Origin of the sequence: Qipengyuania intermedia (assembly GCF_019711615.1) — a bacterium.
In the GTDB taxonomy this organism is placed as follows: domain Bacteria; phylum Pseudomonadota; class Alphaproteobacteria; order Sphingomonadales; family Sphingomonadaceae; genus Qipengyuania; species Qipengyuania intermedia.
Genome location: NZ_JAIGNS010000002.1, coordinates 412,844 through 865,985, shown reverse-complemented (window position 1 = coordinate 865,985; position 453,142 = coordinate 412,844). Strand labels below are relative to the sequence as shown.

Genomic DNA, 453,142 nt, shown 5'->3' with positions numbered 1-453,142 from the left:
CCCTGCAGATCTCCCGGCCCGTCGACCAGCCGGATGGCGCAGTCGAGATTGGCCTCGGTGAAATCGGCGTTCTCGTCGGCGACGAAGGTGAATTTGATGTCGGGGTTCGCCTCGGCAAACTTCGCCAGCCGCGGCGCGAGCCACTGGGCGTAGAATTCGCGCGGACAGGCGACCGTGTAATTGTCGCTCGCCTGTCCCGCCTGCATCGCGGAGACGCTTTCCTCAAACTTGAGGAAGCCTTCGCGCAGCGCGTCGAGCCCGGCCGAGCCTTCCTGCGTAAGCTCCAGCCCCTTGCTGGTACGGCGGAACAGGACGGTGCCGAGATGGTCTTCGAGCGCGCGGATTTGCTGGCCTACGGCCGCAGGCGTCACCGCAAGCTCGTCCGCAGCGCGGGTAAAGCTCAGGTGACGGGCAGCAGCGTCATAGACGCGCAAGGCGTTGAGAGGCAGGTGCGTGCGCTTCATGGTTTCACGCGTTTAGCAATGTTGCGCCGCAAAACAAGATTGCGGCAATCCTATGTCCCGAAGTGCGTCAGAGCGCGCCTTCGAGCCACTGCTTAAGCTGGCCCTTGGGGGCCGCGCCGCGCATCTGAGCTGCCGGCTGGCCGTCCTTGAACAGGACCAGGTAAGGGATGGACTGTACGCCCATCTGCCCAGGCACGCCGGTGTTTTCCATGATGTCCATCTTGGCGATGGTGACCTGGTCGGCCATTTCTTCGGAAAGTTCTTCCAGCGCCGGAGCGATCATCTTGCACGGCCCACACCATTCGGCCCAGAAGTCCACGAGGACGGGCTTGTCGCTGTCGAGGACGTCTTTCTGGAAGCCTTCGTCGGTTACGTTGATGGTGGCCATGGGATATCTCCTGAATTCGTGTCTGCCGCCGATGTGGGGCAGCGGGATCAATTACTCAACGGGCGGCAGGGCAAAGCTTTCCTGCCGATCCGGAAACGCGGTCTTGTAGGGCGCGAGAGCCGCCGCGGGCAAGGCGATCAATTGCGGCGTCTGGGTATAGAGCACGGCGGCCTCAACGGCCCTGCCCGGATAGATCGCTTCGAGCGCCGCAACATAGGCGGCCATCTGGCGCATCGTCGTCTCCGGTATCGCATCGAGCGAAGCGGGCGGTCTGCGCGCGGTCTTGAAATCGACAACGGTAACCTTCTCTGCCGTCACCAGCAGCCTGTCGGCCGTGCCCATGACGACCTGCCCCTGCACCGTTGCGGCCAGCGGTATTTCCGCAAGCGCCGCGGGGCCGAATATCGAGGCGAATTCCGGCGTTTCCAGAACAGCGTGCGCGCGTTCGTACATTTCGCGCCGCTCCGCCTCGGCGAGATCGGACGCCTGCCGGGCCAGCCAATCGAGCGCCCTCGCCTCCCTATCGTCCTGATCAACCTCCGGAAGACGCTCCAGCAGCGCATGGATGAGCACACCGCGCCGCGCGGCACCGGCGGCAATTTCCGGAGGAAGCGGGGGATCGCTGCCTTCGACTTCGCCCAAGCCCGACGGGGAAAGCGGACGCGGAGGACGCGGCTCCGGACCTACCGGCGCACTCGCCCATTGCGGCAATTCGATTTCGTCCACAGCGCGCGACGCAGCGTCAGGCAGGTTCACGTCGCTCAAGATTCCCCACTCGTAACGCGCGCCCCACAGATCGTCGGCAAGGGCTTCGTCCGGGAAAAGCGGCTTGAGGCGTGCGTACCAGCTGTCCTCATGCGGACCGTTCCGGGCATCGCGCGGTCCGAGCGATCCGCCGATGAACAGCGCTTCTTCCGCACGGGTCATCGCGACGTAGAGAAGCCGCCAGTGCTCCTCCAGGGCGGCGGACGACGCGACATCCTCGGCCTCGCGCAAGGGGCCGACCTTCTCGTCCTTCCTGAGACCCGGCACAGGGACGGCGAATTTTCGCTCGCTGCCAAGCGGCGCGTCTTCCAGCTCGAGATCGCCGGAACCGTCCGGACCGATTGCGGCGTCTGCCAGAATGACGATAGGAGCCTGCAAGCCCTTGGAACCGTGCACGGTCATCACGCGCACCTGGTCGCCGCCCTCGCCTGCCTCGCGCTTGATCTCGCCCTCGCCCGCGTCGAACCAGCGGATGAACCCCTGTAGGCTGGCGACGTGGCTGGTGGCATAGGCGTTGGCCGCGTTGAGCAGCTCGTCGATAGGGTCGTTTGCCTCGCGCCCGAGGCGGGAAACGAGCTTGCGCCGACCATCCATCGGTCCGACAAGAATCCAGTGCAGCAATTGCTGCGGCGTGTCGAAATCGGCGCGGCGCAGGATTTCGCGCAATGCGTCGAGTGTCTGGACGACCATCGGGTCCTCGCTGCGGCGCAAATGCTCCCACAGGCGCACGCCCTTGTCGCGGTAGCCGTGTTTCAGGAGATCGTCCTGCGACCAGCCGACCAGCGGCGAGACGAGCAGGCTCGCAAGGGTGAGATCGTCCAGCGGCTGCGAGGCAAAACGGACCGCCGCCATCAGGTCCTTCACGGCCAGCGGATTGCCCAGCCGCAAACGGTCGACGCCCGCCACCGGCACCCCGTGACGATAGAGGCGCGCCACGATCAGCGAAGCGAGATCGCGCCTCTTGCGGACCAGCACCATCACGTCGCCGGGTCCTGCACGGCGCGGCGTGCCGTCTTTCACCAGCGGGAAGCCGTCTTCCATCCACCGCTTCACCTGCCGCGCGATACGATCGGCCAGTTTGCGATCGTGCTTGCCGAGCCAGCTTTCGTCTTCGTCGCCCTCAGCCATCCCGCTGTCGGCGTGGACAGTGTTCCAGAGTGTCACGAGGCCGGGACGATCCTGCCCGTCGTGTTGTTCTGCCTCCCGGTCGAGGCCGAGTTCGGCAGAGCCGATCGCCTTGATTGCCTCGTCCACGAAATCGAGGACGTTGTCGGCGGTGCGGAAGCTCTGGCCGAGGCCGTATTGGCGCAAGTAACGCGGATCGGGGGCGCCGCGCGAGTCCTGCGCGGCATCGGCGGTGCGCCGCATTTTCTCCGCATAGCGATCGCGCGCTTCGGCGAAATTGCGCGGGCTGGTGCCCTGGAAGCCGAAGATCGCCTGCTTGAAGTCGCCCACGGTGAAGATCGTGCGGATCCGGTCCGAGCGCGCACCTTCACCGGAGAAGAAATCGTCCGTCAGCGCCTCGATGATCTGCCACTGGGCGCGGTTGGTATCCTGCGCTTCATCGACGAGGATGTGATCGAAACTGCGGTCGAGCTTGTAGCGGATCCAGTCCGCAACCGCGGCATCGGATAGCAGGTGTGCGGCGCGCTGGATCAAGTCGTCGAAATCGACCAGCCCTTCGCGCGCCTTGGCCTGTTCCCACCGTAGCGCAAAGGCGCGTCCGGCCTCCAGTTGAGGCGCGAGGAAATCGGCAAGGTCCAGCAAGGCGCGGCGTTCGGCTACCTGCTGGATACCCTCCTGCACGCGCCCGATGTATTCGCCGTAGGACGGATCGATCTTCTCGAGATTGGACAGCCGGCTCGGCTCGCCCTTCTTGGTGAGCAGCGTGCCGTAGAAGCCGTCGAGCTTTTCTAAGCGCTGATCGGGCCCGGCCGCCAGCCAACCCGCCGCGAAATCGGCGTTCTCGAGCCCAGTCTTCGTGCCCCATTCGGCATTGATGCGACTGCACGACTGCAGGCTTGCAACCGGGAAACTCGCGTCGCTGCACGCCTCGGCCACCCATTCGGGTCCGGCATCGGAAGGAACATCCAGTACGCGCCTTACCGCACCGGATAGGTCTCCCTGCCATTGCGGCTGGTACCAGAGGTCGAGGAAACCGGCGCATTTCATCAGCCAGCCGCGCACGGCGTCCGCGCCCTTGCGAAGGCTCATTTCGCCGATTGCGGCAAGGAAACGGGGATCGCCCTCTTCGAGCAGTTCGCCTAGCACTTCGCGGCTAAGGAGATCGCGCTCACGGTCCTCCATCGGCTGGCTGCCGGGGAGAATTTCCGCCTCTGCCGGAAAAGCCGCCAGGAGATATTGCGCGAAGGCGTGGATCGTATCGATCCTGAGGCCGCCGCCCGGGCAATCGAGCACCCGGGCGAAGAGCGAGCGAGCCCGTGCGCGCGTGTCCGGATCGCTCTTCGCTCCCAGGTTGACGAGCTCTTCGGCCAGCTGCGTGTCGCTCATGCGCACCCAGCGGGCCAGCACCTCGTTGACGCGCACGGCCATTTCCGCAGCGCCTGCCTTGGTGAAAGTGAGGCACAGGATCTGCGAGGGATCGGCGCCCGGCTCCAGCAGCAGGCGCAGCACGCGCGCGGACAGGACTTGCGTCTTGCCGGTGCCCGCGCTGGCCGACAGCCAGACGCTTTCCTGCGGGTCCACCGCATCCATCTGGTGGCCCTTGAGGGGATATACCTTGCCGCTCATGCCGCGCCGCCTTCCGCATCTTCTTCGGCGTCCATGTGGGGCAGCCATTCTTCGAGCCGCATCAGTTGGTCGTAGGTGTCGTAAGCGGGGTAATCCGGGTTGAGGCGTGCGGTGAAGGGCGCATCGCCCTTGATCCAGCGATTGATCGCATCGGTGAGGTAGCCTTCCGACTTCGGCAGGAAATCCTCCGGCTCGATCCCGCTGCGCTTGTTACCGACCCTGAGCGGCGTTTCGACATAACCGAAGCCGAAATCGTTGCTGTCCGACTTGGCCTTGCCGAGCGACCAGTATTCGAAGGCGCTCGCCTCGCCCGTGACGCCCTCGAAGCCGCCCCGTCCGGCCATCAATCCAAGCAAACCGAGCTGCAGCGCGAAGCCCTGTTCGACCATCCTGGACGAAGGCGGCGATCCGGTCTTGTAATCGACGATCGCCAGACTGCCGTCGGAAAGCCGGTCGAGGCGGTCGATCTTGCCGTGTACGCGCACGCCCTCGACGTGCATGTCGCCCCAGGCTTCCACCGCCACCACTTCGCGATCCGTGTAGCCCGCGATTTCGCTTTCCACCCACTCCAGCGCTTTCTGCAGGCGCGGTTGCCACAGGCCGCGCATCAGCGGGTGAACATTGTGGTCATCGAAGACTGCCTCCATCACCTCGGCGATGGGCGGTTTGGGATCGGCCTGGTGCCAGCGCTCCAGGATTTCGTGGGCGACCGTGCCCTGCCAAGCGGCAGACGGCTCGGCATCGAGGGCGTCGAGGTCCTTCAGGCCGAGAATCTGCTGGGCGTAGAACTGGTAGGGGTCGCCGCGCAGCCGGTCGAGCGCGGTGGCCGAGATCGCGACCTTGCGCTGATCTGCATCGGGCAAGGGTTTCGGCCGCGGATAGACCCCGGCATCGGGGGCCCGCGACATGGCGCGCGCCCATTCGATGGCCTGCACCTCCTCGTGGCGTGGCAACTGGTCGCCAAGCAGCGCCTGCACGCGCAGGAGGAAGCGGCTGGGAATGGCCGGACCGCCTTCGTCCCGTGCCGCGCGGCTGAGGACCACTTCGGGCGCGCCGAGGGCGCCCGCGAGGTCATGCGCAGACAGGCCGATGCGGAAATCGCCGCCCGGCACTCCGAGCGTTCGCAGGACCGGAGGGGCGAGCAGCGCATCCACGCTTCCGCGCGCAGGCCACACGCCCTCATTGAGGCCTGCACAGATGACGAAGTCGGCGCGGTTCATGCGCGCTTCGAGCAGGCCGAGCACCTGTACGCGGGCATGGCCGCCATAGGGCGGACGAACCGCAACCTGTTCCATCGCATCGGACAGCAGCGCGGCCACATCGCGCGGCGCCACGGTGAAGCCTGCCTCGCGAGCATGGAGGCGAAATTCCTCGACGAAAGCGGACAGGCTGCGCCCGTCCTCGCGCGACCACAGGCGTTCACCGCACAACCTTTCGGCGCTTTCCGCCAGCGTGTCGATCAGCTCCGCAAGCGAAGAAGGAGCGTCGTGGTCCCGCTCAACCAAGAGAGAGAGAGCCGCCTCTGCCTGGGACCAAAATTCACCGACATTCTTGTGCGTTTCCGCAAGTTTGGCAGCGACTTCGGCCACCGGTTCGAGGCCCGCCTCCAGCCTTGGACCGCGCAATTCGCGCTCGATCCGACGCAATTGGCGCAGCCAGACACCGCGCTCCATCCCGCCCTTAGCAAGCGGATGCCCGAGCAGCGCCATCAGCGATACCGACATGGCGTTTTCCGCCATCACCTCGGCCGCGAGCAGGAACGCGCGTCCCGCCGCTGTTTGCGAGAGCGGACGTCCGGCGGAATCGTCGGCGACGATATTCCAGCGTGCGAGATGATGCACCACTCGCCGCGCCAATGCCCGGTCGGGCGTCACGACAGCGACACGCTTTTCCGGTGCCTCCACCGCCTCGCGCACAAGCAAGGCGATGGCTTGCGCCTCCTCTTCCGGATTGGCCGCCTGCATCACCCGCACACCGGATAGGCGGCGCTTCTCGGAAGGTAGCGCGGCCCAGACCTTGCTCCCCTCGGGGGGCAGGAAAAGCGCACCGATCGCATGGCTGCGCTCCGGCGAGGCTGCGGTCATGCCCTTGCGGTGCCAGGGCTGCACTTCCTCGCGCCGCACGCCCATGCGGTTGAGCAGCAACTTGAGATGGTACTGCGGGTGAGTGACCGCATCGTCTTTCGCGAACACGTTATCGCCGGGCGATGGACGATTGCCCGCCCTGCCCAGTTCCTCCCACACGTCCGCATCCATGGTCAGGTCGAAGTCGGGCAGGATCACCGCACCCTGCGGCAGTTCGCTCACCACCCGCAGCAGCCTTGCAAGCGCAGGGGCTGCGCTGGTCACGCCTGCAGCGACGATCGGCGTTGCGGGCGGATTGGCCTTCCACCCGGCTGTCGCATGATCGAACAAGCGATTGCGCCTCGCTGCCGCATCGAGCGAATTGTTCGCGTCGAGCCACGCCAGCCAGCGGGTTTGGACGCGCGCGAAAAGGCGCAGCGATTTCTGCCAGTGCTCCGACAGGCTCGGATGGATTTCGAGGACCTTCTCGTCGAGCAGTTGCTCCGGCCCCACGTCCTCGACCAGCAGGCGGTCCATGGTGGCGCCGGTCTCACGCGCTAGGCGCAGCAAGGTCGCCCCCTTGGGCGCATCGTCACCCATTTCCTCTGCAATCAGGGCGGCAAGCGCAAACATGCGGCGCTGAGGGTCGACGGCAGGCTTTATGCCGGAAGAGCCCAGCGGATCGAGCAGCGGCCCGAGGGCTTCATCGAGATCGAGATCGCCGACGACCACCATGCGCGGCATGAGGAGGCCGGGGCGCCCGAGTTCGCCCGCATGGCGGATGAAGGCCTCCGACACGGTGCGCCGCGCACGGCTGCTGGGCAAAAGCAGCGTCAGCTTGGCAAGGCCAAGCTCGTCATCGGAATAGCGGGGGACCAGCCCTGCAACCAGGGCATCGGCAAAGCCGCGGTGCGCGGCAATCGAGTGAACTTTCGGCTCCGGTGTGACCCTGCCTTCGTCAGACACCCTTCAGCGCCTCTTCCGTGGGCCTGATGTGCTGCGGTGTGCCGACCTCGTACCATTGGCCCGTGAAGGCGACACCGTAGAGCCGGTCCTCGGCAATCGCACGGTCCCACAGGATGTTGGTCGAGAACTTACCCTCGGGCGCATCGCGCAGCAGGCGGTGCGATACCAGCTGGATGCCGGTGTAGATGAACGGGGCGATCCGGTCGGGCCGCTTGCGCGCCAGGCGGCCCGCGCCGTCCATGTAGAAATCGCCCGTACCGTCGAAATTGTGAGCCCGTGCATGGGTCACGACGAGCAGAAGCGCGTCCATCTTGTCCGGATTCCACGCCTGCGACAGATCGAGGAAGGCGTTGCGCGGTCCGTCCAGCCAGATACTGTCGGCGTTGCAGGCGAAAAAGGGATCGGGCAGCAGTCCGGCCGCGTTCGCCTTGACCATGCCGCCGCCTGTTTCGAGCAGTTCGGCACGTTCGTCGGAGAAGGTCACGGCGGGCGCCTTGCGTCCTCCGATATGCGCTTCGATAGATTCGGCGAGGTAGTGGACGTTCACGACCGCCTTCGCGATCCCGGCATCTTCCACGCGGTCCAGCGCCCGGTCGATCAGCGGCTTGCCTGCAACGCGGACCATGGGTTTCGGCGTGGTCGCGGTCAGCGGGCGCATCCGCTTGCCAAGGCCCGCAGCCATCAGCATCGCGGTGTCGGAAACGAGACCGCTCATGCGATCTTTCCGCCATGATTTATGCGGATGTCGTCGGGAATATTGGCGACAAACCATTCGGCTACCGGTTCAAGCGCCTCGTGCTGCAAATCCCGCTCCATCGCTTCCCAGACGCGCGGGATCATCGTGAGATAGCGCGGCTTCGCATCGCGCTTGAACAGGCGCGTGAAGATGCCGACGATCTTGGCATTGCGTTGAGCGCCCAGGCGAGCGTAATCGGCCTCGAAATGCTCGTCCGGCGCTGCGGCCTGGCGATAACGGTCGAGCATGGCTGCTTCCAGCTCGGTCGAAACATCACGTCGTGCGTCCTGCAGCAGGCTGACGAGATCGTAGGCCTTGTGGCCGACGAGCGCGTCCTGGAAATCGATCAGCCCCTGCTCGCCGCCCGCCTTGCCGGGTTCTAGCAGCATGATGTTCTCGGCGTGATAATCGCGCAGCACGCTTACGCCAGGCTGCTGGCGGGAAAGCATCGGGGACAAAGCTTTCTCCCAAGCTTCATGCCATCTGCTCTCGTCCACCCTCAGGCCCGCGGCGGGGCAGAACCATTCGACGAACAGGCCCGCCTCGCGCTGGTAGACGGTCATGTCATAGGGCCCGAACGGACCCGGCGGCAGCTTGTGCAGGTCCACCAGCGCATCGATGGCCCGGCCATAAACCGCGTGCTCGTCATCCGGATTGGCGTCGATCCATTCCTTCATACGCTGGTCGCCGAAATCCTCTGTCAGGATCCAGCCCTTGTCCGCCCGCTCCGCGAGGATCGCCGGCGCACGCATGCCGTGGTCGGCCAGCCATTTTGCGACGTGGAGAAACGGCTTGGGGTCTTCTTCAGGCGGCGGCGCGTGCATCAGCATGGCGCTGCGGCCGCCCATGCGGAGGCGAAAGTAGCGGCGGAAGCTGGCGTCGCCCACCAGCGGGGCGATTTCGGCGCCCTGCCATGCGGTATCGCCAAGGAAGTCGTGAATGCCTTCGGGCAGCGTGTCGCTCATGGCTGTCGGCTTTGCCAAGCTTCGCCTGCATTAACAACGGCCCTGCGGCCCTCGCCCCCATTTTCTCCCACCGTTTCCAGCGTAATTTCCAGGCAGGCCGCCTCATGCGAAAACCCGCCTGCATGATCGGGCCATTCAGCGAGCAGCGCGGCGCCTTCACGGTAATCGTCGAGGCCGATCTCTTCGGCTTCCGACGGATCTTCAAGGCGATAGAAATCGGCGTGGACGAGCGGCACGCGCAGATAATCGTAGGTCTCGACGATCGTGAAGGTGGGCGACGGCACCTCGCCTTCGTGACCCAGCGCAGCAATAATTGCCCGGGCGAGCGTTGTCTTGCCCGCGCCCAGCTCCCCCGACAGCGCCACGACATCGCCCGCTCGCAATTGTGCGGCAATTCTCGCGCCGAAAGCATCCATCGCAGCAAGATCGGGCAGGTAGACGATCACGGCAGCGTGATGACCGCGCTGGTCCCGGCATTGCGCCGGCTCTGGATATCGAGCGTGCCGCCATGCGCCTCGACCAATTGGCGCGCGAGCGGGATGCCGAGACCGTGGCGACGCTCGATGCCCTTACCGTCGGCGGACATGCGGATGCCTTCCAGCGCGCGCGCCAGTTCGTGCTGGCTCATACCGCGCCCGGTATCGGTAATCGCAATACGGTTGAGACCGCGCTGCTTGGCGACATCGATAACGATCTTGCCGCCCTGCGGCGTGTTGTTGATCGCGTTGTCGAGCAATTGGCCGAGCGCGCGCTGCAACTGCTGCTGGTCGGCTTCGACCACCTTGTTTGCATTCCCCTTGAGATCGAGCGTCAGGCCGCCGTCGAGGATCGCCTGTTCGCGCTTGCGCACGATGCGGGTCAGCAGCGGCAACAGCTCGACGCGCTGTTTGCGCAGCGGCATGAGCCCGGCCTCGGACTGCGACAGGTCGAGCACGTTTTCCACCTGCTCGGTCAGCTTGCCGACGGACTGGGTGATCGCCGCCACATATTCTGCAGCTTGCGGCGACAAGTCGCCTGCCAGCCCGCTTTCCAGCATTTCGGCGAAACCGCCGATCGTGGTCAGCGGGGTACGGAATTCGTAGCTCATATTGGCGAGGAAGCGGGTCATCACCGCATCGGCCTCTTCCAGCGCGCGATTGCGTTCGCGCAGCGCCTCTTCGGCCTGTTGGGAGGCGGTCACGTCCAACACGGTGAGGAGGCCATTGCCATCGGGCAGCGGCACGCCCGCGTAATCGAGCGTGCGGCCGTCCGCGAGCTCGATCCGGCCTTCGCGGCTCTTGCGGTCGAGCGTTGCGGCGCGGATGGTCTGGCCGATCTGCGAGATCGCCTTGGGATCGGCGAGCTGGCCCGCGATCGCTTCCAGAAGCTCCTCGGCCTGCGGATGGTTGTCGAGCACTTCGCCATCGAGACCCCATGCCTTGGGGAATCCGCGGTTCCACAATTCGAGATGGCCATCCGGCGCGAACACGGCGAGTGCCTCGAACAGGCTGTCGAATGTAGCCGTACGTGTGCGCAGGAGCGTGTCGCGCGTAGCGGAAAGGGCCAGCTGCTCGGTCCGGTCTTCTGCGATCATCACCAGACCACCGTCGGGCAGCGGTTGCGCGATGACGCGAAGGTGGGTGCCGTCAGGCAAGGGCCAGGCCATTTCTTCCGGATCGTCGCGCTGGAACCATTCGACCAGTTCGCCGCGCCATGCGGGAAAGTCGCGAACCTCGGGAATCCGGCCGTTTTCGCGAGCGACCATCAGCATCTGTTCGAAGCTGGTTCGCTCGTTGACGACGCCGGGCGGAAGCGAAAAGGTCCGGTGGAACGGCTGGTTCGCGAAAGTCATGCGCCGACGCGCGTCGAACTGCGCCACCCCGATCGACAGCTGGTCGAGCATCGAGCGCTGCGCTTCGCGGAAGGCGCGGAATTCGCGGGCCTGCTCTTCCATTTCCTCGATATCGACCGCGTATCCGGCGATACCCTCGCCCACCAGCGGCAGGTCGGTGACGCGGATCGTGCGGCGCGCATCCTTGATCGTGGCGGAGACGATGCGCTCGATCGGCTGGCGGCGGTCGGCGGCCTGTTGCGCCACTTCTGCCGCGGTGCGCCCGCCGACGCGTTCGACGAGTTCCACCTGCTCGGTGACGACCTGGTCGGCACTCTCGCCGCCCACCGCCTCGACATAGGCGCGGTTGACGAGGCGCAGGTGCATGTCTGCGCCACGGAACCACATCGGCATGGGCGCAGCTTCGATCAGGCCGACGAGCGCGCCGAAATCGTCGCGGGCGCGTGCGGCCTCTTCTTCCAACCGGGCAAGTTCGTCTTCGGTCTCGGTGAAATCGAACACCCAGATCAGCGCCGCGCCGCTGGGCGACACGGCAGGATCGGCCAAGGCCCCGCGCATCGCCAGCATCTTGCCCGAGCCCGGAGGCCGCAGGGAAAGCTTGAACGGCTTGGCCGTGCGCTGCGTGCGGCGCACTAGCGTCGACAATTCCTCGATCTGTTCGTCGGCGAGGCCGGTGCCGTCATCGCGCGCGAGTTCGCTGAGATATTCGGGCACCCGTTCAAGGCCCAGCCAGCGTGCCAGGCGATCGGGCGCTTCGATCCGGCCATCCGTACGGACCGTCAGGGGAATGGCCGGCCCTTCCTCTACCATGCGTGCAAGCCGCAGCGCGGCCTTGCGGTGGGCCTCTGCGGCCTGCGCCCGCGTCGTTGCGCGCAGCATCAGCCACACGGCCGCACCGGTCCAAACGGCCAGCAACAGTCCGATCAGGGCCAGGAGGGTCGGCGAAACTTCCATCATTCGCCAGCTATGCGTGCAGCGGCGGGGATGCAATGCCCCGCCGCCTCACATGTTTGAATAACCCGCCGAAAAGCGGGAATTGCCGCTTAGTAGCGGTAATGTTCGGGCTTGAACGGTCCTTCGACCGGCACGCCGATATAGTCCGCCTGGTCCTTGCTCAGCTTGGTGAGCTTCACGCCCAGCTTGTCGAGGTGGAGCGCGGCGACCTTTTCGTCCAGCTTCTTGGGCAGGACATAGACGTCGTTTTCGTAACCGTCAGTGTTCTCCCACAATTCGATCTGCGCCAGCACCTGGTTGGTGAAGGAACAGCTCATCACGAAGCTGGGGTGGCCGGTCGCGCAGGCGAGGTTCACGAGACGGCCCTTGGCCAGCACGATGATTTCCTTGCCGTCCGGGAATTTCACGAGGTCTGTGCCCGGCTTCAATTCGGTCCACTCGTAATTATCGAGCGCGGAAATCTGGATCTCGCTGTCGAAGTGACCGATGTTGGCGACAATGCTCATCGGCTTCATCGCCTTCATGTGCTCGGCCGTGATGACGTCTTCGTTGCCGGTGGTGGTCACGAAGATATCGGCGCGCTTCACCGCGTCTTCCATGGTCACGACCTCAAAGCCTTCCATCGCGGCCTGCAGGGCGCAGATCGGATCGATTTCGGTCACGAGGACGCGCGCGCCGCCATTGCGGAGCGACTGCGCCGAACCCTTGCCGACATCGCCATAGCCGGCAACGCAGGCGACCTTGCCCGACAGCATCACGTCGGTCGCGCGGCGGATCGCATCGACCAGCGATTCACGGCAGCCATAAAGGTTGTCGAACTTCGACTTGGTCACGCTGTCGTTCACGTTGATCGCTGGGAACGGCAGCTTGTCCTGCTTGGCAAGGTGGTAGAGGCGGTGGACGCCCGTAGTCGTTTCTTCTGAGACGCCCTTGATCGCCTTCACGCTCTTGGTGAGATAGCCCGGCTTCTTGGCGACGAACGCCTTGAGCGCACGCTGCATTTCGATTTCTTCGGCATTTTGCGGTTCGGGCATTTCCTCGCCCGCCTCGATGCGTGCACCCCACAGGGCGAACATCGTTGCATCGCCGCCATCGTCGAGAATGAGATTGGCCGTGCAGTCGGGATCGTCTTCCGACGACCAGTCGAAAATCTTGCCGACATAATCCCAATATTCGGCGAGGCTTTCGCCCTTCACTGCGAAAACCGGGATGTCGTTGGCGGCCATGGCGGCAGCGGCGTGGTCCTGAGTCGAGTAGATGTTGCAGGTTGCCCAGCGCACTTCGGCACCCAGCGCAGTCAGCGTTTCGATCAGGACCGCGGTCTGGATCGTCATGTGCAGCGAGCCGGTGATGCGCGCGCCCTTGAGCGGCTGCGATGCGCCGTATTCCTCGCGCGTTGCCATCAGGCCCGGCATTTCGGTTTCGGCAATGCGGATTTCTTCGCGTCCGTAATTGGCGAGCGAGATGTCCTTGATGACGTAGTCTGTAAACTGGGCCACTGGCGGTCCTTTTCGTGATCTATCGGGTTCATGTACCGCGCATGGGAACAGGGGCGGCACAAGGATGCGCCGCCCCTAACCCTTCATTTATGGGAGAGCAACAGCGCCCCTCCGTCGCCCTCCCCTTGCGTATCCCGAAAGGCCTTAGCGTCGTGCGTAGCGACCGCCGCTGAGCGGACGCGGGCCGAGCAGTTCGTCGGCTGCCTGCGCCAGCACTGTAGGATCCCTCGACTGCGACAGGTCGGAGGTGATTTCCTTCAGCTCCGCACAGCCCAGCCACGGGTGTCCCTGCCCGTACTGGTTGGCCATGCCGACACTGATCTGGTCGAGCTTGCGCTTGGCGCCCTTGCTTCCGTGCCGCTTCACCATGCCCTGCTCCATCCGGCGTGCTGCGCCATTGAGCGTCGACAGGTGGTTGGCAGAGAACTTGCGATAGTGATGCTGGAAATCGTTGCTTCCCATCCGGCACCGCAGCGAGGTCACCATCAGCATGATATCCAGCTTGCGGATCTGCTCGTCCGCCGTCCCGGCGCTGGCAGATGTCGGCACGCAAAGCATCGCTGCCGCCGAAGCCGCCAGCGCAAAATTCCTCAAATTTTTCATAGTCCCTGGTCTCCCTTCGCGGACGACCCGTTGCCCGCGATGGAAACCATGAGTGCAAAAATTTACCGGGATTTAAACCCGCGCAGTAAACCGAGGTTAACCATTCGACTCCCTTGCAAGCACGGTTCGTCTCTCTACATCGTGAGTGTGGACGGGAAGACACAGGAGTTTTAACAAATGACAATCGCTGTAGGCGACAGCCTCCCCGATGTAACGCTGGTGAAGGCAACGCCCGATGGGCCCGAGCAGGTCCAGTCGAGCGAGTATTTCAAGGGCAAGACCGTGGCACTGTTTTCGGTGCCGGGTGCTTTCACCCCCACCTGCTCTGCACGCCACCTGCCGGGCTATGTCGAGAAAGCCGAAGACCTGAAAGCCAAGGGCGTCGACGAGATCGCCTGCACGGCAGTCAACGACGCTTTCGTGCTCGGCGCCTGGAAGGGCGCGAACGACGCCGATGAAGTGACCATGCTGGCAGACGGCAATGCCGATTTCGCCGAAGCGGTCGGCCTCACCATGGACGGTTCGGGCTTCGGCATGGGCAAGCGCGGCCAGCGCTATTCCATGCTGGTCGAAGACGGCGTGGTGAAGCAGCTCAATGTCGAGGCACCGGGCGATTTCTCGGTATCCAGCGCAGAGCACATGCTCGGCCAGATGTAACCCGCATCACCTGTCCCGGTTGCGGACAAACGCGCGCCCCGTCTTGCCTCCCGGCACGGCGGGGCGCAGTCGTTTGGGCATGGCACAGCGGAAAGACCCGAGCGACGAGAACTTCGGCATCCTCCTGGGGTGGGAATCTTCCCCGGCAGGAGACCGTATCGCCCTGAAAATGCAAAGCACCCGCAAGATCGTGGAGCGCGAAGAGGACGTGCGCGAATACCGCTATTTCCTGAGCAAGGAACAGGCGGTCCAGCTGGGCAACTACCTTTACACCCTCGCCGGAGAAACGGCGCCGGTCCGCAAGAAGCGAGGGTTTCTGGAGAAACTGTTCGGCGGATAGGCCGGTGTCCGGAATGAGGTCCAGAGCTAAAGAGGTAGAATGCGTCATCCTCAGGAAAATTGGACAGCTTGCGGATAAGGGTTTTACATTCGTTCGAGCCTTGGGAGGATCAGCGAATGCGGCGGATTGCAATTGTAGGGGCAGGTCTCGGTGGTTTGTGTGCCGCAATCAAGGCACGGGAGGCAGGCCATGAGGCCACCATTTTCGAAAGCGCCGATGACGTTGGCGGCACGTGGCGTGCAAACCGCTACCCCGGCGTAGCCTGTGATGTTCCCGCGATCCTCTACCAATTCAGCTTCGCCCCCAATCACGAGTGGAGTCATTTCTACGCTCGGGGCAACGAAATCCACAAATACACCAAATCCCTGGTCGACCAGTTCGGCCTGCACGACGCGCTGCGTCTGGGGGAAGGAGTGCAACGCGCCGAATGGGATAATCACGCGAGTTGCTGGGTGGTCGAAAGCCAGAAGGGTTCGGTCGAGCGGTTCGACGCACTTGTCCCGGCGCTGGGGCAGCTTAGCCGGCCTAGCCGCCCCGACATCGAGGGACTCGACAGCTTCGCAGGTGAGTCATGGCATTCAGCGGAGTGGCCCCAAGGCGTTTCGCTATCCGGCAAGCGCGTCGGCGTCATCGGCTCGGCCGCAAGTGCCGTACAAATAATTCCAGAGATTGCGGAGGAGGTGAAAGAGCTGGTCGTGTTCCAGCGCACCCCCAACTGGTGCATTCCGCGCGCAGATGTCGCTGTCCCCGACGAGGTCAAGGCCTTGTTCGCAACCAATGCGGACGTGGCAATGAAGCTTGGCGAGAGCCAGCGGCAACAGCTCTTCGATCAGGCCGACACGTTCTTCTGGCAGGTTTTCGAATGGACGCCGGAAGGAAGGGCTGCATACACGCGGATCGCGCAGGATCACCTGGAAAGCCAGATTGCCGATCCGGAACTGCGAAGCAAGCTGGTCCCCGACTATCCGATCGGTTGCAAGCGGGTGCTGATTACCGATGACTTCTATCCGGCTCTGACCCGGGAAAACGTCACTCTGGAAACCAACCCGATAGAGAAGATCGTGCCAAGAGGCGTGATGACTGGATCGGCAACCCATGAACTCGACGTTCTGGTTTTCGCGACCGGATTCGAAACGACCGATTGGAACTGGTCGATGGAAGTGGTTGGCAAGGGCGGCCTGTCTCTCGCTGATGCCTGGAGCGAAGGCCCGGAGGCCTATCTGGGGGTCCTGGTGTCGGGCTTTCCCAACATGTTTGTTCTCTACGGGCCGAACACCAATCTGGGACATAATTCGATCACTAACATGCTCGAATCCCAGGTCCGGTATATGCTCAAGGTGCTTGGCGAACTTGATGCGGAAGGCTTGAGCGCGGCGGAGGTCACCGCTCAGGCGCAAAACGCCTATAATGACCGATTGCAAGAGGAACTAGCAAAGACTGTCTGGGCCGACCCGAACTGCAGCAGTTGGTACAAGACTGACCTTGGCCGCATAAGCCAGAATTGGGGCGGGAATTGCGCCGGCTACGCGGATGCGACGGCCAATGTGGACCGTAAACAAGTGGCCCTTTTTTGAGCCGGACGCTCACTTCTGATTTCGGAGTTGCGGAATAACCCGAATGACCGCAATTCGGGCTTTGGCGGTCGGACGCTATCTCGCGCGTTGCCCGCCTCAGCCATACCCCATGAGGCTCAGCACTTCCTTGCGGCTGCGCTGGTCTTCGAGGAAAGTGCCCATCATGCGGCTGGTGATCATGCCAACGCCCGGTGTGCGCACGCCGCGGGCAGTCATGCAGCTGTGCGAGGCTTCGATGACCACGGCCACGCCTTGGGGCTGGAGATGCTCCCATATGCAATCGGCGACTTCAGCGGTCAGGCGCTCCTGCACCTGCAGGCGGCGCGCGAAGCCGTGCAGGACGCGGGCGAGTTTCGAGATGCCCACTACACGGTCATTCGGCAGGTAGGCGATGGCCGCCTTGCCAATGATCGGGGCCATGTGGTGTTCGCAATGCGACTGGAACGGGATGTCCTTGAGCAGGACGATCTCGTTATATCCGCCGACTTCCTCGAAGACGCGGCTGAGGTGATAGGAAGGGTCTTCGGTGTAGCCGAGACAATATTCCTTCCACGCGCGCGCGACGCGTGCAGGCGTATCGACCAGCCCTTCGCGGGTGGGATCGTCACCGGTCCACTCGATCAGGGTGCGGATCGCGTCCTGCACGTGTTCTGGGACCGGCGGCTTGCCGCGCGGATCGTCTTCGTCTGGACCTACAAGGCTGCTCACTTGCCCCATTTCCCTTTGATCTTGGTGCGAACCCGTTCGAGGCGGGTTCCCTTGCGGAAAAGCCCGCCTTTTGCAAACGGCTCGAACATATCTTCCGGGTCTTCGGGATCGAGAATGCCGCTTTGGGCCACCGCTTCCTCCGCACCGTTGAGATCCGGTGGGTGATAGCGGCGCAGGTTGCGGCCGCCCTCGGTGACGGTGTGATCGATCATTGCCGCCATCGAGCCGTAGCGTGCCAGCATTTCGGGCACGTCTTCCTCTTCCACGCCGCAGTGTTCGGCGAGTAGCGAATGGCGGATTGCGCGGATGGGATCGGCGGCGTGCTCGTTGCCGGGCCGGGTCGAATCCACGAACACGTCGCATTCGCTGTCGAGGCCCATGGAGCGATTGTTGAGATTGGCCGACCCGATACGGAAGATCTTGTCGTCGACGATCATCATCTTGGCATGGACGTAGATCGGGGTTTCCCCCGACCACGGGCACCAGATCGTGAAGCGGTGCTTGTGATCGACCTCCTCGATACAACGCACGATCTCGGCGCGCGCATGGTCCATGGCCTGCTGTTCCAGCCAGCCGTCGGCCTTTTCGGGATGGACGATGACGATTTCAGGGGGGTCGTCCTCCTGCACCCGTTCGATGATCGCCTCCGACACTGCGCGTGAGGCAAAGTACTGGCTTTCGGCGTAGATGAATTTTTCGGCGCGCTTGATGTGGTCGACGAAGAGATGCTCGATCTCTTTCACCTCGGACCAGTCGCGGTGTTCGGCGCGTGTGCGGGCGATGCCGACCTCCACGTTTTCGAAGGTCGCTTCCAGTCCTTCGGGCCAGAGGCTTTCCTCGCGCGCCTGGATCGGCAGTAGCGGAGTACCGCCCGCCCTGATCCAGCGATCGCGGCCCAGGTCGCTCAGTGCCTCGGCGATCTCGCCTTCCATTATCATCGAGGCGTCGTGCCATGGCTCATAGGGTTCGCCGCGCGGAGTACGGCGCATCGGCTCGTCTTCTTTGTGCTCGCGCGTGTCGAGCCGCTTCACGGTCATGTCGATACCGCCGCACACGGCGAGCGAATTGTCGAGGATACCGATTTTCTGGTGATGGCTGCACCCGGTCGGATGGGCGCTGTCGAATTTGAAATCGATCCGGCGATGGCGCGCCCAGCGGACAAGGTCCCACCACATGGAGCCGCGCAGGACGAATTTGAAAACGCCGAAGCTCCACTTGAGGATGCGGATCTCGAGCGATTTCTCGCGATTGATGAGCCAGGAGAAGAAACTGCCCAGTCGCGCGGGGTACTTGTCCCTGAAGGGCCGCTGCCACCATCGGCGTCCCTCGCCAAGGTGGATGCGGGTATCGAAATCCCAGCCGATGAGGAAAATGCGATGTTTCGCATTCATCATCGCTTCCTGCATCGCCGCAAAATAGTCCGCCGCGTCGATAATCACCCGCGCACGGTCCACCTTGGCATAACGCCAGACACCCGGCTCGACGCCTTCGTCAAGCCGGGTCACTTTTTTCGGATCTGCGGGTTGCCCCTCCTCCCCCTTGGCCATCTTACTCCTTGGCGTCCTCTTTCTTCTCGGGCGTCACTTCGGCTTCGGCCTTCTCTTCCTTCTTACGGCGGTCGAAGACCTCGCGCATATGCTGTTCGTCTTCCTTGTCCAGATAATTGGCGAAGTCGGGGAAGTGGTCTTCCTCTTCCTCGTCGATGTGATGGCGGTAATCGTGGGCGAAGGTCTTGAACTTGGTCAGCCAGCCGCCTTCTGACATGTCGGTGGCGGCAAGATCGTTGAGCATTTCGTCGATTTCGTGATGCTCGGCAACCGAGTGGCGGGTCTCATCCGTGGTCGGCGGTTTCCTCAGCATGGTGGAATAGAGCGCCTGCTCTTCGGCGGCGGCGTGGCTCTTCAGTTCCTTGGTCAGCTCCGTGAACAGTTCTTCGCGTTCCTGGCTATCGCCGCTCGTCTCCAGCAGCTTGTCGATCAGCTCGCGGTGGCGATCGTGGTCTTCTTTCAGGCGATCGAAAATTTCGGTGGCATCGGCCATGCGTGTTTCTCCTTTGCCTGTTTGAACAGGTGAAGGCGCAGCGGGTTCCGTCCTTGCGCTACGATGGGTGCAGACTCATATTACAGGCATGCTCCACGATCGCCCCGGACCGACGCAAGAACAGATGCAGCAAATGGCGGAGGCCGTGCGGGCATCCCTGCCCGATCACTTCCGCGTGCAAATGGAAGAAATCGTCTTGCGGGTGGAGGACTTCGCCACAGAGGAACAACTCGCCGCCGTCGAGATCGAGAGCAAATGGCACCTCACCGGGCTTTATGAAGGCGAATCGCTGCCCGACCGCTCGATCTGGGCCAGCGGACGCATGCCGGCGCGAATCTGGCTGTTCCGCAAACCGTTGATTGCGGAATGGCGCGAAACGGGCGTGCGGATGGACGATCTGGTCCGCCACGTCGTCATCCACGAGGCAGGTCATCACTTCGGCTTCAGCGACGACGACATGCACGCCCTGGAAGACCGCGCGGACTAGGTTCGGCCCTAGAACCAAAAAAGCCCACGACCTCGGGGGGTCATGGGCTTGTTTGGCGCGCCAGGAAGGATTGGCCGACGCCGCTTCGCGGCTCTGGCCGTCTACGCCGCTACGCGGCTTCGACTCCGAACGGTCCGGACATTCATACCGACCCACCAAAAAAGCCCACGACCCCTGGGGGTCATGGGCTTGTTTGGCGCGCCAGGAAGGATTCGAACCTCCGACCGCCTGATTCGTAGTCAGGTACTCTATCCAGCTGAGCTACTGGCGCGTTGGAGGGCGGCACATAGGCAGGCGACGCGGCCTTGGCAACACCTAATCGGGCATTTTGGCGAGCAAATGTGCGCTAAGCTCGATATCCAGCGGCGGCCTGGCGAGTTTCTCGATGTCCCGGCTCCTCACCCACTCCACCGCACCGCCTTCGAGCGCGGCGGCTTTTCCCGTCCAGCGGGTACAAGTGTAAAGAAGTATGACAATCGGGTTCGGGGCCGAGTCCTCGCTTTCCTGCGCGAAACAACAGGGCGAGAGATCGCTGGCGCGGATATCTATCCCTAACTCCTCCTTCACCTCGCGAACCAAGGCGGAGGCAGGCGTTTCGCCCGGTTCGACCTTGCCTCCGGGAAACTCCCACAGGCCGCCATGATGCTTGTGATCGGGGCGCCTGTGCATCAGCCAGCTCCCCTGCCCGTCGTTGAGCGCAAGGGCCACCACGCAGCGCCATGTCGGAATTTTTTCCAAGTTCGATCCTTCCCGAAACCTTTTCTTAACGCCTGACCGAGTAGTTCGACGATGTCAGCTACGAATTGACTTTGGGGGCAACGAAAGTGGTCGAATTTCTCAAACGACTGGGACGCGACACCGAAGGTGCCACCGCTGTTGAATACGGGCTGATTCTCGCTCTGATCTTCCTCTCCATGCTCGGTGCAGTCAGCTCCTTCGGACAGACCACCATCGACATGTGGAACGGGGTGGCCACGACGATTTCGGCGGCCACGGGGGTCTGAACGGGAGTGAAGAAGTCGGCCGGTTGATTAGCAATTTGTCAACTTGTCGGCGTCAGAACGAGAATTGCTCAAGCTTCAACAGGGGCGAGAGCCGGGTAACGAAGACTGAACCAGGAGACTACACATGAAGTTCATCAAAACGCTGCGTCGCAACGAAGAAGGTGCAACCGCTATCGAGTACGGCCTGATCGCTGCTCTTATCGCTGTTGCTGCTATCACTGCCATGCAGAGCCTCGGTGGCGAGCTCAGCACGACCTTCAACACCGTCGACGGTGAAATGGCTACGGCAAACGCCAAGGCTCCGAACGGCGTCTAATAGACCCTTCGGTAACGAAAAAAGAAGGCGGCGAGGGAAACCTCGCCGCCTTTTTTGTTGCCTGCGGTAAAAGTGATGAGGGGCTTAGCGGCCCCGCACCACGATCTTTACCTTCTGGCCGGCCTGCAGGCGATCGGTCGACGAGAGGCCGTTGAGCACGCGGAAACGCGCTTCCTGTCCGCTGTCATAGGCCATGCGCGCCGCCATCGTCGCGACCGTATCGCGCGATCCGACCGTCACGACATCCACATGACGCGGGATGACATTGGCCGCCTGCTGGGCGGTTATCCGGCGCATCGAGGAAAATAGCGAATTGAACGTGCCGGACTGGCCTGCCGGGGTCAGCGCCAGGAAGTGGTAGGCACGATCGTTCGAGAATTCGTAGGCGAACACCGTGACATCCAGGTTCTGGTTGCCGGAATTGACGCGCGCAGTGCCGTAGGCGGCAGGCAATCCGTTGACCGTCGTGGTCTGGATGCTTGCAGGGCGAATCTGCTGCTGGTCGCTCAGAGCGCCGAACACGCTGGTGACATAGCTCTGCAGATTGCCATTATACGGTCCGAGCGAGAACTGGGCCTTGCCGCTCTGTCCGCTAATGGTGACGGCCCGCGTGCCATTGACCATGTAGAAGCCCTGCGGCGCGGTGAATGCGAGGCGCAGGTCCGGGTGGATGAACTGGCGGCCTTCGACCACACCCTGTTCCGGATCGTCACCATAAAGGATGCCGTCGATGCGGGTGAGGAAGGTGTCGCGATTCGTCACGCGGCCGGTTCCACCCACTTCCTGCGCATAGTTCAGAGCGGTCTGGACACGGCTGGCAGGATCGGGGTGGGTCGATGCCCATTCCGGGAGGCGGGCGTTGTCGCGTCCCATCAACTGCGCATCGAGCGAATTCTGCGCCGCGAGGCTGGACAGAACGGTCGCCATTGCACGCGTGTCGTATCCTGCCTGGTTGAGATACTGGATACCGAGGCGGTCGGCCTCCAGCTCCTGGCTGCGCGAGAACTTGAGGGTCAGAAGCTGCGAGCCCTGCAGCGAAAGCTGGCCGAGCTGCTGCCCAAGGCCGGTGCCGCCGAGCAGCGCCTGGCTGGCGATCGCGCCGAGCACGCCGAGGATCGAGTTACGCTGCGCGGCCTGCTGGCGGCGCTGCGAGTGGCGGGCCGCAACGTGGCCGACTTCGTGACCGAGAACGCCGGCCAATTCGGCTTCGTTGTTCATCAGCGATACGAGCTGGCGCGTCGTGTAGACGTAGCCACCGGGGATCGCGAAAGCGTTGTTTACCGGGCTGTTGAGCAGCGAAACGGTGAAGCTGCCGCGCGCGTTGGCGAGGCCCGACTGGACGGCGATGTTCTGGCCGACCATTTCCACATACTGTGCCTGCGGACCGGTCATCGCCCCGCCGAATTCTGCCAGAAGCTGCGGATGGGCTTCGGCCCCCTGTTGTGCTTCGTTCTGCGAAATCGGCGCGGATGCGTCGGGAATGCTGGCACAACCCGTAAGGGCCAGCGCCATGGTGGCGGTGGATGCGGCGAGTGTCTTCATGACGGACATTGGGTTCCCCTTCGTCTGGCCAAGCGGGTCCCACCGCCGCCGGCCGGTTGTTTACGCTAGGGAGAACAGGGGGATGCGGCTGTTTGTTCCCGCACCATGAAATTCAGGTCGATCAGCCTGCGATCTGCAGGAAACGCTCTTCGCGCATCCGCTTGAGTTCGTCCGCAGAGTGGATCGACAGCTTGTCGAGTTCCTCGCCGATCGCTTCCGCAAGGCTATGTGCCGCGGCGCGCGGATCGCGGTGTGCACCGCCCACCGGCTCGCCCACGATGCGGTCGATGACGCCCAACTCTTTCAGGTTCTGCGCGGTGACCTTCATGGCTTCGGCTGCATCGGGTGCCTTTTCGGCCGTACGCCAGAGGATCGAGGCGCAGCCTTCCGGCGAAATCACCGAATAGACCGCATGTTCGAGCATGAGCACGCGTTCCGCGCTGGCCAGCGCCACTGCGCCGCCCGAACCGCCCTCGCCCACAATGCTGGCGACCATGGGCACCGGCAACGCGAGACAGGCTTCGGTGGAACGCGCGATCGCTTCCGCCTGGCCGCGTTCTTCCGCCTCGACGCCCGGAAACGCGCCGGAAGTGTCGACAAGGGTGACGACCGGAAGATTGAACCGGCCGGCAAGTTCCATCAGGCGGATCGCTTTGCGATAGCCTTCGGGCTTGCCCATGCCGAAATTGTGACGGATGCGGCTGGCGGTATCATTGCCCTTTTCATGGCCGATCAGCACGATCTTGCGGCCATTCAGCTTTGCAAAGCCGCCCATGATCGCTTCGTCTTCGCCATAGGCGCGGTCGCCGCCCAGCGGCACGAATTCCTCGAACGCATATTCGACGTAGTCGCGGAAATGCGGACGCGAGGGATGCCGCGCAACCTGCGTTTTCTGCCACGGCGTGAGCGAGGCATAGGTGGATGCGAGCAGGTCCGCGCTCTTGAGTTCAAGGCGCTGCAGCTCGTTCGTGATATCGACCTCGTCGCCCTCGGCAGCGCTGCGCAGTTCCGCAATGCGCGTTTCGAGTTCGGCAACGGGCTTTTCGAATTCAAGATAGGAAACCATCGCCACCCCGCTAGTCGCTCGCGCGCGGGCGGGCAAGTGGATGCCGCTCGTTGACGAGCTTTACCAACCGCGCCGCATCGACATGGGTATAGATTTGCGTCGTCGCGATATCCGCATGGCCGAGCAGGGTCTGCAGCGCGCGCAGGTCCGCCCCGCCCTCCAGCAGGTGGGTCGCAAAGGCGTGGCGCAGGACATGGGGGCTGAGCTTTTCCGGTGGCAGATTGGCGCGCACGGCCAGGTCCTTCAGCATCTGGAACAGGCGCACGCGCGAAATATGTCCGGTGCGCGAGGGAAACAGGAACGTCGATCCGCCCGGGCGCAATGCGAGCCAGCGCGACAACGCTTTCCTGGCACGCCGGCTGATCGGCACGAGTCGCGCCTGACCGCCCTTACCCGTCACCGTCAAAAAAGGTTCGTCTCGCGGCACGGCAGACAGGGGCAGCGAAACGAGTTCGGTCGCACGCAGGCCCGAGCCGTAAAGCAGCTCGAGCATGACGAGCATCCGCACCGCCTCGGGCCGTTCGCTTGCCGCTTCGTCCTCCGCCCGGCCGAAAAGCGCTTCCACCTGCTGGTGCGTCAGGATCTTCGGTAAAGGGCGCCGCGTGGCGGGCCGTGGCAGTGCCTGCGTCGGATCGTCCTCGCGCCGGCCCTCGTCCATCAGAAAGCCGTAGAACTGGCGCAGTGCGGAAATCTTGCGTGCCATGGTGGACGCGGCGAGCGTGGACCAGCCCTGCCCCAGTTTCGACAGCTGCGCCTTGCTGGCGGAGGCAAGGTCGCCGCCCACGATTTCCTCGGCCTGGGCCAAATCGCGCCCGTAAGCGAGAATCGTATTCTGCGCCGCGCCGCGCTCTGCGGCGAGCATGGCAAGAAAGTCGTCGATTGCGCTCATGGCCCGGTCAGGCCCGTGCGACCGCCTCCGCGGCGATCATCCGGGCTTCGGCTTCCATGCCCACGGCATTGAGGGCGGAAACGATGTGGTAGAGATGGCGCGCGGTCATCTGGTCCCAGCTCGTGCCCTGCATGCCCAGTCCGGCGAGGTAAGCAACCAGCGCGCCGTTTTCCACTTCGGCGGCCTTGTCGATCATCCGCGTCCAGCGGGTGGGCGCGGTGAAGTTCATCTCGAGCCGGTCGGAATATTCGGAAATCTCGTCCTGCCCGACCCGACCAAGGCCCGCGAGCCCTGCCAGCAGCATGCGCGACTTGCGACTGCGGGCGGATTCGTCCGCGTCGAAGAAACTGTCGAGCTGGCCGTCGGTTACCGTCCCGCCCTGCGGATTGGCCAGCGCCAGCAGCGCCCAGCCGAGGCTCCCCTCCTCGACGGCATCGGCCCAGCGCATGGCATCGCGGTCGAGCCCTGCAGTCAGCATCGAGGCGATAAGCGGCCCCGCGTCGTCTTCGAAATCCGCGCTCGGCGTGACGCGCGCGGCGGCATAGGCGGTGAGAACGTAGCGACCGTACTCATCGTCGCTACCGCCCCAGACGTCACGGATTGCGGCGATACGCTCTGCAGGAGACGGATCGACATAGGCGGAGCGCAGCCGCGAGGCGACCGGCAGCGCGGGATCTTCGCCCGCCTGTTCCCGCTCTGCATAGAGCAGCGAATAGAGATCGACGATCGCACGCGCCGAAAGCACGCCCGAAGCCGCCGCCACATCGGCACCGCGTATTCGCTGGCCCGCGGAAAGTGCAGGCGTAAGAGCGCTGGAAATGAGCATGGAGCGGTCGAGATCGTCGGTCAGGTCTTCCGGGATCGGTTCCCCCAGAGCATTCGCCATGGCAAAGCGCCAGGGGGTCAGATCGCCCGACCCTTCCCATTCGATGGTCACCGCGCGGCGTCCGTCACCCGCAGCACCGGCGTAGCGCTGGGCCAGCAAGACATCGAGCCGCGCATCTTCCTCGGTCCGCGAGAGCAGGCGGCGCAGATCGTTCTGTGCCCGCTGCGCCTCGCCCGCAAAGGCAGCGCAGATACCTTCCAGCATCGCCCAGCGCGGCGTGTCGTCATCGCCCTTGCCCAGCCGCACGGCCGGGCAAGCGCCCGCGATGTCGCTGGTCCCGACATAGGCGTCGATCGCGGCGCGGGTCAGGGCAGGCGAATAATTCGCCGTGTCGATATCCTGCACCAGCGCCCGCGCAGCGGCGTATTCGCCCATGCTGTTGAGCGCGCGAGCACGAAGCGTGGCGAATTCCACCGGCCCCATTCCCTGCGGCGCGTCGAGACGGCTGGCGAGCGCGCGGCGCATGAGGATATGCCCCCAGCGCGACACCATCGGTCCTTGGACACCGCCCAGCGCAGCGCGGACGATCGAAGCCGGCTGGCGCGCGAGCGAGCCGGTCGGCAAGCCGCCCTCGTCAGGCGCGATGATGCCGATTTCGGCGGTCGCACGGCGCGCAGCAGGGGGAATGTCGTAACGCGGCCTCAATCCCAGCGCTTCGTCGAGTTCCGCCGCGGTCATCGATTCCAGTTCTTCGACCGAGGGAATATCGCCGAGGCTGACACCCGAAGTGTCGACCGGCGCAGGTGCGCTCGGCAAGGGCTGCACCACCTCGCCCGAGGCAGAGGGCGTTTCGGTGGGCGCAGGCGTTGCAGGGGCCGGAGCAGGCGCAGGTGCAGGCGTGTTGGCAGCGCCGGGCAAGATGCTTTCGGGTGCGCGCTGCGCGACGACCACGCTGGAGGAGATTACGAGGGCCGCACCGGCCAGCCAGTAACCGCGCTTCATATCGCCGCTCCCCGAAGTTCGACAGGTTCGGAGATCGGGCGCAGAGGCTCTTCCCCGCCGTCGATCCAGGCCACGACCAGCACCGCCAGAACGGCGAGCGCAGCGATCAGGATCATACGCGAGCGTTTCACGGCCAAAATTTTCGTATCCTCGATCAATATTCATGTGGGTTGCCCGCGCCCTAGCCCATCTATAGGCCGAGCGGCAATGAGCAACGCACATAGACCCCACGATATGTCCGATCCCGTGCGACAGGCGCGCCGGATAGCGCGGCCTCTCGTGCTGGTCGGTCTGATGGGCGTGGGCAAGACGAGTATCGGCCGCCGCCTTGCCTCGGCGCTGGATCGCGATTTCATCGACGCCGACGAGGAAATAGAGCGCGCCGCCGACCGCACGGTAGCCGAAATCTTCGAAGCCCATGGCGAAGCCTATTTCCGCGACGGCGAGCGCCGCGTGATCGCGCGCTTGATGGAGGAAGGACACGGCGTAATCGCAACCGGCGGCGGCGCTTTCGTCGATCCCGAAACCCGCGCCCTCGTGCTCGATCAGGGGCTGGCGATCTGGCTCGATTGCGACATCGAAACCCTGGTCGAACGCACGTCACGCAAGAATACGCGCCCCTTGCTGAAGACCGGCGACCCGCACGCCATCCTGCGCGACCTGAAGGAGCAGCGCAGCCCCGCCTATGCGCAAGCGCAAATTCACGTCGTGACGGGAGATGGCCCGCACGAGGTGGCGGTAGAGCGCATCATCGAGGAGCTTGCGGCATGGCAATAATCGACGTCGAACTCGCCGGACGCAGCTATGAGGTGCGCGTGGCACGCGATCTTCTGGCATCCGTTGCCGATCAAGCCGGGCCGTTCCTGCGCAAACAGGGCGTTCCCATCGTTGCCGATGCCAATGCGCGCCGACACTGGGGCGCTGCAGTCGAAGACTCGCTTCGCGCTTCCGGCAAGGAACCGCGCTGGTACGACGTCGCGCCCGGCGAAAGTTCGAAAAGCTGGGAAAGCCTTGCACGCCTGACCGACTGGCTGCTGGCCGAAGGGGTGGAGCGCGGCGACCACGTTCTGGCGCTTGGCGGCGGCGTCGTGGGCGACCTCACCGGCTTTGCCTGCGCGATCCTGAAACGCGGCTGCGGTTTCGTGCAGTTGCCGACGACGTTGCTGGCGCAAGTGGACAGTTCGGTTGGCGGCAAGACCGCAATCAACACATCGGCGGGCAAGAACCTCGTTGGCGCCTTCCACCAGCCCTCGCTCGTACTGGCCGACCTGTCGGCGCTCGACACCCTGCCCGACCGCGAGATGCGCGCGGGATATGCAGAAGTGCTGAAATACGGCGTGCTGGGCGATGCGGATTTCTTCGCCTGGCTCGAGGAAAAGGGCGCGAAAGTGGTGGCACGCGAGAACGAGGCGCTCGAACACGCCGTGGCGACCAGCGTTTCAGCAAAGGCGCGCATCGTCGCCGAGGACGAGCGCGAGACATCCGGTGCGCGTGCCCTCCTCAACCTCGGCCATACTTTCGGCCATGCGCTCGAAGCGGAAACAGGCTTTTCCGACCGCCTGCTGCATGGCGAAGGCGTTGCTCTCGGCATGGTGCTTGCCGCCCGCTATTCCGCACGGCGCGGCGAGATCGGGATAGAGGATGCACAGCGCGTGACCCGCGCTGTCGATGCTGCCGGCCTGCCGTCCGAAATTTCCGCGCTGGGCCTCTCCCGCGACGGACGCGTACTTGCCGACCATATGCTGCACGACAAGAAGATGGATGCGGGCACCCTGCCCTTCATCCTGCTGCGCGGCATCGGTGCGGCATATCTGGCGAAAGACGTGGCGCTGGACGACGTTGCGCTATTCCTCGACGAGCAGCTCCAGGCGCACTAGCGTGGCGCGCATGACGCGCTTTATCGACCTCTCCATCCCGATCACCAACGAGGTCGTGTCCGACCCTGACGTGATGCGCCCCAAGATCCAGTACATGACACACGAAAGCACGTGGGAGCAGATCGCCATGTTCTTTCCGGGTCTGGAAAAGGATGACCTGCCGGACGGCGAAGGCTGGGCAGTCGAGATGCTGGAACTCTCCACCCACAACGGCACGCACATGGATGCGCCGTGGCATTATCATTCGACGACGGACGATGGTGCGAGCCCTGCCCCCAGCATCGACGAGGCCCCGCTGGACCGGTTCTATCGCCCCGGCGTGAAGCTCGATTTCAGTCATCTGCCCCATGGCCATGTCGTCAGCGCGGCGGAGGTGGAAGAAGCTCTGGCGAAGATAGGCTACGACCTGCAACCGCTCGATATCGTCCTTGTCCAGTCAGGCGCGGTCTACGGGACGGAGAACTTCACCGACCAAGGAGTGGGCCTCGGCGCGGAAGCGACCCTATGGCTGACCGAGCGCGGTGTGGAAGTCGTCGGCACAGATGCGTGGAGCTGGGATGCCCCCTTCAGCCATACCGCGAAGCGCTGGGCGGAGACCCGCGATCCTTCGATCATCTGGGAAGGCCACAAGGCAGGCCGCATTCGCCCCTATTACCAGATCGAAAAGCTGACCAACCTTCAGAGCCTGCCCGACCATGGCTTCATGTTCAGCTGTTTTCCGGTGAAGATCGAACGCGCCAGTGCGGGCTGGATCAGGGCCGTGGCGATGGTGGAAGAATAGCATGCGCATTGCGATTGCCGACATTGCGGATCCCGGCGTGCGTGACCTTGCCGCCTACCACCAGCGGGAAATGCATCGCGCCTCTCCTCCGGGTACCGACTTCGCTCTCGATGTGTCGGGACTGGAGAAGGCCGGGATAACCATAATTGGGGCCTGGGAGGAGCAGAGCCTGATCGCAATTGGCGCGTTGAAGCGATTGCCGGACGGCCAGGCTGAATTGAAGTCCATGCGAACCCATCCCGACCATCTGGGAAAGGGTGCCGCGAGCGCTATCCTTGAGGCTCTCATCGCCATGGCTGCGCAGGAAGGCTTTGACCGGTTAAGCCTGGAGACGGGTACGGCAGAGGCATTTCAACCGGCTATCAAGCTGTACACGAAGCGCGGCTTCGAGCCGGGCGATGCCTTTTCGGAATACGTCAACGGGCCGCACAATCAGTGCTATCACCTGGACCTTACCGAAGCTTGAGTCAGCTCGCGCGCGGCTCCAGCCGTGTGACCTTTGCGCCTGCCCCCACAGGCTGATAATCCGCCATCATCGCATCGTGTTCGCCGAACAGCCGCTCGATCTCGGTCCTGCGTTGCAAGAGCATCTGCGCGATGCCCGGTGCGAGGCTGTCGCCATCGCCGATCTTGCCGAGAATACCCGCGAGATCGGCGATCGTCGCGTCCTCGGGGGTCTTGTGATAATTCCCCCTGGTATCGAAAAATCCAGTGCCCCTATGTGCCATGCGTACTACTCCTGAGTGTGTTGCATCAGAAGCGATCCGAAGGCCGACATTATCTCCAAGAGGTCGATTCGGTAAAAGACCCTTAACCACGATTTCACGCCGACCCCTGCATTTCGCAAGGATCGGCGCGTAACGGGTAATTATCGAAGCGCGGCGCTTTGGTAAAAAGCGCGCGCGGCTTTCCTATTCGAGTTCGAGGATGACCTCGTCCACCGCCAGGCTGTCGCCTTCGCCGGCGTTGATCTTGCCCACGACAGCCTGTTTTTCGGCGCGCAGGATGTTCTCCATCTTCATCGCCTCGACCGTGGCCAGAGGCTGGCCGGGCTGGACTTCCTCGCCCTCTGCAACGTGCAGCTTCACCAGCAGGCCCGGCATCGGGCAGATGAGCATCTTGGAAAGGTCCGGCGGCTCCTTCTCGATCATGTGAGCGGCAAGGTTCGCGATGCGCGTCTGGAGGATACGCAGGTGATGCGTCGCGCCGCGCGTCGTGATGGCATAGCCGGTCCGCGACGGAGCAAGCTGGAAAGTGTAGGTTTCGAGCGGCTCGGCGTCTTCGTCCGCGTCGTTGTCGAACAGCGCCACGTCGATCATGCGCTGGCCCGGCGTGTACTGCATTTCGATCGTGACCTGTTCGCCGTCGACCGTCAGCGCATTCTCTTCGAGGCGCACTTCGTGGGTGGAGGAGCCTTCTTCGCGCGTCCCGATGCGGATGGTCCAGTCGCCGGGCGCGTATTCATCGCCGTTCAACTGCTGGTCGATCCGCCGTGCCCGGTCGGCGTCGGCGGTGGCGATCACGCCGCCCACCGCAGCCAGCACGCGCTTTAGTTCGTCGGAGGCAGGAGCGCCCTCGAAACCCTCGGGGTATTCCTCGGCGATGAAGCCGGTCGTCAGTTCGCCCGAACGGAAACGCGGGTGCTGCATGATGGCGCTGAGGAAATCGATATTGTGTCCCAGCCCTTCGATCCGGAACGCGTCCAGCGCCTGCACCTGAAGGTCCGCCGCCTCGTCGCGGGTCTCACCCCAGGTGACGAGCTTGGCGATCATCGGGTCGTAGAACATCGACACCTCGCCGCCTTCGAAGACGCCATCGTCCACGCGGACGCCATCGACGCCCCGTCGCCCGTTCTCGGCGCCATCGTCCGCCCAGGGCTCGACCGGAGGCTGGTAGTGCACGAGACGACCGGTGGACGGGAGGAAGCCGCGATAGGGGTCTTCTGCATAGACGCGGTTTTCGATCGCCCAGCCGTCGATCTTTACATCGTCCTGCGTGATTTCGAGCTTCTCGCCGGCGGCGACCCGTATCATTTGCTCTACGAGGTCTACACCGGTGATCGCTTCCGTTACAGGATGCTCCACCTGCAGGCGGGTGTTCATTTCGAGGAAGTAGAAGCTCTCCCCCGTCTTGTCGGCGCCGGAAACGATCAGTTCGACCGTACCTGCGCTGTGGTAGTCCACCGCCCGCGCCAGTGCGACGCACTGTTCGCCCATGGCCTTGCGCATCTTGGGCGTAACGAAAGGCGACGGCGCCTCTTCGACGACCTTCTGGTGACGCCGCTGGATCGAGCATTCGCGCTCGTTGAGATAGATGATGTTGCCGTGCTTATCGCCCAGGATCTGGATTTCGATATGGCGCGGGTTCTCGATGAATTTCTCGATGAAAACGCGGTCGTCGCCGAAGGAATTGAGACCCTCGCGCTTGGTCGCCTCGAAGCCTTCGCGCACATCCTTTTCGGACCAGGCGAGGCGCATGCCCTTGCCCCCGCCACCGGCGCTGGCCTTCATCATCACCGGATAACCGATGTCATTGCTGATCTCGACCGCGTGCTCGGTATCCCGGATCTCACCCACAAAGCCGGGGACGACATTCACCCCCGCTTCGCGTGCGAGCTTCTTGGATTCGATCTTGTCGCCCATCGCCGCGATAGCGCCGGTCGGCGGGCCAATGAAGGTGATGTTTTCCTTCGCCAGCGCCTCCACGAAGCTGGCGCGTTCGGACAGGAAGCCATAGCCCGGATGCACCGCCTCTGCGCCCGTCTGCTTGCAGGCGGCGATGATCTTGTCCGCGATCAGGTAGCTTTCGGCAGCAGGCGCCGGGCCGATATGAACGGCCTCGTCCGCCATGCGCACGAAAGGCGCGCGCGCGTCGGCATCGGAATAGACCGCGACGGTGGCGATACCCATCCGCTTGGCAGTCTTGATGACGCGGCAGGCAATTTCACCGCGATTGGCGATCAGTATCTTGGAAAACAAACGGGCCTCCGATGCAGGCGAACTAGCGTGAGCAGTCCATGCCGCAGCGGAGGCCCCGTATCAAGGCAAGTACCTCAATCGCGGTCGATATGACCGATGTGGCGGTCCTGGCGCAGGATAAGGGAATCGAATTCTTCCCACAGCGCCTTGGCCTTGTCCTCGCCGCCGACCTGGCGCACGAATTCCGCCTCCCACTTCTTGCCTTCCGGATTTTCGGCCCAGCCCATCTGGGCGATCCCGCCACGCATCGGCAAGGCGACGATGCTGTCGTAATCGCCGGTTTGCATGTGGAAATCGATCACGTCGTTATAGCCCAGTGCCGCATCGACCTTTTCGAACATTTCGATGATTTCGTGGGCACGTTCCCCCTTGCCTTGCTTCCACTTGATCATGTTGACCCGATACCAGTCGACCTTGGAAAGTTCGGGCGTGTGATCGTCCGCAAAGGCAGGTCCTGCCGGAATGGCGAGGCCAATGGCGGCGGCGGTCAAGATAAGCTTCTTCATGCAGTCTTCCCCCTAGTCAGGATTACGACCCTAAGAAGCGATCCGTTCGGTTAGATGCTGTTGTCCCCCAGCGCGGCGAATTAGCCACCTTTATAGAGCGAGAGTCAAGCAGTCAGCCTAACCCACTCATCCGACGTCAAATTTTCGGTTAGTCCTGCACGAAATCGATCAGCGCATGGGCGTAATGCTGCGCCCCGCGGCGCTCGCCCTCACCCTCCAGCAGGCCGTGCATTGCGGATGCGAGACGCGACTGGTTGTCCGTCGACAGGTCACCCAGCGGCGAAACGTAGATGCCGATGGTGAAGAGGATCGCGCCCGTTTCCGGAAGGCGTCGCAAGGTCTGGCGCTCCGAGCGCACGAACAGCGTTTCGCCGGCATTTTCCGGCGTGACATGCGCAAACGCCTGTTCCGGCGACTCGGCCTTCCAGCGCTTGTCGCCAGTGGCTGCGATGAACCAGTTGCAGCGTCCGTAAATCGCGCCCGCTTTGAGCTTGGCCATGAAGTGATCGACGCCGCTGGCGAGCTGTTCCTCATAGCCCTGTATCGGTGCGTGCAGCGATCGCAGGGGCAGGCCCATCTTGTCGGCAGGCGTCCAGTCGGAAGGCCACGCGACCGCCGCGCCGACGAGGCGATATTGTTCGTCGCCATCGCGCAGGGTGAGAAGGCACATGTCCTCGTGATGCGCCCGCGCCGCTTGGGGCAAACCACCCGAGAGTCCGAGCATCGCAGCGAGCTCCGCCCCTGGCGCCTCGCCTTCGCGCGACAGCTGGATGCCTTGCGGATAGGCTGCAAACCCCGCCTCGCGCGCCGCAAGGTCGGGATCTGGCTGGAGCCAGTCCCTCTCGTCGAGCTTGGCGAGCCCCATCTTGAGCACCCCGCCACCGCGAGCGCGGGGGAGCAGGTCATCGACGGAGAAGCCGAGTGTCATCGGTCGTTGTGCCGCTTAAAAAGCCAAGAGATGAGCAGGCCGCCTGAGAAGAACACTGTCGGGACGCCGTAGAACATGACCGCGCGCCCAGTTTCGCTGATGCAGTTGGTCGTCTCAGGGCAATCGCCCAGCGACGCCGCTAGCATGAAGTATGCGGAAACAAGTCCACCAACAACCGCATAGAGAACGCAACCTGCCCGTTGCCAAAAAGATAAGCCGGGACGGTCCCCATAGCTCACTCGGCAGGCTCCATGGCTTTGCAAGCGCGCATCGGCTCCTCCTGCGCAAGCGCGGTGAGGCCCAGCTTTACGAAGAGCGCCGCATCGCTGTCATCGCCCGCATTGGGCGCGGTAAGCAGCTTGTCTCCGGTGAAGATCGAGTTCGCACCCGCCATGAAGCACAGGGCTTGCGTCGCTTCGCTCATGCTTTCGCGACCTGCGGAGAGGCGCACCATGCTCATCGGCATGGTAATGCGCGCAACCGCCACGGTGCGCACGAATTCGATGTCGTCGATCTTGGCGAGCGGCGTGTCGGCCAACATGTCGCCCAGCACCGTGCCCTTGACCGGCACCAGCGCGTTGACCGGCACGCTTTCGGGATGGCGTTCGAGCGTGGCGAGCGTGTGGACGAAGCCCACCCGGTCATCGCGCGTTTCGCCCATGCCCACGATCCCGCCGCTGCACACGTTGATGCCCGCATCGCGGACATTCTGCAGCGTATCGAGCCGGTCCTGATAGTTGCGCGTCGAGATCACGCGCTCGTAATATTCCGGCCCGGTGTCGACATTGTGGTTGTAGTAATCGAGGCCCGCTTCCTTGAGCATATCCGCCTGTTTCGGCGTCAGCATGCCCAGCGTCATGCAGGTCTCCAGCCCCATGGCGCGCACGCCCTTCACGATCTCGACGATCGCGGGCATGTCGCGGTCCTTGGGATTGCGCCACGCCGCGCCCATGCAGAAGCGCTGGCTGCCCGCATCCTTCGCCTGCGCCGCGCGCTGGAGGACCGACTGCACCTCCATCAGCTTGGTCGCCTCGACCCCGCTGTAGGCCTTCACAGATTGCGAACAATAGCCGCAATCTTCCGGACACCCGCCAGTCTTGATCGACAGCAGCGTGCAGAGCTGGATCTGGTCGGGTGGATGGAATTCGCGGTGAATGGCGGCCGCGCGGAAAAGCAGCTCGGTAAAGGGCAGGTCGAAGAGGTCCGCGATTTCCTCGCGGGTCCAGTCGGTACGGATGTGAGTCAATTTTTCTTCCATTTCTTGAGCCGCAAAAGCAGCGCGACGTAGATGAGCACGAAACCGATGACTGCCAGCCAAAAAGTAAATGGACCGGCCATGTTGCAACTCGCGTCAGGCCCCATTCCGCAAGGGAGCAAGATGGCGAATAGCGCGATCATGGCCAGTAGCCAGTAAACAAGCGATCCTAGTATCGCGACGAGCAATCGGGCGCCCGAGCTCACTCCGCCGCCTCGTCCAGTTCCTCGCCAGCAGGCGGCATGTTGTGCCCCAGCAGGCGCAGCACGTCCGCCGCGCATTCGACCACATTGCTGCCCGGGCCGTAGATGCCCTGCACCCCGGCATCGCGCAGGAATTCGCTTCGCTTTTGAATCACTTGCTGCAAGCACCCTCGACTGCCGGCTGAATTATGAGTGTCACGTGGTTCTCGCTCGCGCGTTTGTGATGCCTGACAAGTGCACAGACGTTGCCTAACGAGAGTGAGATACCCTTCTCAGACGCAACAAGCTGGGAGTCGGCGAATTTCTCGCTCAGTTCCGTGATGAGCGCGGCACGTAATAATTCGGGGCTAGCTGCGTTCTGTGTAAAACCAGAGAAATCGCATTGGGGCGTTATGTCTGGGAACTTCGGAGATCCGGATAGAAAGCCCATCCAACCGTATTCGGATTCCCAATCGCGCCGCACATCCGACACGCTTTCATCCGAAATCTCGATGTAGGATACTTCCGAACTATCTACGGCAACGGTAACGTCCGCCATCGAGGGGTAGCCAGCAACGCAAATCGCGACGAACTCGTGCGCGATCTGTGCCTCTGTCTGTGTCTTTACCGATCGTGCCTCACCATCGAGGGTTGGTGTCTGCGCGAGAGCAGAAGTCGTAATGGCCAAAAAGCCTAACGCCCAATATCGCATCACTCCGCCGCCTCATCCAGATCCTCACCCGCAGGCGGCATGTTGTGGCCGAGCAGGCGCAGCACATCCGCCGCGCATTCGACCACATTGCTGCCCGGGCCGTAAATGCCTTGCACCCCGGCATCGCGCAGGAAGTCGTAATCCTTCTGCGGGATCACGCCGCCGGCGATCACCTTGATGTCGCTGCGACCCGCGTCCTTCAGCAGGCCGATCAGTTCGGGGATGAGGGTCTTGTGGCCCGCCGCAAGGCTGCTCGCTCCGATGGCGTCGACATCGTTCTCCAGTGCCATGTCGCGGGTTTCCGCAGGCGTCTGGAACAGCGGGCCGGAGACGACCTCGAAGCCCATGTCGGCAAAGGCGGATGCGATGACATTCGCGCCGCGGTCGTGGCCGTCCTGGCCCATCTTGGCGACCATCAGCTTCGGCGCACGGCCCAAGCGGCGCTCGACCGCCTTCACGCCCGCGACCACCTGCTGGTAGCGATCGTCGTCCGAATAGGCTTCGGAATACACCCCGCGCACGGGCGTGGGCATGGTGTCGTAGCGGCCATAGGCGTCTTCCATCGCCTGGCTGATCTCGCCCAGCGTCGCATCGTGGCGCGCCGCCTCGACCGCCAGCGCAAGCAGGTTGCCCTCGCGCTGCGCTGCCCCGCGAGCCAGCGCGTCGAGCGCGGCCTTGCAGGCGAATTCGTCGCGGGCCGCGCGGACCTTCCCGAGCCGCGCTATCTGGCTCTGACGCACGGCGTGGTTGTCGATGTCGAGCGTGTCGATCTCGTCTTCCTTGTCGCGGCGGTACTTGTTGACGCCAACGATCACGGTTTCGCCCCGGTCGACGCTGGCCTGCTTGGCGGCGGCGGCTTCCTCGATCTGCGTTTTCGGCTTACCGCTGGCGACATATTCGGTCATGCCGCCTGCCGCCTCGACCTCGTCGAGCATCTTTTTTGCCTCGTCCACCAGCGCGGCGGTGAGGCTTTCGATGTAATAGCTGCCGCCCAGTGGATCGGCGACATTGGTGATGCCGGTCTCTTCCTGGATCACCAGCTGCGTGTTGCGCGCGATGCGGGCGGAGAAGTCGGTCGGCAGCGCAATCGCCTCGTCCAGCGCATTGGTGTGGAGCGACTGCGTGCCGCCCAGCACCGCTGCCATCGCCTCGATCGTGGTGCGGATGACGTTGTTATAAGGGTCCTGCTCCTGCAGGCTCACACCGCTGGTCTGGCAATGGGTACGCAGCATCTTCGACTTGGGGTTCTGCGCCCCCAGCTCTTCCATCACATCATGCCACAGCGCACGCGCGGCGCGCATCTTGGCAATCTCCATGAAGAAGTTCATGCCGATGCCCCAGAAGAAAGACAGGCGCGGCGCGAAGGCGTCGATATCGAGCCCCGCTTCCATCGCGCGCTTGGCGTATTCCTTGCCGTCGGCGATGGTGAAGGCGAGTTCCTGCACGGCCGTCGCCCCGGCCTCGTGCATGTGATAGCCCGAGATGGAAATGCTGTTGAATTTCGGCATGTTGGCCGAGGTATATGCGATGATGTCGGAGACGATCCGCATGCTCGGTTCGGGCGGGTAGATATAGGTGTTGCGGACCATGAACTCCTTGAGGATGTCGTTCTGGATGGTCCCCGAAAGCTTCTCCTGGCTCACCCCCTGACGCTCTGCCGCGACGATGTAGAAGGCGAGCACGGGAATCACCGCGCCGTTCATCGTCATCGACACGCTCATGGTGTCGAGCGGGATCTGGTCGAACAGGATTTCCATGTCGCGCACGGTGTCGATCGCGACACCCGCCTTGCCGACATCGCCGACCACGCGCGGGTGGTCGCTGTCATAACCGCGGTGGGTGGCGAGGTCGAAAGCGACCGAGAGGCCCTTCTGCCCCGCCGCGAGGTTGCGGCGATAGAAGGCATTCGATTCCTCGGCGGTGGAGAAGCCCGCATACTGGCGGATGGTCCACGGACGGCCGGTGTACATCGAGGCATAGGGCCCGCGCGTAAACGGCGCGATGCCGGGCACACCGGGGTCCAGCCCCTCGGTATCCTCGCTGGTGTAGAGCGGCTTTACCTCAATGCCTTCGGGCGTGTGCCAGGTCAGGTCGCGGCCCTTCACTTCCTTGTCGGCGCGGGCCTTCCAGTCGTCGTATGTCGGCTTGTCAGTCATCGTGAGTTCCGTGTCCGCGCGGTCAGTTCGACCAGTGCGCGTTTTCCTTGGGGGTTTCCATGATTTCGGTCAGCTGGCCCATCATGTCCTTGGGGTGGAGGAAGAAGATCGGCGTGCCGTGTGCGCCGATGCGCGTCGGCCCGAGAATGCGCTTGCCCATATCCTCGAACCACTTGCGGGCATCCTCGATGTCCTCGACTTCGTAGCAGAGATGATGCTGCGCGCCGGAAGGGTTCTTTTCGAGGAACTTGGCGATGGGGCTGTCTTCGCCCAGCGGCTCGATCAGTTCGATCTGAGTGCCGTTGGTGCCGTTTTCACCCGGAGTGTCGACGAAGCAGACCTTCACGCCCTGCGCTTCCAGGTCGAAGGGCTTGTGAAAGCGCGTCGCGCCCATGACGTCGCGGTAGTAGCGGATCGATTCCTCGATAGACGGCGTCGCGACACCGATGTGATTGAGACGTCCGAGCTTCATGCGTCATCCTCCAGAACAGAAACGGCGCGCCCCTGCAAACAGGAGCGCGCCGCTTCTTTGGAACGTCGGCAGGCAGCAATCAACCGCCGCTTTCGACATCTCCCAGTCCTTCGACATATTCTGCACCGGCAAGGATTTCCGCCGAACTGCCTTCGAAGCTGTCGCCGATGGGCTGCGTGCGCCCGCCGAGGCAGGTGCCGAGGAAGCCTTCCATCGCGGCGAAGAAGCTCAACCGGTTTTCCGGTTTCTGGAAGCCGTGCCCCTCGTCGGGATAGTTGATGTAGGTCACGGGCAGGTTCTTGGCCTGCATGGCCTCTACCAGGTTGTCGGCTTCCTGCTTGGTGACGCGCGGGTCGTTGCCGCCCTGCCCCACGAGCAGGGGCACGCGAATGTCGTCGATCCGGCTGATGGCCGAGCGCGCGAGCAAATCCTTGCGCTGTTCGGGATCGGCGGGGTCGCCGACATAGCGATACCAAGTTCCGGCAAGGAACGGCTTCCAGTATTCGGGGAAGCTCTCGATCAGGGTGACGAGGCTCGACGGGCCGACGATATCGACACCGCAGGCGAAGCGGTCGGGCGTGAAGGCGACGCCGGTCAGCGTGGCATAGCCGCCGTAGCTGCCGCCGCCGATCGCGACCTTGTCTTCCTGCGCAATGCCTTCGGCAATCGCCCAGTCGACCGCGTCGATCAGGTCGGTGTGCATCTTGCCGGCAAATTCGCCGACTGCGGCATTGGTGAAGTCCTTACCGAAGCCGGTCGAGCCGCGGTAATTGACGCTCAGCACCGCGTAGCCGCGATTAGCCATCCACTGGTGGACGGTGTTGTAGCCGTAGCTGTCGCGGGCCCACGGGCCACCGTGGACCCACAGCAGCATCGGGACCGCTTCGTCCGGGCGACCGTCGCCATCGGGATCGCTGCCCGGCGGCAGGGTCAGGTAGGATACCAGCGTCTTGCCGTCCGAAGACTTGAGCTCCAGCGGATGCATCGGCTGAAGCGGTGCATCGGCGAGGCCGGGACGCGTTACGAACCACGGGGTGAGCGTCGCGGCCGACCGGTCGTATACGAAATACTGGCCTGGAGCCTCTGCAGAGCCTGCCCAGACGATCCACTTGTCATCGGCTTCGGTCCGAGAAAGGATCTGGTATTCGCCGTCGAGGTTGGCAGACAGGAACTGCAATTCGTTGGCCGCCTCGTCGTTCAGCGCTTTCCATTCTTCCTGCAGGTAATTGGTCGAATAGGCGATCGGCTCGTAAGTCTCGTTATCGACGAGAACGCCGCTGAGATCGGCCTTGTCCGGTTCGATCAGAAGCGAACGCTCGCCCGTCGTCAGGTCGATGGCGAAGCCTGCCGCAAGGTTCCGTTCGCGGCTGTCGATCATGTAAACCGTGTTGTTGTCGCGCGAGAATCCGACGATGTTGGTGTTGAGCATGTCCTCGCTGGGAATGTCGGCGAAGACTTCGCCCGGCGTCATATCCTCGTTGAGATAGACCGCCTTCATCCCGCCATCGGGCTGCGGAGCCAGCGCCATGCGCGGCTTGTAGGTATTGTCGGTGACCCAGGCAGCATAGCCGGGGTTTTCCGCGACCAGCGTGCGCTCTCCCGTCTCGATATTGTATTCGTAAAGATCGGTGAGCTGCGGGTTACGCTCGTTCGTGCCGACCAGGATCACGCCGGGCCGGTCGCGGCTGGCACCCATCAGCTGCGCGCGGATGCCGTCGGGCAGCGGGGTCAAGTCGCGCGTCTCGCCGGTTTCGGGATCGGCGGCGTAGACGTGGAAGTTCTCGTCGCCGTCATTGTCCTTCACGAACAATACGTACTGGCTGTCGACGGTCCACTGGTGGTTGGAGATACCGCGATGGCGGTCGTCGGTCACGACCTTGCCGTTCGACGGATCGCTGGCAGGCGCGACCCAGACGTTCATCACGCCTTCGTCGGGCGCGATCCAGCTGACCCATTGGCCGTCCGGGCTGATGCGGCCCTGGCTCGCGACGGGATTGCCGAACAATTCGTCGCGGTCGATCAGTTCGTAATCGGAAAGGGCGTGATGTTCGGCATGGCCGACGCCCGTCATCAACGCCGAACCTGCGAGCGCAGCGGCGGCTAGGGAAATTTTCTTCATGAAGTCAGTCTCCTCTCGATGACCGGGAGACTAACCGGGGGAAGCTGTGTTGTCTAGGTAACACGGCATTGAGGGGCGCACACCTCGATAGACGGCAGAGATCAGTCGATCAGGAGCGTGGCGACGGCGATGTGGTTGAGAGATGCGAGTTTCATGTCTTGGCACTCGCCTCCCGCACCATAAGGAAGAAAACGTAGAGAGCGGGCGAATACAGCATTGTCGCAATCAGCAGTTCGGAAAACGAAAAGCCATTTTCGAACACCCGAACATATTCTCCGAGTAGATTTGTCGGGCCCCAGGCGGCGAAGAAACCTGCGGTTACTAGACTTAGGCAAGCCAGACTGACGAAGATTCCAAGCCGCAATTTGTCGCTCCTAAATCCTCACAGCGGGATATTATCGTGCTTCTTCCACGGGTTCTCGAGCTGCTTCGTCCGCAGCTTCCTTAGCCCCAGCGCGATCCGCCGCCGCGTCGAGTGCGGGTAGATCACCTCGTCAATATAGCCGCGCTGTGCCGCCACGAAGGGGTTGGCGAAGCGGTCTTCGTATTCCTTCGTTTTCTCAGCGATCTTGTCCGGATCGTCGCGGTCCTGGCGGAAGATGATCTCCACCGCGCCCTTCGCGCCCATCACGGCGATTTCGGCGGTGGGCCAGGCGTAGTTCAAGTCGCCGCGCAGGTGCTTGGACGCCATCACGTCGTAGGCACCGCCATAGGCCTTGCGGGTGATAACGGTGATCTTGGGCACGGTCGCCTCGGCATAGGCGAAGAGCAGCTTTGCTCCGTGCTTGATGATGCCATTGTGCTCCTGCGCCGTGCCGGGAAGGAAGCCGGGCACGTCGACGAAAGTCAGGATCGGGATTTCGAAGGCATCGCAGAAGCGCACGAAACGCGCGGCCTTCTTGGACGAAGCGATATCGAGCACGCCGGCGAGCACCATCGGCTGGTTCGCCACCACGCCCACCGTGCGCCCTTCCACCCGGCCGAAGCCGCAGATGATATTGGCGGCGTGGTTCGGCTGGATCTCGAAGAAATCGCCTTCGTCCAGCGTCTTCCTGATGACTTCGTGCATGTCGTAGGGCTGGTTGGCGTTGTCGGGGATCAGCGTGTCGAGGCTCGGCTCTTCGCGGTCCCATGCGTCCGAGGTCGGGCGCTCGGGCACTTCCTCGCGGTTCGAGAGCGGGAGGTAGTCGAAGAAATTGCGCGTCGCGAGCAGCGTCTCGATGTCGTTTTCGAAGCTGTTGTCGGCAACAGAGGTCTTGGTGGTGTGCGTCTTCGCCCCGCCCAGTTCCTCCTGCGTGACGACCTCGTTGGTCACCGTCTTCACCACGTCGGGGCCGGTGACGAACATGTAACTGCTGTCCTCCACCATGAAGATGAAGTCGGTCATCGCGGGGCTGTAAACCGCACCGCCTGCACAGGGCCCCATGATCAGGCTGATCTGCGGCACTACACCGCTCGCCAGCACGTTGCGCTGGAACACCTCGGCATAGCCGCCGAGCGAGGCGACGCCTTCCTGGATGCGCGCACCACCGCTGTCGTTGAGGCCGATCACCGGCGCGCCGACCTTCATCGCGGTATCCATCACCTTGCAGATCTTCTCTGCGTGCCGCTTGGAAAGAGAGCCGCCGAAGACCGTGAAATCCTGCGAAAAGACATAGACGAGGCGGCCGTTGATCGTGCCCGATCCGGTGACCACGCCGTCACCCGGGATGCGCTGCTGGTCCATGCCGAAATCGACGCAATCGTGTTCGACATAGCGGTCCAGTTCCTCGAAGCTGCCTTCGTCCAGCAGCACGTCGAGCCGCTCGCGCGCGGTCAGCTTGCCCTTGGCGTGCTGCGCGTCGATGCGCTTCTGCCCGCCGCCCAGCTCTGCAGCGGCGCGGCGGCGTTCCATTTCGGCGATATTGGCGGACATGCTCTCTCCGTAAAATCTCTCGCAAAGCGCCTAGAGCGCGCAGTGGCGCAGCGTCAATGTCAGGCTTGGCCCCGCTGGGCGCTTATCAGGAATTCGACATTGCCTTCCGGACCCGTGATGGGGCTTTCGACAATACCCTGAACCGCGAAGCCGAGCCCTTCGACCCAGCTGCGTACTTCCTCGCAAACGCGGGCATGGAGCGCCGGATCGCTGACCACGCCTTTCTTGCCGACTTCCTCGCGTCCGACCTCGAACTGCGGCTTGATGAGGGCGACGAGGCGGCAATCGTGCTCAGCGAGTTCGAGCGGGCGTTCGAGCACCTTGGCGAGTCCGATGAAGCTCGCATCGCAGACCACCCAGGTAACGGCCCGGTCGATCATCTCGCCTGTGAGAATGCGGGCGCTTGTCTGTTCGAGAACCGTCACGCGCTCGTCCTGCCGCAATTTCCACGCAAGCTGGTTGGTGCCGCTGTCGACAGCGAAGACGTGGCTGGCCCCGCCCTGCAGCAGCACATCGGTGAAACCGCCCGTCGAGCTACCGATGTCCATTGCATTGACGCCGCTCGGATCGAGACCGAAATGTTCGATCGCGTGCGCCAGCTTGATCCCGCCGCGGCTTACCCAGGGATGGTCGCGCCCGCGCACCTCGAGCGGGGCATCCTCGCGCAATTGCTGGCCGGGCTTGGCAAGCTTCTGTTCGCCCGAAAACACCAGTCCCGCCATGACCAGCGCCTGCGCGCGCGTCCGGCTTTCCACCAGACCGCGATCGACAAGCATTTGGTCGAGACGTTTCTTCGCCACAGCAAACTCCGTTTGAAACCAAGGGCGTTAGCGCGCATTGGATCGGTATGAAACTGATCTACGGACAATTTGCCGCCGCCTGTGCGCTGACCTTCGGCCTTGCAGCCTGCATCCCGCCCTCGCCGGAGCCGACGCCCGCGCCCAGCCCTGCGCCAGTCAGCACGCCGTCGCCGACACCGCCCCCGGCACCGGTGGCGCAGGCTCCCGTTACGGAAAACTGGATCGATGCCCCGCAAACCTCCGGCAACTGGTCTTACGGGACGGTCAATGGCGGAACGATCGCGCGCTTTTCCGGCCGCAACGGAGGACCGCTCTTCGCCATCGGCTGCATGCGTGGCAGCGCCCGTGTGGCTTTGACTCGCTATCAGGCAGGCAGCAGCGCCACTCCGGCCATGACCATTCGCACCGAAACAGCCACTCGCACGCTTGCGGCACGGCAAGGCGACAGCGCCTCCTCGCTCGTAGCCGACGTGCAGGCACGCGACCCACTGCTCGATGCGATGGCCCTCACACGCGGACGATTCGCTGTGGAAACAAGCAATTCGTCGCCGCTTTACCTTCCGGCATGGTCCGAAGTGACGCGAGTCATCGAGGATTGCCGCTGACCTGATTCGATGCTCGGCCCGCCTCCTTGGAAGAGCCCCCGATCCGGACACGAAAAAGGCCCGGGATTGGTCCCGAGCCACAAACGCCAATTCTGACGTGGGATAACTTTTTTACAAGCCTTGTTTTCACCTCTTATCCGCAACAAATTGTAAGCAAGATCAGCGGCGCACGCGGTCTTGGCCACCGGTGAAACGGCGGTCTAGCTCACAAGCTTGAAAGGAGGTGATCCGATGTCTCATGGTTCAGTAGCGAGGTCGGTGAAGATCCCTACGGAGCATATTCGGTAACATTCCTGCCGAGTAAGGCTACGTGAGCGGCGCTTCCGACCGCTGACCATGCGAAGGGCGATCCTCCTACGGGCGAGGGTCGCCCTTCTCATTTGCGACCAGTTCTTTGAATAGCATAGTTCAAGTAACGCCGGGCTTTTACTTCCCACTCGAAGACGCTAGAGTCGATCCATGCGTCGATACCTGCGATATTCTCCGGCCATTTCTGTCCTCATAATCCCGCTTTTCTTCATTTTTACCGCAACGCCTTGGCCATGGAATTTGGTTCCCGGTATAAGTCTTGTGGTCATGGCCACTACTGCTGCGTGGCTCTCGTATCTGCCGCGGAAATGCGGTCACGGGTTGGTGAGCCAAACTCGCCTGCCGATCCTCTTCTGGCCCTATGCGCTGCGCACTTGTCCGCATTGCGAGGCAAAGGAGTGGTAGCGCCTCTTGCGCTGACTGCCGCGAAATCCTAACCGCGCGTCATGGATTTCGCGCACATTCCCCACCCCGCCCCCGTCCCCGGCGAGACCCGCCAGCAGGCTCTCCTGGACCCCGGTTTCGGCAAGCTGTTTACCGATCACATGGTCGTCATCGACTATGATGCGGACAAGGGCGGATGGCACCAGGCGACGCTCGGCCCACGCCAGCCGATCAGCCTCGATCCGGCGGCGGCCGTGCTGCATTACGCGCAGGAAATCTTCGAGGGGATGAAAGCCTACAAGCAGGGCGACGACAGCCTTGCCCTGTTCCGCCCCGAACAGAACGCGCGGCGCTTCAATGCCAGCGCGCGGCGCATGGCGATGCCGGAATTGCCCGAAGAGCTATTCCTCGAATCGATCCGCCAGCTCGTGGCCAAGGATCGTGACTGGGTACCCACCATTCCCGACGGCGCGCTCTACCTGCGGCCCTTCATGTTTGCCTCGGAAGCGTTCCTCGGCGTGCGTCCCGCGCGCCAGTACAAGTACATCCTCATCGCCTCGCCCGTCGGCGGCTATTTCAAGGGCGGCGCCAAGGCCGTGAAAATCTGGGTCAGCCGCAATTACACCCGTGCAGCCCCCGGCGGCACGGGCGCTGCGAAGACCGGCGGCAATTACGCTGCCAGCCTCGTGCCGCAGGCCGAAGGTATCGAACATGGCTGCGACCAGGTCGTGTTTCTCGATACCGTCGAGAAGAAATGGGTCGAGGAACTGGGCGGCATGAACCTGTTCTTCGTGTTCGACGACGGCAGCGTGATCACTCCGCCCCTGACGGGCACGATCCTGCCCGGGATTACCCGCGACAGCCTCATCGCGCTGCTGCGAGAAGAGGGTCTCAACGTTCGCGAAGAGCCTTACAGCATCGACCAGTGGCGCGTGGACGCGACTACCGGCAAGCTGCTGGAAACGATGGCGTGCGGCACGGCAGCCGTGGTCACTCCGGTCGGCACGGTGCTCGGCCCCGATGGCGAATTCCAGATCGGCAGCGGCGGAACCGGGCAGATCACCAACAAGATCCGCGAAAAGCTGGTCGGCATCCAGAAGGGCTCGGTCAGCGACACCCATGGGTGGGTGACCAAGCTTTAAGGTTGCGCCGTCACCGACGGCTCAAACTCTTCGCACGCAGCAAGCCGGCCGCGGATCGCATCGATCAGCCAACTGGTCGCCGGTCCGGGCCGCATGTCTCGCCGCCAGATCGCATTGAGCGTGTAGTCGGCACCCGGCTTTTCCGGCAGGTCCAGTTCGCACAGGCGCCCCTCGGCCAGATCGCCGCTCACCATGTGGCGCGGCATGTTACCCCAGCCGATGCCTTCCTTGAGCAGCGCATGTTTGGCGCCGAGGTCTGCCAGGCGCCAGCTTTCGGGTGACAGGACTGAAAACTCGCGGCCTTCGGTGAGCGGCGAACGGTCGGTGAGCACGAGCTGGAGATGCTTGCGGCTCTCTCCCGGCGCGATGCCCGCGCGCGCCAGCGCGTGATCGGGCGCGGCAACGGGGACGAGTTCGACCGCGCCGATGGCCTGCCGCTCGAGTTCGGGATGGTCGGCCAGCACCGGCCCGCCAATGCCGAGGTCCGCGCCGCCCTCCAGAAGGCACGCCGCCACTGCGCCGAGCGCCTCCACCTGCAGGCGCAGCGCAACGGTCGGGAACATGTCGCGGAAGTCGCGCAAGACGCTGGCAGTGACCTCACCCGGCAACATGACGTCGACCACCAGCGAAACCTCGCTTTCGAGGCCCGCATGCAGGCTCTGCGTCTTGGCGAGAAGTTGGTCGATGCCGTCGGCAATCGCCTTGGCCTCGGTCAGCAGCCCCCGCCCTTCTTCTGTCAGCACCGGTTTGCGCGAGCCTTCGCGCTCGAACAGCGCCACGCCCAGCTGCGCTTCCATCTGGGCAATACCGTAGCTCACCGCAGAGACTGCGCGCCCCATCTTGCGTGCCGCCGCGCCGAAACTGCCTTCCTCTGCCACCGCGAGGAAGATGCGCAATTGGTCGAGGCTCGGCTCGCCCAGTTTCATTGTTCTGATTTCCTGAACATCTTGGCGCGTTTTATCGCAGTTATCGGAACGCACCGCAACGTCTATCTATTGGTCCAACGAAGCAACTTCCCATCGGGAGACCAAGCAATGATCGAACATCGTCCCTTCAGCACGCTCGGCAAGGCCAACCATGGCTGGCTCGATGCGAACCACCACTTCTCTTTTGCCGGCTATCACGACCCCAGCCGAGTCAACTGGGGCGCGCTGCGCGTCTGGAACGACGACCGCATCGCACCGAAGAGCGGCTTTCCGACCCACCCGCACAACGACATGGAAATCATCACCTATGTCCGCACCGGCGCCATCACCCACCGCGACAGCATGGGCAATGAAGGGCGCACCGAGGCAGGCGACGTACAGGTCATGAGCGCAGGCCGCGGCGTGGCTCATTCCGAGTTCAACCTCGAGGACGAGGAAACCACGCTCTTCCAGATCTGGATCATCCCGTCACAGCGCGGGGGCGAACCCGGCTGGGGCGCACGCCAGTTCCCCAAGGGCGACCGCGCCGGTCAGTTCGTGCCGCTGGCAAGCGGTGCGGCGAACGACGACGATGCGCTGCCGATCCGCACCGATGCCCGGGTCCTTGGCGCAACGATCAAGGCAGGCGAAAGCGTGACCTATACGCCGCGCACTGCCGACCGGCACCTCTACCTCGTGCCGGCGACCGGAAGCATCCGCATCGGCGAAATCGAGGCGAAAGCCCGTGACGGCATCGCCATTACCAAGGAAGACAGTATCACCATTACCGCTCTCGAGGACAGCGAACTCGTCCTCGTCGATGCGGCCTGATCAGGAGACACACCTATGAACACCATCCTTCACATCACCGCCAGCATTCGTGACGGCGAAAGCGTTTCGCGCAGCCTCGGCACCAAGCTGGTCGAGAAGCTGTCGGCCAAGCAGGACACGAAGGTTCTCACTCGTGACCTCGCCAAGAACGATATCCCCTTCATCGACGCGGAGCGTTTTGCCGCGAACCTTTCCCCTTATGCCGAGCGTTCGTCCGAACAGCATGAACTGGCAAAGGTGGCCGACGAGTTGATCGAGGAGCTGAAAGGCGCCGACACCATCGTGTTCAGCGTCCCCGTCTACAATTTCTCCGTGCCTGCCACGGTCAAGGCATGGGCCGATTTGGTCGCCCGCGCCGGGACGACGTTCCAGTACACTGCCAATGGGCCTGAGGGCTTGCTGACCGGCAAGAAGGCATACATCGCGATTGCGTCGGGTGGCACGCCGATCGGCAGCGAAGTGGACTTCATGAGCCCGTGGCTCAAGTTTTTCCTCGGCTTCCTCGGCATCACCGACGTCGAAATGGTCGCCGCCGACGGCATCATGGGTGAAGGCGGCGAAGAGAAGATCGCCGAAGCCCATGAAGAGGTCGAACGCCTCGCCGCCTGATCACGCAGGCTTGTGAGCCGCCATTATCTCGCGCCGCTTCTGGATTTCGTAATATTCGGGGCGGCGCGGGAATTTCGCTGTCAGCAATAGCAGCAGCGCAACCGACAGTCCGGCGCCCACGATGATGAATATCGAGGGCAAGCCGCCGAGCGCGTCTGTCTTGCCAAGCATGAACGCCCCGAACGAAATCCCGAAGTTCGATACCGCCATGTAGATCGTGAACTGCGTCGCGGCGACGGTCGGGTCGCACAGCCGCATCGAGATCGGCAGGAGGGCGACCGTGATCAGCATGTCGAGCGGGATCCAGAAATAGACGAACGCCATGAACACGGCCGAGTTGCTCCAGTGTTCGACCGCACCGAACATGACCGCGCACATCGCGATGCCGGATGCCACCCACATGATCCCGATCCGCTTCGCGCCATATCTGTCTCCGAGCCAGCCCCCGAGCGTCATGCACAGCACCCCGGCCAGCAGGCCCGCTGTCGCGGTGAGGCTGGATATTTCGGCAGTGTCCCAACCGACATAATTAGCCCCGATGAGCGGTGTCGCACCTGCGAAGCCGCCATAGAGGACCCCGCGCCCGAACAGGCAGGGCAGCCACAACAGGCTCGACGATTTCCTCATCGAATTGAATGTCGATTTAAGCAGCGGCCACCAGGCGTCGAGCTGGATTTCGAGGTTCCTCTCGTGGGCATTGCCGCTGCTCCAGGGCATCGACCTTTCGCCCCGTCGCTCCCTGAAAGAGGCGATGTAAACGCAAAGGACCAAAATCAGGGCGGCGACAATCAGGAATGCCGCTGGCGCTCCGAAGTCCCCTATCACGAAACCGCAAATCGCCGTTGCTGCGGCGATGCCGATCGCCTGTCCGCCGAACATCATGCCGGACCCTCGTGCGCGCTCGCCCTCGGTCATGATGTCGACCGCAAGACCATCGACCGCCACGTCCTGGAATGTGGTCGCGAGGTTCAGCGCGAAGCCTATGCCGCCGAGAATAGCAACGTCTTTCACAGACGGGTCGATAAGGGCCGCAATCAGCAGGCAGGCGATCATTACGAGTTGCGCGCCGAGTATCCAGGCCCTGCGACGTCCCATGGGCAGGAAGGTATAGCGGTCCATGATGAACCCGTTGACGAGCTTGAGCGACCACGGCAGCGCGGTCAAAGCGGCTACGGAACCAACGTCCGCTGCTGAAGCTCCGTTTACGGCCATCCACGCGGGCACCGCGAACCAGAACAAGCCGATCGGCATGCCCTGCCCCACGTAGAGGATGAACAGGGTGAACAGCCGCAAGCGCTGGCTGTTTTCGAGAATGAGTGAATTTCCGGACGCGGCAGATGCCATCGCTTAGCCCCCATAAGCATGAGTGACGGCTGGCTGTCTGCCTTTGGCCGATCGCGTCCCTACGATCCGATTGGCCTAGTGCTGCCCTATCGCGGACGATCTAGCAAGATCAGTCCGGCAAGTTCCTCCTCAGGTCCTCGAGCCACAAGTCCGCAACGGCATCGCTGGGCGCACGCCAGTCGCCCCGCGGCGAGAGCGCGCCGCCCGCGCTGACCTTGGGACCATTGGGCATGGCGCTGCGCTTGAACTGGCTGAAGCCGAAGAACCGCTTCACGAAGTTTTCCAGCCACTTGGCGATGGTGGGCAGGTCGTACGCGTTCCTGGCATCCTCGGGAAAATCGATCGGCCACTGCCCTGCCTCGGCGTCCTTCCATGCGTGCCAGGCAAGGAACGCGACATGGCTCGGACTTTGTCCCCAGCGAATGACGTGATGCAGGAAAAAATCGTTCAACTCGTAAGGGCCGATGATCGATTGGGTGCTCTGGATCGTGCCATCCTCGCCCGCGGGAACCAGTTCCGGGCTGATTTCAGTGTCGAGGATATCGAGCAGAACCCCGTCGACATGATCGTCGAACTGGTGCGTCGTCGTGGTCCAGCGAATGAGATACTGGATCAGCGTCTTCGGCACGCCCGAATTGACGCCGTAATGGCTCATCTGGTCGCCCACGCCATAGGTGCACCAACCCAGGGCAAGCTCCGACAAGTCGCCGGTCCCGATCACCCAGCCGCCGTGCTGCCCCGCCAAGCGGAAAAGATAGTCCGTGCGCAGACCGGCCTGAACGTTTTCGAAGGTGGTGTCGTAGACCGGATGCCCGTCCGCAAATGCATGCCCGATATTCTCCAGCATCATCAAGGCCGTCGGCTTGATGTCGATTTCTTCCGCCGTGATGCCGAATGCCTTCATCAGCTTCCAGGCATTGGATTTGGTGCCGTCTGATGTCGCGAAGCCGGGCATGGTGTAACCGCGGATATCGGTGCGGGGACGGCCCAGGCGGTCCATCGCCTTTGCGGCGACCAGCAAGGCATGGGTACTGTCGAGCCCGCCCGAAATACCGATGACGAGGCACTTGGGGCGCGTCGCTTCGATTCGGCGCATCAGGGCGTCGACCTGGATGTTGAAAGCTTCGTAGCAATCCTCGTCCAGCTTTTCCCGGCGGTTCGGGACGAAGGGGAAACGGCGGATCGGCCGGGCCAGTCCATTATCCTTTTGAGCCGCGCCGTGCTCGAACCCGATCTTGCGATACCAGTCTTCAGGGCGACCCGCCGCATCGGCTGCGTCGCCCCAGGTCTGCATCCGCATGCGCTCCGCAAGGATGCGGCGCGTGTCGACGTCTGTGACACACAATTCCGGCTCGTGATCGAAACGCACACTCTCGATCAGCAGGTCGCCGAGCTCGTAGATCATGCCTTGCCCGTCCCAAGAAAGGTCGGTGGTGCTTTCGCCATAGCCGCTGGCGGAATAGGCATAGGCGCAGACATAGCGCGAAGAGCTGGCGCGCGTGAGCATATGCCGCTCGTCCGACTTGCCGATCGTGATGTTCGATGCGGACAGGTTGAGCAGGATCGTCGCCCCTGCCAGGGCGGCAAGCGTGCCGGGCGGATTGGGCGACCAGAAATCCTCGCAGATTTCGATCCCGAAGGTGAAACCGGCAAAGTCTTCCGCTTCGAAGACGATGTCCGTTCCGAAGGGCACCGTTTCGCCCAACACATCGATTTCCAAACCGACACAGTCGCGGCCATGGCTGAACCAGCGCTTCTCGTAGAATTCACGGTAATTCGGCAGGTAGCTTTTGGGCACCACGCCAAGGATACGCCCCTTGGCGATGGTGATGGCGCAATTGTAGATCCGCCCGTTCCGCCGCAGCGGGGCGCCGATCACCAGCACCGGTGTGAGCGTGCGCGATCGCTTCAGAATTTCCGCAAGATGCCTCTCTACCGCTTCCAAGAGGGCAGTCTGCAAATGTAGGTCGTCGAGCGCATATGAGGAAAGGCTCAGCTCGGGATAAAGCAGGAGATCGACGCCCTGATCGTGCGCCTTCTCTGCCTGCTCGATTATGCCCTGGGCATTGTAGGCGATATCGGCAGTGCGCACCTTCGGCGTGGCGGTTGCAACGCGCACGAACCCGTGGGTGTGCAAATCGAAAAAGGGATGCGTGTCACCGCTGGCCATGGGTCGCGTTTCTTTCTGCTGGTTTTCGGCAGGCTCTATCCAGTCCGCAGGCTCGCAAATGCCGAGTTCGCAGAGCGTGCGTTGGGCCTGTGCGCGGGCGATGCGGCCCTTGCTTTCCCAGCCGAACACGGTCTGCGTCTTAAAGCCGTAACGGGATGCAAACTCTTCTGCGGACAGGGGTGGTTCTTGCGCCTGCCGCCACGCCTTGAGTTTCTGCCCTGCCCTATGCATTTCTTGCGATTATCCCGAAAAGATAATTCGCGCAAGGATCAAGCCGCGGCAAGCAATTCCGCAACGTCGGGGGCATCCTGCAAAAGCTCCAGAAGCCCGCGCTCGTCCCTCGTCAGCCACTGCGTGGCGCGAGGCAGCTTGAGCGAAGCCCGCCACTTCTCCTGGCGATCGACGAGATCGATCACGGCCGGATGGATATAGCTCTTGCGCGTCACAGCGGGAGTGTTGCCAAGTTTCTGCGCGACACAATCGAGCAGTTCCTTGATCGGCAGCCTGCCTTCGCCCTGGCGCAGACATTCGAAGGCCAGCACGCTTGCATGCCAGGTGCGAAAATTCTTCGCCGTAAAGCGCTCACCCATCGTCTCTTCGAGATAGGCGTTCACGTCGCTCGAACCGACGGGGTGCACCTCGCCATCATCGTCGACATATTTGAAGACGTTTTGGCCGGGCAGGTCCTGCATCTTGCGCACCAGCCGGGCGAGACTTCCGTCGGTCAGCGTCACTTCACGCTGCTTGCCGGACTTGCCGCGATAGCGAAGGCGCAGCGTCTTGCCGGTCACCTCTGCATGCCGCCGCCGCAGCGTCGTCGCGCCGAAGCTCTTGTTGCGTTCGGCATAGCCTTCATTCCCGACGCGAACCGCGCCAAGATCGAGCAGGCGCACGACACTCGCCACCGCCCGCTCGCGCGTCAGCTTGCGGCCGCGCAAATCTTGTTCGACGCGCTTGCGGACCAGCGGCAACAGGGCGCCGAAGGCGATGCAGCCGTCGAACTTCTCGCTTTCGCGCGCTGCGCGGAAATCGGGGTGATAGCGGTATTGCTTACGCCCTTTGGCATCAATGCCTGTCGCGAGGATGTGGCCGTTCGGCGCCGGACAGAACCACGCATCCTCATAAGCGGGCGGAAGGGCGATAGCGTTGAGCCGCTCCTTCTCCTTGCGGTCGCGAATAAGCTCGCCCTTGGGATCGTAATACGCCCAGCCCTTGCCCGCGCCCTTGCGGGTTATGCCTGGCAGGCTGTCGTCTACATAGATGAGCTTCGTCATGGCGAAGGGAAGAACCGTGGCAGGCCTGTAGCGGTTCCCCACCTTGCGACGAACGGAAGGGTGGATTAGCCCGACCAAGAAGGAGATCATAATGGCCGATGCGACCTATACACCGCCCGCAGTCTGGACTCACGACGCCGAGAACGGCGGCCGCTTCGCCAGCATCAATGCACCGACATCCGGCGCGCGCGAGCAGAAGGATCTTCCGGTCGGCGAGCATGATTTCCAGCTCTACTCGCTGGCAACGCCGAACGGCGTGAAGGCAACGGTCATGCTGGAAGAGCTGCTGGAAGCCGGCCACTCCGGCGCCGAATACGACGCCTACACGATCAATATCGGCGACGGCGTCCAATTCACCAGCGGCTTTGTCGACGTGAACCCCAACAGCAAGATCCCCGCGCTTCTCGATCGCAGCGGAGACGAGCCGGTGCGCGTTTTCGAAAGCGGTGCGATCCTGATGCATCTCGCTGAAAAGTTCGGCGCATTACTCCCGACCGACCACACGCGCGCAGAAGTGCTCAGCTGGCTGTTCTGGCAGATCGGAAGCGCGCCTTTCATCGGCGGCGGCTTCGGGCATTTCTACGCCTATGCGCCCGAGAAGTTCGAGTACCCCATCAACCGCTACGCCATGGAAACGAAGCGCCTGTTCGATGTCGCCGACAAGAGGCTCGCGGACAGCGAATATCTGGGCGGCAAGGACTACACGATTGCGGACATCGCGGCCTGGCCATGGATGGCGCCCTTCGTCGAAGGCACCATTTACAACGAGGCCAAGACCTTCCTCTCGATCCACGAATACGAGAACGTGGCGCGGTGGGCCAAGCAGATCGCGGCACGCCCCGCAGTCAAGCGCGGCCGCATCGTGAACAAGGCGTGGGGCGATGAAGACACGCAGTTGCTTGAGCGCCACTCGGCAGCCGATTTTGAAGGCAAGAAGCTCTAATCCCCCCTTCACATTGACGGCGGGCGCGCTATAGGAGCGCCCGCCTGCTGGGGTGTAGCCAAGTGGTAAGGCACCGGTTTTTGGTACCGGCATTCGCAGGTTCGATCCCTGCCACCCCAGCCATTCTCCAATCTTCTCCCGTTCCCGCCTTTGGTACGCACTCGCGCGCAAACTAGGTTGCAATTGCGCACCCGTTTGCCCAAACGGGATGCACACAAGGGACAGGAGAGAATGGACAGATGAGCGATTTCGAAACGATCAAGGCCGAACGCGATGGACCCGTTCTCACGATTACGCTCAATCGTCCCGAGCGCCTGAATGCCTGCCCGCCGCAGATGGCGGACGAAATCTTCACCGCCATTCGTGACATCGGCGATGCGCGCGCGGTTCTCTTGCGCGGAGAAGGCAGGGCCTTCTGCTCGGGCGCCGATCTTGCCGCCAATGCGGAAATGTCGGTCAGCGGCGGTGATCGCGCCTTCGCTTCCTTGAGCCAGCACTACAATCCGATGGTCCAGGCCCTCGCCGCGCTTCCCGTGCCGGTCGTATCCATGGTCCAGGGTCCAGCCGCCGGTGTCGGCTGCTCTATCGCCCTTGCAGCCGATTTCGTTATCGCCGGAAAGAGCGGTTATTTCCTCCAGGCATTCGTCAATATCGGCCTGGTGCCCGATGGTGGCTCGAGCTGGATGCTGCCGCGCCTGATCGGCACGGCGCAGGCCACCCGCATGATGATGCTGGGCGAAAAGATCCATGGCGAAGAAGCCGAACGGATCGGCCTGATCTACAAATGTGTGGAAGACGAAAGCCTGGAGAGCGAAGCCACGGCGCTTGTCCAGCGGCTTGCGAACGGTCCGACCGTAGCCCTCGGCCAGATGAAGCGCACCTTGCGCGATGGCCTCCAGGCCGACTTCCCCGCCACACTTGCCGCAGAGGCCAATGCGCAACGCATTGCCGGCAGCACCCAGGACGCCGTCGAAGGGGCGATGGCCTTCCTCCAGAAGCGCAAGGCCGAATTCAAAGGCAGCTGATCGCCGGCTTCTTTGTTGCGAAAAGACAACAAGACGGCAGGAAAATGGGCAAAAGCCGCCCCGGTTGATTGTTTTCCAACCCATCATCCGCAGAAGTGCGGGAACTAACGCCTGCGTTGCCTACCCGGGCAATGCAATCTTTGGGAATCGCTAACGCCGGAAAAATCCGGTCTGCTTAGGGGGTTTTGAACATATGAATACTCGCATTTACGGTGCGACGCCGAAGGCTACGCGCCTGCTGGCAGGCTCCGGCCTGGCGGCACTCGCCGTGACCCTGGCTTCGCCAGCCGTGGCCCAGGACGCTGACGCACAGGAAGACGAAGAAGTCGTAATCCTGGAAGAAGGTCAGGAAGTCCCCGAGGGTACGACCATTCTCGTTACGGGTTCGCGTATCCGTCGCAGCGAGGCGACCAGCTCTTCGCCCCTCCAGATCATCGATCCCGACATCGCCCGCCGCACCGGCGCTACCGACGTCGCCGAGATCGTCCAGAACTCGCCGATCGCAAGCGGTTCTTCGCAGATCACCGCAGCCATCTCGGCCAATGCTGTCTCGAACGGCGGCCAGGGCGCTGAAACGATTTCGCTGCGTGGCCTGGGCGCCGAACGTACCCTCGTTCTGCTTAACTCGCGTCGTGCCGGCCCCGCCGGTACGCGTGGCGGCGTTTCGTCGTTTGACCTGAACGTCCTCCCGTCCTCGATCATCCAGTCGGTCGAAATCCTGAAGGACGGCGCATCGTCGATCTACGGTTCGGACGCTGTGGCCGGCGTGGTCAACCTCCTGACCAAGCGCTCGACCGACGGTCTCGAACTCGACGGTTCGGTGACCCTGCCCTTCGAAAGCGGCGGCGAAATCTACCAGGTCTCCGCTGCTTGGGGTAAGGAATTCGACCGCGGCCACATCATGTTCGCCGGTGAATACTATCGCCAGGAAGAACTCGAGCGCCAGGACCGCGACTATCTCGGTTGCGACTACGACTACCTGTTCCGCACCGAAGACGGTGACGAGCGCGTCGACCTGATCGATCCGCGTACGGGCGACCTCGCCTGCCGCGGTGGCACGACCTGGGGTCACGTCTGGGCATATTACGCCAGCAACGTCCCGCAGACCAATTCTGCAGCGACACTCATGCAGTTCAGCTACGGCAACGACAATCTCGGTCAGTACCTCGATCGTCCGGGCCCGATTACCGGCGCGTTCGACATTTCGTCGCCCGATGGCTGGTACCCTGTCTCGAAGTGGGATCCGCTTTCCCAGGGTCTGACGAACAGCTACCACCCGTTCGAGCAGAAGTCGTCCGTCATCCCCGAGACCGAGCGTTACACCGCTTACGTCGAAGGTTCGTTCGACATCACCGACACGCTCCGCCTCTATGGTGAAGGCCTGTTCAACCAGCGTCGTACATATGTCGACAGCTACAGCCAGTTCTACAACTTCGGCTACACGCAGCAGTACGACGAAGGCGATCCGGACGATCCGTTCCCGGGCTGGAACGGCAACTTCCAGTTCCTGTCGCCGACCGGCATCCTGGATAATTACGACAACGAGATCACCGTCGATTACTATCGCGCTGTTCTCGGTCTGACGGGTGACTTCAGCGACCGTATCGGTTTCGACATCCACGGTCAGTACAGCCGTTCGGACGGTGACTACGCCCTCGACCAGATCCTGCAGGACGTTATCGACCAGCAGACCAGCCGTGCCTTCGGTGCAGGTTGTGCGGGTCTCGTCACGCCGATCAGCAACCGCCAGTGCCTCCAGGTCAACTGGGTCGATCCGCGCGTCATGGCCGGTGACCTTACCGCTGAAGAAGAAGCCTACTTCACGGAAACGGAAGTCGGTAACACCCTGTACGAGCAGGTCTTCGTCGAAGCCTCGGTTTCGGGTCAGGCATTCGAACTGCCGGCAGGCTGGCTCGGCTTCGCAGCCGGTGCCGTCTATCGCCGCGACGACATCAACGACCTTCCGGGTCACATCACCTATGCTCCGAACCCCGATTTCGATCCGACCCTGTCGCCGGACGATGACGGCTACGAGCGTCCGTTCGTCGACAATGGTTTCGCAAACCCGTTCTCCTCGGGCAACACCTTCGGTTATCGCGAGACGACCGAAGCGTTCGCCGAAATCGAAGTTCCGCTCATGCGCGACCGCCCGCTGGTACAGGACCTCGTCCTGTCGGCATCGGCTCGTGTCACTAACGTGAACTCGGTCCGTGGATCGGATGGCTTCTCGGACTCCGACAATGGCAACGTCACTTACAAGCTGATGGGTAACTGGCAGGTCAACGACTGGCTGCGCTTCCGCGCAACCTACGGTACGTCCTACCGTGCTCCGGCTCTGTTCGAACTGTTCCTGGCCGACCAGGTCAGCGGCGCTCGCCAGACGGTCGACCCGTGCGTCAACTGGGGCCAGAACCTCGCACTCGGTGCGATTACCCAGCGTATCGCTGACAACTGCGCCTCCGAAGGTCTGGCCGACAACCGTACTGGTGCCGGCATCCAGGCCAGCGTATTCACCTCGGGTGGTGTTGGCGTCCTGGAATCGGAATCGTCGCGTGCCATCACGGCCAGCACGATCCTGACGCCGTACATCGGCGCTGACACCGATCTCGCCCTCACCATCGATTACTTCGATATCAAGGTGAAGGACGAAATCGCCCAGCTCACGCCGACGGCGATCCTGCGCAACTGCTACGACTCCGAAGACTTCCCGAACAGCCCGTTCTGCGATCTCTTCGAGCGTGGTCAGGACGGTGACCCGACCAATATCCGCAACATCTTCCGCAAGTTCATCAACGTCGATGAACAGCTGAACCGCGGTATCGATTTCACCGTCCGTGCAAGCCACGACTTCGGCGATGCAGGTCGTATCCAGCTGCTCGCTCAGGCGACGTACCAGCTGGAAGACGTTGTTTCGCGTCTGGGTGAGTTCGAAGACTTCAACGGTGAAGTCGGCGATCCCAAGTTCACGGCCGACATCAACCTCGGCTATGACTATAAGGGCTGGGGTTTGCTTTACGGTCTCGACATCGTCGGTGCATCGTCGAGCGAAGAAGACTACATCGAAGACTTCGGCAATCTCTGCCGTAGTCCCGAAACCAGCGAATTCGCTGAATTCGTGTACCTCGGCACTTACTGTGTGCGTCCGCGTACCGAAGCTGTCTTCTACCACAACCTCTCGCTGACGAAGGAATTCGCGGATCGTTTCGAAATCACCGCCGGTGTTTCGAACATCTTCGACACCCGTCCGCCTGAAGTGTCCGGTCTCACCACCATCGGTGGCGCCTCGCCGTTTGTCTCGCAGTACGACTGGCTCGGCCGTCGTGTGTTCGTGCGTGCAGGCATCAACTTCTAAGCATCTCGCTTAGTGAAAGATCGGGGGCGGTGCCGGAAGGCATCGCCCCTTTTCTTTTGCGCGGCACAGACCCTTCCCAGCCTTGCACTTTGCGCCTGCACCCTTAATCCGGCTGGCATGCAAACCATCCACGTAAAGCCGGACAATCTGGACGAACGGAACGCCGAATTCGCGCAAGTCCCGCTCGATCAGCCGCTGTTCCTCAACAGCCTGCCCAAGTCCGGTAGCCATCTCCTGCGCAACATCATCCGCATGTTCGTGCCGGTAGAGCACCACTACACCGCCGACTTCATCCAGTTCGCCAATCTCAAGCGCCACGTCGCGGCATTCGACGGGCCGCCCGCCAAACTGAGTTGGGGCCACCTGTTCTTCGCGGACATCTCCGCGGCGACGACCGGGGGTGCACGCCGGATCCTGCTGGTGCGCGATCCCTACGACTGGGTGCTCGCAATGGCCCGCTTCATGCTGTCGGACGAATTTTCCGGCGATCTCGATATTCTCAAGCGGGCGCCGCTGACCGCCGAAGAGCTCATGAATGTCGTCATCTTCGGCCTGCCGCGCCAAAGCCCCGGCCTGCATGAAACATTCCTGTTCAACGCCGTCGCCTGGCTCGGCACCGGCGAGTATCTCGTCCGGTTCGAGGAACTGCGCGACGCAGTGAAAAACCTCGAAAGCGAGGAGAGCGAGGTCTATTTCGCCCAGCTTCTCGAGGCTTGCGGCATCACCATGCCGCGCGATTGGCGCGAACGTGTGCGCATCGGCGCCGATCCGGCCCAGAGCGGTACCGCGCGCCAGAACCTGACCATGCGCGGCGTCACCATCCCCGACAGCCTGCCCCAGGCGCAGCGCGATATCGTAGACCTCGTGTCTCCGCGCCTCCGCTCGATACTGGGATATGCGAAATGAGCGGCGGTCGCCCTGTGGACACCGTCGGCGGTTCGCTCGACGAAGCGCTCGCCCGCGGCGCGGCATTGCTCGAAACGGACCCCTCGCTGGCCCTGAAGCAGGCGCAGGTCATCCTGCGCAAGGATGGACGTGAACCGCGCGCTTTGCGCCTTGCAGCAGCAGCCCATCGCGCCAGGGGGGAAGCGGATTTCGCCGCCAAGGCAGAGCTTCTCGCGATCGATGAGGCCCGTCGCTATCCCCTGCTTACCCAGGCGGCGAAAGCGCTCAACGATGGCAATTTCCCCGCCGCGAGCGAACTTGCCGCAAAGCATCTCAGGGACTGCCCGGGGGATCTTGCCGCAATAGTGCTTTCAGCCGAAAGCGCGCTGGGCATCGGCTTGCACGACAAGGCGATCCCCATGCTGAAGATGGTGCTCGAACGCGCACCGGGTTTCCCGCATGCCGGCGCGCTCTTGGTCAATGGACTGATGCTGTCGGACCAGCTGGCCGAAGCGCGCAAGGTGCTGGAGCCGCTTGTCGCTGCCGCCCCTGACGACATCGGGCTGCTCACGCTCAAGAACCGGCTCCTGGCCGCCGCCGGCGATTTTCAGGGCTGCGTCGAAACCACGCAAAAGCTGATCGACCTCAAGCCGAAATCGCCCGATTTTCACGCCGACCATGCCGATGCCCTGCGCTTCGTGGGTCGCAGCGAGGATGCGAAAGCCGCTTATCGCAAGGCGCTCGGCCTCGATCCCGATCACGCACGCTCCTGGTGGAGCCTCGCCGATCTCGATGCTTCGAGCGTGGCGGACGACGATATCGCCTATCTGGCCAAACGGCTTGAGACAGCAGGCTTCAAGGGCGAGCGGGAAATCAATCTCCATTTCGCACTCGCCATGGCGCTCCACGCGCGCGAGCGTTTCGACGAGGCATTCGCACATTTCGATGCCGGAAACGGCAAGCGTCGGCAGGCGGACCCGTTCGATGCGACCGAGTTCGAGCAGCTGATGACGAGACATCTCGACCAGGCAGGCTCGATCAGACCGGCAGCTGCGGCAACAGGTGACGACCCCCTCCCCCTTTTCATAGTGGGTATGCCGCGTGCTGGCTCGACCCTGCTCGAGCGGATGCTCGGCCAGTCGCCCGACGTCGAACCGCTCGGCGAACTGCAGGTCGTATCGCACATGGTCCAGCGCCTGATGCTGACCCAGGGTCGCGAGGCGCTTCCGCAAACGATCGCCGGTCTCAATGACAAGGCGCTTGCCTCCATGGGCACGTGGTATCGCAATCGTGCGCGCGAAATGATGCGCAGCAGAGCCCGCATCGTCATCGACAAGATGCACATGAACTGGCGGCACCTGCCCTTGATCCTGCGCATGCTGCCGCACGCGAAGATCATCGATATCCGGCGCGATCCGATGGATTGCTGCTGGTCGAACTATCGTACCCTCTTCGCGCGCGGCCATGCAGCATCCAGCGATCTGGAGGACATCGCGAGCTTCTATCGCACCTATTCCCACTTTACCGATGCCATGCGCGATCGCTTTCCGGACCGGATCAAGCTGGTCGAGTACGAGCAGCTGGTGGATCGTCCGCGCGAGGTGCTGCGCGAGGTTTGCGATTTCCTCGGCGTGACCTTTGACGAGAGCATGCTCGCCTTCCACCAGTCTTCGGACGCGGTGGCGACGGCCAGCTCCGAACAGGTCCGCCAGCCTCTTAATCGCAAGGGTATCGGGGCATGGAAGGACTACCAGAAGCACCTCGCTCCGCTATCCGATGCCCTGGGTAAACAGGCGACAAGCTGACATTCAGGGAAGCGCCATGACCGACCCCATACGCAAGATACTGATCGTGGGCGGAGGCTCGGCTGGCTGGATGGCGGCCGCCTATCTGTCACGCGCGCTTTCCGACACCGTCGCCATCGAACTCGTCGAAAGCGAAGCAGTCGGTATGGTGGGTGTCGGCGAGGCCACTATTCCGCCGATCCGCGAGTTCAATCGTCTGGCGGGGATAGACGAGGTCGAGTTCGTGAAGGCGACGGATGCGACCTTCAAGGTCGGCATCGAATTCGAAAATTGGGGCGCCCAGGGCGATCGTTACCTGCACGCGTTCGGACATGTCGGCCAGGAACTCGATGCGATGGTCCGGCTCCACCATTGGTGGTTGCTCGGCAAACAAGCGGGCGGATCCCACTATCCGCAATGGCAGGAGCTCTTCCTTGGCCGGGCAGCCGCCGATCTTGACCGTTTTGCCATCGACCAGCGCCCGGGTAGCGAGCTCTCCCGGCTCCTCCCCCACGCCTATCATTTCGATTCGCTCAGCTACGGACAATATCTGCGCAAGGTCGCGGAAAGCCGCGGCGTAAAGCGCAGCGAAGGGAACATCGTCGCCGTCCATCGTGCTTCCGATACGGGGAATGTCACGGGCGTCGCCCTCGATAGCGGGGACAGTCTCGACGCCGATTTCTTCATCGACTGCTCCGGTTTCCGCAGCCTCGTACTGGGCGAAGCCATGGAAGTGCCGTTCGATGACTGGAGTCATTGGCTGCCCGCCGACCGCGCGGTTGTCGTGCAGACCGAAAACGTGAGCGAGGCGATCTCGCCCATGACGCAAGCAATCGCGCATACGGTTGGCTGGCAATGGCGCATCCCGCTGAGAAGCAGGACCGGCAATGGCCATGTGTATTCGAGCGCATTTTCAAGCGAGGAGGAGGCGACCGAGCGCCTTCTGGCGACCGTATCAGGCAATCTGCGCGGCGACCCACGCCTGATCAAATTCCGGACCGGCAGGCGGCAGGAAGCCTGGGCAGGCAATGTCCTCGGCATCGGTCTTGCCGCCGGCTTCCTCGAACCGCTGGAGTCGACGAGTATCCATCTGGTCCAGGCCAGCCTCGAACGCCTGGTGGAGCTTTTTCCGACCAAGGCGATCGACCCTATCCTTCGCGACCGTTTCAACTCGCAGACGCAGCAGGAATGGGAGCAGGTCCGCGACTTCGTAATTGCGCACTATGCAGTCACGCAGCGCGACGACAGCGAGTTCTGGCGTCATTGCCGCACGATGGAATTGCCGGACACCCTTTCGACGATCCTCGAATTGTGGCGCTCGCACGGCAGTATCGCCATCGACGGCGGACATCTCTTCCAGCTTGGATCGTGGACGTCGCTGCTGCTAGGGCAGAATCTTGAGCCGGAGCGGCCCCATCCGGCAACGGCGCGCGCACAGCCGCGACCCATCGCAGACCGGATCACCCATATCGCCGGCTCGCTGCGCAAGAGCGCCGAGGGACTGCCCGATCACGGACAATTCCTGGCCCGCATGGCCGGGACAACGTCATAGGCCCCGGCCACGGCAGGCTAGTCACAGCATTACGACGGCAGGAAAATCGCCTTCGCGTTGACGAATTCCTTCATGCCGAAGCCGCCATGTTCGCGGCCATAGCCCGAATCCTTGACGCCTCCGAAGGGCATGTTGGGGTCTGCAGCGCCGAAGGAATTGATGCGGACCATACCCGTGTCGAAATGATCGCGGGCCAGGCGGATGGCCTTGTCCTCGTCCTTGGTGAAGATTCCACCGCCAAGGCCATAGCGGCTGTCATTGGCGATCCGCATAGCGTCCTCGTCGTCTTTCGCGCGGATGATCGACGCGACAGGGCCGAATAGCTCGTCGTCATAGGCCGGAGTACCCGGCTGGCAGTCGGCGAGGACCGTTGCCGGGTAATAGCACCCCTGCGCGTCCTTGTCCGGATCGCCGCCGCACAGCAGGGTCGCACCGCCATCCAGGCTCTTGGAGACCTGCTCCACCAGCGTGTCGAACTGCTCCTCGCTTGAAACCGGGCCCAGCTGGGTATCCTCGTCGAAGGGATCGCCCATCTTTACCGATTTCATGCTTTCGACGAAGGCCGATACGAAGTCGTCGTAAACGGCGTCGGTCACGACGAACCTCTTGGCCGACACACAGGTCTCGCCGTTGTTATACAGCCTGCCCTGGACGCAGGTTTTCACCGCCAGGTCAATGTCGGCATCCTCGAGCACGAGATAGGCGTCGTTCGAACCGAGTTCGAGCACCGTCTTCTTGAGGTTCTTGGCGGCCAGTTCGCCGATGTGGCTACCCGCGCCATCGCTGCCCGTCATGGTCACCGCGCGGACAAGATCGTGTTCGATAATCTTGTCCGAGAGGTCGTGGTCGACAAGGATTACGTCGAACAGGCCCTTGGGCAGTCCGGCTTCGAGACACAGATCGCGCAGCAACAGGCCGCTGCCGGTGCAGATCGATGCGTGTTTCAGGACGACGGCGTTTCCGGCCATGATGTTCGCCGCCAGCACGCGCATGGGCTGGTAGACTGGGAAATTCCACGGCTGCACGCTGTAGATCACGCCGATTGGGGAGTAGGTGACGATGCCGCGCTTCTTGCCGCCGCTGTGCTGGCGTTCCTCATCGGCCAGCGCCTCCGGTCCGTTGTCGGCGGTGTATTCGCAAATGCGCGCGCAGATCTCGATCTCGGTTTTGCCGTCCTTGTAAAGCTTGCCCATCTCGCGGGTCATGAGTTCGGAAAACTTGTCCGCGTTGTCTCTAAGGACTTCGGCGATCTTGCGCAGGTATGGCGCGCGTTCCTCGTGGGATTTCTTGCGCCAGTCCAGAAACGCCTCGTGCGCAGCCTCGACGATCCCGAAGGCCTCGGTCTCGCTCATCAGGTCGTAGGTCTGCAGGCTTTCCCCGGTCGCGGGGTTCTTGGTCTGGATCGTGCTCATGGGAGGTACTTTCTGGTGTTTACGCGAGCGCACTTTTCCGCCGCTCGCAGGGTTGGTCTTCACAAGGCCAACGGCGGCGGGACTGCCGTGTTCCAAAGTAAGCCACGCCTGACGGTCGGCAGACGGGGCACACGAAACGATCGGACACTGGCTGCGTTAACCTTTCGAACCACGAACCTCTTCACTCCAGATTGCGAGAACACAGGACATCATGAAAATTCTTATTGCAGGCTCCACCGGCAACACCGGACTCCGTCTTACCCGGCAGCTGGTGGAGGCAGGCCACGAACCGATCGCAATGCATCGCGCCTCTTCCGACACTTCCGAACTTCCGGATGGTGTGGCGACGCGCGAAGCCGATCTTACGCAACTCGATGACGACATTTGCGAAGGCGTCGATGCGGTGGTCTTCGCAGCCGGATCGGGCGGCGACACCAGCGCGGAAATGACCGACAGGGTCGATCGCGATGGCGCAATCGACCTTATCGACCGTGCCAAGGCGGCCGATGTACAGCGCTTCGTCATGCTGAGTTCGGTTGGCGCGGACGATCCCGACCCGCAGTCCGATCTCCATCATTACCTGAAGGCAAAGCATGATGCGGACGAGCATCTCAAAGCTTCCGGCCTCAAATATTCGATTGTCCGTCCCGTCGCACTGACCGACGATGACGGCAGCCGGAATGTGAAACTGGGCGATGATGTCGATCCCAAGGGCAAGGCAGCGCGCGGCGATGTCGCGGCCGTTCTTGTCCGCGCCCTCACCGACGACGCCTTGCTGAACAAGGCCTACCGGATGGAAAGTGTTGCCTGACGCATTCCAGCGAACGGGACGTTGCAATCCGGGACTGCAAAAAAATCGCGCGAGAGTGGATTAAGCGCCATTCGTGATCCGTTTCCTTTGCAAGCGACCGGTTCAGTCCGGCGCTCTGCAAAGGAGACTTACCATGATCAAACTCGCCACCATTCCTTGCCTGGCCCTCGGTCTTGCTACCGCGGCGACTGCAGCCATGCCGATGTTGCATGAAGAGCAGCTCGCGAGGGCGGAAGAAGCTCTCATCATCACCTCGCCCATCGCCGGCATCGAGAACCGGTTCTGGTTCGATTACCGGATCGACGTGATCGAGGCCCAGAAGGAGCTGACCAGCGACCTGCGCCGCGCAAGCGATATCGAAGACAAGCGCGATGCCTGGGAAGAATATGCCCATGAACTGAAGCACGAGCGCGTGCAGTACATCGAAGAAATGGCCGAGCGCGGCGATCGTGCAGGCCGCGTCTATTTCGTGGATTGATCGGCTGTCCCCCCGGCCGCGTCCGTCCCAACGCGCGGCCACTCCCGAGGAAGGACCGGACGACCCGCCGGTCCTTCCTTTTTCGTGCCTTGCGTAACGCTATGCGACGAGGCGCCGATCAAGGGTGATCGGCTCAGCGCCAGCCCTGTTCTTGCGCCTCTTTCTCTGCTGCCGCATCGAGTGCAGGGCCCGATGCCATTTCCTGCGCCAGCGCCAGGATCTGTGCATCGCCAGCCCCGGCCATGCGATACTCGGTCGCCGCGCCCTCGCCTCCCGCGCCTATCGCCTCCAGCCTCCAGCCATCCTCGGTGTTACAGGCGATTCCACCGCCCGTCTGGGCGCTGAATGCACGGCAATAGCGGCCCTCGTCGTTTCGGAACGACAAGAGCACACGGACATCGTCCGTCTGCGACTGGTCGGCGACGAGCCTGTCGTCGAGAACGGCCGCCAGCTGTGCATCGGCGTATGCAGAACTCTCCACCCCTTGGCCGGGCAGGAACACTGCCAAGGCCAAGGAGGCGGCAAGAGCCGGTCCGGCAACCCAGCCCCAATGCGGCAGGCGCTTGCGGCTTTCGCGTGTCTGGCGAGCAGCGGCGAAATCGACGACTTCCGCATCTTCCGGTTTGGCGAGCATGGAAGCGAGCCGGTCGGGAACGGGCTGGTCGAGGACGGGAGCATAATGTGCGCCCAGCATCGTCTTCATTGCCTTGTGACGCTCGACCTGTTCCGCAAGCGCGGGATCGGCAGCCACGGCCGCGGCAATTTCTGCCTCGCGATCGCCCGACAGTTCCCCGTCGGCGAAAGCGGCGATATCTTCAGGCCTTATCGTCACGATGCTTCTCCCAGGATCGCCATCAGCGCGTCGCGCCCGCGAACGAGGCGGGAATTCAGAGTGCCGACAGGGCATCCGACGATTTCCGCCGCTTCCTTGTAGGCGTAGCCTTCGACCATCACGAGGAGCACTGCCTCGCGCTGATCCTCCGGCAGTTTCTGCATGGCCCTGTCTACATTGCCGAGTTCGACTGCGGCTTCCTGCGCGCCATCGCCCCCGACGCCGAGACCGGCATCTTCCGCCACGAATGTCTGCATGCTGCGGGTCACCTTGCGACCCTCGTCGATCCAGATATTGCGCATGATCCGATACATCCAGCTGTCGAGCCGTGTGCCTTCTTCCCAGCGGGACCGGTTGGCGAGCGCACGCTCTAACGTCATCTGGCAGAGATCGTCACCGTCGGACGCATTGCCGCACAGCCCGATCGCGAAACGGCGCAAGCGGGGCAGCAGGGCAAGCAAGTCTTTCTCGAACGATGGGTTCAGTGTCTTTGCCTTCCATGGATTAAACGGATGACCGGGTGCGTTTCATCCATGCTTAATGCATTTTAGCCGATGAACGAGAGACCGATGCGCATTTTTACCCTGTTGAGCGTCGCCCTGGGCCTGATCGCTGCACCTCTTGCTGCGCAAGTGGCATTGCCGCGCGTGCAATTGCCGCAGGTAGGGCCGGTCCTCGGCGAGGCTCTCGACGATCTGGACGAAACCCGTGCGGCATTGCGACGCACGGCCGACCGCCTTGCGCGCGAGCGTCTGCGCGCAATCGACCGGCTGGTCCGACGCAATCCCGATGCTATCGAACTGGATGCCGAAGGCGCCCCGGCACGGCGCGGAGAATTGCTGGTCATGGATGTCTCGACAGAGGCTCTGGGCCCCGCGTTTGGGGCCGGTTTCACCCTTCTTTCGCGAGAAGAGATCGAGGGCCTCGATATGTCGGTCGCACGACTTGGTGTGCCTGCAGGGCTCGACCTGGGGGAAGCACAGCTTTTGCTCGCACAGCTCTTGCCCATGGCCAAGGTCAGCGCCGACAATCTTCACTTCCAGTCGGGGAATGCAAACGGTGCCGCACTGGCGATTTCCGCGCAAAGCTCTGCCTCTACGGCGGCGCCGGTCGGGATGATCGACGGAGCACCGGGCTCATCGGTCAAGGTCACGGAAGCCCGGGGCTTTGCCAAGGGGGCCCCCTTCCCGAGCAATCACGGAAGTGCGGTCGCCTCGCTGCTCGCAAGCGCGGGCGCGAGCAATATAAAGGTCGCCGACGTCTATGGCACCGACAAGGCGGGCGGAAACGCGCTCGCCATTGCGAAAGGCCTCGGATGGCTGGTTTCTTCCGGCAGCAAGGTTGTGACGATCAGCCTGGTCGGGCCGAACAACGCCGTGCTGGAACGGGCGATCGGCGCTGCCCGGCGCAAGGGCGTGGTCGTGGTGGCGGCGGTGGGCAATGACGGACCTGCAGCACCCCCTGCCTATCCCGCATCCTACGACGGGGTCGTCGCCGTGACGGCGGTCGATGGCAAGCGCCGGGCGCTGATCGAAGCCGGACGAGCTCTCCATCTCGATTACTCTGCGCCGGGTGCCGATATCCATGGCCGCAACGCCAAGGGCAAGCGCATCGCCCTGCGCGGCACCTCCTTCGCCACACCGCTGGTGGCTGCCCGGATTGCGCGGGCTATGGGACATGGACGCAGCTGGCGCAGCGCGCTGGACGAGGAAGCGATCGACCTTGGCCGCAAGGGGCCCGACGACACCTATGGCAGAGGTCTTGTCTGCGGCACGTGCAAGGGCCGCTAATTTTTTTCGATGCCGATGGATTAAACGAAAAGAGCCGCCCGTTTTCCTTTCAAGCGGATGCACCGACACCCTTCGCGTTCGCAAGTGGAAAGGAAATCACGATGAAAATTCTCATGCTTACCGCCTCGGCGCTTACGATCATGGCTACCCCCGCGCACGCCCAGTTGCTCGGTGGCGGCGGTCTCTCGGGCGTGACCGGATCGATCAACAGCACGGTGAATTCGACGCTGCGCGCACCGGCGCAAAGCGTTCGCTCGACCACACGCGGCGCGCTGCGCGGAGATGCTTCCACGCGCGGCAACCAGAATGTCGACCGCGAGAATGGCAACATCGCCATCGATCGTAGCCTCGACACCAGCCTCGATGCGACCACCAGCCAGTTGATCGGCACGCCTGTAGGCGAAGTTACCGGCAATGCCTCGGGTTCTGCCGGTGCATCGGGTTCGGGCAATGCCAATGCCCAGCTGATCGGCACCAACCAGGTGACGGGCGCAGTGACCGGCGCTGCCGGAAAAGCGCGGGAAACGACATCGATGGTGCGCAACATCGCGACGCCTGCCGTCGGATCGGCACGCGAGCGTATCGCCGGCGCGGCCGGACAGGCCGGAAGCCTTGGCGGAATGGCAGCCGGGTCCGCAACGGGCAACGGCATGATCGACAATGGCGTTCTCGCCCTCGCAGGGAGCGGCGCCGCGCAGGGCGAAGGCGCGTTCTCCGTGGCGCCCGGCATGCCGGTCCAGCTTCCCTCGGGGCAGGAACTCGGCCGTGTGCGCGACATCGTCGCCACCCGCAGCGGAGAAATCCGCCAGGTGGTCGTCCAAAGCAAGGATGGCCTCTCCACCATTCCCGCCAGCAACCTGACGGCCAGCGGAACTGCGCTTATCGCCGGAGAAGCAAGCGGATCGGCGTCCAACGAGGCACCCGCCGAGGACCCTAACGCTGCCGCCGAATAATCCTCCTCGCACATGAAGGAAGGCCGGGTTCCACGAAAGGGAGCCCGGCCTTTTCCTCTTCCTAGCGCGTGGTCGTCCTGAAAAGCTGAACTGCCTGCTAATGCAGCCAGCGGTCGGAAACCTGCTCCTGCTAGAGAAGCAGGTAAATTGCGAGGCAAGAAGCGCTTCCGACCACCAGATTCATCGGGATCCCGATCTTCAGGAAGTCGGTGAACCGGTAATTGGCCGCGCCATAGACCAGCGTATTGGTCTGATAACCGATCGGCGTTGCGAAGCTGGCACTTGAGCCGAACATCACAGCCACGATCAACTGCCGGACATCCACTCCCAGGCTCTCGCCCAGCGAAATTGCGATGGGGGTGAGGATAACCGCGACCGCATTGTTGGTGACCACCTCGGTCAACACGCTGGCAATAAGGTATATGCAGGCCAGCAGGACGAGCGGCGACACCGCCTGGAGATAGGGTTCGATGCTCCCGACGATCAGATCGACGGTGCCTGCATTATCAAGCCCCTTCCCTACGGCCAGCATGGCGAAGATCAGCACGAGAGTGTTCCCGTCGATGGATGACCACGCTTCCTCGGGTTCGATACACCGCGTGACCAGCACGACAGCCACGCCCGCTATAGCTAACGCTTCGATCGGCAGCTTAAACAGGGCCGCGCCCACGACGACCGCAGCGAGGGTTGCGATTGCCAGAGGCGCCTTGCCCCGCCGGAATGATTTCGCCGAAGCCTCCGACACTTCTTGCAGACCGAGGCCCGTGCGGATGGCCTGCGCCGCATCTTCGCCTGCCGCAATCAGCAATACATCGCCGGCACGCACGCGAGCGTTGGAAAGATCAGGGCCGGCAATGTGACCGGGTCGCGCCAGGCCGAGCACGCGAACCTTGAAGCGGGAGAGCAAGGGGATCTCCACGAGCCTTCGTCCGATGATGGGATCGGAAGCGGAAACTACCGCCTCGACAAGCCGCAGGTCCTTCGGGCGATCAGCACCGGCTGTAACGATACCACCGCCCACTCCCACGAGGCCTGTCCGGAAGTCCCGGGCCTCGGCGAGGGAAGCAAGTTCTGCGGGTGTCGCTGCGACCACCAGTTGATCGCCCGAGCCAAGGATGAGGTCCCCTAAGCCGCTGCGCGTGACGGTGGCGCCGCGCTTCAATGCCAGAACGCGAATACCGGGACGCCGGGCGACAAAGGTATCGCCGAGACGCTGACCGACCAGGATGCTTCTGGCGTTCAGCACGAGATGGGAAAGGTAGCGGTCGCTCTCCCGTTCATCGTCGAGGGCGCCGGAGGCCCGGTCTGGAAGCAGCCTATGCCCTGCGACCAACAGGAAGAGTACCCCCGTCGTTGCGGCGACCAGGCCCACTCCGGTAATCTCGAAAATCCCGAATGCGGCCTGACCCTGTTCCTGCGCTACCCCGTCGACCAGCAGATTGGTGGACGTTCCGATCAAGGTGAGCGTCCCGCCGAGGATGGTAATGTAGGACAGCGGGATAAGCACGCGCGTCGGCGAAATCTTGAGGACCCGTGCAAGACGCTTGAGGATCGGTATCATAACGATCACGACAGGCGTGTTGTTCATAAACGCTGAGGCAAAGATCGTCCCTGCACCGATTTCGGCAACCGCAAACCCCCGCTTCTTTGCGGTTCTGCGAATGATCCATCCGGCAATTTCTTCCAGGGCTCCGGTGCGGAGCAATGCGCCGCTCAGCACGAACATCGCCCCGATGGTGACCGGAGCTGAATTCTTGAATACATCCAGTGTTTGGCCGGAATCGAGAAATCCCAGCCCTAGCATGATCACTGCTGCGCCCATGGCAATCACCACAGGGGGCCGCCGCTCGAGCGCGAATGCAGCAAAAATCGCAACCAAAAGGACAAGCCCAATCACCGGTCCGTTCGAGGTGATGACGTCGTGAATGGCGCTCATGCGGGACTAGTAAATCGCTTTGATGGAGAGCGTTATCGTTTTTCGCAGGCCAATGGTATTTTAAGAGGGAATAAGCGTTCGGTCGAAGGCGCCTGCTATCGAGCCTTTTACATGAGGCGCCAATAGCGGACCGCCGGCTTCCTACCCCGTTCCCGACATCGGTCGAGTTTCGTTTACGGTTCGGGGTGGCAGCCTTGTCTTTGCGCGGCGCAAGATGCAGCCCGCCCGGCATGACCTGTTCGATCAAGCCCCTCGCAGTTTTCCTGCTCCCCGTGCTTGCGGCGTGTACGTCGACCTCCACCCCTTTCGATATGGCTCAGCCTTGGCGCTCTGCCGGACCGATCCAGCCCATCGAAACCGCTCAGGGTGAAACCAATCCGGCGATCCGCGGTGTTTGGCAAAGCCGCGGTTATGGCCGAGTGTTGCGGATCGACGAGGCGGGGGTGACCCAGTTTGAAATCGGTGCGAGCTGCTATAGCCCGGCATCTTCCGGCGAAGCGTTGAGCGCGATGGACTCCGTTTCGTACCGTTACTTTCGCCCGCTGCCGGGCGGCGACAGCGCGATCTTCCAACTGCTGCGCGGCGATACCAATGTGGTGTTCGACAAGCTTGAGGCGCTTCCCGAAGGTTGCACCGAAAATCCGATCTCCACGCCGCCGGCGGTTGCAGATGCCTTTCTCGATGCCTTCGACCGGCATTATGCCTTTTTCGACCGTCGCCTACCCGATCATGCGACCCGCGCCGCGCGCGTCCGCGCGGCGATCGAGCCCGACATGAGCGAGACGGAATTATGGGATGCTCTTGCGAGCTACATGCAGTCCCTGTCGGACAGTCACACCAAGCTGATCGGCAATGTCGGGGGAGAACGTCGCCGGGTGCAAGACGGACAGGGCACGACCCTGCCACGAATGCGGGCGGCCGAGGGCGGAGAGACTGCATGGCTCGTCGGACTGATCGACACCACCATGGAAAAGCTCGGTGATACAGCGCAGCACACCGGCAACGACCGGATCGTCTGGGGCCTGATCGACGGGCGCGTCGGCTATATCCAGGTCTTCCAGATGGGCGGCTTCACGAACCGGGAGGACTTCGGCACCGAAGCCTGGGCCGCAGCCGAAATGAACGAGTTCGACCGCATCATGGACGAGGTCATGACCGCCTTCGCCGAGCGCGACGTCGAAAGCGTGATCCTCGACCTTTCGAACAATCGAGGCGGCTGGGACAAGATCGCCAAGGCAATCCCTGCCCGTTTCACGGACGAGCCCTATGTCGGTTTCACGACCGTTACCCGCGGGTCGGGCCTTTCCCCGTTCCCGCACATGATCGACCCTGCATCCGGCCCGCGCTTTTCCGGCCCGGTGTACCTGCTGACCAGCGATGTGACGGTGAGCGGGGGAGAACTCGCCACCCTTGCGCTGCGCCAGAACCCCCGGGTGATCCATGCCGGCGGCGTGACACGCGGGTCTTTTTCTACTCCGCTCGCGAAACGTCTTCCCAACGGGTGGCTGCTCGAACTTTCCAACGAGGTTTTCGCAGCACCGGACGGCAGCGTCTACGAGGAAAGCGGGATAGCACCCCAGATGCCGCTCGAAGTCTATCCCGCAGACGCACCGGTGGAAGGTCACTGGCACGCAGTCGAGAAGCTGGTCGCCTTGATCGACACCCAATGAGCGGAGATCCCTGGCCCTCCTTCAGGCTGCGGGGATTTCCCCCAGCAGGAATCGCCTTCTGGTCTTCACCTCAGTGAGCGACTTCGGGCGTATCACTCCTTTTCCTTCCCCACGAAAGTACCCTCACCCCAAATCGGGCCCATGCCGGCCCATGCGGAAACAAACGGATGCGAATCACACGCAACCCGTTGAGACGACTTTGGTTATTGGAATGATGCGGAAGCAAGCGAACCCATGCAGGTTCGACTATGGTAGCGGAGGAGGGACTCGAACCCCCGACACGCGGATTATGATTCCAACGGAAACGACGTGTAGACGCGTCTACGTTGATGAAGAATGAAGTCTAGGAACCGATCCGTCGTTTCCCTTCCTCTAGAAACTCGGTGAGCAAATCGCCGAGTTTCTGCGAGAGATCGCCGGAGTTCTCCTCTCGCAGCTTCTCAGCTTGCTCTATGAACTTGAGCATCGGCTCGCGAAGGAGTTCCGAGTTGTCGAAAAGGCGCCCCATCGCACCAAGGTTGACGTCTGCGTATCCGAGAAACTTCTCGTTCCGCTCGCGTGTTTCGCCAAGCATCTCTTCTGAGATACGCTCGGCCGGCGAAACGAATTCGCCACCTTCCCAGTCCACGTAAAGAGACGCATTCTTCGCATCGTTGGATTCCCTATGAAAGTGCTCCTGCGCCTTTTTGAAAATTGCGACGGCTTCTTCGTGATTGCCCGCGTCGATTGCGCCTGCCTCTTCTGCCGAAACCTCAAGCATATAAGCGTTTGTTTTGTTCTTGGATGAGTGGCGCGACAGGGCAGCAAAGACCTTCTTTTGATCAACCTGATGTCCTAACACTAAGCCCGTCATCCATGCGCCGAGGCTATCGACCTTGGAACATTCTTCGAGCGAGATTTGATGGAGACAGAGGGCTCTCGCTGTCGCCCCAGCATCTCCCAAGATACGAGCCTCGCGATAGAGCTGCTCTGCGTTATCGAACGCCTTCCTTGCCCCCGCCAAAAGCTGAGATCTAAAGGGATCGTCCGTCTCCGCATCAGGTTCACCAGAATTTTCTTCATCGCTCACCGCGTCACTCCTTCAACAGATGCCTTTGCATAAGGCTTTACATTCATTACCGAATTCCGCCACCCAGCGGCGTGGATTCGGAATGGGAATTTGGGACTAGAAAGCAGTGAAATCTCGCGGCGACATTATGACAGAGGACGCAGAACGCGTTGCGTCGGACCTTGAAAGACTAAGCTTTGGATCCTTTTCACGCTCCGATGTGGCAGCGCTGCTTGAGCCATTCGCGTCTCGGATAGAGTATTTCCTTAAGGCCGCGGTCTTTCCAAGCGCAAGCCGCCGGAGCTCTATGGCTGAGCTCATCAGAAAGCTCGCCGCAGTCGGCGCTCAGGCAGCCACGATTGCGAACCTAGATGCGCTTCGCGGCCTCTATAATACCTCGAAACATGACCCCGACAAGGAACTCCGCTTGGGCGAAGCCCTTGAAGTCGTGCGCAGAACAGTATCGGCTTTGCAGGATATTAGTGGGCTAGGGATCGCCGCAGTCGATGCGCCATTCCAGCCAGACCTAGAGTGCATGGTATACGTTGGGTTTTGGGATCACTACGTGGGCGGTGAAACCGAAGTCGGCCTCTTCCTTCCGAGCGACCATTGGATGGGAACAAATCCGATCAGCACGTTCCATATACCTTTGCTTAAATGGGACGAATTGAAGACCCAGCTTGTGGCAAACCCACGATTTAGACGAGGCAAAGATGCGCTTGGCGAGCAATTATGGGCATCCTTTTCAAAGGAAGGAGACTTCTTAGACGCTGGAGTATGGCAAGGCGATATTCGCGAGCTGTTGACGCTGCTCTCGCTTCATAATGACCGAAACCTTGAGGAATCCGTGATTCCATTCTTGGCTAGGCAGAACAACTTCCGGTCGGTCGGAATCGGGCTCATTGCTGCCTGCATCGACGTCGTGAGAAGTTCTCCCGACCTTGAAGGTGCCGCATTCAGATCCGCTGTCGAAGAAAGGGCAGACAGCGAATATGCCGTGAAGCCTGGCACCACCATTGGGAATGGCATGCTCGATCAGCTAACGCTCATTATCGAGAGGGTCCCGACCAGTCAGCGCGCATCCCTGGCGGGGCCAATCTTTCGAGTGCGTGAGGCCACCGATGATAAACCGTATCCAGTGACACTTGAAGGATCCAATATTGCATTGGGCGTGGGTTAGATATTCGCCCTCGCCTGCTTCAGTCTTATATACCCATCGGCAAGCTTCCTGAGCTCTGGATAGCCAAAGCCCGGCTCCCGCCCGATCAGGAAAGTGGGCGCGAATTGGTCGATGATTGTCTGCGAAGGCGCAAGCGCCGCCTTAATTTTGGCACGAGCCTCGCGGAGCTGCTCGGAACTGGGCGAGACGATGCCGTCTTGTTGTAGAATTTCCGTTACCATCCGCTCCTGCCGTCGTTTTGCCGCTCGTCCGACACAATTATTGGCTATGTAGGTAGCAAGAGCACGGGCGAAGACTTCTTTGCAATGGAACAGTTTCAGATCGGGACGTAGGACCTTTGAATAGGCGCTGGTAATATTGCCACTTGAGAAAACCTCGCGATAGAACGGCAGAGTGGACTGCTCGAGTTGCCCGACTAAAATCTCCTGCTCTGGCGCGATTGTGAGATAGTAGGGTGATGGTTTGGATAGGCGAAGCTCGAATGACATATGCAAGCCGAAACAGACGCCAAACACGCAGCAAAGGTTGTTCGCAGTCGCAACATTCACAGCACGCAAACCATCGGCCAACCTAGGCCAGTCGAGATATTCCCCGCTCGGTTCAAGCAACAGTCCGTCAGAGCGCGAGCCATGGCAGTCGAAGTGCAGGATCGGACGCAGACCTTCGTCAGCACGGCGGGCAATAATGCCGAGCAATGCGAGCAGATCCTCAGGGCATTCCACGACATGTTCCTCGAACGTAAATCCATCGGCTGCGGCAAGCGTTTGCAAGTCCTCGACCATACGGCGGGAAGGATTAAGCTCATGTGCCCCGAGTGAACGGATCCAGAGCAGGCTGTTAATTGCTAGATTGTCCGACAGCATGATCCCGTCCATCTTGTTGAGTTAACGCGCTAGGGATCGATTGTCATGCTACCAACAGCCCACGCTCCATCTCACCCATGAGGTGCACGTCCTTCGCGGGATCATGAAACAGGTGGCCATAGACGTCATAGGTCATGGTGATCGACGAGTGCCCCAGCATCGTCTGAATCTTCTTCGGCGGCCATCCCTGCTCGATGAAAAGCGATGCAGCAGCATGGCGCATCGCATGAGGTGAGAATCTCGGAGTGCCCTTCCCATCGACGATGCCGCACTTGAGCATCAGCGGCTTGAAGACCCGATTGAAGATGTTCGAGTGCGTTTCGACGTTCCCGGCTCCATTCGGGAACACCAGGTCGAGAGCGCCGGCGGGGCAAGCCGGACGCCATGCTTCGAGCACCTTTTTGAGCTCTGGACCGAATGGGATCTCTCGGCGGCTGGTTTTGCTCTTGCACGAGCCCATCTCGCAGTAGCGGTCGGCTCGCTCTCGGACGGTGATGATATTCCGATCGAAGTCGATTGCTCCCCATTTGAGGCCACGAAGCTCTGACATCCGCATACCGGTAAGCAGGGCCGTCATGATAAGCGGCCTGTGGCGATCCGGCGCACTTGTTAGCAGGGCTTTGATTTCGGTCTTGGTGGGGAAGACGCGATCAGGTGAGTGACGATCGGCTCGCCGTAGCTTCACTTCCCGAGCGACATTGTGCTGCACGAGACCTCGTTCTTGTGCAGCGCTAATGATCGAGCGTAGCGTGGTGAGGCACTTCTTCGCCATAGCACGAGTGCTATCCTGCAGCATAGCATCTAGGAATTCGCGAACGTCTGGCGCACTCAGCTCGTTGAGCAGCAGATGCCCTATCTTCGGCTCAATGTGGTTCTTTACATGCCCACGGTATGAATGGAGCGTGGCTCTCTCGAGCTGCTCCAGCTCGCAACGCCGCATCCAGATCTTCGCAGCGTCGCTAATCGTCACGTCTTTGTGGGGGGTGTTCAAAATTATCTCCTATAACAATGAGTTAGTGACATCATTATATGAGATACGGAGTGATTTGTCGGGCAGGACTTTCGCCTATTCGCTGGGTTTTTTCGCCTTCAATCGCTGCCCTCGCGCCTGGACATCCTTCGTGCTGCGAAGCACCGACGCCATGTTGTCGATCAAGAATTTCTCACGCTGTAGAACGTCTGCGCGCTGCCAATGGTGGCTGAGCCTGTCGGCGATACTCGAGGGCTTCTCAGCTAGATACCCAGCGAGCTGCCGTGCGCGATACATGTTGAACTCACCAGTTTCATATCGATCCAGGATTTCGTCGTGACCGTCCTTCTTGAGCCGCGCCGCCCAATACGTATTGTCGCGCTTTTTTGTGCTAGCCATTCACGCAATGTGGATACGTCTACATAGACGCGTCAACGTTTTGTCGAAGCCGAAGTAGGGTTGGCTTCGCGCTCATTGCCCATCACCAACGCTCATTGCCCACCCGACACCCTTCTCAGTCGCTGACATGGTGCTCAAACCGACAAAAACAAAGGTGTCACCATGAACGTCTACCAAGTCAGCGATATTGAGTTCGAACCAATCATAATGCTCACTGATCATCACGAGCGAGCCATTTCCAAGTTTCAATGGGCTCTTGCCGGAGGGCTTGGTTTCCTCCCTCCAGTGAACTTCACGCTATCGTGGATCGATCCCACGACCCTGCCGTCATATGCGAGCCTCGAGCAGCTGATCGCGGAAGACCTCGAAGGCTTCGTTAACTGCCCCCTCGGGACGTGGGGACGCTTCGACTTCAAGTAGTGTCCTACCCAGTCGATGCGCTGCCTGAGCTTGACGAAAGACTTCTCGCGCTCCGAAACCTTGCAACGCATCGACAGTCCCTCCTGGGGGCCGAAACCCGTAGAAATGGACAAGTCCTAGGGGATTTGCACTTCCTCCACCCGGAACGTGCCAATCGCCGGGGTCTATTGACGCGTTGCCCTTGCAACAGGCTACGCCACACTCCGAAGCGTTCTCTTTCTCAGAAATGAGAAGCCATCTCCCAGCTGCGAAGCAGCTGCGGAGTGGCTCGTGTCGGCGCCAGCTTGCTGGCGACGGCACAACTAATCTTTCTCATCTATAGGGTGTGTAGGGGGGAGTCATGCCTCCCACCTCTCATAGATTCAGTAGGAATCTATTACACGTCTGCGATGTAACACCTCATTTCGCCCGAAACCCATGGATTCCTGCGGCGTTGGACTGACAGCTCAAAAAGTGGTCTTATCATCCGATGTAACAGCTCACGGCCGGGTTGCCCTGCAATCTTATGTAACACCTATTGAGACAGCTGGATGGTTGAATTTTGGCCATATCGGAGAGCCGCCATTGTATCCGGCGCTGGATTCTAGTTTCTTAATCAGCAACAGATCTCGCTTCACCATCTGCCTGAGGCTGGTGTGCCCATACTCATTGATGCGCCCCTCCTTGACCGCGATCGTTGCGATGCGGCTGGGATTACGATCCTGCCCCGTGTAGCGTGCGAATTCGCGCGACCACCAAACACGACATACCCGTGCAATAGAACGCGACGGATACCTCAATAGGTATTTGGGCGGCTGATCTCTTATAATCGCCTCATGCAGCGCGATCGCGCGCAGCTTTGTCCCTTCATCGAGACCAGACCGCAAGCGATCTAGATCCTCCCCCGACTTCCATGCTTGCCTGAGACGGTGCCGCTCTTTGCCAGCAGCGATATTAGCGGCTTTTCGCTCTTTTTCGATCCAGTATTTGCGGACGTAAGCGGCATTCGCATCGGCGAATTCGGCAATCTCGAGAGGATATGTCAACGCCGACCAACCGCGGTGGTTGAGCTTCTCACAGGCCACGTCGAACCCGCCTTTGCGTAACCCACCAGCCTTGCTCCATGCCTTGAAAGCTTCGGCAAAATCGCTGTCGCGTCGTGCAACCGCTTTGATGCGCTCGAGAACGACTGACTTGCAGGCTTTGGCAGCGAGGCATCGGTCACACCGTGAGTTATGCTCCTTGCGCCCAGTTCTATTGACATACACAGGCTTGAGGTGAGCGTGTCTGAGCCACGCCGTCGGAATTCCGAAGCACGGTTTCTCAGCGAATTGAGGAATCGAGAGGATATTCCCCAGCCCGTCAGTCTTTACCTGCTCTGGGCTAAGCTCAGGCTTCTCAGGCAAGCCAAAGCCATTGCCAACAGGATCCTCCCGCTTCCAACGGAAGCTTTTCTCTTGATAGTTCAATAGATCCAAGCGCTGCACGCGCCGATCCCTTTTTGAAAGGGACATATGGGCTCTCCCTTAGCATCACCGAATCCTGGGCGACGCATAAAAAAAATTCATTGGGTGGTTTCAGGTTTTCAGAGCTCATGACGCTGCCGCGCTTTGCGGCAGCGCCAATTTCCTCTCCAGTCTTCAGGCCTTCACAGTTTGGTGGCGATGCCGACCAAGGGTTAAGTCTCTGGAATTCCGAATTCGCGAGCGATGGATCGAATGTGTTTGATATTCTGAAAGAAATGATGCGCGGCCATGATCGCTTGTCGGGTTTCGTCATTCAGATCGGTGAAAACGCCAACACGGGCGTCGATCACATTCGCTACAGCTTCAGCTGAGAGCTCGATCACACGATCACCGTCGTCTAGGATGTCACAACATGCCATGTGGCCAAGCCACTGTTCAAAGCTCTCAGTGCAATTTCCGCTGAGGCCAAAGGCAGCGTCTATTCCATCCAGAATTTGAAAATAGGTTGGGTCGCTCTTCAGGTTGCTACTCATAAGGAATCTCCGTTGTTTCGATTTCACACCGCGCGGGTCGCTCAGTGAGTAGCGAAACTATTTACGCACATTCCTGACGCGGTCGCGTGGCCAATTTTGTTTCCGCTTTGTCCTGAGAGCCCCTTCCTCGCGGCAATAAATTTAGTCACTTTTTCGTGGACTTATCGGGGCAATCGCCAATCTGCTTTCCGCAGAGTGTTTACATTTATGGCAACCCTTGCTGCAGGCTTCGCACCTATGGCCGCCCTCAAAGGAAAATATGTCGCCTACCTACGCACTTCTGAGCTGCCCCACTCTAGGCTTAAGCGATCGGCACAGAGCGAGGCGATTGACCAATTATTGGAGCTCGCTCCGGCAAGAGTGATCAAGGAGTTCAAGGAGGTGGAGCCTTTGATTTCCGGCAAGCGACCAGCCTTGGAGGATGCGATCGCATTCTGCAAAAGAGAGAATGCGAGATTGATCTTCGGAAAAATGAACCAAATGCGCGGCCTCTTGAAATGGCTTGGCCGGCTGCACGAGGAAGGCGTCGGAGTTGCAGCAGCAGATGTCCCTGACTTTAGCCGGGACTACTATTGGCGCCTCTACAACCGAGACAGGTCTTGGCGCTATGCCATGAGCGACAAGGTGACTGAAGCACTAGCCAAAGCCAAAAGCGATGGTGCAATGCTCGGTGGATCTCGTGGAAATCCTGAGGTCCTCAAGAAGGGGCCGGCCCGAAGCGCCTCAGCTCGACAGGCAAGAGCGAGATGGCGCGACCGCACAACGTTCACGACTATCGAGTTGGTTCGCACGCGAGGCGTGACCAGTCTTACCGGCATTGCAGAGCGGCTCAATCAGATGGGCCTCGCTGCACCTCGCGGCGGCGCGTGGAGTCCGACCCAGGTGCGCCGGATCATCCGGAAATTCGAAGAGCAATAATTCGGGACTAGCGGCGCTCGGTTCCATGTTGCCGAAAGTTTGCCTTAAACTGGTGTTCTAGTTCAAGGCAATGTCACTCCGCAGGTCAACCGAAGGCGCAATAATAGCCGTTAGATCAGACCTAGTTCGGCTCAGCAGTTAACGCATCCCGCAGCTCGACATAACGTCGCGCCACCTGCATCCAGAGATTTTGGCCTCCTGGATCATCGACGCTTTCAAAATGTAGCACCCTCCCGGCGATGAACTGTTCCGCGTCTTCACCGTGCTCCCGGTCGACCCAAAGCGCCATGGCCCAGATCTCTTGCTCGCGTGTGATGGTCATTGCCATCTCCCGTGCTGCCATATCTGCATACCGACACTTTTTCGTTTTCCTACTTGGAACATATGTGGAACAAACCGTCATCGAGTCGGAGGGTTTGATGATTGTTCTAAGTCCGCCAATGCTCGCTGCAATAGCATGCATCATAACTGCATGCGCTGCGCTCGTCTGGTCAATCCGTCGCAAGCCATGAGCTCGAAGCGTTTAGACAACATCGCTGACTACAACAGGCATGGATACTCACTTCGGGTGGACTGCCTTCAATGTCGGCGAGTAGCGATCCTCAACCCTTTGGAGATCGCAATGCACTGCCAGCGGCGTGGATGGTCAAAGCAGGTCGCAGCAGTCGAAAAAAGACTGAGGTGTTCTCAGTGCGGAAGCACTCGAGTGAGGTTGGGCCCTGGTTCCGGTAGTTAGTTGGGTCAGCATTGGGCCCGCTCACGTCTCGGCGCGTTCAGGCCAAACCAAGTAAAGTCTTCATTTTCAGTCGTTACCCTCTAGACTATTAGCTTCGTCAGGAGGAGTCATTGATTGAGCTACTTATTTTTGCCGCGGCCATAGTGCCTGCTGGTGAGACCTTCACTTGCACGCCGACCGCGGTGTGGGATGGTGATGGACCTATCTGGTGCGAGGAGGGACCTCGTGTGCGTCTCTCAGGGATCGCTGCGCGGGAATTAGACGGCTCATGCAGCCCAGGACACCCCTGCCCCGATAAAGACGCCCAAGAAGCGCGAGACGCGCTTGTGCGGCTGGTCGGGAAACCCACCGGAGTGGGGCGACACGGGCATATAGAGGTTCGCGGTCCTGCGATGACGTGCGTCTCAGACGGCTCTGCTGGTGGAAGTCGAACAGCTGCATGGTGCGTCTCCCCGGTCGGCGGTGACATTAACTGCGCGATGGTGTCAGGCGGTTGGGCGGCGAGATGGGATCGGTATTGGGGAAGTCATCGATGCTGATCAACATTAGCTAAATTTTAGTGATCATAATCAACTGGTTATCTAGACAACGTTACTAAACCTCTCTTATAGCGAAAATTCTGCATTCATGCAGTATAGGGGGAATAATGAACAAGTATCTCATCGCAGTCGCGAGCGTATCAATCGCGTGCACCGCAACACCTGCTTTTGCTGACGAGCCTTTCGCGGTCACGCCAAATGGACGGGCCGAAATGATGTTCGACGTTCCGGCGATCGAGACTGCAGACCTCCTTGCCGGCTCGTGCATGAATAATAATTGGGCAATAAAAGAGCAGTCTCCGCAGCATGTTCTATGCGAGGCTCCCGCGACGTTTGGACAGTCGCTGTTAGCCAACCTCGCAATGGGCAACAATTATTCGACGCCCCCTCGCCTTTATTACCGCTTCTCGATCGTGCAACTCTCGAATGAAACACGAGTGCAAGCGAATGGCTGGATGGGCCTGCAAACAGCGTTTGGGCAGAACCGGGAAATGGAAACCAACGTCAAAGGATTCCACAACAACGCAATGGACCTCATGCGTTCAGCTGGTGGGCGGTTTCCAGAAGGGACTATCTTCCCGAACCATGTCTATATTGGCGTGGACATGGAACACACTGAGAGTCCAAAAAAAGGCATGGTTATCACTGGACTTGAGCCTGATAGCCCATTCGCGAGGGCTGGCCTGCGCGAGGGAGACGTTCTTTATCGCGTCGCAGGTGAACGCTGGAAAGGCTACGATGATATTTATGATGGCCTTCACAAGGCCACAAAGGAGCCAACTTACGAGGTTGAATTTTATCGTGGAAGTGAAAGGCACGATGCCACCGTAACTGGAATGTATCGTGCTGAGGTGGGACCTCTGCAAGTTGTGAATCCACCGTTTGGTTCGAGCGAACCTACGCAAACAGTTGTTGTGCAAAATGAGATGTCAGCGGCCGACGAGCTTTCGAAATTCGCAGACCTCCTTTCGCAAGGCATCATCACTCAGGAAGAGTTTGATGCACAAAAAGCGAAACTCCTGGGACTGAACTGAGATGGGTGAGCGTGTGAGCAAAGGGAACTGGCCACTGGTTGTCGGTGCCTGGGCCTTTCTCGCTCTTCTTAGCGGGCCTTTTGCCACTCCGCTGCTAGCGCACCCTGGTGGGTTGGCAGCTGACGGATGCCACAATGACCGCAAAAATGGAGGCCGCCATTGTCATCGGGGGCCGAGCGCCGGTGAAACCACTAAGTCTCGGCGTGATGGAACTGTCTATTACGCGAACTGCACCGCAGCTCGTGCGGCTGGTGCTGCACCGGTGCGCCGGGGTCAGCCTGGGTATGGACCACATTTAGATCGCGACAATGACGGGGTTGGATGCGAATGATCTTTAAGTTCATGCAGCTGAAGGTGACAAAGGCGGCGCGATTAGCGTCGATTATTGCCCTTACTTCAGCGTCCATTTTTTCGCAGGCTGCTTCTGCCCAGACCTTTCCGGACCTCGAGTTGATTGTCGAGGGCCTGCATGATGATGCTACCAAATGCGGTGTTTCTGAAATGGCCATCGAAGCAGCGATGAAAAGTGCTGCCCGCTACAATAGAATCAACCTGAAGAAAAATTCGGACTACATTCTTTATGTGAACGTGCATGCAATGGATGATGTGGGGATTTGCATAGTATCGGTAGACGTCGAAATATATGGATACGATTTCGCGAAGTTTGGGAATGAAAACAAGTTTGCTCGCACAGTGTTCTGCCAAGACGGTGGAACAGGCAGGATCAAAAAAAGCGGGGGCTCAACATACCTTTTGGATTATTTGAAACAGTCCTTCGATCGCTGCTTATCGAAAATAGAATAGTGCCGAACCGTAGTCTTCGTATCTTTCAGCAACAATACCCCGTTAGGACAATCGGGGCTGCCACGACTCTGAGCGCTTCATACCAGTTGGACGCAAGCTTTCGTGAAGCGAAGCATCGCGATTAGCGGGCCATCTCGCTCAACCTTGCGCAGCCTCTGACGGCTGCCTAGCGGATGATAGCTTTTACAAATTATTGACTTGGAGAGATACATATGCGTTCCGTCCTAATCGCGGTCCAGATCTGCTCAGCGCTTCTGATCGCGAAGCCCGCCAACGCAACTCCCTACGCGGGCGCTGTGGAAGAGTTGCTCGAAGGCGAGGAACTAGAGCGCTCAATCGCAACGGTCATGGTTAGTTCGATGGCAGAAGGCATATTTTGGGCAAACACGTTGAATGACGTGAGGGGTTTACCTCAGCATTACTGCCCACCCAAACAGTTAGCGATCATAGACGAACAATACGTGCAGATTTTCAAAACCTTCATGGAGGCGAACGAGGAAGAGCGCGAGAACCCGCTTGGTTCAGTATTGCTTCTAGCGCTTAGAGACGCTTTCCCCTGCACGGACTAAATCGCGCCAATAATCTCAGGCGGGTGTGGAGTGAATACGGCACTCCGCCCCACCCAAGTCACTCATGGACAAAAGACTTGAAGGAGGGATAGGGACTTTGGGAAACCGGAACGCCTTATTTTTGCAAAGAACGTTTATCTCGTCACTCTTTCTGAGGTAGTCTTCCTTTCTGTTGGCACAACCGGCCGTTGCCGAGCCGGACGCGGACACTCTTCTGGAAAAGCTCGACCAAAGAGACTCACACGCTAAGACCTTCCTTGTTCTTCGCTTTATTCAGTCCTCGCGTTACTCGAGCAGTAATGACGAATAGGAAATTTCCGAGCGCTTCCGCGAAGTCCAAACACGCTTGAGCTTCCTCATAAGATATGTGTGGGTCGCTGTCGTCAGCATGGCGCGGGCGATTGGCTTCGAGCCTAACGTGATGCGCCCATTCGGCCATATCTGCTGTGAGTAGGTGAGCATCCCTCGCCGCGTTTATTCGTTCGTAGATCGATCCCTTTTCGTATCCCTTTGCTTTCAACATGGCGTCCACCGCCGATGCCGACATAACAGCGCAAGCATCCGGAGAAGCTTTCGTTTCATGAGCTTGGCGTAAATAGGTTTGGGCTCGCTCAGGAAGTTCGGCCGAAACATCTGGAAGAGGCGGGAACATCGCCTTGATATAATTCAGCGAATTGAATCCAGATTCTCCCGCGACGGTGATCATTGATCCGCAACTAATGCACATGTTGATTGCCCAGGCGCGACTTTCTTGGCCATCAGAGCGGGGTGTCATCCCCTCAGACGCCCATACCTCAATAACGACTGGGTGCGAAATTCCGCAGTGCGGGCACCTGCGAATTCCTATGGTCTTTGGCACTCCGTCGTTCACTCTACCCCTGTCGCGATAGGCCACTCGCATTTCCCCGTCAGCTATGTGTTATCTAACCCCGCCTAACTCTTACAACCTCGGTAAATTGGCGCGCCCGGCAGGATTCGAACCTGCTGTCTCAATAATCGAAGTCTAATCCGTCTGAGGCGTTATAGTTAGCTCGAAGTCCACACCATCCACGGTCATGAATAATGTGAGTGTTCGGCCCTCACCAAACACACAATCTATGTCTGTCGAAGGGTCGCAAACGCTCTCAAGTGCAGCTGTAAACTTAGGCTCAAACTCTTCGGGATCGAACGGGCTATCCATTGCAGCCTCGCATGTTACATCCATGTTGCACAGAGCGGCCGAGAGTGTGACGGTTTCGACGGAATTACAAGAGATCAGATTTGCAGCATGCGAGGCACGCCACTCCGCGCCAGTTAGTAACACAATCTCTTCAAAACATGTCGAAGACCTTGGTAGCGGAGGAGGGACTCGAACCCCCGACACGCTGCTTGCCTTATCTAATCCTGATGAGCTTCCGTGTAATGTCGCTCAAGCCAGTCAGACCCATAGTCATTGGACGGGTCGCGGATAATTGAGTGCACGTGGTTAAAAGCTCCACCAGGTGAGGGCTCGCGGACGTAGTCGATAAGCACTGAAGGTCCTTGAACCCGAAACATATAGCGCCCCCTGGGCGCGTGTGTCGCACCCCACCATGCAAATCGTAAAGTCTCTGGCCCGTCCGCACTGATTGCAGCGCGCTGGCGCTTGGCTGCCTCCTCCGACGCATCCTCGAGATACTCGTCAATCAGACTATCCAGCAGGCTTCGTTGCACCTCGTTTAGGTCGGAAGCTTTGATGCCGAAGAACGTTTCGTGGCTTGCCTGATTGCCCGGTCCGGCAAAGACGTCGCTATCGACTTCGACCGAAACAACAGTTCGCTCGAGCTGGCCTTCGTCGAGCGAACTCAGCAAGGCCAGTGCCTTGTCAGCTTCATGCTGCAATATCTGCCAGCCAGCGTATCGGCCTTCTTGCACAATCTGGGGATTCGCCCCCAAAAACATCGGAGTAAACGCGATCCGATCACCGGAAACGGTGAAATTGGCAGCGAAGTGGTGCCCGGTCACCAACCAACCCCAATTTTCGTCTTCCGGCGCTCCAAAGACCGTGACGTAAAATTTCTCGGCGTCATAATTGTCACCGAAGGCGATTCCCTGAGCCTTGCGCGGATCACTATCCGGCAATTCTGCCAGCATCGCATCGAACATTTCGCGCAGCACATCCTCGTGCCACATGATCGTCGCCGACTTGAGATAGCCTTGGCTCGAAAGAGCTGACACCATCATTGTATGCAGCGCGCGGCGTTGTTCGGAAGACATGTTTGCCACGACCAAGCCTGATCTTGGCGCCATACTGACTGGGAGGTTTGACCAGCTAGTGCGGGTCACGTTGTCTTCCAGTGCACTGGTGACAGCTTCTCGTTGTTCTTCCGTTAGCGTGTCGAGGAAGGCCGATGTGGCTTGCTTCATGTTTGCTACCCGCATCGCTTCCAATTGAGCGACTACAGGCTGGTGGGCTTGCGCCTGCATCGCAGGAAGCGCCCAAGCGGTAACAACAGCTGCATGAAATAAGGATCGCGCGAAAGCACTCATAACCAATCTCCCCCGGACCCGCCGGAAGACTATGGCAGTCGAGCGCCAAGCACAAATCTTGATTGGTTCTGGTAGCGGAGGAGGGACTCGAACCCCCGACACGCGGATTATGATTCCGCTGCTCTAACCACCTGAGCTACTCCGCCCCGAAAGGCCGTGCGGCGGGCAAATGCCCGCTCGGCAGGCGGCGCATTTAGGGCGCGCGCGCCTATCGGTCAACACTCATTTCCCGCGAAATGCAAAGCGGCGCAGAAACTCCCATGGGCCGCCGCGGTAAGCGTAAAGCGCAAGGCCGCGAAAGGCGAAATCGCGGGGCTGGATGACGCCCTCCAATTGCGCCTGCAAGGCCTTGGCTTCCCGCGAAGTGACCTTGTTCTGGATCGTCACGTGCAGGCGCGGCCGGTGCTGATCCTGGTTGGTCAGCATGCCGTGAAAATGATCGGCGATCCGGTCGCGCAGGTCGAGCATGGCGGGGCTGACAAGCTTGATGGCGGTGCCTCCGCCGAGCGACATGAGACCCTCTACCCTCCCCTCGACCGGCGCCGTTTCACCGACGAGGCGCGCAAGGTAGCGACGGACCTCGTCCTCGCACTGCGCCGGCAGGGCATGGAACAGCGTAACATGCGCTTCGAGGTAATTGCGCTCGGGCGGAAAATGCTCGGTCCGCAGGTCGGTGAAGCGAGCGTGAAGGTCCTCTGGCAGCTCCGCCGTCAGGATCAGGGGCGCATCGCCCCCGCTCACATCTCACCGCGTTCGCGGCGCAGGGCGAACCACTTCTCGACGTTGGCATTATGCTCGGCCAGCGTCTCTGCGAAGGCGTGGCCGCCCGTCCCGTCGGCGACCATATAGCGCGCTTCGGTAGGCTCGGGATCGAGCACGGCGGCAATGGATTCGCGGCCCGGATTGGTAATCGGCCCCTTGGGCAACCCGACCATCGAATAGGTGTTGTAATCGTTCACTGCGGAGATTTCCGACTGCCGGATGCGGCGGCCGAGCGGCTTGCCCTTGGTGATCGGGTAAATGATCGTCGGGTCCGCCTGGAGCAGCATGCCGTCCTTCAGACGGTTCGAGTAGAGCCCGGCGACCATGCGCCGCTCTTCCGGCACTCCGGTTTCCTTCTCGACGATCGAGGCAAGGATGAGCGCATCCTTCACATTGTCGACCGCTATGCCGTCCTTGCGGCGCGGCCAGGCCTCGGCGAGGTAATTCTGCATCGCGGCCTGCATGCGTGCCAGGACGGCGGCCCGTTCCTCTCCGCGTTCGAAATCGTAGGTGTCGGGCAGGACGCTGCCTTCCTGCGGCACCGGGATTTCGCCGGTCAGGTGCTCCTGCGCCATCAGGCGTTCCCACACCAGGATGGAGGGCATGCCTTCGGGTATGGTGACGAAGCGGCGAATGACGTCGCCCGACTGGAACATTTCCAGGATCTGCGACTGGCTGGCGTTTGCGGGCAGGAGGAATTCGCCCGCCTGGATCGGATCGCCGCCGCCGAATATCTTTGCGCGCAGCAGGAAAGCGTCGGCGGACGCAACCACGTCTTCCTCTTCCATGCGGTTGGCCACCGAGGTCAGTGTCGATCCCGAGGGCACGATGAAGGACGTGTCTTCCTCGATCTGGGCGGAGCCGAACCAGCCGCTGGCGAACCATACGGCTGCAGCAGCAATAACCAGCGCGGCAACCGCGCCGAGCATCAGCGCGGAGCGTTTTGCCACCTTAGTCGACCTTCTTGACGATCAGCGAAGCGTTGGTGCCGCCAAAGCCGAAACTGTTGTTGAGCGCGGCTTTCACTTCGCGTTTCTTGGCCGTGTGCGGGACGAGATCGACGCCTTCGGTGCCTTCGTCCGGATCGTCCAGATTGAGCGTCGGCGGCACGATCTGGTCGCGGATTGCGAGAATGCAGAAGATCGCTTCGACCGCACCCGCGCCGCCGAGAAGGTGGCCGATGGCCGATTTCGTGCTGCTCATGGACGCGCCGCACAGATCGTCGCCCAAGACGCGCTTTACCGCGGCGAGTTCGATCGTGTCCGCCATGGTCGAGGTGCCGTGCGCATTGACATAGTCGATGTCGCAAGCCTCGAGGCCGGACTTCTTGAGCGCCATGCGCATCGCCAGTTCCGCGCCCTTGCCTTCGGGATGCGGGGCGGTAACGTGATAGGCATCGCCCGACAGGCCATAACCCACCACTTCGGCATAGATCTTCGCTCCGCGTGCCTTGGCGTGTTCGTATTCCTCGAGGACTACGACGCCCGCGCCTTCGCCCATGACGAAGCCGTCACGGTTCTTATCGTAGGGCCGGCTCGCCTTCTCGGGCGTGTCGTTCATGCTCATGTTGAGTGCGCGCGCCTGCGCAAAGCCTGCCACGCCGAGCGGGTTCACGGTGCTTTCCGCGCCGCCCGCCAGCATGATGTCGGCATCGTCGAGCGCAATCATGCGCGCGGCATCGCCGATCGAGTGCGCGCCGGTCGAACAGGCTGTCACCACGGCGTGGTTGGGGCCCATCAGGCCGTATTTGATCGAGACCTGGCCGCTGATAAGATTGATCAGACGGCCATGGACGAAGTGCGGCGATACGCGGCCCGGACCGCGTTCGTGCAGGACGATGGATTCGCTCTCGATGCCCGGAAGGCCGCCGATGCCCGAACCGATCGACACGCCGGTGCGCATCTTGGTCGCTTCGTCCATGTCTTCGAGGCCCGCGTCTTCGATCGCCTGTCCGGCCGCGTCGATGCCGTAGATGATGAAGGGATCGACCTGGCGCTGGACCTTGTGGTCGACGCGCTTGTCGGGATCGAAGCCGTATTCGTGGTCCTTGCCTTTAACCTCGCAGGCGATCTGCGCCTTCTGGTTCGACGCATCGAAGCGGGTGATCTTGCCCGCCCCGCTCTTGCCAGCGATGAGATTGGACCAGGTAGTCTCTACGTCGCCGCCCAGGGGGGTGACGAGGCCAAGTCCGGTAACGACCACACGACGCATGTAATTCTCCGCGTAAAAAACAACAGGCCCGGCCCGCTATCGGGTCGGGCCTGTCCGGTCCCGCTTCACGCGGGAAATTGAGCTTCGGAGGGAATTAGCCCTTGTGCTCTTCGATATACTTGGTCGCATCGCCGACGGTGGTGATCTTCTCAGCCGCATCGTCGGGGATTTCGACGCCGAACTCTTCTTCGAACGCCATGACCAGTTCAACGATGTCGAGGCTGTCTGCGCCGAGATCGTCGATGAAGCTGGCTTCCTGCGTCACCTTGTCGGCTTCGACGCCGAGGTGCTCGACAACAATTTTCTGCACGCGGTCGGCAGTATCGCTCATTTTATTCCCTCTCGAATTCATGCGGGTTAGCAAATTGGCTTTCGCCCTAATCAACGGCGCGGCGCAGCGCAAGGGCAACTCGTCCGGTTGGTCGAGCCAAAAGTGCATCTGGACCGTTTGCTGGTCATCTATCACTTTGAAAAGGTAACGAAAACATGTCCAGCACCGTATTCAAGAGCCTCACCGATACGACCTTCGATTCGGTCGAAGGTTACCGCCAGGCTGGCGAGAAAGCCGATAGCCCGCAGTTGAAGCAGGCCCTGCAACAGCGCTGCCAGAGCCGGGAGCAAACCCTGCAGCAGATGAACGCCGAACTGCAGCGCCAAGGCGACGAGCTTGTCACCAAGGGCACTATGACCGGCGAAGCGCACCAGATGTGGCAGAGCATTACCAGCGCGTTCGAGAACAACGACGAAGCCGCCGCAGAGCGCGTCGAGGAAGGCGAAGACTACATCAAGGGCAAGTTCGAGCAGGCTTTGGAAAGCGACCAGCTCGAAGCGCAGGAACGCGCCATCGTCCAGCAGGCCTACGCCGAAATCTGCGAAGGCGAACGCTTCGGCGATATGATCGCGAAGCAGTACGACTAAGTTTGCCTGCTATCGAAATAAGGGGCGCGGAGATCGGTCTCCGCGCCCTTTTTTTATCAGTCTCCGGCGCGGTCCACGCGGGTCGCCTCGGCGCCCTGCGGCTTGGGCGCATCCACGGTGCGAATGTGCACATCGCGCAGCTGGCGCGGGGAGACGAGATTGGGCGCGCCCATCATCAGGTCCTGCGCCTTCTGGTTGAGCGGGAATGCGATCACTTCGCGGATGTTCGGCTCGTCTGCGAGCAGCATCACGATGCGGTCGATACCCGGAGCCGAGCCGCCATGCGGCGGTGCGCCGAGCTTGAAGGCTTCGATCATGCCCGAGAAGTTCTCGTCGACATCGGCCCGCGTGTAACCGGCAATTTCGAATGCCTTGTACATGATTTCCGGCTTGTGGTTCCGGATCGCGCCCGAGGACAATTCGTAGCCGTTGCAGACGATGTCGTACTGCCACGCCAGGATATCGAGCGGGTCGTTGGTTTCCAGCGCTTCCATCTCGCCCTGCGGCATGGAGAAGGGGTTGTGGCTGAAATCGACCTTCTTGAGCTCTTCGTCATACTCGAACATCGGGAAGTCGACGATCCAGCAGAACTTGAAGCAATTTTCCTCGATCAGTTCGAGCACTTCGCCGACGCGCGTGCGGGCTGCACCGGCGAGCTTGGCCGCGTCCTTTTCCTTGCCCGCGGCAAAGAACAGGCCGTCGTTCTCGCCAAGGCCGAGTTCGGCATAGAGCTTTTCCATGCCTTCCGTGCCGTGGTTCTTGGCAATCGGGCCGCCGAACTCGCCGCCCTTGCGGGTGACATAGCCGAGGCCGGCAAAGCCTTCCTTACGAGCCCAGTCGTTCATTTCGTCGAAGAACTTGCGGCTTTTTTCGTGGGTGTTGGGAGCCGGGACCACGCGGACGCGACCGCCGGTGCCGACGATCTTTTCGAACAGGCCGAAACCGGACTTCTCGAAGTGGTGGGTGACGTCCGAAATGACCAGCGGGTTGCGCAGGTCGGGCTTGTCGGTGCCGTATTTCAACATCGCTTCGGCATAGGGGATGCGCGGGAATTCACCGGCGGGCGTCACGGTCTTGCCGCCAGAGAATTCCTCGAACACGCCAGCGAGGACCGGTTCGATCGCCTGGAAGACGTCTTCCTGCGTCACGAAGCTCATTTCGAAGTCGAGCTGGTAGAATTCGGGGCTGCGGTCGGCGCGCAGGTCTTCGTCGCGGAAGCAGGGCGCGATCTGGAAGTAGCGGTCGAAACCGGCGACCATCAGCAGCTGCTTGAACATCTGCGGCGCCTGCGGGAGCGCGTAGAAGCGGCCCGGGTGAAGGCGGCTGGGCACGAGATAATCGCGCGCGCCTTCGGGGCTTGATGCGCCGAGGATCGGCGTCTGGAACTCGCTGAAGCCCTGTTCGGTCATGCGGCGACGCAGGCTGGTTATGACCTGATTGCGCAGCATGATGTTCTTGTGAACGCGCTCGCGGCGCAGGTCGACGAAACGGTACTTGAGGCGCGTTTCTTCCGGATAGTCTTCCGCCTGGTTGACGATCAGCGGCAGGTCTTCCGCACGACTCTGGATTTCGATTTCGCGGGCGAAAACCTCGATCTCGCCGGTGGGCAGGTTCTTGTTGACCGCCACTTCGTCGCGCGCCTTCACGGTGCCGTCGATAGTGACGACCGATTCCAGCTTGAGCTTTTCGAGCACCGGAAGCGCCTTGCTGTCGCTGTCGGCGACGATCTGCGTGATGCCGTAATGGTCGCGCAGGTCGACGAACAGGACGCCGCCATGGTCGCGCTTGTTGTGCACCCAGCCGGACAGGCGAACGGTGTCGCCGACATTCTCTTTTGTCAGCTGAGCGCAGTTGTGGGTACGATAGGCGTGCATCTGGAAGTCTTTCCAATTTGGGATGTATGGCGCTAAGGGCGCGAGCGTGCGCGCTCCTTTAACAGGAATCGCGCGCGCTAACAGGGCACCGGCGGGTTTTTGTCAAGGTTTTGGCAGATGCGTGCGGCGGTGCGGGGGCGGTACTCCGCTCGCAACAAGAAAAGACACGATGAAAATACACGACCTGATCACGACCACCGATGCCCTCGCCGACTTGTGCGAGCGCCTGGCGAAGAGCGAATTCGTCACCGTCGACACCGAGTTCATGCGCGAGAACACCTACTGGCCGGAACTGTGCCTGGTGCAGATCGCAAACGAGGAAGAAGCGGCGGCCATCGATCCGCTGGCGGAAGGCATCGACCTTGCCCCGCTGTGGGATTTGATGTGCGACAATGAAGACGTGCTCAAGGTCTTCCACGCCGGCGGGCAGGATGTGGAAATCGTCTACAATTTCACCGGCAAGACGCCGCACCCCATTTTCGACACGCAGATCGCGATGATGGCGATCAGCCAGTCCGAACAGATCGGCTATGCCAATCTGGTCGAAAGCTGGCTCGGCTTCACGGTCGACAAGGGCGCGCGCTTTACCGACTGGAGCCGCCGCCCCCTGACCGACCGGCAGATCGAATACGCGATCGGCGATGTGACCCATCTGTCCAAGATCTTCCCCAAGATCCTCGACAAGCTGGTGAAGACCGGGCGCGGCGCTTGGCTCGATGCCGAAATGGACAAGCTGGCCGATCCCGCGAATTACGCCAACGATGCCGATCTCGCCTGGAAGCGCATCCGTTCGCCCGGACGCAATCCATCGGTGCTCGGCCGCCTCAAGGCGCTGGCAGCATGGCGGGAAGGCGAAGCGCAGCACAAGAATATCCCGCGCGGCCGGATCATGCGCGACGAAACGCTGGCCGACATTGCCAGCCATCCGCCCAAGAAGCAGGCCGACCTGACCAAGGTGCGCGGCCTGTCCAACGCCTGGCGCGACAACGACATCGGCAAACGGCTGATGAAGGTGCTCGACAAGGCGGAGCCGATGCCGAAGAGCGAGATGCCCGACAAGCCGAAGCGCGGCGCGCCGCTCGGCAAGGAAGGCGCGCTGGTCGCCGACCTCCTCAAGCTGCTGCTCAAGATCCGCGCGCGCGAAATCGACATTGCCGCCCGCCTGCTTACCCGGGCGGACGAAATGGAAGCGCTGGCCGCAGGCGTTCGCAAGCTGCCGATCCTCGAGGGCTGGCGCTACGAGGTCTTCGGCAAGGATGCGCTCGAACTGGTCGAAGGCAGGCTCGCTTTCGCGGTCAAGGACGGCAAGCTGCTGATGACGCATATCGACGACATGGGAAGCGAACTGAGCGAAGCGCAGGCGGCAGAGTGAGTACCTACCTCCCAACCCTCAAGCAGCTGCAATATCTCGTGGCCCTGCACGAGCATGGCCATTTCGGCCGCGCGGCAGAGGCCAGCTTCGTGTCGCAATCGACCTTGTCGGCAGGCATTCGCGAACTGGAATCGCTGCTCGGCGTGACCCTGGTTGAGCGGAGCCGCCGCGTGGTGCGCTTTACGGCGCTGGGCAACCAGGTGGTCGAGAAAGCGCATCGCATCCTGCGCGAAGCGGAAGAACTGGCCGATCTCGTCCAGGCCGCTGGCAAGCCGCTGGCGGGGCAATTGCGCATGAGCGTGATCCCGACAATCGCGCCCTTCATGCTGCCGCGTTTCCTGCCCCGGCTGCGCAACGAAAGGCCGGAACTCGAACTGTTCCTGCGCGAGGAAACCAGCCAGGATGCCGTGGAATCCCTCCAGCACGGGCGGGTCGATTGCGTCCTTCTCGCCCTGCCCTTCGCGACCGGAGAGGTGGAACAGGCCCATATCGCGGACGATCCGCTCTATGTCGCCTTCCCGAAGGACGACCCGCGCGATCCGCCGGAAACCATTTCCGCCGACATGATCGACGAGGGACGGCTGCTCCTGCTGGAAGACGGCCATTGCCTGAAGGAACACGCGCTGGCGGCCTGCAACCGGCCCGAATTGCGTGGCAGTGCGACCATGATCGGCACCAGCCTGCACACGCTGGTACAGATGGTCGACAACGGCCTTGGCTTGACCATGTTGCCGCAGATGGCGGTCGATGCGGGTATCCTGAACGGCACCGAAGTCGTCGCGCGCCCGCTAAAGAGCAAGGCGGCAAGCCGCGAGATCGCGCTCATCTGGCGCAAGAACTCCCCGCGCCGGGACGATTTCGAATTGTTGGCGGAAGAATTGCGCGCCGGTTAGGCGGCGAGCGGTTCGTCGTCCTGCTTGACCTTGGACTTAAGGTAGCGGTCGGCCTTCTTCACGACGAACATCGGGACGATCACGCTGAGTGCGATCCCTGCGAGCGAGCAGAAGGCGATCCAGATTGCCATCGCCGTACCGCCGGACAGGTACAGTCCGTAAAGCACGGGCGCCGCGAGCACGAGGCCGCGGATCTCGTTGAAGATGATCGCAACAGCGCCGACCTTGAGCAGCGCCGCGAGGAGCATGTGTAGCGTGGCAGTCATGCGAACCGTTGTAATTCTTGTTGGTAAATAAACCGTTGAGCACCGGGCACGTATCCCCGCCCCGTCGCGAATGCGGTGCGACTGGTCATGTCTTGCATGCGCCCCTAAAGGTGGCTGTGCGGCGCCGATACGGGATCACGCGAGCCGCATCAGGGGGTTCGAGATCGTCATGCGATTGACCGGGGCACTTTACCGGTGAGCAAGGGAGAGACCGCACAGGTCGGCGTCTATCGCGGCGCTGCCGTGGCCGTCGCGATGACATGGGTCTTGCGCGCCATCGGCCTGGTGTCGGTGTTCATCCTCGCGCGCCTGCTGACCCCGGCGGATTTCGGCGTGGTCGGCCTCGCGATGACGGCTGTCGCGTTGGTGGAGACCTTCTCCTACCTCGGCATGAAGCAGGCGCTGCTGCGGATGGAGAAGCTGGAGCGGGACTATTACGACACGGCCTGGACCATCCAGATCGTGATGTTCGTCCTGCTCGGCGCAGTCCTGTTCGCCATCGCCGGCCCGGCTGCGGCATTCTTTGCAGAGCCGCGGGTAGAGCCGGTCATCTACGCGCTGTCGCTGCGCTTCCTCATGCTCGGGGCGATGAATATCGGGATCGTCGAGTTCGAGCGCGATTTCGCCTTCGGCCGCGACCTGAAGATGAAAGGGACGGCACGGATCGTATCGTTCTTCGCGACCGTCGGGTTGGCCCTGTGGCTTCGGTCCTACTGGGCGCTGGTTGCAGGCATGATCGTGCAGTCGCTCATCCTGATGGTCCTGTCCTACACCATGCAGCCCTATCGCCCGCGCCTGTCGCTGGCGCGCCGGGCGGAGTTGCTCGGCGTTTCCCTGTGGATTTTCGCCGGGGCTGCCGCGCAAGTTTTCTACAGCCAGGTGGAGCGCCTCACCGTGGGCCGCGTGGCCGACACCGGCACGGTCGGCGCGTTTTCCGTGAGCAAGGACGTGGCGAATATCCTGACGCAGGAAATTGCGATGGCCCTCAACCGCGTCACCTACGTAACGACGGCGCGCAGCGGGGCATTCACCGAACAGGGTCGCCGTATTGCCCGCTCGCTGGGTGGCTATGCCATGATGGCCGCGCCCATGGGGCTGGGCCTCGCGGCGGTGTCGGAACAGTTCATTCGTGTATTCCTCGGCGAGCAATGGGGTGCCGCCGCCGTGCTGGTCGCGCCGATTGCCGTCGGCACAGCCCTTATCGCCGTGTTCCGCCTGATCGCCTCCTCGCTCCAGGCAGGCGGCCACGAACGGGTGTCCGGGCTGCTGTGCCTTGGCGCACTGGCCGCCATGATGATCACGGTCGTCACGGTCGCCGCAGACGGCGGATCGCCGTTGGCCATTGCCCAGACCGGCCTTGCCGTCAGCGCAGCGCAATTGCTGGTCGGCCTTGCCATAATCTCGCACCTGTCGCGGGGCAGCGTCTTCGGCGCGATCGTGGCCGTGGCCCGGCCCTTCCTTGCCGCTGCAGCCATGTACGCGCTGGTAATCAGCCTGCCGGTCCTGTCGCCTTCGGTGCTGGTCGAGCTAATCTGGCGCGCCGGTGTCGGAGCGGCGAGCTATGCCGCGATGCTCTGGCTGTTGTGGCTTGTCTCGGGCCGCCCCGATTCAAGCGAGGCAGAGTTCCTTCGCGTCGCAGGCCGCAACCTGCGTCGGCGTTAGTCCATGTGCTTGAGGCCGACCCGCAGGTAGTCCCAGCCGGTTATCAGCGTCAGGATCGCGGCCGCCCACAGGGTCACCAGGCCGACCGTATGCGGGACATTCGCCGCGATATCGCCGATTTCCATCGTCCAGCGCGGCAGCCCCTGCCCTAGGATCAGCGAACCCAGCGACATCAGCTGGAAGGTCGTCTTCCACTTGGCGAGCTTGCTCACCGGAACCGACACCTGCAGACCGCCGAGAAATTCGCGCAGGCCCGACACCGCGATCTCGCGCACGAGAATGATCAGGCCGGCAATGACGTGCATGTCCCCGACGTAGGGCCCGGTCAGCACGCCTTGCGCCGCCAGCACGAGGATCACCGATGCCACCATGATCTTGTCCGCGATCGGATCGAGGAAAATCCCGAGTTTGGAGACCGCGCCGCTGGAACGGGCGAGCATGCCGTCGAAATAATCGGTGATGCCCATCGCGCAGTAGAGCACGAAGGCCGCAAGATAGCCGGTTTCCCAGCCCGGCCACCACAGGAGGAAGGCCAGGAGCGGGATCGCGACGATGCGCGAAAGCGTGAGGATGTTGGGCAGGCTCAACATGACGAATCGCTCTAACGACAAACTGTCCGGCGCAAAAGCGGCACATTTGCCTTGTCCGCGCCTGCGTTAGTCCGCACAAGGACCCGGAGCCGAGGTTGTGCCCGGGGGGTCATGCTTACATCTACACATTTGCTGCGCAGCAGGCGTTTCCTGCCGCTGTTCGTGACGCAGCTGTTCAACGCGTTCAACGACAACCTCTACAAGACCGCGATGGTGCTCTTCGTGGTCTACCAGATCTACAATTCCGAAGAGGCGGAAGGCCAGTTCAGCGCCATCGCGTCGGGATTGTTCATCCTGCCCTTCTTCATCCTGTCCGCGCTGGCGGGGCAGCTTGCCGACATGCGCGACAAGGCGGCGATCATCCGCAAGGTCAAGTTCTGCGAGATAATCCTGATGCTTATCGGGGCGAGCGGGTTGTACCTCGCCTGGAAAGGCTATGACCTGCCGGTCAGCCTGTTCGGTATCGATACCACCCTGCCGATCGTGCTGATGCTGTTTGCCCTGTTCCTGACCGGCGTGCAGTCGACTTTCCTAGGGCCGATCAAATACGCGATCCTGCCCCAGCACCTCAAGAAGGACGAGGTGCTCGCTGGCACCGGCCTGGTCGAAGCAGGAACCTATATCGCCATCCTGGCCGGCACGATCCTGGCCGGCTGGATCCCCGTCGAAGTCGCGGCGGTGGGCATCATCCTCACCTCCGTCGTCGCCTATTTCATCAGCCGCCAGGTGCCCGACGCCCCGCCGCAAGGCGCGCCGGAAAAGCTCGACTGGCATATCCTGCGCGCATCGGTGCAGCTCGTACGCGAAACCATGCATGCGCGCGAAGTCTATTACGCCATCATCGCGATCAGCTTCTTCTGGACCATCGGGGCAGTGCTGTTCATCCAGTTCCCCCCGCTCGCCAAAAACGTCATCATGGCCAGCAAGGAAGTGGCGAGCCTGTTCCTCGTCATCTTCTCGGTCGGGATTGCCATCGGATCGGTCGCAATCAACGCCCTGCTCAAAGGCGAGGTCTCGGCCCGCTATGCCTCGCAATCGGTCATCGTGATGGGCCTCTTCGTGATCGCTTTCTACAGCGTCGCGAAATTGTGGGAGGCCGACCAGCCCACCGAACTGCTCGATGTGGCTGGCTTCCTCGCCTGGCCGATGGCGACCGTGCTGCTGCTGTGCCTGCTCGGCATCGCCATTGCAGGCGGGATGTTCGTCGTGCCACTCTATGCCTTCCTGACCACGCGGGTGGCGCCGGAAAAGGCATCGCGCACGATTGCGGCCAACAATATCGTCAATTCGGGTGCGATGGTCTGCGGCTCGCTCATGGCTATGGGGATGAGCGCGGCGGGAGTGCCCATAGTGGAGCAGGTGCTCATCAGCGCATTGATGTGCCTGATTTCCGCATGGCTGGGACGCAAACTCCTGAAGGCGGAGCGTATCGCTGCCGCCGATAGGCGCGCTTGACGATCAGGCGATAAAGGCGAGGACCGCTGCGAAGGTCGCGAAATAAACCGTCGCCGCACCGCGTACGTCGGAAGCGGTAAGCCTCCAGTCGATCGGCTGGTCCTGCGGCACATCGGCGAACATCGCGCGGCGCTGGGGCAGACTTGCCCGCATCCAGTGGCGGGCGGCTTCGGTGTTAAGGACTAATGCGCGTCTCATGATGCAGCTCTTAACGCATTTTTAACCCTTGGGGTCCCGTACAATCAACGCTGTAGCAATACGGGACATTCATCCTGATTGGTGAGGATAAGTGGCAAGACTTGCCACCGCGATTGCGCGAAGCAGTGCGCGCGGCTAACCGCCTGATCCATGACCAAGCGCCCCACGCCCGCCGCCGCGAAACTCCTCGTCGATTGCCTGATCGAACAGGGCTGCGACCGAATCTTCACCGTGCCGGGAGAAAGCTTCCTGCAGGTGCTCGACGCGCTCGGCCAGCAGGAGGCGATCGACCTTATCACCTGCCGCCAGGAAGGCGGGGTTGCGATGATGGCGTGCGCGGACGGCGCCATGACCGGAAGGCCGGGGATCGCCTTCGTCACCCGCGGCCCAGGCGCGACAAACGCCAGCATCGGCATCCACGTCGCCCAGCAGGATTCGCAGCCGATGATCATGTTCGTGGGCGATGTCGATTCCGGCATGCGCGACCGTGAAGGCTTCCAGGAAGTCGACTTCGCAGCCTTCTTCGGACCCATCGCGAAATGGGCGGCGCGCATCGATAGCGCGGACCGCATCCCGGAATATGTCGCCCGCGCCTATGCCACCGCCATTTCCGGCCGCCCCGGCCCGGTCGTGCTGGCCCTTCCCGAAGACATGCTGAGCCATGACACTGCGGCGAAGCCCCGCAAGCGGGTGGAGCGGCCTGCCCAAGCCCCCTGCCCCGATGCGATGCAGGCGATGATGGCGCTTATCGCCGATGCCGCTTCGCCGGTCGCGATCGTCGGCGGCGCGGGCTGGAACGCAAAGGCGCGCGAGCACTTCCAGCTCTTCGCCGAACGCCTCGGCATTCCGGTCGCCACCGCTTTCCGTCGCCAGGACGCGATCAGCCCGTCGAGCCGCGTCTACGCCGGATCGCTCGGCTATGGCCCCAATCCCAAGCTGGTCGAGCGCGTGAAAAATGCCGACCTGGTGCTCGCAGTCGGCGCACGGCTCGGGGAAGCGACTACCGACGGCTATACCGTCCCGCCGCTGGAGGATGCCGATCGCACGCTGATTCATGTCCATCCCGATCCGGAGGAATTGCACCGCGTCTATTCCACCGATCTCGCCATTTGTGCCGAGATGGACGAATTCGCGGAAAGCGCAGCGCTGTGGGACGACGGCGATACGATCGATTTCGATGCGGGCGCAGAGGCGAATGCCGAATGGGAAGCCTGGGCCACGGCCTCGCCGAACGACTACCCGCTGGACATGGGTGCCTGCGTCCAGTTCATGCGCGACACGCTCCCGGCCGATACGATCATCTGCAACGGCGCGGGCAATTTCGCGGGGTGGTGGCACCGCTACTGGCGTTATGAAGGCTATCCGACACAGCTTGCACCGACTTGCGGAGCCATGGGTTACGGTGTGCCCGCCTCGGTCGCCGCATCGCTACGTTTCCCCGAACGCACGGTCGTTGCCGTAGCGGGCGACGGCGACTTCATGATGAACGGGCAGGAAATGGCCACGCTGGTCCAACACGGCGGCAGCCTCATCGTCATCGTGGTCGATAATGGCGCGTACGGCACGATCCGCATGCACCAGGAGCGCGAATTCCCGGGTGAAGAGCGCATCAGCGGTACTCGCCTCGCAAATCCCGATTTTGCTGCGTTGGCCCAGGCTTATGGCGGCTGGTCTGCGCGCGCCGAAACCACAGAGCAGTTCAAGGATGCGCTGGTTGCAGCGGAAGGCCGCACAGGCCTGCGGCTCATTCACTGCGTCATCGATGTCGAACAACTGGCTGCGAGCGGCGCAACCGTCAGCGGATTGCGCGCCCGCTAAGGCTCGATCGATAGTGGACGACAAAAGGGCCGCCTCCCTGCTTGGGGAGACGGCCCATCGTCACTGAACGTCAGTGTCGTATCGGATGTCAGACGTCGTTGCCGAGCTTGCCTTCGATCTCGCCCTTGAGCTGCTGGGCTTCGCCCTTGCGTTCCTGCTGGCGACCTTCGGCGCGGGTTTCGGGATCGCCCGACTGCTGCTTCACGTTGCCGATGGCTTCGTTGGTGTTGCCTTTGATCTTCTCTGTCAGTTCGCCCATGAGGCCTCTCCTGTAGTTTGTCGCGCTTGAAAAGAAGCGCACTTACAGGAAGATAACGGGCTATCGGATCGAAGCGTTCCGGCCCTTTGCGGCCAAAGGACCTTGTCCTGCGACGAAGCTAAATTCCGGCCATCGAGCAGATCACGGACCACTCGTCGGGTTTTATCTCTGCAACCGACAGGCGCGACAGGCGCACCAGTTCGCAATCCTCGAGCTTGGGTTCGGCCTTGATCTGCTTCAGCGTCACCGGGCTCGGCAGCTTGGTCTTCGGCACGATCTTCACGGCGGCCCACTTGCCTTCCGGATCGGTCGGATCGGTAATTCCGGCCACGCTCACTTCGCAAATGCCGACGATCTCCAGCCCTTCGCGCGAGTGGTAGAAGAACGCCTGATCGCCCACTTGCATGGCCGCAAGGTTGTTCTTGGCGCGGTAATTGCGAACGCCGTCCCAGGTCCCTTCCTTTTCTGCGACGAGATCGTCCCAGCTATATTTGAACGGTTCCGATTTCATCAGCCAGTAACGGGCCATTCGCAAAGTTCTCCTTCTAGCGGGTTCGGCAGTCTGCGGGCGGCCTAGCGCCCCCGACGCCACTTGGCCAGAAAGCGCGCCGCGACAGTGGGTTCCGGTTAACGGGTTTTTAGACATCCTCCCTTAGGCACGCATGGAACACGAGCGTGTCCGGGGGACCTTTTGGGTAAGAACATCTCAGGAAAGCGGCCGGATCGGGCGGATAGCGGGTCGCAGGACCTCGCCGGCTCGACTCGCCATGACCTGGTAACGCAGGGTATCGCCTTTGCCGCGATGATCCTGTTCGTCGGCACGGCCGGCGTGGCACTGCCCAACATCGTCAAGACCTGGAGCGGCGCCGTCGGTGGCACCGACGCCGTCCTGACCAATGCGCTGATCCTCAATATCGCTCTCATCCTCCTTGGCTGGAGGCGCTACAAGGCGCTGAACGTCGAACTGGTCGAACGCCGCCGCTCCGAGGAGGAAGCGCGCCGCCTCGCCGAGATCGACGACCTGACCGGCTGCCTCAACCGCCGCAGTTTCGCCGCCCGCCTCGCGGTTCTTCTGGAACAGGAGTGCAGCGCCGATCGCGCGCTCGCCGCGATTGCGGTCGATCTCGACAACTTCAAGCAGGTGAACGACCTCAATGGCCACGCGGCAGGCGATGCCGTGCTGCGCGCGACTGCCGAGCGGCTGGAGCGCGTGCTTCCCACCGGCGGCGTGCTGGCGCGCATCGGCGGCGACGAATTCCTGTGCGTCGTGCCCTATCATGCCTCTGCCCCCGACCGGATCGAACATTTGGCGACCCGCATGGTCGAACGAGTGGCAACTTCCGTCCAGCATGACGGCGCCGCGCTCGACGTGACAGTGTCGCTCGGCATCGCCAGTTCCGTCCACCTTGAGGCGCTCGAGGAAGGGCGCAGCGGGGCCCAGGCACTGATGCACAAGGCCGACATCGCGATGTACCACGCCAAGAAGCAGGGCAAGAACCGCTTCTACTGGTTCGAGCCGCCGATGGAAAACGAGCTGCGGTTCCGCAACAAGCTGGAATCGGGCATCCGTGCCGGGATCGCGAACGGCGAATTCGTGCCCTATTACGAACAGCAGGTCGACCTGGAGACCGACAGCCTGGTCGGTTTCGAAATGCTCGCCCGCTGGGAATCGCCCGAACTGGGCGTGGTGGGACCGGACATCTTCATCCCGATCGCGGAAGAAATCGGCGTGATCGGCGAATTGTCGGAACGGTTGATCGCGCAGGCTTTCGAAGACGCGAAGCAGTGGGACGACAAGCTCACCTTGTCGGTGAACATCTCGCCCGTGCAGATGCGCGACCCGTGGTTTGCGCAAAAGGTGCTGAAATTGCTGGTGAAGCACCGCTTCCCGCCGCACCGCCTCGATATCGAGATCACCGAAACCTGTCTGCACGAGAATATCGGCATGGTGCGCTCGATGATCACCTCGCTGCGCAACCAGGGCGTCCACGTCAGCCTCGACGATTTCGGGACCGGCTATTCCAGCCTCTCGCAGCTGCGCAGCCTGCCCTTCGACCGCCTCAAGATCGACCGCAGCTTCATCAGCGAACTGCGTGCCGATGAAAACAACACCGCCCTCGTCGACGCGATCGTCGCGATGAGCGATGGCCTGAAGCTGCCGATCACGGCCGAGGGGATCGAGAACGAGGCGATCCACGAGGTGCTCAAGACCATGGGCCGCATGAAGGGACAGGGATACCATTACGGCCGCCCCGAACCTGCGGCCAAGGTGCTGGAACGCCTCTCGGCACAGCAACTCCTCGCCTCGGAAGGCGAGGAAGTCCTCGACCTCGAGGCCGAACGCAGGAAGCGGGACGACAAGGCCGGGACGGGCAAGCGCGCGGGCTGATACTTTACGCTGGCCCCGTGAAGGCATAGATGCGCGCCAAGATGCGCATTCCCTTCATCAAGATGCATGGATTAGGCAATGATTTCGTCGTGCTCGATGCGCGCGAAAATGCCCTGCCCGATCTGGAAGAGCGCATCGTTCGCGGTATCGCCGACCGGTACACGGGTATCGGCTGCGACCAGCTGATCCTGTTGCAGCCCAGCGAAAGGGCTGATTTCCGCATGCGGATCTACAATCACGACGGCGGCGAAGTCGGGGCCTGCGGCAATGCGACGCGCGCCGTGGCCATGCTGCACGGCAGCGATGCCACGATCGAGACGGCTGGCGGCATGCTGGCCGCCTCGCCGCGCCATGGCGGCGCCAGCGTCGACATGGGCGCGCCGCGCTTCGACTGGGATGCGATCCCGCTCGCCTATCCGATGGACACGCTCTCCATGCCCGTCGCCTGGGAAATGCTGGAAAATCCCGGAGCGGTGAATGTCGGCAATCCGCACGTGATCTTCTTCGTGGACGATTGCGATACGGTCCCGCTCGACCGCCTGGGACCGGAAATCGAGAACGACCCGCTGTTTCCCGAACGAGTCAACGTGAACGTCGCGACCATCGAAGACCGCGGAAGGATCAGGCTGCGCGTGTGGGAACGCGGCGCGGGACTGACCAAGGCGTGCGGTACGGGTGCCTGCGCCACTGCGGTCCATGCCATGCGCCGACGGCTTGTCGACAGCGAAGTGACCGTGGCCCTGCCCGGCGGCGACCTGCAGATCGCCTGGAGCGAGGGCGAAACGATCCGCATGACCGGCCCCGCCAGCGAAAGCTTCCGCGGCTCTTTCGAGTGGGACGACTTCGCATGAACGCGCCTGCCAAAATGCCGCAGATCGTGTCGCTCGGCTGCCGCCTCAACATCTCCGAAAGCGAGCGGATGCGCACCATGCTGGCGGGCGAGGAGAACCTCGTCGTCGTCAACAGCTGCGCGGTCACCAGCGAGGCGGTGCGCCAGACGCGCCAGGCAATCCGCCGCGCGCGCCGCGCCAACCCCGATGCACGCCTGCTCGTCACCGGATGCGCCGCTGAGATCGAGCGCGCCGAGCTGGCGGCGATGCCCGAGGTCGATGGCCTCATCGCCAATGACGCAAAGCTCGACCCGCGCGCATGGAACGTCCCGGCGCAAGCTTTTCCGGTCCCCAAGCGCCGCACGCGCGCCTTCGTGGCCGTGCAGAACGGCTGCGACCACGCCTGTACCTTTTGCGTGATCCCGCAGGGGCGCGGTGCCAGCCGCTCGATGTCCGTGGACGCGGTGATCCGCGAAGTGGCCCTTCACGTGGACCAGGGCGCCGCCGAGGTGGTGCTGACCGGCGTCGACGTCACGTCATGGGGCCACGACCTTCCGGGCAAGCCGCAATTGGGCGCGATGGTGCGCGCCGTGCTAGACGCTTTCCCCACCCTGCCGCGCCTCAGGATGTCGTCGCTCGACGGGATCGAGATCGACGAGGCCCTGTTCGAGCTGTTCGCCGGTGAGCCGCGCCTGATGCCGCATCTGCACCTGTCCATGCAGCATGGGCATGACCTCATCCTCAAGCGCATGAAGCGCCGCCACAGCCGCGCCGATGCGGTCGACCTGGTGTGGCGCCTCAAGGACCGCCGCCCGGACCTTGCCGTGGGCGCCGACCTCATCGCCGGTTTCCCGACCGAGACCGTGGAGCATCACGAGGCCAACCTTTCGATCATTCGCGATCTTGGCATCGTGCACGGCCACATCTTCCCATATTCACCCCGCCCCGGCACCCCCGCCGCGCGCATGCCGCAAGTGGACCGCGCGACGATCAAGCAGCGCGCTGCCGAATTGCGCGAGGCGGTGGCGAAGACCCGTGCAGACTGGCTGGCAACGCTCGTCGATAAGCCGCTCAATGTCCTCGCGGAACGCGACGGCACTGGCTATGCGGAAAACTTCGCGCGGGTGGACCTGCCCGCCGGTACCGAGCCGGGGCGGATCGTCACGATCACCCCCACCAAATTCGAGGACGACCTCCTGGCATGAGCAAACCCAGCTGGACCGAGCGCCTGTTCGGCGGCTTCAAGAAAACGTCGGAACGCCTGTCCGAAAACCTGACCGAAGTCGTCAGCAAGGCGAAGCTGGACGATGCGACGCTCGACGATGTCGAGGATGCGCTCATCATGTCCGACCTCGGCCCGAGCGCGGCCGCGCGCATCCGGGAGAAGCTGCGGGACAAGCGCTTCGGCCTGGAAATCAGCGCGCAGGAACTGAAGGAAGCGGTTGCCGAGGAAATCGCGGCTATCCTGCGCCCCGTCGCAAAGCCGCTCGAAATCACGGCCTTTCCGCGTCCGCAGGTCCTGCTCGTGATCGGCGTGAACGGCAGCGGCAAGACGACGACCATCGCCAAGCTCGCCCACCTTTTCGTCGAGGACGATTACAACGTCATGCTCGCCGCCGGAGACACCTTTCGCGCGGCCGCCATCGGCCAGCTCCAGACCTGGGCAGACCGCGTGGGCGTGCCCATCGTGCGCGGGCCTGAAGGCGGCGATCCCGCCTCGATCGTGTTCGACGCCGTCAAGAAGGGCACCGAGATCGGCACCGACGTGCTGATCGTCGACACCGCAGGCCGCCTACAGAACAAGCGCGAGCTGATGGACGAGCTGGCCAAGATCCGCAAAGTCCTCGGCCGTCTCAATCCCGAAGCGCCGCATGACGTGGTGCTGGTGCTCGATGCCACCAACGGCCAGAACGCCCTGTCCCAGATCGACGTGTTCAAGGAAGTGGCAGGCGTCACCGGCCTCGTCATGACGAAGCTCGACGGAACCGCGCGCGGCGGCGTGCTGGTGCAGGCGGCGGAACAATACGGACTTCCGATCCACGCCATCGGCGTCGGCGAGAAAATCGACGATTTGCGCCCCTTCGACCCTGACCTCGTGGCGCGCGTCATTGCGGGGATTGCTTGATGAGCGAAACGAAGCCCAAACAGAAGACCGGCTGGCTCCATACGCTGGTCGATTACGGCCCCCTGCTGGTCTTCCTCGGCGTCTACAAGTTTTACGAACCGCCAGAGACTTCGACATTCGGCGAGATTGCGGCGGTCATTTACGGCACGATCGCCTTTATGGTCGCCGCCGTGGTCGCCCTCGCCTTCAGCAAGTGGAAGTTCGGCAAGGTCAGCCCGATGCTGATCCTGTCGACCACGCTGATCGTCGGCTTCGGCACGTTGACCATCTGGCTGCAGGACGAACGCTTCATCCAGTTCAAGCCGACGGCAATCTACCTGCTTTTCGGCGTCGTCCTCGTCATCGGCTGGCTGCGCAACCGGGCGTGGCTCCAGGTCCTGCTCGGAGCCGCCTTTGAGGGCGTCACCCACGAAGGATGGCTCAAGCTGTCGCGGAACTGGGGTTTCTTCTTCTTCGCACTCGCCGGCCTCAACGAGGTGCTGGTGCGCACGATGAGCTTCGAGGGCTGGCTCTGGGCGAAGCTGTGGGTGTTCCTGCCGCTGACCTTCCTGTTCACCTTCACGCAGATACCGATGCTGCTGCGCCACGGCCTCTCGTTCGAGGATACCGACGAGGTCATGCAGGACGAACCGCCGACCGGGTGATCGGGGAAACGCTTTCCTACTGCGGGTGCCTTGCGGCAGGGATGCCCAATGGCATTGCGACCGGTCCCGAAGTAGCGACGCAGCGAACTGTCACCCGCTCGGGCGCGAGAATTTCGCTTTCAATTCAGTGTAGTAAAGCCAAATGCGGAAGTTGACAGGGTGTCGCCTTTGTCACCCCGATCCCTTACGCCATCATCAAATCTCGACCTGGCTACCAAGTTCGACCACGCGGTTCGTCGGCAGCCTGAAGAAGTCCATCGCGGTTGCGGCGTTCCTCAACATCCAGGCGAAGATCTTTTCTCGCCAGATCGGCATACCGGGCTTGTCGCTGGCGAGCAGCGTCTGGCGCGACAGGAAGAAGCTGGTGTGCATCATGTCGAACTCGCCGCCACAGCGGCCCATTTCCTTCAGGCCCTGGGGCACGTCGGTTTCCTGCATGAAGCCATAGTGCAGCACCGCGCGGTAGAAGCCGTCGCCGAGATCGACCATCTCGCAACGTTCGCTGGCGTCGACATAAGGCGTGTCGGCAATCAGGACCGTCAGGATCACGACGCGTTCGTGCAGCACCTTGTTGTGCTTGATATTGTGCAGCAGCGCGGAGGGAACGCCTGCGGTCTGGCTGGCCATGAAGATCGCCGTGCCAGGCACGCGGGTGGCGCTGTTCTTGGCACTCTTGGCGAAGATTTCGATGGGCAGCGCCGTCTCGCTCATGCGTTCGCGCATCAGCTTGCGTCCGCGCGACCAGGTGGTGAGCAGCGTGAAGGCAACGAGACCGACGACCAGCGGGAACCAGCCGCCATCCGGAATCTTCACCAGATTGGCCGCGAAATAGGCGCCGTCGACGATCAGGAAGAAGGTCACCACGGGCAGAGCGTACCACCACTTCCACTTCCACACGCCAACGAACAGCACGCCCATCAGCAGCGTGTCGATGGTCACCGCACCCGTCACTGCGATACCGTAAGCGCTGGCGAGGCTGGACGAGTTCTGGAAGGTCAGGACGAGGATGATGACCGCCACCATCAGCGCCCAGTTGATGACCGGAATGTAGATCTGGCCTGCCTCGGTCTCGCTGGTGTGGCGGATCGACATGCGCGGCATGAAGCCCAGCTGCATGGCCTGATGGGTAATCGAGAACGCTCCGGAAATAACTGCCTGGCTGGCGATGAATGTCGCCATCGTTGCCAGGATGACGAGCGGCAGGCGGTATTCCTCGCTCGCCAGCAGGAAGAAGGGGTTTGCCGCGGCAATGGCCGCCTGCTCCGGCGGGAGCCCCGCAATCATCGCGCCCTGTCCGAAATAGTTCAGCAGGAGGCACGGCATCACGAAGCCGAACCAGCTCAGGCGCATCGGTCCGCGTCCGAAATGGCCCATGTCCGAATAGAGCGCTTCGGAACCGGTCACCGCAAGCACGACCGCGCCCAGCGCGAGGAATGCCACCACACCGTCGGTGACGAAGAACATGAAGGCGTAATAGGGGTTCAAGGCCCACAGGATGTCGGGGTTCTGCCAGATCTGATTGAGACCCAGCCCGGCAATGGTCACGAAATAGACGATCATGACCGGCGCGAAGAGCGCACCCACCTTCGCAGTCCCCCGGCTTTGCAACAGGAACAGGCAGACCAGAAGGACAAGGGCGATCGGTATGACCAGCGGGTCCAGGCGGTGATCGACCACCGTCAGGCCCTCGACTGCGGAAAGGACGGAAATCGCCGGGGTAATCATGGAGTCGCCGTAGAAAAGCGACGTCGCGAATACGCCCAGCAGGACTACCAGCCAGCCCCATCGCGATTTGCCGATATGGCGGCTGAGCAGCGCTACGAGGGCGAGGCTGCCGCCCTGCCCCTTGTTATCCGCACGCATCAGGATCGTGACGTACTGGATCGCGACGACGATCAGCATGGACCAGAAGATCAGGCTGACGACGCCCAGGACGTGCATCCGGTCGATGGCGATATTGGCGGCACCGGTGAAGGTTTCGCGGAATGCGTACAGCGGGCTCGTGCCGATATCGCCGAAGACGATACCGATAGCGCCGACCGCCAGCGCGGTCTTCGAGGCACCGTGACCGTGGCCGTGCGCCTGACCGGGACCTTCGCGGCGCGCACCGTCGAGCGCAGCCGTATCGACTGGAGCTGTGTTATCGGTGCTCAAAGGTGGGTTTCCGGCCGCATAATGTCATTCGCCTATCCGCGAAGTGTCTGTGTCCTTCGCAAGGTCGCGGCGCTTAGCACCGCCTCGCGACGCTCGCAATGGGCCAGACAGAGGTGTTACCGATCGGGATCGCTTGGCCCTGCCGCCATTTCAAGCAGCGCATCGAGGCGGGCAAGGCGCATAGCGAGGTCCTCGCGCCACTCGGCATCTTCGGGCGCCGCCTCGAGCGCCTCCACCCAAAGTTCGCGTGTCCGGGCAGGTTCGCCGCCGCGAAGCCAGGAAAGGCCGAGGAAATAGCGCGCTCCGCCATTCTCCGGTCGAAGCTTGGCAGCGCGTTCGAAGGCATTGATCGCCGCGGGCGTCAGATTGCCTTCCGCATGTTCGACCAGCGCAATGCCGGTCGCCAGCCAAGCCTCTGTATCAGAAGGATTTTCACTGATTGCATTGGCATAGAGTCCGGTTGCCTGCGCATAGTCCCCGCGGCGGGCGAAACCGTCGCCCGTGACGATCCAGCGGCTGGGCAATTGACCCTCGCCGAAGAATTCGCGGCGGGCGGAGACCAGGAGTTCGCCGCTCTGTGCCTCGGAACCGGCAGCCGCCTTGGGCGCGCTCCCCTGACCGGGCGAGCCCTGCATCGCATAGCCCGCGAGGCCGAAGATCAGCGTCGCCCCCAGCAAGGTCCACAAGCTGCGCGGCAGGCGCAGGAAAGCCACGGCGGCCACGAACGCAACAAGAGCGAGGAGGATGATCGGCAACCAGGTCACGCCCTGCCCTTACCGAATCGGCGCCACAGAACCGCAGCAATGGCCAGGAGGAAGACTATCGGCAGTACGAACAGTGGCCATGTCCGCGCACTCACGACCGGGGCATAGCTGACGTAATCGCCATAGCGCTGCATGAGCCAGGCGCGGACTTCTTCCGGCTGCTCGCCTGCCGCGATGCGGATGCGGACCTGGTGGCGCATGTCCCCGGCCATCGGCGCATCGCTGTCCGCAATAGATTGCGACTGGCACTTGAGGCAGCGCAACGTCTCCATCAGTTCCTGCGCCGCAGCTTCCTGCGCCGGATCGTCCAATTGCCGATAGGCGTAGGGGGCAGGCGGCGCGCTGCCCTGCGCCAGCACGGGGGCGGCGACAAGCGCCATCAGGAAGGCCGCAAGCAGTCTCACGCGCCGGCTTCCCTCAGCTTCTCGAGCAGGACGGGCACGTCGTCCGCGCGGATATCGCCGATATGCTGGTAGGTAATTACGCCGTTGCCATCGATGACGAAGGTTTCAGGCACGCCGGAGGAGCCGATGCCCAGCTGCACTTCCGAAAGGTCGTCGCGCCCGATACGGCTGTAGGGATTGCCATGCCGCGCAAGGAACTGCGCCACGTCTTCGGGATCGTCGCGGATCGCGATGCCGACGATCTCGGCGCCTTGTTCCTTCAAGGCTTCGAGCTGCGGGGCCTCGGCGATGCAGGGCAGGCACCAGCTCGCCCAGATATTGAGTAGTCGCGGCTTGCCGTGCCTGAGGTCTGCCGTGGTGACGCCCGGGTTTTCGGAATGCGCAGGCGGCAACTCGAAATAGGGCAGCTCCTGCCCGATCATGCCGCTCGCCACGACATCGTCCTTCGGCTGCGTCAGCTGATAGGCCGCGACGCCAAGGAAAAGCGCGAAAAGCATCAGAGGCAGCCAGACACGCCAGTTCATCGCAATTCCTCCATGTCGGCGCGGCGCACCTCGATCTTTCTCCGGATCGAGCGGCGCTTCAGGTCGCGGCGGACGCGGCCGATAATCGCCAGCACCCCGCCCAGCGCCATCAGCATTCCGCCGTACCAGATCAGCGTCACGAACGGCTTCCACCACAGGCGCAATTGCCACCTGCCATCGTCGGCCTCACTACCCATGACGGCGTAAAGCTGGCCATTCCAGCGCGTGAGGAGGACGCTTTCCGTGGTCTGTTGCGGCGGCGCCCAGAAATTGCGGGACTGGGGCGCAATCTCGCTGGGCTCACCGCCCTTGTAACTCGCAAGCATGCGGCCTTCGATTGCGGTCCAGTTGGGTCCGGCAACCGGCTCGATACCGTCCAGCTTCACTTCCCACGGTCCGACCTGGGTCGACTGCCCGACCTCAAGGGCTGCAAGCTTCTCGTTCGAGAACGCGCTTTCGCTGGCCATTCCGAAGAGGGCGACGGCTATGCCGAAATGCGCCACAACCATGCCCCAGACCGAGACCGGAAGGCGTCGGAGATTGCGTCCCCTCAGCGGAAGGAAGCTTGCCACGCCCAGTGCGATTGCCAGCGCCAGTCCCAAAAGCGGAAGGATCGCCACGCGCTCGAACAAGGCAAAGAAGATCAGCCCCGCGACGATGATCGCGGCAATAAGCGCCAGTTCCTTGGAAATGCGCCCGAAACTATCGCGCCGCCACCGTAGCAACGGGCCGACGGCCATCACCGCCAGCATCGGCAGGGCAAAAATCGCCGACACCGGATTGAAGTACGGCGGGCCGACCGAAACACGCACGTCGAAAGCCTCGGTCAGCAAGGGATAGAGCGTACCCAGCAGAACCACGGCGAGAATGGCGCTCAGCATGACATTGTTGAACACCAGCGCGCCCTCGCGGCTGGCCACGCTGAAGCGTTCACCCTCGCTGATCGAGTTGGCTCGCAGCGCGAAGAGGAGGAGCGCTCCGCCGATATAGATGGCGAGCAATGCCAGAATAAAACTGCCACGTTTGGGATCGACGGCGAAGGCATGCACACTTGTCAGGACGCCCGATCGCACAAGGAAAGTCCCGAGCATGCTCATGGAGAAGGCGATCACGCCCAGCATGATGGTCCAGACCCGCAAGGCATCGCGGCTCGCAAGGACACTGACGGAATGGAGCAGCGCGGTCGCCGCCAGCCAGGGCATCAGCGATGCATTCTCGACTGGGTCCCAGAACCACCAGCCGCCCCAGCCGAGCTCGTAATAGGCCCAATAGCTACCGGCCGTGATGCCGAGCGTAAGGAGTACCCATGCGCCGAGCACCCAAGGACGCATGGCGCGAGCGAAATCGGGCGTGACGGATCGGGTCAGCATGGCGCCGACGGCGAAGCTGAACGCGACCGACAGACCGACGTATCCGAAGTAAAGGGTCGGCGGATGGAAGGCGAGACCGATATCCTGGAGCAGCGGATTGAGCCCCTGCCCTTCGGCCGCAGGGATCGGCAGCCGCTCGAACGGGTTCGAACTGAGGAGCAGGAAGGCATAAAAGCCCAGCGCCACAAAGCCTTGCGCCGCCAATGTCGCCTGCATGGTGCGTTCCGGAAGGCGTCGTTCGACTGCTGCAATCAACGCGCCGGCCAGCGCCATGACCGTGACCCAAAGGAGCATGGAGCCTTCGTGATTGCCCCAGGCGCCCGAGAGCTTGAACACCATCGGCTTCATCGAATGGGAATTTGCGGCAACCAGTTTGACCGAAAGATCGGTGATTGCGAACACCCAGAGTAAGGCCGCGAAAGCGAATGCCGCCAATGCTCCCTGGAGGATCGCCGCAGGGCGCGAGAGTATGGTTATGCCCTCGGCCTCTCCGTCTCGCACGCCGAGCGCGCCAGCCACCAGTTGCAGCACAGCCAGGGCCGCCGCCATCCACAGCGCGGCATGACCGAGTTCTGCGATCATTCGAGGCCCACCGTGGTTTCTTTGGCCATCTCGGCTGCCTGATGCTCGCTCATGCCTTCCAGTTCGCGCGGCACGTAGTTCTCGTCGTGCTTGGCGAGCAGATTGTCGGCAACGAAGGTACCGCCTGCATCGAGGCGGCCTTCCGCCACCACGCCCGAGCCCTCGACGAAGAGGTCAGGAAGAATACCGGCAAACCGCACGGGAATGCGGGAGTTTTCACGTCCGGTAACAGCGAAGGTCACAGTTATACCGTCGGCCTGCTTTTCCAGTGAACCGGGTTCGACCATCCCGCCAAGTCGCACGGCCTGACCCGGCTCGGGCGGATTTTCCGCCATTTGCTCCGGCAGGTAGAAATAGCTGGCCTGATTGCGCAGAGCATAGCTCGCCAGCAGTCCGGCGCCGATCAGAGCGATCAGGGCGAGGACGATGAGGATCAGCCTTTGGTGTTTCGCCTTCATCGCGTTTTCCTCGTAGCGGAGCGCACGTTTTCGCGACGCTTTTCCGCGCGCTTCATCGCAATCCAGCTCCAGGCGATCATGCCCAGCGTCCCGATGACCGCCACGACATAGGCCGCGAGCACGAAATCCCATTGGTCGAGAGACTCACGCATTTCAGTCCGCCTCCAGCGCGCGTCGCCGCAAGCGAGCTTCCGCCTGAATGTCGGCGAGAAGAGCGCGCATCCGCGCGAGCACCACCCCGCCGAAAATCAGCGAGAAGCCGAGTACCGCCAGAAGCAGCGGCTGCAGGAAAACCGCATCGATCGCGCTCTTGCCCATGGTTATGCTGGGCGGTTGGTGGAGCGAATTCCACCACACGACACTGCGGTTGATGATCGGGATGTTGACCGCGCCAAGCAGGCCGAAAATCGCCGGAATGCGCGCGGATACGCCCTCGCGTTCGGCAGCTTGAGCCAGCGCGATGTAAGCGAGATACAGGAAGGCCAGCACAAGCATGCTGGTCAACCGACCGTCCCACACCCACCACGTGCCCCATGTTGGCCGGCCCCAGATAGAGCCGGTCGCGAGACAGATGATGGTGAACACGAGGCCCGGTACTGCCGCCGCTCGCGCAGCGATGGCGGCCAGCGGATGGCGCCATACCAGGAACACGAGGCTGGAAATCGCAATCGCGCTCCACCCGCCCATGCCAAGCCATGCGGTGGGTACATGGATGAAGAGAATGCGGACAGTCTCTCCCATCAGGCGGTCCGGGGGAACCGAGGTGACGCCCCAGAACAGCGCGACTGCCGTCACGATGAGGCCACTCGCAAGCAACAGCGGCGTCAGCCACTGGGCGAGGGAAAGGAACCGTTTGGGATTGGCAAAGCCGTGCATGATCGAAAGCCGTCGCCCGCGCTTTTACAGGCGCAGGCCTGACCCGCAAGTGAAGATCGCGCTTATCCGCGCCCGATGAGGGCCTGCGCCAGGCGGTCGGCGACCTGATCGGGCGATTCGCCGGTCTTATCGCTTTCCTGCCAGATTTCTTTCAGCCGCCCGGGGATCAGCGCGATACGCTTGCGCACCTCGTTGATGTCGCAGGGCGCTTCGTCCTGGCGGCACAGGTATTCGAGAGTTACCGAGATGATCCCGCCGGCGTTGATGACGTAGTCTGGGGCGTACAGGATGCCGCGCTTTGCCAGCATCGGGCCGTGTTCGGGCCGCTTCAACTGGTTGTTCGCGCCGCCCGCCACGATCTTGCAATCGAGGCGACCGATACCCTCGTCATCAAGGATCGCGCCAAGCGCGTTCGGGCTGAACACGTCGCACGGAACCGACATGATTGCGTCGCTTGCCACGCATTCTGCATCGAGTTCGGTCGCCAGCGCCCGGCATCGATCTTCGCTGATATCCGAGAGCGTGAGCTTGGCGCCTTCCTTGGCCAGCAGCCTCGCGACGCCGCCACCGACACTGCCGACGCCCTGGAGGGCGACATGCACGCCGTCCATGCTGTCTTTGCCGAGCTTGTGCTTCACAGCGGCCTTGATGCCGAGGAAAATGCCGAGGGCAGTGAACGGACCGGGGTCGCCGCCGGCGGCGTCCTCGCCCTCGACCGGCAGGCCGGACACGAACTGGGTGCGCTGGGCTACCGCTGCCATGTCGGCTTCGGAGATACCCACGTCTTCTGCAGTCACATACTGGCCGCCTAGGGCCTCGACCGCGTCTGCAAAAGCAGCGAGCATTTCGGGGGTCTTGGTCTTGTCGCTATCCGCAAGGATGACAGCCTTGCCGCCGCCCATCGGAAGGCCGGCCATGGCGTTCTTGTAGCTCATTCCGCGCGACAAGCGCAGGGCATCGCGCATGGCCGCTTCCGGCTCCGCATAATGCCAGAAGCGCGTCCCACCGGCGCCCGGGCCGAGATGCGTCGAGTGCAGCGCGATAATCGCAGTCAGGCCGCTCTTCCGGTCGCGAACGAGCTGCACGAGCTCGTGATCGTCAAAGTCCGTTTCGGTCCAGAAAGCCGTCATCGCTATGCCCCTTGCAAGGAGTTCAACATGCTGCGCGAAGGGCAGAAAATGGGGCGATCGACGGGGTTCGAACCCGCGACCTCCGGTACCACAAACCGGCGCTCTAACCAACTGAGCTACGATCGCCACACGCCCCCGGAACGCAGCCGGGTAGGCGGCACATAATCGCGGGCGAGCGGGCGTCAACCCGCCTTCCGCAACGGCGCGTGCCTGTTGCACAATGTGCGACCAATGGGAAGGGAAAAAAGCGTGTGCGGGGTCTGGCACGCAACTATCTTACGACCCCTTGCAGCGGCTGCACCCGCGACTATCGTGCGAACCGATGAACGGACCGGGCGAATCTTCTGCCGAAACACTGCTGGCCCGGCCAGGCGTACAACGTGTTCCTTCGGACAGGCTGGAGCTGTTCCAGTTGAAGAATTTCGTCAGCCCTTCCCTGTGTGAAACGCTGATCGAACTGATCGAGAAGGACCGCCGTCCTTCCACGCTGGCAGATGCAGGGGACGATCGGTATTTCCGCACCAGCGAAACATGCGACCTAGAGCCAGAAGAACCCGCGGTTCGCGAGATGGAGGCGCTATTCAGCGCTCTGAACGGTATCGACCCGACCCATGGCGAACCCCTGCAGGGCCAGCGTTACGATGTCGGCCAAGAGTTCAAGCCGCATTGCGACTACTTCAATCGCGGCGGACAGGACTGGGACAAGTACTGTTCCGTCGCGGGCCAGCGCACCTGGACCTTCATGATCTATCTCAACGATGTCGAAGCCGGTGGCGCGACGCGGTTCAAGGCGATCAAGAAGAATTTCCAGCCTGAAACCGGCAAGCTGGTGTGCTGGAACAACATGCGTCCCGACGGCTCGGAAAACCCGAATACGATCCATCACGGCATGAAAGTGCGCCGCGGCGTCAAATACGTCATAACGAAATGGTATCGCGAAAAGCCGTGGGGTTGGTAGGATGATCGAAGGCGGAAAAATTTACGAAGGCGGCTGCCATTGCGGGACCGTGAGGTTTCGCTTCACCATGCCCGAAGCACCTGTGATCAGGCGCTGCAATTGTACGATCTGCGCGATGAAGGGTGTGGTCATGGTCGACGTACCGATGGCCGACTGCACCATCATGGCCGGCGAGGACGCCCTCACCCTTTACACATTCGGGAGCGGGCAAGCGCAGCATCGCTTTTGCTCGAAATGCGGCATCCACCCATTCCACCAGTTGCGATCCGAACCCGATTACTACGGTCTCAATCTTGCCTGCATTGACGGCATGACGATCTTCGACCTGCCGGAGATCGAGGTGTTCGACGGACAGAACCATCCGGCCGATAGCGGTGAATACAACTACATCGGCGTGATGCGTTTCGAACGCTACGAAGATTGATCCGTATCAATTACTGGCAAGCCGTCGCTTGCTAATTATCCCTGTGATCAAGGGAGAAATCGCGATGACCGACTATAGCGGCCTCAAACAACAGCTCGAACAGCGCCTTGCCGATCTGCTCGACCGTGCGGAGGTGATCGAGGATGATCTGCGGCACCCCCTGGATGCCGACTTTGGCGAACAGGCAATCGACCTTGCCGACGACGAGGCTCTGGAAGGGGTCGACGATGTCTTGCGCGCGGAAATCGGACAGGTGCGCAATGCACTGCTGAGGATAGAAAACGGCACCTATGGCACTTGCGCCAATTGCGGCAAGCCGATCGCCGAGGCCCGTCTGCAAGCGCGCCCCATCGCGACCCGCTGCATCGAATGTGCTGCCTGACCGAAACGAAAAAGGGCGGCCCCGCAGGACCGCCCTTCGAATTCGGTGATACCCGAAAGCTTACTTCTTGAGGCTGATGCCGCCGAAGCGCTTGTTGAAGGCTGCGACGCGGCCGCCTTCCTGAAGCTGCTGCTTGCCGCCGGTCCATGCCGGGTGGCTCGTCGGGTCGATTTCCAGCGTCAGGGTTTCGCCTTCGCTGCCCCAGGTGGAGCGCGTCTGGAATTCGGTGCCATCGGTCATCTTGACCGTGATCATGTGGTAATCGGGGTGACCTTCGGCCTTCATGATAAACGTCCTTCTAGCTTCGGAACGGTTCCGACCGGTCCAGCTGTGTTTGGAGAAGGCGCGCGGTTAGCGCCGCGCGCAAAGATTTGCAAGCCTATTCGGGCGCGTCAGCGATCATCGCGGTGAAGCTGACTTCGCAGGTGACCTTGCCGTCCACGCTCGCTTCGCCGGCAAACTTACAGACCCGCGAACGCTTCTGGACGAAGCTGGCCTTGAGATCGAGCAGCACGCCCGGCGTGACGGGAGCGCGGAATTTCGCGTTCTCGATTGCCATGAAATAGACGAGCTTGCCGGATCCGGCGAGGCCGAGGCTTTCGACCGCGAGCACTCCGGCCGCCTGGGCCAATGCCTCGATCTGGAGCACGCCCGGCATGATCGGCGCCCCGGGGAAATGCCCCTGGAAGAAATCTTCATTGAAACTGACCGCCTTGATCGCATGGATGCGTTCATCGACGACCAGCTCCTGGACGCGATCGACGAGTAGCAGGGGATAGCGGTGCGGCAGGCGCTTCAGCACCTCGACAACGTCGAAACCGGTCTCGCTCATGCCCCTGCTCCCTGTTCGGCTCTTAGCGTCCGGACGCGGCCGGCTGCTGGGTCTGCTGCTGTGCGGCTGCCTGCTGCTGGCGGGCTGCGGCGACCATCAGGATCTGCTGGACCTGCTGGTAAAGCGCGACCGACTGCTGCGCGGGCTGCCAGCCCTGCGGAGGAGTGATCTGGACCGAAGGGACGCGCGTGTTGAGAGCCGCGACGACCTTTTGGGTCACGTTCGCTGCCGGAGCCGAATACTGGACCGCATCGGGCGAAAGAACGAGCTGGAGATTGTCCTGCTGGACCACGGTCTGCAGCGCAGCGTTGTACTGGAGCAGGATCTGCTCGATCGCGTAGATGCGTGCACCGTCGATCTGGTTCGAAAGCTGTGCGGTTTCGTTTTCAAGGGTCTGCAGCTGCTGGGCCTGCGGAGCGTTCTGCGCGGCCTGCTGTTCCGCCGGATCGAGTTGACCATCGTTATTCGTGTCGAGCTGCTGCAGGAGCGTCTGCATCTGCTGCTGCTTCTGCTGGATCTGCGTGATCTGCGAAGCATAGGTGGTCGAGATCTGCTGGTAGGCGGTCGTGCGTGCGGTAGCCTGTGCCACGGCAGCCGGGACACTCACGATCCCGATGTTGCCGTTCACCTGCGCGGCTGCCGGAGTGGCTGCCATTGCAGCGGTGGCGAGGCTCGCAGCTGCGAGCGACTTGGTAATCAGTTTCATTAGAATTGCGTTCCTACATTGAAGGAAATGGTCTTGGTATCGTCACCCTCTTGCTTCTTAATCGTCTGGGATAGATCGATCCTGAACGGGCCGAAGGGCGAGTTCCAGTTGATACCGACACCCGCGGTAATGCGCGGACTGATGCTGTCGCCGAACAGGACTTCACGGTAGAAGCCGTTCGGGTCGAGAACCGGGGTGTTTGCGTTTCCATCCGCGTCCACGGCATCGAACGTGTTGCCGGAAACCGGGGCTCCGTCGGCGTCGAGCTGCGGATTGCCATCGGCATCGTAGAGCGGACCGAAGAAGATCGGTTCCCCACCGGAGCGCGACTGGAAGCTGTTGGGGAAGTCATCGAGCTGCGGACGATCGATCGCGAAGAGCGAACCCACATCCAGCCAGAGCGAGGGACGAATACCCATTTCACGTGCACCCGATCCAAGCGGGATTTCGAGCTCTGCGCGTGCGAGGTAATAGGCCCTGCCGCCCAGCGCGTCGTCGAATGCGCGGTTCTTGGTTTCACGGAACTGGTCGATGGTCTCGAGAACGCGGGCAGTCGTCGGATCGCCATCGTCATCGAGATAGCGCAGGCGTACCACGCGAGGACCGACGCCGCGAATGTCGAAGCCGCGGAACTGCGGTTCGCCAAGGAAGAAGCGGTCGGTCAGGCGCACGTCGTCGAAGCCCGGCGTGTCGTTCTCGCTGAGAGCGCGGATCCAGCCACCTTCCGCGTTGAGCGAAAAGATGAGACCGCTGCCGAGATTGAACCACTTGCCCATCTGCGAGCGCATGCGAAGATATTTCACATTGCCGCCGAGGCCAGCGAACTCACCCGTGACACTGATCGTTTCGCCGCGCGTCGGACGCACGCGGCTGTCGAGCGAATTGTAGTTCAGCGTCGCGCCAAGGATCGAAACGGTCCGTTCGCCCACCGCTTCGCAGATGAAGCGCGACTGGAGGCATTCGGCCACGCCGTCGCCGTCCGTATCCTCGAAGAAGCCGTCGCCGATGGATACATCTTCGTACTGGAAGGTATAGCTACCGATCAGCGACATGTATTCCGAAAGCGGAACGCCGGCGCGCATCGTAAAGCCGGTCTGGGCCTGCTTGTACCGGTTGAAATCGGTCGCGAAGAAATCGTTATCGTATTCGCGGTGATAAATGTCCGCGCCGAGCGAGATGTTGCGATCGAATACGTAGGGTTCCGAGAAGCTGACCTGCGCCGACTTCGAGAAACGCGAGTAGTTCACGCTGAGACCGACGGTCTGGCCGCGGCCGCGGAAGTTGCGCTGGCGGATCGAGCCCGACAGGATGAAGCTCTGGATCGAGGAGAAGCCAGCCGAAAGCTGGAGCTCACCGGTGGGCTGCTCTTCGATGTTCGCTTCGAGGACGATACGGTCGGGCGCACTGCCTTCGACCTGCGTGATCTCGAAGTTCTCCTGGAAATAGCCCAGCGACTTGATACGCGCTTCGGAACGGCGGATTGCGAGCGAATTGAACGCGTCACCTTCCGCGACACGAAATTCGCGGCGCACGACCTTGTCCTGCGTCAGCGTGTTCCCGTTCACGTCGATCCGCTCGACATAGACGCGAGGAGCTTCGCGAAGGACGAAGTTGACGTCCATGGTCAGCGTTTCGGGATTGCGCGTGAACTGCGGCGCCACCTCGGCGAAAGCATAGCCGAAGGTCCCGGCCAGTTCGGTCATCTGTTCGACCGTGTCTTCGACGCGTTCTGCATCGTACCAGTCCCCGCTCTTCATCGGCAGGCGGGCGGTCATCGCGTCGCTGTCGAAATCGCGAAGTTCGCTTTCGACGCTGACATCGCCGAACTTGTAACGCTCACCCTCTTCGACGACGAAGGTGATGATGAAGTCTTCCTTGTCCGGGGTCAGTTCGGCCACTGCCGAGACGACACGGAAATCGGCATAGCCCTGCGTCAGGTAGAAGGTACGCAGCTGCTGCTGGTCGAAAGCCAGACGGTCGGGGTCGTAACTCGTGTTGGAGCTGAAGAAGGTCCACAGGCGCGACTGCTTGGTGACCATCTCGCCGCGCAGGTCGCTGTCGGAGAAGGCCTCGTTGCCGATGATGTTGATCTGGCGGATCTTGGACTTCGGACCTTCCTCGATCTCGAAGACGATATCGACGCGGTTCTGGCTAAGCTGGACGAGCTGCGGTTCGACCGTCGCTGCGAAGCGGCCCTGGCGCTTGTAAAGCTCGATGATGCGGGCAACGTCGGCACGCACCTTGGAACGGGTGAAGATCTGGCGCGGGGCAAGGCGGATTTCGGGAATGATCTTGTCATTCTTGATCCGCTCGTTCCCTTCCAGGATGATGCGGTTGATGACCGGGTTTTCGGTCACGGTGATGACCACATTGCCGTCCGTGTTCGTCACGCTGACGTTCGAGAACAGTTCCGTCGCGTAAAGATCCTTGAGGACCTGGTCGCCTGCGGCCTGGGTATATGCATCGCCCGGCCGAAGTCGGATGTAGGACAGGATGGTCTGCGGCTCGAGGCGCTGGGCACCGGCTACGGCGATCGAACGCACGACGTCCTGCTGGACCACGGTTCCGGCAGGCTGCTCGGCCTGCGTTTCTCCGGCATCCTGCGCCAAAGCCACGGCAGGCATGCCTGCCAGCACCGAACCGGCCATCAATCCGGCGACGAGCCGCGCGCCAAATGGTTTCGTCTCGCTTGCGGCGTTCGCAAAATCAGTCATCGACAAGGGAGTTCCCGTCCTCAAAAATACAAAAGACGCCTTGCGAAGCGCCTGAAGGCCCCCTGCCCCATGCGCGCCGCGCGATCAAGCCGTGTGACGCCGCAGACGCGCCTTCACCCGACCCTTTCCCCGCCTAATTCCCGAAGAACGGGAGTTTGGCGATATCTATGAAGGTGACGAAAATCATCAGCGCGAGCACAATTGCCACACCGGCCCGGTAGGCCACCTCCGTACTACGGGGGCCCAGCGGTTTCCGGCGGATCGCTTCCGCCGCGTAAAAAGCCAGGTGCCCGCCGTCGAGAGCCGGGATTGGCAGGAGGTTGATGAATGCCAAGTTAAGCGAGATCAGCGCGGCCAGATTGAAGAATGCAAGCGCCCCGAGGCTCAACTGTTCGCCAGCAAATTTGCCGATCGTGACGGGTCCGCCAAGCTCCTTTACCGAGCGTTCGCCGACCACGATCTGCTTGATACCAGTCACCATCATGTCGACCAGTCTGCCGGTCTGGACAAAGCTCAGGCTGACAGCCTCGACCGGTCCGACGCTCGCGAACCTTCGCTCGGTCACGGCAGGCGGGATACCGATCTGGCCGATGGTCGAGACGTTTCCGAACCGGTCCTCCGCCTTGATCGTGCGCGGAACCACATCGAAGTTCTGCAACTCGCCGTCGCGAAGGACCTCGATGTCGAGCGTGCGGCCCGGATACATCACGATCGCTTCGCGCAAGTCGAAGAAGCTGGAGACCTCCTTGCCCTCGACGCGCATGATCCGATCGCCGATCTCCAGCCCCGCCTCCTGCGCGGCCGAATCCTCGGCAAAAGCCGTAATTGTCGTTTCCATTGCCGGATCGGGCGACACGGGCTTGCCGAAGATCATGAAGAAGCTCGTGAAGATCGCCAGCGTCACAAGGATATTCATGGCCGGACCGGCGAACACGATCAGCGAACGCTTGCCGAGGCTGGCATGGTGAAAGCTGCCCTCGCGCTCTTCAGGAGTGGCGCGGGAAATAGCTTCCTTGTCCGGTACGCTGGCAGGGTTCATGTCGCCCTTGAACTGCACGTAGCCGCCGAGCGGCAGCGCGCAGAGTTTCCACCTCGTGCCACGTTTGTCGGTGAAGCCTGCGATTTCCTTGCCGAAACCGACGGCGAATGCCTCCGCGTGCACGCCGAACCAGCGGCCCACGAGGTAATGGCCGAGTTCGTGCAGCGTCACCAGCGGCCCCAGCAAGAGCGGGAAGCCGATGATGTACATCCAGAAGGGTATCGAACCGTCCAATTCAGCAAGTCTCCAGCATGGCGCTCGCGCGCTGTCTCGCGTCCTCATCGACGCGCAAAACCTCTTCGAGGGTCTGCGGCGGCGATGGAAGCTCGGTTTCCGTAAGGACGCGATCCACCATTACCGCAATACGGCTGAACGGGATGTTACCTGCGAGGAAAGCCGCCACCGCCACCTCGTTCGCGGCATTGAGGATACCCGGTGCAGCGCCGCCTGCCTGGGCCGCTTCTCTCGCGAGGCGGGTTGCGGGAAAACGCTCTTCATCCGGCGCATGGAAGGTAAGTTCGCCAATTGCCACAAGGTCGAGCGGGTCCATCGGCGTATCCATGCGGGCGGGATAGGCGAGGCAGGAAGCGATCGGCACGCGCATGTCTGACGGACCGAGCTGCGCAAGCGTCGATCCATCGCGATATTCGACCATCGAATGGATCACGCTCTGCGGATGGACGACGATCCTGATCTTGTCGAGCCCGACCGGAAACAGGTGATGCGCCTCGATCAGTTCGAGGCCCTTGTTGAACATGGTTGCACTGTCGACGCTGATCTTCGCACCCATGTCCCAGTTCGGGTGCGCGATCGCTTGGGCGGGCGTCGCCGCATCCAGCTGGGCCTGGCTCCACGTACGAAGAGGCCCGCCGCTGGCTGTGAGAGTGATGGTCCGGACCTCGGCCAACTTCCCGCCCTGCAGGCACTGGAAGATCGCGTTATGCTCGCTGTCCACCGGGAGCAGTGTCGCCCCGTGTTTCTCGACCGCCGCGGTCATTACCTCGCCGGCCGAAACCAGGGCCTCCTTGTTGGCCAGCGCAACAGTGGTGCCCTGTTCGATAGCCGCCATGACAGGACCAAGGCCCGCGCAGCCGACGATTGCGGCCATCACGATATCGGCAGGTCTTGCAGAAGCTTCGCACAGGGCCGCCCGTCCGGCAGCCGCCTCGACACCAGAACCGGCCAGAGCATCTTTCAATGCCCCGAGGAGATTGTCCTGGGCAATGACCGCGACATCGGCGTCGAATTCGCGTGCCAGCCTGGCCAGCTCTTCCACATTGGAATGGGCAGTGAGTGCCACCACACGCCACTGATCACGGTTGCGACGGACAAGATCAAGCGTGGACGCACCGACCGATCCGGTCGCGCCGAGGATGGAAATCGACCGCGTCATGCAGCAGCACCCAAGACGAATCCGACGATCAGGACTACGGGGATGATGCCGTCGGTCCGGTCGAACACCCCGCCGTGGCCAGGAATGAGGCGCGAGCTGTCCTTCACCCCGGCTTTGCGCTTGAGCCAGCTTTCGAGAAAGTCACCCGCCTGGGCAGCGACGGCTAGAGCCAGGCCCATGAGGACAATCGTCCCCACTTCGTTCATGTCGAAGCCCATCGTGGTCGGTCCGCTGACCTGGCGTGCCGAGAAATAGATGAACACCGCAAGCCAGATGCTTGCACCCACGACACCCCCCAACAGCCCCGCCCAGGTTTTCGACGGGCTGATCGAGGGCGCGATCTTGGGTCCGCCGATCGAACGGCCGAAGAAATAGGCGAATGTGTCGATCGCAATGACAGAGCCGACAATTCCGACCACGAGGCCGGGTGGCATCCGCGTCAGGACAAGGCCGGCGAAACCGATATAAAGTGCGCCCGCCAGGATTGCGGCCAGCCGGTAAGGCACGTTGCTTGTCGCCTTTACGACAAGCAGGACGAACTCGACGAAGGTTGCCAGCACGACTGCGGCAATGAACCAATCGAGCCAGGGATCCCCGGCAACCAGCGCCGCAACGGCAACGGCGACCATGACGGCCGCCGAGATCAGGCGCTTGGGCAGGTCCGCATTTTTCTTGGGCGTTGCTTCACCGTCCGCCAAATCGTCTCTCCCGTCCCGCAAACTGGTCCAGCGCATCCATCAGGTGCGCAGGCGTGAAGTCGGGCCACAACACTTCGGTGAACAGCATTTCCGCATAAGCGGCCTGCCACAAGAGGAAATTGGACAGGCGCACCTCGCCGCTGGTGCGGATCAGGAGATCGAGAGGCGGCAAATCCGCAGTAAACAGGTTGGCCGCGATACTCTCCTCGTCGATCGTGCCACTTTCAGCCGCCTTGCGAGCGGCACGGGCGATCTCCGCATGCGCGCCGTAATTAAGCGCAACAGCCAAAGTTCGCGAACCATGAGCCGTCTTGGCCAGCGCATCTTCGAGCATTTCCACGATATCGGGCGCAAGCGCTTGCCAATCGCCGACAATTTTTAGCTTCACATCGTTGGCAATGAATTCGGGCAAGTCCGATTTGATGAACTTGCGCATCAAATTCATCAGATCGTCGACCTCTTCCTCGGGCCGTTTCCAGTTTTCGCTGCTGAACGCGTAGAGCGTCAGGCACTCGACCTCGGTATCCTTGAGGCTACGCACCAGTTCACGCACGGCCTCGACACCCTTGCGGTGTCCCATGACGCGGGGCAGGTGCTTGCGCTTGGCCCAGCGACCATTGCCATCCATGATAATGGCCACGTGGCGCGCAGCCTTGGTGTCCTGGGTCATGGGAAATCGGAATCCCGAGCCGTTACTGGCTCAGGATTTCCTGCTGTTTCTTGGCCACCGCTTCGTCGGCATCCGCGACATATTTGTCGGTCAGCTTCTGGACTTCGGCTTCGGAACGCTTCTGCTCGTCTTCGGAGATTTCCTTGGATTTCTCGTCATCCTTGAGCGCTTCCATGCCGTCACGGCGCACATTGCGGATCGCGATCTTGGATTTCTCGCCATATTCCCCAGCAACCTTGGCCAGGTCCTTGCGGCGCTCTTCCGTCAGATCGGGCATCGGCAGGCGTACGTTCTGGCCGTCGATCATCGGATTGAGGCCGAGGTTGGCCTTCGCGATGCCCTTTTCGACAGCAGTGACATTGGCCTTGTCCCAGACCTGCACGCTCAGCATGCGGGGTTCGGGGGCGGACACGGTCGCGACTTGGTTCAGCGGCATCATCGAGCCATAGACTTCGACCACGACCGGATCGAGCAGGCTGGTGTTCGCGCGGCCGGTGCGCAGACCCGAAAGGTCGCCCTTCAGGCTGTCGACAGCGCCCTGCATACGGCGTTCGATATCGGCTTTGTCATATTTGGCCATAATGGCTTCCTCGTCTCTGTTCGTTTCTTTTATGCGGTGTGGTCGGTCACAACGGTCTGGACGCCGTTGCCCGAAAGAACCTTGGCGACATTGCCCTTTTCGCGGATCGAGAAGACCACGATGGGAATGTCGTTGTCACGGCACAGGGCGACAGCGCTGGCGTCCATGACCTTGAGATCGTCTGCCAGCACCTTGCCGTAACTGACGGTTTCATAACGCGTCGCGTCGGGGTTTTTCTTCGGGTCGCTGTCATAGATCCCGTCGACGCTGGTGCCCTTGAGCAGCGCGTCGCAGTTCATTTCGGCAGCGCGCAGGGCGGCTCCGCTGTCGGTAGTGAAGTACGGAGCACCCACACCCGCAGCAAAGATCACGATGCGCCCCTTTTCAAGGTGACGTTCCGCGCGCCGCCGGATTACCGGCTCGCAAACCTGGTCCATCTGCACCGCGCTCTGCACGCGGGTCTGCACGCCCAGCTGTTCGAGAGCGCTCTGCATCGCCAACGCGTTCATCACGGTGGCGAGCATGCCCATGTAATCCGCCTGTGCGCGGTCCATGCCCTGCGCGGCCCCTGCCATGCCACGGAAGATATTGCCGCCGCCGATGACGAGGCAAATCTCGAGGCCGGTATCCTTGGCGGCCTTCACTTCCTTGGCCAGTTCCAGCACGAAAGCCGGATCGATGCCGAAGTGCTGATCCCCCATCAGAACCTCGCCCGACAGCTTCAGGAGGACGCGGTTCATCTTTGGAAGGGTCATGCGGGGGTTCTCTACTTGTGGGGTTTGCGGCTCCTTAGCCATGAAGCGCCGGAGTCGCAAAGGGAAAGGCAAGCCGGCGATGAACGGTACGGAACGCTCCCGCCGACCTGCCGTTACCGGATAATGATCATTCAATCACAGAAATCCGTATCGCAACGTAGCGGCTGGCAGCGAATAGCGATCATCGTCGCCGTGGTGATGCAGATCGGTTCCACGTTCCTTCCCAGCCTCGGAGTGGGTGAGCCGATCGGCAGCCGCTCCGATGCGGAACGGACGCTGATCACTCCTGCCGGATGGGCGTTTGCGATCTGGGGGCCGCTTTATTTCGGTTCGGTTGTCTTCGCGATTTACCAAGCTCTCCCGGCGCAGAAATCGAACGCCTTGCTGCACCGGATCGGATGGTTCGCTGCGGCGGCTTTCCTTGGCAACGGATTGTGGGCGCTCTACACGCAGCTGAACGCGCTGGATGCCGTCTCGGTCATCATCATATCGACAGTGCTCGTCTGCCTTCTCGCGATCTACCGGACGTTCGTGGGACTTGATCGGGAATTCACCACTGCAGAGCGCTGGATCGTAATGCTCCCGCTAAGTGCCCTCGCCGCATGGCTGACGGCCGCGACCATCGTGAACATCGCCGCTGCCCTGCAGAACTACGGCATAGGACAGACCTGGCCCGAGGCGGCCACGGCGGCAGGCGTGGTTATGATCGGCGGCGTTATCGCAGCGCTGGCTATCTGGCGCGGGCGCGGAAACCCGGTTTATGCACTCGTGTTCCTGTGGGCGCTTTTCGCCATCTATTCGGCGGGCGGCCAGACTGCATCGCCCCTCGCCTATGCCACGATAGCCGCAGGCCTGCTGGTTCTCTTTGCCACTGTCTTCAAGTTGCGGTTCTCCGAGAACAGGCGACGCTGGTTCGGTTGATCAGCCGCACAAAGAAAAACGGCCGCCGGACCAATCGTCCGGCGGCCGTTTTCTTACTTATGGTGGGCTGGGATCAGCCGCCGACAGCAGCAGCCACTTCGGCTGCGAAGTCGGTTTCTTCCTTCTCGATGCCTTCACCAAGCTGGAAGCGGACGTAGTCCACCAGCTCGACCTTGGCGCCGACGTCCTTGCCAGCCTGCTCGACGACCTGTGCAATCGGCGTCTTGTTGTCGATCACGTAGATCTGGCTAAGCAACGCGTTTTCTTTCGCGTACTTGTTGACCGCACCTTCGACCATCTTTTCCTGGACGTTTTCGGGCTTGCCGCTCTCGGCAGCCTTCTCCTTGGCGATCGCGCGTTCACGCTCGATTACTTCGGCGTCGAGGCCGTCGGCGGTCAGCGCCTGCGGGAATGCGGCGGCGATGTGCATGCCGAGCTTCTTGCCCAGCTCTTCGAGCTTGGCCTTGTCGCCTTCGCTTTCGAGAGCAACCAGAACGCCGATCTTGCCGAGGTCGGGAGCGACAGCGTTGTGCATGTAGGGCACGATGACGCCGTTGGTGACCGAAACGGTCTTCATGCGGCGGATCTGCTGGTTCTCGCCGATGGTGGCGACATTGTTCGTCAGCTTTTCGGCAACGGTGCCACCGGTCGGGTAGGCAGCGTTCTTGAGCGCTTCGACATCGTCACCGTCGGTGGTCAGCGCCACTTCGGTCGTCTTGCGCACGAAATCCTGGAACTGGTCGTTCTTCGCAACGAAGTCCGTTTCCGAGTTCACTTCGACAGCAACGCCCTTCGTGGCTTCGACGGCGATGCCGACGAGACCTTCGGCCGCGGTACGGCTCGACTTCTTCTGGGCGGTGGCGAGGCCCTTGGCGCGCAGTGCGTCGACAGCGGCTTCGATATCGCCATTTGCGGCTTCGAGCGCCTTCTTGGCGTCCATCATGCCCGCGCCGGTCTTCTCGCGCAGGGCTTTCACGTCAGCGGCAGTGAATGCAGCCATGATAGTTTCCTTCTTGGTATCTTTAATGCGGAGGCACCGGGCCTGCTATGTTCAGCGGCCCGGCGCATAGTTCGCTTGTGTGACGGGAGCATGGCGCCCCCGCCTCACGAAAACGGTCTTAAGCCGCGGCTTCTTCCGGCGGATTTTCCATAGCTCCGACATCGGCACCGGAATCCGTCACGCCTTCGCCCTTGCCGGTGCGGGCAGCTTCGGCAACCGCATCGCAATAGAGCTTGATAGCGCGCGCAGCATCGTCATTGCCCGGGATCGGGAAAGCGATGCCGTTCGGATCGACATTGGTGTCGAGCACGGCGACCACCGGGATGCCAAGCACGTTGGCTTCCTTGATGGCGAGGTCTTCCTTGTTCGCGTCGATCACGAACATCACGTCGGGAATGCCGCCCATGTCGCGGATACCGCCGAGCGAAAGCTCCAGCTTGTCCTTCTTGCGCGTAAGGTTCAGCACTTCCTTCTTGGTCAGGCCGCTGGTGTCGCCCGAAAGCGTTTCTTCCAGCGTCTTGAGTTCCTTGATGGAGCCCGAGATCGTCTTCCAGTTGGTGAGCATGCCGCCCAGCCAGCGATGGTTGACGAAGTGCTGTCCCGAAGCGAGCGCAGCTTCGCGGATCGGGTCCTGCGCCTGGCGCTTGGTGCCGACGAACAGGACCTTGCCGCCCGAACGCGCGGTCTGGTTGATGAAGTCGAGAGCGCGCGCGAAGAGCGGCACGGACTGCGACAGGTCGATGATGTGGATGCCGTTGCGCGCGCCGAAGATGTACGGCTTCATGCGCGGGTTCCAACGGTGGGTCTGGTGGCCGAAGTGTGCGCCGGCCTCGATCAGTTGCTGCATGGTGACGGTAGGAGCCGCCATGGTCATTTCCTTTCCGGTTGTACCTCTGGAAGGCTGGAACCCGTGGTGCGGTATGTCCCGCGCCGGGCACCGGTATGAGCGCCTTCCATGTGGATTTGCCCGCTCGTTCAACCGGCCCGAATTGGCCGAATCTCAAGCGAACGGCGGCCCTTTAGCGGGCTTTTCGGGCGAAAGCCAGACTCGATTCATCGCAAAAAAGGGGAATCCTGGCGCTAAAAGCGCTTGACAGCATAGAACAAAACGGGAACATTGTTCTCATCGCCGGAACTACCGGCGGGCATTAGGGGTTTTCCCGTAGAATTACCCGGTCTGTCAACAGGTTTATCGACAGCACACGGGGAGGAGATGATCGGATGTTCGCACTGTTCCTCACTGCCGTTTTCGCCGCCGCCGCCATCGCGGCCGTGGCTGTGCTCGCCGATAGCGGACTGCGCTGGTGGTCCGCTTTCGGCCAGCTTCGGCACCGCCTGAAGCTGCCGACCGAAATCGAAAAGTGCGAGAGCGGTATGCGCCCGACGATCATTCACGGCGGTTTCACCCGCCCCGGTCGTACCCGTCCGGTTACGCGTCAGACGGTGCGTTGCGCCGCCTGATCCTGGAATACCGCATCAAGGTGTAGGGCAGCAGCAGCAGATAACCGACACCGATTGCGCTCAGTGTCCACCACGGTTCGACCAGCAATGCCGCGAACAGAAGCCCCACGAAGGCCAGCACCCACAACCTGATCCCCCGTCGCGGCCTGAGCGAAGTCCAGCTGGGCGTCGCCATGCTCGATATCATCAGCACGGCTACGGCAAGAAGCCATGGTCCGACCACGATCGGCGCACGAAAGATTTCGAGATCGGTCGCCGACCAGATGAAGAACGGCAGGAATGCAAGCCCCGCTCCCATGGGCGCCGGAACCCCCGTCAGGAAGCCAAGCGATTTATGCGGCTGTTCCTGCATGTCGATCTGCGCATTGAAACGTGCGAGCCGCAAGGCGCAGCAGATCGCAAGCGCGAGCGCGGCAAACCAGCCAAGCCGCGGCTCTGCCGACAGCGACCAAAGATAAATGATAATTGCCGGCGCCGTACCGAAGCTCAGCGAGTCCGCCAGACTGTCCAGTTCGGCTCCGAAACGCGACTGGGCATTGAGCGCACGCGCGATCCGGCCGTCCATTCCGTCCAGCAGTCCGGCCACGATGATCGCAATCGCGGCTGCCGCCCACTGCTCCGATATGGCGAAGCGAATACCGGTAAGTCCCGAACACAGGGCCGCCGCCGTAATGGCGTTGGGAGCCATCGCCCGCAGCGACAGTCCGCGTGACTTGCCCATAACCGGCTTTTCATCCTCGGCCGCCTTCGGGCCCAGCCGCGCACGTTCTTCGTACTGGCGATGCGGATCGGCTTCTTCGGGATGATTCACTGCGACACTCCTTCAAGCAGGCGCTGCGAACCGATTTCGGCGAGGACGGTTTCCCCTGCCACGACCTTCTGGCCGAGCATGACCCGCGACGCCGTACCTTTGGGAAGGTAGACATCTACGCGGCTGCCGAAGCGGATAAGCCCCACTCTCTGACCAACGCCCAGCGTGTCGCCCGGTTTCACGAAGGGCACGATGCGGCGGGCAACAAGCCCCGCTATCTGGGTGAAGCCGACGCAGACGCCATCGCTTCGCTCCACCAGGATATGCTGCCGTTCGTTCTCGTCACTGGCCTTGTCGAGTTCTGCATTGAGAAACTGGCCCGGCACGTAAACAAGCCGCTGGACCATGCCCGCAATCGGCGTCCGGTTGATGTGAACGTCGAAGACCGACATGAAAATCGAGACACGCACGGTCGGCTCGTCGCTGAGGCAAGGAAGGCCGTGACCATCGTCTACAACCAGCTCACGCGGTGGATTGACCTCGGTGATCTGCACGATGCGACCGTCGGCTGGCGATACGATCGCACTCTGGTCCTGCGGGACGACCCTTTCGGGATCGCGGAAAAATGCGAAAATCCCGAGCGACAGGAAAGCCATCGGCCATGCCAGCGTTTCCCACGCGAACAGGGCGAAAAGCAGCGAAATGCCCAGCGCCGCAATGCCGAACTTGCGGCCTTCCGGATGGATCGCGGGCAAGCCCCATTGCGCTTCGCCGCGCCCCTGGCTGTCGAGTAGATCACCTGCCATGTGCGAAGGCCTAGGCGCTGATTGCGCCGCTCACAAGCCGCCTACCCTGCCTTGCGCACGAAAACGGTTCCGGCGGAGTAGCCTGCGCCGAAGCTGCAAATCAGGCCCGTGTCGCCTTCTTGCAGGTCTTCGCTGTGCAGGTGGAATGCGATGATCGAGCCGGCGCTGGAGGTGTTGCCGTAGGTGTCGAGCACAGTGGGGCTCTCGTCCTCGTTCGCCTCGTGGCCCAGCACGCGATGCGCGATCAGGCGGTTCATTCCCGTATTCGCCTGATGCAGCCACAGGCGGCGAAGGGAAGTGGGATCGATGTCGATGCGCTCTGCCTCGTCCACGATCATCTGTGCGACCATCGGCACGACTTCCTTGAAAACCTTGCGGCCTTCCTGGACGAACAATTTGTCGGGACCACCTGCGTCTTCGGGATAAGCGCGGTTGAGGAAGCCGAAATTGTTGCGAATGTTGTTCGAGAAGACCGTCTTCAGCTTGGTGCCCAGGATGTCCCAATGCTCTTCGGGGGCGATGGCGGCATCTTCGACCAGCACAGCCGTGGCAACATCGCCGAAGATGAAATGGCTGTCGCGGTCGCGCCAGTTGAGATGGCCGCTGGTGATTTCGGGGCTGACGACCAGCACGCTCTTCGCGTTGCCTGCGCGAATGTAATCGGCGGCGGTCTGGATGCCGAAGGTGGCGGACGAGCAGGCGACATTCATGTCGAAGCCGAACCCATCGATGCCCAACGCCTGCTGGATCTCGATCGCCATTGCGGGATACGGGCGTTCCATGTTGGAGGCAGCGCACAGCACCGCGTCCACGTCTTCCGGCTTGCGCCCTGCCCGCTCGAGCGCGTCGCGCGCCGCCTTCACGCCGATCTCGGCCAGGATCGACAGCTCGTCATTCGAACGCTGGGGCCAGCGCGGTGCCATTACGTTTGGATCGAGAACCGGCTCCTTCGCCATCACGTGGCGTGCCTTGATGCCGCTGGCTTTCTCGATGAATTCGACCGAGCTTTCGGTCAGTGGCTGCATTTCACCCGAAGCGATCGCGTCCGCATTCTTTTCATTGTAGCGACGCACGTATTCGTTGAAGCTGGCGACCAGCTCCTCGTTGGTGATGCTCTCTTCGGGGGTGAACAATCCGGTCGAGGAAATGACGGGTCGGCCGGTCATCTGCATATGCTGAGTCATGCCGGCGTGCCTAGGCCCGGGAGCGGATGCTCGCAAGAGAGTTGCGCGACGTTTGCCTGGGAAAGAAGCCGGTGGTGGACAGGGCTGGATTCGAACCAGCGTACGCTTGCGCGGGCAGATTTACAGTCTGCTGCCTTTAACCACTCGGCCACCTGTCCACACGGGCTCGCCTGTTCTCTTCTCAGAGATATAACGTCGGAAACCCCTTGGGGTCCCTCGCCGAGAGGCGCCCCTTTGGCGAAGCGACGCTTGCCTGTCAATGCCCTCACTGGCAGGAGCGCAGCCCAAGCCGAAATACAGGATGGAAAAGATGGCAAAGGGCGAACGTAAACGCGCATTGAGAGGCCGCGCCGGCCGCATGAAGGGTGGACGCGGCAGCGGCAGGGCCAGTGCGGGTCATGTCCGCCTGTGGGGCCGCCACGCGGTTGAGGCGGCGTTGAAGAACCCCGATCGCGTGCACCGCAAGCTGTGGGCGACGCGCGAGGGGATCGAATCCCTCGACGGAGAACTCCCGCCGGACTTCCCGGTCGAATTTGCCGATGGGCAGGATCTTGCGCGGCTTGTCGCGAAGGATGCGCCGCACCAGGGCCTCGTGCTCGAATGTGCGGCACTGGAGGACAAGTTTCTGGACGAGGTGCTGGACGGCGATCCTGCGCGGCCGATCGTCCTGCTGGACCAGGTGACCGATCCGCACAATGTCGGAGCGATCATGCGCTCGGCCAAGGCATTCGGCGCGGCGGCGATCGTGACGCAGGATCGTCATGCCCCGCCCGAAGGTGGCGTCATCGGCAAGACGGCATCGGGGGCACTTGAAACGCTGCCGTGGATCCGGGTCGTCAATCTTGCCCGTGCGCTCGATGAAATTGCCGAGGCAGGATATTGGCGCATCGGCCTCACCGGCCATGCCGAGGCCACCTTGGCAGAGGCTTTGCCTGCCGGGCCTGTCGCCATCGTCCTTGGCGCCGAGGGAGAGGGCATGCGGCAGAATATCGAAGGCCATTGCGATGCGCTCGCGAGACTGCCGATCTCGTCCGAAATCGAGAGCCTTAACGTTTCCAATGCAGCTGCCGTGGCATTGTATGCCGTAGCTACGCGCAACTGACGGACCGACAAACTCGACCGGGGGGAATTCATGACTACACCGATTCGCGCAGCCACTCTGGCGGCGGCCAGCTCGCTCGCCTTGACCGGCTGCCTGCTGTCACCTGGCACTTTCACCAGCGAAATGCAGCTCATGAAGGACGGCACGTTCGCTTACAGCTACGATGGCGAAATCCAGATGCTGGCGCTGAGCAAGCTCGCGGAAATGGGCGCCAAGTCCGAAGAGAAGTTCGAAGCGGAATGCGTCGACGAGGAGACCTGGGAAGTGCGCGAGTGCTCGCTTGCGGAAGTGAATGAGCAACGCGCCGAATGGCAGGAGGGTGCAAGCGAACGCCGTGCCAAGGCCGAGCGAGAGGCCGAGCAGGCCAAGCAGATGCTCGGCGGGTTCGACCCGTCGGATCCGGAAGCGGCCCAGAAGCTGGCCGAGCAGCTGGAGCGCCAGCGCGGCTGGGAAACGGTAGAATACAAGGGCGACGGAATTTTCGATGTCGACTTCAGCGTCACGGGGAAGATGACCCACGCTTTCGCTTTCCCGATGGTCGAGAAAATGCCGATGGCGAACATGTTCGTCACGATGATGCTGCGCGACGGCAATCAGGTCCGCGTCGATGCTCCGGGCTTTGCGTCGCAGGGCGGCGGCAACCCCATGCAGGGCATGATGGCCGGGATGATGGGACTTGCATCGATGGGCAAGGCGAAGGGGGAAGGCGAGGATGGCGAGATGCCGAATATCCTCATGCCGAACGGGACTTTCACGATTGTCACCGACGGGCGCATCCTTGCCAACAATACCGACGAAGGACCCGTCAATAACCCCCGTGGACAGACGCTGGTCTGGGAAATCGACCAGCGCACCGAACAGGCGCCGACCGCGCTCATCGCGTTCGACTGAGGATCAAACTCCAAAGCCCAAAGAAAAACGCCGCAGCCACGCATGGAGCGGGCTGCGGCGTTTTATTTTCATAACTGCCAGCCGCACATTGGCGGGGCAGCAACGAAGCAGTCTTAGTTGACCGCGTCCTTGAGACCCTTGCCGGCCTTGAACTTCGGCTGGTTGGATGCCTTGATCGTCATCGGTTCGCCGGTGCGGGGGTTGCGACCGGTCGAAGCCTTGCGCTTGGCAACCGAGAACGTGCCGAAGCCGACCAGGCGGACTTCGTCACCGTTCGAGAGCGATTTGGTGATCGCGTCGAAAACGCCTTCGACGGCGCCTGCGGCGTCGCTCTTGGAAAGGCCACTCGAATCGGCAACCGCGCTGATCAGGTCGTTCTTGTTCATTTTGATGGAAACCCCCTCAATTGGTGTTTTGAAATAAAGCCGGTGAATCACGTCACCGAAGGCGAGGGAATTGAGAGGCTTTTGGGCGCGCTGTCAAAGGCAAAATCCGCGAAAAAGCGCCAACTTCGCGCCACGAATTCGATTTCTGCGATGAACCGTTCGGCTATTGTGTCCCGCAACGGGAAAAGCGCCCGGACCGCGGCCCGGACGCCTTTTCGATTCGCTGCAGTGCAACGTGTCTTTTGTTAATGTGCCGTAGGAGCCGCCGCACCTCCGGCGCCCGGGTTGACCGGCTGGCTCGCGAGGTCATCCGCCTCAGTCCATTCGATCGGTGCCGGGATCGCCGTGAGAGCATGTTCGAGAACCTCGTCGACATGGCTGACCGCCACGATCTCCAGGCCCTCCTTCACATTGTCCGGTATTTCCGCGAGATCCTTAACGTTTTCATCCGGGATCAGCACCTTCTTGATGCCTCCGCGCAGGGCTGCAAGCAGCTTTTCCTTGAGGCCGCCAATCGCCAGCACCCGGCCACGCAAGGTCACTTCGCCGGTCATCGCTACGTCTGCACGCACCGGTACGCCCGACAGGGTCGATACGATCGACGTCACCATGCCGACACCCGCACTGGGGCCGTCTTTCGGAACGGCGCCTTCGGGAAGGTGGATGTGGATGTTCTTGCGCTGGAAGATGCTGGGCTTGATGCCATAGGCAGGTGCCCGCGCCTTCACGAAGCTGAAGGCGGCGGCGACGCTTTCGTTCATCACTTCGCCCAGCTTGCCGGTGGTCTTGATTTCACCCTTGCCCGGTGTCGTGACGCTTTCGATGGTCAGCAGTTCGCCGCCCACTTCGGTCCATGCAAGGCCGGTGACGGCACCCACCTGCGGTTCGTCTTCGCTCATACCGTGCTTGAACTTGCGCACACCGGCGAACTCGCTGAGGTTTTCCGGCGTAATGGTGACTGCGGTCGCCTTGCCCTCGAGGATCTTGCGCAAGCTCTTGCGTGCCAGCCGTGCCAGCTCCCGCTCCAGCGTACGCACGCCAGCCTCGCGGGTATAGTAGCGGATGAGATCGCGCAGCGCCTCTTCGGTCAGCTCGAACTCTTCGGGTTTTAGGCCATGGTCCTTCACCTGCTTGGGCAGGAGGTGACGCGATGCGATTTCGACCTTCTCGTCCTCGGTATATCCTTCCAGCCGGATGATCTCCATGCGATCGAGCAGCGGCTGCGGCAGGTTGAGGCTGTTCGCAGTCGTCACGAACATGATGTCCGACAGGTCGAGATCGAGTTCGAGGTAATGGTCCTGGAACTTGTTGTTCTGTTCCGGGTCCAGCACTTCGAGCAGGGCCGAGGCGGGATCGCCGCGGAAATCCTGGCCGAGCTTGTCGATCTCATCGAGGAGGAAGAGCGGATTGCTCTTGCCGGCCTTCTTGAGGTTGGTGACGATCTTCCCCGGAAGCGAGCCGATGTACGTCCGGCGGTGACCGCGGATTTCCGCCTCGTCGCGCACGCCGCCAAGTGACTGGCGCACGAATTCGCGGCCGGTCGCTTTCGCGATCGACTTGCCGAGGCTGGTCTTGCCGACGCCGGGAGGGCCGACGAGGCACAGGATCGGGCCTTTCAGCTTGTTGGTGCGCGCCTGCACGGCAAGATATTCGATGATCCGGTCCTTGACCTTCTCGAGGCCATAGTGATCCGCATCCAGGATCTCCTGCGCCTTGCCGATGTCTTTCTTGACCTTGCTCTTCTTGCCCCACGGCAAGCCGAGCAGCACGTCGAGGTAATTGCGAATGACGGTCGCCTCGGCGCTCATCGGCTGCATGGCCTTGAGCTTCTTTAGCTCGGCCTCGGCCTTCGCCTTGGCTTCCTTCGACAGCTTGGTCTTGCCGATCTTCTCGGTCAGCTCGGCAATCTCGTTGCCGCCGTCTTCGTCGTCACCGCCCAGCTCGTTCTGGATCGCCTTGAGCTGTTCGTTGAGGTAATATTCGCGCTGGGTCTTCTCCATCTGGCGCTTCACGCGCCCGCGGATGCGGCGTTCCACCTGCAGCACCGACAGCTCGCCTTCCATGAAGGACATTACCATTTCCAGCCGCTTGAGCGGATCGGGCTCGATCAGCAGCGATTGCTTGTCCGACACCTTTGCATTGATGGCGGCGGCAATCGTGTCGGCGAGTTCGCCTGCATCGTCGATTTCGCGCAGCTGTTCGGCGGCGTCTTCCCCGACCTTCTTGTTGAGTTTGGCGTATTCGCCGAACTGGTCGACGACCTGGCGCATCATGGCCGTGACTTCGCTGCCTGCAGCGGTCGGCTCCTCGATGATCGAGACATCGGCCACGACATGCTCGCCTTCGGGGCGAAGCGCCTCGAGCTTTGCGCGTTCCTGGCCTTCGACCAGCACGCGCACGGTGCCATCGGGAAGCTTCAGCAGCTGGAGGACCTGCGCCACGACACCGAGGTCGTAAAGGTCGCTGCCTTCGGGGTCATCGCAGCCGGGATCCAGCTGCGAGAGGAGGAAGATGTCCTTCGATCCTTCCATCGCCACTTCGAGCGCCGCGACCGACTTGTCGCGGCCCACGAACAGCGGAACGACCATGCCGGGGAAAACGACAATGTCGCGCAGGGGAAGAAGGGGGAAACTCTCAGTCATATTCATGCGTCCGTTTGCGGTCCGCGAGGTTGGTGGGACCGTCCTTGACCCTGAATATGGGTGCGCCCCCCACGCTTCGCAACGTGGAGGGCGCAACATGTTGGGGATTGGGCGGCGCTCGGCGCGCCAGGCTTACATTCCCGGAAGGTTGAAGCCCGGCGGCAGTCCCATACCGCCCTGGATCTTCTGCATTTCTTCAGCCGACTTGCGGTCCGCCTTGTCGCGCGCGTCGTTGAAGGCGGCGGCCACGAGGTCTTCGACCATCTGCTTTTCTTCCGGCTTCATCAGGCTGTCGTCGATCTCGACACCGATAATGCGACCGCGAGCGGAGGCGCGGACCTTCACAAGGCCGCCACCGGCGGTTCCTTCGACTTCGATCGTGTCGAGCTTGGCCTGCGCCTCGCCCATCTGCGTCTGGATCGTTTCGGCTGCCTTCTGGGCTGCAGCGATCATTTCTTCCATCGATTTCATGCGTTTCGACTCCAGGGTATTTCGCGCCGTTGCGGGGGGAGCTCGGCGCCGTCTTCGATAAGTTCGGCATCGGGAAATGCCGCGAATGTGGCTTTCACCAGCGGATGTTCGCGTAGCTTGGCCTTGGCCTCTTCACGCTCCGCTTTCTCGATTTCAACCAGCGATGGGCGAGCCTTGGCCGGATCGCCGCTTTCCAGCGCCCAGCGTTCTCCGCTGATTGCGTAAAGCGCGTCCTTCAGCACCGGCTCGATCGCATCGCTGAACTTGTCCGACCGATGATAGACCAACCTGCCCTGCTCCACCAAGATCGGGCGTACCTGCAGGCGCATGATGCTGGCGGCCTGCAAATGACCGGCGTTGTCGACCTTGTCGACGAGCGTTTCCCAGTCGAGCGAAGCAGATGGCGCTCCAGCGCCGCTGGTGTCTTGAGAAGCGGCGGCAGGCGCCGGGCCGCGTTCGGCCAGTTCTTCCAGCTTTTTCGCCAGCTTTCCCGGATCGGGCAGGTTCGAAGCGTGGAGCACGCGCAACAGAGCCATTCGGGCGGATACGAGTGGATCGGGTGCCTGCCGCACCTCGTCATGCCCCTTGAGCAACAATTGCCAGAGGCGATGGACCTGACCGACTTCGAGCCGCTTCGCCCAGTCATCCAGTTGCTCGCGCTCTTCGGCGGTCGGTGCGTCGGCCTCTCCGGCCACCTGCGCAAGCGCGATGCGGTGGGTAAGATCCATGAGCGCGCGCATCAGCGACAAGGGCTCGACACCCAGTGCATACTGGTCGTCGACGGCCTTCAGTGCAGCCTTGGAATCGCCGTCGAGAAGGTGAGCGAACAGGCGCCGCTGCGCCCCGCGATCGGCAAGGCCAAGCATGTCGCGAACGCGTTCTGCAGAAACCTTCCCGCCGGTTTCCATGTCGGCATGGGCAATCGCCTGGTCGAGGATGGACAGGCCGTCACGCACCGAGCCCTCGGCAGCGTTGGCGATGATGTGCAGCGCCTCGTCCTCGGCCTCGACCCCTTCCTTGCGGCAGATTTCCGCAAAGTGCGATTCGAGCAATTCGACCGGGATACGGCGCAAGTCGAAACGCTGCGTGCGGCTGAGGACCGTGACCGGAAGTTTGTCCACCTCGGTCGTGGCGAAGAGGAATTTCACATGCGCCGGCGGTTCTTCAAGCGTCTTGAGCAAGGCATTGAACGCATTGCGCGACAGCATGTGAACTTCGTCGATGATGTAGATCTTGTAGCGCGCAGATACGGCCGCATAGCGTACCGCTTCGATGATCTCGCGAACGTCGTCGACGCCGGTATGGCTGGCGGCGTCCATCTCGATAACATCGATATGCCGACCTTCGGCGATCGCCGTACAGGGCTCGCAGACGCCGCAGGGGCTGATCGTCGGACCACCCTCTCCATCCGGACCGACGCAATTGAGAGCCTTGGCGATCAGGCGCGCGGTCGAGGTCTTCCCCACCCCGCGCACGCCGGTCATCAGAAACGCATGCGCCAGCCGGTCGCGAGCGATGGCATTGGCCAGCGTCCTGACCATTGCATCCTGGCCGATCAGTTCGGCAAAGGTCTGCGGACGGTACTTGCGTGCGAGCACACGATAAGGCTGCGCAGCCTCGGGCGCAGCTACGGCAGGAGCCGGGGCAGCTTCGGCCACGGCAACCGGGGGCTGTTCAGCAGGAGCCGGGGCGGGTTCGGGAGCGTCCCCGAACATCGAGTTCTGGCCAGCAGCCTCGAGCTCGGCAGCGCTCGGCGTGTCCGCTTCTTCAGCCTCGGCTTCCCACGGAAGACCGTCAGTATTGTCCGGTGAATCACCCATGCAGGATTAGGTAGGCGCACACGCGCCGAATGTCATGAAGGGTGTGGGAAAATAAAGGAGCCGAGCGACCCGTCGCAATTCACCTGGGCTGCTTCCTTCCGGACCTGACCCGGTGAGCGAACGCAAACGTCCACCCGACTCCCGGCGCGCCATATGGCGGCGGATTGCCCAGAATTCAACTCCGCATTTCAGGCGGAGCGATTACCGGAAATTATCGGCGTAGGCCTGCAGCTTCAGATTGTGAGGCGGCGTCGCGTGGACGCGGGCGGGAATGCCGTATTTTTCGGCGTATGCCTTGGCCTCGTCCTTGCTCGGGAACTTGAGCTGCACCTGGACCTGCGTATCGCCGCTGCCGGTCCAGCCCATCAGGGGATCGGCCTTGCGCGCTTCGGACTGTTCGAATTCCAGCACCCACTCATCGGTGCGGGCCTTGCCGGATTGCATCGCGCTTTGCGGACGTTGGTAGATTCTCGCTGCCATAGTGAGCGCCCCATAATTCAACCTCCCGATTTATGGAAGGCGTTCTTGGTCTTCAAACTCGGCTTTTCGGTCCACGGTTCCTCGGGCCAGCGATGCTTGGGATAGCGTCCCTTCATGTCCTTGCGCACATCGTCCCAGCTACCGCGCCAGAATCCCGGCAGGTCGCGGGTCGACTGAATAGGGCGTCCGGCAGGGCTGGTGAGCTTGAGCAGCAGGGGCGTCTTGCCGATCATGGGATGTCGCTCCAGCCCGAACAATGCCTGTACGCGGACTTCCACGCTGGGCGCATCGTCGCCGGTATAGTCGATCGGATGCGTGGTCCCGGCAGGCGAGGTAAATTCCCGCGGTGCCTCGCTATCCAGCTTTTGGCGAGCGTCCCAGTCGAGGAGATTGAGGAGCGCATCGACCAGCCGGCCTTTGGGCAAATCCAGATCGCGCCTGCCGGCCAGCAAAGGCACAAGCCATAGGTCGATAGTATCGCGCAAACTTTCAGGCTCAAACGCGTCGACACCGACAAAGGCAGCCCGAGCAGCAAGCGTCTGCGGAACCAGCTTTGCCGGGTTCTCCAACGCCTTTTCCACAAGGCTGTCCACAATAGCCTGCTCGTCAGGGGCCGGGTCGGGGCCGCTCGCCAACGTGATCGCGCCGAGCCGCCGCTCGAGCCGCGCTTCGATACGATTCCCGCCCCATCGCAAGACCGACCGCCCTTCGATCCGATCACCCAGCCAGCGCTCGAGATCGCCTTCCTCGAGCGCGATTGCCGAGGTGATCCGGGCGGCTTTGGCCTGCCCCTGCGCATCGCCGATAACGAGATAGGACGATCGGGCCAGCGACGACGTCGGATCCAGGGAAAAGCCCCTGCCCCCTGCGGATATCCAGCCCTCGCCACTTGCATCGCGTCGTTTGGCGATGAATTCGGGCCGACCCGCTGCGAGCATGATGGCGGCGGGTGGCGCTTCACCCCCTACCTGCTCCACAAGGTCCTTCGCCTGGGCTGCCCAACGCTTTGCCAATTTCCGGCTCGCCTCTGCACGCTGGCCGCGATCGCCGTCCCAACGTTGCAGGCGCGCTTCCAAGTCCTCTCCGCGCCCCCCCAGCGCCCTTTCCTGCAACAGGAGGGCCAGCTTGGCCGCACGTTCCGCCACGCCGTGTTCCGCCCCGAAAATGACCATCGCAGCCGAAGCCGGGTCCATCGGTAGCCGCGCCAGCTTCTCACCGGCTGGCGTAATGCGCCCTTCACCGTCGAGCGCGCCGAGCGCCTGCAAGGTGGTGCGCGCTGCAGCCACGGAAGGGGGGGAAGGCTTGTCGAGCCACTGCAACTCGGCCGGCTCGTTCGTGCCCCATTTCGCAAGTGTCAGGACCAGCGGCGCGAGGTCTGCGGTCTCCATCTCCGGAGGATCGAATGCGGGGCGTCCGGCATGGCCGCCCTCTTCCCACAATCGATAGGCAACTCCCGGACCCTGCCTCGCCGCGCGCCCTGCCCGCTGCGCCGCAGCCGCCTGGCTCGCGCGGTGCGTCACCAGATGCGTGGTGCCAGCTGCTCGGTCGAATTCGGCGCGGCGCGATAGTCCGGCATCGACGACCACCGAAACGCCGTCGAGCGTCAGCGAGGTCTCCGCAATCGCAGTGGCGAGCACGATCCGGCGGCGCCCCTGCGGATCGCGGCGGATCGCAGCGCGCTGGTCCGCGCCTTGCACCTGTCCGTGAAACGGAAGGACCACGGCTTCGGGCAGTCGCGCCTCCACTCGCTCACGCGTGCGCTCGATCTCACCCACGCCGGGTAGGAACGCCAGGATATCGCCTTTTTCGTCACGCCATGCCTGGGCGATGGCCGACGTCATGGCGTCCTCCACCCGCATTTGCGGCGAAGACCCGAGCCATTCGATGTGCAATGGGTGGGCGCGGCCTTCGCTTTCGATGACCGGCGTGTCCACGCCCAGCAAATCCGCGAACCGCGTGCCGTCGATGGTCGCCGACATGACAAGGACCCGCAGGTCGTCGCGCAGCACAGCGCGACTTTCCAGTGCCAGAGCCAGGCCGAGGTCACTGTCGAGATGACGCTCATGCGCCTCGTCGAACAGGACTGCCGAGACGCCCTCCAGTTCGGGATCCTGTACGAGCATGTTGACGAAAATCGCTTCGGTAACGACCAGGACCCGCGTTTTCGGACCCCGCTTGCTGTCGAGGCGGGTCAGGTAGCCGATCGTCTCGCCCGGCTTTTCGTCCAGCATCTCTGCCATGCGCTCGGCACCAGCGCGAGCCGCAACACGGCGCGGCGATGTGAGTATGATTGTGCCCGTGCACCAGTCCTGGGTAATCAAAGCAGGCGCAACGGCGGTCGTCTTACCTGCACCCGGAGGAGCGATGAGGACGGCGCCCGTACGCTCGCGCAGGCAATCAAGCAAATCCGGGATTACCTCAAAGATTGGAAGTATAGACACTGAATTTTCTGAACCAGCTTTGCGTGGGGATAGAGCGGACGGAACGGATTTTCCATAGCTGCACATCGAGCGTCTCATTTGCGCAGAGAAACATCCTTGAAATTAAGAAGATATTGCGATTTTTGGGCTAATCCGACGGATGGGTCACGAAGGGTAGAGATCGCGATGGGAAAATATCTCGGTTTGGCCATGTCGAGCATCGCGCTTGCGTCATGTTCTGCAGAGGGCGGTCCGGTCTTCGGGCCAGAATTCCCTCAGCGGGGCACGTATGCTTCGCAATCGACAGAGATGGATGTCGAGTTGCCGTCGTCGGAAGCTTTTATCGACATATCGTCCGAAGACGATCTGCGACGCTTCGTGCTAAGCAAGGTTTTCTCCGACAATTGCGATGACACACCGATTGAATTGGACGGAAATTCTTTCAAGTCGGTATGGAGTTGCAGGCTTCAAGGACCGCAGTCCTACCCCGTAGACGTGTCTGTTCAATGGGCGCGCGATTTCCTGCAGATTCGCACAGATTACGAGGTAAGCGGTTATCCCTTATGGCACGAGAGAAGCTATCGCCTCATCGAGGCGCAGTAGTTCTTCTCTTCGCTGGGGAAAGCTCAATGCCCGCGTGCGACCGCGAACAGTGCCGCCTGTGCCATCGCCTGGCGGGCCTTGCCATCGGGGAAGATCGATAGCGCGTCGATTGCGCGCTGGGCGAAGTGGCGGGCCCGTGCCTTGGTGTCGGCAACGGCGTTGTACTTGCCGATCAGGCGGATCGCTTCGGCCAGGTCTTCATCGCCTGAACGGAACCCGGCGATCGCCGATTTCCAGAAAGCGCGCTCTTCCTCGTTGCCGCGTGCGTAGGCGAGAATGACCGGCAGGGTCATCTTACCTTCGCGGAAATCGTCGCCCTGGTCCTTGCCCATTTGCGCCGCGTCTGCATCGTAGTCGAGCGCGTCGTCGACCAGCTGAAAGGCAACCCCGAGGTTGCGTCCGTATTCATCGAGCGCGCGCTCTTCTTCCTCACCGCATTCCGCGACGACGGCGGCAATTCGGCTCGCCGCGGCGAACAGGGCTGCGGTCTTGGCGCGGATGATGTGGAGGTAGCGTTCCTCGCTCGTGTCGATCTTGCGCTGGGCGGTCAGCTGGTCGACCTCGCCTTCCGCGATGATCGCACTGGCACCGGACAGGATCTTCAACACCTTCAGGCTGCCGTCCTCGGTCATCAGTTCGAACGAACGGCTGAAAAGGAAATCGCCGACCAGGACGGTCGCGGGATTGCCGTAGATGATATTGGCCGCCGCCTTGCCGCGCCTCAGATCGCTGCCATCGACGACATCGTCGTGGAGCAGCGTGGCGGTGTGGATGAACTCGACCGCCGCGGCGAGCTTGTAATGGCGAGTCCCGCTATACCCGACCAGTTCCGCCCCGGCGAGCGTCAGCATGGGCCGCAGCCGCTTGCCGCCGCCCGAAATAAGGTGTCCGGCCAGCGCAGGGATCAGCGGCACCTCGCTCTGCATCCGGTCGAGAATGACCTGATTGACCTGGTTCATGCCCGAGGCGGTGAGCGCGAGCATGGGATCGATCGAGGGCTGCGGGCCCTTGCGCGGGAGGGGTACGACGTCGGCTGTCATTGCAACTTGGCCATGCGCTGCACATGCTTTCTTGGCAAGAGAGCAATTGATGATAGCTTGGCAAGCAATGACGCAAACGGCGCAACCTCAACCGGGGGACGACAAGGTCCTGGCCGGCTATCGCAAGAGCATCGACAACATCGATGCGGCTATCGTTCACATGCTCGCCGAACGCTTTCGCATCACGCAGGCGGTCGGGGAATACAAGGCGAAGGTGACGCTGCCTCCGGCCGACCCCAACCGCGAGAAAGAGCAGATCGCGCGCCTGCGCCGCCTGGCAGAGGAAAGCGAGTTAGACCCCGAGTTCAGCGAGAAATTCCTGCGTTTCATCATCGACGAAGTCATTCGCCACCACGAACGGGCGCGTGGGAGTTAACCCGCCCGAGGCAGGCTGAGCTTCACGAGAAGTCCGCCGAGGTCTTCGCTCTCGTCGAGTTCGACCAAGCCGCCGTAGATTTCCGCCACGTCCCGAACGATCGCGAGGCCGAGGCCAGTGCCCGGCTTTCCCGTGTCCAGCCGCGCGCCGCGGTCGAATATGCGGGCACGCTCGCTTTCGGGAATGCCGGTGCCGTCATCCTCGACCCAGATGGTGCACAGCTCTTCATCGCGTGCGGCATCGATCGTCACGAAGACGCTGCCGCCGCCATACTTGGCCGCGTTCTCGATGAGATTGCCGAGGATTTCGTCGAGATCCTGCCGCTCGATCGAGACGGCGGACAGCTTATTTCCGTCGAGGTCGAAGCGGGTGTTCTCATAGATGCGCGTCACGGCTCGCAAGACGCTTTCCGCGCTGGGCCAGACATCGGCGCGCGCATGGCCGCTTGCCCGCCGTCCGACCGCCCTCGCCCGCGCAAGGTGGTGTTCGACGTGGCGCTGCATGGTCTTGGTTTCGCGGCACACGAGGTCGGACAGCTTGGGATCGTGCGCGGTGGCGGCATTGGTGAGGACCGTCAGCGGGGTCTTGAGCGCATGGGCGAGATTGCCCGCGTGCATCCTCGCTTCCTCTGCCTGCTTTTCACTATGCGCGAGCAATCCGTTGATCTCTTCCACCAGCGGCTCGACCTCCAGCGGAAGCGGTTCGGTAATGCGGTTCGCCCCTTCCGAACGCATGGACTGGATCGCAGCACGCACGCGTCGCAGCGGCGACAGGCCATAGTAGCTTTGCAGGATCGCCATGATCAGGAGGCCAAGGCCAAGCACGGCGAAGCTCCAGATCAGGATCGAACGGATCCGGGCAATCTGGTAATCGAGTTCCTCGCGAGCGGATGCGACGGTGAAGGTCCACACCACATCGCTATCGGGCAGTTCAACGTTGCGCTCCACCACCCGCAGCGGTTCGCCGTCGAACTGGTAGGAATCGTAATAATGCGGATCGTTGTCGCGATGCGATCCATCGACCGTCAGTGTGCGGTCCCATAGGCTACGACTGGGAAAGGTTTCGCGCCCCTCCCCGCTGATCTGCCAGTACACGCCGCTGTATGGTTCGAGAAAACGCTGGTCGCCCAGGGAGCGATAGGTCCAGACCTCGCCATTGTTGTCGATCTCCGCAGACGAGATCAGCGCGGTCAGCACATATTCCAGCTGGTTGTCGAAATTGTTCTGCACCAGCCGCGTCAGCGTGCGGTCCAGCGCAAAGCCTCCGCCCACCAGCAAGAGGCCGATCCAGACGGCCGCGATGACCATCATGCGCTTGGCAAGGCTGCGTTGCGGCGGCTTGGCGTCCGGCAGCGTCACGGGGCCGGCGGGCGGCGCAGACGCGTCACCGGGCGGAATATCCGCCGCGCGACGCGCCTCGCCAGCCGGAGTATCCTCAGGCTCGGGGCGCGTCAGCGGGGTCGTCGAGGCTGTACCCAAGTCCACGGATAGTCGTGATTACCTCTGCACCCAGTTTCTTGCGGATGCGCGTAACGAAGACCTCGATCGTATTGGAATCGCGGTCGAAATCCTGATCGTAAATGTGCTCGATCAGTTCGGTGCGGCTGACCACCTTGCCCTTGTGGTGCATGAGGTAGCTCAGCAGCTTGTATTCCTGCGCCGTCAGCTTGACCGGCTCGCCCGCCAGCGTGACGCGGCCCGAACGGGTGTCCAGGCGGACCTGTCCGGCTGTCAGTTCGCTCGAGGTATTGCCCGAAGCGCGGCGGATGAGAGCGCGCAGGCGGGCGATAAGCTCTTCGGTCTGAAACGGCTTGGCGAGATAGTCGTCCGCGCCTGCGTCGAGGCCGGCGACCTTGTCCGACCAGCTGTCGCGCGCGGTGAGCACCAGGACGGGGAACTTGCGCCCTTCCTTACGCCACATGCCAAGCACGGTCAGACCGTCGATCTCGGGCAGCCCGAGGTCGAGGATCACAGCATCGTAATCTTCGGTGGAACCGAGGAAGTGCCCGTCTTCGCCATCGGTCGACAAGTCGACCGCATAGCCGTTCTGCTCGAGAGTGGTCTTGAGCTGCTGGCCGAGCGTAGGTTCGTCCTCGACAATCAGGATCCGCATGAATTTCCGTCCTTGTAATCTGCGTAAAGCGTGTCGTTCATGTAGATGAACGCGTCAAGATGAACGGAGTTTCTTGTTCCCTGATCAGACCACGTGTTGGACGGATCAGCGGCTTCGGCGCAGCACGCGGCCGGTGCGAGCATCGACGTCGACGAACTTCACCTTGCCGTCCTTGATGAACTTCAGGCGGTAGGCCATCGCGGTCGAATCATAGTCGAAACCGAGATATTCCGCGTCGCCCATAGAAGGCACGATGCGGTTTTCGATTTCGCGGGCGCGCATGATATTGCCTGCCCGCATTTCCTTGCGTGCTTCGCCCTGGTCGGTGCGACGCTGCGCCTCTGCCGGGGTCGCCATAAGCGGGCCGGCCACGAGACCGAAAGCGAGGAAGGATGCAAGCAGGCGTTTCATGATGCTTTAGTGACTACTCCCGAGCCATTGAACAAGTCGTGAATGTGCACGTTCACAATGGTTCAGCGGGTCATCTCGTATTTCACTGTTACGTTGACGCCGGTGCTAACGAGGCCGGGCTGGACCGGAGCCGACTGGTCGGCAGCGGCCTCGAGAGAGGCGGTGCGCACCACAGGGTACGGACCCGGCGAGCGACCGGTGATCGTCTCGTTCACTTCCAGCAGGCGAATGCCGCTAAATCCCGCAAGCTGCGCATACTCGAGCGCCTGTTCGCGGCCCCGCTGCATCGCCGTGGCCCTTGCACGAGCCTTGGCTTGCGCGTCGTCTTCGAGGCTGAAGCGCGGACCGTCGAGATTGGTCGCGCCCGCCACGACAAGCGCGTCGAGCACTTTGCCGGTCTCGTCGATATTGCGCAGCTTCACGCTGACCTGGTTCATCGCCTGGTAGCCGCGGAAAACCTGGCGCTGCTGGCGTTGGTCGTAATCGTAGCGCGCGTTCAGGTTGATGCCGGAGGTCTGGATATCCCGCTCCGCCACGCCCAGCGCCTTGATCCGGTCGATCACCTTGCGCATCTCGACCGAATTCTGTCGCAGGGCTTCGACTGCAGTGGGTGCGTTGGTCACCACGCCTGCGCCCACATTCACGATGTCGGGCTCCGCCTCGATCTGCTCGGTAATGCTGAGCTCCACGACGGGGCCGGTCGCCGCGATCTGCACTTCGGCAGCCTGTGCGGTACCGGCCATCGCAAGCGCTGCGAGAGCTGGGACGGTATGGCGGATCATAACGTAACTCCTTTTGTTGAGACGCGTTTTTCGGCTCCCCACCTTTACCAACGGCTGAACGCCGAGGTTCCCTCCTTTTCATCTTCGTCCGATGGCGGTAGCGCATGCGCAGGAGTAGGGGGACCGGAATGCGGCTTGGCAAATATCTCATCGCGATGGCAGCGGCGACGCTCGGGAGCGGGCTTGCGGCGCAGATGGAGCCGGTGCCCGACATCCAGCCGGGCGAAGCGGAAGGGCCGTTCGGAACGCTGATCGTCTCGGGCGCCACGATGATCGAAGGATCGGGTGCGCCGCCCATGGGTCCGGTCGATATCGTCATCGAGGGCAATCGCATCGCGGCCATCCATGGCGGCGGTGCTCCTGCCGACGTTAAAGCATCGGCGGACCGCGTGATCGATGCCACAGGGATGGCCGTCATGCCCGGCTTCGTGGACACGCACGGCCACAATGGCGATCCGTCCAAGGCTGCGCAGCCCTCCTATGGCTATCGCCTCTGGCTCGCACATGGCGTGACCAGCGTGCGCGGGGTGAGCTTCTATTTCGGACCCGGCCAGCCCGACCTTACCGACCGCCAGCGCAGCGAGGCGAATGCAATCGTTGCCCCGCGCCTGTTCCCTTACGCCGTGTTCGGCGACAAATGGGGCCGCCCCGCCCCGACGACAGAAACCGGAGCGCGCGAATGGGTGCGCTGGGCCGAGGCACAGGGGTTCTGGGGCATCAAGTTCTTCAACTCAGCCATGCCTGACGTGCTCGGCGCGGCGCTGGACGAGGCAGAGAAACAGGGCCTCGGCACGGTCGCCCACCTCGCGCAGCCGGGGGTGCAGAGGGTGAATGCCCGCAAGGCGGTCGAACTGGGCCTCGACGGGATCACGCATTTTTACGGCCACTTCGAAAGCCTTCTCGATGACAATGCGCTGCCCCGTTATCCGCAGGGCTACAATTATTTCGACGAGCAATCGCGTTTCGGCTGGGTCGCCCGCCTCGCCGACCAGGTGGTCGAGCCGCATAGCGAGGAATGGGACGCCTATATCGATTTCCTGATCGAAAGCGGCGTGACGCTCAGCCCCACCTTCAACATCTATTCTGCCAGCCGCGACGTCATGGCCGCGAAAAACCGCGACTGGCATGCGCGTTACAGCCTGCCCTCGCTGATGGATTTCTACGCACCCAGCGCCACCAACCATGGCAGCTATTACAAGGACTGGAGCACGGAAGACGAGGTCGCCTGGCGCAAGTTCTACCGCTACTGGTTCGACCTGACTGCCGAATTCCACCGCCGGGGCGGGCGCGTCACCGCAGGAAGCGATCCGGGTTATATCTACCAGACGTGGGGCTTCGCCTATATCGGCGAGCTCGAAATGCTGCGCGAAGCAGGTCTCAGCCCGCTGGAGGTCATCCGCGCCGCCACCACCGCAGGCGCGCAGGAAATCTACGATCCGCGCGGTGAAGAGGCGCCGATGGGCACGATCCAGGTGGGCAAGCTGGCCGATCTGGTAATCGTCCCGGGCAATCCCCTTGACAATCTCAAGCTGCTCTACGGCACCGGTCACACGAAGCTGAACCGCGAGGCCGGCACAATCGAGCAGGTCGGCGGCGTGCGCTGGACGATCAAGGACGGCGTGATCTACGACGCGCCCAAACTGCTCGAAAGCGTTGCCGCAATGGTGGAAATGCAGAAAGGTTCGCGCGCAGCCGCCCAGTAGGCGCTTGCAGCTTGGGGGCGGCGCGACTACCTCGCGCTGCGTTATGGCACAGCCCCCCATCCTCAGCCTCGAAGGCATGGCCCTCCAACAGGGCGGCAAGTGGCTGTTCGGCGGGCCGGATCACGACCCGCTCGACCTGCATATTGGCCCGCGCGACCGGCTGGCGCTGATCGGCCGCAACGGTGTCGGCAAGACCACGCTTTTCCGCATGATCGACGGCCAGCTGGAAACCGATGCAGGGACGCGCAAGATCAAGCCGGGCACGCGTATCGTCCTGCTTGAACAGGACCCCGATCTTTCTGGCCACTCCACGCTGATGGATTGGGCGCTCGATGGTGCTCACGCGCCGCAAGAGCACGAGGTAGAGGCCATCGCCGGCCAGCTCGGCATCGATATGAGCCGTGCGACCGAGGGCGCCAGCGGCGGCGAGAAGCGCCGCGCCGCCATTGCCCGCGCGCTGGCGCAGGATCCCGACCTGTTGCTGATGGACGAGCCGACGAACCATCTCGATCTGGCGGCCATCGAATTCCTCGAAGGCTGGCTCGACCGCTATCGCGGCGCTTTCTTGGTCATAAGCCACGACCGCACCTTCCTGAAACGCCTGACCCGCGCGACCGTCTGGCTCGACCGCGGCAATCTTCGTCGCAAAGAAGTCGGTTTCGGCGGTTACGAAGCCTGGGAAGAACAGGTCTACGCCGAGGAAGCGCGCGCGGCAGAAAAGCTCGACGCGAAGCTGAAGCTAGAGGCGCACTGGCTGGAGCGCGGCGTCACCGCGCGGCGCAAGCGCAACCAGGGCAGGCTGGAAAAATTATGGCAGATGCGCGCGCAGCGCGCCTCGATGATTGCGAGCGCGGGCACCGCCAAGCTGAAGCTGGCGACTGAAGAGGACTTCAAGTCCAAGTCGGTTATCGTCGCGGAAGGCATCACCAAGTCTTACGGCGAGCGCACGATCATCAAGCCGTTCAACCTGCGCATCCAGCGCGGCGACCGGATCGGCATTGTCGGCTCCAACGGTGCAGGCAAGACGACGCTGCTGAAAATGCTGACCGGCGAACTGGAACCCGACAGCGGCACGGTGGAAATCGCCAAGACCCTGACCGGCGTGATGATCGACCAGCAACGCCAGTTGCTCACCGACGACAAGACCGTCCGCCAGGTGCTGGCCGAAGGCGGCGACTGGATCGACGTGCGCGGCAACCGCAAGCACGTGCAGGGCTATCTCAAGGAATTCCTGTTCGACCCCAAGATCGTCGACATGAAAGTCGCGGTCCTGTCCGGCGGCGAACGTTCGCGGCTGCTTCTGGCGCGCGAATTCGCCAAGGCATCGAACCTCCTCGTGCTGGACGAGCCGACCAACGATCTCGACCTCGAAACGCTGGACCTCCTGCAGGAAGTGATCGCGGATTACGAAGGCACCGTGCTGATCGTCAGCCACGATCGCGACTTCCTCGATCGCACCGTCACCATCACGCTCGGCCTCGACGGTACCGGCAAGGTCGATATCGTAGCCGGTGGCTATGAGGACTGGGAAAAAAAACGCCGCGCGCCCGTTCAGGCAAAAGAGAAGCGCCAGGACAAGCCCGCCGCCAAGTCTGCCGAGCAAGTCAGGGCGAAGCCGACGAAACTGTCCTACAAGGACCAGCGCGACCTCGAATTGCTGCCTGCGCGTATAGAGGAACTTGAAGCCGCCATCGCCAAGGGCGAGACGATACTGTCCGACCCCGATCTCTACACCAAGGATCCCAAGAAATTCGCCACGATCAGCGAAGGGATCGAGAACGCCCGGACCGAGAAGGACGCGGCCGAAGAACGCTGGCTGATGCTGGCGGAAATGGCAGAGGCGCTTTGAGCGCAGAAGCGCTTGCATCGCGGATCGCCGCCTGCCGGCTGTGCGAAAAGCACTTGCCCCACGGTGTGCGTCCCGTCGCCAGCTTTTCGCCCGAGGCACGCCTCCTCATCATCGGCCAGGCGCCCGGATCGAAAGTCCATGAAAGCGGCATTCCATGGGACGATGCGAGCGGTGACCGGCTGCGCGAATGGACCGGCCTCACCAAGGAGCAGATGTACGATCCACAGCAGGTCGCGCTCGTCCCGATGGGCTTCTGCTATCCGGGCAAGGCCAGCGGAGGCGACAAACCGCCCCGGCCCGAATGCGCGCCGCTATGGCATGAAAGCGTGCTCGAAATCCTGCCCAAAGACAGACTGACATTGCTCGTCGGTGCTTATGCGCAAGCCTATTACCTTCCGCGCACGCGCCAGCTTTCGATGACTCAGCGTGTCCGGAACTTTGCAGAATACCTGCCGGAATTTCTGCCCCTACCCCACCCCGCATGGCGCTCGACACTATGGATGCGACAGAACCCCTGGTTCGAGGAGCAGGTCCTCCCGCGGCTACGCCAGAACGTCGCTCAGCGGATCCGATAGAAATCGGCCACCCGGTCCAGTGCCAGCCGGAGCACCAGCTTTCCGCTCCTTGCGGGCCAGCCAAGGCCCTTTTCGGCATGGGACAGGCTCTCGCAATTGCAGACGACGTGCCACAGGACATCCTTCAGGCCGCTGCCCGCCAGCGCCATCGCTCCGTCGAAGCGAGCGCGGGCCGCAAGCTGGCGCTCACCCGGCGTCATGCCGTCACCGCCTCCGCCGTCCACGCGGACGGGGTCCCAGCGCATCGTGATTCCCGGGGCGATTTGTGCGCGCTCGTAATCGGCCCGCAACCGCTCGCCTGCATCGAACAGGCGGTCGTCGAGATGGCCCCGCGCATGCGCCCAGGACAGCGGCGATTCCGCGGCATTCACCGTTACGGTTCGCTTTCTGCCTTTCGCCGAGCCTCCCTTGCGAGGGCCTTCTTCGGTCAGCTCGCGTTCGACCAACTGCTTTCGCACCATTCACCTCCATGCCTGTGGAGAGACCGCTTGCATATTATGGCAATTATATACTTTACTTAGCAGTCCACATCTGTCATAAGATGGGTAAGCAAGGAAACCGCCATGAATATCGACATCACCAACCCCATTTTCCATGACGCTGCCAAGGCAGAGGCGCACATCGAAGAAACGCGTTGGGGTGGCGAACCAGTTTGTCCCCATTGTGGTTCGGACAACGTCCACCGCATGAAGGGTAAGACGCAGGCCGGAATGTTCCTTTGCAATGACTGCCGCGACAAGTTCACTGTCCGCACCGGCACCGTCATGGAGCGCAGCCACGTTCCCTTGAACAAGTGGTTGCTTGCTACGCACATCATGGCCGCCTCCAAGAAGGGCATGAGCGCCGCTCAGATGGGCCGCATGATCGGCGTCAGCTACAAGACTGCGTGGTTCCTTTGCCATCGCATTCGTGAAGCCATGGACGGTGCCAATGGCGACGGTCCAATTGGTGGCGCTGGCCAGATCGTCGAAGCAGATGAAACCTATGTAGGCGGCAAGGCCAAAAACCGCGCCTGGGGTCCTGTCCCCAAGAAGCAGATCGTCGTCTCCCTAGTGGAGCGTGGCGGGGCCTCGCGTTCGTTCCATGTTGCCAACGTCCACGCCAACACCCTTCGCGGTGTGCTGGTCCAGAACGTTGACCGTGCATCCAGCCTCATGACCGATGAGCACAAGGGCTACATCAGCGTAGGCAAGGAGTTTACCTCGCATCATGCCGTAAACCACCGCGCAGCGATCTACGCGGAAGGCATGTTCCACTCTAACAGCGCTGAGAACTTCTTTTCGATTTTCAAGCGCGGTGTGGTCGGCACCTACCACCACCTTAGCGAGGCTCACCTTCACCGCTACCTTGCCGAGTTCGATTTACGCGCCAGCACTCGCGACATGAGCGATGCGGAACGCGCAGGCGAAATCATTAAGGGTGGTTTTGGGCGTCGCCTTACTTATCGGCGGACTAATCGTCTCGCCGCCTAAGAAGGTCGTAGCACCCCGCCAGATTGGTGAGCGCCGTAAGCGTTGGACTCGACTCCGATAAAATTTTGCCCCACCATCCAAGGGCATCGGAAAGCATTCGGGGCGGATACCCGAACATGCCGGAAGGTGCATGGTAATGCCAACCAACCTAAACGGGCGTTTTGGACCCGGCTGTGCCGGGCCACCACTAGCGGCGGTGCCGCAATCGCTGCCGCCGAGCTTGGCGTTGGACTCCACATTACCGCTACCATGATCGGCTCGCGACCGTGAATGGTGGGGAGATTGCTCGCAACCTTGCCTCAGTGGTTGCACCAGAAGCTTCTTCGTTTGCCTCTTAGGCTGCGAGCGCTTGCGGCCTTGGGGATCAGTAATGAAAACCAAGACCACGGTAACAATGGTCGTTCAGATCAACCTAGCAAAGTGCCTCTGGCCAATTGCTTGGGCTTTAGTCTGGCTTCTTGCGTGAACGGTTGGGGCGGGCTTCGGCCTGCCCCTTCTTATGCGGCTTGTGCGGCGTTGCCAGCATCCGCTTTAGTGCGGCCTCGCGCCGCGCTTTGGTTTCCTCTTCGGAATAGGTTTCATTGTCTTCCATGGATGAAAACTCCGCTACCTATAACGCCCTCTACGCCGCGCTTGGGCAAGTTGTCTACGAATGGGCATGGCTCGAGGATGATGTAGCAAGCCTAATCATAGCCCTGACAAACGTCCAATCTAAACATCTGATGCAGGATCAGGGGTTTGGAAAGTTCCTTCTTGCCGTGGATGCCAACGTGGATCTGAGAACGAACATCCAGATCGCAAAGGCCCTGACCCGTTATGTCGAGACCGACACTGATTTTAGAGGCCGCGCCGACAAGACCCTAAATTTCATCGGAAACGAACTGAGGAACGATCGAAACCGATACATTCACGACCTTTGGTATGTCGCTGGCGAGCGCTTCATGCGACTAAAGAAGGGCACCACCGTGAAGAGGGTCAAGGGTTCGGGGGAGGTCAAGGTCGACCTTCGCAGTATTACGGAGTTCCAAACTCTAGGCGACGTAAAGGCACTTGTGACTCGTATTCAAAAAGAAAGGCGTAACCTTGGAATTCTCCACGGCGAGCTGGGCGACCTATTTACATATCTTTACGGAGACGAAGAAGGGCCTCCACCAACTCCCTAGGTGAAGCCGGACTTCGCGGGTCGTGCCACGCCATTTCCGAATACAACTCTAGCCCCGCCTCCACCATCTCAGGCGTGACCTCTATAACCTCATTGGTTTCTTTGCTATCGGATGACCGAGCCACTTTCCAAACTCCGAATCATGGGCTGCTAACTAAAGTATACAATTGCCCATATTATCGGTTAGTGTAGGAAAGTAGAAAAACCAATTCGGTTATTGGAGAGGGCGCTTGATCAACCGTATCCGCGACATTCGCAAGGAGAAGGGCTGGACGCTGGCCGACTTGGCGGAGGCGTGCGACCCGCCGACGACGCCGCAGACGGTCGGACGGCTCGAGACCGGAATGCGTAACCTGTCGCTGAAATGGATGGAGCGGATCGCCGCCGCACTGGGCGTCGAGCCGGAAGTGCTCGTCCGCTCCGAAAAAGCCGCCCACCCTCAAGTGGTCGCCACGCTGGGCAAGGATGGAGCGGAAGCACTCGACAGGACGCGCGACGCGCTTCTCGCCACCGATCTTGGGGCCGAAGGTGCGCTGGTGGTGCTCACCATCGACTATCCGCATGGCGAATACCGTCCCGGCGACCAGCTCTGGCTGCGTCAGATCGATCCGGAAGATGCCGGGCGCGCAGTCAACCGCGACGTTCTCGTCCCGCGCAAGGCCGGGCGTTTTGCCTTTGGTCGCTTGATCGATCGGCAAGGCAGCCTCGTGGGGATCCTTCCGCCCGGTCACGGGGAGAAACAGCAGGTGGTCGACGGCCCGCCCTGGATCGGGGTGGCCGAAATGCTGGTCCGCCGGCTGTGACCTCTCCCCAACCGCGGCGGGCACTGGTCCTGTCGACATTGTGGCCCAATGCTTCGGCGCCTAGGTTCGGGACCTTCGTCGCGCGCTCGATCGAGGCGCTAGCCCGGCATACCGACTGGCAGCCCGTCGTGATCAACCCTATCGGACTGCCTCCCCTTGCTCTGGGCCGATACCGCGAGGCGAAGCAGGCTGCGGTCGACGGCGAGGAAAACGGTATCGCGATACACCGACCGACGTTTCGCCTGCTTCCGAAAATCGGCGGCAGGCTCAATCCTCGCCTCATCGCCAAGGCAGTGATGCCCCTCGCGAGGCGGCTTCATGAGGAAAAGCCGTTCGATCTGGTCGATGCGCAGTTCTTCTATCCCGATGGTCCGGCAGCGGCGCGTATCGCGGCCGAATTCGACTTGCCGCTGTCGATCAAGGCACGCGGGGCCGACATCCACTATTGGGGCGGACGCAACTATGGCGCTCACGCTCTGACATCCGCGGCCAGTCAGGCAAGAGGACTGCTCAGCGTATCCGAAGCATTGGCGGACGACATGGCGGCGCTGGGCATGGACCGCTCGAAGATCCTCATCCATCGTACCGGGCTGGACCGCGACCGCTTCCGGCCGCTCGGACACACACAATTGCGCAACCGGCTCGGTAGCGAACTGGGCATTGAAATCGGCGCACGCGACCAGCTGATCGCTACGGTGGGTGCGCTCATCGAACGCAAGGGACAGGCGCTCGTCATCAAGGCCATCGCCGACCTGCCCGACGCCCGTCTCGTGGTCGTCGGCAAGGGTGAGGACGAGGCGAGCCTGCGCGCCCTGGTCCGCTCTGAAGGTGTCGCCGACCGCGTCCACTTCCTCGGCAGCCTTGATCACGACCTGCTGCCCCTCGTCCTGTCAGCTGCCGACGTGATGGCCCTGCCGTCTGCCAGCGAGGGTCTCGCCAATGCATGGATCGAGGCGCTGGCCTGCGGCACGCCCGTCGTCATTACCGACGCTGGCGGCGCGCGCGAGGTCGTGAACACGCCCGCGGCCGGGGTCATCGTTGCCCGTCGAACCGATGCAGTGCGCGAGGGGATCAGGCTGGTTTTGCAAAACAGGCGGCCACCCCTGGAGGTAGCCGCCTGTGTCGACGCTTATAGCTGGGAAGCGAACGGAAAGGCGCTGGGCGCCCATTACGATCGCCTGATCGCAGGTTAGACTTCTCCGCGCGCAACGCGCTCCTGCTTGTCCGCGACCGTTTCTTCCGGGACGAAGCTGTCCGAATTGACGCCCATCCAGATGAGTAGCGGCGAGGCCATGTAGACCGAGCTGTACGTACCCACGAAGAGACCCAGTGTGATGCCCGCAGTCAGTCCGAACAGGCTTGCCGGACCGATCAGCAACAGCGGCAGCAGTGCCACCAGCAGGGTCAGCGAGGTCATCACCGTACGCGCCAGTGTCTCGTTCACCGACAGGTCGAGAAGTTCGGGCACGGGCATCTTGCGATATTTCTTCAAATTCTCCCGGATGCGGTCGTAGACGACGATCGTATCGTTCAGCGAATAGCCGATGATGGCCAAGATCGCCGCGATGATCTGGAGGCTGAATTCCAGCTGGAACAGCGCGAACATGCCCAGTGTCAGGCTGACGTCGTGGAACAGCGCGAACAGCGCGCCGACCCCGAATTGCCATTCGAAGCGGATCCAGATGTAGAGCGCGACCGCCAGCATGGCGGCGACCAGTGCGAGGACCGCATCCTCGCGGAATTCGCCCGACACCTTGCCGGATACGTTGTCGTTCCCGTCCAGGCGGAAATCGGGGTAATTGCCCTGCAGTTCATCGACCACCGCATTGGCCGCAGCTTGCGCAGCATCCTTGTCGGCAGCGATCTCGTCGGGCAGGCGCACGCGGATGGAGACCTGGTTGTCCTCGCCGAAGCGCTGGACGACCGGCGACCCGTAGCCGAGCGCCTCCACATCGTCGCGCAGCTGCGCCACCGGTGCCTCGCTACGTTCGGTGAAGGTTGCACGTACCTCCAGGCCACCGGCGAAGTCGACGCCGTAGTTGAGGCCCTTGGTCGCCACGAGCGCCCAGCTTGCCGCGATCAGCAGGATGCTGACCACGAAGAAGGGCACGCGCCACTTGAGGAACTTGATGTTGGTGTCGTCGGGGACGAGCTTGAGAAGTTTCATCGTCCGTTTCCTCAAAGATTGATGTCGGATGGGCGCGCCTTGCGCAGCCATCCGGCGACCCACATGCGGGTCAGCGGCAGGGCGGTAAAGACGCTGGTGAACAGGCCGACGACGAGGACCACGGCAAAGCCCTTGATCGGTCCGGAGCCGAAGCTGAACAGCAGGACGCCTGCGATAAAGTTGGTGATGTTCGCGTCATAAATGGCGCGGCTGGCTTCCTTGTAGCCGTTCTCCACCGCCGCGATCACGCGTCTCCCCCGTTTCCGCTCTTCGCGAATGCGCTCGTTGATCAGCACGTTGGCGTCGACGGCCGCACCGATCGTCAGGACGAAGCCTGCGATGCCCGGCAGGGTCAGCGTCATGTTGAGCGCCGCCATGATACCGAGCAGCATCAGCACGTTGATGACCAGTGCCACCGTCGCATAGATGCCGAAGCGGCCGTAGCTCGCGATCATCAAGCCCATGACCAGCAGCGTGCCGATCACGATGGCGATCATGCCCTGCTTGATCGAATCGGCGCCGAGGTCGGGCCCCACCGTGCGCTCTTCGACCACGCTGAGGTCCACCGGAAGCGCGCCGGAGCGCAGCTGGATCGCGAGGTTGTTCGCAGTTTCGACCGTGAAGCCGCCGGAAATCTGCGACTGGCCGTTCTGGATCGGATCGCGCATGACCGGAGCGGAGATCACCTCGTCATCAAGGATGATGGCGAACTGGCGACCCGTGTATTGCGTGGTCATCCGCGCAAAGCGGCGCCCGCCGTCGGGGTTGAATGTGATCGAGACGACCGGCTCGTTGGTCTGCGGATCGAAATTCTGCTGTGCGCCGGTAAGCGTCTCGCCGTCGATCCCGCCGATGCGCTGGACGACGACCCCGTTGGGGAAGCCTTCGCCTTCGGCATAGGGATAGACTTCGCCGCCCGCCACGAAACCACGCGCCACTTCTTCGGCACTGGCCTGGCGTTCGACGAGTTTGAATTCCAGCTTGGCGGTCTTGCCGAGCAGTTCCTTGAGCTGTTCGGGATCCTGCAAGCCGGGAACCTGCACCACGATGCGGGTGTCGCCCTGGCGCAGGATCGTCGGCTCGCGCGTGCCGAGGCCGTCGATACGGATGCCGACGGTGCGCAGCGCGCCTTCCATCGCGGCATCGACCGCATTGTCGAGGCCCGCTGCGGTCTGCGTCAGCACAAAGCGCTGCCCGTCGACGACCTGGAGGTCCCATTCGCGGACCGGGCCGGTGCCGTTCATCAGGTCTTCGAGTTCAGCCCGGGCACGATCGACATCGGCGACGTCGTCGAGCAGGAAACTGAGCTGGCCGTCCGCGGTGGACACGTCGCCGATGCGAATGCGCGGCTCTGCGCGGCGCATGGCGTTGCGAACGCTTTCTTCCATGTCTTCGAGCCGCATCGAAGCCACTTCGTCCCGCTCTGCTTCGAGCAGGATGTGGCTACCGCCGGCAAGGTCGAGACCGAGGTTTACGACCGGATCGGGAAGCTGTTCGGGCCAGTCGAGATTGGCGAGCGAGAACAGGGAAGGCAGCGACAGGAGCATGCCGATGACGGCGATGCCCCACAGGAACGCTTTCCTCCAGGTTGGAAAATCGAGCATGTCTGCTGTTTGCCTCTTGCCGGATCAGTCGTTGGCGGGCTTGGCGGTGGTGCCCGAGAGCACTTCGCCAATGGTGTTGCGCACGGCGCGGACCTTCATGCCCTTCGACAGTTCGACTTCGACGAACTGGTCTTCGACCTTGGTGATCTTGCCGACGAGGCCGCCTGCCGTCACCACTTCGTCACCGCGCTTCAAACCGGCGATCTTTTCCTGGTGCGCTTTCTGCTGGCGCATCTGCGGGCGGATCATCAGGAACCAGAAGATGGCGAAGATCGCGACCCACGGAAGAATCTGCAGCCAGACCGGCGGCTGGGCTGCGGCGGAGCCGGCGGCGGCGAGAAGGTCGATCATGAAGGAAAAGCCTGTATCCGTTGATGCTGTTGTTCGTGCGAGATGGGACCGGTTGCGGAGCAATCAAGCTTCCGGCCGAAAGCCCCCTCGCCAAGAGCGCGCGCAGTTAGCAGGAACGCGATTGCAGGGCAATGAATTGCGGCAGCTTGGCGCTTGCCATGCACAGAACTCCCCCCTATAGGGCCGCCTCCACTGGTATCGGGACGTGGCGCAGTCTGGTAGCGCACTATACTGGGGGTGTAGGGGTCGCTGGTTCGAATCCAGTCGTCCCGACCAGTGGGTTACACCGGAAAATTGGATTTTTGTGGATTCGGCCGGGATCAGCCCGGGCTGATTGCGCGGTCGCCGCTGAGTGCTGCGATCAGGCCGGTCGCATAGAAAGCGACCAGCACGCCGACGATTGCCTTGGGCGATTTCCCGGCCTCGGCGATTCCCGCACCGCAGCCAGCATCATCGACCCAGTCGAGCCAGTCTTGCCAGGAATAGAGCTCGTCATCGTCGACGTCGCGGTAGGTCTTGCCGACATAGCGCCAGTCTTCCGGCGCATTGCCGTCTTCCAGCCATTGCGCATATTCCGGCTCGATCCGATCGCAATCCCACAGTTCGGGAATGTCGAGCGCGCCTTCCGCGGTCGAGGGGATCGGCTCGACCGGTTGCGCGACGGCACCGCCGGCGACCAGCGCCAGCACACCTGCAGTTGCCGCAATATTCGAAATGACCCGTTTCATCCGATGCTCCGCATCTCTTTCGACAGCGACTGCTCTAACCCACTTGCCCTTGCGACACAATCAAACCCGCCCGGCTGAGCCGATCCGTTTCCTACATGTTCCAAATTGGTTATCCAATTGCTTTTGGAGGAACCAATTATGGCAATCATCGAATCGCTTATCGGCCCTATCGCCTCGATCATCGACAAGATCATCCCGGACAAGGAAGCGCGCGCCAAGGCAAAGCTCGAACTTTTGGCGCTGGAAGGGACACACGAACTCAAATCCATCGAAGCCCGCCTTGCCGCCATCGTCGCCGAGGCCAATTCCAGTGACCCATGGACCAGCCGCGCCCGTCCCAGCTTCCTCTATGTGATGTATGCGATGATCCTGTTCGCGCTGCCGATGGGCATACTTGCGGCCTTCCTTCCGGAGACTGCCGGGGACATCGGCGATGGCATCACGCGCTACCTGCGCGGGCTTCCGGACGAGCTCTACGCCCTCTTCGGCACCGGCTACCTCGGCTACACGGCTGCGCGCCAGTGGGGGAAGGCAAAAGGAATGGAGAAATAATTCTCCCAGGACCGTGTTCCACATGTTCCACTCTGTCGGAGGCGTGCGGGGGCAATCAAACTATGTCCCTGCGCGCCCGGCTGGGCTAGGAGACGCGGCATGAGCAGCCTCGTCTACGTCCTCAACGGCCCGAACCTGAACCTTCTCGGCACGCGCGAGCCGGAGATCTACGGCTCCGACACGCTTGCCGATATCGAGACCGCGTTGCACGAACAGGCGAAGGGTCTCGGTCTCTCAATCGACTTTCGCCAGACGAACCACGAAGGGCAGCTGGTTGACTGGCTTCACGAGGCGAATAGCGCAGGCGCAAGGGCCGTCCTGCTCAACGCAGCAGCCTATACCCACACTTCTGTCGCCCTGCTCGATGCGTGCCGAGCCATCACGGTTCCGGTCATCGAAGTGCACCTGTCCGACCCCTCGAAACGCGAGGAATTCCGCCATGTTTCCTATGTCGGGATGGCAGCTGTGGATTGCGTCCAGGGCCTCGGCGCACGCAGCTATGCCGTAGCGTTGGACAAGGCCGCCTCCTTGTAACGCAATCGTCACGCCCCCTTGTCTTGCACGCCGAGCCAGAGCATAGGCGCGTGCAACAGTTAACGAGGGACCATTCATGGCCGAACGCAAAGGTAGCGCCGGAAAATCCGGTATGAACGTCGACACTTCGCTGGTTCGCGAGCTGGCTGAAATGCTGGGCGATACGGGCCTCACCGAGATCGAGGTCGAGGATGGCGATCGCAAGATCCGCGTATCGCGTGGCGGCGCCGTGGCCATGGCCGCCCCTGCCCCGATGGCAGCAGCGCCTGCACCCGCTGCCGCTCCGGCACCGGCTCCCGGTAACGACCCGTCCCCGGCTGACGCTGACGTCGCCGGTGCGCTCAAGTCGCCCATGGTCGGCACCGTCTACCTCGCTCCCGAACCGGGCGCAGCCGACTTCGTGAAAGTCGGGGACAGCGTGAAGGAAGGCCAGACCCTCCTGATCGTCGAAGCGATGAAGGTCATGAACCCGATCGCCGCCGACAAGTCTGGCACGGTCAAGGCGATCCTCGTCGAGAACGCCCAGCCCGTCGAATTCGACCAGCCGCTCGTCGTCGTCGGCTGAGGCAGGTCATGACAATTTCGCGTATCCTTATCGCCAATCGCGGCGAAATCGCGCTCCGCATCCATCGCGCCGCGCACGAGATGGGCATAGAGACGGTCGCGGTGCATTCCACCGCCGACGCCGACGCCATGCACGTGCGCCTGGCAGACCATGCGGTCTGCATCGGCCCGCCGAGCGCGACCGACAGCTATCTCAACATCGCCAACATCATCTCGGCCGCCGAAATCGCGCAGGCCGATGCGATCCATCCCGGCTACGGCTTCCTGTCGGAAAACGCCAAGTTCGCCGAGATCGTCGAAGCGCACGACATCAAGTGGATCGGCCCCAAGCCCGAACACATCCGTACGATGGGCGACAAGGTCGAAGCCAAGCGCACCGCAGGCAAGCTCGGCCTCCCGCTGGTGCCCGGCAGCGACGGCGCTGTTTCCGAGATCGAGGAAGCGCGCAAGATCGCCGACGAGATCGGCTATCCCGTCATCATCAAGGCCGCCAGCGGCGGCGGCGGGCGCGGGATGAAGGTTTGCGAAAGCGAAGACCAGCTCGAAACGCTGATGCAGCAGGCCGGGAGCGAGGCGAAGGCCGCCTTTGGCGATGCAACCGTCTATATCGAGAAATACCTGGGCAATCCGCGCCACATCGAATTCCAGGTCTTCGGCGACGGCGAAGGCAATGCCATTCACCTTGGTGAGCGCGATTGCTCGCTCCAGCGCCGCCACCAGAAAGTGCTCGAAGAAGCGCCCTCCCCCGTCATCTCGGACGAAGACCGCATGCGCATGGGCGAGGTCTGCTCCAAGGCGATGCGCGACATGGGCTATCGCGGCGCGGGCACGATCGAGTTCCTGTGGGAAAACGGCGAGTTCTACTTCATCGAGATGAACACCCGCCTGCAGGTCGAACATCCCGTCACCGAAGCGATCACCGGCGTCGACCTCGTGCGCGAACAGATCCGGATCGCCGCCGGTCACCCGCTTTCGGTCAAGCAGGAAGAACTCGAGTTCAAGGGCCACGCGATCGAGTGCCGCATCAACGCGGAAGATCCGTTCACCTTCGCGCCCAGCCCCGGCAAGGTCACTTATTACCACCCGGCTGGCGGCATGCACGTACGCGTCGATAGCGGGCTTTATGCCGGCTATTCGATCCCGCCCTATTACGACAGCATGATCGCCAAGCTGATCGTCTACGGCCGTAACCGCGAAGGCTGCATGATGCGCCTCAAGCGCGCTCTGGAGGAAATGGTGGTTGAGGGCGTGAAGACCTCCATCCCGCTCCACCAGGCCCTGCTGGAGCAGGAGGATGTCCAGACGGGCAACTACTCGATCAAGTGGCTCGAGGACTGGCTCAAGGAGCGCGAGGTCTGAGCGAACTCAGCCTTTCGCGAGACGGTGCTGAATTGCTGGCAGGCGTCGCTCGGCCGTTCCTAAACAGATTTGAAGGCTTCTTTTCCTGTGAAGGTCGAGAGGCCGGTCGGCGCTTGAGGAATCTGGGCGACGCCGCTCCCTTGCTCTCGCGCACTGGACCAATCGGCTGCGCCGTGGAGCGACGTATTGGTCCTGCTGCCAGGCCTGTCAGGGCAATTGCCTTCGACAAGTCTTCAACGATGAATTGGTCCCTTGCCTGGCATCAGGACCGGACAATCTGCGTGAAAGAACGGATTGACACCCCAGGGTACCGCGCTTGGAACAGGAAAAACGGTGCGATCCATGTGGAGCCGCCATTCAATCTGCTCGAACGGATGATGACGATCCGTATTCACATCGACAACGTCGGCAATGACAACGCGCCGTTGAAAATCGCGCTTGGATCGCACCGGATGGGACGCGTGCCCGAGGATTCTGTCGAAGATAGAGTTTCGGAATGCGAACAATTCTGCTGTCTGGCTCAAGCTGGCGATGTATGGCTCTACTCGACACCTATCCTCCATGCTTCAGACCGGTCGCTTGAAGTCGGTAGGAGGCGAGTGCTTCAGCTTGACTATTCAGTTGACGAACTACCCGATCTGCTCCGCTTTAATATGGACTGAGCGCCGCAATCGTTACAAACGCTGATCGAAGGCTAGTTGAAACTGAACCCCGCCGCCTTCGCTTTCGCGATGATCTCTTCGCCGGTCATCTTACGATGTTCGCCTTCTATGCAGGTCCAGCTGGCTGCCTCGTCGACGAAAATCTCTTTCTCGACCTTTGCGCCACTCGCGCTGTCGAATAGGCCGGCCGAAAAGCTGCAGTTGCCGGTGGGGAGAAATTTGAACCACAGGTTCGATCCGCAGGTCCTGCAGAAGGCGCGTTCGGCCCATTCGCTCGAGCGGTAAACGACGACGCTCTCCTTGCCGTGGACCGTGAATTGCTTGCTTTCCAGCGCGCTGTAGAACGCCCCGCCCCAGCGACGGCACATGGTGCACTGGCATATCTCGATCTCGCCCGAAGCGTCCGCGACCTCGATGCGGACTGCCTTGCAGAGGCAATGACCCTCGACCACGCAGTCAGCCGAGCGGGACGCCGGGTTCGCTCTTCGAAGTACGAATGGTCAGCGAGGTCTTCACGCTGGCCACATTGGGCGCAGGCGTCAGCTTGCTGGTCAGGAATTCCTGGAAGCTCTGCAAATCCTTGCTGACGATCTTGATGATGAAATCGATCTCGCCGTTCAGCATGTGGACTTCGCGCACTTCGGGCAGGTCCAGCATCGCCGCTTCGAATTCGCGCAGCGCATCTTCGGCCTGGCTTTTCAGGCTGACCATGGCGAAAACCGTGATCGAGAAGCCCAGCTTCGACGGGTCGAGTTCGGCGTGATAGCCACGAATGACCCCGTCCTCTTCCAGCGCGCGAACGCGGCGCAGGCAAGGCGGTGCGGTCAGGCCGACGCGATGCGCCAGCTCGACGTTGGTGATTCTGCCTTCGTCCTGCAGTTCCGAAAGCAGGCGACGATCGATTTCGTCGAGATTGGCCATGCGAGTCCTCGATAATTTGATGCGCCATAAGGACGCTGCGCACTTAAGAAATGTTGAAAAGGCGCAACCATCATATTGGCTAACATTATTATCTTTGCCAGCAATCGTCCCGCTTTGCAACGTGTCGGAAACATCTCGTTCATCACGTTTGTTGGAGCGATAGAAGGGACGCGCGCGTAATGGTTACCCGCCTGCAAACCACCTAAGCTTCCGGAGCTTCGATGCATTTTGACGACCGCCTTGCTACTGTGCTGCGCAATCGCGCGGGCGGGGAGCGTGCGGCCAAAACGCAGTTCCGGCAGCTGATCGACCTGCTCGGCGAACGTCCGCAAGCAGGCGACAAGGCCCTGAAAGCAGCAGCTTACCTGCGACTGATTGCACTAGGCGAGATGATTTCAGTCGCCGACCGGGCAGCGATCGTGGGCGAAAACGGCTGGCGTTTCCGCAATCCGGAACTGGTGAAATGGTTCGGCGAGGCACACCCCCATATTGCGGCGGCGGCCCTATACCGGGCGAATCTTACGGGCAAGGAATGGGAAGAAATCATCCCGCGCCTGCCGATCCGTGCGCGCGGTTTCCTGCGCCACCGACGCGATCTTCCCGCTGCGGCGGAGCGCGTTCTCGATGCCCTCGGCGTCTCGGACCGCGCCCTTCCGCAGCCCGTACTCGAGCAATTGGGCGAAGATCTCCCGATCGCCCCGCCTCCGGTCGGGGCACCCCAAGACACTCCGGAAGAGATTCTTGAAGAGCCTGCTCCTCTGTCGCTCGGCACGCTCGAAACACCCGAAGTTCCTGCCGAGGAAAAGCCAGAACCAGAGGGGCGGCCGATCGAGCCCGGAAAGGAAGGCATTCGCGCGCTCGTCGACCGGATCGAGGCCTTCCAGAAGGTGCGCAGCGAAAGGGTACTGGACGAAGACAATCCGCGCCTTCCGCTGGGCGAGAAGGACGCAGCACCGCACGCGAGGCCGCTCGACCAGTTCGTGTTCGGCAGCGACACCGACGGACGGATAGACTGGGCCGAGAGCGGTATCGCGCCGATGGTGGTGGGGATCGATCTTGCCGGAGCTGCGGCCAATCCGGATCACGCCGGCCGCGTACTGAGGATGCGGCAACCCCTATCCGGGCTTGCCGTGCATTTGCGCGGCGCGGGGCGGATCGAGGGTGACTGGATCGTCGACGCAACCCCGCGCTTCACGCGTTCGGAAGGGCGCTTCTACGGCTACGTAGGCCGCTTCCGCCGTGCGGTCTCTCAGGTCGAGGACCGGCGCGAGGCGGAGGCCGACCGCCTGCGCCAGCTACTTCACGAGCTGCGTACACCGGTCAACGCGATGCAGGGCTATGCCGAGATCATCCAGCAGCAGGTTATCGGGCCGGTCCCGCATGAATACCGCGCCATCGCCGCGACCATCGCAGGCGATGCCGCCCATATCCTCGCCGGGTTCGAGGAACTGGACCGGCTAGCCAAGCTCGAAACCGGATCGCTGGAGCTGGAGGCGGGCGATGCCGATTTCGCAGCTATTGCGCGCAAGCAAGTCGCGCAGTTGCAGCCCGTGCTCAGCCCGCGCGTCGCACGGTTCGATACCGATCTTGGCGAAGGTCGCGCCCCCATCGCGCTATCCGCTGCGGAAGCGGAGCGGCTGGCTTGGCGGTTGCTTGCGACAATTGCGGGTACGCTTTCCGCGGGCGAGACGGTTGCGATCAAGATGGAAACAGGCGGCGAACAGGTGGAGTTCGCCCTCAGCCTGCCCTCTGGCCTGAAGTCTGCGGAAGACGTGTTTTCGGTCGAAACCCGTGCCAACGCAGGCGCGTTAAGCGCTGGGATCTTCGGCGCCGGTTTTTCCCTGCGTCTTGCACGCGCCGAAGCTCGCGCTGCGGGCGGCGAACTGGCGAGGGTGGAAGACGCGCTGGTTCTCAGCCTACCGCTCTTGACCGGGGTGGAGAGCCTGCCTAGCCCTGAAGGGCAACCGGATAACGCGACCGGGTAAAAGCGGGTAACGGCCCCCTCGACCAGATAAGCTTGGGGAAGCAGATTTGTCCGAACGCAGCCTTCTCGATCCTCCGCCCCCAACATTAAGGGCACGGTTCAAACCGGGGTTCGGTCGGCGCGCGTTGCTGACAATCGATACCGAAGAAGAGTTCGACTGGAATAAACCGCTTTCGCCGACCGGGCACAGGGTCGACCACCTGATGCGGATCGAGAAGTTCCAGGAATTCTGCGAGGGCATCGGCGTCATCCCAGTCTATCTCGTCGATTGGCCAGTGGTCTCTTCGGACCAGGCGAGGGAGATCTTTCCTCCGCTGGTTACCAGCGGGCGCGCCGAACTCGGGGTTCAGCTCCATCCATGGGTCAATCCACCACAGCGCGAAACGGTGACGGCGCACAACAGTTTTGCGGGCAATTTGCCGGCTGACCTCGAGCAGGAGAAATTCGACAATCTCGTCGATGCGATCGAGCAGAAGCTCGGCGTCTCGCCCCTCATCTATCGTGCCGGGCGGTATGGCGTCGGTGCCAATACCGCCGCGATCCTGAAGCAACGCGGCATCGCCATCGACACGTCTGTCAGGCCCCATCACGATTATTCGGGAGAAGGCGGGCCGGATTTCTCGCGCCATCCAAATTATCCCTACTGGAGCGACGAACAGCGCAGCCTGCTCGAGATTCCGCTCACGACTTGCTATTGGGGAATGCTGCGCAGGCAGGGAGCCGCGCTGCAGCCGCTCGTCCGGAAATTTCCGGGTCTCGGAGGCGCGCTTGCGCGTACAGCTATGCTTGAACGCATCCCCCTCACCCCCGAAGGCACGACCAGGGAAGAAGCGATCCGGTGTATCGATATCGCGCTCGACGATGGCCTCGAACTGCTTGTCCTGAGCCTGCACAGTCCTTCCCTCGTGCCGGGGCATACGCCCTATGTGCGCGACGAAGATGATGTCGACGCGCTATACGACTGGCTGCGTGCGGTTTATGGCTATTTCGAGCTGCGCGGGGTGAAACCGACCAGCGTCGGTGAAATCATGCACCAGGTTGAGGTTTGAGCGCTTGCGCTCGTCGGACGGCGCGTCTAGGCGGCGCATTCGTCTGACCACAGATGACATGGGGCCTGTAGCTCAGTTGGTTAGAGCTGGCCGCTCATAACGGCTAGGTCGCGGGTTCGAGTCCTGCCGGGCCCACCAGTCGTCCGTGTTGTCAGCCGGGATTGCCCGTGTCGGGGAGTAGCGCAGCCTGGTAGCGCATCTGTTTTGGGAACAGAGGGTCGCAGGTTCGAATCCTGTCTCCCCGACCAGCAATCCATACGGAGGCAGGAGGAAAGCCGCATGACCGCCGCTGGCCCTGTCACTGTCGACAAGCGCGCCATCTGGGCCATCGCCCTGCCCGCCATGGTCACCAATGTGGCAACGGCGCTGATCGGGATCGGCGACATGTGGATTGTCGGGCAGTTGGGCGATGCGCCGACGCAGGGCGCAGTCGATGTCGGCGCGCGCCTGTTTGCCGTCTTGTTTACCGTGATGAATTTCCTGAAGACTGGCACTACGGGCCTCGTCGCGCAGGAGGGCACGCGGGCGGGCAAGGACGCGCAGGTCGCGATGCTGGTTCGCGGGCTTGCCGTCGGGTTGGTCATTGCGGCCGCCTTATTGATCGCAAAACCCGTGCTGCTTCCGGCTGCACTGGGCGCGCTGGGTGCTTCGGGCGAAGTGCTGGAGGCTGCGCGCATCTATGCCGAGATAAGGTATTGGTCCGCCCCGGCAGTCATGGCCAACCTTGCGCTGATCGGCTTCATGGTCGGTCGCCGCCAGATGACCGCGGTGCTGGTCTTCGAAGTCGCCTACAATCTGGCGAATATCGCACTCGGACTATGGTTTGTTCTCGGCCTCGACTGGGGAATAGCCGGTATCGGCTGGTCCAGCCTTATCGCCGAATACGCCAAGCTTTTCGCAGTGGCTCTGTTCCTGGCGCGCGGCGAATTCCTGGCGCGTTTGCGCCGGAGTCTTGCGGAGAAAGGCACGCTCGGATGGAGCGCACTGAAGCCATTCCTGTCGGTCAACCGCGACCTGTTCCTGCGCACTCTTGTCCTGACGATCGCCCTCGCCGCGCTGACCCGTCTATCGGCGGAGCGCGGTGCAGTCGTGCTCGCCGCGAACGGCATTCTCTACCAGATGTTCATTTTCAGCGCCCTCCTACTCGACGGGTTCGAGAACGCAGCGCAAGTTCTCAACGGCGAGCGCTCTGGCGCCCGAGACCGCGCAGGTTTCAGCGCATATCTGCGAGCCATTCTCTTGCGAGGGGTGGCAGCGGCAGCCCTGGTCGCAACAGGGTTCGCAATCTTCGCGGACCCGATCCTTGCAAGCTTCGCCTCTACCCCAGCGGTGGAAACGGTAGCGCAGGAGCTCGGCTGGTGGCTGATCGTGATCCCCTTTGCAGGCGTAGTCAGCTTCGTCCTCGACGGAGTTTATGTCGGTGCCAGCTGGACGAGGGCGCTGCTGGTGACGATGGCAGGAGCTGCGGCCGCCTTCGCCCTTGCACTATGGCTAACATGGCCGATGGGCGCACACGGCCTGTGGTTATCCTTCACACTGTTCCTGGGCGTGCGGGGAGTGCTGCAGCTTGGCGCGGTGCCTTATCTGCTGGGGCGCGAGTTCGGGAATGCGCGCCCGCAATCCTAATCAGGAATTGGCGGCTTTCGGCAGCGATGGCTTGGAAGAGACCGACGCGATGAGAGATGTCTCACCCGCTTTCTCATCGTGAACGGAGCGGTTTCTGCCGCCTTGCTTGGCAGCATAGAGTGCTGCGTCGCTGCGCGCGAAAAGCTTTCCGTAGCCCTCGCCCTCGCAGCGCCCTGCGATACCGAAACTCGCTGTGAGGCGGTGGTCTTCCGGCATCCCTTCGATTGCGCTTACTCCGAAGCGATTGCGGACACGCTCGGCCATGGCAACCGCCGCCTTCCCGTCGCAATTCCACGCCAAAATGCAAAACTCTTCGCCTCCGATACGTCCGGCAATGTCGGTATCGCGAATTGTCCCGCGCACGACTTCGCCGAAACGCGCGATGGCGCGGTCGCCGGTCTGGTGGCCATAGATGTCGTTGACCGCCTTGAAATGATCGATATCCGCCACAACCAGCGAAACGGGGACCCCTTCCTGTTTCGCGCGCTCGAGATAAGCGATCGCATCCTGTTCGAAGGCACGGCGCGTACGCAGGCCGGTCAGAAGGTCGAGCTCGGCGCGCTCGCGAACGGCGGCAATCTGGTCATAAATGCAGGCTGCCACCAGAACCATTGCCGCCAGCAGTGACAGCAGCGCAAGCGACAGGTTGAGGACGGAGTAGTAGAGCGATTCACGATAGGCCGCTGCCGGAATGCTGCCTTCGATCATTAGCGTCAGCAGCGGACGGATAAGGAATTGCGCGGCCAGGAGCGCCTGCATCCCGATGACGATCTTGTCGATCGTATCGCGGCGATGCGCATTGAGCAGCGACATGACCGCGACAACGTACATGACCCCATAGCCCATGTTGACGATGATAAGGCGCGATGTCAGGTCGTCCGATAGCAGGATCGCAAGCGCCAGCGTTCCCGCCGACAGCGCATAGATTATCAGCAAAACGCCGAGGTGGGGCGGCTGGTCGACGCGGCGCGCCACGCCCCAGATTCCGGACGCAGTGCTCAGCGTGTAGAAGAACTGGGTAGTGTGGAACACGTAAGGCGAACCGGTGTCGAACAGGTGCGTGACCCCGAAACCGATCGCGAAAAAAGCATAGGCAGCGGCAAACGCGAGCACGTAATTGCCCAGCGTCCCGCGCTTCCACAGAAGGAGGAAACCGACACTGAACATTACCGCCATGGTTGGCGTGATCATTCCGATGATTTGTTCGCGCATCCCCGCCCTGTCTTGTTCAATTGCCGCGTTAACCCCGAAAGGTTAACCACCCGTTGAGACTTTGCCCAAGGTCTCGAGATTACGGGTGGTTATGTATGATACCTACTCTCCCGCATCCCGCAAAATCGCGGCTTTGCGATTGGCGAGGATACCGACCACCGCAGTCCACACTGCCACGTTCTGGCGCAATTGCGCCGGGTCGATCTTGTCCAGCGTGTCGTCGGCGGTGTGGTGCAGGTCGAAATAGCGCGTCCCGTCCTGCTGCAGGTCGAGCAAGGCTCCGCCCTGTTCGCGCACCAGGTTGAGATCGGCACCGCCCGTTGCGACGATACGCGTCGGTGCAACGCCGAAACGGGCAACTGCCGCCGCCAGTTCGCGGTAAAGATCGGGATCGCTGGCCGTGAAGTTGGTTTCGATCCGCCAGATGCGATCGGCACCGAAATCGCTCTCCAGACCGACGTAGACCGGCTCATCGGCATGCGCCTCCGCATATGCTGCACTGCCCCAGAGGCCCGTTTCCTCGGCACCGGCAAACAGCACGCGGATCGTGCGCAGCGGCTGTCCTTGCGCTGCGACATGCTTTGCGGCGGCGGCGATGATCCCGCAACCTGCGCCGTCATCGATAGCACCCGTACCAAGGTCCCAACTGTCGAGATGGCAGGCGAGCAGCACCGGCTCGAGCGATGGATCGCTACCGACAATCTCGCCGACGACATTGCCGCTCGTCGTCATGCCGAGGTCTCGCGGGGTGAGAACCAGTTTCATACGGACCGGATTCCCGCGGGCGAAAAGCCGCTCCAGATTATCGGCATCCGGATTGGAAAGCGCGCCCGCCGGGATTGGCTCGACCCCTTCTGCAAAGGTAGTCGTGCCCGTGTGCGGAACGCGGTGGCTGTCCGTACCGACAGAGCGGATTACGGTTGCCACTGCGCCCTTGCTGGCCGCCGTCGAAGGGGCCATCCAGCGGGCCGGACCGGCAAAGCCGTAACTCGATCCGTCCTGGGTCTGGCGCATGTCATGACTGACGAAGGCTATCCTGCCCTGGAGGCTGGCGGCGTCCGCCGCCACGAGGTCGGCATAGGTCGGGAAATAGATCACCTCGGCCTCGACGCCTTCGGGTCCGGTCGAACTGGTGGTAGACAGTGCGGTTATCGCCATCGGCTGGGTCGCAGGCGTGGTAACCCAGGCCATTTCCTGTCCGCGCACCCAGGTTTCCATCTCGAACGGTTCGTCAGCGACGTTCGCGAAACCATTCCGGCGAAGCCAGTCCATCGCCCACACGCGGCCACGGGCTTCGGCTTCGGTACCCGGCATGCGCGGACCGACTTCGGTGGTAATCCCTTCCACGAAATCCCAGGCGATGGTGTCGCCTGCCAGCGCATCATCGGCACGATCGGCACTGGCGGGGACGGCGAAAGCGATGGCGGCAAGCGCAAGCAACTGTTTTTTCATGGCGGGCTAGCTAGCAAAAGCTGTAGCCCTGCCAAGATGCAAACGCAGCGTGCCTGTTCGTAACCGTCAGCTTGTCGCCATTTCGTCCCAGAAATCGAGCGCGCGCGTTGCTCCCTCGCTGTCGGGGTCGAACAGCGCTTCGACGGCATCCGCAAAGCGTTCGACATCGCCCATATGAGCTCGTGCCGCAGTGGCATCGGAATAGCGCTGCCAGGCTGGCTCGGACTGCGACAGTGCGAGCATTGCGCGGGCGACCCCTTCAACCGACTGTGGTTCGACCACGAAGCCGGTGACCCCATTGCGCACCAGGACATCCCTCGCCCCGACAGCCGTGGACACGATCGCTGGGACAGCAAAGGCAGCCGCCTCGTTGACGACGAGACCCCATTGTTCCTCCGTACTGACGAGGCACAGCGCCAGCGCTCCCGCCAGGCGCCGCGATACCTGTTCGGCACGCAGAAACCCCGTGAACGCGACGCCCTCGCCTGCCTGCTTTTCCAGAGCTTCGCGCAGATCACCATCGCCCGCCATCACCAGCTTGCGCGCAGCAGGACCCGCAAGCTCTCGATAGCGGGCGTAGCCGGCCAGCAAGACCGGCAAGTTCTTCTTTTCGACAAAACGGCCGACATACAGGAAATGCCTGTCCGCCCATCGCGCTTCGCTTCCGGTGCCTTGCGCACGAATTCGGTCGACGCCCACACTGTCGTAGCCTGGCAGGATCGGCTTGTCGCCGAAGCCGAGGAAGCGCAGGTATTCGCGCTGGCGCAGGCCGCCAACGATAGCCGCACGATAGCAGGACAGCAGCCGCGCCTTGGCTTGTTCCCGCGGCAGTATGCGAGGAAAATCGTCGAACTTGCTCTCGGTCATCATGACGCAGCGCGTTCCCGCCGCCTTCAATCGCCATGACAGGGCGATGATGTCGCGTTCCGAATACGGCACGCCCACACAGACCATGTCGGCATCGGCGACCGCCTTCATCGCCGCGCGGTAGCGTGCCAGGTGCCCGACATCGTCATACGAACTGCCGGGAAAAAGCGTCACGTGCCGGGCATGCTCGAACCCCGATGCTGGCTCCCATGCATAGGTTTCGCTGGAGGTCGCATACTCGACCGCTTTGACCTCAGCTCGACCGGCAAGCCTGCGCGCCGCGGCCTCGACCCGGTCGACATGGAATGCGGCATACTGGGCGAACAGAATCGCCACCTTGGGCAATGCCGATTGTTGAGCGAGCGTGTCGGTCATGGTCAGGCAGGGCTAGGCCAGCAGCCATGCGATTGCCAGACCCGGCTTGCCCCCGGCCACAGCTATGACTATCTGGCCCACAACTTCCCGTTCCGAACAGAATCGACCCAAGGATACGCCCGATGGCCGCCCAATACGCCTTTGTCATGAAGGACATGACCAAGACCTTCCCCGGTGCTTCCAAGCCCGTGCTCAGCAACATCAACCTGCAGTTCTACCAGGGTGCCAAGATCGGCATCGTGGGCCCCAACGGCGCGGGTAAGTCGACGCTGATCAAGATCATGGCCGGCATCGACACCGATTTCACTGGCGAGGCGTGGCCGGGCGAGAACATCACCGTCGGATATCTGGAGCAGGAGCCCGAGCTCGACGAGAGCAAGACCGTGCTTGAGAACGTCAAGGACGGCGCGCGCGAAATCGCCGACAAGGTCGACCGCTTCAACGCCATCAGCGCCGAAATGGGCGACCCGCAAGACGACACCGATTTCGATGCGCTGATGGAAGAGATGGGCACGTTGCAGGAACAGATCGACGCAGTCGACGGCTGGACGCTCGACAACCAGCTGGAAGTCGCGATGGAAGCACTGCGCTGCCCCCCGGGAGATTGGCCCGTGACCGACCTGTCGGGTGGTGAAAAGCGCCGCGTGGCGCTCACGCGCCTGCTCATCCAGAAGCCCTCCATCCTGCTCCTGGACGAACCGACCAACCATCTTGATGCCGAAAGCGTGCAGTGGCTGGAAAACCACCTCAAGGAATATGCGGGTGCGGTGCTGATGATCACCCACGACCGCTACTTCCTCGACAATGTGGTGGAATGGATCCTCGAACTCGACCGCGGCAGCTACTACCCCTACGAGGGTAATTACTCGACCTACCTCGAGAAAAAGGCCAAGCGTCTCGAGCAAGAAAGCCGCGAGGAAAGTGGGCGTTCGAAGGCCCTTTCGCGCGAGCTCGAATGGATCCGGCAGACGCCCAGTGCTCGCCAGACCAAGTCCAAGGCGCGTATCCGCAAGTTCGAGGAACTGCAGGAAAGCCAGAAGGACCGGCGCCCCGGCAAGGCGCAGATCGTCATCCAGGTGCCCGAGCGGCTCGGCGGCAAGGTGATCGAGGCCAAGAACATCTCCAAGGCCTATGGTGACAAGCTGCTCTTCGAAAACCTCTCCTTCATGCTGCCTCCGGGCGGCATCGTCGGCGTGATCGGACCGAACGGCGCGGGCAAGTCCACGCTGTTTAAGATCCTGACCGGCAAGGAAGAACCCGACAGCGGCACGGTGGAAATCGGCAGCACCGTCCATCTCGGCTATGTCGACCAGAGCCGCGACCACCTCGACCCGAAGAACAATGTCTGGGAAGAGATTTCCGATGGCCTGGACTATATGAAGGTCAACGGTCACGACACCTCGACCCGCGCCTATGTCGGTGCCTTCAACTTCAAGGGCGCGGACCAGCAGAAGAACGTCGGCAAGCTCTCGGGCGGTGAACGCAACCGCGTGCACATGGCGAAGATGCTGAAGGAGGGCGGCAACGTCCTGCTGCTGGACGAACCGACCAACGACCTCGACGTGGAAACGCTGGGCGCGCTGGAAGAGGCGATCGAGAACTTCGCCGGCTGCGCCGTGGTCATCTCGCACGACCGCTTCTTCCTTGACCGTCTCGCGACGCACATCCTCGCTTTCGAAGGCGATAGTCACGTCGAATGGTTCGAAGGCAACTTCGAAGCCTACGAGGAAGACAAGCGTCGCCGCCTCGGCGATGCCGCGGATCGCCCGACCCGCCTCGCCTACAAGAAGCTGACGCGTTAAGCTTGACGCAACAGTCGATCGGTCAGATATCTTTCAGGGGGTTATCGTGAACCGATCGACTGCAAACCGGAGCGAGACTTTAGTCTGGCCTGCGGCCTACAGCCTGGCCTGGCTCGCTTGCGCATATATCGCACTGGAACTGACGCAAGGCGAGGACGGCATTGCGGCAGTCTGGCCATCGAGCGGTATCTTCGTCGCCTCCCTGCTACATCTGTCCGGCAAGGGCCGCACGGCCGTGACTGTGGGTGTCGGCATCGCCAGCCTGGTTGCGAACTACATTACCGGCGTGTCGCTGCTCGCGTGCTTCGGATACACGGTCGCGAACCTCGCCGAAGGCTGGCTGGTCTTTTACCTCATGGGCGGAGAGAAAAGCCGCGGCAAGCTGCTCGCGCGCCCCCTCAACCTTATCCGCTTTGCCGCCTCGGCCACGGTAGTCAGTGTGTTCAGCGCCGGTGTCGCAGGCATCCTGAGCGCGAACTTCGACCTAGGATTCCTGATTTCCTGGGCGACCACGGTCGGCCTGGGAATGCTGATCGTAGCTCCCTTCATCCTCTTCCTCGTGCAGAGCGACGATAGCCGCCGACGCCTGCTCAGCATGCGTACAATCTGGGCGCTTATGCTCGTGGCCGTGGCCTCGCTTGCCGCGTTCGGCCAGGCAGAAGTGCCCCTGCTGTTTCTTCCCGTCCTCGCGATTTCGATTGCGACCGCCGCCCTCGGCCTGAGCGGCGCGGCGCTGTCGCTACTGGTGGTGGCGGTGATCGGCTCGATCCTGACGGTCTACGACCTCGGTCCGGTCAGCGGCTTTTTCGAATTGCAGGGGCAGAAAGTTCTCTTCCTGCAGGTCTATTTCCTCGGCCTGCTGGTCTCGGCCCTGCCCGTCGCGCTCATGCTGACCCAGCGCCAGAACGACCTCGTCAATCTGTCGAGGAGCAATCGCTTCCTGACCGCTGCGGAAAAGGCGGCCAAGGTCGGCCACTGGCGATACGCGCCCGCCGAAGGTCCCGTTTACCTGTCACCCGAAGCGCGGCGGATGGTCGGTCTGGATACCCAGCCGCATACCGTTGCGGACATCGCGGAACTCTTCCAGGATAGCGACCGCAAGCGCGTCTCCCACATCCTTCTCCAGGCACTGGCCACCGGCGTACCTTTCGTCTTCGAGGCGCGCATTGCGGGACCTTACGGTGAGATTTTCGACACCGAATGCCGCGGTGAGGTCGAATGGTCCGAGGATCCGGACAAGATCTCCATCTTCGGCACGATGATGGATATCACGGATCGGGCGAACACCATGCGCGAGCTGGCAGACGCACGCGCTCACGCAGAACGCAAGGCGGAAGAACACCGTGCGCTTGCGGAAACCGATCACCTCACCGGCATTGCCAACAGACGCAAAATCCTGGCCGACCTCGAACGGACCGTTCTGGATGCGCGCGGCACCGGCGAAAAGATCGCGCTTGCCATCGTCGACGTCGACCATTTCAAGTCCGTCAACGACCGCTTCGGGCATGAAGCCGGCGACCGCACCCTCCAGCAGATTGCGCAAATCCTGTCCGATCGTTTTGACGAAATCGGCGAGGTCGGGCGGCTCGGAGGCGAAGAGTTCCTCGTCGTTTCCCGCGGAGCCGGTGCCAGCGAACTGGACCAGCGCTGCACCGCCCTTCACGATTTCCTGTGCACTTATGCCTGGCCGGTGGAGGGTCTAAGCGAGGTCACTCTCAGCATCGGCATTGCCGAACTGGCTGAAGGCGCAAGCGATGTCACATTGCTGAATGCCGCCGACAAGGCGCTCTATTTTGCCAAGCGAGGCGGCCGCAACCGCTCGGTCGTATTCGAGGGCAATCTGGTACGGGTCTGATTGCAATAGCCTGCCACGGCCTGGTTTCAGCGATAATGTGGCGTCGATCGGTGGCGTTATTTGACTCCACCCCTTCCGGTTTGACACAAGCGGCCGCGAGGCGCCCGAAACGCGGGCCCCGTTCCCGACGGCGATCGAGATTCGCCGCGAACACGAAATTCAAGGATATTCATGACAACTCCCAACAACGGCGACACCGTAACCATCGATTATGTGCTCAAGCGTGGCGATGGCCAGGAAATCGGTAACACGGCACAGGTCGGTCCCCAGCAGGTCACGATCGGCAGCGGCCAGATCTTCCCGCTGATCGAAGAAGCGCTGACCAGCATGGAAGTGGGCGACGAGAAGACGGTCGAAATCCCTTATGACAAGGCCTTCGGACCGCGCCGTGACGAACTGGTCATCGATATTCCGCGTGCGAACCTGCCGCCTGAACCGGCCCCGCAGCCGGGCATGCAGCTCAATGCACAATCCCCCGACGGCCAGCCGATGACCCTGTTCATCCTTGAGGTCGGCGAAGAGAGCGTGAAAGCGGACGGAAATCATCCGCTGGCAGGCGAAGACGTCACCTTCGACCTGACGCTGCGCGACATCCAGCAAGCGGCCTGATACCGGCATACGGACATCGGCTGGTCGTTCCCTGTGCCTTGCGCGGGAACGACCAGCCAGTCCGGCTGTCCTTTCTTTTCCTCTACGCCGGCTCCGTCACGAAGATTACGGGCCGACGGTCTGGCGCCGCTACGGCGTAATCCACGAGGCGGTTTCGCGCCCGATCAGCGCACGGCGGTGTCCTTCGTTGGAGAGCCAATACCAGTCCGCCTGCTCCACCTTTACCAGCAGCACAGCAAAATGCTCTCGCGCTGGAGCGAGCTGCTCGTCGCTCGGCTGGATGCCCTCTGCCCAATCGGGAAGCCCGCTCGAGGGCTGCTCGCGCTTTTCGCCCGGAGGTGCGCCAAGGTAGCAGCGCCTGGCAAAGTTGCTGCTTTCGCTCCATGCGAGATCGGCCAACGCGGACTGCGTCTCGATGCGACCTGTTCCGCGCACCCTGATCTGCACCTTCTCGTCGGGATCGTAGAACAGAACCGCCATGGGCGCGCCCTCGCCTATCACGGCGGTCTTGGGAGATCGCGCATCGGTATGAAACCGTAGCATCCATTCATCCGACTCGAAATCCCTCAGGATCATGATCCGCGCATCGGCGTCCTGCGTGACCACGACAGGAGAATGCATGGGCGATTTGCGGCTGGAGGCAGCAATGCAGAAGCGGTCGGCAATATCGGCGCGGACCTTTTCGAGATCGTCGTACATGCGTTTCCAAACGCACGTGGCTCCAGTTGGTGTCAAGCCAAAACGTTCAGGATTCTAGCCCGTAACATTAACGGCAGCATGACAGGGCGGTTCAGTTTCGCGTCAGGCCGTTGTGATACATAACGGTATATCGACATTGGAGCCGCAGGTGGTGGAGCGGCTTTTGAGCAAAAAGGAACGCTCCATGACTTTTACGAAGCTGATGAAAGGCAGCGCTCTGGGTGCCCTCGCCATCGCGATGGCGGCCGCAATGGTTCCGGCCCAGGCCGAAGCCGCAACTGCAGCCGACCTGCAACGTGCAGAGCGCGATCGGGGCGAACGCCAGGAACGCCGTGACGATCGTCGCCAGGAACGGCGACTGGAACGACGGCAGGAACGCCGCGAGGCACGAAATGACCCGCGCAGCGAGCGCCGTGAGGCACGTCAACAGGTTCGCCGTGAGGCTCCGCGTCGCGAGGTCCGTCCGCAGCAACGCGCCGAACGTCCGCAGCCGGTCGCTCGCAACGAGGAGCGCCGCGGTCGGGAATGGAACCGCTCGGATCGCCGCGCCGAAACCGCTCAAATCCGCTCGGGCCGCGAGTGGAACCGCAGCGAGCGCAACGAGACCCGTCGCGACATGAGACCGTCTATCACCCGTGAGGATGTGCGCGACGCACGCCGCGCGGATCGACGCGAAGACCGCCGCGATGCCTATCGCGAGGGTCGCCGGGACGAACGCCGCCGCGACAATGGCGAGGACCGGCAGATCCGCCGGGATGCCTATCGCGAAGGACGTCGTGACGAGCGTCGTCGTGATAATCGCGAGGATCGTCAGATCCGCCGGGACGGTTATCGCGACGGCTACCGCGATGCGCGCCGCAGCGATCATCGCGAAAGCCGCAAGCGTCACTGGGACGGTCGCCGCTGGCATCACTACAATACGTGGAACCGTTCCGACTGGCGGAACAATCATCGCTACAATTGGCACGATTACCGCAAGCGGTATCGCAGCATCTATCGCCTTGGTCGTTACTATGCGCCCTATCGCGATTACCGCTATCGCCGCCTGAGTATCGGTTTCTACATCGGAGACCTGTTCTTCGGCAGCCGCTACTGGATCAACGATCCCTGGCGCTATCGCCTGCCGGAAGTCTACGGCCCCTATCGTTGGGTCCGGTATTACGACGACGTGCTGCTGGTCGACACCTACAGCGGCGAAGTGGTCGACGTGATCTACGACTTCTTCTGGTAAGCCTTCACGCTCCTGCCCGAAGGGATGAGAGTGGCCTTTCGGGCAAGATACCCCCGCCGAGTGATCGGCGGGGGTTTTTCGTGTCAGCCGGGGACTTTGCCGAAGGGAAGCATCCGGAAAATGCCACCATTCTTGTCGAAGAACGTGTGCTTCAGTCCGCCCAGTATGTGCAAGCCGATGAGGTAGATCATCACCGAGCCGCCCGTTGCGTGGAGGTCGAAGATCGCCTTGCCCGCATCCGGATTTTCACCGACCGGCAGGGCAGGCAAGGTGAAGATACCGAAGACATCGACCCCACCACCGAAATATGAGCTTCCCAGCCAACCGCCGATCGGCAGTCCGATTAGCAAGACGTAAAATATGACATGGGTCGTGCGGGCAAGGATGCGCTCCCAGGTCGCTACCGTATCGAGGGCCGGAACCGGATGCGTCAGGCGCCAGGCGAGCCGGGCCAGGCTCAGGACAAGGATAACTATGCCAAGCGCCTTGTGATTGGCGAAGATCGCGGCTTTTTCCGCATCGCCCGCATGCTCGGCCGCTTCCGCCAGCCTCCAGTTCACAATGACCGCTATTGCGATGACCCAGTGAAAGAGCATTGCGACCAGTGAGTAACGCTTGGCATTTGTGGTGGCCATTTCCATTCGGCTTCTCCCCTCGTTCGGTGCGCGAAACTATCGGTTCGGCATTGAAGTACAAGATGCCATCTTGCGAGCCGCGTAGTGATTGCTAACAATCGGCGGGATGACGAAGACAGCTACGATACCCGACCAGGATGCTCTCAAGCGCATTGGCGCAAAGGTGCGCCAGCGCCTCGAGGCGGACCCGGAAATCTACAAGGTCCCCACGGACAAGGCAGAGATATTCGCCGTGCCGAACTTCCTCTCACCAGAGGAGTGCCGCCGCTTCATCACCATGATCGACGTCGTAGCGAGGCCGAGCGAACTGCACGAAACCGCCTATATCGAGAAATTCCGCACCTCTTATTCGGGCAATTTCGATCCGCGCGATCCCTTCGTCAAAGGCATCTCTCGCCGCATCGACGACCTTCTCGGCATGAACTCGATCACCGGCGAAGCGATCCAAGGGCAGCGTTACCTGCCGGGGCAGGAGTTCAAGCCGCACAACGACTGGTTCTACACCGACCAGGAATACTGGAAACTGGAACGCAAGCGCGGCGGGCAGAGATGCTGGACCGCCATGGCGTTCCTCAACCGGGTCGAGGAAGGCGGTCACACCCACTTCACAGAAGTCGGCGCATCGATCGAACCCAAGCCTGGCGTGCTGCTGGTGTGGAACAACGCGACCCCCGACGGCGTGCCCAACGAAGCCACGATGCATGCCGGAACGCCGGTTATCAAAGGCGCGAAATACGTCCTGACCAAGTGGTACAGGACCCGCAAGCACGTCTAATCCGTCAGTTGCGCGCCAGCGCTTCGGCAATAAGCTTGCGGCTGTTCTCGATCCCGTAGAGAGCGATGAAGCTCCCCATGCGCGGCCCCTGATCGCTGCCGAGCAGCGTCTGGTACAGCGCCTTGAACCAGTCACGCAGGTTCTCGAAGCCGTATTCCTCGCGCTTGCCGATCTCATAAACCTCCGTCTGCAAATCCTCTGCGCTGGCATCGGCTGGCGCTTCTGCAAGGTACGCATCGAGCGCACGCAACGCCTCAGCCTCGTTGGCGGCAGGTGCGCGCTTGGATAAGGTCGGCACGATGTAGTCGCGTGTATAGGCGACAGCAGTCCCGATCAGCACGTCGAGCTCAGGCGTAATCCGCTCGGCTCCGATATAGCTGGCGAGATAGTCACGCAGCGATTCCTCGCTCGCCTCTGCCCCCAGCACGCTGGCGAGGTTGAGCAGCAGGCCATAGGTCACCGGCAGGCTGTCCCCGGCGCCGGGCGCCTCCGAACCCTCGAACCCGCCATTGGCGCGCGCAAGGTGCCAGACCGGATTGCCGAGCTGCTTGTCGAGCTCCTGCTCGGCCAGCCGCTCGCGGAACTGCCAGTAATCGTCGACCGCGCGCGGGATCACGCCGACGTGCAGCTGCTTGGCGCTCTTGGGATTGGGGAAGATGTAGAAGCCGAGGCTCTCCTCGCTGCCGTATTGCAGCCATTCCTCGATCGACAGGCCATTGCCCTTGGACTTGGAGATCTTCTCGCCGTTCTGGTCGAGGAACATCTCGTAGATCAGGCCCTCCGGCTTGCGCCCGCCAAGGACCTGCACGATCTTGCCCGACTGGATGCCGCTATCGGTCAGGTCCTTGCCATACATCTCGTAATCGACGCCGAGCGCATACCAACGCATCGCCCAGTCGACCTTCCACTGCAGCTTGGACATACCGCCGAGCGCGGACTGTTCGACCACGGTGCCGTCCTCTTCGGCAAACCGGATCGTCCCTTCCTCCGCATCGACGACTTCGACCGGGACCTGCAACACGCGGCCCGTGCTGGGCGAGATTGGCAGGATCGGCGAGTATGTCTTGCGGCGTTCTTCGCGCAGCGTCGGCAGCATGATGTCGAGGATGTCCTGGTTCTTACGCAGGACCTGCCGCAGCGCATCGTCGAAGCGGCCTGAATTGTACATGTCGTTCGCCGCGATGAACTCGTACTGGAAGCCGAAGCGGTCGAGGAATTCGCGCAGCTTGGCATTGTTGTGCGCCGCAAAGCTCTCGTGGCCCTTTTCGAACGGGTCGGGCACGCGGCTGAGCGGAAGGTGCAGGTTCGCTTCGAGCAGCGCCTGGTTGGGCACATTGTCGGGCACCTTGCGCAGGCCGTCCATGTCATCGCTGAATGCGACCAGACGCGTCTTGCCGTCTTCGGGCTTTGCACCGATCATTGCCTCGAACGCGCGGCGCACCAGCGTGGTGCGCAGCACTTCCTGGAAGGTGCCGATATGCGGCAGGCCGCTTGGGCCATAGCCGGTTTCGAACAGCACGGGGCTGCCATCGGGCTTGGTGCCGTCGGGATAGCGTTTGAGCAGCCGCTGCGCCTCCTGGAACGGCCAGGCCTTGGACACACGTGCGGCGGTGATCAGATCGGTCATGCTCATGCCAATCCCTCTTGCCGCTCGCCGTTCCTGTTGCAAGTGCGAAGTGTTGGAACGCAGGGCGCCAGGTCCGACAGAATGGAGCACATGGAACACGGTCCTGGGAAAGAAATCGCTCTATGCGCCTCATGGCCAGTCGCGATGCCGAATTCGGTCAGTGGAGGGGCTTGGTCCATGAGGCGAACGATAGGTCGACGCTTCGATGTAGGACAGCGACTGCTATCAGGCTCAAAGAGAGAAAAGCAGACTTTCCGCCAACGACCCAATTGCTGCCATTCGAGATTGCGCTATGATGCTGAAATGAAAATCAGTCAGCAGCCTCGCGGCTTCATCGCTCGCGGCACGAAGGTCCGCTTAGATGGACAGGACAAAGGTGGCCCAGAATACGGCGTCGTCGTCCACTGCTGGCATGATGCCGACATTGACGCCTACGACTGCTACGTGGCTTTCTTCGGTTCCAGCTACCCGACTGCCAAACCAAGCGAGAAGCCCTATGTTCTACGCTACGCGACGATCTCGTTGAATGTAGTGGAAGAATGACGGCTAGCGGCAGCTTCCCACCCGCTTCGTGACTGATTTGCCGAGTTATCGCTGCGCCAGGAGCGGACCAGTCGCAAGCTGCCCGATTGCGGACTTTAACAAACGATCTAACTCTGCCTTCAAGAACAATATGAATTTGATACCCACCTCTGACTTTATTGGCGGAATGACCATCCAGTTTGCTGAGGGTGCTTGGCGTGGAAATCCAGGTTCCGGCGTCGCGATAAGTGACGAGGCATTCGACTACATCGAACCTTTGGTCGAATCGGCTTGCGCCAATTGGACTGCCGGACACCGCTACGGAGTTTACGAAACGTCTGTTTCTGAGCGGAAGTTGTTGCTGAGGCGATTACGTGATCAAGAGAAACGCATTCTCCCGAGTGCGGCTCACGCAGACCTCGTTCGAGGCCTTGCTGACTGGATCGAAGCCTATTGCAATGACGAAATTCCCGTGAGCATTTGGGGCTATTGAAGTCCGCTAACCACCCAACCAAAGACCTCACGATCAATTGGTCTCAACCCCGGAAACGGTCATTCCTGCCCGCTAAGGCAACTCGACCGTATCCTTGACCGTACCGTAGACGAAGCTGGTATTGATCGTCGCGATGCCGGGGGTCGTGTGGAGCGTTTCGCGCATGAAGTCTTCATAGGCGTCGACGCCGGCGACCACTATCTGGAGCAGGTAATCGGAACTCCCCGTCATCAGGTGGCAGGTGAGGATTTGCGGCGTTTCGCGCACGCGCTTCTCGAAGCCGTCCACCACCTCGCGGTCGTGGCGGGCCAGCGTTACCTGCACGAACGCCGTGACCGGGTAGCCTGCGGCCTCGCGATCGACGATGGCGACGTAGCGATCGATCACTCCCGCCTTTTCCAGATTGCGGACGCGGCGCAGGCAGGGGCTTGGCGACAGGTTCACGCGTTCTGCAAGCTCCGCATTGGTCAGGCGACCGTCGCGCTGGAGCTCGCGCAAGATGTGGCGATCTTTCGCGTCCATATTATCCCTTGTCGTGGCATGATCTGCCAATAACCGCCCCCATATTGGCATACTTTGCAGAGAAATGCCACTCGACAGGGGATATACACCTCTCAACTTCAATCCAGAGAGGCTTCCATGTCCCGCACCACGCTTTCCGGTTTTTCCAGCCGCGCCATCCATCACGGGTACGACCCCGCCGAAAACCAGGGCGCGCTGACGCCGCCGATGCATCTTGCATCGACCTTCGCTTTCGAGAGCGCGGAACAGGGCGGCGCGATTTTTGCCGGTGAAGAGCCCGGCTATTTCTATTCGCGCATCGGCAACCCGACGGTTGACCTGCTGGAACAGCGCCTCGCCGTTCTCGAAGGCGCGGAAGCCGGTGTCGCCGCCGCATCGGGCATGGGGGCGATTACCGCCGTCATGTGGAGCCTGCTGGAAGCGGGTGATGAAATCGTCACCGACAAGACACTTTACGGCTGCACCTTCGCCTTCTTCCGCCACGGCCTTGCCAAATTCGGCGTGAAAGTGACCCATGTCGACCTGACCGATCCGAGTGCGCTCGAGGCGGCGATGCATGGGGGTGTAAAGGTTGTCTACTTCGAAACTCCGGCGAACCCGAACATGCGGCTGGTCGACATTGCCGCGATCAGCGAGGTGGCGCATCGCTACGATGCGCAGGTCGTGGTCGACAACACCTACGCGACCCCTGCCCTCACCCGGCCGATCGAACTGGGTGCGGACATCGTCGTGCATTCCGCGACCAAGTATCTCGGCGGGCACGGCGACCTTGTCGGCGGGCTGGTCGCAGGCTCTGCCGAAACCATGCAGAAGGTGCGCCTCGAAGGGCTGAAGGACATGACCGGCGCGGTGATGAGTCCGTTTAGCGCCACGCTGATCATGCGTGGCCTCAAGACGCTGGCCTTGCGGATGGAACGCCACAGCAGGACCGCCATGGAAGTGGCACGCTGGCTGGAAGCGCAGCCGCAAGTCGCAGCCGTCCACTATCCGGGCCTCGAAAGCTTCGGCCAGCATGCGCTAGCCAAACGCCAGATGGCGCTGGCGGGCGGCATGATCGCTTTCGATCTTGCTGGCGGGTACGACCAGGGCATCCGGTTCATGAACCGGCTGGAGATGATCATCCGCGCCGTGTCGCTGGGCGATGCGGAAACGCTGATCCAGCATCCCGCGTCGATGACCCACTCCACCTACACGCCCGAAGAGCGCGCGGAACACGGCATCGGCGAAGGCTTGCTGCGCCTGTCGGTCGGCCTGGAGGAGGCTGAGGACATCTTCGCCGACCTCGAACAGGCACTAGCCGCGTCGGAGCTGTCGATAGCCGCATAGCGGCCGGCAAAATGGTCAGCTGGGCGCTTGCCCCGCGTTCCTTTTGTGTTCTAACGGCAGGGAGTGAGCGAGCCGCTGCCCCTCCCTGCCCTCCACGCCAGCCACGCCGGAACCTGGCTGCGCGATGCCAACGGCTCCACCCGCGGCTGCTCCAAGGGCGAGGCGGTGATGGCGGCGGCGGATACGCCGCTCCTGATGATGAACGCGCCGCTGGTCGCCAGCAGGCTGGGCTATCCCGACCTTTCCGGCCTCGACCTGCTGGAACTGTTTGCCTTCATCCACCCGGCGAAATTCTGCGTTCCCACGCCCAAGGGCCTTGCCGACGCGCTCGGCCTCGAAGAACCGGCAGACGACGCCGATGTGCCGCTGCTGTTGCAGAAAGCAGCTAGCGCACTGGTGGCCACCTGCGAGAGCGACGACTGGGCCGAGCGCGAGGGCGCATGGTCGACGCTGCAATCGCTCGCCCGCCTGCGCTGGCCTTGGGCCAATGTCCTCGCCCCCCATGTGCGCAAGCCGGAAAAGGCGGAGAAGTGGCTCTTTACCAAGCTGCCGGAGTGGGAGGAAACGCCAGATCGGCCGCAACCTGCGCAGGTCCTGATCGACGAGCCCGAGATAGAGGCACAGCTGGAACGCCTGACCGGCGAGGGGGCAGAACGGCGCGAGGGCCAGCGCCTTTTCTCGCGCGGAGCCGGTCACGTCTTCGGGCCGCGCGACAGGCAGAAACGGCCCCATGTGCTGCTGGCCCAGGCGGGCACCGGGATCGGCAAGACGCTGGGCTATCTCGCCCCGGCATCGCTGTGGGCGGAACGATCGGGCGGGACGGTGTGGGTCAGCACCTATACCAAGAACCTCCAGCGCCAGCTGCGCCGCGAGAGCGCGCGCGCATGGCCGGCAACCCGCGCCGATGGCTCGCCGCCGGTGGTCGTGCGCAAGGGGCGCGAGAATTACCTCTGCCTGCTCAACCTTGAAGACGCGCTGCAAGGCGGCTTCACCGGACGGCCCGCGATCCTGGCGCAGCTGGTGGCGCGCTGGGCGGCCTATACGCAGGACGGCGACATGATCGGCGGGGACCTGCCCGGCTGGCTCGGCACGCTCTTCCGGAAGCGCGGGATTGCGGCACTGACCGACCAGCGCGGCGAATGCGTTTATGCCGGCTGCCCCCATTACCGGAAGTGCTTCATCGAGCGGAGTGCCAGGAATGCAGCGCAGGCCGATCTCGTAATCGCCAACCACGCTCTCGTCATGGTGAACGCGGCGCGGGGGCGCGATCTCGCCAGCCGCCCGACGCGCATCGTCTTCGACGAGGGCCATCACGTTTTCGACGCTGCCGATTCCACCTTCTCCGCCGCATTGACAGGGCAGGAGGCGATCGAGCTGCGGCGCTGGATCATCGGCCCCGAACGCAATTCGCGCGGAAGGCGCCGCGGTCTTGCCGCTCGCCTTGCCGACGTGGCCAGCTATGACGATGCAGGCGGCGAAGCGGTGGAAGCTGCGGTAGAGGCAGCGCAGGCCCTCCCTTCCGAGGGCTGGCTGGGACGACTTGCGGAAGGAACGCCCTTCGGTCCGGTCGAAGCCCTGCTCGCGCAGGTTCGGGCTACCACATATGCGCGCGACGAAAGCGGGCAGGAGGCAGGCTACGGTATCGAGACCGAGACTGCACAGCTTCCCGGCGAACTGGTAGAGGCTGCGGGGACCGCCGCGCAGGCGCTCGCCGCTATTCGCACACCCTTGCTGAAACTTGCCGGAAGGCTGGAAGCCGTGCTGGAGGACGCGCCCGACTGGCTCGACGGCCAGGGCCGCGCGCGGATCGAGGGCGCGCGCCATTCGCTTGCATGGCGCATCGACCTGATTGCCGCTTGGGAAGCCTTGTTATCGCGCCTCGGCGGTCCGGCAGATCCCGATTTCGTGGACTGGCTGGCAGTCGACCGAAACGATGCACGCGAATTCGATGTCGGGCTCTACCGCCACTGGCTCGATCCGATGAAGCCCTTCGCCCATACCGTGCTGGAGCCTGCGCATGGCGTCATGCTCACCAGCGCAACCCTGACCGACCGTGACGAGAGCGGCGCGGACTGGCCACACGCCATCGCAAAGAGCGGCGCGCCGCATCTCGAACTGATGCCGAAGACCGCGCAATCGGACAGCCCATTCGATTATGCGTCGCGGGCCGAAGTCCTCATCGTCACCGACATCAAGCGTGGCGATATCCCCGCCCTCGCCGGAGCCTACGCCAGGCTGATCGAAGCGAGCGATGGCGGCGTGCTCGGCCTCTTTACCGCGATCCGGCGCATGCGCGCGGTCTACGGACGGATTGCCGACCGCCTGGCGCGCGCGGGCCTGCCGCTCTACGCGCAGCACGTCGATCCGATCGACACCGGCACACTGACCGACATTTTCCGCGACGATCCGCGCGCCAGCCTGCTTGGCACCGACGCCCTGCGCGACGGGGTCGACGTGCCTGGGGAATCGCTACGCTGCGTGGTCATGGAAGCCGTCCCCTGGCCCCGCCCGACCATCCTCCATCGTGCCCGCCGCGCGGCGGCGTCCGAACAGGAAGGCGGTGCCAAACGCTATGACGACCGTATCATCCGCGCGCGGCTGGCACAGGCATTCGGTCGCCTGATCCGCAGCCGCGACGATGCAGGACACTTCGTCGTCCTGTCCTCCGCCTTCCCCAGCAGATTGCTGTCCGCCTTCCCCGACGGCACGCCAGTTCTGCGCGTAACCCTCGACGAGGCTTTACAGCGCGTGGCGAAGGGTGTTGGAGAGGTTGGGAACCCCCCAGCGGAGAAACAAGACTCGTGAAAATCCTCGGCCTTTTGCGTCACGCCAAGTCCGATTGGGGGCAGAGCGACAAGCGCGATTTCGACCGGGGACTGAACGATCGCGGCCGCAAGGGTGCACGGCTGATCGGGGAACACATCCGCGATCACGGGGTCAAATGGGACCGGTTGGTCGCCAGCCCTGCCGAACGCGTCAAGCTCACGCTGCAAGAAGCCGCCATAGGGCCCGAACCCGAATGGGACCGTCGCCTCTACCTCGCCTCCACCGAAACGATCTGCGAAGTGGCGAGCGAGATGGGCGGCGATGCCGACACTCTGCTGCTGGCCGGGCATAATCCGGGCTTCGGCGACATGGTTTTCGAACTGGTTGCGCCCAAGAACGAGAACGACCTCTTCGACGAAGCCAAGGTCAAATTTCCCACCGCCGCTTTCGCGGTGTTCGAACTCGATATCGACGACTGGTCGGAGCTTTCCGAAGGCTGCGGCAAGCTGGTCCACTTCGCCCGCCCCCGCGATCTCGACGCGGAACTGGGCCCGGAATATTGAAGATTCGGGATCGACGACATGACCGACGATGAAATCCCCCAGAAGGAAACCCGCCGGATCGAGAGATTCATCAAGGGAATCGCGGTCCTTGGCATCCTCACTCTGATCGTGAGTATCTGGTTCGCTTTCCAGCTCGACGTCGAAACCGAAGTCACCGAGACCGCCGATGGAAGCTTTATCGTGGAAGGGCCGGAGGCCGATTTGCTTGGCGTGATGCGTTCCGATTCCAGCAATCGAAGCCTGGAAGTTAGGGGCCTTCCGAAGCCTGAAGCCTTCAGCGATTACCCGGAAGTGCGCTACGCCCTCTGCGCAGCGCGCAATGCCCCGGATACCGTGTGGGAAGAGCCGAGCGGGACCATGCGGGCCAACCTGCAGTCGGAAGGTTTCGACGAGCTTTGCGCGGTATACCCCGATCTGTGACCAAGCGCCTAGATCTTGAGGTCAGGGAAGAGCTTTGGACGCGCTGATCCCAGTGCCTTTTGCCGTTTTCCCTCCTCGGCTCACTCCTCTCGTCCAACCAAGGTAACCAACAATCGCGCCAGCAAGGAGACCGAACGCCATCGTCAGCTCCTGCGGGAGCCGGGCGTAGGCTTCGAAAAATGCTCGCAGGAATTGGATGTCTGGCGCCAGCCACATGACCGCAGCTTGCATGAGGACAAAAAACGTTGCGACTAGCCAAGGCGCACCATTTTTCCGATCTCGGAGGTAAATGGTAATCGCGAACGCAGCTACGAGCATGTCGCTGATGGCGATCGCATCGAGGACTTGGCGCGGCCCCTCGCTACCAATAAAGTTCATCCACGGAAGGAACTGGTCGATAATTCGACTAAAGGGCGACTCAAACAAAATCAGAGGCGTTGCAAGCATGTATCCCGCATGCAGCTTGATATTCCGGCGATGCCGAAGCGCGAGATAAAATAGCGTTAGATATGCGGCAATGGCGATGGCCATGCCAGTTCCAAAAGCCGGTCCCAACAGAGCGATAAACGGACTCTCCTGCGATGCGAAGCGCTCCGCCGTTACGTTGATGATCATCACGAAACCGAGAATCAGGAGAGGAAAAAGCGCGAAGCTCGCCTTGCCGGTCAGCTTATGAAGCGCAGCATGCCCCTTATGTATCGACATGCTTTGCAGGATGACGAGCAGGAGCCAACTCGTCGCGGTAAACGCGTGAACGTGAAACGCGAGCGGAACGCCATTGATTTGCGTGAAATAGCTCGCCCAAAAACCTGCGAGTGTCACTAGCAGAACGAAACCAACGAAATAGTGAGCGTGCTTGTAAGGCATCGAAACCTCCCCCAACACGACCCATCTCGATCAATATCACACAGTGCGTAACCTTCAAAACTGCCTCGCCTCGCACTGTCGCCATCTAAGCGACAATCCGCTTTTCACCGCAGCACGCGCGGCCCCGCGCCGCTTTCGCCCCATTTGTCATCGGCATTGTAAAGCGCACATTTTTTCAGGCTAAGGCAACCGCAGCCGATGCACCCATCCAGGCTATCGCGCATCTTTTCGAGCGAGGCGATCTGGTCTTCGATGCGTTTGCGGATCGAGCCGCTGATGCGTTTCCAGTCGGCGGCGTTGGGCGTGCGTCCTTGTGGCAGGCCGACGAGCGCCTCCTCGATTTCCGCCAGTGACAGCCCCAATCGCTGCGCAATCAGAATGAAGCTCAACCGCCGGATATCGCCGCGCAGGAAGCGGCGCTGGTTTCCGCTTGTGCGCAGCGCTTCGACCAGCCCACGCTCTTCGTAGAACCGAATTGCCGACACGCTGAGGCCGGTCCGGCGGGCCAGTTCACCGATGGGAAGGAGGTCGTTCGATTTCATCGATCACAGCGATAGCGAAAACGAAGCTTGACCTCAACTAAGCTTGAGGTTGCATTGAGTGTGCATCGCATTTGCGGACCATCCCGGTGCCGCATCGAACACAAGGAGTTTAGCGATGCCAAAAGGACGTCTCGAACACGCCAATATTTCCGTCACCGATCCGGATCGCAGTGCCGCCCTGCTCAAGGACCTGCTCGGCTGGCACGAACGCTGGAGCGGACCTTCCATGGGGAACGGCCGGACGATCCATGTTGGCGGCGAGGACAATTACGTCTCGCTCTATACCAGCGAGGCTGTCGTCGGCGATTATCGCAAGGGCCAGCCGCTCAACCACATCGCCTTCATGGTCGACGATCTCGATGCGGCGGAGGTCATCGTGGTGAAGCACGGTCTCGAACCTTTCAGCCACGGAAAATACGAGCCCGGCCCGCGTACCTTCTACTTCTTCGACTGGGACGGGATCGAGTTCGAGGTGGTCAGCTATGAATGAGATCGTCCCGCGCCGTCCGCTCTTCCAATTCCGGCCGAAAAAACGCCAGCAAGCCACCGGGAAACCGGTCGAAAAGCCGCACTTCCCTCCCCGCCCGCATCCTGTATGAAAAGCGGGCGGCCGGGGAGCGCCGCAACAAGGGGAATTTGACAATGAAGCCTGTCCTGCTGGCCGCCGCCGCCATCGTGTCTCTCACAGCCTCGCCCGCACTTGCGGAAACGGTAGTGGTGACGGCAGACCGGATGCTTGATGTGGAGACCGGGCGTTATCTGGCCGATCCGGTCGTGACCGTGGTCGATGGCAAGGTGGCGAGCGTGCAATCCGGCGTCACGCTTCCCGACGGTGCGAAGCATATCGATCTGGCCGGTCACACGCTGCTGCCCGGCCTCATCGACATGCACGTCCACCTCGACGGTCGCCCGGAATACGGCGGCTATTCGGGACTGCAGTTCACCGACCGGTTCTGGACCGCAGTCGGCGTCGCCAATGCCCGCACCATGCTGGAAATTGGCTTCACCACCGTGCGCAATGTCGGCGATGACGACTACAACGTGATCGGTATCGACCAGGCGATCGAGGAAGGCTGGATCATCGGTCCGCGCATCGTCGTCGCCAATCATTCGCTCGGCGCGACCGGCGGACATTGCGACGAGACGTTCCTGCCCCCCAGCTTCGATGCAAAAAGTCCCGCCGTGGGCGACAGCCCCGACGAATTGCGCAAGCGCGTGCGGGAGCAGCGCAAATACGGCGCCGAAGTCATCAAGGCCTGCGCCACGGGCGGCGTCTTCAGCCGCAACACCGCGCCCGGTATCCAGCAACTGACCTTGGAAGAGCTGACCGCAATTGCCGACGAAGCGCATTTCTGGGGCTTGAAGGCCGCCGCCCATGCCCACGGTGCACCCGGGATCAAGGCTGCGATCCGGGCCGGCTTCGATACCATCGAACACGCCAGCTATGCCGATGATGAAGCCATCCGTCTGGCCAAGGAACGCGGCACCTTCTTCTCGATGGATATCTTCAACACCGAATACACCCTCTCTCAGGGCGCCGCGAACGGTGTGCTGGAAGAGAACATCGCCAAGGAACGCGCACTAAGCCAGGCGCAGCGCGACAATTTCCGCCGCGCGCACGAAGCAGGCGTGAAGATGGTGTTCGCCAGCGATGCCGCCGTCATGCCGCACGAGCTGGTCGGCGGTCAGTTCCGCGTCATGGTCGAATACGGCATGACCCCGCTCGAAGCTATCCGGGCCGCCACGGTTACGGCTGCAGAGGCGCTGGGTCAGGAAGGCGAAGTCGGCGTGATCAAGCCCGGCGCCTGGGGCGACATGATTGCCGTCAGCGGAGATCCGCTGGCCGATGTCGGCGAACTCGCCGACGTCGATGCCGTCATCAAGGGTGGTGTGCTGGTCGAATAGCGGGCGCCGCATGGAAGCCGGATAACGAGCCTAGCGGCACGTCTTCGAACCGGACGAGCCAGCGCTTCGCCATCTTCGCCAGCGGCATCGGGTTCAGGTAGTGCCGCTTGCACCGCCCGTCCCGCTCGCTCGCGACCAGCTCGGCGCTTTCCAGCACGGCAAGGTGCTTGGCCACCGCCTGCCGGGTCATCGGCAGGTCTTCGCTCAATTCCGATAGAGTCAGTCCGCCCTGCTCGCTCAACCTGTCGAGCAGGAGGCGGCGTGTGGGATCCGACAAGGCGACGAAGGTATCCGTCATGCGGTAAAGGCTAGGCTCCTGCACGCGAGTCGCTCAAGTTCGAGCACGCACGCAGGAGCCTGTTTTCCCCAATGGGAATTTCTCAGAGGGCGCTCGCTCCGCCAAATACGCCGATGATAAGGGGGTCGTTGGTCGCACGGGGATTGCGGCGAATCTCCGCTTCCTCGAACCCCATCTCGCGCCAGATCGTGTCATCGATGCTGTTCGCGACCCTGCTGGCGACTTGCGACACGTTCACGCCGGTCAGCGCGCCGAGCGCCTGTCCGACGAGCGGATCTTCGGCAAGGCGCATCGCATCGCCCAGTTCGGGAATCATCGCATCGACCAGGCGCATGCCCATCTCTCCGCGCAGGAAGCTGGTCGCCGCGGTCGGCCCGCCGTTCACAAGTGCTACGGCGTTCGAAATGCCGATCACGCGCACGGTATCCGCCACGATCGGCGCGGCACGCTCCGCGCCTTCATAGGCAATGTCGCCAAACGCATCGAACAGGCGATCCTTGAAGAGGTTGGACGTCAGGATGCTGCCGAGGACACCGCCACGAGCACCGAGCAGGTTTTCCAGCCCGACCTGCGCAACCTGTTCGTCCCAGAAACCGCCATCGTCGAGCATCCGGGCAAAGGCCCGCTCGCTCGACAGGAACAGGAGGCGCTGGATGGCGTCGACGAAACCGAAGCCGCCAAGCGATGTGCAGGACGGCAGCGCCAGGGCCGCCCCGCCGAGCGTCAATCCGCCCAGGAACTTGCGCCTGTGAGTGGTGGCCGTGAGAATATCGTTCATTATTTCTACTCCTCGAAGGTCCCACCCTTGTCGTGTGCGACATAGGCCGTCCATATGAGCCCTCCGATGAACCGCGTGCGCTGCCTCGTCCTCAATGCCGCCCTCGGCCCGCTCGACTACAAGGTGCCCGAAGGCATGTCAGTCGGTCCGGGCCATGTGGTCGAGTGTCCGCTTGGTCCGCGCACGATCATCGGAATCGTCTGGGAGAGCGAACGGCTTCCCGGCACCGAGGTTCCGGCGGAAAAGCTGCGCCCTTTGCGATCGATCCTGCCGGTACCTCCCTTGTCTGCGCCGCTCAGGCGCTTGATCGAGTGGACGGCTGATTACTACGTCGCCTCCCTTTCCAGCGTCGCGCGCATGGCGTTGTCTTCAGGCGGCGCGCTCAAGGGACCGGCCACGATCACCGAATACCGCCTCTCTGGTGGTATGCCCGAACGCATGACCCCGCAGCGCCATGCGGCGATGGAGGCTCTTGAGGGCGAACAGGCCACTATCCGCGAGCTGGCCGGGATCGCCGGCGTATCGGATGGCGTACTTCGCGGCCTGGTAAACCAGGGCGTGCTGGAGCCGGTGGAGGTCGACTGCGACCGTCCTTTCGACCAAGCGCGTCCCGATTTCACGCAGGTCGACCTGAGCGAAAGCCAGAAGATCGCGGCAGACACGCTGAGCGAAGCCGTGCGCCAGCAGAAATTTGCGCCTTACCTGCTCGACGGCGTGACCGGATCGGGCAAGACCGAAACCTATTTCGAACCTGTCGCCGAAGCGCTGCGGATGGGCCGGCAGGTACTGGTCCTGCTGCCCGAAATCGCGCTGACCGAAAACTTTCTGCACCGCTTCGAAGAGCGGTTCGGGGTCACGCCCGTGCTGTGGCACTCCTCGCTAAAGTCGACCCAGCGCCGCCGTGCATGGCGCAATGTGGCGAGCGGCGATGCGCAGGTCGTGGTGGGCGCGCGTTCGGCCCTGTTCCTGCCGTTTCGCAACCTCGGCTTCATCGTCGTCGACGAAGCGCACGAAACCAGCTTCAAGCAGGAAGACGGCGTGCGCTACAATGCCCGCGACGTCGCCGTCATGCGAGCACATTTCGAAAGCATTCCGGTTGTCCTCGCCAGCGCGACCCCGGCCTTGGAAAGCCTCCAGATGGCGGAAAGCGGCGTTTATGCGAAGCTCGATTTGCCAAGCCGGTTCGGCGGGGCGGAACTGCCCGACATCGACACGATCGATTTGACCGAGGAAAAGCCGCCGCAAGGAATGTGGCTGGCCCAGCGGCTGATCGACGGCATCGCCGAGCGGCTGGAGCGCAAGGAACAGTCGCTTCTCTTCCTCAACCGCCGCGGCTATGCGCCGCTGACCCTGTGCCGCAACTGCGGTTTCCGCTTCCAATGCCCCAATTGCAGCGCCTGGCTGGTCGAACACCGCTTCACACGCCGCCTGGCCTGCCACCATTGTGGGCACGAGACGCCAAGCCCCGCCGCCTGCCCCGAATGCGGCGAGCCCGATTGCCTCGTCGCCTGCGGCCCGGGTGTCGAGCGCATCGCCGACGAGGTCGCGGAGCGCCTGCCCGATGCGCGCGTCTTCGTCGCCACGTCGGACACGCTCAATTCGCCGGGTCGCGCCGCGGAATTCATCGCGCAGGTCGAAACAGGAGCGATCGACGTGATCGTCGGCACCCAGCTCGTCACCAAGGGCTTTCACTTTCCGGAGCTTACGCTGGTCGGCGTGGTCGATGCCGACCTCGGCCTCGAGGGAGGCGACTTGCGCGCAGGCGAGCGGACCTATCAGCAGGTTGCACAGGTTGCCGGACGGGCCGGGCGCGGCTCCAAGCCGGGCGAAGTGCTGATCCAGACCCGCCATCCCGAAGCCAGCGTGATCGCCGCCCTTGCAGCGGGAGACCGCGACGCCTTCTACGAGGCCGAGACCGAAATGCGGCGCGAGGCTGGCGCCCCGCCCTTCGGTCGCTGGGCGTCGATCATCATTTCCTCCGAAGACGAGGCGGAGGCGCGCGAGGCGGCCAGGCGGATCGGCGATGTGCGCCCCGACGTGCCTGACCTCATGATCCTTGGCCCCGCACCTGCTCCCATGGCGCTGCTGCGGGGGCGGTATCGCTATCGCATGCTCATGAACGCACGCCGCAGCGTGCAATTGCAGGATGTGATCCGTCGCTGGCTTTCCAGCCTCGACCATCCTCCGGGCGTCCGTGTCGGGGTGGATGTCGATCCCTACAGTTTCGTGTAAGTAGCGCTGCCATGTGCAATCTCTATCGCATGACCAAGAACGCCACCGAAGTCGCGCAATTGTTCGACGTGGCGGCGGAAATCGGCAGCAATGCGGGCGGCGAGATCTATCCCGGCTATTCCGGCATCGTGATCGCAGGTGGCAAGGTCGAAACCATGACCTGGGGCTTCCCCCTCCAGCGCAAGGGCGCAAAGGGCCAGCCGCTCAAGCCCAAGCCGGTTAACAATGCGCGGACCGACAAGCTCTCCGGCCCCTTCTGGAAGAGGAGCTTTACAGAGCGGCGTTGCCTGATCCCGCTGGAAAGCTTTGCCGAAGCGCAGGGCAAGAAAGGCGCCATGACCCGCACCTGGATGACCATACCCGATGTCGAGGTCTTTACCGTGGCGGGCATCTGGCGCGGCAGCGCGGAATGGGGCGATTGTTATTCGATGGTGATGACCGACGCTTCCCCACAGATGAGCGAGATCCACAACCGGATGCCTGTCATCCTGACGGCGGATCAGCGCGAAACCTGGCTGGACGGATCGCCCGACGATGCTTTTGAGCTGTGTCGCCCGTTCGAAGGCTTGCTCGCGATCGACCGGACCGACGTACCGTGGGCGGGTCGCCCGGCGCAGTCCTCCATGCTTTAGGCACCTGTCGTGCGCTCGCGCATTGAAGGCGCATGGCAGACAATACCGACGGCCCGATCCTCGTCCCGATCCTTGGCGACCAGCTCACCCGCGACCTCGCAAGCCTTCGCGGGCGGATCAAGGACGACACTGTGATCCTGATGATGGAAGTCTGGGACGAGGCGACTTACGTCATGCATCACAAGCAGAAGATCGTCCTGATTTTCTCCGCCATGCGCCATTTTGCCGAAGAATTGCGTGATGCAGGGTGGATCGTCGATTACGTAAAGCTGGACGCGAAGGACAATGCCGGGAGTTTCACCGGCGAAGTGGCCCGCGCCGTCGAAGAGCACTCCCCGCGCGCTATCCATGTGGTTGAGCCCGGCGAATGGCGCCTCAGGCAGGATTTCGACCAATGGGCCGACAAATTCCCCTGCGAAGTCGAAATCCTTGCCGACGACCGCTTTATCTCGACCCAGGCCGAATTCGACGAGTGGGCGGAAGACCGCAAGGAAATGCGGATGGAGTATTTCTACCGCGAAATGCGCCGCAAGACGGGCCTGCTGATGGATGGCGACAAGCCGGAAGGCGGCGAATGGAATTTCGATAGCGAGAACCGCAAGCCGCCCAAGGAGGGGCTCGATGCGCCGAAACGTCCCTTGTTCGAACCCGATGCCATCACGCACGAGGTGATCGAGCTCGTCGAGGATCGCTTCGGCGATCATTTCGGATCGCTGGATAGCTTCGGCTGGCCGGTCACGCGCGAGGAGGCGGAAGAGGCGGCGGATGCTTTCTTCGCCGAACGGATCGAATGCTTCGGGCCGTACCAGGACGCGATGGTTCACGGGCAGGACGACCTGTTCCATTCGATGCTGTCGACCAGCATCAATCTCGGACTGCTCGACCCGCTGGAACTCTGCCGGAGGGCTGAAAAAGCTTACAAGGACGGTCGCGCGCCGATCAATTCGGTCGAGGGGTTCATTCGCCAGATCATCGGCTGGCGCGAATATGTGCGGCGGTTCTACTGGCACCAGATGCCGCACCTGAAGAAAGCCAATGCGCTCAATGCGCAGCGCGGCCTGCCCGAATTCTACTGGACCGGCGAAACCGACATGCGGTGCCTTGCCGACAGCATCCGCTCCACCCGCGACAACGCCCATGCCCACCACATCCAGCGGCTGATGGTGCTCGGCAATTTCGCCCTGCTCGCCGGGATAAACCCGCGCGAAGTGCAGGACTGGTATCTGGTGGTTTACGCCGATGCCTACGAATGGGTGGAACTACCCAATGTGGCGGCGATGATCCTCTACGCCGACGGCGGAAAGTTGGCGAGCAAGCCCTATGCGGCCAGCGGAAACTACATCAACAAGATGAGCGATTATTGCGGAGACTGCCGCTATTCGGTGAGCAAGAAGACGGGCGAAGGTGCGTGTCCCTTCAATCCGCTCTACTGGCATTTCATGGACCGCCATCGCGACCGGCTGGAAAAGAACGCCCGCATCGGGCGCATCTATTCGACCTGGGACCGCATGGATGAGGCGAAGAGGCAGGATTATCTCGACAGCGCAGAAGCGTTTCTCGACAGCCTGACGCCTGCCGACAGCGGGTGGGCGCGCAATTAGGCTTCGCGTGCCTGTTCGTCCATCTGTGCGATCAGCTTGGTTTCCTCCGCCTTGCGGCTCATCGAGATGACATGGTCGACGCCCTCGATGGTGATCGCCAGCTTTCCTTCCTGGGTGATCTCGATGAAGCCCTTGGACTTCAGATACCAGGTGTGGAACTCGAAATTCTCGTCCGAGCAATCCAGCGTTTTCTGGATGTAATAGCCCATGATGCCCGGGTCTTTTGCGTGCTCCCGGCGGCGCTTGTAGAGGTGGTAGAGCACCTTTTCATGCGCCTCGGCATCGTCGAGTGCGGACTTTTCGTCGATCTGTAGGTCTTCGCCGCCCGGAAACTGGTAGAGATTGTCCTTCTTCAGTTCCTTGTAGCGCTGGTCGTATTTGGCGCGCTTCTCCGGGTCTCGCAATATCTGGTAAGCGGCGATCACTTCCTGGAACTTGTCAATGTCCGCCGTATCAGTGTGATCTGGATGGTACATCTGCGCCGCGTGCCGATACGCTTTTTCCAGCATCTTGCGGTCGCAAGCCGGACTGACCTGCAACAGGGCGTAGAAATCGACGAATTCCTGACCGCTATCCATCGCCTAAACCTGCTAATACTCAGCACGATCGACACGACCGCACGGGGTTAATCCAAAAGCCGGTTATTATTGGCCCACGCGATTGCTTCGGCGGGTTGCGACGTTGGTGTATAGTCTTTCTACTACAGGCTGCATTGTCAAAGGAAACTTGCCGCGGTCACGAATTATCTCGTGTTCGCAGAAGCTTATCGGGGTTTTTCCCGCTCGAGCAGCCTCTCCTTGATTTGCGTTCCGTAAGCATATCCGCCGAGCGAGCCGTCCGCTGCAATGACCCTGTGGCACGGGATCAGCACGGCGATATTGTTGGCGCCATTGGCCCCGCCCACCGCGCGTGACGCCTTGGGATTGCCCAGTGCGGCCGCGAGTTCGCCATAGCTGCGCGTTTCCCCTGCCGGAATTTCGCGCAAGGCCTGCCAGACCCGCTGCTGGAACGCCGTGCCCTTCACGTCGAGCGGAATGGATGCGAGCGTCGCCTGCGCCGGGTTTTCGACTGCAGCGGTCACCTGCCGGAAGAGTTGGCGGAATTCCTCACCCGCCGCCACCATCTCGGCTTCGGGAAAGCGGCGCGCGAGATCACTCTCGTCTTCGTTGAACGACAGGCAGCACACGCCCTGCTCCGTCGCAGCGACGAGCATCGCGCCGAGCGAGGTCTCGATCACGCTCCAGTGAACCGTGCGCCCCCTGCCGCCGTTTTTCCAGTCGCTTGCCGTCATGCCGAGCTTGCCTTTCGTATCGTCGTAGAATCGCGAGGGAGAGGAATACCCGGCCTCGTAGATCGCGCCGGTGACGCTGTCGCCAGCACCGAGGGCCTCGCGGGCGCGATCTTCGCGCAGGGCCCTCGCATAGGCGGCAGGTGACAGGCCGGTCGCGCGCTTGAACACCTTCTGGAAATGCGTCGGCGAGTAGCCGGTTATCTGCGCCAACACGGCCAAGGTCGGCGCATCCTCGGCCCGGCGGATTTCGTCGATTGCCGCCATGACGGCAGCCTCGTCTCGCCCGACTTCATCGGGCAGGCATCGCTTGCAGGGCCGCAGACCCGCCGCCCGTGCGCTTTCGCCATCGGCGAAGAATCGCACATTCTCGCGCAAAGGGTGCCGCGCAGCGCAGGACGGTCGGCAGTAAATGCCGGTACTCATCACTCCGGTGACGAAGCGACCGTCGAACGCGCGATCACGTCGCTTAACCGCTTGCCATGCCTGTCCCTGGTCGATCATCGTCCTGCTCCATAGCGCATCTCGGCCGTCTTTGCGGAGGATTTGCACAACGCGCATCCTGTAGCTTGCGGTCAAAGCGATTGGGCGGCACAAGCGGCGGGACGATGGGACGCATTCTCGCAATCTTTGCCGCCATGTGCGCGCTCTTGCTGCCGCAACTGGTCCATGCCGAGCCGGCCGATATCGACGCAGCCTCGCGCGGGGTCGTGCGCGTGGTCATCATCGGCAATGACGGCGACGAGCTTTATCCCGTCAGCCACGGCACCGGCTTCGCCGTCACGCAGAATGCCATCGTCACCAACGCCCATGTCGTGCGCGACGCGATGCGTGACGAGGATTTGCGTATCGGCATCGTGCCCAATGGCGGCGGCGAAGCGGTTTACGGACAGTTGGTCACCGCCAGTTCGCGCAACGATCTGGCGCTGGTTCGCCTGACCGGAAACCTTCGCCTTCCCCCGCTCGCCATCGCGGGCCAGCCGGTTTCCGGGGCCGGAGAGGTGACCAGCGTCGGCTATCCGATGAATGTCGACCGCGCACAGGGGCTGGACCTCACAGATCTCTTCCGCAGCCAGCCCCCGGTAAAGAGCCGCGGCTTTATCTCCGGCGAGAGGCCGAGCCGCCAGTTCGACACGATCCTGCACACCGCACCCATTGCTCGCGGCAATTCGGGCGGTCCCCTGCTCGATCCCTGCGGGCGTGTCGTCGGCGTCAACAGCTTCGGGGCAGACAATGAAGGGGGAGACGCAGAATTCTTCTTCGCCGTGTCCAACCGCGAACTTATCCCGTTTCTCAAGGCTAACGACATTACGCCGCGCCTGGCCGACCAGCCTTGCCGCAGCCTCGCCGATCTCGACGAGGCCGAGCGCGAACGTATCGAACGCGAACAGGCCGAAGCGCGGCAAAGCCTTGCCCAGCGCGCGGAAGAAACCCGCGCCAAGCGCGAACGTGCCCTGCTTCGCGCACAGCTCTCGGTGGCCGAAGATCGCGAAGACCGCATGGCACTCGCTTTCGTCCTCATGCTGGTCGCCTTCGGCCTCGGCCTGTGGGCATGGAGCCAGCGCGAACGGATCGGCGCTGATGACGAGGATGCAGCGCTCCGCATCAAAAAGACCAATATCGCCTTCGCGATGGCAGGCTTCCTTGTCGTGGTGGCCTTTATCGCCTTCGTGACCCGCCCCGGTCTTGACGAGGTCGATCGCCGGGTCGCTGCCATGATGGCCGAAGGCGAGGACACCGATAATGGCGCGCCGCAGGCAGGGCAGGACGGCTCAGACCTCTCGCTCGTTTGCAATGTGGTTCCGGAACGCAGCCGCATCACCACGTCCGAAGCGCCCGAAATCGAATTCGAATGGACCGCAGACGGATGCGTCAACGAGCGCACCCAATATGGCTATGCCTCCGGCAACTGGTCGCGGGTCTTCGTGCCCAATGAAGAAGACGCGGTGTCGGTGAACAGTTTCGATCCTGATCGCCGGATATTCCGGTCCGAACGCTACCTTCTGCAGCGCGGCGCCATGCGCGAGGCACGAAGCGCGCGGGCGAAATATACCGCGCCCAAGTGCGGCGTGGACGGGGCGGCCACGTCTCTCGGCGATCTGCAGGGCGAAGTGCTGAGCCAGCTACCCCAGCAGCCGAACGAGCGGCTCGTCTACCAGTGTGAGATGCGGGACTAAGTCAGGCGGCGAGAGCTTCACCCGACAAGGTGATGCGATGCATCTCGCGTGCATAGCCCTGATAATCGTTCTTCGCGTAATGCCAGGTCGTGCGATTGTCCCAGATCGCCACCGTGCCCGGCTCCCATTGCACGCGGCACTGGAGATCGGGCGACATTGCGTGTGCGAACAGCTCCTTAAGCAGCGGCAGGCTTTCCTCACGGGTCTGGCCGACGAAATTGATCGTGAAACCCGGATTTACATAAAGCAGCTTCTGCCCGCTTTGCGGATGGCGGATGACAACCGGGTGGGTCGCACCGGTCTTCAGGTCCTGACCGCGCAAATCGCCGCCCTGGTCGGTCTGGGCATAGGCGCCTTCGGGCGAATAGATATGGTCCGCGGTATGAAACGCGCTCAGCCCGTCGATCTTTTTCTTGGTGTCCTCTGGCAGCGTGTCATAGGCAGCGCCCATGTGTGCCCACAGCGTGTCGCCACCCGAAGGCGGTAATTCGCGCGCGACGAGAATCGAACCCATGGCCGGGACCTGGTCGTAGGAATGATCAGTATGCCAGCCACCGCCGATATTGGTGGTCTGGTCCTTGCGCTTGCGAACGACGGCGATCTCGGGATGCTCGTCGGTCAGCGGGAAATAATTGTTGATGTCGATCCCGCCCCAGCGCCTGGCAAAGGCGATATGGTCTTCGGGACTGAATTCCTGGTCGCGGAACACGGCCACGCCGTGCCTATATATAAGGTCGCGAATGGTATCGAGCACATCGCCCTCGGCCTTGGAGAGCGAAACGCCTTTCACTTCGATGCCGCAATGCGGCGACAGTGCCTCAGTCTCCATCCCGTCTCTCCCGCTCGATCGGTTTCGATAGAGGACGAATTTACGCCTCACTGTCCAAAAGTCGAATCTTTCACAGGCGGAGTCGGGTTGCCTTCGTGGGGACCCTTTGCTAGGCGCGCGCCAACCTTGCCGGAGCGACTCATTTTCGCTCACCCCCGGCTTGGAACGACAGACTTTTTTTCCGACCCTTAGAGGACGAGAGACGCGTGGATATTTCCGCCGGTATTCAGGCTAGCCTGGCAGGGCGTTATGCCTCGGCCCTTTTCGATCTGGCCAGCGAGGCCGGGACCGTAACTGCGGTCGAATCGGACCTCGACAAGCTGGAAGCGGGGCTCGCCGAATCGGCAGAGCTCAAGACGCTGACCACCAACCCGCGCGTGAGCCGCGGCGAAGCAGAAAAGGCACTGTGGGGCGTTTCCGCCATCATGGGCCTTTCCGACCTGACGCAGAAGTTCCTCGGCACGCTTGCCGCGAACCGTCGTCTTGGCCAGCTTCCCGGCATCATTCGCGCATTTCGCGCCATCGCTGCCGCGCAGCGCGGCGAAGTGACTGCCGAAGTCACCAGCGCCCACGCGCTGACCGACACGCAGCTGGACCAGCTCAAGACGAAGCTGACCGCGCGCGAAGGTCGCACTGTAAAGATTAATTCCAAGGTTGATCCCGATCTTCTGGGCGGCCTTGTCGTTACCATCGGTTCGAAGCGCATTGACGGTTCGATCCGCACCCGCCTCAATTCCCTCGCCCAGGCGATGAAAGCCTGATCAAAGGACGATAATCATGGATATCCGCGCCGCAGAAATCTCCAAGGTCATCAAGGACCAGATCGCCAATTTCGGCACCGAAGCCGAAGTCAGCGAAGTTGGCTCCGTGCTGTCGGTGGGTGACGGCATCGCCCGCATCCACGGCCTCGACAATGTCCAGGCCGGCGAGATGATCGAATTCTCCAACGGCGTTCAGGGCATGGCGCTGAACCTCGAAGCCGACAACGTCGGTGCCGTTATCTTCGGTGCCGACACCGACATCGGCGAAGGCGATACCGTCAAGCGCACCGGCACCATCGTGGACGTTCCGGTCGGCAAGGGCCTGTTGGGCCGCGTCGTCGACGCTCTGGGCAACCCGATCGACGGCAAGGGTCCGATCGAATCGACCGAACGTCGCCGCGTCGAAGTCAAGGCGCCGGGCATCATCCCGCGTGAATCGGTTTCCGAACCCGTGCAGTCGGGACTCAAGGCCATCGACGCCCTCGTCCCGGTTGGCCGTGGCCAGCGCGAACTGATCATCGGCGACCGCCAGACCGGCAAGTCCGCCGTCGCGATCGACACCTTCATCAACCAGAAGGACGCGCACCAGGGCGACGACGAGAAGAAGAAGCTTTACTGCATATACGTCGCCGTCGGCCAGAAGCGCTCGACCGTCGCACAGATCGTCAAGAGCCTCGAAGAAAACGGCGCGATGGAATACTCGATCGTCGTCGCTGCAACCGCATCGGAGCCCGCTCCGCTGCAGTACCTCGCACCCTATACCGGCTGTGCGATGGGCGAATTCTTCCGCGACAACGGCATGCACGCCGTCATCGTTTACGACGACCTTTCCAAGCAGGCAGTGGCTTACCGCCAGATGTCGCTCCTCCTGCGTCGTCCTCCGGGCCGCGAAGCTTACCCGGGCGACGTTTTCTATCTTCACAGCCGTCTCCTCGAGCGCGCTGCAAAGATGAACGGCGCCAATGGCGGCGGCTCGCTGACCGCGCTGCCGATCATCGAAACGCAGGCTGGCGACGTGTCGGCCTACATTCCGACCAACGTGATCTCGATCACCGACGGCCAGATATTCCTCGAGACCGACCTGTTCTACCAGGGCATCCGTCCGGCAATTAACGTCGGCCTGTCGGTCAGCCGCGTCGGCGGTGCCGCGCAGACCAAAGCGATGAAGAAGGTTTCGGGCTCGATGAAGCTCGACCTCGCACAGTATCGCGAAATGGCTGCCTTCGCGCAGTTCGGCTCGGACCTCGACGCCGCTACGCAGAAGCTGCTGAACCGCGGTGCGCGCCTGACCGAGCTGCTCAAGCAGCCGCAGTTCTCGCCGATGCCGTTCGAAGAGCAGACCGTGTCGATCTTTGCCGGCACCAACGGCTACCTCGACGATGTCGCGGTCGATCGCGTCACCGACTACGAAGCCCAGATGCTGAGCTACATGCGCTCCGAACACGCCGATGTGCTCGCGGAAATCCGCACCACCGGCAAGTTCGAGGACAGCACCAAGGACAAGGTCGTCGACGCACTGAAGACCTTCGCCAAGCAGTTCGCCTGAGCCAACCGAGAGCACACGAGATAGGGAGCCGAAATGGCTAGCCTCAAGGAACTCAAGGATCGGATCGGGTCGGTCAAATCGACCCAGAAGATCACCAAGGCCAAGCAGATGGTCGCCGCGGCAAAATTGCGCCGTGCGCAGGCCGCTGCCGAAGCCGCACGTCCCTACGCCGAACGGCTGTCGGGCGTCATGGCATCGCTTGCCAGCAAGGTAAGCGGCGACAGCGCGCCCCTGCTGCTGCGCGGAACCGGATCGGACAAGCGCCACCTGCTGGTGGTCGTGAACACCGACAAGGGCCTGTGCGGTGGTCTCAACGCCAACATCGTCAAGGCCGCCAAGGCCAAGGCGCGTGCGCTGATCGCCGAAGGTAAGGACGTGACCTTCTATCTCGTCGGCAAGAAAGGCCGCGCGCCGATCAAGCGTGACTTTGCCGACAAGATCGAAAAGCACTTCGACACTTCCGACGTCCGCCAACCGGGCTTCGAAGAGGCCGATGCCATCGCCGAAGATTTGCTCGAACGCTTCGAAAAGGGCGAATTCGATGTGGCGCACCTCGTCTACCCGATCTTCCAGTCGGCACTGGCGCAGGATCCGACCGTCGACCAGCTGATCCCCGTCCCCTCGCCCGAAGGCGAAGGCACTGGCGGCGATGCAGTCGTGGAATACGAGCCGGGCGAAGAGGAAATCCTCGAAGACCTGCTCCCGCGCTACGTGAAGACGCAGCTGTTCGGCGCCCTGCTCGAACGCGAAGCATCGGAACAGGGCGCGTCGATGACCGCCATGGACAACGCGACGCGCAATGCAGGCGATCTCATCAACAAGCTGACGATCCAGTACAACCGCAGCCGCCAGGCCGCGATTACTACCGAACTCGTCGAAATCATCGCAGGCGCGGAAGCGCTCTGACAAGGACCGGATACGTGAAGAAACTCGCCCTCATCCTGCCCGTCGCACTCCTCGCCGCTTGCGGTGAAGAGCCCGCGCCCGAGCCGACCCCGACCGAGACCGCAGCACCGGAACCGGTTGCGAGCCTGCCTGCCACGGACCAGGACTATTTCCGCGCCAAGTTCGCAGAAACCTGCGAAGGTGCAGAACCGGTCAACAACGCCGTTTGCCGCCGCGCAATGGGTGCCGACCAGGCGCTGTGCGAATATGGTCTCGGCGAAGACGAATACATGCGTCACGAAGCCACGCTGGTTGCGAACGAAGACGGTTCGGACTGGATGCTGAGCGACGCCGACGCCCTTTGTGCCGAACACGGCGCCCACCACAAAGCCTCTTGAGCCAGTAGGAAACCTTATCATGGCCACTGCCCCCAAGCTTAACCAGAGCCCCAACGGCGTTATCTCGCAGGTCATCGGCGCTGTCGTCGACGTTGCCTTCGAAGGTGAACTGCCGCCGATCCTGACCGCGCTTGAAACGAAGAACGGCGACAACACGCTGGTTCTCGAAGTTGCACAGCACCTCGGTGAAAATACCGTGCGTACCATCGCAATGGACGGCACCGACGGTCTCGTCCGCGGACAGGAAGTCGTGAACACCGGCTCGCAGATCTCGGTCCCGGTCGGTCCGAAGACGCTCGGCCGCATCATGAACGTGGTCGGCGCGCCGATCGACGAGCGCGGTCCGATCGGTGCTGAAACCAGCAGCCCGATCCACGCGGAAGCCCCGCTCTTCGTCGACCAGTCGACCGAAGCGGCCATCCTCGTCACCGGCATCAAGGTCATCGACCTTCTCGCACCTTACGCAAAGGGCGGTAAGATCGGCCTGTTCGGCGGCGCAGGCGTCGGCAAGACCGTTCTGATCCAGGAACTCATCAACAACATCGCGAAGGGCCACGGTGGTGTGTCCGTCTTCGCCGGTGTGGGTGAGCGTACCCGCGAAGGTAACGACCTCTACCACGAATTCCTCGACGCCGGCGTTATCGCCAAGGACGAAGACGGCAACGCCACTTCGGAAGGCTCGAAGGTTGCCCTCGTCTTCGGCCAGATGAACGAACCTCCGGGCGCACGTGCCCGCGTCGCTCTCTCGGGCCTGACCATGGCGGAATACTTCCGCGACGTCGAAGGCCAGGACGTTCTGTTCTTCGTCGACAACATCTTCCGCTTCACGCAGGCGGGTTCGGAAGTGTCGGCACTGCTCGGCCGTATTCCTTCGGCCGTGGGCTACCAGCCGACGCTCGCCACCGACATGGGTAACCTGCAGGAACGCATTACCTCGACCACCAAGGGTTCGATCACCTCGGTCCAGGCCATCTACGTTCCCGCCGACGACCTTACCGACCCGGCACCGGCAACCTCGTTCGCCCACTTGGACGCAACGACCACGCTGTCGCGCGCCATCTCGGAACTGGGCATCTACCCGGCCGTCGACCCGCTGGACTCGACCAGCCGCGTTCTCGAGCCGCGCGTTGTCGGCCAGGAGCACTACGAAACGGCTCGCCGCGTCCAGGAAACGCTGCAGAAGTACAAGAGCCTGCAGGACATCATCGCCATTCTCGGCATGGACGAACTGTCGGAAGAAGATAAGCTGACCGTGGCCCGCGCCCGCAAGATCCAGCGCTTCCTCTCGCAGCCGTTCCACGTCGCCGAAGTCTTCACCAACATCCCGGGCGTGTTCGTCCAGCTGGAAGACACGGTGAAGTCGTTCAAGGCTGTCGTCGACGGCGAATACGACCACCTGCCGGAAAGCGCTTTCTACATGGTTGGCGGCATCGACCAGGCGGTCGAAAAGGCCAAGAAGATGGCGGAAGAAGACTAAGCCATGGCTTTGCACTTCGAACTCGTCACGCCGGCCAAGCTGGTCCGTAGCGAGGACGTCCACATGGTGGTCGTCCCCGGCGCGGAAGGCGAATTCGGCGTGCTGGAGGGCCATGCGCCTTTCATGTCCACGATCCGCGACGGCGCGGTCCAGGTCTACAAGACCGAAGGCGCCGCTCCCGAGACGATCGAAGTCCGCGGCGGTTTCGCCGAAGTGGGCGAGAATGGTCTCACGGTCCTCGCGGAGCACGTCGAGGGGTAAGCCCTTCGGGACAATCGCAAACAGAAAGGGGCGGCTCTCAGGGCCGCCCTTTTTCGTTCGACGAACAGTCACGTCACACCGGCGAACGACATTGCGCGCCTTAGTTCTACCGTCAACACTGGCCTGGAAGAACTAGAGGGACGCACAATCATGAAACGCGTATCGACACTCGCCATGGGTGCCGCCATGGCATTCAGCATGAACACTCAAGCAATAGCCCAGGACGGCGTGCCCGGACCCGACGAGGATCCATACATCTGGCTCGAAGAAGCCCGTAGCGAGGAGGCGCTCGACTGGGTGCGCGCGGAAAATAACCGCACCATGGCGCATATGGCGCAGGATCCGCGCTTCGACGAATTGACAGCGGAAGCGCTGGCCATCCTCGATGCGGAAGACCGCATTCCCTACGTCTCGATCCGCAAGGACGGCCTGTATAATTTCTGGCAGGACAAGGAAAATCCCAAGGGTGTCCTGCGCCGCACGACGCTGGAAAGCTACAAGACCGACGATCCTGAATGGGAAACCGTTCTCGACGTCGATGCCCTGGCTGCCGTGGAAGGCAAGGAATGGGTGTACAAGGGTAGCACCTGCCTGCCGCCCGACCAGCGCCAGTGCATGATTGCCCTGTCCGACGGGGGCGAGGATGCGACCATCCTGCGCGAATTCGACATGACGACCAAGCAATTCGTCGATGGTGGCTACGTCATCGAGGAGAAGAGCCAAGGCGGCGTCCAGTGGCTCGACGAGGACACCCTGCTGGTCAGCCGCGATTTCGGCGGCGGCACCATCACCGAAAGCGAATATCCCTTCACGACACGCCTCTGGAAGCGCGGCACGCCGCTGAGCGAGGCCGAGGAAATCTTCCGCGGCGAGGCGAGCGACGTCTGGGCCGGAGCCGGCCTGATCCGCGACAACAAGGGCGTGGTGCACGGTCGCACCGCTTTCCGGGCGATCAGCTTCCATGAAAGCATCAACTACGTCTGGCACGAGGGCGAGTGGGTTGAACTCGACATGCCGAAAAAGGCCAGCATCGGCGGCATCATCGACGGCCAGCTGACCTTCTCCACTGATGTCGACTGGGAAACGCAGGGACAGGTATTCCCTGCCGATGCGCTGGTCGCGGTCGATCTGGAAGAGTTCAAACGTGACCCGAACGGAGCGGAGAAAACGCTCGTTTGGGCCCCGGCAGAACGCCAGACCAAGCAGGGCGGCGGCGTGACCGCCAACAGCGCCTACATGGCGATCCTCGACAACGTCGTGGGCAAGGTGCTCAAGATCGACTTCGAGAATGGCGAATGGGTAACCACCGAAGTCAACCTGCCCGATAACGCGACGCTCGGCGTGCAGGCCACCTCGTCCGAAACAGACGAGATCATGTTCACCTCGACCGACTTCCTGTCGCCGAGCACGCTCTGGTATTCGGACGGAACCGGCGACCCGCAGGTGCTCAAGACTTCGTCCGAATATTTCGATGCTACGGGCATGGAAGTCGAACAGTTCGAAGCGACCAGCAAGGACGGAGCCAAGGTCCCGTATTTCCTCGTGAAGCCAAAGGGCATGGAGATGGACGGGAAGAATCCCGCCCTGCTCTATGGCTATGGCGGCTTCCAGATTTCCCAATTGCCGAGCTACCGTGCGTTGACCGGCAAGATGTGGCTGGAGAAAGGCGGTGCCTTCATCCTCGCCAATTTGCGCGGTGGCGGCGAGTTCGGACCCGGTTGGCACCAGATGGCTATCCGCGAGAACAAGCAGCGCACCTGGGACGATTTCATTGCCGTGGGTGAAGATGCGGTGAAGCGCGGGATCACCAATCCCGGCCAGCTGGGTATACAGGGCGGCTCGCAGGGGGGTCTGCTGGTCGGCACTGCCTTCACGCAGCGTCCCGACCTGTTTGACGCGGCGATCGTCGCGATCCCGCTTTTCGACATGCTACGCTATCACCTGATCGGCCGCGGCGCTTCGTGGATCGGCGAATATGGCGATCCGCGCATTCCCGAGCAGCGCGAGTGGATCGAGGGCTATTCGCCATACCAAAAGATCGTCGACGGGGTGGATTATCCCGCGCCCTTCCTGTGGGCTTCGACCGCCGACGACCGAACCCACCCGGCGCATGCCCGCAAGGGCGCAGCGAAGCTCAAGGGGCTTGGCCAGGATTACTGGTATTACGAGGACACGACCGGCGGCCACTCGGGCGGCGTCGACAACGAGCAGCGTGCAAAGCTGCAGGCATTGCAGATGGTCTACCTGATGCAGCGCCTGATGGACGACGACGAGGCCGGCGAATAACATCCGGTCCAGGCCAATAAGAAAGGGGCGGCCTCACGGGCGCCCCTTTTCCTTTCCGCGCCTATTCGACGGGAATGATGACCTCGTTGCGCCTCAGCGGCGGCGGGACCATGGGAGCGTCGTAGAACGCGAACTCTGCAGGACCGGCAATGGTGAGGTCGCGATCTGCGATCCACGCGCGCAATTCCTGCTCGCGTGCCGCCAGGTCATCACTCGACCCCCGCCCCGAGAAGCGGATTGCAGCAACCTTGCGCGGAGGCATTTCGACCAGTGTGACGTCTTCCGGCGGAGTGGGCAGCGTCTCCATCGTGTATTCGGCAGGCATCACGAAACGCGTGCGCCAGCTTCCGCTCGTCTCGCCTCCATCCTGCAGCACGGGCGAAGTCATAGCGATCTTCTCGCCCTGGTCCTGCATAACCGGGCTCGTCATGGCGATCTCCTTGCCCGGACGATCCTGCGCGAAGATATAGGCAGCGAGGCGCCGGAAGCCCGCGTTGAGCGCGCGCCTGCGATCGCCGGTATGCGTCACCTCCGCGACGATCATCGGTGCATATTCGCGAAGTTGAATATCGCCGTCCTCGGTCACGAGCGAATACTCCGGCTCGTCGACCGAGTTGCGATACTGCGCGTAGGCACCAGCGGCGCCAATGGACAGGACTGCTGCGCCCGCAGCGGCGTATTTCCAGAATTTCATGAAGCCATGCTCCCTTGCGTTTCTTTTCCAACGCCGGGGTATGGAAGGCTGTTCCGCCAAGCGACCTACTTTGGCCTTCGGGTCGGAGCATGGAAGTCGGGCGGCTTGTCCGAAACCCAGTCCACGAACTTCGCCAAGGCCTCATTCTCGAGCAAGGCGGCGCGATCCTCCCCGATCCGCGCAAGCTGCGCATTGGTGAAATTCGCGTGGATGGCGCGGTGGCAGATAGGGTGCACGGAAACCGTGTCGCGACCTTTCTTCGCCTTGGGCACCGTGTGATGCTGCTGGACCTTTCGCCCCAGCGGGCGTTCGCAAAGCCAGCAGCAGTCCACCAAGACCCTCAGTCCTTCTTCGCCGCGGCCTTCTTCTTTTTCATCGTGTCGTGGAAACGATCGGCCCAGCCGGGTTTCACCATCTGCTCTGCGCGGACCATGCGAAGTTCGCCCGGGGCCACGTCGCGGCTGACTGCGCTTCCAGCAGCAACGATAGCATCCGCCCCGATAGTGACCGGCGCGATCAATGCGCTGTTCGAGCCGATGAAGGCCCGTTCGCCGATCGTGGTCCGGTGCTTGAAATAGCCATCGTAATTGCAGGTAATCGTGCCAGCGCCGATATTCGCGCCTGCGCCGACGGTGGCATCGCCTAGATAGGTGAGATGGTTGGCCTTGGCTCCTTCGCCAAGCACGGCTTTCTTCATTTCGACGAAATTGCCGACCTTGCTGCCCTTCTCCATTACCGCGCCGGGACGAAGGCGGGCATAGGGACCGACTTCGCAACCTTCACCGACGCTCGCGCCCTCGAGGTGGCTGAAGGCACGGATGGTCGCCCCGCTTGCGACTTTCACCCCAGGTCCGAAGACGACATTGGGTTCGATCGTCACATCGGGGGCCAGTTCGGTGTCGTAGCTGAAAAACACGGTTTCCGGCGCACGCAGGGTCGCGCCTTCGGCCATCCAGTGTTCGCGCTGTTCGCGCTGCCATTGCGCTTCTGCCGCAGCGAGCTCGCTCCGTGAATTGATACCCGCGACTTCAGCGGGATCGTCGGTAGTAACGGCCGCACACACGCGACCGTCCGAGATTGCGATATTGACGATGTCGGGAAGGTAGTACTCGCCCTGGGCATTGTCGTTGCCGACCCTGTCGAGCAAAGCCCACAGGTCGTCCGCCTTCGCGGCCATCAGTCCCGAATTGCACAAGTGGCAGGCGCGCTCGCTCTCGTCGGCGTCCTTGAATTCGACCATCTTGGAAATGCGCCCGTCGTCATCGGTAATGACACGGCCATAGGCGAGTGGATCTTCCGGCTCGAACGCGAGCACGACGGCGGCCGGAGCGTCATCCGCATTAAGCCGATCCAGCATCGCCCCCATCGTGGCAGCGCGCACGAACGGCACGTCGCCGTACATGATCAGCACATCGCCCGAATATCCGCTCAGCTCTTCCTGCGCCTGCTGGACGGCATGGCCGGTCCCGAGCTGCGGTTCCTGCAGGCAAGTGCGCGCATCGTCGCCAAGTGCCTGTTCCAGTTGCTCGCGCCCCGCCCCGACGACCACGACCTTGTGGTCGGGCGACAGGCTGTCGACGCTCGCCATCAGGTGGTGCAGCATCGAACGCCCGGCGATGGGGTGCAGGACCTTGTGAAGTTCGCTCTTCATGCGGGTGCCCTTGCCCGCTGCAAGGATGACGGCGGCGAAGTGTCTGGTCTGGCTCATGAAGCGGCCATGCCACCAAATGCTTGCGGATTGAAGAACCATCCTGCAACGCCTGACGCCATGACGGCATTTCCCTTCCAGTCGGTCGGCTTCGACCTCGACGGCACGCTCCTCGAAACCCATCGTGACCTCGGCGCTGCGGTGAACCATGCGCTGGAGTTGGGTGGATTCGACCCTGTCCCGGCAGACCATGCAAGCGACCTCATCGGTGGCGGGGCCAAGATCATGCTGGCCCGCGCGGTCGACCAGCAGGGCGGGCTGCCCGAGGATGAGTTCCGGCGTCTCTACAAGCAGATGCTGGGCTATTACGCGGAAAACAACGCGGTGCATTCGCGTCCCTATCCCCATGCCGTCGAAACGCTCGACGCACTGGCCGAGCGCGGTGTGAAGATGGCCGTGGTGACCAACAAGTTCGAAGGCTTTGCGCGCGATATCCTGACGACCCTGGGCCTTGCCGACAGGTTCGAGACGATCATCGGCGGCGATACCATGGGCAAGGGCCGCGCCAAGCCGGAACCGGATGCCGTGATCGAAGCACGCAAACGGTGCGGCGGCGGCGCGATGGCCTTCGTTGGCGACAGCTCCTACGATGTCCGCGCTGCACGCGCAGCGGACGCTCCGGTGATCGCGGCGGCATATGGCTATTGCGACAAGCCGCCACACGAACTGGGTGCGGACGCCGTCATCGAATCGCTCGATCGCCTCATTTCCGCCCTCGAAACCCTGTAGGCGCTCGCTTCGTCTTCACCCTGCCCCTACGGCATGGCGGATCGCCGCGCATACGGTTGCAAGATGCACGCAAAAATGCCACGCCGCAGCGCACAATTGACCTTTACGTAAACGACAAAGCAGGAGCCCCCACCCATGAGCATCGATTTCAAGGACAAGGTAGCCATCGTAACCGGCGCAGGCGGCGGGCTTGGCCGCGAATATGCGCTTGAACTCGCGCGCCGCGGCGCAAAGGTCGTCGTCAACGACCTCGGCGGTGCACGCGACGGTACCGGCCATTCCGACATGGCCCTCCAGGTCGTCGAGGAAATCGAGAAGATGGGCGGCGAAGCCATGTCGAACGGCGGCAGCGTCACCGAATACGACCAGATGGAAAAGATGGTCGCCGACGCCAAGCAGAAGTGGGGCGGCGTGCATATCCTGCTCAACAATGCAGGCGTCCTGCGCGACAAGACCTTCGCCAAGATGAGCCCGGAAGATTTCGAGTTCGTCCTCAAGGTCCACCTGACCGGTTCGGCCTTCGTCACCAAGGCTTGCTGGGAACTCATGCGTGAGCAGGCTTACGGCCGCATCATGATGACCGCGTCCTCGACCGGCCTGTTCGGTAACTTCGGCCAGGCCAATTACGGCGCAGCCAAGCTGGGTCTCGCGGGCCTGACCAAGACGCTGGCTCTCGAAGGTGCGAAGTACAACATCAAGGTCAACACGCTGTCGCCAGTCGCGGGCACGCGCATGACCGAAGACCTCTTCCCCGAAGAAGCCTTCAAGCTGTTCGATCCGGTGAACGTGGTCCCGGCCGCCCTCTTCCTCGTCAGCGAAGATGCGCCGACCAATGCCATCGTCGGCGCGGGTGCCGGCGGTTTCCACTCGGCATGGACCGTCATGAACGATGCCGTCTGGCTTCCCGATGGCGAGCGTACGGTCGAAGGCTTCGCCGCCAACTGGGACAAGATCAGCGAATTCTCGAATCTCAAGGCCCCGCAGTCGGGCAGCGAGCAGTCGGGCGCGATCCTGACCGCCATGCAGAAGGTTACCGGAACCGGCCCGAGCAGCGCTCGCGGCTAAACCCCCTTCCCGAACTAGCGAAAACCCCGCTGCACCCAAGGATGCGGCGGGGTTTTTTCGTTTGCGGAGAGTGATTTAAGACCACCGTATTGACGTATTAATACACCAAGTGTATTGCCCATGGTCACTCAATGGGGAGAGACCATGTACAGTCAGGAAGACCTGAATTCCGCAGTGGCTTCGGGCGCCATCAGCCAGGAGGCCGTCGACGCTTTGCGCGCACACGTCGCTTCGACGCGTGATGCAGTGCCAGCCGATGCGGAACATTTCCGCCTCATCACCGGGTTCAACGATATCTTCGTAACCATCGGGGTGATTATCATGCTGGTTGCCATGGGCGCCATCGGCCAGGCGATTGCCGGCGCGATCTGGCCTGCCCCGCAATGGCCCGAATTCGGCAGCGATCCCGACTGGTGGGAGAACAATCGCAGCGCCATGGCCATCGCACGCGGCATGGGCCTCAGCTTCGCGGCGCTGGGCGTTGCCGTCACCGCTTGGCTGCTCGCCGAATTCTTCACCCTCAAGCGCCGAATGGCCCTTCCCAGCATCATCCTGTTGCTGGCCTTCGTCGGGGGCGTGTTCCTCGCCCAGCTTGGCGGGATCATGGCCTATATGGAAAGCGGGCCGGAGCGCAGCAAAACCATCGGTTTCCTGTGGGCCAGCCTTGCCCTGCTCATCACCGCAGGCTTTGCCTGGATGCACTGGAAACGCTTCATGGTCCCGATCACCATCGCGGCAGGCACGGCTGCGATCGCGGGCACGGCGATAGCGCTGATCGTCGCGATTATCGGTCCCGATACGGCCAACATCGAGAATGTCCTGCTGTCGCTCGTGTTCGTCGCAGGCCTGGTCGTCTTCGGCTTTGCCATGCGCTGGGACATCAGCGATCCAGGCCGTGAGACCCGTCGTAGCGATGTCGCCTTCTGGCTCCACCTGCTCGCCGCGCCGATGATAGCCCACCCGGTATTCGCCTTGATTGGCGTAACCGAAGGCGACAACATCGGGGCGCTGGCAGCCGTACTGGTTCTGGCGGTCTATATCGTCTTCGGGATCGTGGCCCTGGCCATCGACCGCCGTGCGCTGCTCGTCTCGGCTCTGGCCTATGTGCTGATCGCGCTAACCTTCCTGTTCCGCGAATTCGGAGCGGTGGAACTGAACTTTGCGCTGACCGCACTGGTGATCGGTTCGGCCCTGCTGACGCTCAGCGCTCTGTGGACGCCGATCCGCCGTGCAGTGGTCCAAGGGCTGCCTTCCGACCTCAAGACGAAGCTTCCCGCTACGGCCTGAGGTCCATACCTGCTCACAAGGGGAAAGGCCCGCACTCCGGTGCGGGCCTTTTTCGTTTGCTCAGTCGTCGATTGCCTTCAGGAGGCGGCGTTCGATCGGCGCCATCACGCCGGGCAGTTCGTGCCCGCGTTTCAGCACCTGCCCATGCTCGCCATAAAGAGTCCACATGCCCTGCTTGCCGCGCAGGGAGGGACGCTTTTCGATCCGCGCCTGCGGACGTTCCGCAGCGCGCCGGAAGGCAGCGAAAACCGCGACATCGCGCGTGAAGTCCATTGCGTAGTCCCGCCACTCCCCGGCTGCGACCATGCGTCCGTATAGATCGAGGATTCGCGTCAGTTCCTCGCGGGAAAACCCGACCTGCAACGGTTTGCGACCAGGGAAGGCGACGACCTTGTCACCGAGGAAATTCATCAATCGCCGGTCCCGCTGCGCTGATCGGGTTCACGCTCCGCCCTGAGAGCTGCGATCTCATTCTTCAGCGATTTGAGCTCGGCCTCGAGCTTTTCGATGCAGTCGCGGCTTGGCTCGCACGGATCGTCGCAAGGCGTGCCGTAGGGGATGAATTCCTTGATCCAGTCCTCTGCCGGGACGAGCGTGCTGCGGGCCTTGAGACCGACCATCGTCGCGCCCTCGGGCACATCGTCGGTTACCACGGCATTCGCGCCGATACGCGCCCGGTTGCCGACCGTGATCGGACCGATCACCTGCGCGCCCGAACCGATAATCACATTGTCCGCAATCGTGGGATGGCGTTTGCCGCCTTTGCCATTGGTCGGGTTGGTCCCGCCCAGAGTCACACATTGGTACATGGTGACATTATCGCCGATCTCCGCAGTTTCGCCGATCACGGAAAAACCGTGGTCGATGAAGAAGTTGCGGCCGATCTTGGCGCCCGGATGGATATCGATGCCCGTAACCATCCGGCTCCAGTGGTTCACGAGCCGCGCCAGGAAGAACAGCTGCGCTTCGAACAGCCAGTGCGCGATCCGGTGGTAACCCATCGCCCATACACCCGGATACAGCAGCACCTCCCACCGGCTGCGCGGTGCAGGATCGCGTGCTTTCACGCTGTCGAGGTAGGCTATCAGCCGTTCCAGCATCGGGGTAATTCTCCCACCAAGGGCAATTTAAAGCAAGCGGCCCTGTTCGGGGCCTTCGACAGCCTCGAGCGCGTCGCGCCATATCGACATGGTGGCTGGAGCCATCCGTTCAAGGCTGAGGCGGTCGATCTCGGCAACGATGCGCTCGATCGCGGCATAGGAGCGCTCCATACGAGGAACGAGGTATGCCGGAGCGCCCTCGCCCAGTGCCAGACCTCGCTGCGCTGCATGGCTGAGCATGAGTTCTGCCGCCATGTCATCGTCCGGCGGACCGATTTCCAGCTGCAGTGCCGCACCCATGCGGCTGCGCAGGTCGGGCAGAGAAATGTCCCATCCGCCTTCTCCCACAGTCATCAGCAGCGGGTAGCCGTCCTCCTGAGCCCGGTTCCAGGCGTGGAATATCTCGGTCTCGTCGCGCGCATCGGCATCGTCGATGGCCCCACCACCGGTGTGGGAGGCGAACCATTTCGCGATCAGCGACTTGCCCGATCGCGGTGGTCCGGCAAGAATGGCGGTGCGAAAGGGCCAGCTGTCCGAAGCGGCAAGCGCATCGGCAACCGGCCGGTTGCCCGAACCGATCACGATCCGCTCGGGCTCGCCCGATGCAGCTTGCATGAGCGGGAGGGCGATCTGCGATTGCGACATGGCCGAACCCGGTGCTCAACGGCTGATAAGCAGCGCGTTGTCTCCCCGGCGTACGGTGAAGCCTCGCTCGCGCAGGGCATCTGCCAGCTGCGAGATCGATCCGGCATAGCTGACGGTGAGGACGGTCGTCCCGCCTATCGCCGTGCTGCGAACGCCGATTGCGCGCACGCCGCTCCCGCCGCGGATACCGGCCATGGCTTCGTCGAACGAGGGCGCGCTCGGCGTCTCGACCTGGACGGTATAAAGCGCCACTGACCCTTCCGGCGGCGGACGTTCGATCGGGGCCGAAGTGATCGTGCCGTCGCTTTCGGCGGTCGGCGTGACAGCCCGCTCGGCCGCTGCGGCGTCCTGCGCCTTGAGCCTGCGGCCAAGCTCGACCAGCCGCGCAATCGCAGGATTCAGATCACCCATGCGCACGTTCAGCGTCGGATCGGGACGCAGCGTCCCGTCGGCCAGCGCTTCGGTGAAGATAGCATCGAACCGCCGGACCGCCTGTCCCAGCATCTGCGGAAGCTGGTCCGGGTTTTCCGCCGTCAGCGTGAAAGATCGCAGGAATTCGCTGTCGGGACCGTGCCGCGCGGTGAAGCGCCCTTCCACCGGACCGCCCGGGAAAGTGTAGTGAAGCTCGGCAATCGGGATCAGCACATCCGCCGCGCCGAAATCGTCAAGGATATCGCGCCACCATACGCGGCTGCGCCGACCGGTCTGGCCATAGGTGAGCAAAAGCGAATCGCCGCCCGCCCCGCTGGGCCGCACATAATTGATCCGGCTGGCCCCCGTCTGGTAGCTCGCCCAGGCGCGCTGCCAGGGATTGCGCTGTTCGTAGACCATGGCGGTGCCGCCGGAGATGGTGACGGGCAGCAGCAGCATAGGCGCGCTTCGCTGAGCCTGACCTTCTGACCCGAGGTAGCGCGAGGCGCGCGCCCGGTCGAACACCACGCCGAGCGTCGCGACATAGCGCTTCGGGCCCAGGCGCTCACGTTCGATCACGATCGCAGAGACCATGCTCTCGATTTGCGAATCGGGCAGGCTTGGCCCGTCGATCTTTTCCCATGCCTTTACCTGGGCTTCTCGCCAGGCCTGGTCGCGCGCTTCGAGGCCGGAGTCCGCCTTCACGTCCACCTCGATGCCGGAAACCTCGATGTCGGTGGACGAGGCGATCGGCGCGATCCCGCGCTCCCCGCCTACCTGCGCATAGGCGAGCCATCCGGCGCCGCCGGTCATGGCGAGGCCGGCTGCGATGATCGCAAAGCGCTTCGAGCGGGGAAGGGAAAAATGATGCCGCATGGGGAAAACAGCGGGCCTTTTGCCCAATCGCTTCTGGAAATCCAAGCGCGAATGCGCGAGGGGCAATATATGAGCAGCGACAACCAGTCCTACACCTACGAACAGGCGGGTGTTTCGATCGATGCGGGCAATGCCCTCGTCAAGGCGATCGGCCCCCTCGTGAAAGCGACCATGCGACCCGGTGCCGACGGGGAAATCGGCGGATTCGGAGGATTCTTCGATCCCAAGGCGGCCGGTTACAAGGACCCGCTGCTTGTCGCGGGCAATGACGGCGTCGGGACGAAGCTCAAGCTCGCGATCGACACTGATCGGCATGGCACGGTCGGGATAGATCTCGTCGCGATGTGCGTGAACGACTTGATAGTCCAGGGAGCGGAGCCGCTGTTCTTCCTCGACTACTTCGCCACCGGCAAGCTGGAGAACGGCGTTGCCGAGCGCGTTATCGCCGGGATCGCCGACGGCTGCAAACAGGCAGGCTGCGCCCTCATTGGCGGCGAAACCGCCGAAATGCCGGGCATGTATGCGAGCGGTGACTATGATCTTGCCGGTTTCTGCGTCGGCGCGGTTGAGCGCGGCGAACAGCTGACCGGAGAACGGGTGGCCCCGGGCCACATCCTGCTCGGCCTCGCGAGTTCGGGCGTCCACTCCAACGGTTTCTCGCTCGTCCGGCGGCTGGCCGAAGACAAGGGCTGGAAGCTCGACCGACCCGCCCTGTTCGACCAGGACCGGCTGCTAGTAGAGACCTTGCTCGAACCGACACGGATCTACGTCAGATCGCTCCTGCCGATCGTGCGGGACGGGTTGGTCGATGCTCTGGCCCACATCACCGGGGGCGGATTGCTGGAAAATATCCCGCGCGTACTGCCCGAGGGCGCCCATGCCGAAGTCGATGCCGACAGTTGGGAACAGCCGGGACTGATGGCCTTCTTGCAGGCGCAGGGCAATATCGAGCCGGGCGAAATGGCGCGGACCTTCAATTGCGGCGTCGGCATGGTCCTTGCGGTCGATCCGGCAAATGCGGAGATCGTGCGCACCCGTCTCGAAAATGCGGGCGAAACCGTGCTCGCCGTTGGCCGAATTGTGGAAGGCGAGAAGGGCTGCACGGTGCGCGGCTCTGCCGGAACATGGTCTGGTAAGGCAGACTGGGAGGCGATACACCTTGGCTGAGAAGGCGCAGGTCGCGATCTTCATATCCGGGCGCGGCAGCAATATGGCCGCGCTGCTCTATGCCAGCCTGATCGACGACTGCCCGTATGAGGTATGTCTCGTCGCCGCCAACGATCCCGAAGCGGAGGGGCTTTCCATCGCCGCGGCCGAAGGTGTTCCTACCTACGCCCTGTCCCACAAAGGTATGGCGCGCGCAGACCATGACGCTGCCATGGAAAAAGCCGCCCGGGATGCGGGCGCGCAATATATCGTGCTCGCCGGATACATGCGCATACTGACCGAAGGGTTTGTCGGCAGGTGGCGCGGCAGGATGCTGAATATCCACCCATCGCTGCTCCCGAAATACACCGGCCTCGATACCCACGCCCGCGCGATAGAGGCGGGGGACAGCCATGGCGGCGTATCCGTCCATCTCGTCACCGAAGAACTCGATGCAGGCCAAGTCCTGGGCCAGATGGCAGTCGCTATCCGTGACGGCGAGACTCCCGACACGCTTGCAGAGCGCGTGCGCTTTGCCGAACACCAGCTCTATCCGCAGGTCGTGACACGCTATGTCGCGCGCGAAAGCGATCCGGATTTCCTGCTACAACGCGTCAGGGAACTGGCTCTGGCTCTGCCCCAGACGCACGAGCGCGAGAGCCACGGCTCACCCGGATGGCGCGCGGGCAGCGAGAAGTCGGGCAAATATTTCGCTTATTTCAACGACCGGCATCACGGCTCCGAACATATCGCCCTGCTGGTGAAGACCGGCGGCCCGGACGAGCTCTTAAACCTCGTTGAAACGCAGCCAGACACCTATTTCAAACCGGCCTACTACGGGGCGAGCGGCTGGGTCGGGCTGATTCTGAACCGACCCGATTGCGATTGGGACCACGTCGCCGAGTGGCTCGAGCGTAGCTGGCGCGCCGTCGCACCGAAATCGGTCACGAGACTGCTCGATGCGGCAGAGAATTTCTGATGCAGCGCCTTACGCCCTATCTGTTCTTCACGCTCGCTATCGCAGGGCTCGCCTGGATAGCGATCAAGGGCGATACCGGCTTCGATGAAGAAGTCGAACCGCTGACCGCAGTCATCGTGGTGACAGGTGTGTTTCTGACTGCGCACGCGCTGCGCCATCTTGCAGCCCGGCTTTTCCGCAATACCGGAGCCGGGCACTAGTTCGCCGTAGCGCGCCGTGCGGTGGCAAAACGCGGCAGAGTCATCTCGTTATTGGCCCGCGTGACCTCAATACGACTAATCAGTGGGCCCTCGAACAGAAACCTCCACATCGTTGCCGAGCGAACATTCGACGTGGTGTCTTCCAGATGTCCGCGAACGAGCACTTCCTCTCGGTTGGGATCGATCGAATCGAAAACAAGCTTGGGGTCACCCGCGACTTTGTAGAAGTCCAAGAGCGAACTGAGGAATTCCTCAGCTCCGACGACCTCGTTTCCGAACTGGTCGGCCATGGTGAAATCGGGAGTGATCAGGCTTCTCGCGGCGTCCCAGTCGCGCCGATTGATGGCGTCGCCGATCGCTGTCACCGCACGCATGTGGCGGCGGCGCTCTCGCGTGGAAGGGAGAATCGCCGAAAACATAACGGGCGCGATCCTAACAGAGATCGCGCCCGTCACCTAATCCGTTAGAAAATCAGGCTTTTTCCCGATCTTTTATAACAAATGATATGCCGCTTAACCGACGATTTCGTCGTCGTTGAAGAAGAATGCGATCTCCTTGGCAGCGTTTTCGTCGCTGTCCGAACCGTGAACCGAGTTGGCTTCGATCGATTCCGCATAGGTCTTGCGGATGGTGCCTTCGTCGGCGTCGGCCGGGTTGGTCGCGCCCATCACGTCGCGGTTGCGCTTCACGGCGTCTTCGCCTTCGAGCACCTGCACCACGACCGGGCCGGAGATCATGAATTCGACCAGTTCGCCGAAGAAGGGACGCTCGCGGTGAACGTCGTAGAAGCCTTCGGCCTGTTCGCGGGTCATGTGGATGCGCTTGGAAGCGACGACGCGCAGGCCGGCTTCTTCAAGCATCTTGGTGACCGCGCCGGTCAGGTTGCGACGCGTGGCATCGGGCTTGATGATCGAAAAGGTGCGGGTAACCGCCATGATGTGTGTTCCTTGCGAAGTGTATTTTATGGGGGAGAATGTTCTCGCGCGCGCCCCTAGCGCCGCACGCGCCGACGGGCAAGCTTTAGCCGATTCCGGCGCTCACGGTCAGTTCCGCTTCGCTGCCGCCATCTGACGCGCGGATGGTGGCTGCAAAGGTAGTTCCGTCGTCGGCACTCTCGCCTGCCAGCACCAGGGCATTTTCGCCCGGTATGTCGGAGGTGACGGAAAATCCTGCTTCACCGGCGAGGTCTCGATAGAATTCGGCCAGGGCGTTTCGGTCGAGCTCGCTTGTGAAGACGATGGTCACAAGCCGCCCCTCGCCCTGTTCGACGCGGGTCACGCTTTCGATAGTCGCATCGGGAGGCAGGACGAAGGGTGCCGGAAGCACCGGGTCGACCGTCCGGCCTGCCGCCATGGTGGTGCGTGTGCCATCGGCATCGGTGTGCACCGCGCGCACTTCGCCCGTTTCGGGATCGACGGTGTAGCTGCCGATCGGCTCACCATCTTCTGCCGCAACCTCCGCTTCGGAAGCGTCCTGCGTCTCGGCGCAGCCGGCCAAGGCCAGGCAAGATGCCATGATGAGTGGTAATGTGCGCCCCATGCCCAACCGACGGGCGAAGCGGCGAAGGGTTCCAGCGGGTCTAGCGGCCTTCGCGCCAGCCGCCTTCGGGGGTCTGCTTGAAGATGCGGTTGTCGATATCTTCGCGCGGGGCGAGTTCGCGCCACAGATTGCGCGCGGCGTCGGTCGCTTCTTCTCCGAACAGCAGCATGACCCGCTCCAGTGCGGTCGCTTCCTCGCGCCAGGTGCCATCGGCGAGGATAAGGATCTGCGCTTCGTTCACCGGCTTGCAACTGTCCGAGATCGTGATCGGCTGGCGCGCGGCATGCGGACCGTCGGCGGGACCGTTGGCGAGGAACCCGCCTGCTGCCCACAGAGCCTGGCCGAGGCTTTCGCGGAGCCCTTCATCGGCAGCGACGACCGCAAGCCGCATCCCGGCCTGCATCGCCTTGCCAGCCAGCTTGACCACGGTCACATCGACCGGGTCGCGGCTGAGCTGGTAGAAATCAACGCGCGTCATGCGGTCCCGCTACCCTTGTTGCGCCTGCACTTCTCGGAGCAATAGCGCACGTTTTCCCAGTCGCGCTCCCATTTCTTGCGCCAGGAAAAGGGCAGCCCGCAGGTCTCGCAGACCTTGCTGGGCAAATCCCCTTTCCTGCGCATCTTGGGAATGGCGAAAGCTCCCGCTTATCCTTCGGCCGTGTCGGAGACGATGCGGTCGATCAGGCGCACGCCATAACCGGTCGCGCCCTTGCCCCAGGTGCGGCCGGGCTTGTCCGACCAGGCCTTGCCCGCGATGTCGATATGCGCCCAGGCAACATCGTCCGCGATGAAGCGCTGGAGGAATTGGGCCGCCGTGATCGAGCCTGCGCCCTTGCCGCCGATATTTTTCATGTCCGCGATCGGGCTGTCGATCAGCTTGTCGTAGGCCTTGCCGAGCGGCATGCGCCACACGGTGTCGCCAGTGGCTTCGCCAGCAGCATCGATGTCCTTTGCCAGCTGGTCGTCATTCGCGAACATGCCGGCGTGCTCGTTGCCAAGCGCAATGATGATCGCGCCGGTGAGCGTTGCGAAGTCGATGACGCGGGTCGGCTCGAACTCCTGCTGCGTCCAGTGAAGGGCATCTGCCAGGACGAGACGGCCTTCGGCGTCGGTGTTCAGGATTTCGATGGTCTGTCCGCTCATGGAAGTGACCACGTCACCGGGACGCTGGGCGTTTCCGTCGGGCATGTTCTCCACGAGGCCCATGACGCCCACGACATTGGCCGCGGCCTTGCGCTTGACGAGCGCCAGCATGCCGCCTGCGACAGCACCAGCGCCGCCCATGTCCCACTTCATGTCTTCCATGCCGGGTCCCGGCTTGATCGAGATCCCGCCGGTATCGAAGGTCACGCCCTTGCCGACGAAAGCGATCGGGCGTTCTCCTTCCTCGCCGCCATTCCAGCGAATGGCGAGGATGCGCGATTCGCGGGACGAACCCTGGCCCACGCCGAGGAGCGAACCCATGCCGAGCTTTTCCATCTCGGCTTCGTCGAGCACGATCAGTTCCGCACCAGTGCCCTCGAAACGCTTCTGGCAGCGTTCGACGAAAGTCTCGGGATAGATGATGTTGGCCGGTTCGGTGACCAGTTCCCGCGTGAATTCGACGCCCTCGGCAAGTGCGGTGAGCTCGTTCCACGCGGTGTCGGCATCGTCGGGCGCGCCGACGACGGTGACCTTCTTGAGCGTGATCTTCTGCTCGTCCTTCATCTTCGTGCGGTAGATGTCATAGCGCCAGTTGCGCAGGCGCATGCCGAGCAGGACATGACCGACTTCTTCGGCCGAAAGACGGTTTTCGGTCACGTCGAGGACGAGTTCCTCGTTGCCGGTAGACTGGTACTTGGCAGCGAGCGCAGCGCCAGCCTTTTCGAGGTTTGCGAGCCGCGCGTCGTCGGAGGCGTCGCCCGCCCCAGCCACTGCCACGCGGGCAGCGCCGTCGCCGCTTGCCACGAAGCCTTCGAAGGTCTGGCCGACACCACCCTTGAAGCGGGCTGCCTCTGCGCCTGCCTTCATGGCGGCATCGAACGATTGAGGAAGCTTGCCCTTGTCGGCGACATGCGCAATGAGGCGCGCCGCCTGCGGTTGGGTCTTGCTGAATTGGATGTGCATGGAAACTCCCGGAAAACTGTCTGACGCAGCCCGAACGCTGGATGCGGGGCCGCCGAGGATGGCGATTGCGATTAGGCGTGGGCGATGCGATAGGCAAGCCATGCTCCTGCGCCCCCACCCTTCGCGCAATGCCTTTTTGCACGCTCTCGGCGCGGGTGCAGGTGCGCTTGCCCTTGCTACCGCCGCTCCGCTGGCGGCGCAGGACGGTGCAGCGACGGGTGCAGGCTCGGTCGAGGAACCGGAAGGCGAAAGCCCCACGGACCTGCCGCCACCGCCGGAAGCGGTCATCGTTGCGCAAAGCGAACTCGATCCGCCACCGGCGGCCGAATTCAATGCAGCGGGCGAACGGCAGATCGCATTCGCTTCAGACATCCTCAGCTATGATTCCGATGCGGATATCGTTACTGCCGAGGGTAATGTCGTTCTGCGCTCGGGCGAACGCTCGGTGCGCGCGGACAGCGTCAGCTGGAGCAGGCGGACGGGCATTATCCTTGCCAGCGGCAACGTCCGTTTCGTGGACGACAACGGCAACCAGCTGTTTTCCGACCAGGTCGAACTGACCGACGAATTCGAAGCCGGGGCCTTGGAGAATTTGCTCCTCGCGCTGCGCCAGGGCGGACGCCTTGCCGCGCGGCGTGGCCTGCGCGAAACCGACGGGACCATTGCGCTGGAAGAGGCAGCCTACAGCGCCTGTGCAGTCGTCACGCCGGAAGGCTGCGACAAGGACCCCAGCTGGCGCATTACCGCCGACCGCGTGATCTACGATCCCCAGGACTCGCGCGTGCGCTTCCAGGGTGCCTATCTCGAGCTGTTCGGGGCGCGCATCCTGCCCCTGCCCGGCCTTGCGATCCGTACCGACGGCGGCGCAGTCAGCGGGTTCCTGGTGCCGGACCTGCGCTTTTCTGAAAGCAACGGGGTCGAGGTTTCGGGAAGCTATTACATACGGTTTGCCGATAACAAGGACCTGACGGTCTCGGCTTATGCGTTCACCGAAGCGCCGCCGATGGTGTCCGCACAGTGGCGCCACCTGACCGACAAGGGCGCCTACCAGATCACCGGCTACGCCACGAACAGCCGCCGTTTCACCGACGCCACGCGAACCGATACGTTCGAAAGCGAGCCGCGCGGCTACCTGTTCGCCAACGGCAAATTTCAGTTCACGCCCGAATGGAGTCTCACCAGCTCGGTCAGGCTCGCGAGCGACCGCACTTTCCTGCGCCGCTACGACATCAGCCGTGACGACCGCTTGCGGTCCATGGTCGACCTGGAGCGGATCGACCGCAATTCCTACTTTTCGCTGGCAGGCTGGGCGACCCAGACGCTGCGGCTGAACCAGGACCAGGGGCAGGTGCCGATTGCCCTGCCGGCCATGGATTACCGCCTGCGACTCGATGAGCCGGTGCTCGGCGGGAAGGTCGAATTGCAGGCAAATACCCTCGCGATCCTGCGTGACGAGGGACAGGACACGCAGCGCGCCTTTGCCCGCGCGAAATGGGACCTGCGCCGTATCCTCGGCCTTGGCCAGGTGGTGACGCTGACCGGCCTCCTTCGCGGGGACGTCTACCATTCGAGCGACAATTTCCTGACGCAGACCGTATCCTATCGCGGCGACAGCGGCTGGCAGGCGCGCGGCGTTGCTCTGGGCGCGCTGGATATCGAATGGCCTTTCGTGGGCGAACTCCTGGGCGGCACGCAGGTATTCACCCCGCGCGTCCAACTGGTCGTGACCCCGCCGATCAGGAACCTGGCGATCCCGAACGAGGATGCACGGGCGATCGACCTGGAAGATTCAAACCTGTTCGCGCTGAACCGCTTCCCCGGGTACGACCGGATCGAGGACGGTGCGCGGATCACGTACGGCTTCGACTGGGAATTGCGCCGTCCGGGCTGGGAAGTGAAGACGACGCTCGGACAATCCTACCGGCTCGATGCGGACCGCGACATTTTCCCCGACGGCACAGGCCTGTCGGAAAAGGTCAGCGACGTCGTCGGCCGGACCGAGCTGCGCTTCCGCGACTTCGTGAAGCTGACGCACCGTTTCCGCCTGGACAAGGACAACCTCGCCGTACGGCGCAACGAATTCGACGCGACCGTCGGGACCAGCGCTACTTATGTCGAGGTCGGATATTTGCGCCTCGACCGCAATATCACTTCGGTGGAAGATTTGCAGGATCGGGAGGAACTGCGCGCAGCCGCCCGCCTGTCGTTTGCGAATTACTGGTCGGTCTTCGGTTCGGGTGTCTTCAATCTTACCAATCGCGACGAGGACCTCAGCCTGTCCAGCGATGGATTTCAGCCGATCAGGACCCGCCTGGGCCTTGCCTATCAGGACGATTGCCTCGAACTCGGCCTGACGTGGCGGCGCGATTACGTATCGGCGGGCGACGCCGAACGGGGCGACACGTTCCAGCTCTATTTCAGCCTGAAAAACCTTGGCTTCAGATAGGCGTTGAACAGGCCGTGCCATGTGGTTGGCAGGGCGAGATAAACGCGCTATCCGCCCACGCAATCAGCAACGGTTAAGCCGGGCTTTGGCAAGGCCGTTACCTATCCGGGTGCGCTGTGCGCGCCGCAAATGGAATTTTACGCGTGAACGCAACCAAGCTTGCCAAACTTAGCGGTTCCGCCGCTGCTCTCGTCGCCACGCTCGCCCTTGCCATTACGCCGGCAAGCGTCGGGGCGCAGGCGTCGGTAACGGCCAACACTCTCGATCTTCCGGAAGAGCTGACCATGCTCACCAATCCGGATCCGAACGTGCGCCGGGCAACTGCCGTCGTGAACGGCCACGTCATCACCGGCACCGATCTCGACCAGCGCGTCGCCCTGCTCGTGGAAGCAAGCCAGTCGGACCTCGCTTCGGAAGAGATGCGCCGTGTGCGCGAACAGGTTCTGCGCAATCTGATCGACGAAACCTTGCAGATTCAGGCCGCCGAAGCCGAGGACATCCAGATTTCCAGTGCGGAAGTCGACCAGACCTACGCGCGCATCGCCGCACAGAACAATCGCCGTCTCGAAGACATGGAGAGCTACCTGCTCTCGATCGGATCTTCGCCGGCCTCGCTCAAGCGCCAGATCCAGGGCGAACTCGCCTGGCAGCGCCTGCTGCGCCAGAAGGTGGCGTTCTTCGTGAATGTCTCGGCTGAAGAAGTGAACGAGCTGATGGAACGGCTCGAAGCATCCAAGGGCACGGAAGAATATCGCCTTGGCGAAATCTACTTGTCCGCGACGCCCGAAAATGCGGCCGCAGTCGAAGCCAACGCGCTCAAGATCGTCGAACAGCTTCGCCAGGGCGGCAGCTTCGTGGCCTATGCACGCCAGTTCTCCGAAGCATCGACCGCCGCAGTCGGCGGCGATCTCGGCTGGATCCGCCTGCCGCAGCTCAAGAATGCGCAACTCGAAGCCGTGGCGCAGGAAATGCAGCCCGGCCAGCTTGTCGGCCCGATTGAAATCCCGGGCGGCTTCTCAATTCTCTACCTGATCGAAAAACGCCAGGTGCTTACCGCCGACCCGCGCGATGCCATCCTCAGCCTGAAGCAGATCCAGATCTCCTTCGACCAGAACGCAACGCAGGCAGCCAACGAAGCACGCCTCCAGGAATTCCTTGCAGGCGTTCAGACCATGCGCGGCTGCGGCAGCGCCAACGAAATCGCCGACCGGATCGGTGCTTCCGTGGTCGACAACGACCAGTTGCGCGCCCGGGCACTTCCGGAACAGCTCCAGCAGATCGTGCTGGGCCTCGGCATCGGCGAAGCCACCCCGCCGTTCGGCGACCTGAAGGACGGTGTGCGGGTGCTGATGCTGTGCGGTCGTGACGATCCGGAGGTCCAGTCGGGCCCGAACTTCGACCAGCTCATGCAGCAGATCGAGGACGAGCGGATCAACCGCGCGGCGCAGCGCTATCTGCGCGACCTGCGTAACGACGCCTATATCGAATATAATTGACGCCCGCCCCGCTCCCCCTCGCCGTATCATTGGGCGACCCTGCGGGGATCGGGCCGGAAATCATCGCCGCCGCCTGGGCGCGCCGCTACGTGGAAGCGCTCGCGCCGTTTTTTGTGGTGGGCGGTTCGGGAGTTCTCGCGTCGGCGGCGCAATCGCTGGGGATGTCCCTTCCGGTGGAGCGCATCAGCGATCCGTCGCACGCAGCGCAGGTTTTCGGGCGAGCGCTTCCGGTGCTCGGGCTGGAAGACGAACCGTTCACGCCGGGTGAGCCGACCGAAAATGGCGCGAGGCTTGCCCTGTATTCCCTGAAACGCGCGACTCAACTCGCGCTCGAGGGGGAGGCTGGAGCGCTCGTCACCGCCCCGATCGCGAAGTCCGAACTCGCAAAGGTCGGCTTCGATCATCCCGGCCAGACCGAGTTTCTCGCTTCCGCCTGCTCGCGAGACCAGCGCGATGCCGTGATGATGCTGGCCGGTCCGAGCCTTCGCGCCGTGCCATTGACCGTTCACTGCGCGCTTGCCGAAGTACCCGGCAGGTTGAGCGTCGAATTGATCTGCCACCGGGCGCGTATCGTCGCTCAGGCCCTGCAACGCGATTTCGGCCTTGAGCGTCCGCGCCTCGCAGTCTGCGGTCTCAACCCACATGCGGGCGAGGACGGGCGATTCGGCGACGAGGAACAGCGCGTAATTTCGCCCGCGATCAAGGCATTGCGCGAAGAAGGTTATGAGGTAAACGGTCCCCACCCAGGAGATGCTCTGTTCACCCCCCGCGCACGCACGACTTTCGATGCCGCGCTGGCCATGTATCACGACCAGGCCCTGATCCCCTTGAAGGCCCTCGATTTCGACGAGGGTGTCAATGTCACGCTCGGCTTGCCGATCGTCCGGACGAGCCCCGATCACGGCACAGCCTTCGATATTGCGGGCAAGGCCATCGCCGATCCCGGCGCGATGATTGCCGCACTGCGCATGGCGGGAGACATGGCACAGCGGCGCGCACGCCATGGCTGAGTTGCCGCCGCTGCGAGAGGTGATCGCCCGTCATGGCCTTAGCGCGAGCAAGGCGCTGGGCCAGAACTTCCTGTTCGACGAGCAATTGCTCGACCGGATCGCCGCAATCCCCGGAGATCTCGCAGGGAAGAAAGTCCTCGAAGTCGGACCGGGCCCGGGCGGCCTCACCCGCGCGCTCCTGCGTGCCGGTGCCGAGGTCACCGCAATCGAGATGGACAGCCGCTGCCTGCCTGCGCTGGCGGAAGTTGGCGAGGCGTTTCCAGGCAAGCTCAAGGTCATCCAGGGCGATGCGCTCAAACTCGACCATGCCGATATCATGGGTGGCGAACCCTTCGCCGTCCTTTCCAACCTGCCATATAATGTCGGGACTGCGCTGTTCGTGCGCTGGCTGGGCGGGGAAAGCTGGCCGCCGCTGTGGACCAGCCTCACGCTGATGCTCCAGCAGGAGGTTGCCCAGCGCATCGCGGCCACTCCCGACAATTCCGCGTATGGCCGCCTCGCCGTACTCGCCCAATGGCGTAGCGAGGCGAAGATGGCGATGAAGGTGCATCGCAGCGCATTCACGCCACCGCCCAAGGTGATGAGCGCTATCGTCCATGTTGAACCGCGCGAGATGCCCGATGGCGTCAGCGCGCGGGTGCTGGAGCGGCTGACCGAAGCCGCCTTCGGCCAACGCCGCAAGATGCTGCGTCAGAGCCTGAAAGGCGTGCCCGGTGCGGTGGAGGCGCTGGAACAGGTCGGCATCGACCCGCAGCGCCGCGCGGAAACGCTTTCCGTCGACAATTTCGTGGCGTTAGCCCGAGTGCTTTCGGCCTAGGCCGCGTCGCGCACGATCCTGCGATAGAGGTGCCAGGTCGCGTGCCCGAAGATCGGCAAGGCGACCAGCAGTCCCAGGAATGCCGGGGCCAAGGCGATTAGCAGCGACACGGCGATAATCGCCGCCCATAGGGTCAGCATGAGTTTGTTGGACCGAAATGCGGCCACGCTGGTGATGATCGCCGTCAGGAAATCTACCTCGAGATCGACAAGCATCGGCAGGCTGACGACGGTCACCGCATAGAAGGCGAGCGCCATGATCGCGCCGACCGCCGTCCCCACGGCCAGCATTGCCAGCCCCGCAGGGGTCAGGAACGCCTCGACCGTTTCAGCGCCGACGCCCGATTCTGCCATGAAGATCGCGAAGATCCCGTGGGCGATGATCATCCAGAAACTGAAGGCGACGAAGACAATGCCGCCCATCATGATAAGCTGTTCGTCGCCCTTGCCCCTTACAGCCCCGAGCACTGCGCCCCATTTGACCGCAAGGCCAGCCTCCCGCCTTCGGCTGACTTCATAAAGGCCGACAGCAGTAAATGGCGCGACGAGCGGGAAGCCAGCGACCACGGGGACGAACCACATCGTCTCGCCCCACTCGACCGCCGCGACATAGAGGAACAGCCCTGCCGCCACGTAGATTGCGGCGAAGAACAGGCCGTAGATCGGACAGGCGAGGAAATCGGCGAGGCCCGCTTTCAATGCCCTGCCAAGATCGGTCAGTGACAGATTGCTAGCCACCCTCACCGGCGCGATTTGTACTTCGCCTGCCGAGTCCATCGTCCCGCCTCCTCTTCACCGATTGGTGAAGCGGCAGTCTGCTATAGCTTCAGCCCTGCATCAAGCGTCCGCCTTTTTCCTCAGGCGCCAAGCGTGGAGGAGCGGTTCGGTATAACCGCTCGGCTGTTCTACTCCCTTGAAAATCAGGTCCTTGGCGGCGTTGAAAGCGGGGGCGTCTTGGTTCTCGAGCAGCGGCTCGTAGAAAGGATCGCCCGCGTTCTGCTCGTCGACCTTGGCTGCCATGCGTCGCAGGCTGTCCATCACCTGCTCCTCGGAAATGACACCGTGAAGCAGCCAGTTGGCGATATGCTGGCTTGAAATCCGCAACGTCGCGCGGTCTTCCATCAGGCCGACATCATTGATGTCCGGCACCTTGGAACAGCCTACGCCCGCATCGATCCAGCGCACCACATAGCCGAGCAGGCCCTGGCAGTTGTTGTCCAGCTCCTCGCGGATTTCCTCTTCGGACCAGTTCGCGCCGTCTGCCAGCGGAATGGTCAGCAGTTCTTCCAGCTTGGCCGCATCGCCGAGCCCCTTCTGGATTTCGAACACGTCCTCGCGGTGGTAATGGATTGCGTGGAGCGTTGCTGCCGTCGGGCTCGGCACCCAGGCCGTGTTCGCACCGGCACGCAAATGACCGATCTTTTCGATCATCATCTGGCCCATTAGATCTGGGGCCGCCCACATGCCCTTGCCGATCTGCGCGCGGCCGGAAAGCCCGTGCGCAAGACCGATGCCGACATTGCGCGCCTCGTAAGCCTTGAGCCAAGCGGACGATTTCATCTCGCCCTTGCGCATCATCGGTCCTGCACGCATCGAGGTGTGGATTTCGTCGCCGGTGCGATCGAGGAAGCCGGTGTTGATGAAGACGATCCGGTCCCGCACCGCGTGAATGCAGGCGGCGAGATTGGCCGAAGTACGGCGCTCCTCGTCCATCACACCCACCTTGACCGTGTGGCGCGGCAGGCCGAGCAGGTCTTCCACCCCATCGAACAGATCGTTGGTGAAGGCGCACTCTTCGGGCCCGTGCATCTTGGGCTTTACGATGTAGATGCTGCCCTTGCGCGAATTGCCGTACTTGCCGAGGCCGGCGACGTCGTGCGCGCCGATGGCCGAGGTGACGACCGCATCCATGATGCCTTCGGGAATATCCCCGCCGTCCCAACGCATGGCCGGATTGGTCATCAGGTGGCCGACATTGCGCACGAACATGAGGCTGCGGCCCGGCAGGGAAAACTCGCTGCCGTCCTGCGCGGTGTAGGTGCGATCGCCTACCAGAGCGCGCGTGACCGTCCTGCCGCCCTTTTCGAAGCTTTCCGACAGATCTCCGCGGATCACGCCGAGCCAGTTGCGATAGGCGAGCAGCTTGTCCTCTGCATCCACGGCAGCGACCGAATCTTCGCAATCGGCAATCGTGGTCAGCGCCGCTTCGAGATTGATATCGGCGATATTGGCCGGATCGCTGCGACCGATCGGGTGATCGGCATCGAACACGACCTCGATATGCAGGCCATAGTGTTTGAACAGGCAGGCCTTGTCGTTCCAGCCGTGGCACTGCGCCGGATCGGCAAGCGGGATGCCGTTATCCTTGACGTCGGACAGTTCGGACCACTTCTTGCCATCAGCCAGCGGCACGGCCTCGTCCATGAAGGCCTTGGCCTTCGCGATCACTGCCGCGCCGCGATCCTCGTCATATCCGCCAGGCCGCGCCGCAGGGGCGTCGAGCGCATCGGTCCCGTAAAACGCATCGTAGAGGCTGCCCCAGCGCGCATTGGCCGCGTTGAGCAGGAAGCGCGCGTTGAGGATCGGCACCACGAGCTGCGGCCCTGCCATCGTCGCGATCTCTGGATCGACATTCTGCGTCCCGATGGTGAAGTCGCCCGGCTCGGGCACGAGATAGCCGATCTCTTCGAGAAAGGCGCGATAGGCGCTCGCATCATGCGGCTGCCCCGCGCGCTCGGTGTGCCACGCATCGATCTTCGCCTGAAGATCCTCGCGCTTTTGCAGCAGGGCGCGGTTGCGGGGCGCAAACTTGCCGAGCAGATTGGCGAAACCTGTCCAGAATTCATCCGTATCGCGGCCGAGCGGTGCGATCACTTCGGTTTCGATAAAGGCTGCCAGAGCCGGATCGACTTCGATCCCTGCGCGCGTCACGTAATCTGTCATGGAACTCCCTTGGGGTATTCGAATGGCGATGTGTACCCGGGGAGGAGCGATCCGACCTATGCCGCCAGCGGTTGACGATTGCAAGCGGCGGGGTGGACACTTGGCGCATCCCGACTAAGGAAGTTGCCAATGAAACCGGACAGTGCCCCGCAAGCCCTTCTCGACGCAATCGATGCAGACACCATGCTGCGTGAAGTCCAGGACTGGGCGGCCATCAATACCGGCACGGCCAATATCCAAGGCCTCGATAAAATGGCCGGCGTGCTGGCCGATGCCTTCAGCGCCCTTCCCGGCGAAGTCGAGCTGGTCGAACCCGCCACCGTAACCGCCATCAGCGCGGATGGACGCGAGTACGAAAAGCCGCATGGCAAGCACATGGTCCTGCGGGTGCGCCCCGAGGCCCAGCGGCGCTTCGTCATGACCGGCCACATGGACACAGTGTTCCCTGTCGACCACCCCTTCCAGGAAACCGTGTGGCTCGACGACGAGTCCATCAATGGTCCCGGCACCGCCGATATGAAGGGCGGGCTGAATATCATCCTCCACACGCTCAAGCTGTTTGAGACGATCGAAGGTTCGCAGCGCGTCGGCTACGATGTGATGATCAATTCGGACGAGGAAACCGGCAGTCTCGCCAGCCGCAGCCTCATCGAGGAGCTGGCGCGCGGAAAATACGCGGCGCTGACCTACGAGCCGAGCGCCCTGCCCGACGGCACGTTGGCCCACGCACGCGGCGGGACCGGAAACTATTCGATCACGATCACCGGCAAGTCCGCCCATGCCGGACGCAACCCGCACGATGGCCGTAACGCCATTGTTGCCGCCAGCGACCTGGTGCTTCGCATCAAGGCGCTCGAGGCGGATGACATCACCATAAACCCGGCCAAGATAGAGGGCGGCGCAGCCAATAACGTCGTGCCGGACCTTGCCATCCTGCGCTTCAACATCCGTCCTAAGTCGACCGATGCAATGAACCGGTTCGACGGCGAACTCGACGCGATCCTGCATATGATCGAGGCCGACCACGAAGTCGGCATCCACCGCCACGGAGGCGTTACCCGCCCGCCAAAGCCGGTCGACGAAAAGGCCCAGCGCCTGTTCGATCTCGTCAAATCCTGCGGCGCCGAACTCGGCCAGGAGATCGGCTGGAAGAGCACCGGCGGCGTTTGCGACGGCAACAATATCGCCGCCACCGGCGTCCCCGTGGTCGACACCATGGGCGTGCGCGGCGGCGCAATCCACTCACCGGACGAGTTCATGATCGTCCCATCCTTGCGGGAACGCGCGGCGCTGTCCGCGCTGGTCCTGACCAAGCTTTCCACCGGAGACCATTTGTGACTTTCCGCCTCCGCGCTGCCCATATCAGCGACCTTGAACACCTGTACGAAATGGCCAAGCTGACTGGCGGTGGCTTCACCAATCTTCCCGCAGACAGGGCCGCATTGACCCGCAAGCTGGAACGCGCCGAGGCCGCGTTTTCGCGCACCGACGATGAGCTTGGCGACGACCAGTTCACCCTCGTGCTGGAAAACACCGAAACCCGCCAGGTGCGCGGCACGTGCCAGCTGTTCACCCAGGTCGGACAGCAATGGCCGTTCTACAGCTATCGCATGACCACGCTAACGCAGCACAGCCAGGAACTCGACCGCACCGTGCGCGCGGAAATGCTCAGCCTGACGACCGATCTCGAAGGTTCTAGCGAAGTCGGCGGCCTGTTCCTCCACCCCGGCGAACGCGCAGGCGGTCTTGGCCTCCTGCTGGCACGCAGCCGCTATCTCTTCGTTGCCATGCACCGTGCGCGCTTTGCCGACCGCATCCTCGCCGAATTGCGCGGCGTGATCGACGATCGCGGCGGATCGCCCTTTTGGGACGGCGTCGCAGGACGGTTCTTCGGCATGACCTTCCAGGAAGCGGACTATTTCAACGCCATCAATGGCAACCAGTTCATTGCGGACCTCATGCCCAAGCATCCGGTCTATATCGCCATGCTGGGCGACGAGGCGAAGAAGGTCATCGGCGTGCCCCACCCGAGTGGACGTGCGGCCATGCGCATGCTCGAGAACGAGGGATTTGCGGCCGAAGGCTATGTCGATATTTTCGATGGCGGCCCCACGATGACGGCCCGGACGGATACGGTGAAAAGTATCGCGAACGCAAAGGCTGCCAATATTTCTGCAACCGACCTGGAAGAGGGCGAACGCGCCCTTCTCGCCACCGGGAAATTCGACGATTTCCGCAGCTGCTATGGCCTGCGCGCATTCGGTGACGACGGTAGCATGACGATCGACGCCTCTGCCGCCGAGACACTGGGCGTGAGCAAGGGCGACGAAGTATGGAGCGTCGCGCGATGAGCCTGGTTGAGATCAATTTCGACGGCATCGTCGGGCCGAGCCACAATTACGCAGGCCTCAGCCTCGGCAATATCGCGAGTTCCAGCCATGGTGGGGATACCAGCTATCCGCGCGCCGCAGCGCTACAGGGACTCGGCAAGATGCGCTCCAATATGGAGCTTGGACTTGCACAGGGTTTTCTCCTCCCCTTGCCGCGCCCCAATCTCGGGTTGATCCGCGATCTGGCATTGGACGCCGATGCCCCGCGCCAGCTGATCGCAGCAGCTTGGTCCGCGAGTTCGATGTGGACCGCCAATGCCGCCACCGTCAGCCCCGCTCCCGATACGGCAGACGGGCGGTGTCACCTGACGCCTGCCAATCTCGTGACGATGGCCCACCGCGCGCAGGAATGGCGCGACACCAAGGCGCAGCTCGACATCGCATTCGGCGACACCCAGCATTTCGCCGTCCACGACGCCATCCTGCCGACCTTCGGCGATGAGGGTGCAGCCAACCATATGCGCTTTTGCGAAGGGCATGGTGCCGAGGGCGTGGAAGTGTTCGTCTATGGTACGCAGGGCGGAAAGTTTCCCGCCCGCCAGCACGAACAGGCCAGCCGCGCGGTCGCACGCCTGCACGGCCTCGACCCGGAAAAGTGCGTCTTCATCGAACAAAACCCGGAAGCGATTGCTGCAGGCGCGTTCCACAATGATGTGGTTTCCGTTGCCAACGAGCGCGTCTTGTTCACTCACGAACGCGCCTTTGCCGACAAGCAGGGCGCGTACGACGCGATTACAGCGTCATTCCCCGCCCTCCAGGTGGTCGAAGTGCCCGAAAGTGCCGTCAGCCTCGAAGAAGCGATCCGCACCTATCTGTTCAACGCGCAGCTTCTCACCCTGCCGACCGGCGAAATGGCTCTTGTGGTGCCGACCGAATGCCAGGAAAGCGCTGCGGTCTGGTCGTGGTGCGAACATATGCTCGCGACGAATGGCCCGATCCGCAAGGTCATCCCAGTGGATGTGAAGCAATCGATGGCCAATGGCGGCGGCCCCGCCTGCCTTCGCTTGCGCGTGGTGGCCGATCCGGCAACTGTCGATCCGCGCTTCATTCTAAATGAAGCCAAGCTGGAACGCGTGGAGGCCGTCGTTGCGGAAAATTGGCCGGAACAGATCGATCCGGCCGATATCGGCAGCGATGCCCTGGCAAAGACGGTAATCGAGGCGCGCGAGGCGCTGCTATCTGTCCTGTCCTTGGACACTCTCGCTTAAACCGGCCCAACACGGTTAACGCGCTGGACTCGGCTTCCGCGCCGCGCCTACACTCCTTGACGCATTAACCACCGGGAGCCGCAGGCTGGCGTCGAAACCCGCCTGATCACGCACCCGGAAGTTAACAAATCGAGGAAGCGCACATACCCATGTGGACCAAGATCAAGCGGCTTTTCGTGATCAAGACACGCTTCGAAGCGTTCTTGATCATCTACGCCCTTGCTCTTGGCGCCATGACGCGCGGCGCGCATTACACGGTCGAATACCCCGGCGTCGGCGGCTGGCTGCTGATGGCAGCCACCGCAGGCGCTGTGTTCCTGGGCGGTGCAAAAATCCTCGACGCGATCCGCTACGAGACCGAAGCGCGCAAGGCCGAAGAGGCTGAAACAACCAGTACCGACGCGTGAACCGAGCAGGTCGAAAACTATTCCATCGCGTTGGAATAGGGTTCGTACCCGAATCCCTAGCGGGATGGGGGTGCGTTTTTCTCGTGATCTCAATGATTTTGCTTGTAATATTTCTGGCAAACAACAGCGAGAGCGCCTTCGTGCAGGCAGGCGCAGGCGTGATTGCGATCGCGACTTTCATCGCGCTCATGGTCTTTGCTAAAAACAACAGCTGAAGAAGGTGGGGGTTTCTGTTGCTAGCTACCCCCGGAGCCCCGGAATCCGCTTCTGTTGCCCGGTGGGTCCAACCGCGCTTTAGCTTTGTAAGATCAGGCCGTTAGGCCGTCAGGTTACGCAGCGATTGCGAGTGCTTCGTTATCGTTGGCACTTGTGTGTTGTGAACAGTTTTACGGGTTACTCAGCCCGGGCGAAAACACTGTCTTTCAGCACACGTCGATCCTAGTTCGGCCCCGTCAAAAACCGCGCATTTACCGCGGGTTATGGTGGAGCCGCCGGGTACTGCCCCCGGGTCCGTTGTACCTATTGCACAGCGCAGTTTATCGCCATAGCCGGCCGAAACCGACAGGCCTCATATAGCGATCAAAGCCTTAATGTGAAGTGAGCGCGAAAAAGGGGTGCGGGAAGCACGATTGCGCTCCCCGCATCGCCAGACCTCAACCCATGGGGCCTTTCTCAGGCGCATAGTCCGGACGCGTCGCGCGCAATTCGTCGCGGATTTCCTTGAGCAGGTCGATCTCGCTCGGACCTGCCGGTGCCTCTTCCTTCTTTTCCTCGAATTCGGCCATCACCTTCTTGGCGTAGCGAACGAGGATGAAGATGATAAAGGCCAGGATCAGGAAATTGATCACCGCAGTGATGAAACTGCCATAGCCGATCATTGCGGCGCCCGCTTCCTGCAAGGCGGCGTAATCGTCCATCGGACCGTCATAACCTTCGGGCACGTCGAGCAGGAAGAAATACCGGCTGAAGTCCGCGCCGCCGAAAATGGCGCCGACGATCGGCATGATGATCTCGTCGGTCAGCGACTTCACGATGGTGGCAAACGCACCGCCGATGATCACCGCGACGGCGAGTTCCATCACATTGCCCTTGGCAATGAATTCCTTGAAATCCTTGAGCATGAACTGTGTCCCTCCACTGCGACCCGGATAAAGGATTCCTGCCAAAATTGATGCAGGTCCACAAGCGCTGCAATCCTTGAACGCAGCTACAACCGTGCTATCTATATAAAACAGTATTCGAAAAAGGGGTTTCTCGATGACACGTTTCGCCAGCTTCCGCGTCGCTTTCGTTGCCGCGGCCGCGATGGCTCTCTCGGCCTGCGGCATCAACTCGGTTCCGGCAGCGGAAGAAAACGCCAAGGCCAAGTGGGCCGATGTCGAGGCACAGTTCCAGCGTCGTGCGAACCTGATCCCGAACCTTGTCGAAGTGGCGCAGGGCGCCGCCGAGAACGAGCGCTCGATCCTGACCGAGGTCACCGATGCCCGCGCCCGCGCAACCAGCGTGAATATCGACGCGGCCGATCTGGGCGATGCCGAAAAGATGGCTGAATTCCAGGCCGCACAGAGCCAGCTTGGTCAGGGCCTCGGTCGCCTGCTCGCGAGCTTCGAAGCCTATCCGCAGATCCAGTCGAACCAGAATTTCCTCGCGCTGCAGAGCCAGCTGGAAGGCACCGAAAACCGCATCGCTGTCGCCATTCGCGACTACAACGAAGCGGTGCGCGAATATAATACGACGATCCGCACCTTCCCCGACACAATCGGCGCTAACATCATCCACGGCGCAGAACCGCTGGTTCCCTACGAGGCTGCGACGGAAGGGGCCGAAGTCGCTCCGACCATCGACATGACCTCGAACTGAGCGCGTTGATGCGCCACCTCCTTGCCGTGCTCGCCTTGGCGGGGGCGCTGCTTGCGTCCCCTGCCCTGGCGCAGGAGTTTCCCGAGCTGACCGGACGGGTCGTCGATCAGGCGGACCTGCTCAGTCCGGCGGAAGAGGCAGAGCTGACGCAGAAGCTGGCCGCGCTGGAGGACCAGTCGCAGCGCCAGCTCGTCGTGGCGACCATCAGAGACCTGCAAGGATACGACATTGCCGATTACAGCTACCAGCTGGGTCGCGAGTGGGCGCTTGGTGACGCCGACCGAGACGACGGTGCATTGCTTGTCGTCGCTCCGAACGAAAGAAGGGTACATATAGCGACCGGCTATGGCGTGGAAGGTTACCTAACCGATGCTCTTTCTGCGGTCATAATCCAGAACGACATCCTTCCGAGGTTCAAGGAAGGTGATTATCCCGCCGGTATCAATGCCGGTGCCGATGCGATCATCGGCCAGCTGGTCCTGCCTGAAGACGAAGCGCGCCGGATCGCCGCAGAGGCGAGCCAGACGCGCAAAGCCGACAGTGGCTTCCCCTACGGCGGCCTGATCTGGCTTGGCTTCATCTTCTTCTTTTTCATCCTGCCCATGCTGACCGGTCGCGGGCGCAGGCGCCGCTACAAGCGCGGTCCGTGGGGTAACACCGCACGCGACATCATCCTGTGGGAAGTCGGCTCGGCCATCGCGCGCGGCGCGTTGTCGGGCGGCGATGACTGGGGTGGCGGCTCTGGCGGCGGGTTCGGCGGAGGCTTCGGCGGCGGCGGATTTTCCGGCGGCGGCGGCAGCTTCGGCGGCGGCGGCGCATCGGGGGGTTGGTAATGGCGAGCTATCTGAACGCAGAACAGCACAAGATCGTTTCGGATGCGGTCGCTTCGGCAGAAGAGACGACCGCGGGCGAGATCGTAACCGTCCTGGCCGACCGGAGCGACGGGTATACCGACGTCTCGCTGGTCTGGGCGATCGCGCTGGCCTTTACGGCCATGAGCCTTTTCGCCCTCTTCCCCGTGCCCTTCCAGGACTTGTGGGATTCGCTCTTCGGCGGGTGGCGACACGAATGGACCACCGGCGAGATTGCCAGCCTGACCATCGCGCTGGGCCTCATCACCTTCATCGCCGCATGGGCCATCCAGCTTTGGGATGCTCTCCGCTTTGCTTTGATCCCCGGCCCGGTGAAATTTGCACGGGTCCACGCGCAAGCGGTCAAGCACTTCAAGGTCGGCGCCGAGCGTCGCACCCATGGTCGCACCGGCGTGCTGCTCTATCTCTCGATGCGCGAACACCGCGCAGAGATCGTCGCCGACGAACCGATCGCAGCGAAAGTCGATGCGGAAGTCTGGGGCGAAGCGATGGCCGACATGCTCGCGGAAATCAAAGAGGGCCGGATTGCCGAAGGCCTGGCAGCAGGCGTTCGCGATGTCGGCGCCGTCCTTTCCCAGCACTTCCCGCGCGCAGATGACGATGTGAACGAGTTGCCCGACCGCCTCATTGAAGTCTAGGGAGGCCGCATGGCCGAACCTATCGAAGTGCCGGGCCGCGATGCGGATGCCGACAAGCTTGAAGAAACCATGTGGCAGGGCCGCTTCGTCACTGCCAAGCGCCGTGGCCGCTGGGAGTACGCCAGCCGTTCGCGCGGGATCAGGGCCGCTGCCATCATCGCCATCGACGAGGAGGATCATGTCATCCTCGTCTCCCAATACCGCGTGCCGCTGGGGCGGATTTGCCTGGAAATTCCAGCCGGTCTCATCGGTGACGATGAAGGCAAATCGGGCGAAAGCGCCGAAGACGCCGCAGCGCGCGAGCTGGAGGAAGAAACCGGTTACCGCGCCGCTCGAATGGAGAACCTCGGCGAATTCTATTCCTCGCCCGGAATGGTCAGTGAAAGCTTCACGCTCATGCGCGCCCATGGGCTTGCAAAGGTCGGCGATGGCGGCGGCACGGAGAGCGAGGACATCGTCGTTCACCGCGTCCCGCGAACCAAACTCGCGGAATTCGTTGCCCGCTGGCGCGCGATGGGTCACGGTGTGGATGTAAGGATCGCGATGCTCATGGCATCGAACACAATGATATCGGGAGAGTAGGAATGGCGAAACGGTGTGCGGGCAAGCTGGCGCTGGTGACCGGCGCGGCGCAGGGCCTTGGGCGTGCCCATGCAAGAAGGCTTGCCGAAGAAGGCGCACGGGTACTGTGCACCGACATCAACGGTGAAGGCGCCGAAGCGACCGCCGCTGAAATCGTCGAAGAAATGGGTGCCGGCCACGCCTATGGTGTGCAGCATGACGTGACCAATCCCGAAGACTGGGAACGTGTGGTCGAGACGGCCGATGCAGAACTCGGCGGGCTGAACGTGCTGGTGAACAATGCGGGGATCGGCGTCGCCGGGAATATCGAGACCTGCGATTTCGACGACTGGAAACGGTGTTTCTCCGTCAATGTCGATTCGATCTTCCACGGCTGCCAGAAGGCCCTGCCGCTGATGCGCGAACACGCGCCCGGTTCGATCATCAACATTTCGTCGATCGCCGGGCTCATCGCCAGCGACACGATGCCTGCTTACAACTCATCGAAGGCTGCGGTGTGGATGCTGTCGAAGTCGATCGCGCTGCATTGCGCGAAGAAGCAGATGCAGATCCGCTGCAATTCCATCCACCCGACCTTCGTCGATACGCCGATCCTTGACGGGACGGCACGGCATTCGGGGCTGGATAAGGACGTCCTGATGGACAAGCTGGCCCGGCAGATCCCGCTCAGGTTTGTTGGCGAGCCGAACGATATCGCCAACGCGGTGGTTTATCTCGCCAGTGACGAGAGCCGTTTCATGACCGGTGCGGAGCTCAAGCTCGACGGCGGTATCTCGGCCATGTGACGGATTAGAGGACGCGGTATTGCCCCCGCGTCCTCTGTCAGTCTGCGATCAGTCCGATCGCCAGGTAGATCAGGATTAAGCTTCCGAAGCCGAGCAGCGTTCCCAGGACGAAGCCGACGCGAACCAGCGTGGTGTCGATCCCGAAGTAGCGGCCGATACCGGCGCATACACCCATCATCTTTGCATTCGTGCGATCCAGTTTGAAACTGCGGCTGGGGCGCACTGCATTGTCGTCGCGGAATTTCAGGTCGCTCATGCGATCATTCCGGTCGGGGTGGCATAGGCAATGGCGGTTGCGAAGAAGCCGGCCGAGATCATAACCGAGACGGCAGCGGCCATGACGCGGCTACCGATGTTTTCATTGTCGAACATGATGGTTTCCTTAGATTGGGTTGGCTGGTGATCAGGCGACGAGGCCGGCGGGCGTGGCGGGGATGATTGCGAAAGCCATGCTGAGTGCCGAAAGGCCGAGTGCGAAGACAGCTGCGAAAGCCTTGTTGGTGTCGAATGCGAAAGCGGACATGAGTGATACTCCCTTTGTAATTTCTGCTTCCCTCCGGACCATCCGGGGGACACCAGAATGATTGCAACAGGCGTGCCAAATTCGAAAAACGGCGGAATTCTGCGGATGCCCGCTTAATCTGGCAGACAGGTTTCGTTCATCAATCCGAAAGGTTGGGAAATTTCACCAACTATTGGATTTGGGTAATTTGCTGGCGGCGAGAGAGTGCCCGCGCTAACGCTTTCGTGCCCATGCTCGAGCGCATTTCCCTCACCCAATTCCGCAATCACGCCTCTACCGACCTTGAGGAAACGGCGCGGTTCAACCTGCTCGTGGGCGAGAACGGCGCGGGAAAGACCAATGTCCTGGAAGCGCTCTCCCTGCTTGCCCCCGGGCGCGGCCTGAGGCGTGCGGCGCTGGTCGACATGGTGGCCCACGGCTCGCCGACCGGCTTCACTATCGGTGCCGATCTCGCGCAGGACGAAGAGCGGGTTCGGCTCGGCACTTACACGGAAAGCGACAATCCCGGTCGCCGCAAGGTCAGGATCAACGGGGCCGAGGCCACGGCTTCGGCATTGGGGGAATGGCTCGCCCTGACTTGGCTGACACCTGCGTTGGACGGCCTGTTTACCGGGCCTGCTGCCGACCGCAGGCGGTTCATGGACCGCATGGCGCTGGCCCTAGACCCCGCTCATGCAAGCTATGCCTCGCGCTACGAGGCGGCGCTACGCGAACGCAATCGGCTGCTGGCAGACGACCGCCCGCCGGACAGTTCATGGCTCGACGCGATAGAGGCGCAGATGGTCAAACACGGCGGACGCCTGATCGCGGGGCGCGCTGCGCTGGTCGACACGCTGATGGCCAGCATCGCGCATATGCCTGCCGAACCCTTCGCCAGGCCCGCCCTCACCTATGCCCCCGGCGGAGCCGACAATGCAGATGCCTTGTCGCAATCCCTGTTCGAGAACCGAAAGCGCGACCGTGCGGCACAGCGCACGCTAACCGGCCCGCATCGCGACGAGCTGGAGGTGATCCACGCGGCCAAACGCGTACCTGCCGCCCAAAGCTCGACCGGAGAACAGAAGGCCATGCTGGTCGCAATCACGCTCGCCCACGCAGGATTGGCCGCGAAAGGGCGCAGCGGCATCCTGTTGCTGGACGAAGTCGCCGCCCATCTCGACCCGATCAGGCGCGCGGCCCTGTTCGATCAGTTAGCAGCTAGCGGGGCGCAAGTCTGGATGACCGGCACCGAACTCGCGCCCTTCGAGGCAATCGCGCCGCAGGCAGCTACCTGGCGGGTCGCAGGCGGCGAGGTCACACGGATTTAGTCCGCCGCAGGTATAGCGGCCTCGATCCGGTCGACGGTCGCTGCCACCAATCGGTCGATACCTTCGTTGGTGGGGTGAATACGGTCATCCTGGAACAGCGATGGGTCCTGATAGATGCTCTCGAGCCAGAACGGGACCAGCGTCGCGCCATATTCCTCTGCCAGTTCGGGATAGAGGTTGTCGAAGTCCTGCTGGTATTCCGGCCCGTAATTGGGCGGAGCGCGCATCCCCATCAGCACGACGGGAATTTCCCGGTCGCGCAATTCGCCCAGCATGCTTTCGAAATTGGCACGGGTCTGCGCAGGCGAGAGGCCGCGCAGCATATCGTTGCCCCCCAGTTCTAGGAGAACCAGGTCCGGCTTCACTTCCTGCGCATCGAGCGCGAATGCGAGACGTTTCGCACCCGCACCGCTGGTCTCGCCCGATACCGCAGCGTTGATCATCTGCGCGTTGATGCCGCGTTCGCGCAGCGCCCTTTCGAGGTCTGTCGGGTAGCTGTTCTCGAGACCCACGCCATATCCTGCGAAGAGACTGTCTCCAAAGGCGAGGATGTGGCGCTCGGGTCCCGAGACCTCGATCGTCTCCGCGCTCGGAGCGGCAGCGCTCGTTTCCTCGGTCCGCTCGAGCGTCTCTGCCTCGCTGCCACAGGCAGCAAGGGACAGGGCGGCGGCAAGCATCGACAAACTACGCAGAACCATCGGCGGACTTCCTTGAGAGTTGCTGTGCCATCTGCCATCGCAGCCACGTGACCACTTCTCAAGATGCGATTTGCGCTCGCGACCTGCGCCTCACCCTCGGCTCCACCCAGGCCCCCGTCGAAATCCTCAAGGGACTGGACCTCACCATCAAGCATGGCGAGACCGTTGCCCTGCTTGGTCCGTCCGGATCGGGCAAGAGTTCGCTCATGGCGGTGCTGTCGGGGCTGGAACGCGCGACAAGCGGCACGCTGAGCGTTGCCGGGCAGGATTTCGCCGCAATGGACGAGGACGACCTTGCCCGTGCACGCCGCGGACGGATCGGCATCGTGCTGCAGGCGTTCCACCTGCTCCCCACCATGACCGCGCTTGAAAACGTAGCGACGCCGATGGAACTGGCAGGCGAAAGCGACGCGCAAGCGCGCGCTAAGGCTGAACTGGAAGCAGTAGGGCTCGGCCACCGTCTCGATCACTACCCGCAACAGCTTTCCGGCGGCGAGCAGCAGCGCGTGGCCATCGCCCGCGCCATCGCCGCGCGCCCCGAGCTCATCTTCGCAGACGAGCCGACAGGCAATCTCGACGCGGCGACGGGCCACGAAATCGTCGAACTGCTCTTCGCCCGCCGGGCCGAAACGGGCGCGACACTGCTGGTCATCACACACGACCCCGAACTGGCCGATCACTGCGGCCGCGTCCTGACCCTGGGTGACGGACGCATTGCCAGCGATAGCGCCGCATGAGCTGGTCGACCGCCTGGCGGATCGCGCGGCGCGACCTCAATGCCCGCTTCAAGGGCCTGCGCCTGCTGCTGGTATGCATTTTCCTCGGCACGGCAGCGCTCGCCGCGATCGGCACGCTGACCGCCGCAATCGAACGCGAACTGGCTGCGAACGGACAACAATTCCTCGGCGGCGACCTGCAGGTCGAACTGTGGCAGCGCTCGCTCAACGAAGAGGAGCGCGCGGCTCTGGAAGAGCTAGGCACCGTTTCGGCGGGCACACGCCTGCAAGCCATGGCGCGCAAGGACGACAATGCGGCGCCTATCGAGCTCAAGGCCGTTGACGAACTTTACCCTCTATATGGCGAACTGGTTTTGGAAGGCGGACGCAAAGTTACCGCGCCTTCGGGCAACGATGCCTATATCGCCCCCGGTGCCGCCGACCGGCTGGGTCTTGAAACGGGCGACAGCTTCCTGATCGGTACCGAAACCCTGCAGGTTGCCGGGATCATCGAAGATGAGCCGGACAGGCTGGGCGAAGGCTTCCAGCTCGGACCGACCATCATCGTGGCCGAAGACGTTCCGCAGCGGGCCGGATTGCTGGCCCCGGGCGCCATGTACCAGAGCAAGACGCGCGTCGCCTTCGACACGCCCCGCGATCTGGAAGCGGCCGAAGAGGATCTCGAAGAGCGTTTCCCCGAAGCCGGCTTCGATATCGACACGGCCGAGCGCGCGGCACCCGGCACCGACCGGTTCGTCAGCCGGATGAGCGAATTCCTCACCCTTGTCGGTCTCGCAGCACTCGTCATCGCAGGGATCGGCATCGGCGGCGGTGTCTCCTCCTATCTCGATGCCCGGCGCCAATCCGTCGCCACCCTGAAGATCCTCGGCGCAACGAGCCGGGATATTGCGCGCATCTATGCGCTACAGATCTTCGCAGCGGCCGCCGTCGGCAGTATTGCAGGGCTTGCCGTGGGCGTTGCTGTCGTGCCGCTCCTCGCTGCGGCGCTGGAAGGGCTCTTGCCGGTCGATACCGGTTTCGTCATCGACCCAGGGGCCTTGCTGCTCGCCACTGCCTACGGGCTGCTCGTCGCGCTGGTGTTCGCCGCTCCGCCCCTTATGCGGGCACGACATTTCCCGGCCATGGCGCTGATGCGCTCGAACATCGCTCCGCTGGCGCGCGATCGATCTGCACTGGTCGTGGTCATCGCAGGCCTTGCCGCCATCGTCGGCCTGGCGCTTATAACCGCGAGCCAGCCGCTGCTTTCCGGCGGGTTCCTGCTGGGCGCGGCAGTGGTCCTCGCCCTCCTCGCTCTGCTCGGTTGGGCAATCCGCAAGATCGCCGCCGCACTGCCACGTCCGGCCAGCCCCATCGCACGCACCGCCCTCGCCAATATCCATCGCCCCGGGTCGAGCACCGGAGCGCTCGTCACGGCGCTGGGCTTCGGCCTGGCGTCTTTCGTCCTTCTGGCTGCAGTACAGAGCGCCATCGATGGCAATATCGAGAAGCGCGTGCCTGCGCAGGCGCCCGACTATTTCGTGCTCGACGTGCCGCGTGAACAGGAGGACCGCTTTCGCGAACTGATCCGGCAAACCGACACCGACGCTGAAGTCCGCACCGTTCCCGCATTGCGCGGCTCGGTTCTCGCCTTCGGGCCGGAAGGCAATATGACCCGCACGTCCGAGCTGGAAGAAATTCCGGATGGCGCATGGGCCCTGCGCGGCGAACGCGGCCTGACCTACGCCGACGATGTGCCGCCCGGCAACAGCCTGACCGAGGGGCAGTGGTGGGGGGCAGGCTACGACGGTCCGCCCTTGGTCTCTATCGATGAGGAGTTTGCCGAGGCGGCTGGGCTCGAGATCGGCGACCGGCTGACCTTCGGTGTGCTCGGTGTGGAGGTGGAAACCCAGATCGCGAGCCTAAGACAGGTTGACTGGGAAAGCATGGGCTTCAACTACGTGTTCGTGCTCAGCCCCAACGCCTTGAGAAACACGCCGCACAATCTGGCAGCAACTGTGGAGCTGGCCGAAGGCACGCCGACAGGCCCGCTGCTCCAAGCGCTGGTACGCGAATTGCCCTCCACCTCAGTCATCGAGGTCGGCGGCGTCCTGCAGCAGGCACGCACGATCCTCGAGCAGGTCGGGCTGGCGACGCTCGCGGCGGCGAGCGTGGCGGTGCTGGCGGGGCTTGCCGTCCTGCTCGGCGCGATCGCGGCAGCGCGCGCCTCGCGCACTTACGATACGGTCGTCCTGCGCGTATTGGGAGCCGACAGGCGGCAGGTGCTGGTGATGCAGCTGATCGAATACGCCCTGCTCGCAGGTGCGCTCGCTATCGTGGCGCTTGGGCTTGGCAGCCTGACCGCATGGCTCGTCGTGACCCAGCTGTTCGAATTCGACTGGTTACCAGACTGGACCGAGGTTCTGTTGGTACTTGGGCTTGGTTTGGCGACCGTCCTGGTCTTTGCCGTGGGTGGCTCGTTGCCCCTGCTGAGGGCCAAGCCTGCACAGGCCCTGAGAGCGCTGTAAAAGAAAATCCCCCGCTCCGGGGCGGGGGATCAAGGCTGGGTCAGTCAGGGGACAAACCCTCGGGTCGCAGCGCCCTTATAACCCGCCTTCAGTTTCATTTCCGCGACACCGATACCTGCGTCCCGCAATGGGACCGCCAGCACCCGATGTATAAACGGCACGAAAAAGGGGGCCCGAAAGCCCCCTTCTCCTTGTTTCGATTCTGCCTGACTTGCGATCAGAACTTGAACTTCGCGGCCACACCATAGGTGCGCGGCTGGTTCGGGTAGCCCGAGATGGCCTGGCCCTGTGCAACCGACGGGAAGATCGTCGAGATGTAACGATCGTCGAGCAGGTTGCGACCCCAGACCGTCAGTTCCAGGCCCATGTCGAATGCATAGGTCAGCGAAGCGTTGAGGCTGTTCACTTCGCGCGTGAACGGAAGTGCCGCATCGCGCGCCGGACCGAAATCGCGCTCGCCCGTCGCCGGGTCGACAACGATATAGTTGGTCAGGCCGTTAAGCACCTGGACCGGCGACTGGTAGGAGAAATCGCCGCGCAGGATGATACGATCGCCTGCATCGTTGATTTCCTTGTCCCAGGTCGCCCCGAAGACTGCCGAAAGTTCGGGAACGCCGGCAACCTGGACACCCGAAAGATCGCCGACCGGCGAGTTTTCGAAGCTGTCGTAGATCGGGTCGAGATAGGTCATCGCGACGTTCAGCGTCAGCGAATCGGCCGGGCGGACGTACCCGTCGAATTCGATACCGAAGGTTTCCTGCTTGCCTGCGTTCGACAGGATGAACGAGGTCCCGGTGAACGTATTCGCCTGGAAGTCGTCGATCGTCTGCTGGAACACCGTCAGGTTCGCGCCTGCATAGGCCCAGTTGCCCTTGATACCGATTTCGTAGACTTCCGAATTCTCGGCTTCGGCGAAACGGGTGCCCGGACGCAGGTTCGTAACTGCAAGACCCTGGGCCTGGAGCTGTGCGAAGTCGCCCGGGAGCGGACGGCTGTCACGCGACAGGTTGAAGCTGGGTGCTTTGTAGCCCGTTGCCCAGCTTGCATAGACGTTCAGCGTCGGCGAGATTTCGTACGCCAGGCGTACGTTCCAGCTCCAGTCGTCGTCATTGGTGCTGCAGGTTTCGACCGCGTTCGGGCAGTTCTGCAGCGGCGGCAGGAACTGGAACGGGGTCAGCGCCAGCAGCGGATTGACGGCCGGGTTGGTATCGTTTGCATCGGCGAATGCCTGCACGCCTGTCGAAACCTGCTGGAAAGCAGCGGGGTTGCCACCGGCGAATGCGCCGATTTCTGCCTGCGTAGCCGGACGGCCGAGGCCGAGGATCGTGCCTACCTGGGTGGCAAGACCCTGAGCGAAGATGGCGCGATTGCCCGAGGCGACCAAATCGATGTTCGAGAACACGTCCGTGCTCGTCGAGTCGGTGACGATCTGCTTCTTGTCCTTGGTGTAGTTGGCACCCAGCGTCAGGACGAGGCTGTCGACGATCTCGAAGTCGACGTTACCGAAAATCGAGTAGGCTTCGTTGTCCTGGACGATGTTGTTGAAGAAGCCCTGTCCTGCCGCGAAGAACTGTCCGGTGTAGTTCGTACCGTTCAGGGCGGAGAGCGTGGCTTCGAGCGTGTTTACGTTCTGGGTCCCTTCGGTCGCACCCTGCAGAAGAAGGTCGGCATAGGGGCGGAAGCCGTCACCGAAGACGAGCTGGTCCGACGTGTCGACGGTTTCGTCGAAATAATAGCCGCCGAGCAGGAAGTTCAGCGGTCCGTCGAAGTCCGACGAAATGCGCAGTTCCTGCGTGAAGGTGTCGATCGCCGCATCGCCGATGTTGGCGCCGGTCACCGCGTCGAGGCTTGTGAAGTCGACGTCCTGGTCGGCCATCAGCGAGGTTTCGCGATACGACGTGATAGAAGTCAGCGTCAGCGCGCCGATTTCGTAATCGAGGTGGCCCGAGATGCCGTAGTTCTCGATTTCGTTGATCGGGTCCACATCGGTGAAGACCACGTCGCCATCGGGATTGTTGCGGAAGTCGTTGACCTGTCCGCCGAGCAGCTGGATCGCACCGATTTCGGCCGAGGGGCGCACGTTGACGACGCCGCAGCAGCGCTCTTCGATCTTGTCGTAGTCGCCGATAATGCGTGCCTTGAAGGCACCGCCATTGTCGAACAGCAGCTGGCCGCGGGTGAACCAGCGGTTGCGGTCGTTGATGTCTTCACCATTGAAACCGTTCGTCAGGTAACCGTCACGGTTGTTCCAGCCTGCGCCGGCGCTGAAAGCGATCGAGTCGGTGATCGGTCCGGTGACGTAGCCCTTGACGACCTTCGCGTCGTAATTGCCATAGCTGGCTTCGACCATGCCGCCGAACTCGAATTCGGGTTCCTTGGTCACGATCGAGATCACGCCGGCGCTGGCGTTCTTGCCGAACAGGGTCGACTGCGGGCCGCGCAGGACTTCGACGCGCTGGATATCGGGAAGGTCGGAAATCTGCGAAACCGCACGGCTGCGATAAACGCCGTCGACGAACATGGCGACCGACGGTTCGAGGCCGATATTGTTACCGTCCGTACCGAAGCCACGGATGGAGTAGCTGGTGGCGAAAGCGCTCTGCAACTGGCTCACACGAAGCGAGGGAACGACGGTCGCGAGGTCCGAGATATCGCGGATCTGCGCGCGCTCGATCGTTTCGGCGCTGGTGACGCTGACTGCAACGGGGACTTCCTGCAGCGTCTGTTCGCGCTTGGTTGCGGTGACGACGATGACATTGCCCATCGCCTGGTCATCGGATTCGACTGCCATTTCCTCGTCGGAATCGGCGACATCCTGGTCCTGCGCGACGGCAGCGCTCGGCAGCGTAACGGCTGCGGCACCGGCCAGCAGGGCGGTACGAACGGCCGAATTCCGGCCGAAACGATTGAATTTCATGAATAATCCTCTCTCAAAACCATAATTTGGTCGGCTGCGTAGTCCCCACAGCGACGCAGGCTGGTGCCGAATTATTGCCCCAGTCGTTTTCATACAAGCATTTAGCAAGGTCCTTCGCGTGCGCTCGAACGGGTGTGGTGTTTGAGTCACACCCTCAAATACTTGCCGCATTGCAGCATCTAAGCTAGGGGCGCGCACGAATTGCCGCAGGCCGAATCCGGGCCCGCCGCTCCGATACCCTTACGAAAGCAAAATCATGTCCCGCGATCTACGCAACGTGGCGATCATCGCCCACGTCGACCACGGCAAGACCACGCTGGTCGACCAGCTCTTCCGCCAGTCCGGCACCTTCCGCGAAAACCAGCGCGTCGAAGAGCGTGCGATGGACTCCAACGACCTGGAAAAAGAGCGTGGCATCACGATTCTCGCCAAGTGCACCAGCGTCGAATGGAACGGGACGCGGATCAACATCGTCGACACGCCGGGCCACGCCGACTTCGGCGCCGAGGTCGAGCGTATCCTCTCCATGGTCGACGGCGTTATCCTGCTGGTCGACTCCGCAGAAGGCCCGATGCCGCAGACCAAGTTCGTGACCGGCAAGGCGCTCGGCCTCGGCCTGCGCCCGATCGTGGTCGTCAACAAGATCGACCGCGGCGATGCGCGTCCGCAAGAAGTGCTCGACGAGGTCTTCGACCTCTTCGCCTCGCTCGATGCGAATGACGACCAGCTCGACTTCCCTTCGCTCTGGGCCTCGGGCCGCGACGGCTATGCCAGCGACGACGAAACCGCGCGTGACGGCAACCTCGAACCGCTGTTCAAGCTCATCGTCGACCACGTGCCCGCTCCGGGCCTCGACACCGAAGCGCCGTTCAGCTTCCTCGCTACCCTGCTCGACCGCGACAACTTCATGGGCCGCGTTCTCACCGGCCGCGTGCAGTCGGGCAAGATCAACCTCAACGATCCGATCCATGCGCTCGACGGCGATGGCAATGTCATCGAAGTCGGCCGCGCGACGAAGCTGATGTCCTTCGACGGTCTCGACCGCGTGCCGGTCGAAAGCGCTGTTGCGGGCGACATCATCGCGCTCGCCGGCCTTGAAAAGGCGACCGTGTCGAACACCATCGCCGACCCCAGCGTAAAGACGCCGATCGAAGCGCAGCCTATCGATCCGCCGACGCTCGCCATGCAGTTCTCTGTCAACGACAGCCCGCTGGCCGGCCGAGAAGGCAGCAAGGTGACGAGCCGCATGATCCGCGACCGTCTCTACCGCGAAGCCGAAACCAACGTCGCCATCCGCATCACCGAAAGCGCCGACAAGGACAGCTTCGAAGTGGCAGGCCGCGGCGAACTGCAGCTGGGCGTGCTCATAGAAACCATGCGCCGCGAAGGCTTCGAACTCGGCATCAGCCGCCCGCGCGTGCTGTTCCGCGAAGAGAACGGCCAGCGCATGGAACCGTTCGAGACCGTCGTCATCGACGTCGACGACGAGCACTCGGGCACGGTTGTGGAAAAGATGCAGCGCCGCAAGGCAGAGCTCACCGAAATGCGTCCTTCGGGCCAGGGCAAGACCCGCATCACCTTCTCCGCCCCTTCCCGCGGCCTTATCGGCTATCACGGCGAATTCCTGTCCGACACGCGCGGCACGGGTATCATGAACCGCCTGTTCGAGAAGTACGACACCTATCGCGGACCCATCGAAGGCCGCCAGAACGGCGTCCTTATCTCGATGGTCCCGGGTGAAGCCGTTCCCTATGCGCTCAACGCGCTGGAAGACCGCGGCGAGCTGTTCATCAGCGGCGGCGCCAAGATCTACGAGGGCATGATCATCGGCGAGAACGCCAAGCCTGACGATCTCGAAGTGAACCCGATGAAGTCAAAGCAGCTGACGAACTTCCGTTCGACCGGCAAGGACGACGCCATCCGCCTCACTCCGCCGCGCGTCATGACACTGGAACAGGCCATCGCCTATATCGACGACGATGAAATGGTCGAAGTGACGCCGGAGAACATCCGTCTTCGCAAGGCCATTCTCGATCCGCACGAGCGAAAGCGCGCCAAGCGCGCCGCACAGGCCTGATCCGGAAGGAAGACAGGTAAGGCGGTGACAATGCGGTCTTGGAACCGGTCACCGCCTTCGCTAACCGTGCAGTCGATTATGGCAATGCAGGGAGAGTTAGCGCTGTGCCGAGCGACGACGAAGCAGCAATAGACCGCGTCATTGCGTCCCAACCCGGCAATGTCGGCGCGCTTATCCGCAAAGCCGATTTGCGCGCTGCTGCGGGCGACGACAAGATTGCCAACGCCTTTTACCAGGCTGCGCTGAAAGCGGCGGCGGCAAACCCCGGCACCGTTCCCGCCAGCGAGTTGGGCCGCGCACAGCAGGCGGTGCAGCAACTGGCACTTCGTTTCCAGGATTACCTGGAAAGCTCGCTGGCAAAAGCGGGGTTCGCGCCGGGGAGCCGCCCACCGCGCTTCGCCAAGGCAGTCGACATCCTGATGGGTCGCCGCCAGGCTCAATCGGAACTGCAGAACCCGCGCAGCTTCTTCTACCCCGACCTGCCCCAGCGGCGCTATTACGAGAACCACGAGTTCCCATGGGCAAGCGAACTTGAAAGCCGAACGTCTGAAATCCGGGATGAACTGCTGCCGCTGATGGGCCAGGCGGATGGCTTCAAGCCTTACCTTTACAGCGATCCCACTCGGCCGCCCAAGCATGGATTGGTAGACAATCCCGACTGGAGCAGTCTGACCTTGTGGGAAAGCGGGAAGGAAATCCCCGAAAACGCCCAGCAATGCCCCCGGACACTCGAGGCTTTGGACGGAGTCGATCTGCTCAAGCTCGACAAACGGGCTCCGCAAATCATGTTTTCCAAGCTTGCTGCGGGCGCGGCGATCGAACCGCACCTTGGCCTGCTCAACATCCGCCTTGTCTGCCACCTGCCGCTGATCGTGCCCGAAGGCTGCATGTTCCGTGTCGGAGGAGAAGACCGGCAATGGCATGAAGGCACGCTGCTGACCTTCGACGATTCCATCCTTCACGAAGCGGTGAACCGGGGCACGCAAGACCGTGTCGTGTTGATATTCGAGATCTGGCGCCCCGAACTGTCGGAAGAAGAGCGGGCAGCTGTCACGGCGCTGTTCGACGCTGTGGATTCCTACTGACGCGAAAGCCGGGCGCGCAGTGCAGGTACAAAAAAGGGTCGCTTCACATCGAAGCGACCCTTTTTCTGTTTCAGGGCAAGCGCCTTAGAAGCGGTAACCGATGGTAGCCCGTACCGAATGCTTGTCGAAATTGCCCGCATTGGTTTTCAGGTCGGTGCTGCCGCTGCGCAGAACGAACGGGTTGGTGGCCGGAGCCGTTCCCTGACCGACCAGCACGTAAGCGTCATCATCGTCGTAGCTGGAATACAGGTACTCCACGCCGAAGGTGACGCCGCCTGCCACCATGACTTCGGCGCCGCCGCCGAACTGGGCACCGAATTGCCACTTGTCGCCATTCACGACATCGAAGCTGTTCGCGCCGTTCGTGGTGATGAATTCGTGATCGATCTGGCCATAGGCAAAGCCGCCCGTCGCATAGATGAGGCCACGACCGTCGCCCGGCGATGCCCCGATCCGGCCGCGAACGGCGATCGATTTATCGAGTTCCCGTGCGAAGGTGTAGCTGGCGGGCGTCGTGCTGAAGCCGGTGGTGTAGTCGGTCGCATCCGACATCTCGCCTTCCACAAGGAAGCCCGCGACAAGCGCCGAGTTGTTCACACGCTTGTCGAATCCGAGACGTACCGAATAGGCGAGACCGTCATCGTCGTCGGAACAGCCCGCGCTGAATTCGGCACCGTTCGCGATACCGGCGCAAAAACCGGGCAGAAACGCATCCGTCCCCGCAGCCGTGACGACGGTGTCTCCGAAAATGCCGTTGTCGTCGGTTTCGAACACAAGGCGATCGTCGCGCATGCCATCCAGGAAGTCGCCCCCGAGCGTGGCACCGACATAGAACCCGTCATAGGTATCTGTGGTCACCTCTTGGGCGGCCGCAGGCACAGCAACAAAGGCCGCAGAAGCGGCCGCAACAGTAATAAACTTTTTCATAAGTCAGACCCTTAAGTAGTTCACGAAATCGAACTGCCGTCACTTGGCTATGTTCCCGAGATATTTATTGTTTTGTCCTGCCCAATGCACAGCACACCGTCGAAACCCGAGATTTGGGCGGTAAAAATCTAGGATTGGCCAAAGCCGGTTGCGTTTGTTACCTGCCGGTCCATGCAGACCGGAACACTCATCTCTCTTACGCTCTATTTCGTCCTCATGATCGGCATCGGCCTGTGGGCCTGGCGCCGTTCCACCGATACAAGTGAGGGTTATCTCCTCGCGGGACGCAACCTGCCGCCATCCGTCGCCGCGCTTTCCGCAGGGGCAAGCGACATGAGCGGCTGGCTGCTGCTCGGCCTTCCCGGCGCGCTTTACGCCGCCGGCCTTGTGGAGGCGTGGATCGGTATCGGCCTTTTCGTGGGTGCGCTCTTCAACTGGATCGTGGTCGCCCCGCGCCTGCGCAAGCAGACGGAAGAACTGGGCAATGCCCTCACAATCCCGGAATTCCTCGCCAACCGCTTCCCCGACAAGGCGGTCGCCTTGCGGGTTGTTTCCGCCCTGATCGTCGTGGTGTTCTTCGCGGTCTATACCGCTGCGGGTCTCGTCGGTGGCGGCAAGCTGTTCGAGACGAGCTTCGCCGGATTACTGCCCGACGTCGGGATGAGCGACTACATGCTCGGCATCTGGATCACGGCCCTCGTCGTGCTCGCCTACACGATGGTCGGCGGGTTCCTCGCGGTCAGCCTTACCGACTTCGTGCAGGGCCTGATCATGGTCACTGCCCTCGTTATTATGCCGCTGGTCGTCATGTTCGGCGAAGGCGGCAGCGGGGGCGGATCGCTCACCGAAGTGGATGTCCCCGGCTTCCTCAGCCTGACACAGGGTCTGACGGCGCTCGGCTTCATCAGCGCGGTGACCTGGGGCCTCGGCTATTTCGGCCAGCCGCATATCATCGTCCGGTTCATGGCCATCGACACCGTCGCCAAGGTAAAGACCGCGCGCAATATCGGCATGACCTGGATGGGGGTGGCCTTGCTCGGATCCATCGGCATCGGCATCGCCGGGCGCGCCTTTGCAGAGCGTAACGGCATTGTGGTGGACGACCCCGAAACGATCTTCATCGTCCTTGCGAACCTGTTGTTCCACCCGCTGATCACCGGCTTCCTGCTGGCAGCCCTCTTGGCGGCGATCATGTCGACGATCAGCTCGCAATTGCTGGTGGCCTCTTCCTCGCTGACGGAAGACTTCTACAAGCTGTTCTTCCGCAAGCAGGCGAGCGAGCGCGAGAGCGTCAATGTCGGCCGTATCTGCGTCGCATTGGTTGCGCTGGCCGCCATCTGGATCGCCAGCGATCCCGACAGCCAGGTGCTGGGCCTCGTGTCCAACGCTTGGGCCGGATTCGGCGCGGCCTTCGGCCCGCTGATCATCCTGTCGCTCACCTGGGACCGCATGACTGGCGCAGGCGCGGTAGCCGGACTGGTGACGGGTGCCGCTGTCGTGATGGCCTGGATCGCGCTGGGCTGGAATTCCGCCCTGCCCGGCTTCGATGGTGGCCTGTACGAGATCGTACCGGGCTTCATCGCCGCGTGGATTGCGATCTGGCTGGTCAGCAAGGCGACGGCGAAAACCGCAGCCCCCTTGCAAGCCTGACGAAGGCGCTTCACACCGCTCTCCAAAGGAACAGGAGAGTGAAATGCGAGCGATACTGGCAGGCGCCACGGCACTGGCGTTGATCGCGGTCCCTTCGACCGCACAGGAGCAGGCAGAAGAGCGACCCGTCGAGCAGCAGATCGGCGCGGGCGGCAGGCCGGTCGGCGCCAACTGGTCGCGTAGCCCCGTTATCGCGCAGAACGGCATGGCCGCGACGGCGCATCCGCTGGCAACGCAAATCGCGCTCGACATCCTCAAGGCAGGCGGCAGCGCAGTCGACGCCGCGATTGCCGCCAACGCAGCGCTCGGCCTGATGGAGCCGACCGGAAACGGCATCGGCGGCGACCTGTTCGCCATCGTCTACGATCCGGCGAGCGGGAAGCTGCACGGCATCAACGGGTCGGGTCGCTCGCCCAAGGGGCAGACGCTGGACCAGCTGCTCGAAAAGCTTGACGGCGCGGACAGCCTGCCGCCGGTCGGCCCCCTGCCCGTCACTATCCCCGGTACGGTCGATGCGTGGTTCGCCATGCATGGCAAGTTCGGCAAGCTGCCCATGAGCGACGTGCTGGCGCCGACGGTTTCCTATGCCCGTGAAGGTCACCCGATCGCGCCGGTCATCGCCATGTATCTCGACCGCTCGCTGCGCGCCTATACGGCCCGGCAAGAGGCCTATCCTTTCGAATTCGACAACGCCCGCAAGGTCTGGTTCTCCGACGGGACGGCACCCGAGGCAGGCGAGATGTTCCGCAATCCGGACCTCGCCGACACGCTGGAGGCCATCGGTCGCGACGGGCGCGACGCATTCTACGACGGCGAGCTGACCGATGTGATGGTCGCCTACCTCCAGGCGCAGGGCAGCGCCTTTACGCGCGAGGATTTCGCCGACCACGAAAGCGAGTGGGTGGACCCCGCCTGTGCGCTCTACAAGGACGGGTACGAACTGTGCGAGTTGCCGCCCAACAGCCAGGGCTTTGCCGCGCTGCAGATGGTCAACATCCTGAAGAACGTCGACCTGTCACAGTGGGAGCGCGGTAGCCCCGAAGTCCTGCATTACATCACCGAAGCCAAGCGGCTGGCCTATGCCGATGTCGCACGTTTCTATGCCGATCCCGACTTCGCGCGTTTCCCTGCGGAGTTGCTGAGCGAAGAATATGGACGCGAACGTTTCACCCTGATCGATCCGACGCGCGCAGTGCCGGAATTCGGTCCCGGCGAACCGAAACTAGAGGGTGAAGGCGACACCACTTACCTCACCGTGGTCGATGGCAATGGCATGATGGTCAGCCTGATCCAGTCGAACTATCGCGGCATGGGCGGCGGGCTGGTGGCGCCCGGTACAGGGTTCATGTTCCAGGACCGGGGCGAGCTATTCAGCCTCGATCCGGCCCATCCCAATGCCTACGAGCCAGGCAAGCGCCCCTTCCACACCATCATTCCGGCCTTCGTGAAGAAGGATGGTAAGCCTTACATGACACTCGGCCTGATGGGCGGTGGCATGCAGCCGCAGGGGCATGTGCAGGTGCTGGTTAACATCGTCGATTACGGCATGAACTTGCAGGAAGCAGGCGATGCCGCACGGCTAAACCATGATGGCGGCAGGCAGCCGACAGAAGCGCTGGAAGGTCCCTCGGCCGATCCGCTCGGCACGCTATACGTCGAACCGGGTATTCCGGTCGCGACGGTCGAAGCGCTGCGGGAGATGGGCCACAAGGTCGAGGTCGTCTCGAACGGTATCATGTTCGGCGGCTACCAGGCGATCGCGCGGGATCCGGAAACGGGCGTGCTCACCGGGGCAACCGAAATGCGCAAGGACGGACAGGCAAGCGGGTACTGACAGGAGGTCCAGATGGCCAAGATCACGGGTTTGGGCGGCGTCTTCTATGTGGTGAAGGACCCGAAAGCGACGCGCGCCTGGTATCGCGACACGCTGGGCATAGACGGCGAATACGGACCGCAGCTGAACTGGAGCGAGGAGACCGGCGACAAGCCCTACTCACTGATCAGTCATTTCAAGGACGACCAGTACCTCAAGCCGGGCCGCGGTGGCTTCATGATCAATTTGCGCGTCGACGATCTGGATACCTTCGTCGCGCAGCTCAAGGATAAGGGCGTCGAGGTGCTGGACAGCGTCGACGAGGGTTACGGCAAGTTCGCCTGGCTGCTCGATCCCGATGGCGTGAAGATCGAGCTATGGGAACAGGTTCTCGCTCCCGAGTAACCGGCGTGCTTGCCGCGTTCCAAACGCCGATGTAGCTTGCCGCTCCATGAGGATCGCAGCCTTTACAGCATCGCTTGCAGCTGTGGCGCTGGCCGGATGCGGCGCCGTTCCGGAACGCGCGGGCGAAGCGCCGTCCCGCCCTTCGGGATCGGCACAAGCCCTGCCAGAACCTACCCGCGAGGCGCGGCAATGCCTGGCGGATCTCGGCAGCACGCGCGCACAATTTGCCCCCTTGCCCGACAAGCTCCAGGCCGGCGGCTGCTCGACGCAGAACACCGTTCGCCTCAGCGCTCTCTACGGTGATGCGGGACCCTTCGACGTAACCAATCTGACTGCCGTCGCCTGTCCCGTGGCCAAGGATTTTGCCGCGTGGGCGCGCTTCGGCGTCGATCGCGCCGCACGCCAGATCCTGGGCAGTGGGCTGGAGCGGATCGAAACTATGGGCAGCTATTCCTGCCGCAATGTCGCAGGCACGAACCGGCTGTCCGCCCACTCGCGCGCGCAGGCGGTCGACGTGTCCGGGTTCGTCCTGACCGATGGCCGCAGGATCACTGTCCTTGGCGGCTGGAACGCCTCCCCCGCCGAGCGAGAGTTCCTGCGCACCGTTCATTCCAGCGCTTGCAAGCGTTTCGGCACCGTGCTGGGCCCCGATTACAACGCCGCCCATCGCGATCACCTGCACCTGGAATTCGGCCGCGGTTCGTTCTGCCGCTGACCTGCCTGTCGGTGCGACCCGCAGGCCCGAGACGCGACCCGATCAGGCCGCGGAAATCTGGGTGCTGTCGAGATGCGCTTCGATGCGCAGGCGGACAGCTTCGGCGGCGTGATGCGCGCCGAGTTTGTTCATCATGTTGGCCCGGTGGATTTCGACCGTTCGCGGGCTGATTTCCAACTCGCGCGCGATCATCTTGTTGCTGCGCCCTTCGGCCAGCCAGTCGAGCACTTCGCGTTCACGCGGCGAAAGGGACGCAATCCTGCTGCGCGCTTCGATCATCTTGCGTCTTGCAGCGCCGTAGGCTTCCGCTTCCTGGGCAATCCGCGCAATCGCTTCGCTAAGGCGACTTACTTCGAAGGGTAGCCGCAGGTAATCGAGGGCACCTGCCTTGATTGCAGCGACTACCCGCCCCGGTCGCGGGTCCTCCGAGGTCCCGACGACCGGCAACCAAATTCCCCTGGCCGCCAGACTTCGCAGTACGACCGTGACAGCGCCATGGCCCTCGTCGTCGCGGGCTAGGACCAAACCGCTCTCGGGCGAGGTCGCCAGCAATTCGCCGACATCGGCGTAGACCTCGCAATGATGCCCCATATCGAAACCGATATGCGCCTGCGCCGCGCGTGCCCTGGTCGAGCCGTCGACGATGTGGAGTATCTGTTTGTTTTCCATGCCCGTAATGCTGACAGCATAAGGGACAATGCGCATTCCGGAAGACTACGGATATGGATGCAAAATATTATTGCCTAAGGGAACACCAAACAGACTACGTACGAAAGTAATAAATCCGAATTGGATGCTTCGTTCTATCAGTCATCCCCGTGATAGAAGCTGTAATCTGGGAGCGAGTGGAACGCGTTCTTCAAGGCATCGCCCCAACTCGACGAAATCGCCTGGAAATAGGGATCCTCGTGAGTCACCCGGTGCTGGTGGCTCGCCTCGAAACTGTCGCGCCTGATGACCTGCAGATCCAGCGGCAGGCCCACGGACAAGTTCGCCTTGAGGGTCGAGTCGAAACTGACCATCAGCAGCTTCACCCCGTCTTCCAGGCTCATCGTGCGGTCGTAACCGCGGATGATGATCGGGCGGCCATACTTGGTCTCGCCGATCTGGAAGAAAGGGGTATCGAGGCTGGCCTCGATGAAATTGCCTTCCGGATAGACCATGAACAGGCGCGGCTCCATACCCGCGATCTGGCCGGCGACGATGATCGAAGCGGTGAAGCGTCCACGCCCGCGATCGCCATTGGCGCCTTGCCGGTCCGCAATTATGTCGCGCAAGAGTTTGCCGATCTCGGTCGCCACCTGGAACATCGTGGGCGACTTCAGGATCGCATTGTCACGGTCGTCGGGCTGTTTGCTGCGTTCTTCGAGCTGGCTGATCACGGCTTGTGTGGTGGCCAGATTGCCTGCCGTCATCACGGTGATGATACGTTCGCCGGGCACTTGCCAAGTGAACATCTTGCGAAAGACGGAGATATTGTCGACGCCCGAATTCGTGCGGGTGTCGCTCATCAGCACGAGGCCCCTTTCGAGCACCATTCCTACGCAATATGTCATGTCGATCCCAAAAAACGTCGTCTATTGTTGGACTTGCTGCTGTTCGACCGAGACGTCGACTTCCAGCACCTGCTCCGAATTGCCGAAACTGATTCCGGTCACGGGCGCTGCATCGCGATAGTCGCGGCCCGTGGCAACCCTGACGTAGCGCGCATCGGGGCTGATCCCGTTGGAAACATCGAAGCCGACCCAGCCCAGCCCATCGACGAAAGCTTCCGCCCAGGCATGGGTCGCTTCCTGTTCGATCCGGTCGTTCATCATCAGATAGCCCGAGACATAGCGCGCCGGAATATCCAGTGCGCGCGCCATGCCGATGAAGATATGGGCATGGTCCTGGCAGACCCCCGCCTTGGCCGCGAAGCTTTCTTCGGCGGTGGTTTGCGGGATGGTAGAGCCGATCTTGTACTCGACCTCTTCGAGTATACGGCGCGATATTTCGTGCAGCAGGTCCAGCTTCTCGTCCTCGCGACCTTGGAAGTCCTTGAGGAACTTGCGAATGCCCAGGCCGGGCCGCGTGAGCGATGTCTGCGAAAGGAAGCTCCACAGCGGCAGGTGGCCTGCATGGCGACCGATGACGCCCGCATGGTCGTGCGTGTCGACCGTCCCCTTGCAGGTGACGACCACTTCCTTAGTACCCGGTTCGACCGCAATCAGCGTTGTGGTGTTGTGATGCTGGTCTTCAAACTGGAGCTCTTCATGAGCGTTCTCATACTCCATAGACCAGTCGAGGATTTCCTGGCCTTGTGTCTGCTTGGGTACCAGCCGCAGGCGCTGCAGCGCATGCACGACGGGCTGGCCGAAACGGTAGCGTGTGGTGTGGCGGATCGATAGGCGCATCAGGCAAGGAACCTGTAATCGGTGGAAATGGCATCGGCGATTGCTGCATTGTCCTGCGTGAACTCGACGAGGAATTCATGCAGGCCCTGGTCGAATATTTCCTCGATCGTCAGATCGGTGAGGCGCGTATCCGCATCGCGCATGAGCATGTTGCTCTGCCCCTCGGTGCCATGCAGCCTCGCAAGAGCGGCCAGGTCGTCGCGCAGGGCACAATAGCAGAACGCCAGGCTGCGCGGAAAACGCTCGTCCAGGATCAGGAATTCGCAAATACCCTTGGCATCGATCTGTCCGGCATTCAGCCAGCGATAGGCGCGGTCGCCGGAAACGGAGCGCAGCACCTGGTCCCACTGGCCTGTATCGAGGCTGGAGCCGACATAGGATAGCGACGGCAGGAGCAGGTAGTACTTGATGTCGAGAATGCGCGAGATGCTATCGGCACGCTCGATAAATGTCCCTGCACGGGCGAAATGATAGCCTTCGTCCCGCAGCATCGAACCTGCCAGCGCTCCGTGCGCCAGGGTCCCTGCCCGCCGGATGGTGGCGACGGTGTCGAGAACCCGGTTCTCGGCCACCGGCTTATTCAACTGTTCGTCGATGACGAGCCAATTCTCGTTGATGGCTTCCCACAACTCCCCGCTGATAGCGTTGCGGGCAAGGCGCGCATTCTGCCGGACCAGACCGAACATGGCGAGGATGGACGATGGATTGGCCTTGTCGCGCAGCATGAAGTTCCACACCTGGCTGCCGGTATAGGTGCCATGCTTGGCTTCGTAAGCCGCGCGCTGTCCGGCGGTCGAAATTACCGAGCGCCACTCTTCTTCTGCCGTCACCAGGTCGCGGGTCAGGGCCATGCGCATGCCAGCATCCAGCAGGCGCGCGGTGTTCTCCGCCCGTTCGAGATAGCGGAACATCCAGAACAATCCGTTTGCGGTTCTGCCCAGCATCAATCTTTGAGCACCCAGGTATCTTTCGTGCCGCCACCCTGGCTCGAATTGACGACCAGCGACCCTTCTTCGAGAGCAACGCGGGTCAGGCCGCCGGGCGTGATGTCGATCTTGTCGGGCGAGACGAGCACGTAAGGGCGCAGGTCCACGTGGCGCGGGGCGAGGCCTTTCTTCGTGTAGATCGGACAGGTAGACAGCGAGAGCGTGGGCTGCGCGATATAGTTGGACGGGTTCTCGACCAGCTTGGCGCGGAACGTCTCGATTTCCTTCTTCGAGGATGCAGGGCCCACCAGCATGCCGTAGCCGCCCGAGCCGTGGACTTCCTTCACCACCAGTTCTTCAAGGTTGTCGAGCACGTATTTCAGGCTGTCCTCGTCCGCGCAACGCCATGTCTCCACATTCGGCAGGAGCGGTTTTTCGCCCGTATAGAATTCGACGATGTCGGGCATGAAGGAATAGATGGCCTTGTCGTCGCACACGCCCGTCCCAGGTGCATTGGCAATCGTGACGCCTCCTGCGCGATAAACGTCCATGATGCCCGGCACGCCAAGCACGCTGTCGGGATTGAATGTCAACGGGTCGAGGAATTCGTCATCGACCCGGCGGTAGATGACATCGACCGCCTTGTATCCGCTGGTGGTGCGCATCGCGACACGGCCATCGACCACGCGCAAATCGCTGCCTTCGACAAGCTCGGCACCCATCTGGTCGGCAAGGAAGGCGTGTTCGAAATACGCCGAGTTGTAGATGCCCGGCGTCAGCACAGCCACGACGGGTCGATCGCCGGCAGCAGCGGGTGCGCAGGCAGCAAGGCTCTTCGCAAGCCGGCGCGGATAGTCGGACACACTTTCGACCGGGACCCGCATGAACAGTTCGGGATACATGGCCATCATGGTTTCCCGGTTTTCAAGCATATAGCTGACGCCGGACGGGGTGCGCGCATTGTCTTCGAGGACGAAGAATTCGTCCGGTCCGGTACGCACCAGGTCGATGCCGACGATATGGGTGTATACGCCGCCCGGCGGGGTGAAACCGACCATGTTCGGCAGCCACGCCGCATTGTCGCGCAGCAGGCGCTGCGGCAGGCGACCCGCCCGGATAATCTCCTGGCGGTGATAAAGGTCGTGCATGAAGGCATTGAGCGCGCTGACACGTTGCTCGATCCCTCTGGTCAACTTGCGCCATTCGTTCGCGGTGATGATGCGCGGCACCATGTCGAAGGGAATCAGGCGTTCCTCCGCCTCGTCCTCGCCATAGACATTGAAGGTTATGCCGGTCTTGCGGAAATTGGTCTCCGCTTCCCGGTGCTTGCGCTTGAGGAGCCTGGTGTCTTGTTCGTCGTACCAGTCGCAGTAGGAGGAATAGGCATCGCGAACCGAGCCATCCGGCTCGCGCATTTCGTTGAAGAAGTCGGCGGTGCCGCTCATGATCCCCCGGAAGTTGCAACGGACCGCAGGACGCGGCCCTTCGCGTGACGCAATGTCCCGCTCCACGAACTAAAGGTTCAGGAGCGATCCAGTTCCGACAAAAGGGCGGAAACGGCCTCGTGGGTCAAGACGAAGCCCATGTGCGTGCAGCGCAAGGCCACCGCACGGTCCCGTTCGCCGGGCCTGCCACAGGCCGATCGCGGATGGACGATACCATCGCGCGGGGACCAGAAGGCGACCGTTTCTACCGGCGGCTTTTCACTGACTATCGTGTCGATCTCGGGTTCGTCCACTCGGTGGCCGGCAATCGCCTGGTAGGCACGCCAGCCGTTGTTGGCGCGAGGCGACCCTGAAAAAGGTGACCCCATGGTCACGACCTTGGCGATCTTGTCCGGATGCTTTTTCGCCAGTTCGCGCGCCATCACCCCGCCGAGGCTCCACCCGACCAGCACGATCGGCTCCCCGCGGCGATGGTAGAGGTCGATGAGACGATCTTCGACCCTCGCAAAGCGATCGGCCGTCGCGCCGAGATTATATCCCATGCCCCAGCGCTTCACCGTGTGCCCTGCATCCTCGAGCGTGCGCGCCATCCAGCGCATCCGGATAGGGTGCGCACCGAAGCCGGGCAACAGCATCACGCGCTTGGGATGCGTGGCAGGAGTTGCGGTGAACTTTTCGAAACGACGCTTGACCGGCTCCAGCGGCCAGAGAAATTCCTTGGCCAGCAAGAGGGCACGTGGTCCGCGCGCATCGTCCGGGCTCGGCTCTGCGGCAAGCGCCAGCCTGCGGCTCATTTCCTCGCGGGTTTCCTGAAACGACGGCGTCTGGAACATCTACACAGAATGCACGAGGCCGATGGCGGTTTCCTGAACGCCCCCGCTTCGCGTCAGGTGCAGTCGCCGGTACGGGTCATGCCGACTTTCATCGTGACGCGCTTCGTATCCTCGCTGCCGGAAACCGGCTCGACGGCCGTCATCGTCATTTCGCTGGCCGTGCCGGTCGACTGGCTGTCGATAGTGATCTTCGCATCGCCGCCGCCAGCCTTGCAGGTCATCGCAGCCTGCATGCCTTCGGCATCCGAAGTCAGGCTGTCCATCGTGCAATCGCCGTTCTGCAATTGCTCGGCGATACCGATCATCCCCTTGCTCGCCTCGTCTTCCGTGAGACAGCGCGCCGGGGCCGCGTTCGCCATGGCGTTCATGAACTCCTTGGCCTTGGCGATGTCGCCTTCGCTCATGGAAGGATCGACCAGTTCGACCAGCTCCATGTTCATCTTGTATTCGCCCGCCTCCAGCGGCTTCACCTTGGCCGCCGCCGCTTCGACCTCGTCGGCCGACACGCTGCCATCGCCGTCGGTATCGGCATCGCTGGAACTGCCGCAAGCGGCGAGCGCGATGGTGGCAATGGCGAGGGTAAGGGTATTGCGCATGGAATTCTCCGCGTGATTGGTCGCACGACGCTAGCAGCACGCCGGTCTTGCGCAAGCCGCCGTTGCACCTGCCCCATTCGTTCCCCATATGTGCGCACATGTCAGAACTCGTAATCAGGCGCGGCCTCGAAGAACCCGACACCACAGGCGAGTTCGTACCGCACAAGCCCGCACGCCCCGAAAAATCGATGGGTGGCCGCAAGTTCAAGCTGGTGAGCGACTATACGCCCGCAGGCGACCAGCCGACTGCGATCAGGGAACTGGTCGCATCGGCGCGCGAGGGCGAGAAGACCCAGACGCTTCTGGGCGTCACCGGTTCGGGCAAGACCTTCACCATGGCGAAGGTCATCGAGGAACTGCAGCGCCCTGCCCTGATCCTGGCGCCGAACAAGATCCTCGCCGCGCAGCTTTATGGCGAGTTCAAGAGCTTCTTTCCCGAAAACGCGGTCGAGTATTTCGTCAGCTATTACGACTACTACCAGCCCGAAGCCTACGTGCCGCGGTCCGACACCTACATCGAGAAGGAAAGCTCGGTAAACGAAGCGATCGACCGGATGCGCCACTCGGCGACGCGCTCGCTGCTGGAGCGTGACGACGTGATCATCGTCGCCTCGGTTTCCTGCCTCTACGGCATCGGTTCGGTCGAAACCTATTCGGCCATGATCTTCGATATCAAGAAAGACCAGACGGTCGACCAGCGCGAGCTGATCCGCAAGCTGGTGGCGCTCCAATACAAGCGCAACGATGCCGCTTTTGCGCGCGGCAATTTCCGCGTGCGCGGCGACAACCTCGAAATCTTCCCGAGCCACTATGAAGACATGGCCTGGCGGATCAGCTTCTTCGGTGACGAGATCGAGGAAATCAGCGAATTCGACCCGCTCACCGGCAAGAAGGGTGCCAGCCTCGACAAGGTGCGCGTCTATGCGAACTCGCACTACGTCACCCCCGGCCCGACGATGAAACAGGCCTCCGAGGCCATCAAGTTCGAGCTGCAGGAACGTCTTAAGGAGCTGCAAGAAGAAGGCCGCCTGCTTGAAGCGCAGCGGCTCGAGCAGCGCACCAACTTCGACCTGGAGATGATAGCCGCCACCGGCTCTTGCGCGGGGATCGAGAATTACAGCCGCTTCCTCACCGGACGCCTGCCGGGGGAACCGCCGCCCACATTGTTCGAATATCTTCCGGAAAACGCGCTGCTGTTCGTCGATGAAAGCCACCAGACGGTGCCGCAGATCGGCGCGATGGCGCGCGGGGACCACCGCCGCAAGATCACGCTGGCAGAGTACGGTTTCCGCCTCCCGTCCTGCATCGACAACCGCCCGCTGCGCTTCAACGAATGGGACGCGATGCGCCCGCAGACCTTTGCCGTCTCGGCAACGCCCGGTTCGTGGGAGATGGAACAGACGGGCGGCGTGTTTGCCGAACAGGTCATTCGCCCGACCGGCCTCATCGACCCGCCGGTCGAGATCAAGCCGGTCGAAGACCAGGTCCAGGACTGCATCGAGGAGTGCAAGAAGACCGCCAAGATGGGCTACCGCACGCTCGTCACCACGCTGACGAAGCGCATGGCGGAAGACCTTACCGAGTTCATGCACGAGGCGGGCGTACGCGTGCGCTACATGCACTCCGATGTGGAGACGCTGGAGCGTATCGAGCTGATCCGCGACCTGCGCCTGGGCGTCTATGACGTGCTGGTCGGCATCAACCTACTGCGCGAGGGTCTCGACATTCCCGAATGCGGGCTCGTGTGCATACTCGATGCCGACAAGGAAGGCTTCCTTCGCAGCGAAACCTCGCTCATCCAGACCATCGGCCGCGCCGCCCGCAACGTCGACGGGCGCGTTATCCTTTATGCCGACCGCATTACGGGAAGCATGGAACGCGCCATGGCGGAGACCGACCGCCGCCGCGAAAAGCAGCGCGCGTATAACGAAGAACACGGCATCACGCCGCAAACGATCAAGCGGCAGATCGCCGACATCGTCGCCGATACCGCCTCGCAGGATGGCGTCACGGTCGATACCGGCGATGACGAGCGCAACAATCTCGTGGGCCACAACCTTCGCGCCTATATCGAAGACCTGGAAAAGCGCATGCGGGCCGCTGCCGCCGATCTCGAATTCGAGGAAGCCGGACGCCTGCGCGACGAAATCCGCCGCCTCGAGAACGACGAACTCGGCCTTGGTGATGAGGAAAAGAAGGCCCCGCGCGTCGGGCGGAGCGATGCCGGACGCCCCGGCACGCGCAAGACGCGCTACGGCAAGACGCGCTACAAGCGGATGGGCGGCAAGCCCTGATCGAGCGCCGTGTGCGAAGCTGTGAGGTTTCGCTCACGCCGCGTTGACGCTCGCGCACCCTTTCGCATAGCTGCGCGTCATGTTTCGCACCATCGCGCTGGGCGCACTCCTGCTGGTTTCGGCGTGCAAGCCTCCTGCCTCCGATGAATACGTCACGCGTGAGCGCATTGCGACCGAACGCGATGCACCGCGCGCGCCGATCGATTCGCCCGACACCGAAGGTTCCGTGTGGGCCTACAGCGAAGATCGCGAGCGGCTTCTTTATGGCAAGCCCGGTGCGACGCCTCTCATGGCTCTCGCCTGCGAGGGCGAGATGCTGCGCTATACCCGGTTCGTCGAGGCCGATGCCCACGCCAAGGCCGTTCTGGCGATGATCGGCAACGGCCATGTGGAACGCTTCTGGATCGATGCCGAACAGGATGGCGAGGTCTGGATTTGGCGCGGGCGCACGCCTGCGGACGATCCCCGGCTCGAAGTGCTGACCGGTCCGCGAACTGTCGAAGCGACGGTGCCGGGCGCCGGGTCGATCATCTTCAATCCCAGCCGCCTCCCGGCGCAATTTATTGCCGATTGCGCGCCGTTTCCTGACGGACCAGATCCGGAAGAAGATCAGGCGTAAGCACCTGCGGCAGTTGCCGCGCGTCCCCGCCCGCCGGATACCACAGGTAGAGCGGAACCCCGGCAGCGCCCTGTTGCGACAGGAAGGCGGCGATATCGTCGTCGCGCCGCGTCCAGTCCCCGCGCATCGCGATTACGCCCGCTTCCTCGAACGCCGCGCGTGTTTCCTCGCGCTCGATCCCAACGCTCTCGTTGACCTTGCAGGTGATGCACCAGTCGGCGGTGAACCAGACGAAGACGGGCTGGCCGCTGGCGCGAGCCGCTGCGAGGTTGGCGGCCGAAAATTCCTGCGGATCGAGAATGCTCTGCGCGCTATCGGCGACGGGCGGCTCATAGCTCCGCGCCATGGCGATCGCCGACAAGACCGCCATCGCCAGGCCGACCATTGCCGGGAGCGTTCTCGATCGACCGGCAGCGTGGCCTTCCGGCGAGAGCATTCCGGCGAAATAGACGAGACCCGCCGCGACGCCGGTCGCCGAAAGCAGAAACAGTCCGCCGCCGATCCGCCATAGCAGCCAGCCGAGCGCGAGAACGGTCAGCCCCATGGGCAGTGCCATCCAGCGGCGGAAGCGTTCCATCCATGCTCCGGGCTTCGGCAGCCGCTTGCGGAATGCGGGCACGAAGCCGACGAGGAGAAACGGCAGTGCCAGTCCGATGCCGAGTGCGGTGAAGATTGCAAAACCCTCGATCGGTCGCAGCACCAGCGCAGCGCCCAGGGCGAGCGCCATGAACGGTCCCGTACAGGGCGTGGCCACGAACGCTGCGAGCAGGCCGGTTGCAAAGGATCCGCCCGAACTCGGCTTGCCGCCGGAAATGGCGAGGCCGGGGATGGCGAACAGGCCGAGGAAATTTGCCGTGATGAGCGAAGCGAGCGCGAACAGGCTCGCCACTATGGCGGGCTCCTGCAGCTGGAAGGCCCAGCCGACCTGCTGACCGGCCGATCGCAGCAACAGGATCAGCGCACCCAGACCGGCACATGCGATTACCACGCCTGCGGTGTAGGCGAGCGCATCGCGCCGGGCTGCACCCTCGTCGCCCCCGGCCTTCGCCAGGGCCAGCGCCTTGAGGCTGAGGATCGGGAAAACGCACGGCATGATGTTGAGGAGGAGGCCGCCAACCAGCGCGGCGAGTATCAACAAGCCGAAGGCGGGCGCCTCCTCGGCCCCGCGGAACGGCTTCACGCCTTCCAGCGGGACGTTGGCGGGAGTCGCCACGAAACGGACGCCTTCGCCATCACCCAGAGCAAGAATGCCCTCGATGCGTTCTGGCGGTGCGCCGCCCACACCCTTGGTCCGCTCAAGCTCCAGTTCGGCAACCAGCAGGTTGCCATCGCGGATCCACGTCTGGACCGCCGCGTAGTTCGGCACCAAGCCATTGCCCAAGCTGCTATTTTCGAGAAACAGGTGTAGCTCGCCAAGGTCCAGCGCAGCCGGTAGCGGAATACCGATACGCAGGCGCTTGCCGGAAATCTCGAAGCCGGCCTCGCTGTCGAGCATGGGCGCGATCCGCCCGCGCCACTCGTCGAAATCGCCGCCGGGCCCCGCCTCCAGAACCGCATCCTGCGGCACGCAGATACGGTCCGTGCAGGCGAGATATTCGACATAACCGGAAACCGGTGCGAGATTGGCAACCGCCGCGTCCCGGCCCGGAGTGACGGGCACGAGAACCACATACTCCCCCTCGAAAATATGGTTCATCAACCCGCCGATGAGCAGCGTCTGCGGCACGGGATAGAGCGGCTTGCCGACTTCCCACCCATCGGGAAGGTCGAGCTGTAGATCCATGCCCTGCCCCGCATCGCCGGGATTGGACCAATATCCGTGCCATTCCTCGCTCGACGGCTTGAAACGCAGCGCAAGGAGCCATTCCTCGCCGGGCGCGGGCGTACCGTCGGCATACAGGTCGACCGAGATGTTCTCGTCACCGAAGCGCGCGGTGCGATCCTGCGCGAAGGCAGCAGCGGGCAAAAGGCACGTGAGGGCAAGCAGGAAAGCGGCCAGCCGGGCCAGCGAGACGTCCATAATCCTTGCCAGTGTCACGCCGCCCGCTCTAGGGACCGTGTCCATGACAGACAAGCGCGACTTGCTCATCCTCGGCGGCGGTCTCGTCGGCTCCACACTGGCGCTGGCAGCCGCGAAACAAGGTTTTTCGAGCCACCTGGTCGACCGGGCCGATCCCGCCGACCTGACGGCAGACGGTTTTGACGGGCGTGCGTCGGCGATTTCGACCGCCAGCTGGCGCCTGTTCCGCAATATCGGCCTGGCGGACACGCTTGAACCCCATGGCTGCCCGATCGAGAGCATCGCCGTGCTCGATCAGATGAAGCCGGGGCGCATCGATTTCACGCCGGAAGAGCACGAAGGCTCGCTTGGTCGCATGTTCGCCAATCGCGTCCTGCGCACGGCCCTGTTCGAAGCGGTGAAGGACGAAAGCCTCATCACGCTGCACGCCCCCGTCGAGGTGGTCGATCGCCAGCGCGATGCTTACGGCGTCTCCGCCACGCTTGCGGACGGGCAGGTCCTGACCGCAGACCTGCTGGTCGGCGCAGAAGGCCGCAGTTCGCCGACTCGCGAGGATGCGGAGCTGAAAATGGCCAGCTGGGACTATTCCCACCGCGCGATCATCGTCGGCCTCGACCACAGCAAGCCGCATGGCGGCGTGGCATGGGAAATCTTCTATCCGGCTGGCCCCTTCGCCCTGCTCCCGCTGCTCGACGGGCCAGATGGCCAGCATCGCAGCGCGCTCGTCTGGACGGTCGACGAGAAGGATGCAGCAGGCGTGCTCAAGATGGGCGAACGCGCTTTCCTCGCCGAGGTGCAAAAGCGCATGGGCGATCTGCTCGGCGAACTTGCGCTCAACAGCGCGCGCACTTCCTATCCGCTCAGTTTCCAGCACACCGTTCGCATCGTGGGCGAGCGCATGGCGCTGGTCGGCGACAGTGCGCATGGCATGCATCCGATCGCCGGACAGGGCCTCAACCTGGGGCTGCGCGATGTCGGCGCGCTGGTAGAGGTGCTGGGAGATGCGCGCCGTCTTGGCCTCGATCTCGGCGATATGCAGGTGCTCGAACGCTACGAAAAATGGCGCGCACTCGATTCCATCATGGTCATGGGCGCGACCGACAGCCTGACGCGGCTGTTCGGCGTTCCGGGCAAGGCCGCCAGCGCCGTCCGGCGCCTCGGCATGGCCGGCGTGCAGCGGTCCGGCATGCTGAAGAAGTTCTTCATGGACGAGGCCCGCGGCGTGTCGGGCGATGTGCCCGAATTGATGAAAGCCTGAGCTACTCTTCGACCGGGCTCGGCTGTTCGATCCGGTTACCCGCACCATCGCGCAGGCGCCGCGGTTCGAGCACCGCTGCGGTTTCGATGAGATCGAGAGCGCGCTGGGCCGAGGCATAACGCTCCGCATCGCGCAGCCATCCTTCGGCATTCACCGCACCTGGCAGGTTGCGCACTTCCGCAACCGCCGAATCCGCGCGGCCGCTTTCAAGGAACAGGCGCGCACGTTCGAGCCTTTGCTGGGGCTGTGGCGACGGCGCGCTTTCGCGGCGGATCGTGAAGAGCGAGCCCAGTTCGTCGGCAAATCGCTCGAGGCTCGGCTTGCCTTCGCCCGATTGCAGGCTCGGCGCGAGACCCTCGAGCCGGAAGATCAGCTGGTCCAGCGTGACCGGGTCGCGCGAAAAGGTGAGGATGGTGTTCACCGCATTGGGCAAAGCGTCGCCGAAGCGGAGCCTCAGCTGGTCGGCGAGGTAGCCGAGCTCGGCCCCCTTATCGACAGCGCGGCGGGTTGCGAAGGCAATGAGAAGGCCCTCCGCGCGTGCCACATTGCCCGCAGCCGCCTGTGCTTGCAGGTCGAGCCGGGACAGGCGCTGTTCCGCTGCAGCGAGACGCTGGTCGATCCCGCCCTGCTGTTCGGCCACACGTTCCACCGCCTGGGCAGCAGCCGCGCTTTCGCTGGCGCTGGGTGTGGGCGACGGCTCGCCGCCTTCGACCAATGTGTTGTCCGCAATTCGTGCGGGTTCCGCGTCGCTGGCCGGTGCGGCGTCCATGCGCCAGGCGATATAGCCGGCAACGCCCGCTCCCAGGGCGAAAGCGCCGCCCACGGCAAGCAACATCGGGCGCATTCCACCACGCGCACGCCGAGTTCTCGAAAACTCGTCCATCTTACTCCAATCCACGACCCCGGACGCCTCTCATGCGGGGCGTCATATCAATTGGACATGGTCTGACACAATTGCTCGGCCAAGGCCAGTAGCTCGGCATCGCGAGGGTGGTTGGCGATGTGGACGGAGTGCCAGCCCTCCCCCGCAAGGTCGGCAATCCGGGCGCCCAGTACTGCCAGCGCGAGCCTGGAGCGGTCGATCTCCAGCCTTTCGCATTCCTCGAACAGGCGCTTGGCCGCCTCGCCCGAATGCAGCAACACCACGCCGCCGACGCGCATGGTATCGGCCATCTCGTCGGCGACATTGAGCGGCTTGGTGCGGTAGACCACGCGGGTGTCGATCGTCATGCCTTCGGGAGGCTGCAATTCGACATGGGCCTCGCCTGCAAGGCGCAGCATGTGGCGCTCGCCCGGTTTCATCTTGTCGAGCAATGCCTGCAAGCCGCCGGTGCCCGTACGCGCGACCATGTACCCTTTTTCGCGCGCACCCTCTGCCGTGGCTTCGCCAACCGCATAAACCGGCAGGGATGTGAGGCGCGTGAGGTGGGTTCCGCCGTGACGGAAGACGTTGGAGCTGCCGACCAGCAACCCGTCGTAGCTGTCGGCCTTGGGCGCGCCCCATTCGACCGGCTCGACTTCGAACAGGGGGCAGCCCTTCACGTCGAGTTCGAGTGCCCTCGCGGTCTCGAGCGTCACCGAAAGGCCCGGTTCAGGGCGGAAAACGAAGACCCGGCAAGTCATTCCATATGTCCGAAATTCGCTGCGACTTCCGGCGGTGCATCGGCCAGCAGCATGCGTGCCAGTTCGCCGGGGGCCGCCGTGTCGTCGCATGCGAAGCTGGCCTGCCCGTCGACGCGCTGGCTGCCGTCCGGGCTGAAGATGGCCGCGCGCATGGCCAGGCGGTTGTCGGCGCGGGTTGTCAGGACGGCAATCGGGCTGTGGCACGTGCCGCCAAGACCCTGGAGCAAAGCGCGTTCGGCGAGCACTTCATCGTGGCTCTCCGCGTGATTCACTTGTGCCAGGGCCTCGCGCGTGCGCTCGTCACTGGCCCTGCATTCGATACCGATTGCGGCCTGTGCCGGTGCCGGAAGCCAGTCTTCGGGTTCGAGCCTCATGCCGACATTGTCCTCTCCGAGACGGGAAAGGCCCGCCGCCGCAAGGAAGGTCGCATCCGCTTCGCCCGCTTCGAGCTTTGCCATGCGCGTCGCCACATTGCCGCGGATACCGACCACTTCGAGATCGGGCCGCACATGGAGCAGCTGGGCCGCCCGGCGTGGCGCACTGGTGCCGACCTTTGCGCCTTGCGGTATATCCGCGAGGGACGCGGCACCCAGCAGGACGTCGGCCTTGTCCGCCCGCGGCAGGATCGCGCCGATGGCGATTTCGTCGGGGCGAATTGTCTCCACGTCCTTCATCGAGTGTACCGCCGCATCGATGCGCCCTTCGGCGAGCCACAGGTCGAGTTCGCGCGTCCACAGCGCCTTGCCCCCGATCTCGGCGAGCGGGCGGTCCTGTATCTTGTCGCCGCTAGCGATCACGGGGACCAGTTCGACCGCGCCAACGTCCCAGCCGTGAGCGGCGCAAAGCCGGGCGCGTGCTTCCTCTGCTTGCGCCATGGCAAGCGGCGAACGGCGGGTTCCAAGGCGAAGGATGGGCGTGTCTGGCATATCGGCGGCTTGCCCTAGCGAGCGAGACCGCTAAGGGAAAGCGAAGTTATGACGCTCGTACTCGGCATCGAAAGTTCCTGCGACGAAACCGCAGCCGCGCTGGTCGATGGCGAACGGCGGATTATCGCCCAGCGGATCGCCTCGCAGGACGAGGAACACGCGCCCTTCGGCGGGGTGGTACCGGAGATCGCCGCGCGCGCCCATGCAGAGCGGCTGGCCCCCATGATCGAGGGCGTGCTTGCCGATGCAGGCGTTACGCTGGCGGATTGCGATGCGATCGCCGCCACGGCAGGTCCAGGCCTCATCGGCGGGGTGATGGTCGGCCTCGTCAGCGCGAAGGCTTTGGCCATGGCGAGCGACACACCGCTGATCGCGATAAACCATTTGGAAGGTCACGCGCTGAGCCCGCGCCTGGCTGATGCAGAACTGGCATTTCCCTATGCCCTGCTCCTCGTTTCCGGCGGCCATTGCCAGATCCTACGCGTCGACGGGGTCGGCGAATACCGCCGCTTTGCGACCACCATCGACGATGCCTTGGGCGAGGCCTTCGACAAGACCGCAAAAATCCTGGGCCTCGGCTTCCCGGGCGGCCCGGCGGTCGAACGGCTCGCGAAAGAAGGCGATGAAAGCGCCGTCCCCCTGCCCCGTCCCATGGTCGGCAGCGGCGAGCCGCATTTCTCCTTCGCCGGGCTCAAGAGCGCGGTCATGCGCGCCCACCAGTCCGGCAAATATGCCGCAGCCGATATCGCAGCCAGCTTCCAGAAGGCTGCCGTCGACTGCGTGATCGACCGGCTATCCATCGCATTGGAGGCGATGGGCCGCACCGACACGCTGGTCGTTGCTGGCGGCGTGGCCGCCAATGCCACGGTGCGCGCGGCGCTGGAGGAACTGGCCGAGCGCCATTCGATGCGTTTTACCGCACCGCCGCCCAAGCTGTGCACCGATAATGCCGCGATGATCGCCTGGGCCGGTGTCGAAAGGCTCGCCATGCAAGACTTCAAGCCCGACCCGCTCGACATTGCGGCGCGCCCGCGCTGGCCGCTCGATCCGCAGGCAGAGCCGGTGCGCGGTGCAGGGGTGAAGGCATGAGCAGCGTAGGGGTTCTCGGAGCCGGTGCATGGGGCACGGCGCTGGCACAGATGCTGGCGAGCGATGGCCGCGCGGTGAAGATCTGGGCGCGCGAGGAAGAACTGGTCGACGAGATCAATTCCGCGCACACCAATTCGATCTACCTGCCCAGCGCCAGCCTGAGCGCGCACATTACCGCCACCAGCGATCTTGCGGAAATGGCCACGCTTGATGCGCTGCTGGTCGTCACGCCAGCCCAGCACATGGGCTCCGTTCTGGCCGCCATGCCATCCCATCCGGCCGACCTGGTTCTGTGTTCCAAGGGTATCGAGGCTGGCAGCGGCAGGTTGATGAACCACGTTGCGAAGGAAACGGCCCCGAACAGCGCGATCGCTGTCCTTTCCGGCCCCACTTTCGCGCATGAGGTCGCCGCAGGCTTGCCGACCGCCGTGACGCTCGCGTGCGGCGGCGGAGCAGAGCAGTGGGACCGCCTGTCCCCGCTCATCGCACGGACTGCCTTCCGGCCCTATTATTCCGACGATGTCGTGGGCGCCGAGATCGGCGGGGCGGTGAAGAACGTGCTCGCGATCGCCTGCGGCGTAGTGGACGGCCTCGGCTTGGGCCAGAACGCGCGCGCGGCATTGATTGCCCGCGGCTATGCCGAAATGCTGCGCTTCGGGGAAGCGCTCGGGGCGCGGGCCGAAACGCTCGCCGGACTGTGCGGGCTTGGCGATCTCGTTCTTACTTGCTCCTCCACTTCCAGCCGCAATTTCTCGCTCGGCAATGCGCTGGGCGAAGGGGAGAGCGCCGATGCCCTGATGAGCGACAGGCGCACCGTGGCGGAAGGCGCGCACACCGCGCCAGTGCTCGTCGAACTTGCCGCGCGCCAAGGCGTCGCCATGCCGATCGTGACGGCTGTCTACGACCTCCTCAAGGGAGACGAGCCGAAGTCCGTCGTCGAAGGCATCCTCGCGCGGCCCCTCAAGGCCGAACAGGGCGATGCGGGATGACTGCCGCTGCCAATGACGAAGACCTGACCGCCATCGCCAAGGGCGGGCGGCAGAACTTCATCGGTTTCCTGCTTCGCTTGCTGGCGCGCCTGCCGTTCCTGTTCATCGCGGGCCGCCTCTACGGCCCCGAGGCGCTGGGACGCTTTGCCTCCGCCCTCGTCGTGGTCGAATTGGTCGCACTGATGTGTTCGATGGGCGAAAAGCGCGGGCTCGCACAGCGGCTGGCCGATGGCGAAGAGGGGACGCATCCTGCAAACCTCGTCTACGACGGCATGCTGCTGGCAATCGTCTTTTCTGCGCTGGCAGCTGCATTCTTCTGGCTGGTTCCCGCGCCTCTTTTCCCGAGCGGCGAATTCACGGAACTTGACCGGCTGATCGTGCTGGCCATTCCCGGCTACGCCCTGACAGAGATCGTGCTGGCGGCGCAGGCTTACAAATACGATATTGCGACCACCGTGCGCGCTAGGGCGGTGGTCGAGCCGTGGACGATCTCGATCATGGCGGGCGTGTTCTATTTTGTGCCTGCCCTGTCGGATTCCGGCCTCTCGCTCGCCTATCTGGTGTCGATCTACGCGGGCCTGTTCACCGGCCTTTACGCCTTCTTCCGCAGCTACGGACCGCCGAAACACTGGCGTCCGGAACTGGGCTATATGCGCAAGGTGACGGCCCGGGCACTGCCGCTGGCGACGGCCGATGCCATCGAGTGGGGAACGCGCCGCCTCGACATCTTCATCCTCGGCCTTTTCGCAGCGCCCGCCGCGGTCGGCGTTTACTACATCGCCCAGCAGGTCGCGAGCCTGCCGCAAAAGCTCAAGACCAGTTTCGAACCGATCCTCGGGCCGGTGATTACCAAGAACCTGAAGACCAAGAACTACGCCGCGATCGCCAAGCAGGTCTGTCAGGTCGGCTTCTGGATCATCGCGGCGCAGGCCGGGATCGCACTGGCGCTGGGCGTACCCGGCGAAGCCGTGATGGGCCTGGTGGGTCCCGAATTCGTCGGCGGCACAGGCGCGCTGGCGTTCCTGCTTGCGGCAGAGGTCGTGGCGGCAACCGCAGTCGTGTCCGAAGCCGTGCTGATCTACGTCGCTCGTGGTCGCAACCTCGCGATTTCGGTCGGGACCATCGCGTTCCAGGCGGCGCTCACCATCACACTTATCATGCTCGTCGAAAGCCTAGGCTATGGCGAGCCGTACAAGGCCGCCGCAGCTGCGCTCGCCCTGATGATCGCGCTGGGTGTGGCAAGCCTGGTGAAGGCTCTGCTGCTTACCCGCATCCTCGGCCATCCGATCAACAATTGGCGCTGGGCACTGCTCTACGCGGTCGCCCCGGCGGTCCTCGTCGGCTGGCTGGCGACACAGCTTCCCGAGTGGGCAGAACTCGCCTTTGGCGTGCCGGCGATCCTGCTTACTTACGGTTTTGTGATCTGGAAACGCGGCTTCGGTCCTGAAGATCGGGTTCTGTTTAAGCGAAATAAGGCAGAAACGCCCGAATAGGGCCGCCCCTTCCTCACTTCTTAAAACCTCAATAATATCAGTGAATTATAATTCGCGAACCGCCCTTCGCGTTGCTGATACTTCACGCCCCGATTGACCCTTGCCCTACTTTTGCCACATTCTTGCCTTGTTGATGCCGTAATTTATGTAATAACATCACACTGGGAGAGCGAATCGTGGAGAGGACAAAAATGGACAACACAACACGCATAGCTGGAGGCTCGCTTGCCTTCGTTTCGACTGCCGCCCTGATCATGGCCCTCGCCGGATGCGAAGGGGTCAAGGATGGCAGCGAAAAGCACGAACGCCTGACGACAGTCGATATCGAGGAATCCGCCGATGCCTCGGTCATGTACGAAAGCGCGGAGATGGCCATGGCCCCTCCCCCACCGGTTTCGGTAGCCGCGCCCTGGATCGGCGATCACGGCATGGTGATCCCGCCGGAAGACCGCGAACGTTACGCGGGAGAGGAAGTCTCGCCGATCAGGGTCACCGCCAGTGAGCCGGTTTCGACCTTCTCGGTCGATGTCGACACCGGTGCTTATGCCAATGCGCGCCGGTTCCTGACAATGGGCCAGCTGCCTCCGCAGGACGCCGTGCGGACCGAGGAGATGATCAACTACTTCCGCTATGACTATGCCGCGCCCGCAGATCGCAGCAAGCCGTTCTCGGTCACGCTGAGCACGGCGGCGAGCCCCTGGAACGAGGAGGCCAAGCTGGTCCGCGTGGGCCTGCGCGGATACGACCTGCCGCGTAGCGAACGCCCGGCGGCGAACCTCGTGTTCCTCGTCGATGTATCGGGTTCGATGGACAGCCCGGACAAGCTGCCGCTGGTCAAGCGCGCACTGTCCGGCCTCGCTTCGGAAATGAGCCGCGACGACAAGGTATCAATCGTCGTCTATGCCGGCTCCACCGGTGTCGTGCTGGAGCCGACCAGCAATCCTGCCAAGGTGCGCGCGGCGCTTGCCCGGCTGGGTGCGGGTGGCTCCACTGCCGGCGCGGCCGGGTTGGACCTCGCCTATTCCATGGCGGAGCAGGGCTTCATTGAGGGCGGCGTCAACCGCGTGATCCTCGCCACCGACGGCGATTTCAACGTCGGCATGTCGGACACCGATGCCCTGATCGACAAGATTGAAAAGAAGCGCAACAGCGGCATTACTCTGACCACGCTCGGCTTCGGGACGGGCAATTACAACGAAGCCATGATGGAGCAGATCGCCAACCACGGTAATGGCAATTACGCCTATATCGACAGCGCGCTCGAAGCGAAAAAGGTGCTGCGCGACGAAATGAGTTCGACCCTCTTCACAATCGCCAAGGACGTGAAGATACAGGTCGAATTCAATCCCGCCGTGGTCAGCCAGTACCGCCTGATCGGATATGAAAACCGCGCGCTCCGGGAAGAGGATTTTGCCAACGACCGGGTAGATGCAGGCGATATCGGCGCCGGTCACCAGGTGACGGCACTTTACGAGGTCATCCCGACGGGCGCGAAGGGCTGGATCGGGGAGCGCCGCTATGCAGGCAATCGCGGCAAGGCCAAGGCGGGCGATGCGAACGAGGCTGCCTTCGTCCAGCTGCGGTACAAATTGCCCGGCGGCTCTAAATCGAAACTGCTGCAATATCGCCTTCCGGCCGAACGGCTGGCCACGCAGCGCCTGCCGCAGGGCGATTTCGCCTTTGCCGCGGCCGTGGCTGCCTATGGCCAGAAATTGCGCGGCGACGAGCTTCTCGCCGAATATTCCTGGGACGACGTGGTACGCCTTGCCGGGCGCCAGCGCGATTTCTGGCGGCAGGAATTCGTCGAACTCGCCCGAACGGCCGAAGCGCAGATGTAAGTCTGCGCATAGCGCGCGCCGTGGGCCTTGCACCCCTGCGGCGCGCGGCTAGAAGGCGGGGACCATGAATGCCCGCCCCGCCCTTGCCATCTCTCTCGGTGCCGCCCTCGTCGTGGCCCTCGGCTACGTCGGCAGCCAGCCCGGCGCAGAAGCGCTGGCGCAGCGCCTCGACGAGCGGGCGAAGGCCGCGATTGCCGAGGCCGGATACGAGCCGGTCACCGCTCGCTTCGAAACCAGCGAAGGCGCACCGATCCGCCACCCCATGCTTTCGGGCGGCGAGAACCTCGATGAAGGAACGCGGGATCGCGCCGCCAAGCTGGTGGCCGCACTGCCGGGCGTCGGCGGCATCAGCTGGGAAGACGGCTGGGCCAACGCATCGGCCGGGGACCTCGATTTCGAGCCGCTGCATTGCGAGGACGATGTCGAGACCCTGCTGCGCACGCGCTCCATCCGCTTCGAGGAAGGTAGCGCCGCATTGCTCGACACCAGCAATATCCTGATCGGCGAAGTGGCCGACGCGCTGCGCCCGTGCCTTGGCTCGATCATCGCTATCATCGGCCATACCGACCGCAGCGGAAGCGAAGAAACGAACCTTGCGCTCAGCCAGGATCGCGCCCGCGCGGTGCGGGAAGCCCTCGTGCGCCGCGGCATTCCGCGCGACGGGTTGCGCGCCCGCGGGGTCGGGTCTGCCGAACCGGTCGAGGGGCTGGAGGCCGACGATCCCGCCAATCGCCGCATCGAATTTTCCGTCATCCGGATCGAGCCGGTGACCCCCACCCCTGTCGACACGCCGGGACCACGCTGATGCCGATCTGGCTGGAAACCACCGCCCTGATGCTGGCTGCCTACGGGCTCGGCCTCGCTATCGGATGGCTGGCCTGGGGCCGCGCGCCCGAGCCATCCGTCACTGAAGAAAGCCAAGAGGAAACGTCATGAGCGAATTGGTCGCCGAACAATGGCCGCTGATACTGGTCGCCCTGCTGATCGGTATCGTCGTTGCCTTCTATCTCTTCCGCTCGACCCGGCGCACCCGCGTGACCGGCGCGAAAAGCGACGTGCTGGACGAAGGCGCGGACAAGGCCCATCGCAACGCCGCGCTGATCGATAGCGCGCCTGCCGCAGCGAAGGATCCTGCCGTTCCGACAACTCCGTCCGTGGCAAAAGCTACCGGCGGAGACGATCTCACCCGGATCAAGGGCGTGGGACCCAAGCTTGCCGCCACGCTAGGTGACCTGGGCGTGACCCGTTTCGACCAGATCGCTGCATGGGACGATGCCGAAATCGAGCGCGTGGACGCCCAGCTGGGGCGCTTCCAGGGCCGCATCCGCCGCGACGACTGGGTCGGCCAGGCGGCTCTCCTGGCAGGCGGCGATACCGAGGCGTTCAAGCAGAAGTACGGCTCCACCGTCTAAGCGCGGGAACCTTTTCTCCTACGCGCGTTGACTCCACTGGGTCAGCGCGCGTGAGGAGAGCAGGATGGGACAGCAGCAACCACTGCGCATACTCGTGGCCGAGGATGAACTGATCATCGGCTACGATCTGTGCGACACCGTTTCGGAAGCAGGATATCTGGTCGAAGGTCCCTTCGACGACCTATCCTCTGCCATGCTGGCCTATCAGAAGAACAAGCCCGACATCGCCATCCTCGACGTTCAGCTGGGTGACTGCATCGTCTATCCGCTGGCCGAACAGATGATGGCGGAAGACGTGCAGGTCATCTTCCATTCCGGACAGATCACGCCGGCACAGGTCGCCGAACGCTTTCCGAAAGCCACTGCGCTGTCCAAGCCCTGCCCGCCGGCAGAGGTGATCCACTCGGTTCAGCAGGCCGCCGCACACCACTGATCCTGCCCGACGGAACGAAGGGGCCGCTCCCGCCATTGCCTTGAATAAGAACAAAGCAATTACAGGAGACCCCCAATGTCGCTTCCCTCAATGATCGCAGCCCATCCGCAAGTTCAGGACGAGACCGAAGAGCTCGTCCTCGCCGCGCGTCACGCCATGCTGTGCTCGCTTTTCTGCACCTCTTGCGCCGATGCCTGCGTGGCAGAAGAAATGGACATGGCGCAGTGCATCCGGAACTGCCTCGACTGTGCCGATGTCTGCGCCGCCACCGCGCGCCTCGCCGTCCGTCGCACTGCCCAGAACATCGATGTCCTTCGCGCCCAGATGGAAGCCTGCATCAAGGCGTGCGAGACCTGCGCCGAAGAATGTTCGCAGCATGACAATCCGCATTGCCAGCTCTGCGCCAAGATGTGCCGCGAATGTGCCGAGGACTGCCGCAAGGCGTTGCCCCACGTAAATTGAGGCTTTCCGCCCGAAAACGTGGTAATCTGGCGCGGTAATGCCGAAGCTGCGCACCTTTCTCGCGCTCGACAGCGCCGACCGCCTCGCTACGTTCGAGGCCATGGCCGCGCTACTGTATGCCAAGGCATTGGTGGCCGGCGTGGCCTCGGGGCGGTGGCACGAACGCTTCGCTTCTGTGGGCGCGCCGCGTACCAACGCTCCGCAAGGGGCCGAGCTGGAAGTCACGAGGCGCATCCGCTTTGCCATCGCGCGGGCGCTGCGCAACGTGCCCGGTTCACCCACCTGCCTGCCCCAGGCGCTTGCCGCGCGCAGCATGTTGCAGCGTCGCGGGATCGAGGCCGACCTGTTCATTGGAACGCGCCTGGACGGCGATCGGGAAAACCGGTTCCACGCCTGGCTGAAAGTGGGCGACGAGTGGGTGACGGGCCTATGCGACGAGACGGAATACGCCCTGTTCACCGGACAGGGCGGGGAAGTCGCCTGACACCCCCTTGCGCCGCACAGCGCATGGTGCCATCGGCAATCACGTAACAGAGGAGACTATATGGCCGGCATGGTGCCTTTCGCCTGGGACGATCCCTTCAATCTCGAAGACCAGCTGACCGAGGAAGAACGGATGATCCGCGATGCCGCGCACGGTTTCGCGCAAAGCGAGCTGCAACCGCGCGTCACCGACGCCTATCGCGAAGAGCTCGATGCGCCCGAACTCTTCCCGCTGATGGGACAGGCCGGTCTGCTTGGCGCCACCGTACCCGAAGAATATGGCGGCGCCGGTGCCAGCTATGTTGCCTACGGCCTGATCGCCCGCGAGATCGAACGCGTCGATAGCGGTTACCGCTCCATGGCCTCGGTCCAGTCCAGCCTCGTGATGTACCCGATCCATGCCTATGGTTCGGAAGAGCAGAAGAAGAAGTATTTGCCCGGCCTTGCCAGCGGTGAACTGATCGGCTGCTTCGGCCTGACCGAACCCGACGCGGGCTCCGATCCGGGCGGCATGAAAACCGTCGCGAAGAAGGATGGCGACGGCTACAAGATTTCCGGTTCCAAGACCTGGATTTCCAACGCTCCCTTCGCCGACGTCTTCGTCGTCTGGGCGAAGAGCGAGGCGCATGGCGGCGGCATCCGCGGCTTTGTCCTGGAAAAGGGGATGGAAGGTCTTTCCGCTCCCAAGATCGAGGGCAAGCTGTCGCTGCGCGCATCGACCACCGGCATGATCGTCATGGACGAGGTGAAGGTCGGCGCCGATGCGCTGCTGCCCGAGGTCCAAGGTCTCAAGGGTCCCTTTGGATGCCTCAACCGTGCGCGTTACGGCATTAGCTGGGGCGCGATGGGTGCTGCGGAATTCTGCCTCCACGCCGCGCGCCAGTACGGCCTCGACCGCCAGCAATTCGGCGTGCCGCTCGCCTCCAAGCAGCTCTACCAACTCAAGCTCGCCGACATGATGAGCGAGATTGCGCTCGGCCTGCAGGGATCGCTGCGTGTCGGCCGCCTGATGGACGAAGGCAAGTTCGCGCCAGACATGATCTCGATCGTGAAGCGCAACAATGTCGGCAAGGCGCTCGATATCGCCCGCAAGTCGCGCGACATGCACGGCGGCAACGGCATTTCGGAAGAATATCAGGTCATCCGCCACATGGTGAACCTTGAAACGGTCAACACCTACGAAGGCACGCATGACGTCCACGCGCTGATCCTCGGCCGCGCGATCACGGGAATCGCCGCTTTCTGATGTGCTTTCCTACTTTCCGGAACGCGGGCATCAGGCGCTCATGAACTGCTCGGAACCCGTCCTGTGCCCCGGTTTTCACGGGGTTGGCGGGTCCGGCGAATATTTCGCCTGGACCGTGTTCCACGTGTTCCACTCTGTAGGAGACGCCGCATGATGAAGCTGCACGGTTACTACCGCTCCTCGACCAGCTACCGCCTGCGCATCGCGCTGGAGCTGAAGGGGCTGGACTATGAGTACGTCCCGGTGAACCTGCTCACCTCTGAGCAGAAGGGCGAGGCCTTCACCAGCCGTAACCCTTTCGGCTCGGTGCCGCTGCTGGAAGCCGACGGCAAGGACCGGGTCCAATCGATGGCGCAGCTGGAATGGCTAGACGAAGCCTATCCCGAACAGCCTCTGCTGCCTTCCGATATTGAGGACCGCTACGTGGCGCGCGAACTCGCCTACGCCATCGCGACAGAGTTGCATGCGCCGCTGAACCTTCCGGTGCTCAAGTACCTCGCCAACGAATACGGCAAGTCGCAGGACGAAATCGGCGTATGGTATCGCCACTGGCTCGCGCGCACGCTCGACCCGCTCGAAGCGCGGCTCGCGCAATTGGACACGGGCGACTTCCTGTTCGACGCGCCCGGCTTCTTCGAAGTCTGCCTGCTGCCGCAGGTCTACAACGCGCAGCGGTTCGGCTTCGATTTCAGCGACAAGCCCCGCATCACCCGGATCGAACAGGCCTGCCTAGCCCTGCCCGCCTTCCAGCGCGCCCATCCGGACAACCAGATAGATAACCCTGAGAGGAAATGACCCCATGAAGCTCGCCACACTCAAGGACGGAACCCGCGACGGCAAGCTGGTGGTCGTGTCGAAAGACCTCACCCGCTACTGCGCCGCCGACAACATCGCGCCCACCATGCAGGCCGCGCTCGACAATTGGGACGAGATCGCGCCGAAGCTGAACGCGCTTTACACCGATGTCGAGCACCAGACCGTGCCGTGCGAACGCTTCCACGAGCGCGAGGCGCATTCGCCGCTGCCGCGTGCCTACCAGTGGGCCGACGGCTCGGCCTATATCAACCACGTCGAATTGGTGCGTAAGGCCCGCGGTGCGGAAGTGCCGGAGAGCTTCTACCACGATCCGCTGATGTACCAGGGCGGCAGCGACAAGTTCCTCGCCCCGCGCGACGACATCCCGCTCAAGGACACCAAGTGGGGTTGCGATATGGAAGGCGAAATCGCGGTCATCACCGACGACGTGCCGATGGGCGTCTCGAGCGAAGAGGCGGCGGACCACATCAAGCTGGTCATGCTGGTGAACGATGTGTCGCTGCGCGGCCTGATCCCGGGCGAACTGGCAAAGGGCTTTGGCTTCTTCCAGTCCAAGCCTGCCAGCGCCTTCTCGCCGGTCGCCGTCACTCCCGACGAGCTTGGCGATGCGTGGAAGGGCAGCGTCATCCACCTGCCGCTGGTGGTCGATTACAACGGCGAACCCTTCGGCCGCGCCAATGCTGGCGTCGATGCAACCTTCAGCCTCGCGGACCTGGTGGCCCATGCCGCCAAGACGCGTGAGCTTGGGGCGGGCACGATCATCGGTTCGGGCACGGTCTCCAACCAGGGGCCCGATGGCGATCCGGGCAAGCCCGTTTCCGAAGGCGGCCTCGGCTATAGCTGCATCGCGGAAATCCGCATGATCGAAACTATTGCCGATGGTGAGGCCAAGACGCGCTTCATGGCGCCCGGCGATACCGTCCGCGTGGAAATGAAAGACGCGGAAGGCCACTCGATCTTCGGCGCTATCGAACAGAAGGTCGTCGAGGCCTGAGCAACCCCTCCCCCCTCGCGGGCAAGCGGGTCGGCCTGCTGTCCTCGTGGGTCTCCCGCCGCAATGGCGGCGTGTTCGAAGCCGTTGTCGCGCAGGCAGATATGCTGCGCAGCCGTGGCGCCGTGCCCGTCGTACTGGGTGTCGAAGACGAGGCCGCAGCACAGGACGCTTGGCGTCTGGAAGGTGTCGAGCGGCATCTGGCCCCGCCCCGCGGGCCCGCCACGCTTGCCTATGCGCCCGGACTACGGGGTTTGCTCGGCGCAGCGAAGCTAGACCTGCTCCACCTCCACGGCATCTGGCAATACCCGGTCAAGGCAGCTGGCGACTGGGCGCGGCGAACGGGCAAACTGCTGGTGGTGAGCCCCCACGGCATGCTCGATCCGTGGATCACCTCGCGCAACGCCTGGAAAAAGCATCTCGCTCGGTTGCTGTGGGAAGACGCCGCCCTGAACCAGGCATCGCTGTTCCATGCCCTTACGCAGAGCGAAGCGGCGGATATCGAACGGCAGCAACCCGCTACCCCGCGCGTAGTGATCCCGAACGCCGCTCCGGATGCAGCTGCGGCACCCCTCTCCCCTCGGGGGCCGGTTGCACTGTATCTTGGCAGGATCCACGAAAAGAAGAACCTCGGGGCCCTGATCGCAGGATGGCTGGAGGCCCACGACCGCCTCCCTGCCGATGCCTCGCTCATCATTGCCGGCTGGGGTGACGAGGACGGTATCGCCGCGCTGGAACAGGCTTTGCCTCAGGCGAATGCGGCGGGGGTCGAGTTCGTCGGAACGGCATTCGGTTCGCAAAAGGCTGCCCTCTTCGACCTTGCGCGTTTCCTCGTCCTGCCCTCGCATAGCGAAGGCTTGCCAATGGCGATACTCGAGGGCTGGTCGGCGGGCGTCCCGTCCCTGATGAGTGCCAATTGCAACCTGCCCGAGGGTTTCACCACCGGAGCTGCGCTGGACTGCGGAACCTCGACCGAAAGCATCGCGTCCACCCTGGTTGAAGGCTTTGCGTTGGCCGGAGATGATTGGAAAGCCATGAGCCGGGCCGCACAAGACCTGGCTTGCGGGGTCTTTTCGCGCGAAGCAGTGGCTTCGCGCTGGGAGGACGCATACGCCGGGTTGCTCTAGTCGGGTTGTCCGACCGCTTCCAGCCGCACATTGTCGATCGCGACGGAGCCTGCCCCGGGCCGCAGCCAGATACCGAAGACCTGGTTGTCGCAGTCTGGTGCACGCAGCAATTGACCGCGCCCCAAAGCCCCGCCGCCCTGGCCGGGCCTGATAGGATCGCCGCAGTCGAGCGAGGCGAGAAGGGCATCGGAACTCTCACCGGAAACGCTTGCAAAGGCGCGATATTCTCCGCCCGCGAGGGCTACAGGTTGGGACAGGACGAGCCGGGTCACGCTCGTCCGATTGCTCAACTCGACCCTTTGATTGTCAACGCCGGCAGTCATGATGCGCACATCGCCGGAGCGATGGCGGCGCCAGCCGAACAGCGCATCCTTCCCCAGCCGCTCGAAGCCGGGATCGATCAGCAGCTGGTTGCTGTCCGGATTGGTGCAATGCGCCGCCTGGAGTGCCTGCGCATCCGCCCGCAGATTTCGATCGGCAAGCGCCCTTACCAGCGGCTCCACACGCGTGCATCCCAGGCCGATCCGGTCCGCCCGTGCGGTTAGAAACCGCGCTCTTTCGCGCAGGATGGCCTGGCGCTGGCCCTCGGCGCGAAGATAGGCATCGCTCCACACTGTTTCGTCCGCCAGCCGCCGGGCAAGCTCCGCTCTCCCGTCCTCGCTCGCTTCCATCATGGAAAACAGGACATCGAGCTCCCTGGCTGCAGGTTGCGCGCGCAATAGGGCGTCGAAATGCAGCGCGGCTTCCCGCACCTCGCCGCGCTCTATCGCATGCGCGGCCAGCGCAGCCCGGCTCAAGGGCTCGCGCGGGCTCAGCCGGGAGGCGGTTTGCATCGCCCGCTCCCCAAGCTCCGGCAGCCCCGCCCGATATGCTGCCGCGCCGAGAAACGCGGGGCCTCGTGCATCGAGGGGATCGGCAAGGATCGCGCGACTTGCAGCGACCTGTGCACGCCCCGCATCGCGCTCGAGCAAATATAGCGATGCGGCAACACGGTCGGCATCGACGCGGAACGGACCGGGGATCAGGCGCTCGTCATTGGGTTGGTGCGCCGTGATCCGGTCGAACCCGGAGAAAAAGGCGACCACGGCGAAGATCGCAGCGCCCACCGTCACGAGCCAGCTGGCTCGCCGCCCGCTCATGACGAAACGGGACTCTTCTTATCGGAATAGGCGTAATAATCGTAACCATAATAGGCCGAGTAGCGGTTGCCTGACCTTGAAGGATCGAACTTTGCAAGCGCGGCGCCAAGGATTGTCGGCTCCATCGACCGCAGCCTGCGCAGTGCCGCCTTGAGCGAACCGCTCCGGCCCCGCTCCGCCTCCACGACGAAGATCGTGCCATCGGCGATCGCAGCCAGCATAGGTGCATCGGCAAGACCGAGGACGGGAGGGCTATCGACTATAACCACCCCATATTGCTGTCCGAACATCTCGAGCAGTTGCGCCATACGGGGCGAGGAAAGAAGCTCGGTCGGACTTGGCGGCAAGGGCCCGGCAGGTAGCACGTCGAACTCGGCCTCGCCCAAGGAGACGCGCGTTGCCGCATCGCGCGGCTCGTCTCGCGAGATGAGGAGGTCGGTCAGGCCCCTTTCGCTGCTGATACCGGCGATCTTGTGCAGGGTCGGCCGGCGCAAATCGGCATCGATGAGCAGGGGCGAAACACCGATCCGTGCAAGCCCCGCCGCGATGGCGAAACTGGTCGTGCTCTTGCCTTCGGCCGCTTGCGCGCTCGTCACGACGATGATTTTCGGCAGACCGGTCGGGGTCGAATAGAGCAGCGCACCGCGCATCGAATTATACGCTTCGGAGATCGCCGACTTGGGCTCTGCAAGTTCTTCCAGGGGCGTTCCGTCTTCCGTGCGCGGCACCACTCCGAGCAGTGACAGGCCAAGCTTTTCCTCGACGTCTTCCGGAGTGTGGATCACATCGTCGAGCTGGTCGCGAAGGAAGATCGCGATACCTGCCAGCGCGAGTCCGAGCAGCAGTCCGATCGCAAGGTTGCGCGGAAGGCTGGGCGAGGACGGCATATCGGGAGCCTGCGCCCGATCGATGATCGTGATGTTGCTGGATGCAATACCCGCAGAGGCGTTCAATTCGCGATACCGCTGCAGCAGGCCCTCATAGATCGAGCGCGCCGTATCGGCTTCGCGTGCAAGCACATTGTAGCGCACGGACTGATCCTGCTCGGCCAGCGTGTCCCCCCGCGCCTGGTTGACCTGGCTGTCCAGACGGTTTTCGGCCGCCTGTGCTGCGAGATATTCGGCCCGAACCGATTGACGGACCTCGTTAGCGGTGCGGTTGAGCTGCCCGTTCACCGCTGCAAGGTCGCCTTCGATGCGCGCGGCGGCGGGATGGCCGGGAAGATAGCGGTCGCGTGCGGCGTCCAGTTCGCTCTCGAGCTGTGCGCGGCGGGTCATCAAGGCCTGAACCGTTGGATTGGCGAGGACGATCTGCGATGACAGCAGGGGCGAATTTCGGACCGCATCCCAGCGGGATTCAGCGGCGATACGTGCCTCGCGCGCGCGGATTGCAGCCTGGTTGTATTGCAGCAGGCTGGAAGAAGTCACTGTGCCCGCAGCCAGGTCCGCGCCGCCCGTGGCGATGGCATCCCGCGTGCGGATAAGCCCTGTCTGGCGGGCGTAATCGTTCAATGCGGCTTCCGATTCCTCGAGCGAGGCCCGCGCCTCGTCGAGCTGTTCGGCCACGAAATTGCGGGCGTAGGAAGAGCTGTCGAAACGGCGCTGGAGATTCTGCTGGATGAACTCTTCGGCAAAGGCATTCGCGATGCGCGCCGCGACTTCGGGGTCCGTGCTCGAAAATTCGACCATGGCGATGCGGGTCGTACGGCGTAGCTCGACCTCGGTATTGCCCTGCAGGAGCGCGACCGCCAGCTTGCGCTTTTCCGCCTCGCTCACAGCGCCGGTCTGGGCAGGCACTTCCATCGCGGCGAAGAAACGCTCGTCATTAGCGAGATCGAGCGCGTCGGCCACACGCTCGGCCAGCGCCCTGCTGCGCAGCACGTCGAGCTGGGTATTGAGGAAGCGGTCGATATCCCAATCCGAGGGAGGGGCGATCTGCGGGTCGAGATCGGCGCCCAGGACCTCGTCGCTCTGGTCGTTGATCTGCAGGCTGGCAGCGGCGGAGTATCGCGGCGTGTCGAGCATGGTCACGATCACGGAAAGCGCCACGGCGGCACCGACGATCGCGATCGCCATCCAGAAATAGCGCCGGATCGCACCGATAGCGTTGCGGATCGCTGCGCTTACGGCGTTCTCGCCCGCGGCAGCATAGGCCGCTGCATACCGGTCCCGCTCGCCGATCAGGGGGGGAAGTGTCTGGTCCGTCATCCGATCGGCCTGAAGATGCCGAAGACCGGGACCGCGCGCAGCACGTCCTGCCAAGCGCCGCGAACGCTGGAGTAGCCAACGACCACCACATCGCCCGGGACCAGGGCGACATCGGGCATGCGCCCGCCGCGGATAGCCCTCAGGTCGAAGCGCCCCGCAGTGCGTTCGCCGCCCACCGTGCGGAAAATCATCACTTCGTCGAGTTTCGCCGTATCCGTCGGGCTGCGCGCCAGTGCGAGCGCAGACAGCAATGTCTGCCCTTCGGCATAAGAAAACACGCCGGGCTGTTCGACTTCGCCTTCGACCGCGATGGTGCGATCGCGGGCTTCGAGCACAGCAACGGACACGCGTGGATCGCGCAGGTAATTCGTGGCGTAAGCGGCCTCGATTGCGGCACCGAGTTCGCTGGCGCTGCGGCCGACGGCCCGTACGTCGCCGATCAGGGGAAGCGTTACGACACCGGCATTGTCCACGGCAATGCGTTCGACCGACAGATCGGCTTCCCCGAAGACCGCGACCGAAAGGACATCGCCAGGTGCAAGCGTATACCGTTGCGGCAAGGCGGTTTGCGGGTCGATGACGACCGCGTCATATCCCGCCTGGCCTTCAGGGACGACCGGATCGAGCGGCGTCTGGCAAGCGGCTGCAGCCAGGGAGGCGGCCAGCATCGCAGATCGCGCCAAGAGTTGTGAGAGGGTCCGACCCGTCATCTGTCCCCGTCCGCTTCCCGTCTGTCCTCACGCGTCTGGCGTGTCGGAGTGAGCAATCCCGCTGCCACCGCGGCAAGGCAGGCGATTGCCATGTTGCGAAGGGGATAATCGACGAGCGAATGCAGCGCAATGACGGCCAGCGTTCCCATGGCAAAGATCTGTGGAGCACGGTCCCAGGGGGCGTGGGTCCACGCTGCCCTGCCGGACCGGAGGAGCAGATAGCTCCCGCCCGCGAGTACCAACGGGGCCGCAATTCCTGCCTCGAGCAGAAATTCGAGGTAATCGTTGTGAGCCCGGTTGATGAAGGCTGCCGATATGCTCTCGAAACTCTGGTGGGGAGCAAAAGCTATGGGAAAACTACCGATACCGCTGCCTATGGGGAAAAATGCCTCGATCGCGGACAGCGTATCGCGCCAAAGCGTCAAGCGGGCATCGCCCGCGACGTCGAAACGCGATGCGACGGCCGCCAGGCGAGGATTGCCGGCGAGGATAACCGGCAATGCCAGCAGCAGGATGACGAAAAACGAGGCCGCGCGACCAACGAATTTGAGTGTGCGTCCCTCGGCGATGGGCCTCAGTATCGCCGCGTTCAATGCGAGGACCGGCAGTATCAGCAAGACACCCATCCGAGAGCCGGTCAGGACGGCCGCGACCAGCAATACGGCCTGCCCCGCAACAAGCACGGGGATCCGCCGCCGCAGGACCGCAGGAGGCATGGCTTTCGATGCGAAATACGCGCTCATCGCCAGCGAACCGATCAACAGCACATCGACTGCGGCATTCCGGTTGGCTTGGAACCCGGTCAGCCAGCCGCGATGGCTCATTTCGTAAAGCTGGAACGCACCATTGCCGCTCGCCAGCTGGAGGGCACCCAACAACGCTCCGGCAAGCGCCAATCCGGCTATGACAAGGACCAGAAGGCTGCGATCGCGCGAGGGCAATTTCGCGGTCGCCCACATGATGGCGACCGCCGGGACCAGCGCCAGCAAGCCGGCGAGCGTCCTCGAGGGACTGACGCTTATAGGCTGCCAGGTGCCCGCCCCGTCGACGAGGGAAAGCGAGGCAATTTCCAGTTCGCGGCCTGGGAGGGCCTGCCATAGGCCCGGTGGCAGCGGGATCAATTGCAGGAGTGGTACGAAGAGGAGCAGCCCGCCAAACCACAGCAGCTCTCGCGGAACGGGCAGCAAGGCTTCGTCGTTTTTCGCAGGTGCCCACCAGACCCAGCCGACAAGTGCTGCGACAAAGCCCAGTTGCACGATGATTTCGGCCTTGGGGCTCGGCGAGCCTCCGCCACCGAAGATCATGGCTACCGCCAGAATAGCCGCCACCAGCAAGCCGTATCGCGATATCGGTCTGGCGTTTCTTCTGCGCAAGCGTCCGCTCCCCGTCAGGCTTGGTACCGGCCTAGCCCGAGCGGGGAGGGGAAGGAACTACATCGAACGGGCAATCACCATCTTCATGACTTCGTTCGAGCCGCCGAAAATGCGGGTGATACGACTGTCGCGGTACATGCGTGCGATCGGGTAGTCGTTGATGTAGCCGGCACCGCCATGGAATTGCAGGCACTTGTCGACCACTTCGCCTTGCAGTTCGGTGACCCAGTACTTGGCCATGCAGGCCGTATCGACGCTGAGTTCACGCTTGAGGTGCTTTGCAATGCAATCGTTGACGAAGACCCGCGCCGCGGTCGCCCGTGCCTTAAGGTCGGCCATGACGAACTGCGTATTCTGGAAATCCCAGATGGTCTGGCCGAAGGCCTTGCGCGATTTGACGAATTCCATCGTCGTCTCGAGCGCTTTCTCGATTCCCGTCATGGCGCCCATGGCGATGATCAGGCGCTCCTGCGGCAATTCGCCCATGAGCTGGTAGAAGCCCTTGCCCTCTTCACCGCCAAGCACGTTTTCGGCCGGGACGAAGACATCGTCGAAGAACAGCTCCGACGTATCCGCCGCGTCCATACCGATCTTGTCCAGCTTCTTGCCGCGCTGGAACCCTTCGGCACCTTCCGTCTCGAGCAGCATGAGCGAAATGCCCTTGGCGCGCTCGTTCGGGTCGGTCTTGGCGACAACGATGATGAAATCGGCTGTCTGACCGTTCGAGATATAGGTCTTGGCGCCGTTGATGCGGTAGCCGTTGCCGTCCTTCAGTGCCGTGGTGGTGATGCTTTGCAGGTCGGAGCCGACGCCCGGTTCCGTCATCGCAATCGCGCTCACCAGCTCGCCGGTGACGAGCTTGGGCAGGTACTTCTTCTTCTGCTCTTCGGTGCCGTGGCGCACGAGGTAAGGCAGGATGACGGTGTTGTGCAGGCTGGCAGCGAAGCCTTCGACGCCGTGCTTCGCCTGCTGGTCGATGACCACCATCTCGTGCCGGAAATCGCCGCCGTGGCCGCCATATTCCTCCGGCACAGATACGCCGAGAAGGCCCGCCTCACCCGCTTCACGCCAGAAATCGCGTTCGACCTGGCCTTCTTCGCGCCACTTGAGGATGCGTTTCTCGGGGGCATGCTGCTGGTAGAACTTTCCGACGGCGTCGGCGAAGATCGAGATCTCCTCGTCTTCCATGAATTCTGGCTGCGGTACGTCGATGACGGGCATTTGCGGTGTTCCTCTCGATTATCCTCTTGTCGGTATGGGGCGCTTATTTGCCCTTCCAGTTCGGCTTGCGCTTTTCGGCAAAGGCGGCCGCGCCCTCGCGCGCATCTTCGGACACGAACACAGGGCCGATGAGCTGGGCCTGCCTGTCATAGCGTTCGTCCATCGCCCAACCGCGCGATTCCTTCATGATCTGCTTCGACACGCGAACCGCCAGCGGTCCGTTTTCCGCGATCTTGGCAGCGAGTTCCTTCGCCCCGTCGAGGGCCGAGCCATCGGTCACGCGGTTGATGAGACCAAGCTCGTAAGCCCGTTCCGAGCCGATGAAGTCACCGGTCAGCGCCAGCTCCATGGCCACGCGTTCGGGGATCTGGTCGGGCAGCATCATCACGCCGCCTGCCGCCGCCACGAGGCCGCGCTTCGCTTCGGGGATGCCGAATTTCGCATCCTTATGTGCAACGACCAGGTCGCAGGCGATCATCAATTCGAGACCGCCGGCCAGTGCATAGCCCTCGACTGCGGCGATCAGCGGCTTCTTCGGCGGAGCCTGGACGACCCCACCGAAACCCCGACCTTCGATGCTGGGCGACTCGCCGCGCAGGAAGCCCTTGAGGTCCATACCCGAACAGAAGGTGCCGCCCGCTCCGGTTAGGATCCCGACGCGCAGGTCGTCTTCCGCATCGAGCCGATCCATCGCTGCGGCAATCCCCTCGGCCGCGGCCTTGGTCATCGCATTCTTCGCTTCGGGCCGGTTGATCGTGACGATCAGGACACCGTTGTCGACTTCGGTCAGGACTTCTTCCGACATGCTCGCTCTCTCCATTGCAAATAGAAACTGTTCTTGCGCCCTTGCTGCGGGAGGTTTACGCAAACGTCAACCGGCAAAAGCCGCAAGATTCGACAAGACGAGAGAGGAACACGCCATGTCCGAAGCCTATATCATCGATGCCGTCCGTACCCCGCGCGGGATCGGCAAGCCGGGCAAGGGCGCGCTGGCGGCGATGCATCCGCAGCACCTCGCCGCGACCTGTCTCAAGGCGATCAAGGACCGCAACGATCTCGACACCGCGACTGTCGACGATGTCATCTGGTCGGTCAGCACGCAGGACGGAATGCAGGCGGGCGACCTCGGCCGCATGGCTGCGCTCGATGCAGGCTATGACATCACCTCGTCCGGCACGACGCTTGACCGGTTCTGCGGCGGCGGCATCACCAGCGTCGCCCTCGCCGCAGCTCAAGTGATGAGCGGCATGGAAGATTGCGTGGTGGCAGGCGGCACCGAAATGATGAGCCTGACGGCCGCCATGTCGAAGGAAAAGATGGCCGCCGGAATGCGCCCGCCGATGATGGGCAGCTATAACGAGCGCCTGATGCGCAAGCACCCGCAGAGCCATCAGGGCGTGTGCGGCGATGCCATCGCAACCATGGAAGGCTTCACCCGCGAAGAGCTGGACGAGGTCGGCTATCGCAGCCAGCAGCGCGCCGCCGCAGCGATCGAAGAAGGCCGCTTCGACAAATCGGTCGTGCCGGTGCTGGACGATGACGGCAACGTGGTGCTCGACAAGGAAGAGTATCCCCGTCCGCAGACGACCAAGGAAGGCCTTGCCGAACTGGAACCGGCCTTCGCCAAGATCGCCAACGTCCCGCTCGACAAGAACGGAACCACGTTTGCCGGTCTCGTGAATGCCAAATATCCCGACCTCGAAATCAAGCACTTCCATCATGCAGGCAACAGCTCGGGCGTGGTCGACGGTGCTGCAGCCGTTCTGGTCACGAGCAAGGAATATGCGCAGAAACATGGCCTGAAGCCGCGCGCGCGCATCGTCGCGACTGCCAACATGGGCGACGATCCGACGCTGATGCTGAACGCCCCGGTGCCGGCCGCGAAGAAAGTCCTCGAAAAGGCAGGCCTGACCAAGGACGACATCGACCTTTACGAGATCAACGAGGCTTTCGCTGTCGTCGCTGCCAAGTTCGTGCGCGACCTCGACCTCGACTGGGACAAGGTCAATGTGAACGGCGGCTCGATCGCATTGGGTCACCCCATCGGCGCCACCGGATCCATCCTGATCGGCACCATGGTCGACGAGCTGGAACGCCAGGACAAGCGTTACGGCCTCGTCACCATGTGCGCGGCAGGCGGCATGGCTCCGGCAATCGTGATCGAGCGGGTCGACGATTTCGTCGATTGATCGCGTCGCTTATTTCAGCGGCAAGATCTTCGAAATCACGTAATCCGCGGCTTCCTCGGGGCTCATCGCCACGGTGTTGACGCGGATTTCGGGCTCTTCCGGTTCCTCGTACGGACTGTCGATGCCGGTGAAGTTCTTGAGCTTGCCCTCACGCGCCTTCTTGTAAAGGCCCTTCACGTCGCGTGCCTCCGCCACTTCGAGCGGGGTGTCGACGTGTATCTCGATGAACTCGCCCTCGCCCATCATGTCGCGCACCAGCTGTCGATCCGCACGGAATGGCGAGATGAATGCGGTCAGCACGATGAGGCCCGCATCGGTCATCAGCTTCGCCACTTCGCCGATGCGGCGGATATTCTCGATCCGGTCGCTTTCGGTAAAGCCGAGGTCCTTGTTGAGACCGTGGCGAACGTTGTCGCCGTCGAGCAGGAAGGTGTGGCGGTTCATCAGCGCCAGCTTCTTCTCGACCTCGTTGGCGATGGTCGATTTGCCCGAGCCGGACAGGCCGGTGAACCACAGCACGCGGGGTTGCTGGTTCTTCATCGCGGCGTGATCGTCACGCGTAATGTCGGTCGCCTGCCAGTGCACGTTCTGTGCGCGGCGCAGGCTGAAGTGCAGCATGCCCGCACCGACCGTGCGATTGGTGATCTTGTCGATCAGGATGAAGCCGCCGAGCGCGCGGTTGTCGGCATAGGCCTCGAACACGATCTGCTTGTCGGTGGTGATCTCGCTCACGCCGATCGAATTGAGTTCGAGCGTCTTGGCAGCAAGATGCTGCATCGTGTTGACGTTGATCTCGTATTTCGGCTCGGCAACGGTCACGCTGACCGTCTGCGTGCCGATCTTCATCCAGTACGCACGGCCGACGACGAGCGGATCCTCGTCCATCCAGACGATCGTGCTTTCGAACTGGTCGGCCACTTCGGGTGGGTTGTCCGCAGCGGCCAGCACATCCCCGCGCGAGCAGTCGATTTCATCTTCGAGCGTGATCGTGACCGACTGGCCCGCAATCCCTTGTGTGAGATCGCCGTCCATCGTCACGACCGATTTGACCGTGCTGGTCTTGCCCGAAGGTAGCGATCGCACCTGGTCGCCCGGCTTGACGCTGCCAGTCGATATCAGGCCGGAGAACCCGCGAAAATCGAGGTTCGGACGGTTGACCCACTGCACCGGCATACGGAATGGCTTGTCGAGGTTCGCATCGGAACGGACCTCCACCGCTTCAAGGTGCTCCATCAGCGTGGGACCATCGTACCAAGCCGTATTGTCCGACTTCGTGGTGATGTTGTCGCCCGCAAGGCCCGAAATCGGAATCGCAGTGAAGCTCTCGATGCCGATGCTCTTTGCGAACTCTTCGTAGTCGGCGATGATCGCGTCGTACTTTTCCTGATCATAGCCGATCAGGTCCATCTTGTTGACGGCGAGGACGAGGTTCTTGATGCCGAGCTGGTGGCACAGGAAGCTGTGGCGCTTGGTCTGGACCAGCACGCCCTTGCGCGCATCGATGAGAATGCAGGCGAGATCGGCGGTCGATGCACCGGTGACCATGTTGCGCGTGTACTGCTCGTGGCCCGGGCAGTCGGCGACGATGAACTTGCGGCTCTCGGTCGCGAAAAAGCGATAGGCGACGTCGATAGTGATGCCCTGCTCGCGCTCTGCTGCAAGACCATCGACCAGCAGCGCGAAATCGATATCCTGGCCCTGCGTCCCGACGCGCTTGCTATCGCTTTCCAGCGCCGCAAGCTGGTCTTCGAAGATCATCTTGGAATCGTAGAGCAGGCGCCCGATCAGGGTCGACTTGCCATCGTCCACGCTGCCGCAGGTGATGAAGCGCAGCATCGTCTTGTGCTGGTGCTTGTCGAGATAGGCCTCGATATCTTCGGCGATCAGCGCGTCGGTCTTGTAGGTATCGGAAGACATCAGAAATAGCCCTCCTGCTTCTTCTTCTCCATCGACGCGTCACCTGAATCCTTGTCGATCACCCGGCCCTGCCGTTCCGACGTGGTCGTCAGCAGCATCTCCTGGATGATTTCGGGCAGTGTCGCAGCCTCGCTTTCGACCGCACCGGTCAGCGGGAAGCAGCCCAGCGTGCGAAAGCGGATCGAGCGCTCGGTGATTTCGGGGCGCTTGCCCATGACGCGTTCCAGCCGCTCGATATCGTCGGCCATGAACAGGCCGCCTTCGTATTCGAAGGTCGGGCGCTTGGCGGAATAGTAGAGCGGCACGATCTCGATATTCTCGAGATGGATATACTGCCAGATGTCGAGCTCGGTCCAGTTGGAGAGGGGGAAGACGCGGATGCTCTCGCCCTTCTTCTTGCGGGCGTTGTAGAGATTCCAGAGCTCGGGGCGCTGGCTCTTCGGGTCCCAGCCGTGAGTGGCCGTGCGGAACGAGAATATCCGCTCCTTCGCGCGGCTCTTTTCCTCGTCGCGGCGTGCCCCGCCGAAGGCCGCATCGAAGCCGTATTTGTCGAGCGCCTGCTTCAGCCCCTGCGTCTTCCACATGTCGGTGTGGAGCGGGCCGTGGTCGAAGGGATTGATTCCCATCTCCTCGGCCTCGGGATTGCGGTGCACCAGCAGTTCCATGCCCGCGTCCTGCGCGCTGCGTTCGCGCAGTTCGTACATGTCCTTAAACTTCCATGTCGTATCGACGTGAAGCAGCGGGAACGGCGGCGGCGACGGGTAGAAAGCCTTCTTCGCAAGGTGCAGCATCACCGCGCTGTCCTTGCCGATCGAATAAAGCATGACGGGCTTGTCCGCCTCGGCCACCACTTCGCGCATGATATGGATGCTTTCGGCTTCAAGCCGCTGCAAATGGGTGAGGGACATTAAGGTCTCTTGTCGCGTATGGGTCTAACGTGCCGGGGGAGCCGTCAATCTGGGGCACGCAATACCCATCGGCAAGCAGCGAAAGGTCGCCCGCCGGAAAGCAGAATTTGCAGAGCCTGTTCGAAACTGCCGGGGCCGTAGAGGCTTACCGGGAAGGCTGGCGACCGCCCTTGTTGAGCAGGCGATACCCCCACGCAGGAAGTTCAACCGTCGTATCGGGAGCGATGACGACCTCGTCGCCCGTCGCGAAATCGCGGTAGGTTCCTACCGGCAGTCCATCGCTGAAGCCGGCCGACAAAGGGCGTGCGCTCATGTTGAACAGGCCGAGCACCTTGTTCCCGTCCTCTTCCCGAACCCAGGCAAGGAGCTGTTCGGGAGCGCTGTTTTCGACCTTGTGCATCACCGCGCCCCATTGGCCGTTCTCCAGCGCGGGGTTGGCCTTGCGGAAGTCGATCAGCCGGACAAGCAAATCGCCGTATTCGCACCCCTCGCCCTGGCTCCAGTCGATCGGGTCGCGCTCGAAAAACTCGAGCCGCTTGGCATTGCAGGCTTCCATCCCGTTATGGATCAGGGGCAACCCTTCGCCCGTGAAGGACAAGGCGGTCATCGCCTCGAGCGCGGCGCCATAATTCTCTTCCATCGTGCCTTCCCACGCATTGCTGTCGTGGTTCTCGATGTAAGTCATGCGCATGGCCGAGCGCGGCCACAGGCTCTCGTTCTCGGCGTAATAGCCATAGAAGCTGGTCGCATTGCCCTTGCCCTGCGCCACGTTCTTCGTGGTGTTATGCCAGTCCCACGCATAGGTCGCATCGAAGGCCTTGTGGTGGAAGGCTGTCTGCTGGACTTCGCCGAGCATGAAGACCGGCTTGATTGCTTCGAGACGGTTACGCGCGGTCTCCCAGAAATCGAGCGGTACGTATCCCGCCACATCGGCACGGTATCCGTCGATGTCGAACTCGCGCACCCAGTATTCCATTGCCCCGCCCACGTGCTCGCGCACACCCGGCTGCGACCAGTCGAGATCGATGATATCGGACCAGTCCCACCACGGGGTCGGGCGGAAATCGTCGTCCCAGGTCTTCTCGTACCAGTCGGGATGCTCGCTGCGGAGGGCATTGTCCCAAGCTGTGTGATTGGCGACGAGGTCGAGGATAACCTTGAAGCCCTGTTCGTGCGCGGCATCGACGAAGGCGCGGAATTCCTCCTCAGTGCCGAACTCGGGGTTGACCGCATAATAGTCCTGCACCGAGTAAGGGCTGCCGAGTGTGCCCTTGCGGTTCTCCTTGCCGATCGGATGGATCGGCATGAGCCAAAGGATGTCGACGCCAAGTTCCTTGAGGCGTGGCAGCTGTTCCTGCGCGGCCTTGAACGTGCCTTCTTCGGTGAAATGGCGCGTATTGATCTGGTACAGGATCGCATCGCGCGACCACTCCGGGTGTTCGATCGTGACGGTATCCCGCGGTTCCCACGCCGTGCTGCCGGGGTCTTCCGGCGCGTTCGACATGGCGTATGCGCCGCCTGCGGCCAGAGCCGCTGCCGCTACCGATAGAATTACCTTACGCATGGGCACTCTCCCCCGGAATGGATACTCGAAGCATGGCAAGCGCCGCTATCGTCCAGCTTGCGGCGGCAAACAGCATCGTCCAGATCGGATCGGCGGGGAAGAAAGCGTTCATCACGCTTCCCATGACCGTCGCCACCAGCAATTGCGGCACCACGATGAAAATGTTGAAGAGCCCCATATAGATGCCAAGCTTCGACTGCGGCAGGCTGCTGGCGAGGATGGCGTAAGGCATGGCAAGGATCGAGGCCCACGCAATTCCCTTCAATATCTCGCATACGATCAGCAGGTTGGGATCGCGCAGGAAGAAATAGCCGAGGAAACCGAGCGCCCCAAGGAGCAGGCAGGTCATGTGCGTTCGCGCCTTGCCGATACGCCTGGACAAAACCGGCAGGACCGCCAGCGCCGCAATCGCCGCCACTGCGTTCTGCACCGTGTAGATCAGGTTCCACCAGTTCGCGCCCTCGTTATAGGCAACGGTGGTCGGATCGGCGCTGCCGTAGAAATACTGCGAGACGATCGGCCCGGAATAGATCCACATGATGAAGAGCGATGACCAGCTGAAGAACTGGACCACGGCCAGTTTTTTCATCGTGTCCGGCATGCCGGAAAAATCGCCGACGATGCTGGACAGCATATTGGCGTGTTTGCCCTGCTTGGCCATCGAGATCCCAATCGCGCTGAGCAGCCCGTATGCGACGAGCAAGCCGCCCAGCAGCAGGATTTCCTTCTCCAGACCGAGCGGCGAGACCGCGAGAATGACGGCGACACCGGCAACCAGCCACATGGCTGCCGAGGTGTAGGTTTTGGCGGCGAGAGCGCGCACGCTCTGGCCCGCCTCGACCTCTCGTTCGGCCTCGAATGCAGCCATTTCTTCCGGGCTGTATTCCTTCGTCGAAACGACGGTCCAGCCGATCGCCGCAAACAGGGCGGCTGCGCCGGCCCAGAAGCTCCACCTCACGGTATCCGGTATCTCGCCCGCCGCTGCGACATTGCTGACGCCGAATTGCTCGAGCAACCATGGGAAGATAGCCGCGACCACCGCGCCCGCCCCGATAAAGGCGGTCTGCACGGCATAACCCGTGGCGTGCTGCGACTTGTCGAGCATATCGCCGACGAACGCGCGGAACGGCTCCATCGAGATGTTGAGGCTGGCGTCGAGAACCCACAACAAGGCCGCAGCAAACAGCAGCGGCGCGCCGAAGGCAGGTGCGAGAGGCATGAGCAGCAACGACAGCGCAGCCAGGATCGCACCGGTCATGAAATAGGGCCGCCGGCGCCCGAAACGGTTCCAGGTTTTGTCCGAAAGGTGACCGATGATCGGCTGCACGATCAGGCCGGTCAACGGTGCCGCGACCCACAGCGCGGGCAGATCGTCGAGCGATGCGCCGACGGTCTGGAATATCCGGCTCATGTTGGAGTTCTGAAGAACGAACCCGATCTGGATGCCGAAGAAACCGAAGCTGATATTGGCGAGCTGTCCCCAGCCCATCTGCGGCTTGCGCGTCGGTAATGGTGCGGCCGAAGTCGCCATCGTACAATCCTCTCCCCGGCCGGACTTATTGCCCGGTCACGATGCGATGGCTCGCACGAAGTAGGCCTTTGCGCAAACACGTATACGAATACGTAGCGCGTCAGTTTTTTGCGGTGCTGCCCCGGATCACCAGTTCTCCAGCCAGCTTGCGCGGCTTCACGTCGCGCTCGTCGATCTGGGCCAGAAGCGCCTCGACCAGTGTTTCGCCAGCGCCCTTCACATCCTGGGTTACGGTGGTCAGCGGCGGGGTGGTCAGGCTGGCCGCGGGAATATCGTCGAAACCGACCACGGCGATATCGTCGGGTACGCGTTTGCCCGCCTCGGCGATGGCCCGCATGGCGCCGATTGCAATGAGGTCGCTTGCGGCAAAGATTGCGTCGCATGCCATCTCGCTGGACAAGAGCGCCTTGGCCGCTGCGTAACCCGCCTCTTCGGTCGTGATGGCATCGAAGCGCGGCGGCGCAGGGAGGTCCGCCTCCTCCATGACCTTACACAGGCCCGTGTAGCGTCCGAGAAATTCGGGACATGTTTCATCCGCGTCGCCGAGAAAGGCGATATCGCGCTTTCCGATACCGACCAGATGTTCCCCGACCTTGCGGCCTGCATCGACATTATCCGTACCGACGGTCGCCCCGCTGGAGTCGAGGCTGACCGAACCCCAGCGCGCGAAGTGAGTGCCTTGGGCGATGAGCTTCTGGAGCTTGGGGGTATATGTCGTGTAATCGCCATAGCCGAGCAGGATCAGTCCGTCCGCACGGTGGCTGTCCTGGTATTTGACGTGCCAGTCGTCTTCCATGCGCTGGAAGGAAATCAGCAGGTCCAGCCCCCTGTCGGCGCAGGCCCGCGTGATCGACCCGAGCATGGCGAGGAAGAACGGGTTGATCATGCTTTCGTCGGGCGTGGGGTCCTCGAAGAAAAGCAGGGCGATCGTGTTGGAGCGCTGGGAGCGAAGGGAGGATGCGTTCTTGTCGACCGTGTAATTGAGGTCGCGCGCGATTTGCTGGATCTTCTGGCGGGTCTGCTCGCTCACCGAGCGATCGCCGCGCAGCGCACGGCTGACGGTCGGCTGCGATACTCCGGCAGCATAGGCAATGTCGAAACTGGTCGGGCGACCAGTCGGCTTGCGTCCCATCTCTCTCCTCCGGACCGGAATACCGGTCCACGGCAGGACCATAAGCGCGGCGAAGCGATCATGCAAAGTTGCAGACCCTTCAAAGCGAATAAAAACGCGGTATGGGGCTAGTTCACGATGGAAAGCCCCCTCGCCCTTTCGCCCCGTGCCGCGCTCTCGACCGACACATTCGGCCTCGAAGCGCAGCCAGTCGTTGCCGTGTCCGAGGCGCTGGTGGATGCCGATGCGGTGGTGGAGATCGCCGCGCGACACCGGTTCGGGACCCACGGACTATTCTATCCCGGCATCCGCGCCGCCGTCTCCGAAAAGATCGCCATGCCTCTGGTCGAGCCGCTGCGGGACCACCTGATCGAAGTCTTTCAACTGAACCGCCAGCCGCGGTTCCGCGAATGCTACCTGTCTCTCGTAACGCATAAGCCTGGACAGCTGGCACCAATCCAGCGCCTGCCGCATTTCGACGGCACCGAGCGGGAACGGCTCGCGGTTCTCCTTTACTTGGACAAGGCCCATCGCGGCGGGACTGCCTTCTACCGCCAGCGGGCTACCGGCTTCGAAAGTGTCGATGGCGAGCGGTTCGATACCTACCGCTTGGAACTCGAAGCCGCGATTGCCGAATATGGCCTTCCGGGTCCCGCCTACATATCCGGCGACACCGAGATCTTCGAGCAGATCCACCGCGTCTCCGACACATTTAATTCCATAGTCATCTATCGCGGAAACACGCTTCACTGCGCTGATTTAAAGCCGGATTTCATGCCCGATCCGGATCCGAAACTCGGCCGCCTAACGCTCAATCTGTTTCTCGACTGACCGGCCTCGAACTGTGTGACATTTGCGCGACTCAGCTCCGTGCGAACCGGTTGCGTATACGTATGCTGTCTTCCGGAGCCCGCCTCCTGACCCGTATTCAGGACGACATACGGGCGAGTTTCCGCCGCCTGTGGGGTATCGAGTCGGTCCAAAAGATAACAGGACCGGCCATCAGGGAGAGCACGATTATGGCATTTCGTTCCAAGCTCGTCGGGGGCATCAGCGCCGGCGCCGTCACCATCGCACTGGCCGCAGTCGCTACGCCTGCAATGGCGCAGGAAGCCTCGGTCGAACCGGGCGATGAAACCGCCTCGCAGGAAGAGCCGGGCGAAGACAACATCATAGTCGTCGAAGGCTACCGCCAGGCGCTTGAAACCGCGATCAACCTGAAGCGCGACGCGCCGGTTATCGCCGAAGCATTCAGCTCGGAAGACATCGGCAAGCTGCCAGACGTCTCGATCGCCGAAACGCTGGGCCGCCTGCCCGGCCTCGCCGTCCAGCGTATCGACGGCCGTGCGCAGAGCCTCTCGATCCGCGGCCTCGGTCCCGATTATTCGACCTCGCTGCTGAACGGCCGCCAGCTTGTGTCCTCGGGCGACAACCGCGCCGTCGAATACGACCAGTACCCGGCCGAACTCATCGACCAGGGCGTCATCTACAAGGTGCCTTACGCCGGTCTCATCGGCCAGGGCCTCGCCGGTACAGTCGACCTTCGCACCATCCGCCCGCTCGCCAAGGGTGAGCGCATCGTCTCGCTCTCGGGTCGCCTCGAATTCAACGAAGACGGCTCGCTCAACCCCGACGTGAAGGGCTGGGGCTATCGCGCAACCGGCACCTATGTCGACCAGTTCGCCGACGACACGCTCGGCCTCGCGGTCGGCGTTGCCTATCAGTCGAGCCCGAGCCAGGTGAAGAAGTTCAACGCCTGGGGCTATCCCAACGACGCCGGTTACACGGTGCTTGGCGGCATGAAGCCCTTCGCCAAGTCGGTCGACCTCGACCGCCTCGGCGTGTTCGGCACCCTCGAATGGGAGCCGAGCCTCGAGTGGAACACCACGATCGACATCTTCTACGCCGACTATCGCGAGCGTATCCCGCAGCGCGGCATCGAGTTCCCGCTCAACCCGGGCTGGGGTTCGGGCGCGACCATCGCCGACAACAGCGGCGGCGATTTCCCGAACAGCGTGACCTTCACCGGCGTCCAGCCCGTGGTCCGCAACGATTACGACCGCAAGGACACCGAAACCTTCGCTGCCGGCTGGAACACCAAGTACGAGAACGACGACGTCCTCCTCAATTTCGACGTCTCCTACTCGAGCTCGGACCGCCGCCTGCAGCAGATCGAAAGCTACTCGGGCCTGACCTACGCGGCCAATGCTTCCGGTCCGTCGGACACGGTGACCTACACCCGCCCGTCGAGCGGTTTTCCGTTCAACTTCAACAACACGATCGACTATTCGGACACCAGCCTCATCCAGCTGACCGACCCGCGTGGCTGGGGTGCCGACGGCATCGTGCAGGCAGGCTTCATCAACGACACCTCGACCGACGACGAACTGTGGTCGGCCCGCGCGGAAGTAGTCGGCAAGGTCGACAGCGGCTGGGTCAAAAACCTGGTTGCCGGCGTCGCCTTCGACGATCGCACCAAGTCGCGTGACATCGTGCAAAACTTCCTCAGCCTGGCCGGCGGACCCTCTGCCTACGCCGCCGACGGCGCGGTAACCCGCCTGCCGATCCCGAGCGATGCGCTGCTGACCCCGATCGCCAGCCTCGACTTCCTCGGCTTCGGTCCGCAGGTTGCTTACGATCCCTTCGTCCTGATCAACAACGGCACCTACCTCCTGACCGACGTGCAGAGCTCCAGCCTGCCGTTCCCGGGCGACTGGTCCGTCAACGAGAAGGTCTGGAACGGTTGGCTCCGTGCCGACCTCGAAGGCTCGCTCGGGTCCATCCCGGTCGAAGGCAATATCGGCGTGCAGCTGGTCTTCACCGACCAGAGTTCGGACGGCTTCCAGTCGAATGGCGGTATCGGCGCTGCTCTCGTCCCCGTGGAGGGCGGCGACGAATATGCCCACGTCCTGCCCAGCGCGACGTTCAACTTCGAAATCACGCCGGACATCAAGCTGCGTCTCGGTGCAGCCCGTACCCTGGCCCGTCCGCGCATGGACCAGCTGAACGCGTCGTATAACGCCAGCATCGCCAACCAGCCGCCGACCGACGGGTTCAACTCGATCTTCAGCGGTGGCGGCGGCAACCCGCAACTGCGTCCCTATGTCGCAGACGGCATCGACGCGTCGTTCGAATGGTATTTCGGCGGCGAAGGCTATCTGGCGCTGGCGACATACTACAAGTGGCTGGACGATTTCGTGAACCCGAACGCTCCGGTCGTGCGCGACTTCTCCTACCTCGTCCCGACGCTGACGCCGACCCAGCAGATTGCATTCGCTGCCACCGGCAACCAGACGCTGGGCCTGGTGGGTGGTCCGGACAATGGCGCAGAAGGCTACATCTTCGGCGTGGAAGGCAGCATCGCCCTCCCGCTGGGCGACATGACCGGTTTCCTGCCCGGCTTCGGCGTCCAGTCCAGCGCGTCCTACACCGACAGCAAGCTCGATGTGACCCTGTCCAATGGCGAAACGTTCAATGTCGACACGCCCGGCCTGTCGAAGTGGGTGGTCAACTCGACCGCATACTATGAAAACAGCGGTTTCGAAGCGCGTGTCAGCCACCGTTATCGGACCGGCTTCCTTGCCGAATTCATCGGCATCTCGGCCAGCCGCTCGTTCCGCCAGACCTATGCGGAATCGATCTTCGATGCTCAGATCGGCTATCGTTTCCAGGAAGGCTCGTCGCTCGACGGTCTCGCCTTTACCCTGCAGGCGCTCAACCTGACGGACGAGCCGTTCATCAACTATACCGATGGCAATCGCGAGTTCGTGATCGACTACGAGGAATACGGTCGGACCTACCTGGTCGGCGTTTCCTACAAGTTCTGATCGGCTATCGACGGCGGGGCGGTCACCATCTCCTCCCGACTGCCCCGTCCCCGATACGCCGGATGCGCTGCCATGCTATAGCCGCGCATCCGGCGTGACGGGAGCCCAGAGCCATGACCCAGGACACCATTCAACGATACGTAATTGCCGGGGGCGGAACCGCCGGCTGGATGGCAGCGGCGGCCCTTGTCCGTTTCGCTCCGCCCGGGACCTCGATCACGCTTGTCGAAAGCGATGCAATCGGCACGGTCGGCGTCGGCGAGGCAACGATCCCGCAGATCCATCTGTTCAACGGCGCACTCGGCATCGACGAGGCGGAATTCGTCCGTGAAACCAAGGGCAGCTTCAAGCTCGGCATCGAATTCGACGGCTGGCGGCGCGAGGGCGAAAGCTACATGCACGCGTTCGGCAACATCGGCCGCGGCGTCGGACTGCTCCCCTTCCAGCACTACTGGCTGCGCGCCGCAAAGCTCGGCCTGGCCAAACCGCTGATCCGCTATTCGCTCAACGAATTGGCTGCGCGCACCATGCGCATGCAGCGCGGACGCCGCACGCCCCAGTCGCCCGAAATGCCCTATGCCTACCATTTCGATGCCGGGCTCTATGCCGCCTACCTCCGGCGCTTCTCGGAAGCCCGCGGGGTCGAGCGCAAGGAAGGCATGATTGCGCAGGTCGAACAGCACGGCGATACCGGCACCATCGCCGCCCTCTCGCTCAAGGGAGGAGAGCGCATCGAGGGCGATTTCTTCATCGACTGTACCGGTTTTCGCGGCCTGCTGATCGAACAGGCCCTGGATGCAGGCTTCGACGACTGGACGCATTACCTGCCCTGCGACCGCGCCATGGCCGTCCCATGTGCCAATGGCGGCGATTTCACACCCTATACACGGTCCAGTGCGCGCAAGGCGGGCTGGCAGTGGCGCATCCCGCTGCAGCACCGCATCGGCAACGGCATGGTCTATTCCTCGGCGCACCTGTCGGACGACGAAGTTGCCGCGACCCTGCTCGCCCACCTCGATGGCGAACCGCTGGGCGATCCGCGCCCCATCCGCTTCACCACCGGCAAGCGCCGCCGCCACTGGCAGGGCAATTGCCTTGCGCTCGGCCTGGCAGCCGGTTTCATGGAGCCGCTGGAATCGACCAGCATCCACCTCATCCAGAGCGCGATCAGCAGGTTCCTGTCGGTCCTCCCCGCCGGCCGGCCCGATCCGGCCATCGTCGACTGGTTCAACGACCAGGCCGACTTCGAATGGACCCGCATCCGCGATTTTCTCGTCCTTCACTACACGGCCAACGAACGTGAGGGAGAGCCCTTCTGGGACGCAGTCCGGCACATGGAATTGCCGGACACGCTGGAGGCCAAGCTGGAAAACTGGCGGGCCTCCGGTTTCATTCACCGCGAGCACGAGGAACTGTTCACCGAAGTGGGCTGGTTCCAGGTGCTCGTCGGACAGGGCGTGGAAGCGAGGGGCTACAACCCGATCGCCGACACGCTCGCAGAAGAGGAACTGCGCCAGCTCCTCGACGGCACGGAATTCGCTCTCATCGAAGAGGTGAAGCAGATGCCCCGGCATCTCGATTTCGTGCAGCAATTCATCAACGCCTCTCCCCAGCAGGAAGTCCCCGCATGATCCGCAAGTCCCTTCCCCTCCTGGCCCTGGGCCTCGCGGCCTGTGCAACGGCGCAGACCCCGCCTGCTGCCATTTCTAGCGGGCCGGAAGTGAATTTCAGGGACCGCCTGCCGAGCGAGGAAATCGTCTATTTCGTCCTGCCCGACCGGTTCGAGAACGGCGATCCGACGAATGATCGTGGCGATTTCACAGGCGACCGGCTGCAGACGGGTTACGACCCCACGGCCAAGGGCTTTTTCCATGGCGGCGACCTTAAAGGGCTGACCGACCGGCTCGACTATCTGGAGAAGCTGGGTGTCACTGCCATCTGGTTCGCGCCGATCTTCCAGAACAAGCCGGTGCAAGGCCCTCCGGGTGACGAAAGCGCGGGATACCACGGTTACTGGGTCACCGATTTCACCCGCCCCGACGGCCATTTCGGCACGCGCGAGGAATTCAAGGCATTCGTCGATGCCGCCCATGCGCGCGGGATGAAGGTCTACATGGACATCATCACCAACCACACGGCCGACGTCATCACCTATGCCGATGGCGATGCGACCAATTTCGAATACCGCAGCAAGGGGGACTATCCCTATTCGACGCGCGGCGGCCCCGATGGTGCGCGCATCAACGAAGGCTTCATGGGCGATAGCGACAGGAGCGAAGAGAATTTCGCCAAGCTGACTGATCCGAACTACGCCTACATCCCGGTCGTGCCCGAGGCGGAAAAGGACGTGAAGGTCCCCGCCTGGCTCAACGAGCCGATCTATTACCACAACCGCGGCAACAGCTCGTTCACGGGCGAAGACAGCCGGTTCGGCGATTTCTCGGGCCTCGACGACCTGTTTACCGAACACCCGCGCGTGCGCGCCGGCATGATCGAGATTTTCGGCGACTGGGTGCGCAACACCGGCGTCGACGGCTTCCGCATCGACACCGCGCGCCATGTCGATCCCGGTTTCTGGCAGGAGTTCGTGCCCGCTCTCGAAGCCGTGGCGAAAGAGAACGGCATCCCGAACTTCCACATGTTCGGTGAGGTCTACAAGGATATCCCGGAAAACGGATACATCGCCGAATATACGCGCCGCGACAAACTGCCCGCCGTGCTCGACTTCGCTTTCCAGGCAGCGATGCGCGAACTGCTCGGGCGGGACAAGGGAACGGTCGTCCTGGCGCATATGTTCGACGGCGACGTGTTGTACGAAGGCGGCGAGGAGACCGCGGGCAAGCTGCCCACCTTCCTCGGCAACCACGACATGGGCCGCTTCTCGACGCTCATCAAATGGGACAAGCCCGATATCTCGCAGGACGAACTGCTGAAGCGCGTCATGCTGGGCCACGCGATGATGCTGAGCCTGCGCGGCAGCCCGGTGATCTATTACGGTGACGAGCAGGGCTTCGTCGGCGACGGCAACGACCAGCTTGCGCGCGAGGACATGTTCCCTTCGCGCACCGCGGTCTACAATGACAACAACCTGATCGGCACGGACGCGACCACTGCCGATAGCAATTTCGACGAGAGCCATCCGCTGTTCCGCCTGATCGCGGAATTCTCCGCCATCCGGCGCGCGCACCCCGCCCTCACCCGCGGCCGCCAGGAAGTGCGCCATTACGAGCAGGAGCCGGGCATTTTCGCCGTCAGCAGGTTCGATCCGGACGACGGGACGGAATATCTCGCCGTGTTCAATACCACCGGCGCCCAGCGCAGCGCCAATGTGATGCTCGGCTACGATGCCCGCCGCCTCGTTACGCTTGCAGGATCCTGCCCGGCAGCGGTAACCGCGCCGGGCAGCGCCGCCTTTACCCTTCCCGCCTTCGGCTGGGCCGTGTGCCGCGTTTCGGAGACCGCCGAATGAGCGACAACCTGCCTTGGTGGAAGGGCGCGGTGATCTACCAGATCTATCCGCGCAGCTTCATGGATTCCAACGGTGACGGCATCGGCGACCTGCCCGGTATCACCCGGCGGTTGCCGCACATTGCCGAACTCGGCGCGGATGCAATCTGGATTTCGCCTTTCTTCAAATCGCCGATGAAGGATTTCGGCTACGACGTTTCGGACTACTGCGATGTCGACCCGATCTTCGGTACTCTGGAAGACTTCGATGCGGTTATCGCCCGGTCCCATGAGCTCGGCCTCAAGGTACTGATCGACCAGGTCTATTCGCACACCTCGGACGACCATGAATGGTTCGCCGAAAGCCGATCGAGCCGCGATAATCCCAAGGCCGACTGGTATGTCTGGGCCGATGCCAAGCCCGACGGCTCGCCGCCGTCGAACTGGCAGTCGGTCTTCGGCGGTCCGGCGTGGACATGGGACGCGCGGCGCGGGCAATATTACCTGCACAATTTCCTTTCCAGCCAGCCGCAGCTCAACCTGCATAACCGCGAAGCGCAGCAGGCCGTTCTCGATGTGATGCGATTCTGGCTTGAGCGCGGTGTGGACGGCTTCCGTATCGACGCACTCAACTTCGCGATGCACGACCCGCAATTGCGCGACAATCCGCCCGCCCCGCCGACCGACAAGCAGCGCACCCGGCCGTTCGATTTCCAGCTCAAGACCTACAACCAGAGCCATGCGGACATCCCTGCATTCATCGAGCGCATCCGCGCGCTGACAGACGAATTCGACGGCATCTTCACCGTGGCCGAAGTCGGCGGCGACGATGCCGTACGCGAGATGAAAGCCTTCACCGAAGGCGAAGCGCACCTCAATTCTGCCTACGGATTCAATTTCCTCTACGCCGAGGCACTGACGCCGCAGCTGGTCTGTTCCGCCCTCGCCGAATGGCCGGAGGAGCCGGGCGTCGGCTGGCCGAGCTGGGCGTTCGAAAATCACGACGCGCCCCGTGCGCTCAGCCGCTGGTGCAAGCCGGAAGATCGCCAGGCCTTCGCGCGCCTCAAGGCGCTGCTGCTGATGAGCCTGCGCGGCAATGCGATCCTGTATTACGGCGAGGAACTCGGCCTCACGCAGGTCGACATCCCGTTCGACCAGTTGCACGATCCCGAGGCAATCGCGAACTGGCCGCTGACGCTGAGCCGAGACGGTGCGCGTACCCCCATGCCATGGGACGATAGCGAATGTGCCGGCTTCGGCAGTACCGCGCCATGGCTCCCGGTTGGCGACGACAACCGTCCCCGTTCGGTCGCTGCACAGCAGGGCGATGCCAACTCCTTGCTCGAATTCACCAAGCAGGCGATTGCCCTGCGCAAGGCGAATCCCGCGCTCCACCACGGACGCGTCACCGAATGCAATCACGACGGCGACCTGCTGGAACTGGTCCGCGAAGCCGGCGGCCAGCGCCTGCGCTGCCGCTTTAATTTCGGCAGCAAGCCGGTACGTTGCGAAGATTGCGAAGGCCGCACATTGCTCGCGATCAACGGCGCAGAGCCCACCGTCCTTCCCCCCTTCGCCGCCATCATTCTGGAGACCGACACATGATCCGCCACATCGCCCTGTTCCTCGGCGCCTCTCTCCTGCCGATCGCTGCGGCGCAGGCGGAAACGGTCACTTCGCCCGACGGGCGGATCGCGGTAACGCTCGACGCCGACGGCGAAGGCATTCCCTATTACAAAGTCACGCGCGACGGCGTGCCGGTCATCGCCAAGTCGAACCTCGGCTTCGCCTTCACCGACGCGGATCCGATGCGCCGCAATTTCGAGGTGGTTGCATTTCGCGAGGAAAGCCACGCCAGCACATGGGAGCAGCCCTGGGGCGAGCGCCAGTGGGTGCAGGACATTCACAACGAACTGGCCCTCACCTTCCGCCAGCGCGATGAAGACGCGCGCGAGATTACCGTGCGCATGCGCGTGTTCGACGATGGCCTGGGCTTCCGCGTCGAATTCCCGGAGACGGAGCGCCAGCCCGTCTATCGCATCGCGGATGAACTGACCGAGTTCAACATCGCCTCCGACGGCACGGCATGGTCGATTCCCGCAGGCGACTGGAATCGCTATGAATATCTCTATTCGAAGACCCCGGTGAGCGCACTTTCGACCGTGCATACGCCGGTGACGATGGTCCTCGACAACGGCTTGCACTTGTCGTTCCACGAGGCGGCACTGGTCGACTATTCGGGCATGTGGCTGCGCCGCGTCGACGACACGCGCTTCCGCGCCCAGCTGGCCCCTTCGCCGCGCGGGCCAAAGGTAATTCGCGAAGGCGCATTCACGACGCCATGGCGCACGATCCAGATCGCAGGCGGCCCCAAGGGCCTGTTCGAGAGCAATATCATCCTCAACCTCAACGAGCCCAACAAGCTCGGCGATGTCAGCTGGTTCACGCCGCACAAGTACATCGGCATCTGGTGGGAAATGCATCTCGATGACAGCAGCTGGGCGAGCGGAGAAAAGCACGGCGCGACCACCGAAAACGCCAAACGGCACATCCATTTCGCCGCCGAGCACGGCTTTCGCGGCGTCCTGATTGAGGGCTGGAACCTGGGCTGGGACGGCACCTGGTTCGGCAATGGCCGTGAATTCGACTTCACCACCGCCTATCCCGATTTCGATATCGTGGAGGTGGCGCGCTATGCCGAAGAAAAAGGCGTGCGCATCATCGGCCACCACGAAACGGGTGGCAACATCAAGGTCTACGAAGAACAGCTCGAAGACGCGATGGCCTTCTATCAGAGCCTCGGCATCGACGCCGTGAAGAGCGGCTATGTCGCCGACGCGGGCGGCATCATCGCACCCGCAGGTGAAGGCGGCATGGGCGAGACCTTCGTCTGGCACGACGGGCAGGAAATGGTCCGCCATCACCTGAAGGTCGTGAAGGAAGCGGCCGAACACAAGATCGCCATGAACCCGCATGAACCGGTCAAGGACACCGGCCTACGCCGCACCTATCCCAACTGGGTCAGCCGCGAGGGCGCTCGCGGGGCGGAATACGATGCATGGGCGGTGCCGAAGAACGATCCGGGTCACGTGCCCGAACTCATTTTCACGCGGATGTTGTCGGGTCCGATGGACTATACTCCGGGCGTATTCTCGCTCGAAGGGCGCGGGGCGACCGCTCCCGACCTCCCGAGCACCCTTGCCCGCCAGCTGGCATTCTATGTCGCGATCTATTCGCCGATCCAGATGGTCGCCGACCTGCCCGAAAACCTGGCCAAATATCCTCGCGCTCTCGATTTCGTGAAGCGCGTTCCTGCCGACTGGGCAGAGAGCCTGCTCGTCGACGGCAAGGTCGGCGAATATGCCGTCATCGCCCGCCGCGATCGCGATACGCTGAACTGGTATGTCGGCGCCGTCACCGATGCCGAAGAGCGCGTCGCCTCAGTCCCGCTGTCCTTCCTCGATCCAGGCAAGTCCTATGCAGCCACGATCTGGCGTGACGGCGCGAATGCCGATGGACTTGGCGCGGATCGCCATGCGATGGATGTCGAGACCATGACCGTAACCGCCGACCAGACGCTCGATCTTCGCCTTGCGCCCGCAGGCGGTTTCGCGATCGAGTTCGTGCCGCAGGGGTGAGCACAGGCTCAGTTCCTCGCGTCGTCGTCCTCGGCGGTGGCAGTGCAGGCTGGATCACCGCCTGCCTGCTGCACCACGAATGGGCTGGGCGCGGGGGCAGTGTCACCGTCGTGGAAAGCCCGGCGATCGGCATCATCGGCGTCGGCGAAGGCTCTACGCCGCAATTAAAGGCGTTCTTCGACCACCTCGGCATAGAAGAGGCGGAGTGGATGGCGGCCTGCGATGCCACCTACAAGCTCGGCATCCGCTTCACAGGCTGGAGCGAGCGCGAGGGTTGCGAGAGTTATTTCCACCCGTTCCCGGGTCCGGTCGACCTCCATACCGAGCCGGGTTTCGTGCGGAACTGCGGCCTGCGCCGCCGGGGCATCGACGTGCCGGCACATCCGGACGACTGGTTCCTCGCTGCGCAACTCGCCGGTTCGAGGCGTGGCCCGGTGCCGGAGGCGAACTTTCCTTTCCCGCAAAGCTATGGCTACCATTTCGATGCCCACAAGCTTGGCGCGTTCCTGCGCGACTGGGCAGTGCCGCGCGGTGTTCTCCACCGCCCGCTGAAGGTCGAAGATGTGGAGCTTGATCAGAGCGGCGATATTGCGGCCTTGCTCTGCGACAACGGGGAGCGGATCGAGGGCGACCTGTTTGTCGATTGCTCGGGCTTTGCTGCCCTGCTTTCCCGGCAGAAACTCGGTGCGCGCTTTCTTCCATTTGCGGAGAACCTTTTCAACGATTCAGCGGTGGTGATGCCGACGCCGCACACCGGGCCGATCGTCCCGCAGACCGAGAGCATCGCGATGAGCGCAGGCTGGCGCTGGTCGATCCCGCTCACCTGGCGTGTGGGCAATGGATATGTCTATTCTTCCCGCCATATCGGAGATGACGACGCCGCTGCGGAACTGGCCCGCGCCCTCGGGGTCGATGCAGACGATGCGCAGCCGCGGTTCCTGAAGATGAAGGTCGGCAGGCTCGAGAACAGCTGGGTCCGCAATTGCCTCGCCACCGGCCTATCGCAAGGCTTCATCGAACCGCTGGAGGCGACGGCCTTGCATATCGTCATAGCCACCGCCCTTGAATTCGCAGAAGCCTACGAGAACGCGGGATTTACCGACGCGAACCGCGATGCTTTCAACCAGAGGATCGCGGCGCGGTACGAGGGGATCCGCGATTATATCGTGGCGCATTACCGCCTGAACCAGCGGACCGACACCGGGTACTGGCGCGAAAACGCCGCCAACCAATCGCTATCGGATAATCTGAAAGCGATGATGACCGCCTGGTTCACGCAGCGCTCGCTCGAGGAGGCAAATGCGGGGACCTATGGCATTGCTGCGCCCTATGCCCCGATGAGCTGGCACGCGCTTTTTGCAGGTTACGGCACGTTCCCGCCCTCTGCCAAGATGCAGGCGCCTCCCCCGGGGCTCGACGTGGCCGACCGCGAGGCAACCGCCAAGATGCTGGCTGCCTGCGCGCTCAACTTCCCGCAATACAATCCGGTTTAGGCAGACTCAGCTCTGGGGATCGGGCGTATCGTCCGGCCCGGCCTGAACCTCGCCCTGTACCACTTCGCCCGACTGGAAGATCGGACCTTCGGTTGGCAGCGTAGACACCGTTGCACCGGTTTCATCGTCCTGCGTGGCGACGATCACCGGCTGGACACCGGCTGCAGGCGGCAGATCCACCGGGGCCTGCGTTTCGCTGGCCACGGTGACCGGCGTGGTCGCGGGCATGGAGTTCACCAGTGTCTCACCCGGAGCGACAGTCACATCTGGACTGAGCGGATTGGTGTAGCCTTGCACCGTCGTGTTGACCGTAGGCGGGCCGTATTGCGAATTCCACGCGGCGAGGTTCACACGGTATTGTTCGTATGCGCGGTAGAAATCGTTGAAGACGCTCTCGATACGCGGGAGCGCGGCGGCAGCGAAGCTGTCCAGCGTGCCTACTTCCGCAGTCAGCGCATCACGGCTCACAGCCAGCGCGGCATCGCAAAAATTGCCCATGGCGGGCGGCAAGGCGAAATAGTTGTAGACCTGCGTCATGTAGGAATCCTGCACGTCGCGATAGGTCGCGCCGTACTTCTGGCGGAATTCCCCCTGCAGGGCGCGGTTGGTCGCCGAAAGCTGGCGCGCGTTGCGCTTCAGGAAGGCACCGTAATTGTCGACCAGCATGGTCGCCTGCGGTTCGGGGCAATTGAGCGCCGCGACATTGAGGGCGGAGCGCAGGTTCCACACCGTCTGTGCCGGGGTCAGGTTCGCATTCACCGTCTGGCGCACGCCGTCGGCAGCCACCAGTGGAATGGTCATGCCCGTGGTTGCACCCATGGGCGGAACCGGACGGGGCGGGATCACAACCGGCGCGGGCGGCGGCGGGGGCGGCGGCGGCGGTGGGGGAGGAGGCGGTGTAGCACAGGCCGAAAGAGCGAGCAGGCCGCCGGCGATGGCGGCGAAGCGAATGGTTATGTGCGAATTGCGGCTCACGGCGCGCGTACCCTCCTCAAGGAATTTTCTGTCTTCACCATGAACGCGTCTTGATTGACGGGCGATGAAGCATATCGCCTCCTACTCCCTTGAGCGGACAAAGAAAATGCCCGGGACGTGAGTTACGCCCCGGGCACGATCAAACGACTCGCTGCTGCGGTCGGCGGTTGGGATTATTCCCGACTGCCGAGGAACTGCAGCAGGAACATGAACAGGTTGATGAAGTCGAGATAGAGGCTGAGTGCGCCCATCACGATCGCCTTTCCCGCATATTCGGTACCGCGGACATAGTGATATTCATTCTTCAGGCGCTGCGTATCGTAGGCGGTGAAGCCTGCGAAGATCAGCACGCCGAGGATGTTGATCACCAGACCCATCGCGCCCGACTGGAAGAAGAACGCGTTGAGCAGCATCGCCACGATGATGCCGATCAGGCCCATGAGCAGGAAGCTGCCCCAGCCCGAAAGGTTCTTCTTCGTGGTGTAGCCGAACAGGCTAAGGCCAGCGAACGCCGCGGCCGAAGCGAAGAAGGCGGATGCGATCGATTCACCGGTATAGGTGGCGAAAATCGTCGACATCGACATGCCGAACAGCACAGCGAAACTCCAGAAGAAGACCTGGAGCGTCCCCTTGCTGAAACGCTGTACCCCGCCGAAGCTCAACACCAGGATGAAGGCGAGCGGCGAAAGCGAGATGATCCAGCCAAGCATCGTCGGCTGAACAGCGGCACCGCGGGGCGTTTGTACGACCTGGTAGGCCGCTTCGAACAGGCCGGTGTTGACGAACAGCAGGGCGACGATGCCGGTCAGCAGCACGCCCGAAGCCATCATGTTGTAGATCGACAGCATGTGCTGGCGCAGGCCAGCGTCGAAAGTGGTCTGGCGGGATACGGCATCACCCGCACGCGGCACGGACGAGGTCGCCTGCCTCTGGTCGGTGTCGTTCCAATCGGCCATTTTCAAAAACTCCCAATTGCGGAGACAATTCACCCCGCTTCTGGGGGGAATATCGGCATTATTCCCGCCGATTTCAAGCGAAACCGGACGGGGTTTGCCTAATGGAAATCAACCATTTGCGCGGATTTGCCCGGATGCGGCAGTTCAGGCTTCGCCAGCCGCATCCACCATTGCCGCCTTCAAAGCATCTGCGGGGCTCTTGTCACCCCACAGCACGAACTGGAAGGCAGGGTAAAACCGGTCGCATTCCTCGACCGCGATTTCGACCAGCGATTGTGCCTGTCCGAGGCTGAGCAAACCCTCGTCGCCGAGCATCGTGCCATTGCGATAAAGCAGCACGCCTCCGTTCGACCAGATATCGAAATGGCCGAGCCACATCTGCTCGTTGACCATGGTGACGAGTTCCTGCGCAACCGCCCGTTTTTCATCGGAAATCCGGATTTCCGGAAGGCACAGCAATTGCAGGACCATATCCTCGGGACGCCAGATCCCGCGCAGCTGGTAGGTGGTCCAGCTGCCCTGCACTTCGCCGCTCATCTCGTCGCCGGTGGACCCGCACGGCCAGCCGCGCGCCTCGAACAGGGCAGTCAGCATATCAAGCGGAGCAGCGTCCTCTTCTGCCTCGAAACGGCTTTCGGAGGTTCTCATCGTGGCGATCCCGTGGCTCTCATGCGAGCCTTGTGCAGGTCGCGCCGCCCGCTTGGCAATCGAAGGTCCCAAGCGGGTTGGGGAGAACGCAATCGGCTTGTGCAAAGCTTGTGCACAAGCCCAACTTACGGATGGGCGGACACCCTAATCGAGCTTGGCGATTTCCTGCCCCTCGTCGCTCGAAAAGGGGAAGCTGTCGATCTCGAGCGCACGCAGGCGGTTCACCACGTCGCGCGCGGCATCGCGTGATTCGTAAGGTCCGGAAAGCAGGCGATTGGCCTCGACCCATGGGGTAACGAAAGGCCCCTTGCCGTCCAGCAAGCCCTCCGCCTTGCGGGCGATGCGCCGCCAGTCGAAGCGCAACGCAGAGGTATCGCGGCCCGTCGCGACCTGCACCCAGTGGCGTGCCGGGTGCGCAGGTGGCGGCGGTGCAGGTGGCTCCGCCACTTCGCGAGGCGCCTGGATGCGGGTGATATCGACCGCACCCTGCCGCGGCGCAGCGCTCGCCCCTGTCAGGTCGAACCCTGCGAAGGCATCGGCAACGCTTTCTTCTTCCTGGCGCTGGGGGAGCAGGGCTGCGGGCGGGGTCGTGGGCGAGACAGTTGCCACGGTGGTTGCCTGCGTTGGCGGCACCGCTTGCGGCTGGGCAGCTGGCGTTGCTGCCGGAGCCGCAGCCTGGACAGGTTCCTCCACCCTTGCCGGGCGATCCGCACTGCGGGCGGGCCTGAAGATCGAACGGTCCGAGCTGGCGCTCGCTTGCTCCGCACGTTCGCGCGGCGGGGAAGTCCGCTGGCGCGCGGGCCTCGTCGGTTGGGTCGGCTGGCCCAACGCAGGCCCGGTAGGAGCGAGCGCGGCGTCGGCGGAGCGGACCGAAGGGCTGTCATAGCGCGCGATCGCCGGATCATCGCGCCCGATCGACGCCGTACGCGGAAAGACGCCGAGAGTACCGGCCGCCGCCTGTTGTGCAGCGGTAAGCTGCGGCATGTATCTGAGGTAAGGTTCGACCCTCCCCGCCATGGCGCGCGGCATCATGTCGCGCGCGATCTGGATCGCCGCTTCGGTTTCTCCGAGGACTGCAAGGCCGAAGGCGCGCGTGCGGAAAGCGGCATTGTCGCCCTGTTGCAGGAGCGGAAGCAAGGTCGCCTCGAAGCCCGCCTTGTCGCCCGAGATTGCCTGGCTCAGCGCGAGGTTGCGACGCACAGCGGCGTCCTCTCCCTGTTGCAGCGCAAGCCTGTATAGCGCCTGCGCGCTGGCGGAATCGCCCACGAGGTCGAAGGCGAGCGCCCGGGTCTTTGCCATGCGCTGAGGCTGCACCCCTGCCCGCTCGGCCTGCGCGAACAATTGCAGGGCTTCGACCGGACGGCGCGAATAGGTGTAGGCTTGCGCAAGCCCGAGAGTGACGCGGCTATTGTTGGGCGAAATGTCCTGCGCCCTGCCGAAAAAGCCGATTGCGGCGGGAATATCACCCAGCTTGAGAGCCGCCTCGCCTGCATCGAGCAAGGCGCCGACATCGCCGGAATCGCGGGCCAGCCGCTGTAGGGCGGAATTGAGCTCGCTCGTGCCTTCGGGCGGCAGCGGCTGGACGATTTCCTGCGCAGCCAGCTGGCCCGGCACGCCGAACGCAAGGACGCTGGCAGCCAGGCGCAGGGCGCTATGTCTCACGGAACTGGTCATGATCTCCCCTTGCAACGCCTGACGGGTCGCGAGAGTTTCAGGACTTTACTGGTTGTTCTGGCGACCGAGGAAACGCGGGATGTTGAGCGAACCGCTGCTGCTGTCGTCGCCATCATCGTCTTCGTCGTCGCTATCGACGTCGCTTTCGGAAGAACCCGAACCGCGCGACAAATTGGCCATGCGCTCGAACAGCGTGCTGCCCTGCGATGCGCCACCAGCATTGCCGCCGCCGAGGACCGGCTGCTTCTTCGCGGGCTTGCTCTGCAGCGGGCTGTCGCCATCCGCAAACTGATCCGCGCCGAGCTGCAGTTCGTCCTGACCGGCACCATCGTCGATAGGATCGGACAGGTCGAGCGGGGAGCCCGATGCGCCTTCGCCCTCGTCGGTCCAGCCGTCGCCGGAGCCGAACGAGCCGTCTTCGGCCGGTTCGGGCGCTTCGCTGCCGAAGGAATCGAACCGTTCGGTCTCTTCGTTGCGCAGGCCTGCGAGCGGATCGACGATGCCGTCGACATCGTCTTCTTCCTCGTCCTCGTCACCGAAATCGTCGGCGCTTGCAGCGGACAGGCCGGTCGAGCTCACTTCATTGTCGTGGGTATCGTCGTCGAGACCGGCGGAGAGGCCTTCGCTCAATTCGAACGGCTCGTCGTCTTCCTCGACGCTTTCGCTCGGCAGGTCGAGGACCGGGCGCTGCGGTGCACGCGCGTCGGACATCGAGAAGCTCTGCGACTGCGGAGCGACACCGACGCCGGACTGTTCGATACCCGTGGCGACCACCGACACGCGGATCTTGCCTTCGAGGTCGGGGTTGAACGCGCTACCCCAGATGATGTTCGCGTCTTCGTCGACCAGTTCGCGGATGTGGTTGGCGGCTTCGTCGACTTCGAGCAGCTTCATGTCTTCGCCGCCGATGATCGAGATGATGACGCCCTTGGCGCCGGTCATGCTGACGCCGTCGAGCAGCGGGTTCGCAATGGCCAGTTCCGCAGCTTCGAGCGCGCGGTTGTCGCCTTCGCCTTCGCCGGTGCCCATCATGGCCTTGCCCATTTCGCTCATCACGGAGCGCACGTCGGCGAAGTCGAGATTGATGAGGCCGGGCATGACCATGAGGTCGGTAATCGAGCGGACGCCCTGCTGCAGCACCTCGTCGGCGAGCATGAAGGCTTCCTTGAAGGTGGTTTCCGCCTTGGCGACCAGGAAAAGGTTCTGGTTCGGGATGACGATCAGCGTGTCGACGTGCTTCTGCAGTTCTTCGATACCCGCTTCGGCGGCGCGCATGCGGCGCGAACCTTCGAACAGGAACGGCTTGGTCACGACACCGACGGTGAGGACGCCCTTGCGGCGCGCAGCCTCGGCGATGACGGGCGCCGCACCGGTTCCGGTGCCGCCGCCCATGCCGGCGGCGATGAAGAGCATGTTGCAGCCTTCAAGCGCGTCTTCGAGATCTTCGACGGTTTCTTCGGCTGCAGCCTTGCCGACTTCGGGACGTGCACCTGCGCCAAGGCCGCCGGTGATATCGGGGCCGAGCTGGATGCGCTTTTCGGAAGCGGAAGTAGACAGTGCCTGCGCATCGGTGTTCGCAACGAGGAAATCGACGCCCTCGATCTTGGCTTCGATCATGTTCGCGATTGCGTTTCCGCCTGCACCGCCAACGCCGATGACCATGATCTTGGGGCGGAGATCGTCGCTGGATGCTGGACCGATATTGATGCTCATTGAGCTTTCCTCGAAGTAAAAAGTCGCCTGAAAACGGTTATGTCACACCTACGCGCAAAAGCGAATCGCTGTGACCTTGGTAAATAGCCTTATCCACAAGGGCTGAAGCAGGGGTTACGCTACGTATCACCCCCTAAAAATACTCTCTGACTGCCTGCATGACGCGATTGACCAGCCCCAGGCCCGAATAGCGGCGAGTGGGTTGGTAGCCGGGACCGATCGAACGGATGTCGACGGGGTCTTCCGCCGCGTAAAGGCACAGGCCCGCAAGTGTCGCGAAGCCGGGTGTCGCATGCGCTTCGGGAAGGCCGCGAAGGGATGGTGGCTTGCCGATCCGGACGGGCATGCCAAGCGCGCCCTGCATGAATTCCGCGATCCCGTGCAATTCCGCCCCGCCGCCGCTCAGCACGACCTGTCCGCCGCTAGCGCCCGAAAAGCCCATGCCCTTCAGGCTCTTGCCGACTTCGCTTGTCAGCGCGCCGAGGCGGTCGGTGACGATGGAGACAAGCTCTGCACGCGGGATACGGTTGTGTTCGTCCGCGCCGCGCGCAGGCTGTCCGCTCGGCTCTTCCTCCGGCGAATTGACAGGGATCATCTCGCGGTGGTCGCTGGGCGTGGCGATGGCCGATCCCGACACGCATTTCAGGCGCTCCGCCTGGCTGCGGCGGATGCCGAGCGAGGAGGCGATTGCATCTGTAATGTCGTTGGAGCCGACGGGAATGGACCTCAGGCCAAGCAGCATGCCGCCTGCATGAACGGAGACATTCGTGACCTGCGCGCCGATTTCGACCAAAGCCACGCCGAGGTCGCGCTCTTCGGCGCTGAGGCAGGCATAGGCCGCGGCGAGCGGGCTGGCGACCACGCCTTCCACGTCCAGGTGCGCACTCTGCACCGCTTCGATGAGGTTCCGTACCGGCGCGCCTTCGGCCAGCGTCACGTGAACGTCCACGCCAAGCGATTCCGCGTGCAGCCCCGATGGGTTGGCTATGCCATGCGCCCCGTCGAGCGAATAATGCGCCGGCTGGGCGTGCAGGACCATGCGTCCGTCGGGCTGAATATGGTCGCGCGCGGCGAACAGCAGGTGTTCGATATCGTCTTCGTCGATCCGGCGCCCGCCGATGGCGATTTCGACGCTCGCGACCTTGCTCGACAGGCCTGCGCCCGCGCAGCCGATCCACACGCTGGAGACGGAGGTGTTCGCGTTCGCTTCCGCTTTCTCGACCGCATTGCGGATCGCATGCGTGGCAGCGCGCATATCGGTGACATAGCCGCGCTTGATGCCTTCGCTCTTCCGGTGGGAGGAGCCGAGCACGACCATCTCGCCGTCTTCGGCCTGGCCCATGATCATCGCGGAGACGCGGAACGAGCCGATATTGACGGCGCCAAAGACGCGATTGACGCGGGGGAGAGGAGCTGCGGAAGCCATTATTGTGCGTTCATCCCCCTTGGACACGGACCGTCGTGGCAGCGCAGATAGGCACGGTCGGGCACCCGCATGTCGATCGCCACGGCCTTGCCCCCGATCAGGCGATTGCGCCCGTCCATTTCGGCGAATTTGACCAGCGCGGCCGGGCCCTGGTCGCCTTCCGGCAGGGCCAGCAGCTGGCCGGTCTTGAAAGTCAGGTTCCAGCGGCGATTGCCGACCCATTCGGCGGCCACGATCTGCGGCTTCAGGGCCGGCGCTGCATCGAGCAGCTTGCCGAGTTCGGCGACCTGCTTCTGCGCGCCGGGACCGGAGATCAGGAGCTGGCCCTTGGCGTCCTCGGAAGAGACGGGCTCCAGCTCGTGGCCTTCAGGATCGACCAGGACGAGCCGGTCGGGTTTCACGAGCACGGCGTGCGGCGCGCGTTCGACGATGTCGATCCGCAAGGTATCGGGCAGCTGGCGGGAAACGCGCGCATCCTTCACCCAGGCGAGGTCCAGCAGGCGGTCGCGAACCTCTTCCACATCGACGAGCGGCATCGGAAGATCGGTCTCGCCCAGTACGCGCTGGTAGACCAGCTGCTCGCTCATCCGGTCTACGCCCGTGACGCGCACCGTGCGCACTTCGTAGCCTGCGCGACTGGCCGATTTCGCCAGCTCGGTCCGCGCAATTTCGGGCACGCCGGCATAGCTCGCGACTGTCCAGGCGATACCCAGCCCGGCCGCCACGATCAGGAACAGGAAGAATTTGTGCCACTGCTCTTCGGTGAAGGGCAGCGCTGTCATCGCCCGGTCGAGGAAACCCGACGTATGCCGCTTCGCCGCGCGTGCCTTCTGGCTGCGATTGCGGGCGGCGGCAGAGCGCCGCACCCCCGTCGGCTTGCGCTTGACCTTAGCCATCGCCGCCCCCCGTGCGCGCGGCGAAATCGCGCAACGCGGCGGCAATGATCGTCTCGACCAGTTCGCCATAATCCAGGCCGGCATAGCGGCCCTGTTCGGGCACGAGGCTGAGCGGGGTCATGCCGGGCTGCGTGTTGGTTTCCAGCACGAACAGGCCGTCTTCGCCCTGCGTATCGTCCCAGCGGAAGTCGGTGCGACTGGTGCCCTTGCATCCAAGCAGCCTGTGCGCCTTCAGCGCTGTCTCGAGGCACAGCTTCTCGATCTGCTCGGGGATTTCGGCGGGACAGATGTGGTCGGTCATGCCATCGGTATATTTCGCGTCGAAATCGTAGAACCCGCTCTTGGGTTTGAGTTCGGTAACCGCCAATGCGCGCGGCCCTTCCTCGAAATCGACCACGGCGGAGGTCAGCTCCAGCCCGCGAATGAACGGTTCTGCCAGCAATTCGCCAAAGTCCTGCCAGGGGCCTTTCGCGTCCCGGGCGATGGGATTACCGTAATTGCCGTCGTCCGTGACGATGGCGACGCCCACGGAGCTGCCTTCGTTAACGGGTTTCAGCACATAGGGGCGCGGCATGGGATCGCGTTCGAACAGCTCCGCGCTCTTGACGATGCGCCCGCCGGGCATGGGAATACCGTAGGGGACCAGCGCCTGCTTGGTCAGCTGCTTGTCGATGGCGACGACCGATGTGGCGAGGCCCGAGTGGGTATAGGGCACGCCCATCAGATCGAGCATGCCCTGTACCGTGCCGTCTTCGCCGGGCACGCCGTGGAGCGCATTGAACACCACGTCGGGCGCGGCTTCTGCGATCCGCGCGGCGACCTGCCGGTCCATATCGATGCGCGTGACTTTGTGACCGCGCTCTTCCAGCGCTTTGGCCACGCCTTCGCCCGACATCAGGCTGACAGGGCGTTCATTGGCCCAGCCGCCCATGAGGACGGCGACATGCAGTTTGCGGTCGAGAATGCTCATTGCCTCAGGGCCTTCCTACCCGCTGGATTTCCCATTCGAGTTCGACGCCCGAATGCTCGTAGACCCGGCGCCGGACTTCCTCGCCCAGCCCTTCGATATCGGCGCTGGTGGCATCGCCGGTGTTGATCAGGAAATTGGTGTGTTTCTCGCTCACCTGTGCGCCGCCCATGGTGAGACCGCGACACCCGGCGGCATCGACCAGTTCCCACGCTTTCCTGCCCGGCGGGTTCTTGAAGGTCGAACCGCCGGTCTTGGTGCGTAGCGGCTGCGAGTTTTCGCGCGCTTCGGCGATCCGGTCCATCTCCGCACCGATTTCTTCGGGATCGCCCGGGTGGCCCTGGAAGCGGGCGGAGACGACCACCGCGCCTTCCGGCAGGACGGAATGACGATAGGTATATTCGAGATCGGTCGCGGGCAGCGTGACAAGTTCGCCGCCCGGCAGGATGACGTCGCAATCGATCAGCACGTCGGACACCTCGCGCCCGTAAGCGCCGCCGTTCATGCGCACGAACCCGCCGACCGTGCCGGGGATGCCGCGCATGAATTCGAGGCCGGCCACGCCAGCATCGCGCGCCGCGCTGGCGACGAGGATGCCATGCGCACCGCCGCCGCAGCTGACGACCTCGCCGTCGATCGAGACATTTGCGAAGGGCTTGCCGAGCTTGATGACCACGCCCGGTACGCCGCCGTCGCGGATGATCATGTTGGAGCCGAGACCCAGCGCCATGACGGGCAGATCGCCGTCCAGGCGTTCGAGGAACAGGCGCAGGTCTTCGAGGTCTTCCGGCTCGAACAGCCAGTCCGCGCAGCCGCCCGTCTTGAACCAGACCAGTTTCGCCAGCGGGGCCTGCGCCGTCAGCTTGCCGCGCAGCCCTTGGGTCAAAACCGGCGCTGCTACGCTGCCCTCGACCTCGCAGTCGGGAGCCATGCCGCTATCCCAGTTGGGTACGTCATCGGGCTGCTGCATCACGCGCCGCGCTCCTCGGTGATGGCGTCGGCGAGGCCTGCGGCCCATTTCGTGATGTCGCCTGCGCCGAGGCACACGACGATGTCGCCCTGCTCGATCTCTCCGGCGAGTTTCTGCGCAAGGTCGCCCTGGTCCTCGACCGTCGACACGGCGCGGTGGCCGCGCGATTTGATACCTTCGACCAGAGCGTTGGCATTGACGCCTTCGATCGGGTCTTCACCTGCGGCATATACCGGCGTGACGTAGACGACGTCGGCCTCGTTGAAGGCGCTCTGGAAGTCGTCCATCAGGTCCTGCAGGCGGGTATAGCGGTGCGGCTGCATGACAGCGATCACGCGGCTCTTCGTCGCTTCACGCGCTGCGCCCAGCACTGCGCGGATTTCGACCGGGTGGTGGCCGTAATCGTCGATGATGGTGGCCTTGCCTTCGCGGCACGGCACTTCGCCGACCTTGGTGAAACGGCGCCGCACACCGCCGAAGCTGGAAAAGCCGTTGCAGATGACTTCGTCGGGGCAGCCCATCTCGATCGCCACGGCAATCGCGGCGAGCGCGTTCTGGACGTTGTGACGGCCCGGCATGGGCAGGGTCACGTTTTCGATCCGGCGGTCTTCCTCGCCGCGCTGGCGCACGATCACGTCGAAGCGGTTGCCGCCTTCGTGCGGCTGCACGTTCACGCCGCAGATGTCCGCCTGCAGGCTGAAGCCATAGGTCATCACGCGCCGGTCGCGGACCTTTCCGATGACGGCCTGCACTTCGGGATGGTCGATGCACAGGATCGCCGCGCCGTAAAACGGGACGTTGTGGATGAACTCGACGAAAGCGTCCTTCACCCCGTCGAAATCGCCGTAATGGTCGAGGTGTTCGGGATCGATATTGGTGACCACCGCGATCGTCCCGTCGAGCCGCAGGAAGCTGCCGTCGCTTTCGTCGGCCTCCACCACCATCCAGTCGCTGTCGCCAAGGCGCGCATTGGAGCCGTATTGTTCGATGATGCCGCCATTGATGACGGTGGGATCGACATTGCCCGCATCGAGCAGCGCTGCGATCATGCTGGTCGTGGTGGTCTTGCCGTGCGTGCCAGCGACGGCGACCGTCGACTTGAGGCGCATGAGTTCGGCCAGCATTTCCGCGCGGCGCACCACCGGGATGCGGTTTTCCAGCGCGTGGGCGACTTCCGGATTGGTTCGGCGCACGGCGGTGGAAGTGACGACGACAGCCGCGCCTTCCACGTTTTCCTTCTCGTGGCCGATCTTTACGGCAATGCCTTGCGAGCGCAGGCGCTCGACCGTCGGGCCTTCGTTGATGTCGGAGCCTTGCACCGTGTAGCCGAGGTTGTTCATCACTTCGGCGATGCCCGACATGCCGATGCCGCCGATGCCGACGAAGTGGATCGTTCCGATGTCGGTGGGGACACCCTTCATTCCGAGATCTCCCTGCTTGCGCCCTGCCCGGCGGGCGCGCCCTGCGTTGCGCCGCGGGCATTGTTTCCGCCGACGCGGATGACGTCCATCATGTCTGCCCCGCCGAAGCTTTCGACGAGATCGGCGAGGTCTTCGACCGCACGCGGACGCCCGCAGTTCCAAGCGGCATGCGCGGCATTGGCGAGGCCCTTGGGATCGTCTGCCAGGACGCGGATCTGCTTCGCCAGTTCCTTTGCCTCGAACCTGTCCTGCCGGATCATGCGCGCACCGCCCGCCTTCACCATTTCGCGGGTATTGGCGGCCTGGTGGTCGTCGGTCGCAATGGGGAGCGGGATCAATATACCCGGACGGCCCACGGCGGTAAGCTCCGCAATCGTCGAGGCGCCTGCGCGTCCGATGAACAGGTGCGCATCGGCAAGGCGCGTGGCCATGTCTTCGAAATAGGTCGCGAGTTCGGCCGGGATGCCGTGGCTGCGATAGCGTTCGCGCACCGTGTCGAGGTCTTCCGGGCGACATTGCTGGGTGACCTGCAACCGCTCGCGAATGGCGGGAGGAAGCATCGCCAGCCCGTCCGGCACGATTTCCGAAAGGACCCGCGCGCCCTGGCTACCGCCGGTGACCAGCACCCGCAACAAGCCGTCTTCGCCATAGGAGGGAAACGGCTCGTCGCGCAGGGACAGCACTTCTGCGCGCACCGGATTGCCGACGAGGTGGACCTTGTCGCCATGCTTGGGCTTCAGCCGCTGCACGTCGGGATAAGCGGTGGCGATAGCCTGCACGCGGCCCGACAAGAGGCGGTTCACGCGGCCCAGCACCGCATTCTGTTCGTGCAGCACCGTCGGGATCTTCGCCGAGGTGGAGGCAAGCACGGCAGGAAGGGAGGGGTAGCCGCCGAAGCCGACAACCGCGCTCGGCTCGAAACTTTCGAACAGGCGCAGCGCCATCTTGCGGCCTTCCAGCACTGCCTTGGTGCCCTTCACCCATTGGAGCGGGTTCTTGCCGAAGCGCCCGGCGGGCAGGACATGGGCGGGCATGAAATCGGGCTTTCCGGGGATTTCCGCCCCGCGCTCGTCCGTGATCAGGGCGACGTGATGGCCACGCCGGTCGAGTTCGGCGGCCAGCGCGAAGGCGGGCAGCAAGTGCCCTCCGGTGCCCCCGGCGGCCAGCACGTAATGTCGGTTCGATGTCGTCATTGGTAGATATCGCGGGACAGGGGCGATGGTTTATCGTTCATCCGGTCCGCCTGCCCGAAACCGATCAGGTCGCCAAGCCCCCGGGTGGACCTTTTCAGATAAGGATTGCGCCGCGTGATCGCGATCAGCAGCCCGATGGCAAGGCACACGGCGATGGTGGACGAGCCGCCATAGCTCACCAGCGGCAACGTCATACCCTTTGACGGGAAGAGCTGGAGGTTCACCAGCATGTTGATAAAGGCCTGCCCGCCCAGCAGCGAGACGAGGCCCGTTCCGGCCAGCAGCGCGAACAGGTCGTCCTCGTCCACCAGCCGCATCAGCACGCGCACCACGATCGCGAGATAAAGCAGCACGATCAGCGCGCAAGCAATCAGGCCGAACTCTTCCCCGATGACGGAGAAGATATAGTCCGTATGCGCTTCGGGCAGGCTCATCTTGCGAATGCCGAGGCCATATCCCGCGCCCGTCCAGCCGCCCGCCAGCAGCGTACGGCTGGCAAGATCGACCTGGTCGAAAGCCGTGCCGCCACCGAAGAAGGCATCGATACGGTGGCGCGCGTTGTCATAGAGAAAATAGGTCGCGGTAATCCCTGCGATCCCGCCGCCGATGACAGCACCCAGGCGCTTCACCGGCACACCCGACAGGATCACCATCACGAACCATACGCCGCCGAACAGGATCGTGCCGCCGAAGTTCGGTTGCAACATCATGAGCGCGGCAATCAGCACCAGCAAGGCGGTGGCAATCAACAGGACCGGAAGGTTGGGATCGCGCATCCGCCACGACAGGATCCACGCCATGGTGATGGCGAAGCCGGGCTTCAGGAATTCGGACGGCTGGAACTGCATGCCCAGGTTGATCCAGCGCCGCGCGCCGTTGATCTCCACTCCGATGAAGGGAACGAGGAACAGGAGGCCCAGCATTGCCGCAGCCAGCACCACGCCGAGGCGGCGCGCATTCTCGCGGCTGAGCATGGAGACGCCGACCAGCACGCACAGTGCCAGCGCCTGCCAGACGATATGGCGATAGAAGAAATAGAGCGGGTCGAGCGTGGTGCTCGACGTGGACAGGCGATCCGCGCTCGCGGGGCTCGCGGCAGCAACCGCGATCGTGCCGAGCGTCATGACCAGCAGGACGAGGCCGAGCAGGACGCGGTCGATCTCGCGCCACCAGATCTTGATCTCGCTCCAGCGGGACATCTTGCCAGCAGGGATATGCGCAGGCTTGCGCTTCGCGCCGGGGACGTAGGGCTGCATGGTGCTCATTCCAGGCCCTCCACCAGCGCACGGAAATGCTCGCCGCGCTTTTCGAAATCCTGATACTGGTCGAAGCTTGCGCAGGCGGGCGAGAGGAGGACGGTGTCGCCTGCCTCGGCCTTGGCGGCAGCGGAGGTCACCGCGCGGTCGAGCGTCTCGCACTTCTCCACCGGAACGCGGCCTTCCAGCAGGGCTGCAAAGTCCGGCCCGGCCTTGCCGATGGTGTAGGCGGCTTTGACGCGGGGCAGTTCAGCCTCGCATTCGCCAAGCCCCGGCTCCTTGGCGAGTCCGCCGAGGATCCAGTGGATGTTGTCGAATGCTGCGAGCGCGGGGGCAGAGGCAGCGGTGTTGGTGCCCTTGCTGTCGTTGACATAAGCGACGCCGGAAATTTCCGCGACCCGCTCCATCCGGTGCGGGAGGCCGCGGTAGGTCTGTAGTCCTCTTTCAATGTCGTCGTCGGATATTGCCAGGACATGCGCTACGGCAATCGCGGCTGCCGCATTTGCCAAGTTGTGTGGCCCATGAAGTGTCGGCCAAGCGGCTTGCCGCCACGGGTCGAGCGTGTCCATATAGGTGGTCCCGTCCACCACTGCCGCCCCAAGTCTGTCGCTGTGACGTTCGAGAATGTTGTCAAATCTGTCGGAACATCGCTCGCGTTCCGTGCTTACTGCAGCGCTTGACGGTGACTGCATCTCGAACAACCGAGCCTTAGCCGCCGCGTACTTCGTAAAATCCCCATCATACCGGTCGAGGTGATCCGGCGTGATGTTCAGCAGCACCGCCACGTCGCAATCGAGCGAATAGGTCAGGTCGATCTGGTAGCTCGACAGCTCCAGCACATAGACCCCGCCTTCCGGCAGCGGCTCCTGCTCGAGGATCGGCAGGCCGATGTTGCCGCCCATGGTGGTCGGCACTCCTGCGGTCTTGAGGATGTGGTGGACTAGCGCGGTGGTGGTCGATTTGCCATTGGTGCCCGTGATGCCGACGACTTTGTGCGGCGGCAGGTCCGCCCTCGCCTGCGCGAACAGTTCGATATCGCCGATGATCGGGATGTCCTGCTCGCGCGCAGCAGCGGCGAGGGGATGGGTATTGAGCGGGACGCCGGGCGACAGCACCAGCGCGTCGAATTCGAAGATTGTCCAGTCGGTGAAGTCGTCGATGAACAGCCGGTCGTCCATCAAGTCGCGATGCTCGTCGCGCACCGCCTTCCATGCCTCGGGATTGTCGTCCCAAGCCAGCACCTCGGCCCCGGCAGCCAGCAGTGCCTCGACCGTCGCCCGGCCGGACCGCGCGAGGCCGAGCACCGCGTATCTCTTGTCCTTCCAGGCAGGTGAAGTGATCATCTGAGCTTGAGCGTTGCCAGCCCCAGGAGTGCGAGCACGATGGCGACGATCCAGAAGCGGATCACGACCTTGCTCTCGGACCAGCCGAGCTGCTCGAAATGGTGGTGGATGGGGGCCATGCGGAAGACCCGCTTGCCCGTGCGCTTGAACCAGACGACCTGGATGATGACCGAAAGCGCCTCGAACACGAACAGGCCGCCCACGATGCCGAGCACGACTTCATGGTGCGTCGCCACGGCAATCGCGCCGAGCGCGCCGCCGAGCGCCAGGGAGCCGGTATCGCCCATGAAGACTGCGGCAGGCGGGGCGTTGAACCAGAGGAAGGCGAGACCCGCGCCCATGATCGCCGCACACATGATCGCCAGCTCGCCCGCGCCTGCGACATGCGGGATGCCGAGATATGCGGAATAGTCCACGCGGCCCACGAGATAGGCGATGATCGCGAATGTCCCCGCGGCAATGATGACCGGCATGGTGGCAAGCCCGTCCAGCCCGTCGGTAAGGTTCACCGCATTGCCTGCGCCCACGATCACGAAGGCGGCGAAGACGTAATAGAACGGCCCCAGTTCGACCCCGAAATCGTTGATGAAGGGGACGTAGACGAAGGTGTTGATCTGGCTGACGATGATCCAGCTTGCCGCGCCCGCGACGATGAATTCGAACAACAGGCGCGTACGGCCCGACACGCCCTTGTGGCTGGCCTTCGACACCTTGTCGTAATCGTCGAGGAAACCGATCAGGCCGAACCCGCCGGTGACGGCGAGACAGGCCCAGATGAAGGGGTTGGACAGGTCCATCCACAGCATCATCGAAATGAACAGGCTGACGAGGATCATCAGGCCGCCCATTGTCGGCGTGCCCCTCTTTGCAAGGTGGCTCTGCGGTCCGTCTTCGCGGATCGGCTGGCCCTTGCCCTGCCGCACGCGCAGCATGTCGATGAAGCGCGGGCCGATCAGCAAGCCGATCAGCAGTGCGGTAAGCAGCGTCGCCCCTGCCCGCGCCGTCTGGTAGCGGACCAGGTTGAACAGGCCTTCGAAATTGAAATACTCGGCGAGGAGGTAGAGCATCGGGCCGCGCGGGGCCTCCTATTCAGGGCGGGTGAAACGGTCCACGAGCCGGCCGAGCCCGACCGAATTGGAGCCTTTGACCAGCACCGCGTCGCCCGCCACGATGCCGAAATCCTCGAGCAATCCGATCGCCTCGTCGGCAGTCAAGCAATGCTCCCACTCGAGCGGCTTGCCAAGCGAGTTGAGGACGGGTTTCCCCAGTTCGCGGGCCAATGCGCCCATCTCGTCGCCCACCAGCACCGCATAGTCGATATCCGCGGCAATGATGTGTTCCGCCAGCGCGGCGTGGAACTTGGGAGCGAAGTCGCCCAGCTCCTTCATTGCGCCGAGAACGGCGATGCGGCGGGTGGATGGAGTGGTGCCGAGCTGCGCCAGCGTGGCGCGCATACTTGCGGGATTGGCATTGTAGCTTTCGTCGATCATCAGCGCCTTGCCACCGGGTGCATCGATGCCGTGGCGCTCGCCCCGGCCCTTCAGCCCGCCCATTTCCGCAAGCGCGAGACCGGCTGCGGCCATGTCGCCGCCCGCCGCGCGCACTGCCGCCATGACGGCGAGCGAGTTGGCGACCCAGTGCTCGCCCGGTTCGGCCACCGTGTAGCACAACCGGCCAGTGTCGAATTCGCAAGTGACGAGGCTTCCGCCATTGGCGCTGGGGATCGCGTCGAGGAGGCGCATGTCCGCATGGCGCGCCTTACCGAAGCTGACGACCTTCGCGCCGACACGCAGGGCAGCCAGCTTGAGCTGCTCGTAATGCTCGCTGTCGGCGGGGATCACTGCCGTGCCGCCCGGTTCGAGGCCGGAAAAGATTTCCGCCTTGGCGTTGGCGATCGCCTTCATCGAACCCAAATTCTCGATATGCGCCGGGGCGATGGTGGTGATGACGGCGACATGTGGGCGAACCTGCGCGGTCAGCCCCTCGATCTCGCCGGCATGGTTCATGCCCATCTCGAACACGCCGAAGCGGCTGCGCGCTCCCATCCGGGCCAGGCTGAGCGGGACGCCGACATGGTTGTTGTAACTGCGGGTCGAACGATGCGCCGCACCGCGGCTCGCACGTTCCAGCGCTGCAAAGATCGCTTCCTTGACGCCAGTCTTGCCGACCGATCCGGTGACACCGATGATCCGCGCCTCGGTCCGGCTGCGCGCCGCCCGGGCAAGCGCTGCGAGAGCTTCGGTGGTGTCTTCGACCAGCACGTGCGGATAGTCGACCGCGCGATCCACGACGGCTGCCGCGGCGCCGTTTTCGAAAGCCTTGTCGATGAAGCGGTGTCCGTCCATCGCTTCGCCCTTGAGGGCTACAAAAAGGTCTCCGTGCACTACATCACGGCTATCCATCTCTACACCGGAAACCTGGAATTCGCAGCTTGCCGTGCCGCCCGTGACTTCGGCTATCGTATTGGAATCCCACAGGGTAAGCGGCAGGCGATCGCGCGGGTCGCTCGTCCATTCGACATAGGCGGGGTGGCGCAGGATAGCCGCGCTCATGCATCACCTCTGGCGATGGCAGCCGCACATTCGCGGGCGACTTCCACGTCGTCGAAGGGAAGGACCTTCATGTTTTCTCCCGATCCGATGATCTGACCCGTTTCATGACCCTTGCCCGCGACAAGCACGATGTCGTCGGGTCCGGCTTCTGCGATGGCGGCATGTATTGCTTCGCGACGGCCGCCTATCTCTCTGGCTTCGGGCGCGCCTTCAAGCACGGCGCGGCGGATATCCGCAGGATCCTCGCCGCGCGGGTTGTCATCCGTGACGATAACCACATCGCTCGCCTTGGCCGCCGCTTCGCCCATGGGCTTGCGCTTGCCGTGATCGCGGTCGCCGCCGGCACCGAACACGGTGATGAGCCGTCCGCCGACGTGGGGTCGGAGGGCAGCGATGGCCGCCTCTATCGCGTCCGGAGTATGCGCGTAATCGATATAGACCGGCGCCCCGCTCGGCGCGATAGCTGCACGCTCAAGCCGTCCGCGAACCGGTTGGAGCCGGGCGACGCCGTCCCATACGCGGCCCGCATCGATGCCCGTTGCAAGAGCAAGGCCCGCCGCGGTCAGGGCGTTGGACACCTGATAGGCGCCGATCAGCGGAAGGTTGATGGTGCGCTCCGTCCCTTCGTGCGAGACCTTGAGTGTCTGGCCGAGCTGGGTGGGCTGGCGATCGAGGAGGCAAATGTCCTCACCCTTCTCGCCCACGGTCATTACATTCAGGCCGCGGCCTTTGGCATGCTCGACTACCCGCGCATTCCATTCGCTGCCGTCGAGCCAGACAACCGCGGTCGCTCCATCCGATACCACTTCGTCGAAGAGCCGCATCTTGGCCGCGAAATAGTCTTCCATGTCCTTGTGATAGTCGAGATGGTCGCGGCTGAAATTGGTGAACGCCGCCGCTTCGACCGGAACGCCCTCGTTGCGCGATTGCGACAGGCCATGGCTCGACGCTTCGTAGGCGACATGTGTGACGCCCTCGCGCGCTAGCCCGCTCATGTTCGACAGGAAGGTCACGATGTCGGGCGTGGTCAGGCCGGTCGACACGCTCTCGTCGGGGGTCGTGACTCCGAGGGTCCCGATGCTGGCCGCACGCTCGCCTGCCATGCGCCAGATCTGGCGCGTCATCTCGACGGTCGAGGTCTTACCGTTCGTCCCCGTTACCGCGACGATATGTTCCGGCACCGGCGTGAAGAACCGCGCCCCGAGCTTGGCAAAATCCTTGCGCGGTTCGTCGCTCGCGATGTGGATCGCCCCTTCGACCCTGGCCTGCGGACAAGCAACGACGGCAATGGCGCCAGCTTCAATCGCGGCGGGAATGAACTCCTCGCCATTGACCACGCTGCCCTGAAAGGCTCCGAACACAGTGCCGGGCGCGACCTTGCGGTTGTCGATGGCGAAACCTGTAACATTGGCGCTGCCGTCACCGGGGCAGGCGATGCCCGCTTTTTCGCAAAGCTTGTCGAGCCTCATTCCATGGCTCCCGGGATCAGCGGCTTGATTGCAGATATGTCGATGTCCCGCGTGTCGTCAGGACGCACGCCGATCAGGGGGCCGATGCGAGGCACCAGGCGGCCAACGATGGGCGCTGCGTTCCAGGCAGCCGTGCGCTGGTAGGAACTGGCGAGCGTACCGCGCGGCTCGTCGAGCATGGCGATAATGACGTAGCGCGGGCGGTCCATCGGGAAGGCCGCGGCGAAGGTCGATACCAGCGCGGTCCGGCGATAGCCTGCCTTGCCGCCCGGCTTTTCGGCCGAGCCGGTCTTTCCGCCGACGCGATAGCCCGGAGCGTCCGCATTGCGGCCCGTCCCGTAGATTGCCGTCGCGCGCAGCATCTGGCGCATCCGGCTGGAGGTCGAAGCCTTGAACACACGGCGGCCCTTTGGCGCTTCGCCCGCACCCAGCTTGTGCAAGGTCGCCGGGCGCCACACGCCGCCATTGACCATGGCTGCATAAGCGCTGGCAAGGTGGAGCGGGGTAACCGCGATGCCGTGCCCGTAGCTGACCGTCATGCTGCGCAGGCGCGGCCATTTCTCGCCTGGCCAGATGGGGAAACCCTTGGCCGGCAATTCGATATGCGGGCGCTCGTTCATACCCATGTCTATCATGTAGCGACGCAGGCGTTCCGGACCGAGTTCGTCCGCGATCCGGGCTGTTGTGGTGTTCGAGGAATGGATGAGCGTTTCGACCACATTGAGCGTCGGGCCCATCGCGTGGCTATCCTTGATTGAGAACCTGCCGACCTTCACGGGCGAGGCATCGTAGCGCTTGCCCAGATCGCGCACGACACCGGCGTCGATCGCGGCTGCGACAGACAACGGCTTGAAGGTCGAACCCAGCTCGTAAACCTGATTGGTCACGCGGTTGAACATCAGCGCCTGGCCATCCTTGTCGATCTTGTTCGGATCGAATTCGGGAAGCGATGCCAGCGCGAGGACTTCGCCTGTATCCACGTCGAGAACGATGCCCGCCCCGCCCTGCGCCTGCGTCAGCTTCATGCCGCGGCGCAGTTCGTCTTCGAGCGCGCCCTGCACGCGCACATCGATCGACAGGGCGACCGGCGTGCCCCGCGTGTCAGGATTGCTCAGGTGTTCGTCGAGCACCTGCTCCATGCCGACGCGGCCGCTGCCGTCGGCAGCGACATAGCCCAATACGTGGGCCGCCATCTTGCCCTGCGGGTAGTGGCGGTCTTCTTCCATGGGAATTTCGAGAGCAAGCTCGCCGATTTCCTGCACCCGGTTTGCTTCTTCGGGCAGCAGGCGGCGACGCAAGTAACCCTGCGTACCGGATGCGAGTTGGCGCGCGACCTTGGCCTGATCGAGATCAGGAAAAATCTCGCCGAGTTTCGCGGCAACTTCCTCGGGTGCACGAACCAGAGGTTCACCGTCTTCACCCAGCGCCTTGGGATTGAACCACAGGGCATAGGCCGGGAAAGCACGCGCCATCGGCACGCCGTTGCGATCGGTAATTTCCCCGCGCGGGGGTAGCAGTGCGTCGGCCAGCGTGGTCGCCCGCGCCTCGGCTCCGTTCATGCCGAGGTAGGAGATGCGCATCACTGCGATGAGGGCGAGGAAAGCGAAAGCCGCCACGATCCACAGGATGCGCCAGCGCGCAAGGTCCAGCGAGCGCTCACGCAAGGTAACCAGTTGGACCCGGCCGCTTGCAACGGCCATGCTGACTGCGCCCGGTCCGCCATTGATGGCGGAAAAAGCGTTCACCGCGCCACCTCTGCAGCGGCGAGGGAGGCGTTACCCGGTTCGGCCAGCCGCTGGGCGAGCGATGTGGCGAGGCCCCGTGCAGGCGTGGTGCTGGCGACGGCGGGAGGTTGTTCCTCCTCGCCGAGCCAGTCCCCGAAGAGGCTTTCTTCGTCTTCACCCTGGCTGACAGGGCGCAGCATCGCGACACGAATGGGCTGCGGGGCATCGTGACCGCGCGGAGTTCCCAGCACGGCCAATTGGCGCTCCTGCTCGACATACTGGTCGGCACGGGGCGCGGAGTATCCGAACTCGACCTGGTTCCAGGCTGCCAGCTGGTGCTGGCTGGCGCGGGTCTGGAATTCGGTTTCGAGCATGAGCTTGGAGCGTTCGGCAGCGATGATCTGGCGTTCGACGAGGCGCACGTCGCTCTTCACCGCGTTCACCTTGAACGTGAGCGCGAGCAAGGCGGCGAGGCAGGCGCCGAGCGCTAGGAGCCAGCCGATCTGGCGGAGGCGGGAGGAACGTACCATTACGCGGCCTCCCTCGCCGGGGTGGCGGTACGCGTCGCATGGCGCAGGACCGAGGACCGGGCGCGCGGATTGCGTTCCAGCTCGGCCTTGCCGGGCTTGATCGCTTTGCTGACTTTCGAAAAAACCGGATCGTCCGGCGTCACCATTGGGACATGACGCGAGGCGCTCGGGGTTGAGGAGGCCTCGCGAAGGTAACGCTTGACGATCCGGTCTTCGAGGCTGTGGAAGCTGACCACCGCGAGGCGGCCCCCTTCGCGCAGCAAGTGTTCGGCAGCCGACAACCCTTGGGACAGTTCGTCGAGTTCGCCGTTCACGTGAATTCTGATGGCCTGGAATGTGCGGGTGGCCGGGTCTTTCTTGTCATGCGGCTTGTGGCCCAGAGCCTTGCGCACGACGCGCGCCAGCTCTCCGGTCGTCTCCAGGGGACGCGCAGCAACGATGGCGCGGGCCACGCGGCGCGACTGGCGCTCTTCACCGTACTGGTAGATGACGTCCGCGATCGCGCTTTCGTCGGCGGAATTTAGAAAGTCGGCAGCGCTTTCGCCGTCCTGGCTCATCCGCATGTCGAGCGGTCCATCCGAGGAAAAGGCAAAGCCGCGCTCCGCCTGGTCAAGCTGCATTGAAGACACGCCGATATCCATCACCACGCCATCGACTCGCGCCACTCCGGCCGACGTCATGACGTCGAGCATTTCGGAGAAACGGTGGGGATGGAGAATAAGGCGCGGCGGGTTTTCCCCCGTCTCGCGCCATGTGCGACCCGAAGCGATTGCGTCGGGATCCCTGTCGAATGCGTGCACGGTCGCGCCGCGCTCCAGCAGCGCGCGCGTATAGCCGCCTGCGCCGAAGGTCGCGTCGATGATGACATCGCCGGGCTGCGGATCGAGAGCGTCGATCACTTCATCGAGAAGAACGGGAATGTGGGGCGCGCCGCTCATTTGGCTTTCGCCTTCGCTTCGGCGAGAAAGCTCTCGCAGGCAGCTTTCGCACCGGCCCAGTCGTCGCCCATCTTGGCGAGTTCGGCGGGGTTCCACAGGGTGAAGAAGCGTCCGCCGCCCTGAAAATAGAGCCCGTCCTCGATCCTGCCGAGGGCGCGCAGATGCTCCGGCATAACAAAGCGGCCGCTGTCGTCGAAGGGCATTTCCTGGAAGCCGAAGAGCTGGCTTGCGCGGGTGTCGCGGTCGAAGTCCCTGCCGAGGCGCACGGCCATTTCCTCTTCGCGGTCGAGCTGGGCGTTGAGCTCTTCCTTGCGGGACAGGCCGAAGCCGACGAGACAATCCCAGCTGGTGTGCTTCATCAGGCACAAAACGCGCCCGTCGCTGGATTCCTTCAAGGCCTTGCGGAAGATCGGCGGGAGCACAAAGCGGCCCTTGTCGCCAGCAGGCGAGTAGGCTTGTCCGCTATACCCTCCGAATTGCAACGCCTTGTCCCCGGCTCGTGTTCAAATCCCCCTCGGACACATCCTCCCCGTCCGCCCGAGCGCGTGCTCGACCGGCTCGCCAACCCGATTGGGAGAGCGCGCAAAGACACTGGCTGTCCGATGTGGGAAAGATTTATCGCGGGAGACGCGGGGATGGAAGGGAAAATTGCGGGATTTTACGGGATAAACAGGTAAGTCACTGTTTTTCCATATATAATTTCTCTAACAAGTACCGGCCATCCTTACCATAACACTAACGCAAGTGGCGGATTTATACGGGGAATCACTTGTCCGCCCGCGATTTCCCGCACCGCTTCCCGTGAATTCCCGCAAGGGTTGGGTTTAGTCGAGTCGACCCAACAGGCCGGAGAGCGCAGTGCGGCGCTGCGCAGTGTCGTTTTCCGTGTCGAGCATCGCGGCATCGGCGACCAGCACCACACGCCCTCTCCCGATGGCGCAGTCCGCGATGAGCGCGTCCGCGGACAAGGCGCAGCGCGCATCTTCGCCTTGGTCGCCAAGCGAAAAACGGCCCGCGAGTTGCACGGGATATTCCCCGTCCGGCCCAGCGATCACGCGTTCATCCTGGCTTTGCGTATCGTCGAACTCCAAAGTCAGTCCCCACCGCGCCAGGATGGGGGAGATCAAGACTACATCGAAAGGACGGCGGGGATCGCCAAGGGCGAATTCGGAATGCTGCGTCAGAAACGGATCGGCGAAGACCAGCGCCTTGCCGCCGCCGCGCACCCAATCGTCGAGCGCGACATTTTCCGAAGGCGCCAAGGCACGTGGCTGTGCGAGGATGAGCTCTTCGAGCCCTTCGAGCGATTCCGCCTCGAGCGTGTCCAGCGGCGCGAGGTCATATTGCTCTTCCAGCAACGAGCGTACCCAGCTCATCTCCTGCGAATTGCCTTCCAGCATCGCAGCGATGTCCTGCCCTTCGGCCCAGTAGATGGGAAGCGAGGTGAACAGCCCCAAGCGTTCTTGCGAAACCTTGACCTCGCCGCGCGTTGCCTCGTCGCCGGAAGAACAGGCGGCAAGGAAGAACACGGCAGACAGTAAGGCGAGCTTATTCAGCAGGAGAGTTCGCTTTGCTGGCGCCCGTTTCCGGCACGACGGCAGGGCTCTGGGTGCCGGACGGCGATGGCTCTGCGGGAAGGTCCGGGACCACGCCCGCTTCCACCAGGGGATCGGCCTGTGTCGGCTGTGCACTCGGTTCGGTCGTCGCAGCCGCCTGCGGGACGGACGAGGCATCCACTTCGCGGGCCCTGTCCTGCACCAGGCTTGCAAGGCCGACCAGCAGCACCATCAGCACGACGCCGGCAATGCCGATCTGCAGGCGATGGACCGCCTGCGCTCGCGAACCGCCCAGCGGAGCCTCGGGCAGGCCCCCGATTTGCGGCTTGCTGGTGGATAGATCGAAATAGCGCGGCATTTTCATGATTCTGCGCTCCTTCGCGGCTGGCGTCAATCGGAAGCCTTCAGCCAGTCGAACACCGGAAGGCCTTTCGCCTCCAGCCATTCGGCGTTGTAGAGGCTGGAAAGATAGCGGAATCCGGTGTCGCAAAGGATTGTGACGACTTTCGGACTTTCGCGCCCTTCCGCGACGAGCTGTTTGCCGAGCGCGACCGCGCCTGCGACATTGATGCCGCTGGACAGGCCGAGGCACAGCCCTTCCTCGCGCAGCAGGCGTGCGACCCAGTCGAGACCTTCCTCGTCCGAGACGCGGAATTGCGTGTCGATCGGCGCGCCTTCCAGGTTGCCGGTGATCCGGCCCTGCCCGATCCCTTCGGCAACCGAAGAGCCTTCTGCCTTCAGCTCGCCGCTCGCATAATAGCTGTAGAGCGCCGCGCCATGCGGATCGGTCAGCGCGATGACGACATTTTCGTCGAATTCCTTCAGGCCCATGCCCACGCCAGCAATTGTGCCGCCGGTGCCTGCCGCGCAGGTGAAGCCATCGACCTTGCCGCCCGTCTGTTCCCAGATTTCCTTCGCCGTACCTTCGATATGGGCCTTGCGGTTGGCGGTATTGTCGAACTGGTTCGCCCAGACCGCGCCTTCGGTTTCTTCAGCCAGGCGGCGCGAGGTGTGGACGAAATGGTTGCTGTCGGCGAATTTCGTCGGCGGGACGGTGACCAGCTCCGCGCCCAGCGCACGCAGCGTATCCATCTTTTCCTTGGACTGGTTGTCCGGCATCACGATGATCGTGCGATAGCCGAGGGCATTGGCCACCAGCGCGATGCCGATACCGGTATTACCCGCGGTGCCTTCGACTACGCAGCCACCGGGCTTCAGCTCACCGCGCGCCTCTGCATCGCGAATGATGTAGAGCGCAGCGCGGTCCTTTACCGATGCGCCCGGATTGGCGAATTCGCACTTGCCGTAAATATCGCAGCCGGCTTCCGCGCTCGGTCCCTCGAGACGGACGAGCGGCGTGTTACCGATCAGGTCGAGCGCATGCTCGCGAATGGGAATTTGTGTCATGCTGCGTGAGGTAGGCGCGGCGCCCCTACCTCGCAAACAACATCAATCTTCAGGGGCGATAGTAACCTTCAGCCCGTCCAGCTCGCCGGTGAAGGGAATCTGGCACGACAGGCGCGAAGTCTCGACGCGGTGCTCGGTCGATTCCAGCAGGTCGTCTTCGTCTTCGCTCATTTCCGGAAGCTTGTCCTTGAAGGCGGGATCGACATGGACGTGACAGGTCGCACACGAACAGCAGCCGCCGCACAATGCCAGCAATTCGTCGAAGCCGTTGTCACGAATGGCTTCCATGACGGTCAGACCGTCTTCGACTTCGATCTCGCTCGTCTCGCCTTCGCGGGTGGTGACGATCAGCTTGGGCATCGATTGCGTATCCTTGTTGCCTCGCCCGCCAAACGGGCCCTATGCGTTGCGCTGCTATTCAATAGGGAGCGGAAGCGCAAGGTGGGCCTGACCAATTCGCAATTGCGCGAGCATCTCGATGCCGTGGCCGCCACCGATGCCGCGGTGGCCGCCGCGATCGAGCGCTGCGGCTATCCCGAAGAACGCATTCGCCCGACCGGCTATCGCACCCTGCTGCGCACTATCGTGGGACAGCAGGTCAGCGTCGCTGCGGCGGCCTCGGTTTGGAACAGGCTGGAGGCGGAACTTGGCGAGGAGATGGCGGCGCGCGATTTGCTCGACCGCGACTTCGATACCCTGAGGGCGTGCGGACTTTCGCGCCAGAAACAGGGCTATGCCAGATCGCTGTGCGAACTCGTAGAGAGTGGGGAACTCGACCTTGAGAGCCTCCCGCTGGAGGACGAGGAAGCCATCGCCGAACTGGTCCGGATCAAGGGCATCGGACGCTGGTCGGCCGAGATCTACCTGCTGTTCGCAGAAGGCCGGCAGGACATCTGGCCCGCAGGAGACCTGGCCGTCCAGGAAGCCGTCGGGCGCCTGCTCGACCTGCCGGAACGCCCGAGCGAGAAACACACCCGCGAACTGGGCGAACGATGGCGGCCGTATCGCGGCGCCATGGCCATTTTCACGTGGCACACCTACAACAATGCCGCGCTCTGAGTAGCGCCGGAGGGAGAGAGACATGAGCGAACGCAAAGCGATTTTCATCACGGGTGGCGGATCCGGCATCGGCCGCGCGATCGCGCTGAAATTCGCGGATGAAGGCTGGTTCGTCGGCCTTGGCGATATCGACCAGGCAGGCATGGACGAAACGCTTTCCCTTATCGAGAACGGGTTCACCTTCGCTCACAAGTTCGACGTGCGTGATCGCGAGGCATGGGACCACGCACTCGACGGCTTTGCCACCGCCAGCGGCGGCCGGATCGACGTGCTGGCGAACAATGCTGGTATCCCGCTCGGCGGATCGCTGATGGAAAACTCGACAGCCGAGATCGAGCGTTGCCTCGACATCAATTTGAAGGGCGTCCTGTTCGGCGCGCAGGCGGCCTATCCGCATCTCAAGAAGACCGCGCCCGGATCGTGTCTGCTCAACACCGCCAGCGCTGCCGGGATCTACGGCACGCCGGGCGCAAGCGTCTATTCCGCGACCAAGTTCGGAGTGCGGGCGATCACCGAAAGCCTCGATGGCGAATGGGCGGAAGACGGTATCAATGTCCGCTCGATCATGCCGAGCTTTATCGACACGCCGTTGCTCGATCATACGCCCAATGCACAGAGCAATGAGGGCATTCGCCAGCGCGTGAAGGATGCGGGGCTCGAGATCACTCCGGTTGTCGAAGTCGCGCAGGCTGCGTGGGACGCTGTTCACGGCGACAAACTTCACACGACCGTCGGCAAGACGGCAAAGCGCATCGCTTTCGGATCGCGCTGGATGCCCGGCCGCGTGCGCAAGCAGACCCGCCAGTCGGCCCGCCCCCTCGGCCAGTAAGGATACTGCCGGTCCCCGTCCCTGCCCTCGCGGGCGCGATTTACGCCAGTAAAGCGTCGATCTTGCGCGCCATTTTCACGTCGCGCAGGCTCAACCCGCCTGCGTCATGCGTGGTCAGCGTGATCTCCACGCGGTTGTAGACGTTGAACCATTCGGGATGGTGATCGCGCGTTTCCGCAATCATCGCGACGCGGGTCATGAACGCGAAAGCCTCGGAAAAGTCGTCGAATTCGAACTTGCGCTCGATCGCATCGCCGTCACGGGCCAGCGACCATTCGGGCAATGCCCGCAGCCAGCTGTCGCGTTCTTCCTGGTTGAGCTGTTCGACGGAACCCATTTGCGAATCTCTCCTGCTTGTCGCTGGCAGCGCTTTTGCCTATCGCTCCCGCCCATGCAAGCGCGCCTAGCAGCATCCGACCTCGCCTGCCGCCGCGGCGAGCGGCTGCTGTTCCGCGCGCTGTCGTTCGAAGTCGAGTCCGGCAGCGCTGTTCACATTGCGGGCGCGAACGGGATCGGCAAGTCGAGCCTGATCCGCATCCTCGCTGGATTGCTGCGCCCCTTCGCCGGAACCGTGGAAAACGATGGCACAATGGGCCTGGTCGACGAGCGATTAGCTCTCGATCAGAACCTGCCGCTGGGCAAGGCGCTCGCATTTTACGAGAAGCTCGACGGGTGCCTCGATCCGGGTCGCGCCTTCGACCTGTTACATCTGGGACCCCTGATGGATGTGCCCGTCCGTTACCTGTCGACCGGTCAGAAAAAGCGCGCGACCCTTGCCCGCCTGCTCAATCGCAATTGTCCGATCTGGCTGCTGGACGAGCCGCTGAACGGCCTTGACGCGCAGGCCGTCGCAATCGTGGAGACGCTGGTGGCGCAGCATTGCGGTAGCGGAGGCATTGCGGTGGTGGCATCGCACCAGGAAATGGCGCTTCCCGATGTACGAACCATCGACCTCGCCGAGTACGCGGCATGAGCGCGCTCGCCACTCTCCTTCGCCGCGATCTCGGCCTGCTGCTGCCGGGCGGGCGCGGCGGAGCAGGTGTATTGCCGCTGCTGTTCTTCCTTGCGGTGGCGATGCTCTATCCGTTTGCGGTCGGCCCCGATGCGCAATTGCTGGCGCGGACGGGCGGCGGCGTCATCTGGGTAGCGGCTCTCCTTGCTGCCATCTTGCCGCTTGAAAAGCTGGTATCGGGCGATCTGGAAGCGGGCGTTTTCGACCAGCTGGCCTTGCGCGGAGTGAGCGAGGAATGGGCCATGCTGTCGCGCCTCGTCGCACACTGGCTGGCCTTTGCGCCGCTGCTGCTGGTCGCGACCCTGCCTGCAGCCGCATTGCTCGGCCTGTCGGGAGAGACCACGCGTATCGTACTGCTGGGCCTGCTGTCCGGGACGCCCGGTCTTGCGGCAGTCGGCCTTGCGGTCGCAGCCCTGACTGCCAGCCTTAAAGGAGGCGCTGCGCTGGCCGGACTGATGGTCATTCCGCTGGCAGTGCCGATCCTGATTTTCGGCGCGGGCACCCTCGCCCGCCCGGATGCGAGCGGCCTGCTGCTGACGGCAGCGATCAGTCTTGGGCTATGTGCGCTCGCCCCGCTGGCGGCAGGTGCCGCGATCAAGGCAGCGCGGGAAAGCTGACTGCTTACGAATAGGGCGGTTTGTGGAGGCCCTTGGGGCTTTCGGTAAAGATCTCCACCCCGTTTTCGGTAATCCCGATCGAGTGTTCGAACTGCGCCGACAGCGATTTGTCGCGCGTTACCGCGGTCCAGCCGTCACGCAGCAGCTTTGCGTGCGGGCGGCCGAGGTTGATCATCGGTTCGATGGTGAAGAACATGCCCGGCTTCAGTTCCGGACCCGTGCCCATGCGGCCGGTATGGATCACCTCGGGCGCATCGTGGAACAGGCGGCCGAGGCCATGGCCGCAAAATTCCTGCACCACGCCATAGCGGTGCTGGCGCGCATGCGATTCGATGACCGCACCGATGTCGCCCAGCCGTGCGCCGGGCTTTGCAGCGGCCTCGATGCCGAGCATCAGGCATTCGTACGTCACATCGACGAGCTTGCGCGCACGCAGCGGCACATCGCCGACGAGAAACATGCGGCTGGTATCGCCATGCCAGCCATCGAGCAGCGGGGTCACGTCGACGTTGACGATATCGCCGTCCTTCAGCGCCTTTTCACCTGGAATACCGTGACAGATCACGTGGTTGATCGAGGTGCAGCAGCTATGCGCATAACCGCGATAGCCCATGGTCGCAGGCACCGCGCCGCCATCGAGCGTCATGGTGCGGACAAGGTCGTCGATCTCGCCAGTCGTGACGCCGGGCTTCACGAAGCCGGTCAATTCGTCGAGGATCTCCGCAGCCAGCCGTCCGGCCTTGCGCATGCCATCGAAGCCATCCGCTCCATGCAGCTTGATGGTGCCGTCACGATAGACGGTCTGGTCGCTCTCGATTACCTGATATTCGGTCATGCGCGTCCATGTAGCGATCATGCGCGCAAATTGCGAGGTCCGTCAGTTGTGGACGCGAAAGGCCCCGGCATAGGCGGGCTTCACGGCATCGAGCACCGATGCACTTACGGGGAAGTCGAGTTCGTAGCTGCCCTCGGCATAGGGACCGGCGACATAGGGCCCGTAATACACGCCAATCCGATCGAAATACCGGCCATCCGAAGAACCAATGAAGACGCTGCTTTCATCGAGACTGGGGCAATCCTCGAATATCGCATCGCTTTGCGGATCGACCGGGCTGCCGCGCCGTTTCTCCCGTTCGGCGTTGAGAGTGGTGCACAGTTTCGCACCCAGCGCATTTTCCAGTGCCACTGCGGATTCGAAAAGCTCCACTCCCTTCATCCCGACACCATTGGCACGGTCCCAGACCAGCGAGGTGCGGCCGGACATTCCGTGCGCGCCCCCTGTGTAGAGATACATATCGCGGGTGAGGCTGAGCCAGCCGGGAATGTCCGCGGCCACCTTCCACGTGACCTCATAGCCGCGGCCAACGCAGCTAACGCAATCCTCGCCGGCGAATTCGGCCAGCGAGCGCTCCCACTCGGCTTTCTGCTCGGCCAGCGCATCGTCGCGCTCGCTGCGCAGGGTTTTCTCCAACGAGGGGATGGCGGACACTTCCGCCGGCCAGCTGTAAGCGAATTCGCGAGCCGCGTCCCCGTCGCGGGCATCGTCCTCGAAGACCACCTTGCCAGGCGCGTCGCTACCGGAAGAAACCGCCTCTGCACTCGCGCTGGCCGTCGCCGCAGGCGCATCGTCCTGGACCTCGGTGAAGGCAGGCGGTTGGGTACAAGCAGCACTCGACAGGGCGAGTGAAATCAGGAACAGGCGGTGTCGCATCTCATTTCCATGCCCGAGATCAAATTAGTACGGGGTGAATACGAATGGCCGAAACCGCAGCTCTCATCCAGCCCGACCAGGGCCAGGACGCAACGCTTATCCACCTTGTTAACAAGGACGGGTTCGAAAACTGGGCGAAGAAGCTGTCCGCAGGCCAGCGTGAAGCCTTGAAGGCGCAGAAATTCGACGGCGGCGGATACCAGACCGCAATCGTGCCCGACGGTGACGGATGGTTTGCCGTGGGCGGCGTTGCCAACCCGGACGAGCTTTCAAGCTGGTGCATGGCCAAGCTGGCCGAGGTGTTGCCGGAAGGAACCTATCGCCGCGCCGAAGGAGAGCCCGGGCCTGCCATGCACGGCTGGCAGACGGCGCAATATACGTTCGAACGCTACAAGAAGCCGGAAAACCCGACCGGGCCGCGCATCCTCCTGACGAAGCAGGCCGGACGTATCGACGGCGCGATCGCCGAAGCGAAGGCCGTGTGCCTGGTGCGCGACCTGGTCAACACGCCTGCCGAAGACATGGGACCAGCCTCGCTCGAGGCACAGGCGGAAAAGCTCGCGAAGGCCCATGGCGCCGACCTCAAGGTCGTTCGCGGCGATACGCTGGAGCAGGACTATCCCATGGTCCACGCAGTCGGCCGGGCTGCGGAACGCAAGCACGCACCGCGCCTCATCCATCTCACTTGGGGCAAGGAAAGCGATCCGGTTCTGGCCGTCGTCGGCAAGGGGGTCTGTTTCGACAGCGGTGGCCTCGACGTGAAGAGCGCAGCCGGAATGAAGCTGATGAAGAAGGACATGGGCGGCGCGGCGCACGCGCTGGCGCTCGGCGGGCTGATAATGGGCGGCAAGCTGCCTGTTCGCCTGCACCTGCTGGTGCCTGCCGTCGAAAATGCCATTGCAGGCAATGCCTTCCGTCCCGGCGACGTGCTGTCGTCCCGCAAGGGACTGACGGTGGAAATCGGCAATACCGATGCCGAAGGTCGCCTGATTTTGGGTGATGCCCTCACCCGCGCGAGCGAGGAAAACCCGGACCTAATCCTCGATTTCGCGACGCTGACAGGCGCGGCGCGTGTTGCACTCGGCCCCGACTACCCAGCGCTTATGACCCGCCGCGACGAGACGGCAGACGCGCTGATCGAAGCAGGCCGGGGGGTCGACGACGAGCCATGGAGGCTGCCGCTTCCCGATGCCTACAAGGAATGGCTGGCATCCGACATTGCCGACACGAACAATGCGCATGGCAATTCTTTTGCAGGTGCCAGCGTCGCTGGCCTCTTCCTCGACAAGTTCGTGGGCGAAGGGCTCGATTGGGCCCATTTCGATACCTTCGCGTGGCGACCCGCTGCCAAGCCCGGACGCCCCAAGGGCGGCGATGCCTATGGCCTGCGCGCTGCGTGGCACATGCTCAAAGCGCGCTATACGGGGACATGACCGGCGCATGCCTTGCGGGAATTGGCGTGCGCGGCTAAGCGCCCGAGCTTGTATCGAACAGCAAGCCAGACAGGTTTCGTGAGCGAAGACGCACAGTATTCCCTGCCGGACGGTATCGTCGGACTGAAAGGTCCGGTGGATCGGCCTGCGCCCGGCACCCTGCCGCTCAGAGGCGACTTGGCGCATATCGCGTTGGCAGGACGCTATCTGGCAGCGCATTATGTCGTTCCCGTGAAACGTGCGATCGGTGCAAGCGATGCCGTGCTGAAACTGGCCATGCGCGACGACGCGGACGATGGCTCCACGCTCGCTGCCAACAGCGATGTCGAATTGCTCGACGTGGCCGGCGACTGGGCGTGGATTACCAAGGGACCGGAAGGGCCGAGCGGCTATGTCCGCATGAACGCCCTCGCCCCCGACACCGGTGCATAAGGTCTTCATTGACGGCGCTGCCGGGACAACCGGCCTGGAGATCGCCGCGCGTCTCGAAGGCCGCAGCGAATTCGAACTGATTACCCTCGGCGATGACCGGCGCAAGGACACCGCTGCACGGCGCGAGGCACTGAACGAAGCGGACGTAGCCATCCTGTGCCTGCCGGACGATGCCGCACGCGAGGCTGTCGAACTGATCGACCCGGTCGGCGGCACCCGCGTCATCGACGCGTCGAGCGCCCATCGCACCGCCGAGGGCTGGTGTTACGGATTCCCCGAACTCGTCGGCCGCGAACGCGTCGCCGATGCGCGCCGCGTGAGCAATCCCGGCTGCTATCCGACCGGCTTTATCGCCCTCGTCGCCCCGCTCGTGAAGCAGGGCCTGCTGCCTGCCGACTGGCCCTACACGATCAATGCGACGAGCGGATATTCCGGCGGCGGCAAGGCCATGATCGCGCAGTTCGAAGAGGAAGGCGCGCCTGCCTTGCAGAGCTATGGCTATTCCATGGCGCACAAGCATCGCCCCGAAATGAAAGCCCATGCTGGTCTCACTCACGGGGTGATCTTCGCACCGTCCGTGGTCCCCGCCTATCGCGGCATGATCGTGGAAGTACCTCTGCACCTCGGCGCAATGGAGGGCGATCCCACGGCCGACAAGCTACGCGAGGCGCTGCGCGAGTTCTATGCCGACAGTGCGGTCGTCTCGGTGCGCGAGAGCGCCGGGGTCGACAAGCTCGTGCTGGAAAAAAATGCGGAGCCATCGGATGCGATGGACCTGTTCGTGTTCGGCAATGAAGGCGGTTGGCACGCGCGCCTCGTGGCGCGTCTGGACAACCTTGGCAAAGGTGCCAGCGGGGCGGCGGTGCAGAACCTGAACCTGCTGTGTGGCCTACCTGAAACGGCAGGACTTGCCCTCCCTTCTGCCTAAATTTTAGGCAGGCCCAGACTGCGCATTGGGCAATCACTCCCGGCTACCGGCTGCCCCCCCCTTCGAGAGAGCACGCAATTGCGCGATTCCGCTCAATCCCATCCCCTAACGACCGCTTGGCACGATTCTTGGAACACCGCGCGCAGAGGCGCATTCGTTAATCGTGGGCGCACTCACAAAAGCAGGCGGGAACCGGACGACGTGAAAAAGATCGAAGCGATCATCAAACCCTTCAAGCTCGACGAGGTGAAGGAGGCGCTGCACGAAATCGGCGTGTCCGGCATCACCGTGACCGAGGCGAAGGGCTTCGGCCGCCAGAAAGGCCACACCGAACTGTATCGCGGCGCTGAATACGTCGTCGACTTCCTGCCCAAGGTGAAGCTCGAGGTGATCGTTTCCAGCGATATCGCCGAACGCACCGTCGAAGCCATTGCCGCAGCTGCCCAGACCGGGCGCATCGGCGACGGCAAGATCTTCGTTTCCGCTATCGAAAGCGCATTGCGCATCCGCACCGGCGAAAGAGACGAAGACGCAATCTGAATTTCAAACCGGCCAGAAGCCGGGACCAACACGAACTACCCCTACTGGAGGCAATCTAATGGCAAATGCGAAGGACGTCCTGAAGCGTATCAAGGACGAGGAAATCGAATGGGTCGACCTGCGCTTCACGGACCCGAAGGGCAAATGGCAGCACCTCACCATGGTCGCCAAGACGCTCGACGAAGACCAGCTTGAAGACGGCCTCATGTTCGACGGTTCCTCGATCGCCGGCTGGAAGGTCATCAACGAAAGCGACATGATCCTGAAGCCCGACCTGGAACGCGTCTATGTGGACCCGTTCAGCGCCGAACCGATGCTGATCATGTTCTGCGACATCGTCGAGCCGTCGACCGGAGACTGGTATTCGCGCGACCCGCGCACCACCGCGAAGCGCGCCGAAAACTATCTAAAGTCCACCGGTATCGGTGACACCATCTATGTCGGCCCCGAAGCCGAATTCTTCATGTTCGACGATGTGCGTTTCGAAGATGGCTATGCCGGTTCGGGCTATGCGATCGACGATATCGAACTGCCGACCAACAGCGGCAAGGAATACGAGAGCGGCAACCTTGCCCACCGTCCGCGCGCCAAGGGCGGCTACTTCCCTGTCGCCCCGGTCGACAGCGCCGTCGACATCCGCGGCGAGATGGTTTCGACCATGATCGAAATGGGCCTCAACTGCGACAAGCACCACCACGAAGTGGCCGCAGCGCAGCACGAGCTGGGCCTCACCTTCGGCACGCTCGTCGAAACCGCCGACCAGATGCAGATCTACAAGTACGTCGTGCACCAGGTCGCGCATATCTACGGCAAGACAGCGACTTTCATGCCCAAGCCGATCAAGGACGATAACGGCAGCGGCATGCACACCCACATGTCGATCTGGGACGGTGGCAAGCCGACCTTTGCGGGCAATCAGTACGGCGGCCTGTCGGAAAACTGCCTCTACTACATCGGCGGCGTCATCAAGCACGCCAAGGCGCTGAACGCCTTCACCAACCCGACGACCAACAGCTACAAGCGCCTGGTCCCGGGCTTCGAAGCACCGGTCCTGCTAGCCTATTCGGCACGCAACCGTTCGGCATCCTGCCGTATTCCCTACGGCACGGGCGACAAGGCGAAGCGCGTCGAATTCCGCTTCCCCGACGCGATGGCGAACCCCTACCTTGCCTATGCAGCCCTGCTCATGGCCGGCCTCGACGGGATCACGAACAAGATCCACCCGGGCGAAGCCATGGACAAAAACCTCTACGACCTGCCGCCTGCAGAACTGGCAGAAGTGCCGACCGTCTGCGGCAGCTTGCGCGAAGCTCTCGAAGCGCTGGAAGCCGATCACGACTTCCTGCTCAAGGGCGAAGTGTTCACCAAGGACCAGATCGAAGCTTACTGCGAGCTCAAATGGGACGAAGTGCTGCGTGTCGAAACCACGCCGTGCCCGGCCGAGTTCGACATGTATTACAGCGCCTGATTTGCGCCGGTAATCCGATACATAAGCGCTTAATCTTTCAGCATTATAGCGCAGTGATCACCGAGTGGGCGTCCGGAGAAATCCGGGCGCCCTTTAATTTTGCCCGCGATATTTCGTGTGCATTGCTGAAGCGTTCCGCTCGCTATTTTCCTACTCGGCCAAAATCTGCCTAATCCCTCTGCCTCACTGATCTGCGAGGTATGAGAATTATGAACCGCAAACCGATCTTCGATTATGTCCGCCGCCTGCTCGGGCGGGGCTTTCGTCAATCCGAGGTCGAGGCCCTGGACGAGGCGATCGACCGGTCCTCGGAAAATTTGTCCCAGGACCGTGTTCCACCCGTTCCACTCTGTCGGATCGGCGAAGCAGGAATCCAATTGATCAAGAGCTTCGAAGGATGCGCGCGCTTGCGCCGCGACGGCATGATCGAAGCCTATCCAGACCCCGGAACCGGCGAAGCCCCCTGGACCATCGGTTGGGGCGCGACAGGCCCCGGCATCGGTCCCGGTACCGTCTGGACGAAGGAGGAATGCGACGCCCGGCTCGAAGCCGATCTGGAACGCTACGCGGCAGAGGTCGCAACTGCGATCGGCGACGCTCCCACGACGCAAGGCCAGTTCGATGCACTCGTCAGCTTCCATTACAACACCGGGGCTATCCGCCGCGCCACCCTCACCCGCCTGCATCGCGCCGGCCGCTTCGACGAGGCGGCGCTGGAGTTCGCGCGCTGGAAGCATGCGGGAGGCAAGGTGCTGAAGGGTCTGGTCAGAAGGCGCGCAGCGGAAGCGCGGATTTATCGGTCTTAGGCTTCGCGTTTGAAAACCTTGCCGAAAAATGAACCGGAACCGGATGGGCCGACCCTCCGTTGAAGCTCGCAAAGGAGACTAACAAATGCGTATTTTGCTGGCAGGAGCAGCTGCTTTCGCGCTCGCCGCAAGTGGAGCCTACGCCCAAGGAAACGGCAACGGTAACGGTAACGGCGGGGGCAATGGAAAGGATCGCGGAGGCGGTCCGCCCGCGGCTGCACAAAACAAGGGCGGCGGCAATGCCAAAGCCGACCGCGGACCGCAGGCCCAGCAGGCTCGCGGCAATGGAAACGGAAATGCCAAGGCCGACCGAGGCCCCGACCGTCGCCCGGTGGCGGCTGTCAATTCCAACCGCGGCAATGGCAACGGCAACGGCAATCGCAACGCCGTGCGCACCAATGATCGCGGCAATGGTCAGGGTAACGGCAATAACGGCAACGCCAATCGCGGTCGCTATAATGATCGCGGCAATGACTATCGCGATGTCCGTGTCTCATACGACGGTCGCGGCTTCTGGCTCGAACGCGAGCAACGGGACCGCGGTCTGGTAAACGGGTGCCCGCCCGGCCTTGCGAAGAAGCGCAACGGCTGCAACCCGCCCGGACAGGTCAAGGACGACTATCGCCGCAGCCTGTTCGGCAACGAATATCGCCCGAGCCTGTTCGGCCTGAGCAATTACGGTCGCGGCGACTACTACTACCGTGACGGCTATCTCGTGCGCTATGGCGACAGCGGCATATCAGGCTGGCTTCCGCTGCTCGGCGGCGCCCTGGGCATCGGAAACGTCTGGCCCAGCGGTTACACGAGCTACGACGTCCCGGACTATTACGTAGACTATTACGGCCTCGGCGGCCCCGATCGCTATCGCTATGCCGACAACGTGATCTACCGCGTCGATCCCGAAGATGCGGCCATCATGTCGGTCGCAGCGCTGATTACGGGCGATGAATTCAGCGTGGGTCAGCCGATGCCGCGCGGATACGACGTATACAACGTGCCTGCGCCGTATCGCGCCCGCTATTACGATACGCCGGAGTCCATGTACCGGTATTCCGATGGCTATGTGTACCGGGTCGATCCCGAAACGCGCGTTGTCGCGGCTGTCATCGACCTGCTGACGTAAGGAAAACCAGAAAATGACGAAGACATCAAAGCGCTTCGCGCTCGCGCTCGCCCTCGGCGGACTCGTACTCCTCCCGGCCTGCGGCGAGACTGCAGAAAATACCGGCGAGGCGGGCGTTACCCATTCCAACGACAACCAGACCATGGCCGCAACCCTGGGTGGCACCGCCGATCTTTCGACCATGAACGAGGCGTTCGTCAGTTCCGACCTCATGGGCGTGTTCGACGGCGTTGGCAGCTATACACTACTTGCCCCCAATGACGCGGCTTTCGAGGCGCTGGGCGAAGCGGGTGCGCAACTCCTCACCGAGGATCAGCGCCCCCTGCTGGTGGGCGTGCTGCGCGATCACATGCTTCCCGGATATTTGCGGCCCGAAGACATTCTGGCGGCAATCGAAAGCCAGGGCGGCGAGGTTACCGTCACCACCATGGGCGGTAGCGACGTGGTCTTCAGCAGCGAAGGCGAGACGGTTACAGTGGCCCGCGAAGACGGCACGAGCGCTACATTCGTGGGCAACGCGGAAGCGGCCACGAACGGCGTGATCATTCCGATCGACACCGTGTTGACGCCTCAGTAATCGCGGCTGACTTCGGCAACGACGCTTTCACGTCCGACTGTCGAAACACTCGCAAGCAAAGAAAGCCAGCTGGTGACACGGAATTCGAGTTCCGTGGCACTGTATCCGCGTCCATCGGTGATGATCTCGACGTAGAAGCGGCGTCCGATGTTCTTGCCTAGCGCAACGCCGGTACCGCGCCCAAGGGCCGCATCGGCGCCGACGATGCGCAGGCGGTCGAGGCCGATAGCGGAGCGTAGCTGGTTGATCGGGTCCATCCCGCCGCCGCCACGCAGGCTCGCCACTGCCGCACCCAGCTGCAGGGCATCTGTCGCCGACAGAGTTGTGATCGAGCCGCCGAACAGCAGCCGCGCTAGGATTTCTTCTTCCGGAAGGGAGGGGTCGGAGTTGAACGTAATTTCCGGCTGGGTGGCGCTTCCGGCAATCGTCACGATGACGTTCACCCCGTTGGCCTCGGTCTCGGCGCGAATGTCCAGCCGCGGATCGACCGGGACACTTTCGTCGAAGTCGATTTCGCCGCGCGTCAATTCGAAGCGCGTTCCCGCAAAGGTGTAATCTCCGCGGACCACCTCTGCCGTGCCCCCGATACGCGGATCGTCGGTGGTACCCCGCAATATGATGTCGGCACTCCATTCGCTGTCGAGGCCCATGCCGTCGACATCGATGCGGCTGTCGGCCTTTGCGTCGATGAGGTAGCGCCACGGCCTGCTCGCGGCCACGGTGCGACGACGGTCGGCCGGAAGGTTGATTTCACGCGTGCTGATCCGTGGCAGCCTTAAATCGTCGCTCGCCGTGCCCAGCCTCCAGCTTGCACGGTCGACGCGAACACGCCCAGCAATCGTACCGCCAAGACCGTTCGAAACGATCCGAAGCGGGCCGGTGATGGTCGCCGACAAGCCATTAGCGTCGAGCAACTGCGCATTGGCGGCAGCCGCTCTCAGATCGAGCGTGGGACCGCGGATTTCCACGAAGCGTCCTTCGACGCGTTCGCCCAGCCCTTCGAGGTCCACGACCCCGCTTCCCGATACCCGCCCGCCGTTTGCGGTGGATCCGGCGAAGCTGGTCAGGCGCAGGCGTGAGCCGGCGAACGAGCCGCGCATAGTCACATCGCGAATATCGGTACCGGAGAGAGAGCTGCGCACACGCAAATCGTCGCTCGAAACAGTGCCTCTGACACGCGGAGATGCCAGCGATCCGGTCGCATTGGCCGCGATGGAGACCGGGCCGGTAAGGTCGAAGGCGTCGATTGCAGCAAGCCTCCAGAGGCTTTCGGCAGCACCTTCGAAGCGCAGCTGGCCATCGAGCCGTCCTGCTCTCAATCGCTGCGTGATGTCGCCCTGTGCCGGGAGGCCGGTAATCAGCACCTGAACTCTTCCGCGCCGTATATCCTCGTTGGCAAGCGTCGCCCGCGCCTGAAAACTGTCCGCTTGCAATCTCGCGACAAGCGCCAGGTCCATGGGCTTGGACGAGAGGACCAAGCCCGAGCGGGTGAGATTGTCGACCTTCACCCGGGCGAGGCCTGTCGGCAAAGCACCCGCGGCATTGGTATACTCGACGGTGCCCGAGATCGTACCTCCGAGACCGAGATCGGAAACAGCCACATCGGCGAGCGAGAGCGGCATGCGCGACAGCTTGAGGTCGAGCGACAGATCGCCTCCACCGAAGCGGCCCGAGGCGATCGCTCCGCCGTCACCATAGGAAAGCTGCGTCGGGGAGAGGATCCAGCCGCCACCCTCCTGGGCCGTCAAGACAGCGCGCCGGGGCATGCTGATCGAGCGACCGGCAAATTCGCCCTGGGCGGCGATCGCGATCCGCTCAGGGCGGAAACGCGCATTGAGGTCGAGCGCAAAGCGCACTCCGCGCTGGCCGGTGATACGCGCATCGACGCTGCCGATGCCATTCTCCACCTCGCCCTGCGCCGCCAATCTGGCGATGAAGATATTACCGTATTGCACGCCTTGCGCATTCGCCGTGCCGCTGAAATTAGTCGTTCCGGCGCCGATCAGGCCCTCGGCATCAATGTCCGCGCGAGCGATAGTAATCGGGGTATCGCCGCCGAAACTTGCATTGCGGGCCGTGACATCGAGATCGACGAACTGCTGCTCTCCGCGCGGAGCGAGGCCGATCGTTCCGGAAAGCCCGCCCCCCGAAAGGTTGAGAACACCATCCGCGCCTCCATCTACCAGGGTCAGACTGCCTTCGACCGAAGTGTCCGACAGCGTCAGCCGCTCGACGTCGATACGGGTGGGGCCGTCAGCAGGCGCAAACAAGGCAAGCGTCCCGTCGAAAGGTCCAAGGACCGAACCACCCTGCGTGTCGATGGCAAAGCCGTTCTCCGTCGGAGCGATCGCAACCCGCACGTCTTCCAGGCCCGTGACCGGGCGCGCGAACACGAGTTCTGCTGTCGGCCCGTCGTCGGCGATGCTCGCCTGGATTGTGAAGTCGCCGTAATCCGTATGTGTACCCGAACCGGCGAGGCGGGTGGTTCCTTCCGCCACCGACCCGTCGAGCACCATGCGCAGTTTCTCGGCATCGACCCGCATGGTCGTGAAATCCAGCGCGGCCGCGCTGCCTGTCGCGATGCCGCCGCGCACGCGAATGGTTCTGCCGGCAAGATTTGCCAGCGTGTCGTTGGTCACGGGCGCAATGCGAGCGTCCAGATCGGCGCCGAGACGCCATCCCGAAGGCAGGAGATCGAAATCGATCATGGCAGTGCCGCCAGCCCTGCCCACATTGTCGAGCGCGAGACCATCGGCGCGCACAGGACCGCGAATCTGGTACCTCCCGGCCGCGAGATCGCCCCTCAGCGCAAGATTGGCGGCAAGGCCCTGGAACGCGACGCGCAAGTCGTCGCCGACCAGGCTGTCGCCTGCCAATTGGATGCGGCCCCTGAGGTCGCCGTTCACCAGGCGCGGGTCGACAAGGGCGTTCCCGGTAGAGACCCGGTCCACACTGACCGACAGGGGGAGCGTCCAAGTTGTGCCGTCGAACCTTGCCGTGCCCTGCTGTGCAAGACCGGTAAGCCGAGTGTCGCCCGAGACCAGCGCGCCGACGCGCAGGTCGTGGGCGATATCGAGGTCGGTGAAAGCGCCATCGAGCGTTGCCATGGCAGTCGTGTTTTCAAGCCTCAGGCTCTCTCCGAAAAGTTCGGGATCGCGCAGGCGAAGGGAAACGTCGTAGTCGCTCACCCGGTTCTCGGCGAGGTCGACAAGTCCATCGCCATCGAGGAAGATGCCCCGTCCCGACAGGACAGTGCGCCCCTCGAATGTGCGGTTGTCGATCTTCATGCGCGAGCGCAGGGCAACGTCATCGCCAAGTGCATCGGCGGGGAGCCCTTCGAGAAAATCGGAAGGGTCGATCTTGCCGAGCAGGCCGAAGGTGCCTTCGCGGTTCGACAGCTTGAGCGCTGCCACGCGCTCGCCCTCGCTCCGCGCGTAGAGATAGCCGTTCCAGGCCGACCAGGTGCCGTCTCCGCGTACCCGCACCTCGTACGGATTCGAAAGGCCGAGCAGGGATGCGACAGCGCCGTCCGCCGACGCCGAGATATCGGCTTCGATATCGAAATCATCCCCGTCCGGTTCCGCATGCAGAAGCACGGCGAGCCTGTCGTCCTGCCCGAGGCGCGCATCGCCGTCGACGTAAAGACGGCGATCCTCCACCTGCACTTGAGCCGTCAGGTCGACGCGTTGCGCCTCGTCTCCGGCAATACCGGGAGCCAGCGTAAGATTGTCTATCTCCAGTTCGTCGATCGAGATGTCGAAACCGGGGAGGATTGGACCTTCCTCTTCGCTGGGAAGAAACTCGGGCACACGTGACAGGGTCGCGCGCCTGGCGATAAAGCTGTCGATCTCGAGCCTGTTGTTGAGCCAACCACGCGGGTTCCAGTCCACTTCCGCCCGGGGAATGGTAAGGAATACGCCTTGCGGATCAGACAGGCGAACGTCGTGAAGAACCGCATCGCCGTAGATATTGCCGTCGATCCGGCCGATGGAGATGTTGAGACCGTTCGGAAAAGTCTGCCGGGCAATCCTGTCGGCGAGGAAACGCTCGCCAATCGGCGTGTTCAGGATGATCAGGGCACCTGCGATCAGGAATACGACTGCGGCGAGAACGCCAAGCAACCACTTGCCCGCACGCCCAAGGCGCGACCGGCGCTTCGGCGGGCTGGCTTCGGCCTGGGTGTCCACCTCCGACATCAGAAAGCCTGGCCCAGTGAGACGTAAACCGCGACCGGTGCATCGTCTGGTTCGGGATTGAGCGGTACACCGACATCGAGACGCAGCGGCCCGAAGCCGGATTCATAGCGGACGCCGACCCCCGCGCCGTATTTTATAAACCGGAAATTGGGGGTGGATTCGATGGATACCGAACCGACATCGAAGAAGGGGACCACAGACAGGGCACCGTCGAAAAATCCGGTCCCGACCCGGGCTTCCACAGAGGCCTCAACGAGGCTGCGACCGCCAACCGGTTCGCCAAGATCGTTGCGCGGGCCGACGGCTTGGTAGCCATATCCTCGCACCGATCCGCCGCCACCGGCATAAAGCCGGCGCGAGGGCGCAATGGCGAATAGGGGAGCGCCGGGAATGCTGGCGAAGCGCACACGTCCGGCGAGAACCGTATCGCTACCGACCTGCTGGTAATAGGAGGCATCCGCCTGGTTGCGAAGGTAATAGTACTGCTGCCCCGCAGTTCGCGAGGTTTCGGGCGCCAGGTATCCGGTCAGGCGAAAGCCTTCGGTCGGATTGAGTAGGGAATCCGTCGTATCGATCGTCGCGCGCCCGAAGACTGCCGCGATGAAATAGGTCTGCCTGGGGCGCGGGATGCCCGAAATGACGCGGTTGCGTTCGTCGGTGGCCAGAATTTCCGCGCCGAGTGCCCAGGCCAGCGGTTTCTGGAACAGCAGCGTCGATGAACGCTCGTAAGTCCCCGTTATAGCAACCGTACGGGCCTCGTAAGCGACATTGTCGACACTCGAAGCGTAGGCATCGAGGGTGAGAACCTTGTCCCGGCCGCCGAAATTGTTCTTGCGGAAGGTGATGCCAGCCAGCTGCTCCTGTGTGCCCGCGATCCCGCGAACACGCAGCGAGCCCTCCGGTGGAAACAGGTTCCGGTGTTCCCAGCTCGCCTGGACGCGGAAGCCTTCTTCCGAGCCATAGCCGATCGCCCCGGCGATGGTCCGCAGCTTGGCCCGGGTCATCTCGACGTCCATCGCAACGACACCCGGCTCATCGCCTTGGGGCGCCTGGACTTCGCGAGGTGTGACGGAGACTGCCGACACGAGGCCGGTCGCTGTTACTGCGCGCCTAAGGTCGAGGGACAGGCTGCGCTGGTAGGTGTCGCCAGGCTCGAAGCGCGCGATGGAGGCAATGTGCCGACCCGAGAGGAAGCTTGGATCGCTGCTTACGACGTCACCGAAGACATACTTGCCGCCCGGTTCGACCGGTAGTGTAAGATCGCCTTCCTGGCGGTCGTGATCGATCAGCAATTCCGGCTCGTCGATCTCGGCAAAGGCATAGCCGTTCTCGCCGAGCGCACGGTCGAGGTTGAACTGTTCCTGCAGGATCTTGTCGCTTTGCAGGTAGTCGCCGGGCTCAATATCGAACGTCTCACGCAGCAGCGCGTAATCGGGCGCGCTGCCCAGATTGCCGAGGTCGATCGCGCCGTAACGGAAACGTGTGCCCGGAATGATGTCGAACCGCACCGCCGGCCGTTCCAGCGATACTTCATCCCCCGGCGCGACCGTACCTATCGAACGAATGATCTCGCCGTCGTAATAGCCGTAGACCCGCAGGAGATTGCCGAGCAATTCTTCGTCTTCACGGGCGCGCGCCGCCAGCTGCGCGACGTTCGCGTCCGCGTCATCCAGTTCCTCGATCGTGGACAGCGCTTCGTACCGCGCGACGAAGTCACCACGCTCGGAAAAAGGTGGCTCGGCCTGCGGGAAGCCGAGCACCAGATTGTCGGCGAGCTTCTCGATTTCCGCATCGTCGAAAGCGATGACGGGCGCGCCGGTGTCGAGATCGGCAAACTCGATCTCTTCTTCAGGCTCCAATGATTCGAAGCCATCGATCTCAAGCTCGTTGGGCCAGGCCACTTCGATGCCGATTGGGTCCGCGATCGGTGTGCTGGGATCGGGTGCGGTCTCGGCGCCCTCGTCTTCAGGCACATCGACACCCTGCTGCGCCCAGGCTTCTGGATCTTCGAGCGCGCTGTCGGGAATGAGGTCTTCCAGGCGCTCGGGCGCCTGCGCATCCTGCGCGAGCACAGGATAGCTGATCAGAGCCAGTGCCGCGGTGCAGGTTCTCAGGATCAGGCTGAAGCCCTTAGTCTGCGAGCTTGTATTCGCGCTGGCTTCCGTCCTTGGCAGGAAGGGGTTCAGCATCGCGCTGTTCGCGCGGTCTGGTGGCGGCGGCGATAAGGCGCTTCTGTTCGGTTTCGGGCATGCGCTCCCACCCGCCGCGGGTAAGTCGTTCGAGCGGCCGGTAGCGAACCTTGTATTGCATCCGGTCGGAGCCTTCGACCCAATATCCGAGATAGACATAGGGGACGCCATGCGCGCCGGCGCGGCGGATGTGGTCCAGGATGATGAAGTTCCCAAGTCCCGCGCGATCCTCGATCTCAGGGTCGTAGAAGCTGTAGATCATCGACAGCCCGTCACCCTGAATGTCCGTGAGGCAGGCACCGACCAGACGACCTGGCTCCGACCCAACTCCCGGCTCCCTATATTCAACCACATAGCTGGATACGGGCGTATGTTCCACCATATCTGCAAAGTCGGATTCGTCCATCTCCGCCATGCCCCCTCCCGGGTGGCGATGGGCGAGATATTTGCGCAGCAATTCGTACTGTTCGTCGGTCGCCCAGGGACGGCATTCGCTCACCACGAGGTCGTCGTTCACCTTGAGCGTGCGCTTCTGGCTGGAAGACGCCTTGAACTCGTTCGCAACGACGCGAACGGACACGCAGGCCTGGCAATCGAGGCACGAAGGCCGATAGGCGACGGTCTGGCTCCGCCTGAAACCGATGCGGCCGAGCGCTTCGTTAAGCTCGTCAGCGCTTTCGCCGCGCAATTCGGTAAAGACCTTGCGTTCGCTCTTGCCCGGCAAATAGGGGCACGGCGCAGGGCTCGTCACGAAAAAGCGGGGGAAGCGGATCGGGGCCGTCACGAGTGAAAGGCATCCTTCGAATTGCGTGCGATTATTTATGTTTAACGCATTCTTTATGCAGGATCGAAGGCCCGGTTAAAAGTGTCTTAACCATGAAAAAGGAAGCTGCGGCGGAAAAGCCTTGGGATTCCGCCGCTTGCGAGCCGAATCTATTCCAGCTCCGCCATTTCGACCGAATAGCCTTTGGCCTCCAGCGTCTTGATCAGGCCGTCGATCTGGCTCTGATCGCGCGCTTCGCACTCGATTTCGGTTACGAGTCCCTTGGCCGGCAGGGTCGTGAAAATCCGCTGGTGGTAGATTTCGATGATGTTGACGTTGTGGTCGTTGAATTCGCGCATCACCTTGTAGAGCGCGCCCGGCCTATCCTGCAGCGTCACGCGCAAGCGTGCGAGGCGCCCGCTTCGCGCAAGGTCTCGGATCAGGACGTTGGCGAGCAGTCGCGTGTCGATGTTGCCGCCACACAGGACCAGGCCGACTTTCTTGCCCGCGAACTTCTCCGGGTTCGACAGCACCGCTGCCAAACCTGCTGCGCCTGCACCTTCCACAACCGTCTTTTCGATCTGGAGCAGGAGCGACACGGATCGCTCCAGCGCGGGTTCGCCGACCAGCAGCACGTCGTCCACCAGCTCGGCGATGATCTGCCGGGTAAAATCGCCGGGCTTCTTCACCGCAATCCCTTCGGCCAGCGTGTCGCCGCCGCAGGGGAGCTCGTCTCCGGTGACCGCCGAGTACATCGAGGGATAGAGCTGGGCCTGCACGCCGATCATCTCGATCTCAGGGCGCAGCGCCTTTGCGACGGTCGCCATGCCGCTCATCAATCCGCCGCCGCCGATCGGCACGACGAGGCAATCGAAATCGTCCTTTGCCGCCAGCATTTCCAGCGCGACTGTACCCTGCCCAGCAGCCACCTTGGGATCGTCGAAGGGATGGACGAAGGTGAGGCCGCGCTCCTTCTCCAGCTCGAGCGCATGGCCATAGGCCTCATCGAAAGTCTCGCCGAACAGGACTACATTCCCGCCAACGCTCTCGGTCTGCATGACCTTCACGCTCGGCGTGGTCGACGGCATCACGATGGTCACCGGCACCCCGAGCCGTCTGCCGTGGTAGGAAAGCCCTTGCGAATGGTTGCCCGCAGAGGCGGCGATGACCCCGCGATTGCGTTGCTCCTCGGTCAGGTGAAGCAAGGCGTTGAGCGCGCCGCGTTCCTTGTAGGCGGCGGTGAACTGGTGGTTTTCGAACTTCAGCCAGATATCCGCGCCGGTAATTTCCGACAGGGTGATGGAGTGCATCAGTTCGGTCCGTACGACCGCGCCATCGATGCGCTTGGCAGCTGCGCGCACATCGTCGAGTGTCAGGAGATCGGTGGCCTTATCTCCGGCGGGCATGGGATTTGCCTGGGTCATACGGCAGGCCTACGTGCCACCAAGGCAGCGCGCAATCGGCGAAAGGGTTTGCCCGTGCCAAGCTTTGCCTTATCGACGGACAACGAATTTCTCCGGATTGGGATTACCTGATGAAAACCAAGTACCTCGCCGCATTGCTCGCTACGACCATCGCGGTTCCCGCTCACGCCGACGTTCTGATCGATAACGTCTCCGGCATCACGATGGACGCCGAGGGCAAGGTGAAGCGCTTCGAAGCGCTGGTGATCGACGACGATGGCCGCATTGCCCAAGTCATCGAACGCGGTGAAGACCGCCCGCGCACGGACTACCGCGAAGACGGAGAAGGCCGCGTCATGCTGCCCGGCATGATCGACGCGCATGCCCACGTCATGGGCGTCGGCTTCGGCGCGCTGACGCTGGATTTGTCGGATACCAATTCGCTCGAAGAAGCGCTGGACAAGATCCGCACCTTTGCCGCCGAAAACGAAGCGCGGCCCTGGATTCTCGGGCGCGGCTGGAACCAGGAGAAATGGGGTCTCGGCCGCTTCCCGACCGCAGCCGAACTCGACAGCGCAGTTGCGGACCGTCCCGTCTATCTCGAACGGGTCGATGGCCATGCCGGATGGGCCAACTCGCTTGCGATGCAGGCGGCCGGCATCACTGCTTCCAGCAAATCGCCGAGCGGCGGGAAGATAGAACTGCTCGCCGACAAGAAGACGCCCTCGGGCGTTTTCATCGATCTCGCCATGGACCTCGTGAACAAGGCGGTCCCCCCACCGCGCGCGGTGGAACGCGACCTTGCTCTGGCAGAGGCGCAGAAGGTCTTCCATCGCTACGGCATCACTGCGGTTGCCGACATGGGCACCACCATCGAAGACTGGCAATCCTTCCGCCGCGCCGGCGATGCCGGATCGCTCAATCTGCGCATCATGTCCTATGCCTTCGGCCCGGAACAGATGGTGCTGATCGGCGGACCGGGGCCATCGCAGTGGCTGTACGACGACAAGCTTCGCCTGAACGGCGTGAAGCTCTATCTCGACGGCGCGCTGGGTAGCCGCGGGGCGTGGCTCAAACGTCCCTATGCCGACGACCCGGGCAACTACGGCCTTCCGCTCCAGACCCCTGCCCAGCTGCGCAACAACCTTGTCCGCGCTGCACAGGGCGGGTTCCAGCCTGCCGTCCATGCCATCGGCACGGCGGCCAACGCGGAACTCCTCAACGCGATCGACGAGATTGCGGAAAGCTTCGACGGCGACCGGCGCTGGCGGGTCGAGCATGCCCAGATCGTTGATCCGGCAGACCTGCCCAAGCTTGCCGACAATGGCATCATCGCCTCGATGCAGCCGCTACACCAGACTTCCGACCGCCTGATGGCGGAAGCGCGGCTCGGCATGGACCGGCTGGACGGCGCCTATGCCTGGAATACCATCCTCGATCTGGGCGGCACGCTCGCCTTCGGGTCGGACGCGCCGGTCGAACCGGCCGACGCTTTTGCCGGTTATGCAGTCGCCATTACCCGCATGGACGCGAATGGGGAGCCTTTCGGCGGATGGCTGCCGAGCGAACGCGTAAACCGCGAACAGGCGCTTGCAGGCTTTACCTCGAAGGCGGCTTACGCGGGCTTTGCAGAGGGGCGCTTCGGACGCCTCTTGCCGGGTGAGAGAGCCGACTTCATCCTGGTCGACAACGACCCGTTGCTGGCAACTCCGGAAGAAATCCGCGCGACTAAGGTATTCGAGACCTGGGTCAATGGACGAAAGGTTTACGAAGCCGATTGATCGGCCGAAGCTTCGGGTTTCTCCGGCTCGGCCTTGGCTGCCCGCCTGTCGAACAGGCGCATCAGGACGAGCGAACCTTCGTAAAGCAGGATTAACGGGATCGCGAGCAGCAGCTGCGATCCCGGGTCCGGCGGCGTAATGATGGCCGCCAGCGCCACGACCAGCACGATGACGTACCGCCGCGCGCCCACCAACTGTTCGCGTGTCACGATCCCTGCGCGGTGCAATAGGAGCAGAAGCACGGGAAGCAGGAAGCTCATCCCGAAGGCGAGGATGAACTGCATCACGAGGCCGAGATATTCGTTGGCCGCCGGCAGCGCGTTGATGGCAAGTCCGCCCGCTTCCCCTTCGAAGCCGAGGAACCACTCGAACGCGGTCGGCATGACCACGTAATAGGCAAGGGCCGCGCCGCTCAGAAACAGGAACGGGGTCGCCAGCAGGAATGGCAGGAATGCCTTTTTCTCGCGCGCGTAAAGGCCGGGGGCGACGAAGGCCCAAAGCTGGTTCGCGATGTAGGGGAAGGCGATGCAGAAACCTGCGAAAAGGGCGACCTTCAGCTCCACGAAGAACACTTCGTAGAGCTTGGTGAAAATCAGTTGCCCCTGCCCTTCAGGAAAAGCAGATTTGAGCGGCTGGATCAGGAAGCCGAGGATCTGGTCGGCAAAGAACAGGCAAACGCCGAATGCCACCACCAGCGCCGCGACGCATCTCACGAGGCGCGAGCGCAGCTCCACCAGGTGATCGAGCAGCGGTGCCTGGCTTTCGTCGATATCCTTCATCTCGAACGCCATCTCAGTCGGCGTCCCTTACCGGCGGGGGCGGAGGCGGATCTCCCAGTGGAAGGCCAGGCTCGGCGTCGTCTGGGCCACCGTGCTCGGGCGCTTTCTTCGGCGCCGCACGCTTGATCGCAGCTTCCGCTGCGGCATCGGCGTCGGGCACTTCTTGCGCCGAGGCGAGCGGCTGCATCTCGGCACCGGGATGGATTTCAGGGCCGCCCCCTGCCGCTTCGGAGCCGGTCGGGTATTTCGCCATGATTTCGGCGTTACGATCGGCCCACTTCTTTTCCATGTCCTCGATCTCGGCCTGGCGGACCATCTCGTCGATCCCCGACCGGAAATGCGCGGACATGCGGCGCAGCTTGCCGATCCAGCGTCCGGCCGTGCGCATCGCGCGCGGCATTTCCTTCGGGCCAATGACGATGATCGCCACCACGACGATCAACAACAGTTCGGCGGCGCCGATATCGAACATGCGCGTGTGCGCCTTCTCGTGAGGTTACTTGGTGTCGGAGGGCGTGTTGACCTGGTCCTTGGTGAGGCCTTCGTCGGCGGGCTTCGCCTCGTGCTCGATCCGCTTGGAAGGAGCCGCATCCTCTTCGTTCATGCCCTGCTTGAAGCTTTTGATGCCTTTGCCGAAATCGCCCATCATCTCCGAAATCCGGCCGCGCCCAAACAGGACGAGGATGACGATGGCGATGATGATAAGCTGCCAGGGGCCGAGCGACATGAGAATACCTTTTCAATAGTGTTGATACGGATATAGGCGCTCCGTGGGCGATACGCCAGTCAGGCAACGTCTTCCGCCTCTTCCCGATCATCCCCGCTGTCGGTCAGCGCTTCGAAGGCATCGTCGACCGGGTCGAGCAGGCCGGTCGCCTTCAATTCCGCGATTCCAGGCAGGTCGCGGCGGCTGGTAAGACCGAAATGGTCGAGGAATTCGGGGGTGGTGGAGTAGATCGTCGGCCTGCCGGGTACTTCGCGGCGGCCTGCGATCTTTACCCAGCCCGCCTCCATCAGCACATCCAGCGTACCGCCGGAAGTCTGCACGCCGCGGATCGATTCGATCTCCGCGCGGCTGACCGGTTCGTGATAGGCGATGATCGCCAGCACTTCGGTAGCCGCACGACTGAGCCTGCGGACCTGTTCTTTTTCCTTGCGCAGCAGGTGCGCGAGATCGGGAGCGGTTTCGAAGTGCCAGCGCTTGCCCCGCTCCACCAGGTGGACGCCGCGCTCGCTATACATATCGGCCAGCGACTTCAGGCCGTCGCGCACATCGGAATTGGCCGCATCGCCGAGGAACCCGGCAAGAGCCTCCACCGTCATCGGCTCTTCTGCAGCAAACAATGCCGCCTCGATCGCGCGCTCCAGATCGGTCACGTGACCCGCCTCAGGCGCAAGGGTCCGAACGTGTCTTCCTGCGCGATCTCCGCCTTGCCCAATCGCGCCAGTTCAAGCGCGGCGACGAAGCTGGACGCCAGCGCAGAACGCCGCAAACGTGGTTCTGCATGTGGCGGCAGGAAGTCGCGGATTTCCATCCATTCAAGCGTCACGCCGAGCATGTTCGACACGCGCTCGAGCGCGGAATCGAGCGTCATGACCGGTCGCTCGCGGACCATGTGGACGGCGGGTGCGGTGCGCGCTTTGACGCGGCCATAGGCCTCGATCAGGGCGAACTGGTCGCATTTCCACTTGGTCTTGCGGACGATGTCGAGACCCTCGGGCGCGCCGCGAAGGAACACGTCGCGGCCGATCCGGTCGCCGCCCATCAGGCGTGCAGCGGCATCGCGCATCGCGCCGAGGCGTTGGAGCCGCAATTGCAGGCGCAGCGCCAGTTCCTCGGGGCTCGGGTCTTCCTGCTCTTCCTTGGGAAGCAGCATCGCCGACTTCAGGTAGGCCAGCCAGGCCGCCATCACGAGATAGTCGGCGGCAAGCTCCAGCTTCAGCGCCTCTGCCGTCTCGATGTAGTCGAGATATTGCTCCACCAGCGCGAGGATCGATATTTCCCGCAGGTCGACCTTCTGGCGGCGCGCAAGGTCGAGAAGGAGGTCTAGTGGCCCCTCCCACCCGTCGAGTTCGAGATAGAGCGCGCCTTCATCGACCGGCGCTTCCGCTGCGATCCCGTCCCATTCTTCCTGTTCGGGGGCGGTTTCGGAAAACAGCAGGCCGTCGCTCATGCAGCGGCCTCCGCAATGGCAAGCAGGGCGTCGCGCTTGGCGAGGAGTTCTTCCGTATCGGCGCATTCACCAGGTTCGCCCATCATTGCGTGGACCCGGTTCAGGCGGCTGGCGGTTTCGTCAGACATGGCGCCGAGGCGCTCGGCAATGGCGACTTGGTCGTCCATTTTCGCCCAGCAGTTGAGGACGATGTCGCACCCTGCAGCGAGGGCCTTCTCGCTGCGGTCGGGAATGCTTCCCTCGAGCGCCTGCATGTCGATATCGTCGGTCAGCAGGAGACCGTCGAAGCCGATGCGGCCGCGAATGACCTCGTCGATCACGGTGGGAGACAAGGTAGCGGGCCGTTCCTCGTCCCAGGCGGTAAAGACGATATGCGCGCTCATGCCCAGCGGGTGTGCGGCCAGCGTACGGAATGGTTCGATGTCCGTTTCCAGTTCCGCGTCGCTCGCCTCCACGCGCGGAAGCGTCTTGTGGCTGTCCACGGTTGCGCGGCCGTGACCCGGCATGTGCTTCAGGCAGCCGACCACACCCGCATGGCTCATCCCGTCGAGGACGGCCCGCCCCAATGCGGCAACCTGCATGGGGTCGCTGCCCAGCGAACGATCGCCGATCACATCATCGGTCTCGGGACGGCGTACGTCGAAAGGCGCGTGATAATCGACACTTACGCCGACCAACGCCAGTTCGCGGGCCATCGCCTCGGCATTCACCCGCGCCGCCTCGATCGCGCTGGCAGGAGCGATTTCGAACAAGCGCGCAAACGCCTCTCCCGCCGGGTATTTCGGCCATTCCGGCGGCTTCATGCGCACGACCCGACCGCCTTCCTGGTCGATCGATACGATCAGTCGGTCACGCCCGTGAATGCTGCGCAAATCATCTGTAAGTGCCCGCATTTGCTCGCGATTTTCGCAGTTGCGGGCGAACAGGATATAGCCTGCCGGATCGGCGTCCTTGAAAAAGGCGCGTTCGTCGGCCGTCAGTTCGGGGCCGGAAATGCCGAAGATTGCGGGCAACATAGGCGTAAAAATGCGCTTCTTCCCGCCGAGTGGCAAGCGACTTGGAGGCAGGAAGTGTGGAAATAGCGCCGCTTGGGCGGCTTATTTCACAAAACAGGGCAATCCGTCGGTTTTCAGTGCATTGCACAGGCGATTGGCCGATGCGCGGTCACCTGCGACTGCCTGCAGCCTGTAGACCGTGCCGATATCGACCTTCGCCTCTACAATCCTGTGGCGTACGCCGTTGAGCGCTTCGGTCTGCCGCATCAGCCTGGCCCAGGCATCCTGCGCGTCGGTGCGCGTCGGAAAGGCGCCCACCTGCACCGCAACGCCGGATAGGGCCGGCTCGGCAGATGTAGAGGAAGTAGCCGTTGGCGTAGCATCATCGTCGTTTAGCGTAGTCGCGATGGAGGGGCCGCTTGCAGACGTTGCTGGATTGTCGGCCAGGCGGCCTTCGCGTGTCTGGCCTTCACCGACTGCGAAGCTGGTATCGCCGGTTCCGGCATAGGTCTTGCCGCCGGGATTTTCCGGGCGGGTCTTATAGGGTTCGTCCGGCGCGGCGATCAGGCTGCCATCGGCCGGCGGCTCGTCCGCATGGCTGCCGAGGAAGTACCACGCCCCGCCTAGGAACGAGCCGACCAAGAGGATCGCCAGCACGCCGAGCAGCACGATGCGCGAGGTGGCAAAGCCGGTGTCACCGTCGTCCTCGTCATCGGCTTCGAGCCAGGGCAACCGCTCGTCGTCTTCGAGCAGTTCGAGGTTCTCGCCCTCTTCCCAGTCTTCGTCCCGGCCGTATTCCCCGCCCGCCATGCTCACATCTCCTCGACCGCTTCGACCCCCAGTATCCCGAGGCCATTGCGGATCACCTGTCCGACCTGCGCTGCCACGAACAGGCGCGCCCCGGTCAGTTCGGCATCACCTTCCTGGATAATCCGCTTTGCCGGATCGTCGTTACCCGCATTCCAGTAGCTGTGGAAGGCGGCGGCAAGATCGCCGAGGAAGAAGGCGATACGATGCGGTTCGCGAGCGCGGGCCGCGGCCTCTACGATACGTGGGAATTGCGCGGCTTCGCGGACCAGCGCGAATTCACCTTCGCCCAGCCGGTCGAGATGGGCATCGCTCGGCTCGACACCCGCCTTGCGCAGGGTCGAGCGGATACGGGCGTGCGCATATTGGAGGTAAAAGACGGGATTGTCCTTGGAGGCTTCGACCACCTTGGCAAAGTCGAATTCCATCTGCGCTTCGGGCTTCCGGGTAAGCATGGTGAAGCGCACCACGTCCTTGCCGACTTCCTCGACCATGTCGGCGATGGTGATGAAATTGCCCGAGCGCTTGGACATCTTCACCGGTTCGCCGTCGCGCATCAGATTGACCATCTGCACCAGCTTGACGTCGAAGGGCACATCGCGGTCGGCACCCTGCGTGAGCGCGGCCACGGCGGCCTTGATCCGTTTCACCGTACCGGCGTGATCCGCACCCCAGATGTCGATCAGGGCATCGGCCTTCTCGGCCTTCTGGAAGTGGTATGCGAGATCGGCCCCGAAATAGGTCCATGAACCGTCCGACTTCTTGATCGGGCGATCCTGGTCGTCGCCGAACTGGGTCGAGCGGAACAGCGGCAATTCCACTGGCTCCCAGTCTTCGGGCGGTGCCTTGCCCTTAGGCGCTTCGAGCACACCGTCATAGACATAGCCGTGTTCGCGCAGCCACTTCTCGGCCTCTTCGGGTTTACCCGCTGCCTGCAATTCGGCTTCGGAGGCGAAGATATCGTGGTTGATGCCCAGGAGCGCCAAGTCGGCGCGGATCATGTCCATCATCGCCGCGACTGCCTTCTTCTTGAAAAGCTGCAACCACTCGGCTTCGGGAGCTGAGGCGTATGTATCGCCGAATTCGGCGGCCAGTGCCTTGCCGACCGGCTTCAGATAGTCGCCGGGGTAGAGGCCTTCCGGAATGTCGCCGATGTCTTCGCCCAGCGCCTCCCGATAACGCAGGTGCGCCGAGCGGGCGAGCGTGTCGACCTGGCCGCCGGCATCGTTGACGTAATATTCGCGCGTGACGCCGTGACCGGAAAATTCCAGCAATCCGGCCAGCGCATCGCCGACAACGGCGCCGCGGCAATGGCCCATGTGCATGGGTCCTGTCGGATTGGCCGAGACATATTCCACATTGACCGTGCGCCCGCCGCCCATGGCCGAGCGTCCGTAATCCGGACCGAGGGCTGCAATCGCTTCGAGCTCGCGCAGCCACGCGGTGTCGGCAAGGCGCATATTGATGAAGCCCGGGCCGGCAATACTCGCCTCGGTAATGTCGGGCTCGCGGCCGAGATGCTCGACAATGAGTTCCGCCAGCGCGCGCGGATTGGTCTTGGCCTGCTTGGCCAGCACCATGGCAGCATTGGTCGACAGATCGCCGTGCGAGGGATCGCGCGGCGGTTCGACCGTCACGTTTGCACGGCTAGCGCCCGCGGGAAGGTGCCCTTCCATCTCTAGCGCATTGAGAACGGCGTCGATTTTCGCCGCGAACGAGGCGTGGAGTGTCTGCATGTCAGCCATGTCGGCGCGCCTAAACGAATCAGGCGAAATGGCAAGATGCGAGGGCGTTGCCGCCCCCGGATCGCGCGCCCCTGTACGCGGCGATCAGCGGGTGGCGTTATAGCCCAACTGTTCCTGCGTCAGCTGGAAGCCGACCAGCAGTTCGAAAGTCGCGCGCTGGACTGCGGCCCGCACTTCGGGATCCGCCAGCGGGTCGAGCGCCGCATCGGGATCGCCCGCACGGCGCTTGCGCGTAATGCGCTCGCGAATGTCGGCCGGCAGCGTCGCTTCCGCGCGATTGACGAAGGCAGCCGCCTTGCCACTCGCGCTGGCGCGTTCCTGGCCGTCCGCGAAGGTCAGCGTGACCGTGCCGACACGCTTGGAAATGACGGCGCTGCCACCGCGCAGGACGGTCGAGAAATAGGGCAGCTCGACCGTGCGGGCGCCACGCACATCGGTGCGGCGGGCGACGACATCGAAGCTGGCTTCGGAATAGACCTGTTCGCCCTGTTCGTTACACGTCGAGGTGAGGTTCGTTATCGCCGCCGTCACGTCCATATCGGCAAGCGTGCGCGAATTGGCGTTGCGGAACGTCGTCACGTCGCCCGTGTAATCGGGAATGCCCACTGCCGGACATGCCGTCCTGACCGCCGTAATGCCGACCGCATTGCCGGCCACGACCAATTGCCCGTCGCTCTTGCATCCGGCGAGTGCGAGACCCATTCCAAGAGCAGTCAGGAGGCGAAAGCGGTTCATCATGTCGGCGGCATTCCTCATGTGTTCGTATTCAATGACCCTGCCGGGGCGTGCGTGCCCTAGCTTGGCGCGATGCAAAGCGCTAGAGGGACGCGCATGAACGCCCCCTTTCCATCCACCGCTTCGGGTAACGACCCGCGTCTCCCGCTCCAATTGCTGATCGCCGCACCGCGCGGTTTCTGCGCCGGAGTCGACCGTGCCATCGAAATCGTGGAGCGCGCGCTCCAGAAATACGGAGAGCCGGTCTACGTGCGTCACGAGATCGTCCATAATCGCTATGTCGTGGACAGTCTGAAGGCCAAAGGCGCGATTTTCGTCGAAGAGCTGGACGAAGTGCCGGACGACGCGCCCGTTGTGTTTTCCGCCCATGGTGTGCCGAAATCGGTCCCGGCAGAGGCCGAGCGCCGCAACTTGATGTACGTCGATGCCACCTGCCCGTTGGTCAGCAAGGTTCACCGCCAGGCGGAACGGCAGATCGAAAAAGGCCAGCACATCCTCTTCATCGGCCACGAGGGTCATCCCGAAGTGATCGGGACCATGGGCCAGGTGCCGGAGGGCCAGATTACGCTAGTGGAAACCGTCGAAGACGTGGCCAACCTGCCTTTCACGCAGGAAGACGACCTGTCTTTCCTCACCCAGACCACCCTGTCGGTCGACGACACGCGCGAGATCGTGGAGGCTCTGGAGGCCAGATATCCGCAGATCGTCGCACCGAAGGCAGAGGATATCTGTTACGCCACCAGCAACAGGCAGGCCGCGGTCAAGGATATCGCCGGCGGGTGCGACCTCGTTCTGGTCATCGGTGCGCCCAACTCGTCCAATTCGCTGCGGCTCGTCGAGGTCGCGCAGCGCATGGGGACCGATGCGCGCCTGATCCAGCGCGCTTCCGAGATCGAGCCCGAATGGCTGGAAGGCGTCGGCACGCTGGGCCTTACCGCAGGTGCATCGGCGCCGGAGAAACTGGTCCGTGAAGTGGTGGACCGGCTTTCAGACTGGCGCGTCGTGACCGAAGAAATCATCACGACCACCGAAGAGAACATGATCTTCAAGCTGCCCCGCCAGCTGATGGATTAACCGGGCCGATAGCTTGGCCGTTTACACCCATCTCGGTGCCGAAGACCTGGCGGAACTGATCGCGCATTACGATGTGGGCGAACTGGTGTCGGCCAAGGGCATCGCGGAAGGCGTCTCGAATTCGAACTGGCTGATCGAGACGACCGACGGGCGCTACATCCTCACCATGTACGAACGGCGGATCGATGCGGGCGAACTGCCTTTCTTCCTCGGCCTGCTGGATCACTTGGCGGAGCGTAACTGCCCGGTCCCGGCGACGATCCACGACCGGTCGGGTGCGGCCTTTCGCACGATCGACGGCAAGGCGGTTGCGCTGATCGAATTCCTGCCCGGCGTTTCCCCGAACCAGCCGACGGCAGCGCAGGCGCGGGCTGTCGGAAAGGCGCTGGCGGAATTGCATGTGGCTGCGCAGGACTATGCTCTCTCGCGGGAAAACGACCTTGCGCCGCAGGGCACACTCGCCATGCTTGAAGCGCTTGATCGAGATGCGCTGGCCGGGATCGACCCTGCCCTTCCCGCTACGGTCGACAGGGGCCGCGACGTCGTTGCTGCATGGCCGGACGACCTGCCCTCCTCGATCATCCATTCCGACCTGTTCCCGGACAACGTCCTGATGCTGGGCGATGCGGTATCGGGAATGATCGACTTCTATTTCGCGTGCCATGGCGCGATGGCGTACGACCTTGCCGTGACCCACGCTGCATGGTCGTTCGATGGTTCAGGGCGCCACTACGATCCGGCGATCGGGCACGCGCTGGTCGAAGGGTATTGCTCGGTCCGTCCACTCGGCGATGACGAGCGCGCGGCCATGGCGCTACTCGCCCAGGCCGCCTGCCTGCGCTTCGTCGCCAGCCGCGCGGAGGACTGGATCGAAACGCCTGCAGACGCGCTGGTTATCCGCAAGGATCCGATGGATTTCGTGCGCCGGTGGGATTTCTACGCCGAAAACGGTACCGCGCTCTTCGCCTGAGGCGCTTTGCACGCTAGGGCCGCGCCGATGAAACAGATCGAACTCTTCACCGATGGATCGTGCAAGGGCAATCCCGGCCCCGGCGGCTGGGCGGCCCTGCTGCGCATGGGGCGGCACGAGAAGGAATTGTCCGGCAGCGATCCGGAAACAACCAACAATCGCATGGAAATGACCGCCGTGATCCGCGGCCTGTCGGCGCTGATCGAGCCGTGCCAGGTCGATATCTATACCGACAGCAAATACGTGATCGACGGGATCACCAAGTGGGTACACGGCTGGAAGAAGCGCGGCTGGATCAATGCCAGCAAGAAGCCCGTCAAGAATGCGGAGCTATGGCACGACCTCATAGAGGCGGTAGCCCGGCACCAGATCGAATGGCACTGGGTGAAGGGCCATTCGGGTCACCCGGAAAACGAGCGGGTAGATGCCCTCGCCAACCAGGCTGCGGATCGCGCGCTCGTCGGCGAGGGCTGAATATCAGGAATTGTCGACGGTTTCCGCGCCGGGGCCGTTCTTCTGGATCGAAGCGATGGCGTTTTTGGCGCTTTCCTTCGAGCTGTAGCCTTCGGTCGAGAACATCACTTCCGAATTGTACTTGAACCGCACGCGGTATTCGCCGGCCTTGTCCTTATAGATTTCGAAATGATGTCCCATCGGTCTTCTCTCCCTTTGCGGATTGGATTCGGCCCCTACCCTAACAAATGATGCACTCGTGGCTAGGGGAAGCGGTCCGGAGCGTAGATCGAGGCGTCGATCGCTTCTGTCATCTCGTCCCGCGGCCTCCCCAACAGCAGCTGCGAGGCCAGCCGTGCTGCCGCAGGCGAAGTCTGGATGCCGAAGCCTCCCTGCCCTGCAAACCATGCGAAGCCTTCGATCTCCGGGTCGTAGCCATAAACCGGCGCGCGATCGGGCGCGAAGCTGCGCAGGCCCGCCCATTTGCGCTCCACCGCCTGGATCTCCCAGTCGACCACGCCCTGAAACCGGTCGATCGCCTCCGCCACCGCCAGCTCTTCCGGCGCGGCATCGCAAGCGGCACTGGGTTCTTCGTCATGAGGGCTGAGCCAGACCCGCCCGCTTTCCGGCTTGAAGTAGAACTTGCCGGAGATATCCAGCACCAGCGGCTGGTCCGGTGCAGGCGCGGGATCGGTGCGCAGCTGGATCACCGTGCGCCTGAACGGCTGGATGCCGAGCGGCCTGGCCCCTGCCAGCGTCGCCACCTCGTCGGCCCATGCACCTGCCGAATTGACGAGGACCGATGCGGCAAAGCTGCTGCCACGTTCCGTCTCGAGCGTCCAGCTGCCCTTATCGCGGGTAGCACCGGCCAGCTGCGACCGGCATTCGAGTTGCACCCCGCCAGCCTTTGCCCGCGTCAGGTAGTGCGCATGGAGCGCCGCAACGTCGATATCCGCGCAGGCCGGCTCCCAGATCGCGTCCGACCACTGCGGCCTGATCCCGGAGATCTTCCCCGCCAGGTCATCCGCGCCGATCCTTTCGATGGTCGCCCCGGTATCCCGGAAGCGCGTCATGAAGGCATCGAGAGCCATCCTGTCTTCGCCCCGCCCGATGTAGAGCGCACCGCGCGGCGAGAGAAAACCGTTGTCCCGCAGATACTCTCCCGATGCGAGCGTAAGGGGCACGATCTCCGGTCCGCCGTAACATTCCTCCCAGAAGGCCGCCGAACGCCCGGTCGAATGATAGCCCGGCCGGTCTTCCGCTTCCAGGACGAGCACGCTGGCGCCTGCCTCGGCAAGTTCTGCCGCGAGGCTCGCACCGGCGATGCCGGCTCCGACAATGGCGAAATCGAAGACGGTCACTGCTTCGCCGGTACTACCCGGTCGAGGAATTCCGCAATGCCGGCCAAGGCCTTGTCACGCACAGCGTCCACTTCGCGCAGGATTTCGTGCCGCGCCTCGTCACCGAACACCAGGACCTCGCCGCGTGGCAGGCGCTGGGCTGCCCGCACCGCGGCCTTGTGGCTGACCAGCTTATCGTTCGCGGTCGAGAAGATGAACACCGGCACCTGGACCTTCTCCATTGCGCCGGGCGCCTCGATGACGCGGGTAGAGGCATAGGCGCGTTCCACCCAGCCCCAGCTTCCCGGGCCCATCACCAGTTCGGGGCGATGTTCGCGCCACCACAATTCGTCTTCGTACCGATCGTCGTCATGGGTGAGCAGGTCGCGCCGCCTTGCAGGCACCTCGCCCGGCTTTTCGCTCCATTTCCATGCCGGGCGCGTTGGGGCACCGATTCGCGTCATCAATTTCGCAACGCCGTGCAGCATGGGTAGCGGCAAAGGGGGACCGCTCATGCCGAGCATGGGCGCGGACAGCACGACCGCATCGGGCGATATCACCCCGTCGACCAGCGCGCGCATGACGATGTGCCCGCCCATGGAATGCGCCGCCAGCACATGAGGGCCGGGCGTGGATCGCACCCAATCCGACCAGAAATGTTCGAGATCTGCCACCCAGTCTGAAAAATCCGCCACGTGACCCGTGATTGCATCATCGCCCAGCCGGCCCGATCCCGCCTGCCCGCGCCAGTCGGCGGCGGTGACGCGCCAGCCGCCGCGATGCCACCCGTCCAGCGTCTCGAGGTATTTCTCGTAGAAATCGCCGCGACCGGGGAGGAACAGGATCGATCCGCGCGCCGCCCCTGCCGCTCCCGGCCAGTCGATTCGGCGTAGCTTGTGGCCGTCCGACGCCTCCCACATGCTTTCGGTGGCGCTGGCCGGAATGGCGCGCCGGTCGATGGCGGTGTCTGTCTGCAAGTCGGCGTGGCTGATGGGTGCCTCCCGGTTCTGCGCAAAGGGCATGGTTACTATTTGGTAAGCATGTTTGGGTAGCACTGGCCCTCGATACTTACGTTCGGGGACGTCATGCACGACCAGATTTTCACCTACGTTCTGCTTGCCGGATTGGCAATCGGCCTGCTGTGGGCGGCGTTTACCGACCTGCGCAGCCGGACCATCGGCAACCAGTTGAACATCGCGATCGCCGCCGGCGCTCCGCTGTTCTGGTGGGCTACGAGCCTCGACCTGTGGCCGGGCGTTGCCTTGCAGTTCGGACTGGCTGCCGCGACCTTCGCGGTGTGCTGCCTGTTCTTCGCGCTGCGGCAGATGGGCGGCGGCGATGTTAAACTGCTTACCGCACTGGCGCTGTGGTTCCCGCCCACCAATTTCGTCGTCCTCGTCATCATCATGGCGATGGCCGGCTGGGTCCTGACGCTTGCCATGGGCATGTGGGGCGTTGCCCATTCGCGCGTGGTCGGCGGCAAGCCGGTTCGCGATACCGTACTGCTGGGCGCCTTCACCCTGGTCTCGGCCAACTTCGCGAGCGCCGTCATGGGCGGACCGAAGCTGGCCATTCCTTCCGCAATCATCGAGCCGCTGGCAGCCAACGGCGCGACCTCCGTTCTGGTCGCCCTGGTGCCGGTGGCGATTCTCGCGTTCGTCACGCTGGCATCGATCAGGATCATCCGCCGACACGACCAGCAACCACGCATTCCATACGGGCTCGCCATTGCCGTCGCAGGGCTGTGGGTCGTCGGCGGCGGGTTCGTCACACAAATTTCTGAAGCCGGGATCGGCTGACAACCCGATTTTAACCAATCGGGGTCTAGACACGGAAACCATAGCTGTCCGCACAAAGATCACGCGGGCCATATGAGGGGGCTTAAAAGCCATGGATAGGAAGAAGCTGGTTCTGCTGGTTGGTGCACTGGTCGTTGCGATCGGTACGGCACTCGTTGCCCGCAGCATGTTCGCAGGAGCATCCGCTCCGCAGGCCAACGCGGCATCGCAAGTCGAAGCTGCAGGGCCCAAGGTCCTGGTTGCGCAGCGTGCGCTGCCGACCGGTACGATCATCACTGCAGATGCCATCGGCTATCAGCTGTGGCCGGAAGAGCTGGTTCAGGATGCCTACTTCCTGGACGGCGAGGCCGACATTACCAAGCTGATCGGTACGGTTGTACGCCATCCCGTGACTGCCGGTGAACCGGTGACCCAGGGTTCGCTGGTGAGCCCGGGCGACCGCGGCTTCCTTGCAGCGGCCCTCACCCCCGGTATGCGCGCCATCACGGTGCCCGTCGATGCGAAGAGCGGCGTTGCCGGCTTCGTCTTCCCGGGCGACCGCGTCGACATGGTCCTGACCCAGACGGTCCAGGGCACGAACGGCCAGGCGCTGAAAACGTCGGAAACCATCCTTCGTAACCTTCGCGTGCTGGCGACCGACCAGTCGACCACGCAGGAAACCGTGGACGGCGTAACGCAGGTCAAGGCCTTCCGCACGGTCACCATGGAAGTGACCCCGAAGATCGCCGAAAAGGTCGCCGTCGCCCAGACGATCGGCACGCTGAGCCTGGCTCTGCGCGCTATCGCCGACAGCGAAGGCGAACTGGAACGTGCCCTCGCCTCGGGCGACGTCAGCATCCCCGACGATGCGACACCCGAAGAGGAAGAGCGCATCCTTCGCGCCGCAATGGGTCGCCCCGACGACAGCCGCGGCACCTATGTCACCGGCGGCGACGTCTCGCGCTTCCAGCGCAGCTCGATGCCGCCGCGCGGCGGAGCAGCACCGCAGTCGAACGACGACGGTCGCACTTTCTCGCACACGTCCGGTGCCACCACCACGACAGCGGCTCCGGTGAGCCGTGGTCCGATGGTTCGCGTCACCCGCGGCAAGGCCACGGAAGCGGTTCCGCTTTCCATGGGCAGTGCAGTGCACGGCATGAACGCCGCAGTCGGTAACGGTGCAGGCCGCGTCGGGGAAACCGCCCCGGTCGCGCTCAGCACCCTTCGCTAAGAATTCAAGAGCTCAGGAAGCCATTCAGGGGGCAATTCCATGAAACGTCGTCTTTCCACCAAACTGCTGCTTGCCGGACTGGCCCTCGCGCCGCTGGCTGCCGCTCCGACGACCACGGCCACGGCCCAGTCGGTCGTAAGCCCGAGCCAGGACATCGTCCTCTCGATCGGTCGCGGTGAGCTCATCAACGTGCCCGGCGCGATGACCGATGTGTTCATTGCCAACGAGAATGTTGCCGATGTCCAGGTCAAGTCGCAGCGCCAGCTGTACCTGTTCGGACGTTCGGGCGGCGAGACCACGGTCTACGCCAGCAACGCTCGCGGCGATATCATCTGGTCGGCCAATGTCCGCGTCGGCTCGAACATCGGCAGCATCGACCAGATGCTCGCTCTCGCCATGCCGGAAGCCAAGATCAATGTCGCGACCATGGGTAGCAACGTCGTCCTGCTGACCGGCACGGTTGCCGCACCCGAAGATGCCGCCGAGGCCCAGGCTCTCGTCGAAGCATTCGTCGGTGAGGAAACGAACGTCATCAGCCGCCTGCGCATGGCGACGCCGCTGCAGGTCAACCTGCAGGTCCGCATCGCCGAAGTCAGCCGCTCGGTCGTTCGCGCTCTTGGCGTGAACCTCCAGTCGCTCGACAGCACCAGCGGTTTCAAGTTCGGCATCGGCCAGGGTCGTGCAGCAAAGCTGTTCTCGCCCGGCACGACGCTCGGCATGAACGCCAACACGGTGGACGTATTCACCGATCCTTCGACCGGTGAGTCGGTCGAAGTTCCGGCAACCTCGATCCTCGGCGCCGACCTCGGCAGCACGCTCGGCTTTGCCGGCAAGCTGCTCGGCCTCGACATCGGCGGCGCGCTGGACCTTGCGGAAACGCAGGGCCTCGTGACCACGCTGTCGCAGCCGAACCTGACCGCGCTTTCGGGCGAAACCGCCGAATTCCTTGCTGGCGGCGAATTCCCGATCCCGCTCAACCAGGGCCTCGGCACCACGACCATCGAATACAAGAACTACGGTGTGAGCCTTGCCTACACTCCGACGGTCCTCTCGAACGGCCGGATTTCGATCCGCGTACGTCCGGAAGTCTCGGAACTTTCGGCACAGGGCGCGATCGAATTCGAAGGCTTCCGCGTTCCCGCGCTTATCACGCGCCGTGCGGAAACGACCGTGGAACTCGGCTCCGGCCAGAGCTTCATGATCGCCGGCCTGCTGTCGAACAACGCATCGAACCAGATCGAAAAGGCTCCGGGCCTCGGTGACATCCCGATCCTGGGCAACCTGTTCCGCTCGACCGACTATCGTCGCGGCGAAACCGAGCTGGTCATCGTGATCACCCCGTACCTGGTGAAGCCGGTCAATGCGAGCGACATCCGCCTGCCGACCGACGGCTTCCAGAAGCCGACCGAATTCGACCGCCTGCTGCGCTACCGCGAAGCCGACGGCGTGAGCGGCGGCCAGGGTCGCCCGGTCCCGACCGTCCGCGGCGCTGCCGATGCGGCACCGCAGATTTCCTACGAGGGATCGAATGCAAGTGAACAGGTCGCCATGCCTTCCGAGGCGCGTCGCGACGAGAAGACCGCCGCTGCCAAGCCCGGCTTCAGCTTCGAATAAGGGGACGAGACATGCCTAAAGCAATCAATCGCAAGCTCACCGCTTCGCTCGCAGCCTCGCTCGCCCTGACACTGGGCGCCTGTGGCGGCATGAACATGGACAACCGCACGCTCTACAGCGTCAAGCAGCCGGTCGTGGAACGCTCGAACTATACACTCGACGTTGCCACGAATGCCGATGGCCTGCCCATCTCCGAACAGCAGCGTCTTGCCGGCTGGTTCGAGAGCATGGACCTTCGCTACGGCGACCGCGTTGCCATCGAAGACAGCACCGCTTCTGCCGCCGTGCGCGAAGACGTTGCCGAACTGGCAGGCCGCTATGGCATCCTGCTCGCCGAAGGCACTCCGGTCACCGCTGGCTATGCCGAACCGGGCCAGGCCCGCATCGTTATCACGCGCTCGACTGCCTCGATGCCGCAGTGCCCGGACTGGTCGCACACGGCCGAAGCAAACGAAAAGAACGCCACCAATCCGAATTACGGTTGCGCCGTTTACGGCAATCTCGCCGGAATGGTCGCCAATCCGGAAGACCTGATCCAGGGCCAGCAAGGCACTGGTGAGACCGTCGTTACCACCTCGACCAAGGCCATCAGGGCCTATCGTGACGCAGAGCCGACCGGTGTGGACGGCCTGGCGACGATCAGCACGACCGAAGGAGGGTCCTAAACCATGAGCGCTTCCTTGAAATCCAGCATGCCGGGCAACCGCGATCCGTTCGCCGCATTCATGTGCGATGAAACGGCGCTGGATGTCCTGCGTCCGGTCGTGATCGAACTCGGCTGGCAACCCGAGAAGTGTAACAAGGGCGGTCTGCGCAACGCGATCCAGTCCCTGTCGGTATCGGCCAGCCCGAATATCCTCATGGTCGACCTGTCGGAAAGCGGCGACCCGCTGAACGACATCAACGCCCTTGCCGAGGTTTGCGAGCCCGGGACGGTGGTGATCGCGGTCGGCCAGGTGAACGATGTGCGCCTCTATCGCGACCTGCTCGCCAGCGGCATCCACGATTACCTGCTGAAGCCGCTGTCGGCAGCGGTCCTGCGCGATTCCCTCAACGCTGCACAGGCGGTCTTCATGGCCCCGCGCGGCGGTGAAGGCGAACAGGCCCAGCGTCACATCTCGACCGCCGTGGTCGGCACCCGTGGCGGTGTCGGTGCCTCGACGATCGCGACCTCGCTGGCCTGGATGTATGCGGAAAAGCACATGCCGACCGCACTGCTCGACCTCGACGTGCACTTCGGTACCGGCGCGCTCACGCTCGACCTCGAACCGGGTCGCGGCCTGACCGATGCAATCGACAACCCCAGCCGCATCGACGGCCTGTTCATCGAACGCGCCATGATCCGCGCGAACGACAATCTGGCCATCCTGTCGGCAGAAGCGCCGATCAATTCGCCGCTGATGACCGATGGCTCGGCCTTCCTGCAGCTGCAGGAAGAGTTCCGCCACGCCTTCGAGATGACGCTGGTGGACTTGCCGCGCAACATGCTGATCAACTTCCCGCACCTGCTGAACGACGTGAACGTCGTGACGCTGGTGACGGAAATGACGCTGGCTTCGGCCCGGGACACGATCCGCCTCCTGTCCTGGCTCAAGACCAATGCCGCGCACGCCACCCCGGTGATCGTGGCCAACAAGGTCCAGCCCGGCGCTGCAGAAATCAGCAAGGCCGATTTCGAAGCGTCGATCGAGCGCGCGATCGATATCTCGATCCCTTACGACCAGAAGGCCGCTACCAATGCTGCGAAGCTCGGCAAGACCTTTGTGGACGCGAATGCTTCGAGCAAGTCGACTGCTGCGATCAAGCAATTGTCGACCCGCATCATCGGTCTCGGCGACGAGGAAAGCGAGGAAGCGGCACACGTTTCCGGCGGCAAGAAATCCCTCCTCGGCAGCTTCGACATCAAGTCGCTGCTCGCCAAGAAGGACAAGGGCCAGGTCGAAGAGGCCTGAACGGGGATGACGGAGTGATCCGGCTCAATGCGGGCCGGGTCATCCGCTCCTCACGGTAAGTTTACGGTACGGGACGGAGAGACACGATGAACATTGTCCAGCTCATGCTGGTTGCCGGCGGGATCCTCGCGCTGCTCGTGCTCGGATACGTGGCATTTGCCGGTCCCGACGCAGGCAAGCAGAGCCAGCGTCGCCTGCAGCAACTGCGGTACCGTCACTCGGAAAGCACCGACGCCAAGGTCGAATCGCAGCTCAAGAAGGCGATCGCTGCCCGCAAGCCCAAGCAGTTCAGGCAGGCCGGATCGGGTTCGCGCATCGAAGCGCTCGCCATCCGCCTCGACCGGACCGGCAAGGGCTGGACGCTCAGCCAGTACGGATATGCATCGCTCGGCCTCGGCCTCGTCGCTGCACTCGCGATCTTCCTCAAGTCGGGCTCGTTCGGGCTTGCGGTCGGCATCGGCGTGTTCGTCGGCGCAGGTATCCCGCACTTCGTGGTCAGCCGCGCGATCAAGAAGCGCACCAATCAGTTCAACGTGAAATTCCCTGATGCGATCGAACTGCTCGTTCGCGGCCTTCGCTCCGGTCTTCCGGTTACCGAGACCCTCGCCGTCGTGGCGCAGGAAGTTCCCGGCCCGGTCGGCGTGGAGTTCAAGGGCATCGTCGAGCGTATCAAGATCGGCCGCACGATGGAGGATTCCCTCCAGCAGACCGCCGACCGCCTCGGCATCCCGGAATTCAACTTCTTCTGCATCACGCTCGCCATCCAGCGCGAAACCGGTGGTAACCTGGCAGAGACGCTGTCCAACCTTTCGGACGTGCTGCGCAAGCGTGCCCAGATGAAGCTCAAGATCAAGGCGATGAGCTCGGAATCGAAGGCTTCGGCCTACATCGTCGGCGCCCTGCCCTTCATCGTCTTCGGCCTGATCTGGTGGATCAACCCGTCCTACATCGGCGCGTTCTTCACCGATGATCGTCTCACCGTGGCTGGCCTTGGCGGCCTGGTCTGGATGAGCATCGGGGCCTTCATCATGGCCAAGATGGTCAGTTTCGAAATCTAAGGCACGAGGAAGCGATATCATGGAACCCGCAAGCGGCCCTACCCTCCTCGGCTTCGACGTCATCCTCGTCGGCTCGATCCTTGCCGGGATCGCGGCACTGGCCGTGTTCGTGGCGATCTATTCGGCCGTCACGATCAAGGACCCGATGGCCAAGCGCGTCAAAGCGCTCGAAGGTCGGCGCGAAGAGCTGAAGCACGGCCTTGTCACCACAAGCGCGAAGAAGCGCCAGAGCCTCGTTCGCAAGAACGACACGGCCGACAAGGTGAAGGACACCCTGGGCAGCATGAAGGTGCTGCAGCAGAGCCAGGTCGAGGACATGCAGCAGAAGCTGGCCTGGGCCGGCTATCGCAACAAGGAAATCGCGGTCGTCCTTATCGGCCTGCGCATGATCCTGCCGATCATCCTCGGCGGTATTGCCTTCACCCTGCTTTACGTGGTCGAGGTCCAGCCCGACTGGCAGTTCAAGCGTGTCGCGGCCCTCGCTGCAGCGGTTTTCGCCGGCTACAAGGGACCGGAACTTTTCCTGTCGAACAAGGCGGCCAAGCGTACCGACGCGATCCGCAAGGGCCTTCCCGACGCGCTCGACCTGCTGGTCATCTGCGCCGAAGCCGGCCTGACCGTCGACGCGGCGTTCAACCGCGTCGCCAAGGAACTTGGCCGCGCCTATCCGGAACTGGGTGACGAATTCGCCCTGACCGCGATCGAGCTGTCGTTCCTCAACGAACGCAAGACCGCGTTCCAGCATCTCGCCTATCGCGTGAACCTCGAAGCGGTTCAGGGCGTGGTGACCACGATGATCCAGACCGAACGCTACGGTACGCCCCTGGCCAGCGCACTGCGCGTCCTGTCGGCTGAATTCCGTAACGAGCGCATGATGCGCGCCGAAGAAAAGGCCGCGCGTCTTCCGGCCATCATGACCGTTCCGCTCATCATGTTCATCCTGCCCGTGCTGTTCGTGGTCATCCTCGGACCGGCAGCCTGTTCGATCGCGGACGCCTTCAGCGGCGGGGTCGGAAAGTAGGCCTTTAACAAAACCCGAAAAAACGGGTCGCTATAGGAAAGCCTGGTCGACTGTTTAGTCGGCCAGGCTTTCTGCGTCGAAGTCCCCGGCATTGTCGCGCACGCGCGAAAGCATATCGCGCAGCGCCACGCGTTCGTCTTCACTCAGGACCGAGAACATTTCCTTCTCGATCTTGAGAGCCAGCGGCATGATGCCCGCGTGGACCGCCTTTCCTTCAGCGGTCAGCGCCAGCAGGTGCGAACGGCCGTCCTTGGCATTGGGCGTGCGCTCTGCCAGCCCGCGGGTTTCAAGCGTCTTGCACGCGCGGTTGACCGGCACCTTGTCCATCAGCGTCTGCTGCGAAAGTTCGCGCTGCGTCAGCGGGCCGCTATCGCCGAGGACAGCCATGATGCGCCATTCGGTCGTCTTGAGCGCGAAGCGCTTGCGATACTGTTCCGCGATCCGGGTCGAAACCGCATTGGATGCGACCGAAAGCTGGTACGGCAGGAAATCGGCGAGACGCTGGGCGGGCTGGCGGGTGGGCATGACGGTAGCTGTAATGCCCCCGCCCGCCATGGCAAGGCCGTTGCGCGTGTGACTATCTCATCTGCAACTATTCGAAACCTGGTTCGTCCCACCACGGATAGAAGTCGGGCATGTTCTCGCCCACCGTGTCGGGATAGGCGGGCGGCCGCTTCTCGAGGAAGCTGGCAATGCCTTCTTTCGCGTCCGCGCTGCGGCTGAGGCGGTAGATCGCGCGGCTGTCGATCCGGTGGGCCATCATCGGATGGTCGGTGGTGGAGAGGCGCCACAGCATCGCGCGGGTCATGGCGACCGACACGGCCGAGGTATTGTCCGCGATCTCGCGCGCAAGCCCCATCGCGGCGTCCATCAGTTCGTCCTGGGGGTGGAGCGAGCGCACCAGCCCGCGATCGAGCGCTTCCTGTGCATCGAAGACGCGGCCTGTCATGCACCATTCGAGCGCGGTCTGCATGCCGACGAGACGTGGGAGGAACCAGCTGGAGGCAGCTTCGGGCGTGATCCCGCGCCGCGCGAACACAAAACCGAAGCGTGCATTGTCGCTCGCCAGCCGGATATCGAAGGGCAGCTGCATGGTGGCGCCCACGCCCACGGCTACGCCGTTGCAGGCACCGATGAGCGGCTTCTTGGAATTGAACAGGCGCAAGGTCAACCGTCCGCCGCCGTCACGGACACGCTCGTCCGAAAGGTCTTCGACCGGGTTTGGATCGGAGAAGACGTGGCCCCCGCCCTCCGGCGTCAGGTCCGCCCCCGCACAGAATGCCCGGTCGCCGTGCCCGGTCACGATCACCGCGCGCACGCTGTCGTCGGCGTCGGTCTTATCCAGCGCATCGATGAACTCCGCCATCATGGTGCGGGTGAAAGCGTTCATCTTCTCGGGCCGGTGCAGCGTGACGGTGGCGACGCCATCTGCGATGTCGAGCTTGATCTGCGTGTAGTCGGTCATTCGTTTTCCCTCGTGTCTCTCGAACGTGATGGAACACGGGGAGCAGCGTCGTGGCAAGTGGGAAAGCCCCTCGCCAAAGCAAACGAGGCGCGCCCAGCGGACGCGCCTCGCGAATTTGCGGGTGTTTCCTACGCCCGGATCAGAACGACTTGCGCAGCTCCACATGGAACTGCCTGCCGCGTGCGGAGTGCAGTTCGCTGAAGTAGCCATAGGTCTCGTCCGCCAGCGGTGGATCTTCACCGAACAGGTTGTTGATCGCAAAGCGCAACCGCGTTCCGTCGAGCGCGGTGTCGTTGTTGATCGTGTAGGCGATCGAGAAATTGACCGTGAAGAAGTCGTCGACCCGGTAGAAATTCCCGTTTGGATCGTCGGTTTCGATCAATTCGTCGCGGGTGACGCTCGTGTCCCACACCTCGCCGACGTACGACCCGAAAAGGCCGACATCGACCGGTCCGCTTTCCCAGTTGATGGCGCTGCTGAAACGCCATTTCGGGCGCCCTTCGATCTCGAGCAATTCGCCCAAGCCATCGACGCTAACGTCCGGCGGAAGCAGGCCGCTCTCGATAGCATCGAGCAGTTCCTGCCCTTGCGGACCGGCGGACTGGACGAAGCTTTCGAGACGAGCGGCATTGAAGCGCAGGCGGAAGTCGCCGAGGCCGAAGTTCGGCACGTCGTAGAACATCCCGAAGTCCCAGCCCTTTGATACGCGGCTGTCGAGGTTGAGGTATGGGTCGAGCACCTGGATGATCGCACCTGCCGGGGCGAGGCTCGTGCCTGTGAACAGGGCGATGTCGTCCGCCGTCGGATCTTCGCGGATCACGTTCGGGTTTGTGCTGCCATTGAGACGGCGCAGCAGGTCGAGAGCGATGGCATTGTCATCGCCGAAGGTGCCGACCAGCCCTTCCTGCTTCACGCGCCAATAGTCCGCCGTCAGCGTCAGGCCCGGGATGAAGACCGGCTCCAGAACCACGCCGAGGTTGATGCTGGTGCTGTCTTCGGGTTCGAGATCGCGAGCGCCCGAACGGAAGCTGATCGTGCCTGCACCCGGGCAGGCGCCGAGGTTTTCCAGCGTGCCTTTTTCCACGCGGGCCTGGCAGACCACGAAGTCGTCACGCGTGTTCGAACGCGTGGTTCCTTCATCGTTGACCTGCACGAGGTTCGGCGCACGGAAGCCCTGCGACCATGCACCGCGCAAGGTGACGCCCGGGAAGGTGGTCCAGGACGCGGCAACGCGCGGCACGATTGCCGTCGCATCGATATCGGCGAAATGCTCGATACGGCCAGCAAGCTGGAGGTTCAACTCCTCCACCAGCGGGATATTCATGTCGGGCGCGACCAGCGGGACAAAGACTTCGGCAAATGCCGAATAGACATCGCGCGTGCCGTCAGTATCGGGAGACGGGCTGGTGCCCGCGACATCGCTGCCGTTGAAATCGCCCGTCACGCTGTCGGTGAAGGTAATCGTGCCATCTAGACGCGGATCGCGGTCGTCGTAGAAAGTCTCGCGTCGGAACTCGATCCCGGTCGCCACGCCGACATCACCGCCCGGCAGAGTGAACAGGTCATCGCGGCTCAGCTTGAAATCCGCCAGCGCCAGGCTGGTGCCGCCCTTGCGGAAGACGTCGATGCGGAACGGGTCGATCGACGAAGCGGGATTGGGCGTGCAATCGCCCTCGCCCGGATCGTCGAGACAGCCGCCGTTGAAGGGGTTGTAGGCGTCGGGCGTCGTCAGGTTGATCTGCTGCTGCATGAGCGTGAGCGACACGCGATTGCGGGCAAGGTCGACCAGATCGGCCTCGGAATACAGGACACCGGTGTCGAAATCCCACGCGCCGAACGAACCGCGCAGGCCAGCAACGAGGCGGTAGGTGTCCTTGTCGACGCTCACGTCGCGGTTGCCCACATCGACGAAACGATAGCGTTCCATGATGAGATCGGCACCGCCCGCTGCAATGGTCGTGCCCGGCAGGCGATTGGGATTTGGCGAACCGTCGGCCAGCGTCGTCGGGCCGAAGGGGTTCCAGTAGGCATCGCGCGCAATGCCGACCGGCACCGCGCTCAGGATCGCCGAAGCCTCGATATTGCGGCGGTTTTCGGAGCGGTAGTAGCTGCCTTCGAAATAGGCTTCCACATTGCTCGACAGCTCGTAGCTGAGCAGGGCCATCGCGTTGTAGCGCTTCTTGGCGCTGATGAGATTGTTACCGAAATTGGTGTTGTAGCGGACCGCGCTGGTCGGCGTGGTGCCGTTGCGTGCGCAGATACCGTTACCGAAATCGAGGCGGCAGCCCGGGAAAGTGGACGGCTGGAGGTAGAAGTCGTCATCCCCGATCGGTGTGCGGCTGGACGGGGCCTGGATGTCGAACTGGCCGAACGGGCCGAAGGTGTTGCGGTTGTTGAACGATGCATCGCCTTCGAAGTCCGTGCCCTCGACCAGCGGGAGCCGGTTGTCCTCACCCGCGTAATCGCGTTCGGACGCAGGCATGCCATTTTCTTTGAAATAGCCGCCGTAGACGGTCAGGTTGCCGCGGCCACCGCCGAAGTCGAAGCCGTAACCGCCGCTGATCGAGTAATTGTAAAGGCTGGTGCGCTGCGATGCGCGCCAGTCCGCTTCGAGGAAGCCTCCGGTACGATTGCCACGCAGGACGGTGTTGATCACGCCGGCCACGGCGTCTGCGCCGTAGATGGCCGATGCACCGTCGCGCAGGACTTCGAGGCGACGCACGCTACCGGGAGCGATTTCGTTGGTATCGGCGCTCACCACGGGAACGAGCAGTTCGGTCTGGAAACCCGGGTGCAGCGTCATGCGCCGCCCGTTGATAAGCAGGAGCGTGTTGCCTGTGCCGAGATCGCGCAGGTTGATCGACCCGACGTCGCCGCGCGCACTGTTCTGGGTGGTGGCGTTCTGTTCGTTGAACGCGACGGTGCCTGCCTGCGGGATGGATCGGAAGAGTTCGTCGCCCGACGCGGCGCCGGTGTTCTCGATAGCTTTTTCGTCCAGCACGGTCACCGGCAGGACGTCGTTGATCTGGGCGCCGCGGATTTGTGTCCCGGTTACCACGATCTGGTTGGAATCGTCGCTTTCTTCAACCGGAGCAGGAGCGGGCTCTGATTGCGCATAAGCCGTGCCCTGCATCAGGGCAAAAACGGCAGTAGAAGTAACTAAAGAACGGATTTTAGAGAATTTCTGGGCCATAACTCCCCCCCTGCTAAAGCAACCCTTGGGAATGCTTGCCCCGGGGAATTTCTTCGGCAACGAAAATCGGCGCAGGCCCCTACCGAATTCTGGCGACTTGCAATTGGACTTGACAATTTCTTGGATTGAGCATCGCCACACTCATATTCCAAGTAACCGAAAAGTGAGTCGGTTTCGGATTGTGGCCGGACCGGAACCGTCCGTCCCCGCGAAACGCTTTGGGTTCAGACAGGTTAGTCAGACAACGGGGAAACCATGAACCAGGACGATTCCAGCCACGGCGGCAAATGGGCCACCTTCTTCGCCATGATCGCGACTTCGATCGTGACGATGTTCGTGCTGAAATATTCCAACATCTACGAGGCGGATCACGCCTTCTTCAGCCAGACCCGGATGTGGATGGCATTGATGATGGGCATGGCGATGATCGTCATCATGCTCGGTTTCATGTGGGGCATGTACAAGACCGTCATGACCAAGGTGCTGGTGATGATCGGCGCAATCGCGGGCTTCTTCCTCTTCCTGTTCCTCGCGCGCAGCCAGGCGACGGTGGAGGACGAGGCCTGGATGAAAGCGATGATCCCGCACCACTCCATCGCCGTTCTCACCAGCCGCCGCGCCGAGATAAGCGATCCGCGTGTGCGCGACCTGGCCGACGCAATCATCGAGGCACAGGTGAAGGAAATCGCGGAGATGAAGCTCCTGCTCGCCGATATCGAAGCGAACGGGGAAATGGGTGATGGCACTCCCCTGCCCCCGCGCACAGCAAAGCTGACGCCGGAGCTGCTGGACGAAGCCGAAAAAGTGGTCGAGCGCGAGATCACGCCCGAAATCCGCGAGGAAGTCGAAGTCGCGCGCTAGCTGCCGCTGGCCGGATAGCTCGACCAGACGACCCGCTTGTCCGGGCCAAAAGCTATGACCTGGTAGGCCTGCCGCCGTTCGCCCATTTCCATACCGGGCGAACCGAGCGGCATGCCGGCAACAGCAAGGCCCGTGATCCCATCCGGGCGTTCTTCGAGCAGACGCTCGATATCCGCGGCCGGAACATGACCTTCGATCACCATGCCGTCGACAATGGCGGTGTGGCAGGACACCAGATCGGCAGGCACGCCATTGGCCGACTTGATCGCGGCGATATTCTCGCTCTCGATGGTTTTGGCAGCCACCGCATCGCCATCTGCGGAGAAATGCTCATGCGCGTGCTTGAGCCACGAGAGGCAACATCCGCAATTCGGATCGCGGTACATTGCGATGTCAGTCGCCTGCACCGCACCGGCACAGCCGACAAGCGCGAGCCCCAGTGCAATGCGAAGGGGCGAACGAGATATGGTGGTAATTTTCATCGAACTTTCTCCGTATCAAATCTAGGCAAGATGGTTCGCCCCGTGGGCAAGTTCGCCGCCCCAAAAACCCTGAATGACAAAAGCTACGCACATGGCCGCGAGCAAAAGGCGCAGCGCTCCGCGCGTCGACCGTCCGGCAAGGAATACCGCCAGGATCCCGGCTATCGCAAGCGCAGTACCGGTCCAGCGATGCCACTGCATCATGGTATCACCGCCGAACCACAGGCCCGTGTGTATCCATCCGAGGACTGTCGCGACGATAGCTCCAATCGCTCCCGCCTTTATTAGCACGTTTACGGTATCGCGCATGGCAGACGCGCGCTTCCCGATCGATGTGAATTCGAGCGCTCCGGCGAGAAGGAAGAAAGCGATCGGGAAATGAACGGAAGCAGGGTGCAACGCGCGAAAGAATGCGCCGGTCGGTTCACCCAGAGTGATAGTTGGGCGGGAGGGCTTGGCGCCAGTGTCCGCGCCGACCTCGCCCAAGGCGGGGCTATTTACATCCGATAGCCCGGCGTCTTCGACTGCGTTCTGCTCCTGCGCTTCGGCAATTGCACGGCCCTCGTGTCCCTTAGGGCCATGCGCGATGGCAGACACCGACAGCATGCTGCACGCAGCAGCCAACACCAAAAGGACGGGTAGCAGACGATGGAGTGCCATCATTTGCGGTTCTGCAGCAACTCGACCAGTTCCTCGAATTTCTGGCGCTGGTCTTCGGCGTCTCCGCTCGATATCGCTTCGGCCACGCAGCAGGCGGCGTGATCCTTGAGCACCTGCGTTTCGACCTTGGCCAGCGCGGACTTGATCGCCTGGATCTGGGTGAGAATATCGATGCAGTAGCGATCGTCCTCGATCATCTGTGCAACGCCGCGCACCTGACCCGCAATCCGGTTGAGTCGATTGATTTTCGCGGTCGAACTGTCGGCCATAATTCCGATCCCGTTGAAATACCCTGCGGGGGTATATATGTGCAGGTCACCACTGGATCAACAGAGCCGGACAATCTCCTACGCTATGCAGTTCGATCGCCGCCGTTTCATCACCAGCACAGCAGGCCTCGCCGCGGCCACTTCGCTCTCGATGCCCGCCTGGGCCAAGGGAGGTTCGCTGACCCATGCGAAGCGCGGTTTCGGAGAAGTATCGGGCGAGGATATCCGCCTCGCCATCGGCAATCATCACTTCATGACCGGCGGCCGGTCCGGCCACGCGGTTGCCGTCAACGGGACCGTTCCCGGGCCATTGGTGCGCCTGCGCGAAGGGCAGAACGTCAAGCTCCACGTCACCAATCACCTGGAAGAAGACAGCTCGATCCACTGGCACGGCCTCCTCGTCCCGTTCCAGTTCGACGGAGTTCCGGGCGTCAGCTTTCCCGGTATCAAGCCGGGCGAAACCTTCACTTATGAATTCCCGATCCGGCAGAGCGGCACCTATTGGTGGCACAGTCATTCGGGCCTGCAGGAGCAGGCGGGGCACTACGGACCGATCGTCGTCGAGAGCGCCGAACCCGATCCGCGCTACGACCGCGATTACGTCGTCCTGCTGAGCGAGTTCACGCCGATTCACCCGCACGAGATCATGCGCAAGCTCAAGGTCGGCGAACACTATTTCAACCGCCAGATGCAGACCGCCACCGACGGCGACATGTCCGGGGAAATGCGCCGCATGTGGGGCGAAATGCGGATGAACCCACGCGACATTTCCGACGTGACCGGCACGACCTACACCTATCTCATCAACGGGCACGGTCCGGCCGACGATCTCCAGCTGGAATTCCAGCCGGGAGAGCGTGTGCGCCTGCGCGTCATCAACGGGTCGGCCATGACCTTCTTCAACGTCCGCATTCCCGGCGTGCCGATGACCGTAATCCAGGCCGACGGGCAGGACGTCGCCGATGTCGAGGTGGATGAATTCCAGATCGGTGTCGCGGAAACCTACGACGTGATCGTTACGCCGCCAGCCGGCAGCCATGCAGTCGTTGCAGAGGCGATGGACCGCAGCGGCATGGGCGTTGCCAGCCTCACCTCGCACAAGGGACATATCGCCACCCCGCCCGCGCTGCGGGAGCCGGTGACGCTGTCGATGATGGACATGGGCATGATGGACCATTCCGCTCATGGCGGCGGCGGTTCGATGGATCACTCCATGCGCGACAAGGACGCGGTGCCGGACGATGTGAAGGTCGGCCCCGGCGTCGACATGATCGCGCCCATGCCGATGGACCGGATGGACTTCCCCGGGCTCGGCCTCGACACGGTGAAGCACCGCGTGCTGCGCTACACCGACCTCAAGGCCAAGCGGATGAACCCGCACCGGACCGTCGACCGCGAGATGCAGATCCATCTCACCGGGAACATGGAACGCTATATGTGGAGCTTCGACGGCAAGAAATTCACTTCCGTCACCGACGACCCGATCCGTTTCGGTTTCGACGAGCGGGTGCGCGTCAAGCTCGTCAACGACACGATGATGGCCCACCCGATCCATTTGCACGGCCATTTCTTCGAGCTCGTGAACGGGGCCGATCACATGCACCAGCCGCTGAAGCACACTGTCGTGGTCCAGCCGGGCGGGACTGCCACTTTCGACCTGACCGCAAACGAGCCGGGCGACTGGGCCTTCCACTGCCACCTCCTCTACCACATGCATGCAGGCATGATGCAGGTGGTGACGGTGCGTCCCTTCCCCACACCGGGAGAAGCATGATGCGTAGCCTCGCCCTCCCCCTCGCGCTGCTTTCCGCGCCACTCGCCGCGCAGGATCATTCGGGTCATTCTCAGCCTGCACCGCAAGAGCCCGATCACTGCGCGATGGGGCACCTGCCGCCGGAAAAGTGCCCACCGAAGAGCGGAACAGAACCGGCCGCCGATATGGATCACTCGGCGATGGACCATTCCAAGATGGACCATTCGACCATGGATCATTCGGCGATGAGCCAGCCATCGGTCGACCATTCCGCCCATGGCGCGATGACCGACAAGTCCGCCCCCGGCGCCGCTCCCGAAAGTGCCGTCCCGCCCCGCGCATTGGAAGGCCCGCGTCATGCGGCCGACCTCATCTGGGGCGAGAGCGCCATGGCGCCCAGCCGCACGCAACTGGCCCACGAAAATGGTGGTATGAAGACCGGCATGATCATGCTGGAACGGCTCGAGGCCCGCGTACCAACAGATGGCGGCGACACCGGCTATGTCTGGGATGCGCAGGGCTGGTACGGCGGCGATCTCAACCGCTTCGTTTTCAAGACCGAGGGTGAAGGCGAGTTCGGGGCAGAACTGGAGGATGCAGAAATCCAGGCGCTCTACAGCCGTGCGATCGGGCCGTTTTTCGACCTTCAGGCGGGTGTTCGATACGATATCGAGCCCGACAGCCGCGCCCACGCCGTGATCGGCATTCAGGGTCTCGCGCCCTACATGTTCCATGTCGACGGCGCATTATTCCTTTCCGACCAGGGCGACCTGACGGCGCGCATCGAGGGCGAATACGACCAAAAGATTACGCAGCGCCTGATCCTGCAGCCGCGCGTGGAACTGGAACTGTCCGCACAGGACATCCCTGAGCGCGAGATCGGCGCAGGCCTTACCAAGGTCGAGCCGGGCCTGCGCCTGCGTTACGAATTCACGCCCGAATTCGCGCCCTATGTCGGCGTCGAATACGAAGCCAAGCTGGGCGAAACGGCCGACATAGTAAAGGCCGCCGGGGAGGACCCCGACGGCCTCAAACTGTTGGTCGGCCTGAGGGCCTGGTTCTGACCGCTTAGCGTGGTGCCATGCGGATCGCGCCGTCGAGTCGGACGTCTTCGCCGTTGAAATAGCCGGTCTCGATCATGCACATGGCGAGCTTGGCGTATTCTTCCGGATTGCCGAGGCGCTTGGGGAACGGGACGCTGGCAGCCAGCGCTTCCTTCACCTGCGGCGGGGCGGCATTCATCAGCGGAGTGTTGAAGATACCCGGCAGGATGGTGTTCACGCGGATGCCTTCGCGCATCAGGTCGCGCGCGATGGGAAGCGTCATGCCGACCACGCCGCCCTTCGAGGCCGAGTAGGCAGCCTGGCCCATCTGGCCGTCTTCGGCAGCAACTGATGCGGTGTTGACGATCGCGCCGCGATCGCCCTCGTCCGTCAGCGGGTCGAGGGTCATCATGCCGGCGGCCGACTTGGCGATGCAGCGGAAGGTGCCGATCAGGTTCACCTGGATCACGAAATCGAAGGCCGAGATCGGGAAGTGCTTGATCTCGCCGGTCTGCTTGTCGCGGCTGGCGGTCTTGATGGCGTTGCCGATACCGGCGCAGTTCACGAGGATGCGTTCCTGGCCGTGGGCCTCGCGCGCCTTGGCGAAGCCAGCGTCGACGTCTTCGTCGCTGGTCACATTGACCTTGCAGAACACGCCGCCGATGTCCTTGGCGACCGCTTCACCCTTTTCTTCGTTCATGTCGAAGATGGCGACCTTGGCACCCTTGGCGGCGAGCGCACGCGCGGTGGCTTCTCCGAGGCCTGATGCACCGCCGGTCACGACTGCGGGGGTATTTGCTGAAACTTCCATGAAAAATCCTCTCAATTCAGATAATTAAAGCGCCTCGACGCCGATAAGCGCGAATGCGCTTACAGCGATTCAACGATAGTGACGTTGGCGACGCCGCCGCCTTCGCACATCGTCTGCAGGCCGTATTTCTTGCCGCGCGCCTTTAGCGCATGGACCAGTGTGGCCATCAGCTTGGTCCCCGATGCACCGAGCGGGTGGCCAAGTGCAATAGCCCCGCCGTTGACGTTGAGTTTTTCCGGGTCGGCACCGGTGTGCTTGAGCCATGCCAGCGGCACGGGCGCGAAGGCTTCGTTCACTTCGAACAGGTCGATGTCGGAGATCTTCATGCCCGCCCGTTCCAGAGCGCGGTCGGTGGCGAACAGCGGCTCTTCCAGCATGATCACCGGATCGCCTGCCGTCACGGTCAGGTTGTGGATGCGCGCCAGCGGGGTAAGGCCGTATTCCTTAAGTGCCTTTTCGCTGACCACCAGCACTGCGCTGGAGCCGTCGCAGATCTGGCTGCTGGAGGCAGCGGTAATGGTGCCTTCGGGGCTGAGCAGCTTGACCGACTGGATGCTTTCGAGCGTGGCGTCGAAGCGGATGCCCTCGTCCACCGTGTGCATTTCCGTGCCTTCGGGTGTCTCGATTTCGACCGGCACGATCTCGGCCTCGAAAGCGCCCGAACGCGTGGCTTCGATTGCCTTTTCGTGGCTCGACAGGGCGAAGCGGTCGAGATCGTCCTTGGTGAAGCCGTGCTTCTTCACGATCATTTCCGCACCCATGAACTGCGACCACTGGATGCCCGGATATTTCTCTTCGAGACCCGGCGATTTGTAGTTACCGAGGCCCTCCTTCATGTGGAACATCGCGGTCGAACCCATCGGCACGCGGGTCATGCTTTCGACGCCGCTCGCGATGACCACGTCCTGCGTCCCGCTCATCACGGCCTGCGCGGCGAACTGGATCGCCTGCTGCGAAGACCCGCACTGGCGGTCGATGGTGACGGCGGGCACGCCTTCGCCGAGGTGCTTGGATGCAAGCACGGCGTTGCGCCCGACCTGCATCGCCTGTTCGCCGCCCTGGCTCACGCAGCCCATGACGACATCGTCGATCGCCTTGGCCTCGAGGCCCGAGCGTTCCATCACGGCATCGAGCGACTTTGCAGCCAGATCGACGGGGTGGACACCGGCAAGCCGGCCCCCGCGCCTCCCGCCTGCAGTGCGAACGGCTTCAACGATATAGGCGGCGGGCATAGTCATCTCCGGATTCGAGTTGCTGTTTGCTACTGGCTACGTTCCGTTGACGTAAAGGTCAATCGGGAAAGGGTGGCCCGTCAATCCCCCCTCCGGCCAGAAATTGTCGCATTTCCGCCATTTTCAGGTTGTGTCCATTTCGCCACACACCATTCGCGAACGCGCCGGTTCGAGATAAACATTTTGCAATTTGAAGACACATTTGAGCACATGCGGCATCCGCAAATCCAGGCGCCTCCCCGGCGTCTGCCGCGGTATAAATTAGAGGGGTTTCTCACCGGGTCTCTTCCGGTGAGAGCAAGAAATAAGGATTGAAGCATTATGAGAATGCAAAGCAAGCTTAAGCTGGCAACGGCGCCTCTGGCGCTCGGTGTCGCGCTTTTTGCGCAGCCTGCACTTGCCCAGAATAGCGATGACAACACCGCTACTACCGTCGAAGACGAAGTACCGGCCATCATCGTCACGGGTTCGAGGATTCAGACCGCGGTCGAGACCACCGCGCCGGTTATCACCATCGGTGACGAACTGATCGAATCGCAGGGTTTCATCAACGTCCAGGAAGCTCTCCTGCAGAACCCGGTCTTCGGTTCGCCCGCGATCTCGCGTACGAACTCGTCGTTCAGCACCTCGGCTTCGGGTATTGCGACGATCGATCTTCGCAACCTCGGTACCGCGCGTACGCTGACCCTGATCAACGGCCGCCGCGTCGTTTCGGGTGTTGACGGCACGTCCGCAGTCGACCTTAACATGATCCCGACCGCTCTTGTCGAGCGCGTCGAAGTCCTGACCTCGGGCGGCGCGTCCGCAATTTACGGTTCGGACGCTGTTGCAGGCGTCGTGAACTTCGTCCTCAAGGACGACTTCGAAGGTGCAGAACTCGAAGGCCAGGTCGGCATCAACGAAACCGGCGCTGGCGACAACTACACCGTCAACGCAACGATCGGCGGCAACTTTGCCGACGGCCGCGGTAACGCAGTCCTTTACGGCGGTTACTCGAACGAAGGCGCCGTCTTTAAGGGCGACACCAAAACCGAACAGGGCAGCGCTGCTCTCGACAGCATCTCCGACATCTTCTTCGGTGGTGCATACTCGGACCGCGTCGCACCCTTCTTCTCGAGCTTCCCGCCCCAGGGCCGTTACTCGACCGACAACTTCACCTGGACCTATGGCAACAACGGCGCAGGCGATCTTCGCAACTGCTTCAGCACCAACGGCGGCACTGCCCCGGCATCGTGCTCGGTAGCAGGTCAGTCGATCGGCCCCGACGGCTTCAACCGTAGCGCTTTCCGTTACCTGGCTGTTCCGATCGAGCGTTTCGTCGTTGCCGGTTCCGCAACCTACGACGTTTCGTCGTCGCTCGAACTGTTCGGCGAAGTCCAGTTCACCAGCACGTCGGCCAACTCCAACATCGAACCCTTCCCGTTCGATACGGCGTCTCCGGTTTTCGCATCGGGCCAGTACCCGATCGAAACGCTTGACCCGACCACCGGCGACATCATCCGCAACCCCTTCGTTCCCGATGGCATCTACGACGACGCTTCGGACACGGATGGCGACGGCCTGCGCGATATCTACTTCGCAAAGCGCCTGACCGACTTCGGTCCGCGTCGCAGCTCGGCAACCCGCCAGACGTTCCGCGTCGTCGGTGGTGCACGCGGCGATGTGACCGACACCGTGAACTATGAAATCTTCGCGAACTACGGTTCGACGCAGATCGCACAGCTCGGCGACGGTCAGATCAACATCCCGAACCTTCGCGAAGCTGCGAAGATCATTCCCGATGGCGCCGGCGGCTTCCAGTGTGCGAACCCCGATGCGGTTTCGGACGGCTGTGTGCCGGCTGACTGGTTCGGCCTGAACTCGCTGTCGCCTGAAGCTGTGGCTTACCTGGCCGCTCCTTCGTCGTTCAATGCCGACATCACCCAGCTGCAGGTTGGTGCCAACCTTGGTGCCGAACTGTTCACGATCTCGGGCATCAACCCGGTTTCGACCGTGGTCGGCGTCGAGTATCGTAAGGAAACTTCGGACAGCCGCTGGGATGCTCTTCAGCAGCTCGGCCTGAACGGCGGTAACGCACTTCCCCCGACTTCGGGTGAATTCGACGTTCGCGAAGCTTACGCCGAAGTTCTGGTACCGCTGATCGAAGACGGCTTCATCGACACGTTCCTGGTTCGCGGTGCAGTCCGCGTTTCGGACTACTCGACTGTCGGCAACACGCTCAGCTGGAACGCGGGTGCGGAAATTACTCCGATCCCGGCAATCACGTTCCGCGGTATGTACTCGCAGACCGTCCGTGCCCCGAACATCTCGGAGCTCTTCGACGGCCTCAACCAGACCTTCCCGACGGTCAACGATCCGTGTGAAGGCGTCACCGCTACCGACACCAGTGCACTTGCACAGAACTGCCGTGCAGCCGACGGTGTGAACGCGAACATCGCAGCCAATGGCGGCGTGTTCACCGTTTCGCAGCCTGACCGCCAGGGCGTTTCGGGCTTCACCGGTGGTAACCCGAACCTGTCGGAAGAAAAGGGTAAGACCTGGACTCTCGGCGTCGTTCTCGATCCGGGCGCTCTCGTTCCGGCTCTGGACGCGTTCAGCCTGAAGGTTGACTACTACAACGTGGAAATCGAAGACGCGATCGTCTCGACCCCGCGCCAGTACATCATCAACCAGTGCTACATTCAGGGTAACCCTGAGTTCTGCCAGTTCATCACCCGTCGTGCTGCGGCACAGGGCCTGAACAACGCAGGTTCGCTCCAGTTCGTGAACACCGGCCCGTCCAACTCGGGTGGTATCACCGCTGACGGCATCGACGTCGAACTGACGTTCGCGGACACCTTCCGGATGTTCGGAACCGATCTCGATATCGGCATCAACACCATCTACTCGCATGTTTTCGATCAGAAGATTCAGCCGCTCGTGACTGAAGACGACATCGACAACATCGATGGTGAAGTCGGCGCATCGAAGGACCGTTTCACGGTCAACACTTCGGTCGGCACGGATGACTTCCGCTGGACGATGACCGGTGTCTACATCGGCGAAGCGTTCCTCGACGACCAGTTCGTCGGCGTGGAAGAAGGTACGGACGACGAATATCGTCTGCACCCCGAGTTCTACCTCAACACGCAGCTCCGTTTCTTCGCTGCTGAGAACTACGAACTCTACGTGGGTGTGAACAACCTGCTCGACAACAGCCCGATCTACACCGCAAGCATCCCGGGTGCTTCGGTTACCGGCATGGACGCTGAAACCGGCGTCTACGACCCGCTGGGCCGTCGCTACTACGCAGGTGTGAAGCTGAAGTTCTAATCTCGAACTTCAGGCAACTGAATGGAAAGGGGCGCCTCGCGGCGCCCCTTTTTTTGTCCATGGACAAGGGGAACGTGCTGCCTTGTTCCAAGCCGCAACCTCACGCCTGCTTCGTCCGGTACCGGTCTGCCCCGACAGAACCGAGGATGCTGCGGTTGCACCGGAAGGGGCTCGATAGTGCCAACATGACCATGCGGCTTTGACGAGTGTGCAAGGACACCCCCTCACGCTGGCTAGACCGGATTGAAAGCATCTCCGCGTCGTACCGGGGTTGCCGGAAGCGAGGCGTCCACACTCCACGCACCCCTCAGTCCGGCCCCGAGGCTCGACCCCCGCGCGGTGACAACTAACCCACGCGAGGACGGCTTTCCTAAGCCAAGCCCACCGGATAGCGAGCTCTGACGGAAGCCGCCTCGAGCCAGCGAGCTTGAGCGAGGTTTGCGCGTCCCCTCATCTTCCCCGCTCCCTCCAGGATGCCCCCTCTCTCTCGCAGAGGCTAAGGGTGCCATTCGACTTCGCAGCTCAGGCTTTCCCCATGGGTCGGGCCCAACGCCAAAAGCGCAAAGAAAACGGCCGGTACACCGCGAGGTGCACCGGCCGCTTCCGGATCAGAGGCTGAAGATCAGATCAGAGGCCGCCCGGGCCGCAGTCGTTCTTCAGGAAGTCGAACATCTTCGTATAGAACTGCTGCTGGTGCTCGAACATCAGCGTCGTGTAGAAGTGGTCGGCACCCTTGAGGGTCAGGAACTGGGCGTCCTGGATACCGGCCTTCTCGATCGCGTCCTTGTAGTCTTCATAGTGGAAGTAGAGGACACGGGCGTCGACATCGCCGTGGACCATCAGGATCGGGACGTTGACCTTCGAAACTTCCTTGATCGGGTTGATGCCGATCATGCCGCGACGCTGCGCCCAATCGTCGATCGCCTTGGGCGAATAGGGGCTGCGACGCTGCTTGTAGCTCTTCTCCGGATCGGAGACGGCGGCGCCGGCGATCACGCACTGGTAGATATTCGGCGACCGCGAAGCTGCGACGAGCGCCGAGTAACCACCGTAAGACCAGCCCATGAAGGCTACGCGATCGGGATCCACGAGGCCCTTCTCGATAAGATAGAGGGCGCCGTCATCCTTGTCGTCCTGCATGGCGAGGCCGTGTTCGCCATAGCCTGCATCGAAGTGCTTCTGGCCCCAACCGGTCGAGATACGGTTCTGCGGACGCAGCACAGCGTATCCGGCGTTGACCAGCATCTGGTCCCATTCGTCATAGCCGACCACACCGTTGACGTGCGGGCCGCCATTGTGACGGACGATCAGCGGATATGGGCCTTCGCCCTTCGGACGCATGAAATAGGCCGGGATGGTGAGCTTGCCGTCACGCGACGGGTAGCGAATGAATTCGACATCCGCGAGCTGCTCGGGCTGGATCAGCGGGTTGCGGCTGCCCAGCTTGGTCATGGTACCGTTACGAACCAGCCAGTAGGAGCCGGGATCGCGCGGACCGCTGTTCGACACGATCATCGTGCCGCCGTCGGTCGAACGACTCGTGATCCTCACCTGGTGGGCATTGGGAATCTGGGCTTCGAGAGCGTCGTAGAGTGCCTTTTCGCCCTCATCGAACCAGATCGTGCGATATTTGTCCCACGGATAAATCGCACCGACGAGCGTTTCGTCGCCCGGCATGGAGCTGGTGCGAATGCCCATGATGTCGGCCTGGTCCGTGGCAGCGAGTTTCTCGCCGAATTGGCCGGTGTCGAAGTTGAACTCCCACAGGGCAGCCTTGTCTTCGCCGCGGTTGTCGATGACATAACCGATGCTGGGGTTGTTGGGATCGAAACCGGCGAGCCCCATGAAGCCCGAAAGCGTGCGATACAGGTTCTCGTGCTTGTCCTGATCGTAGCGCATCAGTTCCGTCCACGAGCTTTCGCCCGGCTTGCGGTAGTAGGTGATCGCTTCCTTGGTGCCTGCGTCGTAGCCGACGGTCCAACGCGGATTGCCTTCATTGTCGAACTGCGCGGTCGGATACTTCTCGCTGCCCTTCAGGACGAGGCTGCGCGTACCGCGGGCCAGGTTGACCTTGTAGTAGGAGCGCGGACGGAAGGCTTCAAACGGATCGACGCCCGAAGGATCGGGGATGGCCGTCCCGGTTTCGACGATGATGTGATCGGGGTCGTTCGGGAGGCGGTTGGCAATCCCGAAGTTACCGTCGATCTTCTGGAACTTGTTGGTTTGCAGGTCGTAGGCATAGCCCGCGTAGTCGTAGGTGCCCTGTTCCGGACCGTTGACCTTGCTGCGGTTCTGCTGCCACGCCGAGCCGAAGATGTAGCGATCGCTGACCCACGATGCGCTGATGATTTCCATCGGATCCGCATTCAGCACGCGGAACGGCTTGGACATGTCTTCGGTCTTGTAGATCTTGAGGAGGTATTCGCCCTCCTTGCTTTCCACCACGTGGACCAGGACATGCTTGCCGTCGGGCGAAACCTGCACGGCGTTGACGACGTCGCGCAGCGCCCAGACCTCGATCGGAACGGTCGGCATGCCGGTCGTGTTCTGTTGCGACGCAGCCGGGGCGGCGACGATCCCGAGAGATGCGGCTGCACCGGCAGCCAGCAGAGCGGATTTGATGATTTTCATGAAGCGACTCTCACAAGATATTCAAAAAGGGTGACCCTCAATAGCAAAGGGCGGCACCGTGTCCAAAAACACGGAACCGCCCTTTCCTAAACTAACTCAGATGAACCGAATTAGAACTCATAGGTGATCGAGGCGAAGAATTCGCGTCCATCGTAGTCGTAACCGTTACCGATTGCGGTGTTTGCGATCGCGAACACTTCGTTACCGTCCACCAGCGGCGGTGCGGTGTTGAAGATGTTGTCCACGCCCACAAGGATGGTGAACTTCTCTGCACGGTAACGCACCGAGGCGCTGTGCAGGAACTGGCCATCCGCGAAGCCGATGTCGCGGCAGAACACTCCGTCGCCGGCCACGATGCCGTCGGGGATGAATTCGCCGGTGACCGGATCGTTCGAACCCGAACCGTTACCGAGGCAGGTGTTGCCGTCGAAGCCGGTCGGCTGACCGTCCGGACCGCGACCGAATGCATCGCTGAGCGGGTCGATACCGTCAGCCTGCTGTTCCACCGGACCCGTGTAACGCACTGCGTAGGTGACGCGGAACTTGTCGACATCGGCAGTGAAGGTCGAACGGCCGGTCCATTTCGGGAAACCGAATTCGCCTTCGTCGTTGTCGATGCTCGGATCGCCATTGTCACCGATGAACAGGTTGCTGCGTTCGATCAGGTGGTTCGCACGCAGGTTGATGCCGAGATCGACCAGCGTACCGAACAGGCCGACTTCCTTGCCGAAGTTGGCATTGAGGTCGAGACCGCGGACACTTTCCTGGTTCAGGTTGATGAAGCCGGAGTTGATGTCCGAGATCAGCAGGCGCGTGTTTTCTGCATCCGTGTCGTAGGTGAGACGGTCACAGAACGGGCTGCGCGTGCCATCCTGACGGGTGAAGCAGTCGTTGACGATGAACTGCGACGACGGGCTAACGATCGAGTCCTTAACCTTGATGTCGTAGTAGTTGATGCCAAGCGACACATCGAAGCCGTCGCCGAAGGTTTCTTCGAACGCGGCACCGGCCGTGATCGAACGCGAGGTTTCGGGATCGATGTCGAGCGTACCGCCGGTGAACACTTCCGGGCTGGCCAGCTGCGTCGAGTTGGTGCCGAGCGGGCTGATGCCGACGCGGGTCGGGTCACGGCCTTCACGACGGCAGTTCTCGAGCGTGGTCTGCTCGCGCTCGTCGTTCTCGGCATTGTAGCCGCCACCCAGCGAGTCATACGCTTCGGGCGGAACAGCACAGGGATCGACGATGCTGCCGAAGCCGGTACGACCGCCGAGGAAGTTTTCACGCAGGTTCGGCGCACGGAACGACGTACCATAGCTAAACTTCAGGAGCAGCGGATCGATCGGACGCCAGCCGGCCTTGATCGCATAGGTGTAGTTCGTGCCGTAGAACTCGTCATCCGTGATACGGCCCGACAGGTTCAGGTCGAGTTCGCGGACCCATTCCTTGCCTGCCTGCAGCGGGATGTCGATTTCGGCGAACGCTTCCTTGGTCGACTTGTCACCGGTGGTGCCTGCATCCGAAGCGAACTGGATGAACAGACCGTTGGTGGTGACGAAGTCAGCCTGCGAATCGATCTTGTCGTGACGATATTCGAGACCGAACACCGCGCCGACCGGTCCGGCCGGAAGCTCGAACAGGTCGCCCGTTACGAAGGCGCTGACCAGCTTCTGTTCGTAAACCGTGTCGAACAGCTTGGGGCTGAAGACATAGTCGCGTTCCGCCTGCGTCGCGAAGTCGCCGAAGGGGAGACCGTAAACGCTCGGAGCGAAGATGTTGACCGGCACACAGCCCTGGAGAAGGTCGGGTGCTGCAAGCTCCGGATTGGCGAGGCCATCCGCGTTACAGGCACCGCCCGTGAGCGGCGGATTGGAAGCGTTGCCGTTGTAATCGTCGGCAATGCCGTCACCGTCACGATCGGCAATGCCATCTCTGTTGAAGTCAGCAGTCGGGTCGACGCCCAGCGCGAACGCAAGCTTGTCTTCACGAACGCCGAGACGGATCGATTTACCTTCCGAACGCGAGTAGACACCCGCGACTTCAAAGGTCCAGCTCGGCGCGATGAAGGGCAGGTCGCCCTTCAGGCCGATAACGCCGCGGTACTGTTCCTGCGTGACTTCGACGTTGTCGCGGTCGCCACGGATCGAGAAGAACGAACGCGCAGCAAGATCACGACCGGTAGGCAATTCGAAACGGGTGCCGGTGACGCCGAGAAACTCGTTGTCCGCAGCAGCACAGTCGACGCCGTTCGGATTGATGGTGAAGTTACACGGGTTGAAGGCGTTGTCGCGGGGTGCGTACACCGCGATGTTGCCGGCACCGTTGTTGTCCGACGTGATTTCGGCGCGGGTGTAGTTCGCTTCGAAGAACGGCGTGAGGTTCATCTCGCCGGGGAAAGTGTACTCACCGTAAGCCATGACGTTGTAGAGGTCCTGGCCGCTCTGGAAAGTCTGGCCGGGGTTGAGACCCGCTACGTTGTAGTCGGCATAGTCGACGTCGAGGATGCCGTCGTTGTTGTCGTCGCGGAAATCGCCGAACGCGTCGCTGCGGACGCTGAAGTTCGGGATGCCGGTGTTACCGCCCGGTACGCCCACGTTGCCGTTGGCGTCCTGGAAGAACAGGACTGAATCGTAGATGCCGGGCACGATGATCGCGGCGGCGCCGACGAACGACTTACACGGATCCTGGCGCACGCCGATTTCGCCGTCGGTCTGCGAACGAATGATCGCATCGTTACGCACGTTGACCGTACGAATTTCGCCGGAATCGGTGATTTCGTATTCGGTGTCGCAGCCCGCGAAGAAGTCGCGGTCACGCAGACGAATGGTGTCGCGGTGATCGTATTCGGCGCCGAAGCCGATGAAGCCGCGGTCGAAGTTGATGCCGTAGGCTGCGCTGATTGTGTAGTCTTCACCAGCACCCTGCGGGTTGATTTCGCCACGTGCGAAGAGTTCGAGGCCGTCGAAGTCCTTGCGCAGGATAACGTTACCCACACCGGCAACCGCGTCCGAACCGTAGATCGACGAAGCACCGTCGAGCAGCAGGTCGTAACGGTCGATGAGCGAACCCGGCAGCAGGTTGATCGACGGGCTCGAAGGCGCGCCTTCCACACCGGCGGGAGCCAGGCGGCGGCCGTTGAGCAGGAGGAGGGTACGGTCTGCACCGAGGCCGCGCAGGTTCAGCGTCTGCGAACCCGGGCCGTTATCGAGGACGAAGCCCTGGAAGGTGGCGTCGATCTGCTGACCCGATGCGCTTTCCGAGCGCTGCAGGATCTGCGAGGGATCGAACAGACCGGCTTCGTTTTCGACTTCCGAGGTGATGACCTGGAGCGGCGAGATCGAGCTGTAGGTGTCGCGCTTGATACGCGAACCGGTAACGACGATTGCGCCCGGAGCGCTCTGACCGGTGGCACCGGTGTCGGTTACATCGACAACGTCCTGTGCGGTCGGATCATTTGTGGTGACGCCGTCGGGGCCATCCGATTGGATGACGCATTCGCCGGCTACTTCTTCCTGACCTTCGGGGCAGTCTGCGTCCTGCGCATATGCCTGGCTACCCGCAGTAAGCGCGAGCGCCGACGCCGAGAAGGCGAGACCCCGGATTGTTTTCGTGTGAATTTTTCGCATTGATTACTCCAGTCGCGACAACTGGAACTGCGCCCCCATCCGGACGACGAAAAGGACGCACCCCTAGCGGCGTCCGGTTCGCTCGAATTGTCCGGGTGGATGACCCCCAGTCCCAACACACGGGTTTCTGCGGGATTAACGATGCAGTGTCAAAGCACTGGGACGCTTTAGAATCTCTTGTTGCGCAAATCCCACACATTTGGCGATCGGCAGCGAAAGCGTGAAATATTCATTCTCGCAATCGGTTAGCGCACAGAATTTTGTTTCGCCTATCGTCGTCGCAATCGCTGTAGGCGTTTGAACGACAAGCGAATCACCGGCGCCCGGAAACCAAAGAGGCGGGCCATTGCAACCCGCCTCTTTTTATTTGTCAGGTGACCTGCATCTCGAGCGAGCCGTCGCCCTCGTCGATCTTGACGGTCGATCCATCCGGCACCGTGCCCGAGAGGATCATGTCGGCCAGCGGGTCCTGGACATAGCGCTGGACCGCCCGCTTGAGGGGCCGCGCGCCGTAGACCGGATCGTAGCCTACCCGCCCCAGCCACTTCTTGGCGGCTTCGGTGAGGTCGAGCACGATCTTGCGATCCTTCAGCAGCTTCTGCACCCGCGCGACCTGGATATCGACGATCGGTGCCATGTGCTCCTGCGCGAGGCGATGGAACAGGATGATCTCGTCCAGCCGGTTGAGGAACTCGGGACGGAAGTGGCCGCGCACCACGTCCATCACCTGCGGCTCGACATCCTCGACCTTCTGGTCGTCGTCCATATTGGCAAGATACTGGCTGCCGAGGTTGGAGGTGAGGATGATCAGCGTATTGCTGAAATCCACCACCCTGCCTTGCCCGTCGGTCAGCCGCCCGTCGTCGAGCACCTGCAACAGCACGTTGAAGACGTCGGTGTGGGCCTTCTCGACCTCGTCGAACAGCACCACCTGGTAAGGCCTGCGTCGGACGGCCTCGGTCAGCACGCCGCCTTCCTCGTAGCCGACGTAGCCGGGAGGCGCGCCGATCAGGCGAGCGACCGCGTGCTTCTCCATGAATTCGCTCATGTCGATGCGCACCATCGCGCTGTCGTCGTCGAACAGGAAACCGGCGAGCGCCTTGGTCAGCTCGGTCTTGCCGACGCCGGTGGGGCCCAGGAAAAGGAAGCTGCCCAGCGGACGGCCCGGGTCCTGCAGGCCGGCGCGCGCACGGCGCACGGCCTTGGACACGGCATCGATCGCCTGGCTCTGCCCGATCACCCGCTTGCCGAGGATGTTTTCCATGTCGAGCAGCTTCTCGCGCTCGCCTTCCATCATCCGGTCGACCGGAATGCCGGTCCAGCGGCTAACCACGCCGGCGATGTCGTCTTCGGTGACCTCTTCCTTGAGCAGGGCATTGTCGGTGTGGCCGCTCGCCTCCTCGAGCTTCTTCTCGAGCTCGGGAATGCGGCCGTATTGCAGCTCCCCCGCCTTGGCGAGATCGCCCGCGCGCTGCGCCTGTTCCAGTTCCAGCCGCGCCTGGTCGAGCTCTTCCTTGACCCGCGCCTCGGCGTGGATCTTGTCACGCTCGTTCTGCCAGCGGGTGGTGAGTTCCGAGGACTGCTGTTCGAGTTCGGACAGCTCCTTGCGCAGCGCCTCGAGGCGATCCTTGGACGCGCTGTCGGTTTCCTTCTGTAGCGCTTGTTCCTCGATCCGCAGCTGGATGATGCGGCGATCGAGGCCTTCGATTTCCTCGGGCTTGCTCTCCACTTCCATGCGGATGCGCGAGGCGGCCTCGTCCATCAGGTCGATGGCCTTGTCGGGCAGGAAGCGGTTCTGGATGTAGCGGTTCGACAGCTGCGCCGCCGCGACAATGGCACCGTCGGTGATGCGGACGCCGTGGTGCAGCTCGTACTTGTCCTTGATGCCGCGCAGGATCGAGATCGTGTCCTCGACCGTGGGCTCGTCGATATAGACGGGCTGGAAGCGCCGCTGCAGAGCCGGGTCTTTCTCGACATACTTCTGGTATTCGTCGAGCGTGGTGGCACCGATGCAGTGAAGTTCGCCGCGCGACAGGGCGGGCTTGAGGAGGTTGCCTGCATCCATGCTGCCTTCGGACGCGCCCGCGCCGATCAGCGTGTGCATTTCGTCGATGAACAGGATGATCTGGCCTTCCGCGCCCTTCACCTCGTCGAGCACGGCCTTGAGCCGTTCCTCGAACTCGCCGCGATACTTCGCGCCGGCGATCAGCGCGCCCATGTCCAGCGCCATCAGCGTGCGGCCCTTGAGGCTGTCGGGGACGTCGCCATTTGCGATGCGCAGCGCGAGGCCCTCGGCAATCGCGGTCTTGCCGGTGCCGGGTTCGCCGATGAGGGCGGGATTGTTCTTGGTCCGGCGGGCAAGGATCTGGACCGTGCGGCGGATTTCCTCGTCGCGGCCGATTACGGGATCGAGCTTACCGTCGCGCGCCGCCTGCGTGAGGTCGCGCGCGTACTTCTTCATGGCGTCATAGCTCTCTTCCGCACCCGCGCTGTCGGCGGTGCGGCCGCCGGTGACTTCCTGGATCGCCGCTTCGAGCGACTTGGCATCGATCCCCGCCGACTTGAGCGCCTTACCGGCATCGTTGTCCGCGAGCGCGAGTGCCTGCAGCAGGCGCTGCACGGGCACGAAGCTGTCGCCGGCCTTCTCTGCCAGCTGCTCCGCCTGGTCGAGCGCGCGCACGGCGTCGTTGTCGAGGCCGGGCGTCTGCTGTGCTCCGCCGCCGGATACGGCAGGGATCTTGCCCAGAGCCGTATCGACTTCGGTAATCGCAACCCCGGGATTGCCGCCTGCGCGCTGGATCAGCTGCGCAGCCATGCCCTCATTATCTTCGAGCAGGGCTTTCAGGATATGCGCCGACGTGATGCGCTGGTGGTTCATGCGAATGGCGACCGTCTGCGCGCTCTGCAGGAAGCCCTTGGCGCGATCGGTGAATTTCTCGAGATTCATACTGGTCCCTCAAAAAGAATTGCCGCCCGGATATGGTGTTGCCAATTTGCAACACAAGACCTCCCCCGCAAAAATATGCGAGGTGTGTTAGTCGGATATAGGGGTGCCTGCGCGCTTGGCGAGAGGCAAGGCGAAATTTATTCGGCGCTCACGCCTTCGAGGCCCGGCACCATCACCGTGCGGCCGCCGCCGAAATCCTCGCGCACGACGATCAGGCCCTGCCGTTCGAGGTGGTCGAGCAGGCGGCGGATGCGTCCGGGAGAACTGGTGCCGTAGGCGCGCGCCAGTTCGTCCTCGTCGACCTGCGTTTCGCCCGCATGGGCCGCTTTGGCGATCACCAGGAAGGGTCCCAGCAAATCTTCGTCCACCGCGCTTGCGAGGCGCATGATCCGCGCCTGCAAATCCTCACCGAGATCGGCAAGGCCTGCGCCTGCGATAGCAAAGCGGCGGCGGAAGGCGTGCATGTCCGGCATCGGCCCGATCAGCCGTTCGCGGCGGCAACGGGTGAGGAAAGTCTGGTATTGCGCACTGGCCGACTGGAAGGCGATGCCCTCTTCGCCCGCAAGCTCGCCGATCAGTTCCTCGATCCGCTGCGCGACGGCAGAGGTATCGGGCTTCTCCGCCGGCGCTTCGACCTGCCGCTCCTCGGCATGGGCGATGCTGTCCTCGATTTCCTCCAGACGCGGTGCGGGCGGAGGAGCAGGAGGCGGCGGAGCCTTGGCGACATCGCTGGCAAGATCGCGCGTCAACAAGTCGGCCATATCTTCCGGCGCCGTATCGGGAAGCGCCATCAGCCCTTCGCTGCGTGCCTGGTGGCCGGTCTTTACCGGGCCGATCTTGCAGGCGACCGGCAGCCGCGTGATCGCCGGTCCCAGCGCGAGGAAATGTCCGCGCTCCAGTTCGCGGATACGTTCCGCCTGCCGGCGCTCCATGCCTAACAGGTCGGCCGCGCGGACCATGTCGATATCGAGGAAGGTGCGGCCCATCAGGAAGTTCGACGCTTCTGCCGCGACATTCTTTGCCAGCTTGGCCAGTCGCTGCGTGGCGACGATTCCCGCCAGCCCGCGCTTGCGCCCGCGGCACATCAGGTTCGTCATCGCCGACAGGGTCATGCGGCGCGTGTCTTCGGCCATCTCGCCTGCTGCGGCAGGCGCGAACATCTGCGCTTCGTCCACCACGACCAGCGCAGGATACCAATGCTCGCGCGGGGCATCGAACAGTGCGGTCAGGAACTGGGCCGCGCAGCGGATCTGCTGTTCCACCTCCAGCCCGTCCAGGTCGAGCACCACGCTAGCGCGGTGCTCGCGGATGCGGCGAGCCAGCGCTTCTATCTCGGGCGGGGAATAGGCCGCCCCGTCGATGACCACATGGCCGAATTCTTCCGCGAGGCTGGGAAAATCGCCTTCCGGATCGATCACCACCTGCTGCACCATCCCCGCGCTTTCCTCAAGCAGGCGGCGCAGAAGGTGCGACTTGCCACTTCCCGAATTGCCCTGGACGAGCAGGCGGGTCGCGAGAAGCTCCTCGATATCGAACTCGACCGGCTTGCCGGACGTTTCATGGCCGATGGTGATGTTGGCAGTCACACGCACATGGCTAGACAGCCGAATCCCCAAAGCGGAATAGGCCGCGAGAGGTTTTGCCCAGACCGATTGCACCGCTCGTCGCACGACGCTAGGTCGGTTGCGAGAGAGGACTGGATTTCATGACCAAATGGTTCGGGCGCATAGGTTTCGCCCTTTTGTTGCTCGTGCTTGTCGCATTCGTCGCGCTGGCAACCTGGGAACCGCTGTGGGCAGAGCGCGACGATGTCGTCGAGCCGCAGCGCACCTACACCGCAGAGATCATTCGCGACGAATTCGGCGTGCCGCATATCTATGGCGATACGGATGCGGACGTCGCTTACGGCGTCGCCATCGCCCATTCGGAAGACGATTTCTCGACCTTGCAGGACGTGATCGCCATGGCCCGGGGCCGCTATGGCGCGATCGCCGGCCAGGACGGCGCGGCAATCGATTATGTCTACCACCTGCTCGATGCGCGCGGCACGGCAGAGCGCCACTATCCGAACCTGCCCGAAGACACCCGCGCGCTGTTCGATGCCTATGCGGCAGGGCTGAACCAGTTCGCGGAAGACAATCCGGACGAGCTGAAGCTCGGCAATCTGTTTCCGGTCGAGGGCGAGGACGTGGCGGCAGGTTTCGCGCTGCGCCAGCCGTTCTTCTTCGGCCTCAACGGCGTGATCGAGCCGCTGGTGACCGGCGAGCCGCTGCGCCGCGAATACGGTCCCGACATTCCGGGCTTCCCGCGTTCCACTGATACCGTCGATACCGCACTGCCCTCGCAAGAGGTAGCGATGTCTCCCTTGGGCAAGGACAACGGGATGAGCGGGTCGAACGCCTTTGCCGTCACGCCGGAGAAATCGGGCGGACCCACCATCCTCGTCTCGAACAGCCACCAGCCCTGGCGCGGCGGCGTGGCGTGGTACGAACTCGTCGTGGAAAGCGGCGAGGGCTGGCACTATGCCGGGGCCAATTTCCCCGGCTCGCCCTTCCCCTTCCTCGGCCACAACCGCGATCTGGGCTGGACCAATACGGTCAACACCCCCGACATGATCGACGTCTACCAGCTGGAAATGGACGCAGATGGCAATCGCTATCGCTTCGGCGAGGAATGGCGCGAGCTCGAGCGCAAGACGGTGACCCTGCCCGTGCGGCTCGGCCCGCTCGTCCTGCCGATCCAGCGCGAGGTGCTGCGCAGCGTCCACGGGCCGGTCATCAAGAACGACAATGGCTATTTCGCCTTCCGCTATGGCGGGATCGACAATCTGGGCCAGCTCGATGCCTATTACCGCCTCAACAAGGCCGAAACGCTGGAAGAGTGGGAGGGCATCCTTGCGCGGATGGACATTCCTTCGACCAACTTCATCTACGCCGACAAGACCGGCAATATCGCCTATGTCTACAATGCCGCCCTGCCCGACCGTAGCGAGGGGCCGAACTGGCGGACCGTGCTGGACGGAAGCGATCCGGCGCTCGTCTGGAGCGGTCCGGTCGAATACGGCGAATTGCCGCGTTACCTGAACCCGGCCTCGGGCTGGCTCTACAATGCCAACAACGCGCCCTACACCGCCGCGGGGGCGGGAAGCGATCTCTCGCCCGATGACTTCGCGCCCGAACTCGGTGTCGAACTCAAGCAGACCAACCGTTCGCGCAGGGCTTGGAAACTGCTGAGTGAAGCCGACCGGCTCGACCGCGCCACGCTGGAAGAGATCAAGTACGACACCGGCTATGCGCGTGAAGGTTACGTTGCGGACCTGTGGGACGAGTTGGAAGCGCTCGACCTGTCGGACGAGCCGCGCCTTGCCGAGGCCCGCAAGCTGCTGCTCGAGTGGGATTTCACCGCCGACAACATCGGGCGCGGCGACAGCCTCGCCCTGCTGATGATCCGCGAGTTCATGTCCTGCCGGTACCAGAACAAGGCCTGCCCCAGCGCACGCGACGAGTTGGTGAAATCGGTGGACCATCTGGAAACGCATTTCGGCCGGATCGACCCGCCGATGGGCGACCTGCTTCGCCTGCGTCAGGGCGATGTAGACCTGCCTCTGGACGGCGGATCGGACACGTTGCGCGCATCGACGCTGTGGGATGTCGACGAGGACGGCAGGCTGTCGGTCCGCCACGGCGACAGCTTCATCCAGTGGGTCGAATGGCTGCCGGGCAAGCGAGTGTCCTCGCGCTCCATCCAGCCCTTCGGTTCCGCCACCACGCGGCCCGATTCACCGCATTACGCCGATCAGTCTACGCTGTTCGTCCAGCACCGGTTGAAGCCGGTCCATTTCTGGCGCGAAGATGTGCTGAAAAACGCGAAGAGCCGCAAGACCGTGACAAACGGTCGCTGAGCGTCCAGGCACTTCAAAAAAGTATACCCTTCGGAGCCCCCATGAAACGTATCATTTCCGCCAGCGTCATCGCTCTCGCCGTATCGGCCTGCTCGACCTATTCGCAGGAACCCGTCGATACCGCATCCACCGATGCCGCCGTCACCCAGCAGGCCGTCAGCTACGAGCCCGCCCCGCTCTCGCAGCTGGTGGCGGAAGTCGACATTCCTTACGACAAGTTCATCCTCGACAATGGTCTGACCGTGGTCGTCCACGAAGACCGCAAGGCGCCGCTGGTGGGCGTTTCGGTGTGGTACGACGTCGGCTCCAAGCACGAACCCAAGGGCAAGACCGGCTTTGCCCACCTGTTTGAACACCTCATGTTCAATGGCACCGAGAACGCGCCCGAAGACTGGTTCGAATATATCCAGCAGATGGGCGGCACCGATGTGAACGGGACGACAAATCCGGATCGCACGAACTATTTCCAGACCGTGCCGACTGGCGCGCTCGACCGCGTACTGATGCTGGAAAGCGACCGTATGGGTCACCTGCTCGATGCGGTGACGCAGGAGAAGCTCGATAACCAGCGCGGCGTCGTCCAGAACGAAAAGCGCCAGGGCGACAACAATCCCTTCGGCCTGCTGCGCTACGAAATCTTCGAAAACCTGTTCCCCAAGGGGCACCGCTATCACCACTCGACCATCGGCTCGATGGCCGATCTCGATGCGGCGACCATGGACGATGTGCGCAACTGGTTCATCGACCACTACGGGCCGAACAACGCTGTGCTGGTGCTGGCAGGCGATATCGACACGGCCACCGCGCGCGAGAAGGTGCAGAAGTGGTTCGGCGATATCGAGCGCGGGCCTGAAGTGGTCCACCCCGCCGTCGACGTGCCCACGCTGGCCGAAGAGAAGACCAAGGTCACGACCGACCAGATTTCGACCACGCGCCTCTATCGCATGTGGACCGTGCCCGGTTCCAATTCTGCGGAATCGGTCCCGATGAACCTCGCCTCTGCGGTGCTGGGCGGCCTGTCGAGCTCGCGGCTCGACAACGCACTGGTACGCGAAGACCCGGTCGCGGTGTCGGTAAGCACTTTCAATTACACGCTCGAAGACGCCGGCATCTTCGTGGTGCAGGCCGATGTGAAGCCGGGCGTGGACCAGGACGAAGTAGCAGCCAAGCTCGACGCGCAGATCGCCGATTTCCTCGCCACCGGCCCGACCGAAGACGAGCTTCAGCGCGCCAAGGTCTCGACCATGGCCGGGGTCATCCGCGGCCTTGAATCGGTCGGCGGCTTCGGCGGCAAGGCCCCGCAGCTTGCCTCGGGCGAACTATTCGCGAACGACCCCGGCTATGTGCAACGCCAGCTCGACCAGATGGCCGCCGCAACGCCGGAACAGGTCCATGCCCTGGCGCGCAAATGGCTCTCGCGCCCGGTCTTCAACCTCGTCTTCAACCCGGGCGAACGCACCGAAGGCGGCGAAGATCGCGGCGGCGCCGTAACCGGCCCCGATTCCATCGCGGATATCGCACAGGCGAATTACTGCGCCGAGGAAAGCTGCGACCTGTCGCAGATCGCCACGCAGGCGCAGGCCGATCGCGATACCTTGCCGGAACTCCAGCCGCTGCAAGGTCTCGACTTCCCGGATATCGAGCGCGCGACCTTGTCGAACGGCATGGAAGTCTATTTCGCGCACCGCGATGCCGTCCCGACCGTGTCGGTGCGCGTCGAATTCGATGCCGGTCGTGCCGCTGAAAATGCGGACACGCTGGGCACGCAGCGCTTGCTGCTGAGCACGATGGGCGAAGGGACCGAGCGTCTCGATGCGACCGATTATGCGATCGCGCAGGAACGTCTCGGCGCGAATATCTACAATGGCTTCGATGCCGACTACACCAACTTCTCGCTCGCGGCGCTGGCCCCGAACCTCGCGCCGTCGCTGGAACTGCTGGCCGAAACCATTCGCCAGCCGGGCCTGCGTCCCAATGTGATCGAGCGCGAACGTGCGCAGCTCCTGAACGCGCTGTCGTCGGAACTGAAGAACCCCAATTCCATCGCGGATCGCGTCGGCCGCCGGACGATTTTCGGACCGCACCCCTATGGCCTGCCCAGTTCGGGTCTCGGTACTGCGGCGCGACTTGAAGCGATAACCGAAGCCGACCTGCGCACCTTTCACGATACATGGCTCCGTCCCGACAATGCCCGCATCTTCGTAGTCGGGGATACCTCGCTGGCCGAGGTGACGCGCCTGCTGGAGGCAAGCTTCGGCGACTGGCAGGCCCCTGCCACCGCCAGGCCAGAGCGTAATTACAGCGCCGCTATCCCCGAACCGCGCCAGCGCATCATCCTGGTCAACCGCCCCAATTCGCCGCAGTCGATCATTTACGGCGGCCAGGTGCTCGGCCTGACCGGCCGTGACGATCTTATCCCGCTGATCGCGTCCAACGAGGCGCTTGGCGGGGGCTTCCTTGCGCGGATCAACATGAACCTGCGTGAGGAAAAGGGCTGGTCCTATGGCGCGGGCAGCCAGATCGCGAGCGGGCTCGACCGCGTCTTCTATGGCGTGCGCGCACCGGTCCAGTCCGACCGCACCGGAGATTCGATCAGCGAGATCCGCCGCGAGATCAACGATTTCGTGGATGCGCGCGGCGTCCAGCCCAACGAACTGGAGCGGATCGTCAATTCCAACATGCGTGAACTGCCCGGCCAGTTCGAAACTGCGGGCGATGTGCTCGGCGGGCTAGTCAACATCGTGCGCTACGACCGTCCGGACGATTATTACGAGACGCTGGCGGCACGCTACAACACCCTCACCGCACCGCAGCTCGACCTCGAAGCGCGGCGGAACATAAACGAGGGTGATATCGTCTATATCGTAGTAGGCGATGCCGAAGTGGTCGCCCCGCAGCTCGACACGCTCGGCCTCGAAGTCGAGGTGATCGAACCGCAGGAATGAGCTTGTTGACATCGGTGTAAGTAACGCCGATGTCATCACCACTAGATCCGGCCCGCAGCAGCGGGTCACGCAAAAGGAGAATATGCATGTCCGTAGCCGGTACTTATGACACCGTCGTCAAGAGCCCGATGGGTGACCAGAAGGGCACCTTCACCGTCGTTCCAGGCGATGACGGCAAGACCTTCACCGGCTCGATGGCTGGCGGCATGGGCTCGATGGACGTCAAGGACGGCACCATCGACGGCAATGCGCTGAGCTGGAAGATGGACATGACCGTCCCCATGCCGATGACGCTGAACTGCAATGCAACGGTCGATGGCGACCAGCTGACCGGCACCGTCAACGCCGGCGCATTCGGCGACATGGCGCTGACAGGCGAACGCCAGGGCTAACCCCATCGTCAGACCAGAATAAGGAAGGGCCGTCGGAGCGATCCGGCGGCCCTTTTTCATGCGCGGTGCCTGTAAGGTTCTCGACGAATGTCTGCGCGAGCCACATTCCTGCCATCATTCGCGGTAGGTTGGTCGCGAAAACAACAGTTTCGGGTCGATTCGTTTCTGATGATTTTGCTCCCAGTCCGGGGGCGAATGGGAGGTCTCGCATGACTATTGGACTGAAGCACTTCGTCGCCGGCACCGCGCTGGCTGCCATGACCGCCGTTCCGGTTCTGGCCGAGAAAGCCAGTGAACTAACCTACATCAACGGCTCCTACGGACGCGACGCCGAAGGCCAGCTGCGCGAGCGCGGCTTCGCGCATATCTCCACCCACAAGAACGATATGGGCTACGTCTACAGCTATTGGTGGGACGAGGCCGACGACGACTGCGTCAATGTCGAAGTCTACAATGGGCGGGTCGAAAGCATTACAGATGCAAGCGACCAGGATTGCGGCCATCACAAGGGCAATGCCGGCGCAGCAGTCGCCGCAGTGGCGGGCGCGGCGATCCTCGGTGCGCTGCTCAGCCACAAGTCGCATCACCATGAAGACGACAAGCACCATGACGATCGCGAAGCCGAAGCCCAGTACGAGCGCGGCTACCAGGACGGGCTGCACAACGCATCCTACCACAATTACGACCGCTCCGACGCCTATTCCAGCGGCTACAGCGCAGGCGTGAGCGAGCGCAATGCCAATCTGAGTCACCACCAGGGTCATGGCGGTTACCGTCAGACAGCGCAGATCGCGGATCTTAAAGATGCGCGGGCAGCGGGCGGGATGAGCGAGCTCGAAAGCCGTGGCTTCCGCCAGGTCGACAATTTCACCAGCGGCAATACCCGCTATTCGATCCAGTGGCGCCCGCAGTCGCGCCAATGCGTGCAGGTGACCATCGCAGACGGTCGCTTTTACGACATTCGCGACATCGGCCAGCATCCCAAGTGCCGCTGAGCGAGGGGGACGAGCGATGAAATTCAAGGCTATCGTGGCGGGCGCTTCGGCGCTCGCCCTTGTCGCATGCGGTGAAAGCACTTCCGAACCGGAAGCCGAAGCCGCCCCTGCCGAAGAGCTTGCCGTAATTCCCGAAAGCCTCGCCCCGTTCGGCGATGGCTATCCCAATGCAGGCGATCCTTGCCAAAGGCTGGGTGAAAGCGCGGCGACCTCGAACTATCTCGACGACAGCGCGATGCTGGTCGGCTGCCCGAGCGAAGCCTCCGCCGAGGCGCTGGGCGGCACCATCGTCGGCAATGTCGAAGGCGTGCGCCTGGTCAGCGTGCCGATGGGCGATGCCAATGCAGGCACGGGCGAAGCGATGGGCGAGAACGGGCCGGTGGCGGCTGCCACGCAAGCCGCTGCCCCGGCGCAGGTTCCGATCCGCGGCGCGAACAGTCTCGAGAGCCGCTGCGCCGACAAAGTCGCCAGCACGGTCGGGGCGCCCGTTCTGGGGACCAACCGCATCGAAGAAAGCGAAGCGGCGATCGGGATATACGTGAACGTGCAGGGAGCCGAAGCACCCTGGCGCTGCCTCGCCTATCGCGACGGGACCATCGGTGAGGTCATGTACACCGGGAGCGAAGGCGCGCTCTGACACGACTACAAAGGAGTATCCGGCATGAGGATTGCCATTTTGACATCCGCCCTTGCCCTCACTCTCGCGGCGTGCGGCGACGGCGCGGCGACCGACGAGATGGAGCCGGCGAATGAGGTTATCGACACGGATGCTGCCGCGCAGACCGAAGAGGCCGCAACCCCTGCTTACGGCGAGGGCGATGCCATGGTCGCAGGCACCGATTACAATGCCACGACCATTCTCGACTGCGGCTTCGACAACGCACCGCCCACCCAGAGCTGCGAGGCGGGCGTAAAGCGCAACTGGGGCGAGGATGGCACGCATCTCGTCGAGGTGAGCAAGCCGGATGGTAGCAAGCGTGCGATCTTCTTCAACGGCACAGAACCCTATGGCGCGGACAGTGCGCAGGCGGACGGTTCGGCAGGCTGGGATTTCACTACAACGCGTGATGGAGACCAGGTGACGGTCAAATTCGGACCCGAAACCTATGTCCTCGTCGACGCGCTTATCACCGGTGGCTGAAGCGGGTCAGCGCTTCCACAACCAGTAGAGGATGGCCGCGTTGATCGCAGGCGCAAGGATTGCGACCCACGGTCCCACCAGGCCCAGCCGGTCGGCGAGGATGTTCCATGGCAGGCCCAACGGCATCAGGAACACGCCGGACAGTGGGTCCTGCTCCTGCCCGAACCAGCCGACGGTGCCCACGGCAAGCAGGAAGAGCGCGATGGCGTAAAGCGCTGTGAAGACGATGAAGGCCCACTTCATGTGGCGCAGACTATACCCGATCGCGCAAAACACAAAGGGCCGCCGGATCGTCTCCGGCGGCCCCCTTGTCTTAGTGCTGTCGGACTGACGTCAGTCGACGATGTCCATTTCCTCGATCAGGCCCTGCGCCCCGTCGACCTTGTCCATGACCCACAGCATATAGCGGGTGTCGACATGGATCGTGCGCGTGGTGCGCGGGTCGAAGTCCCAGTCCGAATTGACGCTTTCGAACGTGCCGTCAAACAGCAGGCCGACCAGCTCTGCACGTGCGTTCAGCGTGGCTGAGCCGCTATTGCCGCCGGTGCTGTCGAGATCGGAGAGGAAGTTCACCGGCACCGAGCCGATGCTGTCGAGCTTATACTTACCGTAATCCTTCTCGCGGATTTCCTGCAGTTGCTTGGCCGGAGCGTTGAACGGGTCTTCGCCGGTGTCTTTCTCCAGAATGCCTTCCAGCGTCGTGAACGGCAGGTAAGCCATGCCGTCCTTCGGCGATCCGCCCATCACCGTGCCATAGGTCACGCGCAGCGTGGAGTTCGCATCGGGATAGGTCGAGAGCCCCTGCGAACGCTGCCACTGGGTGATCGCCTCCATATAAGCGGGGCGCAGCGCCTGTGCGCGTCCTGCACGCTCCTCTGCTTCGGCTTCCTGCTCGCGCTCGTATTCGTAGAGCGCGACGGCAAGCTGGATGAACGGGTCTTCGCTCGCCTCGAAATCGGCCGGGCTGGCGTCCATCAGCGCAAGGCGCGTTTCGCTGTCATCCAGCGTGGTGCCTGCATAATAGCTGTCGAGCTTGGCCGACAGGGCCGCCGCATCGACATTGCCGGTGAGGCCCAGCGCATTGTCGAACACGCCCACGCGGTTCTCGGCCGGTTCTTCGAGATAGGTGTCGAGGAACAGCAGCCACTGCGCCTTGTCGACCGAAGCCTCATACCGGCGATCCAGCGCCTGCAGGCCCTGCGCGAAGAAGGTCATGTCGCGCTCCTGATAGCCCGGCTCGCGCTGCGCATCGGGCTTCAGCCGTTCCTGCGACAAGCGATAAAGGCGCTGCGCTGCCGAAAGCAGGGCAGGACGGGTCGCGAAATTGTACCAGAAGGCCTTCTTCGCGGCGGCCGCACCTTCTTCGTTCAGCGCCTGCAAGCCGGTGATCGCCTCGCCATAATTCGCGCGCGAAGCATCTGCGGCAATCCATGCAGCCAGTGCTTCTTCGCGGGCACGGCGGCGGTCGACGAGACCGACACGGCGCGCGCCTTCGAGCTGGCCGCGCGTGTTCTTCTCGAAATTGTTCAGGCTGGCGAGCAGCGATTCGTACTTCACGCGCGCATCCGAACCTTCGGGAGCGGCCTCTTCGATGGTGTCGATCCAGTCGTTCACCAGCGTGACGTAGGTCGGATAGCTCCAGCTGAAGGTGTTCTCCACCTCGGCCAGCGTGGCATAGCGCTGGGTCGATCCGGGATAGCCGGCAGCCATCACGAAATCGCCGTCATCGAGACCTGCTGCGCTGACCTTCAGATGGTGGTCGGGGCGGTAGGGCACGTTGTCTTCGGAATAGTCCGCAGCCGAACCGTCGGGTGCGACATAGGCGCGGTAGAAGGCGAAGTCGCCGGTATGGCGAGGCCACATCCAATTATCGATATCGCCGCCATACTTGCCGATCGAATCGGCCGGCGCGTAGACGAGGCGCACGTCGCGCACTTCGAGGCGCTTGATCAGCGTGTATTCCGCGCCGCCATAGAAGCTGGCGACCTGGCAACGCGATCCGGCATCCTGTTCGCACTCGGCGGTAATGTCCTTCATACGCTGTTCAAGCGTGTCGTAACGCTCGGTCGCCGACAGGGCATCGACGCCGTCGCGCATGCGGGCCGTCACGTCGGTGATCTTGGTCGTCACATAGATCCGCGAGCCGGGCGCGGCAGGCAGCTCGTCGCCCTTCGCCTTGGCGAGGAAGCCGTTCTCGAGATAGTTGTTCTCGGCGGTGGAGTTGTACTGGACCGAACCACGGGCGCAGTGGTGGTTGGTCACGACCAGGCCTTCGGGAGACACGAAGCTGGCGGAACAGCCGCCGAGCGACACGATCGCACCCATCGGGAAGCCGGTCAGGTCGGTCAGCGTTTCCGGATCGATTTCGAGGCCGGTTTCCTTCAGGTCTTCGGCGATCTCCGGCAGCTGGCCGGGCGTGAACATGCCTTCCTTGGCGGCAAGCGGCGCGGTCGCGGTGCAAGCGAGCAGCGCCGCGAGAGTAGCGGTCTTACGCATTGATTTTCAGTCCCTCACATGGCGCGCGTGAAAACGCGCGAAACGCGCAGAGGGCTAAAAGCTGGCAAGGTGTTGTGCAAGCGAGACTTCTGTCAGGGACTTACCTGCCCGACGAACGGCGTTCAGATATGGGCGCGCACCGCCTGGTAGGCGGCAGCCGCCACCGTGTTCGCCAGATTGAGCGAGCGCACCTTGTCCGATCGCATCGGCAGTCCGACCAACTGCACCTCATGCGCGGAGACGATCTGGTCTGGCAGTCCCTTGGTCTCGCGTCCGAAGACGAGATAGGCGTCGTCAGGGTAGTCGGGTTCGTAGAAGCTGCGCTTCGCGTATTCCTCGAACAGGAACATCTGGTCTTCGCGCGGGGCGCGCTCGGCAAGGAAGGCCTCCCAGCTGGCGAATTCGACCAGCCGGATATGCGGCCAGTAATCGAGGCCGGAGCGCTTTACGCGCTTGTCCGAAATCTCGAAGCCTAGCGGGTGGATCAGCACCAGTTCCATGTCGAGCGCCACACAGGTGCGCCCCACCGCGCCGGTGTTGCCGGGTATCTCGGGATGGACAAGGACGATGGAGGTCATCGCGCCCGGAAAAGGCCCCACAGGAACAACGCCCAGCCAAGGGTCAGCGCCGCGCTCGAGGCCAGGACTATCAGGCCGACCACGGCTTCGGCTGCGGGTGTCCCGGCATATCCTTCGCCAGCCATCGGCAGGGTCTCGCTCGCACCGGTAACCGCGGCAAGGGTCAGGCCGAGCCATAGCCCCACCATGCCCACCGCCAGCGCCCATCGCGCCGTGGCTTCCATGCGTTCGCCAAGGCGCGCCGAGGACCACAGGATGCCCGCAATCATCACGGCCATACCGCTTTGCACGGCGTCGAGATGTGCGGACAGCGCCATCCGCGGATTGGCGTGAAGCTCGATCACTGCGCCCTGGACCAGCCCGGCGAGGAAAAGCGCCGCCCCGGTCACCACCAGCGAACGGCCTGCCGGGGAAAGCACGATTTGCATCAGCCCAGCTTGTCCTTGAGGATCTGGTTCACGACCGCCGGATTCGCCTTGCCCTGCATGGCCTTCATGGTCTGGCCGACGAAGAAACCGAACAGCTTGTCCTTGCCGCCGCGGTATTCCTCCACCTTGTCGCCATTGGCGGCGATGATCCCGTCGATCGCCTCCTCGATGGCGCCGGTATCGCTGACCTGCTTCAGACCCTTTTCGTCCGCGATGGCTTCCGGATCGCCGCCGGTGCGAAGGACGTGTTCGTAGATTTCCTTGGCCTGTCCGCCGGAGATTTCGCCCTTGTCCTGCATCGCCAGGATCTTCGCCTGCGCTTCTGCAGTGGCATTGGCCGGATCGGCTTCGTCGCCCAGCGACTTCATGACGCCGGGAGCGACCGAAAGCGCCCAGTTCGCCACCTGCGTCGCGACTTTGGCTTCGGGCTTGCCGATCTGGCTGGCCGTTGCCGAAAGCAGCGTTTCGAAGCGGCCGAAGGTTTCGACCTCTGCCGTCAGTTCGCGCGCGTTGTAGGGCGTAAGACCCAGCTCGTTCTCGTAACGCTGGCGCTTGGCGTCGGGCAGTTCCGGCAGGCTGGCGCGGCATTCTTCGATGAAGCTGTCTTCCAGCTCCAGCGGGAGGAGATCGGGATCGGGGAAGTAGCGATAGTCGTGCGCGTCTTCCTTGCTGCGCATGGAGCGCGTTTCATTGCGGTCGGGATCGTAGAGCCGCGTTTCCTGCACCACGCTGCCGCCGTCCTCGATCAGGTCGACCTGGCGGCGCGCTTCCTGTTCGATCACCGCCATCACGAAGCGGACCGAGTTCACGTTCTTGGTTTCGGTGCGAGTACCCAGTTCGCTGGAGCCGACCTTGCGGACCGAGACGTTGACGTCGGCGCGCATGGAGCCCTGCTCCATATTGCCATCGCAGCTACCGACATAGCGCAGGATCGAACGCAGTTTGCGCACGTACGCCCCTGCTTCCGCAGGCGAGGTCATGTCGGGCTTGGAAACGATCTCCATCAGGGCGATGCCCGTGCGATTGAGATCTACATAGGACATGGTCGGATGCTGGTCGTGCATCAGCTTGCCCGCGTCCTGTTCGACGTGGATGCGCTCGATCCCGATGATCTTGTCTTCGGGAATTCCGGCCTTCTCGTCCGCCTCGATCACGAGCTGTCCTTCGCCCACGATGGGGTGGTAGAGCTGGCTGATCTGGTAGCCTTGCGGCAGGTCGGCGTAGAAGTAGTTCTTGCGGTCGAACCGACTCCACTTGTTGATCTGCGCCTCGATCGCCATGCCGGTGCGCACGGCCTGACGGATGCATTCACGGTTGGGCACGGGCAGCATGCCGGGCATGGCCGCATCGACGAGGCTGACCTGCGTATTCGGCTCTGCACCGAAAGCGGTGGAAGCGCCGCTGAATAGCTTGGCGTTGGAAGTGACCTGCGCATGGACTTCGAGGCCGATCACGACCTCCCATTCGCCCGTTGCGCCCTGGATGCGATACTTTTCCATTAGAGAGTCTCGTTAATTTCGTTGCTGAAGGTCCGGCACTCAAGGGCATCGAAAAGGTACAGGGCAGCGATAAGAAAAGCCCCGAAGAAAAATGGCGTCAACCCGCAGCCCAATACTAGCGCGCATATCGCACAGATGGGATAGAGGACAAGCCAACCCTTGCGTCGCCGTAGGCGCTCATCATTCTCGTCCGATCGTTGCTGCCGGCTTCTTCTGAATGCGGAGTTGGCCGACCAAAGTGTCAGTGTCGCAAAATAAAGAGCAAACCAAATCGATGCGGTCTGCAAGTCGGGCAAGGAGATCGCAGCAACGGCAAGAAGTACGTATGCGATTACGCGGTAGGTCACCGTTGGCGCCAAGCTGAAGCCCGAAGCATAATCGGATTCATAGGTCTTAAAATCGTCAATTCCGTCTTTGAGGTTCCACACAAAAATCAACATGAGAAAAGCATATTCGGCCAATCCGCTGGCCACCGCAATCGCCTGAGCGATGACTACGAAAACATTGGCAGAAAGTGCGGCACCGAGAACTTGGGGAAGCCTAATGACGGCTCTGGGTGTCACCACCACTTCTCCGGCTTGGCCTCGAACCCGGCACGCTGCTGGATCGCCAAACCGGCGTTGAGCACGCCCTGCTCGTCGAAAGGCTTGCCGACGAGTTGGAGGCCGAGCGGCAGGCCGTCCTCGTTGATCGTGGCCGGAACGCTCATCGCGGGGAGCCCTGCCAGCGATGCGGGAACGGCGAAAACGTCGTTCAGATACATCGTCAGCGGATCTTCGTTGAGCGAACCCAGCGGGAAGCTGGCGGTCGGCGTGGTCGGCGCCAGGATCACGTCGCACTCGGCCCAGGCATTCTCGAAATCCTGCGCGACAAGCGTGCGGATCTTCTGCGCCTGCGTGTAATAGGCGTCGTAGAAACCGGCGCTGAGCACGTAGGTGCCGATGAGGACGCGGCGCTTCACCTCGTCACCGAAACCGGCGGCGCGGGTGGCAGCATACATGTCCTGCAGACCCGCCCCATCGGGCAGGTCGCGCAGGCCGTAACGCACGCCGTCATAGCGTGCAAGGTTGGACGAGGCTTCTGCAGGGGCGATGATGTAATAGGCCGGCAGCGCGTACTTGGTGTGCGGCAGCGAGATATCGACAATCTCCGCACCGGCATCGCGCAGCCATGCCTTGCCCTGTTCCCAGCTGTCGAGAATGGCCTGGTCGGTGCCGTCCATGCGGTATTCCTTCGGGATACCGATCTTCTTGCCCTTGAGGTCCGCATCGAGCGCCGCTTCCCAGTTCGGCACATCCATCTGGAGGGACGTCGCGTCCTTGGGATCGAAACCGGCCATGGCTTCGAGCATGATCGCGCAATCTTCGACGCTGCGCGCCATCGGGCCTGCCTGGTCGAGGCTGCTGGCAAAGGCGACGACGCCCCAGCGGCTGCAACGGCCATAGGTCGGCTTGATGCCGCAAATGCCGGTAAACGCCGCGGGCTGGCGGATCGAACCGCCCGTGTCGGTGCCGGTCGCGGCAGGCGCAATGCGCGCAGCGACGGCGGAGGAGGAACCGCCCGAGGAACCGCCCGGGCTCATCGCGGCATTGGTGCCGTCCTTCTTCCACGGCGAATTGACGTTGCCGAAGTAGCTGGTCTCGTTCGAGGAGCCCATCGCGAACTGGTCGAGGTTGAGCTTGCCGAGCATCCCTGCGCCGGCATCCCACAGGTTCTGGCTGACAGTGCTTTCGTACTGCGGCTTGAACCCTTCGAGGATGTGGCTGGCTGCCGTGGTCTGGACGCCGTGGGTTGCAAACAGGTCCTTCATGCCGATGGGCACGCCGCCCATCTTGCCGAGGTCTTCGCCCTTGGCACGCTTCGCATCGACCGCATCGGCGGCTGCGAGCGCATGATCGGGCGTGGTGACGATGAAGGCGTTGAGCTCGGCAGCGGCTGCGACAGCGGCGTTGAAGCTTTCGGCCACTTCGCGCGCGGTGAAATCGCCGCCGGCCACGCCGTCGCGGATTTCCTTCACGCCGAGTTTCGTCAGTTCGTTTGCGGTTTCTGGCATTATTCGATCACCTTGGGCACGCCGAAGAAGCCGTGTTCGGCTGCCGGAGCATTGGCCAGCACATCGTCGCGCCGTCCGCCGGACGTTTCGGGAATGGCGTCGACCACATCGTCGCGCAGGCGCAGCGTGTTCGGGATGACCGCGGTCATCGGCTCCACGCCGGAGGTGTCGACTTCGCCCAGCTGCTCCACCCAATCGAGGATGTTGTTGAGCTCGGGCACCATGCGATCCAGCTCCGCATCCTCCATCCGGATGCGGGCCAGAGAGGCGATTTTCGCCACTTCTTCTCGGGTAACTGACATGGGCGCGCGTTAGCCGTGTGGCGCGCGCGCTTCAAGCAGGCTTTGCGCCTTATTCGACCGGCGCTTGCTGAGGGGCACCCTGGGGCCCGTCGGGGCCGCCCTGCGCACCCATCTGGGCCTGCAATTGCATGAAGCGCTGCTGCGCTTCTTCGAGCGACATGATTTCCGTAACTTCGACCTCGAAGATCAGGTCGCTATTGGCCGGAATGTCCGATCCGGGAGGCGGCGTTGCGCCATAGGCCTGCTCTGCCGGGATTTCGATGCGGTACTTGCCGCCCTTCTGCGTCTGCATCAGGCCTTCGGCGAAGCCTTCGATGATGCCGCCCTGCTCGTCGAGCGGGAACGGCGTGCCAGCCGGGAATATCTCGGGCGGGAACGGGCTCGGCTGCGAACGGTCGAATTCCGTGCCGTCGGGCAGCGTGCCCACGTAATTGGCAAAGACAACATCGCCGATCTGCGGCGACGGACCGACACCTTCGGTCAGCGTTTCCACTTCCACGCCCTTGGGCACGGCGGCCCATGCCAGGCCTGCCCCCAGAAGGATGGCGACGATAACGCCAAGCCAGAGCTTGGTGAGCGAGCCCTTCTTGATGGGGCGGAGCGGTACGCGGGTGATCTCGGTCATGTAAAATTCGCCTGTGATACGCAAAGGGCGCGGATTTCTCCGCGCCCTCATGGCTTAGCTTGTCGTAGGTCGCAACCCGGGATTACTTGATCCCGTCACGCTCCATGCGCTTACGCTCCAGCTTGCGAGCGCGGCGAACTGCAGCAGCCTTTTCACGGGCGCGCTTTTCGCTGGGCTTTTCGTAGTGGCGGCGCAGCTTCATTTCGCGATAGACGCCTTCACGCTGCAGCTTCTTCTTGAGCGCGCGGAGGGCCTGGTCGACATTGTTATCGCGAACCATGATCTGCATAAAATTCAATACCTCGACTTACGGGCCAGAGCCCGCTTGTAGCGGGGTATGCCTCCTTGAATAGGGTTTCGCTTTATCAACGAAAAGCGCGCCGAATCCGTTCCGGACCGGCTCGAATGGCCGCCACATACGGATTCGAGCCATAAAAGGCAAGCGTGCAGTGCCGCCTTTCGCAAACCCGCGCGAGCGGCTAGGGGATCGCGCAATGTCCACCCTCTCCCCACTCGCCGCAACCTTGCACGTCGCCATCGGCGGCGGGATCGGCGCGGCCATGCGTTACCAGGCCGGGCGCGCGATGACGCAATGGCTCGGCGCGCCGATCATGGGCGCCTTCCCCTTCGCCACCCTCGCCGTCAATGCAATCGGCAGCCTCCTTATGGGAGTGCTCGCCGGCTGGCTGGTGCGATCGGGTGCCGACACGAGCGAGCAGACGCGCCTGCTGCTCGGCGCAGGCGTACTGGGCGGCTTCACCACTTTCAGCGCCTTCAGCCTGGAAATGGTGATGCTGATCGAGCGCGGACAATATCTCTTCGCAACACTATATGCCGTCCTTTCCTTCGCGCTCGGCATTACCGGGCTGATGGTCGGGCTTGCAGTCATGAGGATGGCAGGATGAAAACCTCCGACGAAGTACGCCAGTTCACGGTCGAGGCCGACGATGACGGCATCCGTGTCGACCGCTGGTTCAAACGGCACTTGCCGCAAGTGGGCTTCGGCACCGTCAGCAAGTGGGCGCGCACCGGCCAGGTCCGCGTCGACGGCAAGCGGGTAAAGCCCGACGACCGGCTCGAACAGGGCCAGCAGATCCGCGTGCCCCCGGGCGGCGATGCGGCGCACAAGAAGCCCAAGGCCAAGCGCGAGCTGAGCCAGGCCGAGATCGAACAGGCGCACGACATGGTCATCAAGAAGACCAAGTCCGCAATCGCGCTCAACAAGCCCGCGGGCCTTGCCACGCAGGGCGGCACCAACACCTTCAACCATGTCGACGGGCTGCTCGATGCCTTCGTCGAAGGCGAGGACGATGTGCGCCCGCGCCTCGTGCACCGGCTCGACAAGGATACCTCGGGCGTCCTGCTCGTGGCGCGGACGCCCGGTAGCGCGGCGTTCTTCTCGAAGCGGTTTTCCGGTCGAAGCGCCAAGAAGATCTACTGGGCGCTGGTGGTCGGCGTGCCGGACATCAAGCAGGGCGTGATCGAGGCACCGCTCGCCAAGCAGCCCGGATCGGGCGGCGAGAAGATGCATGTCGACCATGAAGGCGGCGCACCTGCCAAGACCAAGTATCGCGTCGTGGAAACGGCGGCCAAGACCGCCGCGTGGCTCGAACTCCAGCCTATGACCGGTCGCACCCACCAGCTGCGCGTTCATTGTGCGGCGATGGGCCATCCCATCGTCGGCGATGGCAAATACGGCGGGCGCGATGCTTTCCTGACCGGATCGATCAGCCGCAAGATGCACCTCCACGCGCGCCGCCTGATCATCGACAGCCCGGATGGCGGCAAGCTGGACGTGACCGCCGACCTGCCCGAACATTTCGCCGCCTCGCTGGAACAGCTGGGTTTCGACGAGAACGCCAGCGACGCCACGCCGATGCGTGACGATCCGCCGCCCAAATCGCGCGAAGAGAAGAAGCAGCAGGCTCGCCAGCACGCCAAGAATTACCGCAAGGCCCAGCGCGGCCCGCGCAGAGCGCGTGGCGGAACCGGCGGAAAGGGCCCGGCAAAGGGCAAGGGCAAGGGCAAGCACTGATGCATCCCAATCCGCTCTTCCGAACCGACGACAAGGAGCTAATCGAGTGCATTGTGGCGGAGGCCGGGTTCGGGATGGTGTTCCTGACCACGCCGGACGGACCGCGCGTCGCCCATGTCCCCCTGATCGCGAGCGGCGATGGCGCGCTGCGGTTTCATATTGCGCGATCGAACGCGCTGGCCGCCCATCTGGGCGGAGCGAAAGCGCTGATCGTCGTCAACGGACCGCGCGGATACGTCAGCCCGCGCTGGTATGCCGACCGCGCTTCCGTCCCCACCTGGGATTATGTCGCGATCGAACTGGAAGGGGTGGTGTCGCGCCTCGATGACGAGGGGCTCGAGGCGTTGCTGCACACTTCCATAACGCAGTTCGAGGATGGTCTCAGCGGAGAACCTTGGCAGGCGAGTGAAACGCCGGACAGCCATTGGGCGAAGCTGTTCAAGGGAAACGTCGGCTTCGAACTCGCAGTGGAAACCATGCGCCCCACGCTCAAGCTGTCGCAAAAGCAGCCCGCCCCTGTCCGCGAGCGGATCGCAGAGCAACACGCGGCGCACGGCAACCCGCATCTGGCGCGCTGGATGCGCAAGGTGCCGGCATGACCCGGCTCGCCGTATTCGATTGCGACGGCACGCTCGTCGATGGCCAGGCCGCCGTGTGCGAGACGATGGAACGCGCTTTCGCCGCCATCGGCAGCCCCCCGCCCGAACGCAACGCGATCCGCCGCACCGTCGGCCTCAGCCTGCCGCTCGCCGTGCGCGAGCTCATGATGGACGGACGCGAAGTGGACTGGTTGCAGGTGGTCGAAGCCTACAAGCGCCTGTTTCGCGAAACGCGGCTGTCGGGGGCGCTGCACGAACCTCTCTATGACGGCATGGCCGACCTGCTTGCCCGGCTCGACGAGGATGGCTGGCTGCTTGGCGTAGCCACGGGGAAGAGCGACCGGGGCCTTCATTCCTGCCTCGAAACGCATGGCATCAAGCAGCGCTTCGTGACGCTGCACGGCGCGGATCGCTATCCCTCGAAACCCCATCCCGCCATGCTCGAAGCCGCACTCGACGAAGCAGGCGTGAGTGCGGACGACGCGGTCATGATCGGCGACACGAGTTTCGATATCGAGATGGCCGGGGCCGCGGGCGTGCGGGCTATCGGCGTCGCCTGGGGCTATCACGATCCCGCAGAACTCATGGCAGCGGGCGCGCAGTCCGTTGCCTCCACCATGGAAGAACTGGAGAATATGATCCGTGGCCGATGAAGAGACTGTCGCCCGCCGTTTCTGGGTGATCCAGATGGCCCGCCTGAGCGCCTTCGTCATGGTGTTCATCGGCGCGCTGATCGTCAGCAAGATCATCGATCTGCCCGTTTTCGTCGGTTACATCATCCTCGTGATCGGCCTCGCCGAGTTCTTCGTGGTGCCCGCAGTTCTCTCCAAGCGCTGGAAATCGGGCGAGTGATGAAACGCTTCTACAAGGACGTGAGCGTCGCGGAGACCGATCTCGGCTGGACGGTCCATCTCGACGGGCGGCCGATCAAGACGCAAGCCGGCCAGCCGCAGGTCCTGCCGAGCGAGGCGATGGCCGAAATGCTCGCCGCGGAATGGCGCGCACAGGGCGAAAAGATTGACCCTGCCTCCTTCCGCTTTCGCGACATGGCGGACTATGCGCTCGACGTGGTCGCACGCGATGCCGAGGCCGTGATCGAAAAGCTGGTCGGTTATGCGGAGACGGATACGCTGTGCTACCGCGCCGATCCAGAAGAGCCGCTCTACCGCCGCCAGCAGGAGGTGTGGGAGCCGATCCTTGCAGCCATGGAAGCGCGCGAAGGCGTGACGCTGCACCGCGTGAGCGGGATCGTCCACAAGGCGCAGCCTGCATCCAGTCTCGACACATTGCGCCAGCGCCTCGCCGCGCTCGGCCCCTTCCACCTCGCCGCGCTGGAACAGCTAACCTCGCTCGCTGCATCGCTATGCGTAGGGCTCGAAGCGCTGGAAGAAGCCGCCGACGGTGACGGATTATGGGCCGCTGCCAGCCTCGAAGAAGAATGGCAGGCCGACCTCTGGGGCCGCGAGGAAGAAGCCGAAGAACGCCGCGCCAGGCGCAAGGGCGATTTCCTTGCAGCGATGCAGTTTGCGCGGGCCGCCTCCTGATCATCATGTCTGGCGCGATAGCCGCCGGCAACATATGGTCGTGACATGAGCACGACCTTGTTCAATCGATACCTCGACAGGATCATCGACCGCGGCACGCTGCACGTCACCTTCGCCGACGGGTCGGTTTCCCGTTTCGGGTCTCCGGCAGAGGGCTTCCCGGACGTTGCGATCCGGCTCGCCGACAAGAAGGTCCCACGGGACATCGTGCTCGATCCGCGGCTGGGTGCGGCAGAAGCCTTCATGGACGGGCGCCTGGTCATCGAGCAGGGCGGGATCATGGAGCTTGTCGAACTGCTGCGTTCCAACCAGCCGTGGGACAAGGGCGGCACCATCGGCTCGCCGAAGCTGGTGCGACGGATCGTCAACCGCATCGGCTTCGCGCGCGAGGCGGTGAACGACCGGATCCGGTCGCAGCGCAACGTGTCGCACCACTACGATATCGGCAACGACCTCTATAAACTGATGCTCGACCCCGAGCACATGCAGTATTCCTGCGCCTATTGGGCCGACGGGGTGGAAACGCTGGGCGAAGCGCAGGAAGCGAAGCTTGCACACATCGTCTCCAAGCTCGCGCTCGCCGACGGACAAAGCGTGCTCGACATCGGTTGCGGCTGGGGCGGCATGGCCATCTATCTTGCCAGGCATTTCGATGTGAAAGTGCACGGGATCACCCTGTCGCGCGAGCAGCTGGAACTTGCCAAAGAGCGCGCCGCACAAGCCGGTGTGGCCGATCGCATAACTTTCGAGCTGGTGGATTATCGCGAGTTGGCGAACCGGGGCAGCCGGTACGACCGGATCATTTCGGTCGGCATGTTCGAACATGTCGGCAGGCCGCAGTTCGATACGTTCTTCCAGACCTGCGCCAACCTGTTGGCGGACGACGGGGTGATGCTTCTCCACACCATCGGCCGCATCGGTGGGCCCGGCATGACGGATGCCTTCACCCGCAAGTATATTTTCCCCGGCGGCTATATCCCGGCGCTGTCCGAAACCGTCGCCGCGAGCGAGAAGTACCGCCTGATCGCCAGCGATACGGAGATGCTGCGCCTGCATTACGCAAGAACGCTGCGCGCATGGTATGCGAACTGCATGAAGCACCGGGAAGCGATTGTCGGTATGTACGACGAACGCTTCTTCCGGATGTGGACCTTCTACCTCGCGGGGGCGACGTCGAGCTTCGAGAACGGCGGCATGTGCAATTACCAGATCCAGTATTGCCGCGACCGCCGCGTCTTGCCGCTGACGCGCGATTACATGATGCAATGCGAGCAGGAACTGGCGTCACGCTAGCGGTGGTCGGGGCGGTGTAAGCGGCTCGTTAGCTTCGTTTCATTTCTGGTGCCGGAGTAGGCTGCCGAAACAGGCGCCTAATGGGTGGAAAGCGGAAGCTAGAGGCGGTTCGGGTTTTTGGGATTGGAAGCACGGCGCTGCCAGACGCCGCGAACGGTCTGAACGACATTCACGACCAGCAGCGCTGTAAAGACAGGCCAAAGCCAAGTGTCGGAGATTCCCTCCACCCAATCGAAGTGGAGGCAAGCCCAGCAAGCACCGAAGAACGCTAGCGTGCTCAACCAAAGATAAATCGAATTGCGTGCGTCTTCGCTCATTGAACTCGTCCTACCAAGCCGCAAGGATAGTGGCACGCACACCCAATGTCCGCAATCGGGTCGTCAGCGGACTTTCAGCGCCCTTACGGCCTAGCCAACCCACTCCGCGACCTGCCCCGCGACATCGTTCGCGGCGCGGTTGAGGGCGGGGCCGACGCCTTGCACGTCGGGCGTCACGCCCGGGACCACGGCTTCGAAGCGGCGGGTTTCGACTGCGCTGCCCTCGCCTGCGCGCACGGCGTCGAAGACGACCACTACGCTGGAGGTCGAGGCGTCGTAGCCGAACTGGCGCAGCGTGCCCGAGATGCGGTTGACCGCCATCGCGCCCGGATCGTCACCGTCGACGACCACGCGGCCCGACTGCGTGCGGATGGTTTCGGCGATCAGGCGGCGGAACAGGCGGGCGGGCTTTTCCACCCACACCGCATCCTTGAGATAGGCGAGCTCGGTGGCGTTCACCTGCACAGGCACGCGCGTCACGTCGAGCGCGGCCGGGGCCTCGAACTCGGTCAGCGCCAGCGCGGTGCCCGCATCGCTCGATCCGCCGGTTCCGGCAGGCGCGGTGGCCGTGGGCGTCAGGGTCAGCAGGCTTTCGGGCGGTTCTGCGCCGAAGCTGATGCAGCCGCCCAAGAGCAGGGCCGGGGCAAGGATGGCGAGGGTCTTGGTCGTGTTCATCGCGCGATCCCGTCTCATGGTTCGTATTCCGGCAGCGGCTGGCTGGAAAGCAGCGAGCCTGCGCCCTTCTCGTCGATCTTTTCGGTCACGCTGCGCAGCGCCTTGCTGGTGGCGCGCAGGTCGCGCAGCGTCGCTTCGGCGGCGGGCAGCGTGCTTTCGGTCAGCTGCTTGGTCGCCGGGCGCGCTTCTTCGAGCGTCTGTTCCAGCGCCTTGGCCGCGCCGCCAGCCGAAGCCAACGTCTTGCGCAGTTCCTGCGCCAGCTGCTCGCCCTCGGTATTGATCAGGCGGTCGGTCGATGCCGTGACCTTTTCGAATTCGTCGAGCGCTTCGGCCGCTTCGCGCAGGGTAACCTGCAATTCGGCCATGGTCCGCTCGATCTGCGGGGCGGTTTCGGCAAGGCTGCGCGTCATCTGGTTGGTATTGGCAAGGATGCCGGCGATCTCGCCCTGGTTTTCCTCGTCCAGCAGCTGCGTCAGGCGTTCGGTCAGCGTCGCCAGCCGTTCGAGCAGCAGCGGCGCGTTGGACAGCAGCGCGTTCAGGCCCCCGTCCTGCGGCGGAATGATCGGCACGCCTTCGGTGCAGGCCGTGGTTTCGCAAGTGATGGGCGGCGCACCACTGCGCGCACCATCCAGCAGGATGGTCGAGACGCCGGTAAAGCTGCCCTGGATGGTCGCGGTGGTGCCGACCAGAATCGGCACTTCTTCCTTCACGCTGATGCGCACGCGGACGAATTCGGGATCCTTGTCCCACAGCACGATCTGGTTGACCTGCCCCACGGGCACGCCCGCAAAGCTGACCTGGCTGCCATTGGCGAGGCCTGCGACCGACTGCTTGAAGAAGATGTCGTATTCCTTCTGGGCGCCTTCGCCCCAGCGCGCCAGCCAGACGATGAAGAGCGCAAGCGCGGCCAATACGGCCAGCGTTACAGCCCCCACCCAGATGTAATTTGCCCGCGTTTCCATTGGTTAGGCCTTATCCTTGCCCGGAGGCGTTTTGTCCAACGCTTTGACAGCATGGGCGGCGACCGGCCGGTCCATGTGCTGGCGCAGTTCGTCGAGCGCCTGCGCCGTCAGTGCGGCACGACCGCGCGGTCCGTTGAAATATTCCTGTATCCAGGGGTGATCGAGTTCCATCAGGTTCGGCACCGTGTCGACGGCGATGACCTTCTTGTCCGCCAGCACCGCCACCCTGTCGCAGATTTCGTGCAGCGTATCGAGATCGTGGGTGATGAGGAAAACGGTCAGTCCCAGCGTTTCCTTCAGTTCCTTGGTCAGCCGGTCGAAGGCCGATGCGCCGATCGGATCGAGGCCCGCGGTCGGTTCGTCCAGGAACAGCAGTTCCGGGTCGAGCGCCAGCGCACGCGCCAAGCCTGCGCGTTTCTTCATGCCGCCCGAAAGCTCGCTCGGGTATTTGCTGACCGCTTCTTCGGGAAGGCCGGAGAGCATCACCTTGTAGCGCGCGATTTCGTGACGCAAATCGTCGGAGATGTCGGGGTAGAACTGCTTCAGCGGGACTTCGACGTTCTCGCCCACCGTCAGGGTGGAGAACAGCGCGCCGCCCTGGAACAACACGCCCCAGCGATCGCGCACGCCAAGCACCTCGTCGGGCTCTGCCTCGGTGATCGACTGGTCGAACACCTTGACATTGCCGCCCGACGGCGGCTGCAGGCCGATGATCGAGCGCATGAGTACGGACTTGCCCGTACCCGAACCGCCCACCACGCCGAGGATTTCGCCGCGCCGGACCTTGAGGTCGAGATCCTCGTGCACGGTCTGCTCGCCGAAGCGATTGATCAGACCGTCCACGACGATGGGATAATCGCCGCGAAAGCGCTCGTGCTTGGCCTTGCCGCCCTCTGCCATCACGCCCACCCGATTTCGGTGAAGAAGACCGCGAAGAACGCGTCGAGCACGATAACGGCGAAGATTGCGGAGACCACCGAGAGCGTGGTGCGCTTGCCGACTTCTTCGGAATTACCCTTCACCTGCATCCCGTTATAACAGCCCGCCAGTGCCACGATCAGGCCGAATACCGGCGCCTTCACGAGACCGACCCACAGATCGTAGGTCGGCACGACTTCCTGGATGCGGCTGAGGAAGGTCCAGAAGGGAATGCCCAGCATGGTGTCGCCGATGACCGCGCCGCCGATGATCGCCATGCACGAGGCGTAGAAGCCGAGCAGCGGCATCATCAGGACGGCCGCCAGGATGCGCGGGATGACCAGCGCCTCCATCGGGGAGATGCCGATCGTGCGCATGGCATCGATTTCTTCGGTCAGCTTCATCGTGCCGATTTCGGCGGCAAAGGCGCTGCCCGAGCGGCCGGCGACCATGATCGCGGTCATCAGCACGCCCAGCTCCCGCAGCGTGATTCGCCCGACGAGGTTGATCGTCAGCGTTTCCGCGCCAAACTGCGCCAGTTGGACCGCGCCTTGCTGCGCGATAACGATGCCGATAAGGAAGCTCATCAGGCCGATGATCGGCAGGGCCGACACGCCCACAAGCTCCATCTGGCGGAACAAAGCGACCGTGCGGAAGCGCCGCGGATTGCGGATCAGCGAACCGGCAGAGATAAGCAGCGCGCCGAGGAAACTCACGACCCCGACAATGCCGCTGCGGGCATTGAAGATTTTCTCGCCCATCGCCTCGGGCACCCGGCTCCAGAACGGCAGGCGCGGCGCGGAAAGCTTCTCTTCCCCGCCGAGGCCCGAAATCGCGTCCAGCAACCGCTGCGCCCGCGAGCTTGCCCCGGTGATTTCCGCATCGTGTTCGGTCGCCAGCGTACAGGCCAGCCACGCGCCGACGGTATCGATTTCCGACACGTCGGAAATGTCGATCGTGGCGACGTTTGCGTCCACCGTGCGCAGTTCGTCGTCGACCGCGCCGATCGTGGACACGAGATAGGGCCCGGTGAGCACCAGCGCGGAGCCCCCGTCCCCCTCGACGATCTCGAATTGTGCAAGCCCTGTCATTCGGCCCCCCGTATGGGCGGATTTCACTCGCCAAACAAGCACGTAAGCGCGCAAGGGCTATATCCCGTTGCATCGCACAATGCGCACTGGCATTGGCACCAGCATGACCACCGAGCTTTCAAAGACCTTCGATCCCGCCGATATCGAGCAGCGCTGGTACGCGCATTGGGAGGAAAACGGCCTGTTCCGCCCCGAGCGGCCCGATGCCCAACCCTTCACCATCGTGAACCCGCCGCCGAACGTGACGGGCTCGCTCCACATCGGTCACGCGCTCGACAACACGTTGCAGGACGTTGTGATCCGTTACGAACGCTTGCGCGGCAAGGATGCGCTGTGGGTGGTCGGTATGGACCATGCCGGTATCGCCACGCAGATGGTCGTCGAACGCCAGATGGAGGCCAACCAGGACAAGCGCACCAATTACTCGCGCGAGGAGTTCGTCGACAAGGTCTGGGAATGGAAGGCGGAAAGCGGCGGTGCAATCACCAAGCAGCTGCGTCGCCTCGGCTGCTCGATGGACTGGTCCAGAGAGCAGTTCACGATGGACGAGCATTTCTCGAACGCCGTGCTCAAGACCTTCGTCGATCTCTACAACGACGGGCTGATCTACCGCGACAAGCGGCTGGTGAACTGGGACGTCAAGCTCAAGACCGCGATTTCCGACCTCGAAGTGGAAACGGTCGATGTGAAGGGCGGCTTCTGGCATTTCCGCTACCCGCTGGCAGACGGCGTCACGACGTCGGAAGGCAAGGATTACCTCGTGGTCGCCACCACGCGCCCCGAGACCATGCTCGCCGATATGGCGGTCGCGGTTCACCCCGATGACGAGCGCTACAGGTCGGTCGTGGGCAAGGACATCCTCCAGCCAATCACCGGCCGCCGCTTCAAGGTGGTGGCCGACGAGCACGCCGATCCGGAACTCGGCTCGGGCTGCGTGAAGATTACGCCGGGTCACGATTTCAACGACTTCGACGTGGGCAAGCGCGCGGGCTTCGCTCCTGCCGAAATGCTCAACATGCTCGATGCGGAAGGCAATGTCTGCCAGACGGCGGACGGCTTGGTACCGGAAGAATTCCTCGGCCTGCACCGCTTCAAGCGTGACGGCGTCGACGGCGCACGCGAGCTGGTCGTTGCGCGCATGAAGGAACTCGGCTTCCTCATCCCGCATGTCACCAAGGACAAGGAAGGCAACGAGGTCGAACACGACGCCGAACCGCGCACCATCGCGACGCCCTTCGGCGACCGCGGAGGCGTGGTGATAGAGCCGTGGCTGACCGACCAATGGTATGTCGATGCCGAAACCCTCGCCAAGGCGCCGATCGAGGCGGTGAAGGACGGCACCATCGAAATCGTCCCGAAGTCGTGGGAAAAGACCTTCTTCAACTGGATGGAGAACATCCAGCCCTGGTGCGTCAGCCGCCAGCTGTGGTGGGGTCATCGGATCCCGGCCTGGTATGATGCAGAGGGCAATCCCTACGTCGCAATGACCGAGGAAGAAGCGCAGGCGAAGGCAGGAGAAGGCGTCGCCCTGACCCGCGACGATGATGTCCTCGACACGTGGTTCTCTTCCGCGCTCTGGCCTTTCGCGACGCTCGGCTGGCCGGACAAGACCGACCTGCTGGACAAGCACTATCCGAACGATTTGCTGATTTCCGGCTTCGACATCCTGTTCTTCTGGGATGCGCGCATGATGATGCAGGGCATGCATCTGACCGGCAAGGCGCCGTGGCCGCGGCTGTACCTCCACGGGCTGGTCCGCGCCGCCGACGGGGCGAAGATGTCCAAGTCCAAGGGCAATGTCGTCGACCCGCTGGGCCTGATCGACCAGTATGGCGCGGATGCGCTGCGCTTCTTCATGTCGGCGATGGAAAGCCAGGGCCGCGACATCAAGATGGATGAGAAGCGCGTGGAGGGCTATCGCAACTTCGCGACCAAACTCTGGAACGCGACGCGGTTCTGCCAGTCCAACGGCATCGGTGCGAGCACCAGCATCGCCGCACCCGCTGCCACGCAGGCCGTCAACAAGTGGATTATCGGCGAAGTCGTCGAGACGAAGAACGCGCTCGAACAGGCGATGGCCGATTTGCGCTTCGATGCCGCCGCGAACACGATCTATCACTTCGTGTGGGACCGGTTCTGCGACTGGTATATCGAGCTTATCAAGGGCAATTTCGACGAGGAAACCAGGGCCGTCGCCGGCTGGGCGCTCGACCAGATCCTCGTCATGCTGCACCCCTTCATGCCCTTCATCACCGAAGAGCTGTGGTCGAAGCAGGGGGATCGCCGCGACTATCCGCTGATCACCGCCAAATGGCCCGATCCGCAAGCCGAAGTCGATGCGAGCGCCAAGGCCGAAATCGACTGGCTGATCGCGCTCACCAGCGCGGTGCGCACGGCGAAGAACGAACTCGGCATCGCGCCGGGGGCGAAGCTCGAAGCCTATTGCCCCGCCCCGTCGGCGCTCGGCCGCAAGGTCGTGGAAGAGAACGCCGCCGCGATCGAGCGTCTCGCGCGCCTCACGCCGGTCCGCTTCGAAGAAGCGCCCGGCGGTGCCGCCATGCAGGTCGCTGCGGGCGACGATGCCTTCATCGTGCCGCTCGAAGGCGTCATCGACATCGAGGCGGAAAAGGCGCGCCTGACCAAGGCGATGGAAGCCTCCACGAAGGAAGCCAAATCGCTCGAAGGCCGTCTGAACAACGCCAATTTCGTCGAACGCGCCAAGCCCGAGGCAGTCGAAAAGGCGCGCGCCGACTTCGCGCATCACACGGCCGAGATCGAACGGTTGAAGGCAGCACTGGCGCGGCTGGGCTAGGAAATTTTCCTACCCGGCCCGGCTGTGGCACAAGACAGGCATGAACACCGCTCGCCCTCGAATTCTCCGCGCCAAGTGTCACCCTGGCGGGGACGCTGCATTTGCCAGCGAATCCAGTGCTTTGATGGCTGTGCCGCCGGGTGACACGGTGTCGCCTTCGTCGCCTTCGGAGATCGCCCGATGGCGCTAGTCCTCGCCACGGACGATACGGGTGGGCCTGAAATATTCGCCTCCGTGCAGGGCGAAGGGCCGAGCGTGGGACGGCCCGTCGCGTTCATGCGCCTGTCGCGCTGCAACCTTGCCTGCGTGTGGTGCGACACGGCCTACACCTGGCATTTCGAAGGCGACAATCGCCCGCACCGCGACGATCGGACTTTCGAGCGAAAAGCCAACCAGGTCACTCTGGACGAGGCCGAGGTCGCCGAGCGCATACTCGCGTTGGGGCAGGACCGGCTGGTGATTACCGGCGGGGAGCCGCTGCTGCAGGCACCGGCGCTCGCCAAGCTGCTGGACCACCTGCCCGATATCAGCGTGGAGATCGAGACCAACGGAACGACCAAGGCCCCGGTCCCGCTCGACATCCGCATCGACCAGTTCAACGTCAGCCCCAAGCTGGCGCATAGCGGCAATCCGGCGGACCTCGCGCTGATCCCCGAGCGGCTCGACGCCTACGCCACCGACCCGCGCGCTTTCTTTAAATTCGTGATCGCGGAGCCTTCCGACGTGGATGAGGTCCTCGCGCTCCACGAACGCTATCGCTTCCGCCCCGGCCATGTCTTCCTGATGCCCGAGGGCACCGACAGCGAAACGCTGCGCACCCGCGAGAAATGGCTGGCCGATCTATGCCTCAAGCACGGCTTCCGCATGAGCGACCGCCTGCATATACATTTGTTTGGAGACACAAGAGGGACGTGATTTTTTCGCACCCGCCTCCGCGGGTGCGTCCTCGCTAGACGTGCAGCAAGCTGCACCCGCTGCGGGCGGCCGGTCGGCCTTGCCTCGCCTTCGGCTCGGTCAGATCGCCTGCCGCGAGACCCTCACTAACCCTGGCTGCGCCAGCGCTGGACGGTCCGCTGGACGATGTCCTCCTCGCCGCCGCTCTGGCTCCACATCTCGACGAAACTCGGGTCTTCCGAAGCCGGGCGCTTGACCTCTTCGAGATTGTCGAAGCTGACGCGGATCGGGATGGCGACACCCTCGCCGCAAATGATGCACTCGCGGTTGCGGAGCGCGGGAATGGCATCGAGAAAACCGCGCGCACCTTCGGGCATCGCGGCGCGCACGAAGTCCTGGTCGCGGTCGTTGTTGAGACGCATGGAGATGATCGTACCGCACTGCGACAGCACGCCTTCTGCAAGGTCGGACGGACGCTGCGTGATGAGGCCGAGGCTGATGCCGTACTTACGACCTTCCTTCGCGATCCGCGACAGGATGGTGCCGACAGAGTTGCCGTCGGCGTTCTTCTCGCTCGGCACGTAACGGTGCGCTTCCTCGCAAACGAGGAGGATCGGCGTAGTTTTTTCCTCGCGGCCCCAGATCGCGAAGTCGAACACGAGGCGGCTGAGCACGGCAACCACGGTCGAGGTGATGTCCGAAGGCACGCCCGAGACGTCGATGATCGAGATCGGCTTGCCGCCAGCGGGCATGCGGAAGATCTTGGAGATGAAGTCGGCCATCGTGTCGGCGACCAGCATGCCGGAGAACATGAACTGGTAGCGCGGGTCGGTCTTGAGCTCCTCGAGCTTGTTCTTGATCCGCATGTAAGGTGCGGAGTTGGTTGCCTTGTCGAGCTTGCCCATCGCGTCTTGGATCGCGTTCGACAGGTCCGACAGCAGGTACGGAATGGGCGAATCCACCGTTATCTTGCCCATCTGTTCGGCAAGGCGGCTTTTCTGGCGCGCCTTCAGCAGGCAGCGGGCGAGGATATCCGCGTCGATCTGCCGGTCGTTACCATTGCTGGTCAGCAGGACTTCGCAATGCTCTTCGAAGTTCATGATCCAGTAGGGCATCTGCAGGTTCGACACGTCGAGGATGACGCCGGTCTGGCGGAATGCGGAAGCGTACTCGCCGTGGGGGTCGATCATGACGATGTGACCTTCGGGCGCTGCCTCGCAGATCCGGTGAAGGATCAGGGCTGCACTGGTCGATTTACCCGTACCGGTCGAACCGAGGAGGGCGAAGTGCTTGCCCAGCATCGCATCGACATAGATGCCGGCGCGAATGTCCTTGGTCGGATAGACCTTGCCGATGGTGACCGCGCTGCGGCCATCGCTGGCATAGACCTGTTTGAGGTCGGCGGTGCTTGCGGGATAGACCAGCGCGCCGGGGACCGGGTAGCGGGTCACACCGCGGCGGAAGCCGTGGAGCCTGCCGGTCAGCTTCTCTTCCACGCCTTCGCCGAGGAAGTCGATATTGGCGAGGATGCTGCCCGCCTTGCGGTCCTGTTTCTGGTTGCGGACGCTGGCGAGCAGCCAGCTGTTGCCGACGCGGATCTTGATTTGCGAACCGACCTGGCCGGCCATGGCAACGGACGGATCGCTGTCGTCGGCGCATTCGGTCAGGCGCTGCAGGTCGATGGCTACCTGCGAGCCGGAGCCTGCGATTTCGAGGACCACGCCAATGGGCTGCATCGCATTGTCGCTGTCGCTTCCCTGCTCGGGGGCTTCGTTACGGCTTTGCTGCGGCTCGGCAGGAGCGGCGACGGGCGCGGGTGCCGCCTCTTGGCGGGGTGCAGGTTGCGGCACCGGGCGTTCGGCCTGTTCCTGGGCAGGAGCGGGCGCATGATCCTGCCGAGGGGCGGCAGCTTCCTGCGGGGCGGGCTGATGGGCGCTTGTAGCCGGAGATTCGACTTCCGGCTGAGCCTGAGGCTGCGTTTGGGGCTGGTGCACATAGCCGGAACGCGATGCAGCAGGAGCGGGTTGCTGGGACTGTTCGGAACGGCGAATGCGGTCACGCAGGCTGTTCCCCCGCGGCTGCGGCGGCTCCGCGCCGTCTTCCTTTGCCGGGTCGAAAGTCCGGAAATTGCCCTTGCTCATGTCGTTCATAACTCGGCCCACATCCCTCGTGCAGATCACGCAAAATTGCAGGGGTGGAATGCCGCAGAACGGTTAAAATCGCGTCAACGATGAACGGGAATCTGGCCTCAGAGACGGGCGAACAGGCGACCCGCGCCCCAGCCCATTCCGACCGACAGCAGCACGGCGATGAGGCCGTAGGCAAGACCCCATTCGTTTGCGCTGTCCTCGACGAAACGTTCGAAACCGACCTTCTTTACCTCGACCTCCGAGACGGCCGAGGCAATCACGCGGCCTCTCGTGACGGCGAATGTCTCTGCGGTATAAGTGCCGGTCGTCACGTTGGAGGGGAGTTCGATGCGGGCCTGGTAGAGCACGCTTTCGCTGATCTGCACGCCGCCGAAATCTTCGCGGTACAGGCCGAGCCTGCGCTTTAGGTCCACGAGGCCTGCGGCAAAACGCCGCTGCTCTTCAGGATCGAAAGATCCGCTGGGCGACAACTGGATGTAGTTCGTGCCGAATTCGTAAATCGCAGCCGTCTTGTCATCGACGATCTCGGTAATCGGGCGAGAGGAGGCGACCGCGAAATAGCTGGGCACGGAGCGGAAATCGCTGCTCTCCGCATTCACCCAGACTCCGATGAAACGCTCTTTCTCGCGCAGGCGGATCGGTTCGCTCGGCCCCTTGAGGACCACGACGATGTCATAGTCCTGTCCCGCCCGGCCCGCAGGGTCGAGGACGGCGCCGAACAGCAGCAATTCCTGGCCAACGAAGCCCTGCCTCACCTGCACCTCGTGCTGCGAGACTTCCGGAACGAGGACCGGATCGCGCTGCCCCATCAGGAAGAAGGCAGCAACAAGGAGCAATGCCGCCCTCACAGCGGGTAGACCGTGTAGATTTCATCGGGCCGGTAAAACAGGCCGAGGAACATGCGGAAGGCCACCAGCAGCACGATGGCGGCGAGGACGAGACGCAGCGCCTCCGGCTTGGCCTTCACTGCGAATTGCGAGCCGATCTGCGCGCCCGAGACCGAACCCAGCAGCAGCAGCGCGACCAGAACGATGTCGACCGCTCGCGTCGTGACCGAGTGCATGATGGTGGTCGCGATGGTAACAAAAAGGATGTTGAACAGGCTGGTGCCGACAACGACATTCGCGCTCATGCCCAGGATATAAAGCATGGCGGGTACGAGGATGAACCCGCCGCCTACGCCCATCAGCATGGTCAGTATGCCGACCACGATACCCACGATTAACGGCGCTAGCGGAGAAATATAAAGGCCTGACCCGTAAAACCTCCAGCGGAACGGAAGGCTGGCGACAAGCGGGTGGTGGCGCCGCCGCGCGGCCTGCGACCCGCCGGTCCCGCGCAATGTCTGGATCGCCTCCTTCGCCATCAGCAAGCCGATCGAACCCAGGAGAACGACGTAGAGCGCATTAATCACCACGTCGATCTGGCCAATCGAGCGGAAGAAATTGAACAGCAGCGCTCCGAAGCCGGACCCGATCACGCCGCCGCCGATCATGACGGCGCCCATGCGATAATCGACGCCGCGACGCTTGGAATGGGCGATCACGCCGGAGACGCTGGCGCCGGTGACCTGGGTCGAAGCAGAGGCTGCAGCCACAGTCGGGGGGATGCCGTAAAAGATCAGCAGCGGCGTGGTCAGAAAGCCGCCGCCCACGCCGAACAGGCCGGACAGGATGCCCGTCAGCGCCCCGAGCGCGACGATTACCAGTCCGTCGACGGACAGGTTTGCAATGGGGAGGTAGACATCCATTGCGCTGCCCTATCGCAGCACCTCGCTCTATTAAAGCTGAACCGTGTCAAAAGCCCGTCGAAAGGGTAAAAGCCGGTCCGTTTTCAGGTTCGGCATCGCCGGCGACACGGATCCGGTAATCGAGCGAAACGCGCGCGGATACCTCGCCAACGCGCAGATCCATGCTCGTCGAAGGGCCGACATCGAGACGGCTCGCGCCCTTCTGTGCTCCGCCCCATATGCCGGCGCCTGCACGAACATCGGCATTCACCGCCGCAAGGTCGAAGCGTGCCACTTCGCGCTCTGCAACGGCCAGCCCGTCGACAAAGGCGCTTGCATCGCGTCCGGCGACATAGCCTGCCTGCGCGTAGCCGCGCATGCCGATCCCAAGGGGAAGGCTTTTGCGCTCGAAGCCCACGGTTGCGAAGACAGCCGGGCGCACCTCCGCTCGTCCCCGACGCTCTGAAAGACGCGCCTCTGCGTGGAAAGTGACCGGTAAATCACCAACGGGTCGGGCACGCAGACCAAAAGCCGCCTCGGTTTCAAGCGGCTCGCGCAAGGCTGCGCTGGCCCTCAGGTAAAGCGCCGGATCGTGACCGGACGCACCATCGAGATGATAGGCAAGCACGCCTCCAAGCTGGCTGCCCCCGTAGCTCGCTGGCCGTTCGCCGCCTGAAAATGCCGTCTTTCCGGCGCCGCGCAGCAGAACCCATCCATCGAACCGCCAAGGCTTGCGATCCTCGCGGACGGATTGTGGCAGCGGCACTGCCGCGCGCTCCACTCTCGAACTCCGGTCGAGGGCCTCGGCGACGCTGGTCGGCATCGGCAAGCGGGACATGGCGGCCATCCACACGAGGTTATGCCCGGTCATCGACCTGCCGGGGGCGAAACCCGACGGGCGATCGCCGCTTGCCGGCAGTATCGACGGTGGCGGAGCGGTCAGTGAGACTGGCATCGCCACAGGTGGAGCGTCGATCAGGGCTGACGGCTTCTGGGCCTCTGCGATCGCGCGGTCATAGAGCGCACCCGGTCGATCCTGCGCCGGCTGGCCGATGGTACGCAGTATTTCCTGAGGCCACGGGTTCTCCCACATCGCCAGCCTCAACGTCATCCAGCCGCCAAGGAGGACGAGCAGGAAAACCAGCGGCTGTCCGCGCCTTGTCGTGGCAGAATGACTCATGCGTAGGCTGCCGATGGAGCCGCGAGAGAGGGATGGTCGTGATGCTGGGTCTTGTCCCACACGATCGGCGCCCCGCGCAGGCTGCGCCAATATGCCACGAGCGCGCGGCGTCCGCTCATGATGGCGATCACGTTGGAGACGACGACCCGCGGTATCGCGAGCAGTCCCTGCTTCAACCCGTACTCGCGTCCGGTGAAAAGCGCCCGCATGGCCAATCGCCAGAACAGGCCCAACATTGTAAAGACGAGCAATGCCTGCAGTAGCGGTGACGGTTCGATGGGTGCGATCAGTCCGGCGGCCGCGGAAACCTGCGAGATCACGGACACCAGCACCAGCAAGTAGGCGACGGCGAGAACCAGCGCTGCCATCGGCCCGCGCCTGTCGCGCAGGGTCATCCAGCGTTCCATCAACGAGCCGCGCCAGCCGAGCCGGTCCCATCCCTGTAGAGCAATTCCGTGGGTCCAGCGGGTTTTCTGCCGGACGGCCGCAGACAGGTCGGACGGGAAAAACGCCCGTGTCGCCACCAGCCTGCCGTGGGCGGTCCGTGCACGCAGGAAACGGCCCGTGCCGCCGAGCGCTCCGATCCGCTGGCCCAGCTCGTAGTCTTCCGTCAGCGATGCGGCCGCGAAGGGTCCGCCTTCATGTCTCTGCGCCAGGCGAGCGAGCATCGAGCGTCTGATCGCCGAACCGACGCCTGCCCCCGGCACAGAAACGCCGAGAGCATCTCGTACGACCATGGCTTTGGCATGAGATTCCGCGAATTCGTCCGAATAATGGCCCGCGATCCAGGGTGAATCGGATTGCGGCAGCGCCATGACCGGCAATTGCACGAAGTCGTCCTGCCAGATCGCCCTGTCGAGCAGGACAAGCGCGACAGGATCGACCATATCCTCCGCATCGTGGAGCACGACCATATGCGCCTTGGTCCGCAGCCGCGCCTCGTCATCGCATAGCGCCTGATAGAGACGGTTGAGGCAGTGCGCCTTGCTGGTCGGCCCGTCGTCACCGACGATCACGACGCGGATCCGATTGTCCTGACGCGCTGCGACCGCCACGGAGGCGATCGTCGCCGGGTCGTTGCGATAACAACCGACATATATGCGCACATCGTCCTGCGGCCAGGCTGCGAGCGCATGGGCTAGGGTCGGCCCGATCACGGCATCTTCTTCCCATGCGGGAATGAACACGGCAGCCATTCCGGAAAGGTCCTGGCGAGCATATCCGCTGCTCCCCACCTCCACCGGTTTCGCTCTTCCCGTAAGCCTCAGCCAGCCATAGGTGAGGTCGATCGCGAGTTCGTCGATCAGTCCGATTGTGAAGAATACCGCGGCAAGCAGCAGCAGCTCGTGCTGAAGCAACGCAAGCCATTCGGCAGACGTAAATTGTGCGACCGGCAACCCTTTATCCCCCTGTCGCGTTCCTAACCTGCACATTCGCCCCTTGCAACGCACGATGCTTTGCGAAAGAGAGCAGGCGCTATGAGTAACCGCCCTTCACCGATCCGCCTCGTATTTGCTCCTGTCCGCGCGCTGTTCGTCAGCGATGCATCAGCGGGCATCCTGCTGATCCTGGTCGCCATAGCCGCAATGCTGGCGGCGAACTCTGCGCTGGCCGAAGATTACCACCACCTGTTCCATGGCGAATTGTTCAGTGCCGACGTGTTCAAACTGAACACGCTGCACCTGTGGATCAACGACGGGCTTATGGCGATCTTCTTCTTCGTCGTCGGCCTTGAGGTGAAGCGCGAGTGGATCGAAGGCCAGCTGTCCGACAATGACCAGCGCAAGATGCCGGTCCTGGCCGCCGCGGCAGGGATGGTTTTCCCGGCTCTGGTCTACCTGTTCTTTGTCAACGCAGAAGGCGCCGGTGAACTGACGCGCGGCTGGGCAATTCCGGCAGCTACCGACATCGCCTTCGCCATGGGCGTGCTGGGCCTGCTGGGCAGCCGGGTGCCCGCCTCCCTGCGCCTCTTCCTGCTGACGGTCGCAATCGTCGACGACATCGGTGCGGTGCTGGTCATCGCGCTGTTCTATACCGCCAATCTCAAGGTCATGTGGCTGCTAGCCGCGGCAGTCGTCGTTGGTATCATGCTGGCGATGAACCGTGCGCGCGTTTCGGCTTATACGCCGTTTATCCTGATGGCGGTCGTGCTGTGGTTCCTGGTGCTGAATTCGGGCGTCCACGCCACCATCGCCGGGGTCGTGGCGGCGCTGACGATCCCGATGCGCGGCAAGGACGACGACACCATGCTCGAACATCTCGAGCACGGTCTCGCGCCGTGGAGCGCCTATCTCATCGTGCCGGTTTTCGGTTTTGCAAATGCGGGTGTCGAAATCGGCAATCTCGGCATGGAAGGCATTATCGCACCGCTGCCGCTGGCGATTGCCGCAGGCCTCTTCTTCGGCAAGCAGGTCGGCATCCTGTCGGCCATCTATGCCGCCGATCGCCTCGGCTTCGCGCCGCGACCGGATGGCGCCAGCTGGACCGAAATCTGGGGCGTCTCGATCCTCTGCGGGATCGGCTTCACGATGTCGCTGTTCATCTCCGGCCTTGCCTTCGCCGGAAACGCGCTACTGATCGAGGAAGCCAAGATCGGCATCCTGATGGGCTCCTTCGTGTCGGCGGTGGTCGGCTACACCATCCTGCGGATGACCACCGACCATCCCGACGACGAGAAGTCGCCATATCTCGATAAGGAAGACCTCTGAGCCAGGAGGCTCACCAGCTGCCGGTATTTGGCATGCTGACCCAGGGTTCGGCGGGATCGAGGTAACCGTCCTGCAGCAGCTCGATGGAGATACCGTCGGGCGTGCGGACGAAGGCCATGTGCCCGTCGCGCGGAGGACGGTTGATCGTGTACCCCGCATCGACCAGCCGCTGGCAGGTCTCGTAGATATCGTCGACGCGGTAGGCGAGGTGGCCGAAATTGCGGCCACCGTCATATTCTTCCGGATCGCTGCCGTCCTCGGGGGGCCAGTTATAGGTCAATTCGACCTCGGCGATGCCTTCTTCTCCGGGTGCTGCGAGGAAGATGAGGGTAAACCGTCCCGTCTCGCTTTCCTTGCGGCGGACTTCCTTCAGGCCGATCAGGCCGAAAAAAGCGACGGTGGCGTCAGGATCGCTGACGCGGATCATTGAATGCAGATACTGTGTCATGGGCGCCAGATAGGTGATGTCCCGAGCAAGGAAAAGGGGCGCATTCTTTCGAATACGCCCCGTGCCGTTTCCCGCCAGCGAGTTCTAGAAACTGGCGGTCACGGTTCCCACAATCGCATCGTCGGTAAAGCCGTCGATCGAAGGTCCTTCGACGCCGACATAGGAAATGCCGACTTCGAGCGGGCCCGCCGCATAGCTGGCACCGATCGACCAATCGATACCGGTTTCGTCCGTATCCCCAGCGAGCAGCGGCGGCGCAAGAACGCCGTCGGTGTAGCCGAGATGGCCGGTCACGGTCAGCGGCGTGCCGGGCAGACCGGTGCTGAGGTCGGTATAGATGTAAAGGTTGTCGTCCCCGCCGAGCGAATCCTGTTCCCAGGCATAGGCTGCGCCGACGGTTGCTTCTGCCGGACCGAGGTTGAAGCCGATAGAAGCATAGGGCTCCCAGTAATCGGTATCGAGGCCGAGTTCTTCGGACGGGTAGAGATAATAGAGCAGGCCGACATCGACGCTTACGCCTTCGCTGAGCTGGCCTGACCACCCGCCGTAAATATCGAATTCCATTTCGCCGTAGGACGGGCCACCATCGATCGATGACGCCCAGACGCCGGCATAAAAGCCGCTATCATGCGCGATATCGAGCCCGCCCTGGATAGCCGGATCGCCGCCGGACAACGATACGCCGCGGAAACGGTAATCCGTCACCAGCGACACATTTGCCGAAACGGTTACGCCGTCGGCATCGGTTTCGTCCTGCGCAAGAGCGGGGGAAGAAAGGCCGCATGCAAGAGCGGCGAGCGAAACGGCCAGTCGGCCGCGAAAGGACGTGAGCATATTCGAACTCCTTGGGTTCGGTTTGGTGCTTCGTCCCACCTGCGTACTCGCCGGGTCCCGGTTTTTAGAAAGGGCTCCTCGGTCGAAATCGCAATGATCGTGCAGCAACGCTTGATTCGGCGCAAGATTACTTGGGCTAGTTTTAGCTATCGCAACATCAAGCGTGGCTATTGTGCAACTGCGAAGGCGTTAAGCTGGCGCTCAGCGCTTGCCGCTATATCGGCTGTGCACTAGATGCGCACTGCCGACAGTGCCCCTCCCGAGAAATCATGATCCAGTCCCTACGCAATATCTTCCGCAAATCCGAAAAGGCCCGCCGCATCGCGCGCGTGCCCGATGGCGAGCGCTGGTATGTGATCGGTGACATTCACGGCAGGCTCGACCTGCTCGAAGCCTTGCAGGTTGCCATCGAGGAAGACGACGCGAATGCTGGTGCGGCAGACACAACGGTCGTCTTCCTTGGCGACCTGGTCGATCGCGGCCCCGACAGTGCAGGCGTCATCAAGCTCGCCCGCAAGTGGGGCAAGAAGCGCAAGGTCCGCTATCTTGCGGGCAACCACGAGGAAATGTTCCTCGACAGCTTCACCGACAAGGAAACGCTGCGCCACTTCCTGCGCCATGGTGGGCGCGAGACGGTGCTCAGCTACGGGGTGAAGAAGAAAGAATACAATCGCATGCAGCTCGAGGAGGTGCAGAAGGCGATGCAAAAAGCCGTGCCTGTCAAGGACCGCGAATTCCTCGAAAGCTTCGAAGAGATCATCGTGGTCGGCGATTATGTCCTCGCCCATGCCGGGATCAATCCCAAGCGCGCTGTGGACGACCAGAAGCGCAAGGACCTGCTGTGGATCCGCGACCGCTTCCTGTCCCACGAAGAACCGCTGAGCCATGTCGTGGTTCACGGCCACACCATCTTCGAGGATGTCGAGGACAACGGCAACCGAGTGGGGATCGACACCGGTGCTTTTCGCACCGGGCGCCTGACGGCACTGGTGCTGGAGGGCGATAGCAGGCGCACGATCCAGGCCGCGCAGGCCGAAGACGGCAGTATCACCACCTCGTAACACGCGTTACTCGATTAAATTGCCAGGGGGCCTGTAAGCCGGGTTCTGTCTCCGCAGACGGTATCCGAAACCGGACCGTATCCGCGGCGGCAGCCATTCGTCTGGGCCGCGGATCGCTCCGCGGCTCAAGCAGCCAACCCGGGCGGTCGCAGCTGTTACACTCGGGGCGAAACACCCCGGCCCTCTTGCGAGAGCGCGCCACCCCTATTCGGCCTTGCTCCGGGTGGGGTTTGCCATGCGGGCGCTGTTACCAGAACCCCGGTGCGCTCTTACCGCACCCTTTCAGCCTTGCCTGATCTTCCGAAGAAGCCATCGGCGGTCTACTCTCTGCGGCACTTTCCCTACGGTTGCCCGCGGCGGGCGTTACCCGCCACCCTCGTTTCGTGGAGCCCGGACTTTCCTCGGATGCAAGCACCCGCGGCTGCCCGGCCCCCTGGCAAGCGGCTATATAAGGCGGGACGGCTCGAAGGGGAAGCGTCTTAGCGCGTCACGCCCCGGTCGCGGTCGAGCAGGAGCTGGAAGAGGATCGCACGCACTTCGCCGTCGATCTCTCCGTCGATCTTGCGCGGACGCCAGCGACGCTGGAAGGCTTCGACCGCCTTGTGCCCATCGGTGATGTCGTAACCGAACCGTTCGAGCGCGAGATAGAACGCGCCGTCGTTGTCGAACGGGTCGCCCAGTTCGATCTTGGGCGTGGGCAGGCACAGTCCATATTCGGCCAGCCTTTCCCACGGGAAGAGCTCGCCCGGATCGATCTTGCGCGCCGGAGCCACGTCGGAATGGCCGACCACATTGGCGCGGGGAATGTTGTGCTCTTTCACCATCCGCGCGACCAGCGGGACGAGGGCTTCGAACTGCGCTTCGCTGAAATCCCTGTATCCGTGCAAATGGCCGGGATGATCCAGTTCGATGCCGATGCTGGCGGAATTCACGTCCTTGTGGCCGCGCCAGTATGACAGGCCTGCGTGCCACGCGCGCTTTTCTTCAGGGACGAGACGGGTCACCTCGCCCGCTTCGGAAATGAGGTAATGCGCGGAAACCTTGGCTTCCGGATCGCACATACGCTCCAGCGCGACATCGGGGCCGGTCATCTCGGTATAGTGGATGACCACCATCGAGACCGGCAGGGTGCGCTCGTCGAAATTGGGCGAGAGACGCTCGCGATGGACGAGTTCGTCTCCGGTCGAGCCGCCCTTGCCGCTCAACCGATCAGCCCTTCCGGTTCCGGCAGGACAGCACCAAGCACCAAGGCCTCGTCGGTACGCGCATATTGCAGACCGCCGCCCGATTCCTCGGCGAGCAGTGCAATCATGTGCGCTGCGGCAGTGCGGCTCGACAGTTCGGAAGAAGGCAGGCTGCCTTCGATCGCCTTTCCGATGGTTTCGTCGAAGGCGATCTTGGGTCCGGTGGCGCGGACCACGATCTCGCAATTGCCGTCGCGGACTTCCGCGCCGACATCCAGCGTGCCGCCGCGCACCAGCGCATCGATCGCGATCTGGGCGAAGTTGAGCAGGACTTTCACGGAAGGCTTGGAAAGATTGGCGGTCTCGATCGCCCAGTTGATCCGGATCTTGTCGTTATCGCCCGCCAGCGCCTCGATAAGCGAGCGCGGTTCCGCCACATCGACGCGGTCGCCGAAGCCGCCTGCCGCACCGAATGCGAGGCGGAAGAACTTGAGCTTATTGGTGGAAATCGTCGCGCTCTGTTCGAGCAGTTCCATCACGCTCTTGCGCATTTCCGGATCGGTTTCCATCGCCAGCAATTCGAGCCCGTTGCTGAGGGCCCCCACCGGGCTCAACATGTCGTGGCAAAGGCGCGAGCAAAGCATTGCCGCAAGATCGGTGGGATTGCTGTCGGTCATTAAAGCCCCGTCGGGAGTGGAAATCGGTTGCGGTCTTCTAGCGTTCGCGAACCACATAGGGAAGCGCTGTGAAGCCGCCATCCCCTGCCCGCCAGAAGGTGACTCGATCCAGCGCGATTATCCCCCATACCGCCCCGTCGCCTGCAGCCATGGCCGCGTCTTCGGGTGAAGGACCTTCGCGGCCATTGGGGTGGGAGTGATAATACCCCATCACTTGCGGGCCGCCACCACGGGCATCGCGGTGCGCGTCGATTAGGTGTTGCGGGTCGATCTCAAAATGCTTTTCGGGATTCGGATGGACGTTAGCCGCGGGGCGGATGTCGACGATCGTTCTGCCCTCGCCCAACAGCAACCCGCAGCATTCGCGCGGGTGCGCCCCGGCGGCCTCGGATAGCATGGCCTCGACAAGGCGGCTTGAGAGTTCGAGCGTCATCGCCCATGGCCGATAGCATGTCTTCGCCGGAAATCCTTACTGGAGTGCTGACCTCGCCCGGAAGGCTCGACAAGTCGCTGGCCGAAGCGTCCGGCCTGTCGCGCGAGAGGATCAAGGCGCTTATCGCCGAAGGCGCGGTGACGATCGGCAAGACCGTGGCGAAATCGGCGTCCGCCAAGGTACAGGGCGAGGAGAACTGGCGCATCGCCCTGCCCGCCCCGACGCCGCTCGACACGCCCGCGCAGGATATTCCGCTGGTGGTCGTCTACGAGGATGACGACCTGCTGGTCGTCGACAAGCCCGCCGGAATGGTCGTCCATCCCGCCGCGGGAAACCAGGACGGGACGCTGGTCAACGCGCTGCTCCATCATTGCAGGGGCAGGCTATCGGGAATCAATGGTGTCGAGCGGCCGGGTATCGTCCACCGGATCGACAAGGATACGAGCGGACTGCTAGTCGTCGCCAAGTCGAATGCCGCCCACGAAGGGCTTGCCGCGCAATTCGCCGATCACTCTATCACCCGCCGCTACCTCGCGATATGCGCAGGCCACCCCAACCCTCCCTCGGGTACCGTATCGGGCCGAATTGGCCGCTCCGACCGTGACCGCAAGAAGATGGCTGTGCTGCCCGACACCTCTCCGCGCGGGAAACACGCGGTCACGCATTACGAGACGCAGCGCCTGCTCACCCACTGCGCGCTGATCGAATGCAGGCTCGAGACAGGGCGCACACACCAGGTCCGCGTTCACTGTGCATCAATCGGTCACGCGCTATTAGGAGACCCTGTCTACGGTCGCACTCCAAAGCCCCTGCGAGGCTTGCTCGACGAGCTGCATTTCGAACGCCAGGCCCTCCATGCGGCACGCCTGGGATTCAGGCATCCTATCAGCGGTGAAACCCTGGATTTCTGCGCCGAATTGCCTGCCGATATGCGGGAACTTATCGACGAAACCGCACGTTGAAATCGACGAAAGACAGATGCATTTTTCCGCGGATTGCGGTATAAGTAACCCAGTGGCCCGATAGACCGGATGCCCATCAGGGGTCTGGCAAACGAGGTCGACGCTAGAAAGGTCAGGAATACGTGAGCAACACCAAATCTTTGAGCGTCCCGGCGCTCGGCGGGGAGCAGAGCCTCAACCGCTATCTTTCCGAAATCAAGAAGTTCCCGGTGCTTACGCAAGAGCAGGAATACATGCTCGCGAAGCGCTACGAGGAACACGACGATCCCGACGCGGCGGCGCAGCTCGTGACCTCGCACCTGCGACTCGTCTCGAAAATCGCGATGGGTTACCGTGGCTACGGCCTGCCGGTTTCCGATCTCATTTCCGAAGGTAACGTCGGCCTCATGCAGGGCGTCAAGAAGTTCGAAGCCGACCGTGGCTTCCGCCTCGCGACCTATGCGATGTGGTGGATCAAGGCGAGCATCCAGGAATATATCCTGCGCAGCTGGTCGCTCGTGAAAATGGGTACCACCGCCGCGCAGAAGAAGCTGTTCTTCAACCTGCGCCGCATGAAGAAGAACCTCGACGCTTATGAGGATACGGATCTTCATCCCGACGATGTGAACAAGATCGCGACCGATCTCGGCGTGCCCGAGCAGGAAGTGATCAACATGAACCGCCGGATGATGATGGGCGGCGACGGTTCGCTCAACGTCTCCATGCGCAACGGTGAAGAAGGCTCGGGCGAATGGCTCGACTGGCTTACCGATGATCGTCCGCTCCAGGACGAGACGGTCGCCGACGCGGAAGAAAAGGAAGTCCGCCACGAAATGCTCGTGGAAGCGATGGACAGCCTCAACGATCGCGAAAAGCACATTCTCACCGAGCGTCGTCTGACGGACAATCCGCAGACGCTCGAGGAATTGAGCCAGGTCTACTCGGTCAGCCGCGAACGCATCCGCCAGATCGAGGTGCGCGCTTTCGAAAAGCTGCAGAAGGCGATGAAGGCCATTGCCGGCGAGAGGCTTCTGCCGGGCGCTGCTTAAAGCGGGAACAAACGACATCGAAACGGCGCGGGGCTTTCCTCGCGCCGTTTTTTTATCCAAGGGCAATCCATGCGTTTTCTCGTCCGCTTCCTGTTCAAGTTCCTGCTCGGCTTCGTCGCCCTCAGCCTGCTGCTGGTGCTGACGTTCAAGTTCGTGCCCGTTCCGGTGACGGCGACCATGGTGATGAACGGCGACGGGATTACCAAGGATTGGGAGCCGCTGTCGAATATCGACCGGAACCTTGTGAGGGCCGTCATCGCGGCGGAGGACGGCAAGTTCTGTACGCATGACGGCTTCGACCGCGAGGCTATCGAAAATGCCATCGAACAGAACGCCAAGGGTGGCCGGATTCGCGGCGGATCGACGATCAGCCAGCAGACCGCGAAAAACGTCTTCCTGTGGCAGGGCGGCGGCTATTTCCGCAAAGGGCTGGAAGCCTGGTTCACCGTCCTGATCGAGAATATCTGGGACAAGCGGCGGATCATGGAAGTCTACCTTAATGTCGCGGAGACGGGCATCGGCACCTATGGCGCAGAAGCCGGGGCGCAGCGCTATTTCCAGAAGTCGGCGGCGAGCCTCACGCCGCTCGAGGCAGCACGCATGGCCGCAGCCCTTCCGCTGCCGCAGGAGCGCTCCGTGACAAATCCCGGCGGCTGGCTGCGCAGGCACGGGAACACGATCTCGGCGCGCATTGGTGTGGTGGCGCGGGACGGGCTCGACAGCTGTATCTACGAATAGACCCCTTCTCCTGACAGGATATCTCGCTGTATTGTTTGCCTTTCGAGGCCGGTGATGGTCTGAAGGCGGGAAGCAACGGAAGGAAGGCACCGGCACTTGGGCATCGGCCACAGCCACGATCACGCAAGCGGACACGACCACGACCATTCGGGGCACGGGCATTCCCACGCGCCTAAGGATTTCGGCCGCGCATTCCTGATCGGCATCGTCCTCAACACCGGCTTCGTCATAGTCGAGGCGGTATACGGATGGATCTCCGGCTCGATGGCCCTGATCGCGGATGCCGGGCACAACCTCTCCGACGTGCTGGCCCTGCTACTGGCCTGGGGTGCGAGCGTTGCCGCAAAGCGCCCTCCGAACGAGCGGTTCACTTATGGTTACAAGAGCTCGACCATCCTGGCAGCCCTTGCAAATGCCGCACTGCTGCTGGTCGCGATCGGCGCGATTGCGTTCGAGACGGCGCACCGCATTTCCAATCCCCAGCCGGTCCAGGGCATGACCATGGTCATTGTCGCGGGTATCGGCATTGCCATCAACACCGGCACTG

General features: G+C 62.7%; 432 protein-coding genes, 8 tRNA genes and 3 other RNA genes (2 of these 443 cut by a window edge). 198 read left to right on the top strand and 245 right to left on the bottom strand.

Going from position 1 to position 453,142, the window contains the following annotated elements; genetic code table 11:
- The 10 genes from K3179_RS10540 to K3179_RS10495 all read right to left on the bottom strand — a co-directional run.
- Window positions 1-464 carry the 5' portion of a LysR substrate-binding domain-containing protein gene (locus K3179_RS10540; protein WP_090478850.1) on the bottom strand. 322 nt of this gene lie to the left of the window's left edge, so 464 of the gene's 786 nt are visible here — the first part of the coding sequence; its start codon is at window positions 462-464; the stop codon falls past the left edge of the window.
- Between the two features lie 67 nt (window positions 465-531).
- Window positions 532-852 (bottom strand): thioredoxin, encoded by a 321-nt coding sequence (trxA, locus tag K3179_RS10535; RefSeq protein ID WP_090478853.1) that lies wholly within the window; start codon window positions 850-852, stop codon window positions 532-534.
- 51 nt (window positions 853-903) lie between these two features.
- Window positions 904-4,368, bottom strand: coding sequence for a double-strand break repair helicase AddA (addA, locus tag K3179_RS10530; RefSeq protein ID WP_221564784.1), 3,465 nt, complete (start codon window positions 4,366-4,368; stop codon window positions 904-906).
- Window positions 4,365-7,397 carry a double-strand break repair protein AddB gene (gene addB / locus K3179_RS10525; protein ID WP_221564782.1) on the bottom strand — a complete coding sequence of 1,011 codons (3,033 nt, stop codon included), beginning with the start codon at window positions 7,395-7,397 and terminating at the stop codon, window positions 4,365-4,367. Before addB ends, addA begins: the two co-directional genes overlap by 4 nt.
- Complete coding sequence (locus K3179_RS10520; RefSeq protein WP_221564780.1) at window positions 7,390-8,112, bottom strand: nucleotidyltransferase family protein; 723 nt, start codon at window positions 8,110-8,112, stop codon at window positions 7,390-7,392. Before K3179_RS10520 ends, addB begins: the two co-directional genes overlap by 8 nt.
- Entirely contained in the window at window positions 8,109-9,098 is a 990-nt protein-coding gene (locus tag K3179_RS10515) for an aminoglycoside phosphotransferase family protein (protein ID WP_221564778.1), read from the bottom strand. The genes K3179_RS10520 and K3179_RS10515 overlap by 4 nt, the downstream gene beginning before the upstream one ends.
- A complete protein-coding gene (gene tsaE / locus K3179_RS10510) occupies window positions 9,095-9,544 on the bottom strand; it encodes a tRNA (adenosine(37)-N6)-threonylcarbamoyltransferase complex ATPase subunit type 1 TsaE (protein ID WP_221564776.1) in 450 nt (149 codons plus the stop codon). The genes K3179_RS10515 and tsaE overlap by 4 nt, the downstream gene beginning before the upstream one ends.
- Window positions 9,541-11,883, bottom strand: a complete 2,343-nt coding sequence (locus K3179_RS10505) for a PAS domain-containing sensor histidine kinase (RefSeq protein ID WP_221565606.1) — start codon at window positions 11,881-11,883, stop codon at window positions 9,541-9,543. The genes tsaE and K3179_RS10505 overlap by 4 nt, the downstream gene beginning before the upstream one ends.
- 89 nt (window positions 11,884-11,972) lie before the next feature.
- Complete coding sequence (gene ahcY, locus K3179_RS10500) at window positions 11,973-13,382, bottom strand: adenosylhomocysteinase (protein ID WP_221564767.1); 1,410 nt, start codon at window positions 13,380-13,382, stop codon at window positions 11,973-11,975.
- Between the two features lie 144 nt (window positions 13,383-13,526).
- Entirely contained in the window at window positions 13,527-13,985 is a 459-nt protein-coding gene (locus K3179_RS10495) for an S-adenosyl-L-homocysteine hydrolase (RefSeq protein ID WP_221564765.1), read from the bottom strand.
- 177 nt (window positions 13,986-14,162) lie between these two features.
- Between K3179_RS10495 and K3179_RS10490 the strand changes: the two genes are divergently transcribed.
- From K3179_RS10490 to K3179_RS10480, 3 genes are all read left to right on the top strand, one after another.
- A complete protein-coding gene (locus K3179_RS10490; RefSeq protein WP_221564763.1) occupies window positions 14,163-14,642 on the top strand; it encodes a peroxiredoxin in 480 nt (159 codons plus the stop codon).
- A 79-nt stretch (window positions 14,643-14,721) separates the two neighbouring features.
- Complete coding sequence (locus K3179_RS10485; protein WP_221564761.1) at window positions 14,722-14,982, top strand: hypothetical protein; 261 nt, start codon at window positions 14,722-14,724, stop codon at window positions 14,980-14,982.
- A 116-nt stretch (window positions 14,983-15,098) separates the two neighbouring features.
- A complete protein-coding gene (locus K3179_RS10480; protein WP_221564759.1) occupies window positions 15,099-16,556 on the top strand; it encodes a flavin-containing monooxygenase in 1,458 nt (485 codons plus the stop codon).
- 96 nt (window positions 16,557-16,652) lie between these two features.
- On the opposite strand, the gene folE is transcribed toward K3179_RS10480, so the two are convergent.
- Genes folE through K3179_RS10465 form a run of 3 tightly spaced genes read right to left on the bottom strand, consistent with a single transcriptional unit; the run spans window position 16,653 to window position 19,304 of the window.
- Window positions 16,653-17,264, bottom strand: a complete 612-nt coding sequence (folE, locus tag K3179_RS10475; RefSeq protein WP_221564750.1) for a GTP cyclohydrolase I FolE — start codon at window positions 17,262-17,264, stop codon at window positions 16,653-16,655.
- Complete coding sequence (locus K3179_RS10470) at window positions 17,261-18,811, bottom strand: phospholipase D-like domain-containing protein (protein ID WP_221564748.1); 1,551 nt, start codon at window positions 18,809-18,811, stop codon at window positions 17,261-17,263. The genes folE and K3179_RS10470 overlap by 4 nt, the downstream gene beginning before the upstream one ends.
- A 1-nt stretch (window position 18,812) precedes the next feature.
- Window positions 18,813-19,304: a hemerythrin domain-containing protein gene (locus tag K3179_RS10465; RefSeq protein ID WP_090478892.1), complete on the bottom strand. Its 492-nt coding sequence runs from the start codon at window positions 19,302-19,304 to the stop codon at window positions 18,813-18,815.
- An 88-nt stretch (window positions 19,305-19,392) separates the two neighbouring features.
- Between K3179_RS10465 and K3179_RS10460 the strand changes: the two genes are divergently transcribed.
- Window positions 19,393-19,791, top strand: a complete 399-nt coding sequence (locus K3179_RS10460; RefSeq protein ID WP_221564746.1) for a metallopeptidase family protein — start codon at window positions 19,393-19,395, stop codon at window positions 19,789-19,791.
- 194 nt (window positions 19,792-19,985) lie between these two features.
- Here the strand turns inward: K3179_RS10460 and K3179_RS10455 are convergent.
- Both K3179_RS10455 and K3179_RS10450 read right to left on the bottom strand, forming a co-directional pair.
- Window positions 19,986-20,062: transfer RNA gene (locus K3179_RS10455), tRNA-Arg, on the bottom strand.
- Window positions 20,063-20,106: 44 nt separating this feature from the next.
- Window positions 20,107-20,529, bottom strand: coding sequence for a (deoxy)nucleoside triphosphate pyrophosphohydrolase (locus tag K3179_RS10450; protein ID WP_282098720.1), 423 nt, complete (start codon window positions 20,527-20,529; stop codon window positions 20,107-20,109).
- A gap of 71 nt (window positions 20,530-20,600) precedes the next feature.
- Here K3179_RS10450 and K3179_RS10445 point away from each other — a divergent pair, with 71 nt between their 5' ends.
- Window positions 20,601-20,795, top strand: a complete 195-nt coding sequence (locus K3179_RS10445; RefSeq protein WP_247712939.1) for a Flp family type IVb pilin — start codon at window positions 20,601-20,603, stop codon at window positions 20,793-20,795.
- A 124-nt stretch (window positions 20,796-20,919) separates the two neighbouring features.
- Window positions 20,920-21,111, top strand: coding sequence for a Flp family type IVb pilin (locus tag K3179_RS10440; RefSeq protein WP_100259056.1), 192 nt, complete (start codon window positions 20,920-20,922; stop codon window positions 21,109-21,111).
- An 84-nt stretch (window positions 21,112-21,195) separates the two neighbouring features.
- Here the strand turns inward: K3179_RS10440 and K3179_RS10435 are convergent, their stop codons facing one another.
- From K3179_RS10435 to K3179_RS13545, 5 genes are all read right to left on the bottom strand, one after another.
- Window positions 21,196-22,662 (bottom strand): M48 family metalloprotease, encoded by a 1,467-nt coding sequence (locus tag K3179_RS10435; protein ID WP_221564744.1) that lies wholly within the window; start codon window positions 22,660-22,662, stop codon window positions 21,196-21,198.
- A 112-nt stretch (window positions 22,663-22,774) separates the two neighbouring features.
- Window positions 22,775-23,719: an acetyl-CoA carboxylase carboxyltransferase subunit alpha gene (locus K3179_RS10430; protein WP_221564734.1), complete on the bottom strand. Its 945-nt coding sequence runs from the start codon at window positions 23,717-23,719 to the stop codon at window positions 22,775-22,777.
- A 10-nt stretch (window positions 23,720-23,729) separates the two neighbouring features.
- Window positions 23,730-24,608: a tyrosine recombinase gene (locus K3179_RS10425; RefSeq protein WP_221564732.1), complete on the bottom strand. Its 879-nt coding sequence runs from the start codon at window positions 24,606-24,608 to the stop codon at window positions 23,730-23,732.
- Between the two features lie 7 nt (window positions 24,609-24,615).
- A complete protein-coding gene (locus tag K3179_RS10420; RefSeq protein ID WP_221564722.1) occupies window positions 24,616-26,436 on the bottom strand; it encodes a hypothetical protein in 1,821 nt (606 codons plus the stop codon).
- Window positions 26,433-26,567 (bottom strand): hypothetical protein, encoded by a 135-nt coding sequence (locus tag K3179_RS13545; RefSeq protein ID WP_282098736.1) that lies wholly within the window; start codon window positions 26,565-26,567, stop codon window positions 26,433-26,435. Before K3179_RS13545 ends, K3179_RS10420 begins: the two co-directional genes overlap by 4 nt.
- Before the next feature lie 76 nt (window positions 26,568-26,643).
- Between K3179_RS13545 and K3179_RS10415 the strand changes: the two genes are divergently transcribed.
- From K3179_RS10415 to K3179_RS10400, 4 genes are read left to right on the top strand one after another with little or no spacing between them, the layout of a single operon-like run.
- On the top strand, window positions 26,644-27,213 hold the full coding sequence (locus tag K3179_RS10415) for a shikimate kinase (protein WP_221564720.1): 570 nt from the start codon (window positions 26,644-26,646) through the stop codon (window positions 27,211-27,213).
- Window positions 27,204-28,313 (top strand): 3-dehydroquinate synthase, encoded by a 1,110-nt coding sequence (aroB, locus tag K3179_RS10410; RefSeq protein ID WP_221564718.1) that lies wholly within the window; start codon window positions 27,204-27,206, stop codon window positions 28,311-28,313. The genes K3179_RS10415 and aroB overlap by 10 nt, the downstream gene beginning before the upstream one ends.
- A 10-nt stretch (window positions 28,314-28,323) precedes the next feature.
- Complete coding sequence (locus K3179_RS10405) at window positions 28,324-29,094, top strand: cyclase family protein (RefSeq protein WP_221564716.1); 771 nt, start codon at window positions 28,324-28,326, stop codon at window positions 29,092-29,094.
- Window position 29,095: 1 nt separating this feature from the next.
- Window positions 29,096-29,560 carry a GNAT family N-acetyltransferase gene (locus K3179_RS10400; RefSeq protein ID WP_221564714.1) on the top strand — a complete coding sequence of 155 codons (465 nt, stop codon included), beginning with the start codon at window positions 29,096-29,098 and terminating at the stop codon, window positions 29,558-29,560.
- Between the two features lies 1 nt (window position 29,561).
- Here the strand turns inward: K3179_RS10400 and K3179_RS10395 are convergent, their stop codons facing one another.
- From K3179_RS10395 to K3179_RS10340, 12 genes are all read right to left on the bottom strand, one after another.
- Window positions 29,562-29,822, bottom strand: coding sequence for a hypothetical protein (locus K3179_RS10395; protein WP_221564712.1), 261 nt, complete (start codon window positions 29,820-29,822; stop codon window positions 29,562-29,564).
- Between the two features lie 183 nt (window positions 29,823-30,005).
- Window positions 30,006-32,072 (bottom strand): acetyl-CoA carboxylase biotin carboxylase subunit, encoded by a 2,067-nt coding sequence (locus tag K3179_RS10390; protein WP_221564711.1) that lies wholly within the window; start codon window positions 32,070-32,072, stop codon window positions 30,006-30,008.
- A 74-nt stretch (window positions 32,073-32,146) separates the two neighbouring features.
- Window positions 32,147-32,578: a hypothetical protein gene (locus K3179_RS10385; protein WP_221564709.1), complete on the bottom strand. Its 432-nt coding sequence runs from the start codon at window positions 32,576-32,578 to the stop codon at window positions 32,147-32,149.
- Between the two features lie 148 nt (window positions 32,579-32,726).
- On the bottom strand, window positions 32,727-33,506 hold the full coding sequence (locus tag K3179_RS10380) for a heme-dependent oxidative N-demethylase family protein (protein WP_221564707.1): 780 nt from the start codon (window positions 33,504-33,506) through the stop codon (window positions 32,727-32,729).
- Between the two features lie 235 nt (window positions 33,507-33,741).
- On the bottom strand, window positions 33,742-34,752 hold the full coding sequence (gene bioB, locus K3179_RS10375; RefSeq protein WP_247712938.1) for a biotin synthase BioB: 1,011 nt from the start codon (window positions 34,750-34,752) through the stop codon (window positions 33,742-33,744).
- Window positions 34,753-34,963: 211 nt separating this feature from the next.
- Window positions 34,964-35,119 (bottom strand): hypothetical protein, encoded by a 156-nt coding sequence (locus tag K3179_RS10370; protein ID WP_221564703.1) that lies wholly within the window; start codon window positions 35,117-35,119, stop codon window positions 34,964-34,966.
- Window positions 35,116-35,631, bottom strand: a complete 516-nt coding sequence (locus K3179_RS10365) for a hypothetical protein (RefSeq protein WP_221564701.1) — start codon at window positions 35,629-35,631, stop codon at window positions 35,116-35,118. The genes K3179_RS10370 and K3179_RS10365 overlap by 4 nt, the downstream gene beginning before the upstream one ends.
- Before the next feature lie 23 nt (window positions 35,632-35,654).
- The gene (gene scpA / locus K3179_RS10360) at window positions 35,655-37,811 is read right to left on the bottom strand and encodes a methylmalonyl-CoA mutase (RefSeq protein ID WP_221564699.1); all 2,157 of its coding nucleotides are present in this window, start codon (window positions 37,809-37,811) and stop codon (window positions 35,655-35,657) included.
- Window positions 37,812-37,833: 22 nt separating this feature from the next.
- Complete coding sequence (mce, locus tag K3179_RS10355) at window positions 37,834-38,283, bottom strand: methylmalonyl-CoA epimerase (RefSeq protein WP_221564697.1); 450 nt, start codon at window positions 38,281-38,283, stop codon at window positions 37,834-37,836.
- A 79-nt stretch (window positions 38,284-38,362) separates the two neighbouring features.
- Window positions 38,363-40,402, bottom strand: coding sequence for a S9 family peptidase (locus K3179_RS10350; protein WP_247712937.1), 2,040 nt, complete (start codon window positions 40,400-40,402; stop codon window positions 38,363-38,365).
- 382 nt (window positions 40,403-40,784) lie between these two features.
- Window positions 40,785-42,317 carry an acyl-CoA carboxylase subunit beta gene (locus K3179_RS10345; RefSeq protein WP_221564696.1) on the bottom strand — a complete coding sequence of 511 codons (1,533 nt, stop codon included), beginning with the start codon at window positions 42,315-42,317 and terminating at the stop codon, window positions 40,785-40,787.
- Window positions 42,318-42,376: 59 nt separating this feature from the next.
- Window positions 42,377-43,093: a TlyA family RNA methyltransferase gene (locus K3179_RS10340; RefSeq protein ID WP_221565570.1), complete on the bottom strand. Its 717-nt coding sequence runs from the start codon at window positions 43,091-43,093 to the stop codon at window positions 42,377-42,379.
- 71 nt (window positions 43,094-43,164) lie between these two features.
- Between K3179_RS10340 and K3179_RS10335 the strand changes: the two genes are divergently transcribed.
- Together K3179_RS10335 and K3179_RS10330 are read left to right on the top strand one after the other, a co-directional pair.
- On the top strand, window positions 43,165-43,722 hold the full coding sequence (locus tag K3179_RS10335; RefSeq protein ID WP_221564694.1) for a hypothetical protein: 558 nt from the start codon (window positions 43,165-43,167) through the stop codon (window positions 43,720-43,722).
- A 755-nt stretch (window positions 43,723-44,477) separates the two neighbouring features.
- The gene (locus K3179_RS10330; RefSeq protein WP_221564692.1) at window positions 44,478-45,557 is read left to right on the top strand and encodes a branched-chain amino acid aminotransferase; all 1,080 of its coding nucleotides are present in this window, start codon (window positions 44,478-44,480) and stop codon (window positions 45,555-45,557) included.
- Here K3179_RS10330 and K3179_RS10325 read toward each other — a convergent pair.
- A complete protein-coding gene (locus tag K3179_RS10325; RefSeq protein WP_221564690.1) occupies window positions 45,554-46,483 on the bottom strand; it encodes a LysR family transcriptional regulator in 930 nt (309 codons plus the stop codon). The two genes, K3179_RS10330 and K3179_RS10325, sit on opposite strands and share 4 nt — an antisense overlap.
- A 108-nt stretch (window positions 46,484-46,591) precedes the next feature.
- Here K3179_RS10325 and K3179_RS10320 point away from each other — a divergent pair, with 108 nt between their 5' ends.
- A complete protein-coding gene (locus K3179_RS10320) occupies window positions 46,592-47,293 on the top strand; it encodes a pirin family protein (RefSeq protein WP_221564688.1) in 702 nt (233 codons plus the stop codon).
- A 15-nt stretch (window positions 47,294-47,308) separates the two neighbouring features.
- A complete protein-coding gene (locus K3179_RS10315) occupies window positions 47,309-47,902 on the top strand; it encodes an FMN-dependent NADH-azoreductase (protein ID WP_221564687.1) in 594 nt (197 codons plus the stop codon).
- Here the strand turns inward: K3179_RS10315 and K3179_RS10310 are convergent, their stop codons facing one another.
- From K3179_RS10310 to K3179_RS10300, 3 genes are all read right to left on the bottom strand, one after another.
- Complete coding sequence (locus K3179_RS10310) at window positions 47,903-49,246, bottom strand: MFS transporter (protein ID WP_221564685.1); 1,344 nt, start codon at window positions 49,244-49,246, stop codon at window positions 47,903-47,905.
- Between the two features lie 109 nt (window positions 49,247-49,355).
- On the bottom strand, window positions 49,356-51,416 hold the full coding sequence (locus tag K3179_RS10305) for an NAD(+) synthase (protein ID WP_221565568.1): 2,061 nt from the start codon (window positions 51,414-51,416) through the stop codon (window positions 49,356-49,358).
- Window positions 51,417-51,685: 269 nt separating this feature from the next.
- Window positions 51,686-52,690 carry a DNA topoisomerase IB gene (locus K3179_RS10300; protein WP_221564683.1) on the bottom strand — a complete coding sequence of 335 codons (1,005 nt, stop codon included), beginning with the start codon at window positions 52,688-52,690 and terminating at the stop codon, window positions 51,686-51,688.
- Window positions 52,691-52,781: 91 nt separating this feature from the next.
- Here K3179_RS10300 and yghU point away from each other — a divergent pair, with 91 nt between their 5' ends.
- The 7 genes from yghU (at window position 52,782) to K3179_RS10265 (ending at window position 62,231) form a co-directional block, all read left to right on the top strand.
- Window positions 52,782-53,633 carry a glutathione-dependent disulfide-bond oxidoreductase gene (yghU, locus tag K3179_RS10295; RefSeq protein ID WP_221564681.1) on the top strand — a complete coding sequence of 284 codons (852 nt, stop codon included), beginning with the start codon at window positions 52,782-52,784 and terminating at the stop codon, window positions 53,631-53,633.
- 48 nt (window positions 53,634-53,681) lie between these two features.
- Window positions 53,682-53,756, top strand: a tRNA-Gln gene (locus K3179_RS10290).
- 116 nt (window positions 53,757-53,872) lie between these two features.
- On the top strand, window positions 53,873-54,658 hold the full coding sequence (locus tag K3179_RS10285) for an enoyl-CoA hydratase-related protein (RefSeq protein WP_221564679.1): 786 nt from the start codon (window positions 53,873-53,875) through the stop codon (window positions 54,656-54,658).
- A gap of 193 nt (window positions 54,659-54,851) precedes the next feature.
- Window positions 54,852-58,010: a TonB-dependent receptor domain-containing protein gene (locus K3179_RS10280; RefSeq protein WP_221564676.1), complete on the top strand. Its 3,159-nt coding sequence runs from the start codon at window positions 54,852-54,854 to the stop codon at window positions 58,008-58,010.
- Window positions 58,011-58,127: 117 nt separating this feature from the next.
- The gene (locus tag K3179_RS10275) at window positions 58,128-58,916 is read left to right on the top strand and encodes a hypothetical protein (RefSeq protein WP_221564674.1); all 789 of its coding nucleotides are present in this window, start codon (window positions 58,128-58,130) and stop codon (window positions 58,914-58,916) included.
- Complete coding sequence (locus K3179_RS10270) at window positions 58,913-60,700, top strand: tetratricopeptide repeat-containing sulfotransferase family protein (protein ID WP_221564672.1); 1,788 nt, start codon at window positions 58,913-58,915, stop codon at window positions 60,698-60,700. Before K3179_RS10275 ends, K3179_RS10270 begins: the two co-directional genes overlap by 4 nt.
- 16 nt (window positions 60,701-60,716) lie before the next feature.
- Window positions 60,717-62,231, top strand: coding sequence for a tryptophan halogenase family protein (locus K3179_RS10265; protein WP_221564671.1), 1,515 nt, complete (start codon window positions 60,717-60,719; stop codon window positions 62,229-62,231).
- A 29-nt stretch (window positions 62,232-62,260) separates the two neighbouring features.
- Here the strand turns inward: K3179_RS10265 and K3179_RS10260 are convergent, their stop codons facing one another.
- Window positions 62,261-63,643, bottom strand: coding sequence for an NAD-dependent succinate-semialdehyde dehydrogenase (locus K3179_RS10260; protein WP_221564669.1), 1,383 nt, complete (start codon window positions 63,641-63,643; stop codon window positions 62,261-62,263).
- Between the two features lie 211 nt (window positions 63,644-63,854).
- On the opposite strand from K3179_RS10260, the gene K3179_RS10255 reads away from it, so the two are divergent.
- Both K3179_RS10255 and K3179_RS10250 read left to right on the top strand, forming a co-directional pair.
- The gene (locus tag K3179_RS10255) at window positions 63,855-64,454 is read left to right on the top strand and encodes an SDR family oxidoreductase (protein ID WP_221564667.1); all 600 of its coding nucleotides are present in this window, start codon (window positions 63,855-63,857) and stop codon (window positions 64,452-64,454) included.
- 133 nt (window positions 64,455-64,587) lie between these two features.
- Window positions 64,588-64,932, top strand: a complete 345-nt coding sequence (locus tag K3179_RS10250; RefSeq protein ID WP_221564665.1) for a hypothetical protein — start codon at window positions 64,588-64,590, stop codon at window positions 64,930-64,932.
- Window positions 64,933-65,065: 133 nt separating this feature from the next.
- Here K3179_RS10250 and K3179_RS10245 read toward each other — a convergent pair whose 3' ends face one another.
- On the bottom strand, window positions 65,066-65,764 hold the full coding sequence (locus tag K3179_RS10245) for a hypothetical protein (RefSeq protein WP_221564663.1): 699 nt from the start codon (window positions 65,762-65,764) through the stop codon (window positions 65,066-65,068).
- A complete protein-coding gene (locus K3179_RS10240; protein ID WP_247712936.1) occupies window positions 65,761-66,204 on the bottom strand; it encodes an RNA polymerase sigma factor in 444 nt (147 codons plus the stop codon). The genes K3179_RS10245 and K3179_RS10240 overlap by 4 nt, the downstream gene beginning before the upstream one ends.
- Window positions 66,205-66,333: 129 nt before the next feature.
- On the opposite strand from K3179_RS10240, the gene K3179_RS10235 reads away from it, so the two are divergent.
- Window positions 66,334-67,554, top strand: coding sequence for a S8 family serine peptidase (locus K3179_RS10235; protein ID WP_247712935.1), 1,221 nt, complete (start codon window positions 66,334-66,336; stop codon window positions 67,552-67,554).
- A gap of 101 nt (window positions 67,555-67,655) precedes the next feature.
- The gene (locus tag K3179_RS10230) at window positions 67,656-68,507 is read left to right on the top strand and encodes a hypothetical protein (RefSeq protein WP_221564659.1); all 852 of its coding nucleotides are present in this window, start codon (window positions 67,656-67,658) and stop codon (window positions 68,505-68,507) included.
- Window positions 68,508-68,637: 130 nt separating this feature from the next.
- Here K3179_RS10230 and K3179_RS10225 read toward each other — a convergent pair whose 3' ends face one another.
- Entirely contained in the window at window positions 68,638-70,443 is a 1,806-nt protein-coding gene (locus tag K3179_RS10225; protein ID WP_221564657.1) for an SLC13 family permease, read from the bottom strand.
- Between the two features lie 311 nt (window positions 70,444-70,754).
- On the opposite strand from K3179_RS10225, the gene K3179_RS10220 reads away from it, so the two are divergent.
- Window positions 70,755-72,113, top strand: coding sequence for a S41 family peptidase (locus K3179_RS10220; RefSeq protein WP_221564655.1), 1,359 nt, complete (start codon window positions 70,755-70,757; stop codon window positions 72,111-72,113).
- 343 nt (window positions 72,114-72,456) lie between these two features.
- Here K3179_RS10220 and K3179_RS10215 read toward each other — a convergent pair whose 3' ends face one another.
- Window positions 72,457-73,182: an AbiV family abortive infection protein gene (locus tag K3179_RS10215; RefSeq protein ID WP_221564653.1), complete on the bottom strand. Its 726-nt coding sequence runs from the start codon at window positions 73,180-73,182 to the stop codon at window positions 72,457-72,459.
- 286 nt (window positions 73,183-73,468) lie between these two features.
- On the opposite strand from K3179_RS10215, the gene K3179_RS10210 reads away from it, so the two are divergent.
- The gene (locus K3179_RS10210) at window positions 73,469-74,341 is read left to right on the top strand and encodes a hypothetical protein (RefSeq protein ID WP_221564651.1); all 873 of its coding nucleotides are present in this window, start codon (window positions 73,469-73,471) and stop codon (window positions 74,339-74,341) included.
- Here K3179_RS10210 and K3179_RS10205 read toward each other — a convergent pair.
- The 3 genes from K3179_RS10205 to K3179_RS10195 all read right to left on the bottom strand — a co-directional run bounded on the left by K3179_RS10205 (window position 74,338) and on the right by K3179_RS10195 (window position 76,573).
- On the bottom strand, window positions 74,338-75,216 hold the full coding sequence (locus K3179_RS10205) for a hypothetical protein (protein ID WP_221564649.1): 879 nt from the start codon (window positions 75,214-75,216) through the stop codon (window positions 74,338-74,340). The two genes, K3179_RS10210 and K3179_RS10205, sit on opposite strands and share 4 nt — an antisense overlap.
- Window positions 75,217-75,247: 31 nt before the next feature.
- Window positions 75,248-76,195, bottom strand: a complete 948-nt coding sequence (locus K3179_RS10200) for a tyrosine-type recombinase/integrase (protein ID WP_221564648.1) — start codon at window positions 76,193-76,195, stop codon at window positions 75,248-75,250.
- Between the two features lie 75 nt (window positions 76,196-76,270).
- The gene (locus K3179_RS10195; protein ID WP_221564646.1) at window positions 76,271-76,573 is read right to left on the bottom strand and encodes a hypothetical protein; all 303 of its coding nucleotides are present in this window, start codon (window positions 76,571-76,573) and stop codon (window positions 76,271-76,273) included.
- 207 nt (window positions 76,574-76,780) lie between these two features.
- Here K3179_RS10195 and K3179_RS10190 point away from each other — a divergent pair, with 207 nt between their 5' ends.
- Entirely contained in the window at window positions 76,781-76,993 is a 213-nt protein-coding gene (locus tag K3179_RS10190; RefSeq protein ID WP_221564644.1) for a hypothetical protein, read from the top strand.
- Between the two features lie 503 nt (window positions 76,994-77,496).
- Here K3179_RS10190 and K3179_RS10185 read toward each other — a convergent pair.
- The gene (locus K3179_RS10185; RefSeq protein WP_221564642.1) at window positions 77,497-78,486 is read right to left on the bottom strand and encodes a hypothetical protein; all 990 of its coding nucleotides are present in this window, start codon (window positions 78,484-78,486) and stop codon (window positions 77,497-77,499) included.
- 80 nt (window positions 78,487-78,566) lie between these two features.
- On the opposite strand from K3179_RS10185, the gene K3179_RS10180 reads away from it, so the two are divergent.
- Both K3179_RS10180 and K3179_RS10175 read left to right on the top strand, forming a co-directional pair.
- Window positions 78,567-78,809, top strand: a complete 243-nt coding sequence (locus tag K3179_RS10180) for a hypothetical protein (protein ID WP_221564640.1) — start codon at window positions 78,567-78,569, stop codon at window positions 78,807-78,809.
- 399 nt (window positions 78,810-79,208) lie between these two features.
- On the top strand, window positions 79,209-79,889 hold the full coding sequence (locus tag K3179_RS10175) for a recombinase family protein (RefSeq protein WP_221564638.1): 681 nt from the start codon (window positions 79,209-79,211) through the stop codon (window positions 79,887-79,889).
- Between the two features lie 121 nt (window positions 79,890-80,010).
- Here the strand turns inward: K3179_RS10175 and K3179_RS10170 are convergent, their stop codons facing one another.
- Window positions 80,011-80,211, bottom strand: a complete 201-nt coding sequence (locus K3179_RS10170; RefSeq protein ID WP_221564636.1) for a DUF6961 family protein — start codon at window positions 80,209-80,211, stop codon at window positions 80,011-80,013.
- A 1,060-nt stretch (window positions 80,212-81,271) separates the two neighbouring features.
- On the opposite strand from K3179_RS10170, the gene K3179_RS10165 reads away from it, so the two are divergent.
- From K3179_RS10165 to K3179_RS10150, 4 genes are all read left to right on the top strand, one after another.
- Window positions 81,272-82,198, top strand: coding sequence for a PDZ domain-containing protein (locus K3179_RS10165; protein WP_221564634.1), 927 nt, complete (start codon window positions 81,272-81,274; stop codon window positions 82,196-82,198).
- Between the two features lies 1 nt (window position 82,199).
- A complete protein-coding gene (locus K3179_RS10160) occupies window positions 82,200-82,529 on the top strand; it encodes an excalibur calcium-binding domain-containing protein (protein WP_221564631.1) in 330 nt (109 codons plus the stop codon).
- Window positions 82,526-83,002 carry a hypothetical protein gene (locus K3179_RS10155; protein WP_221564629.1) on the top strand — a complete coding sequence of 159 codons (477 nt, stop codon included), beginning with the start codon at window positions 82,526-82,528 and terminating at the stop codon, window positions 83,000-83,002. The genes K3179_RS10160 and K3179_RS10155 overlap by 4 nt, the downstream gene beginning before the upstream one ends.
- 212 nt (window positions 83,003-83,214) lie before the next feature.
- Entirely contained in the window at window positions 83,215-83,571 is a 357-nt protein-coding gene (locus tag K3179_RS10150) for a Rap1a/Tai family immunity protein (RefSeq protein WP_221564627.1), read from the top strand.
- A gap of 238 nt (window positions 83,572-83,809) precedes the next feature.
- Here the strand turns inward: K3179_RS10150 and K3179_RS10145 are convergent, their stop codons facing one another.
- From K3179_RS10145 to K3179_RS10115, 7 genes are all read right to left on the bottom strand, one after another.
- A complete protein-coding gene (locus tag K3179_RS10145) occupies window positions 83,810-84,277 on the bottom strand; it encodes a DUF4145 domain-containing protein (RefSeq protein ID WP_221564625.1) in 468 nt (155 codons plus the stop codon).
- 671 nt (window positions 84,278-84,948) lie between these two features.
- The gene (locus K3179_RS10140) at window positions 84,949-86,079 is read right to left on the bottom strand and encodes a DUF3500 domain-containing protein (RefSeq protein ID WP_221564623.1); all 1,131 of its coding nucleotides are present in this window, start codon (window positions 86,077-86,079) and stop codon (window positions 84,949-84,951) included.
- 69 nt (window positions 86,080-86,148) lie between these two features.
- A tRNA-Met gene (locus K3179_RS10135) sits at window positions 86,149-86,225 on the bottom strand.
- A 76-nt stretch (window positions 86,226-86,301) separates the two neighbouring features.
- Window positions 86,302-86,820, bottom strand: a complete 519-nt coding sequence (locus tag K3179_RS10130; protein ID WP_221564621.1) for a 2'-5' RNA ligase family protein — start codon at window positions 86,818-86,820, stop codon at window positions 86,302-86,304.
- A complete protein-coding gene (mltG, locus tag K3179_RS10125; protein ID WP_221565563.1) occupies window positions 86,817-87,770 on the bottom strand; it encodes an endolytic transglycosylase MltG in 954 nt (317 codons plus the stop codon). The genes K3179_RS10130 and mltG overlap by 4 nt, the downstream gene beginning before the upstream one ends.
- A 22-nt stretch (window positions 87,771-87,792) precedes the next feature.
- Entirely contained in the window at window positions 87,793-89,052 is a 1,260-nt protein-coding gene (gene fabF, locus K3179_RS10120; RefSeq protein WP_221564619.1) for a beta-ketoacyl-ACP synthase II, read from the bottom strand.
- A 94-nt stretch (window positions 89,053-89,146) separates the two neighbouring features.
- Window positions 89,147-89,383, bottom strand: coding sequence for an acyl carrier protein (locus tag K3179_RS10115; protein ID WP_006834437.1), 237 nt, complete (start codon window positions 89,381-89,383; stop codon window positions 89,147-89,149).
- Window positions 89,384-89,538: 155 nt separating this feature from the next.
- Between K3179_RS10115 and K3179_RS10110 the strand changes: the two genes are divergently transcribed.
- Window positions 89,539-89,970, top strand: coding sequence for a ferritin-like domain-containing protein (locus tag K3179_RS10110; RefSeq protein WP_221564608.1), 432 nt, complete (start codon window positions 89,539-89,541; stop codon window positions 89,968-89,970).
- Window positions 89,971-90,026: 56 nt separating this feature from the next.
- Here the strand turns inward: K3179_RS10110 and aspS are convergent, their stop codons facing one another.
- Entirely contained in the window at window positions 90,027-91,844 is a 1,818-nt protein-coding gene (gene aspS, locus K3179_RS10105) for an aspartate--tRNA ligase (protein ID WP_221564606.1), read from the bottom strand.
- A gap of 169 nt (window positions 91,845-92,013) precedes the next feature.
- On the opposite strand from aspS, the gene rnd reads away from it, so the two are divergent.
- Both rnd and K3179_RS10095 read left to right on the top strand, forming a co-directional pair.
- Window positions 92,014-93,216 carry a ribonuclease D gene (rnd, locus tag K3179_RS10100; RefSeq protein ID WP_221564604.1) on the top strand — a complete coding sequence of 401 codons (1,203 nt, stop codon included), beginning with the start codon at window positions 92,014-92,016 and terminating at the stop codon, window positions 93,214-93,216.
- Window positions 93,213-94,109, top strand: coding sequence for a hydrogen peroxide-inducible genes activator (locus tag K3179_RS10095; protein ID WP_221564602.1), 897 nt, complete (start codon window positions 93,213-93,215; stop codon window positions 94,107-94,109). The genes rnd and K3179_RS10095 overlap by 4 nt, the downstream gene beginning before the upstream one ends.
- Here the strand turns inward: K3179_RS10095 and K3179_RS10090 are convergent.
- Window positions 94,106-94,375, bottom strand: coding sequence for a hypothetical protein (locus tag K3179_RS10090; protein WP_157799373.1), 270 nt, complete (start codon window positions 94,373-94,375; stop codon window positions 94,106-94,108). The genes K3179_RS10095 and K3179_RS10090 overlap by 4 nt on opposite strands.
- A gap of 195 nt (window positions 94,376-94,570) precedes the next feature.
- Here K3179_RS10090 and K3179_RS10085 point away from each other — a divergent pair, with 195 nt between their 5' ends.
- The gene (locus tag K3179_RS10085) at window positions 94,571-96,037 is read left to right on the top strand and encodes an oligosaccharide flippase family protein (protein WP_221564600.1); all 1,467 of its coding nucleotides are present in this window, start codon (window positions 94,571-94,573) and stop codon (window positions 96,035-96,037) included.
- Here the strand turns inward: K3179_RS10085 and pgsA are convergent.
- Window positions 96,034-96,627 carry a CDP-diacylglycerol--glycerol-3-phosphate 3-phosphatidyltransferase gene (gene pgsA, locus K3179_RS10080; protein WP_221564598.1) on the bottom strand — a complete coding sequence of 198 codons (594 nt, stop codon included), beginning with the start codon at window positions 96,625-96,627 and terminating at the stop codon, window positions 96,034-96,036. The genes K3179_RS10085 and pgsA overlap by 4 nt on opposite strands.
- 111 nt (window positions 96,628-96,738) lie before the next feature.
- On the opposite strand from pgsA, the gene K3179_RS10075 reads away from it, so the two are divergent.
- Window positions 96,739-98,082: an MFS transporter gene (locus K3179_RS10075; RefSeq protein WP_221564596.1), complete on the top strand. Its 1,344-nt coding sequence runs from the start codon at window positions 96,739-96,741 to the stop codon at window positions 98,080-98,082.
- Window positions 98,083-98,085: 3 nt separating this feature from the next.
- Here the strand turns inward: K3179_RS10075 and K3179_RS10070 are convergent, their stop codons facing one another.
- Complete coding sequence (locus tag K3179_RS10070; RefSeq protein ID WP_221564594.1) at window positions 98,086-98,280, bottom strand: hypothetical protein; 195 nt, start codon at window positions 98,278-98,280, stop codon at window positions 98,086-98,088.
- Between the two features lie 150 nt (window positions 98,281-98,430).
- Here K3179_RS10070 and K3179_RS10065 point away from each other — a divergent pair, with 150 nt between their 5' ends.
- Complete coding sequence (locus tag K3179_RS10065; RefSeq protein ID WP_221564592.1) at window positions 98,431-100,098, top strand: thiamine pyrophosphate-binding protein; 1,668 nt, start codon at window positions 98,431-98,433, stop codon at window positions 100,096-100,098.
- An 88-nt stretch (window positions 100,099-100,186) separates the two neighbouring features.
- On the opposite strand, the gene K3179_RS10060 is transcribed toward K3179_RS10065, so the two are convergent.
- Together K3179_RS10060 and K3179_RS10055 are read right to left on the bottom strand one after the other, a co-directional pair.
- Window positions 100,187-100,357: a CsbD family protein gene (locus K3179_RS10060; protein WP_221564591.1), complete on the bottom strand. Its 171-nt coding sequence runs from the start codon at window positions 100,355-100,357 to the stop codon at window positions 100,187-100,189.
- A 118-nt stretch (window positions 100,358-100,475) separates the two neighbouring features.
- Complete coding sequence (locus K3179_RS10055; RefSeq protein ID WP_221564589.1) at window positions 100,476-100,886, bottom strand: EVE domain-containing protein; 411 nt, start codon at window positions 100,884-100,886, stop codon at window positions 100,476-100,478.
- Between the two features lie 162 nt (window positions 100,887-101,048).
- Between K3179_RS10055 and K3179_RS10050 the strand changes: the two genes are divergently transcribed.
- Genes K3179_RS10050 through K3179_RS10030 form a run of 5 tightly spaced genes read left to right on the top strand, consistent with a single transcriptional unit; the run spans window position 101,049 to window position 106,345 of the window.
- Window positions 101,049-102,746, top strand: coding sequence for a putative bifunctional diguanylate cyclase/phosphodiesterase (locus K3179_RS10050; protein ID WP_247712933.1), 1,698 nt, complete (start codon window positions 101,049-101,051; stop codon window positions 102,744-102,746).
- Between the two features lie 41 nt (window positions 102,747-102,787).
- Window positions 102,788-103,597, top strand: a complete 810-nt coding sequence (gene dapF / locus K3179_RS10045; protein ID WP_221565559.1) for a diaminopimelate epimerase — start codon at window positions 102,788-102,790, stop codon at window positions 103,595-103,597.
- The gene (locus K3179_RS10040) at window positions 103,594-104,781 is read left to right on the top strand and encodes a MiaB/RimO family radical SAM methylthiotransferase (RefSeq protein ID WP_221564587.1); all 1,188 of its coding nucleotides are present in this window, start codon (window positions 103,594-103,596) and stop codon (window positions 104,779-104,781) included. Before dapF ends, K3179_RS10040 begins: the two co-directional genes overlap by 4 nt.
- Window positions 104,778-105,701: a signal recognition particle-docking protein FtsY gene (gene ftsY / locus K3179_RS10035; protein WP_090481444.1), complete on the top strand. Its 924-nt coding sequence runs from the start codon at window positions 104,778-104,780 to the stop codon at window positions 105,699-105,701. Before K3179_RS10040 ends, ftsY begins: the two co-directional genes overlap by 4 nt.
- The gene (locus tag K3179_RS10030; RefSeq protein ID WP_221564577.1) at window positions 105,701-106,345 is read left to right on the top strand and encodes an inner membrane-spanning protein YciB; all 645 of its coding nucleotides are present in this window, start codon (window positions 105,701-105,703) and stop codon (window positions 106,343-106,345) included. The genes ftsY and K3179_RS10030 overlap by 1 nt, the downstream gene beginning before the upstream one ends.
- 195 nt (window positions 106,346-106,540) lie before the next feature.
- On the opposite strand, the gene K3179_RS10025 is transcribed toward K3179_RS10030, so the two are convergent.
- The 10 genes from K3179_RS10025 to K3179_RS09980 all read right to left on the bottom strand — a co-directional run bounded on the left by K3179_RS10025 (window position 106,541) and on the right by K3179_RS09980 (window position 114,733).
- Window positions 106,541-108,499, bottom strand: a complete 1,959-nt coding sequence (locus K3179_RS10025; protein WP_221564575.1) for a potassium transporter Kup — start codon at window positions 108,497-108,499, stop codon at window positions 106,541-106,543.
- Between the two features lie 116 nt (window positions 108,500-108,615).
- On the bottom strand, window positions 108,616-109,263 hold the full coding sequence (locus K3179_RS10020; RefSeq protein ID WP_221564573.1) for a tetratricopeptide repeat protein: 648 nt from the start codon (window positions 109,261-109,263) through the stop codon (window positions 108,616-108,618).
- Entirely contained in the window at window positions 109,260-109,643 is a 384-nt protein-coding gene (locus K3179_RS10015) for a cytochrome c-type biogenesis protein (protein WP_221565556.1), read from the bottom strand. Before K3179_RS10015 ends, K3179_RS10020 begins: the two co-directional genes overlap by 4 nt.
- A gap of 20 nt (window positions 109,644-109,663) precedes the next feature.
- Window positions 109,664-110,191 carry a DsbE family thiol:disulfide interchange protein gene (locus K3179_RS10010; protein WP_221564571.1) on the bottom strand — a complete coding sequence of 176 codons (528 nt, stop codon included), beginning with the start codon at window positions 110,189-110,191 and terminating at the stop codon, window positions 109,664-109,666.
- Complete coding sequence (locus tag K3179_RS10005) at window positions 110,188-112,143, bottom strand: heme lyase CcmF/NrfE family subunit (protein ID WP_221564569.1); 1,956 nt, start codon at window positions 112,141-112,143, stop codon at window positions 110,188-110,190. The genes K3179_RS10010 and K3179_RS10005 overlap by 4 nt, the downstream gene beginning before the upstream one ends.
- Window positions 112,140-112,601 carry a cytochrome c maturation protein CcmE gene (gene ccmE / locus K3179_RS10000; RefSeq protein WP_221564567.1) on the bottom strand — a complete coding sequence of 154 codons (462 nt, stop codon included), beginning with the start codon at window positions 112,599-112,601 and terminating at the stop codon, window positions 112,140-112,142. The genes K3179_RS10005 and ccmE overlap by 4 nt, the downstream gene beginning before the upstream one ends.
- Entirely contained in the window at window positions 112,598-112,753 is a 156-nt protein-coding gene (locus K3179_RS09995) for a hypothetical protein (protein ID WP_221564565.1), read from the bottom strand. Before K3179_RS09995 ends, ccmE begins: the two co-directional genes overlap by 4 nt.
- Before the next feature lies 1 nt (window position 112,754).
- Entirely contained in the window at window positions 112,755-113,477 is a 723-nt protein-coding gene (gene ccmC / locus K3179_RS09990) for a heme ABC transporter permease CcmC (RefSeq protein WP_221564563.1), read from the bottom strand.
- A gap of 62 nt (window positions 113,478-113,539) precedes the next feature.
- Window positions 113,540-114,607, bottom strand: a complete 1,068-nt coding sequence (locus K3179_RS09985; RefSeq protein ID WP_221564561.1) for a Leu/Phe/Val dehydrogenase — start codon at window positions 114,605-114,607, stop codon at window positions 113,540-113,542.
- Window positions 114,608-114,656: 49 nt separating this feature from the next.
- A tRNA-His gene (locus tag K3179_RS09980) sits at window positions 114,657-114,733 on the bottom strand.
- A 196-nt stretch (window positions 114,734-114,929) separates the two neighbouring features.
- Here K3179_RS09980 and K3179_RS09975 point away from each other — a divergent pair.
- From K3179_RS09975 to K3179_RS09965, 3 genes are all read left to right on the top strand, one after another.
- The gene (locus tag K3179_RS09975; protein WP_221564559.1) at window positions 114,930-115,565 is read left to right on the top strand and encodes a prolyl hydroxylase family protein; all 636 of its coding nucleotides are present in this window, start codon (window positions 114,930-114,932) and stop codon (window positions 115,563-115,565) included.
- A 1-nt stretch (window position 115,566) separates the two neighbouring features.
- Window positions 115,567-115,989 carry a GFA family protein gene (locus tag K3179_RS09970; RefSeq protein ID WP_221564557.1) on the top strand — a complete coding sequence of 141 codons (423 nt, stop codon included), beginning with the start codon at window positions 115,567-115,569 and terminating at the stop codon, window positions 115,987-115,989.
- A gap of 64 nt (window positions 115,990-116,053) precedes the next feature.
- Window positions 116,054-116,371: a TraR/DksA family transcriptional regulator gene (locus K3179_RS09965; RefSeq protein ID WP_090481412.1), complete on the top strand. Its 318-nt coding sequence runs from the start codon at window positions 116,054-116,056 to the stop codon at window positions 116,369-116,371.
- 60 nt (window positions 116,372-116,431) lie between these two features.
- On the opposite strand, the gene rpmE is transcribed toward K3179_RS09965, so the two are convergent.
- From rpmE to pyrH, 10 genes are all read right to left on the bottom strand, one after another.
- Window positions 116,432-116,656 carry a 50S ribosomal protein L31 gene (gene rpmE, locus K3179_RS09960; RefSeq protein ID WP_090481408.1) on the bottom strand — a complete coding sequence of 75 codons (225 nt, stop codon included), beginning with the start codon at window positions 116,654-116,656 and terminating at the stop codon, window positions 116,432-116,434.
- 94 nt (window positions 116,657-116,750) lie between these two features.
- Window positions 116,751-117,203, bottom strand: coding sequence for a 3-hydroxyacyl-ACP dehydratase FabZ (fabZ, locus tag K3179_RS09955; RefSeq protein ID WP_221564555.1), 453 nt, complete (start codon window positions 117,201-117,203; stop codon window positions 116,751-116,753).
- Window positions 117,204-117,225: 22 nt separating this feature from the next.
- Window positions 117,226-117,909, bottom strand: coding sequence for an OmpH family outer membrane protein (locus K3179_RS09950; protein ID WP_221564553.1), 684 nt, complete (start codon window positions 117,907-117,909; stop codon window positions 117,226-117,228).
- A complete protein-coding gene (gene bamA, locus K3179_RS09945) occupies window positions 117,909-120,623 on the bottom strand; it encodes an outer membrane protein assembly factor BamA (RefSeq protein WP_221564544.1) in 2,715 nt (904 codons plus the stop codon). Before bamA ends, K3179_RS09950 begins: the two co-directional genes overlap by 1 nt.
- A 133-nt stretch (window positions 120,624-120,756) precedes the next feature.
- Complete coding sequence (gene rseP / locus K3179_RS09940) at window positions 120,757-121,896, bottom strand: RIP metalloprotease RseP (RefSeq protein ID WP_345722631.1); 1,140 nt, start codon at window positions 121,894-121,896, stop codon at window positions 120,757-120,759.
- Window position 121,897: 1 nt separating this feature from the next.
- The gene (locus K3179_RS09935) at window positions 121,898-123,055 is read right to left on the bottom strand and encodes a 1-deoxy-D-xylulose-5-phosphate reductoisomerase (protein ID WP_221564542.1); all 1,158 of its coding nucleotides are present in this window, start codon (window positions 123,053-123,055) and stop codon (window positions 121,898-121,900) included.
- On the bottom strand, window positions 123,052-123,753 hold the full coding sequence (locus K3179_RS09930; protein ID WP_247712931.1) for a phosphatidate cytidylyltransferase: 702 nt from the start codon (window positions 123,751-123,753) through the stop codon (window positions 123,052-123,054). The genes K3179_RS09935 and K3179_RS09930 overlap by 4 nt, the downstream gene beginning before the upstream one ends.
- Window positions 123,740-124,423 (bottom strand): polyprenyl diphosphate synthase, encoded by a 684-nt coding sequence (gene uppS, locus K3179_RS09925; protein ID WP_221564538.1) that lies wholly within the window; start codon window positions 124,421-124,423, stop codon window positions 123,740-123,742. The genes K3179_RS09930 and uppS overlap by 14 nt, the downstream gene beginning before the upstream one ends.
- 22 nt (window positions 124,424-124,445) lie before the next feature.
- Complete coding sequence (gene frr / locus K3179_RS09920; RefSeq protein WP_221564536.1) at window positions 124,446-125,003, bottom strand: ribosome recycling factor; 558 nt, start codon at window positions 125,001-125,003, stop codon at window positions 124,446-124,448.
- A 29-nt stretch (window positions 125,004-125,032) separates the two neighbouring features.
- The gene (gene pyrH / locus K3179_RS09915; protein WP_221564534.1) at window positions 125,033-125,758 is read right to left on the bottom strand and encodes a UMP kinase; all 726 of its coding nucleotides are present in this window, start codon (window positions 125,756-125,758) and stop codon (window positions 125,033-125,035) included.
- A gap of 123 nt (window positions 125,759-125,881) precedes the next feature.
- Here pyrH and K3179_RS09910 point away from each other — a divergent pair, with 123 nt between their 5' ends.
- Window positions 125,882-126,679 (top strand): hypothetical protein, encoded by a 798-nt coding sequence (locus K3179_RS09910; protein WP_221564532.1) that lies wholly within the window; start codon window positions 125,882-125,884, stop codon window positions 126,677-126,679.
- Between the two features lie 73 nt (window positions 126,680-126,752).
- On the opposite strand, the gene tsf is transcribed toward K3179_RS09910, so the two are convergent.
- Window positions 126,753-127,679: a translation elongation factor Ts gene (gene tsf / locus K3179_RS09905; RefSeq protein ID WP_221564530.1), complete on the bottom strand. Its 927-nt coding sequence runs from the start codon at window positions 127,677-127,679 to the stop codon at window positions 126,753-126,755.
- Window positions 127,680-127,797: 118 nt separating this feature from the next.
- The gene (rpsB, locus tag K3179_RS09900) at window positions 127,798-128,547 is read right to left on the bottom strand and encodes a 30S ribosomal protein S2 (protein ID WP_221564528.1); all 750 of its coding nucleotides are present in this window, start codon (window positions 128,545-128,547) and stop codon (window positions 127,798-127,800) included.
- A gap of 353 nt (window positions 128,548-128,900) precedes the next feature.
- On the opposite strand from rpsB, the gene K3179_RS09895 reads away from it, so the two are divergent.
- Window positions 128,901-129,140: a hypothetical protein gene (locus tag K3179_RS09895; RefSeq protein ID WP_221564518.1), complete on the top strand. Its 240-nt coding sequence runs from the start codon at window positions 128,901-128,903 to the stop codon at window positions 129,138-129,140.
- Here K3179_RS09895 and K3179_RS09890 read toward each other — a convergent pair.
- The 4 genes from K3179_RS09890 to K3179_RS09875 form a co-directional block, all read right to left on the bottom strand.
- Entirely contained in the window at window positions 129,109-129,861 is a 753-nt protein-coding gene (locus tag K3179_RS09890) for a CDP-alcohol phosphatidyltransferase family protein (protein WP_221565546.1), read from the bottom strand. The two genes, K3179_RS09895 and K3179_RS09890, sit on opposite strands and share 32 nt — an antisense overlap.
- Before the next feature lie 86 nt (window positions 129,862-129,947).
- Window positions 129,948-130,697 (bottom strand): phosphatidylserine decarboxylase, encoded by a 750-nt coding sequence (locus K3179_RS09885; protein WP_221564516.1) that lies wholly within the window; start codon window positions 130,695-130,697, stop codon window positions 129,948-129,950.
- A 41-nt stretch (window positions 130,698-130,738) separates the two neighbouring features.
- Complete coding sequence (locus K3179_RS09880; protein WP_247712930.1) at window positions 130,739-131,881, bottom strand: beta-ketoacyl-ACP synthase III; 1,143 nt, start codon at window positions 131,879-131,881, stop codon at window positions 130,739-130,741.
- A gap of 72 nt (window positions 131,882-131,953) precedes the next feature.
- Window positions 131,954-132,039: transfer RNA gene (locus K3179_RS09875), tRNA-Tyr, on the bottom strand.
- Window positions 132,040-132,191: 152 nt separating this feature from the next.
- Between K3179_RS09875 and rlmB the strand changes: the two genes are divergently transcribed.
- Complete coding sequence (gene rlmB / locus K3179_RS09870) at window positions 132,192-132,983, top strand: 23S rRNA (guanosine(2251)-2'-O)-methyltransferase RlmB (RefSeq protein WP_221564514.1); 792 nt, start codon at window positions 132,192-132,194, stop codon at window positions 132,981-132,983.
- A 30-nt stretch (window positions 132,984-133,013) separates the two neighbouring features.
- Window positions 133,014-133,874: a hypothetical protein gene (locus tag K3179_RS09865; protein WP_221564512.1), complete on the top strand. Its 861-nt coding sequence runs from the start codon at window positions 133,014-133,016 to the stop codon at window positions 133,872-133,874.
- A 113-nt stretch (window positions 133,875-133,987) separates the two neighbouring features.
- On the opposite strand, the gene K3179_RS09860 is transcribed toward K3179_RS09865, so the two are convergent.
- The 7 genes from K3179_RS09860 to hrpB all read right to left on the bottom strand — a co-directional run bounded on the left by K3179_RS09860 (window position 133,988) and on the right by hrpB (window position 142,114).
- Window positions 133,988-134,260, bottom strand: a complete 273-nt coding sequence (locus tag K3179_RS09860; RefSeq protein WP_090481341.1) for an HU family DNA-binding protein — start codon at window positions 134,258-134,260, stop codon at window positions 133,988-133,990.
- Between the two features lie 245 nt (window positions 134,261-134,505).
- The gene (gene lon, locus K3179_RS09855) at window positions 134,506-136,902 is read right to left on the bottom strand and encodes an endopeptidase La (RefSeq protein ID WP_221564510.1); all 2,397 of its coding nucleotides are present in this window, start codon (window positions 136,900-136,902) and stop codon (window positions 134,506-134,508) included.
- A gap of 132 nt (window positions 136,903-137,034) precedes the next feature.
- Window positions 137,035-137,373: a YbaB/EbfC family nucleoid-associated protein gene (locus K3179_RS09850; protein ID WP_090481338.1), complete on the bottom strand. Its 339-nt coding sequence runs from the start codon at window positions 137,371-137,373 to the stop codon at window positions 137,035-137,037.
- On the bottom strand, window positions 137,370-139,193 hold the full coding sequence (locus tag K3179_RS09845) for a DNA polymerase III subunit gamma/tau (RefSeq protein WP_221564508.1): 1,824 nt from the start codon (window positions 139,191-139,193) through the stop codon (window positions 137,370-137,372). Before K3179_RS09845 ends, K3179_RS09850 begins: the two co-directional genes overlap by 4 nt.
- A gap of 50 nt (window positions 139,194-139,243) precedes the next feature.
- An RNA gene (gene ffs / locus K3179_RS09840) (signal recognition particle sRNA small type) lies at window positions 139,244-139,338 on the bottom strand.
- A gap of 56 nt (window positions 139,339-139,394) precedes the next feature.
- Window positions 139,395-139,673 (bottom strand): ETC complex I subunit, encoded by a 279-nt coding sequence (locus K3179_RS09835; protein ID WP_090481332.1) that lies wholly within the window; start codon window positions 139,671-139,673, stop codon window positions 139,395-139,397.
- Between the two features lie 17 nt (window positions 139,674-139,690).
- Window positions 139,691-142,114 carry an ATP-dependent helicase HrpB gene (gene hrpB, locus K3179_RS09830; RefSeq protein WP_345722620.1) on the bottom strand — a complete coding sequence of 808 codons (2,424 nt, stop codon included), beginning with the start codon at window positions 142,112-142,114 and terminating at the stop codon, window positions 139,691-139,693.
- Window positions 142,115-142,279: 165 nt separating this feature from the next.
- Here hrpB and K3179_RS09825 point away from each other — a divergent pair, with 165 nt between their 5' ends.
- Complete coding sequence (locus K3179_RS09825; protein WP_221564506.1) at window positions 142,280-142,696, top strand: hypothetical protein; 417 nt, start codon at window positions 142,280-142,282, stop codon at window positions 142,694-142,696.
- Between the two features lie 23 nt (window positions 142,697-142,719).
- Here the strand turns inward: K3179_RS09825 and K3179_RS09820 are convergent, their stop codons facing one another.
- Window positions 142,720-143,736 carry a polyprenyl synthetase family protein gene (locus K3179_RS09820; RefSeq protein ID WP_090481325.1) on the bottom strand — a complete coding sequence of 339 codons (1,017 nt, stop codon included), beginning with the start codon at window positions 143,734-143,736 and terminating at the stop codon, window positions 142,720-142,722.
- A 67-nt stretch (window positions 143,737-143,803) separates the two neighbouring features.
- Between K3179_RS09820 and K3179_RS09815 the strand changes: the two genes are divergently transcribed.
- Window positions 143,804-144,112, top strand: coding sequence for a chorismate mutase (locus tag K3179_RS09815; protein WP_221564504.1), 309 nt, complete (start codon window positions 143,804-143,806; stop codon window positions 144,110-144,112).
- On the opposite strand, the gene K3179_RS09810 is transcribed toward K3179_RS09815, so the two are convergent.
- From K3179_RS09810 to K3179_RS09795, 4 genes are all read right to left on the bottom strand, one after another.
- Window positions 144,109-145,596, bottom strand: a complete 1,488-nt coding sequence (locus K3179_RS09810; RefSeq protein ID WP_425594750.1) for a sensor histidine kinase — start codon at window positions 145,594-145,596, stop codon at window positions 144,109-144,111. The two genes, K3179_RS09815 and K3179_RS09810, sit on opposite strands and share 4 nt — an antisense overlap.
- Entirely contained in the window at window positions 145,547-146,224 is a 678-nt protein-coding gene (locus K3179_RS09805; RefSeq protein WP_221564502.1) for a response regulator transcription factor, read from the bottom strand. The genes K3179_RS09810 and K3179_RS09805 overlap by 50 nt, the downstream gene beginning before the upstream one ends.
- A 105-nt stretch (window positions 146,225-146,329) precedes the next feature.
- Window positions 146,330-146,635, bottom strand: a complete 306-nt coding sequence (locus tag K3179_RS09800; RefSeq protein WP_221564500.1) for a PepSY domain-containing protein — start codon at window positions 146,633-146,635, stop codon at window positions 146,330-146,332.
- A gap of 62 nt (window positions 146,636-146,697) precedes the next feature.
- Window positions 146,698-147,417, bottom strand: a complete 720-nt coding sequence (locus K3179_RS09795) for an SIMPL domain-containing protein (protein ID WP_221564498.1) — start codon at window positions 147,415-147,417, stop codon at window positions 146,698-146,700.
- A gap of 128 nt (window positions 147,418-147,545) precedes the next feature.
- Between K3179_RS09795 and K3179_RS09790 the strand changes: the two genes are divergently transcribed.
- The 3 genes from K3179_RS09790 to K3179_RS09780 are packed head-to-tail and all read left to right on the top strand — an operon-like array spanning window position 147,546 to window position 151,544.
- Window positions 147,546-149,120, top strand: coding sequence for an amidohydrolase family protein (locus K3179_RS09790; RefSeq protein WP_221564496.1), 1,575 nt, complete (start codon window positions 147,546-147,548; stop codon window positions 149,118-149,120).
- A gap of 43 nt (window positions 149,121-149,163) precedes the next feature.
- Window positions 149,164-150,969, top strand: coding sequence for an ABC-F family ATP-binding cassette domain-containing protein (locus tag K3179_RS09785; RefSeq protein WP_221564494.1), 1,806 nt, complete (start codon window positions 149,164-149,166; stop codon window positions 150,967-150,969).
- Window positions 150,966-151,544: a uracil-DNA glycosylase family protein gene (locus K3179_RS09780; protein WP_247712929.1), complete on the top strand. Its 579-nt coding sequence runs from the start codon at window positions 150,966-150,968 to the stop codon at window positions 151,542-151,544. The genes K3179_RS09785 and K3179_RS09780 overlap by 4 nt, the downstream gene beginning before the upstream one ends.
- Here K3179_RS09780 and K3179_RS09775 read toward each other — a convergent pair.
- Window positions 151,529-152,002, bottom strand: coding sequence for a DUF6456 domain-containing protein (locus K3179_RS09775; protein WP_221565536.1), 474 nt, complete (start codon window positions 152,000-152,002; stop codon window positions 151,529-151,531). The two genes, K3179_RS09780 and K3179_RS09775, sit on opposite strands and share 16 nt — an antisense overlap.
- 105 nt (window positions 152,003-152,107) lie before the next feature.
- On the opposite strand from K3179_RS09775, the gene K3179_RS09770 reads away from it, so the two are divergent.
- On the top strand, window positions 152,108-153,016 hold the full coding sequence (locus K3179_RS09770) for an IS1595 family transposase (RefSeq protein WP_221564492.1): 909 nt from the start codon (window positions 152,108-152,110) through the stop codon (window positions 153,014-153,016).
- Window positions 153,017-153,461: 445 nt separating this feature from the next.
- Here K3179_RS09770 and K3179_RS09765 read toward each other — a convergent pair whose 3' ends face one another.
- The gene (locus K3179_RS09765; RefSeq protein WP_221564490.1) at window positions 153,462-153,608 is read right to left on the bottom strand and encodes a hypothetical protein; all 147 of its coding nucleotides are present in this window, start codon (window positions 153,606-153,608) and stop codon (window positions 153,462-153,464) included.
- Between K3179_RS09765 and K3179_RS09760 the strand changes: the two genes are divergently transcribed.
- From K3179_RS09760 to K3179_RS09750, 3 genes are all read left to right on the top strand, one after another.
- A complete protein-coding gene (locus tag K3179_RS09760; protein WP_221564488.1) occupies window positions 153,607-154,179 on the top strand; it encodes a hypothetical protein in 573 nt (190 codons plus the stop codon). The two genes, K3179_RS09765 and K3179_RS09760, sit on opposite strands and share 2 nt — an antisense overlap.
- Before the next feature lie 229 nt (window positions 154,180-154,408).
- On the top strand, window positions 154,409-154,981 hold the full coding sequence (locus tag K3179_RS09755; RefSeq protein WP_221564486.1) for a helix-turn-helix transcriptional regulator: 573 nt from the start codon (window positions 154,409-154,411) through the stop codon (window positions 154,979-154,981).
- Window positions 154,978-156,174 carry a glycosyltransferase gene (locus tag K3179_RS09750; RefSeq protein WP_221564484.1) on the top strand — a complete coding sequence of 399 codons (1,197 nt, stop codon included), beginning with the start codon at window positions 154,978-154,980 and terminating at the stop codon, window positions 156,172-156,174. Before K3179_RS09755 ends, K3179_RS09750 begins: the two co-directional genes overlap by 4 nt.
- Here the strand turns inward: K3179_RS09750 and secF are convergent.
- The 3 genes from secF to yajC are packed head-to-tail and all read right to left on the bottom strand — an operon-like array spanning window position 156,171 to window position 159,103.
- Window positions 156,171-157,148: a protein translocase subunit SecF gene (gene secF, locus K3179_RS09745; RefSeq protein ID WP_221564482.1), complete on the bottom strand. Its 978-nt coding sequence runs from the start codon at window positions 157,146-157,148 to the stop codon at window positions 156,171-156,173. The genes K3179_RS09750 and secF overlap by 4 nt on opposite strands.
- 11 nt (window positions 157,149-157,159) lie before the next feature.
- Window positions 157,160-158,752, bottom strand: a complete 1,593-nt coding sequence (secD, locus tag K3179_RS09740; RefSeq protein WP_221564480.1) for a protein translocase subunit SecD — start codon at window positions 158,750-158,752, stop codon at window positions 157,160-157,162.
- A 24-nt stretch (window positions 158,753-158,776) separates the two neighbouring features.
- Entirely contained in the window at window positions 158,777-159,103 is a 327-nt protein-coding gene (gene yajC / locus K3179_RS09735; RefSeq protein ID WP_090481285.1) for a preprotein translocase subunit YajC, read from the bottom strand.
- Window positions 159,104-159,302: 199 nt separating this feature from the next.
- Here yajC and K3179_RS09730 point away from each other — a divergent pair.
- Window positions 159,303-159,379 (top strand) — tRNA-Pro (locus K3179_RS09730).
- 44 nt (window positions 159,380-159,423) lie between these two features.
- Here K3179_RS09730 and K3179_RS09725 read toward each other — a convergent pair.
- Window positions 159,424-159,831 (bottom strand): hypothetical protein, encoded by a 408-nt coding sequence (locus K3179_RS09725; protein ID WP_221564478.1) that lies wholly within the window; start codon window positions 159,829-159,831, stop codon window positions 159,424-159,426.
- A 138-nt stretch (window positions 159,832-159,969) separates the two neighbouring features.
- Between K3179_RS09725 and K3179_RS09720 the strand changes: the two genes are divergently transcribed.
- The 5 genes from K3179_RS09720 (at window position 159,970) to K3179_RS09700 (ending at window position 163,502) form a co-directional block, all read left to right on the top strand.
- A complete protein-coding gene (locus tag K3179_RS09720; protein WP_221564476.1) occupies window positions 159,970-160,383 on the top strand; it encodes a holin family protein in 414 nt (137 codons plus the stop codon).
- Between the two features lie 99 nt (window positions 160,384-160,482).
- Window positions 160,483-160,917: a type II 3-dehydroquinate dehydratase gene (locus K3179_RS09715; RefSeq protein ID WP_221564474.1), complete on the top strand. Its 435-nt coding sequence runs from the start codon at window positions 160,483-160,485 to the stop codon at window positions 160,915-160,917.
- A 76-nt stretch (window positions 160,918-160,993) separates the two neighbouring features.
- Window positions 160,994-161,482: an acetyl-CoA carboxylase biotin carboxyl carrier protein gene (gene accB / locus K3179_RS09710; protein ID WP_221564472.1), complete on the top strand. Its 489-nt coding sequence runs from the start codon at window positions 160,994-160,996 to the stop codon at window positions 161,480-161,482.
- A gap of 8 nt (window positions 161,483-161,490) precedes the next feature.
- On the top strand, window positions 161,491-162,840 hold the full coding sequence (accC, locus tag K3179_RS09705) for an acetyl-CoA carboxylase biotin carboxylase subunit (RefSeq protein ID WP_221564469.1): 1,350 nt from the start codon (window positions 161,491-161,493) through the stop codon (window positions 162,838-162,840).
- A 173-nt stretch (window positions 162,841-163,013) separates the two neighbouring features.
- Window positions 163,014-163,502, top strand: coding sequence for a phytanoyl-CoA dioxygenase family protein (locus K3179_RS09700; protein ID WP_345722604.1), 489 nt, complete (start codon window positions 163,014-163,016; stop codon window positions 163,500-163,502).
- Window positions 163,503-163,534: 32 nt separating this feature from the next.
- Here the strand turns inward: K3179_RS09700 and K3179_RS09695 are convergent, their stop codons facing one another.
- Both K3179_RS09695 and K3179_RS09690 read right to left on the bottom strand, forming a co-directional pair.
- Window positions 163,535-163,954, bottom strand: a complete 420-nt coding sequence (locus K3179_RS09695) for a GFA family protein (protein WP_345722602.1) — start codon at window positions 163,952-163,954, stop codon at window positions 163,535-163,537.
- 4 nt (window positions 163,955-163,958) lie between these two features.
- Window positions 163,959-164,423: an Lrp/AsnC family transcriptional regulator gene (locus K3179_RS09690; RefSeq protein WP_100259294.1), complete on the bottom strand. Its 465-nt coding sequence runs from the start codon at window positions 164,421-164,423 to the stop codon at window positions 163,959-163,961.
- A 221-nt stretch (window positions 164,424-164,644) separates the two neighbouring features.
- On the opposite strand from K3179_RS09690, the gene K3179_RS09685 reads away from it, so the two are divergent.
- From K3179_RS09685 to K3179_RS09665, 5 genes are all read left to right on the top strand, one after another.
- Window positions 164,645-166,408, top strand: a complete 1,764-nt coding sequence (locus K3179_RS09685) for a sensor histidine kinase (RefSeq protein WP_221564467.1) — start codon at window positions 164,645-164,647, stop codon at window positions 166,406-166,408.
- A gap of 124 nt (window positions 166,409-166,532) precedes the next feature.
- Complete coding sequence (locus tag K3179_RS09680; protein ID WP_247712927.1) at window positions 166,533-167,456, top strand: polysaccharide deacetylase family protein; 924 nt, start codon at window positions 166,533-166,535, stop codon at window positions 167,454-167,456.
- A gap of 61 nt (window positions 167,457-167,517) precedes the next feature.
- Window positions 167,518-167,594, top strand: a tRNA-Ile gene (locus K3179_RS09675).
- Window positions 167,595-167,627: 33 nt separating this feature from the next.
- Window positions 167,628-167,704 (top strand) — tRNA-Pro (locus K3179_RS09670).
- Window positions 167,705-167,735: 31 nt separating this feature from the next.
- A complete protein-coding gene (locus K3179_RS09665) occupies window positions 167,736-169,082 on the top strand; it encodes an MATE family efflux transporter (RefSeq protein ID WP_221564463.1) in 1,347 nt (448 codons plus the stop codon).
- Here K3179_RS09665 and K3179_RS09660 read toward each other — a convergent pair whose 3' ends face one another.
- The 3 genes from K3179_RS09660 to K3179_RS09650 all read right to left on the bottom strand — a co-directional run bounded on the left by K3179_RS09660 (window position 169,083) and on the right by K3179_RS09650 (window position 172,988).
- Entirely contained in the window at window positions 169,083-170,294 is a 1,212-nt protein-coding gene (locus K3179_RS09660) for a GGDEF domain-containing protein (protein WP_221564461.1), read from the bottom strand.
- Window positions 170,295-170,396: 102 nt separating this feature from the next.
- Window positions 170,397-171,746, bottom strand: a complete 1,350-nt coding sequence (locus K3179_RS09655; RefSeq protein ID WP_221564459.1) for a M20/M25/M40 family metallo-hydrolase — start codon at window positions 171,744-171,746, stop codon at window positions 170,397-170,399.
- 66 nt (window positions 171,747-171,812) lie between these two features.
- Window positions 171,813-172,988 (bottom strand): glycosyltransferase, encoded by a 1,176-nt coding sequence (locus K3179_RS09650; protein WP_221564447.1) that lies wholly within the window; start codon window positions 172,986-172,988, stop codon window positions 171,813-171,815.
- Window positions 172,989-173,110: 122 nt separating this feature from the next.
- Here K3179_RS09650 and ettA point away from each other — a divergent pair, with 122 nt between their 5' ends.
- The 3 genes from ettA to K3179_RS09635 all read left to right on the top strand — a co-directional run bounded on the left by ettA (window position 173,111) and on the right by K3179_RS09635 (window position 177,254).
- The gene (gene ettA, locus K3179_RS09645) at window positions 173,111-174,790 is read left to right on the top strand and encodes an energy-dependent translational throttle protein EttA (RefSeq protein WP_221564445.1); all 1,680 of its coding nucleotides are present in this window, start codon (window positions 173,111-173,113) and stop codon (window positions 174,788-174,790) included.
- A 46-nt stretch (window positions 174,791-174,836) separates the two neighbouring features.
- On the top strand, window positions 174,837-176,645 hold the full coding sequence (locus tag K3179_RS09640; RefSeq protein WP_221564443.1) for a sensor domain-containing diguanylate cyclase: 1,809 nt from the start codon (window positions 174,837-174,839) through the stop codon (window positions 176,643-176,645).
- Between the two features lie 171 nt (window positions 176,646-176,816).
- A complete protein-coding gene (locus K3179_RS09635; protein ID WP_221564441.1) occupies window positions 176,817-177,254 on the top strand; it encodes an FKBP-type peptidyl-prolyl cis-trans isomerase in 438 nt (145 codons plus the stop codon).
- A gap of 129 nt (window positions 177,255-177,383) precedes the next feature.
- On the opposite strand, the gene K3179_RS09630 is transcribed toward K3179_RS09635, so the two are convergent.
- Window positions 177,384-177,953 carry a flavin-binding protein gene (locus K3179_RS09630; protein WP_247712926.1) on the bottom strand — a complete coding sequence of 190 codons (570 nt, stop codon included), beginning with the start codon at window positions 177,951-177,953 and terminating at the stop codon, window positions 177,384-177,386.
- 184 nt (window positions 177,954-178,137) lie between these two features.
- Between K3179_RS09630 and K3179_RS09625 the strand changes: the two genes are divergently transcribed.
- A complete protein-coding gene (locus K3179_RS09625; RefSeq protein WP_247712925.1) occupies window positions 178,138-179,184 on the top strand; it encodes an RcnB family protein in 1,047 nt (348 codons plus the stop codon).
- An 83-nt stretch (window positions 179,185-179,267) separates the two neighbouring features.
- Here K3179_RS09625 and K3179_RS09620 read toward each other — a convergent pair whose 3' ends face one another.
- Window positions 179,268-179,819 carry a cytochrome b gene (locus K3179_RS09620; protein ID WP_221564439.1) on the bottom strand — a complete coding sequence of 184 codons (552 nt, stop codon included), beginning with the start codon at window positions 179,817-179,819 and terminating at the stop codon, window positions 179,268-179,270.
- Window positions 179,820-179,925: 106 nt separating this feature from the next.
- Between K3179_RS09620 and K3179_RS09615 the strand changes: the two genes are divergently transcribed.
- On the top strand, window positions 179,926-180,594 hold the full coding sequence (locus tag K3179_RS09615) for a prolyl hydroxylase family protein (RefSeq protein WP_221564437.1): 669 nt from the start codon (window positions 179,926-179,928) through the stop codon (window positions 180,592-180,594).
- 4 nt (window positions 180,595-180,598) lie between these two features.
- On the opposite strand, the gene K3179_RS09610 is transcribed toward K3179_RS09615, so the two are convergent.
- Window positions 180,599-182,227 carry a lysine--tRNA ligase gene (locus K3179_RS09610; protein ID WP_221564436.1) on the bottom strand — a complete coding sequence of 543 codons (1,629 nt, stop codon included), beginning with the start codon at window positions 182,225-182,227 and terminating at the stop codon, window positions 180,599-180,601.
- A 297-nt stretch (window positions 182,228-182,524) separates the two neighbouring features.
- Between K3179_RS09610 and K3179_RS09605 the strand changes: the two genes are divergently transcribed.
- Both K3179_RS09605 and K3179_RS09600 read left to right on the top strand, forming a co-directional pair.
- Entirely contained in the window at window positions 182,525-182,764 is a 240-nt protein-coding gene (locus K3179_RS09605; RefSeq protein ID WP_221564434.1) for a hypothetical protein, read from the top strand.
- A 130-nt stretch (window positions 182,765-182,894) separates the two neighbouring features.
- Window positions 182,895-183,236 carry a hypothetical protein gene (locus tag K3179_RS09600; RefSeq protein ID WP_221564432.1) on the top strand — a complete coding sequence of 114 codons (342 nt, stop codon included), beginning with the start codon at window positions 182,895-182,897 and terminating at the stop codon, window positions 183,234-183,236.
- Between the two features lie 72 nt (window positions 183,237-183,308).
- Here the strand turns inward: K3179_RS09600 and K3179_RS09595 are convergent, their stop codons facing one another.
- Entirely contained in the window at window positions 183,309-183,758 is a 450-nt protein-coding gene (locus tag K3179_RS09595) for an Lrp/AsnC family transcriptional regulator (RefSeq protein ID WP_221564430.1), read from the bottom strand.
- Between the two features lie 117 nt (window positions 183,759-183,875).
- Here K3179_RS09595 and K3179_RS09590 point away from each other — a divergent pair, with 117 nt between their 5' ends.
- The 4 genes from K3179_RS09590 (at window position 183,876) to K3179_RS09575 (ending at window position 188,833) form a co-directional block, all read left to right on the top strand.
- The gene (locus tag K3179_RS09590) at window positions 183,876-185,084 is read left to right on the top strand and encodes a methionine gamma-lyase (protein ID WP_221564428.1); all 1,209 of its coding nucleotides are present in this window, start codon (window positions 183,876-183,878) and stop codon (window positions 185,082-185,084) included.
- Between the two features lie 63 nt (window positions 185,085-185,147).
- Window positions 185,148-187,889, top strand: coding sequence for an ATP-dependent DNA helicase (locus K3179_RS09585; RefSeq protein ID WP_221564427.1), 2,742 nt, complete (start codon window positions 185,148-185,150; stop codon window positions 187,887-187,889).
- On the top strand, window positions 187,886-188,413 hold the full coding sequence (locus K3179_RS09580; protein WP_221564426.1) for a SixA phosphatase family protein: 528 nt from the start codon (window positions 187,886-187,888) through the stop codon (window positions 188,411-188,413). Before K3179_RS09585 ends, K3179_RS09580 begins: the two co-directional genes overlap by 4 nt.
- A gap of 18 nt (window positions 188,414-188,431) precedes the next feature.
- Window positions 188,432-188,833, top strand: coding sequence for a hypothetical protein (locus tag K3179_RS09575; protein ID WP_221564425.1), 402 nt, complete (start codon window positions 188,432-188,434; stop codon window positions 188,831-188,833).
- 21 nt (window positions 188,834-188,854) lie between these two features.
- Here the strand turns inward: K3179_RS09575 and K3179_RS09570 are convergent, their stop codons facing one another.
- Window positions 188,855-189,700, bottom strand: coding sequence for a hypothetical protein (locus K3179_RS09570; RefSeq protein WP_221564424.1), 846 nt, complete (start codon window positions 189,698-189,700; stop codon window positions 188,855-188,857).
- 104 nt (window positions 189,701-189,804) lie between these two features.
- The gene (gene soxR / locus K3179_RS09565) at window positions 189,805-190,242 is read right to left on the bottom strand and encodes a redox-sensitive transcriptional activator SoxR (RefSeq protein ID WP_221564423.1); all 438 of its coding nucleotides are present in this window, start codon (window positions 190,240-190,242) and stop codon (window positions 189,805-189,807) included.
- 115 nt (window positions 190,243-190,357) lie between these two features.
- Here soxR and K3179_RS09560 point away from each other — a divergent pair, with 115 nt between their 5' ends.
- Window positions 190,358-190,732 (top strand): VOC family protein, encoded by a 375-nt coding sequence (locus K3179_RS09560; protein ID WP_221564422.1) that lies wholly within the window; start codon window positions 190,358-190,360, stop codon window positions 190,730-190,732.
- Between the two features lie 152 nt (window positions 190,733-190,884).
- Window positions 190,885-192,147: a Xaa-Pro dipeptidase gene (locus K3179_RS09555; RefSeq protein WP_221564421.1), complete on the top strand. Its 1,263-nt coding sequence runs from the start codon at window positions 190,885-190,887 to the stop codon at window positions 192,145-192,147.
- Here K3179_RS09555 and K3179_RS09550 read toward each other — a convergent pair.
- Both K3179_RS09550 and K3179_RS09545 read right to left on the bottom strand, forming a co-directional pair.
- Window positions 192,122-192,445: an ArsR/SmtB family transcription factor gene (locus tag K3179_RS09550; RefSeq protein ID WP_090481156.1), complete on the bottom strand. Its 324-nt coding sequence runs from the start codon at window positions 192,443-192,445 to the stop codon at window positions 192,122-192,124. The genes K3179_RS09555 and K3179_RS09550 overlap by 26 nt on opposite strands.
- 82 nt (window positions 192,446-192,527) lie before the next feature.
- Window positions 192,528-193,223: a DUF4197 domain-containing protein gene (locus K3179_RS09545; protein ID WP_221564420.1), complete on the bottom strand. Its 696-nt coding sequence runs from the start codon at window positions 193,221-193,223 to the stop codon at window positions 192,528-192,530.
- A gap of 66 nt (window positions 193,224-193,289) precedes the next feature.
- On the opposite strand from K3179_RS09545, the gene K3179_RS09540 reads away from it, so the two are divergent.
- The 3 genes from K3179_RS09540 to K3179_RS09530 are packed head-to-tail and all read left to right on the top strand — an operon-like array spanning window position 193,290 to window position 197,688.
- Window positions 193,290-195,455: a primosomal protein N' gene (locus K3179_RS09540; protein WP_221565517.1), complete on the top strand. Its 2,166-nt coding sequence runs from the start codon at window positions 193,290-193,292 to the stop codon at window positions 195,453-195,455.
- An 11-nt stretch (window positions 195,456-195,466) separates the two neighbouring features.
- Entirely contained in the window at window positions 195,467-196,087 is a 621-nt protein-coding gene (locus K3179_RS09535; RefSeq protein ID WP_221564419.1) for an SOS response-associated peptidase, read from the top strand.
- A gap of 32 nt (window positions 196,088-196,119) precedes the next feature.
- Window positions 196,120-197,688, top strand: coding sequence for a cryptochrome/photolyase family protein (locus K3179_RS09530; protein WP_221564418.1), 1,569 nt, complete (start codon window positions 196,120-196,122; stop codon window positions 197,686-197,688).
- On the opposite strand, the gene K3179_RS09525 is transcribed toward K3179_RS09530, so the two are convergent.
- Together K3179_RS09525 and ada are read right to left on the bottom strand one after the other, a co-directional pair.
- Window positions 197,685-198,266, bottom strand: a complete 582-nt coding sequence (locus tag K3179_RS09525; RefSeq protein ID WP_221564417.1) for a J domain-containing protein — start codon at window positions 198,264-198,266, stop codon at window positions 197,685-197,687. The genes K3179_RS09530 and K3179_RS09525 overlap by 4 nt on opposite strands.
- 185 nt (window positions 198,267-198,451) lie before the next feature.
- Window positions 198,452-199,480 (bottom strand): bifunctional DNA-binding transcriptional regulator/O6-methylguanine-DNA methyltransferase Ada, encoded by a 1,029-nt coding sequence (gene ada / locus K3179_RS09520; protein WP_221564416.1) that lies wholly within the window; start codon window positions 199,478-199,480, stop codon window positions 198,452-198,454.
- 104 nt (window positions 199,481-199,584) lie between these two features.
- Here ada and K3179_RS09515 point away from each other — a divergent pair, with 104 nt between their 5' ends.
- Window positions 199,585-201,153 carry a S1 family peptidase gene (locus K3179_RS09515; RefSeq protein WP_221564413.1) on the top strand — a complete coding sequence of 523 codons (1,569 nt, stop codon included), beginning with the start codon at window positions 199,585-199,587 and terminating at the stop codon, window positions 201,151-201,153.
- Window position 201,154: 1 nt separating this feature from the next.
- Here K3179_RS09515 and K3179_RS09510 read toward each other — a convergent pair whose 3' ends face one another.
- Window positions 201,155-201,982 carry a TauD/TfdA dioxygenase family protein gene (locus K3179_RS09510; RefSeq protein ID WP_221564412.1) on the bottom strand — a complete coding sequence of 276 codons (828 nt, stop codon included), beginning with the start codon at window positions 201,980-201,982 and terminating at the stop codon, window positions 201,155-201,157.
- A gap of 206 nt (window positions 201,983-202,188) precedes the next feature.
- Between K3179_RS09510 and K3179_RS09505 the strand changes: the two genes are divergently transcribed.
- From K3179_RS09505 to K3179_RS09475, 7 genes are all read left to right on the top strand, one after another.
- Window positions 202,189-202,743, top strand: coding sequence for a F0F1 ATP synthase subunit delta (locus K3179_RS09505; protein ID WP_090481127.1), 555 nt, complete (start codon window positions 202,189-202,191; stop codon window positions 202,741-202,743).
- Between the two features lie 16 nt (window positions 202,744-202,759).
- Entirely contained in the window at window positions 202,760-204,289 is a 1,530-nt protein-coding gene (gene atpA / locus K3179_RS09500; RefSeq protein WP_221564410.1) for a F0F1 ATP synthase subunit alpha, read from the top strand.
- Between the two features lie 33 nt (window positions 204,290-204,322).
- Window positions 204,323-205,195 (top strand): F0F1 ATP synthase subunit gamma, encoded by an 873-nt coding sequence (locus K3179_RS09495; protein ID WP_221564407.1) that lies wholly within the window; start codon window positions 204,323-204,325, stop codon window positions 205,193-205,195.
- Between the two features lie 14 nt (window positions 205,196-205,209).
- Entirely contained in the window at window positions 205,210-205,572 is a 363-nt protein-coding gene (locus tag K3179_RS09490; protein WP_224802565.1) for a hypothetical protein, read from the top strand.
- A gap of 19 nt (window positions 205,573-205,591) precedes the next feature.
- Window positions 205,592-207,049, top strand: a complete 1,458-nt coding sequence (atpD, locus tag K3179_RS09485; RefSeq protein ID WP_221564404.1) for a F0F1 ATP synthase subunit beta — start codon at window positions 205,592-205,594, stop codon at window positions 207,047-207,049.
- Window positions 207,050-207,052: 3 nt separating this feature from the next.
- On the top strand, window positions 207,053-207,310 hold the full coding sequence (locus K3179_RS09480) for an ATP synthase F1 subunit epsilon (RefSeq protein WP_100259344.1): 258 nt from the start codon (window positions 207,053-207,055) through the stop codon (window positions 207,308-207,310).
- 150 nt (window positions 207,311-207,460) lie between these two features.
- Window positions 207,461-209,596, top strand: coding sequence for a prolyl oligopeptidase family serine peptidase (locus K3179_RS09475; RefSeq protein ID WP_221564402.1), 2,136 nt, complete (start codon window positions 207,461-207,463; stop codon window positions 209,594-209,596).
- 61 nt (window positions 209,597-209,657) lie between these two features.
- On the opposite strand, the gene K3179_RS09470 is transcribed toward K3179_RS09475, so the two are convergent.
- The 3 genes from K3179_RS09470 to glmU all read right to left on the bottom strand — a co-directional run bounded on the left by K3179_RS09470 (window position 209,658) and on the right by glmU (window position 211,998).
- Window positions 209,658-210,290 (bottom strand): SOUL family heme-binding protein, encoded by a 633-nt coding sequence (locus K3179_RS09470; RefSeq protein ID WP_221564400.1) that lies wholly within the window; start codon window positions 210,288-210,290, stop codon window positions 209,658-209,660.
- A gap of 65 nt (window positions 210,291-210,355) precedes the next feature.
- On the bottom strand, window positions 210,356-210,622 hold the full coding sequence (locus K3179_RS09465) for an HNH endonuclease (RefSeq protein WP_345722572.1): 267 nt from the start codon (window positions 210,620-210,622) through the stop codon (window positions 210,356-210,358).
- Window positions 210,623-210,630: 8 nt separating this feature from the next.
- A complete protein-coding gene (gene glmU / locus K3179_RS09460; protein WP_221564398.1) occupies window positions 210,631-211,998 on the bottom strand; it encodes a bifunctional UDP-N-acetylglucosamine diphosphorylase/glucosamine-1-phosphate N-acetyltransferase GlmU in 1,368 nt (455 codons plus the stop codon).
- Window positions 211,999-212,058: 60 nt separating this feature from the next.
- Here glmU and K3179_RS09455 point away from each other — a divergent pair, with 60 nt between their 5' ends.
- The 3 genes from K3179_RS09455 to K3179_RS09445 all read left to right on the top strand — a co-directional run bounded on the left by K3179_RS09455 (window position 212,059) and on the right by K3179_RS09445 (window position 215,079).
- On the top strand, window positions 212,059-212,727 hold the full coding sequence (locus tag K3179_RS09455; protein ID WP_221564395.1) for an HAD-IA family hydrolase: 669 nt from the start codon (window positions 212,059-212,061) through the stop codon (window positions 212,725-212,727).
- Between the two features lie 135 nt (window positions 212,728-212,862).
- A complete protein-coding gene (locus tag K3179_RS09450; protein WP_090481100.1) occupies window positions 212,863-213,792 on the top strand; it encodes an SDR family NAD(P)-dependent oxidoreductase in 930 nt (309 codons plus the stop codon).
- A 144-nt stretch (window positions 213,793-213,936) separates the two neighbouring features.
- Window positions 213,937-215,079 (top strand): hypothetical protein, encoded by a 1,143-nt coding sequence (locus tag K3179_RS09445; protein ID WP_221564392.1) that lies wholly within the window; start codon window positions 213,937-213,939, stop codon window positions 215,077-215,079.
- Window positions 215,080-215,139: 60 nt separating this feature from the next.
- Here the strand turns inward: K3179_RS09445 and K3179_RS09440 are convergent, their stop codons facing one another.
- The 4 genes from K3179_RS09440 to K3179_RS09425 are packed head-to-tail and all read right to left on the bottom strand — an operon-like array spanning window position 215,140 to window position 218,111.
- Complete coding sequence (locus K3179_RS09440; RefSeq protein WP_221564390.1) at window positions 215,140-215,490, bottom strand: DUF2794 domain-containing protein; 351 nt, start codon at window positions 215,488-215,490, stop codon at window positions 215,140-215,142.
- Window positions 215,490-216,179: a serine O-acetyltransferase EpsC gene (epsC, locus tag K3179_RS09435; RefSeq protein ID WP_221564388.1), complete on the bottom strand. Its 690-nt coding sequence runs from the start codon at window positions 216,177-216,179 to the stop codon at window positions 215,490-215,492. Before epsC ends, K3179_RS09440 begins: the two co-directional genes overlap by 1 nt.
- 27 nt (window positions 216,180-216,206) lie before the next feature.
- Window positions 216,207-216,824 carry a P-loop NTPase family protein gene (locus tag K3179_RS09430; RefSeq protein ID WP_221564385.1) on the bottom strand — a complete coding sequence of 206 codons (618 nt, stop codon included), beginning with the start codon at window positions 216,822-216,824 and terminating at the stop codon, window positions 216,207-216,209.
- 15 nt (window positions 216,825-216,839) lie between these two features.
- On the bottom strand, window positions 216,840-218,111 hold the full coding sequence (locus K3179_RS09425) for a heavy-metal-associated domain-containing protein (protein WP_221564383.1): 1,272 nt from the start codon (window positions 218,109-218,111) through the stop codon (window positions 216,840-216,842).
- 69 nt (window positions 218,112-218,180) lie between these two features.
- Between K3179_RS09425 and purM the strand changes: the two genes are divergently transcribed.
- Genes purM through K3179_RS09410 form a run of 3 tightly spaced genes read left to right on the top strand, consistent with a single transcriptional unit; the run spans window position 218,181 to window position 220,436 of the window.
- Window positions 218,181-219,278 (top strand): phosphoribosylformylglycinamidine cyclo-ligase, encoded by a 1,098-nt coding sequence (gene purM / locus K3179_RS09420; protein WP_221564380.1) that lies wholly within the window; start codon window positions 218,181-218,183, stop codon window positions 219,276-219,278.
- A complete protein-coding gene (gene purN, locus K3179_RS09415) occupies window positions 219,271-220,236 on the top strand; it encodes a phosphoribosylglycinamide formyltransferase (protein WP_221564377.1) in 966 nt (321 codons plus the stop codon). Before purM ends, purN begins: the two co-directional genes overlap by 8 nt.
- Window positions 220,236-220,436, top strand: a complete 201-nt coding sequence (locus tag K3179_RS09410; protein ID WP_221564375.1) for a hypothetical protein — start codon at window positions 220,236-220,238, stop codon at window positions 220,434-220,436. The genes purN and K3179_RS09410 overlap by 1 nt, the downstream gene beginning before the upstream one ends.
- Here the strand turns inward: K3179_RS09410 and K3179_RS09405 are convergent.
- The 6 genes from K3179_RS09405 to K3179_RS09380 all read right to left on the bottom strand — a co-directional run bounded on the left by K3179_RS09405 (window position 220,433) and on the right by K3179_RS09380 (window position 224,081).
- Entirely contained in the window at window positions 220,433-220,891 is a 459-nt protein-coding gene (locus K3179_RS09405; protein ID WP_221564372.1) for a nuclear transport factor 2 family protein, read from the bottom strand. The two genes, K3179_RS09410 and K3179_RS09405, sit on opposite strands and share 4 nt — an antisense overlap.
- A gap of 57 nt (window positions 220,892-220,948) precedes the next feature.
- The gene (ndk, locus tag K3179_RS09400; RefSeq protein WP_221564370.1) at window positions 220,949-221,371 is read right to left on the bottom strand and encodes a nucleoside-diphosphate kinase; all 423 of its coding nucleotides are present in this window, start codon (window positions 221,369-221,371) and stop codon (window positions 220,949-220,951) included.
- Window positions 221,372-221,456: 85 nt separating this feature from the next.
- A complete protein-coding gene (locus tag K3179_RS09395; protein WP_221564366.1) occupies window positions 221,457-221,951 on the bottom strand; it encodes a hypothetical protein in 495 nt (164 codons plus the stop codon).
- Window positions 221,952-222,015: 64 nt separating this feature from the next.
- Window positions 222,016-222,453, bottom strand: a complete 438-nt coding sequence (locus K3179_RS09390; protein WP_221564364.1) for a DNA polymerase III subunit chi — start codon at window positions 222,451-222,453, stop codon at window positions 222,016-222,018.
- Window positions 222,450-222,596, bottom strand: a complete 147-nt coding sequence (locus K3179_RS09385; RefSeq protein WP_100259362.1) for a DUF2256 domain-containing protein — start codon at window positions 222,594-222,596, stop codon at window positions 222,450-222,452. Before K3179_RS09385 ends, K3179_RS09390 begins: the two co-directional genes overlap by 4 nt.
- Window positions 222,597-222,620: 24 nt before the next feature.
- Entirely contained in the window at window positions 222,621-224,081 is a 1,461-nt protein-coding gene (locus K3179_RS09380) for a leucyl aminopeptidase (RefSeq protein WP_221564361.1), read from the bottom strand.
- Between the two features lie 100 nt (window positions 224,082-224,181).
- Between K3179_RS09380 and K3179_RS09375 the strand changes: the two genes are divergently transcribed.
- The 4 genes from K3179_RS09375 to rsmA all read left to right on the top strand — a co-directional run bounded on the left by K3179_RS09375 (window position 224,182) and on the right by rsmA (window position 229,850).
- Window positions 224,182-226,527: an LPS-assembly protein LptD gene (locus K3179_RS09375; RefSeq protein ID WP_221564358.1), complete on the top strand. Its 2,346-nt coding sequence runs from the start codon at window positions 224,182-224,184 to the stop codon at window positions 226,525-226,527.
- Between the two features lie 134 nt (window positions 226,528-226,661).
- Window positions 226,662-228,023, top strand: coding sequence for a peptidylprolyl isomerase (locus tag K3179_RS09370; protein WP_425594758.1), 1,362 nt, complete (start codon window positions 226,662-226,664; stop codon window positions 228,021-228,023).
- Complete coding sequence (gene pdxA / locus K3179_RS09365) at window positions 228,020-229,033, top strand: 4-hydroxythreonine-4-phosphate dehydrogenase PdxA (protein ID WP_221564349.1); 1,014 nt, start codon at window positions 228,020-228,022, stop codon at window positions 229,031-229,033. The genes K3179_RS09370 and pdxA overlap by 4 nt, the downstream gene beginning before the upstream one ends.
- On the top strand, window positions 229,026-229,850 hold the full coding sequence (rsmA, locus tag K3179_RS09360; protein WP_221564345.1) for a 16S rRNA (adenine(1518)-N(6)/adenine(1519)-N(6))-dimethyltransferase RsmA: 825 nt from the start codon (window positions 229,026-229,028) through the stop codon (window positions 229,848-229,850). The genes pdxA and rsmA overlap by 8 nt, the downstream gene beginning before the upstream one ends.
- Here the strand turns inward: rsmA and K3179_RS09355 are convergent.
- The gene (locus tag K3179_RS09355; protein WP_221564341.1) at window positions 229,847-230,626 is read right to left on the bottom strand and encodes a DUF2189 domain-containing protein; all 780 of its coding nucleotides are present in this window, start codon (window positions 230,624-230,626) and stop codon (window positions 229,847-229,849) included. The genes rsmA and K3179_RS09355 overlap by 4 nt on opposite strands.
- A gap of 60 nt (window positions 230,627-230,686) precedes the next feature.
- Window positions 230,687-232,792: a malate synthase G gene (locus K3179_RS09350; protein WP_221564338.1), complete on the bottom strand. Its 2,106-nt coding sequence runs from the start codon at window positions 232,790-232,792 to the stop codon at window positions 230,687-230,689.
- 129 nt (window positions 232,793-232,921) lie between these two features.
- On the opposite strand from K3179_RS09350, the gene K3179_RS09345 reads away from it, so the two are divergent.
- The 5 genes from K3179_RS09345 to K3179_RS13540 all read left to right on the top strand — a co-directional run bounded on the left by K3179_RS09345 (window position 232,922) and on the right by K3179_RS13540 (window position 237,012).
- Complete coding sequence (locus K3179_RS09345) at window positions 232,922-234,130, top strand: hydrolase (protein WP_221564337.1); 1,209 nt, start codon at window positions 232,922-232,924, stop codon at window positions 234,128-234,130.
- Complete coding sequence (locus K3179_RS09340) at window positions 234,127-235,143, top strand: arginine N-succinyltransferase (protein WP_221564334.1); 1,017 nt, start codon at window positions 234,127-234,129, stop codon at window positions 235,141-235,143. Before K3179_RS09345 ends, K3179_RS09340 begins: the two co-directional genes overlap by 4 nt.
- Entirely contained in the window at window positions 235,140-236,390 is a 1,251-nt protein-coding gene (locus tag K3179_RS09335; protein WP_221564332.1) for an N-succinylarginine dihydrolase, read from the top strand. Before K3179_RS09340 ends, K3179_RS09335 begins: the two co-directional genes overlap by 4 nt.
- A 149-nt stretch (window positions 236,391-236,539) precedes the next feature.
- Window positions 236,540-236,797, top strand: coding sequence for a hypothetical protein (locus K3179_RS09330; RefSeq protein ID WP_221564329.1), 258 nt, complete (start codon window positions 236,540-236,542; stop codon window positions 236,795-236,797).
- Window positions 236,798-236,889: 92 nt separating this feature from the next.
- A complete protein-coding gene (locus K3179_RS13540) occupies window positions 236,890-237,012 on the top strand; it encodes a hypothetical protein (RefSeq protein WP_282098719.1) in 123 nt (40 codons plus the stop codon).
- Between the two features lie 41 nt (window positions 237,013-237,053).
- Here K3179_RS13540 and ssrA read toward each other — a convergent pair.
- Window positions 237,054-237,398: a transfer-messenger RNA gene (gene ssrA / locus K3179_RS09325) on the bottom strand.
- A gap of 52 nt (window positions 237,399-237,450) precedes the next feature.
- A complete protein-coding gene (gene mscL, locus K3179_RS09320) occupies window positions 237,451-237,918 on the bottom strand; it encodes a large conductance mechanosensitive channel protein MscL (RefSeq protein ID WP_221564326.1) in 468 nt (155 codons plus the stop codon).
- A 136-nt stretch (window positions 237,919-238,054) separates the two neighbouring features.
- Here mscL and K3179_RS09315 point away from each other — a divergent pair, with 136 nt between their 5' ends.
- The 5 genes from K3179_RS09315 to K3179_RS09295 are packed head-to-tail and all read left to right on the top strand — an operon-like array spanning window position 238,055 to window position 241,534.
- Entirely contained in the window at window positions 238,055-238,657 is a 603-nt protein-coding gene (locus K3179_RS09315) for a LemA family protein (RefSeq protein ID WP_221564323.1), read from the top strand.
- A gap of 8 nt (window positions 238,658-238,665) precedes the next feature.
- Window positions 238,666-239,490, top strand: a complete 825-nt coding sequence (locus tag K3179_RS09310) for a TPM domain-containing protein (RefSeq protein ID WP_221564320.1) — start codon at window positions 238,666-238,668, stop codon at window positions 239,488-239,490.
- Entirely contained in the window at window positions 239,490-240,167 is a 678-nt protein-coding gene (locus K3179_RS09305; RefSeq protein ID WP_221564318.1) for a TPM domain-containing protein, read from the top strand. The genes K3179_RS09310 and K3179_RS09305 overlap by 1 nt, the downstream gene beginning before the upstream one ends.
- Before the next feature lie 9 nt (window positions 240,168-240,176).
- Window positions 240,177-240,749 (top strand): NUDIX hydrolase, encoded by a 573-nt coding sequence (locus K3179_RS09300; RefSeq protein WP_221564315.1) that lies wholly within the window; start codon window positions 240,177-240,179, stop codon window positions 240,747-240,749.
- Between the two features lie 2 nt (window positions 240,750-240,751).
- Window positions 240,752-241,534, top strand: a complete 783-nt coding sequence (locus tag K3179_RS09295; RefSeq protein ID WP_221564314.1) for an SDR family oxidoreductase — start codon at window positions 240,752-240,754, stop codon at window positions 241,532-241,534.
- Between the two features lie 37 nt (window positions 241,535-241,571).
- Here the strand turns inward: K3179_RS09295 and K3179_RS09290 are convergent, their stop codons facing one another.
- Genes K3179_RS09290 through K3179_RS09280 form a run of 3 tightly spaced genes read right to left on the bottom strand, consistent with a single transcriptional unit; the run spans window position 241,572 to window position 242,057 of the window.
- Complete coding sequence (locus K3179_RS09290) at window positions 241,572-241,790, bottom strand: PspC domain-containing protein (RefSeq protein ID WP_221564311.1); 219 nt, start codon at window positions 241,788-241,790, stop codon at window positions 241,572-241,574.
- Entirely contained in the window at window positions 241,787-241,906 is a 120-nt protein-coding gene (locus K3179_RS09285) for a recombination protein F (RefSeq protein WP_198507709.1), read from the bottom strand. Before K3179_RS09285 ends, K3179_RS09290 begins: the two co-directional genes overlap by 4 nt.
- Before the next feature lie 31 nt (window positions 241,907-241,937).
- Window positions 241,938-242,057 carry a recombination protein F gene (locus K3179_RS09280; RefSeq protein ID WP_100259379.1) on the bottom strand — a complete coding sequence of 40 codons (120 nt, stop codon included), beginning with the start codon at window positions 242,055-242,057 and terminating at the stop codon, window positions 241,938-241,940.
- A 230-nt stretch (window positions 242,058-242,287) separates the two neighbouring features.
- On the opposite strand from K3179_RS09280, the gene recF reads away from it, so the two are divergent.
- On the top strand, window positions 242,288-243,364 hold the full coding sequence (recF, locus tag K3179_RS09275; RefSeq protein ID WP_221564309.1) for a DNA replication/repair protein RecF: 1,077 nt from the start codon (window positions 242,288-242,290) through the stop codon (window positions 243,362-243,364).
- On the opposite strand, the gene K3179_RS09270 is transcribed toward recF, so the two are convergent.
- The gene (locus K3179_RS09270; RefSeq protein ID WP_247712922.1) at window positions 243,361-244,062 is read right to left on the bottom strand and encodes an arylesterase; all 702 of its coding nucleotides are present in this window, start codon (window positions 244,060-244,062) and stop codon (window positions 243,361-243,363) included. The two genes, recF and K3179_RS09270, sit on opposite strands and share 4 nt — an antisense overlap.
- Before the next feature lie 47 nt (window positions 244,063-244,109).
- Between K3179_RS09270 and K3179_RS09265 the strand changes: the two genes are divergently transcribed.
- Window positions 244,110-244,799: an ABC transporter ATP-binding protein gene (locus tag K3179_RS09265; RefSeq protein ID WP_221564305.1), complete on the top strand. Its 690-nt coding sequence runs from the start codon at window positions 244,110-244,112 to the stop codon at window positions 244,797-244,799.
- The gene (locus K3179_RS09260) at window positions 244,796-247,303 is read left to right on the top strand and encodes an ABC transporter permease (RefSeq protein ID WP_221564303.1); all 2,508 of its coding nucleotides are present in this window, start codon (window positions 244,796-244,798) and stop codon (window positions 247,301-247,303) included. The genes K3179_RS09265 and K3179_RS09260 overlap by 4 nt, the downstream gene beginning before the upstream one ends.
- Before the next feature lie 217 nt (window positions 247,304-247,520).
- Here the strand turns inward: K3179_RS09260 and K3179_RS09255 are convergent, their stop codons facing one another.
- Complete coding sequence (locus K3179_RS09255) at window positions 247,521-250,220, bottom strand: TonB-dependent receptor (protein WP_221564300.1); 2,700 nt, start codon at window positions 250,218-250,220, stop codon at window positions 247,521-247,523.
- A 256-nt stretch (window positions 250,221-250,476) separates the two neighbouring features.
- Between K3179_RS09255 and typA the strand changes: the two genes are divergently transcribed.
- Together typA and K3179_RS13470 are read left to right on the top strand one after the other, a co-directional pair.
- A complete protein-coding gene (gene typA, locus K3179_RS09250; protein WP_221564297.1) occupies window positions 250,477-252,297 on the top strand; it encodes a translational GTPase TypA in 1,821 nt (606 codons plus the stop codon).
- Between the two features lie 104 nt (window positions 252,298-252,401).
- The gene (locus K3179_RS13470) at window positions 252,402-253,382 is read left to right on the top strand and encodes an aspartyl/asparaginyl beta-hydroxylase domain-containing protein (RefSeq protein WP_221564295.1); all 981 of its coding nucleotides are present in this window, start codon (window positions 252,402-252,404) and stop codon (window positions 253,380-253,382) included.
- 84 nt (window positions 253,383-253,466) lie between these two features.
- On the opposite strand, the gene K3179_RS09240 is transcribed toward K3179_RS13470, so the two are convergent.
- Window positions 253,467-254,309, bottom strand: coding sequence for an outer membrane protein (locus K3179_RS09240; protein WP_221564293.1), 843 nt, complete (start codon window positions 254,307-254,309; stop codon window positions 253,467-253,469).
- Between the two features lie 171 nt (window positions 254,310-254,480).
- Between K3179_RS09240 and putP the strand changes: the two genes are divergently transcribed.
- Genes putP through K3179_RS09220 form a run of 4 tightly spaced genes read left to right on the top strand, consistent with a single transcriptional unit; the run spans window position 254,481 to window position 258,892 of the window.
- Entirely contained in the window at window positions 254,481-255,959 is a 1,479-nt protein-coding gene (gene putP, locus K3179_RS09235) for a sodium/proline symporter PutP (RefSeq protein ID WP_221564290.1), read from the top strand.
- A gap of 43 nt (window positions 255,960-256,002) precedes the next feature.
- Window positions 256,003-257,793: a gamma-glutamyltransferase gene (gene ggt, locus K3179_RS09230; RefSeq protein WP_221564288.1), complete on the top strand. Its 1,791-nt coding sequence runs from the start codon at window positions 256,003-256,005 to the stop codon at window positions 257,791-257,793.
- Window positions 257,794-257,805: 12 nt separating this feature from the next.
- Window positions 257,806-258,177: a VOC family protein gene (locus K3179_RS09225; RefSeq protein ID WP_221564286.1), complete on the top strand. Its 372-nt coding sequence runs from the start codon at window positions 257,806-257,808 to the stop codon at window positions 258,175-258,177.
- Window positions 258,178-258,223: 46 nt separating this feature from the next.
- Window positions 258,224-258,892, top strand: a complete 669-nt coding sequence (locus K3179_RS09220) for an extensin-like domain-containing protein (RefSeq protein WP_221564284.1) — start codon at window positions 258,224-258,226, stop codon at window positions 258,890-258,892.
- Between the two features lie 42 nt (window positions 258,893-258,934).
- On the opposite strand, the gene K3179_RS09215 is transcribed toward K3179_RS09220, so the two are convergent.
- From K3179_RS09215 to K3179_RS09185, 7 genes are all read right to left on the bottom strand, one after another.
- Window positions 258,935-259,561: a response regulator transcription factor gene (locus tag K3179_RS09215; protein WP_221564280.1), complete on the bottom strand. Its 627-nt coding sequence runs from the start codon at window positions 259,559-259,561 to the stop codon at window positions 258,935-258,937.
- 137 nt (window positions 259,562-259,698) lie between these two features.
- Window positions 259,699-260,448, bottom strand: a complete 750-nt coding sequence (locus tag K3179_RS09210) for a proteasome-type protease (RefSeq protein ID WP_221564277.1) — start codon at window positions 260,446-260,448, stop codon at window positions 259,699-259,701.
- Between the two features lie 21 nt (window positions 260,449-260,469).
- A complete protein-coding gene (locus tag K3179_RS09205) occupies window positions 260,470-261,285 on the bottom strand; it encodes a transglutaminase family protein (RefSeq protein ID WP_221564274.1) in 816 nt (271 codons plus the stop codon).
- The gene (locus K3179_RS09200; protein ID WP_221564272.1) at window positions 261,285-262,229 is read right to left on the bottom strand and encodes an alpha-E domain-containing protein; all 945 of its coding nucleotides are present in this window, start codon (window positions 262,227-262,229) and stop codon (window positions 261,285-261,287) included. Before K3179_RS09200 ends, K3179_RS09205 begins: the two co-directional genes overlap by 1 nt.
- Window positions 262,229-263,656 (bottom strand): circularly permuted type 2 ATP-grasp protein, encoded by a 1,428-nt coding sequence (locus tag K3179_RS09195; RefSeq protein WP_221564270.1) that lies wholly within the window; start codon window positions 263,654-263,656, stop codon window positions 262,229-262,231. The genes K3179_RS09200 and K3179_RS09195 overlap by 1 nt, the downstream gene beginning before the upstream one ends.
- A gap of 77 nt (window positions 263,657-263,733) precedes the next feature.
- Window positions 263,734-264,489 carry an esterase/lipase family protein gene (locus K3179_RS09190; RefSeq protein WP_221564268.1) on the bottom strand — a complete coding sequence of 252 codons (756 nt, stop codon included), beginning with the start codon at window positions 264,487-264,489 and terminating at the stop codon, window positions 263,734-263,736.
- A 53-nt stretch (window positions 264,490-264,542) separates the two neighbouring features.
- Entirely contained in the window at window positions 264,543-265,085 is a 543-nt protein-coding gene (locus tag K3179_RS09185; RefSeq protein WP_221564267.1) for a DUF3617 domain-containing protein, read from the bottom strand.
- Window positions 265,086-265,183: 98 nt separating this feature from the next.
- Here K3179_RS09185 and uvrB point away from each other — a divergent pair, with 98 nt between their 5' ends.
- Both uvrB and K3179_RS09175 read left to right on the top strand, forming a co-directional pair.
- Window positions 265,184-267,379, top strand: a complete 2,196-nt coding sequence (gene uvrB, locus K3179_RS09180; RefSeq protein ID WP_221564265.1) for an excinuclease ABC subunit UvrB — start codon at window positions 265,184-265,186, stop codon at window positions 267,377-267,379.
- A 79-nt stretch (window positions 267,380-267,458) separates the two neighbouring features.
- Window positions 267,459-267,998 (top strand): hypothetical protein, encoded by a 540-nt coding sequence (locus tag K3179_RS09175; protein WP_221564262.1) that lies wholly within the window; start codon window positions 267,459-267,461, stop codon window positions 267,996-267,998.
- Here K3179_RS09175 and K3179_RS09170 read toward each other — a convergent pair.
- Window positions 267,940-270,087: a protein-disulfide reductase DsbD family protein gene (locus tag K3179_RS09170; protein WP_247712921.1), complete on the bottom strand. Its 2,148-nt coding sequence runs from the start codon at window positions 270,085-270,087 to the stop codon at window positions 267,940-267,942. The two genes, K3179_RS09175 and K3179_RS09170, sit on opposite strands and share 59 nt — an antisense overlap.
- On the opposite strand from K3179_RS09170, the gene K3179_RS09165 reads away from it, so the two are divergent.
- Entirely contained in the window at window positions 270,062-271,276 is a 1,215-nt protein-coding gene (locus K3179_RS09165) for an FAD-dependent monooxygenase (protein WP_221564259.1), read from the top strand. The genes K3179_RS09170 and K3179_RS09165 overlap by 26 nt on opposite strands.
- Window position 271,277: 1 nt before the next feature.
- Here the strand turns inward: K3179_RS09165 and K3179_RS09160 are convergent, their stop codons facing one another.
- From K3179_RS09160 to hemC, 3 genes are all read right to left on the bottom strand, one after another.
- Window positions 271,278-272,111 (bottom strand): MICOS complex subunit MIC60, encoded by an 834-nt coding sequence (locus tag K3179_RS09160; RefSeq protein ID WP_247712920.1) that lies wholly within the window; start codon window positions 272,109-272,111, stop codon window positions 271,278-271,280.
- A 95-nt stretch (window positions 272,112-272,206) separates the two neighbouring features.
- Entirely contained in the window at window positions 272,207-272,899 is a 693-nt protein-coding gene (locus K3179_RS09155) for a uroporphyrinogen-III synthase (RefSeq protein ID WP_221564256.1), read from the bottom strand.
- Window positions 272,896-273,825 (bottom strand): hydroxymethylbilane synthase, encoded by a 930-nt coding sequence (gene hemC, locus K3179_RS09150; protein ID WP_221564254.1) that lies wholly within the window; start codon window positions 273,823-273,825, stop codon window positions 272,896-272,898. The genes K3179_RS09155 and hemC overlap by 4 nt, the downstream gene beginning before the upstream one ends.
- A gap of 48 nt (window positions 273,826-273,873) precedes the next feature.
- Here hemC and tsaD point away from each other — a divergent pair, with 48 nt between their 5' ends.
- The 14 genes from tsaD to K3179_RS09085 all read left to right on the top strand — a co-directional run bounded on the left by tsaD (window position 273,874) and on the right by K3179_RS09085 (window position 286,204).
- Window positions 273,874-274,914: a tRNA (adenosine(37)-N6)-threonylcarbamoyltransferase complex transferase subunit TsaD gene (gene tsaD / locus K3179_RS09145; protein ID WP_221564251.1), complete on the top strand. Its 1,041-nt coding sequence runs from the start codon at window positions 273,874-273,876 to the stop codon at window positions 274,912-274,914.
- Window positions 274,911-275,903, top strand: a complete 993-nt coding sequence (locus K3179_RS09140) for an NAD(P)H-dependent glycerol-3-phosphate dehydrogenase (protein ID WP_221564248.1) — start codon at window positions 274,911-274,913, stop codon at window positions 275,901-275,903. The genes tsaD and K3179_RS09140 overlap by 4 nt, the downstream gene beginning before the upstream one ends.
- Window positions 275,900-277,396: a lipopolysaccharide biosynthesis protein gene (locus K3179_RS09135; protein WP_221564245.1), complete on the top strand. Its 1,497-nt coding sequence runs from the start codon at window positions 275,900-275,902 to the stop codon at window positions 277,394-277,396. Before K3179_RS09140 ends, K3179_RS09135 begins: the two co-directional genes overlap by 4 nt.
- A gap of 191 nt (window positions 277,397-277,587) precedes the next feature.
- Window positions 277,588-279,234, top strand: coding sequence for a vWA domain-containing protein (locus tag K3179_RS09130; protein ID WP_221564243.1), 1,647 nt, complete (start codon window positions 277,588-277,590; stop codon window positions 279,232-279,234).
- A 64-nt stretch (window positions 279,235-279,298) separates the two neighbouring features.
- Window positions 279,299-280,039, top strand: coding sequence for an OmpA family protein (locus tag K3179_RS09125; RefSeq protein WP_221564241.1), 741 nt, complete (start codon window positions 279,299-279,301; stop codon window positions 280,037-280,039).
- Complete coding sequence (locus K3179_RS13535; protein ID WP_282098718.1) at window positions 280,039-280,170, top strand: hypothetical protein; 132 nt, start codon at window positions 280,039-280,041, stop codon at window positions 280,168-280,170. The genes K3179_RS09125 and K3179_RS13535 overlap by 1 nt, the downstream gene beginning before the upstream one ends.
- Window positions 280,167-280,646 (top strand): hypothetical protein, encoded by a 480-nt coding sequence (locus K3179_RS09120; protein WP_221564238.1) that lies wholly within the window; start codon window positions 280,167-280,169, stop codon window positions 280,644-280,646. The genes K3179_RS13535 and K3179_RS09120 overlap by 4 nt, the downstream gene beginning before the upstream one ends.
- Before the next feature lie 64 nt (window positions 280,647-280,710).
- The gene (locus K3179_RS09115) at window positions 280,711-281,079 is read left to right on the top strand and encodes a response regulator (protein ID WP_247712919.1); all 369 of its coding nucleotides are present in this window, start codon (window positions 280,711-280,713) and stop codon (window positions 281,077-281,079) included.
- A 75-nt stretch (window positions 281,080-281,154) separates the two neighbouring features.
- Window positions 281,155-281,541: a four-helix bundle copper-binding protein gene (locus K3179_RS09110; protein ID WP_221564236.1), complete on the top strand. Its 387-nt coding sequence runs from the start codon at window positions 281,155-281,157 to the stop codon at window positions 281,539-281,541.
- Window positions 281,542-281,578: 37 nt separating this feature from the next.
- Window positions 281,579-282,025, top strand: coding sequence for a lasso peptide biosynthesis B2 protein (locus K3179_RS09105; protein WP_221564233.1), 447 nt, complete (start codon window positions 281,579-281,581; stop codon window positions 282,023-282,025).
- 69 nt (window positions 282,026-282,094) lie between these two features.
- Entirely contained in the window at window positions 282,095-283,270 is a 1,176-nt protein-coding gene (locus K3179_RS09100; protein ID WP_160596435.1) for an acyl-CoA dehydrogenase, read from the top strand.
- Between the two features lie 153 nt (window positions 283,271-283,423).
- Window positions 283,424-284,065 (top strand): maleylacetoacetate isomerase, encoded by a 642-nt coding sequence (gene maiA / locus K3179_RS09095; protein ID WP_221565504.1) that lies wholly within the window; start codon window positions 283,424-283,426, stop codon window positions 284,063-284,065.
- A 4-nt stretch (window positions 284,066-284,069) separates the two neighbouring features.
- Entirely contained in the window at window positions 284,070-285,080 is a 1,011-nt protein-coding gene (locus K3179_RS09090; protein WP_221564230.1) for a fumarylacetoacetate hydrolase family protein, read from the top strand.
- A 71-nt stretch (window positions 285,081-285,151) separates the two neighbouring features.
- A complete protein-coding gene (locus tag K3179_RS09085; protein WP_345722535.1) occupies window positions 285,152-286,204 on the top strand; it encodes a glycosyltransferase in 1,053 nt (350 codons plus the stop codon).
- On the opposite strand, the gene K3179_RS09080 is transcribed toward K3179_RS09085, so the two are convergent.
- The 6 genes from K3179_RS09080 to K3179_RS09055 form a co-directional block, all read right to left on the bottom strand.
- Entirely contained in the window at window positions 286,201-287,343 is a 1,143-nt protein-coding gene (locus K3179_RS09080) for a tetratricopeptide repeat protein (RefSeq protein ID WP_221564224.1), read from the bottom strand. The genes K3179_RS09085 and K3179_RS09080 overlap by 4 nt on opposite strands.
- Window positions 287,340-289,550 carry a GumC family protein gene (locus K3179_RS09075; RefSeq protein WP_221564221.1) on the bottom strand — a complete coding sequence of 737 codons (2,211 nt, stop codon included), beginning with the start codon at window positions 289,548-289,550 and terminating at the stop codon, window positions 287,340-287,342. Before K3179_RS09075 ends, K3179_RS09080 begins: the two co-directional genes overlap by 4 nt.
- Window positions 289,547-290,218, bottom strand: coding sequence for a polysaccharide biosynthesis/export family protein (locus K3179_RS09070; RefSeq protein WP_221564218.1), 672 nt, complete (start codon window positions 290,216-290,218; stop codon window positions 289,547-289,549). The genes K3179_RS09075 and K3179_RS09070 overlap by 4 nt, the downstream gene beginning before the upstream one ends.
- Before the next feature lie 38 nt (window positions 290,219-290,256).
- Window positions 290,257-291,588 carry an O-antigen ligase family protein gene (locus tag K3179_RS13595; RefSeq protein ID WP_221564216.1) on the bottom strand — a complete coding sequence of 444 codons (1,332 nt, stop codon included), beginning with the start codon at window positions 291,586-291,588 and terminating at the stop codon, window positions 290,257-290,259.
- 102 nt (window positions 291,589-291,690) lie between these two features.
- Complete coding sequence (locus K3179_RS09060) at window positions 291,691-292,854, bottom strand: acyl-CoA dehydrogenase family protein (RefSeq protein WP_221564213.1); 1,164 nt, start codon at window positions 292,852-292,854, stop codon at window positions 291,691-291,693.
- Between the two features lie 43 nt (window positions 292,855-292,897).
- Complete coding sequence (locus K3179_RS09055; RefSeq protein ID WP_221564210.1) at window positions 292,898-293,659, bottom strand: crotonase/enoyl-CoA hydratase family protein; 762 nt, start codon at window positions 293,657-293,659, stop codon at window positions 292,898-292,900.
- Window positions 293,660-293,774: 115 nt separating this feature from the next.
- Between K3179_RS09055 and K3179_RS09050 the strand changes: the two genes are divergently transcribed.
- The gene (locus K3179_RS09050; protein ID WP_221564207.1) at window positions 293,775-295,043 is read left to right on the top strand and encodes an acetyl-CoA C-acetyltransferase; all 1,269 of its coding nucleotides are present in this window, start codon (window positions 293,775-293,777) and stop codon (window positions 295,041-295,043) included.
- 9 nt (window positions 295,044-295,052) lie between these two features.
- Here K3179_RS09050 and cysN read toward each other — a convergent pair whose 3' ends face one another.
- The 5 genes from cysN to K3179_RS09025 form a co-directional block, all read right to left on the bottom strand.
- Window positions 295,053-296,960: a sulfate adenylyltransferase subunit CysN gene (gene cysN, locus K3179_RS09045; protein WP_221564205.1), complete on the bottom strand. Its 1,908-nt coding sequence runs from the start codon at window positions 296,958-296,960 to the stop codon at window positions 295,053-295,055.
- Window positions 296,960-297,868: a sulfate adenylyltransferase subunit CysD gene (gene cysD / locus K3179_RS09040; protein WP_221564203.1), complete on the bottom strand. Its 909-nt coding sequence runs from the start codon at window positions 297,866-297,868 to the stop codon at window positions 296,960-296,962. Before cysD ends, cysN begins: the two co-directional genes overlap by 1 nt.
- A 145-nt stretch (window positions 297,869-298,013) precedes the next feature.
- Window positions 298,014-299,432 carry an alpha-amylase family glycosyl hydrolase gene (locus K3179_RS09035; protein WP_221564201.1) on the bottom strand — a complete coding sequence of 473 codons (1,419 nt, stop codon included), beginning with the start codon at window positions 299,430-299,432 and terminating at the stop codon, window positions 298,014-298,016.
- Entirely contained in the window at window positions 299,425-300,963 is a 1,539-nt protein-coding gene (locus K3179_RS09030; RefSeq protein WP_221564198.1) for an MFS transporter, read from the bottom strand. Before K3179_RS09030 ends, K3179_RS09035 begins: the two co-directional genes overlap by 8 nt.
- A 100-nt stretch (window positions 300,964-301,063) precedes the next feature.
- A complete protein-coding gene (locus tag K3179_RS09025) occupies window positions 301,064-302,095 on the bottom strand; it encodes a LacI family DNA-binding transcriptional regulator (RefSeq protein WP_221564197.1) in 1,032 nt (343 codons plus the stop codon).
- A 117-nt stretch (window positions 302,096-302,212) separates the two neighbouring features.
- Between K3179_RS09025 and K3179_RS09020 the strand changes: the two genes are divergently transcribed.
- The 7 genes from K3179_RS09020 to K3179_RS08990 all read left to right on the top strand — a co-directional run bounded on the left by K3179_RS09020 (window position 302,213) and on the right by K3179_RS08990 (window position 314,479).
- A complete protein-coding gene (locus K3179_RS09020; RefSeq protein WP_221564195.1) occupies window positions 302,213-302,905 on the top strand; it encodes a DUF6445 family protein in 693 nt (230 codons plus the stop codon).
- Between the two features lie 188 nt (window positions 302,906-303,093).
- The gene (locus K3179_RS09015; RefSeq protein WP_221564193.1) at window positions 303,094-305,901 is read left to right on the top strand and encodes a TonB-dependent receptor; all 2,808 of its coding nucleotides are present in this window, start codon (window positions 303,094-303,096) and stop codon (window positions 305,899-305,901) included.
- A gap of 113 nt (window positions 305,902-306,014) precedes the next feature.
- On the top strand, window positions 306,015-307,532 hold the full coding sequence (locus tag K3179_RS09010) for a tryptophan halogenase family protein (RefSeq protein WP_221564192.1): 1,518 nt from the start codon (window positions 306,015-306,017) through the stop codon (window positions 307,530-307,532).
- Window positions 307,529-309,370, top strand: coding sequence for an alpha-amylase family glycosyl hydrolase (locus K3179_RS09005; RefSeq protein WP_221564189.1), 1,842 nt, complete (start codon window positions 307,529-307,531; stop codon window positions 309,368-309,370). The genes K3179_RS09010 and K3179_RS09005 overlap by 4 nt, the downstream gene beginning before the upstream one ends.
- Window positions 309,367-310,953: an alpha-amylase family glycosyl hydrolase gene (locus K3179_RS09000; protein WP_221564187.1), complete on the top strand. Its 1,587-nt coding sequence runs from the start codon at window positions 309,367-309,369 to the stop codon at window positions 310,951-310,953. The genes K3179_RS09005 and K3179_RS09000 overlap by 4 nt, the downstream gene beginning before the upstream one ends.
- Window positions 310,950-312,986 carry a glycoside hydrolase family 97 protein gene (locus K3179_RS08995; RefSeq protein WP_221564185.1) on the top strand — a complete coding sequence of 679 codons (2,037 nt, stop codon included), beginning with the start codon at window positions 310,950-310,952 and terminating at the stop codon, window positions 312,984-312,986. Before K3179_RS09000 ends, K3179_RS08995 begins: the two co-directional genes overlap by 4 nt.
- Window positions 312,983-314,479, top strand: coding sequence for a tryptophan halogenase family protein (locus K3179_RS08990; protein ID WP_221564184.1), 1,497 nt, complete (start codon window positions 312,983-312,985; stop codon window positions 314,477-314,479). The genes K3179_RS08995 and K3179_RS08990 overlap by 4 nt, the downstream gene beginning before the upstream one ends.
- Window positions 314,480-314,485: 6 nt before the next feature.
- On the opposite strand, the gene K3179_RS08985 is transcribed toward K3179_RS08990, so the two are convergent.
- From K3179_RS08985 to K3179_RS08870, 24 genes are all read right to left on the bottom strand, one after another.
- Window positions 314,486-315,454 carry a hypothetical protein gene (locus K3179_RS08985; protein ID WP_221564182.1) on the bottom strand — a complete coding sequence of 323 codons (969 nt, stop codon included), beginning with the start codon at window positions 315,452-315,454 and terminating at the stop codon, window positions 314,486-314,488.
- A gap of 173 nt (window positions 315,455-315,627) precedes the next feature.
- Complete coding sequence (locus tag K3179_RS08980) at window positions 315,628-316,410, bottom strand: Bax inhibitor-1/YccA family protein (protein ID WP_221564180.1); 783 nt, start codon at window positions 316,408-316,410, stop codon at window positions 315,628-315,630.
- A gap of 144 nt (window positions 316,411-316,554) precedes the next feature.
- Window positions 316,555-317,058, bottom strand: coding sequence for a type III secretion system chaperone family protein (locus K3179_RS08975; RefSeq protein WP_221564178.1), 504 nt, complete (start codon window positions 317,056-317,058; stop codon window positions 316,555-316,557).
- Window positions 317,059-317,202: 144 nt separating this feature from the next.
- Window positions 317,203-318,732: an SPOR domain-containing protein gene (locus K3179_RS08970; protein ID WP_221564176.1), complete on the bottom strand. Its 1,530-nt coding sequence runs from the start codon at window positions 318,730-318,732 to the stop codon at window positions 317,203-317,205.
- A gap of 45 nt (window positions 318,733-318,777) precedes the next feature.
- Window positions 318,778-320,445, bottom strand: a complete 1,668-nt coding sequence (gene ftsZ / locus K3179_RS08965; protein ID WP_221564174.1) for a cell division protein FtsZ — start codon at window positions 320,443-320,445, stop codon at window positions 318,778-318,780.
- A 133-nt stretch (window positions 320,446-320,578) separates the two neighbouring features.
- A complete protein-coding gene (gene ftsA, locus K3179_RS08960; RefSeq protein WP_100259435.1) occupies window positions 320,579-321,871 on the bottom strand; it encodes a cell division protein FtsA in 1,293 nt (430 codons plus the stop codon).
- Entirely contained in the window at window positions 321,871-322,767 is an 897-nt protein-coding gene (locus tag K3179_RS08955) for a cell division protein FtsQ/DivIB (protein ID WP_221564172.1), read from the bottom strand. The genes ftsA and K3179_RS08955 overlap by 1 nt, the downstream gene beginning before the upstream one ends.
- Window positions 322,760-323,737, bottom strand: coding sequence for a D-alanine--D-alanine ligase (locus K3179_RS08950; RefSeq protein WP_221564170.1), 978 nt, complete (start codon window positions 323,735-323,737; stop codon window positions 322,760-322,762). The genes K3179_RS08955 and K3179_RS08950 overlap by 8 nt, the downstream gene beginning before the upstream one ends.
- A gap of 4 nt (window positions 323,738-323,741) precedes the next feature.
- Complete coding sequence (gene murB, locus K3179_RS08945) at window positions 323,742-324,665, bottom strand: UDP-N-acetylmuramate dehydrogenase (protein ID WP_247712999.1); 924 nt, start codon at window positions 324,663-324,665, stop codon at window positions 323,742-323,744.
- A 38-nt stretch (window positions 324,666-324,703) separates the two neighbouring features.
- Window positions 324,704-326,125: a UDP-N-acetylmuramate--L-alanine ligase gene (murC, locus tag K3179_RS08940; protein WP_221564168.1), complete on the bottom strand. Its 1,422-nt coding sequence runs from the start codon at window positions 326,123-326,125 to the stop codon at window positions 324,704-324,706.
- Window positions 326,122-327,318, bottom strand: a complete 1,197-nt coding sequence (gene murG, locus K3179_RS08935) for an undecaprenyldiphospho-muramoylpentapeptide beta-N-acetylglucosaminyltransferase (protein WP_221564166.1) — start codon at window positions 327,316-327,318, stop codon at window positions 326,122-326,124. Before murG ends, murC begins: the two co-directional genes overlap by 4 nt.
- The gene (locus tag K3179_RS08930) at window positions 327,315-328,574 is read right to left on the bottom strand and encodes an FtsW/RodA/SpoVE family cell cycle protein (protein ID WP_247712998.1); all 1,260 of its coding nucleotides are present in this window, start codon (window positions 328,572-328,574) and stop codon (window positions 327,315-327,317) included. The genes murG and K3179_RS08930 overlap by 4 nt, the downstream gene beginning before the upstream one ends.
- A gap of 5 nt (window positions 328,575-328,579) precedes the next feature.
- On the bottom strand, window positions 328,580-329,917 hold the full coding sequence (murD, locus tag K3179_RS08925) for a UDP-N-acetylmuramoyl-L-alanine--D-glutamate ligase (protein WP_221564162.1): 1,338 nt from the start codon (window positions 329,915-329,917) through the stop codon (window positions 328,580-328,582).
- Window positions 329,914-330,984: a phospho-N-acetylmuramoyl-pentapeptide-transferase gene (gene mraY, locus K3179_RS08920; protein WP_221564160.1), complete on the bottom strand. Its 1,071-nt coding sequence runs from the start codon at window positions 330,982-330,984 to the stop codon at window positions 329,914-329,916. Before mraY ends, murD begins: the two co-directional genes overlap by 4 nt.
- Before the next feature lie 18 nt (window positions 330,985-331,002).
- Window positions 331,003-332,469 carry a UDP-N-acetylmuramoyl-tripeptide--D-alanyl-D-alanine ligase gene (locus K3179_RS08915; protein ID WP_221564158.1) on the bottom strand — a complete coding sequence of 489 codons (1,467 nt, stop codon included), beginning with the start codon at window positions 332,467-332,469 and terminating at the stop codon, window positions 331,003-331,005.
- On the bottom strand, window positions 332,466-333,938 hold the full coding sequence (locus K3179_RS08910) for a UDP-N-acetylmuramoyl-L-alanyl-D-glutamate--2,6-diaminopimelate ligase (RefSeq protein ID WP_221564156.1): 1,473 nt from the start codon (window positions 333,936-333,938) through the stop codon (window positions 332,466-332,468). The genes K3179_RS08915 and K3179_RS08910 overlap by 4 nt, the downstream gene beginning before the upstream one ends.
- Window positions 333,935-335,638, bottom strand: coding sequence for a peptidoglycan D,D-transpeptidase FtsI family protein (locus K3179_RS08905; RefSeq protein ID WP_221565500.1), 1,704 nt, complete (start codon window positions 335,636-335,638; stop codon window positions 333,935-333,937). The genes K3179_RS08910 and K3179_RS08905 overlap by 4 nt, the downstream gene beginning before the upstream one ends.
- Before the next feature lie 41 nt (window positions 335,639-335,679).
- Entirely contained in the window at window positions 335,680-336,192 is a 513-nt protein-coding gene (locus tag K3179_RS08900) for a hypothetical protein (RefSeq protein WP_221564154.1), read from the bottom strand.
- Window positions 336,192-337,130: a 16S rRNA (cytosine(1402)-N(4))-methyltransferase RsmH gene (gene rsmH / locus K3179_RS08895; protein WP_221564152.1), complete on the bottom strand. Its 939-nt coding sequence runs from the start codon at window positions 337,128-337,130 to the stop codon at window positions 336,192-336,194. The genes K3179_RS08900 and rsmH overlap by 1 nt, the downstream gene beginning before the upstream one ends.
- Entirely contained in the window at window positions 337,127-337,489 is a 363-nt protein-coding gene (locus K3179_RS08890) for an MraZ C-terminal domain-containing protein (protein ID WP_247712918.1), read from the bottom strand. The genes rsmH and K3179_RS08890 overlap by 4 nt, the downstream gene beginning before the upstream one ends.
- A 465-nt stretch (window positions 337,490-337,954) precedes the next feature.
- Window positions 337,955-338,659, bottom strand: coding sequence for a Gldg family protein (locus tag K3179_RS08885; protein WP_345722515.1), 705 nt, complete (start codon window positions 338,657-338,659; stop codon window positions 337,955-337,957).
- A 19-nt stretch (window positions 338,660-338,678) separates the two neighbouring features.
- Window positions 338,679-339,050, bottom strand: a complete 372-nt coding sequence (locus K3179_RS08880) for a hypothetical protein (RefSeq protein WP_221564140.1) — start codon at window positions 339,048-339,050, stop codon at window positions 338,679-338,681.
- Between the two features lie 26 nt (window positions 339,051-339,076).
- Entirely contained in the window at window positions 339,077-340,093 is a 1,017-nt protein-coding gene (locus K3179_RS08875; protein WP_221564139.1) for a cysteine synthase A, read from the bottom strand.
- A 42-nt stretch (window positions 340,094-340,135) separates the two neighbouring features.
- On the bottom strand, window positions 340,136-340,453 hold the full coding sequence (locus K3179_RS08870) for a 2Fe-2S iron-sulfur cluster-binding protein (RefSeq protein ID WP_221564137.1): 318 nt from the start codon (window positions 340,451-340,453) through the stop codon (window positions 340,136-340,138).
- 81 nt (window positions 340,454-340,534) lie between these two features.
- On the opposite strand from K3179_RS08870, the gene K3179_RS08865 reads away from it, so the two are divergent.
- Complete coding sequence (locus tag K3179_RS08865; protein ID WP_221564135.1) at window positions 340,535-341,152, top strand: DNA-3-methyladenine glycosylase family protein; 618 nt, start codon at window positions 340,535-340,537, stop codon at window positions 341,150-341,152.
- A gap of 22 nt (window positions 341,153-341,174) precedes the next feature.
- Window positions 341,175-341,981, top strand: a complete 807-nt coding sequence (locus tag K3179_RS08860; protein ID WP_090480809.1) for an SDR family oxidoreductase — start codon at window positions 341,175-341,177, stop codon at window positions 341,979-341,981.
- Window positions 341,982-342,021: 40 nt separating this feature from the next.
- Here K3179_RS08860 and K3179_RS08855 read toward each other — a convergent pair whose 3' ends face one another.
- Window positions 342,022-342,318, bottom strand: coding sequence for a 4a-hydroxytetrahydrobiopterin dehydratase (locus K3179_RS08855; RefSeq protein ID WP_221564133.1), 297 nt, complete (start codon window positions 342,316-342,318; stop codon window positions 342,022-342,024).
- Window positions 342,319-342,372: 54 nt separating this feature from the next.
- Between K3179_RS08855 and ccmA the strand changes: the two genes are divergently transcribed.
- A complete protein-coding gene (gene ccmA, locus K3179_RS08850; RefSeq protein WP_221564131.1) occupies window positions 342,373-342,954 on the top strand; it encodes a heme ABC exporter ATP-binding protein CcmA in 582 nt (193 codons plus the stop codon).
- Window positions 342,951-343,610, top strand: a complete 660-nt coding sequence (locus K3179_RS08845; protein WP_221564130.1) for a heme exporter protein CcmB — start codon at window positions 342,951-342,953, stop codon at window positions 343,608-343,610. Before ccmA ends, K3179_RS08845 begins: the two co-directional genes overlap by 4 nt.
- Before the next feature lie 4 nt (window positions 343,611-343,614).
- Here K3179_RS08845 and map read toward each other — a convergent pair whose 3' ends face one another.
- Together map and K3179_RS08835 are read right to left on the bottom strand one after the other, a co-directional pair.
- The gene (gene map, locus K3179_RS08840; protein WP_221564128.1) at window positions 343,615-344,445 is read right to left on the bottom strand and encodes a type I methionyl aminopeptidase; all 831 of its coding nucleotides are present in this window, start codon (window positions 344,443-344,445) and stop codon (window positions 343,615-343,617) included.
- Between the two features lie 42 nt (window positions 344,446-344,487).
- Window positions 344,488-345,321 carry a DUF3298 and DUF4163 domain-containing protein gene (locus K3179_RS08835; RefSeq protein WP_221564126.1) on the bottom strand — a complete coding sequence of 278 codons (834 nt, stop codon included), beginning with the start codon at window positions 345,319-345,321 and terminating at the stop codon, window positions 344,488-344,490.
- Window positions 345,322-345,365: 44 nt separating this feature from the next.
- Here K3179_RS08835 and K3179_RS08830 point away from each other — a divergent pair, with 44 nt between their 5' ends.
- The 8 genes from K3179_RS08830 to K3179_RS08795 all read left to right on the top strand — a co-directional run bounded on the left by K3179_RS08830 (window position 345,366) and on the right by K3179_RS08795 (window position 352,628).
- Entirely contained in the window at window positions 345,366-346,754 is a 1,389-nt protein-coding gene (locus K3179_RS08830; RefSeq protein WP_221564124.1) for a leucyl aminopeptidase family protein, read from the top strand.
- 48 nt (window positions 346,755-346,802) lie between these two features.
- Window positions 346,803-347,186: a hypothetical protein gene (locus K3179_RS08825; RefSeq protein ID WP_247712917.1), complete on the top strand. Its 384-nt coding sequence runs from the start codon at window positions 346,803-346,805 to the stop codon at window positions 347,184-347,186.
- Window positions 347,179-348,114 (top strand): N-acetyl-gamma-glutamyl-phosphate reductase, encoded by a 936-nt coding sequence (argC, locus tag K3179_RS08820; protein ID WP_221564123.1) that lies wholly within the window; start codon window positions 347,179-347,181, stop codon window positions 348,112-348,114. Before K3179_RS08825 ends, argC begins: the two co-directional genes overlap by 8 nt.
- A 201-nt stretch (window positions 348,115-348,315) precedes the next feature.
- Window positions 348,316-348,654, top strand: coding sequence for a P-II family nitrogen regulator (locus K3179_RS08815; protein WP_100261359.1), 339 nt, complete (start codon window positions 348,316-348,318; stop codon window positions 348,652-348,654).
- Between the two features lie 58 nt (window positions 348,655-348,712).
- On the top strand, window positions 348,713-350,122 hold the full coding sequence (gene glnA / locus K3179_RS08810) for a type I glutamate--ammonia ligase (protein ID WP_221564121.1): 1,410 nt from the start codon (window positions 348,713-348,715) through the stop codon (window positions 350,120-350,122).
- A 209-nt stretch (window positions 350,123-350,331) separates the two neighbouring features.
- Entirely contained in the window at window positions 350,332-350,928 is a 597-nt protein-coding gene (locus K3179_RS08805; protein ID WP_221564119.1) for a lysozyme, read from the top strand.
- An 85-nt stretch (window positions 350,929-351,013) separates the two neighbouring features.
- Window positions 351,014-352,051: a hypothetical protein gene (locus K3179_RS08800; protein ID WP_221564117.1), complete on the top strand. Its 1,038-nt coding sequence runs from the start codon at window positions 351,014-351,016 to the stop codon at window positions 352,049-352,051.
- A 13-nt stretch (window positions 352,052-352,064) separates the two neighbouring features.
- Entirely contained in the window at window positions 352,065-352,628 is a 564-nt protein-coding gene (locus K3179_RS08795; protein WP_221564115.1) for a fasciclin domain-containing protein, read from the top strand.
- Here the strand turns inward: K3179_RS08795 and K3179_RS08790 are convergent.
- The 4 genes from K3179_RS08790 to K3179_RS08775 all read right to left on the bottom strand — a co-directional run bounded on the left by K3179_RS08790 (window position 352,622) and on the right by K3179_RS08775 (window position 361,200).
- Window positions 352,622-356,824 carry a translocation/assembly module TamB domain-containing protein gene (locus K3179_RS08790; protein WP_221564113.1) on the bottom strand — a complete coding sequence of 1,401 codons (4,203 nt, stop codon included), beginning with the start codon at window positions 356,822-356,824 and terminating at the stop codon, window positions 352,622-352,624. The two genes, K3179_RS08795 and K3179_RS08790, sit on opposite strands and share 7 nt — an antisense overlap.
- Window positions 356,824-359,013: an autotransporter assembly complex protein TamA gene (locus tag K3179_RS08785; protein WP_221564101.1), complete on the bottom strand. Its 2,190-nt coding sequence runs from the start codon at window positions 359,011-359,013 to the stop codon at window positions 356,824-356,826. The genes K3179_RS08790 and K3179_RS08785 overlap by 1 nt, the downstream gene beginning before the upstream one ends.
- Complete coding sequence (locus K3179_RS08780) at window positions 358,955-359,797, bottom strand: arginyltransferase (RefSeq protein WP_221564098.1); 843 nt, start codon at window positions 359,795-359,797, stop codon at window positions 358,955-358,957. The genes K3179_RS08785 and K3179_RS08780 overlap by 59 nt, the downstream gene beginning before the upstream one ends.
- Window positions 359,798-359,946: 149 nt before the next feature.
- Window positions 359,947-361,200 carry a threonine ammonia-lyase gene (locus K3179_RS08775; protein WP_221564096.1) on the bottom strand — a complete coding sequence of 418 codons (1,254 nt, stop codon included), beginning with the start codon at window positions 361,198-361,200 and terminating at the stop codon, window positions 359,947-359,949.
- 110 nt (window positions 361,201-361,310) lie between these two features.
- On the opposite strand from K3179_RS08775, the gene K3179_RS08770 reads away from it, so the two are divergent.
- Complete coding sequence (locus tag K3179_RS08770) at window positions 361,311-362,960, top strand: amidohydrolase (protein ID WP_221564086.1); 1,650 nt, start codon at window positions 361,311-361,313, stop codon at window positions 362,958-362,960.
- Here K3179_RS08770 and tatC read toward each other — a convergent pair.
- The 9 genes from tatC to K3179_RS08725 form a co-directional block, all read right to left on the bottom strand.
- Entirely contained in the window at window positions 362,945-363,751 is an 807-nt protein-coding gene (gene tatC, locus K3179_RS08765; RefSeq protein ID WP_221564084.1) for a twin-arginine translocase subunit TatC, read from the bottom strand. The genes K3179_RS08770 and tatC overlap by 16 nt on opposite strands.
- A gap of 1 nt (window position 363,752) precedes the next feature.
- Window positions 363,753-364,211, bottom strand: a complete 459-nt coding sequence (gene tatB / locus K3179_RS08760; RefSeq protein WP_221564082.1) for a Sec-independent protein translocase protein TatB — start codon at window positions 364,209-364,211, stop codon at window positions 363,753-363,755.
- A 24-nt stretch (window positions 364,212-364,235) separates the two neighbouring features.
- Window positions 364,236-364,466, bottom strand: a complete 231-nt coding sequence (gene tatA / locus K3179_RS08755) for a twin-arginine translocase TatA/TatE family subunit (protein WP_100259471.1) — start codon at window positions 364,464-364,466, stop codon at window positions 364,236-364,238.
- A 59-nt stretch (window positions 364,467-364,525) separates the two neighbouring features.
- Complete coding sequence (gene scpB / locus K3179_RS08750) at window positions 364,526-365,116, bottom strand: SMC-Scp complex subunit ScpB (protein WP_221564080.1); 591 nt, start codon at window positions 365,114-365,116, stop codon at window positions 364,526-364,528.
- Window positions 365,113-365,913 (bottom strand): segregation and condensation protein A, encoded by an 801-nt coding sequence (locus tag K3179_RS08745; RefSeq protein ID WP_221564078.1) that lies wholly within the window; start codon window positions 365,911-365,913, stop codon window positions 365,113-365,115. Before K3179_RS08745 ends, scpB begins: the two co-directional genes overlap by 4 nt.
- The gene (gene nagZ, locus K3179_RS08740) at window positions 365,910-366,929 is read right to left on the bottom strand and encodes a beta-N-acetylhexosaminidase (RefSeq protein WP_221564076.1); all 1,020 of its coding nucleotides are present in this window, start codon (window positions 366,927-366,929) and stop codon (window positions 365,910-365,912) included. The genes K3179_RS08745 and nagZ overlap by 4 nt, the downstream gene beginning before the upstream one ends.
- 81 nt (window positions 366,930-367,010) lie before the next feature.
- Entirely contained in the window at window positions 367,011-367,718 is a 708-nt protein-coding gene (locus K3179_RS08735; protein ID WP_221564074.1) for an SPOR domain-containing protein, read from the bottom strand.
- 2 nt (window positions 367,719-367,720) lie between these two features.
- Window positions 367,721-369,460, bottom strand: a complete 1,740-nt coding sequence (gene argS, locus K3179_RS08730; RefSeq protein ID WP_221564063.1) for an arginine--tRNA ligase — start codon at window positions 369,458-369,460, stop codon at window positions 367,721-367,723.
- A gap of 84 nt (window positions 369,461-369,544) precedes the next feature.
- Entirely contained in the window at window positions 369,545-370,198 is a 654-nt protein-coding gene (locus K3179_RS08725) for a hypothetical protein (RefSeq protein WP_221565495.1), read from the bottom strand.
- 93 nt (window positions 370,199-370,291) lie between these two features.
- On the opposite strand from K3179_RS08725, the gene ispH reads away from it, so the two are divergent.
- Genes ispH through rnhA form a run of 3 tightly spaced genes read left to right on the top strand, consistent with a single transcriptional unit; the run spans window position 370,292 to window position 372,713 of the window.
- Complete coding sequence (ispH, locus tag K3179_RS08720) at window positions 370,292-371,269, top strand: 4-hydroxy-3-methylbut-2-enyl diphosphate reductase (protein WP_221564061.1); 978 nt, start codon at window positions 370,292-370,294, stop codon at window positions 371,267-371,269.
- Window positions 371,270-371,282: 13 nt separating this feature from the next.
- Window positions 371,283-372,239 (top strand): homoserine kinase, encoded by a 957-nt coding sequence (gene thrB, locus K3179_RS08715; protein ID WP_221564060.1) that lies wholly within the window; start codon window positions 371,283-371,285, stop codon window positions 372,237-372,239.
- Window positions 372,240-372,266: 27 nt separating this feature from the next.
- Window positions 372,267-372,713, top strand: a complete 447-nt coding sequence (gene rnhA / locus K3179_RS08710) for a ribonuclease HI (RefSeq protein WP_221564058.1) — start codon at window positions 372,267-372,269, stop codon at window positions 372,711-372,713.
- Between the two features lie 3 nt (window positions 372,714-372,716).
- Here the strand turns inward: rnhA and K3179_RS08705 are convergent, their stop codons facing one another.
- The 3 genes from K3179_RS08705 to K3179_RS08695 form a co-directional block, all read right to left on the bottom strand.
- Window positions 372,717-372,893: a YegP family protein gene (locus tag K3179_RS08705; protein ID WP_221564056.1), complete on the bottom strand. Its 177-nt coding sequence runs from the start codon at window positions 372,891-372,893 to the stop codon at window positions 372,717-372,719.
- Between the two features lie 62 nt (window positions 372,894-372,955).
- Window positions 372,956-374,053: an NAD(P)/FAD-dependent oxidoreductase gene (locus K3179_RS08700; protein WP_221564054.1), complete on the bottom strand. Its 1,098-nt coding sequence runs from the start codon at window positions 374,051-374,053 to the stop codon at window positions 372,956-372,958.
- Window positions 374,050-374,952 carry an alpha/beta fold hydrolase gene (locus K3179_RS08695; RefSeq protein ID WP_247712991.1) on the bottom strand — a complete coding sequence of 301 codons (903 nt, stop codon included), beginning with the start codon at window positions 374,950-374,952 and terminating at the stop codon, window positions 374,050-374,052. The genes K3179_RS08700 and K3179_RS08695 overlap by 4 nt, the downstream gene beginning before the upstream one ends.
- 165 nt (window positions 374,953-375,117) lie before the next feature.
- Between K3179_RS08695 and K3179_RS08690 the strand changes: the two genes are divergently transcribed.
- From K3179_RS08690 to K3179_RS08660, 7 genes are all read left to right on the top strand, one after another.
- Window positions 375,118-375,831, top strand: a complete 714-nt coding sequence (locus tag K3179_RS08690) for an A24 family peptidase (protein ID WP_221564050.1) — start codon at window positions 375,118-375,120, stop codon at window positions 375,829-375,831.
- Between the two features lie 91 nt (window positions 375,832-375,922).
- Window positions 375,923-377,041: a Flp pilus assembly protein CpaB gene (gene cpaB, locus K3179_RS08685; RefSeq protein WP_221564048.1), complete on the top strand. Its 1,119-nt coding sequence runs from the start codon at window positions 375,923-375,925 to the stop codon at window positions 377,039-377,041.
- Window positions 377,042-377,080: 39 nt separating this feature from the next.
- Window positions 377,081-378,655 carry a type II and III secretion system protein family protein gene (locus K3179_RS08680; protein WP_221564046.1) on the top strand — a complete coding sequence of 525 codons (1,575 nt, stop codon included), beginning with the start codon at window positions 377,081-377,083 and terminating at the stop codon, window positions 378,653-378,655.
- A gap of 11 nt (window positions 378,656-378,666) precedes the next feature.
- Window positions 378,667-379,320: a CpaD family pilus assembly protein gene (locus tag K3179_RS08675; protein WP_221564044.1), complete on the top strand. Its 654-nt coding sequence runs from the start codon at window positions 378,667-378,669 to the stop codon at window positions 379,318-379,320.
- Between the two features lie 3 nt (window positions 379,321-379,323).
- A complete protein-coding gene (locus tag K3179_RS08670) occupies window positions 379,324-380,607 on the top strand; it encodes a pilus assembly protein CpaE (protein WP_221564042.1) in 1,284 nt (427 codons plus the stop codon).
- A gap of 86 nt (window positions 380,608-380,693) precedes the next feature.
- The gene (locus tag K3179_RS08665) at window positions 380,694-381,665 is read left to right on the top strand and encodes a type II secretion system F family protein (protein ID WP_221564040.1); all 972 of its coding nucleotides are present in this window, start codon (window positions 380,694-380,696) and stop codon (window positions 381,663-381,665) included.
- Between the two features lie 19 nt (window positions 381,666-381,684).
- Entirely contained in the window at window positions 381,685-382,686 is a 1,002-nt protein-coding gene (locus K3179_RS08660; RefSeq protein ID WP_247712916.1) for a type II secretion system F family protein, read from the top strand.
- Window positions 382,687-382,740: 54 nt separating this feature from the next.
- Here the strand turns inward: K3179_RS08660 and K3179_RS08655 are convergent, their stop codons facing one another.
- From K3179_RS08655 to K3179_RS08645, 3 genes are all read right to left on the bottom strand, one after another.
- Window positions 382,741-383,211, bottom strand: coding sequence for a MarR family winged helix-turn-helix transcriptional regulator (locus tag K3179_RS08655; RefSeq protein ID WP_221564038.1), 471 nt, complete (start codon window positions 383,209-383,211; stop codon window positions 382,741-382,743).
- 67 nt (window positions 383,212-383,278) lie between these two features.
- Window positions 383,279-384,151 (bottom strand): crotonase/enoyl-CoA hydratase family protein, encoded by an 873-nt coding sequence (locus K3179_RS08650; RefSeq protein WP_221564036.1) that lies wholly within the window; start codon window positions 384,149-384,151, stop codon window positions 383,279-383,281.
- 139 nt (window positions 384,152-384,290) lie between these two features.
- The gene (locus K3179_RS08645; protein ID WP_221564034.1) at window positions 384,291-387,344 is read right to left on the bottom strand and encodes a TonB-dependent receptor domain-containing protein; all 3,054 of its coding nucleotides are present in this window, start codon (window positions 387,342-387,344) and stop codon (window positions 384,291-384,293) included.
- A 255-nt stretch (window positions 387,345-387,599) separates the two neighbouring features.
- On the opposite strand from K3179_RS08645, the gene K3179_RS08640 reads away from it, so the two are divergent.
- Window positions 387,600-388,205, top strand: a complete 606-nt coding sequence (locus K3179_RS08640; protein ID WP_247712915.1) for a DUF305 domain-containing protein — start codon at window positions 387,600-387,602, stop codon at window positions 388,203-388,205.
- Here K3179_RS08640 and K3179_RS08635 read toward each other — a convergent pair.
- The 3 genes from K3179_RS08635 to K3179_RS08625 are packed head-to-tail and all read right to left on the bottom strand — an operon-like array spanning window position 388,202 to window position 389,616.
- The gene (locus K3179_RS08635) at window positions 388,202-388,687 is read right to left on the bottom strand and encodes a DUF411 domain-containing protein (RefSeq protein WP_221564032.1); all 486 of its coding nucleotides are present in this window, start codon (window positions 388,685-388,687) and stop codon (window positions 388,202-388,204) included. The two genes, K3179_RS08640 and K3179_RS08635, sit on opposite strands and share 4 nt — an antisense overlap.
- A 21-nt stretch (window positions 388,688-388,708) precedes the next feature.
- Window positions 388,709-389,350, bottom strand: a complete 642-nt coding sequence (locus K3179_RS08630; RefSeq protein WP_221564030.1) for a DUF2231 domain-containing protein — start codon at window positions 389,348-389,350, stop codon at window positions 388,709-388,711.
- A complete protein-coding gene (locus tag K3179_RS08625) occupies window positions 389,347-389,616 on the bottom strand; it encodes a metal-sensitive transcriptional regulator (protein WP_221564028.1) in 270 nt (89 codons plus the stop codon). Before K3179_RS08625 ends, K3179_RS08630 begins: the two co-directional genes overlap by 4 nt.
- A gap of 85 nt (window positions 389,617-389,701) precedes the next feature.
- Between K3179_RS08625 and K3179_RS08620 the strand changes: the two genes are divergently transcribed.
- Together K3179_RS08620 and K3179_RS08615 are read left to right on the top strand one after the other, a co-directional pair.
- A complete protein-coding gene (locus K3179_RS08620) occupies window positions 389,702-391,390 on the top strand; it encodes a multicopper oxidase domain-containing protein (protein ID WP_221564027.1) in 1,689 nt (562 codons plus the stop codon).
- The gene (locus K3179_RS08615; protein ID WP_221564024.1) at window positions 391,387-392,433 is read left to right on the top strand and encodes a copper resistance protein B; all 1,047 of its coding nucleotides are present in this window, start codon (window positions 391,387-391,389) and stop codon (window positions 392,431-392,433) included. Before K3179_RS08620 ends, K3179_RS08615 begins: the two co-directional genes overlap by 4 nt.
- Before the next feature lie 4 nt (window positions 392,434-392,437).
- On the opposite strand, the gene K3179_RS08610 is transcribed toward K3179_RS08615, so the two are convergent.
- Entirely contained in the window at window positions 392,438-393,223 is a 786-nt protein-coding gene (locus K3179_RS08610) for an SDR family NAD(P)-dependent oxidoreductase (RefSeq protein ID WP_221564023.1), read from the bottom strand.
- A gap of 59 nt (window positions 393,224-393,282) precedes the next feature.
- On the bottom strand, window positions 393,283-394,455 hold the full coding sequence (locus K3179_RS08605) for an acetyl-CoA C-acetyltransferase (RefSeq protein WP_221565478.1): 1,173 nt from the start codon (window positions 394,453-394,455) through the stop codon (window positions 393,283-393,285).
- A 327-nt stretch (window positions 394,456-394,782) separates the two neighbouring features.
- On the opposite strand from K3179_RS08605, the gene K3179_RS08600 reads away from it, so the two are divergent.
- Window positions 394,783-397,767, top strand: a complete 2,985-nt coding sequence (locus tag K3179_RS08600) for a TonB-dependent receptor domain-containing protein (protein WP_221564021.1) — start codon at window positions 394,783-394,785, stop codon at window positions 397,765-397,767.
- 627 nt (window positions 397,768-398,394) lie between these two features.
- Here K3179_RS08600 and K3179_RS08595 read toward each other — a convergent pair.
- The 4 genes from K3179_RS08595 to K3179_RS08580 all read right to left on the bottom strand — a co-directional run bounded on the left by K3179_RS08595 (window position 398,395) and on the right by K3179_RS08580 (window position 408,554).
- Window positions 398,395-400,398, bottom strand: a complete 2,004-nt coding sequence (locus K3179_RS08595; protein WP_221564019.1) for an alpha/beta hydrolase family protein — start codon at window positions 400,396-400,398, stop codon at window positions 398,395-398,397.
- Window positions 400,399-400,508: 110 nt separating this feature from the next.
- The gene (locus tag K3179_RS08590; RefSeq protein WP_221564017.1) at window positions 400,509-404,021 is read right to left on the bottom strand and encodes a TonB-dependent receptor domain-containing protein; all 3,513 of its coding nucleotides are present in this window, start codon (window positions 404,019-404,021) and stop codon (window positions 400,509-400,511) included.
- Between the two features lie 370 nt (window positions 404,022-404,391).
- Window positions 404,392-406,968: an ATP-dependent chaperone ClpB gene (gene clpB / locus K3179_RS08585; protein ID WP_221564015.1), complete on the bottom strand. Its 2,577-nt coding sequence runs from the start codon at window positions 406,966-406,968 to the stop codon at window positions 404,392-404,394.
- 137 nt (window positions 406,969-407,105) lie between these two features.
- The gene (locus tag K3179_RS08580) at window positions 407,106-408,554 is read right to left on the bottom strand and encodes an ATP-binding protein (RefSeq protein WP_221564013.1); all 1,449 of its coding nucleotides are present in this window, start codon (window positions 408,552-408,554) and stop codon (window positions 407,106-407,108) included.
- Window positions 408,555-408,673: 119 nt separating this feature from the next.
- Here K3179_RS08580 and K3179_RS08575 point away from each other — a divergent pair, with 119 nt between their 5' ends.
- From K3179_RS08575 to K3179_RS08550, 6 genes are all read left to right on the top strand, one after another.
- On the top strand, window positions 408,674-410,869 hold the full coding sequence (locus tag K3179_RS08575) for an acylase (protein ID WP_221564011.1): 2,196 nt from the start codon (window positions 408,674-408,676) through the stop codon (window positions 410,867-410,869).
- A gap of 41 nt (window positions 410,870-410,910) precedes the next feature.
- The gene (locus K3179_RS08570; protein WP_221564009.1) at window positions 410,911-413,814 is read left to right on the top strand and encodes a M16 family metallopeptidase; all 2,904 of its coding nucleotides are present in this window, start codon (window positions 410,911-410,913) and stop codon (window positions 413,812-413,814) included.
- Window positions 413,815-413,900: 86 nt separating this feature from the next.
- Complete coding sequence (locus tag K3179_RS08565) at window positions 413,901-414,206, top strand: hypothetical protein (protein WP_090480638.1); 306 nt, start codon at window positions 413,901-413,903, stop codon at window positions 414,204-414,206.
- 209 nt (window positions 414,207-414,415) lie between these two features.
- Window positions 414,416-415,201 (top strand): hypothetical protein, encoded by a 786-nt coding sequence (locus tag K3179_RS08560; protein ID WP_221564006.1) that lies wholly within the window; start codon window positions 414,416-414,418, stop codon window positions 415,199-415,201.
- A gap of 16 nt (window positions 415,202-415,217) precedes the next feature.
- Entirely contained in the window at window positions 415,218-415,838 is a 621-nt protein-coding gene (locus K3179_RS13460) for a hypothetical protein (RefSeq protein ID WP_247712914.1), read from the top strand.
- Window positions 415,839-415,862: 24 nt separating this feature from the next.
- Complete coding sequence (locus K3179_RS08550) at window positions 415,863-416,342, top strand: hypothetical protein (RefSeq protein ID WP_247712913.1); 480 nt, start codon at window positions 415,863-415,865, stop codon at window positions 416,340-416,342.
- A gap of 6 nt (window positions 416,343-416,348) precedes the next feature.
- Here the strand turns inward: K3179_RS08550 and K3179_RS08545 are convergent, their stop codons facing one another.
- From K3179_RS08545 to rpsU, 10 genes are all read right to left on the bottom strand, one after another.
- Entirely contained in the window at window positions 416,349-416,585 is a 237-nt protein-coding gene (locus tag K3179_RS08545) for a hypothetical protein (protein ID WP_221564004.1), read from the bottom strand.
- Window positions 416,586-416,675: 90 nt separating this feature from the next.
- The gene (locus K3179_RS08540; RefSeq protein ID WP_221564002.1) at window positions 416,676-418,838 is read right to left on the bottom strand and encodes a S46 family peptidase; all 2,163 of its coding nucleotides are present in this window, start codon (window positions 418,836-418,838) and stop codon (window positions 416,676-416,678) included.
- A gap of 122 nt (window positions 418,839-418,960) precedes the next feature.
- Window positions 418,961-419,416 (bottom strand): tRNA (cytidine(34)-2'-O)-methyltransferase, encoded by a 456-nt coding sequence (locus K3179_RS08535; protein ID WP_221564000.1) that lies wholly within the window; start codon window positions 419,414-419,416, stop codon window positions 418,961-418,963.
- Window positions 419,413-419,844, bottom strand: coding sequence for a hypothetical protein (locus tag K3179_RS08530; protein WP_221563998.1), 432 nt, complete (start codon window positions 419,842-419,844; stop codon window positions 419,413-419,415). The genes K3179_RS08535 and K3179_RS08530 overlap by 4 nt, the downstream gene beginning before the upstream one ends.
- The gene (gene gatB, locus K3179_RS08525; RefSeq protein WP_221563996.1) at window positions 419,844-421,343 is read right to left on the bottom strand and encodes an Asp-tRNA(Asn)/Glu-tRNA(Gln) amidotransferase subunit GatB; all 1,500 of its coding nucleotides are present in this window, start codon (window positions 421,341-421,343) and stop codon (window positions 419,844-419,846) included. The genes K3179_RS08530 and gatB overlap by 1 nt, the downstream gene beginning before the upstream one ends.
- Window positions 421,343-421,906: a hypothetical protein gene (locus tag K3179_RS08520; RefSeq protein WP_221563995.1), complete on the bottom strand. Its 564-nt coding sequence runs from the start codon at window positions 421,904-421,906 to the stop codon at window positions 421,343-421,345. Before K3179_RS08520 ends, gatB begins: the two co-directional genes overlap by 1 nt.
- Entirely contained in the window at window positions 421,903-423,396 is a 1,494-nt protein-coding gene (gatA, locus tag K3179_RS08515; RefSeq protein ID WP_221563993.1) for an Asp-tRNA(Asn)/Glu-tRNA(Gln) amidotransferase subunit GatA, read from the bottom strand. The genes K3179_RS08520 and gatA overlap by 4 nt, the downstream gene beginning before the upstream one ends.
- Window positions 423,396-423,698, bottom strand: a complete 303-nt coding sequence (gatC, locus tag K3179_RS08510; protein WP_090480620.1) for an Asp-tRNA(Asn)/Glu-tRNA(Gln) amidotransferase subunit GatC — start codon at window positions 423,696-423,698, stop codon at window positions 423,396-423,398. The genes gatA and gatC overlap by 1 nt, the downstream gene beginning before the upstream one ends.
- Before the next feature lie 49 nt (window positions 423,699-423,747).
- On the bottom strand, window positions 423,748-424,323 hold the full coding sequence (locus K3179_RS08505) for an FKBP-type peptidyl-prolyl cis-trans isomerase (RefSeq protein WP_221563991.1): 576 nt from the start codon (window positions 424,321-424,323) through the stop codon (window positions 423,748-423,750).
- Between the two features lie 82 nt (window positions 424,324-424,405).
- Window positions 424,406-424,612 (bottom strand): 30S ribosomal protein S21, encoded by a 207-nt coding sequence (rpsU, locus tag K3179_RS08500; RefSeq protein WP_006834591.1) that lies wholly within the window; start codon window positions 424,610-424,612, stop codon window positions 424,406-424,408.
- A gap of 205 nt (window positions 424,613-424,817) precedes the next feature.
- Between rpsU and crcB the strand changes: the two genes are divergently transcribed.
- Genes crcB through K3179_RS08465 form a run of 7 tightly spaced genes read left to right on the top strand, consistent with a single transcriptional unit; the run spans window position 424,818 to window position 429,794 of the window.
- Window positions 424,818-425,228, top strand: coding sequence for a fluoride efflux transporter CrcB (gene crcB / locus K3179_RS08495; RefSeq protein WP_221563989.1), 411 nt, complete (start codon window positions 424,818-424,820; stop codon window positions 425,226-425,228).
- Entirely contained in the window at window positions 425,225-426,358 is a 1,134-nt protein-coding gene (locus tag K3179_RS08490; protein ID WP_221563987.1) for an RluA family pseudouridine synthase, read from the top strand. The genes crcB and K3179_RS08490 overlap by 4 nt, the downstream gene beginning before the upstream one ends.
- Entirely contained in the window at window positions 426,358-426,957 is a 600-nt protein-coding gene (locus tag K3179_RS08485; RefSeq protein ID WP_221563985.1) for an FMN-binding negative transcriptional regulator, read from the top strand. The genes K3179_RS08490 and K3179_RS08485 overlap by 1 nt, the downstream gene beginning before the upstream one ends.
- Window positions 426,954-427,610: an HAD-IA family hydrolase gene (locus K3179_RS08480; RefSeq protein ID WP_221563983.1), complete on the top strand. Its 657-nt coding sequence runs from the start codon at window positions 426,954-426,956 to the stop codon at window positions 427,608-427,610. The genes K3179_RS08485 and K3179_RS08480 overlap by 4 nt, the downstream gene beginning before the upstream one ends.
- Window positions 427,600-427,809 (top strand): hypothetical protein, encoded by a 210-nt coding sequence (locus K3179_RS08475; protein WP_221563981.1) that lies wholly within the window; start codon window positions 427,600-427,602, stop codon window positions 427,807-427,809. The genes K3179_RS08480 and K3179_RS08475 overlap by 11 nt, the downstream gene beginning before the upstream one ends.
- Window positions 427,809-428,501 (top strand): ATP12 family chaperone protein, encoded by a 693-nt coding sequence (locus K3179_RS08470; RefSeq protein ID WP_221563979.1) that lies wholly within the window; start codon window positions 427,809-427,811, stop codon window positions 428,499-428,501. The genes K3179_RS08475 and K3179_RS08470 overlap by 1 nt, the downstream gene beginning before the upstream one ends.
- 45 nt (window positions 428,502-428,546) lie before the next feature.
- Window positions 428,547-429,794 (top strand): class I SAM-dependent methyltransferase, encoded by a 1,248-nt coding sequence (locus K3179_RS08465; RefSeq protein WP_221563978.1) that lies wholly within the window; start codon window positions 428,547-428,549, stop codon window positions 429,792-429,794.
- A gap of 98 nt (window positions 429,795-429,892) precedes the next feature.
- Here the strand turns inward: K3179_RS08465 and K3179_RS08460 are convergent, their stop codons facing one another.
- The 5 genes from K3179_RS08460 to K3179_RS08440 all read right to left on the bottom strand — a co-directional run bounded on the left by K3179_RS08460 (window position 429,893) and on the right by K3179_RS08440 (window position 433,757).
- A complete protein-coding gene (locus tag K3179_RS08460) occupies window positions 429,893-430,111 on the bottom strand; it encodes a hypothetical protein (protein WP_221563976.1) in 219 nt (72 codons plus the stop codon).
- 90 nt (window positions 430,112-430,201) lie between these two features.
- On the bottom strand, window positions 430,202-430,804 hold the full coding sequence (locus K3179_RS08455) for an ABC-type transport auxiliary lipoprotein family protein (protein WP_221563974.1): 603 nt from the start codon (window positions 430,802-430,804) through the stop codon (window positions 430,202-430,204).
- Window positions 430,801-431,748, bottom strand: a complete 948-nt coding sequence (locus K3179_RS08450) for an MlaD family protein (RefSeq protein WP_221563972.1) — start codon at window positions 431,746-431,748, stop codon at window positions 430,801-430,803. Before K3179_RS08450 ends, K3179_RS08455 begins: the two co-directional genes overlap by 4 nt.
- Window positions 431,749-431,751: 3 nt before the next feature.
- The gene (locus K3179_RS08445) at window positions 431,752-432,648 is read right to left on the bottom strand and encodes an ABC transporter ATP-binding protein (RefSeq protein ID WP_221563970.1); all 897 of its coding nucleotides are present in this window, start codon (window positions 432,646-432,648) and stop codon (window positions 431,752-431,754) included.
- Window positions 432,648-433,757 carry an MlaE family ABC transporter permease gene (locus K3179_RS08440; RefSeq protein WP_221563968.1) on the bottom strand — a complete coding sequence of 370 codons (1,110 nt, stop codon included), beginning with the start codon at window positions 433,755-433,757 and terminating at the stop codon, window positions 432,648-432,650. The genes K3179_RS08445 and K3179_RS08440 overlap by 1 nt, the downstream gene beginning before the upstream one ends.
- Before the next feature lie 103 nt (window positions 433,758-433,860).
- On the opposite strand from K3179_RS08440, the gene K3179_RS08435 reads away from it, so the two are divergent.
- Both K3179_RS08435 and K3179_RS08430 read left to right on the top strand, forming a co-directional pair.
- Window positions 433,861-436,569 (top strand): valine--tRNA ligase, encoded by a 2,709-nt coding sequence (locus K3179_RS08435; RefSeq protein ID WP_221563966.1) that lies wholly within the window; start codon window positions 433,861-433,863, stop codon window positions 436,567-436,569.
- 180 nt (window positions 436,570-436,749) lie between these two features.
- Entirely contained in the window at window positions 436,750-437,484 is a 735-nt protein-coding gene (locus K3179_RS08430; protein WP_221563957.1) for a 7-carboxy-7-deazaguanine synthase QueE, read from the top strand.
- Window positions 437,485-437,609: 125 nt separating this feature from the next.
- Here K3179_RS08430 and K3179_RS08425 read toward each other — a convergent pair whose 3' ends face one another.
- From K3179_RS08425 to K3179_RS08405, 5 genes are all read right to left on the bottom strand, one after another.
- Window positions 437,610-439,613 carry an ATP-binding protein gene (locus tag K3179_RS08425; RefSeq protein ID WP_247712912.1) on the bottom strand — a complete coding sequence of 668 codons (2,004 nt, stop codon included), beginning with the start codon at window positions 439,611-439,613 and terminating at the stop codon, window positions 437,610-437,612.
- Between the two features lie 98 nt (window positions 439,614-439,711).
- On the bottom strand, window positions 439,712-440,422 hold the full coding sequence (locus K3179_RS08420) for a TIGR02186 family protein (RefSeq protein WP_221565463.1): 711 nt from the start codon (window positions 440,420-440,422) through the stop codon (window positions 439,712-439,714).
- A 35-nt stretch (window positions 440,423-440,457) separates the two neighbouring features.
- On the bottom strand, window positions 440,458-441,363 hold the full coding sequence (locus tag K3179_RS08415; RefSeq protein ID WP_221563955.1) for a sulfite exporter TauE/SafE family protein: 906 nt from the start codon (window positions 441,361-441,363) through the stop codon (window positions 440,458-440,460).
- Window positions 441,364-441,409: 46 nt separating this feature from the next.
- Complete coding sequence (locus K3179_RS08410; protein ID WP_221563953.1) at window positions 441,410-442,522, bottom strand: hypothetical protein; 1,113 nt, start codon at window positions 442,520-442,522, stop codon at window positions 441,410-441,412.
- Window positions 442,519-443,955 (bottom strand): glycosyl transferase family protein, encoded by a 1,437-nt coding sequence (locus tag K3179_RS08405; protein WP_221563951.1) that lies wholly within the window; start codon window positions 443,953-443,955, stop codon window positions 442,519-442,521. Before K3179_RS08405 ends, K3179_RS08410 begins: the two co-directional genes overlap by 4 nt.
- A 45-nt stretch (window positions 443,956-444,000) precedes the next feature.
- On the opposite strand from K3179_RS08405, the gene nhaA reads away from it, so the two are divergent.
- Window positions 444,001-445,230, top strand: coding sequence for a Na+/H+ antiporter NhaA (gene nhaA, locus K3179_RS08400; RefSeq protein WP_221563949.1), 1,230 nt, complete (start codon window positions 444,001-444,003; stop codon window positions 445,228-445,230).
- Between the two features lie 10 nt (window positions 445,231-445,240).
- Here nhaA and K3179_RS08395 read toward each other — a convergent pair whose 3' ends face one another.
- The gene (locus K3179_RS08395; RefSeq protein WP_221563947.1) at window positions 445,241-445,678 is read right to left on the bottom strand and encodes a VOC family protein; all 438 of its coding nucleotides are present in this window, start codon (window positions 445,676-445,678) and stop codon (window positions 445,241-445,243) included.
- A gap of 84 nt (window positions 445,679-445,762) precedes the next feature.
- Window positions 445,763-446,512, bottom strand: coding sequence for a TorF family putative porin (locus K3179_RS08390; protein WP_221563945.1), 750 nt, complete (start codon window positions 446,510-446,512; stop codon window positions 445,763-445,765).
- Window positions 446,513-446,781: 269 nt separating this feature from the next.
- Here K3179_RS08390 and K3179_RS08385 point away from each other — a divergent pair, with 269 nt between their 5' ends.
- Window positions 446,782-447,573 (top strand): metallophosphoesterase family protein, encoded by a 792-nt coding sequence (locus K3179_RS08385; protein ID WP_221563936.1) that lies wholly within the window; start codon window positions 446,782-446,784, stop codon window positions 447,571-447,573.
- 18 nt (window positions 447,574-447,591) lie between these two features.
- Here K3179_RS08385 and rnpB read toward each other — a convergent pair.
- The 4 genes from rnpB to K3179_RS08365 all read right to left on the bottom strand — a co-directional run bounded on the left by rnpB (window position 447,592) and on the right by K3179_RS08365 (window position 449,867).
- Window positions 447,592-448,010, bottom strand: an RNA gene (rnpB, locus tag K3179_RS08380) — RNase P RNA component class A.
- A gap of 42 nt (window positions 448,011-448,052) precedes the next feature.
- A complete protein-coding gene (locus tag K3179_RS08375; RefSeq protein ID WP_090481541.1) occupies window positions 448,053-448,688 on the bottom strand; it encodes an N-acetylmuramoyl-L-alanine amidase in 636 nt (211 codons plus the stop codon).
- An 86-nt stretch (window positions 448,689-448,774) separates the two neighbouring features.
- The gene (locus K3179_RS08370; protein ID WP_221563933.1) at window positions 448,775-449,434 is read right to left on the bottom strand and encodes a histidine phosphotransferase family protein; all 660 of its coding nucleotides are present in this window, start codon (window positions 449,432-449,434) and stop codon (window positions 448,775-448,777) included.
- Window positions 449,435-449,471: 37 nt separating this feature from the next.
- Window positions 449,472-449,867 (bottom strand): M67 family metallopeptidase, encoded by a 396-nt coding sequence (locus K3179_RS08365; RefSeq protein ID WP_221563931.1) that lies wholly within the window; start codon window positions 449,865-449,867, stop codon window positions 449,472-449,474.
- 17 nt (window positions 449,868-449,884) lie between these two features.
- Between K3179_RS08365 and K3179_RS08360 the strand changes: the two genes are divergently transcribed.
- From K3179_RS08360 to K3179_RS08345, 4 genes are all read left to right on the top strand, one after another.
- The gene (locus K3179_RS08360; RefSeq protein WP_221565461.1) at window positions 449,885-450,829 is read left to right on the top strand and encodes an RluA family pseudouridine synthase; all 945 of its coding nucleotides are present in this window, start codon (window positions 449,885-449,887) and stop codon (window positions 450,827-450,829) included.
- 122 nt (window positions 450,830-450,951) lie between these two features.
- A complete protein-coding gene (gene rpoH, locus K3179_RS08355) occupies window positions 450,952-451,857 on the top strand; it encodes an RNA polymerase sigma factor RpoH (protein WP_177201865.1) in 906 nt (301 codons plus the stop codon).
- Between the two features lie 69 nt (window positions 451,858-451,926).
- Window positions 451,927-452,595, top strand: coding sequence for a monofunctional biosynthetic peptidoglycan transglycosylase (mtgA, locus tag K3179_RS08350; protein WP_221563929.1), 669 nt, complete (start codon window positions 451,927-451,929; stop codon window positions 452,593-452,595).
- 96 nt (window positions 452,596-452,691) lie between these two features.
- Window positions 452,692-453,142: the beginning of a cation diffusion facilitator family transporter gene (locus K3179_RS08345; protein ID WP_221563927.1), read on the top strand. Its footprint extends 488 nt past the window's final position; the window shows 451 of its 939 coding nt (coding positions 1-451); the start codon lies at window positions 452,692-452,694; its stop codon lies beyond the right edge, outside the window.

What these genes read in the sequence shown, in the direction of transcription:
- K3179_RS08635 (WP_221564032.1), bottom strand. Translation starts at nt 388,687, where the DNA reads ATGAAAATTACCACCATATCTCGTTCGCCCCTTCGCATTGCACTGGGG.
- ftsA (WP_100259435.1), bottom strand. Translation starts at nt 321,871, where the DNA reads ATGGCTTCCGCAGCTCCTCTCCCCCGCGTCAATCGCGTCTTTGGCGCC.
- K3179_RS08900 (WP_221564154.1), bottom strand. Translation starts at nt 336,192, where the DNA reads ATGGTACGTTCCTCCCGCCTCCGCCAGATCGGCTGGCTCCTAGCGCTC.
- K3179_RS09200 (WP_221564272.1), bottom strand. Translation starts at nt 262,229, where the DNA reads ATGCTGGGCAGAACCGCAAACGGATTGTTCTGGATGTTCCGCTATCTC.
- K3179_RS09530 (WP_221564418.1), top strand. Translation starts at nt 196,120, where the DNA reads ATGGCAGACAATACCGACGGCCCGATCCTCGTCCCGATCCTTGGCGAC.
- K3179_RS08930 (WP_247712998.1), bottom strand. Translation starts at nt 328,574, where the DNA reads ATGCAGCCCTACGTCCCCGGCGCGAAGCGCAAGCCTGCGCATATCCCT.
- K3179_RS08835 (WP_221564126.1), bottom strand. Translation starts at nt 345,321, where the DNA reads ATGCGACACCGCCTGTTCCTGATTTCACTCGCCCTGTCGAGTGCTGCT.
- K3179_RS10470 (WP_221564748.1), bottom strand. Translation starts at nt 18,811, where the DNA reads ATGGCCAAGGGGGAGGAGGGGCAACCCGCAGATCCGAAAAAAGTGACC.
- K3179_RS10170 (WP_221564636.1), bottom strand. Translation starts at nt 80,211, where the DNA reads ATGACCATCACACGCGAGCAAGAGATCTGGGCCATGGCGCTTTGGGTC.
- K3179_RS09125 (WP_221564241.1), top strand. Translation starts at nt 279,299, where the DNA reads ATGAATGCCCGCCCCGCCCTTGCCATCTCTCTCGGTGCCGCCCTCGTC.
- fabF (WP_221564619.1), bottom strand. Translation starts at nt 89,052, where the DNA reads ATGCGTCGTGTGGTCGTTACCGGACTTGGCCTCGTCACCCCCCTGGGC.
- K3179_RS09890 (WP_221565546.1), bottom strand. Translation starts at nt 129,861, where the DNA reads ATGGGCAAGTCACGCGGACTGTCGCTGCGGGCGATGGCTCCCAACGCC.
- K3179_RS10415 (WP_221564720.1), top strand. Translation starts at nt 26,644, where the DNA reads ATGAGCAACGCACATAGACCCCACGATATGTCCGATCCCGTGCGACAG.
- soxR (WP_221564423.1), bottom strand. Translation starts at nt 190,242, where the DNA reads ATGAAATCGAACGACCTCCTTCCCATCGGTGAACTGGCCCGCCGGACC.
- K3179_RS09425 (WP_221564383.1), bottom strand. Translation starts at nt 218,111, where the DNA reads ATGCGGCATCATTTTTCCCTTCCCCGCTCGAAGCGCTTTGCGATCATC.
- K3179_RS08415 (WP_221563955.1), bottom strand. Translation starts at nt 441,363, where the DNA reads ATGGATGTCTACCTCCCCATTGCAAACCTGTCCGTCGACGGACTGGTA.
- K3179_RS08405 (WP_221563951.1), bottom strand. Translation starts at nt 443,955, where the DNA reads ATGTGCAGGTTAGGAACGCGACAGGGGGATAAAGGGTTGCCGGTCGCA.
- K3179_RS09445 (WP_221564392.1), top strand. Translation starts at nt 213,937, where the DNA reads ATGTACAGTCAGGAAGACCTGAATTCCGCAGTGGCTTCGGGCGCCATC.
- K3179_RS09820 (WP_090481325.1), bottom strand. Translation starts at nt 143,736, where the DNA reads ATGACAGCCGACGTCGTACCCCTCCCGCGCAAGGGCCCGCAGCCCTCG.
- K3179_RS09800 (WP_221564500.1), bottom strand. Translation starts at nt 146,635, where the DNA reads ATGAAACGCCTGCTTGCATCCTTCCTCGCTTTCGGTCTCGTGGCCGGC.
- K3179_RS10065 (WP_221564592.1), top strand. Translation starts at nt 98,431, where the DNA reads ATGACCAAGCGCCCCACGCCCGCCGCCGCGAAACTCCTCGTCGATTGC.
- K3179_RS10155 (WP_221564629.1), top strand. Translation starts at nt 82,526, where the DNA reads ATGATCTTTAAGTTCATGCAGCTGAAGGTGACAAAGGCGGCGCGATTA.
- K3179_RS09995 (WP_221564565.1), bottom strand. Translation starts at nt 112,753, where the DNA reads ATGCGTGAGTCTCTCGACCAATGGGATTTCGTGCTCGCGGCCTATGTC.
- pgsA (WP_221564598.1), bottom strand. Translation starts at nt 96,627, where the DNA reads ATGTTGAGCCTGCCCAACATCCTCACGCTTTCGCGCATCGTCGCGATC.
- K3179_RS10175 (WP_221564638.1), top strand. Translation starts at nt 79,209, where the DNA reads ATGGCCGCCCTCAAAGGAAAATATGTCGCCTACCTACGCACTTCTGAG.
- K3179_RS09450 (WP_090481100.1), top strand. Translation starts at nt 212,863, where the DNA reads ATGAGCATCGATTTCAAGGACAAGGTAGCCATCGTAACCGGCGCAGGC.
- K3179_RS09355 (WP_221564341.1), bottom strand. Translation starts at nt 230,626, where the DNA reads ATGGACTCGGCAGGCGAAGTACAAATCGCGCCGGTGAGGGTGGCTAGC.
- K3179_RS10345 (WP_221564696.1), bottom strand. Translation starts at nt 42,317, where the DNA reads ATGTCCGCCAATATCGCCGAAATGGAACGCCGCCGCGCCGCTGCAGAG.
- K3179_RS10400 (WP_221564714.1), top strand. Translation starts at nt 29,096, where the DNA reads ATGCGCATTGCGATTGCCGACATTGCGGATCCCGGCGTGCGTGACCTT.
- K3179_RS10140 (WP_221564623.1), bottom strand. Translation starts at nt 86,079, where the DNA reads ATGAGTGCTTTCGCGCGATCCTTATTTCATGCAGCTGTTGTTACCGCT.
- K3179_RS09375 (WP_221564358.1), top strand. Translation starts at nt 224,182, where the DNA reads ATGCTCCTGCGCCCCCACCCTTCGCGCAATGCCTTTTTGCACGCTCTC.
- K3179_RS08915 (WP_221564158.1), bottom strand. Translation starts at nt 332,469, where the DNA reads ATGAGCGCGGCTATCCTGCGCCACCCCGCCTATGTCGAATGGACGAGC.
- crcB (WP_221563989.1), top strand. Translation starts at nt 424,818, where the DNA reads ATGTCCACCCTCTCCCCACTCGCCGCAACCTTGCACGTCGCCATCGGC.
- K3179_RS09620 (WP_221564439.1), bottom strand. Translation starts at nt 179,819, where the DNA reads ATGGCCACCACAAATGCCAAGCGTTACTCACTGGTCGCAATGCTCTTT.
- K3179_RS09015 (WP_221564193.1), top strand. Translation starts at nt 303,094, where the DNA reads ATGGCATTTCGTTCCAAGCTCGTCGGGGGCATCAGCGCCGGCGCCGTC.
- K3179_RS10495 (WP_221564765.1), bottom strand. Translation starts at nt 13,985, where the DNA reads ATGAAAAATTTGAGGAATTTTGCGCTGGCGGCTTCGGCGGCAGCGATG.
- K3179_RS09290 (WP_221564311.1), bottom strand. Translation starts at nt 241,790, where the DNA reads ATGAGCGACCTGAAATTCCGCGACGACAATGCAGTGCGCCCCAGCCGC.
- K3179_RS09630 (WP_247712926.1), bottom strand. Translation starts at nt 177,953, where the DNA reads ATGTACGACGATCTCGAAAAGGTCCGCGCCGATATTGCCGACCGCTTC.
- K3179_RS08790 (WP_221564113.1), bottom strand. Translation starts at nt 356,824, where the DNA reads ATGTCGGAGGTGGACACCCAGGCCGAAGCCAGCCCGCCGAAGCGCCGG.
- K3179_RS09825 (WP_221564506.1), top strand. Translation starts at nt 142,280, where the DNA reads ATGGGAAAATATCTCGGTTTGGCCATGTCGAGCATCGCGCTTGCGTCA.
- K3179_RS10350 (WP_247712937.1), bottom strand. Translation starts at nt 40,402, where the DNA reads ATGAAGAAAATTTCCCTAGCCGCCGCTGCGCTCGCAGGTTCGGCGTTG.
- K3179_RS09785 (WP_221564494.1), top strand. Translation starts at nt 149,164, where the DNA reads ATGGCACAGCCCCCCATCCTCAGCCTCGAAGGCATGGCCCTCCAACAG.
- tatB (WP_221564082.1), bottom strand. Translation starts at nt 364,211, where the DNA reads ATGTTCGATATCGGCGCCGCCGAACTGTTGTTGATCGTCGTGGTGGCG.
- K3179_RS08535 (WP_221564000.1), bottom strand. Translation starts at nt 419,416, where the DNA reads ATGACCTCCATCGTCCTTGTCCATCCCGAGATACCCGGCAACACCGGC.
- K3179_RS09025 (WP_221564197.1), bottom strand. Translation starts at nt 302,095, where the DNA reads ATGGGACGCAAGCCGACTGGTCGCCCGACCAGTTTCGACATTGCCTAT.
- tatA (WP_100259471.1), bottom strand. Translation starts at nt 364,466, where the DNA reads ATGTCGCTCGGCCCCTGGCAGCTTATCATCATCGCCATCGTCATCCTC.
- K3179_RS09845 (WP_221564508.1), bottom strand. Translation starts at nt 139,193, where the DNA reads ATGGGTGATTCACCGGACAATACTGACGGTCTTCCGTGGGAAGCCGAG.
- K3179_RS10015 (WP_221565556.1), bottom strand. Translation starts at nt 109,643, where the DNA reads ATGGCGCTTGTCGCCGCCCCCGTGCTGGCGCAGGGCAGCGCGCCGCCT.
- K3179_RS08565 (WP_090480638.1), top strand. Translation starts at nt 413,901, where the DNA reads ATGTCCGTAGCCGGTACTTATGACACCGTCGTCAAGAGCCCGATGGGT.
- K3179_RS10405 (WP_221564716.1), top strand. Translation starts at nt 28,324, where the DNA reads ATGACGCGCTTTATCGACCTCTCCATCCCGATCACCAACGAGGTCGTG.
- K3179_RS10185 (WP_221564642.1), bottom strand. Translation starts at nt 78,486, where the DNA reads ATGTCCCTTTCAAAAAGGGATCGGCGCGTGCAGCGCTTGGATCTATTG.
- K3179_RS10505 (WP_221565606.1), bottom strand. Translation starts at nt 11,883, where the DNA reads ATGGAAGTTTCGCCGACCCTCCTGGCCCTGATCGGACTGTTGCTGGCC.
- K3179_RS08680 (WP_221564046.1), top strand. Translation starts at nt 377,081, where the DNA reads ATGAAACGTCGTCTTTCCACCAAACTGCTGCTTGCCGGACTGGCCCTC.
- mce (WP_221564697.1), bottom strand. Translation starts at nt 38,283, where the DNA reads ATGAAGCTCGGACGTCTCAATCACATCGGTGTCGCGACGCCGTCTATC.
- K3179_RS08785 (WP_221564101.1), bottom strand. Translation starts at nt 359,013, where the DNA reads ATGCTGAACCCCTTCCTGCCAAGGACGGAAGCCAGCGCGAATACAAGC.
- rlmB (WP_221564514.1), top strand. Translation starts at nt 132,192, where the DNA reads ATGGCAAAGGGCGAACGTAAACGCGCATTGAGAGGCCGCGCCGGCCGC.
- K3179_RS09795 (WP_221564498.1), bottom strand. Translation starts at nt 147,417, where the DNA reads ATGATCCGCCATACCGTCCCAGCTCTCGCAGCGCTTGCGATGGCCGGT.
- K3179_RS08485 (WP_221563985.1), top strand. Translation starts at nt 426,358, where the DNA reads ATGCATCCCAATCCGCTCTTCCGAACCGACGACAAGGAGCTAATCGAG.
- K3179_RS09910 (WP_221564532.1), top strand. Translation starts at nt 125,882, where the DNA reads ATGATCATTCAATCACAGAAATCCGTATCGCAACGTAGCGGCTGGCAG.
- K3179_RS09270 (WP_247712922.1), bottom strand. Translation starts at nt 244,062, where the DNA reads ATGGTTCTGCGTAGTTTGTCGATGCTTGCCGCCGCCCTGTCCCTTGCT.
- K3179_RS09190 (WP_221564268.1), bottom strand. Translation starts at nt 264,489, where the DNA reads ATGTTCCAGACGCCGTCGTTTCAGGAAACCCGCGAGGAAATGAGCCGC.
- K3179_RS08560 (WP_221564006.1), top strand. Translation starts at nt 414,416, where the DNA reads ATGACTATTGGACTGAAGCACTTCGTCGCCGGCACCGCGCTGGCTGCC.
- tsf (WP_221564530.1), bottom strand. Translation starts at nt 127,679, where the DNA reads ATGGCTGCATTCACTGCCGCTGACGTGAAAGCCCTGCGCGAGAAGACC.
- K3179_RS08570 (WP_221564009.1), top strand. Translation starts at nt 410,911, where the DNA reads ATGAAACGTATCATTTCCGCCAGCGTCATCGCTCTCGCCGTATCGGCC.
- K3179_RS09555 (WP_221564421.1), top strand. Translation starts at nt 190,885, where the DNA reads ATGAAGCCTGTCCTGCTGGCCGCCGCCGCCATCGTGTCTCTCACAGCC.
- lon (WP_221564510.1), bottom strand. Translation starts at nt 136,902, where the DNA reads ATGACTGAGAGTTTCCCCCTTCTTCCCCTGCGCGACATTGTCGTTTTC.
- gatA (WP_221563993.1), bottom strand. Translation starts at nt 423,396, where the DNA reads ATGCCAGAAACCGCAAACGAACTGACGAAACTCGGCGTGAAGGAAATC.
- K3179_RS08845 (WP_221564130.1), top strand. Translation starts at nt 342,951, where the DNA reads ATGAGCGCGCTCGCCACTCTCCTTCGCCGCGATCTCGGCCTGCTGCTG.
- ccmE (WP_221564567.1), bottom strand. Translation starts at nt 112,601, where the DNA reads ATGAAGGCGAAACACCAAAGGCTGATCCTCATCGTCCTCGCCCTGATC.
- K3179_RS10425 (WP_221564732.1), bottom strand. Translation starts at nt 24,608, where the DNA reads ATGAGCGCAATCGACGACTTTCTTGCCATGCTCGCCGCAGAGCGCGGC.
- K3179_RS10435 (WP_221564744.1), bottom strand. Translation starts at nt 22,662, where the DNA reads ATGTCCGTCATGAAGACACTCGCCGCATCCACCGCCACCATGGCGCTG.
- K3179_RS09135 (WP_221564245.1), top strand. Translation starts at nt 275,900, where the DNA reads ATGACTGCCGCTGCCAATGACGAAGACCTGACCGCCATCGCCAAGGGC.
- K3179_RS08625 (WP_221564028.1), bottom strand. Translation starts at nt 389,616, where the DNA reads ATGGCCGACAGTTCGACCGCGAAAATCAATCGACTCAACCGGATTGCG.
- K3179_RS08955 (WP_221564172.1), bottom strand. Translation starts at nt 322,767, where the DNA reads ATGGCTAAGGTCAAGCGCAAGCCGACGGGGGTGCGGCGCTCTGCCGCC.
- K3179_RS09610 (WP_221564436.1), bottom strand. Translation starts at nt 182,227, where the DNA reads ATGAGCATGACCGATCTGATCACCGCCGCACGTGTGTCCAAGGCCTGG.
- K3179_RS09765 (WP_221564490.1), bottom strand. Translation starts at nt 153,608, where the DNA reads ATGGAAGACAATGAAACCTATTCCGAAGAGGAAACCAAAGCGCGGCGC.
- K3179_RS09950 (WP_221564553.1), bottom strand. Translation starts at nt 117,909, where the DNA reads ATGAAACTGATTACCAAGTCGCTCGCAGCTGCGAGCCTCGCCACCGCT.
- K3179_RS08410 (WP_221563953.1), bottom strand. Translation starts at nt 442,522, where the DNA reads ATGAGTCATTCTGCCACGACAAGGCGCGGACAGCCGCTGGTTTTCCTG.
- K3179_RS09315 (WP_221564323.1), top strand. Translation starts at nt 238,055, where the DNA reads ATGACACGTTTCGCCAGCTTCCGCGTCGCTTTCGTTGCCGCGGCCGCG.
- K3179_RS09055 (WP_221564210.1), bottom strand. Translation starts at nt 293,659, where the DNA reads ATGTCGGAAGAAGTCCTGACCGAAGTCGACAACGGTGTCCTGATCGTC.
- ndk (WP_221564370.1), bottom strand. Translation starts at nt 221,371, where the DNA reads ATGGCGGTTACCCGCACCTTTTCGATCATCAAGCCCGATGCCACGCGT.
- trxA (WP_090478853.1), bottom strand. Translation starts at nt 852, where the DNA reads ATGGCCACCATCAACGTAACCGACGAAGGCTTCCAGAAAGACGTCCTC.
- K3179_RS08445 (WP_221563970.1), bottom strand. Translation starts at nt 432,648, where the DNA reads ATGGCAGAGGGCGGCAAGGCCAAGCACGAGCGCTTTCGCGGCGATTAT.
- K3179_RS10285 (WP_221564679.1), top strand. Translation starts at nt 53,873, where the DNA reads ATGAGCGATTTCGAAACGATCAAGGCCGAACGCGATGGACCCGTTCTC.
- yajC (WP_090481285.1), bottom strand. Translation starts at nt 159,103, where the DNA reads ATGATCGACCTTCTCGCCGCCGCCGGCTCCGCCGCAGCCCAGCCGCCG.
- K3179_RS09860 (WP_090481341.1), bottom strand. Translation starts at nt 134,260, where the DNA reads ATGAACAAGAACGACCTGATCAGCGCGGTTGCCGATTCGAGTGGCCTT.
- K3179_RS08830 (WP_221564124.1), top strand. Translation starts at nt 345,366, where the DNA reads ATGGCCGAAACCGCAGCTCTCATCCAGCCCGACCAGGGCCAGGACGCA.
- K3179_RS09720 (WP_221564476.1), top strand. Translation starts at nt 159,970, where the DNA reads ATGGCAATCATCGAATCGCTTATCGGCCCTATCGCCTCGATCATCGAC.
- nhaA (WP_221563949.1), top strand. Translation starts at nt 444,001, where the DNA reads ATGAGTAACCGCCCTTCACCGATCCGCCTCGTATTTGCTCCTGTCCGC.
- K3179_RS09590 (WP_221564428.1), top strand. Translation starts at nt 183,876, where the DNA reads ATGTCCCGCACCACGCTTTCCGGTTTTTCCAGCCGCGCCATCCATCAC.
- K3179_RS09070 (WP_221564218.1), bottom strand. Translation starts at nt 290,218, where the DNA reads ATGCTGGCCGCCTCCCTGGCTGCAGCCGCTTGCCAGACGCCGCTCGAT.
- K3179_RS09060 (WP_221564213.1), bottom strand. Translation starts at nt 292,854, where the DNA reads ATGCCCGTCATCGACGTACCGCAGCCAGAATTCATGGAAGACGAGGAG.
- K3179_RS08620 (WP_221564027.1), top strand. Translation starts at nt 389,702, where the DNA reads ATGCAGTTCGATCGCCGCCGTTTCATCACCAGCACAGCAGGCCTCGCC.
- K3179_RS09885 (WP_221564516.1), bottom strand. Translation starts at nt 130,697, where the DNA reads ATGGCAGGTGATCTACTCGACAGCCAGGGGCGCGGCGAAGCGCAATGG.
- K3179_RS08370 (WP_221563933.1), bottom strand. Translation starts at nt 449,434, where the DNA reads ATGACCGACAGCAATCCCACCGATCTTGCGGCAATGCTTTGCTCGCGC.
- K3179_RS09205 (WP_221564274.1), bottom strand. Translation starts at nt 261,285, where the DNA reads ATGCGCCTATCGATCCGCCACACCACACGCTACCGTTTCGGCCAGCCC.
- mtgA (WP_221563929.1), top strand. Translation starts at nt 451,927, where the DNA reads ATGCGTTTTCTCGTCCGCTTCCTGTTCAAGTTCCTGCTCGGCTTCGTC.
- K3179_RS08690 (WP_221564050.1), top strand. Translation starts at nt 375,118, where the DNA reads ATGCACGACCAGATTTTCACCTACGTTCTGCTTGCCGGATTGGCAATC.
- K3179_RS10335 (WP_221564694.1), top strand. Translation starts at nt 43,165, where the DNA reads ATGAAACTGATCTACGGACAATTTGCCGCCGCCTGTGCGCTGACCTTC.
- K3179_RS09595 (WP_221564430.1), bottom strand. Translation starts at nt 183,758, where the DNA reads ATGGACGCGAAAGATCGCCACATCTTGCGCGAGCTCCAGCGCGACGGT.
- K3179_RS09000 (WP_221564187.1), top strand. Translation starts at nt 309,367, where the DNA reads ATGAGCGACAACCTGCCTTGGTGGAAGGGCGCGGTGATCTACCAGATC.
- scpA (WP_221564699.1), bottom strand. Translation starts at nt 37,811, where the DNA reads ATGACTGACAAGCCGACATACGACGACTGGAAGGCCCGCGCCGACAAG.
- K3179_RS10275 (WP_221564674.1), top strand. Translation starts at nt 58,128, where the DNA reads ATGCAAACCATCCACGTAAAGCCGGACAATCTGGACGAACGGAACGCC.
- K3179_RS08870 (WP_221564137.1), bottom strand. Translation starts at nt 340,453, where the DNA reads ATGCCCAAGCTGATCGTCACCACCCGCGAAGGCGAGACGAGCGAGATC.
- K3179_RS09760 (WP_221564488.1), top strand. Translation starts at nt 153,607, where the DNA reads ATGGATGAAAACTCCGCTACCTATAACGCCCTCTACGCCGCGCTTGGG.
- K3179_RS09295 (WP_221564314.1), top strand. Translation starts at nt 240,752, where the DNA reads ATGGCGAAACGGTGTGCGGGCAAGCTGGCGCTGGTGACCGGCGCGGCG.
- K3179_RS08705 (WP_221564056.1), bottom strand. Translation starts at nt 372,893, where the DNA reads ATGGGACATCATTTCGAAATCTATAAGGACAAGGCCGGCGAATACCGC.
- K3179_RS08545 (WP_221564004.1), bottom strand. Translation starts at nt 416,585, where the DNA reads ATGAAGTGGGCCTTCATCGTCTTCACAGCGCTTTACGCCATCGCGCTC.
- K3179_RS10230 (WP_221564659.1), top strand. Translation starts at nt 67,656, where the DNA reads ATGAAAATTCTCATGCTTACCGCCTCGGCGCTTACGATCATGGCTACC.
- K3179_RS08880 (WP_221564140.1), bottom strand. Translation starts at nt 339,050, where the DNA reads ATGAAAATGCCGCGCTATTTCGATCTATCCACCAGCAAGCCGCAAATC.
- K3179_RS08605 (WP_221565478.1), bottom strand. Translation starts at nt 394,455, where the DNA reads ATGCCCGCCGCCTATATCGTTGAAGCCGTTCGCACTGCAGGCGGGAGG.
- K3179_RS09380 (WP_221564361.1), bottom strand. Translation starts at nt 224,081, where the DNA reads ATGCACATCCAATTCAGCAAGACCCAACCGCAGGCGGCGCGCCTCATT.
- tsaD (WP_221564251.1), top strand. Translation starts at nt 273,874, where the DNA reads ATGACGCTCGTACTCGGCATCGAAAGTTCCTGCGACGAAACCGCAGCC.
- K3179_RS09835 (WP_090481332.1), bottom strand. Translation starts at nt 139,673, where the DNA reads ATGGCAGCGAGAATCTACCAACGTCCGCAAAGCGCGATGCAATCCGGC.
- K3179_RS08795 (WP_221564115.1), top strand. Translation starts at nt 352,065, where the DNA reads ATGACGAAGACATCAAAGCGCTTCGCGCTCGCGCTCGCCCTCGGCGGA.
- K3179_RS13535 (WP_282098718.1), top strand. Translation starts at nt 280,039, where the DNA reads ATGCCGATCTGGCTGGAAACCACCGCCCTGATGCTGGCTGCCTACGGG.
- K3179_RS10310 (WP_221564685.1), bottom strand. Translation starts at nt 49,246, where the DNA reads ATGGCATCTGCCGCGTCCGGAAATTCACTCATTCTCGAAAACAGCCAG.
- K3179_RS09535 (WP_221564419.1), top strand. Translation starts at nt 195,467, where the DNA reads ATGTGCAATCTCTATCGCATGACCAAGAACGCCACCGAAGTCGCGCAA.
- K3179_RS10145 (WP_221564625.1), bottom strand. Translation starts at nt 84,277, where the DNA reads ATGATCACCGTCGCGGGAGAATCTGGATTCAATTCGCTGAATTATATC.
- K3179_RS09475 (WP_221564402.1), top strand. Translation starts at nt 207,461, where the DNA reads ATGAAACGCGTATCGACACTCGCCATGGGTGCCGCCATGGCATTCAGC.
- rpsU (WP_006834591.1), bottom strand. Translation starts at nt 424,612, where the DNA reads ATGCAGATCATGGTTCGCGATAACAATGTCGACCAGGCCCTCCGCGCG.
- K3179_RS09790 (WP_221564496.1), top strand. Translation starts at nt 147,546, where the DNA reads ATGCGGCTTGGCAAATATCTCATCGCGATGGCAGCGGCGACGCTCGGG.
- K3179_RS13460 (WP_247712914.1), top strand. Translation starts at nt 415,218, where the DNA reads ATGAAATTCAAGGCTATCGTGGCGGGCGCTTCGGCGCTCGCCCTTGTC.
- K3179_RS09335 (WP_221564332.1), top strand. Translation starts at nt 235,140, where the DNA reads ATGAGCCTGGTTGAGATCAATTTCGACGGCATCGTCGGGCCGAGCCAC.
- frr (WP_221564536.1), bottom strand. Translation starts at nt 125,003, where the DNA reads ATGGCCAAATATGACAAAGCCGATATCGAACGCCGTATGCAGGGCGCT.
- K3179_RS09665 (WP_221564463.1), top strand. Translation starts at nt 167,736, where the DNA reads ATGACCGCCGCTGGCCCTGTCACTGTCGACAAGCGCGCCATCTGGGCC.
- K3179_RS08725 (WP_221565495.1), bottom strand. Translation starts at nt 370,198, where the DNA reads ATGATGAACCGCTTTCGCCTCCTGACTGCTCTTGGAATGGGTCTCGCA.
- maiA (WP_221565504.1), top strand. Translation starts at nt 283,424, where the DNA reads ATGAAGCTGCACGGTTACTACCGCTCCTCGACCAGCTACCGCCTGCGC.
- K3179_RS09255 (WP_221564300.1), bottom strand. Translation starts at nt 250,220, where the DNA reads ATGAAATTCAATCGTTTCGGCCGGAATTCGGCCGTTCGTACCGCCCTG.
- K3179_RS08575 (WP_221564011.1), top strand. Translation starts at nt 408,674, where the DNA reads ATGACCAAATGGTTCGGGCGCATAGGTTTCGCCCTTTTGTTGCTCGTG.
- K3179_RS09440 (WP_221564390.1), bottom strand. Translation starts at nt 215,490, where the DNA reads ATGAATTTCCTCGGTGACAAGGTCGTCGCCTTCCCTGGTCGCAAACCG.
- secF (WP_221564482.1), bottom strand. Translation starts at nt 157,148, where the DNA reads ATGAAACTTCTCAAGCTCGTCCCCGACGACACCAACATCAAGTTCCTC.
- aspS (WP_221564606.1), bottom strand. Translation starts at nt 91,844, where the DNA reads ATGCACGCCTATCGTACCCACAACTGCGCTCAGCTGACAAAAGAGAAT.
- K3179_RS10395 (WP_221564712.1), bottom strand. Translation starts at nt 29,822, where the DNA reads ATGGCACATAGGGGCACTGGATTTTTCGATACCAGGGGGAATTATCAC.
- glnA (WP_221564121.1), top strand. Translation starts at nt 348,713, where the DNA reads ATGGCAAATGCGAAGGACGTCCTGAAGCGTATCAAGGACGAGGAAATC.
- K3179_RS08910 (WP_221564156.1), bottom strand. Translation starts at nt 333,938, where the DNA reads ATGAGGCTCGACAAGCTTTGCGAAAAAGCGGGCATCGCCTGCCCCGGT.
- K3179_RS09850 (WP_090481338.1), bottom strand. Translation starts at nt 137,373, where the DNA reads ATGAAATCGATGGAAGAAATGATCGCTGCAGCCCAGAAGGCAGCCGAA.
- K3179_RS08450 (WP_221563972.1), bottom strand. Translation starts at nt 431,748, where the DNA reads ATGGAAACGCGGGCAAATTACATCTGGGTGGGGGCTGTAACGCTGGCC.
- K3179_RS10250 (WP_221564665.1), top strand. Translation starts at nt 64,588, where the DNA reads ATGATCAAACTCGCCACCATTCCTTGCCTGGCCCTCGGTCTTGCTACC.
- K3179_RS10195 (WP_221564646.1), bottom strand. Translation starts at nt 76,573, where the DNA reads ATGGCTAGCACAAAAAAGCGCGACAATACGTATTGGGCGGCGCGGCTC.
- K3179_RS10070 (WP_221564594.1), bottom strand. Translation starts at nt 98,280, where the DNA reads ATGAGACGCGCATTAGTCCTTAACACCGAAGCCGCCCGCCACTGGATG.
- ispH (WP_221564061.1), top strand. Translation starts at nt 370,292, where the DNA reads ATGAACGCCCCCTTTCCATCCACCGCTTCGGGTAACGACCCGCGTCTC.
- K3179_RS09495 (WP_221564407.1), top strand. Translation starts at nt 204,323, where the DNA reads ATGGCTAGCCTCAAGGAACTCAAGGATCGGATCGGGTCGGTCAAATCG.
- K3179_RS10220 (WP_221564655.1), top strand. Translation starts at nt 70,755, where the DNA reads ATGGCTCAGCCTTGGCGCTCTGCCGGACCGATCCAGCCCATCGAAACC.
- K3179_RS09260 (WP_221564303.1), top strand. Translation starts at nt 244,796, where the DNA reads ATGAGCTGGTCGACCGCCTGGCGGATCGCGCGGCGCGACCTCAATGCC.
- K3179_RS09525 (WP_221564417.1), bottom strand. Translation starts at nt 198,266, where the DNA reads ATGGATAGCGGTCAGGAATTCGTCGATTTCTACGCCCTGTTGCAGGTC.
- K3179_RS08860 (WP_090480809.1), top strand. Translation starts at nt 341,175, where the DNA reads ATGAGCGAACGCAAAGCGATTTTCATCACGGGTGGCGGATCCGGCATC.
- K3179_RS08775 (WP_221564096.1), bottom strand. Translation starts at nt 361,200, where the DNA reads ATGACCCAGGCAAATCCCATGCCCGCCGGAGATAAGGCCACCGATCTC.
- K3179_RS08590 (WP_221564017.1), bottom strand. Translation starts at nt 404,021, where the DNA reads ATGCGAAAAATTCACACGAAAACAATCCGGGGTCTCGCCTTCTCGGCG.
- K3179_RS09600 (WP_221564432.1), top strand. Translation starts at nt 182,895, where the DNA reads ATGAATTTGATACCCACCTCTGACTTTATTGGCGGAATGACCATCCAG.
- K3179_RS10075 (WP_221564596.1), top strand. Translation starts at nt 96,739, where the DNA reads ATGCTTACATCTACACATTTGCTGCGCAGCAGGCGTTTCCTGCCGCTG.
- K3179_RS08460 (WP_221563976.1), bottom strand. Translation starts at nt 430,111, where the DNA reads ATGAGCGAAGACGCACGCAATTCGATTTATCTTTGGTTGAGCACGCTA.
- fabZ (WP_221564555.1), bottom strand. Translation starts at nt 117,203, where the DNA reads ATGAGCGAGACCGGTTTCGACGTTGTCGAGGTGCTGAAGCGCCTGCCG.
- K3179_RS10485 (WP_221564761.1), top strand. Translation starts at nt 14,722, where the DNA reads ATGGCACAGCGGAAAGACCCGAGCGACGAGAACTTCGGCATCCTCCTG.
- mltG (WP_221565563.1), bottom strand. Translation starts at nt 87,770, where the DNA reads ATGCTCGGCGCGGTTGCCGCGCTGGTTATTGCTGCTGCAGCCGTATGG.
- K3179_RS10110 (WP_221564608.1), top strand. Translation starts at nt 89,539, where the DNA reads ATGTCCAGCACCGTATTCAAGAGCCTCACCGATACGACCTTCGATTCG.
- K3179_RS09540 (WP_221565517.1), top strand. Translation starts at nt 193,290, where the DNA reads ATGAACCGCGTGCGCTGCCTCGTCCTCAATGCCGCCCTCGGCCCGCTC.
- ftsY (WP_090481444.1), top strand. Translation starts at nt 104,778, where the DNA reads ATGAGCAAACCCAGCTGGACCGAGCGCCTGTTCGGCGGCTTCAAGAAA.
- K3179_RS09455 (WP_221564395.1), top strand. Translation starts at nt 212,059, where the DNA reads ATGACGGCATTTCCCTTCCAGTCGGTCGGCTTCGACCTCGACGGCACG.
- K3179_RS09285 (WP_198507709.1), bottom strand. Translation starts at nt 241,906, where the DNA reads ATGTTCGACAATGAAAACATCGGTAGCCGCGTCATGGCCGCTGCCGTC.
- K3179_RS08455 (WP_221563974.1), bottom strand. Translation starts at nt 430,804, where the DNA reads ATGAGACGGGATCGCGCGATGAACACGACCAAGACCCTCGCCATCCTT.
- K3179_RS10055 (WP_221564589.1), bottom strand. Translation starts at nt 100,886, where the DNA reads ATGGCCCGTTACTGGCTGATGAAATCGGAACCGTTCAAATATAGCTGG.
- K3179_RS08995 (WP_221564185.1), top strand. Translation starts at nt 310,950, where the DNA reads ATGATCCGCCACATCGCCCTGTTCCTCGGCGCCTCTCTCCTGCCGATC.
- K3179_RS08490 (WP_221563987.1), top strand. Translation starts at nt 425,225, where the DNA reads ATGAAAACCTCCGACGAAGTACGCCAGTTCACGGTCGAGGCCGACGAT.
- K3179_RS09715 (WP_221564474.1), top strand. Translation starts at nt 160,483, where the DNA reads ATGAGCAGCCTCGTCTACGTCCTCAACGGCCCGAACCTGAACCTTCTC.
- K3179_RS08465 (WP_221563978.1), top strand. Translation starts at nt 428,547, where the DNA reads ATGAGCACGACCTTGTTCAATCGATACCTCGACAGGATCATCGACCGC.
- aroB (WP_221564718.1), top strand. Translation starts at nt 27,204, where the DNA reads ATGGCAATAATCGACGTCGAACTCGCCGGACGCAGCTATGAGGTGCGC.
- K3179_RS08745 (WP_221564078.1), bottom strand. Translation starts at nt 365,913, where the DNA reads ATGAGCGACGGCCTGCTGTTTTCCGAAACCGCCCCCGAACAGGAAGAA.
- K3179_RS08615 (WP_221564024.1), top strand. Translation starts at nt 391,387, where the DNA reads ATGATGCGTAGCCTCGCCCTCCCCCTCGCGCTGCTTTCCGCGCCACTC.
- K3179_RS10430 (WP_221564734.1), bottom strand. Translation starts at nt 23,719, where the DNA reads ATGGTTTCCTATCTTGAATTCGAAAAGCCCGTTGCCGAACTCGAAACG.
- nagZ (WP_221564076.1), bottom strand. Translation starts at nt 366,929, where the DNA reads ATGTTGCCCGCAATCTTCGGCATTTCCGGCCCCGAACTGACGGCCGAC.
- K3179_RS09160 (WP_247712920.1), bottom strand. Translation starts at nt 272,111, where the DNA reads ATGTTGCTTGCCGTGGGCGGCGCTTTCGCCCTGGGAGCGGGCGTTGCC.
- K3179_RS09090 (WP_221564230.1), top strand. Translation starts at nt 284,070, where the DNA reads ATGAAGCTCGCCACACTCAAGGACGGAACCCGCGACGGCAAGCTGGTG.
- K3179_RS10115 (WP_006834437.1), bottom strand. Translation starts at nt 89,383, where the DNA reads ATGAGCGATACTGCCGACCGCGTGCAGAAAATTGTTGTCGAGCACCTC.
- K3179_RS09655 (WP_221564459.1), bottom strand. Translation starts at nt 171,746, where the DNA reads ATGAAAAAACAGTTGCTTGCGCTTGCCGCCATCGCTTTCGCCGTCCCC.
- K3179_RS08430 (WP_221563957.1), top strand. Translation starts at nt 436,750, where the DNA reads ATGGCGCTAGTCCTCGCCACGGACGATACGGGTGGGCCTGAAATATTC.
- epsC (WP_221564388.1), bottom strand. Translation starts at nt 216,179, where the DNA reads ATGCTGGAACGGCTGATAGCCTACCTCGACAGCGTGAAAGCACGCGAT.
- map (WP_221564128.1), bottom strand. Translation starts at nt 344,445, where the DNA reads ATGACCGAATATCAGGTAATCGAGAGCGACCAGACCGTCTATCGTGAC.
- K3179_RS10005 (WP_221564569.1), bottom strand. Translation starts at nt 112,143, where the DNA reads ATGATCGCAGAACTCGGTCATGCCGCGCTGTGGATGGCGGCGGCCCTG.
- K3179_RS10460 (WP_221564746.1), top strand. Translation starts at nt 19,393, where the DNA reads ATGCTCCACGATCGCCCCGGACCGACGCAAGAACAGATGCAGCAAATG.
- murB (WP_247712999.1), bottom strand. Translation starts at nt 324,665, where the DNA reads ATGGCTCCCGACTGCGAGGTCGAGGGCAGCGTAGCAGCGCCGGTTTTG.
- K3179_RS09965 (WP_090481412.1), top strand. Translation starts at nt 116,054, where the DNA reads ATGACCGACTATAGCGGCCTCAAACAACAGCTCGAACAGCGCCTTGCC.
- K3179_RS09310 (WP_221564320.1), top strand. Translation starts at nt 238,666, where the DNA reads ATGCGCCACCTCCTTGCCGTGCTCGCCTTGGCGGGGGCGCTGCTTGCG.
- cysN (WP_221564205.1), bottom strand. Translation starts at nt 296,960, where the DNA reads ATGTCTTCCGATACCTACAAGACCGACGCGCTGATCGCCGAAGATATC.
- K3179_RS10520 (WP_221564780.1), bottom strand. Translation starts at nt 8,112, where the DNA reads ATGAGCGGTCTCGTTTCCGACACCGCGATGCTGATGGCTGCGGGCCTT.
- cysD (WP_221564203.1), bottom strand. Translation starts at nt 297,868, where the DNA reads ATGTCCCTCACCCATTTGCAGCGGCTTGAAGCCGAAAGCATCCATATC.
- K3179_RS09625 (WP_247712925.1), top strand. Translation starts at nt 178,138, where the DNA reads ATGACTTTTACGAAGCTGATGAAAGGCAGCGCTCTGGGTGCCCTCGCC.
- K3179_RS08875 (WP_221564139.1), bottom strand. Translation starts at nt 340,093, where the DNA reads ATGACACAAATTCCCATTCGCGAGCATGCGCTCGACCTGATCGGTAAC.
- K3179_RS08505 (WP_221563991.1), bottom strand. Translation starts at nt 424,323, where the DNA reads ATGACCGAGATCACCCGCGTACCGCTCCGCCCCATCAAGAAGGGCTCG.
- K3179_RS08855 (WP_221564133.1), bottom strand. Translation starts at nt 342,318, where the DNA reads ATGGGTTCCGTCGAACAGCTCAACCAGGAAGAACGCGACAGCTGGCTG.
- clpB (WP_221564015.1), bottom strand. Translation starts at nt 406,968, where the DNA reads ATGAATCTCGAGAAATTCACCGATCGCGCCAAGGGCTTCCTGCAGAGC.
- tatC (WP_221564084.1), bottom strand. Translation starts at nt 363,751, where the DNA reads ATGGCGTTCGAGATGAAGGATATCGACGAAAGCCAGGCACCGCTGCTC.
- K3179_RS09140 (WP_221564248.1), top strand. Translation starts at nt 274,911, where the DNA reads ATGAGCAGCGTAGGGGTTCTCGGAGCCGGTGCATGGGGCACGGCGCTG.
- K3179_RS09195 (WP_221564270.1), bottom strand. Translation starts at nt 263,656, where the DNA reads ATGAGCGGCACCGCCGACTTCTTCAACGAAATGCGCGAGCCGGATGGC.
- gatB (WP_221563996.1), bottom strand. Translation starts at nt 421,343, where the DNA reads ATGGAAAAGTATCGCATCCAGGGCGCAACGGGCGAATGGGAGGTCGTG.
- K3179_RS08655 (WP_221564038.1), bottom strand. Translation starts at nt 383,211, where the DNA reads ATGCCCACCCGCCAGCCCGCCCAGCGTCTCGCCGATTTCCTGCCGTAC.
- K3179_RS09805 (WP_221564502.1), bottom strand. Translation starts at nt 146,224, where the DNA reads ATGCGGATCCTGATTGTCGAGGACGAACCTACGCTCGGCCAGCAGCTC.
- K3179_RS09080 (WP_221564224.1), bottom strand. Translation starts at nt 287,343, where the DNA reads ATGAGCGGGCGGCGAGCCAGCTGGCTCGTGACGGTGGGCGCTGCGATC.
- K3179_RS08975 (WP_221564178.1), bottom strand. Translation starts at nt 317,058, where the DNA reads ATGAGAACCTCCGAAAGCCGTTTCGAGGCAGAAGAGGACGCTGCTCCG.
- K3179_RS08805 (WP_221564119.1), top strand. Translation starts at nt 350,332, where the DNA reads ATGAACCGCAAACCGATCTTCGATTATGTCCGCCGCCTGCTCGGGCGG.
- K3179_RS09175 (WP_221564262.1), top strand. Translation starts at nt 267,459, where the DNA reads ATGTTTCGCACCATCGCGCTGGGCGCACTCCTGCTGGTTTCGGCGTGC.
- K3179_RS10180 (WP_221564640.1), top strand. Translation starts at nt 78,567, where the DNA reads ATGACGCTGCCGCGCTTTGCGGCAGCGCCAATTTCCTCTCCAGTCTTC.
- K3179_RS08420 (WP_221565463.1), bottom strand. Translation starts at nt 440,422, where the DNA reads ATGGGGCAGCGCGATCCGGTCCTCGTTCCGGAAGTCTCGCAGCACGAG.
- K3179_RS08640 (WP_247712915.1), top strand. Translation starts at nt 387,600, where the DNA reads ATGAACCAGGACGATTCCAGCCACGGCGGCAAATGGGCCACCTTCTTC.
- K3179_RS09895 (WP_221564518.1), top strand. Translation starts at nt 128,901, where the DNA reads ATGTTCGCACTGTTCCTCACTGCCGTTTTCGCCGCCGCCGCCATCGCG.
- K3179_RS10300 (WP_221564683.1), bottom strand. Translation starts at nt 52,690, where the DNA reads ATGACGAAGCTCATCTATGTAGACGACAGCCTGCCAGGCATAACCCGC.
- K3179_RS10325 (WP_221564690.1), bottom strand. Translation starts at nt 46,483, where the DNA reads ATGAAACTGGGCGAGCCGAGCCTCGACCAATTGCGCATCTTCCTCGCG.
- K3179_RS10160 (WP_221564631.1), top strand. Translation starts at nt 82,200, where the DNA reads ATGGGTGAGCGTGTGAGCAAAGGGAACTGGCCACTGGTTGTCGGTGCC.
- K3179_RS09035 (WP_221564201.1), bottom strand. Translation starts at nt 299,432, where the DNA reads ATGCGTAAGGTAATTCTATCGGTAGCGGCAGCGGCTCTGGCCGCAGGC.
- K3179_RS09165 (WP_221564259.1), top strand. Translation starts at nt 270,062, where the DNA reads ATGACAGACAAGCGCGACTTGCTCATCCTCGGCGGCGGTCTCGTCGGC.
- bamA (WP_221564544.1), bottom strand. Translation starts at nt 120,623, where the DNA reads ATGACTGATTTTGCGAACGCCGCAAGCGAGACGAAACCATTTGGCGCG.
- K3179_RS08970 (WP_221564176.1), bottom strand. Translation starts at nt 318,732, where the DNA reads ATGACCAGTTCCGTGAGACATAGCGCCCTGCGCCTGGCTGCCAGCGTC.
- K3179_RS10420 (WP_221564722.1), bottom strand. Translation starts at nt 26,436, where the DNA reads ATGAAGCGCGGTTACTGGCTGGCCGGTGCGGCCCTCGTAATCTCCTCC.
- K3179_RS09100 (WP_160596435.1), top strand. Translation starts at nt 282,095, where the DNA reads ATGGTGCCTTTCGCCTGGGACGATCCCTTCAATCTCGAAGACCAGCTG.
- K3179_RS08650 (WP_221564036.1), bottom strand. Translation starts at nt 384,151, where the DNA reads ATGACCGACTACACGCAGATCAAGCTCGACATCGCAGATGGCGTCGCC.
- K3179_RS09545 (WP_221564420.1), bottom strand. Translation starts at nt 193,223, where the DNA reads ATGAACGATATTCTCACGGCCACCACTCACAGGCGCAAGTTCCTGGGC.
- uvrB (WP_221564265.1), top strand. Translation starts at nt 265,184, where the DNA reads ATGTCAGAACTCGTAATCAGGCGCGGCCTCGAAGAACCCGACACCACA.
- K3179_RS08365 (WP_221563931.1), bottom strand. Translation starts at nt 449,867, where the DNA reads ATGACGCTCGAACTCTCAAGCCGCCTTGTCGAGGCCATGCTATCCGAG.
- K3179_RS09605 (WP_221564434.1), top strand. Translation starts at nt 182,525, where the DNA reads ATGAAAATCAGTCAGCAGCCTCGCGGCTTCATCGCTCGCGGCACGAAG.
- K3179_RS10265 (WP_221564671.1), top strand. Translation starts at nt 60,717, where the DNA reads ATGACCGACCCCATACGCAAGATACTGATCGTGGGCGGAGGCTCGGCT.
- K3179_RS09170 (WP_247712921.1), bottom strand. Translation starts at nt 270,087, where the DNA reads ATGAGCAAGTCGCGCTTGTCTGTCATGGACACGGTCCCTAGAGCGGGC.
- rnhA (WP_221564058.1), top strand. Translation starts at nt 372,267, where the DNA reads ATGAAACAGATCGAACTCTTCACCGATGGATCGTGCAAGGGCAATCCC.
- K3179_RS08540 (WP_221564002.1), bottom strand. Translation starts at nt 418,838, where the DNA reads ATGCGTAAGACCGCTACTCTCGCGGCGCTGCTCGCTTGCACCGCGACC.
- K3179_RS09120 (WP_221564238.1), top strand. Translation starts at nt 280,167, where the DNA reads ATGAGCGAATTGGTCGCCGAACAATGGCCGCTGATACTGGTCGCCCTG.
- rpsB (WP_221564528.1), bottom strand. Translation starts at nt 128,547, where the DNA reads ATGGCGGCTCCTACCGTCACCATGCAGCAACTGATCGAGGCCGGCGCA.
- typA (WP_221564297.1), top strand. Translation starts at nt 250,477, where the DNA reads ATGTCCCGCGATCTACGCAACGTGGCGATCATCGCCCACGTCGACCAC.
- K3179_RS09970 (WP_221564557.1), top strand. Translation starts at nt 115,567, where the DNA reads ATGATCGAAGGCGGAAAAATTTACGAAGGCGGCTGCCATTGCGGGACC.
- accC (WP_221564469.1), top strand. Translation starts at nt 161,491, where the DNA reads ATGACAATTTCGCGTATCCTTATCGCCAATCGCGGCGAAATCGCGCTC.
- K3179_RS09570 (WP_221564424.1), bottom strand. Translation starts at nt 189,700, where the DNA reads ATGCCTTACAAGCACGCTCACTATTTCGTTGGTTTCGTTCTGCTAGTG.
- K3179_RS09880 (WP_247712930.1), bottom strand. Translation starts at nt 131,881, where the DNA reads ATGACTCAGCATATGCAGATGACCGGCCGACCCGTCATTTCCTCGACC.
- K3179_RS10210 (WP_221564651.1), top strand. Translation starts at nt 73,469, where the DNA reads ATGGCTGAGCTCATCAGAAAGCTCGCCGCAGTCGGCGCTCAGGCAGCC.
- K3179_RS10490 (WP_221564763.1), top strand. Translation starts at nt 14,163, where the DNA reads ATGACAATCGCTGTAGGCGACAGCCTCCCCGATGTAACGCTGGTGAAG.
- hemC (WP_221564254.1), bottom strand. Translation starts at nt 273,825, where the DNA reads ATGCCAGACACGCCCATCCTTCGCCTTGGAACCCGCCGTTCGCCGCTT.
- K3179_RS10515 (WP_221564778.1), bottom strand. Translation starts at nt 9,098, where the DNA reads ATGAGCGACACGCTGCCCGAAGGCATTCACGACTTCCTTGGCGATACC.
- K3179_RS09770 (WP_221564492.1), top strand. Translation starts at nt 152,108, where the DNA reads ATGAATATCGACATCACCAACCCCATTTTCCATGACGCTGCCAAGGCA.
- K3179_RS09305 (WP_221564318.1), top strand. Translation starts at nt 239,490, where the DNA reads ATGGCGAGCTATCTGAACGCAGAACAGCACAAGATCGTTTCGGATGCG.
- K3179_RS10465 (WP_090478892.1), bottom strand. Translation starts at nt 19,304, where the DNA reads ATGGCCGATGCCACCGAAATTTTCGATCGCCTGAAAGAAGACCACGAT.
- K3179_RS09215 (WP_221564280.1), bottom strand. Translation starts at nt 259,561, where the DNA reads ATGGAAAACAAACAGATACTCCACATCGTCGACGGCTCGACCAGGGCA.
- K3179_RS09110 (WP_221564236.1), top strand. Translation starts at nt 281,155, where the DNA reads ATGTCGCTTCCCTCAATGATCGCAGCCCATCCGCAAGTTCAGGACGAG.
- K3179_RS08600 (WP_221564021.1), top strand. Translation starts at nt 394,783, where the DNA reads ATGCAAAGCAAGCTTAAGCTGGCAACGGCGCCTCTGGCGCTCGGTGTC.
- K3179_RS09385 (WP_100259362.1), bottom strand. Translation starts at nt 222,596, where the DNA reads ATGCGCAGGAAAGGGGATTTGCCCAGCAAGGTCTGCGAGACCTGCGGG.
- K3179_RS09050 (WP_221564207.1), top strand. Translation starts at nt 293,775, where the DNA reads ATGTCCGAAGCCTATATCATCGATGCCGTCCGTACCCCGCGCGGGATC.
- K3179_RS09560 (WP_221564422.1), top strand. Translation starts at nt 190,358, where the DNA reads ATGCCAAAAGGACGTCTCGAACACGCCAATATTTCCGTCACCGATCCG.
- K3179_RS10440 (WP_100259056.1), top strand. Translation starts at nt 20,920, where the DNA reads ATGAAGTTCATCAAAACGCTGCGTCGCAACGAAGAAGGTGCAACCGCT.
- K3179_RS08770 (WP_221564086.1), top strand. Translation starts at nt 361,311, where the DNA reads ATGAAAACCAAGTACCTCGCCGCATTGCTCGCTACGACCATCGCGGTT.
- gatC (WP_090480620.1), bottom strand. Translation starts at nt 423,698, where the DNA reads ATGTCAGTTACCCGAGAAGAAGTGGCGAAAATCGCCTCTCTGGCCCGC.
- K3179_RS08645 (WP_221564034.1), bottom strand. Translation starts at nt 387,344, where the DNA reads ATGGCCCAGAAATTCTCTAAAATCCGTTCTTTAGTTACTTCTACTGCC.
- accB (WP_221564472.1), top strand. Translation starts at nt 160,994, where the DNA reads ATGGCCGAACGCAAAGGTAGCGCCGGAAAATCCGGTATGAACGTCGAC.
- K3179_RS10320 (WP_221564688.1), top strand. Translation starts at nt 46,592, where the DNA reads ATGATCGAACATCGTCCCTTCAGCACGCTCGGCAAGGCCAACCATGGC.
- K3179_RS09410 (WP_221564375.1), top strand. Translation starts at nt 220,236, where the DNA reads ATGCAGCGCCTTACGCCCTATCTGTTCTTCACGCTCGCTATCGCAGGG.
- K3179_RS08360 (WP_221565461.1), top strand. Translation starts at nt 449,885, where the DNA reads ATGTCTTCGCCGGAAATCCTTACTGGAGTGCTGACCTCGCCCGGAAGG.
- K3179_RS09240 (WP_221564293.1), bottom strand. Translation starts at nt 254,309, where the DNA reads ATGAAAAAGTTTATTACTGTTGCGGCCGCTTCTGCGGCCTTTGTTGCT.
- K3179_RS09220 (WP_221564284.1), top strand. Translation starts at nt 258,224, where the DNA reads ATGAGGATCGCAGCCTTTACAGCATCGCTTGCAGCTGTGGCGCTGGCC.
- murC (WP_221564168.1), bottom strand. Translation starts at nt 326,125, where the DNA reads ATGAAGGGTGTCCCCACCGACATCGGAACGATCCACTTCGTCGGCATC.
- K3179_RS09330 (WP_221564329.1), top strand. Translation starts at nt 236,540, where the DNA reads ATGTGGACCAAGATCAAGCGGCTTTTCGTGATCAAGACACGCTTCGAA.
- K3179_RS10190 (WP_221564644.1), top strand. Translation starts at nt 76,781, where the DNA reads ATGCTCACTGATCATCACGAGCGAGCCATTTCCAAGTTTCAATGGGCT.
- argS (WP_221564063.1), bottom strand. Translation starts at nt 369,460, where the DNA reads ATGGCTGACATGCAGACACTCCACGCCTCGTTCGCGGCGAAAATCGAC.
- murD (WP_221564162.1), bottom strand. Translation starts at nt 329,917, where the DNA reads ATGATCACTTCACCTGCCTGGAAGGACAAGAGATACGCGGTGCTCGGC.
- K3179_RS09130 (WP_221564243.1), top strand. Translation starts at nt 277,588, where the DNA reads ATGGACAACACAACACGCATAGCTGGAGGCTCGCTTGCCTTCGTTTCG.
- putP (WP_221564290.1), top strand. Translation starts at nt 254,481, where the DNA reads ATGCAGACCGGAACACTCATCTCTCTTACGCTCTATTTCGTCCTCATG.
- K3179_RS09515 (WP_221564413.1), top strand. Translation starts at nt 199,585, where the DNA reads ATGGGACGCATTCTCGCAATCTTTGCCGCCATGTGCGCGCTCTTGCTG.
- K3179_RS10165 (WP_221564634.1), top strand. Translation starts at nt 81,272, where the DNA reads ATGAACAAGTATCTCATCGCAGTCGCGAGCGTATCAATCGCGTGCACC.
- ggt (WP_221564288.1), top strand. Translation starts at nt 256,003, where the DNA reads ATGCGAGCGATACTGGCAGGCGCCACGGCACTGGCGTTGATCGCGGTC.
- K3179_RS09105 (WP_221564233.1), top strand. Translation starts at nt 281,579, where the DNA reads ATGCCGAAGCTGCGCACCTTTCTCGCGCTCGACAGCGCCGACCGCCTC.
- K3179_RS08480 (WP_221563983.1), top strand. Translation starts at nt 426,954, where the DNA reads ATGACCCGGCTCGCCGTATTCGATTGCGACGGCACGCTCGTCGATGGC.
- K3179_RS09395 (WP_221564366.1), bottom strand. Translation starts at nt 221,951, where the DNA reads ATGGCATCTTGCCTGGCCTTGGCCGGCTGCGCCGAGACGCAGGACGCT.
- mraY (WP_221564160.1), bottom strand. Translation starts at nt 330,984, where the DNA reads ATGCTCTACCTCCTCGCCGAGTATTTCAATTTCGAAGGCCTGTTCAAC.
- K3179_RS09935 (WP_221564542.1), bottom strand. Translation starts at nt 123,055, where the DNA reads ATGACGCGGTCGATTTCCATCCTCGGCGCGACCGGATCGGTCGGTGCG.
- K3179_RS09155 (WP_221564256.1), bottom strand. Translation starts at nt 272,899, where the DNA reads ATGACTTGCCGGGTCTTCGTTTTCCGCCCTGAACCGGGCCTTTCGGTG.
- K3179_RS09115 (WP_247712919.1), top strand. Translation starts at nt 280,711, where the DNA reads ATGGGACAGCAGCAACCACTGCGCATACTCGTGGCCGAGGATGAACTG.
- ccmC (WP_221564563.1), bottom strand. Translation starts at nt 113,477, where the DNA reads ATGCACGGCTTTGCCAATCCCAAACGGTTCCTTTCCCTCGCCCAGTGG.
- rsmA (WP_221564345.1), top strand. Translation starts at nt 229,026, where the DNA reads ATGGCTGAGTTGCCGCCGCTGCGAGAGGTGATCGCCCGTCATGGCCTT.
- K3179_RS09470 (WP_221564400.1), bottom strand. Translation starts at nt 210,290, where the DNA reads ATGAAATTCTGGAAATACGCCGCTGCGGGCGCAGCAGTCCTGTCCATT.
- rpmE (WP_090481408.1), bottom strand. Translation starts at nt 116,656, where the DNA reads ATGAAGGCCGAAGGTCACCCCGATTACCACATGATCACGGTCAAGATG.
- K3179_RS09510 (WP_221564412.1), bottom strand. Translation starts at nt 201,982, where the DNA reads ATGGAGACTGAGGCACTGTCGCCGCATTGCGGCATCGAAGTGAAAGGC.
- K3179_RS09350 (WP_221564338.1), bottom strand. Translation starts at nt 232,792, where the DNA reads ATGACAGATTACGTGACGCGCGCAGGGATCGAAGTCGATCCGGCTCTG.
- K3179_RS08630 (WP_221564030.1), bottom strand. Translation starts at nt 389,350, where the DNA reads ATGATGGCACTCCATCGTCTGCTACCCGTCCTTTTGGTGTTGGCTGCT.
- K3179_RS10330 (WP_221564692.1), top strand. Translation starts at nt 44,478, where the DNA reads ATGGATTTCGCGCACATTCCCCACCCCGCCCCCGTCCCCGGCGAGACC.
- K3179_RS13540 (WP_282098719.1), top strand. Translation starts at nt 236,890, where the DNA reads ATGATTTTGCTTGTAATATTTCTGGCAAACAACAGCGAGAGCGCCTTC.
- K3179_RS08595 (WP_221564019.1), bottom strand. Translation starts at nt 400,398, where the DNA reads ATGAAAATCATCAAATCCGCTCTGCTGGCTGCCGGTGCAGCCGCATCT.
- murG (WP_221564166.1), bottom strand. Translation starts at nt 327,318, where the DNA reads ATGACGACATCGAACCGACATTACGTGCTGGCCGCCGGGGGCACCGGA.
- K3179_RS10205 (WP_221564649.1), bottom strand. Translation starts at nt 75,216, where the DNA reads ATGGACGGGATCATGCTGTCGGACAATCTAGCAATTAACAGCCTGCTC.
- K3179_RS10305 (WP_221565568.1), bottom strand. Translation starts at nt 51,416, where the DNA reads ATGGCCAGCGGTGACACGCATCCCTTTTTCGATTTGCACACCCACGGG.
- recF (WP_221564309.1), top strand. Translation starts at nt 242,288, where the DNA reads ATGCTCGAGCGCATTTCCCTCACCCAATTCCGCAATCACGCCTCTACC.
- atpA (WP_221564410.1), top strand. Translation starts at nt 202,760, where the DNA reads ATGGATATCCGCGCCGCAGAAATCTCCAAGGTCATCAAGGACCAGATC.
- K3179_RS08440 (WP_221563968.1), bottom strand. Translation starts at nt 433,757, where the DNA reads ATGACAGGGCTTGCACAATTCGAGATCGTCGAGGGGGACGGGGGCTCC.
- K3179_RS08950 (WP_221564170.1), bottom strand. Translation starts at nt 323,737, where the DNA reads ATGAGCATTCTCGACCGCAAACTGCATGTCGCCGTCCTCATGGGCGGC.
- K3179_RS09725 (WP_221564478.1), bottom strand. Translation starts at nt 159,831, where the DNA reads ATGAAACGGGTCATTTCGAATATTGCGGCAACTGCAGGTGTGCTGGCG.
- K3179_RS08800 (WP_221564117.1), top strand. Translation starts at nt 351,014, where the DNA reads ATGCGTATTTTGCTGGCAGGAGCAGCTGCTTTCGCGCTCGCCGCAAGT.
- K3179_RS10315 (WP_221564687.1), top strand. Translation starts at nt 47,309, where the DNA reads ATGAACACCATCCTTCACATCACCGCCAGCATTCGTGACGGCGAAAGC.
- K3179_RS09010 (WP_221564192.1), top strand. Translation starts at nt 306,015, where the DNA reads ATGACCCAGGACACCATTCAACGATACGTAATTGCCGGGGGCGGAACC.
- mscL (WP_221564326.1), bottom strand. Translation starts at nt 237,918, where the DNA reads ATGCTCAAGGATTTCAAGGAATTCATTGCCAAGGGCAATGTGATGGAA.
- K3179_RS10280 (WP_221564676.1), top strand. Translation starts at nt 54,852, where the DNA reads ATGAATACTCGCATTTACGGTGCGACGCCGAAGGCTACGCGCCTGCTG.
- K3179_RS10255 (WP_221564667.1), top strand. Translation starts at nt 63,855, where the DNA reads ATGAAAATTCTTATTGCAGGCTCCACCGGCAACACCGGACTCCGTCTT.
- K3179_RS09660 (WP_221564461.1), bottom strand. Translation starts at nt 170,294, where the DNA reads ATGCGCGAACAAATCATCGGAATGATCACGCCAACCATGGCGGTAATG.
- K3179_RS10260 (WP_221564669.1), bottom strand. Translation starts at nt 63,643, where the DNA reads ATGAGCACGATCCAGACCAAGAACCCCGCGACCGGGGAAAGCCTGCAG.
- K3179_RS08665 (WP_221564040.1), top strand. Translation starts at nt 380,694, where the DNA reads ATGAACATTGTCCAGCTCATGCTGGTTGCCGGCGGGATCCTCGCGCTG.
- K3179_RS10480 (WP_221564759.1), top strand. Translation starts at nt 15,099, where the DNA reads ATGCGGCGGATTGCAATTGTAGGGGCAGGTCTCGGTGGTTTGTGTGCC.
- K3179_RS08890 (WP_247712918.1), bottom strand. Translation starts at nt 337,489, where the DNA reads ATGAAGCACACCAGCTGGGATTGTCTCGTCGGCTTCGGCCTGTCCCGC.
- K3179_RS09020 (WP_221564195.1), top strand. Translation starts at nt 302,213, where the DNA reads ATGGAAAGCCCCCTCGCCCTTTCGCCCCGTGCCGCGCTCTCGACCGAC.
- K3179_RS09690 (WP_100259294.1), bottom strand. Translation starts at nt 164,423, where the DNA reads ATGGCCAATCTCGACGAAATCGATCGTCGCCTGCTTTCGGAACTGCAG.
- K3179_RS10225 (WP_221564657.1), bottom strand. Translation starts at nt 70,443, where the DNA reads ATGAGCGCCATTCACGACGTCATCACCTCGAACGGACCGGTGATTGGG.
- K3179_RS10040 (WP_221564587.1), top strand. Translation starts at nt 103,594, where the DNA reads ATGAACGCGCCTGCCAAAATGCCGCAGATCGTGTCGCTCGGCTGCCGC.
- K3179_RS10150 (WP_221564627.1), top strand. Translation starts at nt 83,215, where the DNA reads ATGCGTTCCGTCCTAATCGCGGTCCAGATCTGCTCAGCGCTTCTGATC.
- K3179_RS08610 (WP_221564023.1), bottom strand. Translation starts at nt 393,223, where the DNA reads ATGGAAGTTTCAGCAAATACCCCCGCAGTCGTGACCGGCGGTGCATCA.
- K3179_RS08735 (WP_221564074.1), bottom strand. Translation starts at nt 367,718, where the DNA reads ATGGCGGGCGGGGAATACGGCCGGGACGAAGACTGGGAAGAGGGCGAG.
- K3179_RS09390 (WP_221564364.1), bottom strand. Translation starts at nt 222,453, where the DNA reads ATGACGCGCGTTGATTTCTACCAGCTCAGCCGCGACCCGGTCGATGTG.
- K3179_RS08385 (WP_221563936.1), top strand. Translation starts at nt 446,782, where the DNA reads ATGATCCAGTCCCTACGCAATATCTTCCGCAAATCCGAAAAGGCCCGC.
- K3179_RS09975 (WP_221564559.1), top strand. Translation starts at nt 114,930, where the DNA reads ATGAACGGACCGGGCGAATCTTCTGCCGAAACACTGCTGGCCCGGCCA.
- K3179_RS08670 (WP_221564042.1), top strand. Translation starts at nt 379,324, where the DNA reads ATGAGCGCTTCCTTGAAATCCAGCATGCCGGGCAACCGCGATCCGTTC.
- K3179_RS09210 (WP_221564277.1), bottom strand. Translation starts at nt 260,448, where the DNA reads ATGACATATTGCGTAGGAATGGTGCTCGAAAGGGGCCTCGTGCTGATG.
- K3179_RS09300 (WP_221564315.1), top strand. Translation starts at nt 240,177, where the DNA reads ATGGCCGAACCTATCGAAGTGCCGGGCCGCGATGCGGATGCCGACAAG.
- K3179_RS09635 (WP_221564441.1), top strand. Translation starts at nt 176,817, where the DNA reads ATGACAACTCCCAACAACGGCGACACCGTAACCATCGATTATGTGCTC.
- ada (WP_221564416.1), bottom strand. Translation starts at nt 199,480, where the DNA reads ATGATCGACCAGGGACAGGCATGGCAAGCGGTTAAGCGACGTGATCGC.
- K3179_RS09650 (WP_221564447.1), bottom strand. Translation starts at nt 172,988, where the DNA reads ATGACCGACACGCTCGCTCAACAATCGGCATTGCCCAAGGTGGCGATT.
- K3179_RS10235 (WP_247712935.1), top strand. Translation starts at nt 66,334, where the DNA reads ATGCGCATTTTTACCCTGTTGAGCGTCGCCCTGGGCCTGATCGCTGCA.
- rsmH (WP_221564152.1), bottom strand. Translation starts at nt 337,130, where the DNA reads ATGAGCGGCGCGCCCCACATTCCCGTTCTTCTCGATGAAGTGATCGAC.
- K3179_RS10340 (WP_221565570.1), bottom strand. Translation starts at nt 43,093, where the DNA reads ATGCTTGTCGATCGCGGTCTGGTGGAAAGCCGGACGCGCGCGCAGGCG.
- cpaB (WP_221564048.1), top strand. Translation starts at nt 375,923, where the DNA reads ATGGATAGGAAGAAGCTGGTTCTGCTGGTTGGTGCACTGGTCGTTGCG.
- K3179_RS08980 (WP_221564180.1), bottom strand. Translation starts at nt 316,410, where the DNA reads ATGGCCGATTGGAACGACACCGACCAGAGGCAGGCGACCTCGTCCGTG.
- K3179_RS09685 (WP_221564467.1), top strand. Translation starts at nt 164,645, where the DNA reads ATGCATTTTGACGACCGCCTTGCTACTGTGCTGCGCAATCGCGCGGGC.
- K3179_RS09575 (WP_221564425.1), top strand. Translation starts at nt 188,432, where the DNA reads ATGACCGACGATGAAATCCCCCAGAAGGAAACCCGCCGGATCGAGAGA.
- K3179_RS09005 (WP_221564189.1), top strand. Translation starts at nt 307,529, where the DNA reads ATGATCCGCAAGTCCCTTCCCCTCCTGGCCCTGGGCCTCGCGGCCTGT.
- K3179_RS10380 (WP_221564707.1), bottom strand. Translation starts at nt 33,506, where the DNA reads ATGACACTCGGCTTCTCCGTCGATGACCTGCTCCCCCGCGCTCGCGGT.
- addA (WP_221564784.1), bottom strand. Translation starts at nt 4,368, where the DNA reads ATGAGCGGCAAGGTATATCCCCTCAAGGGCCACCAGATGGATGCGGTG.
- glmU (WP_221564398.1), bottom strand. Translation starts at nt 211,998, where the DNA reads ATGAGCCAGACCAGACACTTCGCCGCCGTCATCCTTGCAGCGGGCAAG.
- K3179_RS09430 (WP_221564385.1), bottom strand. Translation starts at nt 216,824, where the DNA reads ATGTCGCAATCGCAGATCGCCCTCCCGCTCATGCAAGCTGCATCGGGC.
- K3179_RS09185 (WP_221564267.1), bottom strand. Translation starts at nt 265,085, where the DNA reads ATGCGCAATACCCTTACCCTCGCCATTGCCACCATCGCGCTCGCCGCT.
- K3179_RS10010 (WP_221564571.1), bottom strand. Translation starts at nt 110,191, where the DNA reads ATGAACTGGCGTGTCTGGCTGCCTCTGATGCTTTTCGCGCTTTTCCTT.
- K3179_RS09225 (WP_221564286.1), top strand. Translation starts at nt 257,806, where the DNA reads ATGGCCAAGATCACGGGTTTGGGCGGCGTCTTCTATGTGGTGAAGGAC.
- K3179_RS08470 (WP_221563979.1), top strand. Translation starts at nt 427,809, where the DNA reads ATGAAACGCTTCTACAAGGACGTGAGCGTCGCGGAGACCGATCTCGGC.
- K3179_RS09030 (WP_221564198.1), bottom strand. Translation starts at nt 300,963, where the DNA reads ATGGCGACTTCGGCCGCACCATTACCGACGCGCAAGCCGCAGATGGGC.
- dapF (WP_221565559.1), top strand. Translation starts at nt 102,788, where the DNA reads ATGCGCATTCCCTTCATCAAGATGCATGGATTAGGCAATGATTTCGTC.
- K3179_RS08695 (WP_247712991.1), bottom strand. Translation starts at nt 374,952, where the DNA reads ATGTGGGAGGCGTCGGACGGCCACAAGCTACGCCGAATCGACTGGCCG.
- K3179_RS10090 (WP_157799373.1), bottom strand. Translation starts at nt 94,375, where the DNA reads ATGACTGCCACGCTACACATGCTCCTCGCGGCGCTGCTCAAGGTCGGC.
- rnd (WP_221564604.1), top strand. Translation starts at nt 92,014, where the DNA reads ATGAAAATACACGACCTGATCACGACCACCGATGCCCTCGCCGACTTG.
- K3179_RS08390 (WP_221563945.1), bottom strand. Translation starts at nt 446,512, where the DNA reads ATGCTCACGTCCTTTCGCGGCCGACTGGCCGTTTCGCTCGCCGCTCTT.
- ccmA (WP_221564131.1), top strand. Translation starts at nt 342,373, where the DNA reads ATGCAAGCGCGCCTAGCAGCATCCGACCTCGCCTGCCGCCGCGGCGAG.
- K3179_RS08660 (WP_247712916.1), top strand. Translation starts at nt 381,685, where the DNA reads ATGGAACCCGCAAGCGGCCCTACCCTCCTCGGCTTCGACGTCATCCTC.
- K3179_RS09345 (WP_221564337.1), top strand. Translation starts at nt 232,922, where the DNA reads ATGAAACCGGACAGTGCCCCGCAAGCCCTTCTCGACGCAATCGATGCA.
- K3179_RS10030 (WP_221564577.1), top strand. Translation starts at nt 105,701, where the DNA reads ATGAGCGAAACGAAGCCCAAACAGAAGACCGGCTGGCTCCATACGCTG.
- K3179_RS08905 (WP_221565500.1), bottom strand. Translation starts at nt 335,638, where the DNA reads ATGGCCGTTGCAAGCGGCCGGGTCCAACTGGTTACCTTGCGTGAGCGC.
- K3179_RS09075 (WP_221564221.1), bottom strand. Translation starts at nt 289,550, where the DNA reads ATGACGGACCAGACACTTCCCCCCCTGATCGGCGAGCGGGACCGGTAT.
- K3179_RS09815 (WP_221564504.1), top strand. Translation starts at nt 143,804, where the DNA reads ATGACGCAAACGGCGCAACCTCAACCGGGGGACGACAAGGTCCTGGCC.
- pyrH (WP_221564534.1), bottom strand. Translation starts at nt 125,758, where the DNA reads ATGACCCTTCCAAAGATGAACCGCGTCCTCCTGAAGCTGTCGGGCGAG.
- K3179_RS08395 (WP_221563947.1), bottom strand. Translation starts at nt 445,678, where the DNA reads ATGACACAGTATCTGCATTCAATGATCCGCGTCAGCGATCCTGACGCC.
- uppS (WP_221564538.1), bottom strand. Translation starts at nt 124,423, where the DNA reads ATGACCCAGGACACCAAGGCTGCGCGCCACGTGGCCATTATCATGGAT.
- ftsZ (WP_221564174.1), bottom strand. Translation starts at nt 320,445, where the DNA reads ATGAGCATCAATATCGGTCCAGCATCCAGCGACGATCTCCGCCCCAAG.
- K3179_RS09280 (WP_100259379.1), bottom strand. Translation starts at nt 242,057, where the DNA reads ATGTCCGCTTTCGCATTCGACACCAACAAGGCTTTCGCAGCTGTCTTC.
- K3179_RS09550 (WP_090481156.1), bottom strand. Translation starts at nt 192,445, where the DNA reads ATGACGGATACCTTCGTCGCCTTGTCGGATCCCACACGCCGCCTCCTG.
- K3179_RS08550 (WP_247712913.1), top strand. Translation starts at nt 415,863, where the DNA reads ATGAGGATTGCCATTTTGACATCCGCCCTTGCCCTCACTCTCGCGGCG.
- purM (WP_221564380.1), top strand. Translation starts at nt 218,181, where the DNA reads ATGAGCAGCGACAACCAGTCCTACACCTACGAACAGGCGGGTGTTTCG.
- K3179_RS08675 (WP_221564044.1), top strand. Translation starts at nt 378,667, where the DNA reads ATGCCTAAAGCAATCAATCGCAAGCTCACCGCTTCGCTCGCAGCCTCG.
- K3179_RS09615 (WP_221564437.1), top strand. Translation starts at nt 179,926, where the DNA reads ATGACGAAGACAGCTACGATACCCGACCAGGATGCTCTCAAGCGCATT.
- secD (WP_221564480.1), bottom strand. Translation starts at nt 158,752, where the DNA reads ATGCTCGATTTTCCAACCTGGAGGAAAGCGTTCCTGTGGGGCATCGCC.
- K3179_RS10385 (WP_221564709.1), bottom strand. Translation starts at nt 32,578, where the DNA reads ATGAAGAAGCTTATCTTGACCGCCGCCGCCATTGGCCTCGCCATTCCG.
- K3179_RS09865 (WP_221564512.1), top strand. Translation starts at nt 133,014, where the DNA reads ATGACTACACCGATTCGCGCAGCCACTCTGGCGGCGGCCAGCTCGCTC.
- K3179_RS10270 (WP_221564672.1), top strand. Translation starts at nt 58,913, where the DNA reads ATGAGCGGCGGTCGCCCTGTGGACACCGTCGGCGGTTCGCTCGACGAA.
- K3179_RS08435 (WP_221563966.1), top strand. Translation starts at nt 433,861, where the DNA reads ATGACCACCGAGCTTTCAAAGACCTTCGATCCCGCCGATATCGAGCAG.
- K3179_RS08375 (WP_090481541.1), bottom strand. Translation starts at nt 448,688, where the DNA reads ATGGTGGTCATCCACTATACCGAGATGACCGGCCCCGATGTCGCGCTG.
- yghU (WP_221564681.1), top strand. Translation starts at nt 52,782, where the DNA reads ATGGCCGATGCGACCTATACACCGCCCGCAGTCTGGACTCACGACGCC.
- K3179_RS09985 (WP_221564561.1), bottom strand. Translation starts at nt 114,607, where the DNA reads ATGACGGCTTTCTGGACCGAAACGGACTTTGACGATCACGAGCTCGTG.
- K3179_RS08530 (WP_221563998.1), bottom strand. Translation starts at nt 419,844, where the DNA reads ATGCAAATCGTGCTTTCCCCGGCAGGCCGTTCGCTGGTGGTGACCGGG.
- K3179_RS08425 (WP_247712912.1), bottom strand. Translation starts at nt 439,613, where the DNA reads ATGAACGACATGAGCAAGGGCAATTTCCGGACTTTCGACCCGGCAAAG.
- atpD (WP_221564404.1), top strand. Translation starts at nt 205,592, where the DNA reads ATGGCCACTGCCCCCAAGCTTAACCAGAGCCCCAACGGCGTTATCTCG.
- K3179_RS10060 (WP_221564591.1), bottom strand. Translation starts at nt 100,357, where the DNA reads ATGGGCGAACTGACAGAGAAGATCAAAGGCAACACCAACGAAGCCATC.
- K3179_RS09480 (WP_100259344.1), top strand. Translation starts at nt 207,053, where the DNA reads ATGGCTTTGCACTTCGAACTCGTCACGCCGGCCAAGCTGGTCCGTAGC.
- ettA (WP_221564445.1), top strand. Translation starts at nt 173,111, where the DNA reads ATGGCCGCCCAATACGCCTTTGTCATGAAGGACATGACCAAGACCTTC.